The organism is Nocardia sp. SSK8 (genome assembly GCF_037034205.1).
Taxonomy (GTDB): Bacteria; Actinomycetota; Actinomycetes; order Mycobacteriales; family Mycobacteriaceae; genus Nocardia.
Window position 1 is genome coordinate 1 of sequence record NZ_JBAGKD010000003.1, and the last position, 453157, is coordinate 453157.

General features: G+C 70.4%; 426 protein-coding genes, 9 tRNA genes and 5 pseudogenes. 251 read left to right on the forward strand and 189 right to left on the reverse strand.

Features of this window, described 5'->3' with window-relative positions; all coding sequences use genetic code 11:
- The first annotated feature begins 211 nt into the window (after positions 1–211).
- The 3 genes from WA675_RS06725 (at position 212) to WA675_RS06735 (ending at position 3018) form a co-directional block, all read left to right on the forward strand.
- On the forward strand, positions 212–796 hold the full coding sequence (locus tag WA675_RS06725) for a YdcF family protein (RefSeq protein ID WP_336082860.1): 585 nt from the start codon (positions 212–214) through the stop codon (positions 794–796).
- A 93-nt stretch (positions 797–889) separates the two neighbouring features.
- Positions 890–1699, forward strand: a complete 810-nt coding sequence (locus tag WA675_RS06730; RefSeq protein ID WP_336082862.1) for an SAM-dependent methyltransferase — start codon at positions 890–892, stop codon at positions 1697–1699.
- Between the two features lie 38 nt (positions 1700–1737).
- Complete coding sequence (locus WA675_RS06735; RefSeq protein ID WP_336082864.1) at positions 1738–3018, forward strand: sensor domain-containing diguanylate cyclase; 1281 nt, start codon at positions 1738–1740, stop codon at positions 3016–3018.
- A gap of 4 nt (positions 3019–3022) precedes the next feature.
- Here the strand turns inward: WA675_RS06735 and WA675_RS06740 are convergent, their stop codons facing one another.
- Entirely contained in the window at positions 3023–4015 is a 993-nt protein-coding gene (locus WA675_RS06740) for an acyl-ACP desaturase (protein WP_336082866.1), read from the reverse strand.
- Between the two features lie 202 nt (positions 4016–4217).
- On the opposite strand from WA675_RS06740, the gene WA675_RS06745 reads away from it, so the two are divergent.
- Together WA675_RS06745 and fadD32 are read left to right on the forward strand one after the other, a co-directional pair.
- The gene (locus tag WA675_RS06745) at positions 4218–5465 is read left to right on the forward strand and encodes a KasA/KasB family beta-ketoacyl-ACP synthase (protein WP_442945577.1); all 1248 of its coding nucleotides are present in this window, start codon (positions 4218–4220) and stop codon (positions 5463–5465) included.
- A 2-nt stretch (positions 5466–5467) separates the two neighbouring features.
- Positions 5468–7348 carry a long-chain-fatty-acid--AMP ligase FadD32 gene (gene fadD32 / locus WA675_RS06750; protein WP_442945578.1) on the forward strand — a complete coding sequence of 627 codons (1881 nt, stop codon included), beginning with the start codon at positions 5468–5470 and terminating at the stop codon, positions 7346–7348.
- 37 nt (positions 7349–7385) lie between these two features.
- Here the strand turns inward: fadD32 and WA675_RS06755 are convergent, their stop codons facing one another.
- The 4 genes from WA675_RS06755 to WA675_RS06770 form a co-directional block, all read right to left on the reverse strand.
- Positions 7386–8660 carry an LCP family protein gene (locus WA675_RS06755; protein WP_336082872.1) on the reverse strand — a complete coding sequence of 425 codons (1275 nt, stop codon included), beginning with the start codon at positions 8658–8660 and terminating at the stop codon, positions 7386–7388.
- Complete coding sequence (locus tag WA675_RS06760; RefSeq protein WP_442945579.1) at positions 8657–9841, reverse strand: L,D-transpeptidase; 1185 nt, start codon at positions 9839–9841, stop codon at positions 8657–8659. Before WA675_RS06760 ends, WA675_RS06755 begins: the two co-directional genes overlap by 4 nt.
- A gap of 82 nt (positions 9842–9923) precedes the next feature.
- Positions 9924–10118: a hypothetical protein gene (locus WA675_RS06765; RefSeq protein WP_336082875.1), complete on the reverse strand. Its 195-nt coding sequence runs from the start codon at positions 10116–10118 to the stop codon at positions 9924–9926.
- Positions 10119–10137: 19 nt separating this feature from the next.
- Entirely contained in the window at positions 10138–11361 is a 1224-nt protein-coding gene (locus tag WA675_RS06770) for an MFS transporter (RefSeq protein WP_336082877.1), read from the reverse strand.
- Between the two features lie 104 nt (positions 11362–11465).
- On the opposite strand from WA675_RS06770, the gene WA675_RS06775 reads away from it, so the two are divergent.
- Both WA675_RS06775 and WA675_RS06780 read left to right on the forward strand, forming a co-directional pair.
- A complete protein-coding gene (locus WA675_RS06775; RefSeq protein ID WP_336082879.1) occupies positions 11466–12308 on the forward strand; it encodes a DUF72 domain-containing protein in 843 nt (280 codons plus the stop codon).
- Positions 12309–12500: 192 nt separating this feature from the next.
- The gene (locus tag WA675_RS06780; protein ID WP_336082881.1) at positions 12501–13061 is read left to right on the forward strand and encodes an Rv3235 family protein; all 561 of its coding nucleotides are present in this window, start codon (positions 12501–12503) and stop codon (positions 13059–13061) included.
- A 197-nt stretch (positions 13062–13258) separates the two neighbouring features.
- On the opposite strand, the gene WA675_RS06785 is transcribed toward WA675_RS06780, so the two are convergent.
- The 3 genes from WA675_RS06785 to WA675_RS06795 all read right to left on the reverse strand — a co-directional run bounded on the left by WA675_RS06785 (position 13259) and on the right by WA675_RS06795 (position 15752).
- Positions 13259–13783 (reverse strand): DUF4254 domain-containing protein, encoded by a 525-nt coding sequence (locus WA675_RS06785; RefSeq protein ID WP_336082883.1) that lies wholly within the window; start codon positions 13781–13783, stop codon positions 13259–13261.
- Between the two features lie 155 nt (positions 13784–13938).
- Positions 13939–15084, reverse strand: coding sequence for an acyl-CoA dehydrogenase family protein (locus WA675_RS06790; RefSeq protein WP_336082884.1), 1146 nt, complete (start codon positions 15082–15084; stop codon positions 13939–13941).
- A 110-nt stretch (positions 15085–15194) separates the two neighbouring features.
- Positions 15195–15752 carry a hypothetical protein gene (locus WA675_RS06795; RefSeq protein WP_336082886.1) on the reverse strand — a complete coding sequence of 186 codons (558 nt, stop codon included), beginning with the start codon at positions 15750–15752 and terminating at the stop codon, positions 15195–15197.
- Positions 15753–16130: 378 nt separating this feature from the next.
- On the opposite strand from WA675_RS06795, the gene WA675_RS06800 reads away from it, so the two are divergent.
- On the forward strand, positions 16131–17417 hold the full coding sequence (locus tag WA675_RS06800) for a hypothetical protein (RefSeq protein WP_336082888.1): 1287 nt from the start codon (positions 16131–16133) through the stop codon (positions 17415–17417).
- 56 nt (positions 17418–17473) lie between these two features.
- Here the strand turns inward: WA675_RS06800 and WA675_RS06805 are convergent, their stop codons facing one another.
- The 10 genes from WA675_RS06805 to WA675_RS06850 form a co-directional block, all read right to left on the reverse strand.
- Complete coding sequence (locus WA675_RS06805; RefSeq protein ID WP_336082890.1) at positions 17474–19009, reverse strand: AIM24 family protein; 1536 nt, start codon at positions 19007–19009, stop codon at positions 17474–17476.
- Between the two features lie 89 nt (positions 19010–19098).
- Positions 19099–19647 carry a GNAT family N-acetyltransferase gene (locus WA675_RS06810; RefSeq protein WP_336082891.1) on the reverse strand — a complete coding sequence of 183 codons (549 nt, stop codon included), beginning with the start codon at positions 19645–19647 and terminating at the stop codon, positions 19099–19101.
- Complete coding sequence (locus WA675_RS06815) at positions 19644–20621, reverse strand: ABC transporter substrate-binding protein (protein ID WP_336082893.1); 978 nt, start codon at positions 20619–20621, stop codon at positions 19644–19646. Before WA675_RS06815 ends, WA675_RS06810 begins: the two co-directional genes overlap by 4 nt.
- Before the next feature lie 26 nt (positions 20622–20647).
- The gene (locus WA675_RS06820) at positions 20648–21727 is read right to left on the reverse strand and encodes a FecCD family ABC transporter permease (protein ID WP_336082895.1); all 1080 of its coding nucleotides are present in this window, start codon (positions 21725–21727) and stop codon (positions 20648–20650) included.
- Positions 21724–22518, reverse strand: a complete 795-nt coding sequence (locus tag WA675_RS06825) for an ABC transporter ATP-binding protein (protein WP_336082896.1) — start codon at positions 22516–22518, stop codon at positions 21724–21726. The genes WA675_RS06820 and WA675_RS06825 overlap by 4 nt, the downstream gene beginning before the upstream one ends.
- Complete coding sequence (locus WA675_RS06830) at positions 22515–23468, reverse strand: GHMP family kinase ATP-binding protein (protein ID WP_336082898.1); 954 nt, start codon at positions 23466–23468, stop codon at positions 22515–22517. Before WA675_RS06830 ends, WA675_RS06825 begins: the two co-directional genes overlap by 4 nt.
- Before the next feature lie 190 nt (positions 23469–23658).
- A complete protein-coding gene (locus WA675_RS06835) occupies positions 23659–24957 on the reverse strand; it encodes an MFS transporter (protein ID WP_336082900.1) in 1299 nt (432 codons plus the stop codon).
- Entirely contained in the window at positions 24954–25988 is a 1035-nt protein-coding gene (locus tag WA675_RS06840; protein WP_336082901.1) for a PLP-dependent cysteine synthase family protein, read from the reverse strand. Before WA675_RS06840 ends, WA675_RS06835 begins: the two co-directional genes overlap by 4 nt.
- Positions 25985–26812, reverse strand: a complete 828-nt coding sequence (locus WA675_RS06845; protein ID WP_336082902.1) for a hypothetical protein — start codon at positions 26810–26812, stop codon at positions 25985–25987. Before WA675_RS06845 ends, WA675_RS06840 begins: the two co-directional genes overlap by 4 nt.
- Complete coding sequence (locus tag WA675_RS06850) at positions 26809–28068, reverse strand: ATP-grasp domain-containing protein (protein ID WP_336082903.1); 1260 nt, start codon at positions 28066–28068, stop codon at positions 26809–26811. The genes WA675_RS06845 and WA675_RS06850 overlap by 4 nt, the downstream gene beginning before the upstream one ends.
- A 101-nt stretch (positions 28069–28169) precedes the next feature.
- Between WA675_RS06850 and WA675_RS06855 the strand changes: the two genes are divergently transcribed.
- Together WA675_RS06855 and WA675_RS06860 are read left to right on the forward strand one after the other, a co-directional pair.
- Complete coding sequence (locus tag WA675_RS06855) at positions 28170–28871, forward strand: hypothetical protein (protein ID WP_336082904.1); 702 nt, start codon at positions 28170–28172, stop codon at positions 28869–28871.
- 110 nt (positions 28872–28981) lie between these two features.
- Positions 28982–30406 (forward strand): amidase, encoded by a 1425-nt coding sequence (locus tag WA675_RS06860; RefSeq protein ID WP_336082905.1) that lies wholly within the window; start codon positions 28982–28984, stop codon positions 30404–30406.
- Here the strand turns inward: WA675_RS06860 and WA675_RS06865 are convergent, their stop codons facing one another.
- Positions 30407–30637 (reverse strand): hypothetical protein, encoded by a 231-nt coding sequence (locus WA675_RS06865; RefSeq protein WP_336082906.1) that lies wholly within the window; start codon positions 30635–30637, stop codon positions 30407–30409.
- Positions 30638–30842: 205 nt separating this feature from the next.
- Entirely contained in the window at positions 30843–31304 is a 462-nt protein-coding gene (locus WA675_RS06870) for a MarR family winged helix-turn-helix transcriptional regulator (RefSeq protein WP_336082907.1), read from the reverse strand.
- Positions 31305–31374: 70 nt separating this feature from the next.
- Between WA675_RS06870 and WA675_RS06875 the strand changes: the two genes are divergently transcribed.
- From WA675_RS06875 to WA675_RS06895, 5 genes are all read left to right on the forward strand, one after another.
- Positions 31375–31749 (forward strand): cupin domain-containing protein, encoded by a 375-nt coding sequence (locus WA675_RS06875; RefSeq protein WP_336082908.1) that lies wholly within the window; start codon positions 31375–31377, stop codon positions 31747–31749.
- Between the two features lie 67 nt (positions 31750–31816).
- The gene (locus WA675_RS06880) at positions 31817–32752 is read left to right on the forward strand and encodes a metal ABC transporter substrate-binding protein (protein WP_336082910.1); all 936 of its coding nucleotides are present in this window, start codon (positions 31817–31819) and stop codon (positions 32750–32752) included.
- Positions 32749–33477 carry a metal ABC transporter ATP-binding protein gene (locus WA675_RS06885; protein WP_336082912.1) on the forward strand — a complete coding sequence of 243 codons (729 nt, stop codon included), beginning with the start codon at positions 32749–32751 and terminating at the stop codon, positions 33475–33477. The genes WA675_RS06880 and WA675_RS06885 overlap by 4 nt, the downstream gene beginning before the upstream one ends.
- Positions 33478–33487: 10 nt before the next feature.
- Entirely contained in the window at positions 33488–34363 is an 876-nt protein-coding gene (locus WA675_RS06890; RefSeq protein ID WP_336082914.1) for a metal ABC transporter permease, read from the forward strand.
- A 35-nt stretch (positions 34364–34398) separates the two neighbouring features.
- The gene (locus WA675_RS06895) at positions 34399–34743 is read left to right on the forward strand and encodes an MmcQ/YjbR family DNA-binding protein (RefSeq protein ID WP_336082916.1); all 345 of its coding nucleotides are present in this window, start codon (positions 34399–34401) and stop codon (positions 34741–34743) included.
- On the opposite strand, the gene WA675_RS06900 is transcribed toward WA675_RS06895, so the two are convergent.
- On the reverse strand, positions 34740–35168 hold the full coding sequence (locus WA675_RS06900; RefSeq protein WP_336082918.1) for a hypothetical protein: 429 nt from the start codon (positions 35166–35168) through the stop codon (positions 34740–34742). The two genes, WA675_RS06895 and WA675_RS06900, sit on opposite strands and share 4 nt — an antisense overlap.
- A gap of 62 nt (positions 35169–35230) precedes the next feature.
- On the opposite strand from WA675_RS06900, the gene WA675_RS06905 reads away from it, so the two are divergent.
- Positions 35231–35773 (forward strand): YaeQ family protein, encoded by a 543-nt coding sequence (locus tag WA675_RS06905; RefSeq protein WP_336082920.1) that lies wholly within the window; start codon positions 35231–35233, stop codon positions 35771–35773.
- A gap of 18 nt (positions 35774–35791) precedes the next feature.
- Entirely contained in the window at positions 35792–36700 is a 909-nt protein-coding gene (locus tag WA675_RS06910; RefSeq protein ID WP_336082921.1) for an alpha/beta hydrolase fold domain-containing protein, read from the forward strand.
- 1 nt (position 36701) lies between these two features.
- Here WA675_RS06910 and WA675_RS06915 read toward each other — a convergent pair whose 3' ends face one another.
- Positions 36702–37283: a TetR/AcrR family transcriptional regulator gene (locus WA675_RS06915; protein WP_336082923.1), complete on the reverse strand. Its 582-nt coding sequence runs from the start codon at positions 37281–37283 to the stop codon at positions 36702–36704.
- A gap of 88 nt (positions 37284–37371) precedes the next feature.
- On the opposite strand from WA675_RS06915, the gene WA675_RS06920 reads away from it, so the two are divergent.
- On the forward strand, positions 37372–38400 hold the full coding sequence (locus WA675_RS06920) for a beta-ketoacyl-ACP synthase III (protein ID WP_336082924.1): 1029 nt from the start codon (positions 37372–37374) through the stop codon (positions 38398–38400).
- 6 nt (positions 38401–38406) lie between these two features.
- Here the strand turns inward: WA675_RS06920 and WA675_RS06925 are convergent, their stop codons facing one another.
- From WA675_RS06925 to WA675_RS06950, 6 genes are read right to left on the reverse strand one after another with little or no spacing between them, the layout of a single operon-like run.
- Positions 38407–40017 carry an acyl-CoA synthetase gene (locus WA675_RS06925; protein ID WP_336082925.1) on the reverse strand — a complete coding sequence of 537 codons (1611 nt, stop codon included), beginning with the start codon at positions 40015–40017 and terminating at the stop codon, positions 38407–38409.
- 26 nt (positions 40018–40043) lie between these two features.
- On the reverse strand, positions 40044–41282 hold the full coding sequence (locus WA675_RS06930) for a hypothetical protein (protein WP_336082926.1): 1239 nt from the start codon (positions 41280–41282) through the stop codon (positions 40044–40046).
- 5 nt (positions 41283–41287) lie between these two features.
- Complete coding sequence (locus WA675_RS06935) at positions 41288–41839, reverse strand: nuclear transport factor 2 family protein (protein ID WP_336082928.1); 552 nt, start codon at positions 41837–41839, stop codon at positions 41288–41290.
- A complete protein-coding gene (locus WA675_RS06940; protein WP_336082929.1) occupies positions 41836–42057 on the reverse strand; it encodes a ferredoxin in 222 nt (73 codons plus the stop codon). The genes WA675_RS06935 and WA675_RS06940 overlap by 4 nt, the downstream gene beginning before the upstream one ends.
- Entirely contained in the window at positions 42054–42845 is a 792-nt protein-coding gene (locus WA675_RS06945; RefSeq protein ID WP_336082931.1) for an SDR family oxidoreductase, read from the reverse strand. Before WA675_RS06945 ends, WA675_RS06940 begins: the two co-directional genes overlap by 4 nt.
- On the reverse strand, positions 42845–44050 hold the full coding sequence (locus tag WA675_RS06950) for a cytochrome P450 (protein ID WP_336082932.1): 1206 nt from the start codon (positions 44048–44050) through the stop codon (positions 42845–42847). Before WA675_RS06950 ends, WA675_RS06945 begins: the two co-directional genes overlap by 1 nt.
- Before the next feature lie 232 nt (positions 44051–44282).
- On the opposite strand from WA675_RS06950, the gene WA675_RS06955 reads away from it, so the two are divergent.
- From WA675_RS06955 to WA675_RS07000, 10 genes are read left to right on the forward strand one after another with little or no spacing between them, the layout of a single operon-like run.
- Complete coding sequence (locus WA675_RS06955) at positions 44283–45173, forward strand: MlaE family ABC transporter permease (RefSeq protein WP_336082934.1); 891 nt, start codon at positions 44283–44285, stop codon at positions 45171–45173.
- Positions 45173–46000 carry an ABC transporter permease gene (locus tag WA675_RS06960; RefSeq protein WP_336082935.1) on the forward strand — a complete coding sequence of 276 codons (828 nt, stop codon included), beginning with the start codon at positions 45173–45175 and terminating at the stop codon, positions 45998–46000. The genes WA675_RS06955 and WA675_RS06960 overlap by 1 nt, the downstream gene beginning before the upstream one ends.
- A gap of 4 nt (positions 46001–46004) precedes the next feature.
- Entirely contained in the window at positions 46005–47045 is a 1041-nt protein-coding gene (locus WA675_RS06965; protein WP_336082936.1) for an MlaD family protein, read from the forward strand.
- Positions 47045–48043 carry an MlaD family protein gene (locus WA675_RS06970; RefSeq protein ID WP_336082937.1) on the forward strand — a complete coding sequence of 333 codons (999 nt, stop codon included), beginning with the start codon at positions 47045–47047 and terminating at the stop codon, positions 48041–48043. The genes WA675_RS06965 and WA675_RS06970 overlap by 1 nt, the downstream gene beginning before the upstream one ends.
- Complete coding sequence (locus tag WA675_RS06975; RefSeq protein WP_336082938.1) at positions 48031–49032, forward strand: MlaD family protein; 1002 nt, start codon at positions 48031–48033, stop codon at positions 49030–49032. Before WA675_RS06970 ends, WA675_RS06975 begins: the two co-directional genes overlap by 13 nt.
- Positions 49032–50132, forward strand: coding sequence for an MlaD family protein (locus WA675_RS06980; RefSeq protein ID WP_336082940.1), 1101 nt, complete (start codon positions 49032–49034; stop codon positions 50130–50132). Before WA675_RS06975 ends, WA675_RS06980 begins: the two co-directional genes overlap by 1 nt.
- 48 nt (positions 50133–50180) lie before the next feature.
- Positions 50181–50630 (forward strand): hypothetical protein, encoded by a 450-nt coding sequence (locus WA675_RS06985; RefSeq protein ID WP_336082942.1) that lies wholly within the window; start codon positions 50181–50183, stop codon positions 50628–50630.
- Between the two features lie 50 nt (positions 50631–50680).
- The gene (locus WA675_RS06990; protein WP_336082943.1) at positions 50681–51655 is read left to right on the forward strand and encodes an MlaD family protein; all 975 of its coding nucleotides are present in this window, start codon (positions 50681–50683) and stop codon (positions 51653–51655) included.
- Entirely contained in the window at positions 51652–52608 is a 957-nt protein-coding gene (locus tag WA675_RS06995) for an MlaD family protein (protein WP_336082944.1), read from the forward strand. Before WA675_RS06990 ends, WA675_RS06995 begins: the two co-directional genes overlap by 4 nt.
- 18 nt (positions 52609–52626) lie before the next feature.
- Complete coding sequence (locus WA675_RS07000) at positions 52627–53169, forward strand: hypothetical protein (protein WP_336082945.1); 543 nt, start codon at positions 52627–52629, stop codon at positions 53167–53169.
- A gap of 1 nt (position 53170) precedes the next feature.
- Here WA675_RS07000 and WA675_RS07005 read toward each other — a convergent pair whose 3' ends face one another.
- A complete protein-coding gene (locus tag WA675_RS07005; RefSeq protein WP_278263066.1) occupies positions 53171–53317 on the reverse strand; it encodes a DUF1059 domain-containing protein in 147 nt (48 codons plus the stop codon).
- 65 nt (positions 53318–53382) lie between these two features.
- Between WA675_RS07005 and WA675_RS07010 the strand changes: the two genes are divergently transcribed.
- On the forward strand, positions 53383–54036 hold the full coding sequence (locus tag WA675_RS07010; protein WP_336082946.1) for a class I SAM-dependent methyltransferase: 654 nt from the start codon (positions 53383–53385) through the stop codon (positions 54034–54036).
- A 37-nt stretch (positions 54037–54073) separates the two neighbouring features.
- Here the strand turns inward: WA675_RS07010 and WA675_RS07015 are convergent, their stop codons facing one another.
- The 6 genes from WA675_RS07015 to WA675_RS07040 all read right to left on the reverse strand — a co-directional run bounded on the left by WA675_RS07015 (position 54074) and on the right by WA675_RS07040 (position 60430).
- Entirely contained in the window at positions 54074–55090 is a 1017-nt protein-coding gene (locus WA675_RS07015; RefSeq protein WP_336082947.1) for a prenyltransferase, read from the reverse strand.
- 71 nt (positions 55091–55161) lie between these two features.
- Positions 55162–55893 carry a class I SAM-dependent methyltransferase gene (locus WA675_RS07020; protein WP_336082949.1) on the reverse strand — a complete coding sequence of 244 codons (732 nt, stop codon included), beginning with the start codon at positions 55891–55893 and terminating at the stop codon, positions 55162–55164.
- On the reverse strand, positions 55887–57125 hold the full coding sequence (locus WA675_RS07025) for a glycosyltransferase family 4 protein (RefSeq protein WP_336082951.1): 1239 nt from the start codon (positions 57123–57125) through the stop codon (positions 55887–55889). The genes WA675_RS07020 and WA675_RS07025 overlap by 7 nt, the downstream gene beginning before the upstream one ends.
- A complete protein-coding gene (locus WA675_RS07030) occupies positions 57125–58372 on the reverse strand; it encodes a cytochrome P450 (protein WP_336082953.1) in 1248 nt (415 codons plus the stop codon). Before WA675_RS07030 ends, WA675_RS07025 begins: the two co-directional genes overlap by 1 nt.
- Positions 58373–58391: 19 nt before the next feature.
- On the reverse strand, positions 58392–59744 hold the full coding sequence (locus WA675_RS07035) for a cytochrome P450 (protein ID WP_336082955.1): 1353 nt from the start codon (positions 59742–59744) through the stop codon (positions 58392–58394).
- 92 nt (positions 59745–59836) lie between these two features.
- A complete protein-coding gene (locus WA675_RS07040) occupies positions 59837–60430 on the reverse strand; it encodes a TetR/AcrR family transcriptional regulator (RefSeq protein WP_336082956.1) in 594 nt (197 codons plus the stop codon).
- Positions 60431–60526: 96 nt separating this feature from the next.
- Here WA675_RS07040 and WA675_RS07045 point away from each other — a divergent pair, with 96 nt between their 5' ends.
- From WA675_RS07045 to WA675_RS07065, 5 genes are read left to right on the forward strand one after another with little or no spacing between them, the layout of a single operon-like run.
- Positions 60527–61996 carry an aldehyde dehydrogenase gene (locus WA675_RS07045; protein WP_336082958.1) on the forward strand — a complete coding sequence of 490 codons (1470 nt, stop codon included), beginning with the start codon at positions 60527–60529 and terminating at the stop codon, positions 61994–61996.
- Between the two features lie 34 nt (positions 61997–62030).
- Positions 62031–62780: an SDR family oxidoreductase gene (locus tag WA675_RS07050; RefSeq protein WP_336082959.1), complete on the forward strand. Its 750-nt coding sequence runs from the start codon at positions 62031–62033 to the stop codon at positions 62778–62780.
- Positions 62777–63661 carry an NAD(P)-dependent oxidoreductase gene (locus WA675_RS07055; RefSeq protein WP_336082961.1) on the forward strand — a complete coding sequence of 295 codons (885 nt, stop codon included), beginning with the start codon at positions 62777–62779 and terminating at the stop codon, positions 63659–63661. Before WA675_RS07050 ends, WA675_RS07055 begins: the two co-directional genes overlap by 4 nt.
- Positions 63661–64041: a carboxymuconolactone decarboxylase family protein gene (locus WA675_RS07060; RefSeq protein WP_442945566.1), complete on the forward strand. Its 381-nt coding sequence runs from the start codon at positions 63661–63663 to the stop codon at positions 64039–64041. Before WA675_RS07055 ends, WA675_RS07060 begins: the two co-directional genes overlap by 1 nt.
- 56 nt (positions 64042–64097) lie before the next feature.
- The gene (locus WA675_RS07065; protein WP_336082963.1) at positions 64098–64682 is read left to right on the forward strand and encodes a TetR/AcrR family transcriptional regulator; all 585 of its coding nucleotides are present in this window, start codon (positions 64098–64100) and stop codon (positions 64680–64682) included.
- 7 nt (positions 64683–64689) lie between these two features.
- Here the strand turns inward: WA675_RS07065 and WA675_RS07070 are convergent, their stop codons facing one another.
- Entirely contained in the window at positions 64690–65025 is a 336-nt protein-coding gene (locus WA675_RS07070; protein ID WP_336082965.1) for a hypothetical protein, read from the reverse strand.
- A 247-nt stretch (positions 65026–65272) separates the two neighbouring features.
- Between WA675_RS07070 and WA675_RS07075 the strand changes: the two genes are divergently transcribed.
- Together WA675_RS07075 and WA675_RS07080 are read left to right on the forward strand one after the other, a co-directional pair.
- Positions 65273–65935: an MspA family porin gene (locus tag WA675_RS07075; protein WP_336082967.1), complete on the forward strand. Its 663-nt coding sequence runs from the start codon at positions 65273–65275 to the stop codon at positions 65933–65935.
- 34 nt (positions 65936–65969) lie between these two features.
- Complete coding sequence (locus WA675_RS07080; protein ID WP_336082968.1) at positions 65970–66638, forward strand: MspA family porin; 669 nt, start codon at positions 65970–65972, stop codon at positions 66636–66638.
- 102 nt (positions 66639–66740) lie between these two features.
- Here WA675_RS07080 and WA675_RS07085 read toward each other — a convergent pair whose 3' ends face one another.
- From WA675_RS07085 to WA675_RS07115, 7 genes are all read right to left on the reverse strand, one after another.
- Positions 66741–68144 carry a sensor histidine kinase gene (locus WA675_RS07085; protein WP_336082969.1) on the reverse strand — a complete coding sequence of 468 codons (1404 nt, stop codon included), beginning with the start codon at positions 68142–68144 and terminating at the stop codon, positions 66741–66743.
- Entirely contained in the window at positions 68131–68835 is a 705-nt protein-coding gene (locus tag WA675_RS07090) for a response regulator transcription factor (RefSeq protein ID WP_336082970.1), read from the reverse strand. The genes WA675_RS07085 and WA675_RS07090 overlap by 14 nt, the downstream gene beginning before the upstream one ends.
- A 51-nt stretch (positions 68836–68886) precedes the next feature.
- Positions 68887–69468, reverse strand: a complete 582-nt coding sequence (locus tag WA675_RS07095; RefSeq protein WP_336082972.1) for a TerD family protein — start codon at positions 69466–69468, stop codon at positions 68887–68889.
- A gap of 48 nt (positions 69469–69516) precedes the next feature.
- A complete protein-coding gene (locus tag WA675_RS07100; RefSeq protein ID WP_336082974.1) occupies positions 69517–71586 on the reverse strand; it encodes an acyltransferase family protein in 2070 nt (689 codons plus the stop codon).
- 106 nt (positions 71587–71692) lie between these two features.
- Complete coding sequence (locus WA675_RS07105; protein ID WP_336082975.1) at positions 71693–76711, reverse strand: DNA repair ATPase; 5019 nt, start codon at positions 76709–76711, stop codon at positions 71693–71695.
- Complete coding sequence (locus tag WA675_RS07110) at positions 76708–78585, reverse strand: SPFH domain-containing protein (RefSeq protein ID WP_336082976.1); 1878 nt, start codon at positions 78583–78585, stop codon at positions 76708–76710. Before WA675_RS07110 ends, WA675_RS07105 begins: the two co-directional genes overlap by 4 nt.
- The gene (locus WA675_RS07115; protein WP_336082977.1) at positions 78570–79163 is read right to left on the reverse strand and encodes a hypothetical protein; all 594 of its coding nucleotides are present in this window, start codon (positions 79161–79163) and stop codon (positions 78570–78572) included. The genes WA675_RS07110 and WA675_RS07115 overlap by 16 nt, the downstream gene beginning before the upstream one ends.
- A 253-nt stretch (positions 79164–79416) precedes the next feature.
- Here WA675_RS07115 and WA675_RS07120 point away from each other — a divergent pair, with 253 nt between their 5' ends.
- Positions 79417–80031, forward strand: coding sequence for a TetR/AcrR family transcriptional regulator (locus tag WA675_RS07120; RefSeq protein WP_336082979.1), 615 nt, complete (start codon positions 79417–79419; stop codon positions 80029–80031).
- Between the two features lie 33 nt (positions 80032–80064).
- On the opposite strand, the gene WA675_RS07125 is transcribed toward WA675_RS07120, so the two are convergent.
- Positions 80065–81483: a lipase family protein gene (locus WA675_RS07125; protein WP_336082981.1), complete on the reverse strand. Its 1419-nt coding sequence runs from the start codon at positions 81481–81483 to the stop codon at positions 80065–80067.
- 128 nt (positions 81484–81611) lie between these two features.
- On the opposite strand from WA675_RS07125, the gene WA675_RS07130 reads away from it, so the two are divergent.
- Positions 81612–82607, forward strand: a complete 996-nt coding sequence (locus WA675_RS07130) for a phosphotransferase family protein (RefSeq protein ID WP_336082982.1) — start codon at positions 81612–81614, stop codon at positions 82605–82607.
- Here WA675_RS07130 and WA675_RS07135 read toward each other — a convergent pair.
- Positions 82604–84031, reverse strand: a complete 1428-nt coding sequence (locus WA675_RS07135) for a short-chain fatty acyl-CoA regulator family protein (protein ID WP_336082983.1) — start codon at positions 84029–84031, stop codon at positions 82604–82606. The genes WA675_RS07130 and WA675_RS07135 overlap by 4 nt on opposite strands.
- A gap of 154 nt (positions 84032–84185) precedes the next feature.
- Here WA675_RS07135 and prpD point away from each other — a divergent pair, with 154 nt between their 5' ends.
- From prpD to WA675_RS07160, 5 genes are all read left to right on the forward strand, one after another.
- Positions 84186–85688 (forward strand): 2-methylcitrate dehydratase PrpD, encoded by a 1503-nt coding sequence (gene prpD, locus WA675_RS07140; RefSeq protein ID WP_336083578.1) that lies wholly within the window; start codon positions 84186–84188, stop codon positions 85686–85688.
- Positions 85688–86590 (forward strand): methylisocitrate lyase, encoded by a 903-nt coding sequence (prpB, locus tag WA675_RS07145; protein WP_336082985.1) that lies wholly within the window; start codon positions 85688–85690, stop codon positions 86588–86590. Before prpD ends, prpB begins: the two co-directional genes overlap by 1 nt.
- An 11-nt stretch (positions 86591–86601) precedes the next feature.
- On the forward strand, positions 86602–87726 hold the full coding sequence (locus WA675_RS07150) for a bifunctional 2-methylcitrate synthase/citrate synthase (RefSeq protein ID WP_336082987.1): 1125 nt from the start codon (positions 86602–86604) through the stop codon (positions 87724–87726).
- Between the two features lie 110 nt (positions 87727–87836).
- Positions 87837–88805 carry a methylenetetrahydrofolate reductase gene (locus WA675_RS07155; RefSeq protein ID WP_336082988.1) on the forward strand — a complete coding sequence of 323 codons (969 nt, stop codon included), beginning with the start codon at positions 87837–87839 and terminating at the stop codon, positions 88803–88805.
- A 217-nt stretch (positions 88806–89022) separates the two neighbouring features.
- Entirely contained in the window at positions 89023–90669 is a 1647-nt protein-coding gene (locus tag WA675_RS07160; RefSeq protein ID WP_336082989.1) for an ABC-F family ATP-binding cassette domain-containing protein, read from the forward strand.
- Between the two features lie 77 nt (positions 90670–90746).
- Here WA675_RS07160 and WA675_RS07165 read toward each other — a convergent pair whose 3' ends face one another.
- Positions 90747–91142 carry a RidA family protein gene (locus WA675_RS07165; RefSeq protein WP_336082991.1) on the reverse strand — a complete coding sequence of 132 codons (396 nt, stop codon included), beginning with the start codon at positions 91140–91142 and terminating at the stop codon, positions 90747–90749.
- A 122-nt stretch (positions 91143–91264) separates the two neighbouring features.
- Between WA675_RS07165 and WA675_RS07170 the strand changes: the two genes are divergently transcribed.
- Complete coding sequence (locus WA675_RS07170; protein ID WP_336082992.1) at positions 91265–91396, forward strand: hypothetical protein; 132 nt, start codon at positions 91265–91267, stop codon at positions 91394–91396.
- Positions 91397–91401: 5 nt separating this feature from the next.
- Here the strand turns inward: WA675_RS07170 and WA675_RS07175 are convergent, their stop codons facing one another.
- Positions 91402–91998, reverse strand: a complete 597-nt coding sequence (locus tag WA675_RS07175) for a TetR/AcrR family transcriptional regulator (protein WP_336082994.1) — start codon at positions 91996–91998, stop codon at positions 91402–91404.
- Positions 91999–92053: 55 nt separating this feature from the next.
- Between WA675_RS07175 and WA675_RS07180 the strand changes: the two genes are divergently transcribed.
- Together WA675_RS07180 and WA675_RS07185 are read left to right on the forward strand one after the other, a co-directional pair.
- Positions 92054–92839, forward strand: coding sequence for a crotonase/enoyl-CoA hydratase family protein (locus tag WA675_RS07180; protein ID WP_336082996.1), 786 nt, complete (start codon positions 92054–92056; stop codon positions 92837–92839).
- The gene (locus WA675_RS07185) at positions 92839–93666 is read left to right on the forward strand and encodes an SDR family NAD(P)-dependent oxidoreductase (RefSeq protein ID WP_336082997.1); all 828 of its coding nucleotides are present in this window, start codon (positions 92839–92841) and stop codon (positions 93664–93666) included. Before WA675_RS07180 ends, WA675_RS07185 begins: the two co-directional genes overlap by 1 nt.
- Positions 93667–93669: 3 nt before the next feature.
- On the opposite strand, the gene WA675_RS07190 is transcribed toward WA675_RS07185, so the two are convergent.
- Together WA675_RS07190 and WA675_RS07195 are read right to left on the reverse strand one after the other, a co-directional pair.
- Positions 93670–93990 (reverse strand): SHOCT domain-containing protein, encoded by a 321-nt coding sequence (locus tag WA675_RS07190; RefSeq protein ID WP_336082999.1) that lies wholly within the window; start codon positions 93988–93990, stop codon positions 93670–93672.
- Positions 93991–94002: 12 nt separating this feature from the next.
- Positions 94003–94431 carry a DUF6325 family protein gene (locus WA675_RS07195; protein WP_336083000.1) on the reverse strand — a complete coding sequence of 143 codons (429 nt, stop codon included), beginning with the start codon at positions 94429–94431 and terminating at the stop codon, positions 94003–94005.
- 178 nt (positions 94432–94609) lie between these two features.
- On the opposite strand from WA675_RS07195, the gene WA675_RS07200 reads away from it, so the two are divergent.
- The 10 genes and pseudogenes from WA675_RS07200 (at position 94610) to WA675_RS07245 (ending at position 109578) form a co-directional block, all read left to right on the forward strand.
- Positions 94610–96505 (forward strand): alkyl/aryl-sulfatase, encoded by a 1896-nt coding sequence (locus WA675_RS07200; RefSeq protein WP_336083001.1) that lies wholly within the window; start codon positions 94610–94612, stop codon positions 96503–96505.
- Between the two features lie 58 nt (positions 96506–96563).
- Positions 96564–98222, forward strand: a complete 1659-nt coding sequence (locus tag WA675_RS07205; RefSeq protein ID WP_336083002.1) for a SulP family inorganic anion transporter — start codon at positions 96564–96566, stop codon at positions 98220–98222.
- A 1-nt stretch (position 98223) separates the two neighbouring features.
- On the forward strand, positions 98224–98883 hold the full coding sequence (locus WA675_RS07210) for a GAP family protein (protein ID WP_336083003.1): 660 nt from the start codon (positions 98224–98226) through the stop codon (positions 98881–98883).
- A 56-nt stretch (positions 98884–98939) separates the two neighbouring features.
- The gene (locus tag WA675_RS07215; protein ID WP_336083004.1) at positions 98940–99914 is read left to right on the forward strand and encodes a DUF389 domain-containing protein; all 975 of its coding nucleotides are present in this window, start codon (positions 98940–98942) and stop codon (positions 99912–99914) included.
- A 911-nt stretch (positions 99915–100825) separates the two neighbouring features.
- Entirely contained in the window at positions 100826–101224 is a 399-nt protein-coding gene (locus tag WA675_RS07220) for a TOBE domain-containing protein (protein ID WP_336083579.1), read from the forward strand.
- 11 nt (positions 101225–101235) lie between these two features.
- Positions 101236–102012, forward strand: coding sequence for a molybdate ABC transporter substrate-binding protein (gene modA / locus WA675_RS07225; RefSeq protein ID WP_336083005.1), 777 nt, complete (start codon positions 101236–101238; stop codon positions 102010–102012).
- Positions 102009–102821 (forward strand): molybdate ABC transporter permease subunit, encoded by an 813-nt coding sequence (gene modB / locus WA675_RS07230; RefSeq protein WP_336083006.1) that lies wholly within the window; start codon positions 102009–102011, stop codon positions 102819–102821. The genes modA and modB overlap by 4 nt, the downstream gene beginning before the upstream one ends.
- Positions 102818–103867: an ABC transporter ATP-binding protein gene (locus tag WA675_RS07235; protein ID WP_336083008.1), complete on the forward strand. Its 1050-nt coding sequence runs from the start codon at positions 102818–102820 to the stop codon at positions 103865–103867. The genes modB and WA675_RS07235 overlap by 4 nt, the downstream gene beginning before the upstream one ends.
- Positions 103868–104327: 460 nt before the next feature.
- Positions 104328–105299 (forward strand): annotated as a pseudogene (locus WA675_RS07240) (molybdopterin-binding protein); the annotation flags it as partial.
- Positions 105296–109578: pseudogene (locus tag WA675_RS07245) on the forward strand (molybdopterin-dependent oxidoreductase). The pseudogenes WA675_RS07240 and WA675_RS07245, both read left to right, overlap by 4 nt.
- 26 nt (positions 109579–109604) lie before the next feature.
- Here WA675_RS07245 and WA675_RS07250 read toward each other — a convergent pair.
- Both WA675_RS07250 and WA675_RS07255 read right to left on the reverse strand, forming a co-directional pair.
- On the reverse strand, positions 109605–110387 hold the full coding sequence (locus tag WA675_RS07250; RefSeq protein ID WP_336083009.1) for an isoprenyl transferase: 783 nt from the start codon (positions 110385–110387) through the stop codon (positions 109605–109607).
- Between the two features lie 101 nt (positions 110388–110488).
- Positions 110489–111241, reverse strand: coding sequence for a hypothetical protein (locus WA675_RS07255; RefSeq protein WP_336083011.1), 753 nt, complete (start codon positions 111239–111241; stop codon positions 110489–110491).
- A 167-nt stretch (positions 111242–111408) separates the two neighbouring features.
- Here WA675_RS07255 and WA675_RS07260 point away from each other — a divergent pair, with 167 nt between their 5' ends.
- The 8 genes from WA675_RS07260 (at position 111409) to WA675_RS07295 (ending at position 118425) form a co-directional block, all read left to right on the forward strand.
- Entirely contained in the window at positions 111409–111798 is a 390-nt protein-coding gene (locus WA675_RS07260) for a nuclear transport factor 2 family protein (protein ID WP_336083012.1), read from the forward strand.
- A gap of 84 nt (positions 111799–111882) precedes the next feature.
- On the forward strand, positions 111883–112656 hold the full coding sequence (locus WA675_RS07265) for a hypothetical protein (RefSeq protein ID WP_336083013.1): 774 nt from the start codon (positions 111883–111885) through the stop codon (positions 112654–112656).
- A gap of 18 nt (positions 112657–112674) precedes the next feature.
- Positions 112675–113286, forward strand: coding sequence for a TetR/AcrR family transcriptional regulator (locus tag WA675_RS07270; RefSeq protein ID WP_336083014.1), 612 nt, complete (start codon positions 112675–112677; stop codon positions 113284–113286).
- Positions 113287–113401: 115 nt separating this feature from the next.
- The gene (locus tag WA675_RS07275) at positions 113402–113731 is read left to right on the forward strand and encodes a hypothetical protein (protein WP_336083016.1); all 330 of its coding nucleotides are present in this window, start codon (positions 113402–113404) and stop codon (positions 113729–113731) included.
- Between the two features lie 165 nt (positions 113732–113896).
- Positions 113897–114247: a DUF1772 domain-containing protein gene (locus WA675_RS07280; RefSeq protein ID WP_336083017.1), complete on the forward strand. Its 351-nt coding sequence runs from the start codon at positions 113897–113899 to the stop codon at positions 114245–114247.
- Positions 114248–114282: 35 nt separating this feature from the next.
- Positions 114283–114681, forward strand: coding sequence for a PPOX class F420-dependent oxidoreductase (locus WA675_RS07285; RefSeq protein WP_336083019.1), 399 nt, complete (start codon positions 114283–114285; stop codon positions 114679–114681).
- A 148-nt stretch (positions 114682–114829) separates the two neighbouring features.
- Entirely contained in the window at positions 114830–116146 is a 1317-nt protein-coding gene (locus WA675_RS07290) for a DUF1254 domain-containing protein (RefSeq protein WP_336083021.1), read from the forward strand.
- Positions 116147–116268: 122 nt separating this feature from the next.
- Positions 116269–118425: an elongation factor G-like protein EF-G2 gene (locus WA675_RS07295; protein WP_336083022.1), complete on the forward strand. Its 2157-nt coding sequence runs from the start codon at positions 116269–116271 to the stop codon at positions 118423–118425.
- A 449-nt stretch (positions 118426–118874) separates the two neighbouring features.
- Here WA675_RS07295 and WA675_RS07300 read toward each other — a convergent pair whose 3' ends face one another.
- A complete protein-coding gene (locus WA675_RS07300) occupies positions 118875–119600 on the reverse strand; it encodes a histidine phosphatase family protein (RefSeq protein ID WP_442945567.1) in 726 nt (241 codons plus the stop codon).
- Between the two features lie 152 nt (positions 119601–119752).
- Here WA675_RS07300 and WA675_RS07305 point away from each other — a divergent pair, with 152 nt between their 5' ends.
- Complete coding sequence (locus WA675_RS07305) at positions 119753–120037, forward strand: hypothetical protein (protein ID WP_336083025.1); 285 nt, start codon at positions 119753–119755, stop codon at positions 120035–120037.
- Between the two features lie 131 nt (positions 120038–120168).
- Here the strand turns inward: WA675_RS07305 and WA675_RS07310 are convergent, their stop codons facing one another.
- Both WA675_RS07310 and WA675_RS07315 read right to left on the reverse strand, forming a co-directional pair.
- Positions 120169–120558, reverse strand: a complete 390-nt coding sequence (locus WA675_RS07310; protein ID WP_336083027.1) for a hypothetical protein — start codon at positions 120556–120558, stop codon at positions 120169–120171.
- Between the two features lie 516 nt (positions 120559–121074).
- Positions 121075–121156 (reverse strand) — tRNA-Leu (locus WA675_RS07315).
- A 421-nt stretch (positions 121157–121577) separates the two neighbouring features.
- Here WA675_RS07315 and WA675_RS07320 point away from each other — a divergent pair.
- Positions 121578–130808, forward strand: a complete 9231-nt coding sequence (locus WA675_RS07320) for a fatty acid synthase subunit beta domain-containing protein (RefSeq protein ID WP_442945580.1) — start codon at positions 121578–121580, stop codon at positions 130806–130808.
- A gap of 11 nt (positions 130809–130819) precedes the next feature.
- Positions 130820–131257: a holo-ACP synthase AcpS gene (gene acpS / locus WA675_RS07325; protein WP_189032848.1), complete on the forward strand. Its 438-nt coding sequence runs from the start codon at positions 130820–130822 to the stop codon at positions 131255–131257.
- 19 nt (positions 131258–131276) lie between these two features.
- Here acpS and WA675_RS07330 read toward each other — a convergent pair whose 3' ends face one another.
- Positions 131277–131894 carry a TetR/AcrR family transcriptional regulator gene (locus WA675_RS07330; RefSeq protein ID WP_336083583.1) on the reverse strand — a complete coding sequence of 206 codons (618 nt, stop codon included), beginning with the start codon at positions 131892–131894 and terminating at the stop codon, positions 131277–131279.
- Between the two features lie 285 nt (positions 131895–132179).
- On the opposite strand from WA675_RS07330, the gene WA675_RS07335 reads away from it, so the two are divergent.
- Positions 132180–133382, forward strand: a complete 1203-nt coding sequence (locus tag WA675_RS07335; protein ID WP_336083030.1) for a hypothetical protein — start codon at positions 132180–132182, stop codon at positions 133380–133382.
- Positions 133383–133422: 40 nt separating this feature from the next.
- Here the strand turns inward: WA675_RS07335 and WA675_RS07340 are convergent, their stop codons facing one another.
- Complete coding sequence (locus WA675_RS07340; protein ID WP_336083032.1) at positions 133423–134181, reverse strand: ABC transporter permease; 759 nt, start codon at positions 134179–134181, stop codon at positions 133423–133425.
- Between the two features lie 23 nt (positions 134182–134204).
- A complete protein-coding gene (locus WA675_RS07345) occupies positions 134205–135158 on the reverse strand; it encodes an ATP-binding cassette domain-containing protein (protein WP_336083033.1) in 954 nt (317 codons plus the stop codon).
- Positions 135159–135273: 115 nt separating this feature from the next.
- On the opposite strand from WA675_RS07345, the gene WA675_RS07350 reads away from it, so the two are divergent.
- Positions 135274–136002: a TetR/AcrR family transcriptional regulator gene (locus WA675_RS07350; RefSeq protein WP_336083035.1), complete on the forward strand. Its 729-nt coding sequence runs from the start codon at positions 135274–135276 to the stop codon at positions 136000–136002.
- A gap of 1 nt (position 136003) precedes the next feature.
- Here WA675_RS07350 and bcp read toward each other — a convergent pair whose 3' ends face one another.
- Complete coding sequence (gene bcp / locus WA675_RS07355) at positions 136004–136477, reverse strand: thioredoxin-dependent thiol peroxidase (protein WP_336083037.1); 474 nt, start codon at positions 136475–136477, stop codon at positions 136004–136006.
- A 75-nt stretch (positions 136478–136552) separates the two neighbouring features.
- Here bcp and WA675_RS07360 point away from each other — a divergent pair, with 75 nt between their 5' ends.
- Positions 136553–136786, forward strand: a complete 234-nt coding sequence (locus WA675_RS07360) for a DUF3618 domain-containing protein (protein ID WP_442945568.1) — start codon at positions 136553–136555, stop codon at positions 136784–136786.
- 184 nt (positions 136787–136970) lie between these two features.
- Here WA675_RS07360 and WA675_RS07365 read toward each other — a convergent pair whose 3' ends face one another.
- Both WA675_RS07365 and WA675_RS07370 read right to left on the reverse strand, forming a co-directional pair.
- Entirely contained in the window at positions 136971–137267 is a 297-nt protein-coding gene (locus WA675_RS07365) for an excalibur calcium-binding domain-containing protein (RefSeq protein WP_336083041.1), read from the reverse strand.
- Positions 137268–137402: 135 nt separating this feature from the next.
- The gene (locus WA675_RS07370) at positions 137403–138380 is read right to left on the reverse strand and encodes a pirin family protein (RefSeq protein ID WP_336083043.1); all 978 of its coding nucleotides are present in this window, start codon (positions 138378–138380) and stop codon (positions 137403–137405) included.
- A 74-nt stretch (positions 138381–138454) separates the two neighbouring features.
- Between WA675_RS07370 and WA675_RS07375 the strand changes: the two genes are divergently transcribed.
- Positions 138455–138916 (forward strand): MarR family winged helix-turn-helix transcriptional regulator, encoded by a 462-nt coding sequence (locus tag WA675_RS07375; protein WP_336083044.1) that lies wholly within the window; start codon positions 138455–138457, stop codon positions 138914–138916.
- 65 nt (positions 138917–138981) lie between these two features.
- The gene (locus WA675_RS07380) at positions 138982–139869 is read left to right on the forward strand and encodes a hypothetical protein (RefSeq protein WP_336083046.1); all 888 of its coding nucleotides are present in this window, start codon (positions 138982–138984) and stop codon (positions 139867–139869) included.
- A gap of 323 nt (positions 139870–140192) precedes the next feature.
- On the opposite strand, the gene WA675_RS07385 is transcribed toward WA675_RS07380, so the two are convergent.
- The 3 genes from WA675_RS07385 to WA675_RS07395 all read right to left on the reverse strand — a co-directional run bounded on the left by WA675_RS07385 (position 140193) and on the right by WA675_RS07395 (position 144051).
- The gene (locus tag WA675_RS07385) at positions 140193–141830 is read right to left on the reverse strand and encodes a SulP family inorganic anion transporter (RefSeq protein ID WP_336083047.1); all 1638 of its coding nucleotides are present in this window, start codon (positions 141828–141830) and stop codon (positions 140193–140195) included.
- A 2-nt stretch (positions 141831–141832) separates the two neighbouring features.
- Positions 141833–143656 (reverse strand): phosphoenolpyruvate carboxykinase (GTP), encoded by a 1824-nt coding sequence (locus WA675_RS07390; RefSeq protein ID WP_336083048.1) that lies wholly within the window; start codon positions 143654–143656, stop codon positions 141833–141835.
- A 92-nt stretch (positions 143657–143748) separates the two neighbouring features.
- Positions 143749–144051: an ArsR/SmtB family transcription factor gene (locus tag WA675_RS07395; RefSeq protein WP_336083585.1), complete on the reverse strand. Its 303-nt coding sequence runs from the start codon at positions 144049–144051 to the stop codon at positions 143749–143751.
- 100 nt (positions 144052–144151) lie between these two features.
- On the opposite strand from WA675_RS07395, the gene WA675_RS07400 reads away from it, so the two are divergent.
- Both WA675_RS07400 and WA675_RS07405 read left to right on the forward strand, forming a co-directional pair.
- Positions 144152–144949 carry an alpha/beta fold hydrolase gene (locus WA675_RS07400; protein ID WP_336083049.1) on the forward strand — a complete coding sequence of 266 codons (798 nt, stop codon included), beginning with the start codon at positions 144152–144154 and terminating at the stop codon, positions 144947–144949.
- A 16-nt stretch (positions 144950–144965) separates the two neighbouring features.
- Positions 144966–145310, forward strand: coding sequence for a zinc ribbon domain-containing protein YjdM (locus WA675_RS07405; RefSeq protein ID WP_336083050.1), 345 nt, complete (start codon positions 144966–144968; stop codon positions 145308–145310).
- Positions 145311–145312: 2 nt separating this feature from the next.
- Here the strand turns inward: WA675_RS07405 and WA675_RS07410 are convergent, their stop codons facing one another.
- Complete coding sequence (locus tag WA675_RS07410) at positions 145313–145657, reverse strand: hypothetical protein (RefSeq protein ID WP_336083052.1); 345 nt, start codon at positions 145655–145657, stop codon at positions 145313–145315.
- A gap of 77 nt (positions 145658–145734) precedes the next feature.
- Positions 145735–146343, reverse strand: coding sequence for a transglycosylase SLT domain-containing protein (locus WA675_RS07415; RefSeq protein WP_336083053.1), 609 nt, complete (start codon positions 146341–146343; stop codon positions 145735–145737).
- Positions 146344–147105: 762 nt separating this feature from the next.
- Here WA675_RS07415 and WA675_RS07420 point away from each other — a divergent pair.
- Together WA675_RS07420 and WA675_RS07425 are read left to right on the forward strand one after the other, a co-directional pair.
- Positions 147106–148308, forward strand: a complete 1203-nt coding sequence (locus WA675_RS07420) for a TetR/AcrR family transcriptional regulator (RefSeq protein WP_336083055.1) — start codon at positions 147106–147108, stop codon at positions 148306–148308.
- Positions 148309–148497: 189 nt separating this feature from the next.
- Positions 148498–150324: an acyl-CoA dehydrogenase gene (locus tag WA675_RS07425; RefSeq protein WP_336083056.1), complete on the forward strand. Its 1827-nt coding sequence runs from the start codon at positions 148498–148500 to the stop codon at positions 150322–150324.
- Positions 150325–150499: 175 nt separating this feature from the next.
- On the opposite strand, the gene WA675_RS07430 is transcribed toward WA675_RS07425, so the two are convergent.
- A tRNA-Lys gene (locus WA675_RS07430) sits at positions 150500–150572 on the reverse strand.
- 337 nt (positions 150573–150909) lie between these two features.
- On the opposite strand from WA675_RS07430, the gene WA675_RS07435 reads away from it, so the two are divergent.
- The gene (locus tag WA675_RS07435) at positions 150910–152118 is read left to right on the forward strand and encodes a L,D-transpeptidase (RefSeq protein WP_336083058.1); all 1209 of its coding nucleotides are present in this window, start codon (positions 150910–150912) and stop codon (positions 152116–152118) included.
- Positions 152119–152187: 69 nt separating this feature from the next.
- On the opposite strand, the gene WA675_RS07440 is transcribed toward WA675_RS07435, so the two are convergent.
- A complete protein-coding gene (locus WA675_RS07440) occupies positions 152188–152538 on the reverse strand; it encodes a hypothetical protein (protein ID WP_336083059.1) in 351 nt (116 codons plus the stop codon).
- Positions 152539–152639: 101 nt separating this feature from the next.
- Positions 152640–152795 (reverse strand): hypothetical protein, encoded by a 156-nt coding sequence (locus WA675_RS07445; protein ID WP_336083061.1) that lies wholly within the window; start codon positions 152793–152795, stop codon positions 152640–152642.
- 25 nt (positions 152796–152820) lie between these two features.
- Here WA675_RS07445 and WA675_RS07450 point away from each other — a divergent pair, with 25 nt between their 5' ends.
- Entirely contained in the window at positions 152821–153348 is a 528-nt protein-coding gene (locus WA675_RS07450; protein ID WP_336083062.1) for a CGNR zinc finger domain-containing protein, read from the forward strand.
- Positions 153349–153391: 43 nt separating this feature from the next.
- Here the strand turns inward: WA675_RS07450 and WA675_RS07455 are convergent.
- Positions 153392–153464: transfer RNA gene (locus WA675_RS07455), tRNA-His, on the reverse strand.
- Positions 153465–153519: 55 nt separating this feature from the next.
- Positions 153520–154158: an oligoribonuclease gene (gene orn / locus WA675_RS07460; protein WP_336083064.1), complete on the reverse strand. Its 639-nt coding sequence runs from the start codon at positions 154156–154158 to the stop codon at positions 153520–153522.
- Between the two features lie 170 nt (positions 154159–154328).
- On the opposite strand from orn, the gene WA675_RS07465 reads away from it, so the two are divergent.
- Positions 154329–155990, forward strand: a complete 1662-nt coding sequence (locus tag WA675_RS07465) for a helicase HerA-like domain-containing protein (protein ID WP_336083065.1) — start codon at positions 154329–154331, stop codon at positions 155988–155990.
- Here the strand turns inward: WA675_RS07465 and cmrA are convergent, their stop codons facing one another.
- From cmrA to WA675_RS07480, 3 genes are all read right to left on the reverse strand, one after another.
- A complete protein-coding gene (gene cmrA / locus WA675_RS07470) occupies positions 155991–156794 on the reverse strand; it encodes a mycolate reductase (RefSeq protein ID WP_336083067.1) in 804 nt (267 codons plus the stop codon). It abuts the gene before it with no gap.
- Between the two features lie 131 nt (positions 156795–156925).
- Positions 156926–158953 (reverse strand): NADPH-dependent 2,4-dienoyl-CoA reductase, encoded by a 2028-nt coding sequence (locus WA675_RS07475; protein WP_336083069.1) that lies wholly within the window; start codon positions 158951–158953, stop codon positions 156926–156928.
- Positions 158950–159504 (reverse strand): PadR family transcriptional regulator, encoded by a 555-nt coding sequence (locus tag WA675_RS07480; RefSeq protein ID WP_336083070.1) that lies wholly within the window; start codon positions 159502–159504, stop codon positions 158950–158952. The genes WA675_RS07475 and WA675_RS07480 overlap by 4 nt, the downstream gene beginning before the upstream one ends.
- A 115-nt stretch (positions 159505–159619) precedes the next feature.
- Between WA675_RS07480 and WA675_RS07485 the strand changes: the two genes are divergently transcribed.
- A complete protein-coding gene (locus tag WA675_RS07485; RefSeq protein ID WP_336083072.1) occupies positions 159620–160945 on the forward strand; it encodes an MFS transporter in 1326 nt (441 codons plus the stop codon).
- A gap of 45 nt (positions 160946–160990) precedes the next feature.
- Here the strand turns inward: WA675_RS07485 and WA675_RS07490 are convergent, their stop codons facing one another.
- Complete coding sequence (locus WA675_RS07490; protein WP_442945569.1) at positions 160991–161638, reverse strand: TetR family transcriptional regulator; 648 nt, start codon at positions 161636–161638, stop codon at positions 160991–160993.
- A 144-nt stretch (positions 161639–161782) separates the two neighbouring features.
- Between WA675_RS07490 and WA675_RS07495 the strand changes: the two genes are divergently transcribed.
- From WA675_RS07495 to WA675_RS07505, 3 genes are read left to right on the forward strand one after another with little or no spacing between them, the layout of a single operon-like run.
- On the forward strand, positions 161783–162874 hold the full coding sequence (locus tag WA675_RS07495; RefSeq protein WP_336083075.1) for a ferredoxin reductase: 1092 nt from the start codon (positions 161783–161785) through the stop codon (positions 162872–162874).
- Positions 162875–162919: 45 nt separating this feature from the next.
- Positions 162920–164068: a fatty acid desaturase family protein gene (locus WA675_RS07500; protein ID WP_336083076.1), complete on the forward strand. Its 1149-nt coding sequence runs from the start codon at positions 162920–162922 to the stop codon at positions 164066–164068.
- Entirely contained in the window at positions 164069–164398 is a 330-nt protein-coding gene (locus WA675_RS07505; protein ID WP_336083078.1) for a hypothetical protein, read from the forward strand.
- On the opposite strand, the gene WA675_RS07510 is transcribed toward WA675_RS07505, so the two are convergent.
- Positions 164399–164893, reverse strand: coding sequence for a DUF4254 domain-containing protein (locus tag WA675_RS07510; protein ID WP_336083080.1), 495 nt, complete (start codon positions 164891–164893; stop codon positions 164399–164401).
- Between the two features lie 356 nt (positions 164894–165249).
- On the opposite strand from WA675_RS07510, the gene WA675_RS07515 reads away from it, so the two are divergent.
- Entirely contained in the window at positions 165250–165570 is a 321-nt protein-coding gene (locus WA675_RS07515; protein ID WP_336083082.1) for a hypothetical protein, read from the forward strand.
- 6 nt (positions 165571–165576) lie between these two features.
- Here the strand turns inward: WA675_RS07515 and WA675_RS07520 are convergent, their stop codons facing one another.
- The 4 genes from WA675_RS07520 to WA675_RS07535 all read right to left on the reverse strand — a co-directional run bounded on the left by WA675_RS07520 (position 165577) and on the right by WA675_RS07535 (position 169707).
- A complete protein-coding gene (locus WA675_RS07520; RefSeq protein WP_336083084.1) occupies positions 165577–166569 on the reverse strand; it encodes an ABC transporter ATP-binding protein in 993 nt (330 codons plus the stop codon).
- A 2-nt stretch (positions 166570–166571) separates the two neighbouring features.
- A complete protein-coding gene (locus WA675_RS07525; RefSeq protein WP_336083086.1) occupies positions 166572–167405 on the reverse strand; it encodes an ABC transporter permease in 834 nt (277 codons plus the stop codon).
- Positions 167398–168273 carry an ABC transporter permease gene (locus WA675_RS07530; protein ID WP_336083088.1) on the reverse strand — a complete coding sequence of 292 codons (876 nt, stop codon included), beginning with the start codon at positions 168271–168273 and terminating at the stop codon, positions 167398–167400. The genes WA675_RS07525 and WA675_RS07530 overlap by 8 nt, the downstream gene beginning before the upstream one ends.
- A 63-nt stretch (positions 168274–168336) precedes the next feature.
- A complete protein-coding gene (locus tag WA675_RS07535; protein WP_336083090.1) occupies positions 168337–169707 on the reverse strand; it encodes an ATP-binding protein in 1371 nt (456 codons plus the stop codon).
- A gap of 1163 nt (positions 169708–170870) precedes the next feature.
- Between WA675_RS07535 and WA675_RS07540 the strand changes: the two genes are divergently transcribed.
- Positions 170871–172040, forward strand: a complete 1170-nt coding sequence (locus tag WA675_RS07540; RefSeq protein ID WP_336083092.1) for a zinc-binding dehydrogenase — start codon at positions 170871–170873, stop codon at positions 172038–172040.
- A 474-nt stretch (positions 172041–172514) separates the two neighbouring features.
- Here the strand turns inward: WA675_RS07540 and WA675_RS07550 are convergent.
- Positions 172515–172588: transfer RNA gene (locus tag WA675_RS07550), tRNA-Arg, on the reverse strand.
- A gap of 139 nt (positions 172589–172727) precedes the next feature.
- Here WA675_RS07550 and WA675_RS07555 point away from each other — a divergent pair.
- The 7 genes from WA675_RS07555 to WA675_RS07585 all read left to right on the forward strand — a co-directional run bounded on the left by WA675_RS07555 (position 172728) and on the right by WA675_RS07585 (position 184500).
- Positions 172728–174797 carry a cytochrome c oxidase assembly protein gene (locus WA675_RS07555; RefSeq protein ID WP_336083094.1) on the forward strand — a complete coding sequence of 690 codons (2070 nt, stop codon included), beginning with the start codon at positions 172728–172730 and terminating at the stop codon, positions 174795–174797.
- The gene (locus WA675_RS07560) at positions 174794–175771 is read left to right on the forward strand and encodes a serine/threonine dehydratase (protein WP_336083095.1); all 978 of its coding nucleotides are present in this window, start codon (positions 174794–174796) and stop codon (positions 175769–175771) included. Before WA675_RS07555 ends, WA675_RS07560 begins: the two co-directional genes overlap by 4 nt.
- A 123-nt stretch (positions 175772–175894) precedes the next feature.
- On the forward strand, positions 175895–176455 hold the full coding sequence (locus WA675_RS07565) for a single-stranded DNA-binding protein (protein WP_336083097.1): 561 nt from the start codon (positions 175895–175897) through the stop codon (positions 176453–176455).
- Between the two features lie 68 nt (positions 176456–176523).
- Positions 176524–178200 carry an energy-dependent translational throttle protein EttA gene (gene ettA, locus WA675_RS07570; protein ID WP_336083098.1) on the forward strand — a complete coding sequence of 559 codons (1677 nt, stop codon included), beginning with the start codon at positions 176524–176526 and terminating at the stop codon, positions 178198–178200.
- A gap of 279 nt (positions 178201–178479) precedes the next feature.
- On the forward strand, positions 178480–183357 hold the full coding sequence (locus WA675_RS07575; protein ID WP_336083099.1) for an NAD-glutamate dehydrogenase: 4878 nt from the start codon (positions 178480–178482) through the stop codon (positions 183355–183357).
- 41 nt (positions 183358–183398) lie between these two features.
- Positions 183399–183824 (forward strand): acyl-CoA thioesterase, encoded by a 426-nt coding sequence (locus WA675_RS07580; RefSeq protein ID WP_336083587.1) that lies wholly within the window; start codon positions 183399–183401, stop codon positions 183822–183824.
- A 4-nt stretch (positions 183825–183828) separates the two neighbouring features.
- Complete coding sequence (locus WA675_RS07585; RefSeq protein ID WP_336083101.1) at positions 183829–184500, forward strand: hypothetical protein; 672 nt, start codon at positions 183829–183831, stop codon at positions 184498–184500.
- Between the two features lie 281 nt (positions 184501–184781).
- Here the strand turns inward: WA675_RS07585 and WA675_RS07590 are convergent, their stop codons facing one another.
- Both WA675_RS07590 and WA675_RS07595 read right to left on the reverse strand, forming a co-directional pair.
- On the reverse strand, positions 184782–185102 hold the full coding sequence (locus WA675_RS07590) for an AzlD domain-containing protein (protein ID WP_336083103.1): 321 nt from the start codon (positions 185100–185102) through the stop codon (positions 184782–184784).
- Positions 185099–185296, reverse strand: a complete 198-nt coding sequence (locus tag WA675_RS07595) for a hypothetical protein (protein ID WP_336083105.1) — start codon at positions 185294–185296, stop codon at positions 185099–185101. Before WA675_RS07595 ends, WA675_RS07590 begins: the two co-directional genes overlap by 4 nt.
- Before the next feature lie 30 nt (positions 185297–185326).
- Here WA675_RS07595 and WA675_RS07600 point away from each other — a divergent pair, with 30 nt between their 5' ends.
- Complete coding sequence (locus WA675_RS07600; protein WP_336083106.1) at positions 185327–185560, forward strand: hypothetical protein; 234 nt, start codon at positions 185327–185329, stop codon at positions 185558–185560.
- On the opposite strand, the gene WA675_RS07605 is transcribed toward WA675_RS07600, so the two are convergent.
- A complete protein-coding gene (locus WA675_RS07605) occupies positions 185532–186233 on the reverse strand; it encodes an AzlC family ABC transporter permease (protein WP_336083108.1) in 702 nt (233 codons plus the stop codon). The two genes, WA675_RS07600 and WA675_RS07605, sit on opposite strands and share 29 nt — an antisense overlap.
- A gap of 67 nt (positions 186234–186300) precedes the next feature.
- On the opposite strand from WA675_RS07605, the gene WA675_RS07610 reads away from it, so the two are divergent.
- Positions 186301–186870 (forward strand): helix-turn-helix domain-containing protein, encoded by a 570-nt coding sequence (locus WA675_RS07610; RefSeq protein WP_336083109.1) that lies wholly within the window; start codon positions 186301–186303, stop codon positions 186868–186870.
- A 1-nt stretch (position 186871) separates the two neighbouring features.
- Here the strand turns inward: WA675_RS07610 and WA675_RS07615 are convergent, their stop codons facing one another.
- Positions 186872–187585 (reverse strand): HNH endonuclease, encoded by a 714-nt coding sequence (locus tag WA675_RS07615; protein ID WP_336083111.1) that lies wholly within the window; start codon positions 187583–187585, stop codon positions 186872–186874.
- 185 nt (positions 187586–187770) lie between these two features.
- Between WA675_RS07615 and WA675_RS07620 the strand changes: the two genes are divergently transcribed.
- From WA675_RS07620 to WA675_RS07645, 6 genes are all read left to right on the forward strand, one after another.
- Positions 187771–188184, forward strand: a complete 414-nt coding sequence (locus tag WA675_RS07620; protein WP_336083112.1) for a globin — start codon at positions 187771–187773, stop codon at positions 188182–188184.
- 178 nt (positions 188185–188362) lie between these two features.
- Positions 188363–189967 (forward strand): glycoside hydrolase family 13 protein, encoded by a 1605-nt coding sequence (locus WA675_RS07625; protein WP_442945570.1) that lies wholly within the window; start codon positions 188363–188365, stop codon positions 189965–189967.
- Between the two features lie 73 nt (positions 189968–190040).
- The gene (gene ctaJ / locus WA675_RS07630) at positions 190041–190319 is read left to right on the forward strand and encodes an aa3-type cytochrome oxidase subunit CtaJ (RefSeq protein ID WP_336083114.1); all 279 of its coding nucleotides are present in this window, start codon (positions 190041–190043) and stop codon (positions 190317–190319) included.
- Positions 190306–190770 carry a DUF5130 domain-containing protein gene (locus tag WA675_RS07635; RefSeq protein WP_336083116.1) on the forward strand — a complete coding sequence of 155 codons (465 nt, stop codon included), beginning with the start codon at positions 190306–190308 and terminating at the stop codon, positions 190768–190770. Before ctaJ ends, WA675_RS07635 begins: the two co-directional genes overlap by 14 nt.
- 139 nt (positions 190771–190909) lie before the next feature.
- Positions 190910–192112: an alpha/beta hydrolase family protein gene (locus tag WA675_RS07640; RefSeq protein WP_336083117.1), complete on the forward strand. Its 1203-nt coding sequence runs from the start codon at positions 190910–190912 to the stop codon at positions 192110–192112.
- Positions 192113–192174: 62 nt separating this feature from the next.
- Positions 192175–192570, forward strand: a complete 396-nt coding sequence (locus WA675_RS07645; protein ID WP_336083118.1) for a helix-turn-helix domain-containing protein — start codon at positions 192175–192177, stop codon at positions 192568–192570.
- A gap of 209 nt (positions 192571–192779) precedes the next feature.
- Here WA675_RS07645 and WA675_RS07650 read toward each other — a convergent pair whose 3' ends face one another.
- Positions 192780–193379 carry a TetR/AcrR family transcriptional regulator gene (locus WA675_RS07650; RefSeq protein ID WP_336083119.1) on the reverse strand — a complete coding sequence of 200 codons (600 nt, stop codon included), beginning with the start codon at positions 193377–193379 and terminating at the stop codon, positions 192780–192782.
- Positions 193380–193439: 60 nt separating this feature from the next.
- Between WA675_RS07650 and WA675_RS07655 the strand changes: the two genes are divergently transcribed.
- From WA675_RS07655 to WA675_RS07665, 3 genes are read left to right on the forward strand one after another with little or no spacing between them, the layout of a single operon-like run.
- Positions 193440–194390 (forward strand): patatin-like phospholipase family protein, encoded by a 951-nt coding sequence (locus WA675_RS07655; protein WP_336083120.1) that lies wholly within the window; start codon positions 193440–193442, stop codon positions 194388–194390.
- Positions 194387–195865, forward strand: a complete 1479-nt coding sequence (locus WA675_RS07660; RefSeq protein WP_336083121.1) for a flavin-containing monooxygenase — start codon at positions 194387–194389, stop codon at positions 195863–195865. The genes WA675_RS07655 and WA675_RS07660 overlap by 4 nt, the downstream gene beginning before the upstream one ends.
- A gap of 22 nt (positions 195866–195887) precedes the next feature.
- The gene (locus WA675_RS07665; protein ID WP_336083122.1) at positions 195888–196724 is read left to right on the forward strand and encodes an SDR family oxidoreductase; all 837 of its coding nucleotides are present in this window, start codon (positions 195888–195890) and stop codon (positions 196722–196724) included.
- A 72-nt stretch (positions 196725–196796) separates the two neighbouring features.
- On the opposite strand, the gene WA675_RS07670 is transcribed toward WA675_RS07665, so the two are convergent.
- From WA675_RS07670 to WA675_RS07685, 4 genes are all read right to left on the reverse strand, one after another.
- Positions 196797–197387, reverse strand: coding sequence for a ClpP family protease (locus WA675_RS07670; protein WP_336083123.1), 591 nt, complete (start codon positions 197385–197387; stop codon positions 196797–196799).
- 20 nt (positions 197388–197407) lie between these two features.
- The gene (locus WA675_RS07675; protein WP_336083125.1) at positions 197408–198013 is read right to left on the reverse strand and encodes a ClpP family protease; all 606 of its coding nucleotides are present in this window, start codon (positions 198011–198013) and stop codon (positions 197408–197410) included.
- Between the two features lie 207 nt (positions 198014–198220).
- The gene (gene pepN, locus WA675_RS07680) at positions 198221–200812 is read right to left on the reverse strand and encodes an aminopeptidase N (RefSeq protein ID WP_336083127.1); all 2592 of its coding nucleotides are present in this window, start codon (positions 200810–200812) and stop codon (positions 198221–198223) included.
- Positions 200813–201060: 248 nt separating this feature from the next.
- On the reverse strand, positions 201061–202008 hold the full coding sequence (locus WA675_RS07685) for an NADP-dependent oxidoreductase (RefSeq protein WP_336083129.1): 948 nt from the start codon (positions 202006–202008) through the stop codon (positions 201061–201063).
- Positions 202009–202078: 70 nt separating this feature from the next.
- Here WA675_RS07685 and WA675_RS07690 point away from each other — a divergent pair, with 70 nt between their 5' ends.
- A complete protein-coding gene (locus WA675_RS07690; protein WP_336083131.1) occupies positions 202079–203035 on the forward strand; it encodes a GlxA family transcriptional regulator in 957 nt (318 codons plus the stop codon).
- Positions 203036–203203: 168 nt separating this feature from the next.
- Positions 203204–204040: a phosphoribosylaminoimidazolesuccinocarboxamide synthase gene (locus WA675_RS07695; RefSeq protein ID WP_336083132.1), complete on the forward strand. Its 837-nt coding sequence runs from the start codon at positions 203204–203206 to the stop codon at positions 204038–204040.
- A 17-nt stretch (positions 204041–204057) separates the two neighbouring features.
- Here WA675_RS07695 and WA675_RS07700 read toward each other — a convergent pair whose 3' ends face one another.
- Positions 204058–204414, reverse strand: coding sequence for a winged helix-turn-helix transcriptional regulator (locus WA675_RS07700; protein WP_336083133.1), 357 nt, complete (start codon positions 204412–204414; stop codon positions 204058–204060).
- A gap of 21 nt (positions 204415–204435) precedes the next feature.
- Between WA675_RS07700 and WA675_RS07705 the strand changes: the two genes are divergently transcribed.
- Positions 204436–205359, forward strand: a complete 924-nt coding sequence (locus WA675_RS07705) for an NAD(P)-binding domain-containing protein (RefSeq protein WP_336083134.1) — start codon at positions 204436–204438, stop codon at positions 205357–205359.
- Between the two features lie 305 nt (positions 205360–205664).
- Here the strand turns inward: WA675_RS07705 and WA675_RS07710 are convergent, their stop codons facing one another.
- Positions 205665–206357, reverse strand: coding sequence for an NAD(P)H oxidoreductase (locus tag WA675_RS07710; protein WP_336083135.1), 693 nt, complete (start codon positions 206355–206357; stop codon positions 205665–205667).
- Between the two features lie 122 nt (positions 206358–206479).
- On the opposite strand from WA675_RS07710, the gene WA675_RS07715 reads away from it, so the two are divergent.
- Entirely contained in the window at positions 206480–207424 is a 945-nt protein-coding gene (locus tag WA675_RS07715; protein ID WP_336083136.1) for an AraC family transcriptional regulator, read from the forward strand.
- 106 nt (positions 207425–207530) lie between these two features.
- Here the strand turns inward: WA675_RS07715 and WA675_RS07720 are convergent, their stop codons facing one another.
- Positions 207531–208013, reverse strand: coding sequence for an NUDIX domain-containing protein (locus WA675_RS07720; RefSeq protein ID WP_336083137.1), 483 nt, complete (start codon positions 208011–208013; stop codon positions 207531–207533).
- Between the two features lie 5 nt (positions 208014–208018).
- Positions 208019–208447, reverse strand: coding sequence for a MarR family winged helix-turn-helix transcriptional regulator (locus WA675_RS07725; protein WP_336083139.1), 429 nt, complete (start codon positions 208445–208447; stop codon positions 208019–208021).
- A gap of 71 nt (positions 208448–208518) precedes the next feature.
- Between WA675_RS07725 and WA675_RS07730 the strand changes: the two genes are divergently transcribed.
- Positions 208519–208938, forward strand: coding sequence for a winged helix DNA-binding protein (locus tag WA675_RS07730; protein ID WP_336083141.1), 420 nt, complete (start codon positions 208519–208521; stop codon positions 208936–208938).
- A gap of 178 nt (positions 208939–209116) precedes the next feature.
- On the opposite strand, the gene WA675_RS07735 is transcribed toward WA675_RS07730, so the two are convergent.
- The 3 genes from WA675_RS07735 to WA675_RS07745 all read right to left on the reverse strand — a co-directional run bounded on the left by WA675_RS07735 (position 209117) and on the right by WA675_RS07745 (position 212076).
- On the reverse strand, positions 209117–210373 hold the full coding sequence (locus WA675_RS07735) for an RNA polymerase sigma factor (protein ID WP_336083143.1): 1257 nt from the start codon (positions 210371–210373) through the stop codon (positions 209117–209119).
- Entirely contained in the window at positions 210370–210765 is a 396-nt protein-coding gene (locus WA675_RS07740; protein ID WP_336083145.1) for a YciI family protein, read from the reverse strand. Before WA675_RS07740 ends, WA675_RS07735 begins: the two co-directional genes overlap by 4 nt.
- Positions 210766–210855: 90 nt before the next feature.
- On the reverse strand, positions 210856–212076 hold the full coding sequence (locus WA675_RS07745; protein ID WP_336083147.1) for an NAD(P)/FAD-dependent oxidoreductase: 1221 nt from the start codon (positions 212074–212076) through the stop codon (positions 210856–210858).
- Positions 212077–212224: 148 nt separating this feature from the next.
- Here WA675_RS07745 and WA675_RS07750 point away from each other — a divergent pair, with 148 nt between their 5' ends.
- Positions 212225–212866: a mycothiol-dependent nitroreductase Rv2466c family protein gene (locus WA675_RS07750; RefSeq protein WP_336083149.1), complete on the forward strand. Its 642-nt coding sequence runs from the start codon at positions 212225–212227 to the stop codon at positions 212864–212866.
- Positions 212867–213034: 168 nt separating this feature from the next.
- On the opposite strand, the gene WA675_RS07755 is transcribed toward WA675_RS07750, so the two are convergent.
- Complete coding sequence (locus WA675_RS07755; RefSeq protein ID WP_336083151.1) at positions 213035–214216, reverse strand: M48 family metallopeptidase; 1182 nt, start codon at positions 214214–214216, stop codon at positions 213035–213037.
- A gap of 36 nt (positions 214217–214252) precedes the next feature.
- Here WA675_RS07755 and WA675_RS07760 point away from each other — a divergent pair, with 36 nt between their 5' ends.
- The 3 genes from WA675_RS07760 (at position 214253) to WA675_RS07770 (ending at position 216173) form a co-directional block, all read left to right on the forward strand.
- A complete protein-coding gene (locus tag WA675_RS07760; RefSeq protein ID WP_336083153.1) occupies positions 214253–214726 on the forward strand; it encodes a ribose-5-phosphate isomerase in 474 nt (157 codons plus the stop codon).
- Between the two features lie 7 nt (positions 214727–214733).
- Positions 214734–215534: an Fpg/Nei family DNA glycosylase gene (locus WA675_RS07765; RefSeq protein ID WP_336083155.1), complete on the forward strand. Its 801-nt coding sequence runs from the start codon at positions 214734–214736 to the stop codon at positions 215532–215534.
- Positions 215535–215777: 243 nt separating this feature from the next.
- On the forward strand, positions 215778–216173 hold the full coding sequence (locus tag WA675_RS07770; protein WP_336083157.1) for a hypothetical protein: 396 nt from the start codon (positions 215778–215780) through the stop codon (positions 216171–216173).
- A 54-nt stretch (positions 216174–216227) separates the two neighbouring features.
- Here WA675_RS07770 and WA675_RS07775 read toward each other — a convergent pair whose 3' ends face one another.
- Positions 216228–217184: a GGDEF domain-containing protein gene (locus WA675_RS07775; RefSeq protein ID WP_336083159.1), complete on the reverse strand. Its 957-nt coding sequence runs from the start codon at positions 217182–217184 to the stop codon at positions 216228–216230.
- A gap of 642 nt (positions 217185–217826) precedes the next feature.
- Here WA675_RS07775 and WA675_RS07780 point away from each other — a divergent pair.
- The 4 genes from WA675_RS07780 (at position 217827) to WA675_RS07795 (ending at position 220185) form a co-directional block, all read left to right on the forward strand.
- Positions 217827–217897, forward strand: a tRNA-Gly gene (locus WA675_RS07780).
- Between the two features lie 40 nt (positions 217898–217937).
- Positions 217938–218014: transfer RNA gene (locus WA675_RS07785), tRNA-Pro, on the forward strand.
- Between the two features lie 36 nt (positions 218015–218050).
- Positions 218051–218803 (forward strand): 3-oxoacyl-ACP reductase FabG, encoded by a 753-nt coding sequence (gene fabG / locus WA675_RS07790; RefSeq protein WP_336083161.1) that lies wholly within the window; start codon positions 218051–218053, stop codon positions 218801–218803.
- Between the two features lie 89 nt (positions 218804–218892).
- A complete protein-coding gene (locus WA675_RS07795) occupies positions 218893–220185 on the forward strand; it encodes a GDSL-type esterase/lipase family protein (RefSeq protein WP_336083163.1) in 1293 nt (430 codons plus the stop codon).
- Between the two features lie 4 nt (positions 220186–220189).
- Here WA675_RS07795 and WA675_RS07800 read toward each other — a convergent pair whose 3' ends face one another.
- The 3 genes and pseudogenes from WA675_RS07800 to WA675_RS07810 form a co-directional block, all read right to left on the reverse strand.
- Entirely contained in the window at positions 220190–220549 is a 360-nt protein-coding gene (locus tag WA675_RS07800; protein WP_336083165.1) for a hypothetical protein, read from the reverse strand.
- Between the two features lie 174 nt (positions 220550–220723).
- Positions 220724–221461, reverse strand: a pseudogene (locus tag WA675_RS07805) (metallophosphoesterase); the annotation flags it as partial.
- Between the two features lie 81 nt (positions 221462–221542).
- On the reverse strand, positions 221543–224011 hold the full coding sequence (locus tag WA675_RS07810; protein WP_336083169.1) for a phosphoketolase family protein: 2469 nt from the start codon (positions 224009–224011) through the stop codon (positions 221543–221545).
- A 166-nt stretch (positions 224012–224177) separates the two neighbouring features.
- Between WA675_RS07810 and WA675_RS07815 the strand changes: the two genes are divergently transcribed.
- The 5 genes from WA675_RS07815 (at position 224178) to clpX (ending at position 229272) form a co-directional block, all read left to right on the forward strand.
- On the forward strand, positions 224178–224729 hold the full coding sequence (locus WA675_RS07815; protein ID WP_336083171.1) for an FKBP-type peptidyl-prolyl cis-trans isomerase: 552 nt from the start codon (positions 224178–224180) through the stop codon (positions 224727–224729).
- 138 nt (positions 224730–224867) lie between these two features.
- A complete protein-coding gene (tig, locus tag WA675_RS07820; RefSeq protein WP_336083172.1) occupies positions 224868–226226 on the forward strand; it encodes a trigger factor in 1359 nt (452 codons plus the stop codon).
- Between the two features lie 240 nt (positions 226227–226466).
- Positions 226467–227042, forward strand: coding sequence for an ATP-dependent Clp protease proteolytic subunit (locus WA675_RS07825; RefSeq protein ID WP_336083174.1), 576 nt, complete (start codon positions 226467–226469; stop codon positions 227040–227042).
- 43 nt (positions 227043–227085) lie between these two features.
- Positions 227086–227748, forward strand: coding sequence for an ATP-dependent Clp protease proteolytic subunit (locus WA675_RS07830; protein WP_336083175.1), 663 nt, complete (start codon positions 227086–227088; stop codon positions 227746–227748).
- 243 nt (positions 227749–227991) lie between these two features.
- Positions 227992–229272, forward strand: a complete 1281-nt coding sequence (clpX, locus tag WA675_RS07835) for an ATP-dependent Clp protease ATP-binding subunit ClpX (RefSeq protein ID WP_336083176.1) — start codon at positions 227992–227994, stop codon at positions 229270–229272.
- A 74-nt stretch (positions 229273–229346) separates the two neighbouring features.
- Here clpX and WA675_RS07840 read toward each other — a convergent pair whose 3' ends face one another.
- On the reverse strand, positions 229347–230156 hold the full coding sequence (locus WA675_RS07840) for a hypothetical protein (RefSeq protein ID WP_336083177.1): 810 nt from the start codon (positions 230154–230156) through the stop codon (positions 229347–229349).
- 466 nt (positions 230157–230622) lie between these two features.
- Here WA675_RS07840 and mihF point away from each other — a divergent pair, with 466 nt between their 5' ends.
- A complete protein-coding gene (mihF, locus tag WA675_RS07845; RefSeq protein WP_019045768.1) occupies positions 230623–230937 on the forward strand; it encodes an integration host factor, actinobacterial type in 315 nt (104 codons plus the stop codon).
- A 54-nt stretch (positions 230938–230991) separates the two neighbouring features.
- Here the strand turns inward: mihF and WA675_RS07850 are convergent, their stop codons facing one another.
- Complete coding sequence (locus WA675_RS07850) at positions 230992–232302, reverse strand: hypothetical protein (protein ID WP_336083181.1); 1311 nt, start codon at positions 232300–232302, stop codon at positions 230992–230994.
- Between the two features lie 126 nt (positions 232303–232428).
- Here WA675_RS07850 and WA675_RS07855 point away from each other — a divergent pair, with 126 nt between their 5' ends.
- Together WA675_RS07855 and WA675_RS07860 are read left to right on the forward strand one after the other, a co-directional pair.
- Positions 232429–233088: a TetR/AcrR family transcriptional regulator C-terminal domain-containing protein gene (locus WA675_RS07855; RefSeq protein WP_336083183.1), complete on the forward strand. Its 660-nt coding sequence runs from the start codon at positions 232429–232431 to the stop codon at positions 233086–233088.
- 38 nt (positions 233089–233126) lie between these two features.
- Entirely contained in the window at positions 233127–233657 is a 531-nt protein-coding gene (locus tag WA675_RS07860; protein WP_336083185.1) for a GNAT family N-acetyltransferase, read from the forward strand.
- A 322-nt stretch (positions 233658–233979) separates the two neighbouring features.
- Here WA675_RS07860 and WA675_RS07865 read toward each other — a convergent pair whose 3' ends face one another.
- Both WA675_RS07865 and WA675_RS07870 read right to left on the reverse strand, forming a co-directional pair.
- On the reverse strand, positions 233980–235530 hold the full coding sequence (locus WA675_RS07865; RefSeq protein ID WP_336083186.1) for a glycerol-3-phosphate dehydrogenase/oxidase: 1551 nt from the start codon (positions 235528–235530) through the stop codon (positions 233980–233982).
- The gene (locus tag WA675_RS07870) at positions 235520–236140 is read right to left on the reverse strand and encodes a TetR/AcrR family transcriptional regulator (RefSeq protein ID WP_336083188.1); all 621 of its coding nucleotides are present in this window, start codon (positions 236138–236140) and stop codon (positions 235520–235522) included. The genes WA675_RS07865 and WA675_RS07870 overlap by 11 nt, the downstream gene beginning before the upstream one ends.
- Before the next feature lie 195 nt (positions 236141–236335).
- Between WA675_RS07870 and WA675_RS07875 the strand changes: the two genes are divergently transcribed.
- Positions 236336–237964: an FAD-binding oxidoreductase gene (locus WA675_RS07875; RefSeq protein ID WP_336083189.1), complete on the forward strand. Its 1629-nt coding sequence runs from the start codon at positions 236336–236338 to the stop codon at positions 237962–237964.
- Positions 237961–238911 (forward strand): diacylglycerol kinase family protein, encoded by a 951-nt coding sequence (locus tag WA675_RS07880; RefSeq protein WP_336083190.1) that lies wholly within the window; start codon positions 237961–237963, stop codon positions 238909–238911. Before WA675_RS07875 ends, WA675_RS07880 begins: the two co-directional genes overlap by 4 nt.
- Here WA675_RS07880 and WA675_RS07885 read toward each other — a convergent pair whose 3' ends face one another.
- Positions 238912–239598, reverse strand: a complete 687-nt coding sequence (locus tag WA675_RS07885) for an AAA family ATPase (RefSeq protein WP_336083192.1) — start codon at positions 239596–239598, stop codon at positions 238912–238914.
- A gap of 311 nt (positions 239599–239909) precedes the next feature.
- Between WA675_RS07885 and WA675_RS07890 the strand changes: the two genes are divergently transcribed.
- The 9 genes from WA675_RS07890 to proB all read left to right on the forward strand — a co-directional run bounded on the left by WA675_RS07890 (position 239910) and on the right by proB (position 252226).
- The gene (locus WA675_RS07890; RefSeq protein ID WP_336083194.1) at positions 239910–242588 is read left to right on the forward strand and encodes a valine--tRNA ligase; all 2679 of its coding nucleotides are present in this window, start codon (positions 239910–239912) and stop codon (positions 242586–242588) included.
- Positions 242585–244048: a bifunctional tetrahydrofolate synthase/dihydrofolate synthase gene (gene folC / locus WA675_RS07895; RefSeq protein ID WP_336083195.1), complete on the forward strand. Its 1464-nt coding sequence runs from the start codon at positions 242585–242587 to the stop codon at positions 244046–244048. The genes WA675_RS07890 and folC overlap by 4 nt, the downstream gene beginning before the upstream one ends.
- Positions 244045–244437, forward strand: coding sequence for a DUF4233 domain-containing protein (locus tag WA675_RS07900; protein WP_336083197.1), 393 nt, complete (start codon positions 244045–244047; stop codon positions 244435–244437). Before folC ends, WA675_RS07900 begins: the two co-directional genes overlap by 4 nt.
- Positions 244438–244498: 61 nt before the next feature.
- Positions 244499–244915, forward strand: a complete 417-nt coding sequence (gene ndk, locus WA675_RS07905; protein ID WP_336083199.1) for a nucleoside-diphosphate kinase — start codon at positions 244499–244501, stop codon at positions 244913–244915.
- A gap of 464 nt (positions 244916–245379) precedes the next feature.
- Positions 245380–248574, forward strand: a complete 3195-nt coding sequence (locus WA675_RS07910; RefSeq protein WP_336083201.1) for a translation initiation factor IF-2 N-terminal domain-containing protein — start codon at positions 245380–245382, stop codon at positions 248572–248574.
- Positions 248575–248805: 231 nt separating this feature from the next.
- Positions 248806–249117, forward strand: coding sequence for a 50S ribosomal protein L21 (rplU, locus tag WA675_RS07915; protein WP_043649061.1), 312 nt, complete (start codon positions 248806–248808; stop codon positions 249115–249117).
- Positions 249118–249139: 22 nt separating this feature from the next.
- On the forward strand, positions 249140–249406 hold the full coding sequence (gene rpmA / locus WA675_RS07920; RefSeq protein ID WP_067486232.1) for a 50S ribosomal protein L27: 267 nt from the start codon (positions 249140–249142) through the stop codon (positions 249404–249406).
- 121 nt (positions 249407–249527) lie between these two features.
- Positions 249528–250982: a GTPase ObgE gene (gene obgE, locus WA675_RS07925; protein WP_336083204.1), complete on the forward strand. Its 1455-nt coding sequence runs from the start codon at positions 249528–249530 to the stop codon at positions 250980–250982.
- 146 nt (positions 250983–251128) lie between these two features.
- Complete coding sequence (proB, locus tag WA675_RS07930) at positions 251129–252226, forward strand: glutamate 5-kinase (RefSeq protein ID WP_336083590.1); 1098 nt, start codon at positions 251129–251131, stop codon at positions 252224–252226.
- A 446-nt stretch (positions 252227–252672) separates the two neighbouring features.
- Here the strand turns inward: proB and WA675_RS07935 are convergent, their stop codons facing one another.
- From WA675_RS07935 to WA675_RS07980, 10 genes are all read right to left on the reverse strand, one after another.
- Positions 252673–254127 (reverse strand): hypothetical protein, encoded by a 1455-nt coding sequence (locus WA675_RS07935; RefSeq protein ID WP_336083205.1) that lies wholly within the window; start codon positions 254125–254127, stop codon positions 252673–252675.
- Positions 254127–254498 carry a hypothetical protein gene (locus tag WA675_RS07940; protein WP_336083207.1) on the reverse strand — a complete coding sequence of 124 codons (372 nt, stop codon included), beginning with the start codon at positions 254496–254498 and terminating at the stop codon, positions 254127–254129. Before WA675_RS07940 ends, WA675_RS07935 begins: the two co-directional genes overlap by 1 nt.
- Positions 254499–254535: 37 nt before the next feature.
- Positions 254536–255270: an ESX secretion-associated protein EspG gene (locus WA675_RS07945; protein WP_336083208.1), complete on the reverse strand. Its 735-nt coding sequence runs from the start codon at positions 255268–255270 to the stop codon at positions 254536–254538.
- Positions 255271–255387: 117 nt separating this feature from the next.
- Positions 255388–256350, reverse strand: a complete 963-nt coding sequence (locus WA675_RS07950) for a D-isomer specific 2-hydroxyacid dehydrogenase family protein (protein WP_336083210.1) — start codon at positions 256348–256350, stop codon at positions 255388–255390.
- A 103-nt stretch (positions 256351–256453) separates the two neighbouring features.
- A complete protein-coding gene (ligD, locus tag WA675_RS07955; RefSeq protein ID WP_336083211.1) occupies positions 256454–257410 on the reverse strand; it encodes a non-homologous end-joining DNA ligase in 957 nt (318 codons plus the stop codon).
- Positions 257411–257475: 65 nt separating this feature from the next.
- The gene (locus tag WA675_RS07960) at positions 257476–257865 is read right to left on the reverse strand and encodes a hypothetical protein (RefSeq protein WP_336083212.1); all 390 of its coding nucleotides are present in this window, start codon (positions 257863–257865) and stop codon (positions 257476–257478) included.
- A gap of 63 nt (positions 257866–257928) precedes the next feature.
- Positions 257929–259026 carry a methyltransferase gene (locus tag WA675_RS07965; RefSeq protein WP_336083213.1) on the reverse strand — a complete coding sequence of 366 codons (1098 nt, stop codon included), beginning with the start codon at positions 259024–259026 and terminating at the stop codon, positions 257929–257931.
- An 89-nt stretch (positions 259027–259115) separates the two neighbouring features.
- Positions 259116–261239 carry a RecQ family ATP-dependent DNA helicase gene (locus WA675_RS07970; protein WP_336083215.1) on the reverse strand — a complete coding sequence of 708 codons (2124 nt, stop codon included), beginning with the start codon at positions 261237–261239 and terminating at the stop codon, positions 259116–259118.
- Positions 261240–261268: 29 nt separating this feature from the next.
- Complete coding sequence (locus WA675_RS07975; protein WP_336083216.1) at positions 261269–262492, reverse strand: RtcB family protein; 1224 nt, start codon at positions 262490–262492, stop codon at positions 261269–261271.
- A 69-nt stretch (positions 262493–262561) separates the two neighbouring features.
- Positions 262562–264382, reverse strand: coding sequence for an ABC transporter ATP-binding protein (locus WA675_RS07980; protein ID WP_336083218.1), 1821 nt, complete (start codon positions 264380–264382; stop codon positions 262562–262564).
- A 78-nt stretch (positions 264383–264460) separates the two neighbouring features.
- On the opposite strand from WA675_RS07980, the gene WA675_RS07985 reads away from it, so the two are divergent.
- A complete protein-coding gene (locus WA675_RS07985) occupies positions 264461–264865 on the forward strand; it encodes a MarR family winged helix-turn-helix transcriptional regulator (RefSeq protein WP_336083219.1) in 405 nt (134 codons plus the stop codon).
- Positions 264866–265005: 140 nt separating this feature from the next.
- On the opposite strand, the gene WA675_RS07990 is transcribed toward WA675_RS07985, so the two are convergent.
- Entirely contained in the window at positions 265006–265881 is an 876-nt protein-coding gene (locus tag WA675_RS07990; RefSeq protein ID WP_336083221.1) for a ribokinase, read from the reverse strand.
- Between the two features lie 164 nt (positions 265882–266045).
- On the opposite strand from WA675_RS07990, the gene WA675_RS07995 reads away from it, so the two are divergent.
- The 11 genes from WA675_RS07995 (at position 266046) to lexA (ending at position 276258) form a co-directional block, all read left to right on the forward strand.
- Positions 266046–267311, forward strand: a complete 1266-nt coding sequence (locus WA675_RS07995; protein WP_336083223.1) for a glutamate-5-semialdehyde dehydrogenase — start codon at positions 266046–266048, stop codon at positions 267309–267311.
- Complete coding sequence (locus WA675_RS08000; protein ID WP_336083224.1) at positions 267308–268186, forward strand: AAA family ATPase; 879 nt, start codon at positions 267308–267310, stop codon at positions 268184–268186. The genes WA675_RS07995 and WA675_RS08000 overlap by 4 nt, the downstream gene beginning before the upstream one ends.
- 2 nt (positions 268187–268188) lie before the next feature.
- Positions 268189–269580, forward strand: a complete 1392-nt coding sequence (locus tag WA675_RS08005) for a vWA domain-containing protein (protein WP_336083226.1) — start codon at positions 268189–268191, stop codon at positions 269578–269580.
- A gap of 10 nt (positions 269581–269590) precedes the next feature.
- Entirely contained in the window at positions 269591–269926 is a 336-nt protein-coding gene (locus WA675_RS08010) for an MmcQ/YjbR family DNA-binding protein (RefSeq protein ID WP_336083227.1), read from the forward strand.
- Positions 269927–270337: 411 nt separating this feature from the next.
- Positions 270338–271180, forward strand: coding sequence for a hypothetical protein (locus tag WA675_RS08015; protein ID WP_336083228.1), 843 nt, complete (start codon positions 270338–270340; stop codon positions 271178–271180).
- 28 nt (positions 271181–271208) lie between these two features.
- Positions 271209–271850 carry a nicotinate-nucleotide adenylyltransferase gene (gene nadD / locus WA675_RS08020; protein WP_336083229.1) on the forward strand — a complete coding sequence of 214 codons (642 nt, stop codon included), beginning with the start codon at positions 271209–271211 and terminating at the stop codon, positions 271848–271850.
- 46 nt (positions 271851–271896) lie between these two features.
- Entirely contained in the window at positions 271897–272313 is a 417-nt protein-coding gene (gene rsfS / locus WA675_RS08025; protein WP_336083231.1) for a ribosome silencing factor, read from the forward strand.
- Positions 272310–272969, forward strand: coding sequence for a histidine phosphatase family protein (locus WA675_RS08030; protein ID WP_336083233.1), 660 nt, complete (start codon positions 272310–272312; stop codon positions 272967–272969). Before rsfS ends, WA675_RS08030 begins: the two co-directional genes overlap by 4 nt.
- 955 nt (positions 272970–273924) lie before the next feature.
- A complete protein-coding gene (octT, locus tag WA675_RS08035; RefSeq protein WP_336083592.1) occupies positions 273925–274674 on the forward strand; it encodes a diglucosylglycerate octanoyltransferase in 750 nt (249 codons plus the stop codon).
- 3 nt (positions 274675–274677) lie between these two features.
- Positions 274678–275520, forward strand: coding sequence for a DegV family protein (locus tag WA675_RS08040; protein ID WP_336083235.1), 843 nt, complete (start codon positions 274678–274680; stop codon positions 275518–275520).
- 87 nt (positions 275521–275607) lie between these two features.
- Positions 275608–276258 carry a transcriptional repressor LexA gene (gene lexA / locus WA675_RS08045; protein ID WP_336083236.1) on the forward strand — a complete coding sequence of 217 codons (651 nt, stop codon included), beginning with the start codon at positions 275608–275610 and terminating at the stop codon, positions 276256–276258.
- 5 nt (positions 276259–276263) lie between these two features.
- Here the strand turns inward: lexA and WA675_RS27380 are convergent, their stop codons facing one another.
- Positions 276264–276665 (reverse strand): DUF2332 family protein, encoded by a 402-nt coding sequence (locus WA675_RS27380; protein WP_442945581.1) that lies wholly within the window; start codon positions 276663–276665, stop codon positions 276264–276266.
- Positions 276560–276853 (reverse strand): DUF2332 family protein, encoded by a 294-nt coding sequence (locus WA675_RS27385; protein WP_442945582.1) that lies wholly within the window; start codon positions 276851–276853, stop codon positions 276560–276562. The genes WA675_RS27380 and WA675_RS27385 overlap by 106 nt, the downstream gene beginning before the upstream one ends.
- Before the next feature lie 179 nt (positions 276854–277032).
- On the opposite strand from WA675_RS27385, the gene WA675_RS08055 reads away from it, so the two are divergent.
- From WA675_RS08055 to WA675_RS08075, 5 genes are all read left to right on the forward strand, one after another.
- Complete coding sequence (locus tag WA675_RS08055) at positions 277033–277992, forward strand: helix-hairpin-helix domain-containing protein (RefSeq protein ID WP_442945571.1); 960 nt, start codon at positions 277033–277035, stop codon at positions 277990–277992.
- Positions 277993–278592: 600 nt separating this feature from the next.
- Entirely contained in the window at positions 278593–281268 is a 2676-nt protein-coding gene (locus WA675_RS08060) for a ComEC/Rec2 family competence protein (RefSeq protein WP_336083242.1), read from the forward strand.
- Positions 281265–282236, forward strand: a complete 972-nt coding sequence (gene holA, locus WA675_RS08065; protein WP_336083244.1) for a DNA polymerase III subunit delta — start codon at positions 281265–281267, stop codon at positions 282234–282236. The genes WA675_RS08060 and holA overlap by 4 nt, the downstream gene beginning before the upstream one ends.
- A 97-nt stretch (positions 282237–282333) precedes the next feature.
- Positions 282334–282780, forward strand: coding sequence for an SgcJ/EcaC family oxidoreductase (locus WA675_RS08070; RefSeq protein ID WP_336083245.1), 447 nt, complete (start codon positions 282334–282336; stop codon positions 282778–282780).
- A gap of 228 nt (positions 282781–283008) precedes the next feature.
- Positions 283009–284166, forward strand: coding sequence for an LCP family protein (locus WA675_RS08075; RefSeq protein ID WP_442945572.1), 1158 nt, complete (start codon positions 283009–283011; stop codon positions 284164–284166).
- A 9-nt stretch (positions 284167–284175) separates the two neighbouring features.
- On the opposite strand, the gene WA675_RS08080 is transcribed toward WA675_RS08075, so the two are convergent.
- A complete protein-coding gene (locus WA675_RS08080) occupies positions 284176–284433 on the reverse strand; it encodes a hypothetical protein (RefSeq protein WP_336083249.1) in 258 nt (85 codons plus the stop codon).
- Positions 284434–284532: 99 nt separating this feature from the next.
- Positions 284533–284793 carry a 30S ribosomal protein S20 gene (rpsT, locus tag WA675_RS08085; protein ID WP_019045815.1) on the reverse strand — a complete coding sequence of 87 codons (261 nt, stop codon included), beginning with the start codon at positions 284791–284793 and terminating at the stop codon, positions 284533–284535.
- 384 nt (positions 284794–285177) lie between these two features.
- On the opposite strand from rpsT, the gene WA675_RS08090 reads away from it, so the two are divergent.
- The 4 genes from WA675_RS08090 to WA675_RS08105 all read left to right on the forward strand — a co-directional run bounded on the left by WA675_RS08090 (position 285178) and on the right by WA675_RS08105 (position 289349).
- A complete protein-coding gene (locus tag WA675_RS08090; RefSeq protein ID WP_336083593.1) occupies positions 285178–286713 on the forward strand; it encodes a circularly permuted type 2 ATP-grasp protein in 1536 nt (511 codons plus the stop codon).
- Between the two features lie 5 nt (positions 286714–286718).
- Positions 286719–287696 (forward strand): alpha-E domain-containing protein, encoded by a 978-nt coding sequence (locus WA675_RS08095; RefSeq protein ID WP_336083252.1) that lies wholly within the window; start codon positions 286719–286721, stop codon positions 287694–287696.
- Positions 287693–288535 (forward strand): transglutaminase family protein, encoded by an 843-nt coding sequence (locus WA675_RS08100; RefSeq protein WP_336083254.1) that lies wholly within the window; start codon positions 287693–287695, stop codon positions 288533–288535. The genes WA675_RS08095 and WA675_RS08100 overlap by 4 nt, the downstream gene beginning before the upstream one ends.
- Positions 288536–288599: 64 nt before the next feature.
- Positions 288600–289349, forward strand: coding sequence for an aquaporin (locus tag WA675_RS08105; protein WP_336083256.1), 750 nt, complete (start codon positions 288600–288602; stop codon positions 289347–289349).
- 47 nt (positions 289350–289396) lie between these two features.
- Here the strand turns inward: WA675_RS08105 and WA675_RS08110 are convergent, their stop codons facing one another.
- Positions 289397–289948, reverse strand: coding sequence for a type II toxin-antitoxin system PemK/MazF family toxin (locus WA675_RS08110; protein WP_336083258.1), 552 nt, complete (start codon positions 289946–289948; stop codon positions 289397–289399).
- 70 nt (positions 289949–290018) lie between these two features.
- On the opposite strand from WA675_RS08110, the gene lepA reads away from it, so the two are divergent.
- Positions 290019–291902 (forward strand): translation elongation factor 4, encoded by a 1884-nt coding sequence (lepA, locus tag WA675_RS08115; protein ID WP_336083259.1) that lies wholly within the window; start codon positions 290019–290021, stop codon positions 291900–291902.
- Positions 291903–291905: 3 nt separating this feature from the next.
- On the opposite strand, the gene WA675_RS08120 is transcribed toward lepA, so the two are convergent.
- The 3 genes from WA675_RS08120 to WA675_RS08130 are packed head-to-tail and all read right to left on the reverse strand — an operon-like array spanning position 291906 to position 294210.
- On the reverse strand, positions 291906–293141 hold the full coding sequence (locus tag WA675_RS08120) for a HAMP domain-containing sensor histidine kinase (protein WP_336083261.1): 1236 nt from the start codon (positions 293139–293141) through the stop codon (positions 291906–291908).
- Complete coding sequence (locus WA675_RS08125) at positions 293138–293824, reverse strand: response regulator transcription factor (RefSeq protein ID WP_336083263.1); 687 nt, start codon at positions 293822–293824, stop codon at positions 293138–293140. The genes WA675_RS08120 and WA675_RS08125 overlap by 4 nt, the downstream gene beginning before the upstream one ends.
- Before the next feature lie 35 nt (positions 293825–293859).
- The gene (locus WA675_RS08130) at positions 293860–294210 is read right to left on the reverse strand and encodes a hypothetical protein (RefSeq protein ID WP_336083265.1); all 351 of its coding nucleotides are present in this window, start codon (positions 294208–294210) and stop codon (positions 293860–293862) included.
- Positions 294211–294486: 276 nt separating this feature from the next.
- Between WA675_RS08130 and WA675_RS08135 the strand changes: the two genes are divergently transcribed.
- Positions 294487–296526, forward strand: coding sequence for a hypothetical protein (locus tag WA675_RS08135; protein ID WP_336083266.1), 2040 nt, complete (start codon positions 294487–294489; stop codon positions 296524–296526).
- A 59-nt stretch (positions 296527–296585) separates the two neighbouring features.
- A complete protein-coding gene (locus tag WA675_RS08140; RefSeq protein ID WP_336083268.1) occupies positions 296586–298388 on the forward strand; it encodes a hypothetical protein in 1803 nt (600 codons plus the stop codon).
- On the opposite strand, the gene WA675_RS08145 is transcribed toward WA675_RS08140, so the two are convergent.
- A complete protein-coding gene (locus WA675_RS08145) occupies positions 298385–300364 on the reverse strand; it encodes a glycoside hydrolase family 15 protein (RefSeq protein ID WP_336083269.1) in 1980 nt (659 codons plus the stop codon). The two genes, WA675_RS08140 and WA675_RS08145, sit on opposite strands and share 4 nt — an antisense overlap.
- Positions 300365–300476: 112 nt before the next feature.
- On the opposite strand from WA675_RS08145, the gene WA675_RS08150 reads away from it, so the two are divergent.
- Positions 300477–300719 carry a hypothetical protein gene (locus WA675_RS08150; protein ID WP_336083270.1) on the forward strand — a complete coding sequence of 81 codons (243 nt, stop codon included), beginning with the start codon at positions 300477–300479 and terminating at the stop codon, positions 300717–300719.
- Between the two features lie 73 nt (positions 300720–300792).
- On the opposite strand, the gene WA675_RS08155 is transcribed toward WA675_RS08150, so the two are convergent.
- Positions 300793–301842 carry a M48 family metallopeptidase gene (locus WA675_RS08155; RefSeq protein WP_336083271.1) on the reverse strand — a complete coding sequence of 350 codons (1050 nt, stop codon included), beginning with the start codon at positions 301840–301842 and terminating at the stop codon, positions 300793–300795.
- A 74-nt stretch (positions 301843–301916) separates the two neighbouring features.
- Between WA675_RS08155 and WA675_RS08160 the strand changes: the two genes are divergently transcribed.
- The 7 genes from WA675_RS08160 to WA675_RS08190 all read left to right on the forward strand — a co-directional run bounded on the left by WA675_RS08160 (position 301917) and on the right by WA675_RS08190 (position 308978).
- On the forward strand, positions 301917–302006 hold the full coding sequence (locus WA675_RS08160) for an Ms4533A family Cys-rich leader peptide (protein WP_336083272.1): 90 nt from the start codon (positions 301917–301919) through the stop codon (positions 302004–302006).
- Positions 302007–302216: 210 nt separating this feature from the next.
- Positions 302217–303266 (forward strand): sulfate ABC transporter substrate-binding protein, encoded by a 1050-nt coding sequence (locus WA675_RS08165; RefSeq protein WP_336083274.1) that lies wholly within the window; start codon positions 302217–302219, stop codon positions 303264–303266.
- 62 nt (positions 303267–303328) lie between these two features.
- A complete protein-coding gene (gene cysT / locus WA675_RS08170; protein ID WP_442945583.1) occupies positions 303329–304213 on the forward strand; it encodes a sulfate ABC transporter permease subunit CysT in 885 nt (294 codons plus the stop codon).
- A complete protein-coding gene (cysW, locus tag WA675_RS08175) occupies positions 304210–305016 on the forward strand; it encodes a sulfate ABC transporter permease subunit CysW (protein WP_336083276.1) in 807 nt (268 codons plus the stop codon). The genes cysT and cysW overlap by 4 nt, the downstream gene beginning before the upstream one ends.
- On the forward strand, positions 305013–306008 hold the full coding sequence (locus WA675_RS08180) for a sulfate/molybdate ABC transporter ATP-binding protein (protein WP_336083277.1): 996 nt from the start codon (positions 305013–305015) through the stop codon (positions 306006–306008). The genes cysW and WA675_RS08180 overlap by 4 nt, the downstream gene beginning before the upstream one ends.
- A gap of 362 nt (positions 306009–306370) precedes the next feature.
- Complete coding sequence (locus WA675_RS08185; RefSeq protein ID WP_336083597.1) at positions 306371–307378, forward strand: AurF N-oxygenase family protein; 1008 nt, start codon at positions 306371–306373, stop codon at positions 307376–307378.
- A gap of 13 nt (positions 307379–307391) precedes the next feature.
- Complete coding sequence (locus WA675_RS08190; protein WP_336083279.1) at positions 307392–308978, forward strand: FAD-dependent oxidoreductase; 1587 nt, start codon at positions 307392–307394, stop codon at positions 308976–308978.
- Positions 308979–309037: 59 nt separating this feature from the next.
- On the opposite strand, the gene WA675_RS08195 is transcribed toward WA675_RS08190, so the two are convergent.
- Positions 309038–309799 carry an SDR family NAD(P)-dependent oxidoreductase gene (locus WA675_RS08195; RefSeq protein ID WP_336083281.1) on the reverse strand — a complete coding sequence of 254 codons (762 nt, stop codon included), beginning with the start codon at positions 309797–309799 and terminating at the stop codon, positions 309038–309040.
- Positions 309800–310324: 525 nt separating this feature from the next.
- Here WA675_RS08195 and WA675_RS08200 point away from each other — a divergent pair.
- Positions 310325–312712 carry an Hsp70 family protein gene (locus tag WA675_RS08200; protein WP_336083283.1) on the forward strand — a complete coding sequence of 796 codons (2388 nt, stop codon included), beginning with the start codon at positions 310325–310327 and terminating at the stop codon, positions 312710–312712.
- 528 nt (positions 312713–313240) lie between these two features.
- A complete protein-coding gene (locus WA675_RS08205; RefSeq protein WP_336083285.1) occupies positions 313241–314038 on the forward strand; it encodes an HAD family hydrolase in 798 nt (265 codons plus the stop codon).
- Here WA675_RS08205 and WA675_RS08210 read toward each other — a convergent pair.
- Positions 314035–314454 carry a VOC family protein gene (locus tag WA675_RS08210; RefSeq protein ID WP_336083286.1) on the reverse strand — a complete coding sequence of 140 codons (420 nt, stop codon included), beginning with the start codon at positions 314452–314454 and terminating at the stop codon, positions 314035–314037. The genes WA675_RS08205 and WA675_RS08210 overlap by 4 nt on opposite strands.
- Positions 314455–314545: 91 nt before the next feature.
- Here WA675_RS08210 and WA675_RS08215 point away from each other — a divergent pair, with 91 nt between their 5' ends.
- Positions 314546–315484 carry a helix-turn-helix transcriptional regulator gene (locus tag WA675_RS08215; RefSeq protein ID WP_336083287.1) on the forward strand — a complete coding sequence of 313 codons (939 nt, stop codon included), beginning with the start codon at positions 314546–314548 and terminating at the stop codon, positions 315482–315484.
- Positions 315485–315573: 89 nt separating this feature from the next.
- Here the strand turns inward: WA675_RS08215 and WA675_RS08220 are convergent, their stop codons facing one another.
- Both WA675_RS08220 and WA675_RS08225 read right to left on the reverse strand, forming a co-directional pair.
- Positions 315574–316266 carry an SGNH/GDSL hydrolase family protein gene (locus WA675_RS08220; RefSeq protein ID WP_336083288.1) on the reverse strand — a complete coding sequence of 231 codons (693 nt, stop codon included), beginning with the start codon at positions 316264–316266 and terminating at the stop codon, positions 315574–315576.
- Positions 316267–316270: 4 nt separating this feature from the next.
- The gene (locus WA675_RS08225) at positions 316271–317683 is read right to left on the reverse strand and encodes an MFS transporter (RefSeq protein WP_336083289.1); all 1413 of its coding nucleotides are present in this window, start codon (positions 317681–317683) and stop codon (positions 316271–316273) included.
- Positions 317684–317777: 94 nt separating this feature from the next.
- On the opposite strand from WA675_RS08225, the gene WA675_RS08230 reads away from it, so the two are divergent.
- Positions 317778–318386, forward strand: coding sequence for a TetR/AcrR family transcriptional regulator (locus tag WA675_RS08230; protein ID WP_336083291.1), 609 nt, complete (start codon positions 317778–317780; stop codon positions 318384–318386).
- Positions 318387–318451: 65 nt separating this feature from the next.
- Here the strand turns inward: WA675_RS08230 and WA675_RS08235 are convergent, their stop codons facing one another.
- From WA675_RS08235 to WA675_RS08265, 7 genes are all read right to left on the reverse strand, one after another.
- A complete protein-coding gene (locus WA675_RS08235) occupies positions 318452–319306 on the reverse strand; it encodes a hypothetical protein (RefSeq protein ID WP_336083293.1) in 855 nt (284 codons plus the stop codon).
- Positions 319307–319415: 109 nt separating this feature from the next.
- Positions 319416–320318 (reverse strand): alpha/beta hydrolase, encoded by a 903-nt coding sequence (locus tag WA675_RS08240; protein WP_336083295.1) that lies wholly within the window; start codon positions 320316–320318, stop codon positions 319416–319418.
- A 284-nt stretch (positions 320319–320602) separates the two neighbouring features.
- Entirely contained in the window at positions 320603–321577 is a 975-nt protein-coding gene (locus tag WA675_RS08245; protein WP_336083297.1) for a sirohydrochlorin chelatase, read from the reverse strand.
- Positions 321577–322872 (reverse strand): sulfate adenylyltransferase subunit 1, encoded by a 1296-nt coding sequence (locus tag WA675_RS08250; RefSeq protein WP_336083299.1) that lies wholly within the window; start codon positions 322870–322872, stop codon positions 321577–321579. Before WA675_RS08250 ends, WA675_RS08245 begins: the two co-directional genes overlap by 1 nt.
- Positions 322872–323831, reverse strand: coding sequence for a sulfate adenylyltransferase subunit CysD (gene cysD, locus WA675_RS08255; RefSeq protein ID WP_442945573.1), 960 nt, complete (start codon positions 323829–323831; stop codon positions 322872–322874). Before cysD ends, WA675_RS08250 begins: the two co-directional genes overlap by 1 nt.
- Entirely contained in the window at positions 323828–324547 is a 720-nt protein-coding gene (locus WA675_RS08260; RefSeq protein WP_336083303.1) for a phosphoadenylyl-sulfate reductase, read from the reverse strand. Before WA675_RS08260 ends, cysD begins: the two co-directional genes overlap by 4 nt.
- Before the next feature lie 20 nt (positions 324548–324567).
- Positions 324568–326349: a nitrite/sulfite reductase gene (locus WA675_RS08265; protein WP_336083304.1), complete on the reverse strand. Its 1782-nt coding sequence runs from the start codon at positions 326347–326349 to the stop codon at positions 324568–324570.
- Positions 326350–326940: 591 nt separating this feature from the next.
- On the opposite strand from WA675_RS08265, the gene hemW reads away from it, so the two are divergent.
- The 3 genes from hemW (at position 326941) to WA675_RS08280 (ending at position 329138) form a co-directional block, all read left to right on the forward strand.
- On the forward strand, positions 326941–328128 hold the full coding sequence (hemW, locus tag WA675_RS08270) for a radical SAM family heme chaperone HemW (protein WP_336083599.1): 1188 nt from the start codon (positions 326941–326943) through the stop codon (positions 328126–328128).
- A gap of 42 nt (positions 328129–328170) precedes the next feature.
- Positions 328171–328713 (forward strand): DinB family protein, encoded by a 543-nt coding sequence (locus WA675_RS08275; protein WP_336083601.1) that lies wholly within the window; start codon positions 328171–328173, stop codon positions 328711–328713.
- Positions 328714–328913: 200 nt separating this feature from the next.
- Complete coding sequence (locus WA675_RS08280) at positions 328914–329138, forward strand: hypothetical protein (RefSeq protein WP_336083306.1); 225 nt, start codon at positions 328914–328916, stop codon at positions 329136–329138.
- Positions 329139–329186: 48 nt separating this feature from the next.
- On the opposite strand, the gene WA675_RS08285 is transcribed toward WA675_RS08280, so the two are convergent.
- Entirely contained in the window at positions 329187–330707 is a 1521-nt protein-coding gene (locus tag WA675_RS08285; protein ID WP_336083308.1) for a hypothetical protein, read from the reverse strand.
- Positions 330704–331123, reverse strand: coding sequence for a hypothetical protein (locus WA675_RS08290; RefSeq protein WP_336083309.1), 420 nt, complete (start codon positions 331121–331123; stop codon positions 330704–330706). Before WA675_RS08290 ends, WA675_RS08285 begins: the two co-directional genes overlap by 4 nt.
- Positions 331124–331445: 322 nt before the next feature.
- Between WA675_RS08290 and hrcA the strand changes: the two genes are divergently transcribed.
- The 9 genes from hrcA (at position 331446) to WA675_RS08335 (ending at position 341897) form a co-directional block, all read left to right on the forward strand.
- Entirely contained in the window at positions 331446–332480 is a 1035-nt protein-coding gene (gene hrcA, locus WA675_RS08295) for a heat-inducible transcriptional repressor HrcA (RefSeq protein ID WP_336083310.1), read from the forward strand.
- Between the two features lie 129 nt (positions 332481–332609).
- Entirely contained in the window at positions 332610–333764 is a 1155-nt protein-coding gene (gene dnaJ / locus WA675_RS08300) for a molecular chaperone DnaJ (protein WP_336083312.1), read from the forward strand.
- 4 nt (positions 333765–333768) lie between these two features.
- A complete protein-coding gene (locus WA675_RS08305) occupies positions 333769–334509 on the forward strand; it encodes a 16S rRNA (uracil(1498)-N(3))-methyltransferase (protein ID WP_336083314.1) in 741 nt (246 codons plus the stop codon).
- 196 nt (positions 334510–334705) lie between these two features.
- On the forward strand, positions 334706–335767 hold the full coding sequence (locus WA675_RS08310) for a PhoH family protein (protein ID WP_336083603.1): 1062 nt from the start codon (positions 334706–334708) through the stop codon (positions 335765–335767).
- Positions 335768–335831: 64 nt separating this feature from the next.
- A complete protein-coding gene (gene ybeY, locus WA675_RS08315; RefSeq protein WP_336083316.1) occupies positions 335832–336386 on the forward strand; it encodes an rRNA maturation RNase YbeY in 555 nt (184 codons plus the stop codon).
- Positions 336383–337747, forward strand: a complete 1365-nt coding sequence (locus tag WA675_RS08320) for a hemolysin family protein (RefSeq protein WP_336083317.1) — start codon at positions 336383–336385, stop codon at positions 337745–337747. Before ybeY ends, WA675_RS08320 begins: the two co-directional genes overlap by 4 nt.
- Complete coding sequence (locus WA675_RS08325) at positions 337740–338075, forward strand: cytidine deaminase (protein ID WP_336083319.1); 336 nt, start codon at positions 337740–337742, stop codon at positions 338073–338075. The genes WA675_RS08320 and WA675_RS08325 overlap by 8 nt, the downstream gene beginning before the upstream one ends.
- Positions 338068–338973 (forward strand): GTPase Era, encoded by a 906-nt coding sequence (gene era, locus WA675_RS08330; RefSeq protein ID WP_336083320.1) that lies wholly within the window; start codon positions 338068–338070, stop codon positions 338971–338973. The genes WA675_RS08325 and era overlap by 8 nt, the downstream gene beginning before the upstream one ends.
- An 89-nt stretch (positions 338974–339062) precedes the next feature.
- Positions 339063–341897 (forward strand): ABC transporter substrate-binding protein, encoded by a 2835-nt coding sequence (locus WA675_RS08335; protein ID WP_336083322.1) that lies wholly within the window; start codon positions 339063–339065, stop codon positions 341895–341897.
- Between the two features lie 70 nt (positions 341898–341967).
- On the opposite strand, the gene WA675_RS08340 is transcribed toward WA675_RS08335, so the two are convergent.
- Positions 341968–343389: an amidase gene (locus WA675_RS08340; RefSeq protein ID WP_336083324.1), complete on the reverse strand. Its 1422-nt coding sequence runs from the start codon at positions 343387–343389 to the stop codon at positions 341968–341970.
- A 151-nt stretch (positions 343390–343540) separates the two neighbouring features.
- On the opposite strand from WA675_RS08340, the gene WA675_RS08345 reads away from it, so the two are divergent.
- From WA675_RS08345 to WA675_RS08365, 5 genes are all read left to right on the forward strand, one after another.
- Positions 343541–344407, forward strand: coding sequence for an alpha/beta fold hydrolase (locus tag WA675_RS08345; RefSeq protein WP_336083326.1), 867 nt, complete (start codon positions 343541–343543; stop codon positions 344405–344407).
- Positions 344394–344996 carry a TetR/AcrR family transcriptional regulator gene (locus WA675_RS08350; protein ID WP_336083327.1) on the forward strand — a complete coding sequence of 201 codons (603 nt, stop codon included), beginning with the start codon at positions 344394–344396 and terminating at the stop codon, positions 344994–344996. The genes WA675_RS08345 and WA675_RS08350 overlap by 14 nt, the downstream gene beginning before the upstream one ends.
- 53 nt (positions 344997–345049) lie before the next feature.
- On the forward strand, positions 345050–345832 hold the full coding sequence (recO, locus tag WA675_RS08355; protein ID WP_336083329.1) for a DNA repair protein RecO: 783 nt from the start codon (positions 345050–345052) through the stop codon (positions 345830–345832).
- A 137-nt stretch (positions 345833–345969) separates the two neighbouring features.
- The gene (locus tag WA675_RS08360) at positions 345970–346782 is read left to right on the forward strand and encodes an isoprenyl transferase (protein WP_336083330.1); all 813 of its coding nucleotides are present in this window, start codon (positions 345970–345972) and stop codon (positions 346780–346782) included.
- Between the two features lie 74 nt (positions 346783–346856).
- The gene (locus tag WA675_RS08365; RefSeq protein ID WP_336083605.1) at positions 346857–347210 is read left to right on the forward strand and encodes a YbjN domain-containing protein; all 354 of its coding nucleotides are present in this window, start codon (positions 346857–346859) and stop codon (positions 347208–347210) included.
- A 3-nt stretch (positions 347211–347213) separates the two neighbouring features.
- Here WA675_RS08365 and WA675_RS08370 read toward each other — a convergent pair whose 3' ends face one another.
- The gene (locus WA675_RS08370; RefSeq protein WP_336083332.1) at positions 347214–347957 is read right to left on the reverse strand and encodes an LGFP repeat-containing protein; all 744 of its coding nucleotides are present in this window, start codon (positions 347955–347957) and stop codon (positions 347214–347216) included.
- A 147-nt stretch (positions 347958–348104) separates the two neighbouring features.
- Positions 348105–348704 (reverse strand): TetR/AcrR family transcriptional regulator, encoded by a 600-nt coding sequence (locus tag WA675_RS08375; RefSeq protein WP_336083333.1) that lies wholly within the window; start codon positions 348702–348704, stop codon positions 348105–348107.
- Positions 348705–348806: 102 nt separating this feature from the next.
- Here WA675_RS08375 and WA675_RS08380 point away from each other — a divergent pair, with 102 nt between their 5' ends.
- Positions 348807–349778 carry a hypothetical protein gene (locus WA675_RS08380; RefSeq protein ID WP_336083335.1) on the forward strand — a complete coding sequence of 324 codons (972 nt, stop codon included), beginning with the start codon at positions 348807–348809 and terminating at the stop codon, positions 349776–349778.
- Positions 349779–349857: 79 nt separating this feature from the next.
- Here the strand turns inward: WA675_RS08380 and WA675_RS08385 are convergent, their stop codons facing one another.
- From WA675_RS08385 to WA675_RS08405, 5 genes are all read right to left on the reverse strand, one after another.
- On the reverse strand, positions 349858–350349 hold the full coding sequence (locus WA675_RS08385; RefSeq protein ID WP_336083337.1) for a hypothetical protein: 492 nt from the start codon (positions 350347–350349) through the stop codon (positions 349858–349860).
- Positions 350346–352187, reverse strand: a complete 1842-nt coding sequence (locus WA675_RS08390; protein ID WP_336083338.1) for an alpha/beta hydrolase — start codon at positions 352185–352187, stop codon at positions 350346–350348. Before WA675_RS08390 ends, WA675_RS08385 begins: the two co-directional genes overlap by 4 nt.
- Positions 352187–352480 (reverse strand): type VII secretion target, encoded by a 294-nt coding sequence (locus WA675_RS08395; RefSeq protein ID WP_336083340.1) that lies wholly within the window; start codon positions 352478–352480, stop codon positions 352187–352189. Before WA675_RS08395 ends, WA675_RS08390 begins: the two co-directional genes overlap by 1 nt.
- A 119-nt stretch (positions 352481–352599) precedes the next feature.
- On the reverse strand, positions 352600–353040 hold the full coding sequence (locus WA675_RS08400) for a Fur family transcriptional regulator (protein WP_336083341.1): 441 nt from the start codon (positions 353038–353040) through the stop codon (positions 352600–352602).
- A gap of 3 nt (positions 353041–353043) precedes the next feature.
- Complete coding sequence (locus WA675_RS08405) at positions 353044–353394, reverse strand: ArsR/SmtB family transcription factor (RefSeq protein ID WP_336083343.1); 351 nt, start codon at positions 353392–353394, stop codon at positions 353044–353046.
- Between the two features lie 137 nt (positions 353395–353531).
- Here WA675_RS08405 and WA675_RS08410 point away from each other — a divergent pair, with 137 nt between their 5' ends.
- Both WA675_RS08410 and WA675_RS08415 read left to right on the forward strand, forming a co-directional pair.
- Positions 353532–354932 carry a glycine--tRNA ligase gene (locus tag WA675_RS08410; RefSeq protein ID WP_436973936.1) on the forward strand — a complete coding sequence of 467 codons (1401 nt, stop codon included), beginning with the start codon at positions 353532–353534 and terminating at the stop codon, positions 354930–354932.
- Between the two features lie 278 nt (positions 354933–355210).
- Positions 355211–356476 carry a phthiocerol/phthiodiolone dimycocerosyl transferase family protein gene (locus WA675_RS08415; RefSeq protein ID WP_336083345.1) on the forward strand — a complete coding sequence of 422 codons (1266 nt, stop codon included), beginning with the start codon at positions 355211–355213 and terminating at the stop codon, positions 356474–356476.
- 88 nt (positions 356477–356564) lie between these two features.
- On the opposite strand, the gene WA675_RS08420 is transcribed toward WA675_RS08415, so the two are convergent.
- Positions 356565–358571: a TPM domain-containing protein gene (locus tag WA675_RS08420; RefSeq protein WP_336083346.1), complete on the reverse strand. Its 2007-nt coding sequence runs from the start codon at positions 358569–358571 to the stop codon at positions 356565–356567.
- Positions 358572–358643: 72 nt separating this feature from the next.
- On the opposite strand from WA675_RS08420, the gene WA675_RS08425 reads away from it, so the two are divergent.
- The 4 genes from WA675_RS08425 to dnaG all read left to right on the forward strand — a co-directional run bounded on the left by WA675_RS08425 (position 358644) and on the right by dnaG (position 363395).
- On the forward strand, positions 358644–359321 hold the full coding sequence (locus WA675_RS08425; RefSeq protein ID WP_336083347.1) for an MBL fold metallo-hydrolase: 678 nt from the start codon (positions 358644–358646) through the stop codon (positions 359319–359321).
- Between the two features lie 237 nt (positions 359322–359558).
- Positions 359559–360191 carry a YdcF family protein gene (locus WA675_RS08430; RefSeq protein ID WP_442945584.1) on the forward strand — a complete coding sequence of 211 codons (633 nt, stop codon included), beginning with the start codon at positions 359559–359561 and terminating at the stop codon, positions 360189–360191.
- A 1-nt stretch (position 360192) separates the two neighbouring features.
- A complete protein-coding gene (locus WA675_RS08435; protein WP_336083348.1) occupies positions 360193–361446 on the forward strand; it encodes a deoxyguanosinetriphosphate triphosphohydrolase in 1254 nt (417 codons plus the stop codon).
- 23 nt (positions 361447–361469) lie between these two features.
- On the forward strand, positions 361470–363395 hold the full coding sequence (gene dnaG, locus WA675_RS08440) for a DNA primase (RefSeq protein ID WP_336083350.1): 1926 nt from the start codon (positions 361470–361472) through the stop codon (positions 363393–363395).
- 1 nt (position 363396) lies between these two features.
- On the opposite strand, the gene WA675_RS08445 is transcribed toward dnaG, so the two are convergent.
- A complete protein-coding gene (locus WA675_RS08445) occupies positions 363397–363642 on the reverse strand; it encodes a hypothetical protein (protein ID WP_278262736.1) in 246 nt (81 codons plus the stop codon).
- Positions 363643–363853: 211 nt separating this feature from the next.
- Here WA675_RS08445 and WA675_RS08450 point away from each other — a divergent pair.
- Positions 363854–363926, forward strand: a tRNA-Asn gene (locus WA675_RS08450).
- Between the two features lie 81 nt (positions 363927–364007).
- Here WA675_RS08450 and WA675_RS08455 read toward each other — a convergent pair.
- Together WA675_RS08455 and WA675_RS08460 are read right to left on the reverse strand one after the other, a co-directional pair.
- The gene (locus WA675_RS08455; RefSeq protein WP_336083352.1) at positions 364008–364391 is read right to left on the reverse strand and encodes a DoxX family protein; all 384 of its coding nucleotides are present in this window, start codon (positions 364389–364391) and stop codon (positions 364008–364010) included.
- A 74-nt stretch (positions 364392–364465) separates the two neighbouring features.
- Complete coding sequence (locus WA675_RS08460; protein WP_336083353.1) at positions 364466–365398, reverse strand: LysR family transcriptional regulator; 933 nt, start codon at positions 365396–365398, stop codon at positions 364466–364468.
- Positions 365399–365571: 173 nt separating this feature from the next.
- Between WA675_RS08460 and WA675_RS08465 the strand changes: the two genes are divergently transcribed.
- Positions 365572–366744 carry an MFS transporter gene (locus WA675_RS08465; protein WP_336083355.1) on the forward strand — a complete coding sequence of 391 codons (1173 nt, stop codon included), beginning with the start codon at positions 365572–365574 and terminating at the stop codon, positions 366742–366744.
- Between the two features lie 50 nt (positions 366745–366794).
- Here the strand turns inward: WA675_RS08465 and WA675_RS08470 are convergent, their stop codons facing one another.
- On the reverse strand, positions 366795–367040 hold the full coding sequence (locus tag WA675_RS08470) for a hypothetical protein (RefSeq protein WP_336083357.1): 246 nt from the start codon (positions 367038–367040) through the stop codon (positions 366795–366797).
- A gap of 228 nt (positions 367041–367268) precedes the next feature.
- Between WA675_RS08470 and WA675_RS08475 the strand changes: the two genes are divergently transcribed.
- Positions 367269–368495, forward strand: coding sequence for a serine hydrolase domain-containing protein (locus tag WA675_RS08475; protein ID WP_336083358.1), 1227 nt, complete (start codon positions 367269–367271; stop codon positions 368493–368495).
- Positions 368496–368591: 96 nt separating this feature from the next.
- Here the strand turns inward: WA675_RS08475 and WA675_RS08480 are convergent, their stop codons facing one another.
- The 3 genes from WA675_RS08480 to WA675_RS08490 all read right to left on the reverse strand — a co-directional run bounded on the left by WA675_RS08480 (position 368592) and on the right by WA675_RS08490 (position 371111).
- Positions 368592–369527, reverse strand: a complete 936-nt coding sequence (locus tag WA675_RS08480) for a hypothetical protein (RefSeq protein ID WP_336083360.1) — start codon at positions 369525–369527, stop codon at positions 368592–368594.
- Between the two features lie 2 nt (positions 369528–369529).
- Entirely contained in the window at positions 369530–369748 is a 219-nt protein-coding gene (locus WA675_RS08485) for a hypothetical protein (protein WP_336083362.1), read from the reverse strand.
- 121 nt (positions 369749–369869) lie between these two features.
- Positions 369870–371111: a PucR family transcriptional regulator gene (locus WA675_RS08490; protein ID WP_336083364.1), complete on the reverse strand. Its 1242-nt coding sequence runs from the start codon at positions 371109–371111 to the stop codon at positions 369870–369872.
- A gap of 298 nt (positions 371112–371409) precedes the next feature.
- Here WA675_RS08490 and WA675_RS08495 point away from each other — a divergent pair, with 298 nt between their 5' ends.
- From WA675_RS08495 to WA675_RS08545, 11 genes are all read left to right on the forward strand, one after another.
- Entirely contained in the window at positions 371410–372234 is an 825-nt protein-coding gene (locus WA675_RS08495) for an MlaE family ABC transporter permease (protein WP_336083609.1), read from the forward strand.
- Positions 372231–373091 carry an ABC transporter permease gene (locus WA675_RS08500; RefSeq protein ID WP_336083365.1) on the forward strand — a complete coding sequence of 287 codons (861 nt, stop codon included), beginning with the start codon at positions 372231–372233 and terminating at the stop codon, positions 373089–373091. Before WA675_RS08495 ends, WA675_RS08500 begins: the two co-directional genes overlap by 4 nt.
- Positions 373092–373118: 27 nt before the next feature.
- Positions 373119–374132: an MlaD family protein gene (locus WA675_RS08505; RefSeq protein ID WP_336083367.1), complete on the forward strand. Its 1014-nt coding sequence runs from the start codon at positions 373119–373121 to the stop codon at positions 374130–374132.
- Positions 374129–375136 (forward strand): MCE family protein, encoded by a 1008-nt coding sequence (locus WA675_RS08510; protein ID WP_336083369.1) that lies wholly within the window; start codon positions 374129–374131, stop codon positions 375134–375136. The genes WA675_RS08505 and WA675_RS08510 overlap by 4 nt, the downstream gene beginning before the upstream one ends.
- Positions 375124–376155: an MlaD family protein gene (locus WA675_RS08515; RefSeq protein ID WP_336083370.1), complete on the forward strand. Its 1032-nt coding sequence runs from the start codon at positions 375124–375126 to the stop codon at positions 376153–376155. The genes WA675_RS08510 and WA675_RS08515 overlap by 13 nt, the downstream gene beginning before the upstream one ends.
- Entirely contained in the window at positions 376155–377225 is a 1071-nt protein-coding gene (locus WA675_RS08520; RefSeq protein WP_336083372.1) for an MlaD family protein, read from the forward strand. The genes WA675_RS08515 and WA675_RS08520 overlap by 1 nt, the downstream gene beginning before the upstream one ends.
- On the forward strand, positions 377222–378289 hold the full coding sequence (locus WA675_RS08525) for an MlaD family protein (protein ID WP_336083374.1): 1068 nt from the start codon (positions 377222–377224) through the stop codon (positions 378287–378289). Before WA675_RS08520 ends, WA675_RS08525 begins: the two co-directional genes overlap by 4 nt.
- Entirely contained in the window at positions 378286–379245 is a 960-nt protein-coding gene (locus WA675_RS08530) for an MlaD family protein (RefSeq protein WP_336083376.1), read from the forward strand. The genes WA675_RS08525 and WA675_RS08530 overlap by 4 nt, the downstream gene beginning before the upstream one ends.
- 21 nt (positions 379246–379266) lie before the next feature.
- On the forward strand, positions 379267–379860 hold the full coding sequence (locus WA675_RS08535) for a hypothetical protein (protein ID WP_336083377.1): 594 nt from the start codon (positions 379267–379269) through the stop codon (positions 379858–379860).
- 2 nt (positions 379861–379862) lie between these two features.
- Entirely contained in the window at positions 379863–380657 is a 795-nt protein-coding gene (locus tag WA675_RS08540; protein ID WP_336083379.1) for an MBL fold metallo-hydrolase, read from the forward strand.
- A gap of 162 nt (positions 380658–380819) precedes the next feature.
- Positions 380820–382136: a lipase family protein gene (locus tag WA675_RS08545; RefSeq protein ID WP_336083381.1), complete on the forward strand. Its 1317-nt coding sequence runs from the start codon at positions 380820–380822 to the stop codon at positions 382134–382136.
- 44 nt (positions 382137–382180) lie between these two features.
- Here WA675_RS08545 and WA675_RS08550 read toward each other — a convergent pair whose 3' ends face one another.
- On the reverse strand, positions 382181–382906 hold the full coding sequence (locus WA675_RS08550; RefSeq protein ID WP_336083383.1) for a sterol desaturase family protein: 726 nt from the start codon (positions 382904–382906) through the stop codon (positions 382181–382183).
- A gap of 42 nt (positions 382907–382948) precedes the next feature.
- Between WA675_RS08550 and WA675_RS08555 the strand changes: the two genes are divergently transcribed.
- Positions 382949–383287: a hypothetical protein gene (locus WA675_RS08555; protein ID WP_336083385.1), complete on the forward strand. Its 339-nt coding sequence runs from the start codon at positions 382949–382951 to the stop codon at positions 383285–383287.
- Positions 383288–383374: 87 nt separating this feature from the next.
- A complete protein-coding gene (locus WA675_RS08560; RefSeq protein ID WP_336083387.1) occupies positions 383375–384010 on the forward strand; it encodes a class I SAM-dependent methyltransferase in 636 nt (211 codons plus the stop codon).
- A gap of 219 nt (positions 384011–384229) precedes the next feature.
- Here the strand turns inward: WA675_RS08560 and WA675_RS08565 are convergent, their stop codons facing one another.
- The 3 genes from WA675_RS08565 to WA675_RS08575 form a co-directional block, all read right to left on the reverse strand.
- Entirely contained in the window at positions 384230–384856 is a 627-nt protein-coding gene (locus WA675_RS08565) for an MBL fold metallo-hydrolase (RefSeq protein ID WP_442945574.1), read from the reverse strand.
- Entirely contained in the window at positions 384853–385938 is a 1086-nt protein-coding gene (locus WA675_RS08570) for an S-(hydroxymethyl)mycothiol dehydrogenase (RefSeq protein WP_336083389.1), read from the reverse strand. Before WA675_RS08570 ends, WA675_RS08565 begins: the two co-directional genes overlap by 4 nt.
- 293 nt (positions 385939–386231) lie before the next feature.
- Positions 386232–386882 carry a TetR/AcrR family transcriptional regulator gene (locus WA675_RS08575; RefSeq protein ID WP_336083391.1) on the reverse strand — a complete coding sequence of 217 codons (651 nt, stop codon included), beginning with the start codon at positions 386880–386882 and terminating at the stop codon, positions 386232–386234.
- 156 nt (positions 386883–387038) lie between these two features.
- Between WA675_RS08575 and WA675_RS08580 the strand changes: the two genes are divergently transcribed.
- The 5 genes from WA675_RS08580 (at position 387039) to WA675_RS08600 (ending at position 393793) form a co-directional block, all read left to right on the forward strand.
- A complete protein-coding gene (locus tag WA675_RS08580) occupies positions 387039–389072 on the forward strand; it encodes a CocE/NonD family hydrolase (protein ID WP_336083393.1) in 2034 nt (677 codons plus the stop codon).
- Between the two features lie 114 nt (positions 389073–389186).
- Complete coding sequence (locus WA675_RS08585) at positions 389187–389873, forward strand: rhomboid-like protein (RefSeq protein ID WP_336083394.1); 687 nt, start codon at positions 389187–389189, stop codon at positions 389871–389873.
- A gap of 109 nt (positions 389874–389982) precedes the next feature.
- The gene (locus WA675_RS08590; protein WP_336083396.1) at positions 389983–390885 is read left to right on the forward strand and encodes a metal-dependent hydrolase; all 903 of its coding nucleotides are present in this window, start codon (positions 389983–389985) and stop codon (positions 390883–390885) included.
- Positions 390882–391988, forward strand: coding sequence for a PDR/VanB family oxidoreductase (locus WA675_RS08595; protein ID WP_442945575.1), 1107 nt, complete (start codon positions 390882–390884; stop codon positions 391986–391988). The genes WA675_RS08590 and WA675_RS08595 overlap by 4 nt, the downstream gene beginning before the upstream one ends.
- Positions 391989–392020: 32 nt before the next feature.
- The gene (locus WA675_RS08600) at positions 392021–393793 is read left to right on the forward strand and encodes an SDR family oxidoreductase (RefSeq protein WP_336083398.1); all 1773 of its coding nucleotides are present in this window, start codon (positions 392021–392023) and stop codon (positions 393791–393793) included.
- 4 nt (positions 393794–393797) lie between these two features.
- Here the strand turns inward: WA675_RS08600 and WA675_RS08605 are convergent, their stop codons facing one another.
- Entirely contained in the window at positions 393798–394301 is a 504-nt protein-coding gene (locus tag WA675_RS08605; RefSeq protein WP_336083400.1) for a hypothetical protein, read from the reverse strand.
- 36 nt (positions 394302–394337) lie between these two features.
- On the opposite strand from WA675_RS08605, the gene WA675_RS08610 reads away from it, so the two are divergent.
- The 3 genes from WA675_RS08610 (at position 394338) to WA675_RS08620 (ending at position 396182) form a co-directional block, all read left to right on the forward strand.
- Positions 394338–394667, forward strand: a complete 330-nt coding sequence (locus tag WA675_RS08610; RefSeq protein WP_336083401.1) for a hypothetical protein — start codon at positions 394338–394340, stop codon at positions 394665–394667.
- Positions 394668–394756: 89 nt separating this feature from the next.
- Positions 394757–395761: a zinc-binding dehydrogenase gene (locus WA675_RS08615; protein ID WP_336083403.1), complete on the forward strand. Its 1005-nt coding sequence runs from the start codon at positions 394757–394759 to the stop codon at positions 395759–395761.
- A gap of 347 nt (positions 395762–396108) precedes the next feature.
- Positions 396109–396182 (forward strand) — tRNA-Ile (locus WA675_RS08620).
- A gap of 143 nt (positions 396183–396325) precedes the next feature.
- Here the strand turns inward: WA675_RS08620 and WA675_RS08625 are convergent.
- From WA675_RS08625 to WA675_RS08635, 3 genes and pseudogenes are all read right to left on the reverse strand, one after another.
- Positions 396326–396616 (reverse strand): hypothetical protein, encoded by a 291-nt coding sequence (locus tag WA675_RS08625; RefSeq protein ID WP_336083405.1) that lies wholly within the window; start codon positions 396614–396616, stop codon positions 396326–396328.
- A gap of 348 nt (positions 396617–396964) precedes the next feature.
- Positions 396965–397105: pseudogene (locus WA675_RS08630) on the reverse strand (nitroreductase/quinone reductase family protein); the annotation flags it as partial.
- A gap of 24 nt (positions 397106–397129) precedes the next feature.
- Positions 397130–397894, reverse strand: a complete 765-nt coding sequence (locus WA675_RS08635) for an ATP-grasp domain-containing protein (protein WP_336083407.1) — start codon at positions 397892–397894, stop codon at positions 397130–397132.
- Between the two features lie 122 nt (positions 397895–398016).
- On the opposite strand from WA675_RS08635, the gene WA675_RS08640 reads away from it, so the two are divergent.
- The gene (locus tag WA675_RS08640; protein WP_336083409.1) at positions 398017–399258 is read left to right on the forward strand and encodes a vWA domain-containing protein; all 1242 of its coding nucleotides are present in this window, start codon (positions 398017–398019) and stop codon (positions 399256–399258) included.
- On the opposite strand, the gene WA675_RS08645 is transcribed toward WA675_RS08640, so the two are convergent.
- Entirely contained in the window at positions 399248–399622 is a 375-nt protein-coding gene (locus WA675_RS08645; protein ID WP_336083410.1) for a MerR family transcriptional regulator, read from the reverse strand. The genes WA675_RS08640 and WA675_RS08645 overlap by 11 nt on opposite strands.
- Positions 399623–399687: 65 nt before the next feature.
- Between WA675_RS08645 and WA675_RS08650 the strand changes: the two genes are divergently transcribed.
- Entirely contained in the window at positions 399688–400788 is a 1101-nt protein-coding gene (locus tag WA675_RS08650; RefSeq protein WP_336083411.1) for an alkene reductase, read from the forward strand.
- Positions 400789–400902: 114 nt separating this feature from the next.
- On the forward strand, positions 400903–401391 hold the full coding sequence (locus WA675_RS08655) for an FBP domain-containing protein (protein WP_336083412.1): 489 nt from the start codon (positions 400903–400905) through the stop codon (positions 401389–401391).
- A 3-nt stretch (positions 401392–401394) separates the two neighbouring features.
- Here WA675_RS08655 and WA675_RS08660 read toward each other — a convergent pair whose 3' ends face one another.
- Positions 401395–401667, reverse strand: a complete 273-nt coding sequence (locus WA675_RS08660) for a hypothetical protein (protein WP_336083413.1) — start codon at positions 401665–401667, stop codon at positions 401395–401397.
- 158 nt (positions 401668–401825) lie between these two features.
- On the opposite strand from WA675_RS08660, the gene WA675_RS08665 reads away from it, so the two are divergent.
- Positions 401826–402116: a hypothetical protein gene (locus WA675_RS08665; protein WP_336083414.1), complete on the forward strand. Its 291-nt coding sequence runs from the start codon at positions 401826–401828 to the stop codon at positions 402114–402116.
- Positions 402117–402118: 2 nt separating this feature from the next.
- On the opposite strand, the gene WA675_RS08670 is transcribed toward WA675_RS08665, so the two are convergent.
- Entirely contained in the window at positions 402119–404302 is a 2184-nt protein-coding gene (locus tag WA675_RS08670; RefSeq protein ID WP_336083415.1) for an MMPL family transporter, read from the reverse strand.
- 89 nt (positions 404303–404391) lie between these two features.
- On the opposite strand from WA675_RS08670, the gene WA675_RS08675 reads away from it, so the two are divergent.
- The gene (locus WA675_RS08675) at positions 404392–404997 is read left to right on the forward strand and encodes a TetR/AcrR family transcriptional regulator (protein WP_336083417.1); all 606 of its coding nucleotides are present in this window, start codon (positions 404392–404394) and stop codon (positions 404995–404997) included.
- Here the strand turns inward: WA675_RS08675 and WA675_RS08680 are convergent.
- The gene (locus WA675_RS08680) at positions 404994–406772 is read right to left on the reverse strand and encodes a TerD family protein (RefSeq protein ID WP_336083419.1); all 1779 of its coding nucleotides are present in this window, start codon (positions 406770–406772) and stop codon (positions 404994–404996) included. The two genes, WA675_RS08675 and WA675_RS08680, sit on opposite strands and share 4 nt — an antisense overlap.
- Positions 406773–407113: 341 nt before the next feature.
- On the opposite strand from WA675_RS08680, the gene WA675_RS08685 reads away from it, so the two are divergent.
- Entirely contained in the window at positions 407114–407602 is a 489-nt protein-coding gene (locus WA675_RS08685) for a hypothetical protein (protein ID WP_336083421.1), read from the forward strand.
- Between the two features lie 58 nt (positions 407603–407660).
- Here WA675_RS08685 and pabB read toward each other — a convergent pair whose 3' ends face one another.
- Positions 407661–409727 carry an aminodeoxychorismate synthase component I gene (gene pabB, locus WA675_RS08690; protein ID WP_336083423.1) on the reverse strand — a complete coding sequence of 689 codons (2067 nt, stop codon included), beginning with the start codon at positions 409725–409727 and terminating at the stop codon, positions 407661–407663.
- Between the two features lie 49 nt (positions 409728–409776).
- Between pabB and WA675_RS08695 the strand changes: the two genes are divergently transcribed.
- The 3 genes from WA675_RS08695 to WA675_RS08705 all read left to right on the forward strand — a co-directional run bounded on the left by WA675_RS08695 (position 409777) and on the right by WA675_RS08705 (position 412675).
- Positions 409777–410841: a phosphotransferase family protein gene (locus tag WA675_RS08695; RefSeq protein WP_442945585.1), complete on the forward strand. Its 1065-nt coding sequence runs from the start codon at positions 409777–409779 to the stop codon at positions 410839–410841.
- A 70-nt stretch (positions 410842–410911) separates the two neighbouring features.
- On the forward strand, positions 410912–411436 hold the full coding sequence (locus tag WA675_RS08700; protein ID WP_336083424.1) for a DinB family protein: 525 nt from the start codon (positions 410912–410914) through the stop codon (positions 411434–411436).
- Positions 411437–411544: 108 nt separating this feature from the next.
- Positions 411545–412675 (forward strand): NDMA-dependent alcohol dehydrogenase, encoded by a 1131-nt coding sequence (locus WA675_RS08705; protein WP_336083426.1) that lies wholly within the window; start codon positions 411545–411547, stop codon positions 412673–412675.
- On the opposite strand, the gene WA675_RS08710 is transcribed toward WA675_RS08705, so the two are convergent.
- Together WA675_RS08710 and aztA are read right to left on the reverse strand one after the other, a co-directional pair.
- Positions 412676–413032, reverse strand: a complete 357-nt coding sequence (locus tag WA675_RS08710; RefSeq protein WP_336083428.1) for an iron chaperone — start codon at positions 413030–413032, stop codon at positions 412676–412678. It abuts the gene before it with no gap.
- Positions 413033–413075: 43 nt separating this feature from the next.
- Entirely contained in the window at positions 413076–413741 is a 666-nt protein-coding gene (aztA, locus tag WA675_RS08715) for a zinc ABC transporter ATP-binding protein AztA (RefSeq protein ID WP_336083430.1), read from the reverse strand.
- Positions 413742–413789: 48 nt separating this feature from the next.
- Between aztA and aztB the strand changes: the two genes are divergently transcribed.
- From aztB to aztD, 3 genes are read left to right on the forward strand one after another with little or no spacing between them, the layout of a single operon-like run.
- On the forward strand, positions 413790–415892 hold the full coding sequence (aztB, locus tag WA675_RS08720; RefSeq protein ID WP_336083431.1) for a zinc ABC transporter permease AztB: 2103 nt from the start codon (positions 413790–413792) through the stop codon (positions 415890–415892).
- Positions 415889–416815, forward strand: coding sequence for a zinc ABC transporter substrate-binding protein AztC (gene aztC / locus WA675_RS08725; RefSeq protein WP_336083433.1), 927 nt, complete (start codon positions 415889–415891; stop codon positions 416813–416815). Before aztB ends, aztC begins: the two co-directional genes overlap by 4 nt.
- Positions 416816–416842: 27 nt before the next feature.
- Complete coding sequence (gene aztD, locus WA675_RS08730) at positions 416843–418009, forward strand: zinc metallochaperone AztD (protein ID WP_336083435.1); 1167 nt, start codon at positions 416843–416845, stop codon at positions 418007–418009.
- A gap of 160 nt (positions 418010–418169) precedes the next feature.
- Here the strand turns inward: aztD and WA675_RS08735 are convergent, their stop codons facing one another.
- Complete coding sequence (locus tag WA675_RS08735) at positions 418170–419369, reverse strand: serine hydrolase domain-containing protein (protein WP_336083437.1); 1200 nt, start codon at positions 419367–419369, stop codon at positions 418170–418172.
- A gap of 39 nt (positions 419370–419408) precedes the next feature.
- Between WA675_RS08735 and WA675_RS08740 the strand changes: the two genes are divergently transcribed.
- Both WA675_RS08740 and WA675_RS08745 read left to right on the forward strand, forming a co-directional pair.
- A complete protein-coding gene (locus WA675_RS08740) occupies positions 419409–420224 on the forward strand; it encodes a serine hydrolase domain-containing protein (protein WP_336083438.1) in 816 nt (271 codons plus the stop codon).
- A gap of 102 nt (positions 420225–420326) precedes the next feature.
- The gene (locus WA675_RS08745) at positions 420327–420863 is read left to right on the forward strand and encodes a DUF3145 domain-containing protein (protein WP_336083439.1); all 537 of its coding nucleotides are present in this window, start codon (positions 420327–420329) and stop codon (positions 420861–420863) included.
- Here the strand turns inward: WA675_RS08745 and WA675_RS08750 are convergent.
- The 3 genes from WA675_RS08750 to WA675_RS08760 form a co-directional block, all read right to left on the reverse strand.
- On the reverse strand, positions 420835–421305 hold the full coding sequence (locus WA675_RS08750) for a hypothetical protein (protein WP_336083440.1): 471 nt from the start codon (positions 421303–421305) through the stop codon (positions 420835–420837). The genes WA675_RS08745 and WA675_RS08750 overlap by 29 nt on opposite strands.
- Positions 421302–422003 (reverse strand): ABC transporter ATP-binding protein, encoded by a 702-nt coding sequence (locus tag WA675_RS08755; RefSeq protein WP_336083441.1) that lies wholly within the window; start codon positions 422001–422003, stop codon positions 421302–421304. The genes WA675_RS08750 and WA675_RS08755 overlap by 4 nt, the downstream gene beginning before the upstream one ends.
- Positions 422004–422103: 100 nt before the next feature.
- Positions 422104–422766, reverse strand: a complete 663-nt coding sequence (locus WA675_RS08760; protein ID WP_336083443.1) for a transcriptional regulator — start codon at positions 422764–422766, stop codon at positions 422104–422106.
- A gap of 86 nt (positions 422767–422852) precedes the next feature.
- Between WA675_RS08760 and WA675_RS08765 the strand changes: the two genes are divergently transcribed.
- Positions 422853–423254 (forward strand): cupin domain-containing protein, encoded by a 402-nt coding sequence (locus WA675_RS08765; RefSeq protein ID WP_336083445.1) that lies wholly within the window; start codon positions 422853–422855, stop codon positions 423252–423254.
- Positions 423255–423261: 7 nt separating this feature from the next.
- On the opposite strand, the gene WA675_RS08770 is transcribed toward WA675_RS08765, so the two are convergent.
- Positions 423262–424077 carry an NAD(P)H-binding protein gene (locus tag WA675_RS08770; protein WP_336083446.1) on the reverse strand — a complete coding sequence of 272 codons (816 nt, stop codon included), beginning with the start codon at positions 424075–424077 and terminating at the stop codon, positions 423262–423264.
- A gap of 219 nt (positions 424078–424296) precedes the next feature.
- Between WA675_RS08770 and WA675_RS08775 the strand changes: the two genes are divergently transcribed.
- The 4 genes from WA675_RS08775 to WA675_RS08790 all read left to right on the forward strand — a co-directional run bounded on the left by WA675_RS08775 (position 424297) and on the right by WA675_RS08790 (position 428547).
- The gene (locus tag WA675_RS08775; RefSeq protein ID WP_336083448.1) at positions 424297–424872 is read left to right on the forward strand and encodes a hypothetical protein; all 576 of its coding nucleotides are present in this window, start codon (positions 424297–424299) and stop codon (positions 424870–424872) included.
- A 114-nt stretch (positions 424873–424986) separates the two neighbouring features.
- Positions 424987–426099, forward strand: a complete 1113-nt coding sequence (locus WA675_RS08780) for a flavin-containing monooxygenase (RefSeq protein ID WP_336083449.1) — start codon at positions 424987–424989, stop codon at positions 426097–426099.
- A 49-nt stretch (positions 426100–426148) separates the two neighbouring features.
- Positions 426149–427774 (forward strand): LuxR C-terminal-related transcriptional regulator, encoded by a 1626-nt coding sequence (locus tag WA675_RS08785; RefSeq protein ID WP_336083451.1) that lies wholly within the window; start codon positions 426149–426151, stop codon positions 427772–427774.
- 8 nt (positions 427775–427782) lie between these two features.
- The gene (locus tag WA675_RS08790) at positions 427783–428547 is read left to right on the forward strand and encodes a class I SAM-dependent methyltransferase (RefSeq protein ID WP_336083453.1); all 765 of its coding nucleotides are present in this window, start codon (positions 427783–427785) and stop codon (positions 428545–428547) included.
- 323 nt (positions 428548–428870) lie between these two features.
- Here the strand turns inward: WA675_RS08790 and WA675_RS08795 are convergent, their stop codons facing one another.
- Entirely contained in the window at positions 428871–429704 is an 834-nt protein-coding gene (locus WA675_RS08795) for an acyl-CoA thioesterase domain-containing protein (RefSeq protein ID WP_336083455.1), read from the reverse strand.
- Positions 429705–429863: 159 nt separating this feature from the next.
- Here WA675_RS08795 and WA675_RS08800 point away from each other — a divergent pair, with 159 nt between their 5' ends.
- Genes WA675_RS08800 through WA675_RS08810 form a run of 3 tightly spaced genes read left to right on the forward strand, consistent with a single transcriptional unit; the run spans position 429864 to position 431238 of the window.
- The gene (locus tag WA675_RS08800) at positions 429864–430199 is read left to right on the forward strand and encodes a hypothetical protein (protein WP_336083457.1); all 336 of its coding nucleotides are present in this window, start codon (positions 429864–429866) and stop codon (positions 430197–430199) included.
- A gap of 59 nt (positions 430200–430258) precedes the next feature.
- On the forward strand, positions 430259–431104 hold the full coding sequence (locus WA675_RS08805) for an aldo/keto reductase (protein ID WP_336083459.1): 846 nt from the start codon (positions 430259–430261) through the stop codon (positions 431102–431104).
- Positions 431105–431112: 8 nt separating this feature from the next.
- A complete protein-coding gene (locus WA675_RS08810; RefSeq protein ID WP_336083625.1) occupies positions 431113–431238 on the forward strand; it encodes a hypothetical protein in 126 nt (41 codons plus the stop codon).
- 80 nt (positions 431239–431318) lie between these two features.
- Here WA675_RS08810 and WA675_RS08815 read toward each other — a convergent pair.
- The 5 genes and pseudogenes from WA675_RS08815 to WA675_RS08835 form a co-directional block, all read right to left on the reverse strand.
- Positions 431319–431711 (reverse strand): annotated as a pseudogene (locus tag WA675_RS08815) (hypothetical protein); the annotation flags it as partial.
- A tRNA-Val gene (locus WA675_RS08820) sits at positions 431703–431774 on the reverse strand. The gene WA675_RS08820 and the pseudogene WA675_RS08815, both read right to left, overlap by 9 nt.
- Positions 431775–431804: 30 nt before the next feature.
- A complete protein-coding gene (locus WA675_RS08825) occupies positions 431805–432269 on the reverse strand; it encodes a peroxiredoxin (RefSeq protein WP_218718893.1) in 465 nt (154 codons plus the stop codon).
- Positions 432270–432342: 73 nt separating this feature from the next.
- Positions 432343–432765 carry a DUF3052 domain-containing protein gene (locus WA675_RS08830; protein WP_336083461.1) on the reverse strand — a complete coding sequence of 141 codons (423 nt, stop codon included), beginning with the start codon at positions 432763–432765 and terminating at the stop codon, positions 432343–432345.
- 118 nt (positions 432766–432883) lie between these two features.
- Positions 432884–433441: a hypothetical protein gene (locus WA675_RS08835; protein ID WP_336083462.1), complete on the reverse strand. Its 558-nt coding sequence runs from the start codon at positions 433439–433441 to the stop codon at positions 432884–432886.
- 344 nt (positions 433442–433785) lie between these two features.
- Here WA675_RS08835 and aceE point away from each other — a divergent pair, with 344 nt between their 5' ends.
- The 7 genes from aceE (at position 433786) to WA675_RS08870 (ending at position 442733) form a co-directional block, all read left to right on the forward strand.
- Positions 433786–436575 carry a pyruvate dehydrogenase (acetyl-transferring), homodimeric type gene (gene aceE / locus WA675_RS08840; RefSeq protein WP_442945586.1) on the forward strand — a complete coding sequence of 930 codons (2790 nt, stop codon included), beginning with the start codon at positions 433786–433788 and terminating at the stop codon, positions 436573–436575.
- A 44-nt stretch (positions 436576–436619) separates the two neighbouring features.
- The gene (locus WA675_RS08845) at positions 436620–437921 is read left to right on the forward strand and encodes a PucR family transcriptional regulator (protein WP_336083618.1); all 1302 of its coding nucleotides are present in this window, start codon (positions 436620–436622) and stop codon (positions 437919–437921) included.
- Between the two features lie 127 nt (positions 437922–438048).
- Positions 438049–438963, forward strand: coding sequence for an ACP S-malonyltransferase (locus tag WA675_RS08850; RefSeq protein WP_336083464.1), 915 nt, complete (start codon positions 438049–438051; stop codon positions 438961–438963).
- Positions 438964–439044: 81 nt separating this feature from the next.
- On the forward strand, positions 439045–439344 hold the full coding sequence (gene acpM / locus WA675_RS08855; RefSeq protein ID WP_043649469.1) for a meromycolate extension acyl carrier protein AcpM: 300 nt from the start codon (positions 439045–439047) through the stop codon (positions 439342–439344).
- Positions 439345–439354: 10 nt separating this feature from the next.
- The gene (locus tag WA675_RS08860) at positions 439355–440605 is read left to right on the forward strand and encodes a KasA/KasB family beta-ketoacyl-ACP synthase (protein WP_336083467.1); all 1251 of its coding nucleotides are present in this window, start codon (positions 439355–439357) and stop codon (positions 440603–440605) included.
- A gap of 129 nt (positions 440606–440734) precedes the next feature.
- Entirely contained in the window at positions 440735–442165 is a 1431-nt protein-coding gene (locus WA675_RS08865; protein ID WP_336083468.1) for an acyl-CoA carboxylase subunit beta, read from the forward strand.
- Positions 442166–442268: 103 nt separating this feature from the next.
- Positions 442269–442733, forward strand: coding sequence for a winged helix-turn-helix transcriptional regulator (locus WA675_RS08870; protein WP_336083469.1), 465 nt, complete (start codon positions 442269–442271; stop codon positions 442731–442733).
- 70 nt (positions 442734–442803) lie between these two features.
- On the opposite strand, the gene WA675_RS08875 is transcribed toward WA675_RS08870, so the two are convergent.
- Both WA675_RS08875 and WA675_RS08880 read right to left on the reverse strand, forming a co-directional pair.
- Entirely contained in the window at positions 442804–443484 is a 681-nt protein-coding gene (locus WA675_RS08875; protein WP_336083471.1) for a nitroreductase, read from the reverse strand.
- 124 nt (positions 443485–443608) lie between these two features.
- Positions 443609–445444: a vWA domain-containing protein gene (locus tag WA675_RS08880; RefSeq protein ID WP_336083473.1), complete on the reverse strand. Its 1836-nt coding sequence runs from the start codon at positions 445442–445444 to the stop codon at positions 443609–443611.
- Between the two features lie 165 nt (positions 445445–445609).
- Here WA675_RS08880 and WA675_RS08885 point away from each other — a divergent pair, with 165 nt between their 5' ends.
- Positions 445610–447583, forward strand: coding sequence for an Eco57I restriction-modification methylase domain-containing protein (locus WA675_RS08885; protein ID WP_336083474.1), 1974 nt, complete (start codon positions 445610–445612; stop codon positions 447581–447583).
- On the opposite strand, the gene WA675_RS08890 is transcribed toward WA675_RS08885, so the two are convergent.
- The 4 genes from WA675_RS08890 to WA675_RS08905 form a co-directional block, all read right to left on the reverse strand.
- A complete protein-coding gene (locus tag WA675_RS08890; protein ID WP_336083476.1) occupies positions 447577–448197 on the reverse strand; it encodes a TetR/AcrR family transcriptional regulator in 621 nt (206 codons plus the stop codon). The two genes, WA675_RS08885 and WA675_RS08890, sit on opposite strands and share 7 nt — an antisense overlap.
- A gap of 7 nt (positions 448198–448204) precedes the next feature.
- Positions 448205–448384 carry a hypothetical protein gene (locus WA675_RS08895; RefSeq protein WP_336083619.1) on the reverse strand — a complete coding sequence of 60 codons (180 nt, stop codon included), beginning with the start codon at positions 448382–448384 and terminating at the stop codon, positions 448205–448207.
- 124 nt (positions 448385–448508) lie between these two features.
- Positions 448509–449024: a gamma carbonic anhydrase family protein gene (locus tag WA675_RS08900; RefSeq protein ID WP_336083477.1), complete on the reverse strand. Its 516-nt coding sequence runs from the start codon at positions 449022–449024 to the stop codon at positions 448509–448511.
- Entirely contained in the window at positions 449021–449986 is a 966-nt protein-coding gene (locus WA675_RS08905; protein WP_336083479.1) for a GlxA family transcriptional regulator, read from the reverse strand. The genes WA675_RS08900 and WA675_RS08905 overlap by 4 nt, the downstream gene beginning before the upstream one ends.
- 71 nt (positions 449987–450057) lie before the next feature.
- Between WA675_RS08905 and WA675_RS08910 the strand changes: the two genes are divergently transcribed.
- Complete coding sequence (locus tag WA675_RS08910; protein WP_336083481.1) at positions 450058–450828, forward strand: MBL fold metallo-hydrolase; 771 nt, start codon at positions 450058–450060, stop codon at positions 450826–450828.
- Positions 450829–450962: 134 nt separating this feature from the next.
- A complete protein-coding gene (gene ald / locus WA675_RS08915; RefSeq protein WP_336083482.1) occupies positions 450963–452075 on the forward strand; it encodes an alanine dehydrogenase in 1113 nt (370 codons plus the stop codon).
- Positions 452076–452122: 47 nt separating this feature from the next.
- Here ald and sigJ read toward each other — a convergent pair whose 3' ends face one another.
- Positions 452123–453061 carry an RNA polymerase sigma factor SigJ gene (gene sigJ / locus WA675_RS08920; protein WP_336083483.1) on the reverse strand — a complete coding sequence of 313 codons (939 nt, stop codon included), beginning with the start codon at positions 453059–453061 and terminating at the stop codon, positions 452123–452125.
- Between the last annotated feature and the right edge of the window lie 96 nt (positions 453062–453157).

Genomic DNA, 453157 nt, shown 5'->3' on the forward strand with positions numbered 1-453157 from the left:
TCCAACTTCGGTTGGAGGGCCTTTTGCGTTGATCCTCCGGTCACGCACAGTCCGAACCGTCAATATTTCAGAAACCTCCACGCGACGGCCCGGCGTCGGTCACCATGATGCGACGTAGCTTCGGGAGGTCACCGTGGATTGGCTGTTCGCTCACCAGTTTCTTCGTCGCGGCGCTGCCGCTCTCGTTCTGCCCGCCGCCCTGATCGGGGCCGTGGCCACCGCAGCGCCCGCGCACGCCGAGCCTGCGCCGGATCCGCTGGCCGGGATCGCCGAGGAGGTCTCCCAGGGGCTCACCTACGGGGTGATCGGTGCCGCGAATTCCGTTGCGGGAGTGGCCGGTATCGACCTACCCGACACCTACGGCCCGAAGACCGCCATCGTCGTCCTGGGCTACGGTCTGCAGCCGGACGGGTCCATGCGCGCCGAGCTCGGCAACCGGCTGCACGCGGCGCTGATCCAGGCGTACATGTCGCCGGCCTCGCCGGTGATCGTCACCGGTGGCAATCCGCGCAACGGGGTCACCGAGGCGCAGGTGATGGCGGATTGGCTGAACGTGCGCGGGGTGACCCGCGACCGGATCCATGCCGAGACCGAGGCGGGATCAACGGTGCAGAACGCGGAGTTCTCGGCGCGGATCATGGCGGCGCTCGGCCTGGACAAGGCCGTGCTGATCACCTCCGCCGATCACATGCGCCGGGCGCTGGACAACTTCCTCGCCGCGGGCGTTCCGGTGGTCGCCACGATGACGCCGGATGTCGCGCCGCTGTGGGCGCGGCCGTACGGTTCCGGTAGCTGAGCCGAGGGGGCGCCGATGTCGGTGGCGCCGTCTACGATGCCTCTGGCGTCGCCGTGGGTGCGGTGAGGCCGGGCGAGAGACAGGGGAACAGGGATGGACAGGCCGTCGTGGGCGCCGGAGGGCGTCGACATGCAGCAGCCGAGCCCCGCTCGGATGTACGACGCGCTGCTCGGAGGCTCGCACAACTTCGCCGTCGACCGGATGGCGGCCGAGATGGGCACCCAGCTCGTCCCCGACCTGCCGCGCCTGGCCCTGAGCAATCGGGCCTTCCTGCGCCGGGCGGTGCGGTTCATGCTCGACGCGGGCATCCGCCAGTTCCTCGACATCGGCTCCGGCATCCCCACCGCGGGCAATGTGCACGAGATCGTGCACGAGCTCGATCCGCGGGCGCGGGTGCTCTATGTCGACATCGACCCGGTCGCGGTGGTGCACTCGCGGACCATCCTGCACGGCCGCGCGAACGCGGGTGCGCTGGAAGCCGATCTGCGCAAGTCCGACGAGCTCATCGCCGCGGTCCGCGCGACCGGGCTGATCGACTTCGACGAACCGCTTGGCCTGCTGCTGATCGCGGTGCTGCACCTGGTGCAGGACAGCGACGATCCGGCGGGCAAGGTGGCCGCGTTGCGGGCGGCTGTCGCGCCGGGTAGTTTCATAGCCATTTCACATCTCACCTCCGAGCTGCGGCCCGAGGACGCCGGTAAGCTGGGGGAGCACTCGGCGAACGAGACCAAGGTCGGGATCCAGTTCCGGCCCAAGGCCGCGATCGTCGAGATGTTTCAGGGTTGGGACCTGGTGTCGCCCGGCGTGGTCGAACTGCCGCTGTGGCGGCCGGAGTCGGAGCGGGACCAGCACGAGAAGCCGGGCCGGTCCTTGGGCCTCGGTGGGGTCGCGCGCAAGGGATGAACCGCCGCGCAGGCGGAGGATGACAGGGTGGATGAGCAGTGGGGTCGTGGGAGCTGGCGCAGCGATGGGCTGACGCCCTCGACGGCGTCGTCGCTCCCACGCTGAACCGCTCGCAGATCGAGGACATGCTCGCCACCCTGTGTACCGGCCTGATCGAGGCGGCCAGGGGCGGCGAGGATCCCGATATCGCCCGCCGCTCGGCGCGCATGCTGGTCGCGGCCAACTATCGCGACTCCGCGGCGGTGAGCCGCACCGTGCGGGTGCTGTGCCAGGACCTGGTCGACGCGGCCGCCGACGGACCGACCGACCCGGCGCTGCCGCTGATCCGCGACCGCGCGATCGAGCTGGCCGCCGATTTCGCGGCCGGTTTCACCGCGGCGCTGCGCTCGGCGTCGCTCGGCGAGCAGGAGGCCACGCTGGCCGCGGTCCTCGCTGCCGCGCGCGAGGCTGAGCATCGCAGGGCGCTGTCGGAGGCGCGGTTCGAGGCGGTGTTCGACGGCGCGCTGGTCGGCATCGGCACCGTCGACATGACCGGGCACGTGGTCAACTGCAACGCCACTCTGGCGACGATGCTCGGGCAGACCCCGGAGACGATGCCGGGGCGCACGGTCGCCGACATTCTCGGACCGCAGAATCTCAATCAGGCGTTCCAGGAATTGCAGCGGATGGTGGCGGGGGAGTCCGAGAGTTTCCGCACCGAGACCGAGCACCGGCATCCGGACGGGCGGATCACCTATATCGACCTGTCGATGTCGGCGGTGCGCGACGCGGACAACGGCATCGAGTTCCTGATCGGGGTGGCCGTCGACGTCACCCAGCGCAAGCTGCTCGCCGACCGGCTCTGGCGCGAGGCCAACCACGACGCGCTCACCGGCCTGCCCAACCGCGCGCACCTGTTCACCCGGCTGGCCGATGCGGCGTCGCCGATCGGTGTCTGCTACCTGGACCTGGACGGCTTCAAGGAGATCAACGACCTGTGGGGCCACCGGATCGGGGACCGGGTGCTGCGGGTGGTCGCCGACCGGATGCGCGAGACGGTGGCCACGCACGACGCGATGCCCGCCCGGATCGGCGGTGACGAGTTCCTCGTTCTTGTCGAAAACTGCGCGGGCGAAGCACAAGTGGCGATGCTGGCCGACGAACTGCTCGCCGAGCTCACCCGTCCGCTGGAGGTGGACGGGCACGTACTCGCGGTCGGGGTGAGCATCGGTGTCGCCTACTTCGACGAACTGCCCTATGCCGTCGACGATCTCGTGCACACCGCCGATTCGGCGATGTACCGCAACAAGAACGACGCGCGGCGCGATCCGGCCCGCTGACCGGTCAGATCGGCTGACGTTCCCGCCGCGCGGCCCGCGCCAGCGAGCGATCCCGCTGCTCCTCGAAGCGCAGCACATCGGCACCGAGGCGGTCGAGGAAGGCGGCGAGGTCTTCGCGGCACTGTTCGCCGCGCGGCCCGAAATCGGTGCGCTCGAAGATGTTCCACTTGCGCAGCACCGGCCACAGCACTTCCTCGAGGTGCTGGCGCAGATCGTAGATGCCGTGCTTGGCCATCAGTACGCCATTGCGGCGCCAGCCCGGCATGCCAGCGCCCGGCATCTGGAAGCCCTGCACGATGGTGTTGATCGCCTCGATGGTCTGGTCGGGTGCCAGGTCAAGCGCGGCGCCGCAGAGGTTGCGGTAGAAGATCATGTGCAGGTTCTCGTCGGCGGCGATGCGGGCGAGCATGCGGTCGGCGATCGGGTCGTCGCAGACGCGGCCGGTATTGCGGTGGCTGACCCTGGTGGCCAGCTCCTGGAAGGTCACGTAGGCCACCGAGAACAGGAAACCCGCGCCGGAGGAGACCTGGATGTCGAAGCCGGGGCGCTTGGCGTCGACCACGGCCATGGCCGAATAGCCGTTGGTCATGTGGATCATCCTGGCCTGTTCGAGCGCGACCGGATCGACGCCGCGGGTGACGACCAGATAGTCACGGATGACGATCCCGTGCCGGTTCTCCTCGGCGGTCCACCGGCCCACCCAGGTTCCCCAGGCCCCGTCCTGCGAGAAGTTCTCGGCGATCTCGCGGTGATAGGAGGGCAGGTTGTCCTCGGTGAGCAAATTGGTGATCATCGCGGCTTTCGCGACTTCGCTGAGCCGGGATTGTCCTGGTTCCCAATCGGTTCCGCCCATGGCCGCGAAATTACGGCCCTCGTCCCACGGCACGTAATCGTGTGGGTGCCAGTCCTTGGCCATCGACAGATGACGGTCGACATTGTCGGCCGCAACGCCTTCCAGCTCGATCAGCAGTTCCAGTTGGGTGAGGTTCCTGGCCACGCTCGCGCCTTTCCGTGCAGTGAAAAGTATGAGTTGCGTTGGTCCGGTAAAGTTGTCCGTCGTCGCCGAGCGTAGACCCGGCGCCGCGTGCCTCCGAACGACACGGTGCGGAGGGCATTGTTTCTGAATTTGGGCGCGTCGCGCCGAGTGCATATACGCTCCACCAGTTCAGCTCCATCAGCGGTTCCCGATCAGTCGTGGCATAGCTAGAGAGAGTGAGCGAAAAATTATGACGGACATCGTGGTCACGAGCCTGGCGGCGACCACGTCGATCGCGGGCGACGTCGACTCGACCTGGAAAGGTCTGCTCAACGGCGAAAGCGGCATCGACGTCCTCGAGGATTCCTTCATCGACGATTTCGACCTGCCGGTACGGATCGGTGGTCACCTCAAGGTTTCTCCGGCCGCCTCGCTGACCCGCGAGGAGACCCGCAGGCTGTCCTATGTCGAGCAGATGGCGGTGGTCCTCGGTCGCGAGGTCTGGCGCAACGCGGGCAGTCCCGAGGTGGACCGCGACCGGCTCGGCGTCTCGGTGGGCACCGGGCTCGGCGGCGCCGAGTCGCTGATCTACGCGCGCGACAAGCTCGGCAACGGCGGATACCGCAAGGTCTCCCCGCACACCGTGCAGGCGATCATGCCCAACGGTCCGGCGGCGTGCGTCGGGCTCGAATTGGGCGCGCGGGCGGGGGTTTCCACGCCGGTGTCGGCCTGTTCCTCGGGGTCGGAGGCGATCGCCAACGCGTGGCGGATGATCGTGATGGGGGACGCCGACATGGTGGTCACCGGCGGTGTCGAGGGGTCCATCCAGGCGGTGCCGATCGCGGCGTTCACCCAGATGCGCGCCATGAGTACCCGCAACGACGACCCCAAGGCCGCCTCGCGGCCCTTCGATCGCGACCGGGACGGGTTCGTCTTCGGCGAGGCGGGCGCGATGATGGTGATCGAGACCGAGGAGCACGCGAAGGCGCGCGGCGCGACCATCCACGCGCGGCTGCTCGGCGCGGGGGTCACCTCCGACGGATTCCACCTCGTCGCACCGGATCCCGATGGCACCGGCGCGGCCAGGGCGATGACGCGGGCGATCCAGACCGGCGGGCTGTCCAAGCAGGACATCACCCACATCAACGCCCACGCCACCGCCACGCCCATCGGCGACACCGCCGAGGCCAACGCCATCGGCAAGGCGATCGGTGCGCACGCCTCGGTGTACGCGCCCAAATCCGCGCTGGGACATTCGATCGGCGCGGTCGGTGCGCTGGAAGCGGTGATCACCGTGCTCAGCGTGCGCGACAGCATCGTTCCGCCCACGCTGAACCTGGAGAACCAGGACCCCGAGATCGACCTCGACGTGGTGCGCGGCCAGGCCAGGGCGGGCCGGGTCGACTACGCGGTGAACAACTCCTTCGGATTCGGCGGGCACAATGTGGCGATCGCCTTCGGGCGGTACTGATGATCGGCGAGACATTCGACGACTATGTGGACGCGCAGGGCAATATCCGGATTCCCGGTGACCAGACCCTGATCGACTTCGTCGACAAGCACAGTGAGGCCAACGGCGATGATCTGGCCTACCGCTTCATCGACTATTCGCGCGAACGCGAGGGGGAATACCAGGAACTGACCTGGCGGGAATTCGGCGTCCGGCTGCGGGCGGTCGCGGCGCGGCTGCAGCAGGTGACCGAGCCCGGTGACCGGGTGGCGGTGCTGGCGCCGCAGGGCCTGGACTATGTGGTGGCGCTGTTCGCGGCGGTGTACGCGGGCAATGTGGCGGTGCCGCTGTTCGATCCGGAGGAGCAGGGCCACAGCGACCGGCTGCACGCGGTGCTGGGCGACTGCGCGCCCGCCGCGGTGCTCACCGTCGGCAGCGCGGCCGCCGGGGTGCGCAAGTTCTTCCGGGAACTGCCCGCCGCGCGACGGCCGAGGATCATCGCGGTGGAGGCGATTCCCGACACTGTCGGGCAGAGCTGGCGCAGGCCCGACATCAATATCGACAGCGTCGCGTATCTGCAGTACACCTCGGGATCGACGCGGGTCCCGGCCGGGGTGGAGATCACCCACCGGTCGGTGGGCACCAATCTGCTGCAGATGATCGATGCCATCGGCATCACCGAGAACGCGCGCGGGGTCACCTGGCTGCCGCTGTTCCACGACATGGGGCTGCTCACGGTGATCCTGCCGACCATCGGCGGCAAGTTCATCACCATCATGTCGCCGAGCGCGTTCGTGCGGCGGCCCGCGCGGTGGATCAAGGAGCTGGCCGCGCAGTCCGATGGTGCCGAGATCTATTCGGCGGCACCGAACTTCGCGTTCGAGCACGCGGCGGTGCGCGGGCTGCCCAAGGACGCGGAGACGTTGGATCTGTCCAATGTGATCGGCTTGATCAACGGCAGCGAGCCGGTGTCGGTGGCCTCGATGCGCAAGTTCAACGAGGTGTTCGCGCCGTACGGGCTGTCCAAGACCGCGATCAAGCCCTGCTACGGCATGGCCGAGGCGACGCTGTTCGTCTCGGCGACCCGGCGCGACGACGAGGCGCGGGTGGTCTACGTGGATCGCGGGCAGCTCAACGAGGGCCGGATGATCGAAGTCGACGAGCACGCGCCGCAGGCGGTGGCGCAGGTGTCGTGCGGGTATGTGGCGCGCTCGCAGTGGGCGGTCATCGTGGATCCGGAGACCGGGATCGAGCGCCGCGACGGCGAGGTCGGCGAGATCTGGCTGCACGGCGACAATATGGGCATCGGGTACTGGGGGCGCGCGGCCGAGACCGCCGAGACCTTCCACAACCGGGTGGCCCGGCGCAATCCGGTCGGCAGCCGGGCCGAGGGCGCCCCCGACGACGCGCGGTGGATGCGCACCGGCGATTTCGGCGCCTACCACGACGGCGAGCTGTTCATCACCGGCCGGGTGAAGGACCTGGTGATCGTCGACGGGCGCAATCACTACCCGCAGGATCTCGAGTACTCCGCCCAGGAGGCCGGTACCGCGCTGCGGCCCGGCTTCATCGCGGCCTTCTCGGTGCGGAACCGGGAGCTGCCCGCGCCGGTGCGGGCCGAGGGGCCGGACGCCGACGAGATGGCCGAGGCGCTGGTGGTGGTGGCCGAACGCGGCACGGGCGCGGCGAAACTCGAGCCGGGGCCGATCGTGGACGCGGTCCGGGCGGCCATCGCGCGCAGGCACGGCGTGATGGTGCGGGATCTGTTGCTGGTGCCCGCGGGGTCGATTCCGCGCACGTCCAGCGGGAAGATCGCCCGGCGGGCCTGCAAGGCGGCGTATGTGGACGGCACGCTGCGCGGTGGGTACCGCCAGGACGCCTACCCGGACGCGCCGGAGGACTGAGAACGGTTCGGCCACCGGGGATTCCGGTGGCCGGACCTCAGTCGACGCAGGGGACGCTGTCGCCGGGGACGGTGGTGATCGGCTCGCCCGCGTCGGGAAGCCGCAAGGTCGGGGACGGTTCGGGCGGTGCGGTGGTCGCCGCGTCGGCGGTGGGGGTTTCCAGACCGAAGGCGGTGCGGACCTCGTGCCGGATCGCGGCGGGGTCGATGATGTTCACGTCCTGGCCGTCGATGGTTTCGTAGCGCAGCACCGGCAGGGTGCGGAACTCGACCGGCAGGGTTCCGGCGGCGCCGAGCTCGCGGACGAAGTCGAACAGATTCCAGCCGTCCGAGAGCACCAGGTCGCGGTGCGCCGCGGTGATCAGGGCGGCCAGCTTGCTCAGGTCGGTGAGGGTGCCCGACTCGCGCAGCGAGGCCGCCACGGCGGTGAGGAACGCCTGCTGCCGGTGGGTGCGGTCCAGGTCGCCGTGGAACAGGCCGTGGCGCTGGCGCACGAAGGCCAGGGCCTGGGCGCCGTCGAGATGCTGTGGCCCGGCGGGGAAGACGGCGCCGGAGTACTCGCTGTCGTCGACGGGATTGTTCAGGCACACGTCCACGCCGCCGATCGCGGTGGCCAGATCGTAGAAGCCTGCCAGCGAGATCTCGGCGAAACGGTCGATCGGCACCCCGACCAGATCGCGCACGGTCGCGACGACGGAGGCCCGGCCCGCCTCCCGGCCGCGGCGCTCGAGCACCACCGGATCGGTTTCGCCCTGCGCCAGCAGATTCGCGTGCACGGCGGCCTTTTTCAGGCCGTAGGCCTCTTTGATCTTGATCTGCTGGTAGCCGGGGATGTCGGTGACGCGCACGTAGTTGTCGCGGGGGATGGAGAAGGCGACCACCCGGTCACGGTCGGCCGGAATATGCAGCAGGATCAGCGAATTGGCGTTGTAGCCGCCCTGGGTTCCGTCACCGGCGTGCAGGGCCTCGAGGATCTCCGGGGGCAGGTCGTCGCCGTCGAGGTCCTTGCGGGTGTCCAGCCCGATCAGCAGGATGTTCACCGCGCCGCCACGGGAGCGGGGCGCGTCCTGGCCCAGCGCGGTGGAGTGAGTGAAGCCGGATTCGACCTCGTTCTTGGCCGACCAGGCCATGCCGGTGCCGGTCAGCACGGCCAGGGCCAGGACCGCCGCGCACAGCCGCAGCACGATCAGGCAGGCCAGCCCCAGCCGCCGGACCCAGCGCGGGCGGGGCGCGGTGACCACCGGCCTGCCGACGCGCCGTGGTCCGCTCCGGGACGGGTCCCGGCTCGGCGGCGCGCCCTGGTCGCGGGTCACCGCAGCGCACTACCCGCTTGCCACTGCTCCCACGGCACACTCCAGTCGCCGTTCTGCCACACCTCGAGCGGTGCGCCGCCGGTATTGCGGATCTCCACCACGTCACCGGGCCGGGAGAAGTCGTAGAACCATCGCGCGTTCTCGCCGCTGAGATTCAGGCAGCCGTGCGAGACATTGGTATTGCCCTGCGCCCAGACGGTGTCGTCGAGCTGGTGCAGGTAGATGCCGTCGGTGCTGATCCGGGTGGCCCAGCCGATGCTCTCCTTGTAGCCGAGCCGGGAGTTGACCGGCAGGCCGTAGGTGGAGGAGTCCATGATCACCGGGTTGGCCTTGTCCATCACGGTGTAGACGCCGGGCTGGGTCCAGAAGGTGATGGTCTTGCCCGCGATCTCCTCGCTGCCGCCCCGGCCCATCGAGGTGGGCATGGTCCTGATCAGCGTGCCGTTCTCGTAGACGCGGACCTGCTTGTCGTTGTCGTCGGCGATCGAGACGTGCGAGGGGCCGATGGTGAAGCTGGTCTCGGTGTCCTCCTGGCCGTAGAGGCCGCCGCCGAGATCCTTGCCGTAGATGTCGGCGGCCAGGGTGACCTTCGTGCCCGGGGCGTAGTAGTTCCGCGGCCGCCAGTGGGCGTTGCGGTCGTCGAGCCAGTACCAGGCGCCGGTGACCTGGGGTTCGGTGCGGACCGAGAGGGTCTGTTCGGCGATGGCGCGGTCGGGGACGTCCTCGTCGAAGTGCGCGACGACCACCGTGCCGACCCCGAACTCCCCGGTGGGGGCCAGGGCGGTGCCGCCGGTGGTGCGGAAGTAGACCTTCGTCTGGTTGTTCGGGGCGAGGGTGGCGAAGGTCGAGGTGATCGGCCCGACCCGGCCGGTGACGGTGAGCGCCGAGGCCTCGATGGTGTAGGTGTGGCCGTAACCGAGCGGCTCGGCGGGTTTCCAGGCGGTCCGGTCGGGGGTGAAGATGCCCTCGACGGCGCGGCCCACCTCGTTGGTCATGGTGACCTCGGTGAGGGTGCCCGCGTTGGTGCTCACCCGGACCGGGCCCAGCGGGTCGACGGCGGTGGCGTCGGCGGCGGGGACGATGGTGATGGCGGGCTCGGGCTCGGTGGTGGTCACGGTGTCGTCGGTGCCCGTCGCGTCGCAGGCGGTGGCGGCCACGGCGAGCGCGGCGACCAGGCCCATCCCGAATTGCCGTCGGTCCACTCCGTGTCACCTCCTGCCCGTCGCACGACCCCGACCAGCGTAGCGCGGTGGACGGCGCGGATCAGTCTTCGCTGCTGGTGCGTTCGCCGAGAAATCGCAGCAGGGCGGGGTCGTCGGAGGTGAAGCGGTCGGCCTCCTGACCGCCGGTGCATTCGAACAGGCCGATGGTCACCGTGTCGCCGCGGCGGCTCAGCACCCGCCAGATCGCGCCGGAATCCGTCCAGCGCCGCAGGGTCTCGACCCGATCGATCTCCATGCCCTGCATGGTCGCACGGTCACCGCTCGCGGTAGTTGGCCGCGACCAGGGCGAGGCAGCTCGCCGCGATGAGCGCGGTGACCAGGTACATGACCGGGTAGCCGAAGCCGAAGCCGCCGTGCAGGGCCGAGAGCACGGCGGGCACGCCGAAGCCCAGGTAGCTCACCGAGTAGAAGACGGCGTTGAGCCCGGCCAGGTCGCCGGGACCGGCGATGCGCTCGATCTGCTGCAGGCCCGCCACCAGGCCGATGCCGTAGCCGCTGCCGAGCACCACCGCGGTGAGCAGGGTGATCCCGATGCTCAGGGTCGCGGCCGTCCACGCGGCCAGGCCCATGCCGAGGGTGAGCAGGACCAGCGCGACCACCGCCGCGCGGGCGGTGCCGGGCCGGTCGATCCGGCGGGCGACGGACTGGATGGTGAAACCGCAGCCCAGGGTGACCATGGTGACCAGGGCGGAGAAGGCGATCGGTGCCTGCTGCACACGCGGCAGCATGAGCGTCGGGAGCACCGCGTAGGCGGTGGCATTGGCGGTGAACAGCCACAGCGCCACCGGCACCGCGACCCGCAGGAACCGGCGGTGACCGGCGGCGGGGATCTTCAGGTCGTCGAGCAGCCGGGCCGGGGCGGCCGGGCGGGTCACCGTTTCCGGGGAGCGGGCCAGCCAGACCGTGGCCGCCACGCACAGGGCCGCGTTCACCAGGTAGGCGGTCGAATCCGGCAGCGGGCCCCACTGGGCGAGGGTGCCTGCCACGCCAGCGCCGAGCGCGAAGCCCGCGGTCAGGCTCATGGCCGAGCGGCGGGCACCGACACCGGCGGCCGCGTCGGCGTAGGGCGGCTGGGACAGCTCCTTGAGCCAGCTCCCGCCGACGGCCATGGCCAGGCCCAGCGCGACACCGCACAGCATCCGTCCGGCCGCCAGCATCGGTACCGAGTCCGCGCCCGCCGCGAGCAGCAGCGAACCGGCGGCGGCGACGAGCGGGGCGGGCAGCATGAGCGGGCGGCGGCCGAAGCGGTCCGAGAGCGGGCCGCCGATGAGCAGGGCGGGCACGATGCCGAGGACGTAATAGAACAGCAGCAGGTCGACCGCGGTGAGCGGCAGGCCGTGCGCCTTGTACATCACCAGCAGCGGGGTGAACTCGTTGCCGCCCCACGCGATCGCCACCATCGCGGCGGAAACGGCCAGCCAGGAGCGGGTGCGCGTGCTGGGGGCAGCGGTCGACCGCTCACCGGTGAGAATCGCCATCACAGCCCTTTCCGTCGTGCGCGCACCGGGGAACGCGTACGGGGCGAAATGGTGGCAACCGGTCTCATTTTAGGCGGGGAGGTTCGCTGTACTACCGTCGGCCTGTGCGTGAGCTGCGGATGGGATGTGCCATGTGGACCCATCCGCAATGGCAGGAGCGGCTGCCCGCGCCGGGGGAGCGGTTGCGCGCCTACGCCGGGTATTGCGGCGCGGTGGAAGGCAACACCACCTTCTACGCGACGCCCTCGGCCTCGACCGTGGAGTCCTGGGCCCGCCAGACCGCGCCGGATTTCCGTTTCGTGCTCAAGCCGCCGCGCGCGGTCACCCATGAGCGCAGGCTGGTCGAGGCGGGCGGCGAGCTGGCCGCGTTCCTCGACGTGATGGCGCCGCTCGGCTCACGCGTGCACGCCCTGTGGATTCAGCTGCCCGCCTCGTTCGGTCCGACCGATCTGGGTGCGCTGGCGCGGTTCCAGCGGGAGCTGCCCGCCGGGCTGCGATGTGCGGTGGAGGTGCGTCATCCGGCCTTCTTCACCGAGGAACGGGCCGCGGTGCAGCTCGAGCGGGTGCTCGGCCGGATCGGGGCCGAATGGGTGCCCTTCGACACCACCGTGCTGTTCGACGGCCCGCCCGGTGACCCGTCGGAGTACGAGGCGCGGGCCAAGAAGCCGCGGGTGCCGCGCCGGACGCGTGCCCTCACCGAGTACCCGATCGTCCGCTATCACGGCCGCGCCGACACCGAGCGGACCGTGGCGGGCTGGCGGCCGTGGGTCGAGACGGTGGTGGCGTGGTTGCGCGAGGGCCGCTCGCCGACGGTCTTCGTGCACACCCCCGACAACGCCTCCGCCCGCGACCTGGCCCGCCGCTTCCACGACGAGGTCCGCGCCGAACTCCCGGAGCTCCCCGCCCAGCCCGTGCCCGCGCCGACCGAACCCATGACCCTGTTCTGAGCCGGACACCGGGAGGTGACCTGCGCTGATTCCGCGGACACCTGTCGTACCCCCGTGGCATGCTGTGCGCCACTACTGGGGAGTGGGTGGGCCGAGTCGAGGGGACGAGCCATGTCTACGGATCCACTGTCGTTGTCGTACGCGCCGCACTGTGAACCGCGGCTCCTGCATTCGGGCGGCGATCGTCCGGGGGTGAACAGTTCTGCGGCACAGATGATTACCCGCGCTTCGCATGCCCGGCGTGCGAGTGCGCCGCTCGGCGTCCGGATCGCGGTGCAGCGGGCATGCCGCCAGGGCGAGAGGCCCGTCATCGGTGGTGTCGCGGGTGATTCCGGCGTCGATCGTACTGCGGGCGAGCGTGGCGGTACCGAGTTGCCCGGCGCCAGGTGTGAAGTGGGCGAGCACGGCGACGAGCGGCTCACTGCTGGATTCGCTGCGGGCGCTGAGCATTTCGCTGGGCAGGTGCTGCGGTTGTTGCTCGAGGTGGTCGATCGGCGGCGGACGCCCGCGCAGTTGCGGGCGGTGGCTCATCCACGGGTGCAGTCCGCGGTCGAGACGATTCTGCGGCGCGGGCTCGCGCCGGGGCGGTCGCTCGGGACCGCGACATTGACCAAGGTGCGGTTGACGTCGATGGAGGCGGCGGGTGCGGAGGTGTTCGCCTCGTATCAGCGGGGGGAGCGCACGCTCGCGCTGGCGGGGCGGATCGAGTCGACGCCCGGTGGCTGGCGGCTGGTGGCGGTGCGGCTGTACTGAGGGCGGCGGCCCCGTCGCGCCGGAAGACGCGGGGCGGGGCCGGGTTTCGCGGATGACCCCCCGGACGATCCCCGCCGCCCGAACAGCGGGGACCGGGCGCCGCGCCGGACCTGGGGGAGGGTGGGGTGTCGCACCCCAGCGCGGCGGTGGAGAGTGGTGCGCGTTTCCGTGGCCGGTCTCGGGCCGCGCACCACCTGTTATTCGGTGCGTGGCCGGTTCCGGCTTGGTTGCGCGCCATCGCTTTCCGGCGGTTCGGCCTCGGGACCGTCGGGGAGCCTGCGGGTGCCGGTGGCCACCTCGGCGATGAGATCGTCGTAGCCGCAGGCGAGTTCGTGCAGGCGCTGCTGGGCGGCGCGCAGTTCGGATTCGGCGCCGCAGGCCAGGGCGCGGTAGGTGAGGGCGGCGAAGTGTGCCATGCGGTCGATCACGGCGCCGATGCTCTCGGTGTGCATGGGGGCGGTGAGCGCGGGGCGGGGAGAGCGGATGACCACCCAGCGGTCGATCTCGCACACCAGACGCGCACGCTCGCCGTCGATCTCGCGGGTGTCGCCGGGGGCGAGCTGTTCGCGGCGTTCGTGCAGGGCGGCCAGTTCGTGGGCCGCGCACAGCACCGGGTCACCGTCACCGGCGACCCCGCAGACCGCCCGCATCATCCGGGCCCGGGCGGGGAGCGCCGGATCCCGTTCCGGCCCCTCGGCTGTGCCGCCGCTGTCGGTCTCCACCTGCTCGCACCCGTCCTCGTCCGCTCCGCACGCTGTCGAGAGACATTCGTCCCGGCACGGAATCCGGATAGGTCACGAAAGAACCGCTCAGCAGCGAAAACCGGCCGCGCACAGGTGCTGTGCGCGGCCGGTCGAGGTCATCGGGGGCGGCGAACCTACAGGCTGCGCGCGATGATCTCCTTCATGATCTCGTTGGTGCCCGCGTAGATCAGCTGGACGCGGTTGTCGACCCACATGCGCGCGATCGGGTACTCGTTCATGTAGCCGTAGCCACCGAAGAGCTGCAGGCAGGTGTCGGCGATCTGCATGGCGCGGTCGGTGGTCCACCACTTGGCCATGGCTACGGTGGGGATGTCGAGTTCACCGCGGATGTGCTTCTCGACGCAGTCGTCGATGAACACCCGGGCGATGCGGGCCTCGGTGGCGACCTCGGCCAGCTTGAACTTGGTGTTCTGGAAGCCGAAGACCGGACGGCCGAAGGCCTCGCGCTCCTTGGTGTAGCGCAGGGTGTGGTCCAGCGCGACCTCCATGCCCGCGACCGCGCCCATGGACACGATCAGGCGCTCCTGCGGCAGCTGCTGCATGAGCTGGATGAAGCCCTGACCCTCCTGGGTGCCGAGTAGGTTGGTCACCGGGACGCGCACGTCCTCGAAGAACAGCTCGGAGGTGTCCTGGCCCTTCTGGCCGATCTTGTCCAGCACGCGGCCGCGGCGGAACCCGGCGCGGTCGGCCTCGACCAGCACCAGCGAGACACCGGCGGCGCCCTGGGTGGGGTCGGTCTTGGCGACCAGGATGATCAGGTCGGCCTGCGCGCCGTTGGTGATGAAGGTCTTGGAGCCGTTGATGACGTACTCGTCACCGTCGCGGATGGCCTTGGCCTTGACGGCCTGCAGGTCCGAGCCGGTGCCGGGCTCGGTCATGGCGATGGCGCCGACGACCTCACCGCTGGCCATCTTGGGCAGCCACTGCTTCTTCTGCTCCTCGGTGCCGTAGGCGAGCAGGTAGTGCGCGACGATGCCGTTGTGCAGGCTGACGCCCCACGAGGTGTCCACCGCGCGGGCCTGCTCCTCCATGAGCACGGCCTCGTGGGCGAAGGTGCCGCCACCGCCGCCGTACTCCTCCGGGATCGACAGACACAGCAGGCCCACTTCGCCGGCCTTGTTCCACAGGTCGCGGTCCACGTGGTGCTGCTCGCGGTACTTGTCGATGTTCGGCACGAGTTCCTTGGCCATGAAAGCGCGGGCGAGGTCGCGCAGGGCGTCCAGGTCCTCGTTCATCCAGCTGGAACGATTGGCGGCCATCGAGTCTCCTTACGGCTCGGCACAGCACCGGTCCAGATGTGACCGGTGGTTACGGCTACCAGTGTGCACCAGTATTGGCGGTGTGACAATAATATCGGAGAAATAGCCTTTCACCAGCGGATCATCGGTAGCGGCGAGAGCGGATGGATGAGCGCGCGGCGCAGGGTGAGCTCCGCGAGTTTGAGATGGAAGCCGCTGTCCGGGTACCGGCGCAGCACGCCCGCGTAGGCCGCGAACGGCAGGCCGAAGCGCCGCGCGCCGCAGGAGACGTCGATCAGGTCGGCGCGCCGGAACAACTCCACCGGGTCGGCTGCGCGGCCCGCCGGGCGGATCCGGTGGTGGTCGCGGATCATCCGGCAGACGAGTTCGGAGAGGTCCTCGCGGCCGTGCGTGATCAGCCAGTCCCCGGCCAGCGCGCAGGACGGTTCGAGGTAGTCGAAGGTGCCCGCGGCCCAGATGCCCAGGTCGTGGAAGGTGGCCGCGGTGACGAACTCCTCGCGGCTGCTCGGCGGCGGTCCGGCCGCGCCGGTGCGGGCGAAGAGTAGATCGGCGAAGCGCAGCACGCGCGAGACGTGGTGCTGGTAGGCCTTGCGGTCGGCGCCCAGGCGCGCGATCCATGGCTCGAGCCGGTCGGCGACGGCGCGGTCCGGCTCGGTGTACTCGGTCAATTCTCCACCCTCGGAATCGATCTCGCGGATGGCCCCGAACCCCTTCGGCGGCCTCCCGTTTCGGCCCACCCTATTGCGCGCGCGGCCGCGTCGCGCGGCGAACCGACACGCCCGGCCGTCGCGGGACACGAACGGCGTTCGGCAACAGTCGGGCACCGAACCGCCGGAAACTCCTGTCCGGGGCAGGGGCGGCGATTATCTTCGCAGCCCGGGAAATCCGCAGGTTCCTTTGCGCGTGTCGCGCGCGGCGCGCCGTGTCTGGGGAGCGGTGTCCGAGCATCGGTTTCGCGCTCGAGGGTGGATGGACTAAGAATGGCGTGTGCCGTTCACACGTGTGGTCACCTGCCTGCCTTCGCGACGCCGGGGCGGTGGTGTGGCATGACCATCGAGACTCCGCTCGAGGACGACGTCACCCAGCTCGCCCAGCGCGTGGAACGCGCGCGCGGACGCCTCGCCTATCAATTCGATCCGGCGCTGACCGACGCGCTCTCCGAGGACGAGCTGCGCGCCGAGCGTGAACTCGCCGAACGCATCCGCGAACAGGATCGCGAACAGCGCTGGAAGCACACCCAGGCGATGGCACAGGCTTCCGACCGGGCCCGACAGACCACCGAAGCAATCGAGAAGGCCGACATGCGAGATCTGCTGCTCGCCAGAAAGGCGATGGCCTCCCAGCGGCGCGAATCGAGCCCGCACGCGAAGCTGGCTTCGCTGTACCGGCATCGGTCGTGGTCGCTCAAGGCGCTGGCGGGTGTCGTCGGCGCTGGCATGTTGTGGTCGGCGGTGAACGTCCAGCAGAACATCGCGCCCGGTGGGCCCAGCGATCCGCTGTTCTGGTTCAGCTACCTGCTCGAGGCGATGATCAGCGTGTGTCTGATCATCATCATGGTCGGCACCAACAAGGTCGCCGAGTGGGGCGTGATCGACAATCGCCGTCAGGTGGCGCTCGCCGAGCTCGCGCTGCTGGGCCTCACGGTCACCCTCAACACCTATCCCTATGTGCGCGACGGGCGCTGGTACGACGCCGCGGTGCACGCGGTGGCGCCGGTGATGATCGGTGTCGCGCTGCTCATCCACGACGCGGCCAGCGCGCGCTACGGCCTGGCCATCACCCGTGCGACCAGCCAGATCCGGGACATGCCCGATCCGGCCGAGAGCCTGCTCAACCGTCAGCCCGTCGACAATGTGCGCCTGACCTATCAGCCGCCGGTCCCCGGCTCCGCGCTCGCCGAGGCCCCGTCGGTCACCGCGCCCACGGTGCCCGTCACCCGGGAACCCGCGTGGACCCCGAGCGAGCCGGTGAGCAACGGCCGCCCCGCCGAGAAGCGCAAGCGCTTCGGCATCGGCAAGCCGTCGGCCTCGGACAAGGCCACCAAGAAGTCCACGGTGCCCGCCGCCGCGCCCGAGCCCGCGCCGAAGCCCGCCGAGCCCACCGAGGCGACCAAGCCCGCCGACGCGGCCCCCGCCGCCCGCAAGAGCACCATCTCCGATATCGAGGCCCGCGTCGAAAAGGCCTTCGCCGAAGCCAACTTCGGCTACGAGGCCATCGAGCCGGTCAATGTCTACGACACCGGCCAGTTCCGCATCGCCGAGAGCCTCGAACAGGAGCTCAACGCCATGCGTGAGGCCCGTCGCCAGGCCCGCAAGGAACGCGCGGGCTCCTAGATCCCGATCGACATGGTCCGGCGGCGCACCCGAGGGTGTGCCGCCGGACTTGTTCGTCAGCCGAACAGGCCGCCGCTGTGGCCTGCCTGCTGGCCGCCGCCGGTGCCGCCGATGAAGCCGCCCGGGGGGAGCTCGGAGGGCTGCACGATGACGAACCCGCGGCCGCTGAAGGACAGAGTGCTGGCCTCGCCGGTGCTGCGGCCCATCAGGCGGCCCAGGCCGAAGGAATCGTTGCGTTTGATGCCGGTCTGCAGGCTTGACGACCAGGCGACGGCGGCATTGGGGTCGGCGTAGGTGGCCTGGTCGACGGTGAGGACCACCGGGGAGCCGTGGGTGGTGATGGCGATGCGGCCGCGGCCGGTGAATACGCAATTGAACAGGCCCGCGTTGGAGGCGTAGCTCGCCGCGCCCTGCACGCGGCCGATGTTGTACTGCAGGGTCGGGTCGAAGGCGAGGACGTTGGCGCCGTTGATGGTGAGGCCGTCGGTGCCGTCGAGATCGATGAGGTGCACGTCGGCGGCGCTGTTGGCCAGGAACAGATCGCCGCGCCCGCTGACCTTCATCAACGGCACCCCCTCGCCGGTCAGGTGCTGGCGGATGGCCCGCCCGATCCCGCCGGAGCCCAGGGCCTGGAACTGCAGCTCACCCTGGTAGGCGACCATCGACCCGGCCCGGGCCATCACCTCCCCGTTGAGCCCGACCTTGACCATCTTGCCGCCCTGCTTCTGGATACCGAAGCCGTTGACCTCGGCATGCGAGGGATCGAACAGGTCGCTGTGCACGGGCTGGGCTCCTTGCTGAGAGGCGTACGAAGGGTGGGGCTGACCGGCACCGGGTGCGGGCGCGCTGGACGGGCCACCTGGATAGGGCGGCGGGTACTGGCCGGGCGGCGGGGCGAGATGGCCAGGCCCGGAACCGCCGCCGGGATGAGCAGGCGGTGCGAACTGCCCGGGAGGCGTGGACGCGCCGCCCGGTGGCGTGGGCGCGAACGGCCCGGGCGCGCCTGCCGGGGGAGCGGGGTATCCGGGAGGGGGACTGCCCGCGGGTGGATAGGCGACGGTCGGCGCGGCACCGGCAGGAGGCGCCGGAGCGGGGTCGTCGTCGAGGTTGACGCCGAAGGCGGAGGCGATGCCCGCGAGGCCGTCGTCGTAGCCCTGGCCGATGGCGCGGACCTTCCAGCCGCCACCGCGCCGGTAGATCTCCACGCACACCACACCGCTCTCGGAGGTGAGTCCGGCGATCGGGAATGTCAGTGTGTCCGAGGGGGATCCGATGGTGGCGGTCAGCTGGCCGACCCCAGCGAAGGTGGTGGGGCCGCGGCCGTCGAGGCTGGCGGTGACCACCACACGGTCGATCTCGGCGGGCAGCGCCGAGGTCTGGACCTGCACCACGTCGGGACCGCCGTTGCCGTGCCGGTAGAGCACGCCCGGCCCGGCGGGCTGGTTGAAGAACACGAAGTCCGCGTCCGAGCGCACCTTCCCGGCCTCGGTGAGCAGCAGGGCCGAGACATCGACCGAGGCCGAACTGGCCACGGTGACGGTCAGCTGATCACCGGGCGCGGGCCGGTTCTCCCCACGTGCCAGCGCGGTCACGACACCACACCCCGCGAACGGGTGGTTTGTCCGATTCGGAAGTCTTCCACGACCTCGATAGTGCCGTGTGTGCCGCGACCGCGCCAGCGTCAGCCGCCCGGCCGGTCCAGCGGAATCTCCAGATGCACCGTCTGGAAGCCGCTGTGCGGGCCGCGGGCGTCGTGCACGATGTGGCCGAAGGTGAGCCAGAACTCCAGCGCACCGGGGGTGCGCGCGTCGGTGTGCAGGTAGAGCCGGTCGAACGCGGGGGTCTCGCGCACGTGCGCCACCGCGGCCTCGACCAGCCGGGTGGCCAGGCCGTGGCGCTGATGTTCGGGCCGGATGTAGACCCGGAACAGCTGGGCGGTGGTGTCGTCGGGGTAGCGCGCGGAGAGCTCGGCCGGGTGCGGCGGATGCGCGGGCCCCTGCGCGCGGATCGCGGTGGTGCCCACGACGGCGCCGTCGTATTCGGCCACCCACAGCCGATTACGCGGATGCCGCAGGTAGGCGCTGTCCGGATCGATCACGTCCTGGTGGTATTCGGGCAGGTAGCCGATGCCGAAGACCTGATAGAAGGTGTCGAGCATGACGCTGCGCGCACCCGCCAGATCCGCCGCCCGCGCGGGCCGGACCCGGTACCCGGTGGCGACGGCCGTCATCGCAGCGCGCCCAGTTCGCGATCGAGCACTTCCAGCCCCTCCACCGCGACCGGTCCCGGACCCGTGTACCCGAAGGGCGCCACGATGATCCGGTCCGTGCGCAGGGCGCTCACCCCGGCCAGCTCCGCGCGCTGGCGCAGGGCCGCGCGCACCGACTCGGGCGTCTGATCGCCCTGGGTGAGCAGGATGATCACCTCCGGATCGCGGTCGAGCAGGGTCTCGGTGCCGATCTCGAAATTGCGCTTGGTGACATCGCCGTAGACGTTGTCCAGCCCGAGAATGCGCATCTGCTCGTCGACAGTGCTCTGGGTGCCGTAGGCCTTGAGCTGGGCGCCGTCGCGGGAGATGATCAGCGCCGCGGCCTTGGTGCGGGTCTGGTCGTTCCGGTGCCGTTCGGTGACGGCGTTCACCCGCTGGCGCAGCGCGGCGACCTCGGCGTCGGCGGCGGCCGAGGTGCCGAACAGCTTTCCGTAGAGAGTGATGTCGGCGAGGATGTCGTCCAGGGAGCCCTTGGCGTCGCGGCAGTAGCCGCGGGTGACGATCAGCGGGATGTTCACCGCGGCCAGGTCCTCGGGCGTCACCGACAGACCCTCGACACTCACCACCAGATCGGGTGACCGGTTGATGATCTCCTCGCGCGCGAGTTCGGCGGTGGGCGCGGTGATCTCGATGCCATCGAGGTCCGTGCCGTACTGGCCGGGGAACGAGGCGGCCTCGAAGGTCCGGGTGACGATGTGGTCGGCGGCGCCCGCGGCGGCGATGAGCGGCGCGGCGATCGAACCGACCGTGACGACCCGCTGCGGCGGACTGGTGAAGGTGACATCGCGGCCGCAGCTCGAGATCGTCAGGGGGAAGCCGGGCGCGGTGGCGGTGGTGGCCGGTGCTGGCGTGCCGCATCCGGCGATCACCGCGCTGGTGAGCAGGGCGAGCACGGGAATCGCCGTGCGGCGCAGCGGGGTCGAGCGGGTGTTCATGGTGTTCCTTTCGGGGAGTGGAAAATTCAGGAGGCGCGCAGCCTGCGGATGAGGACCAGCAGCAGGGGCGCGCCGACGGCGGCCGTGACGATGCCAAGCGGCAGCTCGCGCGGGGCGAACACGGTGCGCGCGGCCACATCGGCGATCACCAGGAACAGCGCCCCGATCAGCGCGCTGACCACCAGCAGATGCCGGTGTGTGCCGCCGACGCACAGCCGCGCGACGTGCGGCACGATCAGCCCGACAAAACCGATGGCACCCGCGACGGCCACCACGGCGCCCACCGCCAGCGCCACGATCAGCAGGGCCCACAGCCGCACCCGCTGCGGGGCGACGCCGAGGGTGCGCGCGGTGTCCTCACCGGCGGCCAGCGCGTCCAGCCGGGGCGCCATGAGCAGCACCGCGAGGGTGGCCGCCGCGACCACGGCCGCCGTGGTCGCCACCGACGGCCACCCGGCCGAGGCGAGCGAGCCGAGCAGCCAGAACAGCACCGTGCGGGCGGCTTCGGGCCGGTCCGAGGCGAACACCAGGAAGCTGGTGGCCGCGGCGAAGATATAGCCGATGGTCACCCCACCCAGCAGCAGCCGCAGGGCGGTGAGCTGCCCGTTCAGCCGGGCGATCAGGAACAGCAGCACGGTCGCGAGCAGGGCCCCGGCGAAGGCGCTGGCCGCCAGGGCCGCGGTGGTGGTGGCCGCGGTGACACCGAACAGCAGATACACCGCGGCCCCGGTGGAGGCCCCCGAGGTGACGCCGAGAATGTGCGGGTCGGCCAGCACATTGCGCACCACGGTCTGCAGCACCGTGCCGCTCACCGCGAGCGCGGCCCCGACCAGCGCGCCGAGCAGCACGCGGGGGACGCGCACCAGCCAGACGATGGAGTCCTGGGCGGTGGTCCAGTCGGCGGTGTCCGGGGTGCCGAAGGTGTGCAGGCCGATGATCCGCAGCACCGTCATCGGCGGGACGGTCACCGGTCCGAGCCCGGCCGCGACGACGATGGCGAGCGCGAGGGCGGCGGTGAGCCCGCCGATCCACCAGCGGGTGCGGCCGCGGCGGCGGTCGTGATCGAGGTCGTCGACGCCGGGGTCGTCGAGCAGCGTCGTGGTCATCGGGCGGGGGCCTTTCGCTGGGCTTCGTCGTCGGCGGCGGGGCCGAACAGGAGCTGGACGGCGCCGAACGCGCTGGTCCGGCGCACGGTGATGCCGTAGACGGGTTCGAGGATCTCCGGGGTGAGGACCTCATCGACCGGTCCCGCCGCGGCGATGCGCCCGCCGTCGAGCAGCACCAGCCGGTCGCAGTAGCGCGCGGCGAGATTGAGCTCGTGCAGCACGACGATGGTCGTGGTGGTGGCCAATTCGCGGACCAGGCCGAGCAATTCGTGCTGGTAGCGGATATCGAGGTGGTTGGTGGGTTCGTCGAGCAGCAGGTGGTCGGCCTGCTGGGCCAGTGCACGGGCGATGAGGACGCGCTGACGTTCGCCGCCGGAGAGAGTGGCGTAGGCGCGATCGGCGAGGCCACGCGCGCCGACGCGTTCGAGGGCGGCCGCGGCGGCGATCCGGTCCGCACGCGAATATCCCTGGAACGCGCCGACCCACGGCGAGCGGCCGAGCAGCACGGTCTCGGCCACGGTCACCGGGGTGTCGGGCGGGGATTCCTGGGCGACCACGGCCAGCCGGGCGGCCAGGTCGCGGCCGCGCAGCGTGTCCACCGGCGTGTCATCGATGACCACCGACCCGCCCGCGGGCCGCAGCGCGCGGTACATCAGGCGCAGCAGCGTCGATTTGCCCGAGCCGTTGGGCCCGATCAGCCCGACGGTCTCGCCGCGCTCGGTGTGAAAGGTGATGTCGTCGAGGGTGATCCGGCCGTCGTAGGAGAAACGGAGCTGGTCGACGGTGATCATGGCGGAGTACTCCCGGGGAGGACGGCGGGGTGCGCCGGTTGGGTGGTGTGGTCGACGGGATGCGGGCGCGAGGTGGGGCGCGACAGCGGTCGCCACGAGTGCTGGATGCCGGTCGCGCAGGCGAACTCGGCGCAGATCTCCTGGGCTCCGGCGAGTTTCGCGCGGTAGTGCGGGTCGTCCTCGGCGAGCAGGATGCCGGTCGTGGTCCCGCTGTGGGCCACCACCACGCCGAGACCACCCAGCGCGCGCGTCGCCGCGATCGTGGCCTCGAGGTGCGGCCGCGTCCGTGTGCACAACGTCGCGCTGCGGGTCGATACGGCACCGACGGTGGCGAGGTCACCGCAGGCGACGGCGGTACTCAACTCGGCCAGCAGCGCACTGTATTCGTGCTTGGTCCCGGGGCTGAAACACGGTTCGCTGCGGTTGAATTCGACCGTGTCGACCAGCCCGCCTTCGTCGCCGGTGACGATGGTGAGCGCGGGCAGAGTCCCCAGCCGGGCGAGTAGCCGCACCTCGCGGTGGCAGTACGCGACCGTGCCCGGATACATCACGCCGTCGGACGGCTCGATCACGCGCAGATCGGCTTCGATCTCGGCTACCGGCAGCGGCCTGCGTTCGGCGTCGGCCACCGCGCGGGCCGTGGCGACCAGATCGGCGGTGGAACTGGCCAGCCCCTTGCCCTCGGGCAGATCGCTGCGCAGGGTCAGCCGTCCACCGCGCAGGACACGAGAACGAGCGACCATCGCGTTCGCCAGCAGGAGGGCCTTGGACTTGTGCGGCGGGGCGACGCTGACCGGCTCTGGCCCCGGCTCGAACACGGCGATCGACCCGCCCCGGATGGGCAGTGTCACGAGAAAGTGCCGGTCGTGCTCGGTAATGCCCTGTAGCAGCTCACCGCAACTACCGACCGCCCGTCCGGTCCCGGTGCGCGGTGGGTGAATCACTGTCATCGCGCGACCGGCCCCTCGGCGGCGGTACACCGGATCGCCACCGCGGCACCCCGCCGGTCGGCGGCATCGTCACTGCCGAAACGGCCACCGCGAATTCGCCGCGGTGCCCTGGATCGCTCGCCTGGGTAGGCGGTAGGGGAGGCGCCGAGGAGTGGGGAATCCGGCCCGGGTGTCGTGAGGTGCGGAGCCGTCATCGGGGTGCTGACCTTTCGGAGGGAGCCGTGGAGTGCGAAGTGTCCGGGGAGGGGGCCGATTCGGCCGCGGGCAACATGTTTCGGCGATGCAGGGCGAGGACGGCGGCGGCGGAGGTCAGTCCGGCACCCGCGCACAGCAGGGCTGGTGGCCAGCTCAGCGCGCCGCCGGTGCGGTCGAGGACCGCGCCGGTGAGGGCGGTGCCCGCGACCGTGCACAGGCCCGAGGCCAGATAGAAGGCGCCGAAGTACGTGCCGGTGAGGCGGTCGGCGGCGAAGCGGCCGATGGCCTCGTTGACGAAGGGCTGGGCGGCGGTCACCCCGAGTGCCAGCACGATGGCGGCCAGCACCACCGGGGCGACGCGAATCATGGTGTCGGCGAGCCCGTTTCCTCCGGTGCTGGTCAGTCCGGTGCAGGCGGGTGGGATCAGGAAGGCGATGCCGATGACGGCCATGCCCAGTGCCATCGCCGGACCACGCCGTGGTGAGCGGGCCAGCCTCGCGGTGACGCGCACCTGTAAGGCCACCACCGCGATCGTCTCCACCACGAACAGCGCGGCCACCGCCGCGGGTCCGTGTCCGGGTGCGGCGCTGTCCTGGGCCTGGAGGGTGAACAGGAAATAGATCTGGCTCTGTAGCGCGAACATCGGCATGAGCGCCAGCGCGAACGCCCAGAATCGGCGATCGGTGAACACTGTCGCGAAGTCCGCGCCGAGCCCGGCCGTTGGCGTGGGCACCGGGCGTACCGGCAGCAGGGCCCATTGCAGCACCGCGAGTACCGCGAAGATCGCCGCGGCCACCACCGCACTCATTCGGAAACCGGCCGCGATCAGCACAGTTCCCACCACCGGCCCGATCGCGGCACCGGCATTGCCGAACACGGCGAACAGCGCGAACGCCTGGGCCGAGCGGGTGCCACTGTCGCGGGCGATCAGCGCGCGCACCGCCGGATTGAACAGGGCCCCGGCGAAACCGGTCAGCACCGCGGCGGCCAGCACCACCGGCAGCGAACCGCCGATCGCGAACAGCGCGAAGCCGATCGCGCGGATCGCCAGCCCCGCGGTGATCACCCCGCGCGCACCGAGCCGGTCGGCCGCCGAACCACCGACCAGGAACAGGCCCTGCTGACTGAGATTGCGCACCCCGAGCACCACGCCGACCACCGCGGCGGACAGGGCCAGATCGTCGAGCAGATAGTCGGCCAGGAACGGCACCAGCAGGTAGAAGCCGATATGACCGACCAGGTGGTTCATCAGCAGCAGGCGCACGGCCCACGGCAGCGTGGCGAATTCCCTCACGCGCGCACCCCGGCCGGATCGCGGACGAGGGTGCAGCGGCCCCAGCCCCGCACCTCGTGCTCGGGTGTGGGAACGGTCGCCGGTGCGGTGGCGGTCGGGGTGAGCAGGCCGTTGGCCCGGCACCAGGTGTCGTCGTAGATGGTGCGCAGGTAGCGGTGCGGGCCGTCGGGGAACACGGTGAGCACGCGGCTGCCCGGATCGCGCTCGGCGGCCCAGCCCGCCACCAGCGCGGCCGCACCGGTACTCCAGCCACCGGCGAGCCCCGTCGCGGCGGCCAGCCGTCGGCACGCGGCCACTGCCTCGGCCGCGCCCACCCAGTGCACCTCGTCGAAATCGCGATAGGCCACATTGCGCGGCAGGATGCTGCTGCCCAGCCCGCGCATGAGTCTGCGCCGGTCGGGCTGACCGAAGATCCGCGAGCCCACCGCGTCCACGCCGATCACCCGCAGGTCCGGCCAGCGGGTGCGCAGCACCCGGGTGAGTCCGGCGCAGTGCCCGCCGGACCCGATCGAGGCGACCAGCACATCGACCCGGTCGACCTGGGCCAGGATCTCCTCGGCCATGGCGCGATAGCCGCCCGCGTTATCGGGATTGTCGTACTGGTCGGGCCAGTAGGCGCCGGGTAGGGCGGCCCGCAGCTCGGCCAGCCGATCCAGCCGGGCCTGCTGCCAGCCGCCGACCGGATGCGCCTCGGTGACCACCTCCAGCCGCACTCCGTAGGCCGAGAACAGTGCGCGCAGATCGGGTTCCAGCTCGTCGTCGACCACCAGGACCACCGGATGACCGAGCGCCTTACCTGCCAGCACGAGACCCATACCCAAAGTGCCACTGGTGGATTCGATGATCGGCGCGCCGGGGGCGAGGTCGCCACGCGCGGCGGCCGCCCGCAGCATCGACACGGCGGCGCGCGCCTTCATCCCCGCGATACTCGCGGACTCCAATTTGGCGGTGTACCAGCTCGTTCCGGCCGCCACCCGGACCACGGGCGTGTGGCCGATCAGCTCGAGCAGGGCCGGTTGGGGTGCGGTCATGGCAGCTCCCGGTAGGTGGTGAGGGTGCTGGGTCCACCGTCGAGGGAGAAGAACGGATACGGCTCCGCCGACACCGCGTGCACGCCGCCGCCGAGGAACCACGGCAGCACCGCACTGCCGGTCTGCGCGAAGAGCACCAGGGGCAGACCGCGTTCCAGCGCGACGGCCCGCAGTTCGTCGAAACTGCGGTTACCCAAGGTCATTCCGGTGACCAGCAGCGCGTCGTAGTCGCTGGGCGCCGCCGTGACCGACTCGAACACCGGCTCACCCCACTCGGTGACCCCGCCAGCCAGATCACAGGGCACATACCCGATGGACCGGGCCCGCAGCTCGGCCAGGATCGACCCGACCACGCCGACCACCAGCACCCGGCACACCCCGGCGGGCAGCAGGTCGGCCACGACCTCGGCCCGGCGGCGCGACTTGGTCAGCGAGGTCGGCCCGTCGATCACCACCGGCGTGCCCTCGGCCCCGGCGGCGTGCGGGTGGGGACGGCTGTGCATGAGATAGGCGTCGAGCGCGGCGACGCGGACCTGCGGTGACGGGTGGTCGAGCAGCTCGGCCACGGTCGCCGCCACGCAGTCGTCGACGAGTCCGTCGGTGGCCGCGCCGGGTTCGCACCCACAGGAGCCGACGGCGGCACCGACCCGGATGCTGAGCACCTCGTTGCGGTAGCTGCCGGTGCGGCCGGGATGACGGGTGCCGTAGCTGGTGCGGAAGGCGGTCGCGGCGCGCAGGGTGGCCGGGTCGGGCCCGAGCAGGCCCGCGCGGGCGGCGGCCAGCAGTTCGGCGACCGAGGCCGGGCGCAGGGACGAGGCGATCACGCGGCATCACCGTCGAGCCGGAACCGGGCGTCCTGGATCAGGGACTGCGCGAGATCACCTGCGGTGCCGGGCTTCTCGTCGACGACCAGCACGTGACCGAGATAGCTGTTGTTGTCGGACGCGGGCCGGACCGCAGTGCCGGGCTCGGCCAGCTTCTGTTCCACGACCCGGGCGTCGTCGGCCCAGCCGTCGGTGCCCTCGACGCCGGTCAGCACACCGGTGCGGTCGGGGACCGCGAAAGCGACCGCCGCGCTGCCGATTCCGGTCGCACGCGGGGTGAGGTCGGGGATAGCGCCGGTGACCACCTGGGCCTGCACGGCGGTGAGATCGATCCCGGTCACCCGGCGCACCAGCTCGGTGATCCGGTTGCCGCCCGGCCGGGGATTGACCTCGATCAGCCGCGGTCCCTGAGCGCCGAGCCGGATCTCGGTGTGCGCCACCGTCGCATCCAGACCCAGTGCTTCGACGGCCGCCACCGCCAGCTCGGTGATCGCGCTCGCGTCGGCGGGGGAGAGCGCGGCCGGGAACATGTGGCCGCATTCGATGAAGGCCGGGGCGCCGGTGAGCCGCTTGTCGGTGATACCGATCACCGTCGTGCGGCCGCCCGCGGTCACCGTCTCCACGCTGAATTCCGGTCCGTCCACGCATTCCTCGAGCAGGATGCGCGGGTCCCGGCGCTGGCCGCGCGCGTTCACGCCGAAGGCGGCGATCCGGTCGGCGGCGGCGCGCAACTGGTCCTCGTCGGTGACCAGGCTCACGAACATCCCGCCGCACAGGTCGACCGGCTTGACCACCAGCGGATAGCCGATCTCCTTCGCCGCGACGGCGATCTCGTCCCACCCCTGCGCGACGGCGAACGCCGGACCGGCCACGCCCGCGGCCTGCGTGATCGTCCTGGTCCGGTCCTTGGCGCAGGCGGCGGCGACCGCTGCGCGGCCGGGACCGGGCAGGCCGAGGTCGGCGGCGATGGCGGCGACCGTCGGCAGGTAGTAGTCGCACGAGGTGAGCACGCCGTCGAATCCGAAGACGTCGTGCAGCTTTCGCGCGAACGGCAACAGCGTCGCCTCGTTGTTGGTCTCGGCGGTGAACACGTTCGCCGCGCTCAGCAGGGGATGGGGAGGTGTGCTCGCGGTGCGCAGGTAGTGCCCGAGATCCCTGGTCAGAAAGCTGAACCGATGTCCGCTGTCGGCGATGCCCGCCGGGAGCAGGCTGCTCATCGAGCCGACCCAGCTCTCCACCATCAGTAGATGTCCCACGTGTCCTCCATGCCCTCTCATCAAGGTGTAAATGATAACCATTATCGTTAACATGTCGATAGCCGAGCACCCGTTCGGCGCGAAATTGATGAGGGAAACGCATGTTGTTGAGGAAAATCGTTGTGCCCGTCGCGCTTTCGCTGGCGGCGCTGAGCGTCACCGCCGCGACCGGTCAGGCACAGGCACCCGAGCAGCCGGTCTCGTTCACCGCGCACGCCACCGACACCGCCTCGATCATCGAGATCGAGCACGGTGACCTGGTGGTGGCCGACGGTGCCCTGCAGGTCCGTGACCGCGCGGGCACTGTGGTCGCGGCGACCCCGCTGACCTTCACCGTCGACGACTTCGAGTTCCCGATCGCCGCCGAGATCAGCGGCGGTAAGGCCACGCTCACCCCCGAGCTGGACATGGCCAAGGCGGTCTACAAGCCGGTCGCGCTGCCGTTCGAGGACAAGGCGCCGTGGAAGTCGGAGTACGACCGTGAGCAGGCCGCCTGGTCGCGGATGACCAGCACGATCAGCCTCGGCGCGGCCGTGGCCACCCTGGTCGGTGGCATCGGTGGGGCCGCGGTCGGCTGTGTCCTCGGCGGTATCGCGGGCGCCACCATCGCCTCGGCGACCATCGTCGGTCTGTTCGGCCCGTTCATCCCGGCGGCCGCCGTCGGCTGCATCGGTGGCGTGCTGGCCATGGGCTCGCTCGGCGCGGTCGCGGGACAGATCCTGATCACCGCCCCGGTGGCCATCGGCGCGGCGATCCAGTACTTCACCACGATCAACCAGCCCTTCACGCCCCCGGCGAAGTAGGGCGGCGCGGCCGTGCGGGGCATCCGGACGGGTGCGCCGCACGGCTGAGGGGATGCTGTGGAATCTCGTTACCGCAGCGAAAGGCCGCCGGTGCGGATTACGCTGCGGCTATGAGCTCTGCTGTCCATGGATTCACCGATGACGCACTGGGCACGCTCGACGCCGTCGGGGTGGCCAGGGCCTTGCGCGCGGGCGAGGTGACCCGTGCCGAGGTGATCGCGGCCGCGGTGGCCCGCACCGAGCGGGTCGATCCGAGCCTGGACGCGGTCCAGCTGCGCTGTTTCGAACGCGCCGCGGCGGCCCCGGAGACCTCCGGGGTGTTCGCCGGGGTGCCCGCGTTCGTCAAGGACAACACCGATATCGCCGGGTTGCCCAGCTGCCACGGCTCGGCCGCGTTCACCCCGCACCCGGCCACCGCCACCGGCGGTCCGGGCGCGCAGTTCCTGCACTCGGGCGTGGTCGTGCTGGGCAAGTCGACGCTGCCGGAGTTCGGTCTCACCGCCAGCACCGAGTTCATCGACCGCGCGCCGACCCGCAACCCGTGGAATCCGGAGTACTCGGCGGGCGCGTCCTCGGGCGGGTCGGCGGCGCTGGTGGCGGCCGGTGTGGTGCCGATCGCGCACGCCAACGACGGTGGCGGGTCGATCCGCATCCCGGCCGCGGCCAACGGCCTGGTCGGCCTGAAGACCACCCGCAACCGGCTGCTGGATCAGCCCGGAGCGCGCAGCCTGCCGGTGCAGCTGGTCACCGAGGGCGTGCTCACCCGCTCGGTTCGCGATACCGCGCACTACCTGGCCGCGGTCGAGCAGTTCCGGCCGAATCCGAAGCTGCCGCCGGTGGGACTGGTGGAGGGGCCGACCGCGCGCCGCCTGCGCATCGGCCTGATCACCGCCGACGTGCTGGGCCGCCCGGTGCACCCCGACAACGCGACGATCCTGGCCTCGGCGGCGGAGGTGCTCACCGGGCTCGGCCACGAGATCGTCGAGATGCGCCTGGATGTGGACCCGCGCTTCGTCGAGGACTTCAAGCAGTACTGGGCGGTGATGGCCGCCGCCATGACGCTGTCGTTCCGGATCGGCCACCGCGGCTACTTCGACGCGGGCAAGCTCGATCCGTTCACCAAGGGCCTGATCGGCCTGGTCAAGCGCAATCCGTTCGCCACCGCGGCGGCCACCTGGCGGCTGCGCTCGGGGACGGCCACCTACGACCGGCATTTCGCCGACGTCGACGTGCTGCTGACCCCGGTGCTCTCCCATCCCGCGCCGCGCATCGGCGAGCTGGCCCCCGGCCAGCCCTTCGAGGAACTGTTCACCAAGCTCGTCGACTACGTCGGCTTCACTCCGCTCAACAATGTCGGCGGTGGGCCGGGCATCTCGGTGCCGCATGGGCTGCTGCCCGCGGGTCTGCCGGGCTCGGTCCAGCTCGCCGCCCGGCGCGGCGACGAGCGGACCCTGCTCGACCTGGCCTATCAGCTGGAGGCGACGAGCCCCTTCCCCAGGATCGTCGACCGTCCGGCGGCGGCGGGTGCCGCCTGATCAGTGCGCGCGCACGGCCACATTGATCGGGCGCAGCCGTCCCGGGCTGGCGGTGCCCGCTTCGAAGGCCCAGTGCTCCCCGGTCCAGCCGGGGTGATCGAGGCGCCAGCGCGCGACCAGCCGCGCGTCCTCGAGTGAGGTGACGACACCGGCCGAGCCGGTGTACTGCAAGCGCTCGTACTTGTGACGGGTGATGGTGTCGACCGAGTCGACGGTGGCGAGCGAGGACATGGACCCTCCGGGATCACGAGAACGGTGAGAGGTGTGACGAGAGCGCTCCCCGGACAGCTGGTCCGGGTGGCCGCGGTGGCGCGTCACCGCTCGAACCCGAGTATGCCGCGCACCGTCCCGCCACGGTGGTCTTTTTGAAAATCCTGTTCTTCCGATTAACAGGTATTCGCCTGGGCATCGCGAAGATCGGCGAAAGGGTTACGCCTCACCAATTCGGGCGAACCCGGCCCGGCGTGACGACTCTGGCCAGAGCCTGTCTGACCTGCGCGAGCGTGCTCGTCCCGAGCGTTTCGCCCCAGTTCCGGGTGAATTCGGCGAGCGCGGCGTCGGCGGCGCGGGTGCAGGCCCAGCCGCGCTCGGTGAGGGTGATGAGCCGGGCGCGCGCGTCGTCGGGATGGGGATTGCGGTCGGCGTAACCCTTGCCGACCAGATCCTCGACCAGCTGACTCGCCGCCTGCTTGGTGACCCCGAGGTGCTCGGCGATCTCGCCCACGGTCGCGCCGTCGGGCGCCATCCGGACGAAGGCGAAGCCGTGCGCGGGCCGGATATCGGCGAACCCCGCCGCCGCGACCCCGTCCTGGACCGCCTGACTCACCTCGGCCGCCGCCGCGAGCAGCAGCAGCGGGAGGTCGCCGGTCGGCGGCGGATTCGTCGGCACGACAGTCATTGTGGCACTTGACAGGATAGTCAATCAGCTTGACTATATAGACAAGTTGCTTGACTGATCGGAGAGATTCATGCCTGTCGTCCGCGCCGCCGACGCCGTCGTCCACGAGATCCACAACGCCCGCTTCACCTCGCTGCTGCGCCCCGGCCTCGGCAGTGCCGAACTCTGCGTCTGGCGGACCGAGGTGGCCCCCGCCTCGGCAGGCGTGCCGCACCGCATCCTCGGCGAGGAGGGGTTCGTGCTGCTCGCGGGGGAGGTGGAGCTGACCGTCGACGGCGAGTCCGCGACGCTGGTGCCCGGCGACGCCGCAGTCGCCCCGGCGGGCGCGACCATCGTCCTCGCCAATCCGGGCGCGGTGCCCGCGACCCTGCTCGTCACCGTGCGGGCGGGCTTCGCCGCCGAGCTGCCCGACGGGTCGACCTTCACCCCGCCCTGGGCATCCTGAGCCGTCGACGCCCCTGTTTCGGGCCTTGAACTTGAAAGTTCGGTGACCCGAACAATACAATTCTGGAATGAGGGTTGGGTTTCACCGTGCGCCGGGCCGCCGGGCGCTGTCGGCGGCTGTTCTGAGTGTCCTGGCGATCGTGCTCACCGCCTGCGGTGGTGTCAGCGCCGAGGACGACGGCAAGAAGGTCGTGCTCACGACCTTCACCGTGCTGGCCGATATGGCCCGCAATGTCGCGGGCGAGCACCTGCGGGTGGAGTCGATCACCAAGGTGGGCGCCGAGATCCACGGCTACGAACCCACCCCGGGTGATATCAAGAAGGCCGCCAAGGCCGACCTGATCCTGGACAACGGCCTGAACCTGGAGGCCTGGTTCGCCCAGTTCGTCGCCGATCTGGACGTGCCGCACGCGGTGGTCAGCAAGGGTGTCACCCCGATGGACATCAGCGAGGACGCCTACCGCGGCAAGCCCAATCCGCACGCGTGGATGTCACCGGTGAACGCGCAGATCTACGTCGACAACATGGTCCGTGCCTTCACCGACCTCGACCCCGGCAACGCCGCCGCCTACCGCGCCAACGGCGACGCCTACAAGGCCGAGCTCGGCGCGGTCCGCGACGACCTGGTCGCCGCCGTGAGCACCCTGCCCGCCGAGCACCGCGCCCTGGTGACCTGCGAGGGCGCCTTCTCCTACCTCGCCCGCGACGCCGGGCTCACCGAGAAGTACATCTGGCCGGTCAACGCCGAACAGCAGGCCACCCCGCAGCAGATCGGCTCGGCCATCGACTTCGTGCGTCAGCGGGGCGTGCCCGCGGTGTTCTGCGAGTCGACGGTGTCCGACGCGCCGATGCAGCGTGTCGTCGAGGCCTCCGGCGCGCGCTTCGGTGGCACCCTGTACGTCGACTCGCTCTCGGAGGCCGACGGCCCCGTCCCCACCTACCTGCAGCTCATCCGCCACGACGCGACCACCATCGCGACCGCCCTGTCCGGAGTGCCGAAGTGACCGCACCGGTTGTCGAGATCCAGGACGTGACAGTCCATTACGGGGAGGTGCTCGCCCTGGACAATGTCGAGCTGACCCTGAAGTCCGGCCGGGTCTGCGGGCTGATCGGCATGAACGGTTCCGGCAAGTCGACGCTGTTCAAGACCGTCATGGGCCTGGTCACCCCCGACCGCGGCCGGGTGCTGATCAACGGCCGTGCCCCCGCCGCCGCGCGCAAGGCGGGCGCCCTCGGTTACGTCCCGCAATCCGAGGACGTGGACTGGAGCTTCCCGCTCTCGGTGCGTGACGTGGTGATGACCGGCCGCTACGGGAAGATGGGCTTCACCCGCCGCGCGAGCAAGGCCGACCGCGCCGCCGTCGCCGACGCGCTGGCCCGCGTCGACCTCACCGAACTGGCCGACCGCCAGATCGGCCAGCTGTCCGGTGGCCAGAAGAAGCGGGCGTTCGTGGCCCGCGGTATCGCCCAGGAGGCCACCATCCTGCTGCTCGACGAGCCCTTCGCCGGGGTCGACAAGCGCTCCGAGGCCACCATCACCGCGCTGCTGCGCGAACTGGCCGCCGACGGCGCGACCATCCTGGTCTCCACCCACGACCTGCACGCCCTGCCCGCCCTGGCCGACGAGGCCGTGCTGCTCAACCGGCGGGTGCTCGAACACGGCGACCCGGATGTGGTGCTGCGCCCGGAGAACCTGGCCAAGGCCTTCGGGCTCGATGTGGACGCGTGAGGAACCCCTGATGAGCTTCGAGGAATTCTTCATCGACCCGCTGCGCTACGAATTCATGGTGCGCGCGCTGGCGACCACCGTCACCGCCGCGCTGGTGTGCGCGGTGCTGTCGTGCTGGCTGGTGCTGATCGGCTGGTCGCTGATGGGCGACGCGGTCTCGCACGCGGTGCTGCCCGGGGTGGTGCTGGCCTACATCGTGGGCTGGCCGTTCGCGGTGGGCGCGGTCATCTTCGGCTTCCTGGCCGTCGCGCTGATCGGCGTCGTGCGCGACACCAGCCGGGTGAAAGAAGACGCCGCCATCGGCATCGTGTTCACCACGCTGTTCGCCTTCGGCCTGGTCCTGGTCTCGGTGACCCCGAGCCAAACCGACCTCAACCACATCGTTTTCGGCAATCTGCTCGGCGTGAGCCGCGGCGAGATGGTCCAGATCATGATCCTGGCCGCCATCGTCCTCACCGCCCTGCTGCTCAAACGCCGCGACTTCACCCTCTACGCCTTCGACGCCACCCACGCCCACGCCATCGGCCTGAACCCCCGGGTCCTCGGCACCGCGCTGCTGGGCCTGCTGGCCCTCACCTCGGTGGTGGCGTTGCAGGCCGTCGGCGTCGTCCTGGTGGTCGCCATGCTGATCATCCCCGGCGCCACCGCCTACCTGCTCACCGACCGCTTCTCCCGCATGCTCCTCATCGCCCCGACCATCTCGGTCCTGTGCGCGGTGACCGGCCTCTACCTCAGCTACCACCTCGACACCGCCGCCGGCGGCATGGTCGTGGTCACCCAGGGCGTCGCCTTCACCCTCGTCTACCTCTTCGCCCCCCGCCACGGCATCATCGGCCGCCGCCTCACCGCCGCCCGCGCCCGCGCGACGACGGCCGCGAAGGTCTAGGCCACCTGTCGGTCGGTCCTGCGATGATCCAGCGCATGAACGCCACCGGGGACGACGTCCGCGCCCAAGCCCTCGCTCTGCCCGAGGTGACCGAGCACTTCGCCTGGGGTATGCCGATATTCAAGGTCGCGGGCAGGTTGTTCCTCACCCTGCCCGAGGACGAGACCTCGATGGCGGTGCGCTGCCCGATTCTCGACCGCGACGAGCTGGTCGCGGCCGAACCGGACAAGTTCTGGATCGCCGAGCACGAGGCCAGCAATGCCTGGGTGCGGGTGCGGCTGGCCGCCCTCGACGATGGCGACGAGCTCGCCGCCATCGTCACCGACTCCTGGCGGCAAGCCGCGCCCCGATCCCTGATCGCCGACCAGGAGGGCGGTTAGACCGGGGTGATGGTGGCTTCGATGGTCTGGATCGAGTCGGCGGGGATGACGAAGGTCTCCACGATCTCGACGGTGGTCAGCCGGACCCCGGCGACGCCGGTGTCGAGCAGGTAGCGGGTGGTGACGGTGTCCCCGGATTCGGACATGGTCAGGTCGCGAATGCCCTGGATGACGCGGTACTGCAGGCCGTGCTCGAGATCGTGGGCCAGCTGCGGGCCGGAGTAGCCGGTCTGGAAACCGGCTTCGACGCGGGTGGCGTCGGGGGCGAAGGGGACCGCGCTCGCGTCGTGGGAGACGAGTGCGTCGAGGTAGCTGCGGGCGATGGCCTGGCGCGGGGTGTCGGCCGGATCCGCCTGCGCCGCAGCACTTGCCGTGCCCAGGGTGACCAGCACGGCAGCCAGGGCTGAAACATGGGTGATTCGCATGCAGAGATGCTGGCGGTCCGGACCGGTCCGCGCAACCGGGGCCCGGTAGGCTCGGAGCTCCTATGGCACTCAGCGCAACCCTGCACCACTTCGCCGTCCAGCTCGCCGACGTCGACCGCGGCGTCTACACCGACCTCGAGCTGCGGGTCGCCCGCCACCCCTCGGAGACCCTCGAGTACATGGTCACCCGCCTGCTCGCCTACTGCCTGCAGTACGAGGAGGGCATCGTGTTCAGCGAGGGCGGGATCTCGGCCACCGACGAACCGGCCGTGCAGATCCGCGACCTGACCGGCCGGGTCACCGCCTGGATCGAGGTCGGCGCCCCCGATGCCGAGCGGGTGCATCGTGGCAGCAAACTGGCCGGGCGCGCGGCGGTCTACACCCACCGCGATCCGGCCAAGGTGCTGGCCCAGTACGCGGGCAAGAAGATCCACCGCGCCGAGGAGATCCCGCTCTACGCCGTCGAACGCGCGTTCGTCGACGCGGCCGTAGCACTGATCGAGCGCCGCAATACCGTCACCCTCTCGGTCACCGAGGGTGTGCTCTACCTGGATCTCAACGGAACGAGCCTGCGCGGCGAGATCGAGGAACACCGGTTGGCCTGAGGCCGTATCGTCGCCAGGGTGTCCGATCTCAGTGTGATGAGCCGGTTCGTGCTGCCCGCGTTCCTGCGGATCACCCGCCGCAACCGCAAGTACCTCACCGCAGCGGCGGCCGACGCCTACATCGCGCGTTGCATCGCCGCGCCCGCCTCCTATCAGCCGCCTACGCGGCTGCGCGGGGTCACCGTCACCTCGACCGTCGATCAGGGCAGGCCGGTGTTCACCCTCACGCCGTCGTCGGGACGGTCACGCGGCGGGCTGATCTACGCGCACGGCGGCGGCTGGGTCGGCGAGATCGCCTCCCAGCACTGGCATCTGGCCGCGCGGCTGGCCGCCGAGCTGGACCTCACCGTGACCGTCCCTATCTACCCGCTGATCCCCACCGGCACCGCCGCCCAGGTGATTCCGTGGTTCGCCGAGCTGTACCTCACCAGCACACGGCGTTACGGGCCCACCTTCCTGGCCGGTGATTCCGCGGGCGGCCAGATCGTCCTGTCCACCGCACTGCACCTGCGCGACACCGCCCAGGCGAAAGTGCCACGCACCGTGGTGATCTCGCCCGCGGTCGACCTCACCCTGGAGAACCCGGCCATCGACGACGTTCTCCCCGACGACCCCTGGCTCGGCCGCGAGGGCGCGCTGGTCTTCGGCGGCCACTGGCGCGGCGAACTGCCGATGAAGGACCCGATGGTGAGCCCCCTGTTCGGCGACTTCACCGGCCTCGGCCCCCTCACCGTCTTCAGCGGCACCCACGACATCCTCAACCCCGACACCCGCCTGCTCGTCGACAAGGCCCGCGCCGCCGGAGTCGACGTCGACTACCACGAGCGCCCGGGCCTCGTCCACGTCTACCCCCTGACCCCCACCCCGGAGGGCGCCGCCGCCCGCAACACCCTCGTCGAGACCCTGCGCGCGGACCTGACCGGCTGACTCAGCGCTGGGACAGGTGCAGGTTCAGCAGGATGGTGAGCTGGGTGACGGCCTGGTCGAAGGGGTGCGGTGACTTGAGGGCTCGGCTGTGCACGATGGTGCCCTCGATGGTGGTGAGCAGAAATCCTGCCAGCGAGACCGCGGTGGCGCGCTCGATTCCGGTGGCGACGATGCCGTCGGCCAGCCGGGCGGTCCACTCGGCGAAGGCCTGACCGGCCACCGACTGGACCGCCGGGTCCAGTTCGTCCAGCGCGGCGGCCATCATGAACGAGCCCGCGCTGAAATCGGACTGCTCGAGTGGGGTGCGCCAGAACGCCAGCAGATCGGTGAGCCACTGCTGCACCGACGGCGTGGTCTGCAGGGCGTCGGCCATGGTGCTGATGTGCGAGTACACCAGCCGCGAGACGATGCGCGCCGCGGTCTGCACCAATTCGCCCTTGCCGGAAGGAAAGTGCTGATACAGCGAATTGCGCGAGGTGTTGCTGCGCTTGAGCAGCTCGCTCAGCGCGGCCGCGTGCACGCCGTGCTGCTGCACGGTGCTGATGGTGTGTTCGATCAGTCGGGCGCGTGGTCCGGCGGCCATCCGATCTCCTCCCAACCCTTGATTGAACCGATCGGTTCATGTTAGACCTATTCCAGGTGAACCGATCGGTTCATATGGAGAGGATGCCATGCCCACCCCCATCGCCACCGCCGTTCCGATCACCCATACGGGAATTCTCGGCCTCGGCGTGTACCGCCCGCGCCGGGTCGTGCCCAATGCCGAGATCGTCGAGGCCATCGATTCCTCCGACGAGTGGATCAAGACCCGCTCCGGCATCGCGGCGCGGCACTGGGCCGACGACACCGAGACCATCGTCGGCATGAGCGCGGCCGCCGCCCGCGACGCGCTCACCGCGGCCGGGATCGCGGCCGAGCAGATCGACGCGGTGATCCTCGCGACCTCCTCGCAGATGGTCCTCGGCCCGTCGGCGGGCGCGGTGGTCGCCACTGAGCTGGGCATGCACGACACCGCCGCCTACGACATCTCCGCGGGCTGCGCGGGCTTCTGCTACGCCCTGGCCGACGCCGCGAATCTGGTGCGGGCGGGCCAGGCCCGGCACGTGCTGGTGATCGGCGTGGAACGGCTCTCGGACCTGCTCGACACCGACGACCGCACCTGCGCGTTCATCTTCGCCGACGGCGCGGGCGCGGTGGTGGTTGGCCCGGCCGAGCAGGAGGGCATCGGCCCGGTCGCCTGGGGTTCCGACGGCAGCCGCACCTCGGCGATCAAGCAGGACAAGGATTTCGCCGTGTACTTCGCCGAGGTGGCCGAGAAGGGCGCAGACGCGGTGCGGCCGTATATCCGGATGAACGGCACCGAGGTGTTCCGCTGGGCGGTCACCTTCCTGGAGAAGGCGTGCCGGGCGGCGCTGGCCAACGCGGGCGTGTCCGCCGACGCGCTGGACGCCTTCGTCCCGCACCAGGCCAACAGTCGCATCACCGATGCCCTGGTCCGCACCCTGGACCTGCCCGACTCGGTCGCGATCGCCCGCGATATCGCCGAGACCGGCAATACCAGCGCGGCCTCCATCCCGATGGCCATGGAACAGCTACTGCGCACCGGCGCCGCCCAGCCGGGCGACACAGCGCTGCTGCTCGGCTTCGGCGCGGGCCTGGCCTACGCGGGCCAGGTCGTCCACCTGCCGCCGATCGCGTGAGACCGCTCAGTCGGCCGCGTGATCGGGCGTGCGGCCCGCGGCGTAGTCCTTGGCCCAGCGGTAGTCGGGTTTGCCGCTGGGGGAGCGGGAGATGGTGTCGGACAGCCAGATCCGGTGCGGGATCTTGTAGCCCGCCAGGTGGGGGCGAACGTGGGCGCGTAGGGCGGCCAGGTCGAGGGACTGGCCGGGGCCGAGGGCGATGACGGCGCCCACCTGGTGGCCCCAGCGTTCGTGCGGGACCCCGATGACGACCGCGTCGTAGACGGCGGGGTGGGATTTCACGACCGCCTCGACCTCCTCGGGGAACACCTTCTCGCCGCCGGTGTTGATCACCATGTTGCCGCGGCCGATCAGCGTGATCGAGCCGTCGGTCTCGGCGCGAGCCCGGTCGTCGGTGACCACGATGCGGGCGCCGTCGACGGTCTTGAACAGGCGCTCGGTGCGTTCGGGGTCCTTGTAGTAGCCCAGCGGGACCGCGCCGGTCTTGGCCAGCCAGCCCTCCTCGCCGGGCGCGACGAGCTGGCCGTCGTCGTCGACGATCACCGCGCCGCGCCCGGTCTGCACGCGCGGCCCGCGTCCGGGATCGTCGTCCTTTCGCGCGAAACCGATACCGCCGAAACCGGTTTCGGAGGAACCGATCGAGTCCGACACCATCGAGGTCGGGAACTGTTCGAGCAGCGCGTTCTTGACCGGTTGCGACAGCAGTGCCGCGCCGGAGGCGATCACCAGCAGCGAGGACGCGTCCACCGGCCGGGCCCGGAACTCGTCGAGCAGGGGGCGGGCCATGGCGTCGCCGGTGATCACCAGGACGTGCGGGCGGTGCGCGGCCACCGCCGCCCAGATCCGCGCCGGGTCGAAGCGCGGCTCGAACAGCACTGTATTTCCCGACCACAGGGCGTTGAACGTGGGCATCATGGCCGCGGCGTGGATCAGCGGCGGCAGCACGAACCAGGTGCTCGGCACGCCCTGTGCGCCGGTGGCCGACTGCTGGTATTCGTCGCGCACGGGTTCGCCGCTGTAGAAATCGATGCCGCCGCCGAGTACCCGCCACATGTCCTCCTGGCGCCACATCACGCCCTTGGGCATGCCGGTGGTGCCGCCGGTGTACATCATGAACAGGTCGTCGGCGGTGCGGGTCACGCTGGGGCGGAAGGGTTTTCCGGGGGCGATGAGGGCGTCGTAGCGCAGGTCGCCGCCGCCGGGCGCGGTGGTGGACTCATCGTCGTCGACGCGGATCACCGTGCGCAGCGCCGGGGTTCGCGCCAGCGCCTCGTGTACCGCTTCGCCGTAACAGGCGTGGTAGAGCAGCACTTCGAGGTCGGCATTGCCGTAGACGTAGGCCAGTTCGGTCGGGCCGTAGCGGTAGTTGATGTTGATCGGGACGGCGGCCAGCTTGAAGCAGGCGATCAGCGTCTCCATGGTCTCGATGCTGTTGTGCAGCTGGAAACCGACATGGGTGCCGTGGCCAACGCCGAGCCCGGCGAGCTGATCGGCGAGCCGGTTCGCCCGGATATCGAGGTCGCGGAAGGTCAGGCTGCGCTCCTGCTGGATCAGCGCCACCCGGTCGGGCATGGCGTCGACGGCGTGTTCGAACAGGTCGGCGAAGTTGTTGGCCATGGTCTATCCATCTCTGCGGCGATCGCTCACACGACGGTGAGCGGGAGGGGTTTTCCGCGATCGGTGAAGGCGAAGGCCGCGCCGGTGCTGAAGCGGGTGACCGCGACCTCGGACGCCTCGCGGAAGGGGTGTTCGGCCTGTGTGACGGTGACGGTCCAGCCATCGGAACCGGTCTCGGTGACGGTGGTGGTGAAGCGTGGATTCACGCCGCGCACCAGGGCGTCGAGCGGGCGCGGATCGTCGGGGGTCAGCAGGGTGGGCCAGGCGCCATCGGTGTGGGCGCCGCTGAAAGCCGGAAAGCGCACGTGCACACGGTCGTCCACAACATCGACGTCGATGCCGGTGTAGCCCAGCGGGTTCAGGGCCGGGTGTACGCGCAGCACGGCGGCCAGGGCGTGTGCGTCGTCGCCGAGGCCGAGGCAGCGGCGCAGGCGTTCGGAGGTCAGGCCCGCGATGCCGGTGAGCTGTTTGCGGCCGATGGCGCGGGCGGTCTCCTCGTCGGAGCGGTCGCGGATGGCGATCAGGAAGCCGAGGGTGAGCAGGTGCTGTTGCAGGCAGATCTCCTCGGCCAGCCTGCGCAGGGCGCTGTGCGAGAAGTCGGCGAAGCGCAGGTCGCTGAGCAGCGGGCCGGTGTAGTCGGCCACGCCGTCCTCGGTGGGGTCGATCGCGGTCAGTGCCAGTCGCGCCGCCGCCGAATCCGCCACCAAGGCGGCGTGTTTCGGGACCGGCGGTGGGATGTGCGCGGGATCGATGACGACCGTCCACGCGCACACCGGCGTGCGGTCGGCGGGGACCCGCGGCGGCCGGTGCACCGGGCGGACCTGGGCGTGCGGATTGGTGGCCAGGGCGGTCGCGTCGAAGGTGGGGTCCTCGATGTCGTGGCACATGGCCACCACGAACGGCTCGCCCATCGGTTCCACATCGGCCAATGCGCCGCAGTGGTCGAGCCAGAACTCGCCGTGATCGTGGTCGTCCACCCGGAAGCGGAAGTCCATGAACTGCGGTGGAGCGCCGATATCGAGTTGCAGGCCCTTGAAGATGGTTTCCACGCTGTCGCCGGAGAAGCGCAGCGCGCGCTGCATGCGGCGGGTGTAGACCGGGCTGGCCAGCTGCCATTCCTCGATGGCCACCGCGGTCATCCCCGCCCGGCCGAACGCGGCGATGGTGTGCGCCATGCCCGACCGGTCGATGAGATGACCGCACAGCAGCAGCTCGGGCACCAGCGCCGCGAGCTGCGCGCGCGAGAGCGCGGCGAATCCGCTCATGGGCGTCACCAGAGCGAGGCCGGGGACTCGCCGATGCGATACCAGCCCGGCAGCGGTTCCGCCGCCACCGAACGCTCGATCCGCTTGTGCATGCCGGGGGACAGCGCGTTGTCGGTGATCATGTCCAGGAACAGCGCCGAGACATTGCCGAAGTCGAAGAAGTCGCGCTGCCAGGACCACTGGAAGTCGCCGCCGTAACGGAACCAGCTGCCGCCGATGCCCTCGGGGGAGTAGGGGCGGCCGTCGGCGCGGGACTTCTCGTTGACCTGCTTCCAGAAACCGATCACGGTGCCGCCGCGCTCGTCGATCACGAACTCCTGGTACGGGTAGGTCCAGCCCTCCAGCCCCAGCATCTCCTGGCCCAGGGCCAGCTCGCGGATCTCCTCGCGGCCCACCGACATGAACTCCTGCTTGGGCCCGTAGTTCCAGCCGTAGGTGGCGTCGACGGTGTACATCTCGGCCAGCGGCCGCCAGTCCCCGGCGCGTTCGCAGTCCTGGTTGGCCACAACCCAGCGCCGGACCATCTCGTCGAGTTCGGCGCGGTCGAAATCTGTCATGGGTGCGTCCCTTTCGCGGAATCGGGCTCGTCGGCGATCGACAGCGCCCGGGTGGGGCAGTAGTGCACCGCGGCCCGCACGGCCGCGTGTTCGGTGGCGGCCGGGCTGGGGTCGACGATCTCGACCGTGCCGCGCTTGGGCACCGCGAACACCGCGGGCGCCTCGTCCTGGCAGACCCCGTGTCCCTGACACAGGTCCGCGTCGACCTCGATCCTCATGCCGCGCCCCCGTCGGTCCGCAGCGGTGCCTCCGGCTGCACCTCGACCAGCACCATGTGCACGCCGCGCGGCAGGGAGACCACCGTGGTGACGGCGTCGGCGAGGTGTTCGGGCTTGAGCATGTACGGATGCCGGGCGAAACCCCAGTCCTTCCAGTCCTGTAGCAGCGGGCCGACCACCTCGGGCGTGGCGTCCATGCCCATGCCGGTCAGCGTCGGGCCGGGCCGCACCAGTGAGGCGCGGATTCCGGTGCCCTCCAGTTCCATGCGCAGCTGGGTGACCAGCGCTTCCAGGCCGGTCTTGGCCGCGCTGTAGGCGCCGGTGCGCGGGCGGACCTGGTCGGCGCAGTCGGAGCTGATCACCACCAGATCGCCGCGCTGCCGGGCCCGCATTCCGGGCAGCACCCGGTGGATCAGCCGTTGCGCGCCGACCAGATGCACCTGCACCTGGAGCAGGAACCGTTCCGGGTCCATCTCACCGGCCAGGGCGAATTCGATGTCCCCGGCGCCGGAGACCAGGATCTCGGCCGGGCCGATGGCGTGCTCGGCGGCCGTGACGAACTCGTCGACCGAGGATGCGTCGGTGACATCGAGCCGGAGCGCGACGGCCGCACCGCCCCCGGCGCGGATCTTGGCGGCCAGCTCCTCGCACCGGTCGACCCGGCGCGCGCCGAGCGCCACCGGGTGACCGAGTTCGGCCAGCGCCACGGCGGTGGCCGCGCCGATGCCGGAGGACGCGCCCGCGATCAGCGCTGGCCTGCGGTCGGGATGGGGAGTGAAGCGGGGCATCAGCGGACCTCCACGGTGATCGGAAGATGGGCGAACCCACGGACATTCGTCGAGTGCACCCGCGCGATGCCGGTGCCGACCACGGTGAAAGCCGGTACCCGCGCGACGAATTCGCCCAGCACGACGCGGGCCTCCAGCCGGGCCAGGTGCGCGCCGAGGCAGAAGTGCACGCCCGCACCGAAACTCGCGAGCGTGCCGCCGTCCTGGCGGTCGATCACGTAGCTGTCGCCGTCGTCGAAGGCCGCCGGATCGCGATTGGCCGAGCCGATCAGCAGCAGCACCTTGGCACCGGCCGGGATGGTCGCGCCGTGGTAGTCGAGGTCGACGGCCGCGGTGCGGGCCACGATCTGGCTGGAGGTGTCGTAGCGCAAGGTCTCCTCGACCCAGTCGGCCACCAGCTCCGGCTCGGCGACGACCTTGGCGTACTCGCCCGGATTCGCCGCCGCCCAGTACAGGGCATTGCCCAGCAGCTTGGTGGTGGTCTCGTTGCCCGCCACCACCATCAGGAACAGGAACCCGATGATCTCCTCGTCGGTGAGGGTGTCGCCGTCGATCTCGGCGTCCAGCAGCGCGGAGGTGAGGTCGTCACCGGGCGCGGTGCGGCGCTGGGCGACCATGTCGGTGTAGTAGCCGAACAGCCGGATCGAGGCGTCGATGGCCTCCACCGGCACATCCAGCACGCCCTCCTCGCGATGCACCACCAGATCGGCCAGCCGCCGGATCTCGGCGCGGTCGGGCTCCGGCACGCCCATCAGCTCGGAGATGACATCCATCGGCAGCTTGCCCGCCACCTCGTCGATCCAGTCGAAATCGCCCCGCGCCACAGCGGGTTCGAGATGTTCGAGGGTGATCTCGCGGATCCGGTCGGTCATCTCGGCGACACGCTTGGGGGTGAAGCCCTTGAAGACCAGCTTGCGCATGCGCATGTGCCGGGGATCGTCCATGGCCAGGAACGACATCACCCGGTGCGCGTGCGGGCCCCAGGCCGCCGGGTCCAGCGACACCCCGTTCGCGCTGGAGAGGCGCTCGCTGTCGCGGAAGGCGGCGAGCACATCGGCATGGCGCGACAGCGCCCAGAAGCCGAGGTCCGGGTTGTGGTACAGCGGCGCCTCGGTGCGCAGGCGGTGATAGGTCGGGTACGGATCCTCGTGGAATCGGTAGTCGTACGGGTCGAAGGTCACGGGTTCCACAGCGGCGCTCGTCATCGCGAATACTCCGGTTCCGAGAGGTCGTCGCCGTCGCCGGGCGGGGTGTTCGACCGCGAGGGAGACACATAGCTGGACATGTGTCTGGACGGTACCACCGACACTAGTTCGGCACAACGGTTTCGGCCCGGAAAGGGAGCTTGACCGGCGCCTGAGCTGGCCGGCGAGGCGTGGTCACAAATCTGGACCAGTGTCTGGAATGTGGTCCAAATCATATGGTACGGTCCCTCGCATGGCAGGGGTAGACGGCGAAGTCGCACCGGCTGGCGACACCACCGCGGGGACACTTCCCGCGTGTTCGCCGGATGCCGGACCGGGGCAGGTGATCCGGCGGAATTTCTCCGAGACCGTGGTGTCGAGTGTCGCGACCTTGGGCCGCGCGTTGCGGATGGGCGCCACGGCCGTGTCCTTCGGCACCGGCGACGCGCTGCGGCTGCGGTTCCCGCTCGGCGAGACGCTGACCCAGGCCTGGTTCCTGCTGCGCGTCACCGCGGTGCCGAGCGTGCTGATGGCCATCCCGTTCGGGGTGATCGTGTCCGCGCAGGTCGGCAATATCGTGGCCGAGCTCGGGGCCGATTCGATGATCGGCGCCGCCGGTGGGCTCGGGGTGATCAAGCAGGGCGCGCCGATGGCGACCGCCATGCTGCTCGGCGGGGCGGGCGCGGCCGCGATCGCCGCCGACCTGGGTGCCCGGACCATCCGCGAGGAGGTCGACGCGCTGCGGGTGATGGGGGTGGATCCGGTGCGGCGGCTGGTGGTGCCGCGGATGGCGGCGATGATGCTGGTCGCCCCGGTGCTCAATGTGCTGATCATCGTGATCGGCATCGGGTCCGGTTTCCTGGTGGCGGTGTCGGCGCTGGATGTCACGCCCGGCAGCTACTGGCAATCCTTCGGGGCGTTCACCACGCCGATCGATGTGTGGGTCTCGCTGGTGAAGGCGGTGATCTTCGGGTTCCTGGTGGTGGTGATCGCCTGTCAGCGCGGGCTGGAGGCCACCGGCGGTCCGCGCGGGGTCGCCGACGGGGTCAATGCCGCGGTGGTCATGTCGATCGCCGCCGCGGTGGTGCTCAATACCGTGATCACCCAGGTGGTCACGATGTTCTTCCCGGTGCGGATGGCCTGATGACGGCCGCGGACGGGGTGTGGCGGCGCGGGCTGGGACCGGTCGAGTCGATCGGGTTCGTGGCCGGGTTCACCTGGCAGGTGCTGTCCTCGGTGCCGTACACGCTGGCGCACTATCGCAGGCAGACGCTCACCACGGTGACCGATATGACCTGGGGGCGCGGTTCGGTGATCATCGGCGGCGGGGTGGTGCCGCTGATGCTGCTGCTCGGCGCGGCCATGGGCGCCTCCATCGGGATCGAGGCGTTCAGCGCGCTGAACCTGCTCTCGCTGGGTCAGCTCAGCGGGCTGATCTCGGCGTTCGGGGTCACCAGGGAGCTGGCGCCGATCGCGGCCGGGATCGGGTTCGCCGCGCAGGCGGGCTGCCGGATGACCGCCGAGATCGGGTCCATGCGTATCTCCGAGGAGATCGACGCGCTCGAATCCCTCGGCATCCGGTCGGTGCCGTTCGTGGTGACCACCCGTGTGATCGCCGGAATGATCGCGGTGGCACCGGCTTTCGTGGTGGCGCTGATCCTGGCCTACTTCTCCTGCGCGTTCGTGGTGACCACCGTGCACGGCACCCCGACGGGCACCTACAACCACTACTTCGACCAGTTCGTGGTCGGCTGGGACGTGTTCGCCGCCGTGGTCAAGGTGACGGTGTTCGCGGTCGCGGTCGTGCTGATCCATTGCTATCAGGGCTATTTCGCCACCGGCGGGCCGGAAGGGGTCGGCATCGGGTCGGGGCGGGCGATTCGCGCCAGCCTGGTCGCGATCATCGCCCTGGACATGCTCGCCACCATCGCACTGTGGGGATTCCGGTCTCCCGTCACGTTCACCGGGTGATGCCATGCCTGCCTATACCCTGCCGGGGACCGAGGTCGGTCCCGCGCGTGCCCGCCTGCTCGGCGCGCTCGTCCTGGCGCTCATCCTGCTGGGGGTGCTGGCCTGGCGGGTGGTTCCCGCGAGCGGTCCCGACGACGAGGTCCGGGTCGCACTGCTGGTCGGCGCGGTGGGCGCGGGGATCGCACCGGGCACCGAGGTGCGCCTCGACGGGGTGCGGGTCGGGTCGGTGGCGGAGATCGGCTTCGCCGGGATCGGGCGGCAGCGGATCGCGCTGGCGCTCGACGGTTCCCAGCTGTTCGGTCTCACCGACGCGGTCTCGCTGGATTACGCGCCCGGCAATCTGTTCGGCGTCAGCGCCGTCGAACTGCACGCCGGTGCGGGTGGCACCGCGCTGGCCGACGGGGCGACGGTCGACCTGACCGAATCCGTCGGCCGGGTGCACGACGCCACCCTCTCGGCCCTGCTCACCGCCACCGGCCGACTCACCGACGAGGTCCTCACCCCGAAGCTCGCCGAGCTGCTGAGTACCGTGGCCCGGGATCTGACCGCCTTCGCCCCGCTGTTCGAGGCGATCGGCACCACCGCCCGCTCCTACACCGAGACCCGGCAGCTGGCCCCGTCGTTCCTGTTCGCGCAGTTCGGTTCGGCGCTGAGCGGGCTGCCACCGATGCTTACCGGCAGCCTGACCCTGCTCAATGCCGAATACTCCAACGAGTACCTGAGTGTGCCCGATCAGCTCACCCGGTTCGGGGCGATGTTCGACGGAATCCAGTACCAGTTGCTGCCCACGGTGACCCAATTGATGAGCACGTCGCAGCGGTATTTCGGCGGGATCCTGCCCATGCTCGGGCTGGTGCTCGACCGGGTCGCCGCATCGGTGACCGACCCCGAACGGTCGGCGGGCGAACTGACCGAACTGCTCGGCCGTCTCGACGCCGCCTTCGTGGACAGTCCGCGGGGGCCGGTGCTGCGCGCGGGCGTCACCCTCGACGGGGTGCCCGCGCTGTCCGGGCCGCTGGGCGCGCTGCTCGGGGGAGGACGCTGATGCGGACGGGCGGACTGCTGCTGCGGGTGACACTGGCCCTGGTTCTCACCGGGGTGGCGCTGGCCGGGGTACTGCGGGTGATCGAGCGGCCGGTCGACGGTGACACCGACACCTACACCGCGCTGTTCACCGATGCCAATGGCCTGCGCGCCGGTGACGATGTGCGGTTGTACGGGGTGCAGGTCGGCAAGGTACGGGCGGTGGAACTCGACGGTGCGCTGGCCCGGGTGCGGTTCACCGTCGCCCGGGACCGCACGCTGTTCGCCAACAGCCGGATCGCGCTGCGCTACCAGAACCTCACCGGCTTCCGGTATCTGGAGGTCCAGCAACCCGAACAGCCCGCGGGCCGCCGCGATCCGAGCGCGGTCTTCGGGACGGCCGAGACGGTGCCGGATTTCGATATCACCCGCCTGTTCAAGGGATTACAGCCGGTGCTGGCCGAACTCTCGCCCGAGGATCTGAATCGCTTCGCCACCAGCCTGCTCGCGGTGGTCCAGGGCGACGGGTCCGGCGTGGGCCAGGCGCTCAGTGCCATCGACACCCTCAGCCGCTACGCCTCCGATCGGCAGGCCGTGCTCTCGACGCTGGCGGCCAATCTCGCGCAGGTCACCGAGCATCTGGGTGGCAAGTCGGGCAATGCCATGCGGCTGCTGACCAATCTGACCAACCTGTTCATCACCATCACCGAAAAGCTGCCCGGGCTGGTCGATTTCGCGAATTACATCCCGGATGTGCTGAAACCGCTGCGCAGCATGCTGACCGTGTTCGGCGTGACCGGTACGCCCGGCCGGGATCTCGATGCCGCTCTGCGCCAGGCCTTTCCGAATCCCACCGAGGCCGTGGCCACCTTCGACCGGCTGCCCGGGCTCATCCAGGCCATGGCGCGCGCGGTCCCGGCGACCGGGCCCGACCTCACCTGCGCGCACGGCACCGCCGCCGCGCCCGCGCCGCTCCAGGTGCTCATCGCCGGACAGGGGATCGTGCTGTGTCACCGTTGATTTCGCGGCGGAGCGATCCGCGTGCCGCCGAGGTGCGATGGGGGATCGCGGGCCTGTGCGCTGCTGTGCTGCTGCTCGTCGCGATCGGGGGCGTGTACGTCACCGGGACTTCCGCGCAGCGCACCTACGTCGCCGAGCTGAGTCAGGCCGGGTCGGTGCGGGCCGGGGACGATGTGCGGCTGGCGGGGATTCCGGTGGGGAAGGTGCGCTCGCTGACCTTGCTGGAGGATCGGGTGCGGATGGAGTTCACCGTGTCGGCCGAGGCGTTTCTGGGGGATCAGACCACCCTCGACATCCGGATGCTCACGTTTGTCGGCGGGTATTACGTCGCGGTGCTCCCCGCTGGCACGGAACCACTGGGCGACAAGGTGATTCCCCGGGAGCGGGTCATCGTGCCCTACAACCTGACCCAGGCTTTCCAGGATGCGATCGACCCTGTCCGGCGTCTGGACGGGACGGTGTTCCGGCGGGATCTGGCGGCCCTGTCGGCCTCGCTGGACCGCAGCCCGGAGGCGGTGCGCTCGGCCGTGACCGCCGCCGGTGATCTGGTCGCCATCCTGGACCGGCAGAGCGCCGATATCTCGCGCACACTCGCCATCGCCGACGAATACCTCGGCGCGCTCGACGCCAATGCCGAGGTGCTGGCGGATCTGATCATCACGCTGGGCACGCTCGAGCAGATCATCCAGACCAACAAGGTGCAGGTCGCCGACTCACTGCGGGATCTGGCGGTGGTGTTGCGGGATCTCACGCCGCTGGGTGTGGCCTGGGACGAGACGCTGAAACAGCGGGCGCGACCGCTGGCCGACGCCCTGCCCGCGCTGGAGGACCTCGGCGGGCGGCTGGGCACGTTGCTGGAGGCCGTGCGCGCCCTCGGACAACGGTTACTGCCCCTGCTGCCCGCCGAAGGTGGGGTCCGCGTGGATCATTCGGGCGCGACGATCGAGGTGCCCGCCCTGTGCGTGCCGCTGCCGGGAGGTGGGTGCTGATGATCAAGGCCGTGCTGGGGTCGCGGGGGTTCATGTCGGTGGCGGTGATCGTCACGCTGGTGCTGGTCGGCGCGGTGGGGTTGCGGCTGAGCAGGCCCAACCCGTCGATGCGGGCCTACTGCGCCGAGATGCCCGATGCCATCGGGCTGTACGAGGGCAGTGCGGTGACGGTGCTGGGTGTGCAGGTCGGGCGGGTCACCGGAATCCGGGTCGCCGGGGCGTCGGCACGGGTCGAGTTCACGGTGCGTGCCGATCGCCGACTGGCACCCGATGTCGGCGCGGTGACGGTGAGCGACACCCTGGTCGCCGACCGCCGCCTGGCTCTCATCGGCGCCGAACCCGACGGCCCCGGCTGGGATCCCGGCACCTGCATCACCACAACCCTCACCCCCAAGAGCCTCACCCAGACCTTCGACGCCCTCGCCCGCCTCGCCGACCAGCTCAACGGCGCCGACGACGCCACCCGGCGCGGCGAATTCGGTGCCGGGATCGACGCCATCGACCGCGCCACAGCGGGCACCGGCGACCAGGTCAACGACATCATCCAGGCCCTGAGCCGCGCCCTCGCCGCCCCCGACGCGGCGATCGGCCACCTCGGCGAACTCCTCGACGCCCTCGCCGCCCTGGCCCAGCGCGCCCGGAGCGGCTGGGGACAAGTGGAGACCACCGTCAGCGGCCTGCCCCAGACCTTCGAGGACATCGTCACCATCGCCTTCCCCCCGATCATCGAGATCGTCGACACCCTCTCCGACCTGCTACCCCAGCTCAACGACGTGATCCTGATGTTCGGCGCACCCGCCCTCCGCGCGGTGAACACCATCCCCGACCTCCCGCGCCTGATCGCGGCGGGCGTCGGCTCCCTCACGGAAGTGATCGCGATGACCCCCACCATCGCCACCGGCCTCGCAGGCGCTATCGACCCGGTCACCGGCGCCTTCACCATCGACTACACACCACCGAAACTCGCTCTGTCGCAGCAAGACAGCGCCCAGGTCTGCGCCGCACTGGCCGCAATCACCAGCCAGCACTGCGACCTCTCCGGTGCTGTGCCGACCATCCCGGCCCTGCCCGCACTTCTGGCGGGGGTGGGCACCCGATGAGCTCGGTCGAGATCCTGGCCGCACTACTCGCTCGGTGGTGCGTCGACAATGCCCGTGCTGCCCGCGATGCCCGCACTGCTGGCGTTGCCCGCGCTGGCGCTGCTCGCACTGCCCGCACTGTTGGCGTTGCGGGCGCTGCCCGCGCTGGCGGCGCTGCTGGCGGCGTTGCTGGCGCTGCTTGCGTTGCTGGCGCTGGCGGCGTTGCTGGCGCTGCCCGCACTGATGGCGCTGCCCGCACTGATGGCGCTGCCGGTGCTGCCCGCGCGACCCGAGTTGCTGGCGTTGCCCGCATTGCTGGCGCTGGTCGTTCTGCTGGTGCCTCTCGCGACGCTGGCGTGGCCCGCGTTGATGGCACTGCTCGCACTGCTGGTGCTGCGGGCGAGAGTAGGTATCCGATGTGTTGGGGCGAGACGGCGGTTCGGGTGCTCGCTCGGGGGCGGGCCGAGTGTTTCGGTTCTGGCCGGGCTCAGTGCTGGGGTAGGCGGGCTGTGTTGGTGATGTTGGTCGCCTTGCTCGCCGGGTGTGGATTCGGGCCGGAAGATCTGTCTGTGCCCGGGGCCGGGGTCTCCGGGCCGACCTATCCGCTGCGGATCGAGTTCGCCAATGTTCTGAATCTGCCGCAGGGGGCGAAGGTGATCGCCTCGGGGGTGCGGGTCGGGAGTCTTACCGGGGTCACCCTGGTGGATCCGGTGGTCGCGACCGCCGAGCGTCCTGCCCGGCCGGGGTATGCGGTGGCGGAGGTGGCTATCGATGAGTCGGTCAGGGTGCGCCGGGGGACCACCGCTACTTTGCGTCAGGAGACGCCGCTCGGTGATGTGCACATAGCGCTGACCGAACCTGGCACGGCGACACCGGAACTCGCTCCCGGAGCGACGATCCCGCTGGCCGACACCACCCAGTCGCCGCCGATCGAGGACATCCTCGCCGGGCTGTCCACCTTCGTCGGGAGCGGGGCGGTGGGGGACTTCCAGCACATCGTGCGCACCATGAACGGCGTCTTCCCCGAGGACCCGCGCGACACCGCCCGCATCGCCGAGGCCCTGCGCGGGGATGTGATCGATCTCGGTACCCACCTCGATTCGGTCGACACCCTGCTCGATGGGATGACCGCCACCGTCGAAGACGGGTTGCGGCACAATGTGCCGATCCTCGACGAGCTGCTCACCCCGTACGGCGTCGAGCACACCACCGACGCGGTGAACGCGCAGATCGGGGTGATCTTCGTGCTCACCGCGCTCGGGCCGGTCGCTCCCAGCGCGCAGTGGCTCGGCCCGCTGTTGTCCTCCCTGGACGACACCACGCGGGCGCTCGTCCCGATGCTGCTGGGTCGCAGCCCACTCGACACCACCGCGCCGTCGAACCTGAAGGCATTGCGGGAGTTCATCGACACCGATCTCGTCCCGTTCGCCACCCACGGGCCGAAGGTCGATCTGGTCGAGGTCACCGTGGCGCCCGCGCTCGGCCCGGACGCGCGCGGCGCGCGCATCGTCGACACCCTGCGGATGATCGGGCTGGTGCGATGACCGCGCGGGCGGGGATCTCCCTGGCCGCCATCGCGGCGGTGCTGGTCTTCGGCGTGGCCTATATGTCGCTGGGGGTGCTGCGGCTGGACCCGCGCATCGGCTACCGCACCGCCGAACTCGCGCTGGACGAGGCGGGCGGGCTCGCGCCGAACGCGCCGGTCCTGCTGGCCGGGGTGCAGGTCGGGCGGATCGACTCGGTGCGCAGACAGGCCGACGGCGTCCGGGTGCGGCTGCGGGTGGACGACCGCTACCGGATTCCGCTGTCCGGCACGGTCCGGATCGAACAGCTCTCCGCGCTCGGCGAACCCTATGTCGTCTTCGCGCCGGAATCGGGCGAGGGCCCGTATCTCGAAGACGGACAGGTCGTTCCGGCCGACCGGGTGCAGCTGCCGATGACGGTGACGGCGCTGTCGGCGCGCCTGGTGACCCTGCTCGAACAGCTACGGCCCGAGGCCATCGCGCGCCTGGTCGACACCGTCGACCGGGCCCTGGCGGGCACCGACACCGTCATGCCCACGCTGCGACGCTCGGCGACCCTGCTCGCGGCGACCCTGCTCAGCCGCACCGCGACCATCCGGCAGTTGCTCGCCGATGTGCAGGCCCTGGGTGGCGATATGGCCTGGCTGGGGCCGTCGCTGGGCTCGGCGGGCCCGAACTTCGGCGAATTCGGCGTCACGCTCAGCGCCATCGTCGAATCCGGGTCGGCGCTCGTGGAGAGCAGGCCACTGGACGACTACTTCACCGGCGACGGCCTGGTGCCCTTCCTCGACCGACTCACCGCGCTGATCACCGAGATCGGCCCGAGCCTGGCACCCCTGGAACAGGTCCTGGGCCCGGTGGTCGCCGACGCGATGCACCGGGCACCGGTCCTAGATATCAGCGCGCTCATCAGCCAAGCCCTGCAGAACGTCGACGCGGCGGGCACCGTGCACTTCCGCCTAGGCGTCAAATAGCCCGATCGAGGAACTCCCATGCCCACAGTCACCACCGCCCGCACCATCCACGCGCGGCTCTCGACCGTCCTGGCCGCCGTCGCGTTCGCCGCGCTCACCCTCGCGACCGGCACCTTCGCCTGGCTGTACTTCGCGGCCAGCGGAACCCTCGCCGAACGCGATGCCCGCGCCGCCGACGACCGGCACGCCGCGCAGGTCGCCACCGACTACGCGGTGGGCGCCTCCACCATCGACTACCGCGAGGTCCCCGCCTGGCTGGGCCGGCTCAAGACCGGCACCACCGGGCAGCTCGCGGCCGAATTCGACGCCACCGCGCCGCAATTGGAGCAGATCCTGCTCCCCTTGCAGTGGACCTCCACCGCCACCCCGCTCTCGGCGGCAGTGGTCGCCGAAGCCGACGGGGTGTACACGGTGAACGCCTATCTCGACGTCGTCTCCACCAGCGCGCAGACGCCCGAGGGCACCCGCGCGACGGTCACCTACTCGCTGACCATCGACCGCGCCGCGGGCTGGCAGATCACCGAGGTCGGCGGGCTGCGGAACACGCTGCCCGCCAAATAGCTCAGTAGGCGATGAAAAGGATCTCGTCGGGGGTGTAGTCGTGGCCGGGGTGGTTGGCGGCCAGATGCTCCTGGGTCAGCGCGATGAGATTCTCCTCGTCGGTGCCACGGATCTGCTCGCCGCAGGGGCAGTTCAGGCGGGTCTTCATGCTGTTCTCCTCATTTCTGGACAGTAGTCCGGATTGTATTCCAGGTCGTGTGTTAGCGTGACCGCATGGGTGCTGTGGACGAGATCGCCGGGACCGACGAGCTGCTCGCGTTCGCCGAGCGGGTCACCGGATTCATGCCCGCCGAGGAGGGGCGCGCCCTCTACGCGGCGGCCCGCGACCACGCCGGGGACGGGGTGATCGTGGAGATCGGCACGTACTGCGGGAAGTCGACGGTCTACCTCGGTGCCGCCGCGCGCGAGACCGGCGCGGCCGTGGTCACCGTCGACCATCACCGGGGTTCGGAGGAACACCAGCCGGGCTGGGAGTACCACGACGCCACCCTGGTCGACCCCGAGACCGGCGTCTTCGACACCACGACGGCCTTCCGGCGCACCATGGTCCGCGCGGGCCTGACCGACACCGTCACCGCGATCATCGGCTCGTCCTCGGCCGCGGCGCGATTCTGGCGCACGCCGATCCGCATGCTGTTCATCGACGGCGGCCACAGTGAGCAGGCCGCCCAGCGCGACTACGACAACTGGGTGCACTGGATCGCCGGTGGTGGGCTGCTCGCCATTCACGATGTCTTCCCCGATCCCGCCGACGGCGGTCGTCCGCCCTTCCATATCTATCGTCGCGCACTCGACAGCGGCAAGTTCGCGGAAGTCTCGGTGACCGGGTCACTGCGGATTCTGCGCCGGATCGCCGCCTGCGGCTGACCGCTCAGCGGGGGCGTCGGCGCGAGCCAGGCACTCGTCACCGGCCCGCGTCGCGGAAGATTCCGTTGCCCGGCGTCGTCCGCGACAGGGCGTCGGCCGCGAGCACGACGGCGGCCGCAGTCCAGGTGGTGCGTTCGACCGGCCAGCGTTCGCCGTCGGTGAAAACCAGTCCGGTCCAATAGGATCCGTCATCCTCGCGCAGGTGCTGCATGGCGGTGAACAGGTGGCGGGCGTTGGCCGTGGCGCCGACGGCGTCCAGGGCTAGTACCAGTTCGCAGGTCTCCGCGCCGGTCACCCAGGGCGCGTCCGAGACACACCGGATGCCCAGGTCGCCGACCACGAACTCGTCCCAGCGGCTCGCCAGCCGGTCGTGGGCGGCCGCGCCACGGACCGCGCCGCCGAGGACGGGATAGTACCAGTCCATCGAATACCGGCTCTTGTCGAGGAATGCCTCGGGATGGTTCCGCAGGGCCTGTCCGAGGCGGGCCCGGGCGGCTGCCCAGTCGGGGCGGGGATCACCGATGATGTCGGCGAGGACCACCGCGCAGCCGAGACTGTGGAAGATGCTGGAGCTGCCGGTCAGGAGGGCCTCGCCGGAGGAGCCGGATTCGGTTGCCGACCAGTGGATCTCACCGCGCTCGGTCTGCCACTCCAGCACGAAGTCGATGCCCGCGCGCACCGTGGGCCACAGTTCGTTCGCGAAGGCGCGGTCACCGGTGACGGTGAGCGCGTGCAGGACGCCGGTGGCGAGGTAGGCGCAGAAGTTCGTGTCGGCGTCGTGGTTCTCGATCACGCCCGCCCGCACCTGCATCGGCCACGAGCCGTCGTCGCGCTGCGTCTTGGCCGACCAGATGTAGGCATCCCGGGCCGCGTCCCAGTGGTCGGCGACGGTCAGCGCCATGGCTGATTCGATGTGGTCCCACGGATCGGTGTGACCACCGGTGAACCAGGGCAGCGCGCCATCGGGTTCCTGTACCGCCGCGATGGATTCGCCCGTGCGCCGGATCGCGCGCGCGGGCAGGACGCCGGGCACGGTGGGGAGCTCAACGGACATGGCGATGTTCCACGGGCAGACCCGAGCCGACCCCGGCCGGTACGCGGAGGGCGCCGGACGTCACGTGTGGATCAGCGCGCATCGGTGGGCTCCGTAGGCTTGGTGAAGTACAGGGCGACGGACTTGCCGATCAGCGGGTTCAGCAGGCGCTCGGTGACGCGGGTCAGGGCGGGCGCGGACATCATGTCCCACACCAGCATTCGCTGGTAGGCGCGGACCAGGGGATGGTCGTCGTCGCGCACCCCGACCGCGCATTTGAGCCACCAGTACGGCGAGTGGAGCGCGTGGGCGAAGCCCTGGTCGCGGTAGCGCAGGCCACGGGCGGTGATCTCGGCGCGGAGTTCGTCGGCACGGTAGATGCGGACGTGTCCGCCTTCGTTGGCGTGGTACTCGTCCGACAGCGCCCAGCAGATCCGCTCGGGGAGCCAGCGAGGGACCGTGACCGCCAGGGCGCCACCGGGTTTGAGTACCCGGGACAGCTCGGCGATGGCCCGATCGTCCTCGGGGACGTGCTCGAGTATCTCCGAGGCGATGACCACATCGAATTCGCCGTCGCCATAGGGCAGGTCGAGTGCGTCGCCCCGGACGGTCTCGGCCTTGGCGTAGTCGGGGGCCTGGTTCTCGGCGGCCATGGCCTCGAACATCACCGCCACCTCGGCGAGGTCGTCGGCGTTCTGGTCGAAGGCGACGATATCGGCGCCGCGCCGGTACGCCTCGAACGAATGTCTGCCCGCGCCGCAGCCGACATCGATCACCCGGGAACCGGGGCCGACGCCCAGATGGTCGAAATCGACGGTCAGCACGGGGCCTCCTGAGAATGATGGGCGGCGATCGCCCGGTCGTAGACAGCGACGGTCTGGGCGGCGACGGCGGGCCAGCTGAACAGGGCGAGTGCGCGTGCCCGGCCCGCAGTGCCCAGCCGATCGCGCTGGTCGGCGTCGTGCAGCAACTCGTCGAGGGCTTCGGTCAGCGCGGGTACGTCACCGGGGTCGACCAGCCGGGCACAGTCGCCGACCACCTCGGGCAGGGCACCCGCCCGGCTCGCCACCAGGGGTGTCCCGCTCGCCATGGCCTCCACGGCGGGCAGCGAGAACCCTTCGTACATCGAAGGGATACAGGCGATCTCGGCCGAGGCCAGCAGCTCGGCGAGCTGCTCGTCGCTCATCCCGCTCACCGGCGTGACGATATCGGCCAGACCCAGTTCGGCGATCAGCTTCTCGGTGGGCCCGTTGGGTTCCAGCTTGGCGACCAGCCGCAGCTCGACCTCGTGTGAAGAGCGCAGCCGGGCAACGGCATTCAGCAGGTGCGCGATGCCCTTGAGTGGTTTGTCCGCACTGGCGACCGCCACGATCCGTCCCGGCACGCGGGGGGTCTCGCGGGGGCGGAACAGTGTGGTGTCGACGCCGAGCGGAACCGTGTGCAGCCGTGCGGGATCCACCCCGAAGTCGGCGGCGATATCGGCGGCCGAGGACCCCGACACCGTGATCAGCTCGGGCAGTCGCCGGGCCACCCGCTGCTGCATTCCCAGGAATCCGTACCAGCGCCGTACGAACAGCTTGCGCCGCCAGGGGGCCGCGGCCAGGTCCACGGCGCGATCACGGGTGATCGGGTGATGCACCGTCGCTACCAGCGGGAGTCGCTGGGCGATGTCGAGCAGGCCGGAGCCGAGGCACTGATTGTCGTGCACCACATCGAAATCCGCGACGCGCCCGGCCAGTACCCGGGCGGCGCGCAGGCTGAAGGTGCGCGGCTCGGGGAACCCGGCGGTCCACATGGTGGCCAGTTCCAGCAGGTCGATCCGGTCGCGGAGTTCGCGCGGATGCGGGGTGCGGAAGGGGTCCTCGTCGCGGTACAGGTCCAGGCTGGGCACCTCGGTCAGCCGCACCCGGGGATCCAGATCCTCGGGATAGGGCTGCCCGGAGAACACCTCCACCTCGTGCCCGAGCTCGGCCAGACCCTGACTCAGATACCGGACATACACGCCCTGCCCGCCGCAGTGCGCCTTGCTCCGATAGGACAGCAGCGCAATCCGCATCAGGACTCCGTTCCGCTCGCGTAGTCGACCTGCCAGTGCTTGATCCCGTTGATCCAGCCCGACCGCAGCCGCTGCGGCTCGGCGAGCTGGGACAGCTCCGGCATCACCTCGGCCACGGCCTGGAAGATCAGGTCGATCTCGAGCCTGGCCAGATTCGCCCCGACACAGAAGTGCGCGCCGGTCCCGCCGAACCCCAGGTGCGGATTGGGATCGCGCAGGATGTCGAAACGGAACGGATCGTCGAAGGCATTCTCGTCGAAATTGGCCGAACTGTAGAACAGGCCGAGCCGTTGACCCGCGCGGATGGTCTGGCCGCCGAGTTTGGTGTCGGCGGTCGCGGTGCGCTGGAACACCGTCACCGGGGTGGCCCAGCGCACGATCTCGTCGGGGGCGGTGCGCGGGCGTTCGCGCCGGTAGAGCTCCCACTGGTCCGGATGGTCGACGAAGGCCTTCATGCCGTGGGTGATCGCGTTGCGGGTGGTCTCGTTGCCCGCCACCGCCAGCAGGATGACGAAGAAGCCGAACTCGTCCGAACCCAGAGCCTCCCCGTCCAGGTCGGCGTGCACGAGCTTGCTGACGATGTCGCCGGTCGGCTCGGCGCGCCGCTGCTCGGCCAGCTGCCAGGCATAGCCGAGGATCTCGGCCGAGGCCTGGGTGGAGGCGTCGGTGGTGGTGGCGTCGCCGTATTCCGGGTCGTCGTAGTTGAGCATCTGATTGGACCAGTCGAACAGTTTGCGCCGGTCCTCCTGCGGCACCCCGAGCAGTTCGGCGATCGCCTGGAGCGGCAGCTCGCAGGCCACCTGCTCGACGAAGTCGCCGCCGCCGGTCTCCGCCGCCGCGCGCACGATCGCCGCCGCCCGCTCGGCCAGTGCCGCGCGCAACCCCTCGACCGCGCGCGGCGTGAAGCCCTGGGAGATGATCCGCCGGATCTTGGTGTGCTTGGGCGGGTCCATGTTCAGCAGCAGTGCGCCGGTGAGCTCGATCTGCTCGGGCGTCACCTCGCCGGGCAGACGGATGACCGAGCCCTTGCGCTGGGAGGAGAACAACTCGGCATTGCGCGAGACCGTCTTGATGTCGTCATGGGTGGAGACCACCCAGTAGCCGCCGTCGCGGAAACCGCCGGACTGCGCGTCGGTCTGGGCGTTCCACCACACCGGCGCGGTGCGGCGCAGCTCGGCGAACTCGCGCACGGGATTGCGGGTGGCCCACAGGGCCGGGTCGGTGAAGTCGAATCCGGGTGGGATCACGGTGCTCTCCTCGCCGCGCTCAGCGCTGCCTGCGGCGGTAGCGCACCCGGCAGGGCTGCTCGAGCTGCACCACCATCTTGGAATGATCGTTGCGGTAGGTGTCCGGGGGCTGGGACAGCTCGAACTCCCAGTCCCGCAACAGGATCGAGAAGATCGCCTTGAGCTGCATGAGCGCGAACGGCGCGCCGACACAGCGATGCCTGCCCGCGCCGAAGGGGATCCAGGTCCAGCGGTTGAGGATGTCGTCCTGACGCGGATCCAGATAGCGGCCCGGATCGAAGGCGTCCGGGTCGGGGAAGTCCTCGGGGATGCGGTTCGACACCGCGGGCGTGGCGGCGACCATGTCGCCCGGGGCGATCCGGTGCCCGCATACTTCGAATTCCCCGCGCGCCACCCGCATCAGGACGATCAGCGGCGGATGCAGGCGCAGGGTCTCCTTGAGCGCGGCCTCCAGATTCGGGATCTGGCGCAGCGCGTGATGACTCACACCGGCGCCGTCGGCGTAGAGCTCGTCGAGTTCCTGCACCACCCCGGCCAGGGTCTCCGGATGACGCAGCAATTCGATGATCGTCCACGCGGCGGTGCCGGAGGTGGTGTGGTGCCCGGCGAACATCATCGAGATGAAGATGCCGGTGATCTCGCTGGCCGAGAAGCGCAGTGCCCCTTGCTCATCGGTGATCGAGACGAGTACGTCGAGCATGTCCCGATCGTCCTTGCCCGCGGGGGGATGGGCGATGCGCTGGTCCATGATCGCCTGCACCAGCTCCACCAGGGCGGCCCGCGCGGCATCGCGGCGGACGAAACTCTCGATGGGCGCGTAGGGGTCGACATAGGCCAGGGCGTCGGTGCCCTGCTCGAGCTCGTGATACAGGTGCGCGAAGCGGCCGTCGAGCTCCTCGCGGAACTTGCGGCCGATCAGGCAGGCCGAGGAGGTGTAGATGGTCAGCTCGGCGAAGAACTCGAGCAGGTCGATCTCGCCGGATTCGGCCCAGCCCGCGACCATCCGGTCCACCTCGGCGGCGATGGTGCCCGCGTGCCCGCGCATGTGATCGGCGCGCAGGGCCTGGTTGTGCAGCATCTCCTTGCGGCGCTCCGGGGGCGCGTCGAAGACCACGCCCTCACCGAAGATCGGCTTCATGAATGGGTAGGCGGCGCCCTGGTCGAGATCGTCGTCACCGGCCCGGAAGAAGAACTCGTTGGCTTCGGCGCCGGAGAGCAGCACCACGTCCCGGCCCGCGAGTTCGAAGGTGCCGACATCGCCGCACTCGGCGCGCACCCGGCGCATCAGCGCGATCGGGTCGGTGCGGAATTCGTCGAGGTGCCCGTGTTCGTCCGCGCCACCGGACACGCGCCGAGGTTCGACCAGCGTCATGGGGAGATCCTTCCCGGAATGCTGTCCAGACACTTGATGGACATGTGTCTGGACGGTACTACGGTTACCGGTGCGCGACAAGGCTCGACCGGCTAATCCGCCGGGGCCGGATCGGCCAGCAACCGGCGCGCGCAGGTGGCGAGCAGGTCGGCGACCTGGGCATACGAGAGCAGGCCCATGCCGCCTTGGAGCAGCGCGCCCGCGTAGAGCAATTCCAGCGCGGCCAGGCGTTCGGGGTCGCGGGCGCCGAGCGCGTCGCCGAGGCGGCGGCGAATCTCCTTGCCGATGCGCAGGCGCAGGTGCTGGACATCGGGGTCGTCACCGAGCAGGGCGCTGCTGACCGCACCGGCCAGCGCGGGCTCGTCGGCCACCAGCATCGAGACCTCGCGCAGCACCGCGACCACCCGGGTGGCGGGATCGTCGTCATTGGCGGGCGGGGCGGGCAGGGCGACCAGGCGGCGCCAGTACACCTCCGAGATGAGGTGCTCCTTGGAGGAGAAATAGGTGTAGGCGGTGGCGGTGCCGACCCCGGCCGCGGTGGCGACCAGGCGGATGGTGGTGCCCGAGTAGCCCTCCCGCGCGAGCACTTCCACCGCCGCGACGGTGAGCCGGTCGACGGTGTCGGCCTGCTTCTCGGTGAGCCGTCGTCGGGTTGCCTCGATGCCGGTAGGCGCGTTTTCGGACATGTGTCCGGATGGTACTACAGTCAGATGTACGGACAAAGGTGGCGACTATGGTCTATATTCCATACACCTGTCCAGACACCGTATCGGAGTCTTGCTATGAACGGCCTCGTCCCCGCCGGCGGCACGCCCCTGCTGATCGGCGGTTCGCTGATCCCCGGTGGTTCCGGCGTCTTCCCCACCATCGATCCCGCCACCGAGGAGGTGCTCGGCTACGCCGCCGACGCCTCGCCCGCCGACATGGACGCCGCCATCGGCGCCGCCCGCACCGCCTTCGACGAGACGGACTGGTCGCGCGATCCGGCCCTGCGGGCCCGCTGCCTGCGGCAGCTGGGCGCGGCGATGACCGCGCACCTGGAACCGCTGCGCGAGCTCACCGTCGCCGAGGTCGGCACCCCGGTCATGCTCACCAGCGGACCGCAGCTCGAGGGGCCGATCGCGGACCTGGCCTTCGCCGCCGAGCTGGCCGAAAGCTACGAGTGGGAGACCGATCTCGGTGTCCGGGAACTGATGGGGGTGGCCAGCAGGCGGGTGATCCGGCGCGAGGCGGTCGGGGTGGTCGGCGCGATCACGCCGTGGAACTTCCCGCACCAGATCAATCTGGCCAAGATCGGCCCGGCGCTGGCGGCCGGGAACACCGTCGTGCTCAAGCCCGCGCCGGATACGCCGTGGTGCGCGGCGGTGCTCGGCCCGCTCATCGCCGAGCACACCGACTTCCCGCCCGGCGTGCTCAATATCGTCACCTCGTCCGATCACGCGCTCGGCGCGCAGCTGGTCACCGATCCGCGCGTCGACATGATCACCTTCACCGGCTCCACCCGCACCGGGCGCGCGGTGATGGCGGGCGCGGCGGCCACGCTCAAGCGCACCTTCCTCGAACTCGGCGGCAAGTCCGCGGCCATCGTGCTCGACGACGCCGATATCGCCGCCGCCGCGAGCTACACCGCGTTCACCGTCGCCGTGCACGCCGGGCAGGGCTGCGCGCTGACCACCCGGCTGCTGGTGCCGCGCGAGTCCTACGACCTCGCGGTGTCGGCGGCGGCCGGGGCCATGGCCGGGCTGGCCGCCGGAGACCCGAGCAAGCCCGGAACCGTGTGCGGGCCGGTGGTTTCCGCGCAGCAGCGAGCGCGGGTGGAGCGGTATCTCGAGCTCGCGAAGGCCGAGGGCGGGCGCGTCGAGACCGGTGGCGGCAGGCCCGCCGACCAGGATCGCGGGTTCTTCGTCGAGCCGACGGTGATCAGCGGCCTGGACAACTCCGCGACCGTCGCGCAGGAGGAGATCTTCGGGCCGGTGCTGGTGGTGATCGCCCACGACGGCGACGCCGACGCGATCCGGCTGGCCAACGACTCCCCCTACGGGCTCTCGGGTTCGGTGTGGGGCACCGATCCGGACCGGGTGGAGGCCGTGGTCAGCGGCGTGCGTACCGGGACCTTGAGCGTCAACGGTGGGCTCTGGTACCACGCCGACGCGCCCTTCGGCGGCTACAAGCAATCCGGCATCGGCCGGGAGATGGGCGTCGCCGGTTTCGAGGAATACCTCGAGACCAAGGTGATCGCCACCCCCGCCTGACCCCCTTCGACCCACCACGCAGGAGCTGAACACCATGGCACGTTTCACCGGGCGCACCGCGATCGTCACCGGCGCCGCACAGGGCATCGGCGCCGTCTACGCCGGGGCGCTGGCCGCCGAAGGCGCGAATGTCGTTGTCGCCGATCTCAATACCGAACGCGGGGCCGAGGTGGTCAAGCAGATCGTGGCCGATGGCGGCAGCGCGGTCTTCCGGCGCGTCGATGTGGCCGATCCGGACTCGGCGGCCGCGCTGGCCGAGTTCACCGTCGCCGAGTTCGGCGCGATCCACCACCTGGTCAACAATGCCGCCATCTACGGCGACATGAAGCTGGACCTGCTGCTCACCGTGCCCTGGGACTACTACAAGAAGTTCATGAGCGTGAACTTCGACGGGGCGCTGAATGTGACCCGGGCGGTGTGGCAGCCGATGATCGCGGCGGGGGGCGGCTCGATCGTCAACCAATCCTCCACGGCGGCCTGGCTGTACTCGGGCTTCTACGGGCTGGCCAAGATCGGCGTCAACGGGCTCACCCAGCAGCTGGCCACTGAACTGGGCGGCTCGCGGATCCGGATCAACGCCATCGCGCCCGGTCCGATCGACACCGAGGCCACCCATACCGTCACCCCGGGAAACCTGGTGAAAGACATGGTCTCCCGTATCCCGATCAAGCGGATGGGCACGCCGCAGGATCTGGTGGGCGCCTGCCTGTATCTGCTCTCCGACGAGGCGAGCTGGGTCACCGGGCAGATCCTCAATGTCGACGGCGGGCAGATCATCCGATGAGCGGCGAATCCGACAGCGCCCCAGCCGGATTCATCGGCCTTGGCAATATGGGCGCGCCGATCGCGCAGCGGCTGCTGGAATGGCCCGGCGGGCTCACGGTGTGCGATGTGCGCGCCGAGGCCACCGAGTCGTTCGCCGCGGCGGGGGCGCGGGTGGCCGCCGACCCCGCCGAGCTGGCCACCCACGCGCGGGTGATCTGCGTGACGGTGATCGACGACGCGCAGGTGCGCGAGGTCGTCACCGGAGCGGCCGGGATTCTGCGAACGGCGGTGCCGGGCACCGTGATCGCGGTGCACTCGACCATCAGCGACCGCACCGCACGGGAACTCGCCGCGCGATGCGCCGAGCAGGGGGTGGAGTTCGTCGACGCGCCGGTCAGCGGGGGTGGGCCGGGCGCGACCAGCGGCAGGCTGGCGGTGATGGTCGGCGGCAGTGCCGAGGCGCTGGCGCGGGTGCGTGGCCCGTTCGGCTGCTTCGCCGATCTGATCGTGCACGCCGGGGAGGTGGGCGCGGGCACGCGGATGAAGCTGGCGCGCAATCTGCTGCACTTCGTCGCGTTCACCGCCGCCACCGAGGCGCAGCGGCTGGCCGAGGCGGCCGGGCTCAGCCTCACCGCGCTGGGCAAGGTGGTGCGCCACTCCGACGCGGTCACCGGTGGGCCCGGCGCGATCATGCTGCGCGAGACCACCGCACCGGTCGACCCGGACGATTTCTGGTTCCCCATTCTCGGCCACGTCCGCGACCTCGGCGAGAAGGACCTCGCGCTGGCCCTGGACCTCGGCGAGCGGCTCGGCGTCGAGCTGCCCCTCACCCGGCTGGCGGGCACCGGCCTGGCCGCCGGACTCGGCGTTGCCGAACCCGCCCTCGACAAGGAGACATGATGAGCACCAACGGTTCCACGCCCGACGCGGCCCGGCAGCGCGGGCTGGACAAGATGAGCGAGGTCTACGGCTGGGAGTTCGCCGACGGGCCCGGCGACTACTTCGCCGTCACCGCCGATCACCTCTTCGGCGAGATCTGGTCGCGCCCGGCGCTGACGGTGCGTGAACGGCGGCTGCTGCTGCTCGGCGCGCTCACCGCGCAGGGGCACCTCGATGTGGCCGAGATCCAGATCGGCGCGGCGCTGCGCAACGGGGAGCTGTCGGAGGAGCAGTTGCGCGAGGTGGCGCTGTTCCTGTGCCACTACGTCGGCTGGCCCGCGGGCACCAAGTTCGACGGGGCGGTCGGCAAGGTCGTCGCGCAGGAGCGCGAGAAGAAGTAGCCGCGCGCCGGTGTGGGTCACCGCGGCGGCGGGGCGGCAGAGTACCATCCGGACGCATGTCCGAAAGCGATTCCATCAATGTCGAAGCGACCCGGCGCCGGCTCAGCGGGAAACAGGCCGATACCGTCGACCGGCTCACCCGGGCCGCGTTGCAGGTGCTGGCGCGGGACGGGTTCGCGGGCATGACGATCCGGCTGGTCGCGGCCGAGGCGGGCGTGGCCACGGCCACCGCCTACACCTACTTCTCCTCCAAGGAGCACCTGGTCGCCGAGATCTTCTGGCGCCGCCTGGTGGCCTCGCCCTCGCCGGTCAGCGAGGATCCCGACGCGACCGTCCGCGTGCTCGCCGAGCTTCGCAATATCGCACTGCTGGTGGCCGACGAACAGGAACTGTCCGGTGCGGTCACCAGCGCGCTGCTCGGGCACGACCCCGATGTCGAGCATCTGCGCACCCGCATCGGCATCGAGATCCGCGCGCGGCTGGTGCGCGCGCTCGGCCCGGACACCGACGACGAGATCGTCGAGCTGCTCGAGATCATCTACGCCGGGGCGCTCGTGCGCGCCGGAATGGGCTACGAGTCCTACTCCGAGATCGCCGACCGCATCGAGCGGGCGGCCCTGCGCATTCTGCGCCCGGCGTAGCGGGGGATCAGGCGGAGGTGCCCGCGCGGGCGCGCTGGGCGCGTTCGGTGACGGGCACGGCGTAGGCGGTGCCGTCGCGGATGCCGAATTCGAACCGGCAGGGGAACAGGGAGGGCAGGCCGGTCGCGCGCAGGTCGTAGTTCGCGGCCAGGGTCTGCATGGCCCAGTTCCGCAGCGAGTCCGGCAGGCGCAGGGTGGTGCCGTCGACGGTGGACACATACGCCTGCGTCCGTTCCCCGTCCACGGGTAGGGGATTGCGCAGACCGACCGCGCCGATTTCCAGAATGCGCCCGGCGCTGCGCGAAGAAGCGACGCTCGGCAAATCCAACTCGATGTCGTCCATGCCGGAAACGGTAACGCAGCAATTATTCAGGGAACATCGAAATCGCGCCCCCTTGACCGAAGTTCGCACACGGTGCGAAGGGCCGCACGGCTGTGAACGCCGTCACGTTATCGCAAAGAACCGGCAAGGTTCTCGTTCCTGGACCTTCATCGGCGGGCCGTCGCGTCGTTCTCGGCACGCCATCAGTCGCGACGATGCTCGCTGCGAGCCTTCGAGGCGATCTTGCTCGAACCTGATGAGGGGAAGTATGAGAATCAACCGCTCCAACGGCGCGCGTGCGCTGGGCGCCGCCGCGGCCGTCGCCGTCGCACTCGGTGGTTTCGCCGCCGGTACCGCGGGCGCCGACGCGCACGTTCCGCTGCCGGACGGCCAGCGCAACGGCCCCGGCGTCTCGATCACGCGCACCGGCGAGCACGCCGTGATCTCGCCGTCACTGGCGGCGAACGGCGCGGGCCGGGTGGCCTGGGTGTCGGGCACCGTGTCCGCCGATGTCACCGTGACCCCCGAGGGTGAAGTCGGCCCGTACAACGGTCCTGCGGGCAAGGAGGGTTCCAACAACTCCTCCACCCACGGCGCCTCGCAGCTGAACACCGGCTACATCATCGGTTGCCAGGTGGCCATCGGTGACGACGCGATCTCCGCGGGCATCTCCGGCGGCATCGACCTGTCCGGCGGCAGCCTCGGCGGCTCGGTCGGCCTCGACATCGGTCCGGGCGAGGTCAAGTTCGTCCAGATCGAGAAGAAGGACATCCTGAAGCCGGGCGTCTACTCGGTCGAGTACCAGGACGTGGAGATCGAGGTCCAGGGCTGCGGCGGTTACGCGCAGGCCCGCTCCTACTCCGTCGTGGAGATCATCGGCGACCACTACTCCAAGACCACGCTCTACGGTGCCCCGTTCAGCATCGGCTGAGCCCACCGACACATCGATCCGAGGAATGACATACATGATCGACCGTAAGAAGACCGCGCGGCTGGCCGGCGTGGTCGGCGCGGCCGCGGTGACCTTCGGGCTGCTGTCCACCGGTGCCGCCAACGCCGACACCTTCGTGCCGCTGCCCGGCGGCGAGATCGTCAAGACCCTGTCCGACGGCACCGTCGTCACCGTGCGCCTGGTGGGCGAGTCGGCCAACATCAACCCGTCGATGGGCTCGACCCCGGTGCACCGCAATGTCTGGGTCTCCGGCAGCGCGCAGGTCGAGGTCGCCGGGGAGAACGCCAAGGGCGGCAAGATCTACCCCGGTTACGTGGTGGGCTGCCAGGTGAACATCGACGGCGGCGGCGTCGAGGGCGGCGTCGAGGGCGAATCCAGCTGGGACGGCGAGGATGTCAGCGTCGGTGCCAGCAGCGGCGCCGAGCTGAGCCTTGGCCCCGGCCAGGCCAAGTCGTTCTACCTGCTCGACCTCGAGAAGGCCGACGACTACGGCAACGAGGACCACGGCACCAACAACAAGTTCAAGGGTGAGTCCGGCTCGGTGACCTGGGCCGACTCCACCATCGGCCTCTCGGGCTGCGCGGGGTACGCCCAGGCGCGCGCGTTCGTGAAGGTGAAGGTCGAGACCGCCAATGTGAACTCGGTGGTCACGCTCTGGGGCCAGCCGTTCAGCATCGGCTGATCCGGCAGGGGACACGAAGGCCCGGCGCCACGTGCGCCGGGCCTTCGCCGTGCTCGGCGACACCCTCATCGTGGCGCGGCACCGGTCGAGGATGACCGGCGTTCATTGCGCCGGGCCGGGCGGCGAGTTTGCGAACTCATGACGACCCGGGACCAGGGCCGGGATGGTGACGACGAAACGCGCGCCGCCGCCGGGACGTTCGGTGCACGACAGGCTGCCGTGGTGCCCGGCCACGGTCTCGGCCACCAGCGCCAGACCGATGCCGGTGCCCGCGGTGGTGCGCGAGGCGGTGACGAACCGGTGGAAGATCCGCTCTCGGTCGGCGACCGGCACGCCGGGGCCCGCGTCGTCGATGACAATCCGCAGATCGGGCCCGTCGCGGTCGACGGCGACGCCCATCAGCCCGCCGCCGTGGCGCTCGGCATTGTCGAGCAGATTGGTCAGCGCGCGTTCGAGTTCCATCCGCCGCCCGCGGATCCGGTCCTCGCTGTGGATGGTGAGCAGCTCGGGCGCGGTGCCGCGCCCGGTCAGCAGGTGGGCGAGCAGCTCGGCGGGCGAGAGCGGCGCGGGGTCGGAGCGGTGGATACCCGCCTCGGCGCGGGCCAGCGCGAGCATGTCGTCGAGCAGTCTGCGCAGGTAGGTCGTCTCCTCGAGCAGCAGGTCCAGCGCGGCGTTGGGGCGTTCGGACAGTTCGGCGCGGTGCCCGGCCAGCACGGTGGCGGTGGTGGTGAGCGTGGTGAGCGGCGTGCGCAATTCGTGGCTGAGGTCGGAGACCAGGCGCCGCTCGTGTTCGATGCGGCGCTGCAGGGAATCGACCATGGCGTTGAACGAGTCGACCGTGGTGGACAGGTCGTCGTCGGTGGTGCGCGGCAGTCGCAGGTCGTGTTCGCCCGAGGCGATGCGTGAGGCGGTGCCCGCCACCTGCCGCAGTGGGCGCAGCACGCGCTGGGCCGCCCAGGCACCCAGCGCCGCGGCCACCGCCACGGTGACCACCGCGCAGGCCAGCACGATGGTGCGCAGCATCCGCATGGTCGAGACGAGTTCCTGGAGCGGCGCGTATTCGTAGAGCACCGAGCGCTGGTCGACGCGCGCGCCCGCCCGCAGATACGGCTGCCCATCGATGCGCACCTCGGTCGCCTCGACCGGATGGCTGCCGATCACCTCGGCCAGCGGCGGTGGCGCGACATCGCTGCCGACGATGGTCCACTCGTCGTCGAAGTGCAGCAGGGCCATGGTGCCGGTGGGCAGGTGCAGGGTCTGGAGCGCCTGCTCCCCGGTGACGTTCAGTTTGTCCAGCCGCAGCCGCAGCAGCTCGGCGTGCACGCCCGCCGCCCGCTCCACGGTGCGTACCCGCTGCGATTCCATGTAGCTGGTGCTGATCCCGTAGACCGACCCGGCCAGCACCACCGCGACCAGCCCGGCCCCGGCCACGAACGCGGCCATGACCCGGCCGCGCAGCCCACGGAACCGCGACGGTAATCGGCCGCGGGCGTCAGGGCCGGACATCGAGGCGGTAGCCGAGCCCGCGCACGGTGACGATCAGGCGCGGGTCGGCGGGATCGCGTTCGATCTTGGTGCGCAGCCTGCGCACGTGCACGTCGACGATGCGTTCGTCGCCGAAGAAGCCGCGGTCCCAGATCTTGTCGAGCAGCACCTGCCTGCTCAGCACCAGGCTGTCGTTGGCGGCCAGCTCGCACAGCAGCCGGAACTCGGTGAGCGTGAGATGCACGTCGCGGCCGTCGAGCTGCACCGAGCCGCGTTCCTGGCTGAGTACCAGCCGCCGCTCGCCGTCGAGGACCAGCTCGGTGCTCTCGCGCTCGATCGCGGCGCGGGTGCGCCTGCGCAGCGCCCTGATCCGGGCGGTGAGCTCCTTGACCTCGAACGGCTTGGTGACGAAGTCGTCGGCGCCCGCCTCCAGCGCCGCGACGACATCATGGGTGTCGTCGCGGGCGCTGACCACGATGATCGGCACGTCGTGATCGCGGCGGACCTCCCGGATACAGGTGTAGCCGTCCATCCCGCCGCCGAGCATGAGGTCCACGATCATCACGTCCGGCACCCCGTGCGCGCGGACCTGGTCCAGCGCGGCCTCGGCGATCTCCGCCTCGGCGACGACATACCCTTCGTCTTCCATCGCCAGCCGTAGCGACGTCCGAACCCGGGTGTCGTCCTCCACGATCATCAACTGTGCGCTCAATACATTGCCTCCGGTCCTGCTTCCCTACGGTAGCGGGCCGGGACGACGCGGTTACGCGAGGGCGAAACGCAGCAGCGCCTGCCGGTCGCCCTGCTTGATCTTGCCCTTGCGGTCGAGTACCTCGAGCTGCCAGACCGGGCCGTTGCGGAAGGCGCGCGCGATGGCGTTGGCGTTCTCCGAGCCGAGCAGGGAGGGCCAGATGTCGGCCACCGGCTGACTGTCGCTGCCGGTGGCGTCGTAGATCTTGAACGACACGTTGTTGGCCTTCTCGAAGGAGGAGCCCTTCTTGAACGCCGCGGCGATGAAGACGATCGAGTCGATCGGCGGCGGGACATCGGCGAAGGTGACGTGCACGGTCTCGTCGTCGCCCGCGGCGGCGCCGGTCTGCTCGTCACCGGTGTGCAGGACCGCGCTGTTGCCGATCGGGTCCAGCGAGTCCAGCCCGGCGAAGCGCACCGGCTCGCCACCTTGCAGCAGCACCGCGATCAGGTCCAGGTCCACGCCGCGCTTGCGGCGCGCCATGCCGAGCAGGCCGCCGCTGGAACCGGCCGACGGATCCCAGCTCACCCCCACGCTCATCTTGGTGATGCCTGCGAGATCGGCTGCGCCGTCTTCCTTTTTGAGAGTGATCACGCTTCGAGGTTACCGACTTTCCGTGACGGTGGTGCGGGGCAACGGGATTCACCACCAGCCCAGGATGGGGCGCAGGGCCCGGCCCAATGCCCCTGCCAGCGAACGCGAATAGGTGGCGGTGAGGTGGTGTTCGTCGTGGTAGATCAGGGTGTTGCCCTCGGCGACGGCGCACAGCGTCGGGCGGCAGACCGCGTCGCTGAGGTCGATCGGGAAGACGCTCGGGTACCGCGAAGCCGGTTCCAGTTGCGGGCTGATCGGGTCGAGCGCGTCGACGCGGCGCATGCCGCAGCTGGCGCGGTCGCCACCCGCGGCCAGGCAGTCGGCCGCGCGGTAGCGCACGGTGCCGCGGCGCAGCCAGGGGGTGTCGCGCACGGTGATCACATTGAGGCCCTGGGCCGACAGCGCCGACCAGACGTCGAGGTATTCGGCGGGGGTCTCGTCGCCGCCCGCGTCGCGGGGCCGGGTGCCGACGGTGAACACCCAGTCCGGCCGGTCGGTGCCGAGCCGCTCGATCACCTCGCGTGACCAGTCCCGGCAGTCCGGGATGGGTTCGCCCACGGCGCTGGCGTCCTCGGCGACGGTGAGCGGGCAGCCCATCTTCAGATACACCGTGATGCGGAAGGAGTGTTCGGCGGCGAGCACCTGCAGCGCGGGCAGCCAGTGCTCGGCGTGCGAGCTGCCCGCCACCGCCAGGGTGCGCTCGGCGAGCGGATCGCCGTAGACGCAGGTGACCACCTCGCGGGTGTCCCAGTCGGCGATGCAGCCGTCCACGGTCGGCGGCGGCAGGTCGTTGGGCGCCTCCAGCACGCTCGGGCGCATGGGCTCGACGGGGACCGGCGCACCGGCGGCCAGCGCCTCGGCGCCCGGATACGCCTCGATCGCGAGTTCGGCGGCGGCCACGGTGGGTTCGGTGCGGACCACGCCGTACTGCCAGACCGTGGTGACCGAGAGCATGGCGACCAGCAGCACCGCCACCAGCGCGCCCGCCAGCTGCCGGGGCAGCGCGGCGCCCACACCCGGCCTGCGCAGCGGTTCCTCGATCCAGCGGTGGGTCAGCCAGGCCAGGCCCAGCGACACCGCGATCACCCCGGTGCCGCCGAGCAGATCGATCTCGGCCTCGCCGCGGTCGGCCAGGAAGAAGATCAGGATCGGCCAGTGCCACAGGTACAGCGGGTAGGCGACATCGCCCAGCCACCGCATCAGCGGGTGGGCCAGCAGCCGGTTCGGGCCGGTCCAGGCTGCGGTGGGCACCTGGTTGACCGACAGGATCACCGCCACCGCCGCACCGACCGGCAGCAGCGCGTACGGACCGGGAAAACGATTGGCGCCGTCGGCGATCAGCCAGCCGCACAGCACGACACCGGCCACACCGAGCATCGCGGACGCCCCGCGTAGCCAGCGCGGCAGCCGCACCCACGGCGCCAGCACGGCCAGGGCGGCACCGGCCGCGAGTTCCCAGCCGCGCGCGGCGGTGTCGTAGTAGTTCCAGCCCTGATGCGTGGCCGCGCCCTGCATGGCGTACTCGAACGACAACACCGCCGCGGCCACCACGATCAGCCCCACCACCGGCCGCACCGCGCCGGGCCGCGACAGGCCCGCGCACAGCCGCGCCACCAGGGCGACGACCACCAGCGCCACGAGATAGAACTGCCCCTGCACCGACATCGACCACAGATGCTGCAGCGGGCTCACCGACGGATCGGCGGCCAGATAGTCCGACCAGCTCAGTGCCAGTTCCCAGTTCTGGTGGTAGAACAGCGAAGCCAGCGTCTGTCCCGCGATGGCCGACCACTGCGTGTACGGCAGCAGCAGCGCCGTCGCCACCACCACCGCGGCCAGCACCAGCGCCATGGCGGGCACCAGCCGCCGCACGGTGCGCCGCAGCACCGACCACTCCCACGCCGGTTCGCCGCGTTCGGCCCGGCGCAGCAGCAGCCCGGTGAAGAAGAAGCCCGACAGCACCAGGAACACGTCGACGCCGCCGGAGACCCGGCCCATCCACACGTGGAAGACCACCACCAGGGTGATGGCCAGCCCGCGCAACCCGTCGAGATCGGAGCGGTAGGAGTGCGTGGTGACCGGCGCCGTCGTGGCGGGCCCGGTCCCGGTGACGGTCACCGGCGCGAACACGATGCCGCGTCCCCGCCGACGGCAAGTGAACCGGGATTCCGAACGGCGAGCGACAAAAGCATGTCGAATCTCCTACCACGCGCCGAACGCGGTGTCACATCGTCGGCGGCCCGGGGTGCTGGGCCACATGCTTTCCGGCGGACGGTCCGGCGTCGAGCGCGCGGATGGCGGTCTCCACCGCGCCGAGCCGGTCGGCGAGCAGTCCGAGCCCGCCCACCGCGCGCACGAGCGGGTCGTCCGCGCCGCCGCCGAGGGCCTGGTCACGCACGCACGCGGCCTTCAATTCCGCCCAGCGCGTGGCCTGTTCGGGGGTGAGCCTGCCGCGCAGTTCCGCCAGTTTGAGCAGGTTGGCCTCCGCGTCGGCGGCCAGGGTCTGCGCCTCGCCGCGATAGTGGTCGTCGATGAGCGCCTCGACCTCGGCCGCGTTCATCACCGGCACGATCCGGCTGGTGAGCCCGTTCATGTCCCGGTAGGAACCCTGTAGCCGGAACGGCGGCTCGGTGCGCGCGGTGTCGGTGGTGGCGGCCGAGGCCAGGTAGGCCCGGTTCACCGCCGACACCACCGCGCGCACCCGCAGCACCGTGCGCAGCACGGCGGTGATGTCGGCGAGCTCGGCGGGGGCGTACGGGTGGGCGAGCTGGTCGGTGCGCACGGTGTCGTCGCCCTCGGCCAGCCGCAGCAGCAGGTCCAGATCGTCGCGTTCGCGCGAAGCCAGCGGCGCGAGCACGGGATTGGTGGCCAGCGCGTTCTCCACGTAGCTCAGCGCGAACAGATCGTCGCGCCCGGACAGCACATCGCCGAGGTTCCACACATCGGCGCGGTTGGCGAGCATGTCCGGGATCCGGAACCGCTTGCCCTGCTCGGTGTACGGGTTGCCCGCCATACACACCGCGAAGCGTTTGCCGCGCAGATCGTAGGTGCGGGTCCGCCCGTCCCATACGCCGTCGATGCGGCGCTGCCCGTCGCACAGCGACAGGAACTTCTGCAGCAGTTCCGGCGAGGTGTGCTGGATGTCGTCGAGGTAGAGCAGCACATTGTTGCCCAGCTCGAGCGCGAAGTTGATCTTCTCCACCTCGCGGCGCGCGGTCGCGTCGGGCGCGGCCGCCGGGTCCAGCGAGTGCACCTGGTGGCCGAGCGCCGGTCCGTCGACCTTGACGAAGATCAGCCCGAGCCGCGCGGCCACGTACTCCATCAGCGTCGTCTTGCCGTAGCCCGGCGGCGAGATCAGCAGCAGCAGACCGGATCGCACCGCCGCGGCGGCCGCGTCGGCGGTGCCGAGCTGGCGGGCCAGATTGTCACCGATGAGCGGCAGATAGACCTCGTCGAGCAGCCGGTTGCGCACGAACCCGCCGAGCACCGCGGGCTTGTAGTCGTCCAGGCGCAGCCGCGCGCGCTCGGCGGCGAGCAGTTCGCCACGGCGGCGCAGATGCGCGCGGAAGACCGGCATCTCCCTGGTGCGGAACCGGTGTGCGCGGGCGGTCAGCTCGGCCAGCCGGATCGGCAACCGGCCGCCGAGAACGCGCGGATGCTCCCCGAGCAGCCCCTCGACCTCGGTGACCAGCGGTGCGGCACAGTCGAATCGGGTGAGCATCGCGCCACACAGTTCGATCGCGACGGCTTCCGGCAGGTGTTCGATCCGTGCCGGATCGCCGGTGCTCTCGGCGTAGGCGCTGAGCCAGGTGGTGACCAGGTGATACCGCTCGGCCGGATCGTCGTCGAGACTGCCCATCGCGGCGGTGAATTCGGCGAAGGCGGTGGGGTGGGCGGCGTCGAGCCTGCGCCGGAAGCCGGTCAGCAACTCCCTGGCCGCCGTCGCGGTGATGAAACCGGCGGGCTCGGTGGCGATCTCGTGGAACAGGTAGGCGCCCGCGGCGTCCGCGTCCAGGTCGGCGAGGCCGAGCAGGGTGCCGAATTCCGCGATGGCACCGGTGAGTTCGCCGATCACCCGGGCCCGGGCGGTGGGTTCGGCGAAGATCGCCGCCGCCCGCGCCGACGAGACGATGCGCGTGGTGAGCTGCGCGCGGGTCGCCTCGGTGAGCTCGGTGCCGAAGCACCACCACAGCTGAGCGGCGGCGCGATCGGTGGGCCGGTAGCGCAACAGCCCCGCGCCCGTGTGCAATTCGAGCAGCGCGGCGAGGATCAGGGTGGCGTCCTGATCGTGCACGCCGAGCTGATACCCCTCGTCGTAGCGCTGCCGCGCCACCTCCCGCACGATGCCGTCGAGCTTGCCCGCCGCCGCGGCCTCGTGCAGATCCTCGAGCCCGGCCGCTCCCTCCTGCTCGGCCAGGATCGAGGTCGCCAGATGCTCGGCCCGGTACATCGCCGCGGTCTCCGAGACCAGCAGCTGCGACCACATCGCCGCGGCGTCGGCGCCGAACTCGGTCTCGGGGACCGGCGCCAGATAGTCGGTGCCGCTGATGCTGTAGACCAGCGAGTCCTCGTGCGGGACCAGGGCCAGATCCCCCTGCGCGGTGGTCACCGCGAACCGGTGCCTGCCCAGCCGGATGGTCTCGCCGCCGTCGGCGTAGAGGTCGTGGCGGTCGCGCAGGACCCGGCCCGCCTCCTGGCGCGTCACCGTGACGCGGCCGTCGAGCTCCTCGGCGGCCACCACCTCGCCCGCGCTACGCAGGTCGGTGATCGCGGCGCGCAGCCGCAGCACCATCGGGTCGGCGGCGAAGTAGGCGTTCACTTCGTCCACCGAACTCAGTGCGGCACTGCGGCGTTCGATGCTGGACAGCATCCGCTGCGCGGCCTCGACCAGGCGCCGCGCGCGCTGGGACCGTTCGTCGAGCAGGGTCTGGCGCCGGGTGGCGAAGGCCTCGTAGAGGTCGTCGCGGGTGCCCGCGATCCGCTCGGCGAAGTCGTCGATCCCGCCGAAGCGGGTCTCCAGGTCTTCGACCGTGCCCAGCAGGGTCGCGACCAGGTCGTCGCAGGCGGCCGGGGTGTCGGCGCGGGCGAGCGCGCTGGTGACGGCCTGACCGAGCAGCGCGTACTCGGCGGCGAACTCGGCACGGCCCTCGATGGCGGCCAGCTCGCCGCGCCGCGCTTCCAGGGTGGCTCCGGCCCGGTTGGCCGCGGCCAGCACGGCCGAGACCCGTTCCAGGATGCCGGTGCGCAGTGTCGCGTCGCCGACATCGAGCCCGGTGACCACCTCGACCACCGTCTGTAGATCCGCGGTCCGCTCGGCCAGCCACTCGCGCAGCGGCGCGGCCTCGGCGACCGTGGCGACCGCCGCCGCGCGGGTGCGGGTCTCCTCGATCGAGGCCAGGTAGTCGTCGAAAGAATCCGGGCCGCTGAGGAATTCGACGCACGCGCGCCCGGTATCGTCCAGTGCGGTCGCCACCGCCGTGGCCAGCTCGTCGAGCCGGGCGGTGTCGACATAGTGCAGTTCGCGCAGCGACTCGATCCGGCCCGCGGCGCGGTGCAGCGCGGTGAGCTCCTCGACCCAGCCTCCGGCGGTGGTGTGCCCGCCGCCGGTGCGCAGCAGGGTCGCGATCCGCTCGCCCGCCTCGGCCACCGCGGTGGCGGCCTGCTCGGTGCGGGCGGTGACCTTCGCGAACTCCTCGACCACCTGTTCGGCGGTACCGCGCAGCGCGCTCAGCGAGGCGGCCAGATCACCGAACTCGGCGTCGGCCAGCCAGTGATGGTGATCGGCGGTGCGCCCGCAGGCGGCGATGATCGCCTCGAACACCTCGGTGGTCGGGGACAGGTCCTCGACCATGCGGCTCACCGACAGGCAGTCCGAGAGCCCGCGCACCAGCTCGGCATTGCCGATGCGGGCCAGCGGACCGGTCCCTGGCGGCGTGCGCGCGGCGTGGGTGTCGGAGACGAACGGCGTCTGCCACACCTGCATGGTGTGCACCCGCGTCGGTTCCTCCGACACCGCGCGGAAGACCACCAGGGTGCCGTCCTCGAACAGCGAGTACCCGTGGCAGCTGATCGGCGTGGCGACCTGCTTGCGGATCATGTTGTAGGGCAGCAGCAGGGTGCGGCCCTGGGCCCTGGCGTGGAAGACGTAGAGCACGTCCTCGCCGTTGGGTGAGCGCACCGTGCGCTCGTACTCCAGGTCGTCGACCTCGGTGTCGAAGGTCTTGTGGACACCGGTCTCCAGGTAGTACCCGCCCGGGAAGACGATGCCCTGGTCCTCGGGCAGCAACCGGCACGACAGGCCGATCCCGTCGAGCCGGGCCACCGCGCGGGTCCTGGTGTCGAACACCAGGTGCCGCCAGGCGGTCTCCTTGTACGGGCGGATCCGCAGCAGGATCAGCGCGCCCACCTCGGCGTAGTGCACCTCGGCGTCGGCCAGGCTCTGCAGCGGCTCGTCGACCGGCTCGGCGTAGACGCCGGTGCCGGTCTCGGTGTTGTTCTCCACCTTGACCGTCAGCGTGCCGCCGAGGGTCTCCACGAACACCTTGCCCAGGATGGACAGGTGCGGATGCCGTCCCGGCACCTGGTCGTCGCGGGTGGTCTCGGTCCAGGCGAACTCGTGCGGATCGGGGAACACGTGATCGCGTTCGCCACGGCTGTCGAGATATCCGACCGCGCCCGCCGAATCCACGCCCCAGCGCAGCACCTTGATGTCGTCGGTGCGCTGCCCGGTCTGGAACACCGCGAGCACCCGGCCCTCGACCCGGCGCAGCTGGAGCAGCCGGGTCTGGGTGTAGTACCGGTACAGCTCGGCGAAATCGCGGCCGAAGCGCGGGTCGTCGAGCAGGCCTGCCGGATCGGCGGCGGCGAAGCCGAAACCTCGTTCGTCACGGTGGAACCGGTGCACCGCGAACACGTCGGCCACTTCTGTGGCTGGCTTCAGCCCGAGGAAGACGTTGTAGCCGAACAGCATCCGGCCGTCGTCGAGGGCGACGATGTCGCGCGGCACGCAGTGGTGTTCGGTGCGGATCTGTTCGGTGCCCAGCAGCGCCAGCTCCACGCCGCCGAAATCGGCGATCCGGCGTTCGTTGAGTTCGGCGCAGCGCGTGGACAATTCGCGGGCCTGCTCGCGCAGGCGGGTGCGCAGCACCTCGTAGGTGCCGCCGTCGAGGGCGGCACCCGCGGCCGGGGCGGTGGTGTCCGCCCCGGCCGTGGCGTCCCGGTGCCGCGTCTGCGGCGCGCTCACTTGTCCAGCAGGATGTCGTGTCCGGCGCCGGTGTCCGGCGTGGAACCGTTACGGGTGAGCAGCGAACCGACCATGGCGGTGGCGGCGGTGCCGGTGTCGGAGTGCAGGATCCGGTCCAGCCCCTTGCCGAGCCCGATCGAGCCGACCAGCCGGTCCAGGAACATCGACTCGCCGCCGACGATGTCGATCTTGGCATTGCCCAGCCCGGTGGCCAGCACATCGGCCTGGGCCTGGGCGACCTCGCGCTGGGCCTGCACGGTCGCCAGTTCGACCTCCTTCTGCAGCTCCAGGCGCAGCCGGAATTCCTCGTGCTCGCGGGTCGCGTCGTCGAGCACCGCCATGGCGGCGGCCTTCTCGTGCAGACCCTCGGCCTCGCCCTTGAGCTTGTCGCGCAAGCCCTCGGCCTCGACCTGGTTCTTCTCCCGCAGCACCGCGGCCTCGGCCAGCCCGACCTTCTCGATCGCGGCGGCCTCGCGCTCACGCACCTGCGCGGCACCCAGCCCGGGCGCGGCCGCTTCGGCCTGGGTGGCCTCGGCGAGCCGGATCTTGGCCTTGGCCTTGAGTTCCGCCGCCTCGACCTCGGCCTCGGCCAGCGTGATCGACTCCTTGGCCAGGAACTTCGCCGCTGCCTCGGCCGCCTCGGCGGCCTTGATGTCCTTGACCAGGTGCTCCTGCGCCTCGGCCTCGGCGCGGATGATGATGGCCTGACGCTCGCGCTCGGCCGCCTCGGTCGCCCGCAGCCGGTTGATCTGCTCCTCCTGCTCGGCCACGGTCTTGTCCACGGCGACGCGCTCGCGCACCACCTCGGCCACGGTGCGCCGCTCGGTCTCTACCTCGCGCTCGTTGGCCATGTGCGCCAGCGACACGGCGCGGTCGCGGTCGGCCACCTCGAGCAGCCGGTCCTTCTCGATCCGCTCGGACTCGATCGCGATCACCCGCTCGCGGTTCTTCTCCGCGACGGCCACTTCCCGGTCCTTGTACTGCGACTGCACGGCGAGGGCTTCCTCGGTGCGCAGGAACGCGGTCTGCGCCTTGAGCCGCTCCTCGGCCTGCACCCGCAGGATCTCGGCCTCCTCGCGGGCCCGCAGCGTCTCCACCTCGCGGCGCTGGCGGTTCTCGGCGTCGGACTGCTGGCGTTCCAGCTCCAGCACCGCCTCGCGCGCCTCCACGTTCTGGCGGGTGATCTCCTTCTCCTCCTGGCGGCGGAACTCGTTGGTGCGCACGTGCTCGATGGCGGTGAGCTCGGTGATCTTGCGGATGCCCTGCGCGTCGAGGATGTTCTGGCTGTCGAGCTGGATCAGCGGGGTCTGCTCGAGGTAGTCGATGGCGGCGTCCTCGAGGCTGTAGCCGTTGAGGTCGGTGCCGATCACCGCCATGATCCGGTCCCGGAATTCGTTGCGGTGGGTGTAGAGGTCGACGAAGTCGAGGTGCTTGCCCACGGTCTTGAGCGCCTCGGAGAACTTGGCGCTGAACAGTTCCTGCAGGGTGGCCTGGTCGCTGGCGCGCTGGGTGCCGATGGCCTGGGCCACCTTGATCACGTCCTCGACGGTCTTGTTGACCCGCACGAAGAAGGTGATCCGGATATCGGCGCGGATATTGTCCCGGCAGATCAGCCCGTCGCGGCCGAGCCGGGCCACCTCGATGGTCTTGACCGAGATGTCCATGTACTCGGCCTTGTGCAGCACCGGCAGCACCACCGCGCCGGTGAAGGTCACATCGACCTTGCGCATCTTGGAGATGATCAGCGCACGTCCCTGGCTGACCTTCTTGAACAGCCGGCTCACCAGGAACAACACGGCGAGCCCGGCGAGCAGGACCAGGGCGATGAGCACCCCGAATCCGATGGCGATGGTGGACATCAGTTTCCCTCCCATGCGGCCACCCAGAATGTTCCGGCGGCCGCGTCGTAGTCGTAGACGACGGCGGAATCCCCCTGTGCCAGGGGAGCGGTCGCGGCGTGCAGTGTGCTCTGCCGGACCTGGATGACCGCCGACGATCCGTCGGCGGCGGTGAGCTCGGCCTGGCCGAACTCCTCGTCGACGCGGCCGGTGCGCACCCTGCACATCCGGCCGATGAAATCCTGGTGCGAGGGCGCTGGACCGTCGCGGAATACCCGGCGCAGCGGAATCACCACCAGCCTGGTGCCCGCCACCGCCGTGATCACGGCGCCGGCCAGCACCCCGCAGCGCGCCAGGAACCCCGCGAGCCCGGACAGCCCGGCGACCGCGACGGTCCCGGCCAGCGCGGCGAACCACGACAGCCCGACCAGTCCCGTCACGGCGACCGTCACCGGTACTCCGCCGAGCCCGAGCGCGTCGAGACCCTGTGTCGCGGAATCGGTCTCGACCGCGTCGGGCTCGGTACCCCCGACGAGCACCAGCAGCCAGTACCCGATGACGACGAGCAGCGCGAAAGTGAACAGCGCGGCCGGAAACGACAGCGCGACTGCCATGAACGATCCCCACGATGCCATCGGAATTCCCCTCGCCGAACGAACCCCCGGCCCGATCGGACCCGGGGATTGCCGACCAGTCTTCCCGGCGCACCTAAGGTAAAGATATCGTAAAGTGCGAGCTCGCGCAAACGAATTGCCTGATTGCCGTGCCGTTTCCGGGCCTGGGAGGGCTCCCGGGGGCGATGTTATTCCCGCTGGTATCGTTGATTTCGACCAGGTAGTCGATAATTTTTGACCCGAAGGAGGGCGCGTGCCCGGGGCTCGGCGGACACAGGCGCAGCGGCGTGCCGAGACGAGTCAGGCGCTCATCGACGCGACCATCGAGACCATTGTCGAGAAGGGCTACGCGCACGTCACCGTCAAGGAGGTCTGCCGCCGGGCCGGGGTCTCGCACGGCGGGCTGTTCGGGCGTTTCCCGACCCTGTTCGATCTCATCGCGGCCGCCGCCGAGGAGGTGGGCCGCCGCCAGCGCGAGTCCTTCGTCGCGAAGATGACCGAGTTGCCGGACCGCTCCGATGTGATCGCCGTGCTGGCACTGTGGCGCGACACCGCGCGCGATCCGGTCAATACCGTGTGGCTCGAGCTCACCGTGGCCGCGCGCACCGATGCCGCGCTCAAGCAACGGCTCGAAGTGGTGCGGCTGGAATACGCGGCGGCGCTGGTCAGCGGTGGTGTGAAAATGCCAGCGGCGCGGGGCTTGTCGGCCGAGCAGGTGCTCGCGCTCGGCTCGATCGTGCTGTTCTGCTTCGACGGTGACGCCCTCAATACCCGCGCGTTCCCGCAGCCGGAACTCGACACGGTGCGACTCGAGGTGCTCAGCACGATGGTCGGCCAGTACCTCGAGACGCACCGCGGCGAGGAGTGAGCGGGGCGCCCCCAGCCCGCCCCGCCCGGATGCTCAGCGTCCCGCGCCGAGCGCCTGCCCCAGCAGTGTTCCCAGGATCGCGGACGCGAATTCCGGGAGCCCCTGGGCGAATTCGGGTTCCAGTGCGGTCGAGGTGACCGTCCGCACCGTGCAGCCCGGGCCCTGCACCGGCCCGTCGCCGGTGAGCGCGCGGTCCAGCCAGGCCAGCAGGCCGCCCGCGCCGGTCAGGGCGACCACCCCGTGCGCGCCCATCGGGGAGTCCGGCACCGCGTCGCGGATCTGAGTGATCGAGGCACCGGCCGCGCACCACCGGTCGACCAGGGCGTCCACGGCCGGGCTATTGCTCACCTCGTCGTGCAGGCCGTTGAGCACGTACAGCGGGGCGGTGGGGGTCTCGCTGCCGCGCTTGCGGATCTCGACCTCGCGGCGGATCACCGGGTCGGCCATGAGCTGGTCGACCGGCACCTCGAGCCAGTCGCTCACCCGGCGGAACCGGACGCTGCCCACGGTGGTCGCGGTGCAGCTCACCCGCGCGAGTTCGACGGCATCGCGGCCCGCCGGGGTCAGGTGCGGGGCCAGCCGCTGGGCGAACTCGGGGGAGTCCTTGCTGATCGAGGCCAATCCGAGCGGCACCAGCCCGACCGTCGAGCGGCCGTCGGCCGTGTGGATGGCGGCCTCGAGATCCTGCACCGGCGCGCCGATGGCGAAGCCCACCGCGTTCAGTTCCGGGGCGTAGCGCGGCTGCACCTCGGCGGCCCAGCTCGTCGCGACCCCGCCGCCGGAGTAGCCCCAGCCCGCGACCCGGGTGGCCGCGCCGGGCAGGCCCAGCGGCGCGAAGTTCTCCGCCGCGCGGATGCCGTCGAGCACGGTGTAGCCCATCAGGCGTGGCGTGAGGAACCGGTCCTCGACGCCGCCGGGATCGGGCACGCTCACCGCCCAGCCCTTCGACAGCGCGGTGGCCACCAGCGCGGCCTCCGAGGGCACCGTCGAGCGACCGGACTGTTTCGCGGTGTCGAGCAGATCGGTGAGGCTGCCGTGGGTCAGCGAGTACGACGGCATGCACTCGCGTCGCAGCGCGTCGTAGGCCATCTGGAACGACAGCAGCGGCCGCGGCCGCGCGGGCCCCCGCGGCATCAACACGGTGGTGACGGCCGCGTACGGCCCGCCCTCGCCGTCGGTGGTGCGGTACAGCAGCTGCCAGGCCTGGGCGTCGATCGGGAACTGCTGCAACAGTTTCGCCACCACCGGCCTGCTGTCGAGGACGGTCCCCGGCGCCGTCGCCGCGTACCCCGCCGGTGGCGTGTAGAAGTCATCGGCGACCTCCGCGCCTGCCTGTCCGGCGGCCAGCGTCGTCAGCCCGACCAGCGCGCTCACGACCAGCGCACCCCAGCGTCCACGACGCTCTCTCCGCGATTCGCGGCCCGACCGGCCCGCCCGCGCTTGGCTTTCCATGTGTCCAACTCTCGATCCGACAACGGTGTCCGACGGGGTGCGCACCCGTGAGCAGGGACGGTACGGGAGCCGATGGTGGAAATCAAGATTTCGACCGTTCGCAATATTAATTCGGGTTAGGGTAGCGCGTGGCCGACGAGAACCCTGCCCCCGAGCGGATCGCCGATTGTCTGGCGGTGGTCGAGGCGGGCCTCGGCCGCGACCGTGTTCTCGATATCCGGGTGCAGGGCGGCGGCCTGTTCAACTACCTGCTGCGCGTCGAAACCCGTTCCGGGACCTACTTCTTCAAGCAGTACCTCGACGGCATCGAGAACCCGCTGTATTCGCCGCCCCGGATTCCGGCGATCGAACGCGCCGAGCTGGCCGAACGCGTACAGCGGCTGGCGGCCACGGCGGGCCCGGCCGGGGCGGTCCCCGAGATCGTGGCCTTCGACCGGCAGCGCCGCGCCTTCCTGATGACGGCCGCGCCCGGCGAGCGCCCGCTCAACGACGCCCTCGCGCGGGGTGAGCTGCCCGCCGCCTTCCTGACCGGCCTACCCCGGGTGCTGGCCGGACTGCATCAGACCACCTACGGGCGTTTCGCGCCCGACTCGCTTCTCGCCAATACCGAATTCCGGGACTTCAAGCTGGGCTTGCAGTACGACGACATCGCCGCCCGGCTCACGCCCGCCGAGGCCGAGCGGGTGCTGCGCTGCCGTCGCGAGTACCAGCGCCGCACCGACTGCGTCACCCACGGAGACATCAACTCGCGCAATATCATCGCCTCGGACACCGCACTCGGCGTGATCGATTTCGAGCAGTCACACCTGGGCACGCCCGCCTACGATCTGGCCTACATCCTGTGCGAGGTGCTGATCAGCCAGGAGGCCGCCGGAGCGGATTCGGTGGCCGCCATCGGGGAGTTCCTCGACCGGTACTTCGCGGATTTCACTGCGGCGCACCGGGATTCGGTGGAGATCGAGGTGACCCAGCACCTGGCCGTGCAGACGCTGTACCGCTTCTGGGGGCCCAGCCGCGCGGCGTGGACCGGGTATGTCGACGAACCCAGCGGTGCGCGCGTCATCGCCCGGGCCAGGGAGCTGCTGCTGGCCGACGGCCCGGTCACCGCACTGCTCGGCCGCTAACGCCCGGGGTCGGCCGGGGTGTAGGGGATATTGGCCGCGCGGTTCCGGTCGACCCGGATCGCCCGTCCCAGCTGCGGAAACGCGCGCTGCGCGCAGGCCGGACGCTCACAGATCTTGCAGCCAGCGCCGATCGGGACGGCGGTGGTGTCGTCGTGGATCGGCAACCCGTGCGAGTAGACCAGCTTCTCCGCGTAGGCCAGGTCGCAGCCCAGGCCGATCGCGAAATCCCGCTTGGGGGAGAGGAATCCGGGCGTGCTCTCGTCGGTGGTGCGGGCCAGCCACAGGTATTTGCGGCCGTCGGGCATCTCGGCGATCTGGGTGCGGATGCGGCCGGGGGTGGTGAAGGCCTCGTGTACCACCCACAGCGGGCAGCTGCCGCCCACCCGGGAGAAGTGGAAGGCGGTGGCGGACTGACGTTTCGAGATATTGCCCGCCCGGTCGGTGCGCACGAAGAAGAACGGCACCCCGCGCTGATTCGGCCGCTGCAAAGTGGACAGCCGGTGACACACCGTCTCGAACCCCACCTCGAACATCGACGACAGCAGGTCGATGTCGTAGTGCAATTCCTCGGCGGCATTGCGGAACCGGGTGTACGGCAGGATCAGCGCGCCCGCGAAATAGTTGGCCAGGCCGATCCGCAGCAGATCGCGCGAGCCCTCGGGCATGGTCTCCACCGAGGCGGCCAGGGTGTCGATGGTGTCGGCGTGGGTGAGGAAGGCCAGCTGGGTGGCGAGCTGGAAGGCGCGCTGGCCGGGAGAGAGCCTGCGCGCCAGTACGATCCGGCGCGTCTCGGGGTCGTAGATCCGTTTGGGTCCGGGATCGGTGGGGTCGTCGGTGCGGATGGTGACGCCGATGCCGTGCCGCTGGTGCAGCAGACGGGTCAGTTGCAGGTCAAGGCCGCCGAGGGTGAGCCGGTTGTCGGTGAACAGGCGTTCGGCGGCCTGGTCGAGTTCGGGGATGTGGTTGCGGCGGTCGTAGAAGAAGTCGCGCACGTCCTCGTAGGGGGTGGCGGTGCCGGGCTCGACGGTGACGCCCTCGACCTCGGCGGAGAACTGTTCGAGCTGCTGGGTGGCGCCGCGCAGGCGGCGGTGCAGGCTCACCAGCAGGCGGGCGGCGGCGGGCGTGCGGGTCATCAGATCGTCGAGTTCGGCGGTGGAGACCGTGGCCGCGTCGGGCTCCTCGGCGAAGACGTCCTGGAGGTCGGCCAGCAGGCGGGCGTCGGTGTCGGCGGCGAAGAAGCCCATGTCCAGATCGAAGGTGGCGTTGAGCCGCAGCAGCACCTGCACGGTGAGCGGGCGCTGGTCGTTCTCGAGCTGGTTGACGTAACTCACCGATAGCCCGAGCAGCTTGGCCATACCCGATTGGGACAGCCCGCGTTGATCGCGCAGTGTCCGCAGCCGCGCGCCCGCGTACATCTTCTGCATGCCGCCACTGTAGCAATCCGACCTTTCACAACTTCCACAAATTTGCTGGTCGGCGTCCACAAATTTTGACATTTGCGGTGTATTTCGCGGTATTCGCCGCGTGTGTAACGTGCGAAAGACACCAGTGAATTTCCCGCTTCTGGAGGCCGCCACCGTGAAGAACCATCTCGTCCGCACCCACCGCTCCGCCGAGGACTTCCCCCGGGAAGACCACCTCGCCTGGCGGATCGCCGAGGTTGCTACCGATGCGGTCGAGGTGCCCGCGGAGACCGAGGAGATGATCGTCAACCGGATCATCGACAACGCCTCGGTCGCGGCGGCCTCGCTCACCCGCCGCCCGGTCGCCAATGCCCGCGCCCAGGCCCTCGCGCACCCGTACGGCACCGGTGCCGCCGTGTTCGGCGTGCCCGGCCGGTTCTCCCCGGAGTGGGCCGCCTGGGCCAATGGCGTGGCCGTGCGCGAGCTCGATTTCCACGACACCTTCCTGGCCGCCGAGTACTCCCACCCCGGCGACAACATCCCCTCGATCCTGGCCGTCGCCCAGCACACCGGCCGCGGCGGTCGCGACCTGATCCGTGGTCTGGCCACCGGCTACGAGATCCAGGTGGACCTGGTCCGCGCGATCTGCCTGCACGAACACAAGATCGACCACGTCGCCCACCTCGGCCCCTCGGCCGCCGCGGGCATCGGCACCCTGCTGGGCCTCGACACCGAGACCATCTACCAGGCCATCGGCCAGGCCCTGCACACCACCACCGCCACCCGCCAGTCCCGCAAGGGCGAGATCTCCAGCTGGAAGGCCTACGCGCCCGCCTTCGCCGGGAAGATGGCCGTGGAGGCCGTCGATCGCGCGCTGCGCGGTGAGGGCGCGCCGTCGCCGATCTGGGAGGGCGAGGACGGCGTGATCGCCTGGCTGCTCGGCGGCCCGCGGGCGGAGTACTCGGTGCCGCTGCCCGGCCCCGGCGAGGCCAAGCGCGGCATCCTCGACACCTACACCAAGGAGCACTCGGCCGAGTACCAGAGCCAGGCCCCGATCGACCTGGCCTTCCGCCTGCGCGAGCGGATCGGCGACCTGGACCAGATCGCCACCGTCGTGCTGCACACCAGCCACCACACGCACTACGTGATCGGCACCGGCTCGAACGACCCGCAGAAGTTCGACCCCAAGGCTTCGCGCGAGACCCTCGACCACTCGATCATGTACATCTTCGCGGTCGCCCTGCAGGACGGCACCTGGCACCACGAGCGCTCCTACGCGCCCGAGCGGGCCCAGCGCCCGGACACCATCGAGCTGTGGAACAGGATCTCCACCGCCGAGGACCCGGAGTGGACCCGCCGCTACCACTCGACCGACCCGAACGAGAAGGCCTTCGGTGCCCGCGCCGAGGTGACGCTCAAGAGCGGCGAGGTGATCGTCGACGAGCTGGCCGTGGCCGACGCGCACCCGCTGGGCGCGCGCCCGTTCGCCCGCGAGCAGTACATCGCCAAGTTCCGCACGCTGGCTGAGGGCGTCATCGACCCGGCCGAGCAGGACCGTTTCCTCGAGGTCGCCCAGCGCACCCCCGAACTCACCGCCGCGGAACTGGGTCAGCTGAACTTCACCGTCTCCGACGACGTGCTGGCCCGCGCGCCGAAGCTGCCGAAGGGCCTGTTCTGATGACCGGCCTGCTGGCGGCGGCGACCTCGGCCGCCGACAAGCGGATCGCGTTCCGGGCCGGGCTGGCCTCGGACCGTATCCAGCGGATCCCGGGCGCGTTCAATCCGCTGGTGGCCAGGCTCATCCAGGAGATCGGGTTCGAGGGTGTCTATGTCTCCGGCGCGGTGGTCTCGGCGGATCTGGCACTGCCCGATATCGGGCTCACCACGCTGACGGAGGTCACCGAGCGCGGCAGGCAGATCGCGCGGGTCACCGATCTGCCGGTGCTCATCGACGCCGACACCGGTTTCGGCGAGCCGATGAGCGCGGCGCGCACGGTCACCTTCCTCGAGGACGCGGGCATCGCCGGTGCGCACTTCGAGGACCAGGTGAACCCGAAGCGCTGCGGGCACCTCGACGGCAAAGCTGTTGTGCCGGTGGCGGAGATGGTGCGCAGGCTGCGCGCGGCGGTCGCGGCACGGCGTGATCCGAACTTCGTGATCTGCGCACGCACCGACGCCGCCGGGATCGAGGGCATCGATGCGGCGATCGAGCGGGCGCAGGCGTACACCGAGGCGGGCGCGGATCTGATCTTCACCGAAGCACTGCACACCCCAGCGGATTTCGAGAGGTTCCGGGCCGCGGTGGACACGCCGCTGCTGGCGAACATGACCGAGTTCGGCAAATCCGAACTGGTACCGGCCGCCACGCTGGAGAAGATCGGCTACAACGCGGTGATCTACCCGGTGTCGACGCTGCGGCTGGCCATGTTCGCCGCCGAGGCGGGTCTGCGCGAGATCTTCGCCGAGGGCACCCAGGCCGGTCTGCTGGATCGGATGCAGCACCGGTCTCGTCTCTACGAACTGCTGCAGTACGAGCGTTACAACGAATTCGATTCCGACATCTTCAATTTCGCCTTGTGAAAGGACCAGTGATGACCGACATCGCTGTACCCACCATCTACAAGGGCCTCGCCGGGGTCGTGGTCGACACCACCGCGATCTCGAAGGTGGTGCCGGAGACGAACTCGCTCACCTATCGCGGCTATGCCGTGCAGGACCTGGCCGCGCAGTGCAGCTTCGAACAGGTCGCCTATCTGCTCTGGAACGGTGAGCTGCCGGATCACCGGGAGCTGGAGCGGTTCTGCCAGCAGGAACGGGCCTCGCGCCGGGCCGACCGTTCGCTGCTGTCGCTGGTGGCCAAGATGCCGGACAACTGCCATCCGATGGATGTGGTCCGTACCGCCATCAGCTACCTCGGCGCCGAGGACCCGGCCGAGGACGACAACTCGCCCAAGGCGAACCGGGCCAAGTCCCTGCGCATGCTGGCGGTGCTGCCGACCATCGTGGCCGCCGATCACCGCCGCCGCCAGGGGCTGGACCCGATCGCGCCGCACTCGCACCTCGGGTACGCCGAGAACTTCCTGAACATGTGCTTCGGCTCCATTCCCGCGCGGGAGCTGGTCAAGGCGTTCGAGGTGTCGCTGATCCTCTACGCCGAGCACAGTTTCAACGCCTCCACCTTCGCCGCCCGGGTCGTCACCTCGACCCTGTCCGATATCTACAGCGCGGTCACCGCCGCGATCGGCGCGTTGAAGGGTCCGCTGCACGGCGGTGCCAATGAGGCGGTCATGCACGACATGCTCGAGATCGGCGACCCCGCGCTGGCCGAACAGTGGTTGCGGAACAAGCTGGCGCACAAGGAAAAGGTGATGGGGTTCGGCCACCGGGTCTACAAGAACGGTGACTCCCGGGTGCCCACCATGAAGAAGGCGTTCCTCGATATCGCCGCCGCCACCGACGGGGGCGAGTGGGTGCGGATGTACGAGACCCTCGAACGCACCATGAACGAGGCCACCGGGATCAAACCCAATCTCGATTTCCCGACCGGCCCCGCGTACTACCTGCTCGGCTTCGATATCGAGGTGTTCACCCCGATCTTCGTGATGAGCCGGATCACCGGGTGGACCGCGCACATCATCGAACAGGGTGAGTCCAATGCGCTGATCCGTCCCCTGAGTGAATATGTGGGTGTTCCGCAGCGAACAGTGGTGGCGTAGAAGAGAAGTCGCCATCGTGGCGCCGTGGCGCCGGTATCGTCGAACGTGCCGTCACGGCGCAGGTGTAGCGGGTCGGCGGCGGCGACCTACTAGACGAATGGGGGATGTCGATGACCGGTGAGCGTTCCGAGGCGGCGCGGCTACCGTCTCGCACCCTGTCGGTGGCGCAGCGCCTGCGCGAATATCGCGGACACCGGGTGCCGTTCTCGGTGGAGTTCAACCCGCCCCGCGATGCCGCCGGAGAGTCCCGCCTGTGGCGCGCGGTGCGCGAATTCGAGCGGCTGCACCCGGCTTTCGTCTCGATGACCTACGGCGCCGGGGGTTCCACCAAGGACCGCACGGTCCGTATCACCGGTGAGCTCGCCGCCGAGACCACCCTGCTCCCGGTCGCCCACCTCACCGCCGTCGGCCACAGCATCGCCGAATTGCGGTCGCTCATCGGTTCTTACGCCGACTCGGGGATCCACAACCTGCTCGTCCTGCGCGGTGATCCGCCCGGCGACCCGCTGGGCGAGTGGCGCAAGCACCCCGACGGGGTCGAATACGCCGAGGAACTCGTCCGCATCGTTCGCGATCTCGGGGATTTCCACGTGGGCGTCGCCTCGTTCCCGCAGGGGCACCACCGCTCGCCCGATCTGGACCACGACACCCGGCATCTCGCGGCGAAACTGCGTGCGGGCGCGGAGTATTCGATCACCCAGATGTTCTTCGACGTGGAGCACTATCTGCGCTTGCGGGACCGGATTGTCGGCATGGACCCGGCCGAGGGTGCCAAGCCGATCATTCCCGAGCTCATGCCGATCACCTCGCTGCGCACGGTGCAGCGGGCCGAGGAACTGTGCGGCCGGGCCCTGCCCGCCGCGGTGCTGGCGCGGCTGCGACGAGCCGCGGGGACCGGTCCGCGGGAGGACACCGCCGCCGTCCGGGCCGAGGGCATCCAGATCGCCACCGAGATCGCGCAGCGCCTCATCGACGAAGGCGCCCCCTGCCTGCACTTCATCACCCTCAACTTCGCCAAGGCCACCAGCGAAGTCCTCACCAACCTCGGCTACGCCAGCCGCACCCCCGCCGTCGCGTAGCAGCCACCCGTCGGCGATCAATTCGCTCGACGGGTGGAGAGGTGGTTGTTAGCGTGGATGCCATGCACTTGTTCTTCCTCTGAGATTCCGGGCCGCGTCCGCATCGGCGGACAGCTGACGGCCCCGCATCGATGTTTCGTCGCGCGCTCGGCGCGCGCCCATCGACCAGGGCATTCCACCTTCTCCCGTGCTGGGTGAGGTGTGCCCGGAGGACACCATGAACAAGCGAATTCGGCCTGCCCACGCCCGGGCACAATTGACCTGCACCGGTATCGGTGTGCGACGCGGTGACCGCGTGGTGCTCGACGGTGTCGACCTGACGGTGTCGCCCGGCTCGCGCTGGGCGATCGTCGGCGAGAACGGGCGGGGCAAATCCACCCTGCTGCACGTGCTCGCCGGGGAACTCGCCCCCGACGAGGGCACCGTCCAGCGGGTCGGCACCCTGGCGCTGGCCACCCAGGAGATGCCCGACCACGACGCACGCACCATCGGCGCCGTCGTCGACGAGCATCTCGCCGCTGCCCGCGCCGCGATGCGCGCGCTCGACGAGGCCACCGAAGCCATGGCCGACGGACGGCCCGGCGCCGACGAGGACTACAGCGCGGCACTGGACCGGGCCCAGCTGCTCGATGCCTGGGACGCCGACCGCCGCGTCGACATCGCCCTGGCCGGGCTCGGTGCCGTCACCGAGCGTGAGCGGCCGCTGTCCACTTTGTCGGTGGGGCAGCGCTACCGGGTGCGGCTGGCGGTGCTGCTGGCCGCCGGTGACGATTTCCTGCTGCTCGACGAACCGACCAACCACCTCGACCGGGCCGCGCTCGACTTCCTCACCGACCAGCTGCGCGGGTTCGCGGGCGGAGTGGTCGTGGTGAGTCACGACCGGGCCCTGCTCACCGACGTGGCCGAGACGTTCCTCGATCTCGACCCGACCCGCGACGGCAGGCCGCGCGTCTACGGCGGCGGCTACGCGGGCTACCGGGACGGCAGGCTCGCCGAACGGTCCCGCTGGATCGAGGAGTACGAACAGCAGCAGAGCGAACGGGCCCGGCTGGCCGACGACCTGTCGGCGGCACAGAACCGCCTGGTCAGCGGCTGGCGGCCGGACAAGGGCACCGGCAAACACGCCCGCGCTACCCGGGCTGGCTCGGTGGCCAGGGCGGTGCACCGGCGCCAGGACGCCCTCGAGCAGCATCGCGTCACCGCGCCCACCCCGCCGCAGCGTTTCGGGATGCCCGAGCTGCCCACCCGGGCCGGGGTCAGGCTGGTGCGCGCGGCGGAGGTCACCGTCGCCGGGCGATTGACGGCGCCGGTCGAACTCGCGCTGGACTCGGGGGACCGGCTGGTGATCAGCGGGGCCAACGGCGCGGGCAAGTCCACCCTGCTCGGTGTGCTGAGCGGGACGATCTCGCCGTCGACCGGCGAGTTCCACCGCGCCCGCAAGGCCCGGATCCACCTGCTCCAGCAGGAATCCCGCAGGCCGCTGCGCCGCCGGGCCCGCGAGGTGTACGAGACCCACCTCGCCGAGCTCGTCACCGCCGGACTACTCGCCGACGGTGACCGGGTCGCGCTCAGCGCCCTCGGGCTGCTGACCACCCACGAGGCGAACAAGCCGATCGGCGAGCTGTCCATGGGCCAGCAACGCCGCCTCGACCTCGCCTGCGCCCTCGCCGCCCGCCCCCACGCCCTCCTCCTCGACGAGCCGACCAACCACCTCTCTATCAGCCTGGTCGACGAACTCACCGAGGCGTTGCGGGCCACCGCCGCCGCCGTCGTCGTGGCCACCCACGACCGCCAGCTCCGCCGTGACCTGCGGGATTGGCCTCGCCTGGACCTGGGAGCGTCGGAGGCCGTCGTGCGGAGCTGACGAAGCGTGTGATCCCGGGGTTCGCTCCTGATCGGGCGACTCCGGGATCAGTGGTGGCGGATCGCGGGTCGCGGGATTCAGTCGCGGGCGGCGAGGGCGTCCACCTCGAAGAGCATGCCGGGGAGGGCGAGGGAGGCGACGCCGAGGAGGGTTTGGGTGGGTGGCTTGTCGCCCCAGATCTCGGCGATCTGCTTGCCGAGAACGGTCAGCTTGTCGAGGTCGTGGTCGACGATGAAGGTGCGCAGCTGGGCGACATCGGCGTAGTCGAGACCGGCCGAGCGCAGGGCGGTGCCGAGGTTGGCGAACGCGCGGGCGACCTGGCCCGCGAAATCCTCGGTGGTGGTGTGGCCGTCGGCGTCGGAGTCGTACTGACCGGCGATCAGGACCAGCTCGCCGGTCACCCGGGCGACGTGGCTGTAGCCGAAGCCGGTCGGATCGTGCAGGTCGGCCGGGTTGCTGAGGTGCACAGACATGGAACTCTCTCCTGGGATCGATCGAATGTGTTCGCACAGGGGAGACGAAAGACGCGGCGGGAGTGTGACATCGCGCGGAGGAGGGTCGGCGGAGGCGTTCACGCGGTAGGAGAGGAACTCACATGAGCGGGATCCGAGCTGGGACGGCGTCGCCGCGAACCTGCGCGCCGACGGCTACCGCGTCCTTCCACGAGGTGTTCGCCGCCGACGTCAGCGATGCCACCGCCGTCATCGAAGCCGCCGCCGCGGGCTGATCCGGTCAGCGCGGGGCGGTGGTCAGCAGCGCCGACATGGCCGTGCGCCAGTCGGCGAGTAGCTGGTCGCGGTGGTTGGTGCTGAGGATGGTGGTCAGGGCCAGGCCGCGGAAGTAGGTGAGGGTCATCTCGAAGACGGTGTCGAACTGCACGGGGAGCGGTTCGCCGACACCGCGCACGATCGAGGTGCGGATGGTGGTGTGCAGGTCGCGCTGGTGGCGGAGCAGGGCCGCGCGCAGGTCGGCGTCGGTGCGCGCGGCCACCCACAGTTCCAGCAGCGCGCCGAACAGCGGGGTGGCGAAGCTGCGCCACAGTGCCGCCATCCAGTCCGGGTCGCCGCCGGGCTGTTCGGCGGTGCGGACCTCGATGACCTGCTGGTCGGACAGATGGCGCACCGCGTCCACGAGCAGATGCGCCTTGTTCGGGTACTGGTGCAGCAGCGCGCCGCGCGAGACACCCGCCCTGGCCTGGATGGCGCCGATGCTGGTGGCGGCGTAACCGTCCTCGACGAGGCTGTCGACCGCGGCGGCGAGAATGCGCTCACGCGTGTTCTGGCTGCGTGCGGCGTCGCTGCGCCGTCGGCCTTCGGTGGGGGGAGCCATGCGGAGTATCTTCGCAGGTCTTGACAACAGTCCGATCGGACTGTTTCATTCCGGTATGGCCACCCCCACAGTCCTGGTCGAGCGCGACGGTCCGCTCGTGTTCATCGGCATCAACCGTCCCGCCGCGCGCAATGCCGTCGACGGCCCGACCGCCGCCGCGCTGGCGGCCGCCTTCCGTGACTTCGACGTCGACCCCGGCGCGGCCGTGGCGATCCTGCACGGCGTGGGCGAAACCTTTTGCGCGGGAGCCGATCTCAAGGCGATCGGCACCGAGCGCGGCAATGTCGCCGGGCCGGAGGGTGACGGCCCGATGGGGCCGACCCGGATGCGGTTGAGCAAGCCGGTGATCGCCGCGATCTCCGGGTACGCGGTGGCCGGTGGCCTGGAATTGGCCGTGTGGGCCGACCTGCGGGTCGCCGACGAGGACGCGGTGCTCGGTGTGTTCTGCCGTCGCTGGGGCGTGCCGCTGATCGACGGCGGCACGGTGCGCCTGCCCCGGCTGATCGGGGAGAGCCACGCCATGGACCTCATCCTCACCGGCCGCCCGGTCGACGCCGCCGAGGCGCACCGGATCGGCCTGGTCAACCGGATCGCGCCGCGCGGTCAGGCCCTGGCCGCCGCGCGCGAACTGGCCATCGACCTCACCCGCTTCCCGCAGACCTGTCTGCGCGAGGACCGCCTGTCCATGCTCGAACAGGCGGACCTGACCGAAACCGACGCCCTGACCAACGAATTCGCCCGCGGCATGACCTCGCTGCGGGCGGACACCCTCGACGGCGCCGCCCGCTTCACCGCGGGCGCGGGCCGCCACGGCGACTTCACCACGGAAGGACAGTCCTGATGACCTCGGCACTGGCAGGAAAGACCGCGATCGTGAGCGGCAGCGGACGCGGGATCGGCGCGGCCATCGCGCACAAGCTCGCCGCCAACGGCGCGGCGGTGGTGGTCAACGATCTCGACGCCGACGCGGCCCAGCAGGTCGCCGACGAGATCACCGCCGCGGGCGGACGGGCCGCGGTCTGCGCGGGCAGCGTCACCGAGGAGGGCTTCGCGGACCGCTTCGTCGCGACCGCCGTGGACACTTTCGGCGGGCTCGACATCATCGTCAACAACGCGGGCTACACCTGGGACACCGTGGTGCAGAATATGGGCGACGAGCAGTGGGACGCCATCCTCGACGTGCACCTCAAGGCGCCGTTCCAGATCCTGCGCGCGGCCCAGCCGGTGATCAGCGCCGCCGCGAAACGTGAACGCGACCAGGGTGATCCGGTCACCCGCAAGGTCGTCAACATCTCCTCGCTGGCCGGGCTGTTCGGCAATGCCGGGCAGGCCAATTACTCGGCGGGCAAGGCGGGCATCCTCGGGCTCACCAAGGCGATCGCCAAGGAGTGGGGCCGCTACCGGGTCACCGTGAACGCGGTCGCCTTCGGCCTGATCCAGACCCGGCTCACCAGTTCGGCCACCGACGACTCCACCATCGATATCGCCGGGCAGGAGATCAAGGTCGGCGTGAATCCGATGATCCTGCAGGCTGCCCAGCACCTCGCGCCGCTGGGCAGGCTCGGCACCGTCGAGGAGGCCGCGGGCGCGGTGTATCTGCTGTGCCTGCCGGAATCGGACTACATCACCGGCGAGGTGCTCACCTGTAGCGGCGGGCTGGTCGGCTGAGACTCAGCCGAGCAGTTTGGTCTTGGCCGCGGCGAATTCCGCGTCCGAGAGCGCGCCCGCCTCGTGCAGCTGGCTCAGCTTGGTCAGCTCGGCGACCACGTCGGTGCCGCCACCCGAGGGCGCGGGCGGCGGAGGCGGGGGCGCGTAGGCCGGTTGCGGTGGGGGCGCCTGCTGTTCGGCATACGCCTGCTGTTCGGCGTTCCGCCTGCGCGCCCGGTTGTTGACCGCGTTGGAGGTGGCCTGCGCGGTCCCCGCGACGACGGCGGTGCGGGCCACGGTGCCCAGCAGTCCCGGCCGCCCGACGCGGCCCATCCGAAGTGGCATCTCGATTCCTCTCTAGACCGTGGCCGCGGCGACGGCGGCCTCGACCGCGTCGCGCGGCACCTGGACGTGCAGGGCCACTTCACCGTCGGCGCCGCGCACGGCGGCGGCCAGGCGGCTGGCCCAGGTCTCCTCGAACACCACCACCACGGCGGTGCTGTTCGGTGCCATCGACGCGCGGACCACGTCGAGGTCAGCGTCGCTGACCAGATCGATGTCGGCGGCGGTCAGGCCGGTCAGCCCCACGGGTTCGAGATCGTCGTCGATCTCGAGCTCGGTGATGGCGCCCGCGTCGTCCATCGACAACACGATCAGGTCGAGCACCGTCACGGTGCCGTTGCCCACCACCTCGGCGAGCGCGTCGACCACCGCCGCGTCGACGGTGGTGCCGGGAAAGGTCAGCACGACGAACTCGACCGGGCCGAGTACTGGAGTTGCTCCCATATCCGCATCGTGCGCCGATCGCGCGCGCGGCGCCTCACCCGAATCGGGTGAACGGCCGCGATTCACCCGCTGTGGGTGAGGCGGACCGGGCTACCGGCGACGAATACTGCGGAAGGGTCGCCGCGGCCGTCGGGCCGGGCGGCGGTGTCAGGAGTCTTCGTCGCGAGGAAGGGAACCGATGAGCGGCCAGAACAGTGCGACCGACAGCATCCGATCCGGCAATGACGGTGTGTTGCGCCGACTGCCGTTCGGCGACGAGCAGGACTTCGCCGACGCCGAACGCGGATTCGTCGCGGCGCTGACACCTGGGATCGTGAAAAACGACGCGGGCGAGGTGGTCTGGGACAGCGACGGCTACGCCTTCCTCGACGAGGACTGCCCGCCCACGGTGAACCCGAGCCTGTGGCGCCAGTCCAAGCTGTGCGCGATGCAGGGGCTCTACGAGGTCACCGACGGCATCTATCAGATCCGTGGCTTGGACCTGTCGAATATGACGCTGGTCGAAGGACAGACCGGCGTGATCATCATCGATCCGCTCATCTCGGTGGAGACCGCCGCGGCCGGGCTGGCGCTCTACCGCGAACATCGCGGCGACCGCCCGGTGACCGGCGTGATCTATTCGCACTCCCACATCGACCATTTCGGCGGCGTGAAGGGGGTGACAACCCAGGAGGCGGTGGACGCGGGCAGCTGCCCGATCATCGCGCCCGTCGGCTTCACCGAGCACGCGGTGGAGGAGAACGTGTACGCCGGTACCGCGATGGCCCGGCGCGCGGCCTACATGTACGGCGCCGCGCTGCCGCGTGGTCCGCTGGGCGCGGTCGGCGCGGGGCTCGGCCCGACCACCTCGACCGGCATGCCGACCCTGATCTCGCCGACGGTGTACATCGACCACACCGGGCAGACCGTCACCGTCGACGGCGTTCAGATCGAATTCCAGATGACACCCGGCACCGAGGCCCCCTCGGAGATGAACTTCTACTTCCCTGCCCGGCGGGCCCTGTGTATGGCCGAGAACGCCACCCACACCCTGCACAACCTGCTCACCCTGCGCGGCGCGCTCGTGCGCGATCCCCACGTGTGGTCGAAGTATCTGACCGAGGCGATCAACCGCTACGCCGCCCGCGCCGACGTGGTGTTCGCCTCGCATCACTGGCCGACCTGGGGCACCGAGCGGCTCACCGAATTCCTGTCGATCCAGCGCGATCTCTACGGCTACCTGCACGACCAGACCCTGCGCGCGCTGAACAAGGGCGCCACCGGCATCGAGATCGCCGAGGACATCCAGCTGCCCCCGGCGATCGAGAACGCGTGGTCGACGCACGGCTACTACGGGTCGGTCAGCCACAATGTCAAAGCCATCTACCAGCGCTACATGGGCTGGTTCGACGGCAACCCGGCGACCCTGTGGCAGCATCCGCCGACCGAGGGCGCGCGGCGGCACCTCGAGTACATGGGCGGTGCCGACGAGGTGCTGGCCAAGGCGCGAAAGTCCTACGCCGAGGGCGATTTCCGCTGGGTCGCCCAGGTATTGAACTACGTGATCTTCGCCGAACCTGACAATGCCGAGGCCAAGGCACTCCAGGCCGATACCCTCGAACAGCTCGGCTACGGGTCCGAGAACGGCACCTGGCGCAACTTCTTCCTCATGGGCGCCTACGAACTGCGCCACGGCGCGGTCGGGACGCCGCTGTCCAGTGCCGCGTCCGACATCACCGACGCGTTGTCGGTCGAGCAGATCTTCGACGCGGTCGCGCTGCGCATCGATGGTCCACGGGCCTGGGCCGCGCAGATCGTGCTCGATTGGCGGATCACCGACACCGGCACCGTGCACCGCACCCAGCTGCGCAACGGTCTGCTCGTGCACTTCGACGTCGACACCGACTTGCCCGACCCCGACGCCACCTTCGCCCTCACCGAGGCGGACCTGCGCGCCACCCTGCTCGGCGGCCAGGACCTGCGGCAGATGATCGCCGACGGCCGGGTGAAGGTCACCGGCGATTCCGGCAAACTGGTCGAACTGGTCGGCTACCTCGACGCCCCCGACCCGGACTTCGCCATCGTGACGCCCTGAGTTCGCCCCGCCGGTCGGCTGACCCGCGCCGACCGGCGGCTGTCCGGAGGAGCAGGCGATGCGAAACCCGTTCGCGGGCCAGCGCATGACCAAGGCCGACATCGGCGCCGGTGTCCCCGGCGCCATCGCCGGTGTGCCCGACGGGATGGCGGCGGGGCTGCTCGCCGGGGTGAATCCGGTGCACGGCCTCTACGCCAGCATGGCGGGGCGGTTCTTCGGCGGATTCGGGACCAGCACCAAGCTGATGGTGGTCACCACCACCAGCGCCTCGGCCCTGGCCGCGGGCTCCACGCTGACCGAGATCGCGCCCGAGGACCGCTCGGCCGCGCTGGTGCTGCTCACCCTGGTCGCCGGGATCGCGATGATCGCCGCCGCGGTGCTGCGGCTGGGCCGCTACACGCGGTTCGTCTCGCACTCGGTGATGACCGGGTTCCTGCTCGGGATCGCGGCCAATATCGTCTTCGGGCAGCTCCCGGTGCTGCTCGGGGCGCCGTCGGAGGGTGCGGTGGCGGCGTTGAAGGCGCTGCACGTGCTGCTGCATCCCGGGGGGATCGACTGGCGTTCGGCGGTCGTCGGGCTCACCGCGATCGTGCTGCTGGTGGCGCTGGGCCGGGGCCGGTTGCGCAGTGTCGCCTCGCTGGCCGCGCTGGTGGTACCCACGGCGATCGTCCTGATCTTCGGCTGGGACGAGGTCGCCACCGTGGCCGAGGCGGGGGAGATCCCGACCGGCGTTCCGCTGCCGCATCTTCCGCAGCTCAGCGTGTTCTCGCCGACGCTGCTGGCCGGGGCGCTGGCGGTGACCGTCATCGTGCTGGTGCAGGGCGCGGGAGTCGCCGAATCGGCGCCGAATCCGGACGGGCGCCGCTCCGGCGTCGACCGCGACTTCTGCGCGCAGGGCATCGGCAATATCGCCGCGGGACTGTTCCGTGGCATGCCGGTGGGCGGGTCGCTGGGGCAGACGGCCATCAATGTCACCTCCGGCGCGCGCACCCGCTGGGCCGCGGTGTGGTCGGGGCTGTGGATTCTGGTGATCCTGGTGGCGCTGACCGGGCTGGTCGGCAAGGTGCCCATGCCGACGCTGGCCGCCATTCTCGTCGTGGCCGCCGCCGGGGCCTTCGACATCGATCGGCTGGTGGCCATCTGGGGCAGCGGCACCATCTCGCGCACCGCGCTCGCGGTCACCTTCGTCGCCACCTTGCTGCTGCCGGTCACCGCCGCCGTCGGGGTGGGGGTGGGGCTGTCGCTGCTACTCCAGCTCAATCAGGAAGCGATGGATCTGAAGGTGGTGCGGCTGCGGGTCGAGGACGGGCGCCTGGTGGAGGACACCCTGCCCCGGCACCTGTCCGACGACGAGATCGTGATCATGGATGTCTACGGCAGCCTCTTCTACGCCGGGGCGCGCACCCTGCAGACCCGGCTGCCCGATCCGGGCGGGGCGCGCGAGCCGATCGTCATCCTGCGGTTGCGCGGGCGCACGAGCGTGAGCGCGACCTTCCTGCACGTGCTCGCCGACTACGCGCACCGGCTCGACGCGGTGGGCGGGCGGCTCTATCTCAGCGGTGTCGACCCGCGCGTCCGCGCGGTGTGGACCGACGAACTGCTCGCGGGCCAGGGCATCGCCATCGAGTTCTTCCCGGCGACCCACACCCTCGGCGAGTCGACCCTGGCGGCCTACGCCGAGGCCGAGATCCGGTCGCACGGACACGGAAGGGACTGACATGGGCGGGTTGCTGTGGATGCTGGCGCCGGAGATCATCGGGCTGATGATCACGCCGGGCGCGGTGATCGGCTGTGTGCTGCTGCTGCGTTCGCGCACACCGGTCCACAACGCCGCCGCCTTCGGTGGGGGGTTCCTCGCGGTGTATCTGCTGGTCGCGCTGTCGGCGGTACTCGGCGGTGCCTCCGATCCGGTGGCCACCCCGGCGCGGGTCTCGCATGTCGCGGGGCTGGTCGTAGGCCTGCTGTTTCTGGCCTGTGGCGGCTGGATCCTGGTCCGCAAGCCGGTGGGATCGCGCGGCAGGCCGAAGCTGCTCACCGAACTCGAGACCGCCGGTCCGCGTAAGGCGTTCGCCATCGGGCTGGTCCTCGGCGTGCTGAACCCGAACCTGTTCATCATGCTCTCCGGCATGACCGTCATCTCCAGCGCGGCGGTGGCCATCGGCGCCTCCCTGGTGGCCACCCTCATTCTGTTGCTGGCCGCGTCGGCCGACTTCCTCCTCCCGATCGGCGCGTACCTGATCGCGGGTGACCGCGCCGACCACACCCTCGCGGTGGTGGAGGACTGGATGCTGGCCCACAGCCGCACCCTGACCCTGTCGGTCCTCTTCGGCTTCGGCACCCTGTTCGCCCTCCGCGGCCTCGTCGGCCTGCTGGGCTGAACGATTCACCCACAACGGGTGATTCGCGGCGCCCGGCCGCGACCTACCGTCGGCCCATGACCGCGTATCTGGTGCCGACCGGGCAGCGCCGATCCCTCGACGAGCTCACCGACAAGCTGGATCTGTCGGTCGGTGAGGGCACCGCGAAGCGATCGGCGTTCTGGATCATGCTCGTGCTGTCGGCGGTGATCGCGATCTCCGGTGTCATCGGGGATTCCACGGCGACGGTGATCGGCGCGATGATCGTCGCCCCGCTGTCGGTGCCGATCCTCGGTGTCGCGCTCGGCGTGGTGAGCGGGCGGGGCGGGCTGGTGGGCCGCAGCCTGCTGCTGGTGGGCGCCGGGGTCGTGCTGGTGATCGCGCTGGGGTTCCTGTTCGCCGCGCTGCTGCCGAATCCGGTCAATGTGCTGACCAACGCGCAAGTGGTGGGGCGGACCTCGCCGAAACTCATGGATCTCACCGCCGCCCTGGCCACCGGGCTGGTCGCGGCGGTCGCGATCACCCGCCGCGATGTCGGTGACGTGCTGCCCGGCGTCGCGATCGCGATCTCGCTGGTGCCGCCGCTCGGGGTGGTCGGGGTGTGTCTCGGCGCGCACGCGCCCGCGCTCGCGCTGGGCGCGTTCGTGCTGTTCGCCTCCAATATGGTGGCGATGATCATCACCACGACCATCGTGCTGCTGCTGGCCGGTTACGCGACCGACGCGGAGTCCACGGCCGCGCGCCGGGGCCGCGCCTACCTGGCGCTGGGCGCGGCGCTGGTGCTGGTCGCGGTGCCGATGGTGATCAATTCGCTCTCGACGCTGTGGGCCGGGCAGATCGCCGAGGCCGCGCGCGACTGGCTGCGCGAGGACACCGGCGCCCAGGTGATCGATGTGGAGCTGCACGGTGATACCGCGACCGTCTCGGTACTCGGTCCCGAACAGCTACCGCCGGTGGCGCGGCTGCAGCAGCGGGTGGACGATCTGGTGCCCTGGCACCCGGATGTCGTCCTCGTCCACACAGTCGGCGCCCGGGTGCAGTCGCAGCGCTGAGGAAAGGGTGCACACAGAACAGTCCCCGGTAGTCTCCATCGAATCCATGAACCGTAGTCGTCGCTACGAATTCCGGTACTCGACTGGCTTGCCGGGGGCCTGGGCCAGATCCTGAAAAACAATCACTCGATGGGCAAACGTCTTTGTCTACCGTGTGGTTCTCTTCCGGTGTTCCGGTGTCTATCCAGTGTGCTCCGAATTTGCCGAGTGTTCAATACCCCGACCGCACAATTCTTCGAAAAACCACCAGGCCCACCACGCTGCACCCGACGGCGCCCGCCACCACCGCGTGCCAGCCCGGGTGGGACCACAGCGCGGTGCCGACCGCCGACCCGGCGGCGATGCCCGCGAACCGGCTGCCGAAGTACAGAGCAGGAGACCCGCGCCGACGAACGCGTGTACCTGGCCCAGCCATTGCTGCCGCAGATCGGCGCCGATCTCCGCAGGTGATCGCGAGCAGGACCATCAGCCGTCGCGACAGCGCGGGGCCGGTCGCGACGGAGTGGGTCGCGGTATCGGGCACGGGACATCCCCCTTCGAATCAGGTGCGCATCCGCTCGCGTCGTAACCGCCGGGTGGGGATATCCGGGGTTACGGTCGGCGGATGCGCCTCAGCACACGAAATCAGTTGGTGATCAAGTCGACGGAGGTGACGCTCGGCGTCGAGTGAGGGCCGCGCCCGCGTCCGGACCTCACGGGTGGGGGACGGGCGCGGGAGAGGCGGTTGTTACCCGTGGCGCGGGTCGATGTGATTCCCGCGCAACAGGGTCTCCCTACGGTTCCGGATTGCCGTAAGTGCGGCGACGGATGACCGGTGCGACGCGCGCGGGTCGGGGCAGAGGAGGTCCGCTTTCATGGCCGTCCCGGGCCTTTCCGCGCGTTCCGCAGCTGAGCCCCATAAACTGCTCGATGTGTCGAATCTGCGGATCAGTGAAGTAGCCACGCTCATGGGTGTCAGCGATGACACCGTCCGGCGGTACATCGACCTGGGCAAACTGGCGGCCATCCAGCTCGACAACGGGCGCAAAGGCGTCGAGGGCCGCGAGCTCGCCGAGTTCCTGCAGCGCGAGAGGGAGGCCGTGCCGCCCGGCGCCGCCGTCGCCACCTCGGCGCGCAACCGGATGCAGGGCATTGTCACCCGGGTCGTGAAGGACACCGTGATGGCGCAGGTCGAGATGCAGGCCGGGCCGTTCCGCCTGGTGTCGCTGATGAGCCGCGAATCCGTCGACGAACTCGGCCTCGAGGTCGGCAGCGTGGCCGTCGCTTCGGTGAAGTCCACCCATGTTGTTGTAGAAATCCCCGAAAGTTGATGAGGTAGAACATGATTCGCACACTTCGCGCGGTGGCCCTGGCCGGTGTGGTTGCCGTGGCCGCCGTCGGTTGCGGCAACGACACCGACGCGGCCCCGGCGGGCGACGAGATCGGCGGCACCGTCACGGTGTTCGCCGCGGCTTCGCTCACCGAGACCTTCACCGAGCTGGGCAAGCAGTTCGAGGCCGAGCACCCGGGCACCAAGGTGGTGTTCAACTTCGGCGCCAGCTCGGCACTGGCCGAGCAGATCAAGCAGGGCGCCCCGGCCGACGTGTTCGCCTCGGCCGCGCCCAAGAACATGCAGCAGGTCGTCGACGCGGGCGACATCACCGCCGCCCCGATCGTCTTCGTGCGCAACCGGCTCGAGATCGCCGTGCCCAAGGGCAACCCCAGCCGGATCACCGGCCTGACCGATTTCGCCAACCCGGACGAGAAGATCGCGCTGTGCGCCGAGCAGGTGCCCTGCGGCGCCGCCGCCAAGACCGTGTTCGAGACGGCCGGGATCACCCCGCAGCCCGACACCCGCGAATCCGATGTGAAGGCGGTGCTCACCAAGGTCACCCTCGGTGAGGTCGACGCGGCGCTGGTCTACCGCACCGATGTGCAGGCCGCGGGCGACAAGGTCGAGGGGATCGACTTCCCGGAGTCGACCAAGGCCGTCAACGACTACCCGATCGCGCCGCTGGCCGAGGCCCCCAACGGCACGGCCGCCGCGGCCTTCGTCGAGTTCATCGGCTCGGACAAGGCGCGCGCGGAGTTCGCCGAGGCCGGTTTCGACACCCCGTGACGAGTCTCGCGCGGCGGCGGGCGGTCCGGGGTCGGCGGCCGCTGATCCTGATGCTGCCCGCCGTCTGCGCGCTGGCCTTCCTGGTCCTGCCGATGATCGGCCTGCTGGTGCGGGCGCCCTGGCGCACCCTGCCGGAACGGCTGGTCAGCGCCGAGGTGGGGCAGGCGCTGCGGCTGTCGCTGGTCTGCGCCACCTCGGCCACGGCGGTGTGCCTGGTGCTCGGGATCCCGCTGGCCTGGCTGCTGGCCCGGGGCGAGATCCCGGGACTCGGCCTCGTGCGCGCCCTGGTGACGGTGCCGCTGGTGCTGCCGCCGGTGGTCGGCGGCGTGGCGCTGCTGCTGGTGCTGGGCAGGCGCGGGCTGGTCGGCAGCTATCTCTACGACTGGTTCGGCTTCTCGCTGCCGTTCACCACCGCCGGGGTGATCGTGGCCGAGGCGTTCGTGGCCATGCCGTTCCTGGTCATCTCGGTCGAGGGCGCGCTGCGGGCGAGTGATCCGCGCTACGAGGAGGCCGCCGCGACCCTGGGCGCCTCGCGCTGGCTGACCTTCCGGCGGGTCACCTTGCCCGCGGTGATGCCGGGCGTGGTCGCCGGTGCCGTGCTGTGCTGGGCTCGCGCGCTGGGCGAGTTCGGCGCCACCATCACTTTCGCCGGGAGTTTCCCCGGCACCACCACGACCATGCCGCTGGCGGTCTACCTCGCCCTGGAGACCGACCCGGCCGACGCGATCGTGCTGAGCCTGGTGCTGCTCGCCGTCTCGGTCGCCGTACTGGCCGCCCTGCGCGACCGCTGGACCCGAGGACCGCTGTGAGCCTGGACGCCGAATTGCGCATCGCCCAGGGCGATTTCACCCTCGACATCGCCTTCACCGTGGCGCCGGGGGAGGTGGTCGCCCTGCTCGGCCCCAATGGCGCGGGCAAGACCACCGCCCTGCGCGCGCTGGCCGGGCTCACCCCGCTCACCGAGGGCCGCATCCGGCTCGACGAGCGGATCTGGGACGCGCCACCGGCCCGTTTCGTGCCCGCCGAGCACCGCGCGGTGGGGGTGGTCTTCCAGGACTATCTGCTGTTCGCGACCATGACCGCGCTGGACAATGTGGCCTTCGGGTTGCAGGCGCGCGGCACCCACCGCAAGCTCGCCCGGCAGCACGCCGCGGGCTGGCTGGAGCGGGTCGGCCTGGGGCAGCACGCCGCCGCCAAACCGCGTTCGCTGTCGGGAGGCCAGGCGCAGCGGGTCGCGCTGGCCCGCGCGCTGGCCACCGACCCGGCGCTGCTGCTGCTCGACGAGCCGCTGGCCGCCCTCGATGCCAGCACCCGCCTGCAGGTGCGCGCCGAACTCGGCCATCACCTCGCCGATTTCCCCGGTCACACCGTGCTGGTGACCCACGACCCACTCGACGCCATGGTTCTGGCCGACCGGCTCGTCATCATCGAGAACGGGCGGGTCGTCCAGGAGGGCCCGCCCGCCGAGGTGGCCCAGCGGCCCCGCACCGACTATGTGGCGAATCTGGTCGGCCTCAATCTGTATCGCGGTGTCGCCGACGGTACTTCGGTGAAGCTCGCCGACGGGGGAGTCCTGACGATCCCCGAATCCACCACCGGTCCGGTCTATCTCGCGTTCCCGCCGAGCGCGGTCGCCCTGTATCCCGAACCGCCCGTGGGCAGTCCGCGTAATACCTGGGAGACCACGGTCGCCGGGGTCGAGCAGCACGCGCATCTGACGCGGATCCGCCTGGCGGGCAGCCCGGCGGTGCTCGCCGAGGTCACCCCCGCCACCGTCGCGGACCTGCGGGTGCAGAGCGGCATGCGGCTGTGGGCCTCGGTCAAGGCGACCGAGATCCGCACCTACCCGGCCTGATCCACCCCGCCGGGCGCCGCGGCCGCCAGCACGTACATCCACGCCTTGTCGCCGGACCGCGGTGGCAGCAGCATTCCGCGCGCCGTGCTTCCTGGCTCTGACCTGCGGATCGCGCGCGACTCCGGGCGACCGCACAACTCTCCGCAACTGCGGGTGAGATCTCGGTGATCAATAGGCAACTGCGGAGACACGGCGGGGCAATAACCGAGAATGAGGATATTTCCATGGTTGGAGGTGGTGGGTTGACCGAGATCGTGCCCGGTGCTGCGGAGGTCGCGCCGGTGGTGCCGTCGGCCGTCTATGTCTAAGTCGTGAGCCTGCCGCGCATCCTGCGCCGCGGCCTCGCGCCGCTGACCCCGGTGACGCGGATGCTGGCCGACGCGGTCGGCGCCACGCTGGCCGGTCCGCTGGAGGCGACCGCGGCCGAGCCGCCGATGGACGCCGCCGCGCGCTCGACGGATACGCCGTCAGCGGTCCCGGCCCGTGGTGGACGGTGCGGCCCGAGCGGGTGCATGCGCGCATGGCCGCCCTCAACCCCGGCGAGTCGGCGCGCATCGCGCACGGCACGCCCACACCGATGGGCGCGACCGCCGTCATGCGCGCCGAGGACGTGATGTTCTCCCGGGTCTCCGGCCGGGTCGTGCTGATGCGCGCCCCGCACGCGCCGCTGCGCGACGACACCCGCGTGCGCGGCGAACAGTGGCACGCGGGCACGGTCCTCGCCGCGGCGGGCACCCGGGTGGGTCCCGCCGTGATCTCGGTGGGCTCGAGCGCGGGCCTGACGACCGCCACCGTGCGCGGACCGGTCTCGGCCGACGTGCTGGTCGCGGGCAGCCGCTTCGCCACCGATCCGCGCGGGGGCGAGGACGCGGTGACCCCGGTGGTCGCCAATTTCCTCGCCGCCGGGGACATCCGCTGCCGCAAGGTGTGGCAGATCCCCGACGGGGAACTGCTGCGCGCCTGGTTCGCCATGCCCGCCGACGCCGAACTGGTCATCGTGGTCGGCGCGCTCGACGAGATGCGCTGCCTGCTCACCGAGATCGGCGCGGAGATCGTGGTCGACGGCGTGATGATCCGGCCCGGCGGCGAGCAGCTGATCGCGCGGCTGCCCGACGGCCGCACGCTGATGGTGGTGCCCGCCAACCCGTTCGAGGCGATCACCGCGCTCATGGTCACCGGCCGCTGCGTGGTCGACGCGCTCACCGACCGGGCGCCCGGCAAGATCCGCGGCAGGCTCGTCGACCGGTCCTCCCCGCCGGGACAGACCACCGATATCGTCCCGGTGACCCAGGTCGAGGGCGGGGTGTGGCGGGCCACCGGCGCGGTCGGCATCCCGCACCTGGCCCATCTGGTCACCGCCCAGGCGCTGGCGCTGCTACCACCGGGAAGCGCGCGCGGCACACTGGCCGAGCTGATCCTGCTCCCGCGATGAGCGGCCCCGAGACCGTGCGCACGGTCTGCTCCTATTGCGGCGTCGGCTGCGGCATCGCCCTCGAGGTCGACACCGCCGCCGACGGCACCAAGACCGTGCGCAAGGCGCCCGGCGACAAGGCGCACCCCGCCAACGGCGGACGGCTGTGCACCAAGGGCGGCAGCCACGCCGACCTGCTGAAGGTCAGCGACGGCAGGCTCGGCACCGCCCTGGTCCGGGCCGAACGCGGCACCGAACCCCTCGCCACGGCGGTGGACAAGGCCATCGCCGACACCGCCGCCCGCCTGCGCGCGATCATCGACGAGCACGGCCCCGACGCGGTCTCCTTCTACGTCTCCGGCCAGATGACCCTCGAAGCCCAGTACCTGGCGAACAAGCTGGCCAAGGGCTTCGTCGGCACCAACCAGATCGAATCCAACTCGCGGCTGTGCATGGCCAGCGCGGGCAGCGGCTACAAGCTCTCGCTCGGCGCCGACGGCCCGCCCGGCTCCTACGAGGACTTCGACCACGCCGATGTCTTCTTCGTCATCGGCGCGAATATGGCCGACTGCCACCCGATCCTGTTCCTGCGCATGATGGATCGGGTCAAGGCGGGCGCGAAACTGATCGTGGTGGACCCGCGCCGCACCGCCACCGCCGAGAAGGCCGACCTCTATCTCCAGATCACCCCCGGCACCGATCTCGCGCTGCTCAACGGCCTGCTGCACCTGCTGGTGGAGGCGGGACACGTCGACAGCGAGTTCGTCGCGGAATTCACCGAGGGCTACGACGGCCTGCCGGAATTCCTCGCCGACTACGACCCCGCCACCGTCTCGACGCTCACCGGCCTGTCCGTGGAGGATCTGAAGGCCGCCGCCGAGATGATCGGCACGGCGAAGGAGTGGATGAGCTGCTGGACGATGGGGCTCAACCAGTCCACGCACGGCACCTGGAACACCAACGCCCTGGTCAACCTGCACCTGGCCACCGGCGCGATCTGCCGTCCCGGTAGCGGCCCGTTCTCGCTCACCGGCCAGCCCAATGCCATGGGCGGGCGCGAGATGGGCTACATGGGCCCCGGTCTGCCGGGTCAGCGCACCGTGCTCTACGACGCCGACCGGGCCTTCGTCGAGAACCAGTGGAACCTTCCCCCCGGCACACTGCGCACCGAGGTCGGCACCGGCACCATTGACATGTTCTCGCGCATGGCCGAAGGCCAGATCAAGGCCTGCTGGATCATCTGCACCAATCCCGTCGCCACGGTGGCCAATCGCAAGACCGTGCTGGCCGGGCTCGAGGCCGCGGAGCTGGTGATCACCCAGGACGTGTTCGCCGATACCGAGACCAATGCCTACGCTGACGTGATCCTGCCCGGCACGCTGTGGATCGAGCACGAGGGGGTGATGATCAACTCCGAACGCAATCTCACGCTGGTGCAGAAGGTCATCGACCCACCCGGTGACGCGCTACCGGACTGGCAGATCATCGCCCGGATCGCCTGCGCCATGGGCTATGCCGACGCGTTCACCTACGACAGCGCCGAGCAGATCTTCGAGGAGATCAAGGGTTTCTGGAACCCGCGCACCGGCTACGACCTGCGCGGCGCCACCTACGAACGGCTGCGCGAAGGCCCGCTGCAATGGCCGGTCGCCCCGGACGGGCCCGCCCGCAACCCGATTCGCTACGTCAACGACGGCGTCAGCCAGGAACTGCGCACTCGCGAGGACGGCACCACCCCGCGCCTGTGGTTCCCGACCGCCTCCGGGCGTGCGGTGTTCTTCGCGCGTCCGAACCTGGAACCGGCCGAACTGCCCGACGACGACTATCCCTTCCTGCTCAATACCGGTCGCGTGCAACATCAATGGCACACCCTCACCAAGACCGGCCGGATCGCCAAGCTCAACAAACTCAACCCCGGCCCGTTCGCCGAGATCCACCCCGAGGACGCGGCCCGGCTCTCGGTGGCCGAGGGCGACTGGCTCGAGGTGGCCTCGCGGCGCGGCCGCGCGGTGCTGCCCGCGGTGGTCACCGACCGGGTGCGGGTGGGCGATGTGTTCGCGCCGTTCCACTGGAACGACCTGTTCGGCGAGTACAAAGCCGTCAATGCCGTCACCAACGACGCGATCGACCCGTTCTCGCAGCAGCCGGAGTTCAAGGTGTGCGCGGTGCGGCTCACCAAGGTGCCCGCGCCGATCGTCATCGAGCCGCAGGAGCCCCGCGCCGCCGACCCGCAGCCGGTCGCCGACGCGCTGCCCCCGGTCGACATCGGCGGGTCGGCGCCCGCCCTGCGACCGGCGGTGCCCGGCCTGGTCTACACCGCCGCCGACCTGCTCGGCATCGGCAACCTGGCCACCCCGGAACTCTCGGCCACCGAACAGGGCTATCTGGCCGGGTTCCTGGCCGGTGTCTCCCGGCACGAGACGGCGGTGGTCCCGGTACTGCCGCCTGGCAATCCACTGCATCCGGCCAACGCGGCCTGGGTCGAGGGCATGCTCGCGGGTGTCTTCGGTGCCCATCAACCGATCCCGGAGCGCGCCGCGCCCGCGGTCGCGGCAGCTCCGGCTCCGGCGGCCACCGAGCCGCCGGTGACCGCCGCCGCCGCGCCCGCGGTCCGGCCCCTGTTCGTGCTGTGGGCCTCGCAGACCGGTAATGCCGAAGACTTCGTCACCGGTACGGCCGTCGCCGCGATCAGCGCGGGCGGCCGCGAACCGGTCGTCCGCACCATGGACGACATCACCGTCGCCGACATCCCCGCCGATGCCGACCTGGTGGTCGTGTCGAGCACCTTCGGCGACGGCGACGCCCCCGACAACGGCGCGGCCTTCTGGAACTCGCTGACCGGTGCGGGTGAATCCGCCCTCGCCGGACGACGTTTCGCGGTCCTGGCCTTCGGTGACTCCAACTACGACGCCTTCTGCGGCCACGGCCGCCGCCTGGACGAACGCCTGGCCGAACTCGGCGCGCAGCGGCTGCTGGCCCGCGTCGACTGCGAACCCGACTACGAGGACGCGGCCGCGGCATGGCTCACCGAGCTGCTGCCCGCCCTGACCGCCCCGGCGACCGGTCCGGCCGAGCAGCAGCACGCCGCACCGGGCGGGATGGCTGCACGACCCGCGCCCGCCGCCACGGCGTTCGCCCCGGTCGCCGGAACCGCCGCCCCCGCACCGGGATCGGCGACCACCGCGGTCCGCGGCGACGCCCCGACGGGTCGCCTCGTCGGCAACCGGCTGCTGAGCCTGCCCGGCGCGCAGAAGGAAGTCCGCCAGTTCACCTATGACCTGTCCGGCTCCGATCTCACCTACGACGTCGGCGACGCGCTCGGCGTCCGCCCGGCCAACGATCTCGGCCTGGTGTGGGAGTTTCTCGCGGTCACCGGCATGGACCCGGCGACCACCGTGGAGGTACCCAAGGCGGGCGCCATGCCGCTGTCGATCGCGCTCGAGGGCTACCTCGATCTGACCAGGACCACCACCGAGCTGCTGCGCTTGGTCGCCGACCGGACCGGTGACCGCACCGTGAAAACCCTGCTGCGCCCGGACAACAAGGGCGAGCTGGCCAAATGGCTGTGGGGGCGTCAGCCCGCCGATATCGCCGCCGAGTTCGCGCTCACCGCCGACCCGCAGGAGTGGGTCGGGCTGTTCAAGCGGCTCCAGCCCCGGCTGTACTCGATCTCGTCGAGCCCGCTGGTCGACGCGACCCGGGTGTGCACCACCGTCTCGGTGATCCGCTACGAGAGCGTGACCGGGCGGGCGCGCGGCGGGCTGTGCTCGTCGTATCTGGCCGACGCGGAACTCGAACAGCCGCTGGTGCTGCATGTGCAGTCCGCGCCGCACTTCCGCCCGCCCGACGATCCGGCCGTCCCGGCGATCATGATCGGGCCCGGCACCGGTGTCGCGCCGTTCGTCGGCTTCCTCGAACACCGCCGCGCCCGCGGCGACCAGGCCGCCAACTGGCTGTTCTTCGGCGAACAGCACGAGGCCACCGATTTCTATTACCGCGACGAACTCGAACAGCTCCAGCGTGACGGCGTGCTCTCGCGGCTGGATGTGGCGTTCTCCCGCGATCAGCGCGCGAAGGTCTACGTCCAGGACCGGATGCGCGAACACGGTGCGCAACTGTGGAAGTGGATCGAGGACGGCGCGCACTTCTACGTCTGCGGAGACGCCTCGCGCATGGCCAAGGATGTCGACGCGGCCCTGCGCGAGATCGTCGCTCATCACGGCGATATGGCCTCCGACGACGCCGACGCCTACGTCAAGAAGCTCTCCACCACAAGCGCTACGTGCGCGACGTCTACTGAGAACGCCGAAAGCCCGTGCCCCCGGCCTACTTGCCGAAGCGGCGCTGACGTCCGGCGTAGGAGCGCAGGGCGCGCAGGAAATCGATGCGGCGGAAAGCGGGCCAGTAGCAGTCCAGCCACTGCATCTCGGCGTAGGCCGACTGCCACAGCAGGAAACCGGATAGGCGCTGTTCACCGGAGGTGCGGATGATGAAGTCGGTGTTCTCGCCGGTGGGGGAGTAGAGGTGGCGGGAGATGTCGTCGACGTCGAACTTGTCGATCAGGTCGAGCGGGTCGCCGCCCGCGCCGATGTGCTGGCGGAAGGCGCGCTTGACCGCGTCCACGATCTCGCGCCTGCCGCCGTAACCGACCGCCACGTCGACCTTGGTGCCGCCGCGCCCGGTCGTCTCGGCGGCGGCCTCCTTGAGCACGCGCGCGGAATCGCCGGGCAGCAGGTCCAGCGAGCCGATCACCTGGACCTCCCATGGGCGGCCCGCCGCGGAGATGTCACGCACGGTCGCCTCGATGATCTCGATCAGCGGGCCGAGCTGCTCGGATGGGCGGCCGAGATTGTCGTCGGAGAGCATGAACAGCGTCACGTGCGCGATATCGGCGGCGGTGCACCACTCCAGGAACTCCACCACCTTGGCGCCGCCCGCCCGGTAACCCTCCCGGACATCGTCGTGCCCGGCCTCGCGCGCCCAGCGGCGATTGCCGTCGAGCATGATCCCGATGTGCTGCGGCCGCGGGAGCCCGACCAGGGTCGTGGCCAGGCGACGCTCGTAGACCGTCTCCATCGGCTGACGCAAGAACAAGGGCAGAAGCTTCATTCAACTCTTCTTAATGTCGCGGTTTTCCTGACAGCACCTCGAATCGGGGCAGTATAGCGAGGTGCCGGTCAGGCGAAGAGTCGGGCGTCCGCCGCGCGAGGTCAGGGCAGGACGTTGGGGATGAGATGCGGCGCCTGCTGCGCCAGCGCGGTCCCGAGCATGGCACCCGCGTAGTACCCGGCATACGTCCCGGCGACGCCGCCGACGATGCCACCGGCCACCGCGCCCACCGGCACGGCCAGGCCGCCGGTCGGCAGGGCCAACGGAGTCGCCAGGGCGGTGCCGCCGAGCACGCCGACGGTGGCACCGGCGAGTCCGCCGATGACCTGGCCCGCGGTGGAGCCGAGGTAGGTGGCGTTCTCGATCGGGCTGGCGATCGGGGTGGCGGTGGGGTGCGGGGCCGCCACGGGCTGGGCGGCGGCGGGCTGCGCGTGCGGGGCGGCGGGCAGCTGGGCCTGCGGTGCGGCGATCGGCTGGGCGTGTGGTGCGGTGACCGGCCGGGTGTGCTCGGCGGCGACGGGTCCGGTCGCGAGCTGTGCGTCGGTGGAGTAGTCCTCGGTGGCGGAGATCAGTTGTGCCACACGGTGTTCGGTGGCGGCGTCCACGGGGACCGGCTGGGTGGACGGGTGGGCCGCGGTCGGGTGCTGCCCGGCAACCGCGAAGTGCGGTGCGTCCGCGCGGGAGTCCTGCGCGGTCGCGAAGTCCGGCAGGTCGTCGGTGACCGTCTGCACCTGCGCGGCCTGCGCCATCCCGGGGCCGACGCCGAAGGCGATCGCCGCGGGCAGGGCCACCGCCGCGGGCAGTCCGCGCAAGGCCTTGCGCTGCTTGCTCACCGCACGATGTCGTCCAGCCATGTCCAGTCCTTCCACAGTCCGGTCTTCTCGCCTGGCTCATCGCCGCGCACCCGCCCGGCGCTACCCGGGTGTGACTTGTCTCGCCCCGCACCGCGATCGGCTATCACACTCCGCCGCTGTTCCATTCGTCCAAGACCCCGCGTCACCCCCACTCCTAGCGTTGACCCATGACGACCACACCCACCTCCACCGACACCGTCCTGCTGGCAGTCCTCGACGACTGGCAGTCCGCCATCGTCGCCAACGACGCCGACGCCATCGGCTCCTTCATGACCGACGACTGGATCATCGTCTCCGAGACCGGCATCGCCACCGCCGAACGCTTCCTGGACCTGGTCCGCTCCGGCGCCCTCACCCACTCCGCCATGCGACGCGTAGGCGCCCCCCGCATCCGCTACCACGGCAACACGGCCCTGCTCACCACCCGAGTCACCAACACCGCCCACTACCAGGGCACGCGCTTCGACGCCGACGAATGGACCAGCGACGTCTTCATCCACGTCAACGGCCACTGGCGCTGCGCCCTCACCCACCTCACCACCCGCAAACCGGACTGACCGCGATCGGACGCTTGCGCTCCGAGATGTTCGGAGGCATTCTTAACGCAAGTAATGCTTGCGTTAAAAATCGGAGGTAGGCGGATGGTCGCGGTCGACATCGAAACAACCATCGGGCGGCGCGAGATCCCGCGTGAGCAGGTGCTGGCGTGGGAATCCCGCCGTGCCGACGCCGTGCTCGGCAAGCTCGCGGCGCGGCTGGGAGCGCGAGGGTTCGGTGAACTGCTGACCGGCTCCTCGCCCGGCGATCTGCGCGGTGCCCCGCTCGCGGAACGTCGAACGGCCTTGCTGGCGGCCAAGACCCAGCTCGGCCACGCCGGGATCTACGCCGCGTTCCGGCGCGAACTCGCGCTGTCGGAGCGCCTGGCCCGGGTCGGTGTCGCGGTGAGCCGGGGGAGGGCCGAGTACTCGGTCACCTGGCTGCGCGCGCCCGGATTGTCGGCGGAACAGTTCGCCGCGTGGTTCGGCAACCTGGTCGTCGCCGACGACGAGATCGCCATGACCGACGCCTGCCCGGATCACTACCTGCTGCGCGGACTGCCCGACGGCCGCCAGGAGGTCGTCGAGACCACCGGCGGCGCACCCGCCGCCACCCGCTTCCTCGTCGACTACACCCGCACCGACGCGGTCTCGATCCCGGTCGATCCCGCCTATCCCATCCAGATCGCCGGGACCGCGTTTCTCGACGACGGCCTGGCCATCGGCGGTGTCCGCCACCAATTCCGCGACCGCGACGGCGCCCTGGAAGCCCTGCTGACCGTGCAGTTCCCCGCCTCGGTGCCCGCACGACTCCGCCACCAGCACGAATGGCATCTGGCCTGCGAATTCGGCAACTGGCTGATCGCGTCGGTGCGCTAGATCGAGTACAACTGGCCCATGGACCGGGACGGAAACGACCAGGCGGCCCCCGCACCGCGCAAGCGCACCGGCGGCCGCTCGGCCCGGGTCCGCGCGGCCATCCTCGCCGCCACCCTCGACCAGGCCGCCGAACACGGCATCGAGGGCCTGGCCATCGGCGATGTCGCCGCCCGCGCGGGCGTCGCCGAAACCACCATCTACCGCCGCTGGGGCACCCGCACCGCTCTGATCGCCGAAGCGATCACGGAATTCGCCGCCACCGGCAACCCCGCCCCCGACACCGGCGCGCTCCGCACCGACCTCCGACAACTGGCCGAACAGATCGCCGAACTCCTGACCCGCCCCGGCATCACCCGCCTCCTCGGCAGCACCCTAGCCCTCTCCACCGACCCCGACATCGACGCCGCCCGCCACCACTTCTGGACCACCCGCTTCACCCACACCACCCCCCTGGTCACCCGCGCCATCACCCGAGGCGAACTTCCCCCGACCATCGACCCCCGAGCCCTCCTCGAAACCCTCGCCGCCCCCCTGTATTTCCGCATCCTGACCGGCGACCAGCCAGTCGACGCCCCCTTCCTTGCCCGCTGCGTCGACAACACCCTCACCCTCCATGGTGCCGCTGGCTGACCGCACGCACATCTCGCGGCCGGTCGATGGGTTGCCGCGATGCCTTCTGTGCCCCTCGCCGGGCTCCGGAGGTGCCTGGAATGCGCTGTGGCCCGCCGAACCGACGCGCTGGCTGGTGCGTAACCAGTGCTACCTGGGCCTGTCGTTCGGTATGTCGCACGGCATCCACCTGGCCGCGATCCTCGCTCTCGCCACCACCGACTCGACCACCTTCTGGACGCTGGCCTCCGCCGTATCGATCATCGTCGGCGGGCTCGGCTATGTGGCCATCGCGCTGCTCGTCGCGACCTCGTTCGACCGGGTCACGCGCTGGTTCGGCACGGACCGGTGGCGCGCGGTGGTCGGCGCAGGGACCTGGTTCGTCCCGCTCGGGTGGTCGCCGCAGTGCGATCGAAAATCTAGCAATGCTAGACAGGTCGGCAGCGTGGTGTTACCGTTTCTCTAGTTCCTAGCGATGCTAGAAACTAGAGAAGGGAAACCGAAATGCTGATCGTTGCCGGGCAGGTTGTCGCGACTGCCGCTGTTCTCGCCAATGCCGTCGTCTACGGCACCGATGTGTGTGGGGCCGTGATCATGCGGTCGGTGTATCGGAAGCATCGATGATGCGACGGTGACCGTCAGTGCCGGGTGGGGGCACTACTACGGGGACAAGCGGATGCCGGTGGTCGGGGCGGGTGGGGTGGTGGCGGCCGTGCTCACGGTGGTGCTCGCGCTCGGGGCCGGGCAGGTGGGGGCGGCGGTGGCGGCGGGGATCTCCGTGGCGGCGTTGCTGACCTGGCTCGGCTTCTATGTGCGGGTCGCCAAGCCGATCAACGCGCGGCAGACGGCTGCCGCGCAGAGCGGGGTCATTCCGCCGGATGCCCGTGCGCTGCAAGACAAGTGGGACAGCATCCTGAAGTACCGGGTGGGCTTGCAGTTCATCGCCATCGCCGGACTGTGCGTCGCGCTGATCCTGTTCTGAACCCGACAAGCACCGATTCACGAGGAGTACCAGTCATGACCTACACCGCCAATGAACAGCAGTTCCTCGCCGAGGCCGGGATCGGCCGACTGGCCACCGTGTCGCCCGACGGCATCGTGCAGAACAACCCCACCGGCTACCGGGTGAACGCCGACGGCACCATCGACATCGGCGGCATGCGGATGCGGGCCACCCGGAAGTACCGCAATATCGAGTCGGGCAGCCGGGTCTCCTTCGTCATCGACCAGCAGGTCTCCCTGGACCCCTACGTGATTCGCGGCATCGAAGTACGCGGCACCGCCGAGGCCATCGACGACGTGGAACCGCCCTTCCCACACCAGGAACGCGCGATCATCCGCATCCATCCCGCCCGCATCATCACCTGGGGCATCGACGGCGACTCCTTCGATTTCACCAGCCGCGCCACGGAGTAGCCCACTTCGTGGCCGCCGGGTTTACGCAGTCATACCGAGCGCCCGCCGCACGGTGTAGTTCACCCCCTGTGGGTGAGGTTTCGCGCGGCACCGACACCGACGATGGACGCGGCCGACCCCTCGGAATCGTGAGTGTCATGGAGGCGTGATGAGTGTGCTGTCCAGCGATCTGCGAACCCTGAGCTACGAAGCGTATGTCTACCTGTACTCGTTGGTGACGATGGATGTCACCCGCAGGCAGCAGACGAACTCGCCGGCCGGGTCGACCCCGGGTTTCGGACCGCCGAATCAGTTTCACCACATGCTCGCCCTGCCTGACGTCGATTTCCGTGCGGTGGTACGCCCGAACTTCGACACGCTGTACTCGTCGGCATGGCTGAACCTCACCGACGGCCCGGTCCAGCTCCATATTCCCGACAGTCGTGGCCGGTACTACATGATGCCGATGCTGGACGCATGGACCGATGCGTTCGCCTCGCCGGGTAAACGAACAACCGGCACCGAGGAGCAGGACTACGTTGTCGTCGGGCCGGGGTATCACGGCCGGTTGCCCGCTGGTGTCCCGGTGGTCAAGGCGCCGACGCCGATGGTCTGGGTGATCGGGCGAACTCAGACGAACGGCCCGGATGACTACGCGTCGGTCAACGAGTTCCAGGCCGGACTGCGCATCACCGAACTCGGCGACCGGCCGGCATTCACCCCCGATCCAGCCCAGATCAGCGAGATCGAACCACTCCGCCAGGTCAATGAGATGCCCGCGGTGAAGTTCTTCGGTCACGCCGCGACGGTCCTGAAAACGACCCCCTGTCACCCGACCGATTTCTCCGTCCTGGCCCGCATCTCGTTGCTCGGCATCGTCCCCGGCCAGGACTTCGACGCGAAGCGGTTCTCCTCCGCCGAACTCGCCGAGATCGATGCGGGAGTCGGTGCCGCGCGTGCCGATCTGCTCGCCGCGCGCACCACGATGATCCCGCCCACCAACGGCTGGATGAGCGTGCTGTCCACCATCGGCGTCTACGGTAACGACTACTTCCGCAGGTCGGCGATCACCCTGGTCGGCCTGGGTGCCAATCCCGCCGAGGACGCGATCTACCCGCTGCTGGTTCATGACGCGGCAGGCGACCCGCTCGTCGGCGGCAACGACTACGTGCTCCATTTCGACGCCGGGAAGCTACCGCCGGTCGCGGCATTCTGGTCGGTCACGATGTACGACCTCGAGGGGTTCCAGATCACGAACGAACTGGATCGCTACGCACTCGGCGACCGCGATCCGCTGAACTACAACGCCGACGGATCGCTCGACCTCTACATCTCGCACAGGAACCCGGGCCCCGACCGCGAACCGAACTGGCTGCCCGCGCCGACCGGACCGATGGGCATCACTCTGCGCCTCTACGCGCCCGCGGCCGAAGCCCTCGACGGAACCTGGACGCCGCCGCCGGTCCACCGAACGGAGGTTCGGTAGCCGGGCGGCTGTGCAGCCGGTTCCGCTCGCGCGGCGGTCGTTGCGAGAACAACCGTGGACGTGGCGCTCTTCGAGGTGGGAAGCTCGAAGCAGTGGATCCCCGACCCGAGGGAGCGTGCGACATGGTGGAGCGGACGAACGGGGCGTGGCGACCGGAGAGCATCCGGAATGTCGCGCTGGTCGGCAGCAGTGGTGCGGGGAAGACGACGCTGGTGGAGGCGCTGGCGTTGGCGACCGGGACGGTGAACCGGGCCGGGCGGGTGGAGGACGGGACCTCGCTGTCCGATGACGACGAGGTCGAACGGCGGCAGCACCGGTCCGTGCAGGTGTCGGTGGTGCCGGTGCAGTGGGGTGGGGTGAAGATCAATCTGATCGATACGCCGGGATGCCCGGATTTCGTCGGCGAACTGCGCGCCGGGTTGCGGGCGGCGGACGCGGCGCTGTTCCTGGTGTCGGCGGCCGACGGCGTCGAGGGCGTGGCGGGGGCGACGCGGGAACTGTGGGCCGAGTGCGCGCGGGTGGGAATGCCGCGGGCGATCGTGATGACACATCTGGACACGGCCCGGGCGGAGTACGCGGACCTGGTCCAGACCTGTCAGGCGCTGCTGACCGATGCGGCGAGCGATGCCGTGCTACCCCTGCACCTGCCGGTCTACGGGCCGAAGAGCCCGGACGGGCACCGACCCGCGATCGGACTGCTGGAACTGCTCGAACGCCGGGTCGCCGACTATCGCGGCGGCACCCGGGAGCGCACCGAACCATCCGCCGAACAGCTCACCGAGCTCGACCCGGCCCGCGACCGGTTGATCGAGGCGATCATCGCCGAGAGCGAAGACGAGACACTGATGGACCGGTACCTCGACGGTCAACCCGTAGAACTCGACACCCTGGTCGACGACCTGGAACGTGCCGTGGCACGGGGCAGCTTCCATCCGGTGCTGTTCGCGGCGCCCGCGGCCGAGGACGCGGAGCAGGGTCTCGGCACGCTCGAACTGCTCGAACTGATCACCGGTGGGTTCCCGACCCCGATCGAACACCCGGTCTCGGCCGTCTCGGGCGGCAACGGCGCCCCGCCCAGCGCACTGTGCTGCGATCCGGACGGTGAGCTCGCCGCGGAGGTCATCCGGACCTCGTCCGACCAGTACGTGGGACGGATCTCGCTGGTGCGGGTCTTCTCCGGCACGCTGCACAGCGAGGACACCGTCCACGTCCGCGGACCCGGGCACGAGGCCGACGACCGGGTCGGCGGGATCAGCGCGCCGTCGGGGAAACAGCAGCGGAGCATGGGCGAGGCCGTCGCCGGCGATATCGCGTTCGTGAGCAAGCTCGGCCACGCGGAAACCGGCGACACGCTGTCGGGCGCCGGACAGCCCCTGCTGATCGAACCGTGGCCGCTGCCGGAACCGCTCCTGCCCGTGGCGATCCGGGCGCAGGGCAAGGCCGACGAGGACAAGCTCTCGCAGAGCCTGACCCGGCTCGTCGCCGAGGACCCGACGCTGCGGCTGGAGAACAACGAACACACCCACCAGCTGGTGCTGTGGTGTCTGGGGGAGGCGCACCGGGAGGTCGCGCTGGAGCGGTTGCGCGGGCGGTTCGGGGTGCGGGTGGACGTGGAACCGTTCCGGGTGGCCTTGCGGGAGACCCTGTCCGGGGCTGCGGAGGGCAACGGCAGGCTGGTGAAGCAGTCCGGCGGGCACGGGCAGTACGCGGTGTGCCGGATCCAGGTGGAACCGCTGCCGCAGGGGACGGGATTCGAATTCGTCGACCGGGTGGTCGGTGGCGTGGTGCCGCGCCAGTTCATCGGCTCGGTGGAGAAGGGGGCACGGGCGCAGGCCGCGCGCGGGGTCACCCCCGGCTATCCGCTGGTGGATGTGCGGGTAACCCTGGTCGAGGGCAAAGCGCACTCGGTGGACTCCTCCGACGCCGCCTTCCAGACCGCGGGCGCCCTGGCCCTGCGCGACGCGGCCGAGGCGGCGGGCACCCGCTTGCTCGAACCGGTCGCCGCGGTCCGGGTCACCGTCCCCGACGACCACCTGGGCGCCGTCCTCGGTGACCTGTCCACCCGCCGCGGCCGCATCCTCGGCACCGAACCGGCCGAGACCGGCCGCACCCACATCCGCGCCGAGGTCCCCGAACTCGAACTGAGCGGCTACGTCATCGACCTGCGGTCACTCACCCACGGAGCGGGCTCGTTCACCCGCGGCTACCTGCGGCACGAGCCGATGCCGACCGCCGCCGCGGAACGGGCGCGCAAGGAAGGCGCCCAGGCGCCCGCCTGAAGTGTCGGCGTCTCTGGGGTTCTTCGAGCTCCGACATGGCGAAGTCGCCGTCATGGCTGCGCAGGTACGCCGTTCCGCTGGCGGACACCCGGAATGGTTTGGCTGACCGGTCACACTCGTGGACCCGCAAGACGACGATCAGACTTTCGTCGACGGCCGCGTCCTCGATAGTGATCCGGACGGGTGGCGTGAAGGACCGGGCTTTGGTGGCCACCCTTGCTTCAGACGCTGGATGTCGAACACCAGCTCATCCAAAGTCGGCCATGCGCGAATGTAACCGCAGGACAGTTACGTTTGCGGACGAACTGGTTGCATTTACGGTGTTCGACCCACCGGGATCCGATCGCTCCGGGCGACCCACCACTGCGTGTGAGGGACATGGGCTGCGGTACGACCGCGCCCCGGCGTCATCGATCGTGGCGGTGGCATCCGGGGCGCGGAAGGGTGAATCAGCCCAGGTCCGGGTGGCCGACCCACTCGACGATCGTCCAGCCCTTCTGCGGGTTGCCCTCGAGGACGACGCGGCCACCGTTGCGCATCGGATCGGTGCCGAGCTTGTTCTTGTCGGCGTTGGCGGCGTTCATCATCGACCAGAACATGATGGTGCCGCCGTGCGAGAAGATCACCGGGTTGGCGCAGCCGCGACGCTGCACATCGAGTAGCGCCTGGTCGACGCGGCCGTCGAACTCCTTGCCGTCGATCGAGCCCGGAATCCGGGCGTCCAGGTCGCCGGAGAGCCACTTGATCGGCGCCTGCAGGTACCCGGACAGCGCCTCGGCCTCCGGCGTGCCCTCGTACTCGCCCGCCTCGATCTCCCGGAAACCCGGCTGAATGCCGAGACTCAGGCCCTGCTCGGCGACGGTCGGTGCCGCGGTCTGCTCGGTACGCACCATGGTGGACGCGAAGGCGCAGTCGTAGTCCTTGTCGCCCAGTTGAACGGCCAGATTGTCCGCCTGTGTCCGGCCACGTGCGGTCAGGTCGGGCCCGGGCACCTTGGTGTCGATCAAGCCGGAGGTGTTACCGAGGGACTCGGCATGACGGACCAGGGTGATGACCATGTCACCGCTGCCACCGGAACTGCCGAAGTCGATATCGGCGGACGCGACGCCGGTGGCGGCGGTAGTGGCCGCAACAGCCAGCACCGCAAGGGACAATCGAAGAGAGAGGATTCGCATGGGTGGGAGTGCCTTTCCCGGGATTGGGTGTGTCGCGTCACACAGAAGCAGCCACTTGCCCGAATCGAATACGGGGCTTCCCGATCATCGGGAGCTTTCGCGCACTGGACCGAGCGCGGTCGGCAACACGGACAAGTTCCGGGTGATCTTCGATGACGAAGCTGTGGTGCGGTGCGAGCAGGGCGTTGGCCTGGGTAACCAACAGCGTCTCAACTGTTCATGGGTTTGCTTGGTACCGCGAAGGAGGGTTGGTGCGCCAGATCATCTATGCCGAGGGCGAGGTCGTTGATGAGCACGGGCCAGCGATTCCTGAAGAGGAGGATGCTCCCGAGCCGCTCGATGAGGACTACGTCTTCGAGATGATGGAGCGGCTGACGGGAATCATCTGGGGCGCGGTCGCTGATGCCCGCTACAGCGTCTGGTCATGCACGGAATAGTTGAGTGTGGGGATGTACCGCGGGCCACCAGCCTCGGTATCCGATTCGGCGGACGCGGACGTTCTGCGCCGGGCTCGGAGGTTGCGCTCGAGCAAGCGGTGCTCGTGGAACTGTGACCAAGTCTCAGGCGGTCACCCAGTTCGGCGATGGCTGTAGAGCGCCTCGGGCACGGCGCGAGCCAGCTTGCGCTGCAAGCCGCGAAGAATGTGGATGGTCTCCTCGTCCCCTAGACCCGTGGTAATCGACCACTCCACTCCGGACCCGAAGACATCGCTGGCGAAGACGAACTCGGTCGCCACCAACGCCCGCCGCCAGTCGCGACCGCTCAGCGGTTCGTTGGCGACCAACGCCGAACGTATTCGCTTCTCCTGCTCACGTAGGTCGTCCACGCTCAGGAAGCCCATCGCGACCGCCAGCGCCTCGGTGCAGCGGGCCGGGCCGAACCATTCACCCAACCCGCGCCGCAGGACTTCACGCTCGGCCGCAGACAGTTCAATCGCCACTAGGGGATCTGGATCCATTGACCAAGGATGGACTAGTTGGTTCCGGATAGCCGAGCGGAGCGATAACTCCATCGCCACAGTTGGCTGCGTTGGCTACCTTCAGCTGCATGATCTATCCGGGCGGGGATTCGGCGTCGCGAGTGGCGCAGATGGTACGGGAAGCGCGTCGCCGGATCGGCCATAGCGCTCGATGAGACGGCGCGAACATCACACTCTGCGCGGTGCGCGGCACGCGAGGACGCTCAATCGGGAGTGAGTGCCTGACATGGCGCGGGTCCGTCGGTCGGCTGCGCACAGGTGGAGTGAGGTGGTGCGGCCACGGCGTAGCTGACCGTGCGTTCGACCCACGTCGACTCGAGCATCGCTGATCACCTCGCCCCGACATCGTGAACTTGCCCGGCTGATCAAAAGTGGCACAGCTGCCACCGGCGAAGCATGTTTACGCAGGTCACGGTCATGCACGGGTTGCTCTCCTGAGTGTGAGTGCACTCGAACACGCAGGAGCCTTTATCCGGCTCGAAGGCCAGGAATGTGTGCGCGAGAGGGGACTTGAACCCCTACGTCCGTGGACACCAGAACCTAAATCTGGCGCGTCTGCCAATTTCGCCACTCGCGCTTGGATGTGTACGACCGTCCAAACTCTACCGGGCAAAACCGGCTACGCGAAGCGTCGCGGCGGCGTGGCGTACCGGTGGGTAACACTACCTGGGGTTATAACGATTCGGTAAACCTCAATGTGAGGGGCGCTCATGTTTCCGGATGGGGGCTAGGGGTCTCACCTGCGGGTTCAAACATGAGGCGGGGTCATGTTTCAGATTGGAATGGTACGGGCGTACCGAAATACTCGGCGGTAGCTGCCGTGGCGGGGGGAAACGTGAGGCTTTCCTCATGATTTTGTGCGATCGTGGCTCCCAATAGGCCCGAAGGGCTGCCGGATACGTGTGCGTGCCGTCGGTGGGCGGAATGCCAGGAGAAGGAAGTCGAGCGTCTTGACGATCAACGAGAGCGCCGAGCTCGGAACAGGATCCGGGCAGGTCTTGGGTGCCCGGGTGTCGCTGCTGGAGCAGCTGCGCAACGGAGTGGGATACGCGCTGGCGTTCGGAGGACAGGGCGCGCAGTGGCTGCGCGAGCTCGAGGAGATCGGTCGCGACAGCGCGCTCGAGCCCGAGCTGACCGCGCTCGTGCGCGAGGCCGCCGCACTGATCGAGCCGGTCGCTGCGCAGTTGCTGGTGGTCCGTCCGGGTGGCTTCGACCCCATGGGCTGGGTGCTGGAGAGCGAGCTGGACGAGCCGGAGGAACCCTCCTCGGCGCCCGCGGACGCGGTGCTGCGCTCGGCGGCGGTCTCCATGCCCGGCGTGCTGCTCACCCAGCTCGCCGCCACCCGGGCGCTGCGGCTGCAGGGCCTCGATCCGGCCGAGAACGCGCCGGTCGCGGTGATCGGGCATTCGCAGGGCCTGTTCGCAGCCGCGGCGGTCGAGGCCGCCGGGGCGCGGGATGCCGAGCTGCTGGCGATCGCCCAGCTCGTCGGCGCGGCGGCCGGGCTGGTCGCGCGCAGGCGCGGGCTGATGCCGGTCGGTGAACGCTCGCCCATGGTCGCGGTGTCGAATGTCGATCCCGAGGAACTGCGCGCGATCGTCGCCGAGGCCGCCGACGGCGTTGACCCGGCGATCGCGGCGGTGGTCTCGATCCGCAACGGCCGTCGTCGCGTGGTGCTCTCGGGCGCACCCGCGCAGATCGACCGGGTGCGGACGCGGTGCGCGCAGCGTGCCGAGGAGCAGACCCGCGAGCGGGAGGCCAAGGTGCGCGGTGGCGCGGTGTTCGCGCCGGTGTTCGAGGACATCCCGGTCGACGTCGCCTTCCATCACCCCGCGCTGGCCGAGACCGTCGACCTGGTCGCCGGTTGGGCCCGGCAGTGCGAGCTCGACGCCGAGTTCGCCGCCGCCCTCACCCAGCAGGTGCTGGTCGACCCGATCGACTGGGTCGCCACCGTGGACGCGGTCGTCGCGGCGGGCGCGCAGTGGATTCTGGAACTGGGCCCCGGTGACCTGCTCTCCCGGGTGACCGGCGGTTCGCTCAAGGGCACCGGCGTCGGCGTGATCGCCGCCGCCACCCGCCCGGGGCAGCGCAGCCTGCTCACCCCGGGTGCCGCGCCCGAGCCCTCGACCCCGTGGTCGGCCTTCGCGCCCAAGCCGGTGCGGCTGCCCAACGGCCGGGTGGTCGTGGAGACGGCCTTCACCAGGCTCACCGGCCGCTCGCCGATCCTGCTGGCGGGCATGACCCCCACCACCGTCGACGCCAAGATCGTCGCCGCGGCGGCCAACGCGGGCCACTGGGCCGAGCTGGCCGGTGGCGGGCAGGTCACCGAGCAGATCTTCGCCGACCGGATGACCGAGCTGCGCACGCTGCTGCAGCCGGGCCGCGCGGTGCAGTTCAACTCGCTGTTCCTCGACCCGTACCTGTGGAAGCTGCAGCTGGGCGGCAAGCGCCTGGTGCAGAAGGCGCGCGCGGCGGGCGCCCCGCTCGACGGCGTGATCGTCACCGCGGGCATCCCCGAACTCGACGAGGCCGTGGCGCTGATCGGTGAGCTGACCGAGGCGGGCATCAGCCACGTCGCGTTCAAGCCGGGCACCGTCGCGCAGATCCGCGCGGTGCTGCGCATCGCCGACGCGGTGCCGGACTACCCGGTGATCCTGCACATCGAAGGCGGCAAGGCCGGCGGTCACCACTCCTGGGAAGACCTCGACGACCTGCTGCTGGCCACCTACGCCGAGCTGCGCGGCCACGCCAACGCGGTGGTCTGCGTCGGCGGCGGCATCGGCACGCCCGAGCGCGCCACCGACTACCTCACCGGCGCCTGGGCCACCCGGCACGGCTACCCGGCCATGCCGCTGGACGGTGTGCTCGTCGGCACCGCCGCCATGGCCACGCTCGAGGCGACCACCGCGCCCGAGGTCAAGCAGTTGCTCGTCGACACCCCCGGCACGCCGGAGTGGGTCGGCGCCGGTACCGCGCAGGGCGGGATGGCCTCGGGCCGCAGCCAGCTCGGCGCCGACATCCACGAGATCGACAATGCCGCCTCGCGCACCGGCCGCCTGCTCGACGAGGTCGCCGGGGACGCCGAGGCCGTGGCGCGCCGCCGCGACGAGATCATCGCCGCGCTCGACGCCACTGCCAAGCCGTACTTCGGTGACGTGGCCACCATGACCTACCAGCAGTGGCTGGAACGCTATGTCTCGCTGGCGGTGTCGAGCGAGGTGCCGATCTCCTTCGACTGCGGCAGCGATATCGGCGAGGCCATCCTCGACGCCACCCGTTCGGACTGGCTCGACATCAGCTGGCGCGATCGTTTCGCGGAGATGATGCGCCGCACCGAATCCCGGCTGCACCCGGCCGACAGCGGCGAGATCTACAGTCATTTCCTCGACGACGAGGCGTTCGAGCACCCGGTAGCAGCGTTGTGCACGCTCAAGAAGTACTACCCGGCCGTCGCCGATACCGTGCTGCATCCGGCCGACGTGCCGTTCTTCGTCTCGCTGTGCAAGACGCCGGGCAAACCGGTGAACTTCGTGCCCGTGATCGATGCCGACGTGCGCCGCTGGTGGCGCTCGGATTCGCTGTGGCAGGCCCATGACCCGCGCTACTCGGCCGATCAGGTGTGCGTCATCCCGGGCACCGTCGCGGTCGCGGGTATCACTCGCGTCGACGAGCCGGTGGGCGAGCTGCTCGACCGCTTCGAGCGCGATACCGCCCAGGCACTGGTCGCCGAGGGTCTGACCCCGGCGCCGGTGGATGCGCGGCGCGTGGCCGGTGTGGTCGCGGGCCCGATCGACACCGTGCTGGCCGCGCCCGATGTGCAGTGGGCCGGGCGCACCACCGTCAACCCGGTGCACCGCCTCGGTGACCTGGCCGAGTGGGTCGTGGAGCAGGGCAGCGCGGTGCATCCGCGCACCGGCGCCACGCTGACCGAAACCAGCGGGCCGGAAGCCGAATTCAGCTACGTCGAACTGTCGGTGCCATTGTTGGGCCGTGACGCGGTGACCATCCGGATCACCGTGCCGGTGAGCGTGTACTCCGGTGGCGCGCCGGTGATCACCGAGGCCGATGCCGAGGCCGCCATGTCGGCGCTGCTCGGCGTGGCCGCCGGACAGGCGCTGCCCGAGGTGAAAGCCGGTGCGGCGCACCTGAACCTGGCCTGGACGCCGGATCTGGTGGCCGACCACGCGGGCGTCACCGGTTCCGGTCTGCCCGCCACGCTGAGCACCCTCGGCCGCACCGCGCCCGATGTGCTCGTGGGTGCCTGCTGGCCCGCGGTGTTCGCGGTGCTCGGCGCGGCCCGCACCCCGGCGGGCGACTCGGTGATCGAGGGCATGCTCGACCTGGTGCACCTCGATCATCAGATCGAGCTGCTGAACGAACTGCCCGCCGAGACCAGCATTCTCGTGGTCCGGGCCGAGGGCGGCGAGGTCGTCGACACCGATATGGGTCGCGTGGTCGAGGTGGCCGTGTCGGTCGGGCTGATCCTGGATCAGGGCCTCGAGCCCACGCCGCTGGCCCGGCTGGTCGAGCGCTTCGCCATTCGCGGCCGCAACGGCGCGGGCGAGCTGACCGATCCGCCGCGCGCGGCCGGTGTGGTCTCCGACCAGGCCACCGATACGCCGCGGCGCCGTCGTCGTGACGTCACCATGGCCGCCCCGCGCGCCATGCACGCCTTCGCCGCCGTCTCCGGTGACCACAACCCGATCCACACCTCCGAGGCCGCCGCCAAGCTGGCCGGACTCGGCAGCCCGATCGTGCACGGCATGTGGCTCTCGGCCGCTGCCCAGCACGCGGTCGTCGCGGTGGATCCCGAAAGCTCCGTTCCCGCACGCACACTCACTGCCTGGACCACCCGGTTCCTCGGCATGGTCCGCCCCGGCGCGACCGTCGACGTGCGGGTGGAGCGGATCGCGGTGGACGCGGGCAGCGAGATCGTGGAGGTCTCCTGCCGCGTCGAGGGTGACCTGGTCATGACCGCGACCGGGCGCACCGCCGCCCCGAAGACCGTCTACGCCTTCCCGGGCCAGGGCATCCAGCGCAAGGGGATGGGGCTGGACGCGCTGACCCGCTCGAAGGCGGCCAAGAAGGTCTGGGAGCGCGCCGACGCGCACACCCGCGCGGCCCTCGGTTTCTCGATCCTGGCGGTGGTGCGCGACAACCCGACCTACCTCAAGGCCCGCGGGGTCGAGCACCGGCACCCGGATGGCGTGCTGCACCTGACCCAGTTCACTCAGGTCGCCATGGCGACCCTCGGCGTCGCCCAGGTCGCCGAGCTGCGCGAGGCTGGTGCCTTCGTCGAGGGCGCCATGCTGGCCGGGCACTCGGTCGGTGAGTACAACGCGCTGGCCGCCGTGGCCGGAGTGCTGCCGCTCGAGGCCGTGCTCGAGGTGGTGTTCCAGCGTGGTTCGGCCATGCACGAGCTGGTCCCGCGTGACGCGCAGGGCCGCAGCGACTACCGGATGGCCGCCATCCGGCCCTCGCAGATCGGGCTGCCCGACGCCGAGGTGATCGACTTCGTCACCGGGGTCGGCCGGGCCGCCGGGGAATTCCTCGAGGTGGTGAACCTGAACCTGCGCGGCTCGCAGTACGCCATCGCGGGCACGGTCGCCGGGCTCGAGGCCCTGGAGACCGAGATCGACCGGCGGCGCGAGGAATTCGGCGGCAAGCGCGCCTTCATCCTGGTGCCCGGCATCGACGTGCCGTTCCACTCCTCGGTGCTGCGCGACGGCGTCCCGGAGTTCCGGCACAAGCTCGAGCAGCTGCTGCCGACCGAGATCGACCCCGCCGTGCTGGTCGGGCGCTACATCCCGAACCTGGTCCCGCGCCCGTTCTCGCTGACTCGCGAATTCCTCACCGAGATCGCCGAACTCGTGCCCTCGGAGCCGCTGGCCGCCGTGCTGGCCGACTTCGACAGCTGGGCCCAGCGCTCGGCCGAACTGTGCCGGGTGGTGCTGATCGAGCTGCTGGCCTGGCAGTTCGCCAGCCCGGTGCGCTGGATCGAGACCCAGGACCTGCTCTTCGGCGACCCCGCGCACGGCGGGCTCGGCGTGGAGCGCTTCGTCGAGATCGGCCTTGGCGCCACCCCCACCGTGGCGAACCTGGCCTCGCAGACCCTCAAGCTGCCCGCCTTCGGGGCGGCGACGGTCGAGGTGGTCAATGTCGAGCGCGATGCCGCGGTCGTCTACGCCACCGACACCGATCCCGCGCCGGTCGAGGACATCGAGGAGGCGCCTGCCACCGAAGCGGCCCCCGCCGCGGCGCCGGTCGCCGCGGCCGCGCCGGTCGCCACCGGGGGCCCGCGGCCCGACGACATCGCCTTCACCGCCGCCGACGCCACCCGCGTGCTCATCGCGCTGTGGACCAAGCTGCGGCTGGACCAGATCGGCCCTGTCGACACCATCGAGGGCCTGTGCGACGGCGTGTCCTCGCGCCGCAACCAGCTGCTCGTCGACCTCGGCGCGGAGCTGTCGCTGGGTGCCATCGACGGTGCCGCCGACGCCGACATGGGTGCGCTCGCGGGCACCGTCGAACGCCTGGCCCGCACCTACAAGCCCTTCGGCACCGTGCTCACCGACGCGATCGGCGATCACCTGCGCAAGGTCTTCGGCCCCTCCGGCAAGCGGCCCGCCGCCATCGCCGACCGGGTCAAGAAGACCTGGGAACTGGGTGACGGCTGGGCCAGCCACGTCACCGCCGAGGTCTCGCTCGGCACCCGCGAGGGCGCCAGCGTGCGCGGTGGTGACCTCGGCGGACTGGCCGGTGGCGCGCTCGGTGACGCCGCTTCGGTCGACGCGGCCATCGACGCGGCCGTGCAGGCGGTGGCCGCCCGGCGCGGGGTCGCGGTCTCGCTGCCCGCCGCCGGTGGTGGTGCCGGTGGCACCGTCGACGCGGCCGCGCTCGGCGAGTTCACCGAGCAGATCACCGGACGCGACGGCGTGCTCGCCACCGCGGCCCGGGTCGTGCTCGAACAGCTCGGCCTCAGCGAGCAGGTGAGCGCGCCGGAGACCACCCCGGACACCCTGGTCGACCTGGTCTCCGCCGAACTCGGCACCGACTGGCCGCGCCTGGTCGCCCCGGCGTTCGACGCCCGCAAGGCCGTGCTCATCGACGACCGCTGGGCCACCGCCCGCGAGGATCTGGCGAACCTGTGGCTCGGTGACGACGCCACCACCGCCGAACTGCCGATCACCGGTTACGTCGGCGCGGGCGAAGCAGTGGCCGCGCAGGCGGGCTGGTGGCGGCAGCGGGCCATGCACGAGGCCCGCTCGGTGCTGGCCGGGGTGTACGGCCAGATCGCCGAAGCCGCGCTGGACACCTCAGAGCCCGGCCTGTGGTCCGGCGACGTCGCCGTGATCACCGGCGCCAGCAAGGGTTCCATCGCCGCCGCGGTCACCGGCAAGCTGCTCGCGGGCGGTGCCACCGTGGTGGTCACCACCTCGCGCCTGGACGACGAGCGCCTGCGCTTCTACCGCTCGCTCTACCGCGGCAACGCCCGCCACGGCGCGGCGCTGTGGGTGGTCCCGGCCAATATGGCCTCCTACGCCGATCTCGACGCGCTGATCGAGTGGATCGGCACCGAGCAGGTCGACAATGCCGGTGGCGCCAAGATCAAGACCAAGGACGCCATGACCCCCACCCTGCTGCTGCCGTTCGCGGCGCCGCGGGTGGCCGGTGATCTCAGCGACGCGGGCGCGCGCGCCGAGATGGAGATGCGGGTACTGCTCTGGTCGGTGGAGCGGCTGATCGGCGGCCTCTCGGCCCTCGGCGCCGACCACGACGTGGACGCGAAACTGCATGTGGTGCTGCCGGGTTCGCCCAACCGCGGCCTGTTCGGCGGCGACGGCGCCTACGGCGAGTCCAAGGCCGCCCTGGACGCGGTCGTCACCAAATGGCGGGCCGAGAAGTCCTGGGCCGACCGGGTGACCATGGTGCACGCGCTGATCGGCTGGGTGCGCGGCACCGGGCTGATGGGCCACAACGACCCGATGGTCGAGGCCGTGGAGAAGGCCGGGGTGCACACCTGGTCGACCACCGAGATGGCCGCCGAGCTGCTCAAGTGGTGCACCTCGCGGGCCCGTCAGGTGACCGCGGCCGGGCCGCAGCAGATCGACCTCACCGGCGGGCTGGCCCGGGTGAAGCTCGACCTGCCCGCGCTGGCCAAGCAGGCCCAGGAGGCCGCGGCCGCGAGCGAGGAGGAGGCGGCCACCGCCGCCACCATCGCCGCGCTGCCCGCGCCGCCCACCCTGAGTTCGGCACTGCCGGTACCGGAATGGGGTGACGTGACCGCCGATCTCAGTGAGATGGTCGTCATCGTCGGCGCGGCCGAACTCGGCCCGTACGGCTCCTCGCGGACCCGCTTCGAGATGGAGGTCGAGGATCAGCTCTCGGCCGCCGGTGTGCTCGAACTGGCCTGGACCACCGGGCTGATCCGCTGGGAGAACGACCCCAAGCCGGGCTGGTATGACACCGAATCCGGGGACCTCGTCCCCGAGGCCGAGCTGGCCGAGCGCTACCACGACACCGTCGTCGAACGCTGCGGTGTGCGCCGCTACGAGGACGACGGCGCCATGCTCGACAACGCGGCCCCGCTGCTCACCTCGGTGTTCCTCGACCAGGACCTGAGCTTCACCGTCGCCAACGAAGCCGAGGCCCGCGCCTTCCACAGCGCCGACCCCGAGCACACCGTGATCACCCCCGTCCCCGAGTCCGGCGACTGGACCGTGACGCGCAAGGCGGGCACCGAGATCCGCGTGCCGCGCAAGGCGAAGCTCTCGCGGGTGGTCGGCGGTCAGATCCCGACCGGCTGGGACCCCACCATCTGGGGTGTCTCGGCCGATATGGCCGCCTCGGTGGATCGGGTCGCGCTGTGGAACATCGTCTGCACCGTGGACGCGTTCGTCGGCGCCGGTTTCAGCCCCGAGGAGCTGATGAGCTGGGTGCACCCGAGCCTGGTGGCCAACACCCAGGGCACCGGCATGGGCGGCATGTCCTCGATGCGCTCGCTCTACGTCGACAACCTGCTCGGCGAGCCGCGCCCGAACGACATCCTGCAGGAGGCGCTGCCCAACGTCGCGCTGGCGCACGTGGTGCAGTCCTACGTCGGCAGCTACGGCGCCATGGTGCACCCGGTCGCGGCGTGCGCCACGGCGGCGGTGTCGGTGGAGGAAGCCGTCGACAAGATCCGGCTCGGCAAGGCCGAGGTCGTGGTCGCCGGTGGCTACGACGATCTCGGTATCGAGGGCATCGTCGGCTTCGGTGACATGTCGGCCACCGCCGACTCGGCGGCCATGCGCGCCAAGGGCATCAGCGACCGGTACTTCTCCCGCGCCAACGACCGCCGTCGCGGCGGATTCGTGGAATCGCAGGGTGGCGGCACCGTGCTGCTGGCTCGCGGTGACGTGGCCGTGGAGATGGGCCTGCCGGTGCTCGGCGTGCTCGCCTTCGCGCAGTCCTTCGCCGACGGCGTGCACACCTCCATCCCGGCCCCGGGTCTTGGTGCGCTGGGCGCGGGTCGCGGCGGCGGGGAATCGCGGCTGGCGGCCGAACTGCGCAAGCTCGGGGTGAGCCCCGACGACATCGCGGTGATCTCCAAGCACGACACCTCCACCGCCGCCAACGATCCCAACGAGTCCGAGCTGCACGAGCGGCTCGCGGGCGCGCTGGGCCGCACCGAGGGCGCGCCGCTGTTCGTGGTCTCGCAGAAGAGCCTCACCGGCCACGCCAAGGGCGGCGCGGCGGCCTTCCAGCTCATCGGCCTGTGCCAGGTGCTGGAAAACGGTGTGGTGCCGCCGAACCGGAGCCTGGACTGCGTCGACGAGAAGATGCAGGCGTACCCGCACCTGGTGTGGGCCCGCGAACCGCTGCGCTTCGGCGAGAAGTTCGCGCTCAAGGCCGGTCTGGTGACCTCGCTGGGCTTCGGGCACGTGTCCGGGCTGCTCGCGGTGGTGCATCCGCAGGCGTTCCTGGCCGCCATCGCCCCGGCGGCGCGGGCGGAGTACCAGGAGCGGGCGCAGGCGCGTCAGCTCGCCGGACGGCAGCGCTTCGCCGAGGCGATGTGCGGTGGCGCGGCGCTCTACGAGAAGCCCGCGGATCGCCGCCTGGGTGCGGACGGGACGCCCGCCGAGCAGGTCCGGCAGCGCGAGGCCGACATGCTGCTCGCGCCAACGGCCCGGCTCGACGAGGAAGGCGTGTACCGGGTCGGTTCGGCTCCGCGGTCGGGTGAAGCGCCGTAGGCTGCCGCTTCGTGACGATTCTCGGAATCGGTTTGGACTTGGTGACCATCTCCGAGTTCGCCGAACAGCTGCAACGGTCGGGGACGACGATGCTCAGGGAGAGCTTCACCGCCGGTGAACGCCGCTACTGCCAGAGCAAGCAGACGGACCCGGCCCGCAGCTTCGCCGCACGCTGGGCCGCGAAGGAGGCGGTGCTCAAGGCCTGGGCATCGTCTCGCTTCGCGCGCAGCCCGCAGATCGGGGACAACCCGTATCCGCTGATCGAAGTCGTCAACGACGCCTGGGGCAGGCCGAGCATCAAACTGCACGGCCTGGCCGCGGAATTCCTCCCGCGCGCCCGGGTCCACCTGTCGCTGACCCACGACGGCGACACCGCCGCGGCGATGGTGGTGCTGGAGGACCCGGGTGAACTGGCCGACCTGATCGAAGGCCGGGAAACCACCCGCTAGCTCGACCGATCGCGGACCGTCACTCCTGGGCGGTCCGCGATTCCTTTTCCGCCACCAGCAGATACGCGACCATGAGCCGCTTCAGCTCGGCGACGGCGTCGGCATTGGACTGTTCGTCCTGGACCGAGAAATTCAGCATCGAGTACACGACGTGCACCAGCACCTCGGCCATCATCGTGCGCCGGGCGCGCGGAGTGCGCGGGGTCAGCGGCCGCAGCATCTGCGAGACCACCTCGGCGAATTCCTTCTCGTGCAGGGCGCCGGTGGCCCGGGTCGACGGGGTCGACTGCATGGCCAGCCACACCTCGCGGCGCGAGGGATCGGTGGTCCACAGGTTGGCCAGGTGGTCGACGAACTGGTTCATGTGCCGCAGCCAGTCCAGCGAGGGCACCTCGCCGTGGAAGTCGGCCAGCTCGCGCGAGACCGCGACCAGGTCCTGCCGGTTGAGCTCGCAGACGATCACGTACTTGTTGGCGAAGAACTGGTAGAGCGTGCCGATCGGCACCTCGGCGCGCTGCGCGACCTCTTCACAGGTGAACGACTCGAAACCCACCTCGACCAGCAGTTCCCGCGAGGACTGCAACAGCGCGTCGAACTTGCGCTTGCTGCGCTCCTGGGTCGGCCGCTTGCGCGGCATCAGCTCCTGGGGGTCGTCCTGCAATTCCAGCGCAGGGTCCGGACGGCTCTGCTTGGACCGGGCCCGCGCGTGTACTTCCACTCATCCAGGCTAGCGGTATCCCGACGTTCCCGACACGCGCATACCGACAGCGTGTCAACAACGTGTCGGTGATGGCGTGATATTCGACCCATCCGGCCCGTGACCGGTGACGAATCATCAGATGAGCGTGCGTGCATCCGCGCGGGCCCTGTGCGGCCCCGGTCCGCACCGATTCACACAGTTTCGCAGGGGAAGGCAAGACTTGTGGCAGCAGGATCTGTGGTAACCCTCGGCGTCAGCACCGAGCGAGGAGCCGTGCACGCGGTCGCGTTCACGGAATCGGGCGGCACCCTCACCGATCGGATGGTGTTGCGCCGCACCATGCGTGCCGGGGGCGACAGCAAGGCGGAGGTGGCCGCGGCGGTGCACACCGCGCTCGACGCGCTCGCCGCCGAGCTGGACGAGGACTGCGAGATCGCCGGAGCGGCAGTGAGTTACCGCGACGCGGCCGAGCGGCGCGCCATCGTCACCCGGCTGGCGACCAGCGACTGGAGCACCGCTTCGCTGGTCTCGGCGAAATCCGCGCACCTGTTCGTGGCGGGCGCGATGACCTGGCTCGACGAGTTCGACAATCTGCTCGTCTACGAGGCGGTGCCCGGCTACCAGGCCATGACCCTGGTCGACCCGGGCCGCCACCGCGTGCTCGCCGCCTACGCGCAGACCGGCGCGCCGACCCCCGATGCCCTGCGCGTGGGTGTGTCCGCGGCCTGGGATCAGTTCGACGCCGCCGCGGTGAAGCCGGGCGCGGTGGTGCTGGTGGGTTCCTCGGCCGACGCGCCCGCGGTGCGCGAGGCCGTCGCCGGGTTCGGGGTGCCGGTGCTGCCGTGTCGGCTGGCGCCGTTCGCGCCCGCCGCCGGTGCCGCGCTGGTCGCCCTCGGCGACGCCACCGAGGTGCCGGTCGCCATCGCGCCGCGCTCCAAGCGGGGGACGGCGCTGGTCGCCGCGGCCGCCAGCGTGCTGGCGGGCGGGCTCGTCGCGGGTGGGTCCTACGCGGTGATGAACAGCGGGCCGCCCGCGGTGGACAACACCGCGGTGTCCTCGGAGCCCGGTGCCGCCCCGGCCGGTCCGGCCGTGCCGAAGGCCGCCGATATCCAGCAGCCCGTCGACGCGGGCTCGGCGCAGACCGGCGCGGTGCCGGAGGCCCCGGAGCTGTCCGACACCTCGCAGTACGAGACGGTGTCGCCGAACCCGCAGCTGGTTGACCCGGCCGAGTTCCCGCTCGACTATCCCACCCAGCTCTACGGCGATGCGCCGCAGGAGGATCCGCTGCCGCTCGAGCCAGCGGCGCCGGTCGTCCCGCAGATCCCGGCCGCCGCGCCGACCGTGCCCGGCACCGGGATCCCGATGGGTATGCAGCCCGCGCAGCAGCAGGCCCCGGCGGGGCCGCAGTCCCAATCCGCCGACTGAACCGGCCGAGGGCCCGCGATCATCGCGGGCCCTCGGTGTGTCAGGCGCGGGTGCGGCGGCGGAACAGCGCCCCGGCGCCGAGGTAGCCGCCCAGCGCGATCCCGGCGCACCAGAGCAGGGCGAGCAGGCCGTTGTTACCGATCGGCGTGCCCATGAGCAGTCCGCGCATCGTCTCGATGACCGGCGTCACCGGCTGGTGCTGGGCGAACCCGTGCAGCCAGCTCGGCATCGATTCGGTGGGCACGAACGCGCTGCTCACATAGGGCAGGAACATGAACACGAAGGTGAAGCCGTTGGCCGCCTCCGGGTTACGCGCGAGCAGACCGAGCGCGGCCGCGAGCCAGGACAGCGCGAAGATGAAGACCGCGAGCAGCCCGATGGCGCCGAGCCACCCCAGCGGATCGGCGGCCGGGCGGAAGCCGATCAGCATCGCCACGCCGATCACGATCCCCGAGGTGATCAGATTGCGCAGCACGCTCTCGGTGACGTGTCCGGTGAGCACCGCCGAACGGGCGATGGCCATGGTGCGGAACCGGTCGATGATGCCTTCGGCCAGATCGGTCGACAGTGCCACGGCCGTGGTGGACGCGCCGAAACCCGCGCACAGCAGGATGATTCCGGGCACCACGTAGTCGACATAGGCGCCGCGACCCATGCTCATCGCGCCGCCGAAGACATAGATGAACATCAGCAGGATCATCACCGGCAGCGCGACCGTCATGATCATCATGTCGGGACTGCGCAGGGTGTGGCGGATATTGCGGTCGAGCATGGTGGCGGAGTCGGACAGGGCGTTCATGGGGTTCTCGTTTCGTTCGGTGCTCAGGCCGCGTGCGCGGCCGCTCGGGGCTGGCCGGTCAGCGCGAAGAAGACGTCGTCGAGGTCGGGGGTGTGCACGGTCAGCTGCTCGACGGCGATGCCGAGGTCGGCGAAGCGGTCGAGCAGGTGCTTCATCTGGGCGGCGCTGCCGTCGGCGGGCACCTGCAGGGTCAGCTGCTCCGGGTCGGCGTGGCCGCCCGCCGCGACCGAGGCCGCGGCGGTCAGCAGCCGGTGGTCGGCGAAACGCAGGCGCAGGTGGCCGCCGGGGACCAGGCGCTTGAGTTCGTCGGCGGTGCCGTCGGCGACGAGCCGGCCGCCGTCGAGCACCGCGATCCGATCCGCGAGCTGGTCGGCCTCCTCCAGGTACTGGGTGGTGAGGAAGATCGTCGTGCCGCTCGCGGCGAGTTCGCGGATCGAGGTCCACAGGTCGCGGCGGCTGCGCGGGTCGAGTCCGGTGGTCGGTTCGTCGAGGAAGACCATGCGCGGCCTGCCCATCAGGCTCATCGCGAGATCCAGGCGGCGGCGCATGCCACCGGAGTAGGTGCCGACGGGCCTGCCCGCGGCCTCGGCGAGGTCGAAGCGGTCGAGGAGTTCGGCGGTGCGGCTGCGGGTTTCGGTGCCGCCGAGCCGCAGCAGCCTGCCGACCAGGCGCAGGTTCTCGGTGCCGGTCAGGACCCCGTCGACGGCGGCGTACTGCCCGGTGACGCCGATCAGCCGCCGCACGGCGTCGGCGTCGCGGACCACGTCGTGGCCGAAGACCTCGGCTCGGCCCGCCGCCGGTTGGATCAGGGTGGCCAGGATGCGGACCAGGGTCGTCTTGCCCGCGCCGTTCGGGCCGAGCAGGGAGAAGACGGTGCCCGCGGCGACGGTCAGGTCGAGGTCGTCGAGGACGAGATGGTTGCCGAAGGACTTGCGCAGGCCGCTGATGGTGAGGGCGGAGACGGGTTCGGTGGACATGAGTTCTCCGATCGAGAAACTGTTTATGTGATAAACATAGTTTATAGAGTAAGCAGTTAAGGAGCGCAAGGGCGGGCACCGCTAGAGTCGAGGCGAGCGGAGGAGGTAGGAGTCGATGACGACGTCCGGCGACACGGCGTTACCCAAGTCGGTCGAGCTGATGTGGGGGCTGGCGCAGCCCGCCGCGCGCGGTCCCCGGCGCGGTCTCACCCTCGATCAGATCCTGGACGCGGCTGTGGAAGTGGCCGACGCGGAGGGGTTCGCGGCGCTGTCGATGGGCCGGGTGGCCAAGCAGCTGGGCTTCACCGCCATGTCGCTGTATCGCTATGTCGACAGCAAGAACACGCTGATCGACCTGCTGATGGACCGGATGGTCGGGCAGCCCCCGGTCATCGCGCCGGGGACGCCGTGGCGGGCGGGGCTGGAACAGTGGGCGCTGGCCGAGTTCGACCGGATCGGCCGTCATCCGTGGTGGATGGACATCCCGATGTACCGGCCGCCGATGGGCCCGAACAATATGGCCTGGCTGGAGACCGCGCTGGGCGCGCTGGCCGAGGCGGCGGTGCCGATGCCGGTGAAATTACAGCTGGTGATGAATGTGTCGATGTTCGTGGTCAGCAAGCGGCGGTTCCTGCGCGACCTGGAGGTGGACGAGGGCGACGACTACGCGACGGTGATGACCAGGGTGCTCGACCCCGGCCGCTTCCCGTCCGTCTCGGCCGCCCTCGCCGCCGCCGCTTTCGATGACGATGACGACATCGACTGGGAGAAAGCAGATTTCGAATTCGGCCTGGCCCGGCTGCTCGATGGTTACGAGGTGTACATCGCCGGATACGGCGAGTGAACTACACCGACAGGTCGCGGCGCAGCTTGGCGACGTGGCCGGTGGCGCGCACGTTGTACTGGGCCACCTCGACGACGCCCTGCTCGTCGATGAGGAAGGTCGAGCGGATGACGCCGGTGACGGTCTTGCCGTACATCATCTTCTCGCCGAACGCGCCCCAGGCCTTCAGCACCTCGCGCTCGGGATCGGACAGCAGCGGGAAGGTCAGGCCCTCGTTGTCGCGGAACTTGGCCAGCTTGGCGGGCTTGTCCGGGGAGATGCCGACGACGTCGATGCCCGCGCCGCTCAGCTCGGCCAGGTTGTCGCGGAAATCGCAGGCCTGCTTGGTGCAGCCCGGGGTGCTGGCCGCCGGGTAGAAATAGACGATCACCTTGCGGCCTCGATAATCCGACAGCGACACCTCCTTGCCGTCGGCGTCGGGCAGCGTGAAATCGGGGGCGGGGTCTCCGGGGGAGAGGCGATGGTTGTCGGTCACCACCGCACGGTAACCGACCGGCCCGCTCGGGGGCATGGATAGACTCGTCGGCGAGCAGCAGACATTTACCTGGAGGTGACGGTGGCCAAGGACGACACCGACCGGATCGAGCGTGAGATCGAGATCGCGCGCGCCCGGTTGGCGACCACACTCGACGAACTGGCGGTGCGCGCCGATCCGCAGCGGATCGCGGACGACACCAAGGCGATGGTGGTCGCCAAGTTCAACGAGCCCAAGGTCAAATACACAGTGATCGGCGCGGGCGCCCTGGTGGCGGGCCTGCTCCTGGTCAAGATCTTCCGCCGCTGACACGGGCGGTGAAAAAAGAACACCCGATGCGGCACCAGCCACATCGGGTGTTCTGTGTACGCAACCACCACAGGTTTTCGGCCGCCTCGCCCCCGAGGAGCGAGACGTAACGCCGAAGGCGGAGTATCGCTCCTCGGGGGCGAGGCCCAAGGGGCCGAAAACCTCGAGGCGCCAGCCTCAAATGTTACTGCGTGGGGCAGGCCAGGCCGTCGCCGTCGGGGTCCAGGTGCGGGGAGTACCCGGCCTCGCCGCGGAACAGGGGCGCGCGGCCCGCGGCCATGGCGTCGTCACAGCTGGCGAAGGCGCCACCGGCCGAGCCGGACTGGACCAGGCTGGCCGAGCCGGTGGCACCGAGCAGGGAGTCGAAGCTGGAAGAGCCGGTGCCCGCGGAGCCCGACACCACGTCGGCATTCGCGACGGGGGTGACGAGCAGGCCGAGGCCTACGGCGGCGAGGCTGACAGTGAGCCGGCGAACGTTCATGAATTCCTCTATGTCTGCTGCGGTTCGGAAGTGGGCCCGGACACGTGGAATGGCGGGCGGCCCCGTCCACCTTTGTGACGGGGCCGCCCGTTGTCAACCGCGCCGGGGCACCGAATCGCCGCGAACCGCGGTCGGTTATTCGCCCAGGCGCCGACCGGTGAGATGTTCGGCCGGAATGGTGCCCATGCGACCGGCCTGGAAATCCTCCATGGCCTGGATGATCTCCTCCTTGGTGTTCATCACGAATGGCCCGTACTGCACCACCGGTTCGCGCAGCGGTGTTCCGCCCAGCAGCAGCACCTCCAGATCGCCGGTGGTGGTGTGCTGTTCGGTGTCGGCGGTGAGGCTGATCGCGTCGCCCGCGCCGAAGACCACCAGCTGCCCGGCGCTGATCGGCCTGCGCTCGGTGCCGACCGTGCCGCTGCCCGCGAGCACGTAGGCCATGGCCGTGAAGTGTTGCGGCCACGGGGTTTCCAGCTGCGCGCCGGGGCTGATCGAGGCGTGCGCGTAGGCGATCGGGGTCTGGGTGGAACCGGGACCGGTGAATCCGGCGATCTCGCCCGCGATGACGCGCACGAGGGCGCCGCCGTCGTGCGAGCTCACGAGCGTCAGCTCGCTGCCGCGCAGGTCCTGGTAGCGCGGGGTGGCGAACTTCTTGGCGCGCGGCAGGTTCACCCACAGCTGGATGCCGTGGAAGGTGCCGCCGGAGATGACGAGCTTCTCCTCGGGGAGCTCGTCGTGCAGCATGCCCGAGCCCGCGGTCATCCACTGGGTGTCACCCTCGCCGATGACACCACCGCCGCCGTGCGAGTCGTGGTGGACCATGGTGCCGTCGAGCATGTAGGTGACGGTCTCGAAGCCGCGGTGCGGATGCCAGGGCGCGCCCTTGGCCTCGTAGGGCTCGTAGGCGACCGGGCCCATCTGGTCGAGCAGGATGAAGGGATCGGCCGAGCGCAGATCCACGCTCGGGAACGGCCGGGTCACCTCGAAGCCCGCGCCTTCCTGCTGGCGGTGCGCGCTGGTGATCTGGCGGACCGGCCGCTGGGTTTCGGTGACGTCCGGGCGGGGCAGCCGGGGCAACACCATGATGTCGTTGACGGTGATCGCTGGCATGGGGAACGCCTCCTGGAGGGGATCTGCGGTATCTTGGTTTCCATGTCAACCATACGCGTTCTAGGATAATTCCCGTGACGAGATGGCTCTCCGAGGCGGAGCAACAGACCTGGCAGGCCTTCATCAAGATGCGCCAGCGTCTCGACGGCGCGCTCAGCGCGGGACTGAGCGAACACGGCCTGTCGATGGCCGATTACGAACTGATGGTGCCGCTGTCGGCCGCGCCCAACGGCTGCCTGCGCGCCAAGGAACTGGTGGCCGAGGTGCGCTGGGACAAGTCCCGGCTGTCCAAGCAGCTGGCCAGGATGGCCGCGCGCGGGCTGGTCGACCGGGCACCCGCCGCCGACGACGCGCGCGGGGTGGTGGTGTCGCTGACCGAACGCGGCCGGGAGGTGCTGCGCCAGGCCGCGCCCGAGCACGTGGAGCTGGTGCGGGATCTGTTCGTGGACAAGCTGACCGAGCAGGAGAGTGTCGCGTTGCGCTCGCTGTCGGCCAAGGTGATCGCGGCGGCCGATCGGACCTGTTCGCCCGGTTAACGAGTTCCGGCGCGGCGACGATGCACAGACGTCGGGGTTCGAGTGTTTCGGACGAAGGGGCGGCCATGCGGATCGGCGGAACTCAGGTCTTGATCGGCGCGGTGTGTGCCCTGGTGCTGAGCGGGTGCGCGGAATCGAAACCCCTGGACTATCCGGGGTCGACCTTCCTGCCCAGCACCGCCGCGGGCCCGGCTACCCCGGCTCCGGAGGTGACCGGTGGCGGTACGCCCGCGCCGGACAGCAAGGCGCCGACCGGTGGCGGTACCCCGGCCCCCGGGCCGACCGGTGGCGGAACGCCCGCGCCGGGGCCGACGGGTGGCGGAACGCCCGCGCCGGGGCCGACCGGTGGTGGCACCTCCGGGCCGATCACCGCGCCCGCCCCCGGCCCGGCCACCGTGGTGGTGACGGTGGTCGCCGTCGACGCCGCAGGTCAGCCCCGTGACGGCTTCGCGCTGTCCGGGCCCGATCCCGTCGGCTCCCTGAGCTGTGTGGACGCCGTCCCCAGCCGCTCGGCGACCACCGCGGGCATCTACCACTGCGGCCCGTCCGCCGCGTCGGCCGATGTCTGCTGGCCTACGCCCGATAAGGCCGCCCTGCTCTGCGCCTCGGACCCCTGGGAACGCACCCTGCGCGAGTACACGGTCGACCCACCCCTGAGCCCGATCGGCCGCACCGAGTCCCCGGAACCGTGGGCCCTCGAACTCGCCGACGGCCGCCACTGCCGCATTCGCGTCGGCGGCGCCTGGGGTGGCCGCGCCGACGGCCTGGTCGGCGCCTACTCCTGTACCGGTGGCCACGACGTCGTCCTGCAACCGTCCGACGCGGGCACCGCCATCGACACCTCCACCGACACCTGGCAGGTAGCCGTAGGCCCCCTCGGCTCGGGCAACCCCGAATTCCCACCCCCGGCGAAAGTCGAGGTCCGCACCGCGTACTTCGCCGCCGCGGGCTGAGCGGGCGACCATCCACATCGGGGATGCGGTGCTGATTTCCCCGGCATGAGTCGAGGTCCGCACAGCGCACGTCGCCGCCGGGCTGAGCAGCGCGCTGCGCGGAGCGCGCGGCGCCAACGGTGGTGAGCATGTGGCGCCAACGGTGGTGGGCGTGCGGCCCGCGGCACTATTCCTGGAGCACGGCGACCATCCACCTGGCACGCCGCTCGACGAAAGACGCGGGATTCGCGCGAGTCGCGGGCTCCGGAGTGCGCCGCGATGGCGACATGGCGCGATGGCGACATGGAAACGCTCCGCCACCGTCGGCACCACGGTGAGATGGCTCAGTGGTGTTTGCGGCCTGCCGGAATCAGCTGACGCGCGTAGCCGATCGCGGCACCGGTGTCGGGGAAGACGGCGTCCGCGCCACCCGCGGGCAGCGCGCCCATCGTGGTCAGGCGGCGGTAATGGTCGGGCCGCAGGCCGGAGAACAGGACCGTGATGTGGCGGTGTTCGAGTTTGCGGACGGCGTCGGTGAGGACCAGGGCACCGGTGGTGTCGAGGGCGGTGATGCGGGACATGCGCAGGATCACCACCTGGACGTCGGTGACCTCGGCCAGTTCCAACAGGAAGCGGTGGGCGGCGGCGAAGAACAGCGGGCCGTCGATGCGGTAGGCGACGATGTGGTCGCGCAGCAGCGCGTGTTCCTCGCCGAGATGATCGGACTCGTCCAGCGGCACCTGTTGCATCCCGGCCTCCCGCGCCACCGCGCGCACCGCCAGGACCAGCGCGAACACGATCCCGATCACCACCGCGGTGACCAGATCGAAGCCCACGGTGACGACGAAGGTGATCGCCATGACCACCGCGTCCCCGCGCGAGGCCCGGGCGATGGCGGCCAGCGAGGCGGTCTCGACCATGCGCACCGTGGTCGCCAGCAGCACTCCGGCCAGCGCCGCGATCGGGATATCGGCGACCAGGCCCGCCGCCCCGTAGACGATGCCCGCCAGGATCGCCGCGTGGGTGAGCGCGGCCAGCGGCGTGCGTGCCCCGGAGCGCACATTCACCGCGGTGCGGGCGATGGCGCCGGTCGCGGGCACCCCGCCGAACAGCGGCGCGGCGATATTGGCCAGCCCCTGCCCGAACAGTTCGCGGTCGGGATCGTGCCGGGTGCCCACCGCCATGGCGTCGGCGGCGGTGGCCGAGAGCAGCGACTCCAGCGCGGCCAGCGCGGCGACGGCCAGCGCGGGCAGCAGCAGCGTGGTCAGCTCGCCGAGCCGCAGGAACTCCAGCGAGGGCGCGGGCAACCCGGCCGGAATGGCGCCGATACGCGCCAGATCCAGGTGGAACAGGCCAGCGAAGACGGTCGCCAGCACCACGGTGACCAGCGCGAACGGCAGTTTGGGCAGGTATCGGCCGCCGATCAGGATCACCGCGGCCACCACGAGCGCGGTCACCGGGGCGGTGGCGTCCGGGTCGGCGACGAAGCGGCGCACCGCGTCGACGGCCGACTGCCAGACCTTCTCGCCCTCGGCCCCGGACACCCCCAGCGCGCCCGGGAACTGCTGTAGCGCGATCACCACCGCGATCCCCGCGGTGAACCCCTCGATCACCGGGGCCGGCATGAATCGCACCGCCCGGCCGACCCCGGCGAAGGCCAGCCCGACCAGCAGCACCCCGGCCATCAATCCCACGGTCAGCACGCCCGCGGCGCCGTGCTCGGCCACGATCGGCACCAGCACCACGGTCATCGCGCCGGTCGGGCCGGACACCTGGAATCGCGAGCCGCCGAACACCGCGGCCACCGCCCCGGCCACGATGGCCGTCGCCAGCCCGGCGGCGGCACCGAGCCCGGAACTGATGCCGAATCCCAGCGCCAGCGGCAGAGCCACCAGCGCCACGATCAGCCCCGCCATCAGATCCGTGCCCGGCGCCCGGAAGGCGGGCTTCCACGCCGACCAGGTCGGCAGCAGTGCCCGCATGGTCAGCGGTTGCCGAGCAGACGCAACTTCAGCGCGGCGAGCTGCTCACGCAGCTGGTCGGGTAGCCGGTTGCCACCGATGCGGGCGAACCATTCGTCGATGGACCGGGTCTCGGCGACCCACTCGTCGGTGTCGACGGCCAGGGCCCGCTCGACCAGACCGCGATCGGCCTCGCTCAGCCCGGACAGATCCAGCGCGTCCGCGGTGGGGACGTAGCCGATCGGCGTCCACTCGGCCGGGGCGCTGCCGTCGAGGCGCTCGAGCGCCCACTTCAGCACCCGGACGTTGTCGCCGAAGCCGGGCCACAGGAAGGTGCCCTCGGCATCGCGGCGGAACCAGTTGACCTGGAAGATCTTCGGCAGCTTCGCCGGATCGGCGGCCGCGCCCAGCTTCAGCCAATGCGCGAAGTAGTCGCCCACGTGGTAGCCGAGGAACGGCAGCATGGCCATCGGGTCGCGGCGCACCACACCGACCGCGCCCGCGGCCGCGGCGGTGGTCTCCGAGGACAGCACCGACGCGGTGAACACCCCGTGCGCCCAGTCGAAGGTCTCGGCCACCAGCGGCACCGTGCTCGCGCGGCGTCCACCGAAGAAGATCGCCGAGATCGGCACGCCGGTCGGGTCGTTCCACTCCGGCGCCACCGAGGGGCACTGCTCGATCGGGGTGCAGTAGCGCGAATTCGGGTGCGCGGCCGGGGTTCCCGAGGACGGGGTCCAGTCGTCGCCGCGCCAATCGGTCAGGTGCGCGGGCGGCTGCTTCGTCAGTCCCTCCCACCACACGTCGCCCTGGTCGGTGAGCGCGGTGTTGGTGAAGATCGAGTTGCCGCGGTCGATGGTGGCGATGGCATTGGGGTTGGTGTGCTCGCCGGTGCCGGGCGCGACGCCGAAGAACCCGGCCTCGGGGTTGACCGCGTAGAGCCTGCCGTCGGCGCCGAACCGCATCCAGGCGATGTCGTCGCCGATGGTCTCGGCGCGCCAGCCGGGCAGCGCCGGTTCCAGCATGGCCAGGTTGGTCTTGCCGCACGAGGACGGGAACGCGGCCGCTACGTAGTGCGTCTTGCCTTGCGGCGAGGTGAGTTTCAGGATGAGCATGTGCTCGGCCAGCCAGCCCTCGTCGCGGCCGAGTACCGAGGCGATGCGCAGCGCGAAGCACTTCTTGCCCAGCAGCGCGTTGCCGCCGTAGCCGGAGCCGTAGCTCCAGATGGTGCGCGATTCGGGGAAGTGCGCGATGTACTTGGTGTGGTCGCACGGCCACGGCACATCGGCCTGGCCCGCGGCCAGCGGGGAACCGACCGAGTGCAGGCACTGTACGAAATCGGTGTCGCCGGTGAGCTTTTCCCACACCGGGGTGCCCGAGCGGGTCATGATCTGCATCGACACGGCCACATACGCCGAATCGGTGATCTGCACCCCGAACTTCGGCTCGGCCGCGTCGAGCGGGCCCATGCAGAAGGCGATCACGTACATGGTGCGGCCGGACATGGCGCCGCGGTAGTGCTCGGTCAGCACGGTGCGCATGTCGACGGGGTCGACCCAGTTGTTGGTGGGGCCCGCGTCGGCGGGGTCCTCGGAGCAGATGAAGGTGCGGTCCTCGACGCGGGCGACGTCCTCGGGGTCGGAGACGCACCAGAAGGAGTTGGGCTTGCCGTCGAGGCGGACGAAGGTGCCCTTGTCGACGAGGTCGGTGGTCAGCCGGTCCCATTCGGCGGGGGAGCCGTCGCACCAGACGACGCGGTCGGGAGTGGTCAGCTCGGCGATCTCGTCGACCCAGCGCAGGACGCCCGGATGGTCGGTGGGAACCGTCGCAGGCACGGAGCTCGCGGTCACGGATGTTCTCCTTCTCATCTTGCTAGGTTTCTAGTTTAGAAAATATGCAATCAATGGTGCCGGGTCGATCCGGCCCGTGGGAGGATGCCGGTTCAGGCGACGGGATTGTCCAGGAGTTCGGCCTGACCCGCGACGACGCCGGTCAGGATGGCGCGAGCCACGATCAGTAGCTCCTTGACCCGGGGTGAGGTGAGTTCGTAGGTCACCGACAGGCCCTCACGCCGGGCGGTCACCAGCCCCGCGCGGCGCAGGATCGCCAGCTGCTGAGACAGGTTCGCCGCCTCGACGCCGACTTCTGGGAGCATCTCCGAGACGGCGTGTTCGCGCTCGCTGAGTAGCTCCAGCACCCGGATCCGCACGGGATGGCCGAGGGTTTTGAAGAAGTCGGCCTTCATCTGGTACAGCGGCCTGCTCAATCCTGGCACCGTGGCGAATCCCGTCCTGCTGTGGAGGTAAGGTGTTTTCTAACTTTAGCAAACAGCTAACAGGAGAGATATGCCCCTCGCCTCGCTCAACGGCATCCAGCTCAACTACGACGTCACCGGCTCCGGACCCCTGGTCCTGCTGGTGATGGGCAGCGGCAGCCCCGGTCGCGTCTGGCGAACCTATCAGGTACCCGCCCTGGTCAAGGCCGGATTCCGGGTAGCGACCGTGGACAATCGCGGAATCGCGCCGTCGACCGAATCGGCGGCGGGCATCACCATGGCCGACCTCGTCGGCGACACCGCCGCGCTGATCGAGCACCTGGGCGCGCCCGCGCATGTGGTGGGCACCTCGATGGGCGCGCGGGTGGTGGCCGAGCTCGCGCTGGCCCGCCCCGAGCTGCTGGGCAAGGCCGTGTTGTTCGCTGCCACCGCCCGCCCGCATCCGGTGACGAGCACCCTGAGCAAGGGCGAGCAGGCCCTCTTCGACAAGGGCATCCAACTGCCGCCGGAGTACGCGGCCGCGGTCAAGGCGATGCTGAACCTGTCCCCGCACACCCTGGCCGACCCGGCCAAGGCGCAGGAATGGCTCGACATCTTCGAGTTCACCTCCGGCAAGGCCACCCCGGGCACCCGCGCGCAGGCCGGGATGGACCGGTCCCAGGACCGGCGCGCGGCCTACCGCGCGATCACCGTGCCCAGCCTGGTGGTCGGGTTCGCCGACGACCAGATGGTGCCGCCGCGCTTCGGCCGCGAGGTCGCCGAGGCCATCCCCACCGCCACCTACACCGAGATCGAGCGGTGCGGGCACTACGGCTATCTCGAGCGCCCGGACGAGGTCAACCGCGTCCTGCTCGACTTCCTCTCCTGACCACGAAGGATCTCCCGTGAGCGACACCCTGCCACCCTGTCCGGCCTGTGCCTGCGAATACACCTACGAGCTCGGCGCCCTGCTGGTGTGCCCCGAGTGCGCCCATGAATGGGCCCCGGCGACCGCCGAGGACACCGGCGACGACGTGATCCGCGACGCGGTGGGCAATGTGCTCGCCGACGGCGACACCGTCACCGTCGTGAAGACCCTCAAGGTCAAGGGCAGCCCCACCGGCATCAAGGCGGGCACCAAGGTGCGCAATATCCGGCTGGTGCAGGGCGTGGGCGATCACGACATCGACTGCAAGGTCGACGGCATCGGCCCGATGCAGCTCAAGTCCAGCGTGGTCAAGAAAGTCTGAACTCAGTCCCCGGCCGACCAGGGCCGCACCGGCGGCTTGACCCACAGCAGCTTCTCGTCGGCGTGCGCGCGCACCGCCGCCGGGTGGCCGGGATGGCGCAGGGCCCAGGCGTCCTTCTGCTCGAGCAGGTCGGCGACCACCCGCCAGGTCTCGCCGGTGCTGGGCGGGTTGGTCTGCGCGGCGCGGGCGAGTTTGCGCAGGGTGGCCACGGGCAGGGCGGCCAGTTCGGCGCTGCCGATATCGCGCGACCACAGATAGGCGGCCAGCCGCCGGGCCTTGGCGACGCGGCTGGCGGTCGCCGCGTCGGAATGCGCGTGATCGGGTGCCTGATCGGCGCTGTCTGGCACGAGGGCGATTCTACGACGAACGCCCGCGCCTCGGTCATCGTTGACCGGGGCGCGGGCGTTCAGTGCGTCAGCAGCTGTCAGTACGCGCTGTTGACGTTGTCCATCGAGCCGTAGCGGGCCGCCGCGTAGTTGCAGGCCGCGACGATGTTGGAGACCGGGTTCCACACATCGAAGGGGGTGCCCTCGACGTGGTAGGCGGCGAAGGTGGGGTCGATCACCTGGAGCAGGCCCTTGGAGGGGATGCCGTTGATCGCGTTGATGTCCCAGAGGTTGATCGCCTGGGGGTTACCGGTCGACTCGCGCATGATGTTGCGGTGGATGCCCTCGTAGCTGCCGGGGATGCCCTTGGCGGCCATGATGTCGAGGGCTTCACGGATCCAGCCGTCGAGGTTGTTCTCGTAGGTCTTGGGGGCCGGCTCCGGCATCGGGGCCGGGGCGGCCTCGACGGCGGGCGCGGGGGCGGCCTCGGCGATCGGGGCGGCCTGCAGGGCCGGGGCCGCGGCGGCGGGGACGTTCTCCGCCTGCTCGACGACCATCGCAGCACGCTCGGGAACGCTGTCGTCGGCGAAGGAGACGGCGGAGGACGCGGCTACGGCGACCAGGCCGACCGCGGCGACCGCCACGGTGAACGCCTCACGACGCGAACGACGGCCGATAACGGTGCTGAGCTTGTCTTTGTTGAGCATTGCTGTTCTGTTCCTTCATCTCTGTCTGGCGAGCACCGGCCCGAAGTGGAGTACGGTGGATCGCGGCAGCGCACGCAGCGGCGCACGCCGGTCAGGCGATGTGTTGTTTCTGTCTGTATGGGAAGGTGCGACGCTGTCAGGGAGGGGACGCGCTCTGAGGCTGTCCATCGCGTCGCACGGTGCTCCACAGCTGGCTGCGGGGAGACCACGCGCTGTTTGGATCTTCCGGAAGTTGGGTACTCCCGCTCTAACCAAACCGCAGGTCCGTTTGTGACCTGATTGCAGAATGGTCACGGAAAGTGAACGCAGGGTGAACGAAACCTGAACGGCAAACGATGCCGATCTTGGTCACTTCCCCGGGTGGTTGCGGAATCGTTATCTACGCAGGGGGTTTGCGTTCGTTACGGCGGTGGCGCGCGTCACAGAAAAAGTTTGCCCAAATCTGGTTTCGGACGTGTTTCCCCAGCTCGATGCTGTCCGAATTGGTGCGCGCGTGACACGAGTGCCGAAATCCGTGACTCTTCGATAACGAGCCTGTGACCGTTACCCGGCGAAGTGGGCGGGTCCAGACGGGCCGCGGCTCGCCAGCTGGGTTAGCTGTCGGGATGCCAACCGATGTAGATGACTGTAGATCATGCGTCGGTATACGTTCTGATCCGGGGTGTTCCTGGTCAGGGCTGGGTTTGCTGGACGGTTCCGCCGTGTGGTGACGACGCGTGGCCGTGGGCCAGGGCCGAGCTCCGTAGGCCACACTGAGAGGCGATGAGCACCAGCACGCCGACCGAGCGCCCCGTCCGCCGCCGCCCCCGTGATCGCCGGGCGGCCATCGTGGCCACGGCCGTGGACGCGTTCGCTCGATCCGGCTATCACGGCACCTCGATGGCGGCGATCGCCGAGAGCGTCGGCATCTCCTCGGCCGCGCTGTACCGGCACTTCCGCAACAAGCAGGATCTGCTCGGTCACTGCCTGCTGACCGGCCTGGACACCACCGTGGACCGGCTCGCCGCCGCCGGACCGGACCGGGTGCTGAGCGAGCTCGTCGTGGTCGCGCTGGAGCTGCGCGGGCTGCCCCGGCTGTGGCAGCTCGAGTTCCGCAATCTCACCGACGCGCACCGCCGGGCCGTGCTCGTGCGCGCGGCCCGTCTGACCGGCTTCCTGCGCCGGGCCATCCGGGCCCGCAGGCCGCACTCACCCCGCGCCGATATCGAGCTGCTGAGCTGGTGCGCGCTGTCGGTCGCGGTCAGCCCGTCCTATCACCATGTCGACCTGCCCGCGCGGACCTTCGCCGCGGTCCTCGACGCCGCCCTCACCCGGATGCTCGACGCCGAAATCCCGCCGGGTCGGGCGCTGCCGAGGCCGCCGCGCACCCCACCGCCCCCGCCGTCTCCGGAGTTCGACCAGCTGGTCCGGGCCGAACGGATGATCACCGAGGCGGCCCGCTTGTTCAACACGCGTGGCTACGCGGCGGTCGGCATCGAGGACATCGGCGCGGCGGTCGGGGTCAGCGGACCGGCGCTGTATCACCATTTCGCGGGCAAGGCCGACCTGCTCAACGAGATCATCGAGCGCAGTGATCAGTGGATCCGCCTCTACACCTACCGCGCGCTGTCGGAGGGGCGCGACGGGCGCGAGTCGGTGCACCTGCTGATGAGCTCCTTCGTCGGTTTCGCGCTGCGTCAGCCCGATCTGCTCGGGACGACCGTGAGCGAAGCCGATCATCTGCCTCCGGCGCAGGCGGCTCGGTATCGCCAGGCGCACCGCAATGGCGTGCTGGGCTGGGCCCAGCTGCTCCAGGCCACGCATCCCGCCTACAGCCCCAGCGTCGCCCGGGTGCTGATCCAGGCGATCGCGACGGTCGTCATCGACGCGGTGCGTAATCCGCGCGTGCTGCGGCGTGCTGATCCGGCGGGCGTCCTGGTCGCCATCGGCGACGCCATCGCCCTGCCATCTGTTAGCGGCCAATAACTTATGAGGAAATATCTAGCTTTCTACTGGTAGTCGGACATGATCGATGTGGAAACTGGTTAGCGGTAGATAACTTACCGTTGCGTACCCCGCGTAGCTTGCCCCAGAATGGCCCGCGGGCGCAGCGCGCTGCGCCGATCGCTCATCGCGTCACCGGCCCCGCGGCCGGATTATCGAAAGGGGCCAGCCATGGGTCATTACAAGAGCAATGTCCGCGATCTGGAGTTCAACCTGTTCGAGGTGTTCGGGCTCGGCGAGATCCTGCGGACCGGGGCTTACGGCGACCTCGACGAGGACACCGTGCGGACCATGCTCGCCGAGGCCGCGCGGCTGGCGGAGGGCCCGGTCGCCGACGCGTTCGCCGAGGCCGACCGCCATCCCCCCACCTTCGACGCCGCCACCCACACCGTCCGGCTCTCCGCGACGCTCGAGCGTTCCGTGGACGCCTGGTACGACGCCGAATGGTGGCGCCTGGCCAAGTCCGAGTCGGTCGGCGGAGTCCCGGCGCCGCGCATGCTGAACTGGGCGGTGAGCGAGTTCGTGCTGGGCGCGCAGCCCGCCGCCTATATGTACTGCACGGGCCCGGTCATGGCCGATATCGTCGACCGCGTCGGCACCGACGAGCAGCGGCACTGGGGCAGGCTCGCCGTCGAGCACAAATGGGGCGCCACCATGGTGCTGACCGAACCCGACGCCGGGTCCGACGTGGGCGCGGGCCGCACCAAGGCGACCTTGCAGGAGGACGGCTCCTGGCATCTCGAGGGGGTGAAGCGCTTCATCACCGGCGCCGACACCGACGGCCTGTTCGGCAACATCATCCACCAGGTCCTGGCCCGTCCCGAGGGCGCCGGGCCCGGCACCAAGGGGCTGAGCCTGTTCCTCGTCCCGAAATTCCACTTCGACTCCGCGACGGGCGAACTCGGCGACCGCAACGGTGTGTTCGTCACCAATCTCGAGCACAAGATGGGCCTGAAGGCCTCGGCCACCTGCGAACTGACCTTCGGCGGTCATGGCGTGCCCGCCAAGGGCTGGCTGGTCGGCGAGGTGCACAACGGCATCGCGCAGATGTTCGAGGTCATCGAGGAAGCGCGGATGATGGTGGGCACCAAGGCCATCGCGACGCTGTCGACCGGATACCTGAACGCGCTGGAGTACGCGAAGACCCGCGTCCAGGGCTCCGATCTGGCCCACCTCGCCGACAAGTCGGCACCGAAGGTCACCATCACCCGTCATCCCGACGTCCGGCGTGCGCTCCTGCTGCAGAAGGCCTACGCCGAGGGCCTGCGCGCGGTCTATCTCTACACCGCCGCGCACCAGGACGCCGTTGTCGCCGAACGGGTCTCGGGCGCCGACGCCGACCTCGCGGCCCGGGTGAACGACCTGCTGCTGCCGATCGTCAAGGGTGTCGGTTCCGAGCGCGCCTACCAGTACCTGACCGAGTCGTTGCAGACCTTCGGTGGCTCCGGCTTCCTGCAGGACTACCCGATCGAGCAGTACATCCGCGACGCGAAGATCGACTCGCTGTACGAGGGCACCACCGCCATCCAGGCGCAGGACTTCTTCTTCCGCAAGATCGCCCGCGACCGCGGTGTGGCCCTGGCCCACGTGGCGGGCCAGATCCAGAAATTCCTGGACGACTCGTCCGAGGACGTGCTGAAGGACGAGCGAGCGCTGCTGGCCACCGCCCTGGCCGACGTCCAGGCGATGACCGCCCAGCTCACCCAGCACCTCCTGGCCGCCGCGGACAGCCCCCACGAGCTGTACAAGATCGGCCTGGAATCCGTCCGCTTCCTGCTGGCCGTCGGCGACCTGCTCGTCGGCTGGCGCCTCCTCGTCGCCGCGCAGGTCAGCTCGGCCACCCTGGCCACCCACGACGACGACCGCCCCTTCTACGAGGGCAAGATCGCCGCCGCCTCCTTCTTCGCTCGAACCGTCCTGCCACGCCTGACCTCGGACCGCGCGGTGATCGCACAGATCGACACCAGCGTCATGGACCTCGACGAAGCGATCTTCTGACCGGAGTCTCCCGCACGGGATGTGATGTCGGGCACATCGTGGGAGGTTTGCCGCGCTGAACGCTGGAACGGCGTTCAGCGCGGGCTCGGCTCTCGGGGGACCGGTGTAGGTTGGGTCACGAGCCGTAAACAAAACAGGTCAGGACCGAATTGATGGTCCTGACCTGCTGTTACTGTGCGCCATCAGGGACTCGAACCCCGAACCCGCTGATTAAGAGTCAGCTGCTCTGCCAATTGAGCTAATGGCGCTTGGTTTGCTGTGGATCGCGGCTCCGGGAGTGTCTCCCTGGCCCCGCTCTCCGGTGCGGAACAAACATTAACAGGCTCAAGGGCAAAACGTGAAATCGGGCTCTGACCAGCGACAACGCAATGCCGTTCGCGGTGTTAACAGTGGGGGGCTCCGGACGTATCTAACGATTGTGAACTGGTCGTGTCGCGGGGGCTATCCCGTTGGTGCCGACCGGCTCGGCTGGCAGAATGGCGGGACGACGATCTCGAACGCCCCGCCGGCGCGGTTGGCATGAACGATTCAGTCGGTGGGATCTGCGGCGCACTGTTATTGCGTCGGTACGGAAACGGGGTTGACATGGGTAAGAAGCGGGGGCGACCTCGGTCGCTACGGACATTCGTTCCGGTCGTGCTGGTCGCGGTGCTCGCACTGGGCGTCTCGGCGTGCTCGGCCGCGGAAGGCAGCGGGGTGGAGGCGGCGATCGATCGCAATCCCATCACCGAGCTGATCAAGCCGAAGCTGGTCTCCACGATCAAGGACGGCCAGGTCGGTGTCTCGCCCGCGATGCCGCTGGGCTTCCAGGTCGAGGACGGCACCTTCACCGAGGTGTCGCTGACCAACCCGCAGGGCACGGCCGTGGCGGGCAAGCTGGCCGCCGACGGGCGCTCCTGGGAGACCAGCGAGGTGCTCGGCTACGGCAAGACCTACACCCTGACCGCCTCGGCGATCGGGCTGGGCGGGGCCAACTCGACCAGGCTGTCGTTCACCACCAGCTCCCCGGACAACCAGACCAAGCCCTACCTGCTGCCCGGCGAGGGCGAGGTGGTCGGCATCGGTCAGCCGGTGGCGATCCAGTTCGACGAGAACATCCCGGATCGCCGTGCCGCGCAGGACGCCATCAAGATCACCACCGAGCCCGCGGTCGAGGGCGCCTTCTACTGGGTCAACAACCGCGAGGTGCGCTGGCGGCCGGAGAACTTCTGGGCGCCGGGCACCAAGGTGACCGTCGATGTGAACGTCTACGGCAAGGACCTGGGCAAGGGCCTGTTCGGCCAGGACAACATCCACTCGTTCTTCACCATCGGCGACGCGCAGATCTTCACCGCCGACGACAACACCAAGCAGGTGGTGGTCGAGCGCAACGGCCAGGTCGTGATGACCATGCCGACCTCGATGGGCAAGGACAGCACGCCCACCGACAACGGCATCTACATCGTCGGCGACAAGTTCGAGCACATCATCATGGACTCCTCGACCTACGGTGTCGCGGTGGACTCGGCGGCCGGGTACCGCACCCCGGTCGACTTCGCCACCCGGATCTCCTACAGCGGCATCTTCTTCCATTCGGCACCCTGGTCGGTGGGGCAGCAGGGCTACTCCAACGCCAGCCACGGCTGCCTGAACCTGAGCCCGGCCAACGCGCGCTGGGTATACGAGAACGCCCAGCGCGGGGACATCACGATCGTGAAGAACACCGTCGGCGGCACCCTGTCCGGGGTCGACGGCCTGGGTGACTGGAACATCCCGTGGCCGGAGTGGAAGGCGGGCAACGCCGACGTCGCCTGAGCCACGGCGCACGAACGACGAAGGGCCACCGGAGATCTCCGGTGGCCCTTCGTCGTGCTGGGGGAGCGGTCAGCTCGGGGTCGGCAGGTCGGCGCAGTCCATCATGGCCTCGCCTGCCACCGCGAGCGCGCTGCCGAGCGCGCCGCACAGGATGCGGCCGCCGAACAGCAGGCGGTCCAGATTGGGCAGGCCGGCCGAGCCGGTGCCGGAGGACCCGGTGGTCTCCACGCCGGTTGTCGACCCGCTCTGCGCCGAGCCGGACTCGGGCAGCTCGCTGGGCAGTCCGGCGCCCGCGGTGGCGCCGGGCACGTCGGCGGTGAACTCGGTGAGGGGCAGGCCGGGGGACGCCGCCGCGGTGCCCGCGACGGGACCGAGCACGGTGGCGGCCGCGAGGGCCACGACGACGGTGGAACGCTTCATCAAGTGGTCTTTCCGGTCGAACGCTGACGAGATCTGCCACACACCTGGGCGGCGGTCCAGAGTGTAGCGGGCAAACGTGAGGTTCGTCATGAATCGGCGGGTCAGGCGGTGGCCCGGGGGACCTCGGCCGCGATCCCGCGTGGCTCGGCGACGGCGATCCGGCGCACCCCGCACCGGCATCGCTGATAGGCGACGAGTCCGTCGCTGGTGCGGTGGCAGGACTCGGTCCGCCAGATGTGCGTGTGGTGGCTGGTCATCCTTCGAGTCTGTTGTAATGGCATTGTGCATTACAACCATTACGGACGGGAGCCGGTGCTGCTCGGCATCGATCTGCTCAACGAACCGTGTGCGAGCGCGGCGGAGCTGGGGGAGCGCTGTGCCGCCGCGGGGCTGGTGCTGTCCTGTCCGCCCACCGAGGACGATCGCGCCGCGGTGACGGCGTTCCTGGCCCGCTGGCGGCCCGTCGTGGTGGCTCGGGACCGGGCGCAGCGGGCCGCGCTGCTCAATGTGCTGCTGGCCGAGTACGCCGCGGCGCCCCGGCTGACCGATCACGCCGGGGACGGGTGGCATCTGCACTTCCGTGATCCCGGGGTGGCCACGGATCGGCAGATCGCGGCGCTCATCACCGTCGGGACCGCCCTGCATCTGACCGGGCTCGGGATGGATCGGCTGGGTGGCTGCGCGGCCGACGGCTGCGACCGGGTCTTCGCCGACATCTCCCGCAACGGGACGCAACGCTTCTGCAGCCCGGCCTGTGCGAATCGCTCGGCGGTGCGCAGGCATCGCGCGCGTCGCGAGACCGGGCGCTGAGACGAAGAAAGCCCGGTCCGTGGGGACCGGGCTTTCTCGCTCGGGTGACTGACGGGACTCGAACCCGCGACAGCCAGGATCACAACCTGGTGCTCTACCAACTGAACTACAGTCACCATCACCGGTTATTCACCGGCGCGGTAAATAGTAGCGTGTCGGGGGCCGGAAGCCCTAATCCGCTGGTCGGGGGGCCGATCCGGTGACATCGACGGCCTCGGTGACGGCCGCCGCGGCGGCGGCGATATCGGTGGTCGAGGGACCGGGCAGCGGGACGAACGCGGTGCGGCGGTAGTACTCGAGTTCGCGGATGGATTCCTTGATGTCGGCCAGCGCGCGGTGGGCCAGGCCCTTCTCCGGCTGGCCGAAGTAGATGCGCGGGTACCAGCGGCGGCACAGCTCCTTGATCGAGCTCACATCGACCATCCGGTAGTGCAGGTGCGCGTCCAGTTCCGGCATGTCGCGGGCGATGAAGCCGCGGTCGGTGGCGATGGAGTTGCCGCACAGCGGCACGGTGCGGGCCGTGGGCGCGTACTGGCGGATGTAGTCGAGCACCTGGGCCTGGGCCTGTTCGAGGGTCACGGTGGAGGCGCGGACCTCCTCGGTGAGGCCGGATTTGGCGTGCATCTCGGCGACGACCGGGGGCATGCAGGCCAGCGCGGCGTCGTCGGCGTGGATGACGATGTCGACACCGTCACCGAGGATGTTCAGGTCGCTGTCGGTCACGAGCGCGGCGATCTCGATCAGCTTGTCGCTGTCGAGACGGAGCCCCGTCATCTCGCAATCCATCCAGACCAAGAGTTTGTCGGACACCTGAGTCACCCTAACGGTGTGGGCCGCGCCCGGATCGGTAGGTGCGTCGCGCGGGCGAGGCGGCCCGGTTGCCCGCGACATCCCCGGATGACCGGCATCGAGGTGACCGGCGGGGATACAGTTTGCCCTGGACTTGCGTACGGCTCGGTGACCAGACGGAGGACGCGCGAATGACCACCCCGCAGGAGAAGGCAGCGGCGGCCCGCAAGGCGGCCGAGGAGGCGGCGCGAGTCGCCGCGGAGGCAGCCGAAGCGGCCGAGGCCGCCGAGCGTGCGGCCGCCGCGAATACCGAATCGTCCACCGCGCCCACGGAATCGGCGGCCGCCGCGGCGATCGGGGCGGGCTACGCGTTCGACGGCGCCGCCCTGGAACTCGGGTCGGTGATGGTCGACGGGGTCGCCGATCCCACTGCGCGCGTGCGGATTCCGCTGCGGATGATGAACCGGCACGGGCTGGTCGCTGGCGCGACGGGCACCGGCAAGACCAAGACGTTGCAGGGCATCGCCGAACAGCTCTCGCGGGCCGGAGTGCCGGTGGTGATGGCCGATATCAAGGGCGACCTGTCGGGCCTGAGCGAGCCCGGCGCCGACAACGACAAGATCCGTGCCCGCGCCACCGAAACGGCCGCCACCGACTGGGCGCCCAGCGCGTTCCCCACCGAGTTCGTCTCGCTGGGCACCGGCGGGATCGGGGTGCCGATCCGGGCGACGATCAGCTCCTTCGGCCCGATCCTGCTCAGCAAGGTGCTCGGCCTCAACGACACCCAGGAATCGACGCTGGGCCTGATCTTCCACTGGGCCGACCAGCGCGGGCTGGCGCTGCTGGACCTCAAGGACCTGCGCGCGGTGATCACCCACCTGACCAGCCCGGAGGGCAAACAGGACCTCAAAGGCATCGGCGGGGTGTCCGCGCAGACGGCGGGGGTGATCCTGCGCGCGCTGGTGAATCTGGAGGCCGAGGGCGGCGACACCTTCTTCGGCGAACCGGAACTCGATCCGGCCGATCTGCTGCGCACCGCGGGCGGGCAGGGCGTGATCACGCTGTTCGAGCTGGGGCAGCAGGCCGCGCGGCCGGTGCTGTTCTCCACCTTCCTGATGTGGGTGCTGGCCGATCTGTTCCAGGTGCTGCCCGAGGAGGGTGATCTGGACAAGCCCAAGCTGGTGTTCATCTTCGACGAGGCGCATCTGCTCTTCGCCGAGGCGTCCAAGGCGTTCCTGCAGCAGGTCGAGCAGACGGTGAAGCTGATCCGTTCCAAGGGCGTCGGCGTGTTCTTCTGCACCCAGCTGCCCACCGACATCCCCAATCCGGTGCTGTCGCAGCTCGGCGCGCGGGTCCAGCACGCGCTGCGCGCCTTCACCCCCGACGATCAGAAGGCGCTGTCCAAGACGGTGCGCACCTATCCGAAATCCACGGTCTACGACCTGGAATCGGCGCTGACCTCGCTGGGGACCGGCGAGGCGATCGTCACGGTGCTCTCGGAGCAGGGCGCGCCGACCCCGGTGGCCTGGACCAAGGTCGCGCCGCCGCGCTCGCTGATGGACACCATCGGCGCGGACACGATCAAGTCCAAGGCGTTGGGCAGCGCGCTGCAGGGCAAGTACGGGCAGACCATCGACCGGGAATCGGCCTACGAGATGCTGCTGGCCAGCGTGGCCGCCGCCGACCCGGCCCCGGAGGCCGCGCCAGCGCCCGGCCGGGCCGAACCCGCCGACGACTCGGCCGCCGACCGGATCATGAGCAATCCGGCGGTGAAGAGCTTCCTGCGGTCGGCGGCCAGCGCGGCCGGGCGCGAGATCAGCCGCAGCCTGTTCGGGACGCGGCGACGGCGCTGATCAGCCGCCGAGCTTCTTGTAGAAGGCGCCCGCGATCGGCGCGGTGACCGAGCGCGGGCCGTAGTTGCCCGCCACGCTCATGCCCTTGCTGATCAGGCCGGGCACGATGCGCATCTTGTTGCGGGCCAGCGCGTCGATGGAGACCTTGGCGGTGTACTCGGAGGAGACCCAGAGGAAATCGGGGACCATCTTGTCCACGATCGACTCGTCCTCGGGGGCGGGGGTCTCGGTGCGCACCGGGCCGGGCGCGAGCAGGGTGACATGGACCCCGCTGCCCTTGAGCTCGCCGCGCAGCGACTCGGAGAAGGTGTTGGCGAAGGCCTTCGAGGCGGCGTAGGTGGCGTTGTTCGGGATGGGCATATTGCCCGCGGCCGAACCGCTGATCAGGATGCCGCCCGCCTTGCGCTCGATCATGCCGGGCAGGACGGCCAGGGTGAGGTCGTGCACGGCGGTGGCGTTGAGCTCCATCTGGGCGCGCTCGTAGGCGAAGTCCAGCTCGGCGACCGGGCCGAAGGTCGCGATGCCCGCGTTGTTGCACAGGATCGCGATATCGCGCACCGCGAGCTCGTCGACCAGGCTCGCGCGCTGGGTGCGGTCGGCCAGGTCCACCGCGCGCACCTCGGCGGTGATGCCGTGCGCCAGGGTCAGCCGCTGGGCCAGCTCGGTCAGCACCTCGCCGCGCCGCGCGACCAGGATCAGCGAATAGCCGCGACCGGCCAGCTCGGCGGCCAGCGCGGTGCCGATGCCGGAGGAGGCGCCGGTGACGACGGCGCGATTGTCTGCAGTGGGGGAGGGCAAGCTCACACCGGGAGCTTAGGGGATGGGTCCCGGTGGTGCCGCACACAGCACACCGCCCCACGTACCGGATGCGAGTACGGTGCATGGGGCGGTGCGGGGCGGCCGTCCGTCGCGTCGGACGGCCGGGTTCGGGGGAACTACAGGCTCGCCGCCAGGCGGGTGCCCTGGGCGATGGCGCGCTTGGCGTCGAGCTCGGCGGCCACGTCGGCACCGCCGATCAGGTGTAGGTCGACGCCCGCGGCGCGCAGCGGTTCCTCGAGTTCGCGCACCGATTCCTGTCCGGCGCAGACGATCACATTGTCGACCTCGATGACGCGCGGGTTCTCGTGCTTGTCGCCGAAGGAGATGTGCAGGCCCGCGTCGTCGATGCGCTCGTAGTTCACGCCGCCGACCTGTTCGACGCCCTTGGCCTTGAGCGCGGCGCGGTGCACCCAGCCGGAGGTCTTGCCCAGATCCTTGCCGAACGGGGTCGACTTGCGTTGCAGCAGGACGACATCGCGGGCCGCTGGCGCGGGGCGGGGTGCCTTGAGCTGGCCGGGGACCTGCTCGTCGTCGGCGTCGACGCCCCACTCCTCTTTCCACTCGTCGAGCTTGAGCGTGGGATGGCCTTCGACGGTGAGGTATTCGCTCACGTCGTAGCCGATGCCGCCCGCGCCGATCACCGCGACCTTCTTGCCGACCGGCTTCTCCTGCTTCACCAGCTCGGCGTAGGAGAGCACCATCGGATGGTCGATGCCGGGGATGTTCGGGATGCGCGGCCGCACGCCGGTGGCCAGCACCACCGAGTCGTAGCCGCCCGCGATCAGGTCCCCGGCGGAGACCCGCGTGTCCAGGTGCAGGGTGACGCCGGTGAGCTCGATCTTGCGGGTGAAGTAGCGGATCGACTCGTCGAACTCCTCCTTGCCGGGGATGCGGCGGGCGATATCGAACTGGCCGCCGATCTTGTCGTCGGCCTCGAACAGGTCCACCCGGTGCCCGCGCTCGGCCAGGCTGACCGCCGCCGAGAGCCCGGCCGGACCGGCGCCGACCACCGCGAAGCGCTTGGCGCGGCGTGTGGGCAGCAGGTTCAGCGTGGTCTCGCTGCCCGCGCGCGGGTTGACCAGGCACGACACCTTCTTGTTGCCGAAGGCGTGGTCGAGGCAGGCCTGGTTGCAGGCGATGCAGGTGTTGATCTCGTCGGCGCGGTCGCCCTTGGCCTTGTTGGCCCATTCCGGGTCGGCCAGCAGCGGGCGCGCCAGCGAGATCAGGGCCGCGTCGCCGCGGGTGAGGATCTCCTCGGCGATCTCGGGCATATTGATCCGGTTCGAGGCGCAGACCGGGATGTTCACCTGGCGGGCGATCTTGGCGGTGAACTCCACGAACGCCGCGCGCGGCACCGAGGTGACGATGGTGGGCACCCTGGCCTCGTGCCAGCCGATATCGGTATTGAGGATGTCGACGCCCACGGCCTCGAGCTCCTTGGCCAGCGCGACGATCTCCTCGAAGGTCTGGCCCTTCTCCACCAGTTCGGCCATCGAGAGCCGGAACACGATGATGAAATCGGGCCCGACCGCCGCGCGGATGCGCCGGGCGATCTCCACCGGCAGCCTGCGCCGGTTCTCCGGGGTGCCGCCCCACTTGTCGGTGCGCTTGTTCACCCGCGGGGCGAGGAACTGGTTGATGAAATAGCCTTCACCACCCATGATCTCGCAGCCGTCGTAGCCTGCCAGCTTGGCCAGCGAGGCGCAGCGGGCGTAGTCGTCGATGGTGGACTCCACGCCCTTGCTCGACAGCGCGCGCGGCTTGAACGGGTTGATCGCGGACTTGATCGCCGAGGCCGACACGCTGGTCGGCATATAGGAGTAGCGCCCGGCGTGCAGGATCTGGATGGCGATCTTGCCGCCCTCGGCGTGCACCGCCTTGGTGATGGCGCGGTGCCGGTAGGCCTCGGTCTTGGTGGTGAGCTTGCCGCCGAAGGGCAGCAGCCAGCCGGTGCGGTTGGGCGCGTAACCGCCGGTGATGATCAAGCCGACGCCGCCGCGGGCGCGTTCGGCGAAGTAGGCGGCCAGTTTGTTGGTGTCCCAGGCGCGGTCCTCCAGACCGGTGTGCATGGAACCCATGACCACCCGGTTGCGCAGGGTGGTGTGGCCGAGGTCGAGGGGTTCGAACAGGTGCGGGAAACTCATGGGCTGGGTTCACCTTTTCGCGGTCGCAGGGCGTGCAGTACTTCGTCGCACCATTCGACGTAGCCGGTCTCCGCGCGGATGCCCGCGCGCAGCACCAGGTACTGGTGCAGGGCGGTGCCGGAGAGCTGGTCCGGCACCGGGAAGAATTTCTTCTCGCTGCGGTGGTATTCGTCGAGCCGGGCGGCGTGCTCGCCGCGATGCCGCTCGACCTCCGCGCACACCGCCGCGATATCGCCGTAGGCGGCGCCGCGGATCTTCACGCCGAGCTCGTCGCGCGCGGGGGTGGACGGGGTGGGTTCGGCGATCCAGCGGGTCAGCTCGGCGCGCCCGGCGGGAGCGACCGAGTACACCTTCTTGTCCGGCTTGCCCTGCTGAATCACCGATTCCACGGTCACCCAGCCGGACTCTTCCATACGCTTGAGGACACGGTAGATCTGCTGGTGGGAGGCACTCCAGAAGTAGCCGATCGACTTGTCGAATCGATGGGCGAGCTCGTATCCCGAGCCGGCTCGTTCGCTGAGCGAGACCAGCAGCGCGTGCTCCAGTGCCATGCGCCCCAGAGTATCCGTAACTGTCGGTACTATGCAACCGGATTCATATAGTTGGCGCCGTGCCGATATCCCTGGGTGCCCTGCCGGGCGCCGCGATCGCTATTACGCTTCGCCCATGACCGAGGTGAGCGCGGCCGAGACCGTCGGTGAGGCGGCCGGACGCGGGCAGGTGCTGGCATGGGGGCTGTGGGACTGGGGGTCGTCGGCATTCCAGGCCGTCACGCTGACCTTCGTCTTCTCGGTCTACCTCACCGACAAGGTCGGCGACGACCTGCCCGGCGGGGTCTCGGCCAGCGCGTGGCTGGGCTGGGCGCTGGCCGCGGCGGGACTGCTGGTCGCGGTGACCGCCCCGGTCTGCGGGCAGTACTTCGACGCCGTCGGCTCGCGTAAACGCGCCCTGGCGACGCTCACCACACTCACCGTCGGCGCCATGTCGCTGATGTTCTTCGTCCGCGACGACTACCACGACCTGTGGCTGGGTCTGGCGCTGCTGGCCTTCGCCTCGGCCACCTTCGAGCTGGCCGGGGTGCCCTACAACGCCATGTTGCGGCAGGTGTCGACACCGGCCACGGTCGGGCGGGTCTCCGGATTCGGCTGGGCGATGGGCTATTTCGGCGGCATCGTGCTGCTGCTCATCTGCTACGTTGGCTTCCTTGCCGGTGACGGCGACAGCCGCGGCGTGCTCGGGATGCCCACCGATCAGGGCCTCAATGTCCGGCTGGCGATCGTGCTGGCGGCGGTGTGGTTCACCGTGTTCGCGCTGCCGGTGCTGTTCGCGGTGCCCGAGCTGCCGCGCACCGGCGCCGATCCGGGTGCGGCGCGGGCCGGGGTCCTTGGGTCCTACCGGGTGCTGTGGCGCGATGTGCGGGAACTGTGGGGTCAGGATCGGCACACGGTGTGGTTCCTGCTGGCCAGTGCGGTCTTCCGGGACGGGCTGGCCGGGGTGTTCACCTTCGGCGCGGTGCTGGCGGTGCAGGTGTACGGCTTCGCCGACGCCGATGTGCTGCTGTTCGGCATCGCGGCCAATGTCGTGGCCGGGGCGGCCGCCATCGCGGCGGGCCGCTTCGACGACCGGCTGGGCCCCAAACGGGTGATCGTGGCCTCGCTGGTGGGGATGATCGCGTGTGGGCTGGTGCTGCTGGTGGTCTCGGGCACGCTGATGTTCTGGATCTTCGGCCTGGCGCTGACGGTGTTCGTCGGGCCCGCGCAGGCCTCGGCCCGCTCGTTTCTGGCCCGGCTGGCTCCGCCGGGACGCGAGGGCCAGCTCTTCGGGCTCTACACCACCACCGGGCGCGCGGTGTCGTTCCTCGCGCCCGCGCTGTTCGGCCTGTTCGTCTGGGTGTTCGGCAGTGACCGGGCCGGGATCGCCGGGCTGCTCGTGGTGCTGGTGGCGGGTCTGCTGGTGCTGCTGCCGGTCCGCGCTCCCGCACGGGCGAACTGACCGAATCCCGGGGATCTCACAGTGAACGAATGTTCACAGTGTGATTCACCCAGCGCTTTTCGGTTGCCAGCCCGCGATGCCAAGGGCGATCAGGCGCATCTGCATGACGGTGCGCTCGACGATGGCCGCCTCCTCGCGCGGGGTCGAGGCCACGAAGGCGGCGATCCCGTCGGTGACGGTGGTGACCAGCAGGTCCGCGGCGATCTCCAGCTCGGTGGTGCTCCAGGAGTCCAGCGCGCGCAGCCGGGACAGGTCGGCGACGATCTCGCGCACGATCAGCTGCATCTCCATCGCGATCGCCTGACGCAGCGGGGCTGGCCCGCCGTGGCGCTCGCGGATGAGGAAACCGAACAGAGCGCGCTTGGTGCGCACCTGGTCGAACACGAAGCGCACGGTATCGGCCAGATGCGCGTCGGGCTTGCGCCTGACCTCGCGCAACGCCAGCCGTAGTGCGGTGACGCCCTCGTCGACCAGGGTCGCGCCGAGGTCGTCGAGCGAGGCGAAGTGCCGGTAGAACGCGGTGGGCACGATCCCGGCCGAACGCGCGATCTCGCGCAGGCTCAGTGCCGCGAAGCCGCGGTCGGCGGCCAGCGCGAGCGTGCCGTCGAGAAGGGCGGCCCGGGTGTGCGCCTTGCGCTCGTTACGGGTTCCTGCCTGCTCAGTCACATCGGTGAGCATACATCCGTTCACCATAGTCGATTCCCTAGAGATGTTGCCCGCCTCACATTATTGCCGGTTGACAGCGGGATGGGTCCATCCGGCACACTGGTGAGTGTACAGGCGTGCACTGAAATCTGGACCGCATGCCGAGGAACTTCCGCAGAGGGGCTACACGCAATGGTGGGACTGATCGACCTGGTGCAGACGTTGACGACGCCGCACCCGCTGGACCGGTACCTGGAGCTCGTCCGCCCGGGCGTCACCGCGCGGGAGCTGCGCGCCGAGATCACCCATGTCTCGCACACCACCCCCGGCTCGGTGACCCTCACGCTGCGGGCTACCCGGCAGTGGCGCGGGCACACCGCGGGCCAGTACGTGCAGATCGGCGTCTCGATCAACGGCGTGCGCCACACCCGCTGCTACTCGCCGATCGACCCGGAGAGCCGTGGGGACCGCTTCCTGCAGCTCACGGTCAAGGCGCACCCGGGCGGGCTGGTCTCGAACTACCTGCACGACCACGCGAAGCCGGGCATGATCGTCGACCTGGCGCCCGCCTCGGGTATCTTCGCGCTGCCCGAGCAGCGGCCCGGCAAGGTGCTGCTGGTCAGCGGCGGCTCCGGGATCACCCCGGTGCTGTCGATGCTGCGCACCCTCGACGCCGAGGGCTTCACCGGTCCGGTGACCTTCCTGCACTACGCGCGTCAGCCGGAGATGGTGCCGCACCAGGCCGAACTGACCGCGATCGCCAACCGGCGCCCCAACTTCCGCGTCGAGTACCGCTACCCGGTCGAGCCGGGCACCGTGGTGAACGGCGAGACCTCCACCGGTAGCGGCTTCTTCGACTACGACGAGCTCGAGCGGGTGGCGCCCTGGTTCGCCGACTCGCAGACCTTCGTGTGCGGGCCGCCGCCGCTGATGAACGCGGTGCGGACCCTCTTCGAGGCCGAGGGCCTGGGCGATCGGGTGCACAGCGAGGAGTTCACCCTCACCACCGTGCCCACCGACCCGGCCGAGGCCACCGGCACCGTCACCTTCTCCGGCAGTGCCGTCGCCACCGAGAACGACGGCACGCCGCTGCTCGACCAGGCCGAGGCCGCCGGGCTCACCCCGGAATACGGCTGCCGCATGGGGATCTGCTTCTCCTGCACCGCCACCAAGGTCTCCGGCTGCACCCGCAACCTGCGCACCGGCGAGCTCGACGCCGATCCCGACAAGCAGATCCAGATCTGCGTGAACACCGCGGTCGGCGACGTCGACATCGCGCTCTGAGACGACAACCACAGCCCGATTCACCAATCAAGGGGAGATACCGCCATGACGATCCTGACCGAAGGCAAAGACGGACCGGTCATCCTGACCCCCGACCAGGTCGAGGAGCTCGGTAAGGCACTCGACGCGCTGCGCGCCCGCATCGAGGCCGACCTGGGCGAGAGCGACCGCGACTACATCTACAAGATCATCAAGGCGCAGCGCGGTTTCGAGATCGCCGGGCGCGGCCTGATGTACCTGGGCTTCCTGCCCCCGTTCTGGCTGGCCGGTGTGGCCTCGCTCGGTGTGTCGAAGATCCTCGACAACATGGAGATCGGCCACAACGTCATGCACGGTCAGTACGACTGGATGCGTGAGCGTGGCATCAACTCCCGCGAATTCGACTGGGACACCGTGTGCCCGGCCGATCAGTGGAAGCACTCGCACAACTTCATGCACCACACCTACACCAACGTCCACGACATGGACCGCGACATCGGGTACGGCATCCTGCGCATCGACGAGGGCCAGAAGTGGAACCCCTACTACCTGGGCAACCCGGTCTACGCCTTCCTGCTGATGGTGCTGTTCGAGTGGGGCGTGATGGTGCACGACCTCGAGGCCGACAACATCATCAAGGGCAAGCGCAAGTGGAGCGACCTCAAGCCGCTGCTCAAGGGCCAGGCGCGCAAGGCGGGCAAGCAGGTCCTCAAGGACTACGTGGCCTTCCCGCTGCTCACCGGTCCGCTGTTCTTCCACACCCTGGCCGGTAACGCCGCGGCCAACCTGGTGCGCAACCTGTGGACCTTCTCGATCATCTTCTGCGGCCACTTCCCGGCTGGTGTACAGACGTTCACCAAGGAGGAGACCGAGGTCGAGACCCGCGGCGAGTGGTACGTGCGCCAGATGCTGGGCTCGGCGAACATCAAGGGCTCCAAGCTGTTCCACATCATGTCGGGCAACCTGTCGCACCAGATCGAGCACCACCTGTTCCCGGACATCCCGGCCAACCGGTACCCGGAGATGGCGCCCGAGGTGAAGGCGCTGGCCGAGAAGTACGGCCTGCCCTACAACACCGGTCGTTTTTCCAAGCAGATCGGCTCGGTGTGGGCCAAGATCTTCCTGCTCTCGGTGCCCGATCGCTTCGTGAAGAGGGCCCCCAAGCCCGGTGTTATCGTTATGCGTAATCGGAAGGCAACCGAAGTGGGCGTGTAGATGATCGGGAAATTCGAGACCAACAAAGACCTCGTCCAGGAATTGACGTCCTCCGGTGCGCGCCGGGTCGGCAATATCGCCGCCCTCATCACCGGAACCGTCGCCGAGGTCGCCCGGGAAATCGGTGAATTCGTCACCGATGCCATCGAGATGAACGAGGCCGCCGCGGCCGCGCGCCGCGACGCCGCGGTCGAGCGGGCCGAACAGCGTCGCGAAGCCGCCGAGGATCTCGGGACTTCGGACGAGACCGAGTACGAGGCGACCGCCTGGCTCACCGAGCCGGAGCCGGAAAAGACCCAGCCCGCCCCCGGCGAGCCCGGCAAGGCCTGATCACCACACCGGTAGCCGCCTGCGGCGTTCGGTGACATCGGTGATCAGATCCCGGTAACCATCGGTCAACTCGGCCAGCCTGCACCAGTGCAGGTGTGTTCGTGCCACCGGATCGCCGCCCAGCGCCTGCTGGGCGGCGATCCATTTCTCCGCCATCCGGTCGATCACCGCGCCGAGGGTCTCGGTGTGCAGTGAGGCGCCGGAGCGGTGGGCCACATTCCCGGTGACCCAGTCGTCGATGCGGGCGATCAGGCTCGCGCGGGTGTCGTCGATATCGTCGAGCAGGTGGCCGCAGGCGGCGAAGACCGCGCCTGCCGCCTCGGCGTCCCTGGCGGCCGCGAGTGTGGTGCGCCTGCGGGCGTGGCAGTGCGCCAGCCCCGCGGCGGCGTCGAGTACCGGGTGGTCCTGGTCGGTGGAGTGGCGAAAGGCCCGCAACAACGCCGTCGGCGAGGGAAGTTGCGCGGCATTCACACGATGGCCGGGATCGTTCGGCATGGTGCACGCCCCTGATTGCGCTGAATTCGAGAGTGGATACGCCAGGGCCGAGGAGGACGCGGGGGAGGTGCACTCCCCGGCACCGGCGTAGCCCCGCCCGGGCGTCGACGAATTGTCCGCGACGCTGCGGCGAGGAAGACGACCCGGGGAAAAATCGGGACCTCTCCAGGAAAGCGCGATCCGGCCCCGCCACGCAATAGTACGGAGTACAAATCGGGCGCCCGGCGACAATCGTTATCGACGATTACGGCCGGGTCACCGCGGTGCTTCCCCGGTGTAACCGCCCGGCGCATTTCCGGCAATCATTCTCCCGGAGCGCCCCGATCCGCCCGCCATATGCACTAGCCTCGGACAATGTGCCTGCCTATGTGTCCTCGCCCGAACTGACCTTCGGGTTCCTGTTCGCGCTGGAAGACCCGCAGCGAATCGCCGACGTCGTGCGCGATCTGATGGAGCGCCACGCGGTCTCGGTGTTCCGGATCGCCCGTTTGTCCGACGACGACGGCCCACCCGAGCGCTATGTGGTGAACTGGGCGGCCATCCCGCAGATCTCCATCACCACCACCGCGCCGGAGGAAGCCGAACTGCGCGCCCAGCGGATCATGCTGGTCAACGCCTTCCTCGGTGAAGGTGGCGAAGTGAGTCTGTATTCCGGGAATCCGCACGCGCCGAGCTGAATCCGCTCAGCGCGCCGATTCGTAGATCCGCCGCACCACGTCCTCTATCCCCGGCTCCTCGATCGAGAGATCGCGCACCTGCGCCCGGTCCGACACCGCGGCCAGTAAAGCCGCCGCGGTGGTGTGCTCGGCGTCGAAGGCCAGCCGCTGGCGCATCCCACCCGCCTCGCTGGAGAGCAGCTGCGCCCCGCACGGCAGATCGTCGAGATCCGGTGTGGGAGCGGCCAGATCGACCACCAGCACCCGGCGCGCGCCCACGGTGGCGCCCAACCCGGTCAGTGAACCGTCGTACACCAGCTTGCCGTGATCGACCACCAGCACCCGGTCGCAGAGCCGCTCGATATCGCCCATGTCGTGGGTGGTGAGCAGCAGGGTGGTGCCGCGTTCGATGCGCTCGGCGCGCAGGAACTCGCGTAATCGCTGTTTGGAGAGCACATCCAGGCCGATGGTCGGCTCGTCCAGGATCACCAGCTGCGGCGAGTGCAGCAGCGCGGCGGCCACCTCGGCGCGCATGCGCTGACCGAGCGAGAGCTGACGCACCGGAGTGTCCAGGGTCTCGGCCATCTCGAGCTGTTCGACCAGCTCGTGGGTGCGTTTGTCGGCGATATCGGGATCGAGGCGGTGGATCGCGGCCAGGATCGAGAACGATTCGTGCAGCGGCAGATCCCACCACAGCTGCGAACGCTGCCCGAAGACCACCCCGATGCGCGAGGCCAGCTCGCGGCGCTGGCGCACCGGTTCCAGCCCGCAGGTGCGCACGCTGCCCGAGGTGGGTACCAGGATGCCGGTCAGCATCTTGATGGTGGTGGATTTGCCCGCGCCGTTGGCGCCGATATAGCCCACCGCCGAGCCGCGCTCGACCCGGAAGCTCATCCGGTCCACGGCGGTGATGGTGTCGCGATGGCGACGCCACCGGCTGCCGTTCTTGCGGTAGACGGTGAATTGCCGGGTGAGGTCATCGATGTCGATGATCGGTTCGGTGTCGCTCCGCTCGTCCATCGTCAGCCGCCTCCGCCCTGGTAGTGCCTCGTCCCGACCCGCCATGCCGACAGCGCCAGCAACCACACCCAGAGCGCGGCCACCGGGGTCAGCCAGGCCGACCACGCGGGCAGCAGCGGTGGGCCGGGCAGGCCGAGCAGGGCGATGGTCGGCACGTACGCCGTGAACGCGACGGGAATCGCGAACCCGAACAGCAGTTTCAGCGGTGTGGGGAACACCGAGGCTGGCTGCATCGCGGCGAACGAGCCACCGTAGGTGAAGCTGTTGGTGAGCTCGGCACCGTCTATCAGGAAGAACTGTAGTCCCGCCGCGCATACGAAAAGGCCACAGAACAGCGCAATTCCACTGAGCAGGGTGATCACGATCAAGGTAACCGGGGCGATGCCCCAGTCGATGTCGTTGCGCCACAGCCCGATCGTCAGCACGATCACCGCCACCGCCGCCCGCGCGAGCCTGCGCAGGGAGATATCGCTGGTGACCAGCTGCAGCAGCAGCGGTTGCGGGCGGAGGTGATAGGCGTCGAGGGTGCCCATCCTGATCATCGTCGGCAGCGAATCCAGGTGCCCGACAAGCACTTGCGCCAGCGAGAAGGAGGTGTTGGACAGCCCGAACAGCAACAGCGCCGCGTTCACGTCCAGCCCGCCGAGCGTGCCGACATTGTGGAAGATCACCCACACCTCGGCGAACTCGACCAGCCCGATCAGGAACGCGCTGAAGATCTCGGTGGCGAAGGAGAGGCGGTACACCTGCTGTGCTTTCACACGCGAACGCAATACTGCGAGATAGGGGGTGAACCAGGTCCCGGCCACAATGCGCGCGGTCTCCGGTTCACCCACCCTGTACCTCCAGTCTGCGTTGTCCCGCCCGCAGCAACACCCTGCCGAGCAAGCCGATCGCCAACACCCAAAATCCTTGTGCCGCAACGGTCAACACGGCGTCAATGCCCTCGGCCCGCCCGGACAGCGTATCGATCGGGGCCTGCAGGATGGAGGGGAACGGGGTGGCCCTCGCGATGACGCGCAGCCAGTCGGGGAACATGTGGACAGGGACGAAAAGCCCAGCGAGGAATGTACCGACGATCTGGTACAGCACGCGGATCCCGCGTATCTCCACCACCCAGAACCCGATCAGCGCCACCGCGAACAGGCACAGGAACGACAGCGCCACCGCCAGCAGCACACTGATCACCCCGAGCACATAGGCCACCGGCGTCGTCGGCATCGACAGGCCGAAGGTGGCCGCGCCGATCACGATGCTCGGGACACCGCGCGGCAGGAACGTACACGCGGCGCGGCCCAGGTCACCGGCCAGATAGCTCAGCTGCACGTCCACCGGGCGCAGGAAATCGATGGCGACGTCGCCGGACTTGATCCGCTCGACCAGATCGATCGGCGGGCCCATGAACTGGGTGGCGCCGAGCAGCCCCTGCGAGAGCCACACATACGCGGCGATGGTGCCCTCGTCGTAACCGCCGAAACCGTCGGCGGCGCGTACCGCGGCCACCAGCACGGCGGCGCGCACGAAACCGAAGACACAGTTGGTGAACAGCCCCGCGAACATCGCCAGCTTGTACTGGGCCTGCCGTTTGAACCCCGCCCGCGCGAAGGTCCAATACACGGTGAACAGGCTGGGCCTGCGGCGGCGGACCGGGCACCGGCGCGTCGCGATGGCGAGTTGCCCGTCCCCCTCCGCATTGCCCCGCACAATCAGTCAACTCTAGGCGGATCCGGGCAGATCAGCACGAAAACGGCACGGATCGACCGGTGTTCAGCGCAGCGGCACCTCGACGTCGCGGCCGCCCTCCCTGGTGATCCGCGCGTTCATCGCCACCAGCGCGGGCGCGGGGGTGAAGCCACCGGCGAACAGCGCCTCGCCCTGCCGGAACCACGGCGAACGCTCCAGCAGCGCGGCGGGCGCGTAGCCGAAGTAGGTGCCGAGTTCGGCCAGGTCGACCGGCGAGGACATCTTCATCAGCGCGAGGTTGTCGCACTGGGACAGGATGCCAGGGTGCACCTTCGACGGGCGCTGGGTCGACAGCAGCAGCCACAGGCCGAATTTGCGGCCCTCGGCGGCGATCTGGATCAGCCGTTCCCGGACCGCCCGCGCGATCGGGGAGTCCAGCCGAGGCGAGGCCAGGGTGTGCGCCTCGTCGATGACCAGCAGCACCGGGCGGCGTTCCTCGCGCCGGGCCCACAGCTCCTCGAGCAGGGCCAGCGCGACGACGAGTTGCTGTTCGGGGGTGGAGAATCCGCCCAGATCCAGCACCGTCGCGTCGGGCCGTTCGGCGACCACCTCGGTCACCGCGCGCTGTTTGCGCGCCCACACCTCCCACTCCAGCAGACCCAGGTTCTCGATCCGCATGCCGAGGCGCTGCTGGGCGAGGGATTCCGAGCTGCGCAGGTGCGGCAGGATGTCGTCGAGCTCGGCGGCCGCGAGCACCGTGGACAGGTGGATGAGCTCGTTGAACTCCTCGCGATCGGCGATCGGGTCGATGCGCAGGATCGCGGCCTTGGACGGCAGCGGGATCTCGGTGAAACGGGCCCGCAGCAGCGCGCCCTTGTGCGGGCGCAGCACCCGGATGTCGCGGTGGCGCAGGGCCTCGGCGGTGGCGCCGCCGGTCCGCGGGTCCACCTCGCCCAGGTGCACGAAATCGGAGTTGGGGTCGAAGATCACCACCGGTAGCGCGGTGTGCGCGATCAGCTGTTCGAGCACCACACCCAGGGCGTAGGTCTTGCCGGAGCCACTCTGCCCGCACCAGAACGTGTGCCGGTTGAACCGGGTGGGCAGCAGCCGGGCCGGGCCGCCGGGTGGGGTGAGATTGACGCCGATCTCGAGCCGGGCGCCGGTGGTGTCGTGCAGACTCTGCACCGTCGCCGCGTCGACCGGCTGCACCGCGCCCTCGGTGAACGGGTGCCCGGCGCGCACGTCGATGCCGTCGGCGCTCACCTCGCCCATCATCCGGCCGCGCAGCGACACCGGGGAGGTGGGCGAGCGCTCCTCGACGAGGGCGAGCTGGCGGTGCTGTGCGCTGACGATCACCGCCAGCGAGCCCGCGACCAGCGCGCACCCGGTGGCATCGGTGACCACGAACGAACGACCGTCCTCGGACCGGGCGATGGTCTGGCTATTGTTCGGCACCCGCCGATCATCGCACCTAATCGGTGCCGAACAGCCCGATAGCTATCGAGTCGCTACCTGATCGACGCTCAGTGCTCCGGGAAGCCGGTCGCGAACAGGATGGCGATAGCCACGGAGCTGACCACGGAGATGGCGAGAATGATCCACATGAGGGGGAAGGGTACCGGTCCGTCGGTCCATTGCCCGCATCGCCTCCGGCGCCGCTGAGTCGGTGCCGATGTCCCGGCTGTCGGCGTGGTCTCGATCGGGGGTCGCCGGAACCACCGCCGCGGCGGGCCTGGCCGCGGCGTACCTGGGGAGCGGGGCGGCGTTCGCGTCACCGGTGCCCGCTGGTCCGCGGACCTTCTTCGACGGAACGGCGGTGGATCAGGCCGCGATCGCCGAGTGGGGCTTCCTGGACTGGTTCGATCGCGCCCGGCGCACCGACGACCGCCCGGTGTGGACCGACGCGTGCCCCGACCGCTACCTCATCGCCACCCTGCCCGACGGCCGCCAGGAGGTCATCGAGGTGACCGGCGGCGCGCTGCTGGCCAGCCAGTTCTTCGTCGACTACACCGATCTCGCCGGGGTGATGGTGCCCGCCGACCCGGCCTATCCGCTGACCGTCGCCGGAGTGGCGTCGCTGGCCGCCGGTTTCGTCATCGGCGGGGTCCGTCACCAGTTCCGTGACGAACCGGGCGGCGGCTTCCGCGGTCGGCTCGGATCCGATCGACGACGCCTTCGTCGCGCGCTGCGTCGACGATGCGGTGACCCTGCACGGCGCACGGTCGGGCTGAGCGGCCGGTCGTCAGTCCCGGCCGATCGCGGCGGAGCACGACGCCGAGCGCGAAATCGGCCCAGCGGATGTTCTCCGTTTCGAAGGCGATGCGCGAACAGGGGCCGCATCGACGAGTTCACGGTGCTGGTGCGCCCGCTCTCGGCCGCCCAGGCGCTGGCCGCCCGGATGGCCGAGCAGTTTCCGCGCATCCAGCGGGCGGCGATCGAGGGCACGGCCACGGCCTGGACGCCGGGGATTCTGCGATACGACCAATTCCGGAGTACGGATTCGTGTGCTCGTGCAGTGACGTCGACGGTGCGGCGCGTCAGAATGCACAGGCGCCCGATCGGTGACCATGCCCAGCGAGGGCGGGACCGCGATCCGGCGGGGAAGGGTCGAGAGAACAATGAGAGCGGTCACGTGTACGAACGGCGTGCTCGAACCGGCGGAGCTCCCGGCCCCGCGGCCGGAGGGTGGGCAGATCCGGCTCGACGTGTTGCGTGCGGGTATCTGCGGGTCGGACCTGCATGCGCGCCACCACGCGGACGAGCTCGCGGAGGTCGGTGCCGCGTCGGGGTACCGGGATCTGATGCGCTCGGCGGAGACCGTCGTCCTCGGCCACGAGTTCAGTGGCGCGGTGGCCGAGTACGGGCCGGGCACCCGCCGCCGCTGGCGTCCGGGCACGCCGGTCGTGGCGATGCCGATCCGCACGCGGGCCGGAAAGCCGCACCTGACCGGGTTGTCCGCGCAGGCGCCGGGCGCCTTCGCCGAGCAGGTGGTGGTCGAGGAATCGCTGACCTTCCCGGTCCCGAACGGTCTGACACCGGATATCGCCGCCCTCACCGAGCCGATGGCCGTCGCCACGCACGCGGTGAACCGGGCCTCGGTCTCGCGCCGTGACACCGCCGTCGTCATCGGCTGTGGCCCGATCGGATTGGCGGTCGTCGCCATGCTGGCCGCGCAGCGCGTCGAACGCATTGTCGCGGTCGACTTCTCGCCTGCCCGGCGGGCGCTGGCCGCGCGCATGGGCGCGCACCGGGTGGTCGACCCCGCCGTCGACTCGCCGTACGCCGAACTCGCCGGCCGCGGGTTCGTGGCCGACAGCCCGCAGCTGTGGCGGCTGGCGGTCGAGGGCATGAGGTCGCTGCGCCGGACGCCGATTCCCTGGGAGCCGCTGTGGCGGGCGGCGGACCTGTTCGGGCTCGTCACGCCCAAGGCGCCCGTCTTCTTCGAGTGCGTCGGCGTGCCCGGGATCATCGACGATGTCATCGCGCACGCGCCGCTGTCGGCGCGGGTCGTGGTCGTCGGGGTGTGCATGGAAGCCGATCGGTTCCGTCCCGCGGTGGCGATCAACAAGGAAGTGGACCTGCGTTTCTCGATGGGGTACACCCCGATCGAGTTCCGCGACACCCTGCACCTGCTCGCGGACGGAGAGCTGGACCCGTCGCCGCTGATCACCGGCACGGTCGGGCTGGATCGGGTGGAGGAGGCGTTCGCCATGCTCGGCGATGCCGAGACGCACGCCAAGATCCTCATCGATCCGGTGCGGCCCGGGCTTCGCGCGGTACCGGACTGAGCCCGGTCGATAGCCTGGGCCGCATGTGTGCCGCGCGGAACAGATACCAGCGGACCCAGCCGGAGCGGCGCGAGGCGACGATCGCGGGTTTGCTGGACGCCACGATCGACGCGATCGCCGAGGTCGGTTATCCCCAGACGACGGTCGAGCAGATCGTCCGGCGGCGTACCCCACAGCCCGATCGGCGCGTCGGGTCCCGGGCTGGTGGGCTGGAAGGACCGCACCGCGCGACGGTGTACCCCTCGGCCAGACCCGCGGCGAGCAGCACCTCGGCTAGGCGTCCATCGGTAAGGACTCGCCGGAGTTCGAGGCCACGCTGAACCGCTACATCCTGGGCGTGCCCCTCGGGGCGGGCCGAGCCGGACGGACGCGAATCCCCACGTGATACCTGCGATGTTTCTTGGTGTCGAAGTATCACGTTCCATGGCACTGATGCCTCTGGCCTGCTATTGATGCAGGTCAGAGGCGTAGTTGTGCCCCCGGCAGGAATCGAACCTGCGACCTAGAGATTAGAAGGCTCTTGCTCTATCCAACTGAGCTACGGAGGCAGTCGAATACACCTTGGCGGATCAGGGCCACGGTGTCCAGCTCGAAAAGTATAGCGACCGACCAGATCGTCCGGTCGTGACGGCGGGAGCGAGAGCCCCATCGGGGCGGCGTCGGGCAGGCCGAACTACCCTCGTTGTCATGTCGTTATCGCAGGACCCCTCCGCTGGACCCGCCGTCGACGGTGGACCACCGGCGGCGGAGTCGGGGCGGTCCGCGCCGGGGGGCAACGCCGCGTCCTTCGGGGTGCTGAGCGCGGTCGCGGGGGCGGTGGCCGCGGTGGTGGCGGCGATGGTGGTCGGGTTGTCGGCGGCGCAGGCGTTGAGTCTGCTGGGTATACCCGATCCGGGGCCGTTGACAACATATGGATTGCCCGCCCTGCGGGCGGTGGCCGATCTGGCCGCCGCGGTCACCGTCGGCTCGCTGCTGTTCGCGGCGTTCCTGCTGCCACCGCGCGACAGCGGATTACTCGAGGCCGGGGGCTACCGGGCGGTGCGGCGGGCCTCGGTGGCGGCGCTGGTCTGGGCGGGCGCCGCGGCGCTGCTGGTGCCGTTGACGGTCTCGGATACCACCGGTCAGCCGGTGACGAGCATCTGGCGGCCGGAGAAGCTGTGGCCGGTGATCGACCAGGTCGAGGTCGCTGGCGCCTGGCGCACGACGGTGCTGTTCGCGCTCGTGGTGGCGATCGGCTGCCGTCTGGCGCTGCGCTGGGGCTGGACGCCGGTGCTGCTGGGTGGCGCGCTGGTGACGATGATGCCGCTCGCGTTGACCGGGCACTCGTCCTCGGGCGGCTCGCACGATGTGGCGACCAACTCGTTGCTGCTGCACATGGTGTCGGCGGCGGTGTGGGTCGGCGGGCTGATCGCGGTGCTCGCGCACGCCCTGCGCGGCGGCGCGGGCACCGATGTCGCGTCCCGGCGGTTCTCGCTGGCGGCCACCGTCGCGATCGCGGTGATCGCGGTCAGCGGCGTGATCAACGCCTGGGTGCGGGTGCCCGCGGCCGACCTGTTCACCACCACCTACGGCAGGCTCGTACTGGCCAAGACCGCCGCGCTGCTGGTGCTGGCCGCCGTCGGCTTCCTGCAGCGTCGCGCGGCACTGCCCGCGCTGGCCGCCGACCCGCGCGACCGCACCGCGCTGATCCGGTTCGCCGGGGTCGAGATGCTGATCTTCGCGGCCACCATCGGGCTGGCCGTCGGCCTGGGCCGGACGCCGCCGCCCCCGCCCACCACGATCCCCACGCCGATGGAGGTGGAGCTCGGTTACGTCATCGACGGGCCGCCCACGGTGGCACGGCTGCTGTTCGACTGGCGCTTCGACCTGATCTTCGGCACCCTGGCCATCGTGCTCGCCGCGCTCTACCTGCTCGGGGTGTACCGGCTGCGCAAGCGCGGGGACGCCTGGCCGCTGGGCCGGACCATCGCCTGGTGCAGCGGCTGTCTGGTGCTGCTGCTGGCCACGTCCTCAGGCGTCGGCCGGTACTCGCCTGCCATGTTCAGCGTGCACATGGGCGCGCACATGGCGCTGTCGATGCTGGCGCCGATCCTGCTCGCGCTGGGCGGTGCGGTGACGCTGGCGCTGCGCGCGCTGCCGCCCGCCGGACGCGAGGGCGTGCCGGGGCCGCGCGAGTGGATCCTGGCGGCCGTGCACAATCCGGTCTCGCGGTTCCTGACCCAGCCGGTGGTCGCCTCGGTGATCTTCGTGGCCGGGTTCTACGCGCTCTACCTGGGCGGCATCTTCGACGCCACCGTCGACTCGCACGCCGCCCACCTGATGATGAACGCGCACTTCCTGATCAGCGGCTACCTGTTCTACTGGGTGGTGATCGGCATCGATCCCAAGCCGCGCGAGGTGGCGCCGCTGACCAAGCTGGCCATGGTCTTCGGCACGCTGCCGTTCCACGCGTTCTTCGGCATCGCGCTGATGAGCATGACCACGGTGCTCGGCGGCTGGTTCTACCGCACCCTCGGCCTCGGCTGGCACATCGACCTGCTGGCCGATCAGCGCAACGGTGGCAGCTTCGCCTGGGCCAGTGGTGAGGTGCCGCTGGTGGTGGTGATGCTGGCGCTGCTGATCCAGTGGTCGCGTAGCGATCAGCGGCTGGCCAAGCGCACCGACCGGGCCGCCGACCGGGACAACGACGCCGAGCTGACGGCCTACAACGCGATGTACGCCGAGCTGGCGCGCCGCGACGGCGAGGTGCGCCGGTGAGCGCACGCGACGTGCCGGTGCGCGACGCGGGCGCGCGCGCCGAGCCACCGCGGGTGCTGCGCACCGATGTGCGCTCGGCGCGGCGCAGGCTGATCGGGCGGGTCCGCAAGACCCCGGTCTTCCACACCAGCGTGGACGGGCCGGACGGGCCGGTGCCGGTGTCGCTGAAGCTGGAATTCCTCCAGCACGGCGGCACCTTCAAGGTGCGCGGGGCGCTCAACGCGTTGCTGAGTACCCGGGAGCAGACCGGTCAGGTGGTGGTCGCCTCCGGCGGCAATGCCGGGATCGCGGTCGCCCTGGCCGCCGCGCAGCTGGGTCGCGAGTGCACGGTCGTGGTGCCCGAATCGGCGCCGCACACCAAGGTCGCGGCGATGTGGGCGCACGGTGCCGAGGTGCTCTGGCACGGCACCAGCTACGCCGAGGCCCAGCAGCGCGCGAAGTCGCTGGCCGCCGAACGCGGCGCCGAGCACCTGCACGCCTACGACATGCCCGCCGTGGTGGCCGGGGCCGGGGTGATCGGGCTGGAGCTGGAGGAACAGGTGCGTGGGCGTCCGCCGGTGCTGGCCGCGATCGGCGGGGGCGGGCTCATCGCGGGCCTTGGCGCCGCGCTGGGCAGGCGCAGGCAGATCGTCGGCGTGGAATCCGAGCACACGCCCGCGCTCTCGGCGGCCCTGGCGGCGGGCGAACCGGTCGACATCACCAGCCGGTCGGCGAGCACCGAGCTGCTGTGCGCGACCAGGGTGGGTGAGATCGCCTTCGATATCGCGCAGCGGCACCGGATGCCCGCGCTCTCGGTCGCCGACGACGCGATCACCGCGGCCCGCGAGTACCTGTGGCGCGAATTCCGCGTGGTGGTGGAACTCGAGGGCGCGGCGGCGCTGGCCGCGGTCCAGAGCGGGGTCTACACCCCGGAACCCGGGGTCCGGCCGATCGTGGTGCTGTGCGGGGCGAACACCGAGCTCCCTGTCGTCTGACCCGGCCGATATCCACAACCGGCGGAGTTGTCCCCAATTCGCGCCGGGGGCTCCCGATCGGCCCGGCGCGCGATCATCCTGGAGTCGTCACAACAACGACGACTACGAGCGGGGGCGGATTCGATGTACGAGGCGAACACGACGGTGGTCGGCACCGTGGTCACCCATCCGGTGCGGCGCGATCTCAGCAACGGCGAGCAGGTGGTCACCTTCCGGATGGCCAGCAATGCCCGGCGGTTCGACCCCGGCTCGGGGGACTGGGTGGACAACGGCTCGCTCTATCTCACGGTCTCGTGCTGGCGCAGGCTGGTGACGGGGGTGGACCGGTCGCTGCACCGGGGTGATCCGGTGATCGCCTACGGACAGCTGCGCACGCACGAATACCGCGGTAAGGACGGCACCGAGCGGCGGGATCTGGAGATGCGCGCGGCGGCGGTGGGGCCGGATCTGGGCCGGTGCAGTGCCTCGGTGGTGCGGCGGTCGGACGCGGCGCGCGCCGCGGCGCACCCGGTGCGGAATATCTCCGGGCCGCCGGGCGCTGCACTGCCGGGCGCCGAGAGCGTGGCCGAGTATGCGCCGACCGCCCCCACTGCCGTAGCCTCTACGACCGCGGCGGATTCCCTCCCGGCGCGATCGCCGGTCGCGGTGCCCCCGGTGGGTGCCCCCGAGCAGGTCGACGCCTGAGGCGCTGTCCGCGGCACCGGCCCGCTCCGCATCTCATCCCCGTTACCCGCACCGATAGGCTTCCATGTATGGCTGAGTTCATTTATCAGATGATCAAGGTTCGCAAGGCGCACGGCGACAAGGTCATTCTCGACGACGTGACGCTGAACTTCCTGCCCGGCGCCAAGATCGGCGTCGTCGGTCCCAACGGCGCGGGTAAATCCAGCGTGCTGAAGATCATGGCGGGGCTGGACCGGCCGAACAACGGCGAGGCGTTCCTCGCGCCCGGCGCGACGGTGGGCATCCTGCAGCAGGAGCCGCCGCTCAACGAGGAGAAGACCGTCCGCGGCAACGTGGAGGAGGGCCTCGGCGAGGTCAAGGTGAAGCTGGACCGCTTCAACGAGATCGCCGAGCTGATGGCCACCGAGTACTCCGACGAGCTCATGGACGAGATGGGCAAGCTGCAGGAGTTCCTCGACCACGCCGACGCCTGGGATGTCGATTCCCAGCTCGAGCAGGCGATGGACGCGCTGCGCTGCCCGCCGCCGGACGAGCCGGTCACCAACCTCTCCGGTGGTGAGCGTCGCCGGGTGGCGCTGTGCAAGCTGCTGCTGAGCAAGCCCGACCTGCTGCTGCTCGACGAGCCCACCAACCACCTCGACGCCGAGTCGGTGCTGTGGCTCGAGCAGCACCTGGCCTCCTACCCGGGCGCCGTGCTGGCCGTCACCCACGACCGGTACTTCCTCGACAACGTGGCCGAGTGGATTCTCGAGCTCGACCGCGGCCGCGCCTACCCGTACGAGGGCAACTACTCCACCTACCTGGAGAAGAAGGCCCAGCGGCTCGAGGTGCAGGGCAAGAAGGACCAGAAGCTGCAGAAGCGCCTCAAGGAGGAGCTGGCCTGGGTGCGCTCGGGTGCCAAGGCCCGCCAGGCCAAGAACAAGGCCCGCCTCGGCCGCTACGAGGAGATGGCCGCCGAGGCCGAGAAGCACCGCAAGCTGGACTTCGAGGAGATCCAGATCCCCGCGGGTCCGCGCCTGGGCGACATCGTGGTCAACGTGTCGCACCTGGACAAGGGCTTCGGCGACCGGCAGCTGATCAAGGACCTGTCGTTCACCCTGCCGCGCAATGGCATCGTCGGCGTGATCGGCCCCAACGGTGTCGGTAAGACCACGCTGTTCAAGACCATCGTCGGGCTCGAGGAGCCCGACAGCGGCGAGGTCAAGGTCGGCGAGACGGTCAAGCTCAGCTACGTCGACCAGAACCGCGCGGGCATCGACCCGAACAAGAACGTCTGGCAGGTCGTCTCCGACGGGCTGGACTTCATCGAGGTCGGCAACCAGGAGATGCCCTCGCGCGCCTATGTCAGCGCGTTCGGCTTCAAGGGCCCGGACCAGCAGAAGCCCGCCGGGGTGCTCTCCGGTGGTGAGCGCAACCGCCTGAACCTGGCGCTGACGCTCAAGCAGGGCGGCAACCTGATCCTGCTCGACGAGCCGACCAACGACCTCGACGTCGAGACCCTGAGCTCGCTGGAGAACGCGCTCGAGCAGTTCCCGGGCTGCGCCGTCGTGATCTCGCACGACCGCTGGTTCCTGGACCGCACCTGCACGCACATCCTCGCGTGGGAGGGTGACAGCGACAACGACGCCAAGTGGTTCTGGTTCGAGGGCAACTTCGAGGCCTACGAGGCGAACAAGATCGAGCGCCTGGGTGCCGAGGCGGCCCGGCCGCACCGGGTCACCCACCGGAAGCTGACCCGCGACTGAGCGGAGGCCACCGAGCCGGTCCACGGGCAGGGTAGCGCGCGTCGCCACCCTGCCTGTGGTGTCTCCGGAGGTGGTTCGGACCGGTCCGGTGGGTGTTCGCTGCGGGCGGAATCCGTTGCGGCACGGGGAGTTCGGTGTCGATGTCGCGTCATCGGGCAAGTTACCCGTGGGGCAATCGGTTTGTCTCTCGGCGCGGCCCCTGACCTCGGGCTAGTCTCGATTCGGCGTCACCTGTATGCGGAACCGAAGCGGAACCGAATCCTTGGGAGTGGACGGAAAATGACGGTCTCGTCGGAATTGTCCAGCGCAGCGTGGGCGGCGGGTCTGCCCCAGCCTCTGCGTGGGGAGCTCGCCACCCTCGAGGAGGCGTACTTCCGACACGTCGACGCCGGGGACGTCGACTGCACGATCACCGGCATCACCCAGATCTTCCGCCGTCACCTGGAGCTGGCCACCGAGCGGCCCCGGGGCAAGGCGCTGATGCGGGTGCATCATCCCGACGACGGCGCGGGCGTGGGCGTCGCGGTGCAGCTGGTCACCGATGACATGCCGCTGCTGGTCGAGTCGATCACCGCGGCGCTCAATCGCGCGCAGGTGGGCGTCACCGAGGTCATCCATCCGATCTTCGAGGTCATCCGCGACGCCGACGGCAAGCTGGTCTCCGCCGCACCGCACGAGGTGGACGGCAACGGCGCGGTCGGGCTGGCCGAATCCTGGATGCACCTGCAGCTGCACCCCTCGACCAGCCGGGCCGCCCTCGACGAGCTCACCGCGACGCTGCCCAAGGTGATCGCCGACGTGCGCCAGGTCATCGACGACACCGAGGCCATGGTCGCGACCCAGTCCGGGCTGGCCGACCGGCTCGACCGCGCCGCGGGCCACGTCTCGGCGCCCTTCCCGGCGATCGATCTGCGGGAATGCGCCGAACTGCTGCGCTGGCTGGCCGACGGCAACTTCACCCTGCTCGGCTACGCGCGCTACCGGCGCGACACCGTGAGCGGGCACACCGTCTCCAGTGCGGTCGAGGACAGCCCGCTGGGCGTGCTGCGGCCCGGCATCGGCACCGACTTCCAGGTGCCGATCAACGGCGGTGACCGGCCGCTGCTGCTGCTCACCCAGGGCCTGGTCCGGGCCACCGTGCACCGCTCGGTGTATCCGTACTTCATCGGAGTCGCCGATGTCGACGACGCGGGCACCGTAGTGGGGGTGCACCTGTTCATCGGGGTGTTCACCGTCAGCGCCGTGCACGAGAACGTGCTCGACATCCCGGTGATCAACCGCCGGGTGCGCACCGCGATCGAGGCCGCGGGCTTCGATCTGGAGTCGTTCTCGGGGCAGGCCATGCTCGAGGTGATCGAGTCCTTCCCCCGCACCGAGCTGTTCTCCGCCGATACCGAGACACTGCGCCGGACCGCGGTCGCGGTGCTCGGCGTCGGCCTGCGCAGGCAGGTGCGGCTGTTCCTGCGCTCGGACTCCTACGGCCGGTTCGTGGCGTGCATGGTGTACCTGCCGCGCGATCGCTACACCACTGCGGTGCGGCTGGAGATGCAGGACATCCTGGTCCGCGAGCTGGGCGGCACCGATATCGACTACTCGGCGCGGGTCAGCGAAAGCGAGCTCGCCAGCGTCTATTTCACGGTCATGCTGTCCACCGACGCGCACGCGCCGACGCCGGACACTTCCGAGGAGAACCGGCTGCGCATCCAGGCACTGCTGGACGCGGCCAGCCACAGCTGGGACGACCGCGTCGAGAGCGAGGCCGCCGCCTCCGCCGAACACGACCCGGCCGCCCTCGCGCGGGCCGCCGAGACCTTCCCGGAGAGCTACAAGGAGGACTTCGCCCCCGCCCGCGGGCTCGACGACCTGGGCCGCCTGGCCCGGCTCGACGAGGGAGGTATCGGCCAGTTCCTCTACCGCACCGAAGATTCCGCGCCGGGCGCCTGGCGGTTCAGTCTCTACATCGCGGGCAGCGCGGTGTCCTTGAGTCAGGTGCTGCCGGTGTTGCAGAGCCTGGGTGTCGAGGTGGTCGACGAGCGGCCCTACCGGCTCGAGCTCGACGCCGAACGCTGGATCTACGACTTCGGCCTGCAAGCCCGGCCGGACCTGCTGCGCAACCCGCTGGTCGCCGAACTCGACGCGGGCCTGCTCACGCCCAGCACCGAGGCCGACGCCCTGCGCACCCGGATCACCGACGCCGTCGAGGCGGTCTGGTTCGACCGGGCCGAGGCCGACGGCCTCAACGAGCTGGTGTTGCGCGCCGGGCTCGGCTGGCGTGAGGTGACCATTCTGCGCGCCTACGCGAAATACCTGCAGCAGGCCGGATTCCCGTACAGCCAGGCCAATATCGCGCGCGTGCTGCTGGCCCATCCGGAGGTGGCGCGCCAGTTCGTGGCGCTGTTCGCCGCGCGTTTCGACCCCGACACCGTCTCGGCCGAGACCGCCACGGAGCTGGAGACCCGGGTGCGCGCGGGCATCGACGAGGTGGTCAGCATGGACGCCGACCGCATCCTGCGGGCCATGCTCGGGCTGGTCAAGGCGACGCTGCGCACCAACTACTACGTGCTCGACGCCGACGGCCGCCCGCGCGACTACCTGGCGCTGAAGGTGGAGCCGCGCGAGATCGCCGAATTGCCCAAGCCGCGACCACAATTCGAGATCTTCGTCTACTCGCCGCGGGTGGAGGGCGTGCACCTGCGCTTCGGTTCGGTGGCGCGCGGTGGCCTGCGCTGGTCGGATCGGCTCGAGGACTTCCGCACCGAGGTTCTCGGCCTGGTGAAGGCGCAGGCGGTGAAGAACGCGGTGATCGTGCCGGTCGGCGCCAAGGGCGGCTTCGTGGTGAAGCGCCCGCCCGCGGCCACCGGCGACGCCACGGTGGACCGGCAGGCGAGCGTCGCCGAGGGCATCGCCTGCTATCGCACCTTCATCTCCGGGCTGCTCGACGTCACCGACAATGTCGACCTGGCCACCGGCGCCGTGCTGCCGCCCGAGCGGGTGGTCCGCCGTGACGGGGACGACACCTACCTGGTGGTCGCCGCCGACAAGGGCACCGCCAGCTTCTCCGACATCGCCAACGACGTGGCCACCGGCTACGGCTTCTGGCTCGGTGACGCCTTCGCCTCCGGCGGTTCGGCCGGTTACGACCACAAGGCCATGGGCATCACCGCCAAGGGTGCGTGGGAATCGGTCAAGCGCCACTTCCGGGAGATGGGCATCGACACCCAGAGCCAGGACTTCACCGTGGTCGGCGTGGGCGACATGAGCGGTGACGTGTTCGGCAACGGCATGCTGCTCTCCCGTCACATCCGGCTGGTCGCCGCGTTCGACCACCGGCACATCTTCCTCGACCCGAACCCCGACGCCGCCACCTCCTTCGCCGAGCGTGAGCGCCTGTTCGCGCTGCCACGCTCGTCCTGGGCCGACTACGACCGCGGCCTGATCAGCGACGGCGGCGGGGTATTCGAGCGGACGGTGAAATCGGTGCCGATCTCGCCGCAGGCCAGGGCCGCGCTCGGGCTGCCCGACGGCGTGCAGGCGCTCTCGCCGCCGGAGCTGGTGCGCGCGATCCTGCTGGCGCCGGTGCAGTTGCTGTGGAACGGCGGCATCGGCACCTATGTGAAGGCCAGCACCGAGACCAACGCCGAGGTCGGGGACAAGTCCAACGACGCGGTGCGGGTGGACGGAAACCAGTTGCGGGTCAAGGTGGTCGGCGAGGGCGGTAACCTGGGCGCCACCGCGCTGGGGCGCATCGAGTTCTGCCGCGCGGGCGGCAAGATGAACACCGACGCGCTGGACAACTCCGCGGGCGTGGACTGCTCCGACCACGAGGTCAATATCAAGGTGCTCCTCGACGGGGTGGTGAGCGCGGGCGCGCTGGCCCCGGCCGACCGCAACCCGCTGCTGGCCTCGATGACCGACGAGGTCGCGCGGATGGTGTTGCAGGACAACGTGGATCAGAACGTGCTGATCGGCATCGCGCGCACCGACGCGCCGCAGATGGCGAGTGTGCACGGCCGCGTCATCGACGATCTGGAACAGCGGCGCGGACTCGACCGCGAACTCGAGGCGCTGCCGACGGCGGCGCAGCTGAAGCGGCGCACCGAGGAGGGGAGTGGCCTGGCCTCGCCGGAGCTGGCCAACCTGCTCGCGCACGTCAAACTCGGGCTCAAGGCCGATCTGCTCGACACCGACCTGCCCGACAGCGCCTACTTCGCGCGCAGGCTGCCGCTGTACTTTCCGACGCCGCTGCGCGAACGCTTCGGCACCGAGATCAAGAAGCACCGGCTGCGCCGCGAGATCGTCACCACGATGATCGTCAACGAGGTCGTCGACTACGGCGGCATCACCTACGCGCACCGGCTCAGTGAGGAGGTCGGAGCCAGCACCTCCGATGTGGTGCGTGCCTTCGCCGCGGCCAGCGAGATCTTCGAACTGCACGATGTGTGGGCGCGCATCCGCGGCGCCGACGCGCCCACCGGCGTGTGCGACCTGATGGAGCTCGAGTCCAAGCGCACGCTGGACCGGGCCTCGCGCTGGCTGCTCAGCAACCGGCCACAGCCCATCGCGGTGGGCGCCGAGATCAACCGCTACCACAGCCGGGTGCAGGAACTCGCGCCGCAGGTGCCGGGCTGGTTGCGTGGGCACCACGTCACCTCGCTCACCCAGGGCGCGGCTGAGCTGATCGCCCGGGGCGCGCCGACCGACCTGGCCACCGAGGTGTTCGGGCTGCTGAGCATGTTCCCGCTGCTGGACGTGGTCGATATCGCTGATATCGCCGATCGCGACGGCGCCGAGGTGGGCGCGCTGTACTACGCGCTCAACGAGCACCTCAAGATCGATTGGCTGCTCGAGGCGGTCAGCCACCTCGAACGCGGTGACCGCTGGCACGCGCTGGCCCGGCTCGCGCTGCGCGACGACATGTACGGTTCGCTGCGCTCGCTCACCCTCGATGTGCTCTCCGCGGGTGACCCGGAGGAAACCGCCGACGAGAAAATTGCATACTGGGAGTCGAAGAACCAGTCCCGGCTGGGTCGTGCGCGCGCGGCCCTGGCGGAACTGTTCGAGTCCGGGACCCACGACCTCGCCACACTGTCGGTCGCCGCGCGACAGGTGCGGAGCATGGTGAGCGGGGTGGGCGCCCAATCGGAGGTACCACGGTGACGAGCTCGCCCAACGGCGACACCGCCGCACCCACGGCAGATCTGGTGTTGCCGCAGCGTTTTCACGCGAAGGTCGAGATCCGCTGGTCGGATATGGATGTGTTCCAGCATGTCAACCACGCGCGGATGGTGACGTTGCTGGAGGAGGCTCGCATTCCCTGGCTGTTCGACGAGGACAAGCCGACCGCCTCGATGGGCCGCCAGGGATGTGTTCTGGTCGACCTGCACGTGAAATACCGGGGCCAGCTCCGGCACGAGGACACCCCGCTCGATATCGCGATGTGGGTCAAGCAGCTGCGCGCGGTCGATTTCACCATCGGTTACGAGGTGCGGGCCAACGGCGCGGCGCCCGATTCGCCGCCCGCGGTCACCGCGACCACGCAGCTGGCCGCGTTCGACATCGAGACCCAGCGGCTGCGCAGGCTCAGTGACACCGAACGCGACTACCTGGCACTGTGGCGGGCCTGATTTCGTGAGTTCCGATCAGCGGGTGCTGCACACGCCCGACCCGGCCGAACGCGAGAACCTGGCCACCTTCCTCAGCCGGGCGTTGCGCCTGGACCCCGCCGCCGTCGTCCGGTTGCGCCGCCGCGGGTCGAGCCTGGTCTCGGCCTGGGTGGCGACCGGGTTCGAGACGCTCGCTGTGCGCACCGTCACCGCCGAACTCGGCGTCGACGACGCCACCGCCGCGGCCGATACGGTGCTGGCCGGGCTGCGCACCGGGCACCCGGTCGACCTCGGCTATTCGATGGATTCGGCCTGGCGCGGCGCGCTGCCCCCGGTCGACGGCTTCACCCACGTCGATGACGTGCCCGCCCGCGCCCTGGTGGAGCTGGCCGAGCGCGGTGCCGACGTGGCCCGCGAACACGGCGGCGCGCACGGCCCGCCCGCCTCGCTGCTGGACCAGTCGGTGCTCACCGTCACCGGCCCGGACGACCTCGCCGTCGAGGTCCCGATGCGCGTGGTCTTCGCCCTCACCGCCATGGACTTCATCCCGCACGCGGGGGAGAAGGCCGAATCCCGCCGCATCCAGCCCACCGAACTGGTCCGCGTCCGCGCGACCCGCACCTGGCTACGCCTGGACGCCCGCTACGGATCGGTTGCCCGTCGGTTGGGCGGCGGGATTCCGCTGTCGCCCAGCTGACGCGTGGGAATCAGACGGCGTGATTCCGCTGTCGCCCAGCTTGATTCATGAGTCCGGCGTCGGCGCTCGTCGACGCACCGCCGGGTGGCGAGTCGGTGGAGCGGTGGCGATTCCCCGCGACGACGCCGTGCCTCGACGCGCTGCGGTGATCGGGCGATGGCGGCTGGGCGCGATTGGTGCGCAGGGCGGCCGGTCTCGTCGTCCATCAACGCCTCGCATGTCGCCGAGTGGTCCTGTGTCGTCCCGGCGCGCCACGGTGAACAGGAAACACGGGTTCGCGTTCAGTGCACGCCCATCAGGCGCAGCAATGCCGTCGTGCCTGCCGCGGCGAGCACGGTGACCAGCAGTGGAGCGCGCCGCCAGGCGAGGACACCGCCGACCGCGACCCCGGCGGGCAGCGCGAGACCCAGGTCGCCGGAGCCGGTCGGCAGCGTCGCGGTCGCCACGAGAGCCGCGAGCAGGATGAGCGCGCCGGTGTCGAGCAGGTGGATCGCTCTGGGGGACAGGCGCAGTCGATGACGCAGCGCGGGTCCGGTCCAGCGGAGCGCGTAGGTGCCCGCGGCGAGGATCAGCATCGCGGGGAGCAGGGCCTGAGTGCTCATGACCGGCGCCCCTGGTGCGTTGGTCGCGCCATATCGGTCGCCGGGGGTCGTCGCCACCACGTCCTGGCGAGCGAAATGGCAAGGATGGCGATCGAGGTGGTCGGCTGATGACGCAGCGCGGGTCCGGTCCAGCGGAGCGCGTAGGTGCCCGCGGCGAGGATCAGCATCGCGGGGAGCAGGGCCTGAGTGCTCATGACCGGCGCCCCTCGTGCGTTGGGTGCGCCATGTCGGTCGCCGGGGATCGTCGCCACCACGTCTCGGCGAGCGAGCTGGCCATCCTGGCTAGCGAGCTGGCCAGGATGGCGAGGGAGGTGGTCGGCACGGCGAGCAAGATGGCCGAGACAGCGAGGGAGGTGGTCGCTGTGGCAAGCGAGGTGGCCGGGACAGCGAGGGAGGTGGCCGACGTGGCGTGCTCGTACCCGGGGATCGTCAGCATGACCGCGCCGCCGGTTCAGTAGGTGCCTTCTCCGGGGGCCGCAGGGCGAACACCAGGCCGGCCAGGGCGATCAGGACCGGGAGGCCCGCGGGGACGAACGGGGCGACGATCACGGCCAGCGCGGCGCCGACCAGGACCGGCCGCAGGGTGGACCGGTCGCGGAGGGCGGGCAGGATCAGGGCGAGCAGGATGACCGGGAAGACCGCGTCGAGGCCCAGCGCGGAGGTATCCGGGACGATCGCGCCGAGTGCGGCGCCCAGGGTCGCGCCGAGCGGCCAGCACAGGGCGACGCCGATGCCGCACGCCCAGTACGCGGCGCGTTTGCGCGCGTGGTCGCCGGGGGCGGTGGCGAAGGCAACCGACTCGTCGTTGAGGACGTGGATGCCGAGCACGCGCCGCCAGCCGCGGCCGAACACCTCCGGCGCCGACAGGCCGTAGGGCAGGTGCCGGGCATTGAGCAGCAGCCCGGCCACGACCGCCGCGATCGGGCTGCCCCCGGCCGCCACGATGCCGAAGAACAGCAGCTCCGAACCGCCCGCCAGCACCGTCACCGCCATCACGACCGGCATCCAGACCGGGAACCCGGCCGCGATCGTGGAGGCGCCGTAGGACACCCCGAACAGGCCGACGGCCAGGCAGGCCGCGGCCACAGCGGTACCGGTCCGCCGATCGAGTGTTCGCCATATCGAACGCATGTTTCTCATAGTGAACGGCGAGGGTGGGTAAAGTCAACGCGAACTCGCCAGCTCCCAGGAGGCGTTGATGGACCGGCAGGACCCGGTCGCCGGACCACCCCAAGCGGTGATCGCGGCGTCGCTGCGGCGCGAACGCGCCCGCGCAGGTTTGTCGCTGACCGAGGTCGCCAGCCGGGCCGGTGTCGCGAAATCGACTCTGTCGCAACTGGAGTCGGGCACCGGCAATCCCAGCCTGGAGACCCTGTGGGCGCTGTGTGTGGCACTGGAGATGCCGTTCTCCCGGCTGCTGGACCCGCCCCGGCCCAACGTCCAGGTGATCCGCGCCGACGAGGGCGCGCCGGTGCCCTCGGCCGACGCCGACTACCGGGTGACCTTGCTCGCAGCGGGCCAGTCACACACCCGCTGCGACGTGTACCGGATCGCGGCCGAGCCCGGGCACACCCGCCGCTCCGACCCGCACACCCCCGGTGTCGTCGAGCACGTGGTGCTGGCCGCCGGGCGCGCGCTGGTCGGCCCGGCGGACGAGCCGATCGAGATCGGCCCCGGCGACTACGTGCGCTACCTGGGTGATCTCCCGCATGTCTTCGAGGCGCTGGAGCCGGGCACCTGGGCCTCGATGGTGATCGAGAGCCCCTGACTCAGGCGGCGCCTTCGCCGAGGTACTGCAACCAGAGCGGATCCAGCTCGGCGGTGGTGGACAGCAGCCGCCAGTGCGGGCCTTTGGGCGAGACCAGCGGATGCCGCAGCGTCCAGCCCAGCTCGGCCAGCATCTTGTCGGCCTTGCGGTGGTTGCACGGGGCGCAACTGGCCACGCAGTTCTCCCACGAATGCTCGCCGCCGCGGCTGCGCGGGATGACATGGTCGATGGTCTCGGCCTTGCCGCCGCAGTAGCCGCACCGGTAGCGGTCGCGGTGCATGAGGGCGGCGCGGGTCATCGGGACCCGGGCGCGATAGGGCACCCGCACATAGGTGCGCAGGCGGATGACGGAGGGAATCGCCACGGCGGCCCCCGCGGAATGCAGGACCGGGGCGTCGGGATCGTCGTGCACGGCGTCGGCCTTGGCGCAGATCAGCAGGACCACGGCACGGCGCGCGGACAGGGCGGTGAGGGGCTCGTAGGTGGCGTTGAGGAGGAGGACCCGGCGTTTGCGCCATGCGGCGGCGTCGTGGTCTCCGGCGAGATGCAATGGCGCGGGGTGATGCGGCAGGTCGTGACGACCGGATGCGCCCGGATGGTGATCGGACAGGATGTGCAGCGGGATGGCCCCCGAGCCACGGTTGTGGACGTCGGCGGGCTGGAGTTGTCGGTGCGCGCGCGCCTCGTGTGACCGGGCGCCTGGTCGCTGCTTCATCGTGACCTCGATTTCATGATTGGCAGGATCATGTGGTATCTGGGGTCGATACTGTCACCCAGTTGACCACGCTCGCGCCGGTATTGCACGGCTATTTTTCAAACTTCCGGGTGAACTGTGGTTGAAGGGCCATGCGTTCGTGATGCACGCTGCCGCCGGGCGGGGCCGCCGGTGACCGGGGCACAATGGGGGACGTGACTTCAGGTGAGCAGACAACGACCTCGTTCTACGACGCGGTGGGCGGCGCGGAGACCTTCCGCCGGATCGTGTCGGTGTTCTATCGCGAGGTCGCTGCCGACGAGATCCTGCGCCCGATGTACCCGGAGGCCGACCTCGGCCCGGCCGAGCGGCGGCTGCGGATGTTCCTCGAGCAGTACTGGGGCGGCCCGCGCACCTACTCCGACGAGCGCGGGCACCCGCGGCTGCGGATGCGCCACCATCCCTTCGTCATCGGGCCGCTGGAGCGCGATGCCTGGATGCGGTGCATGACCATCGCGGTGGGCGAGATCGAGCCGTCGATCCTCGACGACGAACACCGCAAGGCCCTGATGGACTACTTCCGGATGGCCGCCGCGTCCTTGCAGAACGCCCCGGGCTGACCCGCGCCGGGTGCCCCGCGTTCGCTGATCACCGGCAGGTGGCGGCGCTATTTCGGGCCGATATCCGGGTTTACCGCGAGGTTTCGGCCCGGCGTGGCCGACGCTGGCGATTTGCCGGATCGCGAGAAAGTGGCCCGCGACAGGAATATTGCGGGCGAACTTTGGCAATATTGCGGTTGTGACACAGACACCTGCCTCGCCGGTGCCGGGGGAAAAAAGCACCGCTCCGTGGTGGACAACCGCCGTGTTCTATCAGGTCTATCCGCGTTCGTTCGCCGACTCCGATGGTGATGGAATCGGCGATCTGGGCGGTGTGCGCGAGAAGATGGGGTACCTCGAGCTACTCGGTGTGGACGCGCTGTGGATCTGTCCGGTGATGCGCTCGCCGCAGGCCGACGGCGGGTACGACGTGTCCGATCCGCGCGATATCGATCCGCTGTTCGGCGGGCTGGCCGCCATGGACGAGCTGATCGCCGAGGCCCACGATCGCGAGATCAAGGTCACGATGGATCTGGTACCCAATCACACCAGCGCCGAACATCCCTGGTTCACCGCGGCACTGGCCGCGGCTCCGGGCAGTCCCGAACGGGCCCGCTACCTCTTCCGCGACGGCCGCGGTCCCGACGGCGCCGAGCCGCCCAACAACTGGCCCAGCGTCTTCGGCGGCCCGGCCTGGACCCGCGTCACCGAGGCCGACGGCACGCCCGGCCAGTGGTACCTGCACATCTTCGCCGCCGAACAGCCCGACCTGAACTGGGACAACCCCGAGGTCGCCGACGACTTCGAGAAGACGCTGCGGTTCTGGCTCGACCGCGGCGTCGACGGCTTCCGCATCGATGTGGCCCACGGCATGGCCAAGCCCGCGGGCCTGCCCGACATGGACAAGGTCAGCACCCGCCTGCTCGTCAACGACGACGACGATCCGCGCTTCAACGACCCCGGCGTGCACGCCATCCACCGCCGTATCCGGGCCGTGCTCGACGACTACCCGCACGCGGTCTCGATCGGCGAGGTGTGGGTCGAGGACAACCTGCGCTTCGGCGAATACGTGCGCCCCGATGAACTGCACCTGGCCTTCAACTTCCGCCTGGCCGAGACCCCGTTCACCGCCGAGGGCGTGCGCACCGCGATCACCCACTCCCTCGAGGCGGTGCAGGCGGTCGGCGCGCCCCCGACCTGGACGTTGTCCAATCACGATGTCGAGCGCGAGGTCACCCGCTACGGCGGCGGCAAGACGGGCGTCGCGCGCGCCAGGGCGATGATGATGGTCGAGCTCGCGCTGCCGGGCGCGGTGTTCGTCTACAACGGCGCCGAACTCGGCCTGCCCAATGTCGACGATCTGCCAGAGGCGGTCCTCCAGGACCCGGTCTGGGAGCGCTCCGGCCACACCGAACGCGGCCGCGACGGCTGCCGGGTGCCGCTGCCGTGGGAGGGACGGACCCCGCCGTTCGGCTTCACCGACGGCCCGGACTCCTGGCTGCCGATGCCCGCCGACTGGGCCGACCGCACCGTGGAAGCCCAACTGGAGACGCTGCATTCGACGTTGTCGCTGTACCGCCTCGCCATCGACCTGCGCGGCACCCGGCCGGAATTCGCCGGTGACCGGATCGAGTGGTACGGCAGCCCCGACGACGCGCTGGCCTTCCGCAGGCCGGGCGGGCTTATCTGTGTGCTCAATGCCTCCGGCGCGCCGATCCAGCTGCCGCCGGGCGAGGTGCTGCTGGCCAGCGCCCCCGTCGTCGACGACCGGCTGCCCGCCGACGCGGCGGCCTGGCTGGTGTGACCCGGACAGGACACGCGCGCCTAACCGATGACCGGAGGATGAACTACTACACAGCATCGTCTACCGTTGGACCGTGAGCATTCTCGAGACAGTGCTGATCTTCGTCGGCATCCCGGCCGCGATCTACTTCGCGATCGCGGGTTTGTCCTATCTCGGTAAGCCATTTCCCGGTGACAAGCCGGCCCACTTCGCACTCGGGCAGAAGTGGACCCACTCGCCGGTGCTGTGGAGCGCTACCGACGAGGTGACCGCTGCTGCGGGTCACCACACCGCCGAGTCGCATGGCAGCCATGCGGCTCTCGAAGCCGCCGACGCGGCGCTGATCGGAGGCCGGGCAAGTGGCAAGTTCTAAGTGGCCCGCGGTGGTCGAGGCCGACCTGCCGCACGGTTCCGCGCTCACCAGCAGCGGCCGCGTCTCGGGCGTGCACGAGTCGGGCACCGTCTTCGACGAGGTGCCCTTCACCGACCGTGAGCGCATCATGCTCGACAACGCGCTCACCGAGGCGACCCGCGCCACCAAGGTGCGCTTCAACATCTACCTGGGCGATCTGGGCGGCGACCCGGCGACCGGCGCCGACGCGCTGCTGCCGAACACTCCCGAGGCGGCCGACTCGGTGCTCATCGCCGTCTCGCCCAACCAGGGCGCGATCGAGGTGCGCTCGGGTGCGAATGTGGCCGAGCGGGCCAACGACCGCATCTGCCAGCTGGGCGTCACCGCCGCGCTGGCCTCGTTCCGGCAGGGCAACCTGATCGACGGTCTGATCTCGGCGGTGCGCGTGATGGCCGCCGCCATCGGCCGCTAGTTCGTCGTTCCGCCGTCCGGCGCGTTCACCCGCGAAGGTGAACGCGCCGTTCGTGTCTCGGGCGCCGGAGCGGTATCGAGTAGTCTGATCGGCGGTTTCCCGGCCGCGCGTGGCGGCCGGCGGTGGCGCTGGGGGGAAGATGCAGGCAGGAATCGGTCGCGGGATCACGGCGGTGGCGCTGGCCTGTGTGCTGGCCGGGTGTGGGCAGGACGCGCCCGAGGTGGACGGGCCGGTCGCGGGGGCACCGCAGGCCCAGTTCTATACGCCCGCACCGGAATCGGTGCCCGGGGCGCGCGCGTCGGTGATCCGGGTCGAGCCGTTGAGCGGGCCGCAGGCGGTGCCGGGGGCCCGCAATTACTTGGCGCTGTACCGCTCGGTGGACGCCCGGGGCGCGACGGTCGCGGTGTCGGGCACGCTGGCCGTGCCGGAGGGGACGCCGCCTCCGGGTGGCTGGCCGCTGATCTCCTGGGCGCCCGGCACCAGCGGTATCGCCGATGTGTGCGCGCCCTCGCGCTCCGAGGGATCCTCGCCGAGCCGCGACGACCAGGCCCGCTGGATCGCTGCGGGCTACGCCGTGGCCCGGACCGACTACCAGGGCCTCGGCACGCCCGGCGAGCACGGCTATCTGATCGGGGAGACCGAGCAGCGCGCGGTGGCCGATCTCGCCGTCGCCGCCCGCGCCATCGACGCGTCGGTGGGGTCGCGCTGGGTGGCCATGGGGCATTCGCAGGGCGGGCACGCGGCACTGTTCGCGGCGAGCGCGTCGGGTGGCTGGGCGCCGGATACGCCGCTGCTCGGCGCGGTCGCGCTGGCGCCGGTCTCCCACCTGGGGCAGCAGGTGCGGATGGCCAAGTGGACGGTGTCCAACCCGCTCGGCAAGGTCGGCGCGGGGGATCTGGCGGTGTACGTGCCGCTGCTGGTGCGCGGCGCGCAGACGGTCACGGCGGTGGACCCCGGCCGGTTCCTCACCGAGCGGGCGGTCTCCCTGCTGCCCATCGCCGATTCCGAATGCAGTGCCGGGCTGCGCGATCGCGGCAAGTGGGGTGGGCTGTCCACCAAGGACGTGTTCTCCCGCGACGGCGACCTCTCGGCCCTGCTCGGGGTGCTCGACGACAACGATCCCAGCGGGCTGTCGTTCACCACCCCCGTGCTGGTGCTGCAGGGTCGCGACGACCTCACCGTGCTCCCGGCCTCGACCGACGCCATGGTCTCCGACCAGCAGAAGAACGGCCAGGACGTGGACTACCGCAAGTTCGACGAGACCGACCACAGCGAGATCGTGGCCGCCTCCTTCGCCGACGCCCTGGCCTGGGTGGACGCCCGGTTCGGCATCCGCCGCTGAGCCGGTTACGCCGAGAGCAGAAGAGCGCGGTGTTCCCGCACCGGGGTCCCTACCCTCGGAGTATGGGCGAGCACAAGGGACTGCGCGTGATTCCCGGCGGCCGCGAACGGCGGCCGGAACCGCTGTGGCGCGAGGCGCTGGGCGAGCACCTGCGCGCACTGCGGCAGGGGCAGCGCTCCACCCTGGTGGATACCGCCGGGCGGGCGGGTATCTCGCCGCAGTACCTGTCCGAGGTCGAGCGTGGGCGCAAGGAGCCGTCGAGCGAGATGATCGCCGCCCTCGCGGGTGCGCTGGGCACCTCGGTGGGTGATCTCGTCGGCCAGGTCGCCGAGGCGATGCGCAGGCGCGCGGCTGTCCCGGCCGCCGTGGTGGTCGGTGGGGATCGCCGGATCGTGGCACCCGCCTCGATGACACAGCCGCATGCGGTCGCGCCGAATGCCGTACTCCTCGCTGCCTGAACCTGCGGTCGCCGCCGGAACGCGAGGCCGCTGCCACGACCGTGAGGCGGCCAGAACGTACGGCGCTGCGCGAGTGCCAGGCCGATCGCGTCTGTGGTGATCGCTGGGCCGCCGATTGACGCGCCCGGGGAACCGTCGCACCGATACCCGGCCTCGCCGCCCCACCTGGCCGGTCGCTGATGGCGTGGCAGTGCGCGGTCTCGCCGAGGTCAGTGCGCCCCGACGGATTCGACCAGGTCGCGTAGTAGGTCGACCAGGGCGCCGACCGGCATCTCCGGGTCGATCGCGCGCTGCACACCGAGGCCGATACCGAGTGAGAGCAGTTGCAGCGCCGCGTCTTCCGCCGAGACGCGCAGGGTGACGCCCATCGTTTCGGTGTGGATCTGGATCAGTGAAGCCAGCATCGTCGTGAGGGTGCGGCGGCGTTCGGCCAGCTCGGAACGGACCTCGGGCAGGTGCCGGGTGCTGGTGGCGAATTCCACCTCGAGGGCCGTCCAGCCGACATCACCGATGTTCTCGTCGGCCCAGCGGCCGAAGCCCTCGATGCGCTCGCCCAGGGTTTCCGCTGCCAGCACCGCGTCCGACAGCGATTCGGCGCGTTCCACGTGCACCACGTCCAGCACGGCCAGCCCCAGCTCGTGCTTGGTGGCGAAGTTCGAGTAGACGGCGCCCTTGGAGAACCCCGCCTCGGCGGCGACCTTCTCCAGCGAGGTGACGTTGTACCCGTCGGCGAGGAACAGGCGCTTGGCGGTCTCGACGAGCCGCTCACGGGTGAGTGCGTGCGACTGTTTGCGCGACATCCTGGCCATGCGCAGGAGTTTAGCAAGAAGGGCTACCGCTGGAATTCGAATACCGTTAGTATCCGAATCATGACTACACGACGTGGCCTGGCCATCGGATGCGGTGGCATCCTCGGCTTCGCCTGGACCGCGGTCGCCCTCGAGGCCGTCGAACAGGCCCTCGATTGGGATGTCCGCACCGCCGATGTCCTGGTCGGCACCTCGGCGGGCGCCGAGATCGTCGCCGCCCTCGGTTCCGGCCGGACACCCGCCGACCTGATCGCCGCCCTCGACGCCGCCCCCACCGCCGACCCGGTCCTCGCCCGGCACGTGGCCGTGGACCCCGGCAAACTGCCCCCGCTCCCGAAACTCGGCCTGCCCGGCCTCGGCCTCCTCGGCACCGGCCTGCGCCGCCGCTCGGCGTACACCGCGCTGGCCGGGCTGCTGCCGCGCGGCGGCGGTGACGCCACCTGGCTGCGCGACTTCGGTCGATCGCTGGCAGGCCCGGACGGCTGGGTGCAGCACCCCGCCACCTGGCTGATCGCCGCCGACGCGGCCACCGGAGAGCGGACCGCCTTCGGCGCCGACACCGCCGAACCCCGGGTCGACCTCGGTGACGCCATCGCCGCCTCCTGGGCGATCCCCGGCTGGTTCCCACCGGTGCGGCTGGGCGAGCGCAATTACGTCGACGGTGGCGCGGTCTCGTCGGTCTCGGCGGATCTGCTGATCCCGCTCGAACTCGACGAGGTGGTCGTGGTGGCCCCGATGACCTCGGCCGGTGGTGAGCCCGCGACCGGTGTCGACCGCGTCGAACGGCTGCTGCGCGGCCAGATGACCCGCGGGCTGGACCGCGAGATCGCTCAGCTGCGCGCGGCGGGTACCCGGGTGATCCGGGTTGAGCCCGGCGCCGTCGACCTGGCCGTGATGGGCCCCAATTTCATGGATATCGCGCGGCGCGCGGCGACCCTCGAGATCGCCCGCCGTACCGCACCCACCCGCGTCGCGGCCGCAGTCCGCGCGGCCGAAGGAGTCAGCCTGTGAGCAACCACCACGACGTGATCGTGATCGGCGCCGGGATCTCCGGCATCTGCGCTGCGATCAAACTGGCCGAGGCCGGTATCGATGACGTGCTGATCGTCGAGAAGGCCGAGACCTTCGGCGGCACCTGGCGCGCCAACACCTACCCGGGGTGCGCCTGCGACGTGCCCTCGGGGCTGTACTCGTTCTCCTTCGCGCCCAACAGCGAGTGGTCGCGCCTGTTCGCGACCCAGCCCGAGATCCTCGGCTACGTCGACCGGGTGGCCCGCGAGCACGGGCTGGCCGCGCGCACTCGCTTCGGCATCGAGGTCACCGCCGCGCACTGGGACGTCCAGGCCCGGCGCTGGCGGCTGTCGACCGGCGAGGGCGAGCTGACCGCGCGCTTCGTCGTCTCGGCGGCGGGTCCGTGGAACGAGCCGCGCTTCCCTGAGATCCCCGGCCTGGCCGAATTCCCGGGCGAGGTCTTCCATTCCGCGCGCTGGAACCACGACTACGACCTGCGCGGCAAGCGCGTCGCGGTGGTGGGTTCGGGTGCCTCGGCGGTGCAGTTCGTGCCCGCCATCCAGCCCGAGGTCGCCGAGCTGCACCTGTTCCAGCGCACCGCGCAGTGGGTGCTGCCCAAGCTCGATCACGCGGTGCCCGCCGTGGAGAAGCGGATGATGCGCCGGATCCCGTTCGCGCACAAGGCCCTGCGCGGGATCGAGTACTCGATCATGGAGGGGCTCGGCGTCGCCTTCCGCCGTCCGCGCCCGCTCATGCAGGCGGTGCAGGCGGTCGGTTCGGCGTATCTGCGCGCGGTGGTGCGGGATCCGGCGCTGCGCGCCAAGCTCACCCCGGACTATCTGCTCGGCTGCAAGCGGATCCTGTTCTCCAACAGCTATCTCCAGTCGCTGACCCGCGCCAATGTCGAGGTGCACGCCACCGGTGTGACCGAGTTCCGCGGCAATGTCGCGGTCGGGGCCGATGGCAGCACCGCCGAGGTCGACGCCGTCATCCTCGGGACCGGCTTCCACATTCTCGACACCCCGCTGGCCGATATCGTCCACGGCGTCGATGGCCGGAGCATGGCCGAGCACTGGAAGGGCTCGCCGGAGGCGTATCTGGGCACGGTGACCACCGGTTTCCCCAACGCGTTCACCGTGCTCGGCCCCAGCCTCGGCACCGGGCACTCCTCGGCCTTCGCGATCCTGGAGGCCCAGGTCGACTTCCTGGTGACGGCCATCGCGAGCGCCCGGCGCGAAGGGTGGGCAGCGCTGGACGTGCGCCCGCAGGTGCAGGCCGCCTATGTCGACCAGGTGCAGGCCGCGCTCGCGACCACGGTCTACAACGCGGGCGGCTGCCAGAGCTACTACCTGGATGCCAACGGGCGCAACAGTTTCAGCTGGCCGTGGTCCACCGGCGAGCTGACCCGCCGGGTCAGTGCCTTCGATTCCGCCGACTTCACCCTCACCCACGACGACGTGGCCGTCCCGGCCTGATCGCGCACCGAAAGGACACAGCATGAGCTACCCCCGGATCGACCTGGACGGCGCGCTGATCGCGATCACCGGCGCCGCGCGCGGCATCGGCCTGGCCACCGCGCGGGCCTTCGTCGCGGCGGGCGCGCACGTCGCTCTCGGTGACCTGGACGAGGCGCTGGCCGTGCAGGCTGCCGCCGAACTCGGCGACCGCGCGATGGGCCACGCCCTCGACGTCACCGACAAGGCCTCCTACGCGGCGTTTCTCGACGCGGCCGCCCGGTGGCGCGGCCGTCCGCTCGACGTGCTGGTCAACAACGCGGGTGTGATGCCCAACGGCGCCTTCCTCGACCAGTCCGACCGGATCGACCAGCTCACCATGGACGTCAATGTCTACGGTGTCATCCACGGGATGCGCCTGGCCCTGCCCGGCATGGTCGAGCGCGGCCACGGCCATGTGGTGAACGTGGCCTCGCTGGCGGGCAAGTTCCCGATCAAGGGCCTGGCCGTCTACAACGCGAGCAAGTTCGCCGTGGTCGGCCTGACCGCGGCGACCCGCCTGGAGATGGACGGCACCGGCGTCAGCGTGAGCGCGGTGCTGCCCTCGGCGGTCCGCACCGAGCTCAGTTCCGGGATCGACTACGGCATCCTGCCCGCCGTCGACCCCGAGGACATCGCCGCCGCGGTGGTGCGCACGGTCACGACGCGGGCCGCCGAGACGGCGGTCCCCGGGTATGTCGGCCTGGCCGCCGATGCTGCCGGGCTGGTGCCCGAGCCGGTGATGAAGCTGCTGCGCAAGGCCGCCCACGACGACGCCGCCATCACCCGCGTCGACGACGAGGTCCGCCGCGTCTACCTGGACCGCATCGAAAAGCAGTGACCCCGAGGCGTCGGCGGTGCGGCGTTCCCGCGTCGCCGACGCACGGCCGAGGTCTGGGCGTCCGCCGAAGGCTCAGGTGCGTTCGTGCAGCACCTGGTCGACCAGTCCGTAGTCGAGCGCGGTCTCGGCGGTGAACACCCGATCGCGGTCGGTGTCGCGCCGGAGGGTCTCCGGCGTCTGACCGGTGTGCGCGGACAGGATTGCCTCGACCGCGGCGCGCATCCGGACGAGCTCGTCGGCTTGCAGGATCAGGTCCGGGATGGTGCCCTGACCGCGGGTCGCGGGCTGGTGCAACACGATCCGGGTGTGCGGCAGCATGGCGCGGTGCCCGGCCGCGCCCCCGGCCAGCAGCACCGCGCCGACCGCGATGGCCTGGCCGACGCAGGTGGTGTGCACCGGGGCCTTGATGAAGCGCATGGTGTCGTACACGGCGAGCATGGCCGACAGATCGCCGCCCTCGCAGTTGATGTAGAGGCTGATCGGCTGGCCGGGGCTGTCGGACTCGAGGTGCAGTAGTTGCGCGATGAGTGCGTTGGCGACACCGGAGTCGATGGGAGTGCCCAGGTAGACGATGCGTTCGCTGAGCAGGTGTGAGTAGATGTCGGTGATCCGCTCGCCACCGCGATGCTGGGAGACGACATTGGGAATCGTGTAGCTGGTCATGGTGAAGGCGCCTCTCGGGGCTAGGCGGTGATGCCGATGCGGTGGCGGTTGGGGACGACCTGGTCGAAGGACTCCACGATGTGATCGATGAACCCGTACTCCAGGGCCTGGGTGGCGGTGAACCAGCGATCGTGCAGCGAGTCCTCGTAGACGCGGTCGAAGGGCTGGCCGGTGTCGGCGGCGATCAGGCCGAGCACGGTATCGACCGTGTAGCGCAGATCGTCGGCCTGCACCTCGACCTCCACCGCGCTACCGCCGATCCCCGCCGAACCCTGATGCATGAGGATGCGGGCGTGCGGCAGCGCGAACCGGCGGCCGGGTGATCCCGAGGACAGCAGGAATTGCCCGGCGCTGCACGCCAATCCGAGCGCGAGGGTCGATACCTCACAGGGCACCAGGCGCATCACGTCGCGGATGGCGAGCATCGAGGGCACCGAGCCGCCGGGGGAGTGGATCCACAGCGAGATCGGTGCTTCGGGGGATTGCGCCGCCAGGGTCAGCAACTGGGTGATGAGCAGCGTGCCGTTGTCGTCGTCGAGGGCGCCGTCGAGTACCAGGATCCGGCGGGCGAAGAGTTGCTCGCGGGCCCGCCAGCTGAACATCGGGGTCTTGTCGTCGTGTGCCATGAATCCACGGTGCCCCGCGCACACGGTGCTCGGCCCCCATTGCTGCTGTGAGCGGATCTGCTGAGAGCAGTGTTTGTTGGAGCGCTGGCGCGCTCGAACCGCCGACTTCGTCGGCGATCCCTCCTCGAGGTCGGGATGTGCGGTGGTGGGAGTGCGGAATGCGCGAGGACCCGGTGTGGGGTGCACCGGGTCCTCTGGGGGTGTGGGTTACTTGGCGTCGAATTCCCGTGCGCGCAGGGAGCGTTCGATGCCAGCGCGGCCCTCGGAGACCAGGCGGTAGAGGGCGGGCGGGTGGTCACCGGCGAGGAACTCGTCGGCCTTGGCGACGGCGTCCTCGCTGATCGCCCAGTGCGGGTAGAGGCCGACCACCACGGTCTGGGCGACCTCGCTGGAGCGGCGCTCCCACACGGCGGGGATCTGGGCGAAGTACTTGTCCACGTACGGGGCCAGCAGCTCGCCCTGACCGGCGGGGGCGAACCCGCCGACGATGGCGCGGGCGGTGATGTTGGGGACCGAGTCGTCGCCCATCACGGTGTCCCAGGCCTGCGTCTTCACCTCGGCGATCGGGCGCGCGGTGGCCGCCGCGGCCGCCTGCCGCTTGCCCGCCGCGGTCGGGTCGCCCGCCAGCTCGGCGTCGATGGCCGGGGTCGCGGTGCCGTCGGCGTCGATCAGGCCCGCGGCCGCCAGCGCGGTGACCAGGCGCCAGCGCAGATCGGTGTCGACGGTGAGCCCGGCCAGCCCGGCTGCCGCCGGATCGGCGTCGAGCAGCGCGGCCAGCACCTCGGTGTGGCGGCGCGCCAGCTTCGCGCCGGTCAGCGCGTTGACGAAGGCGAGTTGATGATCCGAACCGGGCTCGGCCGCGCGGGCCAGCTCGAGCAGCCGGTCGGCGAAGCCGGGCCAGCCCTCCTGCTCGGCCCAGGCCGGATCGGCGTAGCTGCCGATGGCGGTATTGGCCTGCATGAGCAGCCGCTGCACCACGCCGATCTCGGACTCCGCGCCGATCCCGCGCTGCACCAGCGCCACGAAATCGCGGGCCTTCATCTCGGCCTGGCGGGTCATCTCCCAGGCCGCCGACCAGGCCAGCGTGCGCGGCAGCGAACCGGCGATGTCGCCGATGCGCTGCACCGCGACATCGAGGGAATCCGGGTCGAGGCGCAGCGAGCAGTAGGTGAGGTCGTCGTCGTTGACCAGCACCAGCTTGCCGCGCGCCGCGCCGACGAGCTCCGGCACCTCGGTGCGCGCGGCGGCGTCGAGGTCGAGCTCCACGCGCTGGGTGCGGACCAGCTTGCCGTCGACATCGTCGTAGATACCGATCGCGATCCGGTGCACGCGGTGTTCGCCCGCGCCCGGCGCGGCACCGTCCTGGGCCACGGCGAAACTCGCGAAGGTGCCGTCGGCGGCCACGGTGAACTCCGGGCGCAGGATGTTCAGGCCGGTGGTCTTGAGCCACTGCGCGCCCCAGTCCGACAGGTCGCGGCCCGAGGCCTTCTCCAGCGCGCGCAGCAGGTCGTCGAAGGTGGCGTTGCCGTAGGCGTGTTCGGCGAAGTAGTCACGCAGACCCGCCAGGAACGGCTGCAGGCCGACGTAGGCGACCAGCTGCTTGAGCACCGAGGCGCCCTTGGCGTAGGTGATGCCGTCGAAGTTCACCTCCACCGCGTGCAGGTCGGGGATGTCGGCGGCGATCGGGTGGGTGGAGGGCAGCTGGTCCTGACGGTAGGCCCAGGACTTCTCCACATTCGCGAAGGTGGTCCAGGCACTGGTGTATTCGGTGGCCTCGGCCTGGCACAGCACCGAGGCGAAGGTCGCGAACGACTCGTTGAGCCACAGGTCGTCCCACCACTTCATGGTGACCAGGTCGCCGAACCACATGTGCGCCATCTCGTGCAGCACCGTCTCGGCGCGGCGCTCGTAGGAGGCGCGGGTCACCTTGGACCGGAAGACGTAATCCTCGAGGAAGGTGACCGCGCCCGCGTTCTCCATCGCGCCCGCGTTGAACTCCGGCACGAACAGCTGGTCGTACTTGCCGAAGGCGTACGGCACGCCGAAGTTCTCGTGATAGAAGCCGAAACCCTGCTTGGTCTCGGTGAACAGGCGCTCGGCGTCCATGTGTTCGGCCAGCGAGGCCCGGCAGTACAGGCCGAGCGGGATCTCGCCGTGGGTGTCGGTGTAGCTGTCGGTCCACCGGGTGTACGGACCGGCGATCATGGCGACCAGGTAGGTGCTCATCTGCGGTGTGGTGGCGAAGGTGTGCCGCACCACCGCGCCGACCTCGTGCCGCTCGGCGGTGGCGCCGTTGGACACCACCTGCCAGTCGGCGGGGGCGGTGGCCACGATGTCGAAGGTGGCCTTGAGGTCGGGCTGGTCGAAGCAGGCGAACATGCGCTTGGCGTCGGCGGTCTCGAACTGCGAGTACAGGTAGACCTTGTCGTCGGCGGGGTCGACGAAGCGGTGCAGGCCCTCACCGGTGTGCGAGTACTCGCAGTCGGCCTCGATCACCAGCTCGTTGTCGGCGGCCAGCGACGGCAGCGCGATGCCGGTCGACTCGTCGTAGCCGCTGATGTCGAGCGGGTCGCCGTTGAGCACGGCCGAACGCACCTGCGCGGCCACCAGGTCGACGAAAGTGCTCGCGCCCGGGGTGGCCGAGAAGGTGACGGTGGTCTTGGAACCGAAGGTGTCCGACACTTCCGAACCCGCGCCTCGCGGCTGGTCGGTGAGGTCGAGTTCGATCCGGTAGTTCCGCACGGCCACCGTGGCGGCGCGTTCGACCGCCTGGTCGCGGGTGAGATTCGGGGCGGACATAGATCTCCTTCGTCGTCGACGAACACGGCACGGTTCGCGCGTGCCGGTGTTCCCCGGCGCGCGCATCAGCGTCCACAATGCCACCTGCCGCCGACCGCCGCTCCCGGGTTCACCCCGGACCCCGCACCGAGGGGGCCGACCGCTCCCACCTCGCGGCTCGACCGGCTTCGCTGCGCGTGCCGGTCGTCAGCGACGCGGTGTCCGCCCGGGGCGGCGCGCCGAGGGGGCACGCCACCCCGGGTATCCGGTCAGCGCAGGGTGACCACCAGTTTTCCGAAGGTCCGGTCGGTGTCTCCGAGGGCATGCGCGCGCGCCGAATCCGCCATCGGGAACACCCCGGCGATGGTGGGCGTGAGGGTGCCCGCGGCGAGGAGATCGGCGATGGCGTTCATCCCGGCGTGGTCGGCTTCCACGAGCAGGGCGGCCACTCGCACCCCCTGCCGGTCGGCCGCCGCGCGCACTTCCTCCACTCCGACCGGTTTGATGGTGATCAGCAGGCCGTCGGGGCGCAGGACCGGCAGCGAGCGCAGGCTGGTCTCGGCGCCCAGGGTGTCGAGCACGACGTCCACATCGCGTACCGCCGCCGCGAAGTCGACGGTGCGGTAGTCGATGAGCTCGTCGGCGCCGAGGGCCCGCAGCTGTTCGTGCTTGGCGGCACTGGCCGTCCCGATGACGTACGCGCCGCGCGCCTTCGCGATCTGCACCGCCAGGTGGCCCACGCCGCCCGCGGCCGCGTGGATCAGCACCCGCTGTCCCGCTTCGATTCTCGCGGTGTCGACCAGTGCCTGCCAGGCGGTCAGCGCGGCCAGCGGAGTCGCCCCGGCCACGATGTGGTCGACGGATGCGGGCTTGCGAGCGAAGGCCCTGGCCGGGCCGGTGACGTATTCCGCCATCGACCCGTGCCCGTACGGATAGGGCAGCATGCCGAACACCTCGTCGCCGGGCGCGAACAGCGTGACGCCGAAGCCGACGGCCTCGACGACACCGGAGACGTCCCAGCCCAGCACGAACGGCGGCGGAGGCAGGAACAGTCCGTCGAGCGCGCGGTGCTTCCAGTCGGTGGGGTTGAGCCCGGCCGCGTGCACGCGGACGAGCACTTCGCTCGGACCCGGGGTGGGGCGGGGCAATTCGATCTCGTGGAGGACCTCGGGTCCACCGAGGGTGTCCTGGCTGATGGCGCGCATGGTTTCGGTCATGCCGTAGACGGTGCCGGATCGCGTCCGCCCGGAAAATGGCAGAAAGGTCAGTATTCGATAGAATCGTGCCATGCATCGCGTGGTGGTTCTGGCACTCGACGGCGTCTACCCATTCGAACTCGGGACGCCACAGCGGATCTTCGGCACCCTCACCGACCGGTACGAGGTGCTGACCTGCTCGGTCGACGGGCAGCCCGTGCGTACCATCGCCGACTTCCGGATCGTCGTCGAACACGGAACCGAACTGCTGGCCACCGCCGACACCGTGATCGTCCCCTCCTGCGACACCGCCGACGCGATCGCCGGGCTGAGCGAGCCCACCCGCGCCGCGCTCGCCCACATCCGGCCGGGCACCCGGATCGTCTCGATCTGCACCGGCGCGTTCGTGCTGGCCGCCGCAGGTCTGCTCGACGGCCGCCCCGCCTCCACCCACTGGCGCCTGGCCGACGCGTTCCGGCAGCACTTCCCGCGCGTCCGGCTCGACGCCGACGTCCTGTTCGTCGACGACGGCGACATCCTGACCTCCGCGGGCGCGGCCTCGGGCGTCGACCTGTGCCTGCACCTCGTGCGCGCCGACCACGGCAGCGCGGTGGCCAATCAGGTGGCACGCCTGTGTGTCGTGCCGCCCTGGCGTGAGGGCGGCCAGGCCCAGTTCATCGACCAGCCGGTCCCCGATCCCGCCCAGGCGAGCACCGCCGCGACCCGGCACTGGGCCATGCAGCACCTCGAACTCCCGCTCACCATCACCGAGCTGGCCGCCCACGCGCGCATGAGCCCGCGCACCTTTGCCCGGCGTTTCGGCGACGAGGTGGGTCTGAGCCCCGGCCGCTGGCTCACTCAGCAGCGGGTCGCCCGGGCCCGGCACCTGCTCGAAGCCAGTGAGTTGTCGGTCGAGCAGATCGCGGGCCGGGTCGGCTTCGCCACCGGAACCTCCCTGCGCCAGCACTTCCAGGCGAGCGTCGGCGTGGCACCCCTGGCCTATCGCCGCACCTTCCGGCTCACCGACGATGATCGCGCGACGGCCTGAAACCCTAGCGGCGGTCGCCGGGTGAGCCCGCGCGACCCTCGGCGACCGCTCCGTCGGGAAATGTGACCGGCCTCGCGTCGCGGTGACCAGGCCCGATCCGGTGGCGGGGTGGGCCGGTAGAGTTCGCACAGACATCAGTCCGTATGCCCAGGATTCGGAGGCTCGACGTTGAAGCATGTGCACGCCGGGAAAGTTCGTGACCTCTATGAGGACGGCGACACCCTGCTGCTCGTTGCCTCCGACCGCGTGTCGGTCTACGACGTCGTGCTGCCCACCCCGATCCCGGAGAAGGGCGCACTGCTGACCCAGCTGTCGAACTGGTGGTTCGAGTACTTCACCGGCATCCCCAATCACGTGGTCTCGGCCACCGATGTGCCCGCCGAGTTCGCCGGGCGCGGTATCCGGGTCAAGCCGCTGAAGATGGTGCAGGTCGAATGCATCGCGCGCGGCTACCTGACCGGCTCGGGGCTCAAGGAGTACCAGCAGTCCGGGACCGTGTCGGGCATCGCGCTGCCGCCGGGTCTGCGGGACGGCGACAAGCTGCCCGAGCCGATCTTCACTCCGTCCACCAAGGCCGCCGAGGGCCACGACGAGGCGATCAGCTTCGCCGACGTGGTGAACCAGGAGGGCCGCGAGGTCGCCGAGCAGCTGCGCGAGCTGACCCTCGAGATCTACTCGCGCGGTGCCGAGCACGCGGCGAAGGCGGGCGTGATCGTCGCCGACACCAAGGTCGAATTCGGCTGGGACGGTGCGGTACTCACCCTCGGTGACGAGGTGCTCACCTCGGATTCCTCGCGCTTCTGGCCCGCCGACGAGTGGGAGCCGGGCCGCCCCCAGCGCTCCTTCGACAAGCAGTTCGTGCGCGACTGGTCGACCTCCACCGGCTGGAACAAGGAGTACCCGGGCCCGGAGATCCCCGCCGACATCGTCGAGGTGACCCGCCGCAAGTACGAAGACGCCTACGAGCGCATCACCGGTAAGACCTGGACCGGCATCCAGCACTGACCGGCGCGCGGCGCCGGTCAGTGCACCGGCGCCGCCACCCCCTTCACCGCGCAGATGTGCGCCATATTGTCGTTGCCCCACGACCCGAGCGTCACCAGCGCCGCGTTGAGTGAGACCCCGAGCTCGGTGAGCGAGTACTCCACCTTCGGCGGCACCTGCGGGTAGATCTCGCGGCGCACGATGCCGTCGTGCTCGAGCTCGCGCAACTGCTGGATCAGCATCTTCTCGGTGACCCCCGGCACGAGCCGTTTCAGCTCACCGAAGCGCTGGGTGCCGGTGGACAGTGCCCACAGGATCAGCGCCTTCCACTTGCCGCCGACCACATCGAGCGCGGCATCGATCCCGCAGGAATACGGACGCTCTCGCTGCTTCATACGCGCCTTACTTACTTTTTGGTGAGTATTGGACTTGATAGTCGGTACTTGTCGATTGTAGCGCGCGAGGCGAAGCTGGATGGGCATCGCCGAGCGGCGGCGCGAGCTACAGGACAAGGGGAAGATATGACCGATTCGGTGACGGCACAGCGGGTTTCGGTGCTCGGTCTCGGTGCCATGGGCACCGCGCTGGCGCAGGCGCTGCTGGCCGCTGGACACGAGGTGACGGTGTGGAACCGCACCGCCGCGCGGGCCGAGGCGTTGGCGGCCGAGGGTGCGACAGTGGCGGCCACGGCCGCGCAGGCGCTCACGGCGGCCGAGCTGGTGATCCTGTGCGTGCTCGACGACGCGGCGGTGCGCGAGCACGTCGAGCCCGCCGTCGAGAGCCTGCGCGGCCGGGTGGTGGTGAACCTGACCACGACCTCGCCCGAACAGGCGCGGGCGCTGGGCCGGTGGGCCGAGGCCGAGCGGATCGCCTGGATCGACGGCGGCATCATGGCCGTGCCGTCGATGATCGGCGGGCCGGACGCCTTCGTGCTCTACAGCGGAGCGGCGGCGGCCTTCGCGAAGTACCGGACGGTGCTGGAGGTGTTCGGCCGGGCCGAGTTCGTCGGCGCCGATCCCGGCGCGGCCGCCATGTACGACGTGTCGATCCTCGGCGGCATGTACGCCATGTTCGCCGCCTTCGCGCAGGGCGGCGCGATGGTGCGCACCACCGGCGGTTCGGCGGCACAGCTGGCGGCCCTGATGGCGCCGTTCCTCCAGGCCATGACGGCGATGCTCGCCCAGTACGCACCCGGGATCGACACTCCGGACCAGTACGTTCCCGAACAGAGCGACGAATTCACCGCCGCTGCCATCGGCCTGATCGACAAGGCGGCCACCGAATCCGGCACGCCCACCGAACTGTTCGGTGTCCTGCGCCGGACACTCACCGGACCGTGAGGGCGCCACCGCCCCACGTCAGCACGGCCTCGTCGATCTGTCCCACCGCTGCGCGGATGTCCCGTCGCCGATGGCCGCTGCCCACTGACCGGCAGCACGGCCCTGGCGGTCTGTCCCACCGTTTCGCGGCCGCCGCCCTCGCCGCGTCAACGCCGCTGTCCGGTCGCCGAGGGCTGCCGCCCGCTCACCGGCAGCGGCCCGGCGCCGCCGCGGTGGTCGGCACCACGGCGGCGCGGCTGTCCCGTGCTGGACCGCCATGGGTGCGGCGCGGTGGCCGGGGTGGTCACCGCGCCGTGGTCGCCGGGTCAGGCGTTGACGAGTTCCGTGGCGACGAACTCGTCGACGAAGCCCGCCGCCGTCGCGTCGAAGGCGGCGTAGTGAGCGGCCCTCGCATCGCCCTCGATCGCGGCGCCGATCACCAGATTGCCCTCGCTGTCGAGGCTCTGCGGCTGGTCCTCGGCATCGGGGAGCAGGCCGACGCGCGAGTGCGCGAAACCGCTGTAGTAGGCCAGGCCCTCGCTGAGCTGGGCCTCCAGCAGCTGATGCATGCCGGAGATGATCTCGTCCGCGGCGGTGGCACCGGCCAGGCCGAGCCACAGGATGCGTTTGCCCGCCAGCCGGGGCTTGCTGCGGCCGTAGGCGAAACCGTAGTTCCAGACTCGGTCGATCCAGCCCTTGAGGATGGCGGGGGTGCTCTGCCAGTAGACCGGGAACACCACGACCACCACTTGCGCGGCCAGGATGCGCCGCATGTGGGCCTCGGCCTCGTCGGAGTACCGCTTGTCGCGGTCGCCCCAGTCGGGCTGGTCGGCCACGGTCATCCGGGGGTCGAAGTTCTCGGCGTGCAGGTCGAGCAGGTCGACGGTGTAGCCCGCGGCGGCGAGCCTGCCGACCGCCAGCTGCGCGACATGCGCCGACAGCGAATCGGCGCGATGATGGGCGAGCACGACGAGTGCGGTGCGCGAAGCGGATTCGGTGGTGGAGAGCGACTGCGACACGGTGGGACTCCCTGCTGATCTTGGGGGCGCGCTGCCCCGGTACCTAGAGTCAACCGGGAATCGTGTGGACGATCTATGGGTGATCATCTCGGCTCGATAGGAATTCGTCTACGGTGGTGAGCATGGATCCGTTGAGTTCTTTGCTGAGTGGCATCCGTGCGGATGGATCGGTGGTGGCGCACGCCGTTCTGCGCGCCCCGTGGACCATCCGTTTCGCCGACGAAGCGCCACTGATCATGGTGACGGTACTGCGCGGCAGCGGCGGCACGCTGGTGCTCGCCGACGGTTCGCGCACCCGGCTGGTGCTCGGCGATACGGCCCTCGTGCAGGCCGGAGCCTCGTTCGAACTGCTCGACGGTGAGGCCGAACCCGCGCGCCCGCGCCTGGAGTACGAGCTGTCCTGCTTCGTGCCACGCGGTTTCGGTGCCGCCGAACTCGCCTGCGCCACACCGGAACTGGTCGAGGTGACCGGGGCGGAGGCGGAGACCTCGCTGATCGTCGGCGCCTACCGCGCGTCCGGGCGCAGGCACGAACGGCTGCTGCGGGCCCTGCCGCCGGTCATGGTGGTCGGCGGCGACACCGAGGTGTGCACCTGGCTGGAGGAGGCCGCCGCCGACGCCTTCCGCAATACCGCGGGCGCGCAGGCACTGATGGACCGGCTGCTGGACTGGGCGCTGGTCTGCACCCTGCGCAGCTGGCTCACCCAGCAGGGTGAGTTCGCGCCCGCCTGGTACCGCGGCATGGCCGACCCGGTGGTCGGTCCGGCCCTGGAAGCCATCCACGCCAAGCCTTTCCAGCGCTGGACGGTCGCGAGCCTGGCCACCGAGGCGCTGGTCTCGCGCGCCCTGTTCGCCAAACGCTTCACCGAGGTCATGGGTGAACCCCCGCTCACCTACCTCACCGAATGGCGCATGGCCGAGGCCGAGGAGCTGCTCGCCGACCCGGCCCGCAGCGTCGCCCAGGTGGCCACCACCGTCGGCTACTCCGACCCCTTCGGCTTCAGCGCCGCTTTCAAACGCTCACGCGGCCAGAGCCCCACCGAATTCCGCACCGCGGTGCGCGCGTGAGCTCAACGTCCTCGCGCAGGCCGGATGTCATGCTGTGGGTGAGCCGGAGGGGCTGACACTCGATCGATGCGCGTGCGGGGACTCCGCGGGTGCCGGGGGCGTCGTGTCAGGCGTTGCCGTCGAGATGGGTGGTGAGGCGGTCCAGGAACGGACGCTGGCCGGTGACGAGTTTGTCGCGGGCGGCGTCGGGGGTGAACCACGCGGCGCGGTCGATCTCCGGGAAGACGCCGGTGCGGCCGGAGCGCGGTGGCCATTCCATCTCGAAGGTGCCGGGGACGATCGCGGTGGTGTCGAGATCGCCTTCGACGGCCCACGCGGTGACGGTCTTGCGGCGGCCGCCGCTGCCGTACCGCACCTGACCGAGGTCGGTCCAGTCGCCGTCGGGGACGGGAAGACCCAGTTCCTCGGTGAATTCGCGGGCGGCGGCCGCGCGGGGCTGCTCGTCCGGCTCGTACTCGCCTTTGGGGATCGACCACGCCGAGGCGTCCTTCTTCGCCCACAGCGGCCCGCCCATGTGCCCGAGCAGCACCTCGATGCCGTCGCCGCAGTGCCGGTAGAGCAGGACGCCCGCGCTGAATCTCTCCGCCATGGACCTCAGTCTGCCCCAGGCGGTCCGTCCAGGCCGTCGACGAAACGGCCGAGCAGGCGGGCGAATTCGTCGCGTTCGCGCGCCGACCAGCCGGTCATCGCTCGGTCGAAGGCGCCGCGGCGGCGCAGGTGGGCCTGCTCGACCAGCGCTTTCCCGGCCTCGGTGAGTTCCAGTAGCGAGCGCCGCCCGTCGGCCTGATCGGCGACCCGCCGCAGCAGCCCCCCGGCCACCGCGGTCGCGACCAGCTTGCTCGCGCGCGGCTGATCCACCGCCAGCGCGGAGGCGACCGTCGACACCGTCGGCTCGGCCGCGTCCTCGACCACATCGAGGACGTCGAAGGCCTGCCCACTCGGCTCACCTGCCCCCAGCGTGCGCCGCGTCTGCCGCCGCCGGATGGCGATCATCGCCCGTTCGATCCGCTCGACCTCGTCCACGCCGTCATGCTACCGTCGAACATGTACATGTAAAAGAACATGTAATTGTCCGAGACTATCTAGGTGCCGCCATGACCGAACGCCGTCTGATCGGCTACCAGGTGAAACGCCTGGACCAGCTGATCGAAGCCACCTTCGACCAGGCCGCCGCCGACGCGGGCATGACCCGCCGCGAATGGCAGGTCCTCAATACCCTCGTCCGCGCCCCGGCCGCCGCCGCGACCCTCCAGGACGCTCTGCGCCCCTTCTGGGAAACCACCACCGAGTCGGTCGCCGCCCTCACCGCAGCACTCACCACCCGCGGCTGGCTCACCCGCGACACCGACGCCCGCTTCGCCCTCACCGAAGCAGGCGTCACCGCGCACACCCGGGCCGCCCGCGCCGTCGCCGCCATCCGCGAACGCATGACGACCGGCATCTCCCGCGCCGAATTCGACGCCCTGACAACCACTCTCGCCCGCATGATCGGCAACCTGGAATCCGCCTGGTGACGGTGTCCGGCACGGCGCGACCAGCCTTGCCGCCGAGGTCGCGGCGCGGGACGTTGCCGCCGCCGTCGCGGAGGACGCGGAGGATCGGTTCGCCGCGGTGGGTGCGTCATGCCCGGCGGCGACAAGACGATGGCCCGCGACCCGCCGACTTCGGTGCGACGGGTCAACAGCGAGCCCGCTAACCGCCAGTGGTGATTCGGCCCCTCGCGGCAGGGTCGCCGGATTGGGTGCGCTCACCGGTGCGCAGGTGGGCGGCGCGGAGCAGGAGGTAGTCGCGCTCCGGCGTACTGGCGGTCTGCTGGGCGGCGCGCTGGTAGTCGGCCACGGCGGCGGCCGGGTCGCCCGCCATCTCGTGCAGGTGGCCGCGCACGGCGGCGAGGCGGTGGGAGCGGGCGAGGGCCTCGGCCACGGTGTCGGTGAGGGCCAGGCCCGCGGCGGGGCCGTGGACCATGGCGGTGGCCACGGCGCGGTTGAGGGTGATCATCGGGTTGGGGGTGCGGCGCTCCAGCAGGGTGTAGAGGGCGAGGACGCTCGGCCAGTCGGTGTCGTCGACATGGGATGCCTGGCCGTGCAGGCCCGCGATGGCGGCCTGGATCTGGTACGGGCCGGTGAGGCCCGCGGGCATGGTGGCGGTGAGCAGGCGCAGACCCTCGGTGATCTGGGCGCGGTCCCAGCGGGAACGGTCCTGTTCGGCCAGCGGGATCAGCTCGCCGTGCGGACCCGAGCGGGCGGCGCGGCGCGCGTCGGTGAGCAGCAGCAGCGCGAGCAGGCCGGTGACCTCGGAATCGGTGGGGAGCAGGGCGTGCAGGGCGCGGGTCAGCCGGATCGCCTCGGCCGACAGATCGGCGCGGCGCAGGCCCTCACCCGCGGTACTGGTGTGCCCCTCGGTGAAGATCAGGTACAGCACCTGCAGCACCGCGTGCAGCCGGGCCCGGTCGGTCGCGCCGTCGGCGAACGGCCGGGGCAGGCTCGCGAGCTTCTGCTTCGCCCGCGAAATACGCTGCGCCATGGTCGGTTCCGGGACCAGGAAGGCGGCCGCGATCTCGCCGGTGCGCAGGCCGCCGACCGCGCGCAGGGTCAGCGCCACCGCGCCCGCGGGCGGCAGCTCCGGATGACAGCACAGGAAATACAGGTCGAGGGTGTCGTCGCGACCGGACGCTTCGCCGGGCACCTCCCGCGCGAACACCGTGCTCTCCCGGCGCCGCCGCGCCACCTCCGCGCGCACCGCGTCGGCCATCCGGCGCTGCGCCACCTGGATCAGCCACCCGCGCGGATTCGCCGGTCTGCCCTCGGTGTCCCACTGGGTGGCCGCCGCCAGCAGCGCGTCCTGCACGGCGTCCTCGGCCAGCTCGAAATCGCCGAACCGGCGCACCAGCACACCGAGGACCTGCGGTGCGAGCTCACGCAGGAGGTCCTCGGTGAGTGGTTCGCTCACGCCTCGGGGGCGCTCATGACCTGGCGCACCTCGATGTACTCACCGATCGGCGCGCCGCCGGGACCGGGCGCGGCCGAGGCTTGCGCGGCGATCTCGACCGCCCGCTCGGGGGAGTCCACGTCGACGATCCAGTACCCGGCGAGGAACTCCTTGGTCTCCGGGAACGGCCCGTCGGTGACCACCGGCGCCGACCGCCCGTCGGAGTGCACGATCAGCGCCTGCTCGGGCCCGGCCAGGCCCTGCGCGTCGACGAGCTCCCCCGAGGCGGCGAGCTGCGCGCCCAGCGCCCGCTGGAAATCGATGTGGGCGGCGATGTCCTCGGGCGCCCACTCGGGCAGCGGGAGATCGCAGTGCGCTGTCTCGCCATAGGTCTTGACCAGCATGTACTTCATGACGTCAACTCCTGTTCCGTGGCGCCAGGGCGGCGCCTTCGACACATGGTCGGAGCTGGCGCGCCGGATTCGACAGACCCGCCCGCCCGATCACAGGGGAATATCCGGATTCGCCAGCAGCTCCGGATCCACCGGCTCGGCCGACAGGATGAGCTGCTTGATCCGGTCCGTCACATCCCAGACATTGACGTTCATCCCCGCCTTGACCCGGTTCCGCGAGTCCAGCCAGAACGCGACGAACTCGCGCTCGGACGGCTCGCCGCGCACCACCACGCGTACGTCGTCGCCCCGGCCGACATAGCCGGTGTACTCCATGCCCACGTCGTACTGGTCGCTGAAGAAGTACGGAAGCCGGTCGTAGACGGCGGATTTGCCGAGCATGGTCCGCGCGGCCACGGCGGGCTGGTTCAGCGCGGTGGCCCAGTGCTCCACCCGCACCCGCCGGTTCAGCACCGGATGCTGCTGTTCGGCGATATCGCCGACCGCCACCACATCCGGGTCGCTGGTGCGCAGCGCCTCGTCGACCAGCACGCCGCCGTCGTAGTCGAGCCCGGCCGCGATGGCCGACTCGATATTGGGCGCGGCGCCCACCGCCACCAGCACCGCCTGCGCCGGGACCACCGTGCCGTCGCCGAGCTGCACGCCGGTGGCGTTGCCGTCGTCGGTGAGGATGGCGTCGACGCCGATCTCGGTGCGCAGGTCGACGCCGTGTTCGCGATGCACCTCGGCGTAGAACGCGCCCATCTCCGGGCCCAGCGCGCCCAGCAGCGGCAGCGGCGCCGACTCGACCACGGTGACGTCCACGCCCCTGGCCCTGGCCTGCGCGGCCACCTCGAGCCCGATCCAGCCCGCGCCGATGATCACCAGCCGCTGCTCGGTCCGCAGCACCTGCGCGATCACATCCGAATCGCCGATGGTGCGCAGGGTGTACACATTCGGCGCGTCGGCGCCGGGAATCGAGAGCGTGCGTGGCCGCGAGCCGGTGGCCAGCGCCAGCTTGTCGTAGGACAGGGTGGACTCGTCGGGCAGGGTGACGGTTCTGGCGCGCGCGTCGAAGGCCGTGGCGGTGGTGCCCAGCCGCAGGTCGATGTGGTGATCGCGGTACCAGGCGGCCTGGTCGACGGTGAAATCGGGCAGCTGCTGGGTGCCTGCCAGATGCTGTTTGGACAGCGGTGGCCGCTCGTAGGGCAGCTCCTCCTCACCCGCCAGCACGGTCACCTGACCGTCGAAATCATTGGCGCGCAAGGCCTCGGCGAGCTTGGCGGCGGCGAGCCCGCCACCGATGACGACGAAATGCTGATTCGAGCTCATGAACGGACTCCTTCTCGCGGGCGACCGGACTCCTCGCGCACGAGCCTAATCCGCTCCGGCGCCCGGGGGAACGATTCCGGGGCCCGCGCGGTTGCACCTGACGGCGGGGCCCGTCTGCCCGCCGCCCGCTGACCCGAGAGGAAGACTCGTGAGCGATCAGGCCACGAAGGATGTCGTCGATTTCTGGTTCGATCCGCTGTGCCCGTGGTGCTGGATCACCTCCCGGTGGATTCTGGAAGTCGAGAAGGTGCGCGATATCGAGGCGCGCTTCCACGTGATGAGCCTGTCGGTGCTCAATGAGGGCAAGGACCTGCCCGAACAGTATGTGGACCTGATGGCCGCGGGCTGGGGCCCGGTGCGCGTCGCCATCGCCGCCGCCCAGAAGCACGGCGACGAGATCCTCGCGCCGCTCTACACCGCGCTGGGCACCCGCATCCACGACCGCCGCGCCGACTACGAGCGCGAGAGCACCAGCGAGACCCTGACCGCCGTGGTCGCCGACGCGCTGGCCGAACTCGACCTGCCCGCCGAGCTGGCCCGGGTCGCCGACAGCACCGACTACGACGAGGCCCTGCGCGCGTCCCACCACGCGGGCATGGACAAGGTCGGTCCCGATGTGGGCACGCCGACCATCCATGTCAACGGGGTCGCCTTCTTCGGCCCGGTCCTCTCCCGCATCCCGCGCGGCGACGACGCGGGCCGGGTGTGGGACGGGGTGGTCGCCCTGGCCTCGTACCCCCACTTCTTCGAGCTGAAGCGCACCCGCACGGAAGACCCGGTGTTCATCTGAGCGCTGGCGCGCTCGAGTTCGCGCCCCCTGGGGTCCCGTCGATCAGGCACCGTGGCTTGCTCCTTCGTCGCCTACGCCACGGCGCCTGATCGACGGGACGGGCGCGAACCGCCGACTGCGTCGGCGATCCCTCCTCGAGGTCGGGATGTGCGGGGCTGGGAGGGTGCCTCAGACCGGTTCGGGTGGGAGTGCGCGGGTCTTGGTCGTGAGTGGGTATCCGCCCGGGGGTGGGATCATGCCCGGTTGGGGTGGTTTCGGGCGCCAGAACATCGGGCCCGCCTTGCTGCGGTCGCGCAGGGCCCACATGCGCCACGTCAGGACCGGGTGGCTGGACATCGCGTTGACCAGCCAGACGAAGCCACCCTTCTCCAGGGCGGCGCGGTCGGCCATCTCGTCGAAGCCGACCTCGGCGTTGAGGTACTTGCCCGCGGCGAGGGTGGCCATCGCGCCGGGCGCGCCCTGCGGGCGGTTGCAGAAGCCGTGATTGTCGGCGGTGTACTCCTGGGCGCGGATCAGCGATGACCCCAGCACCGGCAGCCATGGCGCGACGAACATGCCCAGCTGCCGCCAATACGACACGTGCCCGGCGGCGATATGGCCCACCTCGTGGCCGATGATGAAGGCCAGCGCGTCGGGATCGCGCGCCGTGCCGCCGATCTCGAACAGGTCGCTGTAGACCACCACGAAGCGGCGGAACCCGTGCCCAGAGGCGAAGGCGTTGATCTGGCCGTTGCCCAGGATCACGTACGCGTCGGGCACCTTGCGCATCCCGAACCGGGCGGCCGCCTCCTGCACCATCCGGAACCCCTCGGGGAACTGGGTGGGCGACATCCTCACCCCGTTGATCCGCTGGGTCGCGTAGTTCATGCCACGCCCGGCCCACAGCAGGATCGGCGCGAACAACAGCAGCAGCACATACGGACTGGTCAGCACGGAGCCGACCTCCTGGCCCTGGTCGTCGACCAGCGGCCCGGCCACCGCCTCGATCAGCAGCATGAGCAGCACCAGCAGATAGGCGACCCCGGTGAGCATGATCACCACCACCAGCAGCGGGATCTCCCAGGGATGCCGCGCCGGGCGCCCGTAGGGGGACAGTCCGCGCGGCTGCCGCTGCGGCGGGATCGGCGGTCCGGGCGGGTGGTAGCCGGGGAAGGGTGCGTAGCCGCCGGTCGGCTGGGCCGGGAAAGCGCCGGTCGGCGCGGCGGGCTGGGCCCAAGGAGACGCGCTGTGCCGGGGCACCGGCCCGGTGCCGGTGTCCTCGCGCAGCGAGGGTTCCGCGTCGGCCTGTCCGCCGTGCGGCGGCGGTGGAGGACCTGCCGAAGGCGGGGAATGCGGTTCGTGCGGGTGCATGAAAACGACTCTAAGCGGCCTGACACAATCGCAGCCATGCGCGTTTACCTGGGTGCCGACCATGCCGGTTTCGAACTGAAGAATCACGTCAAGGCCCATCTGCAGGAGGCCGGACACGAGGTCGTCGATTGCGGCGCTCTCGAATACGACGCTCTCGACGACTACCCCGCCTTCTGCATCGAGGCCGCGCGCCGCACGGTGGCCGACCCGGGCAGCCTCGGGCTGGTCTTCGGCGGCAGCGGCAACGGCGAGCAGATCGCCGCCAACAAGGTCCCCGGCGCCCGCTGCGCGCTGGCCTGGAGCGTGGAGACCGCCAAGCTGGCCCGCGAGCACAACAACGCCCAGCTCATCGGCATCGGCGGCCGCATGCACACCACCGAGGAAGCCCTCGCCATCGTCGACGCCTTCCTGGCTCAGGCGTGGTCGGAGGAGCCCCGCCACCAGCGCCGCATCGACATCCTCGCCGACTACGAGAAGTCCGGCGAGGCCCCCGCGGTCCCCGCCTACTGACCGCGACTTGCCGGAAGGACACACCCTCCACCGGATCGCCGGACTCCATCAGGAGCGGTTCGCCGGTGGGGTGGTGCGGGTTTCGAGTCCGCAGGGCCGCTTCGCCGACGGCGCGGCCCTGGTGGACGGGCGGGTGCTGGAGCGGGCCGAAGCGGTCGGCAAGCACCTGCTGCACCACTACGCGGCCGGGCTGACCGTGCACGTGCACCTCGGGCTGTACGGCACGTTCAGCGAGTCCGCGCTGCCGATGGGCGCGCCCGTCGGGCAGGTGCGGATGCGGATGATCGGCACCATGGAATTCGGCACCGACCTGCGCGGACCCACCGCGTGCGAGGTTATGGACCCGGCCGAGGTCGACGCGCTCATCGCCCGCCTCGGCGCCGACCCGCTGCGCCCCGACGCCGATCACGAGCGGGCCGGTACGCGAATCCGCCGCTCCCGCCGGGCGATCGGCGCGCTGCTCATGGATCAGTCGCTGATCGCGGGGGTCGGCAATGTGTATCGCGCGGAAGTGCTGTTCCGGCACGGGATCTCGCCGTATCGGCCCGGCACCTCGATCGGCGCCGAGGAGTGGGACGCGCTGTGGGCGGACCTGGTCGCGCTCATGCCGATCGGTGTCGCCACCGGCCGCATGCACGTCGTCCGGCCCGAACACGACACCGGCGCACCGTCTTACGCGCAGGACAGGCCGCGCACCTACGTCTACCGGCGGCAGGGCGAACCGTGCCGGGTGTGCGGGACGCCGGTCGCGCACGCGGTCATGGAGGGACGAAATCTGTTCTGGTGCCCCACCTGTCAGCCGCGCTGAGTGCTGGACTCCGCGCGGGTTGGGTGCGGCGCCGCGATCCTCGGTCACCCGCGCGCACCAGGGACTCCGCGCGGGTTGGGTGCGGCGGATGCCGTCGACCGTAGGCCGTGCGATCATATCGGCATGAACGAGCGGGGGAGAGCGGCCGGTGCACGACCGGCGTACGCACCGAATCAGCATGGGGCCACGGGGGATTCCCGGTATCCGTCACCACGGACGACGCGCAACGGGATCGCGAATGCCGTGGATATCGTCGTATCCTACGGCCTGCTCGCTGCCGTCATCCTGGTAGTGCTGGTCACCCAGCCTGGCCTGCTGAGTATCGACAACTATCTGCCGGTCGTGCTCGGCGGCGCGGCGCTGCTGTTCACGATCACCGTGGTCAATGTGGTGCTGCTGCCCAGCCTCTGCGGCTCGAGCGTCGGTCAGCTGGTGACGGGCCTGGTCTGGATTCGCGGTGCCGACGGCACCCGGCCCGGCGTCACCGATATGCGGCGCGCGTTCTTCAAGCATCGCGGGGCCTTCCGGGTGGGCGGCGTCCAGCAGTTCGCCCCCGAGCTGGTCGTGGTGCGCCGCCGCGATCTCGCCGCGCCCGCACCCACCACCGTCACCGGATCCACCGGCTTCACCGAACACTGACCGATACCGGAATAGGTTGAGCCGGACCGCGAAGTGCAGGCTTCGCGATCCGACTCAGCCCGCGACCGCCGTTCCCAGTTCGGGGTCGCCCGATTCGGCGAGCGCGAAACGCCGCCCGCCCGCGGATTTCGCCGAATACATCGCGCGGTCGGCGCGACGCAGCAGGTCGGTGAAATCGCACGTCTTTCCCGGCGCGCAGAACGCCGTGCCCACACTCGCCGACACCGGGACCGGGCCCGCGCTCGACCACACCGGGTCGCGCAGCGCCGCGACCACGCGGTGTGCCAGCTCGCCGAGGGTGTCGCGCCGCGGATTGGCCGCGACGACGAACTCGTCGCCGCCGTAGCGGCAGATCACCGTCTCCGGCGGGCACACCTCGCGCAGCCGGTTGGCCAGCTCGACGAGGACCTCGTCGCCGATGGCGTGCCCGTAGCCGTCGTTGATCTGCTTGAACCGGTCCAGGTCGACCACCAGCACGCCGACGCCACGGGTGGGGTCGGCCGCGAAGGCGCGGACCCGTTCCTGCAGCAGGGTGCGGTTGGCCAGATCGGTGAGGGCGTCGTGGGTCGCCTCGTGGCGCAAGCGGTGCTGCAGCGCGGCGATCTCCTGGACGCGCAGTGACACTTTCGCCGAGATGTTCTGTTCCTGTTGTGCCAGCGCCCGTTCCTGCAGCGCCTGCGCGTAGCTGTCGATGGCCTGACTGGCGACCAGCGGCCAGCGGGTGGCCACCAGCGAGCCGGGCACGCCGGAGGGGAAGCCGAGCAGCCAACGGGTGGCGTGCGCCAGCATCCTGGTTCGTTCGAAGGGCGCCTCGGCCAGCCGGGCACCCAGCATCCGTGCCTGCGGCACCGGGAACGGTTCGGTCCTGGCCAGGTGCAGCAGGCGCTCGACGATCTCGACGAGAACCGGCTCCAGCTGGTGCGGCGCCGTGGACGATCCGGGCTCGGCACACACCGCGCGGGCCCAGGCGCGGGCCATCGCGGCGACCGGTGGCTCGATGTGGACAGTCATCGACATCACCGGCGGTCGGTGGCGACGGACATGCCACCTCGCTCGTTCGCACTGCTACGCGGTTGAGTCCACCGAGTTCGGTACACGCTCACCGCCCCCTTTCCAGATACCCCCGTCCGGCAAAAAGGATCCTAGCAAGCCACCCGAGACCGAAAAGTCGCGTTCTAGCACGCGTTACAGTCTCTCGCGAATGGCGATCGGGTATGACATCGCTGCAGCCGCTCTGGCGTTACACACTTTCCGGAGAAATTTTCAGAGCACCCGAATGTGCAGCGTATAGCCCTGTTCTGGGCGGTGGACGTTGGGTCGCCATGGGTCCCTCCTCGCCGGGGTCGCGCGCAATCTCATGGTGGCCTACTCGCCGCCCACACGCGAGGTTTTCAAGGAAAATTCTCCTATTTAATCCCCCGGTGGAGCAGGCGCCGGTTCCCCGATGGCGCGCACCAACCATCGTGTCCGCGTGGGGGTTTCGCCGATAGGGTCATTAGGCCCTAATCGGGCATAGGGTCCCGGCCTGCGGGTACTCGGGGCCGGGGCGCGCCGCGGGCGGGAGGAGGGGGCCTGATTGGCGTTTACCGCGCGGGGTTCGGTACAGTCGTGGCGCACACGACATCGTGGCGATCCCATCGATGTCGTATGCCTGCGGGTGTAGTTCAATGGTAGAACCTCAGCCTTCCAAGCTGATGGTGCGGGTTCGATTCCCGTCACCCGCTCAAACATGACTTCCTCGTCGGCGATCCCGCCCCGAGGCCTCGGGGTGTAGCGCAGCTTGGTAGCGCATCCGCTTTGGGAGCGGAGGGTCGCAGGTTCAAATCCTGTCACCCCGACCATCACCATCCGCCCAGCTCAGGGTCGTAGGAGATCGCATGACTGCCAAGGTCGCCGTTGTCACAGGAGCCGCGCGGGGCATCGGTGCCGCCGTGGCCGTCCAGCTCGCCGCCGACGGATACGCCGTCGCCGTGCTCGATCTGGACGCGGCCGCCTGCGCCGACACCGTCGCCGCCATCGAGGCCGCGGGTGGGTCCGCCCTCGCGGTCGGCGCCGACGTCAGCGACGAAGCCGCCGTCACCGCCGCGGTCGAGCGGATCGCCACCGAGCTCGGCGCGCCGGTCGTGCTGGTCAACAACGCGGGCGTGCTGCGCGACAACCTGCTGTTCAAGATGTCGGTCGACGACTGGGACACGGTCATGAACGTGCACCTGCGCGGCGCCTTCCTGATGACGCGAGCGGTGCAGAAGTACATGGTCGAGGCCGGTTTCGGCCGCGTCGTCAACCTGTCGAGCACCTCGGCGCTCGGCAACCGCGGCCAGGCCAACTACTCCGCCGCCAAGGCGGGCATGCAGGGCTTCACCAAGACCCTCGCCTTCGAGCTGGGCAAGTTCGGTGTCACCGCCAACGCGATCGCGCCCGGCTTCATCGAAACCGAGATGACCGCGGCCACCGCCGCCCGCGTCGGCGCCGACTTCGAGGCCTTCAAGGCCGCGGCCGCCACGCAGATCCCGGTCAACCGGGTCGGCAAGCCCGAGGACATCGCCAAGGCCGCCTCGTTCTTCGCGAGCGAGGGTGCGGGCTTCGTCTCCGGTCAGGTGCTGTACGTGGCGGGCGGCCCGAAGGACTGAGGTCCGGGTTTCCGGATTTCCCGGACACACCGTCCACGGCACTCTTACTGTGACCACCGGTAACGGTTCACGGTGGTAGGAGTCGTGTGGTGGGAAAGTGGTCTGTCGTCGTCGGTGCGGGAATCCTGCTGACGGCGGTGCTCGCTCCAGGTGGGGCCGCGGCCGCGCCCGCGTCGTGTGGTGACCGGGAGTGGATCGGCAGCTGGATGGCCGCGCCCTCGGATTCGTTCGGCGCGGTGGACCCGGCGCTGGTGCCGCAGCTGGCGGTCTCGGATCAGACCTATCGGGTGGTGATCACCCCGCACTACGGCGGTTCGCGGCTGCGCGTGCACCTGACCAACCGCACCCGGCCGGTGCCGATGACGGTGGGCCGGGTGACCGTCGCGGTCTCGGCGGGCGGTGCGGCCGTACGGCCCGAGACGCTGCGCGAGGTGACCTTCGGGGGCAGCTCCGGGGTGACCCTCGCCCCGGGTGCCGTTCTGGTGAGCGATCCGGTGGAGCTGGCGGTCGACGGGTTCACGCCGCTGGCGGTGAGCGTCCACCTGCCCGGGTTCGCTGTGCTGCCGACCGAGCATTTCAACGGCAACGCCACCAGTTATTACAGCCTCCCGTTCGCCGGTGACAGCACCGCCGAACCCGCGGGCGACCGGCTGGCGCTGCGGACCACGGCCGTGCCGCTGGTGTCCGGGCTGGATGTGGCGGATTCCGGGGCGGCGGGCGCGATCGTGGCGTTCGGCGACTCGATCACCGACGGCTACGTCGCCGCCAATTTCCTGGGGACACCGCAGGATCCGGGCGTCGTGGACCGGAATGCGCGCTATCCCGATTTCCTGCAGCGTCGCCTGGACGCGGCGGGCAAGCCGTTCGCCGTGCTCAATGCGGGGATCTCGGGCAATCGGGTGACCCGCGACGGGTTCATCCCGCAGTTCGGGCCCGCCGCGGTGAGCCGGGTCGACCAGGACGTGATCGGCAAGGCCGGGGTCACCGACGTGATCGTGCTCGAGGGCATCAACGACCTGGGCATCCCGATCGGGGCGAGCTACGAGCAGATCGTGGCCGGGTACACGACGCTGATCGAGCGGCTGCGTGCCGCCGGGCTGGCGGTGCACCTGGGAACGATCCTGCCCGCGAGCAATGCCCTCGCCGACGGCATGCTCACGCTGCCCTACTCGAATCCGGTGCGGCAGCGGATCAATGCCTGGATCCGGACCCAGACCCTGTCCGACAGCGTGGTGGATTTCGATGCGGCGCTGCGTGATCCGGCGAACCCGGACGTGCTCGATCCGCGCTTCGCCGGACCGGACAATCTGCATCCGAACGCGGCGGGCTACCAGGCGATGGCCGCGGCGATCGACCTCGACGCCTTCGTGGGCTGTCGGTAGCGGCTCAGGCGCAGCCGAAGCGGAAGTCGGCGCGCACCTCGGTGCCCGCGGCCACGTCGAGCCGGGCCGGTTCCCGGTCGTTGAGGCCGCAGCCGCCGGGCACGGTCGTCACTCGCGCCTCGTAGCAGCCGATCGGCAGGGCCACCGTGGCGCTGCCGTCCTTGCCGCTGACCAGGGTGGCGACCACCTGGTCGGTGCCGCACGCGGTGACGGTGATCTCCGCGCGGTTCACCGGAATCGGCTCCAGGCCGGTGATCGCGCGGACGGTCAGGGTGCCCGAGCCGGGCGGCGCCGGATCGGCGGCCGCGGCAGCGGCCACCGCCAGCGGACCGAGCGCGATCAGTGCGAGCAACGTACGGCGCATGAACCTCTCCTCACCGGCGAGTCGGGTTGTCCGGTGGTGATGGTAGGCGTCCGCCGCCCGGTCGTGGCCGGTCCCACGCGGATGTCGTGCCGACGATTCGATGACGATGACGATGACGATGACGGGCGCGGTGTGCGGCGAGCGCTACCCGGTGACGGGGGAGATGCCCGCGCGTTCGCTCCAGACCTGTTCGGCAGGGACCGACAGGGTGGTCCGCTCCGGGTAGCTCAGGGCCGACAGCGCGCCGCCGAAGACGGCACCGGTATCCAGGCACAGGGTGTTGTTGACCCAGCGCAGGGTGGGGGCGGGGGTGTGGCCGTAGGCGACGGTGGCGGCGCCGCGGTAGTCCCTGGCCCAGTCGTAGCGCACCGGCAGGCCGTGCGCGTCGACCTCGCCGGTCGGGGCGCCGTAGAGGGCGAAGGCGCGGGCGCGGCTGGAGGTGCTGCCGTGCAGGCTTTCCGGGAGACCGGCGTGGGCGATCACCAGGCGGCCGCCGTCGAGCAGATAGTGGCCCGGCAGCTCGCGCAGGAAAACGTGGGCGGCGGCACGGAATTCGGGGGTCTCCTCGGCCAGCTGGGCCAGCGAGCGTTCCAGGCCGTGCGCCACCCGGACCGCGCGGCCGTCGAGCGCGCGGATCAGTTTGAACTCGTGGTTGCCCATCACACACAGGGCGCGGCGGGCGGCGGCCATGCCCATGACCAGGCGCAGGACGCCGGGGGTGTCGGGACCGCGGTCGACCAGGTCGCCGACGAACACGGCGGTGCGGCCGTCGGGGTGGATCGCGTCGACCGGGCGGCCCGCCGCGTCGCGCGCGATCTCGTAGCCGAGCGTGCCGAGCAGGGACTCGAGTTCGCTCCGGCAGCCGTGCACGTCGCCGATCACGTCGAACGGCCCGGTCAGGTCACGGCGATCACGGGGGAGGGGTTCGGGGCGGCGGGGCTCGGTCATCGTCGGTCCATCGTGGCCCGGCGCCGGTCGCCGCCGCAAGCGGGTTCACCGGGCCCGGGGTACCGCGGCCTCCGGCCAGACCCAGTTCGCGACCACGGGGATGTCCTCGCCGTGCTCCCTGGTCCAGGTGCGGGCGAGCAACCGGGCGTCGACCATCTCCGCGCGCAGCCCCGCCGCGCGCTCGCGCAGGCCGGGTACCCGGTCGACCACATCGATGACCAGGTGGAACCGGTCCAGGTCGTTGAGCATCACCATGTCGAACGGGGTGGTGGTCGTGCCCTTCTCCTGGTAGCCGCGCACGTGCAGTTCGGCGTGGTTGGTGCGGCGGTAGGTGAGCCGGTGCACCAGCCACGGGTAGCCGTGGAAGGCGAAGATCACCGGGCGGTCCCGGGTGAACAGCGTGTCGAAGGTCGCATCGGGCAGCCCGTGCGGATGCTCGTCGGCGGGCAGCAGGCGCATCAGGTCGACGACATTGACCACGCGGATCCGCAAGTCGGGCAGGCGATCCCGCAGGATGGCGGCGGCGGCCAGGATCTCCAGGGTGGGGATGTCACCCGCGCAGGCCAGCACCACATCCGGCACCGTGCCCGGGTCGTCGTGGTGGCAGGCCCACGGCCAGATCCCCACCCCGCGCGCGCAGTGCAGCGCGGCCTCGCTCACCGAAAGCCAGTCCGGCCCCGGCTGTTTGCCCGCGACCACCACGTTCGCGTAGTGCAGCGAACGCAGGCAGTGGTCGTAGGTGGACAGCAGCGTATTGGCGTCCGGGGGCAGATACACCCGCACGATCTCGGGGCTCTTGTTGGCCACCACGTCCAGGAAACCGGGGTCCTGGTGGGTGAAACCGTTGTGGTCCTGGCGCCACACGTGCGAGGTGAGCAGGTAGTTCAGGCTGGGGATCTTGCGCCGCCACGGCACCGCGAGACTCGCGTCGAGCCATTTGGCGTGCTGGTTGAACATCGCGTCGACGATGTGGATGAACGCCTCGTAGCAGGTGAAAACGCCGTGGCGGCCGGTCAGCAGATAGCCCTCCAGCAGGCCCTGGCACAGGTGCTCGGAGAGCACCTCGAGCGCGCGGCCGGTGGGGCTCAGCGACACGTCCCAGTGGCCCACCTCGGCCTGCCAGTCGCGGCCGGTCACCTCGAGGATGTCCTGGAGGCGGTTGCTGGCCAGCTCGTCGGGAGCCATGGTCAGGAAATTGTGCGGATTGTGGGCGGTGACATCGCGCAGCCAGCCGCCGAGCACGCGGGTCGCCTCGTGCTCGCCCGCGCCGGGCGACTCGACCGGCACGCCGTACTCGCGCCAGTCCGGCAGGTCCAGCGCGCGCACCAGCAGGCCGCCGTTGGCGACCGGGTTCAGGCTCATCGGCGCGTCGGGGACCTGGTCGAGCAGGATCTCGCGCGGCCGTCCGCCCTCGTCGAAGAGCTCCTCGGGGCGGTAGGAGCGCAGCCACTGCTCGAGCACCTCGCGGTGCCGGGGATCGGTGCGGGCGGCGGGCAGCGGCACCTGGTGGGCGCGGAAGGTGCCCTCGACGCGTTCGCCGTCGACCACCGGCGGGCAGGTCCAGCCCTTCGGGGTGTGCAGCACGATCATCGGCCAGCGCGGCCGGGTGGTGTCGCCGTGTTCGCGGGCGGCGCGCTGGAACTCGGCCACGCGATCGAGGCAGGTGTCCAGCGCGGTCGCCATGGCCTGGTGCACCGGCGCCGGGTCCTCGCCGGAGACGATCAGCGGCTCGTAGCCGTAGCCGCGCAGCAGCTCGATCAGCTCGCTCTCGGGGATGCGGGCCAGGATGGTGGGATTGGCGATCTTGTACTCGTTGAGCGCCAGGATCGGGACCACGGCGCCGTCGCGCGCGGCATTGAGGAACTTGTTGGCGTGCCAGCTGGCGGCCAGCGGGCCGGTCTCCGCCTCGCCGTCACCGATCACGCAGAACACCGTGAGCGCGGGATTGTCCAGGGCGGCGCCGTAGGCGTGCAGCAGGCTGTAGCCCAGTTCGCCGCCCTCGTGGAACGAGCCGGGCGTCTCCGGCGCGCAGTGACTGGGCACGCCGCCGGGGAAGGAGAACTGGTGGAACAGCCTGCCCATGCCCGCGGCGTCGCGCGGGATGTCCGGATACAGCACGGTGTAGGCGTCCTCGAGCCAGGCGCAGGCATTGGGACCGGGGCCGCCGTGGCCGGGGCCCGCCACGAACACCGCGTCGAGGCCGCGCCGCCGGATCTGCCGATTCGCGTGCGCCCACACCAGATTCAGGCCCGGCACCGTGCCGAAGTGGCCGAGCAGGCGCGGCTTGATGTCGGTGGGTTCCAACGGCGCGCGCAGCAGGGGATTGCGCATCAGATAGATCTGGCCGACGGCCAGATAGTTGGCCGCGCGCCACCACGCGTCCACCGCGACCAGCTCGTCCCGGTCGAGGGGGCCGGGCGCCTCGCCGAGGACGTAGGGCCGCGGGGCGATGGTCTCGCCCTCGCCACCGCCCACATTGTCGGCCGCGGTATCGATATCGCTGGTCTGGCTCATCGCGGGGCTCTCCTCGCTCGGCTGTGCCGCAGCGCCGTCCGCGCCGCCGGGGGACCTGCCGGATGACGCCCGACCCCGCGCGGCACCCGGGTGGAGAAACGCAGCACCGAGCCTACCGCCGTGCCGGGTCGACGCGCCGCCCGCGCGGTCGATTACTGTGCGGGCCATGCATTCTCTCGGCAGGATCATCGGCATCGGACTCGTCGCGGCGGCCGCGGTCACCAGCGCGGCCTGTGGCTCGGACTCGGAGTCGACCGGCTCGGCGACGACCAGCGTCACCGCGGGCGGCAGCACGGAGAGCAAGGGCCGCGAGTGCACGGCCGAGGACGTGCAGGTCGAGGGCGGCTACGGCGACGCCCCGCAGATCACCATCCCCGACGACTGCGACCCGCCCACGACGCTGATCGTCAAGGACCTGGTGCCCGGCAACGGCGCGGGCGCGGCGGCCGGACAGCCGCTGACCATGAACTACGCGCTGGTCACCTGGTCGGACAAGCAGACCCTGGACAGCTCGTTCCAGCGCGGCAAGCCGTTCCAGCTGACGCTGGGCGCGGGCCAGGTCATCGAGGGCTGGGACCAGGGCCTGCTCGGCGTGCAGCAGGGCGCGCGGCGGCTGCTGATCGTGCCGCCGGACCTCGGCTACGGCGCGGGCGGCAACGGCGTCCCGCCGAACGAGACGCTGGTCTTCGTCACCGACGCGGTGCAGGTCGGGCGCTAGCGCGCCGGTCGGGCAACCGCCGATTGCACGACCGCGAGGGCGGTCAACTACCCTGGTCGGGATGCGTACGCCGCACCCGGTCCGGGAGCGACGTCCCATGCGGGGACACCACTGAACTACGAACCAAGGAGCATGTCCGTGAAGAGCACCGTCGAGCAGCTGAGCCCGACCCGGGTCCGGATCAACGTCGAGGTGCCCTTCGAGGAGCTGAAGCCCGACTTCGACAAGGCGTACAAGGCGCTGGCCCAGCAGGTCAAGATCCCCGGCTTCCGTCCCGGCAAGGCCCCGGCCAAGCTGATCGAGACCCGCGTCGGCCGTGGCGCCGTGCTGGAGCAGGTCGTCAACGACGCGCTGCCGGGCCGCTACGCCGAGGCCGTGCAGACCGCCGAGGTGAAGGTCATCGGCCAGCCCGAGATCGAGATCACCAAGATCGAGGACGGCGAAGAGCTGGCGTTCACCGCCGAGGTCGACGTGCGCCCCGAGATCACCCTGCCCGACTACTCGGGCATCGAGGTGACCGTCGATTCCTTCACCATCGAGGACGCCGACATCGAGCAGCAGCTCACCTCGCTGCGCCAGCGCTTCGGCACCCTGACCGGTGTCGAGCGCGCCGTGCAGGACGGCGACTTCGTCTCGATCGACCTCTCGGCCACCGTCGACGGCGAGGACGTCCCCGAGGCGGCCACCACCGGCCTGTCGCACGAGGTCGGTTCGGGTCAGCTGATCGAGGGCCTGGACGAGGCCGTCACCGGTCTGAAGGCCGGCGAGTCCGCCGAGTTCACCTCCACCCTGGTGGCCGGTGAGCACGCGGGTAAGGAAGCCGTCATCACCGTGACCGTGCAGTCGGTCAAGGAGCGCGAGCTGCCCGAGGCCGACGACGAGTTCGCCCAGCTGGCCAGCGAATTCGACACCATCGACGAGCTCAAGGAAGACCTGAAGGGCCGCGTCGAGCGGACCAAGAAGGTCGAGCAGGCCGGGCAGATCCGCGACAAGGTGCTCGACACCCTGCTCGAGACCGTCGAGGTCCCGCTGCCCGAGGCCGTCGTCAAGGCCGAGGTCGACGCGGTGCTGCACGACGCCGTGCACGGCTTCGACCACGACGAGGCCAAGCTGGCCGAGGCGCTCGAGGCACAGGGCTCCTCCCGCGAGGAGTTCGACAAGGACACCAAGGAAGCCGCCGAGAAGTCGGTGAAGACCCAGCTGCTGCTCGACGCCATCGCCGAGGCCGAGAACACCCAGGTCGGCCAGCAGGAGCTGACCGAGCGGATCCTGTTCCAGGCCCAGCGCTACGGCATGTCGCCGGAGCAGTTCATCCAGCAGGTGCAGCAGGCGGGCCAGCTCGGCGCGGTCTTCGCCGACGTGCGCCGCGGCAAGGCGCTGGCCGGGGTGGTGACCCAGGTGAAGGTCACCGACTCCGAGGGCAACGCCGTCGACACCGCCGAGATGTTCGGCGAGGCCGAGGATTCCGCCGAGGCCGTCGAGGCAGCTGCCGAATAAGTTTGTGGGGCGTGATTTGATTGCGCACGTGAGGGAGCGCAGCGAGCGAACCAAGGTCGCAGTGCGCCTCGCGCAGAGCGGAATCGAGCGCAGCGAGATTGCGCTCTGAGCGAAGAAGGGCGGTACCGGGAGTTCGGTGCCGCCCTGCTTCGTTAGTGTTTGTGACGACGAACCGTTGGGCCGTTAGCAATCGGTGAGAAGAGAAGGCAGGTATCCGTGACAATCAACCAGGCAGGGGTCATGACAGCCGCTACTGCTGGTCTCAACCTCAGTGATTCGGTGTACGAACGGCTGCTGCGCGAGCGCATCATCTTCCTGGGCACCCAGGTCGACGACGACATCGCCAACAAGCTGTGCGCGCAGATCCTGCTGCTCTCGGCCGAGGATCCGACCAAGGACATCTCCCTCTACATCAACTCGCCCGGTGGCTCGGTCACCGCGGGCATGGCGATCTACGACACCATGCAGTTCGCCGAATGCGACATCAAGACCGTCGCGATGGGTCTGGCCGCCTCGATGGGGCAGTTCCTGCTCACCGCGGGCACCCCGGGCAAGCGCTTCGCGCTGCCGCACACCCGGATCATGATGCACCAGCCGTCGGCGGGTATCGGTGGTTCGGCCGCGGACATCGCGATCATGGCCGAGCAGTTCGCCCACACCAAGCGTGAGCTCAACGAACTGCAGGCGCAGCACACCGGCAAGACCGTCGAGCAGGTGACCGAGGACGCGGACCGCGACCGCTGGTTCACGGCGAAGGACGCCCTGGAGTACGGCTTCATCGACCACGTGGTCACCCACGCCAACCAGGCCAAGTAGCGCCGCCGCGCCCCACCCACTCGAGACAAGCTTGGAGACCAAGATGGCCAATCTGATCGACCCGCGCGGCCTCGGCGGCGCCGCCGCCGCGAACCCGCAGTCGCGCTACATCCTGCCGCAGTTCACCGAGCAGACGTCGTTCGGCATCAAGACCTCGGACCCGTACAACAAGCTGTTCGAGGAGCGCATCATCTTCCTGGGCAACCAGGTCGACGATGTCTCGGCCAACGACATCATGGCGCAGCTGCTGGTGCTGGAGTCCCAGGACCCCGACCGCGACATCACCATGTACATCAACTCGCCCGGTGGCTCGTTCACCGCGCTGATGGCGATCTACGACACCATGCAGTACGTGCGCCCCGACGTGGTGACCGTCTGCCTGGGTCAGGCCGCCTCCGCCGCAGCGGTGCTGCTGGCCGCCGGTGCGCCGGGTAAGCGCGCCGCGCTGCCCAACGCCCGCGTGCTGATCCACCAGCCGTCCTCGGGCGGGGTGCAGGGCCAGGTGTCCGACCTCGAGATCGCCGCGGCCGAGATCGAGCGGATGCGCCGCCTGATGGAGGTCACCCTCGCGCGCCACACCGGCAAGACCGAGGAGCAGATCCGCAAGGACACCGACCGCGACAAGATCCTCACCGCCGAAGAGGCCAAGGACTACGGCATCGTGGACCAGGTCTTCGACTACCGGAAGCTCAGCGGTCAGAAGTGACACGCCCGGGCCCGTCGCCGTGTTTGGGCGGCGGGCCCACCTTTTTCCCGCGGGTCGGCTCACAATGGTGAGAACCCGCACAACAGCGAACAGAAACATGCGCGAGTTGTCGACCTCATTCGCGCACAGCAGGTACGGTCGACTCAGGGACCACTGCTCTGATTGACGGCACCGAAAACGAGTTTTTCCGGCCCAATCGGGGGACGACGGTCGCACTCGGACAAGGAAGTAGGGACCTACGAGATGGCGCGCATCGGAGACGGCGGCGATCTGCTCAAGTGCTCGTTCTGCGGAAAGAGCCAGAAGCAGGTCAAGAAGCTCATTGCGGGCCCCGGGGTCTATATCTGCGACGAGTGCATCGATCTCTGCAACGAGATCATCGAGGAGGAGCTCGCCGAGTCGAGCGAGGTCAAGCTCGACGAGCTGCCCAAGCCCTCGGAGATCCGGGACTTCCTGGAGAACTACGTCATCGGCCAGGACACGGCCAAGCGCACCCTCGCGGTGGCGGTCTACAACCACTACAAGCGCATCCAGGCGGGCGACAAGGGTCGTGACAGCCGTGGTGAGACCGTCGAGCTGGCCAAGTCGAACATCCTGATGCTGGGCCCGACCGGCTGCGGCAAGACCTACCTCGCCCAGACGCTGGCCAAGATGCTGAACGTGCCGTTCGCCATCGCCGACGCCACCGCGCTGACCGAGGCGGGCTATGTCGGTGAGGATGTCGAGAACATCCTGCTCAAGCTCATCCAGGCCGCCGACTACGACGTCAAGCGCGCCGAGACCGGCATCATCTACATCGACGAGGTCGACAAGATCGCCCGCAAGAGCGAGAACCCCTCGATCACCCGCGATGTCTCCGGCGAGGGCGTACAGCAGGCGTTGCTGAAGATTCTGGAAGGTACTCAGGCGAGTGTGCCGCCGCAGGGCGGTCGCAAGCACCCGCACCAGGAGTTCATCCAGATCGACACCACCAATGTGCTGTTCATCGTGGCGGGCGCGTTCGCGGGCCTGGAGAAGATCATCTCCGACCGCACCGGGCACCGCGGCATCGGCTTCGGCGCCGAGGTCCGCTCCAAGGCCGAGGTCGACACCGACGACCACTTCGCCGACGTGATGCCCGAGGACCTGATCAAGTTCGGCCTGATCCCCGAGTTCATCGGCCGCCTGCCGGTGGTCGCCTCGGTGACCAACCTGGACAAGGACTCGCTGGTCAAGATCCTCTCCGAGCCGAAGAACGCGCTGGTCAAGCAGTACGTGCGGCTGTTCGAGATGGATGGTGTCGACCTCGAGTTCACCACCGACGCGCTCGAGGCCGTCGCCGACCAGGCGATCCTGCGCGGCACCGGCGCCCGCGGTCTGCGCGCCATCATGGAGGAAGTCCTGCTCCCGGTGATGTACGACATCCCCGGTCGCGACGACGTCGCCAAGGTGGTCGTCAACGCCGACACCGTCACCGAGAACGTGCTGCCGACCATCGTGCCCCGCAAGGCCCAGCGCGCCGAGCGCCGCGAGAAGTCCGCGTAGCGGACGTCCCAGACAGCACTCAGGGCTCGTGCTTCCCGGTCATCCGGGAGCACGAGCCCTGGGTTTTGTGACGGTCAGTTCTCGCGGAACGATGGCGCCGCGGCGAGCAGATCCTGCGCGTCGTCGGCCGGGATCTCGGCGGACGCGCGGGCGATGGCGGTGCTGTAGCGGGCGCTGGCGGCGTTGTGGATCATCAGGGCGACGCCGATCATCACCGGGGCGATGCCGTGCACGGCGGCGTCGTAGAGATTGCCCTCGCTGAAGTGCGGGTAGGTGTTGAGGGCGATGGTGAGGGTGAGCAGGAACAGCTCGGCGATCAGCACCTGGTTGCGGTTGCCGACCACGCCCCACTCCGAGACCCGGGTGGTGCCGATCATGATGATGATCAGGCAGACGCTGATCATCGCCTCCAGGCCGAAGCTGGCCCAGTAGAGCGGGTCGCCGGGGCCGCCGGGGGCGATGTTGTGCTGGACGTTGACCGCCGACCACAGCATGCCCGTGATCACCACGCCCGACAGCGCCCGCAGCGACCAGGTGCGGTGCTGGTAGAGCGAGGCCAGCCGGGCCCGCGGATCGGATTCGCGGCGCTGCGCGGCGATGGCCTTGCGGGCCAGCATCAGGTCCGCCATCTCGGCGCGCTCGAGCTCGGCATTGGTGTCGCGCAGCCGGTCGGCGTGGCTGGAGGCGGCCTTGATCTGCTTCCAGCGCTGATCGCGCTCGTAGGTGCGGATCTTCTCGGCCAGTTCGCGCTCGGCGCGCAGCTCGTCCTCGGACAGCGCGTCGGTCAGCGCGGGGTCGGATTGGTATTCGATGCGGCGCCGGGCCCGTTCCACCCGTGCGGGTAGCGAGACGACCTCGTCGTCGGGCAGGGTTTCCTCGCGCATCGCAACAACTCCAGTGGACAAAGGGTGTGCCGGGTCGCGTCATTCTTAGCGCATCGCGCGGCGGAGCACACATCCGCGGGCCGTGTCGCGCGACCCGCGGGAGGTGGCAAAACCTCTGGCGCACAACTGTGTAGCTGTCGCGAGCACTCGGCGGGGATACGGTGACGACCGGTGGGGCCGGTCGCGCCCGGGGTCGAGGAGCGTCGTTGATCCTCCTGGTTCGCCGTTGAACCTTGATCCCGTGAAGTGCTTCTGCTGGTGTGTCGTCCCAGGTGGGCGAGGTGTTACGCCGGTCACTTTTCGTCCGTTTGGTCCGTCTTGCAGGGCGTTCACCCATTACGACGGGCCGACCGCGCAAAACTCATCGGCGTATCCTCGCGGTGTGTCGGACTGGTGCTGCCGATCTCGTGCTGTTTACTCGGTCCGTCAATCAGATGTTCGAGTGACGAGTGGAAGCGGAGGAGACATGGCACTGCCTACGATGACCGCCGAACAGCGCACCGAGGCGTTGGCCAAAGCGGCTGCCGTGCGCAAGGCGCGCTCGGAACTGATCGGCAAGGTGAAGGAGGGCAAGGTCACCGTCGCCGATCTGCTCAAGAAAGCCGACAGCGACGACCTGGTCAAGAAGACCAAGGTCGCTGCCGTGATCAAGGCGCTGCCGGGTGTCGGCCCGGTGAAGGCGGCCAAGCTGATGGACCAGGCCGAGATTCCCGAGGATCGCCGCATCGGCGGCCTCGGTGCGCGGCAGCGCGCGGCGCTGCTCGACGCGCTCGAGGCCTGAGCCCGGCGTGCTCCGGCGCCCGTGGACTTCCACGGGCGTCGGGACGGTCACTGCTCAGACACAGTAGGTCAGCAGGAAATCATTGATGCGCAGGCGCCAGCCCGGCTGCAGCTCGATCGGGAGGGTGCCCACCCGGGACCATCGTTCGCTGTCGGGGGCGGCGAAGAAGGTGCCCGAGGTCGCGGGGGCTTCGCGGACGAACACCTTGCCACGGTCGGGGGCGACGAAGGCATGGACCCGCGAGACGAGCCGGTCGCGCTCGATCAGGATCGGGGTCGCGGCGGCGGTCCGCACCGAATCGTCACCCGAGGGATTGCGGCCCAGGACGTAGGGCCGATCCAGGGGATAACTCAGGCCGTCCTCGGTGACCAGCGCGCCGCGCGGGCTGGTCGTCTTGCTCAACGCCACCGGTTCGGCCGTGTGCAGGGCCTGGGACCAGGCCAGCGGTGCCGCGATCGCCGGGGTATTGCGCTGGCCGGTGCTCACCGTGACACCCTCGTCGGCACCGGGCCGCGCGTTCACCGTCGCGCTGTCGGGGCTGCCCGCCTCGGCGCGGCCCGGCGGCGCAGGGAAACCCGAGGTCGCGGGCAGCGAGTCGGCGGTGGTGGAGCCCCCGATCTGGGACTCGCCGGTGGTGGGTCTGCCGCCCGGGATGGGCTGGGATTCGCCGGGTGGTCTGCCGTCGGGGGCTCGCTGAGATTCTGCGGTGGTGGGTCTGCTGCCGGGGGCGGGCTGGGATTCGCCGGTGGCCTGCCGGTTCCCGTGCCCGCGGGGCGCTTCGCCGGTCGACGGCCGGGCGGCTGGGCGCAGGGCCTGGAAGCCGGTGGCCTCGGTCGGCGCGGGTTCGTCGATGGCGTCGACCCGGCGCGGGGCGGGATTGCGTTTGCGGCCGAGGGTGAGCACGAAGCCGTTGCCGTTGACGATGCCCGCGCGCAGGTCCGTGCGCGGATTGGCGCTGGTGGGGTCGGCCATCTCGGCGCCGATGGCTATGCGGCGCACGGGTTCGCGGATGATCTCGTCGACCCAGGTGAAGGCGCGGTCACCGGCCAGGCGCCGGTTGCCCTCGGCGCCGGAGATCTCCGCGATCACCGCGCCGCGCAACAGGATCAGGGTGCCGTCGCCGGTGGGGGCGAGCACGCCGAACGGTGGTGGCGCCGAGGCCCCGCCGAAGACCACCCCGGCCAGTCGCTGGGCCAGAGCGGCACCGGGCGCCGAGGCGGTGGTGCTGTGGGCGACGGTCTCGACCGCGCCGAGCAGACGATCGGTGGACGGGGTCTCCCCGGCCAGATAGAGGACGACATCCCCGAAACGGGCGACGATCCCGGTCCCCGGCACGATGGCCACGGTGGACGAATGCGCATGCATCAACGCCTCCTTGTCGGACTGGCTCCAGTAAGCATAGGTGGATCGACCGGCCCGCGCGGCGGGGTGAACGATCCGCGAACGTCGTTCGTGTCAAACGGCGTTCGGTCGCGTCGTATGATCGGCCGCATGAATGCCGCACCCGTCAGTCGCCGGGCTCGTCCGGCGAAAGCACCGCTGAGCCGCGAGGTCGTGATCGAGGCCGGATTGCGCATCCTCGACACCGCTGGTCTGGCGGCGCTCACCATGCGCCGCGTCGCCCAGGAACTCGATACCGGCGCCGCGTCGCTCTACGTCTACGTCGCCAATCGCGACGATCTGATGACCGGCATGCTCGACCAGGTGCTGTCCACCGTGCCCGTGCCCACCGAGGGGGACTGGCGCGAACGGCTCACCACCCTGGTCGAGGCCACCATCGAGGCGCTCGGCAGGCACGAGGGGCTGGCCCTGGTCGCCTTCGGGCGTGTGCCCACCACCGGGAACGCTCTCGGTGTGATCGAGCAGATGCTGGCCCTGCTGCGCGAAGGCGGACTCGACCCGGCGACCGCGGCCTGGGCGGTTGACCTGATCCACCTGCACATCACCGCCGAGGCGGTCGATCAGGCGGAGGACGACGGGGCCGCGGCCGGTGAGATCACCCGGCGCCTGGCCGAGCTACCCGCCGACCGGTTCCCGACCATCGTCGCGCTGCGCGAACACCTGCTCGACGACGACGCCGGAACCCGCGCCCGCTGGGCCCTGCGCGCCCTGCTCAACGGCGTGCTCGCGACCCCGGTGCCCGCGCGATGACCGGCCCCGCCGCGCAGACGGCCGCACGCCGTGAGCCCGTGGGCGGTCCCCTCCGCCCGGCCACCCTCGCCGAGATCGCCGACCTGCAGGAGATCGAGCGGCGGGCGGGCGCGCCCTTCGCCGAGATCGGCATGACCGCCGTCGCCGAGGACGAGCCGCCCGCCGCCGAGACGCTGGCCGAGTTCGTCACCGCCGAACGGGCCTGGGTCTGGCCCGACGCCGCCGACCGCCCGATCGGCTACCTGGTCCTGAGCCTGGTCGACGGCCAACCGCACATCGACCAGGTCTCCGTCGACCCGGCCCACGCGGGCCTGCGCATCGGCAAACGCCTGATCGACCACGCGGTGCGCTGGGCGAGGTCTCGCGGCCTGCGCGAACTCACCCTGACCACCTTCACCCAGGTCCCGTGGAACGGCCCGTATTACGAGCGCCTCGGCTTCCGCTACATCCCGGCCGCCGAGGAGACCCCGGAACTGCGCGCCATCCGCGCCGCCGAAACCGCGCACGGTCTGGACGAATGGCCCCGTGCGTCGATGCGCGCGGATCTGCGCACCTGGTCGCCAGGCTGACCGGATCTCTGGCGGCGTCTGCCCGTGCGGATCGGCGCACCTCGTCAAGGGTCGACTCGAGCCCGTCGATCCCGATGCCCGGACGGGCTGCCCGCCATTGACCGACCGCGCCGAGGTGGGGCGGTGGACGCCTGCCACGTGGGAGGCGGACGCGCCTCGGTGCACAGCCGCCGGTCGCGGGCTTCGGTGTGCCGAAGGCTGGGTTCGACGGTGGGAAGTCCGCGACGGGGCGGACCGGACGGACCGCTGGGTGCGCGGCATCCTGATGGTCGGCCGTGTGGTGTCGGCCGTCGGATTCGGTTCGATAGCCGACGACGACGGCTCAGTCGCGGGCTTCGGCGTGCCGGGCCAGCGCCGCCTCGGCGGCGGGGAGGGCGGCGGCGTGGTCGGTGGGGACCAGGCCGATCCGGGTGCGGCGGTCGAGGAGGTCGTCGACCGTGAGGGCGGCCTCGTGGGTGACGGCGAAGTCGAATTCGGCGGCGGTGACGTCCAGGCCGGGGGCGACCGGTTCGCGCAGGGCGGGGTCGGCGAGCCAGGCCGAGACGATCAGGCTCGCTTCGCTGCCGTAGCGCTCGATCAGCACCGGGGGCGCGTCGATGCGGTCGCGGGCCGCGCCGCTGACCGCGCCGACCAGGGGCAGCCGGGTGGTGCGGCACTGCGCGGCGGGTAGGCGCGCGGCGGACACCGCCGCGTCGACGGCATCCTCGGCCATCTGCCGGTAGGTGGTGAGCTTGCCGCCGACCACGGTGATCAGGCCGTCGGGGGAGGTCAGGACCGCGTGCTCGCGGGAGATGTCGGCGGTGCTGTCCTCGGCGGTTTTCAGCAGCGGGCGCAGTCCGGCGAAACGGCCGCGGATGTCGGCGCGGGTGAGTGGTTCGCGCAGGGCGGTGTTGATGGTGTCGAGCAGGAAGTCGATCTCGGCCTCGGTGGGCTGGGGCTCGTCGGGGATCGGGCCGGGGGCGTCCTCGTCGGTCAGGCCCAGGTAGACGCGGCCGTGCGCGGCGGGCAGCGCGAAGACGAAACGGCTGATGCTGCCCGGCACCGGCACGGTCAGGGCCGCGCTCAGCCCGCCGAAGGCGGCGGCGTCGAACACCAGGTGGGTACCGCGGCTGGGTCGCAGCTCGATGCTGTGGTCGACCTCGCCCGCCCACACACCGGTCGCGTTGATCACCGCCCGCGCGCGCACCGACAGCGTCTCGCCGCCGATCGTGTCGCGCAGCTCGACGGTGTCGCCGGTCGCGCGCACCGCTTCGACCCTGGTCAGCACGGTCGCGCCCTGGGCGGCGGCGGTGCGGGCCAGCGCGACGACCAGTCGCGCGTCGTCGACGAGCTGCCCGTCCCAGGCCTGCAACCCACCGCGCAGACCCTCGCGCCGCACGGTCGGGGCCAGCCGCAGCGCCTCGGCGGCGGCGACCCGGCGCGAGCGGGGCAGGGTAGCGGCGGAGGTGCGCGCGGCGATCCGCAGCGCGTCACCGGCGGCGAAACCGGCCCGGATCAGCGAACTCCGCGCCGCCTTGATGCCCGGCAGCAGGGGCACGAGCTGGGGGAGCGGCCGCACCAGATGCGGGGCCGTCGTGCGCAACAGGATGCCGCGCTCGACCGCGCTCTCGTGCGCGATGCCCACCCGCCCGCTCGCCAGATAGCGCAGGCCACCGTGCACCAGCTTCGAACTCCAGCGGCTGGTGCCGAAGGCGAAATCGTGGCGCTCGACCAGCAGGGTGCGCAGGCCGCGCGCGGCGGCGTCGAGGGCGACACCGGCCCCGGTGACACCGGCGCCGATCACCACCACGTCCACCTCGGGGTGATCGCCGAGGGCGCTCAGTTCGGTGCTGCGGCGGGTGGCGTCGAGGGCGGGGTGGGCATCAGGAGTCATCACAGTCCTTGTCGCGTGGCGGGATCAGGTAACCCTCGATCGCCCTCGACAGCTCGGCGTCGAACTCCGCACCGGCCAGCAGCGGCGACACCGTGCCCGCCGACTGCACCGCCGACTGGGCCATGAGCAGCAGCATGGCCGCCATCTGCTCGGGATCGCCCGCGCGGATCGACCCGTCGTCGTGACCCAGCCGGATCGCGGTCGCGAACAGCTCGATCAGCGTGCGCTGATTGCGGCCCAGCCTGCCGAACACGTAGGTCAGCATGAGGTCGGTGTCGGTGCGGAAGATCTTGGCGAACACCGCGTTCGCCCGGATCGCGCCCGCCCCGTCGACGATGCCGCGCACCAGCCGGTCCCGGCCGAGGCCGGTCGCGGGCATGGTCTCGGCCACGATCGTGCGCAGTTCGCGCACGAGCAGCTCGGCGATCAGCGACCCGGTGTCGGGCCAGCGGCGGTAGACCGTCGGCCTGCTGACCCCGGCCCGGCGCGCCACCTCGGTGAGCGTGGTGCGGCGCACGCCGAAGTCGACGACGCAGGCCCGGGTGGCATCCAGAATCGCCGTGTCGGTGGGCGAGAGCTGCTCGTCAGCGTGGGTCGCGAGGTCGATCATCGTGCTTCACCGCCGGTGGGTTCGCCGGCGCCGGGGTGTGGCGCCGTGGTCGAGCTGGAACGCCCAAGGGTATCGAGCGGACCAGCGGGGTCACCGCCGTGAAACGGCGGCAGTGACATCCGACAGTGTTCGGACGCCGACTCGAGGACATCTCGTTGTGGTTACTGCTTGACATCTTATGTCATTATGTAACGCATGGTCGAGACGTACGAGGAAAAGTCCTCTCCCGCCACCGCGGCACCGAGCATGGTGTGGGATGCCTGGGGTGTCCCCGCAGGACACCAGCCCCTGTCCGAGCAGATTCGCGGGTTGCTCGCGCAGGTGTTCGGGATCTCCGGCGATCCGGTCCCGCGTCGCGCCGAGACCGAGGTACCGCTGCGCGCGAGCGCGCTCACCGCGGCCGACCGGGCGGGCCTGAGCGCCCTCGTCGGTGACGAACATCTCACCACCGACGACGTGGTGCGGCTGCGACACGCGGGCGGCAAGAGCACCCCGGATCTGCTGCGCCGCCGCGCATCCGGACCGCAGGACGCCCCCGACGCCGTGCTCTACCCGGCCGACCACGCCGAGGTGCTCGCGCTGCTGCGCTATTGCGCCGAACACGCCGTCGCGGTCGTCCCGTTCGGTGGCGGCACCAGCGTCGTCGGCGGGCTCGACCCGGTGCGCGGCCGGTTCGGCGCGGTCGTCGCGCTCGACCTGCGCAGGCTCGACACCCTCACCGAGGTGGACCCCGTCGCCGGGACCGCGACCCTGGGCGCCGGGATCACCGGCCCGCAGGCCGAGGAACTGCTGGCCGGGCACGGCCTCTCGCTCGGCCACTTCCCGCAGAGCTTCGAGTTCGCCAGTATCGGCGGGTTCGCCGCCACCCGGTCCTCCGGGCAGGCCTCGGCGGGCTACGGCCGCTTCGACGACATGGTCCAGCGCCTGGTGGTCGCGACTCCGGAAGGCGGCCTGGACCTGGGCCGCGCCCCGGCCTCGGCCGCCGGGCCCGACCTGCGCGAGCTGTTCGTCGGCTCCGAGGGCACCCTCGGCATCATCACCTCGGTCACCGTTCGGGTGCATCCCGTACCGGCCACCACCGCCTATCAGGCCTGGTCGTTCCCCGATTTCGGGACCGGCGCCGCCGCCCTGCGCGCGGTCGTGCAGGCCGGTGCGGCCCCGACCGTGCTGCGGCTGTCCGACGAGGCCGAGACCGGCCTGAACCTGGCCCGCTCCAGCGATGTCGGCGGCACCCCGGTGGCGGGCTGCCTGGCCATCACCACCTACGAGGGCACCGAGGCCCATGTCGCGGCCCGCTCGCGCGAGGCCACCGAGCTGCTGAGCGCCGCGGGCGGCACCCCGCTCGGCGAGGCGGCGGCCCAGCAGTGGCAGCACGGGCGCTTCGCCGCCCCGTACCTGCGCGACGCCCTGCTCGACCTGGGCGTGCTGTGCGAGACCCTGGAGACCGCGACCACCTGGTCGAACCTGGACAACCTCAAGGCCAAGGTCACCGGCGCGCTCACGGAGGCGCTCGGCGCGCAGGGCACCCCGGCCCTGGTCATGTGCCACATCTCGCACACCTACCCGACCGGCGCCTCGCTGTACTTCACCGTCGTGGCCAAGCAGCTCGACGACCCGCTGGCACAGTGGGCCCAGGCCAAGCGCGCCGCGGGCGACGCCATCGTCGCCGCGGGCGGCACCATCACCCACCACCACGCCGTCGGCGCCGATCACCGGCCGTGGATGCGTGCCGAGGTCGGTGAGCTGGGCGTGCGCGTGCTGCGTGCGGTGAAACGCGAACTCGACCCCGCCGGAGTGCTCAATCCTGGAAAGCTGGTGCCGTGAACGAACATTCGGTACGGCGCGTCCTGGTCGTCACCAACCCGCACTCCGGCGTCGGCCGGGGCGAGGGCGTCGCCGGTGCGGTGCTCGACGTGCTACTCGGTGACGGTGTGGCGGTGACCGAGGTCCGCGAGGACAGCGCCGCGGAATCGGTCGAACGGGTCCGCGCGGCCGTCGGCTCGGTCGGCGAGCGCCCCGACGCCGTGCTGTGCGTCGGCGGCGACGGCCTGATGAACGCGTTGCTGCCCGCGCTCGCGCACAGCACTGTGCCGCTGGCGCTGGTGCCCGCGGGCACCGGCAACGACCTGGCCAGGGAACTCGGCATCCCCGTCGACGACCCGCGCGCGGCCACCGAGATCGTGCTGCGCGGTCGCTCGCGCACCATCGACCTCGGCCGCATCGAATCCCTGCACGAGACGCCCACCTGGTTCGCCACGGTCGTCGGCACCGGCTTCGACGCGCGGGTCACCCTGCGGGCCAACGAGATGCGCTATCCGCGCGGGCGGCTGCGCTACACCTTCGCCGCGGCCGCCGAGCTGCTGCGCGGCTACACCCTGCCGTTCCGGATCGAGCTGTCCGGCCTGGCGCCGGACGCGCTGGACAATCCGCCGGGCACGCACACCGTGGTGGAGCTGGCCGCGGTGATGGCCCCGATCGGCAACACCCGCACCTACGGCGGCGGCATGCTGGTGTGCCCGGAGGCCCGCGACGACGACGGGTATCTCGACGTCACCGTGGTCGGCGCCGTCTCCCGGCTGGAGATGGCCCGGCTGCTGCCCGCGCTGTCGGCGGGCAAGCGGATCGACCATCCCTCGACCAAGCGCTACCGGGCGCGCCGGATCACCGTCACCGCGCCCGACGGCTACGCCACCGCCGACGGCGAGCCCGCCGGGATGCTGCCGGTGACCGTGCAGGCGATGCCGGGCGCGCTCACCGTGATGGTGCCCTGATCAGGCGGCGTCGAAGACGATCCGTGACACCGCGCTGAGCGTCGGGCGGTCGATGATCACCACCGAGCCCGAGGCCAGCGGCGCGCCGGTGGGTGCCGGGGTGCCGGGCCGGGCGCCCAGCTCGCGCATCATCCGTTCCCAGCGGCGGCAGTGCGCGGTGAAGGCCAGCCCGTTCACCCGGCGGCCCCGGGTGACCTGACCGTGCCTGGCCTGCGGCGCGGGCACATCGATGAGCACCAGGTGCAGCTCGCGCCGCCCGGCCGCGGCCCAGCGGGTGATGAGCCTGCGGCTCCAGCCGAAGGTGGCGCAGTCGTGCACGGCGACCGGGCCCTCGGTGCCGCGCAGCGCGTCACGGATCGCGCGGTAGTGCGCCAGATGCACCAGCGGGCGCCACAGCGCGTACGGCACCGCGCCCAGCCGGTGCCGGAGCCGGTTGCGGGTGTGGTGCGAGTCGAGCACCAGCGCGCCCGAGGCCGAGCGCACCGGCTGTTCTGCTTCGGGGCCCGCGGCGAAGAAGCGGTGCAGGGCGGTGGATTTGCCCGCGCCGGGCACACCGGCGAAGACCAGCACGCTGGCGGCGGGGTAGTGGAGCTCCGCGACCTCGCTCGCGCGCAGGTCGACCAGGTCGACCGGGGCGACGGTGCGCGGGGGAGCGGGGGAGGCGGCGGAATCGAGCGGCGGCGTCACCCTCTCCAATCTCCGTGAAAACGGACAATTCGGCAATCCGGGATCACCCCCAATTTTCCCCGGGAGGGTTGTCCGACAACACTTTCCGCGTGTCGCGCGGTGCGTCGGTGTGCGGAATCCCAAGGCCACCGGGCGAAACTGAGAATTACATATGGATTCTGCGTACGGCGTCGAAACGTCGGTAGGGTCGACAGCAGTAGACGGAATCTTCGGTGTCCCTCATCCATCGAAGGTTCCGTCTCTGTTTTCCGGGCATCGACGCGAACGTCCCCCGAGACGGGGCGGGTTGGCGGGGCCCTTAGGATTGGTGAGTGACCAGCGCAGCCCCAGACAACTCGCGTAATCGTGCCGATGCCCTGCCCAAGAGCTGGAACCCCGGCGAGGTAGAGGCCGACCTGTACGAGGGCTGGGTAGCGGCCGGATACTTCGGCGCGGACGCGAGCAGCGGCAAGCCCGCGTACTCGATCGTGCTGCCGCCGCCGAATGTCACCGGCACCCTGCACATGGGCCACGCCCTCGACCACACGCTCATGGACACCCTCACCCGCCGCAAGCGGATGCAGGGCTACGAGGTGCTGTGGCTGCCGGGCATGGACCACGCGGGCATCGCCACCCAGAGTGTGGTGGAGAAGCAGCTCGCCGCCGACGGCAAGACCAAAGAGGAATTCGGCCGCGAGCTGTTCATCGACAAGGTCTGGGACTGGAAGCGCGAGTCCGGCGGTGCCATCCAGTGGCAGATGCGCGCGCTCGGTGACGGCGTGGACTGGAGCCGCGACCGCTTCACCATGGACGACACGCTGTCCCGCGCGGTCCGCACCATCTTCAAGCGCATGTTCGACGCGGGCCTGATCTACCGGGCCGAGCGCCTGGTGAACTGGTCGCCGGTGCTGAAGACCGGTATCTCCGACCTCGAGGTGGACTACAAGGACGTCGAGGGCGAGCTCGTCTCGCTGCGCTACGGCTCGCTCGACGACAACGAACCGCACGTCGTGGTGGCGACCACCCGCGTGGAGACGATGCTCGGCGACACCGCCGTGGCCGTGCACCCGGATGACCCGCGCTACGCGGCGATGATCGGCACCACCGTCTACCACCCGATCACCGGCAGCCAGATCCCGATCATCGCCGACGACTACGTCGACCCGGAGTTCGGCACCGGCGCGGTGAAGATCACCCCCGCGCACGACCCCAACGACTTCGAGATGGGTCTGCGGCACAACCTGCCGATGCCCACGATCATGGACGAGGGCGGCCGGATCACCGGCACCGGAACCGAATTCGACGGCATGGACCGCTTCGAGGCCCGGGTGAAGGTGCGCGAGCGCCTGGCCGCCGAGGGCCGCGTGGTCGCCGAGAAGCGGCCCTACGCGCACAGCGTCGGCCACTCCGAGCGCTCCGGCGAGCCGATCGAGCCGCGCCTGTCCATGCAGTGGTGGGTCAAGGTCGAGTCGCTGGCCAAGGCCGCCGGTGACGCGGTGCGCGACGGCGACGTGAAGATCCACCCGGCCAGCCAGGAACCGCGCTGGTTCGACTGGGTCGACAACATGCACGACTGGTGCATCTCGCGGCAGCTGTGGTGGGGCCACCGCATCCCGATCTGGTACGGCCCCGAGGGCGAGATCGTCTGCCTCGGCCCGGACGAGGAAGCCCCCGAGGGCTGGGTGCAGGACCCGGACGTGCTCGATACCTGGTTCTCCTCGGGCCTGTGGCCGTTCTCCACCATGGGCTGGCCCGAGGCCACCCCGGAGCTGGCGAAGTTCTATCCCACCAGCGTGCTCGTCACCGGTTACGACATCCTGTTCTTCTGGGTGGCCCGGATGATGATGTTCGGCATGTTCGTCAGCGACGACCCTGCGCTCACCGTCGGCAAGGGCGGCCAGAAGCAGGTGCCGTTCGAGGACGTCTTCCTGCACGGCCTCATCCGCGACCAGCACGGCAAGAAGATGTCGAAGTCGCGGGGCAACGGCATCGACCCGCTGGACTGGATCAACTCCTACGGCGCCGACGCGCTGCGCTTCACCCTGGCCCGCGGCGCCCAGCCCGGCGGCGACCTCTCGGTCGGCGAACCGCACGCGCTGGCCTCGCGCAGCTTCGTCACCAAGCTGTTCAACGCCACCAAGTTCGCGCTGATGAACGGCGCGCGCTCGGGCGAGCTGCCCCCGCGCGAGACGCTCACCGACACCGACCGCTGGATCGTCGACCGGCTCGACGAGGTGCGCGCCGAGGTCGACGCGGCCTTCGACGCCTACGAGTTCGGCAAGGCCTGCGAGGCGCTCTACCACTTCGCCTGGGACGAGCTGTGTGACTGGTACCTGGAGCTGTCCAAGGTGCAGTTCGCCGAGTCCGACGCGCGCGCCGAGAGCACCGCGGTGGTGCTGGGCACCGTGCTCGACGCGGTGCTGCGCCTGCTGCACCCGGTGATCCCGTTCGTCACCGAGACCCTGTGGAAGGCGCTGACCGGCGGCGAGTCCGTTGTGGTCGCGCCGTGGCCCGCCGCCAGCGGCGTCGCCACCGATACCGTCGCCGCCCAGCGGGTCGCCGACGCGCAGCGCCTGATCACCGAGATCCGCCGCTTCCGCAGCGACCAGGGCCTGGCCGACAAGCAGAAGGTGAAGGCCACCCTGGTCGGCCTGGACGAGGCGGGCCTGACCGGCTTCGCCGCCCCGGTGGCCAACCTCGCCCGGCTCACCGAACCGGGTGACGACTTCGCCACCACCGCCGAGGTGCAGGTGCGCCTGTCGAACGCCACGGTCACCGTGCAGCTCGACACCTCCGGCGCCATCGACCTCGTCGCCGAGCGCCGCAGGCTGGAGAAGGACCTCGCGGCCGCGCAGAAGGACCTCGATCAGACCACCGCCAAGCTCGGCAACGCGGAGTTCCTGGCCAAGGCGCCCCAGCAGGTGGTCGACAAGATCACCGGCCGCCGTGACGTGGCCGCCGCCGAGGTCGCCCGCATCGGCGCCCGCCTCGCGGAGCTGAGCGCCAAATGAGCGATACCGAGCCGGACCCGCGGTTCGGGGGCGAGGACTACGAGGCGGCCCGGCTCGGTGGCGGTCCCTCCCCGGTCGAGCTGGCCGAGCTGGCCCTGGTCGAGGCCGAGCTGGACAAGCGCTGGCCCGAAACCAAGATCGAGCCCTCGCTCACCCGGATCAGCACCCTGATGGACCTGCTGGGCAACCCGCAGCGCAACTACCCGGCCATCCACATCGCGGGCACCAATGGCAAAACGTCGGTGACCAGGATGATCGACGCGCTGCTCACCGCCCTGCACCGGCGCACCGGCCGGATCACCAGCCCGCACCTGCAGCTGGCGACCGAGCGGATCAGCATCGACAACACCCCGATCAGCCCGGCCCGCTACGTGGAGACCTACCGCGAGTTCGAGCCCTACATCGCGATGATCGACCAGCAGTCCGCCGCGGCGGGCGGCCCGGCGATGAGCAAGTTCGAGGTGCTCACCGGCATGGCCTACGCGGCCTTCGCGGAGGCGCCGGTGGACGTGGCCGTGGTCGAGACCGGCATGGGCGGCACCTGGGACGCCACCAATGTGATCGACGGGCAGGTCGCGGTGATCACCCCGATCGGCCTGGACCACACCGACTACCTCGGCCCCGACCTCGAGTCGATCGCCAAGGAGAAGGCCGGGATCATCAAGCGCGCCCCCGAGCAGCTGATCCCGGTCGACACCGTCGCGGTGATCGCCCAGCAGGAGCCCGAGGTGATGGACGTGCTGTTGCGCCGCGCCGTCGAGGCCGACGCGGCGGTGGCGCGCGAGGGCGCGGAGTTCCGGCCGCTGGAACGCGCCGTCGCCGTCGGCGGGCAGCTGCTGACCCTGCAGGGACTCGGTGGCGTCTACGACGAGATCTTCCTGCCGCTGCACGGCGAGCACCAGGCGCGCAATGCCGCGCTGGCGCTGGCCGCGGTGGAGGCGTTCTTCGGCGCGGGCGCCGAGCGTCAGCTCGACATCGACGCGGTGCGCGCGGGCTTCGCGAGCGTGGCCAGCCCGGGCCGGATGGAGCGCCTGCGCAACGCGCCGACCATCTTCGTCGACGCCGCGCACAACCCGGCAGGCGCGCACGCGCTGGCGAACACCCTGACCACCGAGTTCGACTTCCGCAAGCTGGTCGGCGTGGTCGCGGTGCTGTCCGACAAGGACGCGGCGGGCATCCTCGACGCGCTCGAGCCGGTGTTCGACGAGATCGTCGTCACCAGCAACGGCTCACCGCGGGCGATGGACGTCGACGCCCTGGCCGACCTGGCCGTGCAGCGCTTCGGCGACGAACGGGTGATCACCGCCGACACCCTGCCCGACGCGCTGGAATCGGCGATCGCGCTGGCCGAGCAGGCCGGTGACGACGGCGATGTGATCTCGGGCGCGGGCGTGATTGTCACCGGGTCGGTGGTGACCGCGGGCGCCGCGCGCGCCCTGTTCGGAAAGGCTCCGTCATGAGTGAGGTTCCACCCCCGGCCACCGATCCGTGGAAGGGGCTGCGCGGTGTCATGGCGGGCACCCTGGTCCTCGAGGCCATCGTGGTGCTGCTGGCGCTGCCGGTGGTCGCCGATGTCGGCGGCGGGGTGACCTGGTTCTCCGGCACCTACCTGGTGACGCTGTCGGTGCTGATGATCCTGGGCGCCGGTGTGCAGCGCAAGCCGTGGGCGATCCCGTTCAACCTCGGCCTGCAGGTGCTGTTGCTGCTGGGCACCTTCATCCATCTCTCGATCGGCATCATCGGGCTGGTGTTCGCCGCGGTGTGGGCCTTCATCCTGGTGCTGCGCGCGGATGTTCAGCGCCGGATGGACGCGGGGCTGTTGCCGAGCCAGCGGATGCGCCGGGGCTGATCGCCCGCCCCGGCCCGGGCCCCGATCGGCGCGGGAGCGGGCGCGCCGCTAGGGTTAGCGCGTGACTGAGCAGACGTTGGTACTCATCAAGCCGGACGGTGTCTCCCGTGGACTCGTCGGCGAGGTGCTCGCGCGCATCGAGCGCAAGGGCCTCACCCTGAAGGCCCTGGAGCTGAAGAACGTGTCCGTGGCGCTCGCCGAAGAGCACTACGCCGAGCACGCCGAGCGGCCGTTCTTCGGCTCGCTCATCGAGTTCATCACCTCGGGCCCGGTCGTGGCGGCCGTGTTGGAGGGCCCGCGCGCGATCGCCGCGTTCCGTCAGCTCGCCGGTGGCACCGACCCGGTCGAGAAGGCCACCCCCGGCACCATCCGTGGTGACTTCGGTCTGGAGACCCAGTTCAACCTCGTCCACGGTTCCGACTCGCCCGAGTCCGCCAAGCGCGAGATCGCGCTCTGGTTCCCCGAATTTCCTGCTTGATCTGCTGTCCTCGCTCGTCGCGCCCCTGCTGGGCGCGGCGAGCTCGAGTGAGGCGAGTTCGCGCGAGTTGCGCCGATGGCGATCCCCGCGCGAACCATATGGGATACTGACTACGGACGTGTTCGATGCCGAACCCTGTCGCGCAGGTACGTGACAGCGGCGCCGGACATGACCGGATGACACCGCGGTTGGATGCCGATCATCGCTGCCACGGACGACCCTGTTGCTGGGGACGCCCGCACCGGCACGCTGGATGAGCGCTCGAAACGCGGCGTCGCCGTACAGCCAGGCGCCGTGTGACCGGTTGGCCCGCCAGATGATCGATTTCCAGGCGCGACCGGGGACACGGGGCGAGACCAGATGACCCTCGCACCATCGGGTGCGAGGTGCACGGACGATGCCCCCGCGTCGGCCGCGTACACCCGTACCGGGGATGGACGCGCCCGGGGGCCCGAGGAGACTTCGTGGCCGATCAAGAGCCGCTGGACACAACACAACAGGATGCCGATCAATTGCCGGAGCGAATTCGAGTTCATGCACTGGCCAAGCGACTGGGAGTAACCAGCAAGCGCATCCTGGCCAAACTGGCCGAACTGGGAACCGAGGCGCGCAGCGTCCAATCCAATGTCGACCGGGCGGTCGCCGAGACCGTGCGCGACGCGATCGCCGCCGACACCGCGACCGGCGAATCCCCAGCATCCCCGGCGCCGACCGCCGCCACCCCCGCCGCCGAGCAACCGGCCGACACCACCTCCGCGCCCGCCGCGGCACTGTTCTCCGCCCCCGAGGTGGCGCGCACCGACGAGGTCTTCCCCTCTACGGCCGATGACGCGCACACCGGGCTGTTCACCCACCGGGAGACCGAGACCCCCGCCCCCGCCGAGCCGGTCGCCTTCGAGGCGCCCGCCGTGGCCGCGCCGCTGTTCCTGCCGCCGGACGCCACCGCCGCCGAGGAGGCCCGCAAGCGCCGCCGCAGCACGCGCGCCAAGCGCACCGACGAGCCCGCCGCCGAGGAGCGCGAGGCCGAGCCCACGGTGGCCGAGGCCGAGCCTGCCGAGGCCCCCGTCGCCGAGACCACCGAGACCGACACCGACACCGACCAGTCCGGTGACCACGACGCCGACGGCCAGCCGCGCCGTCGCCGCCGCGGCCGCCGGGGCCGGGGCCGCGGTCGCGGCGAGCAGTCCGCCGACGGCGACGACACCGAGACCGACGAGTCCGACACCGACGACGAGCCCGCTGCCACCACGAGCGAGCCGAGCACCGAGACCGCCGAGCAGACCGACGACTCCGACGAGGACGACGAGGACGCCCTGCCCGAGGGCGCGAGCCGTCGCCGCCGTCGCCGTCGGCGTCGCAAGGTCGGTGGCGAGTCCGGTGAGGACGCCACCGCCGACGACGATCCGCCCAACACCGTCGTGCACGAGCGCGAGCCGCGCAACAAGAGCCGCGGCCGCTCCGGGTCCGACGAGGTGCAGGGCATCTCCGGGTCCACCCGGCTCGAGGCCAAGCGCCAGCGCCGCCGCGACGGCCGCGAGGCCGGGCGCCGCCGTCCGCCGATCCTGACCGAGTCGGAGTTCCTGGCCCGCCGCGAGGCGGTGGACCGGGTGATGGTCGTGCGCGAGAAGTCCTTCGACGCCGCCGAGCACGCGCCGGGTCACCAGATCACCACCCAGGTCGCGGTGCTCGAGGACAACATCCTCGTCGAGCACTTCGTCACCAGTTCCGGCCAGGCGTCGATGGTGGGCAATGTCTACCTCGGCAAGGTGCAGAACGTGCTGCCCAGCATGGAGGCGGCGTTCATCGACATCGGCCGCGGCCGCAACGGCGTGCTCTACGCCGGTGAGGTGAACTGGGAGGCCGCCGGTCTGGGCGGTAAGGAACGCAAGATCGAGCAGGCGCTCAAGCCGGGCGATCAGGTGCTGGTGCAGGTCTCCAAGGACCCGGTCGGGCACAAGGGCGCCCGCCTGACCACCCAGATCTCGCTCGCGGGCCGCTTCCTGGTGTACGTGCCGGGTGGCACCTCCACCGGGATCAGCCGCAAGCTGCCCGACACCGAGCGCAAGCGGCTCAAGGAGATCCTGCGCGACATCGTGCCCGCCGACGCGGGCGTGATCATCCGGACCGCGTCCGAGGGTGTCAGCGAGGCCGAACTGGCCCGTGACGTCGAGCGGCTGCAGGCCACCTGGCGCACCATCGAGGAGGCCTCGAAGGGTGCGGGCAAGGAGGCACCCAAGGCGCTCTACGAAGAGCCGGACATGCTGGTCAAGGTCATCCGCGATCTGTTCAACGAGGACTTCGCCAAGCTGGTCATCGAGGGTGACCGCGCCTGGACCACGGTCGAGAACTACGTGCGCACCGTCGCGCCGGACCTGCTGCCGCGGGTGAACCGGCACGAGAACAACGGCGTCGACGTGTTCGACACCTTCCGGATCGACGAGCAGCTGGCCAAGGCGCTCGACCGCAAGGTGTGGCTGCCCTCCGGCGGCACCCTGGTGATCGACCGCACCGAGGCGATGACCGTCGTCGACGTCAACACCGGCAAGTTCACCGGTTCGGGCTCGTCGAACCTCGAGGAGACCGTCACCAAGAACAATCTGGAGGCGGCCGAGGAGATCGTGCGCCAGATGCGGCTGCGCGATATCGGCGGCATGATCGTCGTCGACTTCATCGACATGGTGCTCGAGTCCAACCGCGATCTGGTGCTGCGCCGCCTCACCGAGGCGCTCGGCCGCGACCGCACCCGGCACCAGGTCTCCGAGGTCACCTCGCTGGGCCTGGTCCAGATGACCCGCAAGAAGCTCGGCACCGGCCTGGTCGAGGCGTTCTCCACCACCTGTGAGACCTGCCACGGCCGGGGCATCCTGGTGCACTCCTACCCGGTCGACGCCGGGTCCTCGGCCGAGGAGCCGCGGGCCAAGGAGGGCGGAACGCGGCGCCGCCGCGGCAAGGACAAGGACCGCGACAAGCAGCCCGCGGCCGCCACCCCGGCGTCCAACGGCACCGCGCCGCACCCCGAGCACGGGGAGGAGGACATCGCGGTCAAGCGGGCCCACCCGGTCGCGCTCGCGATGGCCGCCCACCACGGCGAGGAGGGCGAGTCCGCCGACGAGGCGACCGCCGAGACCGTGACCGCCGAGGCGGAGACCACGCAGGCGCCCGCCGAACCGGCCAGGCGGTCGCGTTCGCGGTCGCGGCGGGCGAGCCGGAACGCGGGTGCGCAGGCGGAGACGGCCACGGAGAGCCCGGCGCTGACCGGGGTCATCCCGGCCGAGCCGGAAGCGGCTGCTGACGCCGAGGCCGCTGTCGAAGCCGACGCGGTCACCGAGGCCACGATCGCCGAGCCAGCGGCCGAAGCCGCCGAGGCCGAAGCCGCTGCCGTCGAGCCCGAGGTGGCGGTCGCCGAGCCCGCAGCCGAGCCCGAGCCCGCCCCCGTCGCCGAGGAGCCCGCACCCCGGACCCGCAGGCGCCGGGTGGCCCGTTCGACCGCGGCTCCCGCGCCGGACAGCGCGGGCGCGGTGTTCGTCCTCTCGGCGAGCGAGCAGCCGCCCACGGCCGTGGTGGACTTCGCCGCGGAACCGGTGGTGGTCCCGGAACGCAAGCCGCGCAGGCGCGCGGTGGGCCGTCCCGCGGGCGCCCCGGCGGACGGCACGAATTGATCCGGCGCTCCCTCGATTCGGCCTTGACCGGCCGAATTGGGGGAGCGGTAACCGTTCTGGTAGCCTAGGTCGGTCGCTGCCCCGCGATTGAGCATCCGGCCGCACGGCCGGATGATTCCGCAGGCAGCCGAAGTTCTTCCCCCGCCGATGCGGGGATGAGCCCAGAAATACCGCGTCGCAGTTTGTGGCGCGAACATGTGCAGGACCAACGTGAGTGGAGGAAGCCGACCGATGGCAGCGTACGCAATCGTCAAGACCGGCGGAAAGCAGTACAAGGTCGCGGTCGGTGACCTGGTGAAGGTCGAGAAGATCGAGGGCGCGCCCGGCACCGCCGTGGCCCTGACCCCGGTTCTCGTCGTCGACGGCGCCGAGCTGACCACCGACGCCGACAAGCTGGCCAAGATCTCCGTGGCCGCCGAGGTCGTCGACCAGACCAAGGGCCCGAAGATCCGGATCCACAAGTTCAAGAACAAGACCGGCTACCACAAGCGCCAGGGTCACCGTCAGCCGCTGACGGTCATCAAGGTCACCGGCATCAAGTAAGAATTCCCGAGGAGACGAAGCAATGGCACATAAGAAGGGTGCATCCAGCTCCCGGAACGGTCGTGATTCCAACGCCCAGCGCCTCGGCGTGAAGCGCTTCGGTGGCCAGAAGGTCAGCGCGGGCGAGATCCTGGTCCGTCAGCGCGGAACCCACTTCCACCCCGGCGTGAACGTCGGTCGTGGTGGCGACGACACCCTGTTCGCCCTCGCGGCGGGCGCGGTCGAGTTCGGCACCAAGCGTGGCCGCAAGACCGTCAACATCGTCGTCCCGGAGCCGGTCCAGGCCTGACCGCCTGGAGCGTCGGCTCCCCACGGACACCGGAGCGGGTCAGGGTTGTTTCCCTGACCCGCTCTGTCGTGTCCGTCACCCCCTACCGCCAACGACCAGTCAGAAGGAGGAGGATCAACCCATGTCCAAATTCATCGACCGCGTCGTGCTGCATGTTCGTGCCGGTAGAGGTGGACACGGTTGCGCCTCGGTGCATCGTGAGAAGTTCAAGCCGCTCGGCGGGCCCGACGGCGGCAACGGCGGCAACGGCGGGGACGTGATCCTCGAAGTCGACGCCAATGTCCACACCCTGCTCGACTTCCACTTCCACCCGCACGCCAAGGCGGGCAACGGCAAGCCGGGCGAGGGTGGCAACCGCGACGGCAAGCAGGGCACCGACCTGGTGCTCAAGGTGCCCGACGGCACCGTGGTGGTCGACGGCGACGGCAAGGTCGTCGTCGACCTGGTCGGCGTGGGCAACCAGTTCGTCGTCGCCAAGGGCGGCCGCGGTGGCCTGGGCAATGCCTCGCTGGCGTCCAAGGCGCGCAAGGCGCCCGGTTTCGCGCTGCTCGGCGAAGAGGGCGAAGAGCTCGACCTGGTCCTGGAGCTGAAGTCGGTCGCCGACGTCGGCCTGGTCGGGTTCCCGTCGGCGGGCAAGTCCTCGCTGGTGTCGGTGCTCTCCGCCGCCAAGCCCAAGATCGCCGACTACCCGTTCACCACCCTGGTCCCGAACCTGGGCGTGGTGGCCTCCGGCGATACCACCTTCACCGTCGCCGACGTGCCCGGCCTGATCCCCGGCGCCAGCGACGGCCGCGGCCTCGGCCTGGACTTCCTGCGCCATCTGGAACGCTGCGCGGTGCTCGCGCACGTGGTCGACTGCGCCACCCTGGAACCCGGCCGCGACCCGGTCTCCGATGTCGACGCGCTCGAGGCCGAACTGGCCGCCTACAAGCCCGCGCTGTCCGGGGACGCGAGCCTGGGCGAGCTGGCCGACCGGCCGCGCGTGGTGATCCTCAACAAGACCGATGTCCCCGACGCGGCCGAGCTGGCCGAGATGGTGACCGCCGAGTTCACCGAACGCGGCTGGCCGGTGTTCGAGATCTCCGCGGTGAGCCGGGCGGGCCTGCGCCCGTTGACCTTCGCGCTGGCCGACATGGTCCGCCAGTACCGCGAGGATCACCCCAAGGCCGCCGCGAAGCGCCCGGTGATCCGCCCGATCGCGGCCGACGAGTCCGGTTTCAGCGTGATCGCCGATCCGCAGGAGCCCGGCGGTTTCATCGTGCGCGGTACCCGCCCGGAGCGGTGGGTGCGCCAGACCCAGTTCGACAACGACGAGGCCGTGGGCTACCTCGCCGATCGTCTCGCGCGGCTGGGTGTGGAGGCCGAGCTGGTCAAGCAGGGCGCCGAGCCGGGCTGCTCGGTGACCATCGGCGACGTGTCGTTCGAATGGGAGCCGCAGGTCGCCGCGGGCGTCGACATCGTGCCGACCGGCCGAGGGACCGACGTGCGACTGGAGAACAACGACCGGGTCGGCGCGGCCGAGCGCAAGCACGCCTCGCGGGCGCGCCGCGGCCTGCTCGACGAGAACGGGAAGTAGGGTCCGGCCGCGGCGGCCCGGCCGGAAAACCGGTGTCGTGCGCGGTCGTTCGATCGGCATACTGCGGTGGGTCACCGGCGTGAGCCGGGACCGTCGACGACGGTGATCGCGGTGCAGGGAGTAGAGCAATGCGGGTGAGTTCGGAACTGAGCGCGGCGCGCCAGGCCATCGTGTCGGCGCGCGCGGTCGTGGTGAAGATCGGATCGTCGGCGCTGACCAGCCTCGAGGGCGGTCTCGACACCGACCGGCTGGACCGGCTCGCCGACGCCGTGGAAGCGCGGATGCGCGCGGGGTCGGATGTGGTGGTCGTGTCCTCGGGCGCGATCGGCGCGGGCATCGCGCCGCTCGGCCTGTCGCGCAGGCCCAAGGACCTCGCCACCAAACAGGCCGCCGCCAGTGTCGGCCAGCTCGCCCTCGCGCACGCCTGGGGCACCTCCTTCGCCCGGTACGACCGCACCGTCGGCCAGATCCTGCTCTCCGCCGACGATTTCGCCCGCCGCGAGCACCACCGCAACGCCCAGCGCACCCTGGACCGGCTGCGCTCGCTCGGCGCGGTCGCGGTGGTCAACGAGAACGACACCGTCGCCACCGAGGAACTGCGCTTCGGCGACAACGACCGCCTCGCCGCCCTGGTGGCGCACCTGGTCGGCGCCGACGCGCTGATCCTGCTCTCCGATGTCGCCGGGCTCTACGACGGCGACCCGCGCAAGGGCGCCGCCAGCTTCATTCCCGAGGTCCGCGGCAGCGCCGATCTCGACGGTGTCATCGCGGGCAGCGGCGGCGCGCTCGGCACCGGCGGCATGGCCTCCAAGCTCTCCGCCGCCCGCCTCGCCGCCGACGCGGGCATCCCGGTCCTGCTGGCCTCAGCCGCCGAGGCCGCGACCGCCCTCACCGACGGCACCGTCGGCACCGCCTTCGCCGCCCGCCCGGTCCGCCTGTCCGGCCGCAAGTTCTGGGTCCGCCACGCCGCCGACACCCGCGGCGCCGTTCTGCTCGACGCGGGCGCCGTCACCGCCGTCACCGAACGCCGCTCCCTGCTCGCCGCGGGCATCACCGGCATCCGCGGCCGCTTCTTCGGCGGCGACGTGGTCGACCTGGTCAGCCCCGACAACCAGGTCATCGCCCGCGGCGTCGTCGAATACGACAGCACCGAACTCACCACCATGCTCGGCCGCTCCACCACCGACCTCCCCGACACCATGCAACGCCCGGTCATCCACGCCGACGACCTGGTCAAGGTCTGAGTCCACACGCCGGGCCCCGTCGCCCTGCTCCGCACTGCCGGATCGGGCGGATGCGCCACGGGGCACTCCGGCCCCCGCCCGGGCCGCTGGCATTTCACAGGCGGTGAGCGGGTTGCCCGTTTCTCGTCTTGCCCGCGAGGATTTCGCCGACGGAGAGCGGGTTGCCCGTTTCTCGTCCCGCCCGCGAGCAATTCGCCGGTGGACAGCAGTCGCCCTGCTCATCTCGCCGGGTCGTCATCCACGCCGACGACCTGGTCGAGGTCCGAGCGGCGTCCCCGGCGCCCAGATCGCGATGCCTTGCTTCGCGCTGCCGGATCGGGCGGGTTGCACCGCCGGGGAACCTTCGGCCCACCGGGCACCCAGGCGATCAGTCGCGAGCACTTCCCGGCTGAGAGGTCGCCCCTTTCTCACCCCGCCTGGTCACCCAGGCGGCCGCGAGACTTCGATCAGGGGCGGGGCGGGATGACTCCTGGCTGGTCCAGGTCCGCCGGAGACAGCGGGGGTGGGGCCGGTGCGGGCTGGGGGCTCTGCGCGCCGGGGATCGGCCCGGTGACACCCGGTTGACCACCCGGGTCGGACATGTCGGGTCCGCCGGGGACCGGTCCGGGTAGCGGAGCCGGAACCTGCTGGGGCGCAGGCTGTTCCACCGGAGGGGGAGCCTCGTTCGACGGCGGTGCCGGAGCATCCGGTGGGGGTGCGGGCTGGTCCGGAGTCGGCGGCTCCTGCGCCGTGGGCGGGCTCGGCTGCGGTGGCTCCGGGTTCGGGAGCGGCGGCTGGTCCTGGGTAGGTGCCGGGGCTTCGGTGGTGGTCGGGGTCGATTCCTGTTGTGTCGGTGCGGGAGGCGCGGGTGCCTCGCTGGAGGGTGCGGGCGCTTCCGGGGGTTGCGGATCGGCCTGGGGCGCAGGGGCAGGGGCAGACGGTGGTGCCGTCGTTTCGGACGTATTCGGCGCCGGAGGTTCTGTGGGTTCGGGCGTACTCGGGGTCGACGGAGGAACGGTCGCCTCGGGGGCGCCCGGCGCCGGAGTCGTTGGTGCCGGGGTGTTTTCGGCAGGCGCCGGGGTGCTGTCGGTCGGTGGAGGAGTTGTGGGTGCCGGGCTTTCGGGTGCGCTGTCGGTCGGTGCCGGAGTACTTTCGGCAGGCGTTGGGGCGCTGTCTGTCGATGGGGGAGCCGTTGGCGCCGGGCTTTTCGGTGCGCTGTCGGTCGGTGCCGGGGCATCCACAGCGGGCGGTGTCGAGGTGCCGGGGTTCTGGGGTGAATTGTCTTCCGGCGCAGTGCCTTGCGGCGTGTCCACCTGCGGCTGGCCCGGTGAAGTCTGCGGTCTGGACGGTGAACCGTTCTGTGGGGCGGGTGATTCCGGGCCCCGGGTGCCGGGTGGTGCGGGGAGGGCGGGGACGCCGGTGCCCGCGAGGGAGTACGCGGGCTTGTAGATCATGTTCATGGCCAGCACGGCTTCCTGGCGTAGGGCCTCGGCCGCCATCTGGGCGTCGATCACCTGGGCCGATTCCAGCAGCCGCGCGATGGTGCCGATGGGGCCCGAATCGCCGGGCGCGACCACGGCCAGTTTCACCGCCTCGGCGGCGGCCGCCACCCCGCCGAGCCGGGCGCCGACCTCCGCGGCGACCCCGGCCAGGTCGTCGAGGGCGGCGGCGAAGCTGCGGGTGCTGGCGAAGGCGGCCTCGGCGGCGGCGCCCTCCCAGCCCGCCTCGTTGATCACCCGGTCGGCATCGGCCTTGGTGATCGGCATGGTGGTGCTCAGCGCCGCCGCGGCCTCCAGCCAGGCCATCGACGCGCCGAGCACGGCCCCGGCGTCGATCTGCTGGGTGCGGGCGTAGATCTGTTCGTGCGGCATGGATTCGAAATGCTCCATGGCGCTGATGTAGGTGGGGTCGGTTCCGCTCATCAGCGCATCCGGGTTTCGACGGCGCGCAGGGCGGCGGCGGCCGCGGCATCGGCCTCGTCGTAGAGGCCCCCGCTGAGCAGGAACGCCTCTTTCATCCGGTAGGCCGCCTCGATGTAGTGATCGATGAGCGAGGCCGCGTCGCGGGCCTTGTGCGCGAAACCGGCCTGCAGCTGCTGCGCGGAGACGAAACCTCCGAAACCGCCTGCCTCGGACGCGGATTCGAGGCGCTGACGTAACTGCCCGAGCTGGTCGGCCTGCTGTTCGTAGAGCTGTGCGCAGCGGCGCGCGGCCTCGGGTTCGAACTTCAGCGTCCCCGTCGCGGCGGCGGTGCGGAACCGGGAGATCTCGGCCCGGCTGCTCTCGATCGTCATCGCGTCTCCCCTCCAGATGATGCGTCTGCGGTCCAGGCTAGCCGGACCGTCTGCTGTGCGAACTGTGCGCCGGTGCCAACCTGCGCTGGAGCTGGGCGGCGAGCTGACCGGTCGTCGCGGGCACCACGTGCACCGTTTCCCCTGCTCGGAGCAGGTAGCGGCCGTCTCCGGCGACGTCGATCCAGCTGTAGTGCACCGGCGGGGCTGGCGTGTCGCGGTCCAGCCCCGTCTCGATGCGGATATGGCCCTCGGCGGTGTGCCTGCGCCGCAATAATCGCTGGATACGGGGCACCGCCGGGTGGGTGGCGATCACCGTCTCCTCGTCGCGCACGGCCTCGGTGGCGGCCTCGCGTGCGGGTTCGCGACCCGGCGGCGTGTCGGGCAGACACGCGGTGATCCGGGCGCCCATTCCGGCGGTGTGCCCGATCGAAACCCGGACGCTGCCACCGTAATCGGGCCGGTTGCCGGGTTCCTGGCGCACCAGCACGGCCCGGTCGTAGACGGCGCAGGCGAGCAGGCGGACCTCGCTGCCCGGTGTGTGCCCGCCGCCGACCAGCACGATCCGGGCGTGGGGTGCGGCGATGATCCGCAGACAGGCGGTCAGGTCGGGATCACCGCCGCCGGGTAGTCGCTGATCGAGTCCGGCGCGCAGCCGGGTGGCCTCGTGTTCGGTGTGCGGTGATTCCAGCACCCGGATCGGAAACGGCAGGCGATCCTGACCCGATTCCCGCCAGACGTGCGCGAATTCGTCAGCGGTGAAGGTCCATCCCATTGCCGATCCCATCCTTACCGAGCCAGGACCAGGACAGCCTATCCGTACTGTCCGATTCCGGCCTACCGTTCACCTGTCATACATCCGAACGGAAATGTTGCGCGGGAACCGGATCGTTCAGTAGCCGCGGGCCGGATCGATGAGCGCCGCGAGCGGCTCGTCCGCGACGAACCGGGCCACATTCGCGCCCACGTGATCGGCGAAGGCGGCCAGCCGCAGCTGCGGTGGGTTGGAGTCGTGCGGGGTGATGATGGCGTTCGGCAGGTCCCACAGGGGATGGCCGTCGGGCAGCGGCTCCGGCTCGGTGACATCGAGTCCCGCGCCGCCGATCACGCCCCGCGCGAGCGCGTCGACCAGCGCCGCCGTGTCGACCAGGCTGCCTCGGGCCACATTGATCACCCACGAGGACGGCTTGAGCCGGGCCAGCTCGTCGGCGCCGACGAGGTGGCGGGTCTGCGCGGTCGCGGGCGCGGCGATCACCACGTGGTCGGTGTGCGACCACACCCGGCCCAGCTGCTCGGTGGGCACGGTCTCCACATCGCCGGGAATGCCGGGCCCGGTCACCGGGCGCCCCGAGCGGTTCACCGCGATGACGTGCGCGCCCAGCGGCGCCAGCAGCGGGATCAGCGCCCGGCCGATCCCGCCCGCCCCGACGATGGTCACCGTCTTGCCGCGCAACGACCCGACGTGCGGGAAGAACTCGCGCTGACGCCAGGAGCTCGCGCGCAGATGCTCGGGCAGATACCGCACCCCGGCCAGCAGCAGCGTGAGCGCGTGCTCGGCGACGCTGTGGGCGAACGCGCCCGCCGCGGAGGTGAATGTCACGCTGGGGTGGGCCTCGAACACCCCGGCCGCGAAGAAGTCCTCGATGCCCGCGGCGGGCAGCTGGACCCAGCGCACGGAGCCGGGCAGCGTCCGCGGGAAGTCGCCCGGCGTGCCGATCCAGATCAGCGCGTCGGCCTCGGCCAGCGCGCCGATCCGCGCGCCCGCGCCGAGCACGGCCTTCTCCAGCAGCCGCGAGGCAGGCTGATCGGGTCCGATCGCGATCGTGGGTTCCTGCACTGAGACCTCCTGGGTCATCGGCGTGACCGGGGCGCGCGGCGGCTCCGGGTGCGAGTGTCGATTCTTCCCGCTCGGGCGCGCCAGCGCAGCCCGGCGATCAGCCCGCGCGGAAGGGTTCCGCTCACTCGTCGAGGTCGACCGGTTCGTCGACGCCGTGCCGGTCGGCCAGTTCCAGCAGCGGGGTGAGGTCGAAGACGGCGTCGTCCATCCCGGCCTGGATGTCGCCGAGTTCGGCGTAGCGGGCGGGCACGGTGGACAGGGTGAAATCGCGGGGGTGGATCGCGTCGATCTCGCTCCAGCGCACCGGTGTCGAGACCGTCGCGGCAGGCACCCCGCGCACCGAGTAGGCGGCGGCGATGGTGTGGTCGCGGGCGTTCTGGTTGTAGTCGACGAACAGCTGCGCCGGATCGCGGTCCTTGCGCCACCAGGCCGTGGTCACGTCGGCGGGCGCGCGCCGCCGCACTTCGTGCGCGAATGCCAGTGCCGCCCGGCGGACCTGCTGGAAGCCGAACTCCGGCGCGATCCGCACGTACACGTGCAGGCCCGACCCGCCGGAGGTCTTGGGCCAGCCGACCGCCCCGAGCTCGTCGAGCACCTCGTGCACCACCCCGGCCACCCGCCGCACCCGTGTCCAGGGGCAGTCCGGCATGGGATCGAGGTCGATGCGCCATTCGTCGGGGGATTCGGTGTCGGTGGCCCGGGAGTTCCAGGGGTGGAATTCGACCGTGGACATCTGCACCGCCCAGATGACGTCGGCGAGTCGCTGGACGCACAATTCGTCGGCGTGTCTGCCGTAGCGCGGAAAGTACACGCGCACCGTCGAGATCCAGTCCGGCGCACCGCCGGGCAGCCGCTTCTGGTGTACTTTCCCGCCCGGGAGGCCCTTCGGGAAACGGTGCAGCATGCACGGCCGGTCGCGCAGCGCGTTGACGATGCCGTCACCCACGCTCAGGTAGTACCGCACCAGGTCGAGCTTGGTCGCGCCCAGCTCGGGGAAGTACACCCGGTCCGGGTTGCTCACCCGCACCGTGTGCTCGCCGACCGGCAGTTCGACAGCCGGAGTCGCTGACTTGGCCACAGCGGCAACCCTAGCCGAGCGAGCCCACCGCGCCGCGGAGCACAGCGCGGTGGGGCAGCGGGCGGCTACAGCTCGTACACCCCGAACGCCCGGTTCTGGATGCACATCGGCATCACGTGGACGCGGTCGGTCCATTCGAACTTGGCCGCCGCCTCGACGGTTCCGCGCTCGTCCATGCACACGCTCGCGGTGCCGGGCATGGTCAGCGGGTTCAGCACGGCCAGCGGGATACCGGCGTGGATGCCGCTGTAGAGGCCGCCGCTGAAGCACAGCGGGGTGATCGGGATGCCGCGCGCGGCGCTCTCGCGGTCGGCGGCGGCCTGGGCGCCCGGTACCCCGGCGCAGTCGAGCGGGTTCTCGTTCGTCGCCTGCGCGGGCGCGGTGAAGAGGGTGAATCCGGCCGCACAGCCCGCGGCGACGGCCATCAGGTTTCGAGCAAATGTGGTCCTGGTCATAGCCGCATTGAAGCACTGGTGCCCGGGCGCGCACCTAATCGGCGGCGGCGTGTCGAGCGGGAGTCAGTGGGCCACTGCTTCGAGCACACAGTCCGGCGCGGCGGTGGGCACCGTGCGGGTGAGAGTGAAGCCGCTGCGCGCGAGCAGGTCGCGGAACTGGGTTTCGGTGCGTTCGTGGCCGCCGTCGGTGTTCACCAGCATCTCCAGATCGATGAACTTGCCCGGGTGCGGCCGGTCGTGCTCGGGCAGCACCAGCTCGATCAGCAGCAGCGTCGCCGAGGGGGCCATCGCGCGGCGCACGGTGCGCAGGATCTGCTCGGCCCGCTCGTCGGACCAGTCGTGCACGATGTGCTTGAGCAGGTAGGCGTCGGCGCCCGCGGGCACCTCCTCGAAGAACGACCCGCTCTCGACCGTGCAGCGGGCGGCCAGCCCGGCCTCGGCGAGCTCGGCGGTCAGGTCGTCGACCACGCCGGGCAGGTCGAACACGGTGCCGTGCGCGGCCGGATGCCGCCGCAGGATCTCCGCGAGCAGGTTGCCCTGCCCGCCGCCGACATCGACCAGCGCGTCGAACCGGCCGAAATCGTAGGCGGCGAGCAGCGGTTCGATCGAGAGCGTGCCGACACTGGACATCGCCCGGTCGAACAGGTCCCCGATCTCGCGGTGGGTGGCCGCGTACTCGAAGAAGCTCGCCCCGTCGATGGCCGGGCCGACCGCCTCGCCGGTGCGGACCGCGTCGCTGAGATGTGACCAGTGGCTGCGATGGAACGGCGAGCCGAAGAAGCGGGCCACATCCCGCAGCGTCACCTCGGCGTCGCTGCGCAGGGCCGTGCCCATCCGGGTGAGGGTGTAGGCGCCGTCGCGGCGCTGCCCGAAGACCTGATAGCTCACCAGCAGGCGCATCAGCCTGCGCAGGCCCTCCTCGTCGACGTCGAGTGCCCGCGCCAGCTGGCTCGCCGTGCGCGGGCCCGCGTCCAGCTCGTCGGCGATCCCGAGGTCGGCGGCCGCGCTGATGGCCTGGGAGAGGAAACCGGCGATCTGCAATTCGAGCAGGGCGATGTGCCCGGGGACCAGCCGCCGGTACAGGCCGCCGAGCAGATCGCGCACTCGATCCAGGGCGCGGAGCACGGGCAGCGGGGGAAGCTTCGGTGCGGTGGATGTCACGACGACTCCGTCTCGGCCGGTTGACCTGCGCGTAGAGCTCGAGGGTACGGGACCGCGGCGGGGGCGGGCAGCCCCCACGCGCGGACTGATCAGGTCGGGGTGGCCAGCGCGAAGGGCAGCACGGCGTCGGCGCCGCTGGTGCGCAGGGCGTGCGCGGCCACCGTCATCGTCCAGCCGGTGTCGGTGAGGGTGTCCACGAGCAGGATCGGCCCGGCGACGCCGGACAGATCGGGCACCTCCCACGAGTCGAACAACCCGGCCACCCGGTGCGCCGAGTTCGCGGCCGAGACCGGCGGGCGGTCCGGTCGGTCGCGCAGTGTGCCGAGATCGTCGAGCCTGCCGACCTGCGCGAGCCGGGCCGCCAGGCTGGTGGTCAGCTGGGGGTGGCGCGCGGATTCCAGGGCCAGCACCGCGACCGGGCGGGTGTCCCAGGTCCAGTCGCGCAGGACCGCGATACAGGCGTCGAACACCGCGTCGGGCACGGGTGCGTCCGGCTCGTCGAGCAGCGCGCGCAGGCGGCGGCCCCACCCGAGGTCGGTGAGCCTGCCGAGGACCCGGCCGGTCTCGGCACCCGCGGTGATCTTGCCCGAGAGCGGCACACCCAGTTTCGCCATCCCGCTGGGCCACTGCTTGCGCGGGGCCAGGTCGAGGCCGGGGCGGTCCAGGCGGGCGCGGGTCGCGGCGACGGCGGTCTCGTCGACGGTGGTGTCGGGGCGGGTGCCGGTGCAGTTGTCGCAGCGCCCGCAGCCGGGAGTGGTGGCGTCGAAGGCGGCCAGGCCGGGGTCGTCGAGCTGGCGGCGCAGGAAGGTCATCCGGCAGGTGGGGGTGGATTGGTAGTCGATCATGGCCTGCTGTTCGCTGTCGCGGGCGGCGGCCAGGCGTTCGTAGCGTTCGGTGTCGTAGGTCCAGTCCTGGCCGGTGGACAGCCAGCCGCCGCGCACCCGGCGCACCGCCCCGTCCACGTCGAGCACCTTGAGCACCATCTCCAGCCGCGACCGGTTCAGCTCCACCAGCGGTTCCAGCGCCACCGTGGACAGCGGGCGGTCCGGGTCCAGCGCGGCCAGTACCGCGCGCACGATGTGCTCACGCGGGAAGGCCACGGAGGCGAAGTAACTCCAGATCCGGGCGTCCTCGGGGCCGGGCAGCAGGACCACCTCGGCCCGGTCGGTGCCGCGCCCGGCGCGACCCACCTGCTGGTAGTAGGCGATGGGGGAGGACGGCGCGCCCACGTGCACGACGAAGCCGAGATCGGGCTTGTCGAAGCCCATACCCAGCGCCGAGGTGGCGATCAGCGCCTTGACCTCGTTGTTCAGCAGCGCGGCCTCGAGCACCTCGCGTTCGGCCGGGTCGGTCTGACCGGTGTAGGCGGCCACGGTGTGGCCGTGCGAGTTCAGCAGGTCGGCCAGGTCGTGCGCGGCGGCGACGGTGAGGCAGTAGATGATGCCCGAGCCGGGCAGCCGGTGCAGCTGTTCGCCGAGCCAGGCCGTGCGCTGCACCGCGTCGTCGAATCGCACCACCGACAGGTGCAGCGACTCGCGGTCCAGGGTGCCGCGCAGCACCAGGGTGTCGGTGCCGATCTGTCCGGCCACATCGGTGACGACCCGGTCGTTGGCGGTGGCGGTGGTCGCCAGCACCGGGACGTCGGACCCCAGATCCGCGATGAGGGTGCGGATGCGGCGGTAGTCGGGCCGGAAATCGTGGCCCCAGTCCGAGACGCAGTGCGCCTCGTCGATCACCACGAGCCCGGCGTCGGCGGCCAGCCGCGGCAGCACCTGATCGCGGAAATCCGGATTGTTGAGCCGCTCCGGGCTCACCAGCAGCACGTCGACGCTGCCCTCGGCCACCCGCTGATGGATCTCGTCCCACTCGGTGACATTGCCGGAGTTGATGGTGGCCGCCACCACCCCCGCCCGTTCGGCGGCGGCCACCTGGTTGCGCATGAGCGCGAGCAACGGCGACACGATCACTGTCGGCCCGCGCCCGGCTCCGCGCAGCAGCTTGGCGGCGATGAAGTACACCGCCGACTTGCCCCACCCGGTGCGCTGCACGACCAGGGCCCGGCGGCGTTGCACCACCAGGGCCTCGATCGCCGTCCACTGGTCCTCGCGCAGCCGGGCGTCCGGCCCGGCCAGCTCACGCACCAACTCCTCGGCCCGTTCCCGCAGGTCGGGAGCCGTCAGATCGAGCACATCACCGCCAGCCGCTGAGGTCATGCCCCCATCCTGCCCGAGGCCACCGACAGCTAACCCTTGACGCAGAGCACCTGGCGCAGCGTGGCCACCACGTCGACCAGGTCGGACTGCGCGGCGATCACCTCGTCGATGTCCTTGTACGCGGCCGGGATCTCGTCGACCACGCCCGCGTCCTTGCGCGATTCCACGCCCTCGGTCTGGGCCACCAGATCCGCGACGGAGAACTGCTTCTTGGCCGCGGTCCGGCTCATCCGCCGGCCCGCGCCGTGCGAGGCCGACTGGAACGAGGCCGGATTCCCCTTACCCCGCACCACGTACGAGCGCGTGCCCATCGAGCCCGGGATCAGCGCCAGCTCACCCGCGCCCGCGCGCACCGCGCCCTTGCGCGTCACCAGCATCGGCACCCCGTCGATGAGCTCCTCGGCCACGTAGTTGTGGTGGCAGCTGATCGGCTCGTCGAAGCGGACCTCGCGCGCACCGAACTCCGCGCGCACCGCCTGGCAGACCAGCGCCAGCATCACCGCGCGATTGCGCGCCGCGTACTCCTGGGCCCAGGTGAGATCGCGTCGGTAGGCCGCCATCTCCGGCGTTCCGGCCAGGAACACGGCCAGGTCGCGATCGGGCAGCGACTGGTTGTGCGGCAGCGCCCGCGCCACCGACATGTGCCGCTCGGCCAGTTCCTTGCCGATATTGCGCGACCCGGAGTGCAGCAGGATCCAGACCGCGTCGTCCTGGTCCAGGCACACCTCGATGAAGTGGTTGCCGCCGCCGAGCGACCCGATCTGCTTGTGCGCCTTGGACTCCAGCGCCGAGACCCCCGGATGCAGTTCACCGAAGGAACGCCAGAATCGCTCCCAGCCGTTGGCCCGCGTGGCCGCCTGCCCATGCGAAACCGCCATCTCGGCACCGAGCTCGGTGACGTTCACCGCGTTCTTGTGCGCCTGGAAGCCGACCGGGACGGCCCGCTCGATCCGGCTGCGCAGCGAACGCAGGTCATCGGGCAGATCGGCGGCGGTGAGATCGGTCTTGACGCTTTCCATCCCGCACCCGATGTCGACCCCGACCGCGGCGGGCGCCACGGCGTCCCGCATCGCGATCACCGAACCCACCGTCGCGCCTTTGCCCAGGTGCACATCGGGCATTACGCGCAGGCCGTGTACCCATTCCAGCGCGGCGATATTGCGCAGCTGGCGCAGGGCGGCCTGCTCGATCTCGTGCTCGTTGGCCCACATGAGCGTCTGCGCCTTGGTACCGCGCAGCTCGACGGGAAACATGGTGGTTCCTTTCCTGGTTCTCGCCTCCACGGTAGGAAGATCGGCGGGCGGGCGCATCCGAATATTCGCTCAGGCGGCCAGTGTCGCGGCGGTGCCGTCGAGCCGGGCGTAGCGTCCGCCCCGGCGCAGCAGGCTGGCGTGGTCACCGAGTTCGGCGACCCGGCCGCGGTGCAGGACCGCGATCTGGTCGGCTTCGCGAATGGTGCTGAGCCGGTGCGCGATCGTGATGACCGTGCGCCCCCGCGCGACCACGTCGATGGCGGCCTGCACCGCGCGCTCGGTCTCGTTGTCCAGCGCGCTGGTGGCCTCGTCGAGCACCAGCACGCGCGGGTCGCGCAGCAGGGTGCGGGCCAGCGCGATGCGCTGTTTCTCGCCGCCGGAGAACCGGTGTCCGCGCGAGCCGACCACGGTGTCGTAGCCCTGTGGCAGCGCGGCGATGAGCTCGTGGATCTGGGCGGCGCGGGCCGCGCGCTCGATCTCGGCGTCGGTGGCCTCGGGCTTGGCGTAGCGCAGGTTCTCGCGGATGGTCGTGTGCAGCAGGTACGACTCCTGCGACACCACCCCGACGATGCGGGCGAGGGTGCCCAGTTCCAGGTCGCGGACGTCGATGCCGTCGATGCTCACCCGGCCCGCGGTCGGGTCGTGCAGCCGGGCCACCAGCGCGGCGAGCGTCGTCTTGCCGGAGCCGGTCTCGCCGACCAGCGCCAGCGTCGAGCCGGGCGCGACGACCAGCGAGACGTCGTCGAGCACATCGGGCCCCTCGGCGTCGTAGCGGAATCCCACCTTCTCGAACCGGACCTCACCCACCACCTCGCGCGGGTCGAGCGCGACCGGCGCGGCGGGCTCGTCGATCTCGACCGGCAGATCGAGATAGCCGAAGATCCGGCTGAACAGCGCCATCGAACTGGTCACCTCCACGCCCACATTGAGCAGCGACATCAGCGGCCGGAAGAGCCCGGCCTGCAGTCCGGTGAAGGCCACCAGGGTGCCGATCGTCATCCCGCCGCTGGTCGCGGGGAAGCCCGCGGCCAGGTAGATCACGGCCGGGATCGCCGCGAACAGGATGTTCATCGTCGCCATCCGCCAGCGCCCGGCCAGCTGCGAGCGCACCTCCAGGCCCACCAGATCGTGCGAGGACCTCTCGAAATGGGCCGAGGCGAGCGGCCCGGTGCCGAGGGTCTTGCCCAGCAGCACCCCGCTCACCGAGAGCCCCTCCTCGACCTGCCCGTGCAGATCGGCCAGATGACGTTGCCGCTGGGTGGTGATGTCGCGGCGCAGCAGCGCCACCCGCCGGGTCAGCCAGATCGCCGGCGGCAGCACCACCACCGACAGCAGCGACAGCCGCCACGACAGCACCGCCATCGCGACGGCCGTGCCAACCACGGTGGTGACATTGCTGGCGACCGCGGTCGCGGTACTGGTGACCACCGACTGCATGCCGCCGACATCGTTGATCAGCCGCGACTGCACTTCGCCGCCGCGTGTCCGGGTGAAGAACGCCAGCGACTGCCGCTGCAGGTGGCGGAACACGTCGGTGCGCAGCGTGTGCATGACCCGCTGGCCGACGGTGGTGGACAGCAGCGTCTGGATCACGCCGAGCACCGCGGTGACCACGGTGACGGCCAGAATCCCACCCACCGCCCAGAGCAGCAGCGTGATGTCCTGATGCGGCAGCGCCTCGTCGATCACCAGGCGCAGCAGGAACGGCGAGGCGAGGCCGATCGTCGAGGCCGCCACGATCAGGACGGTCAGCGCGACGAGCGGGAGCCGGTAGGGCGCGAAGAGCGCGGCGACGCGGCGCAGCGACACGGGGGATTCGCGCAGCTGGGCGCGGTCGGCCGGGTCGGGACGGCGGGCGCGGCCGCCGCCGGGAGAATCATGGTCGGCCATGCGACCTCCTCGGGGTCGAGCGATTATGCTGAGGTTACCTCACTATCTGGTAGGGGAAACAAGTGGAGAGGCGGGTTTATGCCCGACAACGAGAGCGAGCTGCTGATGCAGGTCGCCCGGACGCTGCGCCGCCGCTGGTCGGCGGCGTACGCCCCGCTGGGGCTCACCCCGCACCAGGCCCGCGCGCTGCGCGTCACCGGCGAACACGACGGGCTGCGCCTGTCGGCCATCGCCGAGGCCCTGCGGATCAGCCCGCGCTCGGCCACCGAGGTGATCGACGCCCTGGAACAGGCGGACCTGGTCACCCGCCGCCCCGACCCGACCGACCGCCGCGCCGTCCTGGTCACGGTGACCACGCGGGGAAGGCGGACACTCGCCACCTTGGCCGCGGCCAGAACGAAAGAAGCCGACGAGTTCTTCGCCCGGCTCACTGATCAGGAGCGGACCGCCCTGCGCGACATCCTCGGCAAGCTCGCCCCCTGAGAGTCGTCCGCCGATCCGGGTCGGCGCGAACTCGTCGCTCGGTGGTGGGCGGCCGGTTCGGACGGTCGCCGCGGTGAGCTCACTCGCTGAGCGTCGGGGCCGGTCGAGACCGGCGCGGGCGGCACGCGCGCCGCCCAGGGTCAGCCGTCTTCTGGGATCGCGGCGGCGATCTGGGCGCGATCGGGGATCGACGAGCTCGCCCCGAGCCGGGTCGTCGCCAGGGCGGCAGCGGTATTCGCCCAGGTCATCGCGGCGGCGGGTCCGCCGTGCCAGGTGGCGACCAGCGCTCCGGCGAACGTGTCACCGGCGCCGGTCGTGTCGACGACATCAACCGGGTGCCCCGCCACCGCGATCTCGTGCCCGTCGGCCGCGCGATACACCGCCCCCTCACCACCGCGCGTGCGCACGCTGTGCGCGACCCCCGCCAGCTCGGCCGCGTAGTACTCGGCCTCCAGCGCGTTCACGACGGCGACATCGACGCGGGCCCACAGCTCGGCGGGCAGCGGCCGGACCGGCGAGGGATTCAGCACCACGACGGTGCCCGCCGCGCGGGCGTGCCGGGCGGCCGCCACCACCGTCGCCACCGGGATCTCCAACTGGCACAGCAGCACATCCGCCGCCGCGATGGCGGCGAGATCGGCGGGCGACAGCTCGGTCAGCCGACCGTTCGCCCCGGCGACCACGATGATGCTGTTCTCACCGGCACCGTCGACGACGATCGTGGCGACCCCGCTCGGCCCGCCCACGGTCCGCAGCAGCGCGGTGTCCACGCCCGCTTCGCCGAGACCGCCGCGCAGCGTCGCGCCGAAGGCGTCCTCCCCGACCGCGCCGATGAACCGCGCCCGCGCCCCGGATCTGGCCGCCGCGATCGCCTGATTCGCCCCCTTGCCCCCTGGCACTGTCGCGAAGCCGGTTCCGAGCACCGTCTCGCCGGGAGCGGGCCTGCGGTCGGTGGTGGTCACCAGGTCCATATTGACGCTGCCCAGCACGACGACGGTCGGTGCGACTCGGTCCATGGTGGCGAATCTAGTGCTGCCGCGGTGTGATCGAGCACGAATCGCCCGGCGCCGCCAGGTCGCGGCGAGACCTGTGGATAACTTCGTCCGAGCGCCGGTCGCGGCCGTATTCCGGAGTCCGGGTCGCGGCGAACCGGACAGGCGGACTGCGTAGGCTGATAGCCATGACGGTAGAAGTGACCCCCGAGCTCGACATCCGCGCAGCGGTGCACGACGCCGCCCGCCGGGCTCGTGTCGCGTCCCGTGTGCTGGCTCAGCTGACCACGGCGCAGAAGAACGAAGCCCTGCACGCGGCGGCCGACGCCCTGCTCGCCGCCGCCGACCGCGTGCTGGCGGCCAATGCCGCCGATATCGCCACGGCCCAGGCCGCGGGCACCGAGGAGAACCTGCTCGACCGGCTGCGCCTGACCGCGGCCCGCGTCGACGGCATCGCCTCCGGCCTGCGTCAGGTGGCCGGACTGCCCGACCCGGTCGGCGTCGTGGTGCGCGGCTCCACGCTGCCCAACGGCCTCGAGATCCGGCAGACCCGGGTGCCGCTCGGGGTGGTCGGCATGGTCTACGAGGCCCGCCCCAATGTCACCGTCGACGCGTTCGGCCTGGCCCTCAAGTCGGGCAACGCGGCGCTGCTGCGCGGCTCGTCCTCGGCCGCCCAGTCCAACGCCACCCTGGTCGAGGTGCTGCGCGAAGCGCTGACCGCCCAGGGCATTCCGGCCGACGCGGTGCAGCTGCTGCCCAGCCACGACCGCTCCAGCGTCACCCACCTCATCCAGGCCCGGGGCCTGGTCGACGTGGTGATCCCGCGCGGCGGAGCGGGCCTGATCAACGCCGTCGTGCGCGACGCGCAGGTGCCCACCATCGAGACCGGCACCGGCAACTGCCACGTCTACGTGCACTCCGCCGCCGATCTGGACATGGCCGAGGCGATCCTGCTCAATGCCAAGACCCGCCGCCCGAGCGTCTGCAACGCCGCCGAGACGGTACTCATCGATGCCGCCGTCGCCGAGACCGCCGTCCCGCGCCTGAGCGGGGCCCTCGAGGCCGCGGGCGTCACCATCCACGGCGACCTGCCCGGCCAGGTGCCCGCCACCGACGCCGACTGGGGCGAGGAGTACCTCACCCTCGATATCGCACTGAAGGTCGTCGACGGCATCGACGCCGCCGTGGACCACATCAACACCTGGGGCACCGGCCACACCGAAGCCATCGTCACCGCCGACCTGGCCGCCGCGCGCGAGTTCACCAGCCGCGTCGACGCCGCCGCGGTGATGGTCAACGCGTCCACCGCGTTCACCGACGGTGAGCAGTTCGGCTTCGGCGCCGAGATCGGCATCTCCACCCAGAAGCTGCACGCCCGCGGCCCGATGGCACTGCCCGAACTCACTTCCACCAAGTGGATCGTGTGGGGCGACGGCCAGACTCGGCCGGTGTGACCGTGGCACTGGTAGAGGAACCGATCTTCACCTCGGTCGACGAGGTCGTCGAGCGTCTCGCCGCGACCGGCTATCTGGCCGACAAGGCCACCGCCACCTCGGTCTTCCTGGCCGACCGGCTGGGTAAACCGCTGCTCATCGAGGGCCCCGCCGGGGTCGGCAAGACCGAGCTGTCGCGCGCGGTGGCCCAGGTCGCCGGGGCCGAGCTGGTCCGGCTGCAGTGCTACGAGGGCGTCGACGAGGCCCGCGCGCTCTACGAGTGGAACCACGCCAAGCAGATCCTGCGGATCCAGGCCTCCAGTGAGAACGACTGGGCCGAGACCAAGGCCGATGTCTTCACCGAGGAGTTCCTGCTCTCGCGCCCGCTGCTCACCGCGATCCGGCGCACCGACCCGACCGTGCTGCTGATCGACGAGACCGACAAGGCCGATGTCGAGATCGAGGGCCTGCTGCTGGAGGTGCTCAGCGATTTCGCGGTGACCGTGCCGGAACTGGGCACCATCACCGCCACCCGCAAGCCCTTCGTGGTCCTCACCTCCAACGCCACCCGGGAGCTGTCCGAGGCGCTCAAGCGGCGCTGCCTGTACCTGCACCTGGACTTCCCCGACGAGGAACTGGAACGGCGCATCCTGGCCAGCCGGGTACCCGAACTGTCCAGCACGGTGGCCGAACAGCTGGTGCGGATCGTGCACGTGCTGCGCGGCATGCAGCTCAAGAAGCTGCCCTCGGTCGCGGAGTCCATCGACTGGGGCAACACCCTGCTCGCCCTGGGCGCCGAGGACCTCGACGACGCCACCGTGCGCGCCACTCTCGGCGTGGTGCTCAAGCACCGCAGCGACCACCAGCGCGCGCTGGCCGAGCTGAAGCTGGCCTGAGCATGACAGCGCCCGCGCCGCACGGACTCGGTGGACACGTCGCCGGTTTCGTCGCGGCGCTGCGGGCCCGCGGCGTGCCGGTTGGCCCGTCGGAGACCATCGACGCTGGCCGGGTGCTCACGGTGCTCGACCTGCTCGACCGCGAGGCCGTGCGCGAGGGCCTGGCCTGCGCGGTGCTGCGCCGTCCCACCCATCGCGCCACCTTCGACGACCTGTTCGATCTGTGGTTCCCGGGCGCGGTGGGCGCGCGCAGTGGTGAGGTCGCCGACCTGCCGCGCACGCCGGAGGGCGCCGTCGACCTGCCCGCTCTGCGCGAGCGCCTGGCCGAACTGCTCGCCGACGAGAACAGCGGTCCCCAGCTCGAACAGCTGACCGGCCAGGTGGTCGAGCAGCTCGGGCAGTACCAGTCCGCGCGCGGTCCGTCGTTCTCGGCGTATCAGGCCATGAAGGATCTCGCGCCGCAGACACTGCTGGCGCGAGTGCTCGCCGGGCTGGCACTGCCTCCGGACGCCGGGGCTCGCGACACCGAGGTCGCCCGGCGGCTGGCGCGCGAACGCATCGACCGGTTCCGGGCTGGGGTGCAGGCCGAGACCAACCGGCGCGTGGCCGAGCAGATCGGCCGGGACCGGGTCGCGACCTACGGTGTCACCCGCCAGGCCGAGGACACCGACTTCCTGCGCGCCTCCGAACGCGAACTCGCCGAACTCAAACGCGGCACCCAGCGGCTGGCGCGCATCCTGGCCTCGCGACTGGCGGTGCGGCGCAAGCACTCCCGTCGCGGCGAGATCGACCTGCGCAAGACCCTGCGCGCCTCGATGTCCACCGGCGGCGTCCCGATCGACCTGGTCAACCGCAAGCCCCGCCCCGGCCGTCCCGAGCTGGTGCTGCTGTGCGACATCTCGGGCTCGGTCGCCGGATTCAGCAATTTCACCCTGCTGCTGGTGAGCGCCTTGCGCGAGCAGTTCTCCCGGGTCCGGATCTTCGCTTTCGTCGACCGCACCGACGAGGTCACCGCCTACTTCGATCCGCACGCGGGCCTCGACGACGTGCTCACCCGGATCTTCACCGAATCGCGCATCATCGACGCCGACGGGCACTCCGACTACGGCCAGGCCCTGACCAGTTTCGCCGACAATTTCGCCGACGCCGTCACCAGCCGCAGCTCGCTGCTGGTCCTGGGCGACGGCCGCACCAACTACCGCAACCCGCGATTGAACACCCTGCGTGAACTCGCCGCGACCGCCCGGCACGCGCACTGGCTCAACCCGGAGCCGAAAAACCTGTGGGGCACCGGTGATTCGGCCGCCCAGGAGTACGGCTCGGTGATCGAGATGCACGAATGCCGCTCCGCCCGGCAGCTGACCGAGGTGGTTTCCCGACTTCTCCCCGTGTGAAGGAGCTGCGTTGGATCCGCTGACCTACTGCCTGGCCAAACCCGGTGCCTGGGAAGACGAACCGTGGGAAGGCGATGTCGTCGCGAAGGTCGGCGACAAGATCTTCGCCTTCCTCGGCACGGGCACCGCGATCGGCCTCAAATGCGGTCGTGACCGGGCCGAAGCCGACGAGCTGGTGTCCGTCTACCCCGATGATGTCAGCGCCTCGGCCTATATCGGCCGCTACGGCTGGAACAGCATCCGCCTCGGCGGCGCGGTCCCCGAGGACGAACTGCGCGAGCTGATCGACGCCTCCTACGACGCGGTCGTCGCCAAACTCCCGAAGTCCAAGCGCCCGGGGACATAACGGTTTTCAGCGGACGTTAAGCCACTTACAGGGTGCCGGTACCAGGATCGCGCACATGCTGGCAGGGGCGTCGCGCGACGACGAGCGAGCCGATCGACGCGGATCGGACAACGACGATGACCTAGCGGTATCGCGGGTGCGGTCCCCCCGGTGACCGATCCGCACGTCGAGAACAGCGCCGCCGAACCGGCCCGCGACACGCAACCCGAACACCCGCTGGCCCTGATCGGCCCCGGCGCCCTCGCCCTGGCCGACCAGTCAGGGCTCGATTCCGGGATTGCGCCCGCGCCCGGGCCAGGGTTCACGCCGATGCCCTCGCCGGGCCAGGGACCTGTGCCCGTGTTGGGCCCGGGGCTTGTGCGGGTGCTTGTGTCCAGGTCAACGCCGGGGACCGGTTTTGGGGAGGCGCCGATGTCGGGTCTCGGCCCTGGCGCGGGTGCGCGGGCCGCGCGGCGGCTGGCCGTGGTCGCGGCAGCCCGGCTCGTCGACGCCCCGGCGTCCGCCGAGGAACAATTGCGCCGTGCGCTCGTGGTCGGGGCGGGCGAGTTGGTGGGCCGGGAGCTGGCCCAGTTGCGCACTCAGCTGGTCACCGCGGTGTCCGCGCAACCCGGCCGCGATCGTGATGTCGCCCGGGCCGCGGCCGCCGCGGCGGCCTGCTGGCAGCCGATCTCGCGGGCCGACGCGGCCCACCTGTGGCTGGTGGCCGGGCGGGCCTGGCATCGGGCGGGCAGGCACGGCGAGGCGGTGACCGCGTTCGATCGCGCCCTGCTCGGCGACGCGCTGCGCTATCCGCCCGGCGAGCTGTCGCTGGCACGCGCCGAGTTCGCCGAGTCCCTGATCCGGCTGCGCCGCTACCGCCAGGCCGCCTGGCAGTTCACCGAGGCCGCGCGCCTGCTCTCCGGTGCCCCCGCCGACCGGCACCGCCACGCCGACCTGGTGTGGTCGGCGGCGGTGGCCCGCGAATGTTGCGGCCAGGAGTCGCTGGCGCTGGGCCTCTACCTGCGCGCGGCCGGTCTGTGGGGCGAACAGGGCCGGATCGTCCCGCGTGCCCGGTGCCTGCGCGCGGCGGCCTGGCTGCAGCTGCGCGGCCCGCACGGATCGGCGCGCGGGCCGTGGTGGGTCACCATCGACGTGCTGCTGGCCGAACTCGGCCGCCTGGTCGCCGAGAACCCGGCCGTGCACGTCGCCGAGGAGCTCGACCGCACCCGCGCCCAGTTCGCCCAGATGTGCGCCCAGGCGTCGGGCCTGGGCTGACCGGCACGCTCCGTTAAGCTCGGACCTCATGCACGAAACAGCTCGGCCGCGCCGCAAGCTCGGCGTGATGGGCGGCACCTTCGACCCGATCCACCACGGCCACCTGGTCGCGGCGAGCGAGGTCGCGAACCGGTTCGAGCTCGACGAGGTGATCTTCGTCCCGACCGGACAGCCATGGCAGAAGGCGAACAAGCAGGTCAGCCCCGCCGAGGACCGCTATCTCATGACCGTGATCGCCACCGCGTCCAACCCGCGGTTCTCGGTCAGCCGGGCCGACATCGAACGCAACAAGGTCACCTACACGGTGGACACCCTGCGGGAGATGCAGAGCGCCCATCCCGACGACGAGCTGTACTTCATCACCGGTGCGGACGCGCTGGCCAACATCCTGACATGGCAGGATTGGACCGAACTGTTCGAACTGGCGAAGTTCGTCGGGGTGAGCCGTCCGGGGTACGAGCTGAACACCGACCATCTCGAGGAGCATCTGCGGGACCTTCCCGCCGACGCCGTCACGATGATCGAGATCCCCGCGCTGGCCATCTCGTCGAGCGAATGCCGCCGCCGCGCCGCGGAGGGTCGGCCGGTCTGGTACCTCGTCCCCGACGGCGTGGTGCAGTACATATCGAAGCGGCACCTGTATGGGCCCGCAGGAACGGAAGGTAGCTGACGTTGAGCGAGACGAGCGTGGTTCTGGTGTGTCAGGGGGAGCCCGCATGAGTGCCTCCGCCGAATCGATCGAGATGGCCAAGGTCGCCGCGCTGGCGGCCGACGACAAGCTCGCCACCGATGTCGTCGTGCTCGATGTCTCCGAGCAGCTGGTGATCACCGACTGCTTCGTGATCGCCTCGGCGCCGAACGAGCGCCAGGTCAACGCGATCGTCGACAATGTCGAGGAGAAGCTGCGCGAGGCCGGGCACAAGCCGGTCCGTCGCGAGGGCACCCGGGAGGGCCGCTGGGCGCTGCTCGACTACGTCGACATCGTGGTGCACATCCAGCACAACGACGAGCGCAACTTCTACGCCCTCGAGCGGCTCTGGCGTGACTGCCCGGCGGTGCCGGTGGACGGCATCGAAACCCCCGCCACCCCGGCGGCCGACGACGACGCACAGGTAGAGGGAACCACCGAGTGAGTAAGTACGCCCATGTGCGCACGTTGATCCTGCTGCGGCACGGGCAGACCGAATGGAACGCCGCGGACCGGATGCAGGGCCAGATCGACACCGATCTCACCGAACTCGGCAGGCAGCAGGCCAAAGAGGCCGCCCGCGAACTGGTTTCCCGCAATGCCATCGCGATCCATGCCTCCGATCTGCGCCGGGCCAAGGACACCGCCCAGGCGCTGGGCGACATCAGTGACATCCCGGTGGTCACCGACCGGCGCCTGCGCGAGACCAACCTGGGGGACTGGGAAGGGCTGACCCATCTCGAGGTCGACGCCGACTACCCGGGCGCGCGCGTGCAGTGGCGTCTCGACGCCACCTACACACCGCCCGGTGGGGAGAGCAAACTCGAGGTCGGCGCGCGAGCGCTGCCGCTGGTGCGCGAACTGTACAACGAGCGGCAGGATTGGCCCGGCCGGACTATCATCCTGGTTGCGCACGGCGGGCTGATCGCTGCCCTCACGGCCGCGCTGCTGGAACTGCCGCCCGGCAGCTGGCCCGCCCTGGGCGGGCTGGCCAATACGAGCTGGGTGCAGCTGTCCAGCCACGGCCCTGACATCGACCGACCCGGCTGGCGACTCGATGTTTGGAACGCAGCGGCGAAGGTAGCTCCCGATGTCCTCTGAAGAGCCCGTCCGATCGGTACCGGACGAACTGTTCCAGCAGGTGACGGCCAAGCCCGGACGGCAATTGCCGGACGCGCTGTTCGGCCCCCCACCCGCTCGCCCCACACGCCCCGAGCGTGAGGAGCCGATCCGTTCGGTACCGGACGAACTCTTCAAGCAGGTCACCGCGCGCACGGCACGTTCGCTGCCGGACGCGCTGTTCGGCCCGCTGCCCGCCCCGGTAGCGGCCGACCCGGACTCCGCCTCCGGGACAGGGGATTCCGAGACATCGCCGGTCGGTTCCGCCGAGGGCGACGCGGTCTCGGATGCCGCTGTTCGGGAACCGGATGCCGCGCCGGATGAGGTCGCGGTCGAGACGGTGAGTTCCGGTGTGGCGGTGGATGGCGATGTCGCGTCTGCCGCCGCCGATTCCGTTGCCTCGGACATCGATACCGATTCCCCCGCAGTGGGTTCCGAGGGCGGCTCGATCGCCTCCGGCGAGTTGGCGTCGGCGGAATCCGTGCCCTCGCCGGATGCTGTTGCGTCGGATTCGGATTCGATCTCGGCCGTGGCTGATTCCGGGCGAGCCGAAGTGGCGGATGCCGAACCTGCTGTCGACGTTTCCGACGCTGTTGTCGTCGCCGAGGCCACCGAGGTGCTGGACAGCGCCGAGGACGCCGTCGCTACTGCTGTCGAGGTTCTGTCCGACAACAGCGAGAGCGCGGTCGACAGCACCGATGTTGTCGGAGCCGTGACGACTCCGGAAATCGGCGATGCCGGGGAAGCGTCCGACGCGGCTGCCGTGGTCGAAAATGTCGTCGAGACAGCCGAATCCGCTACGAGCCCGGAATCCACGGTGGCGGACTCCGCCACTGTCGAGAATCTCGTTGCCGCCCCGGCTGGCTCGGCCGATGTCCTGGCGAAATCCGCGGCAACACAGAGTGAGCCGATCGCGACCACCGGTGCGGAGGGGGTTCTGACCGAATCCGATCCCGCCGAACTCCCCGTCGCGGAGGCAGCGCCGCGGCCGGTGCTGCTGGTCATCGCCGATTCGCTGTCCTACTTCGGGCCCAAGGGCGGTCTGCCCGCCGACGATCCGCGCATCTGGCCGAATCTGGTTGCCGCCGAACTGGACTGGGATGTCGAGCTGGTCGCCCGGATCGGCTGGACCTGTCGCGATGCCTATTGGGCACTGATCGGCGACCCGCGGGTCTGGGCGGCGGTCCCGCGCGCCGGTGCGGTCGTGTTCGCCGTCGGCGGCATGGACACCCTGCCCTCGCCGCTGCCGACCGCGCTGCGTGAACTGATCCGCTACATCCGCCCGCCGCGCCTGCGCCGCGGGGTGCGCTCCACCTACAACTGGCTCCAGCCCAAGCTGTCGAAGCTCGGTCGGCCGGTGGCGCTGCCCCCGAAGGTGAGCGTGGACTACCTGGAGCAGTCGCGTGCGGCGCTGGCGCAGCTGCGCCCGGAACTGCCCGTGGTCGCGGTGCTGCCGTCCGTGCACCGGTGCGAGGCCTACGGTCGGGTGCACCGGGGCCGGGCCAAGGCCGTCAAGGCGCTGCGGGCCTGGTCGGGGCGCACCTCGGTGCCGCTGGTCGATCTCGGCGAGGCCGTGCGCGAGAACATCGACTCCGGCGCGGCGAACCCGGACGGCATCCACTGGGGCTGGGACGGGCACACCGCCGTGGCGACGGCCATGACCAAGACGCTGCAGGAGGTCCGGTAGTCCGTGACCGTTGTGGTGGTCACCGATTCGGCGGCGGGCCTGTCCGCCGACCTCGTCGCCGAACTCGGTATCGAAGTGGTGCCGTTGCATGTGCTCGTCGGCGATCGTGAGATCCGCGAGGGCGTAGATCCGGTGGAGTTCGACTACAGCGCCGACTCGGTCAGTACCTCGGCCGCGTCGCCCGGCGAGCTGCGCGCCGCCTACGAGCGCGCACTGAACCACAGCGACGGCGACGGCGTGGTAGCCGTGCATCTGTCGCGCACCCTGTCCGCGACCTGGGAATCCGGGCGCCAGGCGGTGCGCGACATGGGCGCCGAAGACCGGGTGCGCCTGGTCGATTCGCTCGGCGCGGGCCTGGCCACCGGGCTGCCGGTGCTGGCCGCCGCCCGGCGGGCACGCGCGGGCGAGGCGCTGGACACGGTCTACGAACGCGCGGTGGCCGCGGCGGCCCGGGCACGCACGTTCATCCTGGTCAACCGCACCGAGCAGCTCCGCAAGGGCGGCAGGCTGAGCAGCGCGGCCGCCTTCTTCGGCAGCGAGCTGGTCACCAAGCCGCTGCTGCAGCTGGTCGAAGGCAAGCTGGAGCTGCGGGAGAAGGTCAGGACCCGGTCGCGCGCCTACGCCAAACTGGTCGCCGCGGTGCTCGACGCGGCCGGTGGCGACGGTGCCGCGCTCGGCATCCAGCACCTCGGCGCCCCCGATGCCGCCGAGAACATCGCCGCGCAATTGCGTGAACAGGCGCCGGAGCTGCAGGAACTCCACGTCGCCGAATTCGGGCCCACCCTCGGTGTGCACCTCGGCGTCGGCGCGCTCGGCGTGGTGGTGCTGCCCGGCGGCTGCCACTGAACCAGGCCGTCGCCGCGATGCGGCGCGCCGCCCCGGACCGGCGACGCGGTGCCGCGCGGTGCGCACGCGGGGCTCTACGATGCCCCGGTGACCGCATTCGACGACTTCGACTACCTCGACACCGCGAACCTGCCGCCGCGCAGGCAACACATTCTCGCCGTGATCCGGGATTCGGTGCTCGCGCACGGCTATTCGCCCAGCGCCAGGGAGATCGCCGACGCGGTCGGCCTGCGGTCCACCTCCACGGTCGCCAAACACCTGAAAGCCTTGGAGGAGGACGGTTTCCTGCGCCGCGGCGCGAGCCTGACCCGTCCCATCGACGTCCGCCTGTTCCTGCGCACCGCGCCCGGCGCGAACTCCGCTGCCGGGGTGACCGTCCCCGTCGTCGGCGATATCGCCGCCGGTACCCCCATCCTGGCCGAACAACACACCGACGACGTCCTCACGCTCCCGCGCGAACTGGTCGGCCGCGGTGAGGTTTTCGCCCTGCGCGTGCGCGGCGACTCGATGATCGACGCCGCCATCTGCGACGGCGACCTCGTGGTGGTCCGCAGGCAGCAGGAGGCGACCTCCGGTGACATCGTCGCCGCCATGATCGGCGAGGAAGCCACCGTCAAGGTCTTCCGCCGCCGCAACGGCCACATCCACCTCGAACCCCGCAACCCCGCCTACTCCGTGATCGACGGCGATGAAGCGGTCATCCTCGGCCGCGTCGTCTCGGTGATGCGCAGCATCTGACACCCTCACCCCACGCCGAACCAGTCCAGCGACTGCCCGTGCGGGCCCGCGTAGGCCAGCGCCACCTCGTCGAGCGCTACGACCATTCGCGCCGCGTCCGAATCCCGCTCGGGCAGCTGCTCGGTGAGCCAGGGCAGTACCCCGGTGCCTTCCTGGGAGATCCAGTGACACGGCAGTGCCCGGACCGTCGTCCGGAACTCCGCCCGCTCGGCCGGAGACAGATAGGTGAGCACGGCACTGTGGAAGACGACCACCGTGCTGTCCCGGGGCGCCGCTTCCACCAGGTCGGCGACCTTCTCGATCAGGTCGCCCGCGAGGATGATCGGTGGGTCCGCCGCCGCGATCGCGCAAGCTGCCCGCAGCCGCGACACCCGGTCGTCCTGACCGGGCCAAACGAGGGCTGCCAGCCAGTCGCGATCCCGGCTGTCGGCGGCGTCAGGATCAGGTTCGGTTGCTGCTTGTCCGGGGGTAAGGCGGCGATGAGCGCCAGGGTTTCCGGGTCGGTGGCGATATCGAGCGCCCGCCGGTGATAGAGCGGGGAATTGCCGCGTGCTTCGCGGAGTGCGAACTCGCGGAATCGCTGTGCTGGATGCATGTATCCATCCGTACTGCGGAGTCGTCATGCGCGCACCGTATCCGTTCGGGTCGCGTCGAAAGTGTGGTCTTTGTGCGCGGAATGCGTAGTTGTCCACAGGTTTCGAGTTATCCACAGGCTGATCGAAAGGCCTGGTCGCGGGGCGGGTAGTGCGGTCGTGTCGGCATACCGTCGGCGGCATGTCACGACACGAAGAGCACGAGCGGGTGCGTCAGCGGTTGGGTGGGATGGCGGTGCGGGACCCCGGGTGGGCCGGTGGACCGCCCGGGCACGAGCACGGCCGGAGCAGCGGGGGTGGCCGCGGTGGAGGGCACTGGGACGACGAGGTCGCACCGGCGCGGTCCGACGAGGTGAGGTTGCCGAGCTGGCTCGACGAGGGAGCGTCACGACGCCGGAACCGGCTCGTACCGGAGCGGTTTCGGGGGGCCCGGATGGACCCGGGACGGCGGGGTGCGATAGCGCTGGGCGTGGTCGGGGTCGTCGCGGTGGTGGTCACCGGCGTGGTGGTGATGCGAGATCAGCCGTTGTCGCAGGCGGTGCCGCCGGTTCCGGTGGTGCGGGCCGAGGCCGCGCCCGCACGCCCGGAAACGGTGGCCGCGGTCGCCGCGATGACGGACACCGGTACTGGTGTGGGTGCCGACGTGGTGGTCAGCGTCGTGGGTCTGGTCGAACGTGCCGGTCTGCACCGGTTGCCCGGTGGGTCTCGCGTCGCCGACGCCATCGAGATGGCCGGGGGCGTTCGCGACGGTGCCGACCTGACCGGCTTGAATCTGGCCCAGCGCCTGTCCGACGGCGACCAGCTCGTCGTCGGCGCCACCGGTCCGCAATCGGAACCGCCCCGGCTCGGCAGCGCAATGATCAGCGCGTCCGGGGGAACACCCGCGGCCGGTCCCACCTCATCCGGGGTCACCGGTCCCAAGCCGACCGGCGCGGGCGCAGGCAAGGCTGCTGGCGTCGACCTCAATACCGCCACCGAAGCTGAACTCGATGCGCTTCCCGGCGTCGGCCCGGTCACCGCCAAGGCCATTCTCGCCTGGCGCGCAGCCAACGGCCGCTTCACCGATATCGCCCAGCTGGGCGAGGTCGACGGCATCGGTCCCGCACGTCTGGCCCGGTTGCGCGAGCTGGTGACCATATGACGACGCCTCGTCGGCCGAACCTGACGACCGAAACCCTTTGCGCGGCATGGCGACTGTCAGGCGGGGCAACGAGATCCGTGGACGATTCGGGCGTCGGCGGTTGTCCACGTGCGGTCACCGCTCCCTGGGCCGAACACGAAGTGACTGCGGCTCAGGGGAATTCCGCCACGATGGCTTCCAACGATCTCGACTGCACCTGGGGCGGCTGTGGCGCTGCTGCCGATACCGGTTCGGAGAACAGGCTCCTGTCGGGCTGCCCGGATGGCTCCGCTGACCGGCGTCGTTCAGTGTCGGCTCTCGGTGCGATCGGGGAGGCGGATTGCCGGGAAGGGAAGCTCACGGGCTCGTTGAACTCGGTGTGGCCGCGGCGAATCGGCTCGTTCGCTCTGCCCACGGGGACGGAGCGACAGGACGGGGCCGGGTGGTCGTGGCCTACCGGTGCGGTACCGGGATGACCGGTCGATCTCGCTCCGGAGTCGGGCGGGCGGTGTGTGCTCGGGAGCGGACGTCAGCCCCTGGTGATCGCCTGTGCGGAGCACGCGGACGCCCGCGATCGGATCAGGAGTGTGGTGCCGCCCGGTCTGCTTGCGCGGTGTGCGGATGAAGGTGCTGGGGGAGGAAATCGCTGACGTCGAGGACGAGCGGGAGCGGCAGGTTCTCGATATGCGGCTGGTGCCCGCCGCGGTGGGATGCTGGATGGCGACGATCGTGGCGATCGGAGCCGGGTGGGTCGCGGGAGCAGTGCTGTCGGTGGCCGCCGTGGTCGTCGCCATCGGGTTGTGGGTGGTGCTGCTGTGGGCGATCGCGCATCGGCGGGAGCGATGGCGGGTGGTGGCGGTGGCCGGATTGGCGGCCGTGCTGTTGTCCGCGGGATTCGGGGCGGCCGGGGCGTGGCGGGAGTACCGGGTGCAGGCGCATCCGCTGCGGGACATGGTCGGGCGGTCGGTGAGTGTGGTGGCGGTGGTCACCGATGACGCCAAGCCGATGCGTGGCGGCGGGTTCGGTGGGCAGCGCCGGTGGATCGTGCACGCCGAGCTGCGGGAATTCGGTGGCGGCAGCGGGTGGACACGCGCAGGTGGGGCCGTCGTGGTGCTGGCGGGCGGTGGTGAGTGGGCCACGCTGTCACCGGGACAGCGGGTGCGGTTCCGGGCGGAGGTGAGCCGGCCGAATCGCGCCGATCTCACCATCGCGGCGCTGAACGCGTCGGCGCCGCCGGAACGGCTAGGTGAGCCACCGTGGTGGCAGCGGGTGGCGGCCGGGGTGCGGGCGGATCTGGTGGCGGCGGCCGGGCGGGCGCTGCCACCGGACGCCGCGGGCTTGCTGCCCGCCCTGGTCGTCGGTGACACGGTTGCGCTGCCCGATCATGTCCGGGACGCGTTCGAAATCGCCGGGCTTCAGCACCTGTGCGTGGTCAGCGGGGCGAACTTCACGATTCTGCTGACGGCGTTGCTCGCGCTCACCCGGTTGCTCACCGCCGGGCCCCGGATCAGCGCGGTTGCCGCCGCGGGCGTGGTCGGAGTGTTCGTTGTCATCGCGCGTCCCGACCCGAGCGTCCTGCGCGCAGCGGCAATGGGGTCGGTGACGGTGCTCGCGCTCCTGACCGGACGGCGGAAGCAAGCGTTACCCGCGCTGTGTGGCGCGGTGATCGGATTACTCGCGGTCGCACCGCAATTGGCGATGAGCGCGGGGTTCGCTCTGTCGGTACTGGCCACGGCCGGGTTGATCCTGCTCGCGCCGAGCTGGGCGGACTGGCTGCGGGCACGGGGATGGTGGCGCGCGCCCGCGGAGGTGATGGCGGTGGCCGCGGCGGCTTTCGTGGTGACTCTGCCACTGATGGTGGCGCTGTCGGGCCGGGTGAGTCTGGTCGCGATCTTCGCGAATGCGCTGGTGGCTCCGGTGGTGGGGCTGATCACGGTGATCGGGGCGGTGGGCACCGCGGTGGCGTGCGTGTGGGGTGATGCCGCCGTGTGGGTGCTGTGGTGTGCGCGGCCGCCGATGTGGTGGTTGCTCGGAGTGGCCGATCGGGCAGCTGCGGTGCCCGGGGCGACCATGACGGTGCGCTCGGGCACCGTCGGGGGAGTGGTGGCGGCGCTGATCGTCGTCGCGGTGATTGCCGCGCTGCGGTGGCCGCGGACCCGGCGGTTGCTCGCGGTCGTCGCGTTCGGGATCTCGATAGTGCTTGTGCCACTTCGCCTGTGGACTCCCGGCTGGCCGCCGTCGGGCTGGACTCTGGCGATGTGCGATGTCGGTCAGGGGGACGGACTGGCCCTGTCCGTCGGGCCCGGTGCCGCCGTGGTCATCGACACCGGCCCCGACCCCCGCCTCATCCGCCGATGCCTCGACGCGCTGCACATCACCCGGATTCCCCTGCTCATCCTCACCCATCCCCACGCCGACCACATCGACGGACTATCCGGTGCCCTCCGCGGCCGCACCGTCGACGCCATCGCTACCGCGCCAGGCGAACTCCCCACCACTTCGCCCGACGGCGCCCGATCTCACAGCACCACGCCGCCGTGCGACGCGGCCGCTACCGCCGCGAGTACCGGTACAGCCCTCACCGATCGGGAATCGTCGGTGGCGGATGGGTGGGCTGATCGTGACCACAGGAAGGACCATGTGGGCGACCACGGGGAGGAAGGAGGAATTCGGCGGGTCGCCGAGAGCGCCTGTGCGGCAGGTGTTCCCATGATGGAGTTGTTCGCGGGCGAGATATTCGCCTTCGGGGAGGTGGATCTGGCGGTGCTGGCGTCGGGAGCGGGGGCATCTACGAGCACGGCGGCGGATGAGGCCAATGATCGGTCGCTGGTGGTCATGGCGCGGACGGCGGTCGGGTCGGTGTTGTTCACCGGGGATATCGAGGGCGCGGCGCAAGCCAGGGTGATGCGGGAGCACGATGTGCGGGCCGACGTTCTCAAGGTGCCGCATCACGGGTCACGGACGACGACGGCGGAGTTCTTCCGGGCGGTGCGGCCGCGGCTGGCGTTGATCAGTTCCGGGAGGGACAACACCTTCGGGCACCCGCATCCGACAGTCACCGCCACGCTCGCCGCGCTGGGCAGCACCATCGCCCGGACCGATCGCGACGGTGACGTGATCGTGCTCGGCAGCAGTCCGGCGGACCTGCGCATCATCACCTCCCGGCGCCGATCCGCTCGCTCACGCGCGGGACCGGGAGCGGTACGCCCACCTCCCGAGGGGAGGCCGACCGGGCGCGGGATGCTCCGGCATGGGGCGCGCCGGTTGTCGGGGGTGGTCCGTAGGATCGGCTCGTGAGCGAACGACCTGCCGCGGTGCATCTGGTTCTCGGGGACGAGGAGCTGTTGGTCGAACGCGCGGTGGCGCAGGTCACCGCGGCGGTGCGGGCCGGGGCGCCGGATCCGGAATCGGTGCCGGTCGACCGGCTGCGGGCCGGTGACGCGAGCACCGCCGAACTGGCCGAGCTGCTGAGCCCGTCGCTGTTCGCCGAGGACCGGGTGATCGTGCTGGAGTCCGCGGCCGAGGCGGGAAAGGACGCGGTGGCGGTGATCACCGCGGCCGCGAGCGACCCGCCCGAGGGCGTGGTGCTCATGGTGCTGCACTCGGGGGGTGGCCGGGCCAAGGCGCTGGCGCCCGCCCTGCAGAAGCAGGGCGCCGTCGTGCACGAGTGCGCCAAACTCACCAAGGCCGGTGAGCGGATGGAATTCGTGCGCGGGGAGTTCCGGGCTGCGGGGGTGAAGGTCCCCGCCGACGCGGCCCAGGTGCTGATCGAATCGGTCGGCTCGGAACTGCGCGAATTGGCCGCGGCCTGTTCGCAATTGGTCGCCGATACCGGCGGCAAGGTCGACGTGCACGCGGTGCGGCGCTACTACTCCGGCCGGGCCGAGGTCACCGGCTTCGATGTCGCCGAGCTGGCCGTGGCCGGGGATCGTCCCGCCGCGATGGAGGCCCTGCGCTGGGCCACCGATCGGGGCGTGCCGCACGTGCTGCTGGCCGACGCGCTCGCCGACTCGGTGCACACCATCGCCAAGGTCGGTTCGGCGGGCCGCGGCGACCCGTTCAAGCTGGCCCAGCAACTCGGCATGCCGCCGTGGAAGGTGAAGAAGGCCCAGGCGCAAGCGCGCGGCTGGAATCCCGCCACCATCGGCACCGCCCTGCAGGTGGTCGCCACCCTGAACGCCGATGTCAAGGGCGGCGCCGCCGACGCCACCTACGCCGTCGAACACGCCCTCTCCCGCATCCTGGACCTGCGCGCCGCCGGTTGACCACGGCCGCCCTTCGCGCCCGAGGGCATCCAGGGTGGGGGCGCCGCGAACCCGCACGCTTGACCTGAACAAAGGTTCAGGAAGCAGGATGCTGGGCATGGACACGAATACCACCCAGCCCCCGGTGATCGACGACCACACCGTCGATCACACCGCCGACATCGCCGCGATCCGCGCGATCATCGCCGACACCCAGACCGCGATGAACACCAACGACCCCGAACTCCTGACCGCGCCGTTCGCCGCGAACGCCACCGTCGGCAATGCCGCGGGCATGCTGATCAGCGGCCGCGAGGACCTGCTCGCGGCGAACCGGTTCGGGCTGGCCGGGTTCCTGAAGGACGAGTACGTCCGCTACGACGTCACCGACATCCGCTTCCTGCGCCCCGATATCGCCCTCGCGTACAAGCAGGCCCGCGCCACCACCCCCGAGGGCGACCTGATCGACACCGAGGCGGCGATGATCGCGCTGTATGTCCTGGTCAAGGAGAACGGCCGCTGGTGGACGGCGGCCCGGCAGAACACGCTGGTCCCGAAGGCCTGAGCACGGCCCGGCAGACAGAGGACACCCGGCGGTCGCCACCAATTCGCGATCCGATCGCGATCTCCGATCACTCCTGGCGCTGGCAGAGTCGATCGGGACATGGACGAGCCGACCGCTAGCCGAACCGATGAGCGCGGGAAAGGTCGCCGCGCTCGTCGGTCGGCGAGGGGCTGGGCCAGGGGGATCGGGAAGGGGATCGCCGCGGGACTGTCGGCCGCGATCGTCGCGGTGACCGCGTACGGCTGGTCGACGGCGGGCAATTTCGACGCGGGATTCCTGCGGTCCTACGCCCTGGGCGAGGACGCGCCGCACTCGCTCGGCGGCGACCTCAATATCCTGCTGATCGGCCTGGACACCCGGCGCGACCAGAACGGCGACGAGCTGCCTCCCGAGGTGCTCGAGCAACTGCACGCCGGGGACGGCGACGAGGGCGGCTACAACGCCAACACCCTGATCCTGGTGCACATCCCGGCCGCGATGGACAAGATCGTCGCGGTCTCCATCCCGCGCGACGACTACGTGCCGGTCACCGGCATCCCCGGCTACACCCACGCCAAGATCAAGGAGGCGTACGGGCTGAAGAAGGCGGCCGTGCAGGACCAGCTGATCGCGCGCGGGATGACCGACCGGCGCAAACTCGAACAGGCGGGCCGGGAGGCGGGCCGCGCCTCGATCGTGGGGGCGGTCCGCGACCTGACCGGGGCGCCGATCGATCGCTTCGCCGAGATCACCCTGGCCGGTTTCTACGATTTGGCCGACGCGCTCGGCGGTGTGGAGGTGTGCCTCAACAATCCGGTGAGCGACACCGAGTTCTCCGGGGCCGATTTCCCGGCGGGCCGCCAGCACCTGGATCCCGCGCAGGCCCTGGCCTTCGTGCGGCAGCGGCACGGTCTGGAGAACGGCGATCTCGACCGCACCCACCGTCAGCAGGCCTTCCTCACCTCGGTGGCCCGGCAGCTGCACAGCGCGGGCACCCTCACCGATCCCGGCAAACTCTCGGCGCTGATGGATGTGGCGCACCGCAATATCGTGCTCTCCGACGGCTGGAGCATGACTGATTTCGTGCGCACCCTCGGCAGCGCCGACGACCCGCAGGTCGAGTTCCGCACCCTGCCGGTGCTGCGCTACGACGTGATCAACGGCCAGGACGTGAACATCGTCGACCGCGCGGCCATCCGCCGGGAGATCTCGACCGCCTTCGGCACCCCGTTCGCCGACCCGGCGCCCACCACCACGACCCGGCGGCACACCCCGCCCGCGGCGCTCCCGGCGGAAGCGACCAGCGGCAGGCAGATCGGTACGACCAGCTCGGTGACGGAAACTCCCGACGCGGGCAGACCGGTCCGCAGCGACATCACCTCGGGGGAGATCCCCTGTGTGAACTGAACCGGACGATCACTCACCGACCAGGGCGAGCTGCTCCTCGTCGTCCCCGAGGTCGTCCTCGAGATCCTCGTAGCGGCCCTCCCACTCCTCGTAGAGCGGGACCTCCTCCTCGCGGGTCACGATCCAGGCGGGGGAGTAGCCGCCCTCCTCGTCGGGCACCATCACATTCTCGATCTTGAGGCCGAGCCCCAGGATCTCCGCGGCGCGGATCACCTCGGCCAGGTCGTCGCCTCGTACCACCGTCTGATTCGCGTAGACCGTCAACATGCGCGGAATGGTAGCCGACGACAAAAGCCGCCGTGGTCATCGAGGCCACGGCGGCTGCGTCTTGCGAAGTATTGCTGAGCGGGAACGAGCCCGCTCCGATCAGATCTTGTTCAGAGCCAGCGCGAGCGCGGACTTCTTGTTGGCCGCCTGGTTGGCGTGGATGACGCCCTTGGAAGCGGCCTTGTCGAGCTTGCGGCTCGCGAACTGCAGCTGCTCGGCAGCCTTTTCCTTGTCACCGCTGGCAGCGGCCTCGCGGAAGTTGCGGATCGCGGTGCGCAGCGCGGACTTGACCGACTGGTTGCGCTTGCGCGCCGCCTCGTTGGTACGGATCCGCTTCATCTGGGACTTGATGTTGGCCACGCCTGTATCCTCTGGTTTCCTGTCGCTGGGTGGTAGGTCTTGAAAGCTCGTCGGGCGCGCGCCCACGATGCAGCAGGTGGTGCTGAACTACGGGTAACACCGCGCCGAATGTCGAGGTTACCAGCTCGGCACCGGCGGGCGAAATCGGCCCTGCGCCGGATGACCGCCCGGCCGCTGGATTTCACCCGTTTCAGGTGATGCAAGAAATTTACCTGTGTCTCACAGAACCCGGCTGCCGGGTGATGCACAGTTTTTCCCATGACCTCCACCACAGCGCCGAGTACGGGTCGATCCGCAGCACCGGCGTCGGTGGGGTCGTCCGGGCGGCAGTCCGGCTTGTTCGAGGGGTACGGGCCGGGCCGTTTCGCCGACGCTTTCGACGAGATGTTCGACGCCGCGGGCCGGGTACGCGCCCCCTACCGGGGGATCCACGCCGCGATGGCGGCCATCGACGTCGACGATCTGGCCAAGCGCTCCGACGCGCTGGATCGCGCCTTCATCGATCAGGGCATCACCTTCTCGCTGTCCGGGCAGGAGCGCCCGTTCCCGCTGGACCTGGTGCCGCGGGTGATCGCCGCCGCGGAGTGGGCCAAGCTGGAACGCGGCATCAAGCAGCGGGTGACCGCGCTCGAGCTGTTCCTGGCCGATATCTACGGCGAGCAGAACATCCTGCGCGACCAGGTGATGCCCAAGCGGCTGGTGACCTCGTGTGCGCACTTCCACCGGGAGGCGGCCGGGCTGGTGCCGCCCAACGGGGTGCGCATCCACGTCTCCGGCATCGATCTGGTGCGCGACGAACGCGGTGACTTCCGGGTGCTCGAGGACAATCTGCGCTCGCCGTCGGGGGTCTCCTATGTGATGGAGAACCGGCGCACCATGGCCCGGGTCTTCCCCGATCTGTTCTCCTCGCACCGCGTGCGCGCGGTCGGCGACTACCCGGGGCATCTGCTGCGCGCGCTGCGGGCCTCGGCCGCGCCCAACGAGGCCGACCCGACCGTGGTGGTGCTCACCCCCGGCGTGCACAACTCCGCCTACTTCGAGCATTCGCTGCTGGCCCGGCAGATGGGGGTGGAGCTGGTCGAGGGGCGCGATCTGTTCTGCCGCGACAATGTCGTCTACATGCGTACCACCGCGGGCGAGCGGCAGGTCGACGTGATCTACCGGCGCATCGACGACACCTTCCTGGACCCGATGCACTTCCGGCCCGATTCGGTGCTCGGGGTGGCCGGGATCCTCAATGCCGCGCGGGCGGGCAATGTGGTGATCTCGAGCGCGGTGGGCAACGGGGTCGGCGACGACAAGCTGATCTACACCTATGTGCCCACGATCATCGAGTACTACCTCGGTGAGAAGCCGGTGCTCCCCAATGTCGACACCTTCCGCTGCTGGCTCGACGACGAACGCGCCGAGGTGCTCGACCGGGTCGGCGAGCTGGTGGTCAAGCCGGTCGAGGGGTCCGGCGGGTACGGCATCGTCATCGGGCCCGACGCGGGCCCGCGCGAGCTCGACGCGGTGCGGCGCAAGATCAAGGCCGACCCGCGCGGCTGGATCGCCCAGCCGGTGGTGCAGCTCTCGACCGTGCCGACCAAGATCGGCGACGACCTGGTGCCCCGGCACGTGGACCTGCGCCCGTTCGCGGTCAACGACGGCGACGACATCTGGGTGCTGCCCGGTGGGCTGACCCGGGTGGCGCTGCCCGCGGGCTCGCTGGTGGTGAACTCCAGCCAGGGCGGCGGCAGCAAGGACACCTGGGTGCTGGCGGGCCGCTCGGGTCCGGTCGAGCGGGAACTGGCAGGCTCGGAGCTGGTGAGCGACCCGCCCCAGGCCGATTCCTTCGAGCTCGGCCGTGAGCTCAGCGCGCCGCAGGCCAATCAGCAACAGCAGCAACAACAACAGACGCAGCGGCTGATCGGGGACTGACACACATGCTTGCTCGCAATGCCGAATCCCTCTACTGGATCGGCCGATACGTCGAGCGCGCCGACGACACCGCGCGCATCCTCGACGTCGCCGTGCACCAGCTGCTCGAGGACGCCACCGTCGACGCCGACCGCACCTCGCGGGTGCTGCTCAAGGTGCTCGGCATCGAAGCGCCCGAGGGCTTGCGCCTGGATGTCTGGTCGGTGACCGACCTGGTCGCGTTCAGCCACGCGCACGGGGTCTCGATCAGCGATTCCATCGCCAAGGCCCGCGAAAATGCCCGGGGCGCCAGGGAAGTCACCTCCAGCGAGATGTGGGAGTGCCTCAACGCCACCTACAATGGCCTGCCCGCGGCGGAGAAGGCCGCGCGCGGCCTGGGCCCGCACGAGTTCTTCTCCTTCGTCAAGGACCGCGCGGCCATGTTCACCGGGCTCACCGACTCCACCCTGAGCCGCGACGACGGCTACCGCTTCCTGCTGCTGGGCCGCTGCCTGGAACGGGTGGACATGATGGTGCGCCTGCTGCTCTCGCGCGCGGGCGACCGCACCTCCTCGCCCGCCTGGGTGACGGTGCTGCGCTCGGCCGGTGCCCACGACACCTATCTGCGCACCCACCGCGGCGCCCTCGACGCCGCCCGGGTCGCCGAATTCATCCTGATCGACCGGCTTTTCCCGCGCTCGGTGTTCCACACTCTGCGGGTGGCCGAGGACTGCCTGACCGAGCTCGACCAGCGGCCGGGCAGCCGGGTCGGGGCGCGGCACGAGGCGCAGCGGGTGCTCGGGCGGGCCCGCAGCGAACTGGAGTTCCTGCCGCCGGGCGTGCTGCTGGAAGACCTGCAGAGCAGGCTGCTCGCCCTGCAGAAATGCTGCCGCGAGGTGAGCGAGGCGGTCTCGCGCCAGTACTTCCACGCCACCCCCTGGGTGGCCTGGACCGATGTGCGGAGCAACCAGGACCCGCGCGTGGCGGTAGAGGGGGAGCTGTGAGCTGGCGCATCAGGGTGGTGCACACCACCGGATATGTCTACGACGCGCCGGTGACGCGCTCGTTCAACGAGGCCCGGCTCACGCCGCGGGCCGACAGCAGGCAGAACGTGATCCTCAATCGCGTCGAGACCGTCCCGGCCACCAGGGCCTACCGCTACACCGACTACTGGGGCACCGCGGTCACCGCCTTCGACCTGCACGCCCCGCACACCGAACTCGAGGTGACCGGCTCCTCGGTGGTGGAGACCGAGCCGTTCGCCGAACCGGCCGGGGAACTCACCTTCGAGGACCTGCGCGGCGCGCGCGTCGTCGACCGCTTCGACGAAATGCTCAGTCCCACCGCCTATGTGCCGCGCGACCGCAAGCTGGCCACCGTCGCCCGGCAGCTCTCGCGCGGCGAACCGCCCGCCAAGGCGGTGGTGCGCGCGGCGGAGTGGGTGCACAAAGAGATGGACTACATCGCGGGGACCACCTCGGTGCACACCTCCGCGCTGCAGGCCTTCGCCGAGCGGCGCGGCGTGTGCCAGGACTACGCGCATCTGACGCTGGTGTTGTTGCGCAGCATGGGGATTCCGAGCCGCTATGTGTCGGGCTATCTGCATCCCAAGCCCGGCGCGGCGCTCGGGGAGACGGTGGCGGGGCAGTCGCACGCCTGGATCGAGGCGTGGACCGGGCAGTGGTGGGGCTACGACCCGACCAACAATCTGGCGGTCAACGAACAGCACGTCTCGGTGGGGGTGGGGCGTGACTACGCCGATGTGCCGCCGCTGAAAGGCGTGTTCTCCGGGGGCGGCTCGACCGATCTGGAGGTCGTTGTGGAGGTCACCCGGCTCGCGTAATCTCCGAGTGGATCGTGCGGAACCCCGCTCGTCGCGGGGTCAGTCCTGGCGAAGGCGGTGGGTGATGACCGAGGTGGTGCCGGATTCCAAGAAGTGGGCGGCCGAGGGGCTTGGCACGTTCGTTCTGGTGATCGGTGGTGTCGGCACGGCGGTGCTGGCGGGGGAGCGGGTGGGCGCGCTCGGCGTGGCGCTGGCCTTCGGTCTCACCCTGATGTTCCTGGTCTACGCGCTCGGGCCGATCTCGGGATGTCATGTGAACCCGGCGGTCACGCTGGGGCAGCTGCTGCTGGGCCGGATCAGCCCGCGCAACGCGGGATTCTACGTGCTCGCCCAGATCGTCGGCGCGCTGCTGGCCGGGCTGGTGCTGTTCGCCATCGCGAACAATCTGCCCGCCTACGACCGGCCGGTCGACGGGCTCGGCGCCAACGGCTGGGGCGCGCACAGTCCCTCGGCGGTGACCGGGCCGCTGAGCGAGGTGGTCTTGCAGAACGGCTACGGGCTCGCGGCGACCATCATCATGGAGGTGATGCTCACCGGCGTGCTGGTGTTCGTGGTGCTGGCCTCCACCGACCAGATCTCCGACGCGCCGCTGGCGGGCATGTCGATCGGCGCGGCGTTCGCCATCGTGAACCTGGTGGCGATCCCGGTGGACAACGGCTCGGGCAACCCGGCCCGCAGCATCGGGGTGGCGCCGTTCCAGGACGGCGCGATGGGGCAGCTGTGGGCGTTCGTGCTGTTCCCGCTGATCGGCGGGGCGCTGGGCGCGCTGGTGTACGGGATGATCTTCGGGCGGTCCAAGGAGATCGCGCCCTGATCGTCGGGGCGAACCCCCGCCTCCGGTGAGCCGGGGGTTCGCAGCGGTCAGCTCCAGTGATATTCGGCGACGAGCCGGTGCGCGACCAGGTCGAAGGTCTTGCGTTCGACGATCGCGCCCTCGCGCCGGATGCCGTCCTCCGGCACGTCGAGCACCCGGTCCAGGCGGACCCAGCTGGGCCTGCCCTCGTTGTCCCAGGGCCCCGACCCGATGCCGACCCAGTTGCGGTCGTGCGCGCGTTCGGCTTTGGACGACAGCATCAGCCCGAGCAGGGTCTTGCGGTCGCGGCCGACCACCAGGACCGGGCGGTCCTTGCCGTTGGTTGGGTCCTCTTCGAAGGGCACCCAGGTCCAGACGATCTCACCGGGATCGGCGCGACCGTCCAGCTGCGGGCAGTAGACGATCTGCCGGGCACGGTGCGCGGTGGGCACCGGAGTCGATGCGGTCGGGCGGACGGCGACGGAGGGGCCGGGCTTGCTGCCCAGCGCCTCCACCAGCTTCTCCAGCAACCGCGGCCCCTGCTTGCGCACGATCTTCGGCCCCTGCTCCTTGGCGATCACGCCGAGCTGCTTGCCGAGTGTGTTCCAACTGCTGGCCATCCCTGAAATATAACGGTGACTCGGCGCTTCGGTGCACCGGTGACAGGGCCACCGATCCGGCCATGGGACGATGGACCCAGTTCGCCGATACCCCTCGAGGAGTGGAGTGGCTTCCAGCTTTGCCGACACGACGTTCACCGATCCGTCCCGGATCAGGAACTTCTGCATCATCGCGCACATCGACCACGGCAAGTCGACGCTGGCCGACCGGATGCTGCAGCTGACCGGTGTGGTCGAGGAGCGCGCGATGCGTGCCCAGTACCTGGACCGGATGGACATCGAGCGTGAACGCGGCATCACCATCAAAGCGCAGAACGTGCGCCTGCCCTGGAATGTCGACGGCGAGGACTACGTCCTGCACATGATCGACACCCCCGGCCACGTCGACTTCACCTACGAGGTCTCGCGGGCGCTCGAGGCGTGTGAGGGCGCGATCCTGCTGGTCGACGCCGCCCAGGGCATCGAGGCGCAGACGCTGGCGAACCTGTACCTGGCGATGGAACGCGACCTCGTGATCATCCCGGTGCTGAACAAGATCGACCTGCCCGCCGCCGACCCGGACCGCTACGCCGCCGAGATCGCGCACATCGTGGGCTGCGAGGCCGACGACGTGCTGCGGGTCTCCGGCAAGACCGGTGTCGGTGTCGACGCGCTGCTGAACAAGGTGATCGCCGAGGTCCCGCCGCCGGTCGGCGACGCCGAGGCCCCGGCCCGCGCGCTGATCTTCGACTCGGTCTACGACACCTACCGCGGCGTGGTCACCTACGTGCGTGTGGTCGACGGCAAGCTCACCCCGCGCCAGAAGATCAAGATGATGTCCACCGGCGCGCAGCACGAGCTGCTCGAGATCGGCATCGTCTCGCCCGAACCCAAGCCCACCCAGGGCCTGGGCGTCGGCGAGGTGGGGTACCTGATCACCGGTGTGAAGGACGTGCGCCAGTCCAAGGTCGGTGACACCGTCACCTCGGCGCGCGACGGCGCCGCCAGCGCCCTGGCGGGCTATCAGGAACCGCGCCCGATGGTCTACTCGGGCCTGTACCCGGTCGACGGCTCGGACTACCCCGACCTGCGCGACGCGCTGGACAAGCTCCAGCTCAACGATGCCGCGCTGACCTACATGCCGGAGACCTCGGTAGCGCTGGGCTTCGGCTTCCGCTGCGGCTTCCTCGGCCTGCTGCACATGGAGATCACCCGCGAGCGGCTGCAGCGCGAGTTCGGCCTGGACCTGATCTCCACCGCGCCCAACGTGATCTACCGGGTGGTCATGGAGGACGGCACCGAGCACATCGTCACCAACCCCTCCTACTGGCCCGAGGGCAAGGTCCGCCAGACCTTCGAGCCGGTGACCAAGTGCACCGTGATCGCGCCGAGCGAGTTCGTCGGCACCATCATGGAGCTGTGCCAGAGCCGCCGCGGCGAGCTGCTCGGCATGGACTACCTGTCGGAGACGCGCGTGGAGATGCGCTACACGCTGCCGATGGCCGAGATCATCTTCGACTTCTTCGACTCGCTCAAGTCGCGCACCCGCGGGTACGCCTCGCTCGATTACGAGGAGGCGGGCGAGCAGTCCTCCGCGCTGGTCAAGGTCGACATCCTGCTCCAAGGCGAGGCGGTCGACGCGTTCAGTGCCATCGTGCACAAGGACGCCGCGCAGGCCTACGGCAACAAGATGACCACCAAGCTGCGCGAGCTCATCCCGCGCCAGCAGTTCGAGGTGCCGATCCAGGCCGCGATCGGGTCCAAGATCATCGCCCGCGAGAACATCCGGGCGATCCGCAAGGACGTGCTGGCCAAGTGCTACGGCGGTGACATCAGCCGTAAGCGCAAGCTGCTCGAGAAGCAGAAGGAAGGCAAGAAGCGCATGAAGACCATCGGCCGGGTCGACGTGCCGCAGGAGGCCTTCGTTGCCGCGCTGTCCTCGGACGCGGCCGCCGACAAGCCCAAGGGCAAGTAGCGCTCAGCCCGGCCCGGCGGGGAGGCGTACCAGCAGGCGCGCCCCGCCGAGTGGGCCGGAGGTGAGTTCGGCGCTGCCGCCGTGCAATTCGGCCTGCTGACGGACCAGGGCAAGGCCGAGACCGGAACCGGGGGAGCCCGGGCGTTTGACGAACCGCTCGAACGCGGTGTCGGCCAGGTGATCCGGGACGCCGGAGCCGTCGTCGTCGACGGTGATCTCGATGTCGGTGCCCGCGCGCCGGGCCGCGACGGCGATCGTCGCCGCGTGGCCGTGGTGTACCGCGTTGGTGATGCCGTTGGTGACGATCAGCAGGATGCCGCCGGGCAGACCGGTCAGCGGGACCGGTTCGCAGGCGGTCAGCGCGATGTCGACGCCGGGTCGCGCGCGGCGCGCGTTCTGCACGGCCCGGTCGAGGGTGTCGCACAGGTCGAACGGTTCGAAGGCGGCCGGGTCGGTGAGTTCGCCGACGGCCAGGCGTTCGAGATCGGTGAGGGTGTGCTCGATCTGGCGTTCGGCGGCCAGCACATCGGTGAGTACCGCGCCGCGCTGCTCGGCCGGGAGCTCGGTGCCTGCGAGCACTTGCAGGTCGGTGCGCATGGCGGTGAGCGGGGTGCGCAATTCGTGGGCGCACACCGCCGCGAAGTCCCTGGCGCTCGCCAGTGCCTGCCGGGTCTCGGCGTGCGCGGTCTCCAGCCGGGCCAGCATCCGGGTCATCGCGTCGGAGAGTTCCTCGGCCTCGCGCACCCCGCGCCCGGACAGTGGCGGCAGTTCGTCGAGGGTGTCGATCTCGTGGGTGGCGGTGGCCAGCCTGCGCAGCGGGCGCGCGGCGAAACCGGCCAGCACCCAGCCCAATCCGGCCGCGACGAGCACGCCGCCGATCCCGATGCCGAAGCCGATCAGCTGGCTGCGGGTGATCGCGGCGTCGACCAGGTCGCGGTCGGGGTCCAGCCGCACGACCAGGCCGGGCGCGCCGTGCACGGTGGCCAGCGCGGAGTCGGGCACGGTGACGGTGTCGGCGCGACCGGGCGGCGCCGGGGTGCCCGGAATGGGCAGGGCGGGCGTGAAATCGCCGTCGTCCGCCACCCGCACGTGCATGGTCGAGATGGTCTGGTCGAGCTGGCGGGTGCCCGCCACCTGCAACAGCGCCGCGTAGGTGAGCCCGAGGGTGATCGCCACCAGCGCGGCCACCAGCGCCGACACCAGCGCGACCCGGGTGCGCAGCGACCACGAGCTCCTCATGACGCGTCCCGCAGCACGAACCCGACCCCGCGCACGGTGTGGATCACCCGGGCCACCCCGTCGGCCTCCAGCTTGCGCCGCAGGTAGGAGACGAACACGTCCACCACATTGGTGTCGGTGCTGAAGTCGTAGCCCCAGACCGCGGACAGGATCTGCTCGCGCCCGAGCACCATCCCGGCATGCCGGGCCAGCATGGCCAGCAGCTCGAACTCGCGTTTGGTGAGCTCGACCGGCGCGCCGCCCGCGTAGACCCGGTAGCCCGCCAGGTCGATCACCACCGCGCCCACCTGCACCGTCGCCCCGCCGCCGGTCACCGGTCTGCGCCGCAGCAGCGCGCGCAGCCGGGCCACCAGTTCGCCGAGGTCGAAGGGTTTGGTCAGGTAGTCGTCGGCGCCGCGTTCGAGGGCGGCGATCCGGTCGCTGACCGCACTGCGGGCGCTGAGCACGCAGATCGGGATGTCGTTGCCCATCGCGCGCAACGCGGTCACCACGCCGACGCCGTCGAGCTCGGGCATGTTCACATCGAGCACCATGGCGTCGGGGGCGGCCGAGCGCACCAGGGTGAGCGCCGCCGCGCCGTCGGCCGCGGTGAGGACGTCGAAGCCCGAGAGCTCCAGGCCGCGCCGCAGCGAGGCCAGCACGCGGACCTCGTCGTCGACGACCAAGATCTGCTGTCCGGTCATCCGCTCACCCTAGTGCGATCACGCATCCGGCCTGGTCAGCGCCGGGACGGCAGGGCGGGGGCGGTCAGCGCCGGGGCGTGCTCGCCCGCCTCGATCCGCATACACTGCCCGTCCGCCAGCGGCGGCAGCGCGCCCGGGGCCATCGGCCGGGCGGGGGCGACCTCCACGTCGCCGCGCTCGATGGTGATGGTGTGCGAGAAGTGCCCACCGTCACCGTGCTCGAGCGGCGGTTCGCCCGGCGCGGTGCAGACCACGATCGTGTGGTCGGTCTCGGCGGGGGTGCCCGGGCTCGCGGCGGCCAGCCCGGCGGCGGTGACGGTGAACACGGCGGCGCCACCGAGCAGGGCGGCCGCGCGGACTCGGCGACGGGACGGGGTTGCGATCATGTTCAGCTCTCCTGACGTGGGGTTTCGCCGACCTGTGCGGCCGGTGGAACCGACGCTAAGCAGCCGATCTTCACGCGGTGTTGATCAATCGTTAGAGTTCTCTGGGGATCCGGTCCCCCTGGTTTCCACGGCTCGCCGAAAGCTGTTGCTCGCCATAGGGTGGTACCGGCCGTTCTGTCCGAAACGACAGTGCGGCGTTCCGGAAATAGTGTTGGATGTTTCTCACTTCGCCTCGATCGGGTGGGGACAACAGCGATGCGAGTGTTGGAGCTTGGGATGACGCGTGATCTGCCTGACGATGACGGTGCCGCGCGCGCGGAGGGTGCGGACACCGCCTACCGGGTCGCCAACGGTGTGGCCAGGGTCGCCAGGGCGGGTGCCTATGTGACCGGTGGCGCGCTCGTCGCGGCCAACGGGACCACACCCGAGCACGGCGCCAGCACCGCCGACAGCCGCTACGCGGGCTGGTCCTCGCACGTCTCGCCGGACCCCGATCCGGATGTGCCGAGCCCGATCGTCACCTTCCCGGACCTGGCCTACGAGCCCGAGCCGCCGGCCACGCCCACCCCCTTCGGCGGGCAGCCGCCGATGGACCACGACCTGACCATGGTCGCGCGCGCGAGCGAATCCGAGTGGGAGCCGCGCATTCCCGGCTCCGACGGCGAGCGCGAGATGCGCATCCCCGGCTCCGGGGAGACCTCCACCGGCATCGGCATCCCCTCGTCCGCGCACCCGCCGTCGCTACCCAGCTTCCGCGGCGGTGACGACACCGACACCGACATCGACAACGGCATCGGTCTGCCCGGCTCGCACCCGGGCCTGGGCCTGCCGGGTCACGGCATCGGCATCCCCGGCTTCGACGGCCTGCCCGGCCACGGCGTGGGCATCCCCGGTTTCGACGGCGTGGGCCTGCCCGGTCTGCCCGGTCCGGGCAACCCCGGCGGGGCGGCGGGCACCGGCGATGGCCTCTTCGACGGCATCGGCGACCTGGGCGGCATGTTCGACGGCTTCGGCGCCATGGTCACCTCCGAATGGCAGGTCGACATGCACGCCGGGCTCGACGGCGTGTGGTTCACCTCGCAGATGAAGGTCGACCTGCAGGTCGGCAAGGTCGGCGACCAGCTCGACGATTACGGCCAGTACCTGGGCAGCGGGCTGAAGGTCCCGGGCGCCGACGGCACGGGTGCGCAGAACGGGGCCGGTCTGCCCGGCACCTCGTCGGGAGCGCCCGGTCTGCCCGGCTCGTCCTCCTCGGGGATCGGTCTGCCCGGTTCCTCGACCACGGCACCCGCCCCCGTCGCGCCCGCGGCGGCGCCCGCGCCGGTCGCGCCCGCGCCGGTCGCCGCGGCCCCCGCGCCCGCTCCGGCCCCGGCGACCCCGTTCGCCCCCGCGCCCGCCCCGGCACCGGCGCCCATCGCGCCCGCCCCGGTCGTCGCCCCGGCCGCCGCGGCCCCGGTCGCGGTGAGTCCCGTGGTGAACACCCCGCTGCAGACCACCGTCCAGCCCGATGCCGCGACCACCCCGATCGCCAATGTGCTCGGCGGCCCCGGCGTGACCGCGCCCGCGGTGCCGGTGCCCGGGCTGTTCGCCCCGGTCACCACGCCGACGAAGCCGGTCGTCGAGCCGGACCTGTCCGGTGGCACGCAGACCACCACCCCGTCGACCGCGCCGGGCACCACGTCGCCCTCGACCGTCCCGACGATCGACCTGCCGACCACCACGGTGAAGGTGCCGCTGCCCACGGTGACCACCCCGTCCACGCCGGACGTCACCACCGGCCCGGGCAGCACCCTGCCCACCACGCCCGGCCAGGTCACCCCGACCACCCCCGACGACACCGTGACCAGTCCGCCGGGAACCTCCGGCAGCGTCACCCCGCCCGCCACCTCCGACACGGTGACCACCCCGCCCGGCACCTCCGACGGCGGCACCACGCCCTCGACCGCGCCCACCACCCCCACGGTCGACGTGCCCACCGCCACCCAGCCCACCCAGACGCAGCCCACCCAGACTCAGCCCACCCACACCCAGCCGACGCACACCCAGCCCACCGCGCAGGTGCCCACCCAGCAGCCGACCGTGGACATCGACACTCCGTCGGTGGTCACCCCGCCGCCCGTGGTCACCCCGCCGACCACCGTCGCGCCGGTGAAACCCCCGGTCATCGAGACCAAGCCGATCGCCGCCGATTTCGACCACCACGGCGCCAGCTACCATGGCGTATCGGCCGGACTGTTCGATTCCGGCATCTCCGGGGTCGATCCCGTGGTCACGGTGTTTCCCGTCGATCACCATGGGTATGACTTCGTCATCTGAAATGACGGCGTCTCGCCTTTGCGATACGGCCGGGCACGTGCAACGAGAGTGAGGGACAGTTGTCTGCCGCAGCCGGACTGCAGGCCGCGACGGTGAAGCATCCGGATGTGATGGCTCCGGTCGTGTCGCTCGTCGACGAACTGCGGGAACTGGTCCGCTCAGGCGGCCGCGACGACCTCGACGCCCGCCTCGGCATGGTGCGGGCCCGCCTCAGCGACACCCGGGTGCGCCTGGTGGTCGTGGGCGAACCGCAGGCCGGGATGAGCACCCTGGTCAACAGCCTGGTCGGCAGCCCGGTCAGCGCGACCGACGGCAAGCCGAGCGTTCCGGTGATCGTCGAATACGGGCCAGCGCCCAGCGCCACCCTGGTGAAGTCCGCGCCGCGCGGCCGGGTCGAACGGGTGCCCGTCGACCCACAGAACCCGGGCCCGGCCCTGACCACCCTGGGCGTGCTGCGCGCGGAGTTCGCCGAGCCGAGCAGGCTGCTCGCCGACGGCCTGGTGGTGATGGACGCCCCCGGCCCGCTGGCCCGCGAGGGCGCCGCCTGGTCGATGATCGCCGCCGCCGACGTGGTGCTCTACGCCACCGACTCCGCCGCCGAACTCACCGACGCCCAGCTCGAGTACCTGCGCCGGGTGGAACAGATGTGTCCCTCGGTGGTCTGCGTGCTCACCAAGATCGACCGCAACCCGCACTGGTCGCTGACCCAGCGCCGCAATCGCGCGCTGCTCGACGGCGCCGGACTGAACTTCGCGGTCGCGCCGGTCTCGGCGCTGCTGCACCAGCGCGCGGGCGAGATCGGCGACCAGCAGCTCGACGCCGAATCCGGGGTGCCCCAGCTCGTCGACCACCTGCAGGACTACGTGGTGGCCCAGGCGGACGCGGTGGCCATCGCGGCCGCGGTCCGCGATATCGCGCTGGTCACCGACCAGCTCAGCGTCACCCTGCGGGCCGAGGCCGACGCGCTGCGGGATCCGCGCCGCCGCGCCGAGATCACCCAGCGCCTGGCCGCGGCGCGGGCCGAGGCCGACCAGCTGCGCCAGCGCACCGCCACCTGGCAGGTCACCCTGGTCGACGGCAGCTCCGAACTCGCCGTCGACATCGAACACGACCTGCGCCACCGGCTGCGCACGCTGGTCCGCGAGGCCGAGACCGAGATCACCCGTACCGATCCCGCCCGCAAGTGGTCGGAGTTCGGCACCGAGCTCGACGCCCGGATCTGCGAGGCGGTCGAGGAGAACTTCGTGATGGCGCACTATCGCGCCGTCGAACTCGGCGAGCAGGTCGCCGCCAAGTTCCCGCCGGACAACCGCACACCCCCGCTGCCCGAACTGCGGCTGACCAACCCCGGTGACGTGCTCGATCCGGTGCAGTCCCTGGAAGCGCTGGAGAGCGCGAAATCCAGTGTGGGACAGCAGGCGATCACCGCGCTGCGCGGCTCCTACGGCGGCATCCTGATGGTCGGTCTGGCCACCAGCCTGCTCGATATGGGCCTGGTCAACTGGTACTCCGCGGGCGCGGGCCTGCTGCTGGGCGTGCACGCGCTGTGGGACGATCGCGGAAATCGCAAGCAGCGCAGGCAGGCCGAGGCCAAGGTCGCCGTCGCGCGGCTCGCCGACGACGTGATCTTCCAGGTGGGCAAGGAATCCCGCAATCGCCTGCGCGGGCTGCAGCGGGTGCTGCGCGATCACTACACCGAGATCGCCACCGAGGTGGCGCGCACCGCCGACGAGGCCCTGCGCGCGGCCGAGGAGGCCGGGCAGCGCTACGGCAACCAGCGCGAACTGCGCATCACCGAGATCGACGCGGGCCTGCGCACGCTCGCTGGGCTGCGCGAGCGCGCCGAACGGCTCACCTACTAGGACCGCAGCGGCGGGGTGTGCGCGGGCTGGAACTGGCCCGCGTTGCGCGAGTCCTCGGCCCGGATCACGTGCGTGACCGCGTTGATCAGGGCCAGGTGGGTGAACGCCTGCGGGAAGTTGCCCAGGTGCCTGCCGGTGCGCGAATCGATCTCCTCGGCGTAGAGGCGCAGCGGGCTCGACAACCCGAGCAGCCGCTCGCACAGGTGCGTGGCGCGTTCCAGCTCGCCGATCTCCACCAGCGCCGAGACCAGCCAGAACGAGCAGATGGTGAAGGTGCCCTCCTCCCCGGCCAGCCCGTCGTCGGTGGTGTCGGTGCGGTAGCGCAGCACCAGCCCGTTGACGGTGAGCCGGGTCGCGATGGCCAGCACGGTGGCGCGGATGCGGTGGTCCTCGGGCGGCAGGAACCGGGTCAGCACCGCCAGCAACAGTGAGGCGTCGAGGGTGTCGCCGCCGTAGGTCTGGGTGAACACGCCCTCGTCGTTCACGCCGTGGGCGAGCACGTCCGCGCGGATCTGCTCGGCGATGTCGAACCATTCCGCGGCGCGCGCGTGCTGCCCGTGCATCTGGGCCAGCCGGGCGCCGCGGTCCAGCGCCACCCAGCACATGATCTTCGATGAGGTGAAGTGCTGCGGTTCGCCGCGCACCTCCCAGATCCCGCGATCGGGCTCGCGCCAGTTGGCGATCGCGGCGTGCACGGTCCGTTCCAGCAGCGGCCACAGATTCTCCGGCACCTGCCCGCGCGATCTCACGTGCAGGTACACCGCGTCGAGCATGGTGCCCCAGATGTCGTGCTGGTCCTGGTCGTAGGCGGCATTGCCGACCCGGACCGGGACCGCGCCGTCGTAGCCGGACAGCGTGGGCAGCTCGTACTCGGTGATGTGGCGTTCGCCGCCGATGCCGTAGAGCACCTGCAGCGGCAGCGCGTCGCCGTTCTCGCCGGTGGTGACGTCGTCGAGGAAGGCGAAGAAATCGTTGGCCTCGCGATCCAGGCCCAGGGTGTACAGGCCCCACAGCGCGAAACTCGCGTCCCGCACCCAGGTGTAGCGGTAGTCCCAATTGCGTTCGCCGCCCGGGGTTTCCGGCAGCGAGGTGGTGGCCGCGGCCAGTAGCGCGCCGGTGGGGGCGTAGGTCAGGCCCTTGAGGGTGAGCGCGCTGCGCTGCAGGTAGCTGCGCCAGGGATGATCGGGGAAATCACCGAGGGTGATCCAGCGGCGCCAGGATTCGGTGGTCGCCCACATCTTCTCGGCGGCTTCGTCGAAGGTGGCCGGGGCGGGCAGTTCCGACCAGGTCAGCGCGACGAACACCTGGTCGCCCTCCGACATCCGGGTGCGGGCGCGCGCCTCGCGGCCCTCCAGACCCAGCCGCAGATCGGTGGTGAGCACCAGCGACGGGCTCGCCTCCGGCGTCCCGGTGGCCCGCGCGGTGGCCTGCTCGTAGACCTTGCCGGTGTACTCCCACTGGGTGCCGCCCTGGTGGTAGTCGAAGGAGGGCTGGCAGCTCATCTCCAGCTCGACGGTCCCGCTCACGCACTTCACCATCCGCAGCAGGGTGTGCTCGGCGTCCCAGTCCACCGGCGTGCGGCGATGGGTGCGCGAGCGCTGCTCGTTGTTGTGCCAGGGGCCGAGCACCAGCGCGTCGCGCACGATCAGCCAGCCGGTCGCGGTCTGCCAGGTGGTCTCCAGGATCATCCCGCCCGGCAGGTACCGGCGCGCGGCGGGCACGTTCTTGCCGTACGGGCCGATCCGGAAGTGCCCGGCGCTGCGGTCCAGGATCGCGCCGAACACGCTGGGGGAGTCCGGGCGCGGCACGCACATCCACTCCACCGAGCCGCTGCTGGCGATCAGGCAGCTGGTCTCGCAATCGGACAGGAAGGCGTAGTCGTCGATCGGCGGGAACGCGCCCCGGCGTCCGCTACTGGACACCGGGCTCAGGATGGGCAGGGAATCGGCCGCGGACGCATCGTCGGTGGACGCCATCACCCCATCATCACGGCAGGCGGGCGACTCGTCCACCGCGAGCACCGGCCGGTTGTCGTTCCGTGACCAGCGCGATCAGGGTCCGCGCGGGCACGGCGGCTAGGCTGGCGCTGTGCAACGCATCGCAGGTTGGTGGGACGGCTTCGAGCTCTGGGTAGCCGGACTGCCGTTCATTCCGCAGTTCCTGGTCGTCCTGGTGGGCATGGTCCCGATCAGCTTCGCCATCGCCTTCCTGCTCGACCGGACCCTGCGCGCGATCTTCCGCGCGCTGGGCCGCGACGACAGCGACGAGCCGCGGGCCCCGCGGCCGGTGCCCGCCCCCGCCCGCCCGACCGTCGGAAGCGGGGCCCGCTGATGCCCCGCTCCCGCGTTCAGCTCGCCCTGGTCGGTCTGCTGATCCTCGTCATCATCGCCTGGTTCTTCACCCGCTAGTTCTTGCGCCAGTCGTCGAAGCGTTTGCCCAGATCGGCTACGGTGCGGCCGACTTCCTGGCCGACGGTGTTGACCGCGGAGCCCACATCGCGGCCCAGGTCGCGCACGGTGCGGACCAGCAGGTCCTCGGACTGGTCGAAGCTCTCGCGGTAGCTGCGGGCGGCGTTCTTGACCTCGTCGCTGATGCGGGCGTTCTTGTCGTGTTCGCGGCGCGGGTAGGCGCCGCCGAGGACCCGGTCGTACTCGCCGGACTGGATCCAGCGGCGCAGCTCGGCCGCGCGCAGCACCGAGAACGGATGCGACTGCAGCTCCAGGTTGAGCAGCTTGAGCACGCCGTCGCGCAGGTCGCCCGAGCGCAGGTAGTCGTCGGCCTGGTCCAGGAAGGCGCCGTGGTTCATCTCGTGCAGCCAGGCGCCACCGGCGGTCTTCATGTGCACCCGCACCGAGGCCTCCACGTCCTGGCAGCACAGCAGGCCCGCGCGGTCGCCGGACAGCTCCGACTTGCGGCTCCACTCCATCAGCGCCGCCACGATCGCGCGCAGCGCCCAGCCGCCGACCGGCATCCAGCCGACCGTCGCCGACAGCCGCATCAGGTGCATGAGCATGGTGCGGTACACCGCGTGCCCGGACAGCGCGTGCCCGAGCTCGTGGCCGATCACGAAGCGCAGTTCCTCGGTGTCCATCAGTTCGAGCAGGCCGGTGGTGACGACGATGAACGGCCGGTCCATCCCGATGGTGAAGGCGTTCACCGACGGGTCCTGCAGCACGAACATCTCCGGCGTGCTCGCCGCGTCCAGCACGTCGACACAGTCGGCGCGCAGCTCGTGCAGGGTGCGGAACTGGCGTTCGTCGACGCGCACCGCCGTCGCCAGGTACAGCAGCCGGTGCTGACGTTCGCGCAGCAGGCCCGACAGCGCCCGCAGCACGGTGTCGAAGCCGCTCAGCGAGCGCAGCGCCACCAGCGCGGTGCGGTCGGCCGGGTGTTCCCAAGCCCGCGTGCTGATTTCCGGCAAACGCACGCGAATCCGGTCCGGAGCCATGGTCATGGTTCGAAATCCCCCCTCGGTGTGGAACTCTCGTCGATTCGAATCATCATGTCGCAATCTGCTACAGTCTGCCTGTGTCGTCGAGTGTCGCCCCGCAGATCCGCCATGAACTGGCGTTGATCGCTGTCGGCGACCTCGCGGTCGCGGACATTCTCTGTCGATGATCGGCCACCGGACACGTCTGCGCGTTCCTGCCCAGTAGACTGGCGCGCGCTTTCCTTTCGCAGTCGTAGTCCGAACTCCGGGGGCCAGCGGGCCCGAGTCGCGCCAACTGCCGCGGATCCACCACGCGGCAGGTCTACCGATCGACATGTGCAAGTCCTGCCGCAACGAACGACGTTGCCGGACAGGTCCTTTCCGAAAGGTTCACCCCGATGTCTCGCAACACCTGGATCGGCTCGCGCCGTCGCGCGGCCGCTGTCGCTCTCACTGCCGTCGCCGCGGTCGCGCTGACCGCCTGCGGCGGTGGCGCCAGCGATTCGGTCGACGGCGAGTCGACCGCCGACGGCAGCGGCGGAACCATCAACCTCTACGCCTACGCCGTGCCCAAGCCCGGCTTCGACAAGGTCGTGCCGGAGTTCAACAAGACCGAGGCGGGCAAGGGCGTGCAGGTGCAGGCCTCCTACGGCGCCTCGGGCGACCAGTCGCGCAAGGTCAAGGACGGCGCCGAGGCCGATGTGGTGAACTTCTCGGTCGAGCCGGACGTGACCCGCCTGGTCGACGCCGGTCTGGTCGAGTCCACCTGGAACGCCGACGCGAGCAAGGGCATCCCGTTCGGCTCGGTCGTCACCCTGGTTGTGCGCAAGGGCAACCCCAAGAACATCAAGGACTGGGACGACCTGCTCGCGCCCGGTGTCGAGGTCGTCACCCCGAATCCGTTCAGCTCGGGCTCGGCCAAGTGGAACCTGCTCGCGCCGTACGCGGCCAAGAGCGAGGGTGGCAAGAACCCGCAGGCCGGTCTGGACTACCTGTCTCAGCTGATCTCGCCCGAGCACGTCAAGGTGCAGCCGAAGTCGGGCCGCGAGGCCACCGAGACCTTCCTGCAGGGCACCGGTGACGTGCTGCTGAGCTACGAGAACGAGGCCATCTTCGCCGAGCGCAACGGCGACCCGATCGAGCACATCAACCCGCCGATCACCTTCAAGATCGAGAACCCGGTCGCGGTGCTCAAGAACGCCAAGAACCCGGCCAAGGCCACCGCCTTCCGCGACTTCCTGTTCACCCCCGAGGGCCAGCGGGCCTGGGCGCAGGCGGGCTTCCGCCCGGTCGACCCGAAGGTCGCCGCCGAGTTCGCCGCCGACTTCCCGCAGCCGGAGAAGCTGTGGACCATCGACGACCTCGGTGGCTGGAAGTCCGTCGACAAGGAACTGTTCGCCCAGGGCACCGGCAAGGTCGCGGTGATCTACGACCAGGCCACCAAGTAGGTCGTGACCCAGCGCACACGCGATACTGGACAACTGTGACTGACAGCAGTGGGCACGCCGGGATCGAGGACACTCTCGATCCCGGCGGTGCCGTAGAACCCGAAAAACCGACGGCCACCCCGCCGTCGGCCCGTCGCCGGTCGTGGCTGCGGGTCACCGGCTCGGTGGGCCCGGTCGGCATCGGCGTGGCCGTGCTGTGGCTCAGCGTGATCGTGCTGCTCCCGCTGGCGGCGCTGACCGTCAGCTCCTTCGATGACGGCTGGTCCGGCTTCTGGGACGCGGTCACCGCGCCCTCGGCGCTGGACTCGCTGCGGATCACCATCACCGTCTCGGTGGTGGTCGCGATCATCAACGTGCTGATGGGCACGCTCATCGCCTGGGTGCTGGTGCGCGACGACTTCTGGGGCAAGGGCGTCGTCAACGCGCTGATCGACCTGCCGTTCGCGCTGCCGACCATCGTCGCCTCGATCGTGCTGCTCTCGCTCTACGGCCCGAACAGCCCGTTCGACATCCATCTCAACGCCTCCCAGCCCGGCCTGATCGTGGCGCTGGCCTTCGTCACGCTGCCCTTCGTGGTGCGCTCGGTGCAGCCGGTGCTGATCGAGGTGGACCGGGAGGTCGAGCAGGCGGCGCTGTCGCTGGGCGCGAGCAACTGGATCACCTTCCGCCGCATCGTGCTGCCCACGCTGACCCCGGCGATCATCTCCGGCGGCGGCCTGGCCTTCGCCCGGGCGATCGGTGAGTACGGCTCGGTGGTCCTCATCGGCGGCAATATCCCGCGCGAGACCCAGATGACCTCGCAGTACATCCAGCAGCAGATCGAGGTCGACCGGCCGGTCAACGCCGCCGCGGTCTCGGTGGCGCTGCTGGTGATCTCCTTCGTGAGCCTGCTCGTGCTGCGCCTGCTGGCCGAGCGGACCGCGCGCAAGGAAGAGGCCGCCCGATGAAGCTGTCGCTGTTCACCCGGCTGTCCCTGCGCACGATCGCGCTGGGGTACCTGGGCATCCTGCTGGTGCTGCCGCTGGTGATCATCCTGCTGCGCACCTTCGAGAACGGGATCGGGGCGTTCATCGACCAGATCACCACGCCCGCGGCGATCTCGGCGTTCCAGCTGTCGATGATCATCGTGGCCATCGTGGTGCCGTTGAACGTCGTGTTCGGCGTGATCACCGCGCTGGCGCTGGTCCGCAGCAAGTTCCCCGGGCGCAGCCTGCTGCAGGGCATCGTCGATCTGCCGTTCGCGGTCTCGCCGGTCGTGGTCGGCGTCTCGCTGATCCTGCTGTGGGGCGCGGGCGGCTGGTTCGGTGGGCTGGAGAACCTCGGGTTCAAGGTGATCTTCAGCCTGCCCGGCATGGTGATCGCGACCATCTTCGTCACCCTGCCGTTCGTGGTGCGCGAGGTCGAGCCGGTGCTGCACGAGATCGGCGACGACCAGGAACAGGCCGCGGCCACCCTGGGCGCCTCGGGCTGGCAGACCTTCTGGCGGATCACCCTGCCCGCCATCCGCTGGGGCCTGACCTACGGCGTGGTGCTCACCGTGGCCCGCGCGCTCGGCGAGTTCGGCGCGGTGATCATGGTCTCCACCGCCATGCCGGGCAAGTCGCAGACCCTGACGCTGCTCGTGCACGGGCGCTACATCGACGACCACAACACCTTCGGCGCCTACAGCGCGGCCACCCTGCTGATGGGCATGGCCCTGGTCGTACTCCTTCTGATGACTCTCCTCGAACGCAAGCGGGGCACCGAATGATCACCGTGACCAACGCGCGCAAGAACTACGGTTCCTTCGCCGCTCTCGACGATGTCAGCATCGACATCACCTCCGGCGAGCTGACCGCGCTGCTCGGCCCGTCCGGTTCCGGCAAGTCCACGCTGCTGCGCTCGATCGCGGGCCTGGAATCGCTGGACTCGGGCATCGTGCGGATCGCGGGCAACGACGTCACCCACGTGGCGCCGCAGAAGCGCGATATCGGCTTCGTGTTCCAGCACTACGCGGCGTTCAAGCACATGACCGTGCGCGACAACGTCGCCTTCGGCCTGACCATCCGCAAGCGGCCCAAGAAGGAGATCGACAAGCGCGTCGACGAGCTGCTCGGCATCGTCGGCCTCGATGGTTTCCAGCACCGCTACCCGGCGCAGCTCTCGGGTGGTCAGCGGCAGCGCATGGCGCTGGCCCGCGCGCTGGCGGTCGACCCGCAGGTGCTGCTGCTCGACGAGCCCTTCGGCGCGCTCGACGCCAAGGTGCGCACCGATCTGCGCACCTGGCTGCGTCGGCTGCACGAGGAGGTCCACGTGACCACCGTGCTGGTCACCCACGACCAGGAGGAGGCCCTCGACGTCGCCGATCGGATCGCGGTGATGAACAAGGGCCGTATCGAGCAGGTCGGTACCCCCGAGGACGTCTACGACCGGCCCGCCAACGAGTTCGTCATGTCGTTCCTCGGCGCGGTGGCCCGGCTCAACGGCCACCTGGTGCGCCCGCACGACATCCGCATCGGGCGTGACCCGAGCATGGCGCTGGCCGAGCACGAGGGCACCGCGGAGTCGGCCGGGGTCACCCGGGCCACTGTGGAACGCATCGTGCGGCTGGGCTTCGAGGTGCGCCTCGAGCTGCGCAACGCGGCCACCGGCGACCAGTTCGCCGCCCAGGTGACCCGCGGCGATGCTGCGGCGTTGCGGCTGAACGAGGGCGAGACCGTCTACGCCCGCGCCACCCGCATCCCGGATCTGCCGTCGGCCTGAGCCACCGGTACCCGCACGAGGGCCCCGCGACAGCACGTCGCGGGGCCCTCGTCGTGTGCGCGGGGCCCGCGCGGTCCGGTCCGTGGCGGGAGTTCGCGCAGGTTAACCGGTACCGACGGTCCGATTTCGGCCCGCGACGCGCTCGGCGGGAAGGAATTTTCGCCGACTCGCCCCGTGCCGCTGGCATCTGTGCATGACGCAGTGTCACAGGTAGAGCCATTTTTACTGGTGAGTAGCTTTTCCGGCCGCGATCTCGACGCGCCGAACGGGTGAATCCGCGCCCTCGCCAGAGTTGACGTGACTCCTCGTAGGTGTAACTATTGGAAACAGTAAACGTCCCTTGAGGAGAGGCAGTGACGACGATGTCTGCGCCCACCACCCCTGACGTCGATCCCGTAGTCGCGGAGGCTCAGGCGTACGCCGAGAAGTTGCTGATGCTGTCGGAGGCGTCGGTCAACCGCCACTTCGACCCGTTCGAGGACATCGACTGGGACAACCCGGAGTTCGACCCCGACCACAAGCCCGAGCGCTGGGTCCTGGTCACCTCCGCCGACCCGATCGGCCGCCACCCCTGGTATCAGGCCCTGCCGCTGGACAAGAAGATCGAGATCGGCAAGGTCCGCCAGGCCAATGTCGCCAAGGTCGGCCTGCAGTTCGAGGCCATCCTGATCATCGGCATGATGCAGCACATCTTCAATCTGAAGAACAACGATCCGGAATTCCGGTACTGCTCGCACGAGATGATCGAAGAGCACAACCACACCCTGATGTTCCAGGAGATGGTCAACCGGGTCGCCGACGTGCCGGGCATGAACCCGCTCGTGCGTCAGCTGCGCCACCTGGCCGCCCCGGTCGGCGCGCTGATGCCGAACCTGTTCTTCATGGCCGTGCTGGCCGGTGAGGAGCCGATCGACCACATCCAGAAGGACATCCTGCGCTCGGGTGACGACATCCACCCGATCATGCGCGGCGTGATGGCGATCCACGTGGCCGAGGAAGCCCGCCACATCTCCTTCGCCCACGAGTTCCTGAAGAAGAACGTGCCCGCCCAGCGCCCGTTCAACAAGTTCGTGCTGTCGATCGCGATGCCCACGATCATGTTCATCCTCGGCCGCGCCATCGCGACGCCGCCGAAGAGCTTCTTCAAGCAGTTCGACATGCCCGCCGACGTGCGCAAGGAGCTGTTCTACGGCTCCAAGGAGGCCAAGCAGGTCTTCGCCGACTACTTCATCGACGTGCGCGCGCTCGCCGACGAGGTCGGTCTGATGAACCCGGTCGCCAAGCGGGTCTGGAAGCTGCTCGGCATCGACGGTCCGTCGAGCCGCTACCGCTCGGAGCCCAAGCGCTCCGTCAAGCACGCAGTGGCCTGAGGCACGGTCACCCATGCCCTATGTCGTCACGCAGTCGTGCTGTAGCGACGCCTCGTGCGTCTACGCCTGCCCGGTCAACTGCATCCATCCGACTCCGGACGAGCCGGACTTCCTGACCGCGGAGATGCTCTACGTCGATCCGGCGGCGTGTGTGGACTGTGGCGCCTGCGCCACGGCCTGCCCTGTCGACGCGATCACCTCGTCGAAGAAGCTGACCGACGAGCAGAAGCCGTTCATCGAGATCAACGCGGACTTCTACCGGATCCAGCGGGATCGGCCGACGTTGGCCCGCCCGGTGATGCCGCCCGCGATCGATACCCGGCGCGCGGCGCTGCGGGTCGCGGTGGTCGGTTCCGGTCCCTCGGCGATGTACGCCGCCGACGAGCTGCTGACCCAGCCGGGTGTCTCGGTGACGATGTTCGACCGGTTGCCGCAGCCCTACGGTCTGGCCCGGCTCGGCGTCGCGCCCGATCACAAGCGGACCCGCAAGGTCGCCGACCTGTTCGACATCATGTCGAAGCAGGACGACTTCTCGACCTACCTGGATGTGGAGATCGGCAAGCACATCACCCACGCCGAGCTGCTCGAGCACTTCCACGGCGTGATCTACGCGGTGGGCGCGTCCTCGGACCGCAAGCTGGGTATCCCCGGCGAGGGCCTGCCGGGCAGTGTTTCCGCGACCGACTTCGTGGCCTGGTACAACGGTCATCCTGATCACGCCGAGGACCAGTTCGATCTGGATCAGAAGCGGGTGGTGATCGTCGGCAACGGCAACGTCGCCCTGGACGTCGCCCGTATCCTGACCGTCGATCCGGCTACCCTGGCCGACACCGATATCGCGCCGTACGCGTTGCAGGCATTGCGCGAGAGCAAGGTCGAAGAGGTCGTGATCCTGGGTCGTCGTGGTCCGGCGGAGTCGGCGTTCACGGTGCCCGAGTTCGTCGGCCTGCTGGCCGCCGATATCGATATCGCGATCGAAGGGGAGCTGCCCGAGGTCACCGCCGACCTGCCGTACAAGGTGGAGCAGAAGTTGCGCCTGCTGCACAGCGTGGCGAAGCGGCCCTTCGGGGAGCGCAGGCGCATCGTGCTCCGCTACTTGTCTTCGCCGGTGGAGATCCTCGGCGCCGACGCCGTGACTGGCGTGCGGGTCGAGCGCAACGAGCTGGTCACCGACGAATCGGGCCGCGCCAGCGCGGTGCCGACCGGCGAGACCGAGCTGCTCGAGGCGGGCGTGGTACTCACCTCGGTCGGTTACCGCGGTGTCCCGACCAAGGACCTGCCGTTCGATGACGCGCGCGGGGTCATCCCGAACGCGCAGGGCCGGGTGTTGACCGCTCCCGAGGGTGAGGTCGTGACCGGTACGTATGTGACGGGTTGGATCAAGCGTGGTCCGACCGGTTTCATCGGGACGAACAAGTCCTGTGCGCAGGAGACCGTCCAGCAGCTCGCCGCCGATTTCAACGCGGGCACGCTGGCCGAACCCGTGCGTGACGCACAGGAATTCGACCGTCTGGTGCGCGCCCGCCGACCCCAGGCGCGCGCCGGAGGAGCCGCGGCTCCGCGAACAGGCTCGCTCAAGCGCCTGCTCGCGCGCGGCTGACGTTTCACCGCGAAGGCCCGCCACGTCTACTGGGATGACGTGGCGGGCCTTCGTCGTGCTCACTGCGCGGTGAACCCGCCGTCCACCGCGACCGCCGACCCGGTGACGAACGAGGCCTCCCGGCTGAGCAGGAACGCGCACAGCGCCGCGATCTCCTCGGGCCGGGCGATCCGCCCGATCGGATGCAGCGCCGCGACCATCGCCTCGCCCTCGGGCGTGGCACCCATCGAGGACCGGTAGGCGGGCGTGTCGACCGCGCCGGAGACCAGCGCGTTGACCCGCACGCCCGCCGCCGCCGTCTCCAGCGCCACCGACCGGGTCAGCCCGATCACGCCGTGCTTGGCCGCCACATACGGTGCCACCGAGGCCATCCCGACCACGCCCAGATTGGAGGCGTTGTTCAGGATCGCGCCGCCACCGGAGGCGATGATCGCGGGCACCTGATGGCGGAGCCCGTAGAAGACACCGGTCAGGTTCAGGTCCAGCTCGGCGCGCCAGCCCGCGTCGTCGATCTCGGCGATCGGCCCGGAGGTGGAGATGGCGCCCGCGTTGTTGAAAGCGGCGTCGAGCCTGCCGTACTCGGTGAGCGCGGCCTGGGTGAGCGCGGCGGCATCGGCCTCCACGGTCACGTCGGTCGGCACGAACAGCGCCCGTCCGCCCGCCTGCCGGATCTGCTCGGCGACCCGCTCGCCCTGGTCCTTGCCGCGTGAACCCAGCACCACCGCGGCGCCCTCGGACGCGACACGCAGGGCCACCGCCCGGCCGATGCCGGAACCGGCACCGGTGATCAGCACGACCTGGTCCGTGAAACGCGTGGACATACGTATTCCCTTCTCTCCCTTGATATTCGGGGATCCGCTCGGCAGCGTCCCCGTACTTCGAGTCAACCGCCGGGAGTGCGGCCACGCTGGCGGGAATCCGTCGTGGCATTGACGCGTCATGAGAAGCGGCGTGTACTTCTCACCGCCGCCTAGAATTTCCGGATCGGTGAAATCTTGTCGGCATCAAATGAATTGATTACCAGTCGGTAAGTGCATTCGAATCCGGCCATAACAAACCGTAAGAATGTGTTTTGCCGACGCGTCAGGTGATTACTCGTCGGTAGCTGAATCTCGGAGTCTGTCAGTCGATTTCGTGACGTCGAGGGGACTGGACGGTTGTCCGCATGGTCGTTCACCTGCGTCGATCCCCTAACAAGGGTCCAAAGTCCCGTCTTTCGTATCAATCGCGCAGCAATTCGGCCATGGCCCGGTTAATCTGTGCGGGCTGTTTGGAAGACGACCGCGGCCACATGGTGCGCTCGCGTGCTGGACGTGGTCACGGTGCGTTGACGGGATAGCAAATACATGACCAGAGGTCTGGGTTTAAGCATCGGTGCGGTCAATGCGATCTCGGCGGTGGTCGCCGAGGATCCGGCCAAGCCCGCGGTGCGCACACGGCGCACCGCACTCACCTTCGACACCGCGGGCAGGCCGCGGATCGGCGCGATCAACGACTTCGCCTCGGCGATCACCGATTTCGCGGATCTGAGCCGCGATCCGGAGCCGATGGTGATCGGCGGGCGGTTCTACTCGGCGACCAATCTGATCGCCGCGGTCGTCACCGGGCTGATCGAGCTGACCGAACCGGCGGCGGGCATTGTCATGACCTACCCCGCGATCTACACCGACAAGCAGGTCGCGCTGCTGGGCCAGGCGCTGCACCTGGCCGGGGCGGGTCAGGTGCTGCTCGCGCCCGAACCGGTGGCGGCCGCCGAATGGCTCGAGGTCCAGAACGGGCCACTGGAACCGGGTTTCGTGCTCGTCTACGACCTCGGCGCGACGAGTCTGGATCTCACGGTGCTGCGGGTGGGCCCGGACTGGCCGCAGCATCCGATGGTGGGCCCGCCGGTGCGCTCCACCGATTTCGGCGGAAAGCCGCTGGGGGAGATGGTCGCTCGCTACGCGGGCTCACCGCGCGGCGGCCGGGCGACGCAGACGCTCACCGCCATGGTGAACATCGACGCGTTGCGCAGCGAGCACATTCGCGACACCTTCCCGCTGGTCAGCAAGACGGTCGCGAGCGCAGGGCTGCGGCTGGCGGACCTGTCGCGAATCCTGGTCGTCGGCGGGGCCACCCGCGCACCCGAAGTGGCGGGCACGCTCGCCGAACTCGGTGTCCCGCTGGTCACCGTGGCCGATCCGGCCCAGGTCACCGCCGCCGGTGCCGCCGCGCTCGCCGCGCGCACCTTCGCCCCCGAACAGCCGAGCACCGGCGCCGGACCACACGTGGCCGTGTTCTCCAGCGCCGCGGTGGTCTCCGCGCTCGCCATGTCGGCCATGACGGTGTTCGGCAGCCCCTTCGACCCCGGGCTGACCCCCGTCCTCGATCGCTTCCCCGCCCTCGGCGCCCCCACCGACGCGCTGCTCTACGACATGAGCGCCGACCTCGTCGCGGCCCGGGCCTCCGGCCTGCTCGGCGCCGTCGACCCGGCCACCGGCCGCGTGGGCGCGGGCATCGTCGGCGCGACCGCGGCCGCCCGCACCGCCTACGAGATGTTCCTCGGCACCGGCGACACCCCCGGCAAGGCGACCAGCGGCGGCGAACGCGGCACCTCGGGCCAGCCCAACGCGAACAACGACTGCCGCTCACCGCTCCTCGCCCGCACGACCTACGGCGACCCCGCCCGCTTCATCAACCCCCTGCCCTTCTCCGACCGCACCACCCAGCCCGGCAAAACCCCCACCAAACCCGGCACCCCCGACCAGCCCGGCCCGATCTCGGGCCCCGGCCCGACCCCCGGCACCCCCTCGATTCCCGGCACCCCGACCGGCCCCGGCACCGACCCCGGCTCCTCGATCCCCGGCTCGCCGTCCACCGGAACGCCCTCGGACGGAACCCCCAACCCCGGCACCGGCCTGCCCGGCGACATCGGCTCCTCGATCCCCGGAACCGCGCCCGGCACAACACCTTCCGACCCCACCGGCACCGGCCAGACTTCTCCCGGTGGAACCGGGGATGGTTCCACCGGGGGAGGCTCGACCGGCGGTACGTCACCGGGCAGCCCGGGTTCGTCCCCTGGCGGTGTGACAGGTGGTGGATCAGGCGACGGCGCGTCCGGTGGCGGCGCGACGGGCGGGTCCGATGGTGGTGCGTCGGGCGGTGGCGCGACCGGCGGCGGGTCCGACAGTGGCGCGTCAGCCGGTGGATCCGGTGGCGGTGCGACCGGCGGAGGTGGCGGTGGAACATCGGGCGGCGATGGTTCCAGCGGTGGCGCTTCGGGCGGTGGCGGCGCGTCCGGCGGTGGTGGTGCGTCAGGGGGCGGAGGCGGTGCATCCGGTGGCGGCGGAGCCTCCGGTGGTGGCGCTTCGGGCGGTGGCTCCGGGGGCGGCGATTCCTCGGGCGGCGGTACTGGCGGCGGTGGTGCTTCGGGTGGCAGTGCCTCTGGTGGTGGCGGCGGTGCTTCGGCTGGTGGTGGTACGTCCGGTGGTGGCGGTGGTGCCTCCGACGGCGGCCGCGCAGGCGGCGGTGGTATGGGTGGCGGCGTATCCGGTGGGGCCTCGGGTGGCGGCGCGTCCACCGGCGGCTCCGCCAAGGGCGGTTCGTCCTCCACCGGCGGCTCCTCCTCGGGCGGCTCGAAAGGTGGCTCGTCGACAGGCGGTTCGTCCTCCGGCGGCTCCTCGAAGGGCGGCGGCGCCAGCGGTGGGGGTGGCGGCGGTGGAGGTGGCGGCGGTGGGGGCGGCTCGCGCCGCTGACCGATTCAGCGGTCGCGGTCTCCCACCGGCAGCCTGACCACGCTGCGGAAGCCTGGCTCGCGAGGCACCCGCCATTGCCCGGCGCCACCGAGAGCCAGCGGGGTGAACGCGTCTCGCCGCGAGGCCCTCGGCTACAGCCTGGGCGGCTGTCCGACGGCAGCGTCGCCGACCTGGTCGCTGAAACATGGCAAGAAACAGGTGGCGGTGGCGCGCTGCCACGGGGTGCGCGGGTGCGGCTGGTGCGGTGGTTCCGCGGGCGCGGGTGGCGTGGGGTGGGCGCGGCCTGGATCAGGTGATGTCCGTGGGCTTTTCGAGTCGGTGTGTCGGAGGTGGCAGGGGCGGCGGGGACTTCGAGGCGCCTCGGCGTTTCTGGCGCCACCGTCCGGCTCCGTGCCGCACGGTGAGCCCGGTGGCGCGGTGGGGCTCGGGATGACGGGTTCCGGATGTGGGGTGGGGGAAGGTATTCGGCTCGCAGGTCAGGGTGGGAAAGTGGGGGTGGGTGTCGGTGGGGGCGGGCACAATGGGCTGGTGGCTGTACTCGGGGGAGCGCCGAAGCTGATCGCGCTCGATGTGGATGGGACCCTGCTGGCGACGGGGTTCGCGGTGCGCGCGCGGGTGATCGCGGCGGTGCGGGCGGCGGTGGCGGCGGGGGCGCATGTGGTGGTGACCACGGGGCGCACGGTGCTCACCACGCGGCCGGTGCTGCACGAGCTCGGGCTCACCGAGGGGCATGCGCTGTGTTCCAACGGCGCCGTGCACGTCGATGTGGCCAAGGGCGAGCCGGTGGCGGTGCAGGCGTTCGATCCGGGGCCCGCGGTGCTCGCGCTGCTGGCCCTGTTCCCGGAGATGGTCTTCGCCGCGGAACGGGTGGGTATCGGCACCTGGGCGACCGGGCAGGGGCCGGGGGAGTTCTCGATCGGCGAGTTCCAGCTCGTCGACCATCAGGTCCTCAGCAGCGAGCCGACACCCCGCCTGAACGGCTGGTGGCCCGGCGGTTCGGTGGAGGAGATGCTGCGCCAGATGGCCTCGCTCGAGGTACCCGACGCGTCCTGGGTGCACGGCGAGTACGGGCCGTGGCTCACCGTGTCGCGGCGCGGCGTGTCGAAAGGCTGGGCGCTGGAACGGCTCCGGCGCTCCCTCGGCGTCGCGCCCGAGGCGACCCTCGCCATCGGTGACGGTTTCAACGATCGCGAGATGCTGCGCTGGGCGGCGCACTCGGTGGCCATGGCGGGCTCGCCCGACGCGGTGCTCGCGCTGGCCGACGAGGTGACCGGCGATGTCGCCGAGGACGGTGTCGCCACCGTCCTCGAGCGCTGGTTCGGCTAACCCCGCGCCGCCGCGACCGCCGCCGTCATCGCGACGAAATGCGGATTGGTCATGATCCCGAGCACATTGCCGAACGGGTCCAGCACCGCGGCGGTCGCGAAGCCCGCGCCGTCGCCCCGCTCGGTGATCGGCTCGTACTCGGTGGCGCCGAGCGCGAGCAGGCGGGCGACGGTGGCCGCCAGGTCGTCGACGTGCCAGAACACCACGCCGCCGCCACCGGGGGCATGGTGCGCGCCCGCCGGGGCGTAGGCGCGATTGATGATGCCCAGCTCGGCCTGCATCGGGCCGACCCGGAACTCGTAGTACCCGCCCGGCACCTCGAAATACGGTTCGATGCCGAGGAACTCGGTGTACCAGTCCTTGGCGGCGGTGAGATCGTCGGCGTAGTAGGTGGTGGTGGCCATTCCGCGCAGCATGGGGGCTCCTGGTGTCGTTGTGGTGTCGGGAACGACTATGCCAGCCAAAGTGCTCACCGAATGAGCACTTTATTCGGCAGAATCTTCGAATATGCGAGCGGACAGATTGGTGGCCACCCTGCTGGTGATGCAGGCGCGTGGACGGGTGACGGCGGCCGAGATCGCCGCCGAACTGGAGGTCTCGGTCGCGACGGCCCGCCGCGATCTCGAGGCCCTGTCGGCGGCGGGGATCCCCGTGTATCCGCAGCCGGGCCGGGGCGGCGGCTGGTCACTGATCGGTGGCGCCCGCACCGACCTGTCCGGCCTGACGGCGGGCGAGACCCGCGCGCTGTTTCTGCTGGCGGGCCCCGCCGCCGAGGCCGCCCCGGAACTGAAATCGGCTCTGCGCAAGCTGGTGCGCGCCCTGCCGCAGACGTTCCGCGCCGAGGCCGCCGCGGCCGCCGACGCGGTCGTCGTCGATCCGGCGCGCTGGGGCCGCCCGGACACCGACCAGCCGCCCACCCTCCCCGATCTCCAGCGCGCGGTGGTGGACCGCCACCGGGTGCGCATCGACTACGCGCGGGCGGGCACCCGCACCACGCGCACCGTCGATCCGTGGGGCCTGGTCGAGAAGGACGCGCGCTGGTACCTCATCGCCGGTACCGACCGCGGCCGCCGCACCTTCCGCCTCGACCGCATCGCCACCGTCGAGGTCCTCGACGAATCCTTCGACCGCCCCGCCGATTTCGACCTGCGCGAAGAGTGGTCCCGCATCGTCACCAGCATGGAAGACCGCCGGTCCGCCGCCGCGGCCACCGTCCTGGTCTCCACCGCACTGGCCCCGATCCTCGCCGACCAGCAGGGCCGCCACTGCACCCTGCTCGGCCCCGCCGACGACGGCCGGATCCGCGCCCGGATCACCGCCGACACCCCGAAGATGGTCGCCCGTCAGCTCGCCGGTTGGGGTGCCGACGTCGAGGTGGTCGGGCCGCCGGAGATCCGGGCCGAACTCGTCGCCCTCGGTAGGGAACTGGTCGAGGGGAACAGCTGACAGGGCACGTGGCGACTGTTCTGGTCCAGCTGCCGACGCCGCGAGTCCACGCGCTCCGCGGACATCACAGTCGGCTCCGGCGGCCCGGATCAGTCGCGGGACAGTCGTGCGGCCAGCGCCCGGACGACCTCACCCGCGACCACCGCGTGCCCACTCGTCGTGAAGTGGATGAGGTCGGCGCTCATCAGCCCCGGCCGCAGCCGCAGCGGGTGGTCCCAGAATTCGGTCAGCACCGCGTCGAACTCGGTGGCCACCTCCCGGATCACCGCGTTCAGCTCGGCCATGCGAGGACGCATCGCGCGCATCGGCGCCATCCGCTCGGTGGTCCACACATCGGCCACGGTGAAGATCGACAGCTGTGCTCCTGTCCCGGACAGTGCGTCGAGGATCGCGGAGAGGTTGTCCCGCAACCGGTTCAGGTCGCCGTCGGCTTCGAACAGGTCGTTGCCACCGCAGCTGACGTGCACGAGATCCGGTGCGAAGGCCAGGATCTCGGGCAGCTGATGACGACGAACCTGGCCACTCGTCGCGCCGATGCGTCCGGTATTGCGATAGACCAGGCCGGGATTCACCGTCGACAGGGTGGCGGCGACACGGTCGGCCCAGCCGCCGGGCGCGTAACCGGGGCTGGGATCGCCGGTGCCCGCCGCGATCGAGTCGCCCAGCACGGCGAACCGGCGCCAGGGTGCCGCGCGCACCAGCGCGCTCGCCTGGTCCGGGGGCAGTACCAGCGGGTCGTCGGCTTCGGTGAACGGTCCGGTCAGTGGTGTGGGAGAAGGCATCTCGTTACTCCTGGGTTCGATCGGCGGTCAGTGACGGCACGGCGAGCAGCAGCGCGACCGCGCCACCGAGCGCCGCGCACACGGCGAACAGGGTGTGGAAGGCGCGCAGGGTGTCATCGGGAATCGCGGTGAAGACCGCGGCCAGCACTGCGACACCGAGTGCGCCGCCGACCTGGCGGGAGGTCACGTTCATGCCGATCCCGACCGCGAACTGCTGCGGGGGCAGTGCCCGCGCGGCCGCGGTGCCGAGCACGGTCACCACGATGCCGATCCCGGCCCCGCCGAGCAGCCCGGCGGGCACCCACGCCGACCACAGCGCGGGATCGGGCCCGAACGCGTCGGTGCTCATCCACACCAGTGCGCTCGTGTACAGCAGCGCGCCGGTGACCCCGGCCCAGCGCTGTCCCCGCGCATCGGTGATCCGCCCGACGAGCACCGAGCTCACCATCGACGCCGCCGCACCCACCGTGAGCGCCGCCGCCGATTCCAGCACCGAATAGCCCCACAGCGCGTCCAGGAACATCGGCCCGGCGAGCAGCCAGGCGAACATCGTCGCGGTGAACAGGAACGACCCCGCGTTGGCGAGCGCGAATTGCCTGCTCCGCCACAGCCCGACGGCGACCGCGGGCTCGGGATGACGCCGCGACCGCACCAGCGCGAACCCCACGAGCGCGGCACCGCCGAGCAGCGCGGCGAGGGTCCCGGGCGCGGTCCAGCCCCAGGTCTGGCCCTCGGTGACCGCGGCGACCACCGCGCCGAGCCCGACCGCGACGGCGAGCGTGCCCACCGGATCGGGCAGGGTATTCGCGCGGCGCTCGTCGGCCCCGGGCAGCCGCAGTCCGGGCACGATCAGCGCCAGCGCCACCGGCACATTGACCAGGAATACCGCCCGCCAGCCCAGGCTCTCGACCAGCGCGCCACCGACGGCCGGACCGACCACCGCGGCGAAACCGCCCGCCGCCGTCCACACGGCGATGGCACCGCCGATCTTCTCCCGGGGCGTGGCCGCCAGCACGAGTGCCAGCGCCGCCGGAACCATGAATGCCGCCGCCATGCCCTGCGATACGCGTCCGGCGATGAGCCAGTCCGCGCCCGGCGCGAGTCCGCACAGCAGCGAGGTGAGGGCGAAGGCTGCCAGCGCCAGCGCGAACAGCCTGCGCCTGCCGAGGACGTCGGCGAGCCTGCCCGCCGGGGTGAGCAGGGCGGCGAAGGCGATCGCGTAACCGCTGACGATCCAGGTCAGCGTGCTGGTCGCGGTGCCGGGGTAGGAGGCGGCGATGGTCGGGAACGCGATATTGACCACCGAGAGGTCGAGGAAGGCGATGAACGCGGCACCCGCGGCGACGGCCAGGGTGCGGCCCGCGGCACCGGTGGGACCTGACGGCGGGGATTCGGGCCGGGCGGAGACATCGGTCATGGGAGAGGTCCTTCACAGGGAGAAATAAGAACGTACGATCGTTCGTAGATAAAAGTACGACCGATCGTTCAGGTAGGCAAGAGGTGGTGGAACAATGGGGTCCATGACCCAGCTGACCGACCAGCGCCTGGCCAAGGGCGCCCGCGCCAGGGCGAGCATCGCGCGCCGCGCGGCCGAACTCGCCTCGGTGGCGGGGCTCGACGGCATCAGCATCGGCATGCTCGCCACCGACCTCGGGATCAGCAAGAGCGGGATCGCCACGCTGTTCGGCACCAAGGAGGCCCTGCAACTCGCGGCCGTGCAGACCGCGCGCGAGGTGTTCATCGAGCGGGTGATCGCGCCGAGCCTGCGCGAGCCCGCGGGCATCGGCCGGATCCGCACGCTCATCGAGCGCTGGTTCGCCCACATCGACGAACCACCCTTCCCCGGCGGCTGTTTCCGCGTCGCCACGCTGGCCGAGTTCAGCAGCAAGCAGGGCCCGGTGCGCGATGCCGTGGTGGCCGACCGGGACGAGTGGCTGGCCCTGCTGACCACCGAGATCCGCAAGGCACAGCAGCTCGGCGACTTCGCCGGGGCCGATCCGGAGCAGCTGATGTTCGAGCTCGACGCGGTGGTCAGCGCCGCCAATATCGCCCGGCAGGTGGGTGATCCGGCGCGGGTGGACGCCGCCCGGGCGATCGCGGACCGGCTGCTCGCGGGGTGAACGGGTCCGGAAACGCCGACGGCGCCGCTACCCGGTAGGGGTAACGGCGCCGTGTGCCGACGTGGTCAGTGATGGTGGTGGTGTCCCGCGTGCGGGTCGTGCCGCGGGGTCGCGGTTTCCGTGGTGAGGGTGAAGGCCGCCGTGCGGACCACGTCACCGTGCCGGAAATCGAGGAACAGGCGGTAGGTGCCCGGGCCGGGAACCGCGGTGTGGAAGGCGATTCCGGGACCGGCCGGGGTGACGCCGTCGCCCGGCTCGCCATTGGGGTGCACGTGGACGTAGGCGAGATCACCGGCGCGCAGGATCACCAGGTGTCCGAAGGCGGCCAGGTAGGGCTGTAGATCCGTGACCGGCTCGCCGTCCTTGTGGACGGTCAGGGTGAGCAGCTCGCCCGCCTCGCGCAGCTCGCCGTCGACGGTCACCTCGTAGCCATCGACCGTCGTGGTCCTGCTTACGGCCGGAACCGGCTGCGGCGCATAGTGACCCGCGAGGGCGAGGTCGGCGCCGAGGGTGATGGTGCGGCCGAGGGCGCGCGGCGCGATATCGGTGAACACGCGGTAGGCGCCCGCCTCGGGCAGGTCGAGCCGGATCACCCAGGTGCCGTCGTGTTCGCGGCGGGGATGCGCATGCCAGAACCCGGTGAGTTCCCGGCGCGCCACGATCAGGTGCAGCTCGCGATCGTGGATCGGATCGAACTCGGTCACCGGTCGGCCGTCCGGGCCGAGGATCCGGAACCGGAAGTCGATCTCGCCGGGCGCGGCGATCGTGGTGTCGAGATCGAGGGTGTAGCCGTCCTGGGTGATGCGCAGGCCACCCGGGACTCCGGCGTCGTGACCGGCGTGGGCGTCGTGACCGGCGTGGGGTGCGGCGGTGGCGGGTGCGGCGTGGTTGTGGTGGTCGGTGTGGAGGTTGGTGGTCATCGTCTTTGCCCTCTCGGTGTCGCTTGCGTTGAAATCAACGTATACCCCTGGGGGGTATATAGTAAAGCGGCGTGAGGGTGAGCTGGGTCACTGGGGGCGACGGGTGGGATCAGGTGAGGCGGTCGAGGATCTCCGCCAGTTCGCGCGATCGGAGGACGACGCCCACGTGACCGGCGTCGAGGGTGTGGACGTCGAAGGGGTTGTCCGGGGTGAGGCGGTCGGCGTCGCCGATCATCTTGCTGACGAGAGCGCTCGTGAGGACATTGTCCCTGGTCAGGCGGATGTAGCTGCGGGGGACGCGGCCCCAGGTGGCGGCGTCGACGCGGGCCTCGGCGAACTGGGTGTGGGCGCTGTCCTCGGGCTGCATGGCGTAGTTGAGCACGGTGAGCGTCTGTTCCAGGGTGGCCTCGGGCATATTGACGCGCCGGAAGTCCTCGATCGCCGCGCGATCGCCCGAGCGCAGGTTGAAGCGGATGATGCCGGGCGGCACGGCGTCGAGGCCGAGGAACAGGGAGTTGTCGGGGTCGGGGCCCCCGACATCGGGTACGGCTTCCGGAGCCGCGGCCAGGGCCATGGCGCTGGGTGCCGCCTCGGTGGCGGGGCAGAACGCGGAGACGTAGACGAGCCGGTGGATGTCCTCGGGGATTGCTCCGGCGACCGCGCCGAGGGTGATTCCGCCGAGGCTGTGGCCGACCAGGACGACGGGACCGTGCCCGCGCACCCGCCGCACGGTATCGACCACGTGCGCCACATTGTCCGCGAAAGTGACCGTGGCCAGCGGTGATCCACCGGTCGTGAAGGCGGCGAGATCCTGCGGTGCCTGGTACGAGAGCGGGATCGGTGCGTCCAGTCCGTGGCCGGGAAGATCGACCGCCAGGCCGCGATGCCCGAGCAGCGCCAGCTCGCGGACCACGGGTCCCCAGAAGAAGCTGTTGCTCACCAGCCCGTGGACGAACACGAAAGTCTTGGTGGCGGTGGATGTTTCCGGCTCGTGGTGCGTGATCTCGGTCAAGGTACCCCCCGGTGACGGCTGAATCCCTGTCTCAGTACCCCGATCGCATCGGCCCTATTCCCGAAACCCTCGGCACCGTAGCCGACTTCGGATGTTCGGTGCCGGACCCGGCACGACGATGACCCGTGATCACCGAGACCCTGCCGCACGCGCGCCGGGCCCTCGCCGAGCGCCGCGCGAGATCGCCGAGGTACCTCGTTGCCGCGCGCTACCTGTCGCCGGAGTCGGCACGGTCAGCACCGAGTCAGCCAATGGCGTGCCGGAACCGTCTACTCTGCGGTCGATTACGCCGACAGCTCGAGTTCGGCGGCGATCACGCTGTCGTATCGGGCCCAGACCACCTCGGTCAGGGCGGGGTGCGAGCCGATGACCTCGGCGTGGACGAGATCAGGAGCGGCGGCCAGCAACCGATCGGTGAGCAGCCCCGGCGCGAGAAACCACGGCGCGACCACGATGCGCTCGGCACCGCGGGCCCGCAGCCGTACGGCGGCGAGTTCGACACCGGGTTCGGCTGTGGCGAAGCAGATCTCCGTCGGCAGCCCGGTCATCGCCGCCAGCCGTTCCGCCACCGCGGCGGTGCGCGCGTTGGCCGCCTGGTCACGCGACCCCACGGCCGCCACGGCTATGCCCAACCCGGTCGGGAATCGCGTCCCCGATGACAGCGGAGCAGGAGGGGACGCCTGCGGCGCACCGGCGGGTGACGGCGGCGCCGAGGTCGGAGCCGGGTGCGCCGAGGCCGGGGCCAGTTGTGCGGGCTGGGCAGTGGCCGGTGCGGAGAATCCGCGCGATGCGGGAGCGGCGGGCGACTGGGCGCGATCAACGGATGCGGTTACCGGGTGTCGCGATACGGCGGTGACGCGATCGCTCAGTGCCGCGATCAGCAGCGGATCGGGGCCGAGGACATCGGCCTGGGTGAACCGCAGCCGGGGGTGACGCCGCGCGGCCTCGGCCAGCAGGGCGGGCAGGTCGACGCGGGCGTGGAACGCGTTGCCCAGGAGGAGAGGGACCACGATCACGTCGCGGTGGCCCTGGGTGGCGAGGTTGTCGACGACCTGGTCCACCGACGGGGTGCTGAGGTCGAGAAACGCCAGACGGACCGTGCGGTCCGGGCGCGCGGCGGCGATTTCGGCGACCACGGCCGCCATGGTCGCCGCCGAGCGGGGATCGCGGCTGCCGTGGGCGACCGCGAGCAACGCAGGCCCGCCACCGCCGCGCGGCACCACGGTGGGGCCGCGCAGCGGTGCGAGCGTGGGCGTCATCAGACGGCGGAACCGACCTCGACGGAGGTCAGCACGTCGCCGACCAGACCGGCGGCCAGGGTGTTGCCACCCGCGGGGTCGATCAGCAGGAACGACCCGGTGTGCCGGTTGGTGCGGTAGTCGTCGGCCGGGATCGGCTCGGCCAGGCGCAGCGAGACGCGGCCGATGTCGTTGAGCTCCAGCGACTCCGGGCTCTCCTGCGCGGTCAGGGTCTGCTCGTCGAACCGCTCCACGAGCGCGCCGACGATCGCCTGGGTGGTCTTGGCACCGTGCTTGAGCAGCAGCCGCGCACCGGGGCGCAGCGCCTTGTCACCGAGCCAGCAGACGGTCGCGTCGAAGGTGTCGATCGGCTCGGGCGCGTCGGCGGGGGAGGCGATGATGTCACCGCGCGAGATGTCGACCTCGTCGGCCAGCAGCAGCGTCACGCTGCGGCCCACCTGCGCGACCGCCAGCTCGCCGTCGGGGGTGTCGATGCGCTCGACGGTGGTGCGCTTGCCCGAGGGCAGCACCACGATCTCGTCACCGGGCGACACCGAGCCCGCCGCGATCTGACCGGCGTACCCGCGGTAGTCGGGGTACTCGGCGGTGCGCGGACGGATCACGTACTGCACCGGGAAGCGCAGGCCCAGGGCGTGCGAACCGGTCGAATCCGCGTCCACCGGCACCGATTCCAGGTGCTCGATCAGCGAGGGGCCGTCGTAGTACGGGGTGTTCTCCGACCGGCTGGCGATATTGTCGCCGTGCAGCGCCGAGACCGGGATCTCGAGCACGTCGGAATCGGCCCAGCCCAGCTTCGCGGTGAGGGTGTTGAACTCCGCCGAGATCTCGGCGAACACCTCGGCCGGGTTCTCGACCAGGTCGATCTTGTTCACGGCCAGCACCAGGCGCGGCACACCCAGCAGCGCCAGCACGGCGGCGTGGCGGCGGGTCTGCTCGATGACGCCCTTGCGCGCGTCGACGAGCAGGATCACCAGCTGCGCGGTGGACGCGCCGGAGACCGTGTTGCGGGTGTACTGCACGTGGCCGGGGGTGTCGGCGAGCACGAAAGACCGCTGGGGCGTGGCGAAGTAGCGGTAGGCCACATCGATGGTGATGCCCTGCTCACGCTCGGCGCGCAGGCCGTCGACGAGCAGCGACAGGTCCGGGGTGGACAGACCCTTGTCGACCGAGGCACGGGTGACCGCGTCGATCTGATCGGCCAGCACGGACTTCGTGTCGTAGAGCAGCCGTCCGACCAGGGTTGACTTGCCGTCGTCGACAGAACCGGCGGTGGCCAGCCTCAATAGGTCGGACATCAGAAATAACCCTCTCGCTTGCGGTCTTCCATGGCGGCCTCGGACACGCGGTCGTCGCCACGGGTCGCACCACGTTCGGTCAGTCGGGACGCGGCGACCTCGGCCAGGATGGCCTCGTTGTCGGCGGCGTCGGAGATGATGGCGCCGGTAGTGGAACCGTCGCCGACGGTGCGGTAGCGCACCGAACGGGTCTCGAGCACTTCGTTCTCGTTCGGGCCGCCCCACACACCGGGGGTCATCCACATGCCGTCGCGCTGGTACACCGGGCGCTCGTGGGCGTAGTAGATGCTGGCCAGGTCGATGTCCTCGCGCGCGATGTAGCGCCAGATGTCGAGCTCGGTCCAGTTGCTCAGCGGGAACACCCGCACGTGCTCACCCGGGGCGTGCTTGCCGTTGTAGAGGTTCCACAGCTCGGGCCGCTGACGCTTGGGATCCCACTGGCCGAAGGCATTGCGCAGCGAGAAGATCCGCTCCTTGGCGCGCGACCGCTCCTCGTCGCGGCGGCCGCCGCCGAAGACCGCGTCGAAGCGGTGCTCGGTGATGGCGTCGAGCAGCGGGACGGTCTGCAGCGGGTTGCGGATGCCGTCGGGACGCTCGGTGAGCCGCCCGTCGGCCAGGTACTCCTCCACCGAGGCCACGTGCAGGCGCAGGCCGTACTTCTCGACCACCTTGTCGCGGAACTCGAGCACCTCGTCGAGGTTGTGCCCGGTGTCCACGTGCAGCAGCGCGAACGGCAGCGGCGCGGGCCAGAAGGCCTTGAGCGCCAGGTGCAGCAGGACCGTGGAGTCCTTGCCGCCGGAGAACAGGATCACCGGCCGTTCGAACTCGCCGGCGACCTCACGGAAGATGTGGATCGCCTCGGACTCCAGCGCCGCGAGGGTGTCGAACTCGGTCAGGCCGAGCTCGCGTTCGGTGGTGTGGGTACTCACAGGCTCACTCCCAGAGGTGGTGATGGTCATGATTGGTGCAATCCGCACTCGGTCTTGGCGAGGCCGGCCCAGCGGCCACTGCGCGGATCGGACCCCGGCTCGGGCTTGCGCGTGCACGGCGCGCAGCCGATGGACGGGTAACCCTCCTCCACCAGGGGATTGACGAGAATGCCGTTGGCCTCGATGTAGGCCTGCATCTCGTCGTCGGACCACGGTGCGATCGGGTTGATCTTCACCAGTCCGAAAGCTTCGTCGAAGGAGATCAGCGGCGCGTTGGCGCGGGTGGGCGCCTCCACCCGGCGGATGCCGGTGACCCAGGCGTTGTAGCCCGCCAGCGACTTCGTCAGCGGTACCACCTTGCGCAGGCGGCAGCATTCGCCCGCGTCGCGGGCGAACAGATCCTTGCCGAGCAACTCGTCCTGCTCGGCGACGCTGTGTTCGGGCTGCGCGTTGACTACGTGCACGCCGTACACCGCCTCGACCGCGTCGCGGGTGCCGATGGTCTCGGCGAAGTGGTAACCGGTGTCGAGGAACAGCACATCCACGCCGGGGCGGGTCTGCGCGGCCAGATGGACCAGCACGCCGTCCTGCATGTTCGAGGCCACGATGTAGCCGGTGCCGAAGGTCCGGTCGGTCCAGGCGATCAGGTCGGCGGCCGAGGCGTCGGGGCCGAGTTCGGCCGCGCCCTGCTCGGCGAGCGCGCGCAGTTCGTCTTCGGACAGTTTCGCCGCGAGATTCGTTGTCACTGGGGGGATCTCCTCATCGACTATCGGAGGTCGGCCTCGTCGGCGCGCACGGCCCACACCGCGAAGCGTTCCCCGGCTTCCCGGTTCTTCACGAAGTTGCGCACGACGCGTTCGATGTAGTCGCCGAGCTCCACGCTGGTGACCTTGTGCTGACGCAGCTTGCGGCCGAATCCGGAGTCCAGGCCCAGGCTGCCACCCAGATGAACCTGGAAGCCCTCGACCTGATTCCCGGAGCCGTCGTCGACGAGCTGGCCCTTGAAGCCGATATCGGCGATCTGGGACCGGCCGCACGAGTTCGGGCAGCCATTGATGTTGATCGTGATCGGCACGTCGAGCTGGGCGTTGATGTCGGCCAGGCGCTGCTCGAGCTCCGGGGCCAGCACCTGCGAGCGCTTGCGGGTCTCGACGAAAGACAGCTTGCAGAACTCGATGCCGGAGCAGGCGAGCAGGTTGCGCCGCCAGATCGACGGACGGGCCTGCAGACCCAGCGGTTCCAGCTCGTCGATCAGCGCGTCGACCTGGTCGTCGGCGATGTCGAGGATGATCAGCTTCTGGTACGGGGTGAAGCGGATGCGGTCCGAGCCGTACTTCTCCGCGGCGTCGGCGACCTTGCTCAGGATGGTGCCCGAGACGCGGCCTGCGATGGGGGAGAAGCCCACGGCGTTGAGACCGTTGCGCAGCTTCTGCACGCCGACGTGGTCGATCGGCTTCTCCGGCTGCTCGGGCGCGGGCCCGTCGATCAGCTTGCGCTTCAGGTACTCGTCCTCGAGCACCTGGCGGAACTTCTCGATGCCCCAGTCCTTGATCAGGAACTTCAGGCGGGCCTTGGTGCGCAGGCGGCGGTAGCCGTAGTCACGGAACACCGAGACCACGCCCTCCCACACATCGGGCACCTCGTCGAGCGGAATCCACGCGCCGACCCGCTGGGCCAGCATCGGGTTGGTGGACAGGCCGCCGCCGACCCAGAGGTCCAGGCCGGGCCCGTGCTCGGGGTGGTTCACGCCGATGAAGGCGACGTCGTTGATCTCGTGCACCACGTCCTGCTGGCCCGAGATGGCGGTCTTGAACTTGCGGGGAAGGTTGGAGTACTCCTTCTTCCCGATGTAGCGCTTGACGATCTCGTCCACGGCCGGGGTGGGGTCGATGATCTCGTCGAGCGACTCGCCCGCCAGCGGCGAACCGAGGATGACGCGCGGGCAGTCGCCGCAGGCCTCGGTGGTGTGCAGGCCGACCGACTCGAGCCGCCGCCAGATCTCCGGGACGTTCTCGACCTCGATCCAGTGGTACTGGACGTTCTCGCGGTCGGACAGGTCGGCGGTGTCGCGGCCGAACTCGGTGGAGATGCCACCGACCGTGCGCAGCTGCGCGACATTGAGCGCGCCGCCGTCGCAGCGCACCCGCATCATGAAGTACTTGGCCTCGAGCAGGTCGATGTTGTCGTCATCGGTCCAGGTGCCGTCGTAGCCCTCTTCGCGCTGGGTGTAGAGGCCCCACCAGCGGAAGCGGCCGCGCAGATCGGCCTTGTCGATGGAGTCGAAGCCGCCCTTGGCGTAGATGTTCTCGATGCGCGCGCGCACGTTGAGCGGGTTGTCGTCCTTCTTGGACTGCTCGTTCGGGTTGAGCGGCTCGCGGTAGCCGAGGGCCCACTGGCCTTCGGAGCGGCGGCGCACGGGCTTGCCGGTGCGGGCGCGCGGCGCCACCGGGGCATCACTGGCGGGCCGGTCGGGCCGGACGCGGCGCTCGCGCTCGGGACGGGCCTGCGGCGGCTGCTCGGTCGCAGCGGCGTCGGTGCTCGACGTCATGTGGGGTCGCTCCTGCGGGGGTGGGTGGTACATCCGTGCTGAAGGCGCGAGGGGCTGGCTCGCGTCAGGTGGTCAGCGGGCCGATGAAAGTCGATGGCACCGGGGGAGACCCGGGCGTGGACGCCGCTGCGCTACCGGGGGAAACCGGGCCGACAACAGGCGCTGCAGACACGCTGGAAGTCGACGTGGCGACGGGCCACGAGTCGTACTCCAGTTGCGTGCATGTGCCTATTGTGCCATGTCAGCCGGGTCGTTCCGACCGCAAGGAGATATTTCCCGCATTTTCGAGGGAAATTCCCTGGACGGCCGTCCTGTTCTGTGACGGGGGTCATAGAACCGCACTCGGAAGCGACCCCTGATGCGGCCGAGTCCCCTCCTGTGCCGTACCGCACAGCACGTTGACCTGGAGTGTTGTTGAGGTTGCCCAGGGATCGCACGGGTGCGCCGAGGGGCCCGACGGTGCGCCTGCTCGCCGCCATCGGTCCGGCCGGGTGACGGTGCTCGCAGCGGGCCAGGGCCCCTGCCGGACGGACCAGCGGCGGCGGGCAGACTGGTGCGGTGACTTCCAGCGCTGCCACCGGGGATTCCGGCGTGACTCCGGCCGATGCCGATCGGCCGGTGCTGCGCGATTTCGGGAGCGGCGCGTTCGGGGTGTACGTGCATGTGCCGTTCTGCGCGACACGCTGCGGCTACTGCGACTTCAACACCTACACGGCGGGCGAGCTGGGGACCTCGGCCTCGCCACAGTCGTGGCTCGAGGCGCTGCGCGGCGAGCTCGCGACCGCCGCGGCCGAGTTCGGCGCACTGCCCTCCGCCACACCGGAGGTGTCGACGATCTTCGTCGGCGGGGGCACACCGTCGCTGCTCGGCGGTGACGGGCTGGCCGCGGTCCTCGACGCGGTGCGGGCGAACTTCACCCTCGCCGCCGGAGTCGAGGTGACCACCGAGTCCAATCCGGAATCCACCTCGCCGGAGTTCTTCGAGCGCCTGCGCACCGCCGGGTACACCCGGATCTCGCTGGGCATGCAGTCGGCGGCACAGCACGTGCTGAAGATCCTGGACCGCACGCACACACCCGGCCGCGCGGTCGCCGCGGCGCGCGAGGCCAGGGCGGCGGGCTTCGACCACGTGAACCTCGACCTCATCTACGGCACCCCCGGCGAGACCGACGCCGATCTCGACGCGAGCCTCGACGCCGTGCTGGCCGCCGGTGTCGACCACGTCTCGGCCTACTCGCTGATCGTCGAGGACGGCACCGCCCTGGCGCGCAAGGTCCGCCGTGGAGAACTGCCCGCGCCCGACGAGGACGTGCTGGCCGCCCGCTACGAGCGCATCGACGCCCGCCTCGCCGCCGCGGGGCTGTCCTGGTACGAGGTCTCCAACTGGGCGGCCGGCGACGACGCCCGCTGCCGCCACAACCTGGGCTACTGGGACGGCGGCGACTGGCTCGGCGCGGGCCCCGGCGCGCACAGTCACGTCGGCGGGGTGCGCTGGTGGAACGTCAAGCATCCCGCGCGCTACGCCGACCGGGTGGCACTCGGCGGGCTGCCCGCCGCGGGCTGGGAGGCCCTCACCGCCGACGAGCGCTACACCGAACACCTCATGCTCACCGTCCGCCTGCGGACCGGCCTGCCGCTGGACACCCTCGCGCCCACCGCGCGGCCCGCGGTGGCCCGCGTCGTCGCCGACGGACTCGCCGAGATCGCCGGTGAACACCTGGTCCTCACCGACCGCGGCAGGCTCCTGGCCGACGGTGTGGTCCGCGACCTGCTCGGCTGAACCGCGGAAAACCCGTTTCCGTGCCGCGGGCCCCATGGCACGATCCACCGGGTGTCGACATCGCGAATCGAGCTGGTGCGCTGGCAATTCGACCTCACCTGGTCGCTGTTCGAGTTCCATCTCGAGCGGTTGTCGGAGGCGGACTTCCTGTGGGAACCGGCCGCCCTGTGCTGGACCCTGCGCCCGGACGGGGCTGGCGGCTGGGTTCCGGACTGGGCCGAGACCGAACCCGACCCCATCCCCGTACCGACGATCGGCTGGCTGAGCTGGCATATCGGCTGGTGGTGGAGCGCCGCCCTGGACCATGTGCGCGGGAACCCGCCGCGCACACCGGGCGATATCGCCTGGCCGGGGCCGGGACTGCCGACCGTGACCTGGTTGCGGCGGTCGCGGGCGGAATGGATCGAGCTGCTGGACGCACTCGACGACGACGCGCTGGCGGGCGCGGCGGCCTATCCGTGGCCTGCCGAGGCCGGAATGACGATCGCGCATCTGGTCTCCTGGGTCGATGCGGAACTGATGAAGAACGTGGCGGAGATCGGGCAGCTGCGGCTGCTGCGGGCCGCCCGAACTCAGGGCGCTTGACACCGATTCGTGACCGGATTTCCGGGTCTGCGAGTGCTGGCGGCGGTGGCGATGATCGCCCGGTCAGCGCGATGAGCCGACGTGATGCACACCTCACCCGGGGCGCCGGGCACCGGGGTCGCGAAGTGCGGGTTCGGTTGGGTTCGCGGCCGAAGATAACGATTGGGGGCGTAGGCTTCGACTCGATCCGAGGGAGCTATATGTCCACCGAACGGCACATCAGTCTCGTCCATGAGCAGAGCGAATTCGCCGAAGCGCGCTCTGCCGAGAAGGCGGAGAACGCGCGTCAGTGCGCGGTCGCCGCCCGGACGGTCGCGTCACACTCCAACGATGCGGACGATTGCGTTTCGCTATTGGCGATGCTCGGCCTGGATGCCCTCGCGGGCAAGCAGGTGGGCGCCGCCGCATCGGCAGCCCGGAGCTGACCCCGCCGCGGCCGCCCACGCCGGGCGGCCGCTGTCCGGCCCGGCGGCTCACTGCCGATCCCGGGCCGTCGGTCCCTGCTGCCCGTCGCGCACCGCGTCCCCGCCGATCACCCCACCGGCGATCGCGGGCCGGGGCGTTCCGAGCAGCACGTCCGTATTGGCCTGGGTGACCAGATACTCCGGTATCCGATGCTCGTCATCGGTACCCGGGGCCACTGTCGTGCCCGGACCCACCGGGCAGTGGAAATGCCGATCCCCCGCCCTTCCGGGCGCGGTCCCCGGCGAACCATCCCCGCCGATCACCCCACCGATGGCGGACCCCGTCACGCTCGCCCCACCACCGGGCCGAACCGGGCCGAGCGCGCCCGGCACATCCACCCGCGCCCCCGGCCCGGGCCGAGCCTCCAGCCCCGACGCGATACCCACCGAATCGGCACCGCCTGGAACCACGCGTGCCCCATAGCCCGGATACGCGGGCCGTCCCTCGGCGGCCGGTACCGGCACCGAAGTGACAGGGCTGCCCCCGCCGCCCCCGAACGAAGCGGGCCCGGCTCCCGGAGACCACGAGCCCGCCGAACCGGCCCCGGCCGACCACCCACCCGCCCCGGACCGCACGGCTCCGCTGTTGCCGGACCCAGCCGCCACAGCACCCGGCTCACCGCGCACTGCCGCCGAGCCGCTCGCTGACCTGTCTGAAACGGTCGAAACAGCGCCCGCGGAACCGGACGCGGCAGCCGCACTGGACGCAGTGCCCGTGGAATCGGGCGCGGTGGACAGCCGGTCAGCGGAACCGGAGCCCGGCGACGATGTGCCGGACGTCGCAAGTGGGTCGCCGGGTACATCGGGTTCGGCGAGCTGACTCCGTACCCGGTTCGAGTCCGCACCGGCGTCGGTGGTGCCGCCCGGTGTGAGTGCCGTACCGACCTGCTCAGCCACTGTCCCGGTGCTTGATTCGTTGAGCCCGGTCGACGAGCTCCCCTGCGAACCGACCGCGCGGGCGACGAGACGCTCATCGGATCCGGCGCCATCCGGTTCCGGCAATCCTGAGCTCGAAGAAGGCATGGGTAGGACGGGGATTCGGCCGAACAACTCGCCGAAGGGGACGACGTAGCGGTGGTGCATGGCCGCGCGGGCCTCGTCCTGGACGGACGCGGCGGCGCGGTGGGTTTCGGGGCGGCCGACGGACCAGGGCTGTTCTTCCGTGGTCGAGACGACCGCCGGGATCGCGTATTTGGTCGACACGATCGCCTCCGCGGCGGCGCGGACCACCGCGGGGAGTTCGTGCAGGGCTGTCACCAGTTCGTACGCCTGCCGGGCATAGGTCGTGATCGCCTGGGCTGCGGCACGGGCGCCGACGCCGGACCAGGCCGACTCCGAGGCGGTCCGAACGCTGTGCTCGAAGGCCAGCAGTCCGTCTTCGAAATACCTTGCGATCAGCTCGAACTTGTCCGCCTGAGCGACCGCGGCTGTCACATCGAGCCCCTCGAACGCGGCCGCGATCTCGTGATGACGCCAATGCCCGGCGTTCTCCCCACCACCCGGAATGCCCGGCGGCGCCAGCCCGTTCATCGCCCGGCCCCGGACGCCGCCGAATCATGCTGCCCAACAGTGGATCCTGCCGCGCGTAGCCGCTCACCCCAGTCGCCGTCGGCCAGCGCCAGCCGGTCCCGGGCGATCCGATGGGACTGCCGGATGTCCTCGACGACCCGCGTGTGTGCCGCCAGCACGGCACACACGCTGCTGCCGGACCCATCGGCTGTCACACGTACCGAGCCCACGAAGGCCGGAGCGGAGAGGAGCCGGGCCCGGCTCTCGCCCAGCCCCCACCATTCCTGCGCGCCGATCTCGGCGGCCAGCCCGCCGACCTGCGCGAGCACCCGCAGGAATTCGGTACACGCACGGTCGATTCCGGCGAACTCGGCCGGTCGCACCAGCACCGACCCCGGCCCGCTCGCCCGGGCCGAACGCTCTTCGTCGTCGAACACCACGCACCCCCTCTGTATGAAAACCCCTGGTAAACCCCCTGATCGAGATCGAACGTACGTGTGCGACGGCAGGGCGGACAAGACCCCGACCCGCGCCTGTGGACAACTCGGCCCTGTGGATAACTTCCGGCGGCGAACGAACAGGCCGATCACCGGTGACGGCGGGGACCGCCGCCCCACACCCGCGTGGGGACTCGATCCGCGAGGAGACAATTAGACTGGACAACGAGACGCTCCGAGCGTCGGCGTGCGAGTCTGTGCGGCGAACACAGCACGCATGTGGACGCGTGACGTACCCGGCACGAGCGAGGAGGTGGGGTCGATGGCGTCGAGCACCGAGGATCGGCGGTTCGAGGTCCTGCGAGCGATCGTGGCGGACTACGTCGCCACCAAGGAACCGATCGGCTCCAAGTCGCTGGTGGAACGCCACCACCTGGGCGTATCCAGCGCCACCATCCGCAACGACATGGCGGTCCTGGAGGCCGAGGGCTACATCACCCAGCCGCACACCAGCTCCGGCCGCATCCCCACCGACAAGGGCTACCGCGAGTTCGTCGACCGGATCGCCGAGGTCAAGCCGCTGTCCGGCGCCGAGCGCCGGGCGATCATGGAATTCCTCGAATCCGGCGTCGACCTCGACGACGTGCTGCGCCGCGGCGTGCGCCTGCTGGCCCAGCTGACCAGGCAGGTCGCCGTCGTCCAGTACCCCACGGTCTCGGCCTCGACGGTGCGCCACATCGAGGTCGTCGCGCTGAATCCGGCCCGGCTGCTGCTGGTGGTGATCACCGACACCGGCCGCGTCGACCAGCGCATCGTCGACCTCGGCGCTGTCACCTCCGACGACGACCTGGCCGCCGTGCGCGGCCTGCTCGGCGGCGCCATGGACGGCAAGCTGCTCTCGGTGGCCAGCGCCTCGGTGGCCGGGCTGCCCGAACGCGCACCCGCCAAGATCCGCGACGTGCTGGTCCGCGTCTCGACCGTGCTGGTGGAGACCCTGGTCGAGCATCCGGAGGAACGCCTGGTGCTCGGCGGCACCGCCAACCTCACCCGCAATGTGGCCGACTTCGGCTTCCCCGGCTCGCTGCGTAATGTCCTCGAGGCGCTCGAGGAGCAGGTCATCGTGCTGAAACTGCTCGCCGCCGCGCAGCAGCCCGGCCAGGTCATGGTGCAGATCGGCGAGGAGACCAAGGTCGAGGAGATGCGCGGCACTTCGGTGGTCTCCACCGGCTACGGCGCCGCGGGCGCTGTCCTCGGCGGCATGGGCGTGCTGGGCCCGACCAGGATGGACTATCCGGGCACCATGGCCTCGGTGGCGACGGTGGCCCGCTACATCGGCGAGGTGCTCGCCGAAAGGTGACCGCGCGACGAGAACCACGTCACCCGCACTGTTAAGGTCGATACTTCGGCCGGTAAAGTTGAGTGGATTCGACTAAAGGAGCGCGCCGCGCTCGGCTGGACCACAGCGACCAAGGACTAGAGAACTCAAGTGGCACGGGATTACTACGGACTGCTCGGCGTCGGCAAGAACGCCACCGACCAGGAGCTCAAGCGCGCCTACCGCAAGCTGGCCCGCGAACTGCACCCCGACGTGAACCCGGACGAGGCCGCCCAGGCCAAGTTCAAGGAAGTCTCCACCGCGTACGAGGTGCTCACCGACCCGGAGAAGCGCCGGATCGTCGATCTCGGCGGTGACCCGCTCGAAAACGGCGGCGGCGGTGCCGGATTCAGCGGCGCGGGCTTCGGCGGCCTCGGTGACGTCTTCGAGGCGTTCTTCGGCGGCATGAGCGGCCAGGGCGGCGGTGCGCGCAAGCCGCGCGGCCGCGTGCAGCCCGGCGCCGACTCGCTCATCCGCACCCGGCTGAGCCTGGCCGAATGCGCCGTCGGCGTGACCAAGCACCTCACCGTCGACACCGCCATCCTCTGCGATATCTGCCAGGGCGCGGGCACCAACGGCAACTCCAAGCCGGTGCGCTGCGAGACCTGTGACGGCGCCGGTGAGGTGCAGTCGGTGCAGCGCTCGTTCCTGGGCCAGGTGCTCACCTCGCGGCCCTGCCCCACCTGCCGCGGCGCCGGGGAGACCATCCCCGATCCCTGCCACAAGTGCGGTGGCGACGGCCGCGTGCGCGCGCGCCGCGAGATCGCCGCGCCGATCCCGGCCGGTGTCGCCAACGGCATGCGGGTGCGGCTGGCCGCGCAGGGCGAGGTCGGCCCCGGTGGCGGCCACGCCGGTGACCTCTACGTGGAGGTCGTCGAGCAGCCGCACGACACCTTCGTGCGCGACGGCGACGACCTGCACTGCACCGTCCGGGTGCCGATGGTCGACGCCATCCTGGGCACCACGGTCGTCGTCGACACCATCCTCGACGGCCCCACCGAGCTCACCATCGCCGCGGGCACCCAGCCCGGCGAGGTCATCCAGCTGCGCGCGCACGGCATGCCGCGACTGCGTTCGGGTGCGCGCGGTGACCTGCTCGCGCATCTCGACATCGTGGTGCCGAGCAAGCTGGACGGCAAGCAGACCGAACTGCTGCGCAAGTTCAAGGGCCTGCGCGAGAAGGACCGCGCCGAGGTGATGTCCTCGCAGTCCGAGCACAACAGCGGCCTGTTCGCCCGGCTGCGCGCCTCCTTCAGCGGACGCTGAGCCGGTGGCCGCGACGGTCTTCTACCTCGACGAGGTCCCCGAACCCGGCGCCGTCGCGGTCCTGGACGGACCGGAGGGACGGCACGCGGCCACCGTGCGCCGCATCGGCGTCGGCGAACCGATCACCCTGTCCGACGGGCGCGGTGTGCTCGCCGAATCGGAGGTCGTCGCGGCCCAGAAGGGCAGGCTGGAGCTGGCGGTGCGCACCCGCCGGACCGCCGAGCCGGTGACCCCGGCGGTGACCGTGGTGCAGGCGCTGCCCAAATCCGATCGTTCCGAGCTGGCCGTCGAGCTGATGACCGAGGCGGGCGCCGACCTGATCGTGCCGTGGCAGGCCGCGCGCTGCGTCGCGAACTGGGAAGCCAAGGCGGCCAAGGGCATCGAGAAGTGGCGGGCGGCGGCCAAGTCGGCCGCGCGGCAGTCGCGGCGCGCCTACATTCCCGATGTCGCCGAACTGCACCGCACCCGCGACCTGGTGGAGCTGGTGCGAAAGGTCAAGGCGGACGGCGCGATCGTGGCCGCCCTGCACGAATCCGGCACCGGCAAGTTCACCGAGCTGCCGCTGGCCCAGACACGGGATGTGGTGCTGATCGTCGGCCCCGAGGGCGGCCTCGACGACACCGAACTGACCGCGCTGGCCGAGGCGGGCGCCGACATCGTGCTGCTCGGTCCCACCGTGCTGCGCACCTCGACGGCCGCCGCTGTCGCCCTCGGCGCCCTCGGCGCGCTCACTTCGCGCTGGTAATCCGCCGCGTCCCCGCTGTGACCTGCGATCACCGATCGATCGCGGTTGGGCCGGTGGCACCGTTATATCGCTGGGCGGTGTCGGTGGTGCGCGTTAAACTGAGGTCATCGAACACACAGTCGAGACCGGAAGCAGGCTATAGCCACTTTTGAAGAACACAGGCGAGATCGGCGACCCCACCAACCCCGTATCAGGCATCGGCGCAGGCGGAAACAACGCGGGTCCCGCGGCGCGAACAGTGCGTTCCAGCATCGAACTCGCCCCGGAGTCTGTCTTCCCCTTCCTCGGCTCGGCCGACCAGAATCTCCGTCAGCTGGAGAAGCTCCTTCCGGCCGACATCCACGTCCGCGGCAACACCGTCACCATCACCGGCAAGGCCGGTGACGTGGCGCTGGCCGAACGCGTCATCGAGCAGCTCGTAGCGCTGACCGGCCGCAATCGGGTGATCACCCCCGAGGCGGTCCGGCACACCGTGTCCATGCTCACCGAAGGCGTGTCCGAATCGCCCGCCGAGGTGCTGAGCCTGGACATCCTGTCGCGCCGCGGCAAGACCATCCGGCCCAAGACGCTCAACCAGAAGCGCTATGTCGACGCGATCGACGCCAACACCATCGTGTTCGGCATCGGTCCCGCCGGTACCGGCAAGACCTACCTCGCCATGGCCAAGGCGGTGCAGGCCCTGCAGTCCAAGCAGGTCACCCGCATCATCCTGACCAGGCCCGCGGTCGAGGCCGGTGAGCGGCTGGGCTTCCTGCCGGGCACCCTCAACGACAAGATCGACCCGTATCTGCGGCCGCTCTACGACGCCCTGCACGACATGATGGACCCGGAAGCCATCCCCAAGCTGCTGGCCTCCGGTGTCATCGAGGTCGCCCCGCTGGCGTACATGCGTGGGCGCAGCCTCAACGACTCGTTCATCATTCTCGACGAGGCGCAGAACACCACCGCCGAGCAGATGAAGATGTTCCTGACCCGCCTGGGCTTCGGCTCCAAGATGGTCGTCACCGGTGACATCTCGCAGGTCGACCTGCCCAACGGGCAGCGCTCGGGTCTGCGCGCGGCGGCGGAGATCCTCACCGATATCGACGACATCCACTTCTCGGAGCTCACCAGCGCCGACGTGGTGCGCCACCGGCTGGTCTCCGACATCGTCGACGCCTACGACCGCTACGAATCCGACACCCGCGCGGTGCCGGGCCCGCATTACCCGGGCAACCGGGCGCAACGGCGCGCCGCCGGGCGCGCCAACCGGGGCTGACCCGCGGCACGCTGGAGACGATGCCGCTCCCGGCGGCATCGGGCCCAGACCGTACCCTGAACAGGTGAGCATCGAGATCGCCAACGAGTCGGGCATGGAAATCCCCGAAGAAGACCTGGTCAGCGTCGCCCGGTTCGTGATCGGCCGGATGGACGTGCATCCCGCCGCGGAACTGTCGATGGTGCTTGTCGATCTCGACACCATGGCCGACCTGCACGTGCGCTGGATGGACCTGCCCGGTCCCACCGACGTGATGTCGTTCCCGATGGACGAGCTGGAGCCGGGCGGTCGCCCCGACAGCCCCGAGCCCGGCCCGTCCATGCTCGGCGACATCGTGCTGTGCCCGGAGTTCGCCATGGGCCAGGCCCAGAAGGCCGGGCATTCGCTCGATCACGAGCTCGCGCTGCTCACCGTGCACGGCGTGCTCCACCTGCTCGGCTACGACCACGCCGAGCCGGAGGAGGAGAAGGAGATGTTCGCCCTGCAGGCCCAGCTGCTCGAGGAGTGGTATGTGAGCCTGCGTGCGGAACAGCGTCGCGCCGAACTGGCCGAGCGCGACGCCCGGTTGCTCGGCAAGGCGGGCTTCACCGCGCCGGGCGACGCCCTGGGCCCCGCGTGACATCGGTCTGGCTGATCGTCCTGGCGATCCTGCTCATCGGGATCGGAGGCGTCTTCGCCGGGGTCGACTCGGCGCTGAACACGGTGTCGCGGGCCCGGCTCGACGACATGGTGCGCGAGGACCGGCCCGGCGCGGCCCGGCTGCGCAAGATCGTCGACGACCGCCCGCGGTACGTGAATCTCATGGTGCTGCTGCGCATCCTGTGCGAGATCACCGCCACCGTGCTGCTGGTCGCCGCCACCCTGGACATCTGGTCGGAGAGCCTCGCGCTGCTGATCACCGCCGCGGTGATGGTGGTGGTGTCGTATGTGGTGATCGGTGTCGGGCCGCGCACACTGGGCCGTCAGCACGCGTATTCGATCGCGCTGGCCGCCTCGGTGCCGGTGCAGCTCATCGGCGCGGTGCTCGGGCCGGTCAGCAGGCTGCTGATCCTGCTCGGCAATGCCATCACCCCCGGTAAGGGCTTCCGCAACGGGCCGTTCGCCTCCGAGATCGAGCTGCGCGAGGTGGTCGACATGGCCCGTGAGCGCGGCGTGGTGGCCGACGACGAACGCCGGATGATCCAGTCGGTCTTCGAGCTCGGTGACACCGCCGCGCGCGCGGTGATGGTGCCGCGCACCGAGATGGTGTGGATCGAGGACGACAAGACCGCCGCCCAGGCGATGTCGCTGGCGGTGCGCTCCGGGCATTCGCGCATCCCGGTGATCGGCGAGAACGTCGACGACGTGCTGGGCGTGGTCTACCTCAAGGACCTCGTGCCCTACGCCGATCGCAGCCGCAAGGTGACGGTGCGCGAGGTGATGCGGCCCGCGGTGTTCGTGCCCGACTCCAAGCCGCTCGACGACCTGCTCGACGAGATGCAGCGCCGCCGCAACCACATGGCCGTACTGGTAGACGAGTACGGTGGCATCGCCGGGCTGGTGACCATCGAGGACGTGCTCGAGGAGATCGTCGGGGAGATCGCCGACGAGTACGACACCGACGAGACCCCGCCGGTCGAGGACCTGGGGGAGGGGCGCTACCGCGTCTCGGCCCGGTTGTCGGTGGAGGACCTCGGCGAGCTCTACGGGCTCGAGATCGAGGACGAGGACGTCGACACCGTCGGCGGCCTGCTCGCGCACGAACTGGGCCGCGTGCCGCTGCCGGGCTCCAAGGTGGCCGTGCACGGGCTGGTGCTGCGCGGCGAGGGCGGTGCCGACGCGCGCGGCCGGATGCGGGTGAACACGGTGCTGGTGCGCCGCGCCCCCGATCCGGCGAAGAAGAACGACAAGTCCCGCAAGGGCACCACCGACGAGGCGAGCGCCGACACCGACCAGGTGAGCGTGGCCGCGCCCGACGACAACGGAGAAACCCATGAGTGAACTGGATGCCGAGGACAACAAGCTGCTGGTGCTGGCGCGCGGCGCGCTGGGCCGCACCGGCGGCGCGAGCGGTGCCGCGGTGCGCGACACCGACGGCCGCACCTACGCGGCGGGCGAGGTCGCGCTGAGCGCGCTGCGGCTGACCGCTTTGCAGGCCGCCGTGGCCGCCGCGATCTCCAGCGGCGCCGAGGGATTCGAGGCGGCGGTCGTCGTCGGCGGGGCCGCCGACGACGCGGGCATCGACGCCGTGCGCGAGGTCTCACCCGCCGCCTCGGTGATCCGGACCGATCGCACCGGCGCGGTGCTCAGCGAGGTGCACGGTGGCTGACCAGGAATTCCGTTCCGGCTTCGTCTGTTTCGTCGGCCGCCCGAACACCGGCAAGTCGACGCTGACCAATGCCCTGGTCGGCACCAAGATCGCGATCACCTCCTCGCGCCCGCAGACCACCCGACACACCATCCGCGGCATCGTGCACCGCGAGCACGCCCAGCTGATCCTGGTCGACACCCCCGGCCTGCACCGCCCGCGCACGCTGCTCGGCCAGCGCCTCAACGATCTGGTGCGCGACACCTACTCCGAGGTCGACGTGATCGCGGTGTGCATCCCGGCCGACGAGAAGATCGGTCCCGGTGACCGCTGGATCGTCGAGCAGATCAAGATGATGGCGCCCAAGACCACCGTGCTCGGCGTGGTCACCAAGATCGACAAGGTGAGCCGCGACCAGGTGGCCCACCAGCTGATGGCGGTCTCCCAGCTGCTCGGTCCCGAGGCCGAGGTGGTGCCGGTGTCGGCGGTCAAGGGTGAGCAGGTCGAGGTGCTCGTCGACGTGATCGCGGCGCAGATGCCCGAGGGCCCGGCCTTCTATCCCGACGGCGAGATCACCGACGAGCCCGAGGAAACCCTCATGGCCGAGCTGATCCGCGAGGCCGCGCTCGAGGGTGTGCGTGACGAGCTGCCGCACTCGCTGGCCGTGGTCATCGAGGAGATCCAGCCGTACGAGGCCAACGAGGACATGCTCGAGGTGCACGCGCTGCTGTATGTCGAACGGCCCAGCCAGAAGGCGATCATCATCGGCAAGAACGGTGCGCGGCTGAAAGAGGTCGGCACCAACGCCCGCAAGCAGATCGAGCACATCCTCGGTACCCGGATCTACCTGAACCTGCACGTGAAGGTGGCCAAGGACTGGCAGCGCGACCCGAAACAGCTGGGGAAGCTGGGCTTTTGACCGTTTGACGGCCGGTCGTTCGGGGTATCGTTCGGCGAACACGCCGGTTCGCTGGGCGTGCTCGCTGATCGTCCGGGGAGGCCGTCGAAGTGCCCGATGCCAATGATGTCGGCAAGCTGCTGGAGCTGCTGCGGGCGCTGGAGATTCCCGACACCCGGCCGCGGGTGCTGCGCACGCTGGTGCGCGGGCGGCGCACGCTGCCGCGCCCGATCGTCGAACTGGTCGGCGTGCAGGGCCATTCCGCGCTGGTCGCCGAGCTGTACGGCTGGCTCAGCGATTCCGGTGGCCGCCGGGCCACCCCGCGCGCCAGGGTCGACCTGCGCGCCCCCGACCTACCGCCGACCGCGCTCACCCCGGATCCGCAGGCCACCGGCCCGCAGGCCACCGAGCAGGAGATCGCCGGGCACTGCCTGCCGATCATCCAGCAGCTGGTGGCCGGTTTCGCCGCCGACGACACCGCGATGGGCGCGATCAAGTTCCCGCGCTACCGCACCGCCGACTGGCTGACCCGCCAGCGCGTCACCAGCGACGAGGCCGAGACCCCCGACGAACTGCGCCGCAGGCTGCCCACACTGCTGCGCAGCGGTTCGCCGACCAGCCGCTCCGACACCGCCGAAGGCGTTGCCGGGGACACGATCTCGCGGGTGGTCTTCGGTGTGCTCGCGCTGTGGCCGGTGCTGCGGTTGTGGCTGTGGGTCTCCGGGCGGATTCCCGGGATGTCGAAGGTGACGCGCTGGTTCCTGCATCAGCGCTATCTGGCTCCCGAATTATCCGGCAGCTTCCTGGGTTTCGCCTCCCGGCTCACCGTCTCGCACCGGGTGGACGAGAACGAGGAGCAGGTCGCCAAGCTGCTCATCCACGCCTTTCTCGAGGATCTGCGCGATGCCTACCGGCGCCGGATCTGGCGGCCGTCGAGCTGGCGGCGCACCGCGTATCCGGTGGCGCTGCTGGGTGGGCTGGCCGAGGGCAGCGACGGCGCGCGCATCCTCACCTGGATCAACGAGATCCGCAACGAGACCGGCATCTTCGATCCGCTGGTGGTGCTCGCGCTGCGGGAGGAGGGGCCGCACCGCGAGGTCGCCGAGCTGTCCTACATCTCCGATCTGCGCCCGCTGCGCACTCTGGAGAGCCTGGCCGACCAGCCCACGCCGCAGCCGCCGGACCCGCTGCAGGCCTGGGTGCGCGAGATCGACAACCGCCGCACCCACCGTCAGGCCGATGCCTGGTTCCTGCCGCTGCGCGCGCTGCTCCCTGCCGATACCCCACCGCGGGTGAGCGATCCGCGGTTCCGCGGCCTGGCCCTGCCGCCCGCGCCGCCGCTGGCCGCGCGCAGCTGGTTCGTCGGGCTGTGTGTGCTCATCCCGATCGTGCTCGCCGTCGCCGCCGCACTCACCTACTTCCCGCCGCTGCGCGGTGCCCCGTGCTCGCACTGGCCGTGGACCGGCGGGGTCTCGGTGAGCCTGCGCGACGGCGAATGCGTCGGCTACAGCGACAATGCCGCCCAGACCTTCGCCGACGATCCCGAGCTCTCGGCCATGCAGCGGGAAGTGTTCCGGCTCAACGCCGCCGCCGAGGACGCGCGCCGCGGCAACCCGAACCGGCCGCTGATCTCGCTGGTGTACTTCGCCGGGCTCAGCTATGTCGACACCAATGTGAAGTATCCGCACGCGCAGGTCGAGGAGCTGGCTGGGCTGGCGGTGCAGCAGCGGCGCGCGCTGCTGGCCGCCGACGAGTCGGAACCGTTGGTGCGCATCGTCATCGCCAACGGCGGCTCCGATATGCGGCACGCGCGCTGGGTGGTCGACCATCCGTTGCGCGACCTGATCGCCGAGGACCCGAGCGTGCTCGGTGTGGTCGGGATCGATCGCAGCACCGACGAGACCCGCACCGCCATCACCCGGCTCGGCGATCTCGGCGTACCCGCGGTGGCGACGACCCTGTCGGCCGATGGCCTCGACCAGGCCTCGCCGCTGTATTTCCAGGCGGCCCCGAGCAATACGGTGCAGGCGAAACTGGTCGCCGACTACGCGCAGGGTGCCCGCGACGCCACCGGCAGGCCCGCCTACGACAAGGTGACGATCTATCACCCCGAGGGCGACGACGACCTGTACGTGACGACGCTCGTCGAGGATCTGCGCGGCGAGCTGACCGAACGCGGCGTGGCGCAGGAGAGCCTGAGCTGGCGTGAGCAGCAGCAGCTCTACCGGTTCCCGGCGCCGTGCGAGTCGACCGGATTCGACCGGCGCACCCTGCTGTTCTTCGCCGGGCGCAACGACGATTTCGCCACCTTCGCCAAATCGGTCAGCCGGGGCTGCCTGAGTGGAGAAGGTCCGGCGATCCTCGGCAACGACGCGGTGACCCGGCTGATCACCGACCAGCGGGCCACCGCCGCACTGCCCTCGAATCTGACGGTGCGGTATGTCGCCAAGGCATCCCCGGTGATGCTCGGCGGCGCCGATTGTGTGCGCGGGGTCGGCAAACTCGGCAATCAACCGGTGCCGTTCGAGCACGAACAGCTCTGCGCCGAACTGGCCGGGCTGATCGAGGATCTGCGCGTCTATCCGGGCCTCGCCGACTACCAGCCCACTTGGGCGGGAGACCGGACCGGCCTGGCCTTCGACGTGAGCGGCTTGTTCGTCCAGGCCGTGCGCAGCAGCCGCGGTGTTCTCGGCGACCAGCCGCCGAACCGCACCGCCATCGCGGTCCAGTTGCGCGAGAGCGACTATCGCGGTGTCACCGGCACCCTGGCCTTCGCGACCAAGCGGGTGGCGGACACGTCCTCGATCGCGGTCCTGGTCACCACCGCTGTCGGCGCGGGCGGGCCGCAGCGCTGCCTGCTGATGATGCCCCGGCAGCCCGGCCAGGACGGTTGCCCGGCGGGAACCAAGAGCGATCTCGAGGGCTGGGCGGAACCGGGGCGCTAGCGCACCGTCAGCGGCGGACTCACCGGCACCGAACTCTACGAGCGCTGGCGGGCGACCGCGCCGCTGTGCGTCACCACCACGGCGCGGGGCGCGCGCGGTCCCAGCGCAGCTCCGATTCGAGCTGGGCCGCCAGCGCGATCAGTGTCGGCTCGGCGTTCGCGGTGCCCATCAGCTGCGCGCCGATCGGCAGGCCCGCGTCGGTGAATCCGGCGGGCACGTTCACACTCGGCCAGCCCAGCACGTTCCACGGCCAGGTGTAGGGGCAGGCGGCCGTGATCAGGTTGTTGGTCGCGCCGACGCCGATCCCGTCGATCTCTTCGGCGACCGGGGGCGGGGTGGCGGTGGTGGGCGCCAGCACCACGTCGTAGTCGTCGAAGAATCCGCCGATCCGCTTGCGCAGCGGGGGTTCCGCGAGGCGGGCCGCGGCCAGGACCGGACCGCCGAGCACCCGGCCGAGCCGGGCGTTGGCCGTGGTGCGCGGGTCGACGACCGCCTCCGGCATGGCCCGGCGCACCGCGCTGATCCCCGCCATCGATCGGGGCAGGAACGACGCGCCGATCAGCAGGCCGTAGTGCAGATCGGCCACGGTGACCGTGTGGCCGAGCCCGCGCAGTGTCGTCGCCAGCGCGTGCACGGCGGCGGCGATCTGCGGATCGAGCGCGGTCTTGGTGGCGGTGAACGGGATGCGCAGGGACAGGGCGATTCTGAGTTTGCCGGGATCGCGGCCGACGGCGGCGCTCGCGTCGATCGGCGCGGGGGTGTGCCGGTCGCCGTCGTGCGGTCCCGCGGCCACGTCGAGCAGCAGGGCCGCGTCGCGGACGGTCCGGGCCAGTGGGCCGTTGACGGTGAGCCCGTAGAACGCCTCGGCGAGCGGCCAGGTGGAGATGCGCCCGCGCTGCGGCTTGATGCCGACCAGGTTGTTCCACGCGGCGGGAATGCGCACCGACCCCGCGCCGTCGGAACCCAGTGCGGCGGGCACCAATCCGGCCGCGACCGCCGCCGCCGAACCGCCGGAGGAGCCACCCGGCGTGCGGGTGCGGTCCCACGGATTGCGGGAGTGACCGAAGGCGGCGCCGCTGGTGAACGGCAGCTGACCGAGCTCGCAGGTATTGGCCTTGCCGACGATCACCGCGCCCGCGGCGCGCAGCCTGCGCACCGATTCGGCGTCGGCGGTCTTCGGGCGGAACTCGCCGCCACAGCCGAAGGCGGTGACCTCACCGGCCATATCGGTGTCGTCCTTGACCGCGATCGGCACCCCGAGCAGCGGCAACCGGTCTCCGGCGGCCAGCCGCGCGTCGGCCTCGGCGGCTTCGCGCAGCGCGGCCTCGCGGCGGACCACACGGAAGGCGTTGAGCGTCGGCTGGGACGCCTCGATGCGGTCGAGGGCGTCGGTGACGGCCGCGACCGAGGAGAGATGGCCGTCGGCCAGGGCGGCGGACAGTTCGGTGAGGCCGAGGTCGGCCTGGGGTGCGGTGCGGTCGGGCACGGACATGTGAGCTCCGTCTCGTCTGGGGCGTGGCTCGACCGTAGCGCGGGAACTGGTCGCCCGTCCACATCCCCTGGGGTGGGTATTCGGCACTAGACATACATACGGGATGTATGTAACAGTGAACGGGTCCAGACTTCGATCAGGGGAGGACCCCATGGGAATCAGTCCAGCACTCGGCCCGGCACGCGAGATCGCCCTGTCGGCGGGCCGGATCCGCTATCACGACACCGGCACCGGATCGCCGGTGGTGTTCGTGCACGGCCTGCTCGTCAACGCCGATCTCTGGCGGAAGGTGGTGCCCGGCCTGGCCGCCGCGGGCCACCGCTGCCTCGCCCCCGACTGGCCGCTGGGCTCGCACTCGATCCCGATGCCCGCGGCCGACCTCACGCCCACCGGCCTCGCCGATCTGATCGCCGAGTTCCTCGACGCGCTCGACCTCACCGATGTCACCGTCGTCGCCAACGACACCGGCGGCGCGCTCACCCAGCTCCTGATGACCCGCCGTCCGGAACGGATCGGGCGCGTCGTGCTGGCGGCCGTCGACTGCTACGAGACCTTCCCGCCGTTCCCCTTCGGCACCCTGATGAAGGTCGCGAAGCTGCCCGGCACGATCACGCCGCTGCTGGCGCCGATGCGCTGGAAGTTCGTCCAGCGCCTGCCGCTGGGCTTCGGCTGGGTCACCAAACACGATCTGCCCGCCGAGATCGCGCAGTCCTATCTCGCGCCCGCGCGCCGCAGCGCCGCCATCCGCGCCGACCTGCGCCGCTTCGCCGCCGGGGTGAGCAACCGCCACACCCTCGCCGCCGCCGAACGCTTCGCCGAGGTGGATCTGCCGGTCCAGGTCATCTGGTCCACCGAGGACAAACTGTTCCCGATGACCCTGGCCCGGCGCCTGGCCGCCGACCTGCCGCACGCGAGCCTGCACACCGTCGACGACTCCTACACGTTCCTGCCCGAGGACCAGCCGGAGTTGCTCACCGAACTGATCGTGGAGTTCACTCGGCTGCATGCAGCGCCGTAGTCAGGAGGACCGCTCCCGCACCACCCGGGCCGCGCTTGAGCGGGCAGGTCGTGACCTGTTCGCCGAGCGCGGTTTCGCGGGCACCTCCGCCGAACAGCTGGTGGCCGCCGCCGGGGTCACCCGCGGCGCCCTGCATCACCATTACGGCGACAAGCGCGGCCTGTTCCTGGCCGTGCTCGAAGAACTCGAAGGCGAGATCACCGCCGAGATCCAGCGCGCGGTCGACACCGCCGACCCCGCCGACATCCTGGCCGGGATGACCGCGGGACTGGCCTGTTTCCTGGAGATCTGCACCCGCCCCGAGGTCCTGCGGATCGCCCTGACCGACGCCCCGACCGTGCTGGGCTGGCAGGCCTGGCGCGAGCTGGAGGCCCGCCACGGGCTGGGGCTCATCACCGAGCAGCTCGACCGCGCCACCAGCGCCGGGCTGGTCGCCACCGCGCCGGTCCCGGTGCTGGCGCAACTGCTGCTCAGCGCGATCGCCGAGGCCTCGCTCATCGTCGCGCACGCCGAGGACCCCGATCGGGCGCGCGGGGAGACCCAGCAGTCGCTGCTGGTGCTGATCACCGGACTGCTGCGCCGGGACTGACCGCCGGGGTGTGGCGTGTGCGCGGTGTCGGGCACCCGTGGAAGACTGGGCCCGTGCGGTTGTATCGGGACGAGGCGGTGGTGCTGCGCCAGCACAAGCTGGGCGAGGCCGATCGCATCGTCACGCTGCTGACGAGGCAGCACGGGCTGGTGCGCGCGGTGGCCAAGGGCGTGCGGCGCACCAAGTCGAAGTTCGGGGCGCGGCTCGAGCCGTTCGCCTACATCGATGTGCAACTGCACCCCGGCCGCACCCTCGACGTCGTCACCCAGGTGAGCACACTCGAGGCGTTCGCCTCCGACATCATCGACGACTACGGCCGCTACACCACCGCCTGCGCCGTCCTCGAGACCGCCGAACGGCTGGCCGGTGAGGAACGCGCGCCCGCGCCCAAGCTGCACTCGCTCACCGCGAGCGCCCTGCGCGCCATCGCCGCCCAGCAGCGGCCGCACGAACTGATCCTCGACGCGTACCTGTTGCGCGCCATGGGTTTCGCGGGCTGGGCACCCGCCCTGGACGAATGCGCCCGCTGCGCCACCCCGGGCCCGCACCGCGCCTTCCACGTCGCCGCGGGTGGCGCGGTCTGCGTGCACTGCAGGCCGCCGGGGGCCAGTACGCCGGTCACCGGGGTTCTGGATCTGCTCGTCGCCCTGTTGAAGGGGGAGTGGGACTACATCGCCGATGTCCCCGGAAGTATCCGGCGCCAGGCCAGCGGACTGGTCGCCGCTCATCTGCAATGGCATCTGGAACGTCAGCTGCGCACCCTGCCACTGATCGAGCGCACCGGCGAGAGCGGCACCGCCCGCCCCGGCACCACCATCGTCGGCCAGGCGGGCTGACCACGACCGCAACCCACGCGATCGCGCGGGCCGAAGGCGAGTCTCGAGTGTCGACCGGTGACCCCTCGGGGCCGCGAGTCGAGCGCGCCCGCGCTCCGATAACACCGCGTGTGGACCACCTCCAGGGATCAGGCAGGATGGATGCCGTGATCCTGCGTCGTGACACCGCCACCGCGAGCAAGCCGGGCCGCACCGTGCGCCCGCCGTCCCCGCATCCCTCCGGCGCGCGTCCGCCCGCGATCCCGGCCGAGCTGGTGCCCAACCATGTCGCGCTGGTGATGGACGGCAACGGCCGCTGGGCCCAGGATCGCGGGCTGCCGCGCACGGCCGGGCACGAGCGGGGCGAGGCCGTGCTGATGGACTCGGTCGAGGGCTGTATCGAGATCGGCGTCAAGTGGCTCTCGGCCTATGCCTTCTCCACCGAGAACTGGCGGCGCAGCCCCGACGAGGTGCGCTTCCTGATGGGCTTCAATCGCGATGTCATCCGCCGCCGCCGCGACGAGATGCACGAGATGGGTGTGCGGGTGCGCTGGGCGGGCCGCCGTCCGCGGCTGTGGCGCAGCGTGATCAAGGAGCTCGAGATCGCCGAGGAGCTCACCAAGGACAACGACGTGATGACGCTGACCATGTGCGTCAACTACGGCGGCCGCGCCGAGATCGCCGACGCCGCCCGCGAGATCGCGCGCCGGGTCGCGGCGGGCGAGATCGATCCGGAGAAGGTCGACGAGGCCACCGTCGCGCGCTACCTCGACGAACCCGATATGCCCGATGTCGACCTGTTCCTGCGGCCCTCGGGCGAGTTCCGAAGCTCGAACTTCCTCATCTGGCAGGCCGCCTACGCCGAATTCGTCTACCAGGACACCCTTTTCCCCGACTTCGACCGGCGTAACCTGTGGGACGCGTGCCTGGAATACGCCAAGCGCGATCGTCGCTTCGGCGGCACCAAATGAGCGACGGAGCCGACATGGACGCGGTGGTCACCCCCGAACTGGACCTCCAGGCCCGCACCGGCGCCTGCCTGCAGATGCAGGACATCGATATCCGCGTCGACGCCGACGGCTCGCTCGGTTTCGAATACGACGGCGCGCTGTGCTCGATCCGCGCGGTCACCCTCGCGCCCGGGCTCACCGTGCTCTCGCTGACCAGCGTGCTGGCCTGGGACCGTCCGCTCAAGCCGCAGTTGCACAAGCGGGTCGCCGAGCGCAACAACGAGATCCAGTTCGGCTCGGTCACGCTGATCGCGCGCGGCAAGCTGGGCGATGTGATCCTGCGCTACACCTTCCCCGCCGAGGGCCTCGACGACCAGGCGCTGACCACCATGCTGCTGCTGGCGCTCACCGGCGCGAGCAGGGCCCGCGAGGGACTGCTCGCGCCGTAGCCGTCAGCTCTCGGGCTTCCAGGTGAGCTTGCCGCCCTGGAAATCCTGGGCCTTGCCGCCCTGGTAGTCGTACTCGTCGCTGGTGGGGTAGCCGTAGCGGCCGGTCTCGGCGCCCGCGCGGATCCAGTCGGCCTGGATGCTGCCCCACACCGCGTGCGCGCCGGTGGCGGCGGTCCAGTAGATGGCGCCGGTCGGGAACATCGAGAACTGGCCGCCCTTGCCCGCCGCGGACACATCGCTGAGCGGGAAGCCCAGCGGGCTCGACTCCCAGCCCAGCGCCGCCCACTTGTCCCGGATCGGGCCGCTGATCTGATGCGCGCCGGTGCCGACGGACCAGTAGATCGAGCCCTGCTGGAAGTGGTTGTAGCGCCCGGCGCCGCCGGGCGTGGACTCCTCCCGGGTGACCGGGTAGCCCAGCTTGCCGGACTCGTTGCCCAGCTCGGCGTACTTGTCGCGGATCTGGCCCGCGACCGTGCGGGCGTCGGTGTCGGGGTGCCAGTAGATGGCGGCGTTGTTCGTGAAGGTCTGGTACTTGCCCCCGGCGGCCGCGTCGGCCTCGGGGGAGGTCGGGTCGCCGAGTCCACCCACCAGGTCGTATTCGGCCTCGATCGCCCCGCCGACCTCGAATTCGCCGATCTTCCTTGCCTGCGCGGTCCCGGCGACGGCCGCGGGGATCAGGACCGCCACGGTGGCGGCGGCGAGGGCGGCCAGGCCGCGCGAGCGAAGGGTTCGTCGGTGTAGTGCCACAGGAAACTCCCTGGTCGGATCGATGTGTCGATGGCCTGGTGGCCCACGACCCCACCGATGCCGCACCCGAACCTACCCGTTGTTCGCCCGCCGTAACAGTGAGCTGTCTTACGTCCCGCCCTGGCGGGACGCGGGTTGTGCGGGGTGTCAGGTCCGGGGCAGCGGCAGCATCAGGTCGAGCCCGCGGGCCATATCGTCGGGGGTGATGTCCTCGAGCAGCAGGTGCTGCAGAATGAAACCGGGCAGCACGCCGATGATCGTCTTGGCGAAGGCGTCCAGATCGGTGTCGGCGGGCAGTAGGCCCCGCTCGCGCAGCCGCAGCCCGTATTCCGCCCACAGCTCACGCATCGCCGCGATCGCCTCGCGGACCGGCACGCCCGAATCGGGCTGCACCATCGCCAGCGCCCACGCCTGTGGGGCCAGCCGCAGGGGGCCGTCGGGGCCGCTGCGTTTCACGATCTCGGTGGTCAGCAGGCGGACGACCTCGCCGGGCATCGGCAGTTCCTCGCCCCGGATGATCTCGGCCAGGCGGGCGCGCAGCGGGCCCATGGTGTTGGTGACCAGCGCGCGGATGATCTCGTTCTTGCTGGTGAAGTACCGGTAGACCGCCCCGGCCGAGAGCCCCGACTCGGTGAACACGTCCTGCATCGAGGTCTCGTGGAAGCCCTTGCGGGTGAAGCACACCTGGGCGGCGTCGAGGATCTGCTGCCTGCGGCGTTCGAGGTGTTCTTCGCTGACTCGGGGCATGTGCCAAAAATAAAACGAATATCCGTTCTTGACAAGCGAACGGGAGCGGTGTCACCGTGGAACCATCAAAAAGAACGAACATTCGCTTTAAGGGAGAATGTCATGACGATCACCCGCCGAGCAGTGGCTCTCGGTCTGGCGGCGACGATGCTGCAGGCCCTGCTCCTGATCGCCTTCGCCTGGCCCGCGGTCAACCTCGCCCCGCGCGACCTGCCCATCGCCGTCACCGGCCCACAGTCCGCACAGGTCGCCCAGCGGCTGCAACAGCAGAGCCCGGACGCCTTCGCCATCACGACGCTGGCCGACGCGGGCGCCGCGCGGAACGCGCTGGCCGACAACGAGATCTACGGCGCGATCGTCACCGGCGAGGGTGCGCCCCAGCTTCTGGTCGCCTCGGCCGCCTCACCCGCGGTCGCCCAGCAGCTCACCGCCCTCGCCCAGCAACTCGGTGGCGCCGCCCCCACACCGGTCCAGGACGTGGTCGCCACCGATCCCGACGACCCGCGCGGCGCGGGCTTCGGCTCGATGGTGCTGCCGCTGGTCATGTCCGGCATCGCCGCCGGTGTGCTGCTGACCCTGCTGGTACCCGCCCTCGGTGCCCGCCTCGCCGGGCTGGCCACCTTCGGTGTGGCCGGTGGCCTGCTCAGCACGCTGATCTTCCACGGCTGGCTCTCGATCGTCCCGGGCTCCTACCTCACGCTGTCGGCACTCGCCGGGCTGGCCATGTTCGCCGTCGCCGCGACCGTGGTCGGACTCGCCGCCGCCCTCGGCCGACCCGGTATCGGCCTGGGCGCGCTCACCATGCTGCTCATCGGCAACCCGTTCTCCGCCGCCACGTCGGCGCCGGAACTGCTGCCGCAGCCGTGGGGCACCCTCGGCCAGCTCTTCCCGCCGGGCGCCGCCGCCTCGCTGATCCGCTCGGTCGCCTACTTCGACGGTGCGGGCGCGGCCGGTCCGCTCGCGGTACTGCTGGGCTGGTCGGCGGCGGGTCTGGGGCTGCTCGGCCTCGGCGCACTGCGGTCCCGCACCGCACCCGAGCCGGTCACCGCCGACGCGGTTCCCGTCGCCGCCTAGTCCGTCGCCGGTGGATCCACGCCGCAGTGGACCCACCGGAGGATCGATGCGCCGCACATCGTGTGCGGCGCATCGTCGTTCATCCGGCGGCGCAGGGGGACGAGGACCGCAGCACGAAGCGGGTCGGCGTGGACCCGTAGCGCAACGCCGCGACGGAGAACCCCCGGGAGTTCCGGTAGACCCGGTTGACCGGATCGTCGCCGGGCACCGGATTCTCCGCGAGGACGAACCCCCGCGACGTCATCGCCGCCAGCCTCGCCAACGCCTGTTCCACGAATTCGGCCGGGGGATCGGCGATCTCGCGCTCATACGACGGCGCCCACGGCGGCCCGGCACTCTGCAACGTATCCGGATCGGTCCGGCAGCCCTTGCCCAGCCGCACCGCGTTGTCCTCGATCGAGACCGGCTCGGGCCAGATGTGCTCGAAATTGTCGGCGACCAGCGGAACCGCCTCCGTGACAGTGAGTCCGGACGACTCGGCGATGTCCTGATTCGACGGTCCCTCCGGGACGAACCCGCAGGCGGCCAGCGTCCCGCACAGCAGCACGAGCACCGCCGCGCCGCACCTCATGCGACGTCGAGTTTCGGTCCGGGTCCTGGATTGTCGGTGATCCGCGGATTCGCGTACGGATCCACGCCGAAGAGCTGCCCGGCGGTCGCCGCCTTGCCCGCGTCGAAGCCTTCCTTGACGCCGTCGCCGTTGTCGCCCAGCCCGATATCGATCCAGTCGGTCTCGATCCCGCGCTCGACATACCCGGTGACCTCGCCGCCGCGGATCACCCCGACGATGTTCTGGAACGCCGTCGAAGACGGGTCGTCCCAGTACTTTCCGTGCCCGTCCGGCCCGAAGACGACCTCGCCGCGCTCATGTCCGTCGAAATCCCGGCCGTAGAAGCCGGTGTCGAGCCGGGTGACACCGGGCACCTCGTCGGGATCACCGCCGACATCGGCGGCGTGCGGATTGCCCGGCAGCCCACCGATTCCCGGCAGGCGCAGGCCCTCGTCCGGATAGGACTGCACGACCCCGATCAGGTCGCCGGGTGCCGTCATCGAATACCGCCGCACCTCCGGGTTCGGATTGTTCCAGCCACCCTCGAACACCCCGGTGCCCGCCGAGGACGCGTGCAGCACGCGGTCGGCGCGCAGGCCGAGCTGCTCGGCCGAGCCGACGATCGAGCCGCCGTAGGAATGCCCCACATACGACACCGGCGTCCCCGGTGTCTGCGCGCTCACCTCGCGATCGATCTCGCGCCCGAAATCGACCAGCCGGGGCGCCATCTCGGCGGCGAACCGCGGACTCGGCGCCCCGTCGGACAGGCTGGTCAGGCTCTGCGGGAAATCGCCCTCCATGTACAGGAACACCGGCCCGCCGGTCTGATCGGCGAGATTCCACGCGGCCACGTGATTGGACCCGGACCCGTTCAGGTTCGTGCTGGTCCCGGGCACGTACACGCCGACCCCGGGCGCGCCGGACCGCATCGCGCCGACCATCTCGATCATCCGGCCGTTGCCCTCGGTGCTGAACATGACGAACTGCCGGTCGACCAGGTCCAGCCGCGGCGTCGCGCCCGCACCCGTCGCCGCGGGCGTGGTGCCGAGGACGCCCGCGCCCTCGGGATTCGGGATCGGCGACAGCATCGCCTCGAGCTGCCGGATCCGCGCCTCGTCGCGTTCGGGTTTGCGCTTCTCCGCGGTGAGCGCGTTGCGGATGTTGATCTCGTTGGCCTCGATCCGCAGCGCGAAGGGCACCCCGTTGAGATTGCCCAGCTGCTCCGGCGCGGCGATCACCAGCTGCCGCCGCGCCTCGGGGCTCAGGCCCGCGAGGAAGGTCGCCCGCTCGTCGGCCGACAGGGCCGCCAGCCGCAGCGCCACCGCGTCGGGATCGGCCAGGGTGCCGTCGGCCAGGGCGATATCGGGCTGCCCGTCGCGCAGCGCGCCGAGATCGGCCAGCGATTCGCGCAGCCGGGTGCCGAACTGGCCGTCGATACGCTCGATCTCGTCGAGCCCCCCGAACAGGTTCAGCTGGAAGACCCCGGCGTCCCCCTCCTTGGCCGGATCCGGATGACTCACCCGCCCGTCCGGCTCCACCAGGAACCCCCTCGCGAGCGCGACCCCGCGCTGATCCAGCACATAGGTCCGGGCGTGCTGGAGCCCCTGCCAGGCATCGGCCGCGTCGTCGGCGATCCGCAGCAGCACCGTGCGGACCTCGTAGCCGTGGTCGACCTCCTCGTCGATCCGGCGGGTGGCCGCGTCCTTGGTGGCGCCGTGCCAGTCGCCCGCCGCCGACGCGGCCCGCGAGCAGTCGTCGACCGAGGTGGACAGGATGTCGGCATTGGCACGCGCGGCGGTGGCGGCGCGCTGCAATCCGTCGAGGTTCCAGCCGTCGAGCTGGGGCAGCGTCGGGCGCATCAGCGGGCAGTGAGGGTGTCGATGGCCGCCGCGATCTCGGCGTCCTTGGCCTGGATGTCGGCGGCGAAGGTGTCCACCAGATCCGCCAGGGCCGCATAGCGATCCGCGATGGAGGTCATGGCCCGCGCGGCCGGGTCGACCAGGGCGCGCACGGTGGCCAGCACCTCGCTGCCCTCGCCCGCGGCCTCGCTCATCGCCGACCAGGCGAGCCCGCCGACCTCACCGCCCTCGCCGCGCCAGGTCGTGGCCATGGTCCTCAGCTGATCGGGCTCCACGCCCAGGGTGCCGCTCACGAGTTCCCCTCCTTCGGCGCCGACCGGACCTGTGGCCGTCGGTACCCACCGTGCGGATCGGTCTGTTCGTGAAGGTTGGACGGGGCGCGCGAATCGAGGGTTCCATCATGTGACGTGAGTCACACGGATGCGGCCTGCTCCCTCGGCCTGGCGCGCACGCAGTCGCGGCAGGTGCCGAAGATCTCCAGGGTGTGGCTCACCTCGGTGAAGCCGTGCTCGCCCGCGATCGCCTCGGCCCACGCCTCGACGGTCGGGCCCTCGACCTCTACGGTGCGCCCGCAGTGGCGGCACACCAGATGGTGGTGGTGCCCGCTCGAGCACTGCCGGTAGACCGACTCGCCGGAGTCGGTGCGCAACACGTCGACCATGCCCGCGTCGGCCAGCGACTGCAGGGTGCGGTAGACGGTGGTCAGGCCGATGCCCTCACCGCGTTTGCGCAGCTCGTCGTGCAGTTCCTGGGCGGAACGGAACTCGTCGATATCGCCGAGCAGGGCCGAGATCGCGCTGCGCTGGCGCGTACTGCGCACCCCGACCTGCTTTCCGGGAACACTGTCGGTCACGAGCTATCCTTCCTCGGCATGGGCGACGGCATCGACGACGATATGCGCCAGATGGTCGTCGACGAGTTCGTAGAGCACCTCGCGGCCTGAGCGTTCCCCGTGCACCACGCCCGCCGACTTGAGAATGCGCAGATGCTGGCTGACCAGCGGCTGGGTCACGCCGAGCGCGTCCACCAGCTCGTGCACGCAGCGCGGCGACTCGCGCAACTGCAGCACGATGGCGATGCGCACCGGCGCGGCCAGTGCCCGCAGCAGTTCGCCCGCGTCCTCCAGGATCGCCCGAGCGGGCACCGCCGCGGGGGCGGCGGAGTGATACGGGGTGTGCGAGTGCGCGGCGGCGGCATCGGTGGTCATCAACCAACTCCTTAATGGAAACCGATGCCATTTTGACATGCAGACGTGCGCATGTCGAATGGGGCACGCCGGTCGGTGCGAAACCGCTTGGCAGGTGCCGATACGCTGGACGGCAATACTTGTCCGATTCCCTAGGGATGGAGAAATCTCGCGTGGCACCCAAGTCGAAGGTGGACACCGTTGCCAACCTCGCCAAGCGCCGGGGTCTGGTCTACCCGTGCGGTGAGATCTACGGAGGCACCAAGTCGGCGTGGGACTACGGTCCGCTGGGCGTCGAACTGAAGGAGAACATCAAGCGGCAGTGGTGGCGCACCATGGTGACCAGCCGCGACGACGTCGTGGGCCTGGACTCCTCGGTGATCCTGCCGCGCCAGGTCTGGGAGGCCTCCGGCCACGTCGAGACCTTCTCCGACCCGCTGGTCGAGTCGCTGCACACGCACAAGCGCTACCGCGCCGACCATCTCCTGGAAGCCTACGAGGAGAAGCACGGCCACCCGCCCGCCAACGGCCTGGCCGACATCAACGACCCCGAGACCGGCCAGCCCGGCAAGTGGACCGAGCCCAAGAACTTCTCCGGTCTGCTCAAGACCTTCCTCGGCCCGGTCGACGACGAAGAGGGCCTGCACTACCTGCGTCCGGAGACCGCGCAGGGCATCTTCGTCAACTACAAGAACGTCGAGACCACCGCGCGCAAGAAGCCGCCGTTCGGCATCGCCCAGATCGGCAAGAGCTTCCGCAACGAGATCACGCCGGGCAACTTCATCTTCCGCACCCGCGAGTTCGAGCAGATGGAGATGGAGTTCTTCGTCAAGCCCGGCGAAGACGCCGAGTGGCACAAGTACTGGATCGACACCCGCCTGGCCTGGTACACCGACCTGGGCATCGATCCGGAGAACCTGCGCCTCTACGACCACCCCAAGGAAAAGCTGTCGCACTACTCGGCGGGCACCACCGACATCGAGTACCGCTTCCGCTTCCAGGGCAGCGAGTGGGGCGAGCTCGAGGGCATCGCCAACCGCACCGACTACGACCTCAAGACGCACTCGGAGCACTCCGGCACCGACCTGAGCTTCTTCGATCAGGCCTCCGGTGAGCGCTACATCCCGTACGTCATCGAGCCCGCCGCCGGTCTGACCCGTTCGCTGATGGCCTTCCTGGTCGACGCCTACGCCGAGGACGAGGCCCCCAACGCCAAGGGCGGCGTCGACGTGCGCACGGTGCTGCGTCTGGACCGCCGCCTCTCGCCGGTCAAGGCCGCGGTGCTGCCGCTCTCGCGCAACGCCGACCTGACCCCGAAGGCCAAGGACCTCGCCGCCCAGCTGCGCCGCAACTGGAACGTCGACTTCGACGACGCGGGTGCTATCGGCCGCCGCTACCGCCGCCAGGACGAGATCGGCACCCCGTTCTGCATCACGGTCGACTTCGACACCCTCGACGACCAGGCGGTCACCATCCGCGAGCGTGACTCGATGGCCCAGGAGCGCATCGCCCTGGACAAGGTCGAGTCCTACCTCGCGACCCACCTCATCGGCGCCTGAGTTTTTGGAGCGCTGGCGCGCTCGAGTTCGCGCCCCCTTGGGTCCCGTCGATCAGGCACCGTGGCTTGCTCCTTCGTCGCCTACGCCACGGCGCCTGATCGACGGGACGGGCGCGAACCGCCGACTTCGTCGGCGATCCCTCCTCGAGGTCGGGATGTGCTGGTCGAGAGTGCGGGGGAGGCGCGGGATCTCGGGGTGTGCCTCGGCGGGTTAGGTGCTTGGTCACACGGCGGTGAACCGGTTTGCGTTCGCGGAGGTGTTGCCGCACGCTTTCCGTTGTGCTGTGGGAACCGGAAGATGTGGTGCGGGTGCTCGACCCGTCGGAGCAGCGATTCGTGCGGCACGCGACGTTCACCGGACGGTCGGTGACGGTGCGCGGCGAACTCGACGCGGTGGCGCTCGGCGCGGCCTTCGCGGCGCTGCAGCGCGCGTTCCCGATCCTGGTGTGCCGCATCGTCGAGGACGCCGAGGAGAGCGGAATCCTGTTGCGCCCCGGGCATATCGAGCCCGTCGGCGCGTGGGTGAGTTTCGGTGATCCGGACGAGGTGCGGATCCCGGCCGAATCGCTGAGCCCGCGTGCGCAGCTGGGCTACCTGGATGTGGTGCTGGCCGAAGAGGATCGGGCCAGAGTCACCCTGTTCGTGCACCACAGCGTCGCCGACGCCGCGCACTGCGTCGAGCTGTTCGCGCGACTGTGGGGCTACTACACCGATCACGTGGCGACCGGGTCGATCGCGGCCGGGTCGCGCGAGTACCCCGACTCGGTGGAATCGCTGCTGGCCCGGCGGGGGATCGCCCGGGGGCCGCGCTCGGGGCTGGAAGGGGTCACCCGGCCGCTCGTCGTCGCGGACGCGGTCGGCGTGGTGCAGTCCTCCCAGCCCGCCTCGCCCGCACTGGCCCGGCCCGCCCGCGTCCGGCTCGATCCGGCCGAGACCGCGCGGGTGCTCGAGTTGGCGCGTACCCGGGCGGTGAGCGTCAACGGGCTGATCACCGCGGCGGTGCTGCGCGCGTTCGCGGCGGTGTACGGGGTGACCCAGGTCGGCTGCGTCTATCCGGTCGACCTGCGCAGGCGGCTCGACCCGCCGGTCGCGGCGGCCGAGGGCACGAACGTCTCCGGGCTCACCGCCTTCACCACCACCGAGTTCGACGACCTCGTCACCTTGGCCCGCCGCATCGGCACCACCCTGCACGACGACCTGGCCACCGGCGTCATCGAACAATCGGTCCTGCACTTCCCGGACTTCTTCGGCCCCACCCGCGTCCACTCCATCGCGGGCCACCTCGCCCTCACCAACACCGGCACGGTCCCTACCTTCCGCGCCCCCGACGGCCTGCTGCTCGACGACTACGAGATCGTCTACCTCTCCGCGACTCCCCGCCCCTCCACCGGCCCCTCCGCCGCCGTCACCTTCCTCGCCTACACCTACCTCGGCCGCCTCACCCTGGCCCGCCTCGGCGGCGGCCCCCGCGCCACCGAACTGTCGGCCGCCGTCCTCGCCGAATTGACCTGGGAGACAGCAGGTCAGGAGGCCGCTACCGCTTGAACCGGCTGACCATCCCCATCGGCGTCCCGGCCGTCCTGACCGCGCGGGCATGCCACCTGCGGTCCCGGGTGCGCGGGTCGAAGCGCAGTCAGAACCGTCCGCCGCGGCTCACCCGGCGCGAGCCCGACGATCCGCCATACGAGCCCGGCCGGTAGCCGCCGCCACCGCCGTAGCTCCGCCCACGTGAGCCGCTGTTCATCGCCCCGCGCAAGAACCCGTCGAGCAGGATCCCGCCCAGCACCGCGCCGGTCTGGGCGCCGCCCGACATCGGCTGACAGGTCTCCCAGGCCCGCACGCTGGCCTGCGCCTGCTGCAGGGCCCGGCCACCGAGGTCGGCGGCGGTCTGCGCGCTCAGCAGGGCGCGGTCGGGCGCGCTCGCCGCCAGCCCACGCGCCGCGTCGAGATGACGCTGCGCCTCCGAGAGCCGGGTGCGGGCCTCGGCGTCCACCCCGCCGCGGCGGGTGGTGATGAAGGAGGCGGCGGCCTCGATGCGGGCCGCCGCGTCGGTGAGCGCCCGGTCGAGCCTGCGCCGCAGATCCTCCACGGCGAGTTTGCGATCCGAGGCCGCGGCGATGGCCCGGTCCAGTTCGGCGTCGGCCTGGATCGCGCTGTGGAAGGCACCCAGCGGATCGCTCGCCGCGGCCGCCGAGGCGGTGCCGACGGTGGTGGTGGCCGTAGTCACCGCCGCGGTCAGTTCCGGTCCGCCGAACTCAGTGAGGCCCGCCGCCACGGCGAGGTCGCGGCGCAGCTCGTCGAGGGCCGCGGGCAGCCCGTCGCGGGCCTGCTGGATATTCGCCGCCGCCTGGTCGACCGCGTCGAGCAGCGTGCGGGCCTGGCCGATCGCGCCCTCGGCCGCGCGGATGGCCGTCACCACGCCGCCCTGCTTGCCGACCGGCTGGTTCAGGGTGCTGCGGGCGCCGTCGATGTTCTGCTCGGCGAAGGCGATCCGTTCCGTCGCCATCCGCACATTGTCGCGGATCGGCGCCAGCACCGAGGCCGGGTAGGCGGCGGTGAGCCGGGCGAGTTCGGCCTCGGCGGCGGGGGTGCGCGCGGTCAGGTCGACGAGGTCGCGGGTCAGCCCGTCCAGCCGTCCCGGCGCGTCGATGAGCAGATCGCGCATGGCGTCGAAATCGGCCACCTGGGCGTCGAGTTCGCGATCGGCGGTGCCCGCCGTGGTGATCAGCTCGACCAGCATGCCGCGTTGCTGATCCGGTGTCTCGGGAATCGCGTCGTCGAGCTGCTGGCGGATGGTGAACGCCTTGGCGGTCGCCGCGCGGGCCGCGTCGAGCGCGGCGCGGAACGGCGTCACCGCGGTCTCGCCGAATTCGCCGGTGGCCAGCGCCAATTCCTCGGTACTGGTCCGCACCGCGTCGTCGATCTCCACCAGCCGCTCCCGCGACAAGGCGTGCAGGGTCGGCAACGACAGCTTCGCCACCGCGGCCGAATCGGCCGGGTCCACCTTGCGCGCGAGCTCGAGTTCGGCGCGGTCGCGCGCGCGGCGCCGCCTGCGGGAGAACAGGATCAGGCCACCGGCCAGCACCACGACGACGAGCACCAGCACCAGCAGCGTCTTCCACGGCACCCCGCCACCACTCATCGCCGCGCCGATCCCGTCGGCGGTGTTCACCGCGGCCTGCGCCCAGTTCCCGTCGCGCAGCGCGGGTTCCACCTTCCCGGCCAGCAGCGAGTCGAGTTCGGCGTCGGTGACGCTGTCGGGCAGCGTCCCGTCGAGCCAGTACCCGCGATCCTGCACGGCCACCGCCAGCAGCAGATCGCGCTCGGCGAACCCGGAGAGTTCGACGGTGCGAGCGGCCCAGTCACGCGGTGCCATCCCGGCGAAATCACGCACGTAGATCACCCAGAGCTTGACCTGGTGGTCGCGGTAGAGCTCGTCGACGGCAGCCAGCACCCGGCTCTCGTCCGCCCCGCTGAGCACCTCGGCGCTGTCGACCACCTGCGGACCCATCCGCGACGGCGGCTCCGCGCCCGCCCCCGGCGCGCACAGCAGGACCATCGCCGCGAGCAGCGCGCAGAGCAGACCGGCCGCGCGCGGCCGAACCGAGGGTGGAGCCGGGGACTTCCAGGACGGACGCATGTGTCGAATCTAACGGGCGCGCGCCACGCAGGTGGGCACGACGGCCCGCCGCGTGCCTTCTACGATCGGCGCATGGCCACAGTCGATCGCCGCTACACCGGACACGTCACCGCGGGCGGTCCCGCCCAGCAGCGCGAGGTGCCCGGCGCCCGGATCGTCAAGATCTCCGTCGGCCCGATGGACAACAACACCTACCTCGTGCAGAGCACCACCACCGGCGCCGCGATCCTCATCGACGCCGCCAACGAGGCGCCCCGCATCATCGACCTCACCACCCAGGAAACTCCCGGCCAGGTCGAACTGATCGTCACCACCCATCAGCACCCCGACCACTGGCAGGCCCTCACCGAGGTCGCCACCGCGGTCGGCGCCCCGACCGCCGCGCACCCGCTCGACGCCGCCACCCTGCCCGTCCCACCGGACCGGCTGCTCGCCGACGGCGACACCATCCCGCTCGGCGACCTGTCTCTCGAGGTCATCCACCTGCGCGGCCACACCCCGGGCTCGATCGCCCTGGCCCTCGTCGACGCCGCCCACCGCACCCACCTGTTCACCGGCGACTCCCTGTTCCCCGGCGGCGTCGGCAAAACCCACAACCCCACCGACTTCGACACCCTCCTCACCGACGTCACCACCAAACTCTTCGACCGCTACCCCGATGACACCGTCGTCTACCCCGGCCACGGCGACGACACCACCCTCGGCACCGACCGCCCCCACCTCGCCGAATGGCGCGAGCGGGGTTGGTGAACCCGCTCAGCGTGCGGCGCGGATCCAGCTCGGGTCCTGAGCGTCCATCGCCGTACGCCGCCAGACCGACGTAACTCCGCCGTGCGACCGCGCCCGAGCCGAGCGGAGTTCACCGGACCGGAATCCGGTGGTGACCGCTGAGGTCACGAGCCGTCGGTGTCACCTGGCAGACTGACGAAGGTGAAATCGGGTTTCTCGCGAACGGCCACCGCCCCGGACGCCAGGCGTCCGCGTGGGCTGGTGCCGACGGTGTCGCTGTGGATCGGCCGGTTGATCGCGGGGGCCGTGGTGATCGGGATCGTGCTGGTCGGGGGGACGGCGGTGCGGGTGTGGCAGGTCGCCCGGATCGACGACTACACCCCGGCCGACGCCATCGTGGTGCTCGGCGCCGCGCAGTACTCGGGCACCCCGTCGTCGGTGTTCGAGGCCCGGCTCTACCAGGCCGGGCGCCTCTACGCGGCCGGGGTAGCGCCGCTGGTGATCACCGTCGGCGGCAAACAGGAGGGTGACCTCTACACCGAGGCCGCCTCGGGCAAGGCCTACCTCGAGGACAACGGCGTCCCCGGCGACCACATCCTGGCCGTGGAGACCGGCTCCGACACCCTGCGCAGCATCGAAGCCGTCGCCGCCGCCATGCGCGAGCGCGGGTTGTCATCGGCCGTACTCGTCAGCGATCCGTGGCATTCACTCCGCACCAGAACCATGGCCAGGGACGCCGGGCTCAGCGCGTGGACCGCACCCACCCGCACCGGTCCGGCGGTCTACACCAGGGAGTCGCAGTTCCACGGCATCGCCCGCGAGACGGGGGCGCTGCTCTGGTATCAGCTCACCCATTTCTCGGCAGACTTCCCCTACGAGGCGGGACAGTGAGATGACCGACGGCTACACCGCGCACGACCGGGAACGCATGGTCCCCGAGCCCGGCAAGATCGCCTGGCCCGACGCCCCCGGCAACGGTCACCGCAGCGAGTTCGCGCGGGACCGGGCGCGCGTGCTGCACTCGGCCGCGCTGCGCCGCCTCGCCGACAAGACCCAGGTCATGGGCCCGCGCGAGGGCGACACCCCGCGCACCCGGCTCACCCATTCGCTCGAGGTCGCCCAGATCGGCCGCAGCATCGCCGACGGCCTCGGCGCCGACCCCGACCTGGTCGACCTGGCGGGCCTGGCCCACGACATCGGCCATCCGCCCTACGGCCACAACGGCGAACGCGCGCTCGACGAATTCGCCGACGAGTACGGCGGTTTCGAGGGCAACGCGCAGAACCTGCGCATCCTCACCCGCCTGGAACCGAAGGTGCTCGACGCGGCGGGGGAGAGCGCCGGGCTCAACCTCACCCGCGCCGCCCTGGACGCCACCATCAAATACCCGTGGGGTCGCACCGGTCCGGCCACCAAGTTCGGCGCCTACGACGACGATCTCGAGCGCCTGGCCTGGATCCGCAAGGACGCCCCCGAGCGCGTCCAGAGCCTGGAATGCCAGATCATGGACTGGTCCGACGACGTCGCCTACTCGGTGCACGACGTCGAGGACGGCGTGATCGTCGGCCGCATCGACCTGCGCGCCCTGGCCGACCCGGCCGAGCAGGCCGCCCTCGCCGAGCAGGGCCACGGCCAGCACCCGGATCAGTCCGTCGACGCGCTCGCCGCCGCCGCGCAGCGCCTGTCCGAACTCGACGTGGTGGCCGAGGCGGTGAACTACGACGGCACTTTCGCCGCCTCGGTCGCGCTCAAACGGCTCACCAGCGAGCTGGTCGGCCGCTTCGCCAATGCCGCCATCGCCGCCACCCGGCAGCGCTACGGCCCCGGCCCGCTCATCCGCTACCAGGCCGAACTGATCGTGCCGCCGATCGTCGCCGCCGAGGTGGCCGTGCTCAAGACCGTCGCGCTGCGCTACGTGCGCTCCGACCGCGGCCACCTGGCCCGTCAGCTCACCCAGCGCGAGCGGGTGCAGGCCGTGGCCGACCGGCTGCTCACCACCGCTCCCGCCCACCTCGACGACCAGATGCTGCCCTGGTGGAACGCCGCCACCGACGACACCGCCCGCGTGCGCGTGGTGATCGACCAGATCGCCTCCTGCACCGAGAGCCGCTTCGAGCGCGTCGCCGCCTCGCTGGACTGCCGCTGAGCCGCACCCACTAGACTTCCCTCGTGGCCGGACGAATCCCAGATCGCGATATCGCGGCGATCCGCGACCGGGTCCGGATCGAGGATGTGGTCGGCGAGTACGTCGCGCTCAAGCGCGCGGGCGCCGACTCGATCAAGGGCCTGTGCCCCTTCCACGACGAGAAGTCCCCGTCGTTCCACGTGCGGCCCAACCACGGCCTGTTCCACTGCTTCGGCTGCGGCGAGGGCGGCGACGTCTACAAGTTCCTGCAGCAGATCGAGCACATCGGCTTCGTCGAGGCCGTCGAGCAGATGGCCGACCGGATCGGCTACCAGATCAACTACGAGGGCGGCGGCACCTCGGTGCAGCGCGACCGCGGCACCCGCTCCCGGCTGGTCGCCGCCAATGCCGCCGCGCACGAGTTCTACATGGCTCAGCTGCGCGAGCCCGAGGCCGAGACCGCGCGTAAATACCTGACCGACCGCAATTTCGACGGTGCCGCCGCCCAGCAGTTCGGCTGCGGCTACGCCCCGGCGGGCTGGGACACGCTCACCAAACACCTGCAGCGCAAGGGTTTCGAGTTCAAGGAGCTGGAAGCCGCCGGGTTGTCCAAGCAGGGCAAGCGCGGCCCGATCGACCGGTTCCACCGCCGCCTGCTCTGGCCCATCCGCAACCTCGGCGGCGAGGTGATCGGCTTCGGCGCGCGCAAGCTCTTCGACGACGACACCATGCCCGGCAAGTACGTGAACACGCCGGAAACCCTGCTGTACAAGAAGTCCCAGGTGCTCTTCGGTCTCGACCACGCCAAGCGTGAGATCTCCAAGGGCCACCAGGCCGTCGTCGTCGAGGGCTACACCGACGTGATGGCCATGCACCTGGCCGGGGTGAAGACCGCCGTGGCCTCCTGCGGCACCGCCTTCGGCGAGGAGCACCTGCAGGTGCTGCGCAGGCTGCTCATGGACGACAATTTCTGGCGCGGCGAGATCATCTACACCTTCGACGGTGACGCCGCGGGCCAGGCCGCCGCGCTCAAGGCCTTCAGCGGCGACCAGCGCCTGGCAGGCCAGACCTACATCGCCGTCGCCCCCGACGGCCAGGACCCGTGCGAGCTGCGCCAGTACTCCGGCGACGCCGCCGTGCGCGACCTGGTCGCGCGCCGGACCCCCCTCTACGAGTTCGTGATTCGCGGTCTGCTGGCCGAACACAACCTCGACGATGTCGAGGGCAGGGTCGAGGCGCTGCGCCGCACCGTGCCCGTGGTGGCCCAGATCAAGGACCACGCCACCCGCAAGGGCTACGCCACCAAACTGGCGGGCTGGGTCGGCTGGGACGACATCCAGCTCGTCGTGCGCCGCGTCGGCGAGGAAGCCAAGAAGAACCGGATGGGCGGCGCCGCCGGGGCCAATGGAAAGCCCGGCGCCGCACCGGCACCCGCGCCCCGCGCCGAGGAGGGCTCCTCGGTGCGCCCGGCGCCCAACGACCCGGTCCTGCTGGCCCAGCGCCAAACCCTCGGCGCCGCACTGCAATACCCCGGCATCGCGGGCGTGGTGTTCGACTCCATCGACGCCGCCGCCTTCACCCACCCCGCCTACATCGCGGTGCGGATCATGATCGCCAAGGCCGGTGGCACCGCCGCGGGTCTCAGCGGCGCCGAATGGGTCGCCGCCGTCGCCGATCACACCGACGACCTGATGATCCGCGCGCTGGTCTCCGAACTCGCCGGTGAACAGCTGCCGGTGCGCTCCCAGAACGACACCCCGCGCTTCATCAGCGGCATCCTGGCCCGCACGCAGGAGGCGTGGGTGGGCCGCCAGATCGCCGAACTGAAGTCCAAGCTGCAGCGTCTGTCGGCCAGCGAGGAACCCGACACCTACATGACGCTGTTCGGCGACCTGGTCGCACTCGAGCAGTACCGCAAGAGCCTCGCCGCCCAGGCGATGGGCAGCGAGGGCTTCGCGGCGGGCGCCTGAGTCAGCGGCGCAGCTGGTTGTGCGGGATCAGCACCGTGGTGCGCTCGTCGATGGGCTCCATCGGCTCCAGCTTGGGCTGCGTGCTCAACTTGTCCGACAGCTTCTGCCGGCTCACCGACACCAGCTTCTTGGTCACCGGCGAACCGGTCACCGCTCGCGTCGCCGCACTGATCTGCTCGTAGCGCGCGCGCCCGGCCTTGGTGCCCAGCACATACCCGGCCGCTACGCCGATGATCAACCGCAGCATCTTCTTGGAGCTCCTCCCACGTTCGTTGGCGGCTCCATCCTGCCCCAGCAGCCCCACCGCTGTCGATCCGCCCACCCTTTGTCGGCACATCGTTATACGCCGCATGTCCGCAGGTAGAGCCCCGATTTGGGAACCAACGACCCCATGCGCTAAAGTTTCATCTCGGTCAGCCCGCCAAGGCAGACCGCCCGAGTCTAACCGCTCGGGGCAATCCCCTATAGCTCAATTGGCAGAGCAGCCGACTGTTAATCGGCAGGTTTCTGGTTCGAGTCCAGATGGGGGAGCAGGAATCGCAGCTCGCCGGGTATTCGCCCGGCGAGCTGTTTTCGTTATAGCAGGTTTCGCGGGGTGGACGTTTCTCTGTGTCAGCCTGCGAAGGGTTCGGCGACGAAGCGTCCCCAGGCGATGAAGGCCGCCAGGAGGAGATAGGCGAAGTTCAGTGCCATGAAGGGGTATTCGCCGAAGCGGCGGTGAGTGATCATCGCGCCTAGCATGAGCACGATCCAGCACGTCGCGGTGACCGGCACCATGATCGGGGCGATATCGAGCGCCGCGGGCAGGATCAGGCCGATCGCGGCCAGTAGCTCCAGGATTCCGAGCGTTCTCACGGCCCCGGTACCGGCCTGCTCGGTCCATTGCCCGCCGGGCTGGGCGGCCAATTTCTCGGTGGGGACGAATGTCTTGCTGGCGCCGCCGGCCAGGGCGACCGTGGCCAGTATTCCGGCCGCGATCCACAGGGCGAGATTCATGGGCTTCTCCTTCGCTCGAGGGTTCGAGCACAAGACGCCGCGCGACCGGGAATCGTGACAACTTGTGCGGCACATCACCGCTTGGAGCGGGGTCGCCGGTAGGCCGCGGCGACGTCGCGCAGCGTCGCGAGCTTCGCCGGGGCCGGGTTGCCGGGGTGCCAGGTGATGCCGAAGGTGCAGTCGGCGAGATCGTCGACCGGGAGGTAGCGGAGGTCGGGGCGGGGGTAGAGGGCCGCGGTGGAGGCGGGGACGAAGGCGACGGTCGTGCCCAGTGCGACGGTGGCGAGGAGGGACTCGACGGTGGAGCCCGCGCGGGGAGCCGGGCCGGCCGGGCGCGGACCCGCGGTCCAGAAGTCGTGTCCGGTACGGAAAGTGGGGGCGACCAGGGTGACGACCGGGTGGTCGGCGAGGTCGGCGAGGTGCAGGGCGGGTCGTGATGTCAGGGGGTCGGCGCTCGCCAGGCAGGCCAGGCGGGGTTCGTGGGTGAGCGGTTCGCCGTGCAGGTCGTCGGGAATCGGGAAATGAGTGAAGGCCGCGTCGATCTCGCCCGAACGCAGTGCGGTGAGCTGGTCGGCGAATCGGTCGAGGACTCGCAGGTCGGGTGCCTGGTCGGGGTGCAGCCGGGTCAGCGCGGTGATGATGTCGCGGGTGGCCGTCAGGGCCGCGACGCTCTCGCACACCCCGAGCCGGAGACGGCTGGATCCGGCGGCCATCCGTCCGGCGACGGCGCGTAGCTCGTCGGCGGCCGCGACCACCTTGCGTGCCACGGGCAGGACCGCGCGTCCCGCGTCGGTCAGCTCGACGCGGCGGCTGGAGCGGTCGAACAGGGGGATGCCGAGGCGGTCCTCCAGCGACCGGATCTGCTGGCTGAGCGCGGGCTGGGTCAGATACAGCCGACGGGCGGCGCGGCCGAAATGGAGTTCCTCGGCCAGGGTCAGCAGCAGCCGCAATTGATGCGCCGTCGGATCGTCGATACCGGCCGGGTGGAGCTTTTCGATAAGCGACACATTATCGAAATTACCCGCATTCCGATCGCCGTGCCATTGCTGTCGCGCGGGCTCGGCTGGCACGCTGGTGAGACGGCCGGATCACCGTCCGAATCCTGAAAACTGCTGCAGGACTGGGGAATTGACCACCCGGGTCCCGGTCTTCGTCGTGCCCTGGTGTGGAAAGAGTGATGATGCGACCGAGTCTTGCCGCCCTGGTTCTGTGCGTATTCGGGATAACGACAGGCGAATTCGTCATCGCCGGAATCCTGCCGGATGTCGCCACCGATCTGGGCGTGTCCATTCCGGCTGCCGGGTTGCTGGTCACGGCGTACGCCCTCGGCATGATCGTGGGTGGGCCGACGCTGACCGCGCTCACCACCCGCTATCCCCGCAAGCCGCTGATGGTGACGCTGCTGGTGATCGCCGTGCTGGGCAATGTGGCCTCGGTCCTGGCGCCGACCTACGCGATGCTGTTCACGGCCCGGGTCGTCACCGCGCTGGTGACCTCGACGTTCTTCGCGAATGCGATCGTCACCGCGGTGTCGACGGCGCCTCCCGGTAAGCAGGCGTCCACGGTGTCGAAGCTGGTCTTCGGGATGAACCTGGCGATGATCCTGGGCGCGCCGCTGGGCACGTTCATCGGCAGCCAGTACGGCTGGCGGGCCACCTTCGCGGCCGTCGCCGCGGTCTGCGCGCTCGGGCTGGCGTTGGTGATCCGGCTGGTGCCCGCGGTGCCGAACGCGGGCGGGTCTGCGGTGGCCGAACTGCGCGTATTCCGCAGTCGCGATGTGCGATTGGCGATCGCGATCACCGCGATCGCCAATGCCGGGGTGCTGATGGTGTTCACCTACTTCTCGCCGCTGCTGACCGAGGTCAGTGGATTCACCGGCGGTTCGGTCGCGGGCTGGCTGCTGGTCTACGGCGTCGGCGCGACGGTCGGCAACCTCATCGGCGGCCGCCTGTCGGATCGCGCGCTGATGCCCGCGCAGATCGGCTCGCTGACCCTGCTGACCGGCACACTGGTTCTGATGTGGCTGGTCAGCGCCACCCCCGCGCTCATCGCGGTACTGGTCTTCGTCCTGGGCGCACTGGGCTTCTCGGTGATCCCCGGCATGCAGGCCAGGGTGCTGAGCACCGCGGCGGCCGCGCCGACCCTGGCCATGGCGGTCAATGCCTCGGCCTACCAGCTCGCGGCCGCCTTCGCGGGCTGGCTGGGCGGACGGGTCATCGACGGCAGCGGCCTGCGCGCGGTGTACCTGGTGGCCGCGGCCGTCACCGTCGCCGGTATCGCCCTGAGCTGTGCGGCGTGGTGCCGCGATCGCCGCGCCGCTGAGGCGGGCCGGGCGGCAGTGGCGGTGGCATGAGCGCAGGCGAAGCCGCGAGATCCGGTGAGATTCGGGGTGTTGGGGTTGGCTCAGGAACGCCGGAGGCGGTCCACGCACTGGCAGTGCAGGCGGGTGATCGTGCGGTGCCCGAGGCCGCGCGCGCCGGCGGTTTCCAGCAGCGCGAGCAGGCGGGCGTGGAATTCCTTGGCCGGTAGCCCGAACCGGACGAACGCCTCGGCGTCGTTGCCGCCGTAGGGCGCCCAGGTCACCGCGAACTCGAGCAGTTCGCGTTCGTAGGGGGTCAAGGGCGTGTCTCCGTCGTAGTTACTTGCCATCGTACAAGCAAGTAAGCTACGGCATGGGGGCGGCCGGGGTGCGCGGATTCGTGTCAGGAGATGAAAGAATCCGGGGAAATTCTTCGTTCGGGAGGAATTCGGTGCGGGGTCCGTCGGCGGGCCCGCGGACTATCGAAATGCCTGTTGTTGTTCGGTAACGTGAACATTCCGGCTTGCTTCGGAGTGATCCGGCGTGGGTCTGTCAATGGTGACAAGTGAGGTGTGTTCATGTGTGCAGCGTCGTCGCGCTCGGAAGTGCCGGGGATCGCGATTCGCGGTAGTTCGGCTCCGCGGTTCCAGGAAGCGATCGATCGGTTCGGCCGGTTGTTCGGGGGCGGGCGCGGGGGTGGCGCGCTGACCGTCTACCACCGGGGACAACGAGTGGTCGATGTCTGGACCGGATGGGCCGACGCGGCGCAGACGGTGCCGTGGCAGGAGAACACGGCGGCACTGTCGTATTCGACCTCCAAGGGTGTGACCTCGACGGTGCTGCATCTGCTGGCCGAGCGCGGGCTGGTGGACTACGCGGCGCCGGTGGCGGAGTACTGGCCGGAGTTCGGGGTCAAGGGCAAGGCGAACATCACCGTCGCCGAGGCGATGAGTCATCGAGCCGGGCTCTCGCGCATCGGGGTCTTCGCCCGCAGTGTCGAGGAGCTCGCCGATCACGAACTGATCGAGGACCGGCTCGCGGCCGCGGCGCCGGACCGGTTCCGGGGGATCCCGGCCTATCACGCGATCAGCTACGGCACCCTCATCGCCGGGATCGCGCGCGCGGTCACGGGCAAGAGCATGGGCGAGCTGTACCGGACCGAGCTGGCCGAACCGCTCGGCGAAATCGGACTGCGCCTGGGCGATCCGGGTCCGGACGCGCCGATCACCGTGGCGCGGACCCACGGTTCGGAGCTCCCGTTCGGTATTCCCCAGGCGGGCACGGTGATCAAGTACGCCGCGCGTACCCCGGTGCCTGGTGCGGGCTTCCTGCGCTCGATCTACACCGAGGGCCTCGACCGGCTGTCCGTGGGCCCGGAGCCCGCCATCCTGCGCGGTGAGCTGCCCGGCGCGAACGGGGTTTTCACCGCCCGCTCGCTGGCCGCGGTCTACAACGCGATCGCCACCGAGTCGGCGTTGTTCCCGCGCGCCCGGGTGCGCGCGATGGCGCGGTTGCAGTCGGTGCTGCCCGATCGCAATCTGCTGCTGCCGATGGGCTGGCGGCTGGGGTACCACTCGTTCCCCGTGGTCGGCGCGCCCCAGGCATTCGGGCATGTCGGCTTCGTCGGTTCGGGCGGCTGGGCCGATCCCGCGTCGGGGCTGGCTGTCGGTTTCGTGCACAACTGGGCGCCGGAAGCGCGCCTGCTGCCACGCGATCAGTTCGTGCTGATCGGACTGCTGTCGGCGATCGTGCGGGGTGCCGGGAAGGACGCGGGCGAGCCGGTCGCCCTGCCGAAGGCTGGCTGAGCCACGAACGGCGATGCCGTCGGCGAAGGATCTTCGCCGACGGCATCTTTCGTCTCCGGGCCGGTTCGCCGCGCGCGGAGCGGCCCGCAAACGGTCTCAGGATCGCAAGGCGCGCAACTCGTCCAGGCTGCCCCGGAGATCGGCGGCCGCGGCCGCGTCGGTGAGGGCGGTGGCCAGCTCCGGTGCGGACTCGAGCAGCTCGGCGACGCGGTCGCGGCGCTCGGGGCCGGTGGCCGCGAGCACGGTGAACAACTCCGCGAGGGCGCCGTGGTCCACGGCCGCGGAGACGAAACCGCGCAGCTGATCGGCATCGAGGCTGTCGATCAGCGTGGTGGCCAGGTGCGCGCGCAGGTCGTCGCCGAGCCGGGCCAGCACCGAGAGGGTGGCGGGCAGTGTCTCGTCGGTCGCGGGGGCGGCGGCGCGGATGATGGTCTCGCACCGGGCGATCGGCAGCCGTCGCACCACCGCGTCGAGGCGCCCGGCATCGGGGATGATCGCCACCGTGCGCAGCAGGCCGATGTCGTCGGCGATGCCCTGCTCCAGGTCGTCGACCAGAGCGTCGGTGGCGAACTCGACGAAGCGGCCCGCGGTCGGGTAGTTCTGGCGGCGCAGCAGCTCGACGGCGGTGGGGATCAGCATCGCGCCGGTGAGCCGGGGCGCGAGCGCGGCGACCGTACGCGGATCCATGTGAGGTGCGGAATCGGCGAGGTAGGGCGCGGGCAGCGCGGTCAGTACGTCGGCGATCCGGTCCGGATGGGCCAAGCCGAGCGAACCGCCCGCGCGACCGGCCACCTCGGGCGGCACCACGGCGACGGCGATCTTGACCAGCAGCGCGTTGGGAACCAGCGGAGCCAGCTTGGACAGGCGGGCGAAGACGGGTTCGTCGGCGTCGAAGAGCAAGCTCGACAACCGTTCCCGCAGCGCGCGCAGGTCGTCGGCACCGAGCCGGGTGAGGTCGGCGAGCTGGGCGGGTTCGGCGCGCAGGGTCTGCGTGAGCAGGTGGAGCTGGCCGTGGGTGAGCAGATCGGTCATGGCTACTTTCCGAACATGATCTTGCGGGCGGGAATACGCACGAGCCTCGGCAGGAAGCCGAGAATGTCGTCGATCGCGGTGTCGAGTTCGGTGCGCCGTCGCTGCCGGGTGCTCAGGAAGAGCGTGAGTACCGTGACCGCTTCCTCCTGGGTGAGCCGCGAGATGACGTCGGCCGGTTCGCCGCCGAGCTCGGCGAGCAGGACCGTATTGGCGTCGGACAAGGGGAAACTCTCCTTCGGATCGTCGAAGGACCAGTATCGAATCGGGAAATCGCGCTTGTCACTGCACGCGACGGAGAAAGGGGCCGTCCGTGTTTGTCGCCGAGAACGAAACTCCGGGCCGCTATTCGTGGTCGGAAACGCCCGTCGGCGGAAAGAGTTCGTACACGGTCAACGCGGCGGCCAGCATGCGCGAATCGTAGGGATCGGACGGATCGAATCCGGTCAGATCCGCGACCCGGCGCAAGCGGTAGCTGAAGCTGTTCGGATGCAGATGCACCGCCTCGGCCGCGCGTTTGCGGTCCCAGCCGTAGCGGATATGGGCCTGCAGGGCCTCCAGTAGATGGGGGTGTTCGAGCAGCGGGAGCACCCGGGTTGCCAGCCGGTCGCGAGCCGGGCCGGGGCGGGTGAGCTGGTATTCGAGCATCAGGTCGTCGAGGGTGTAGGTGCCCGAGGGCTTGCCCAGGCTCAGGGCCAGCTCGGCGAGTTCGGTGATCTCCTTGACCGCTTCGGGGAGCCGGGCCCGCGCCACGGAGTGGACTTCGATCACCACGACGGCGGTATCGAGCTGGCGGGCCAGGTCGGTGGCCAGCGCGTGGTAGCGCACGGCGTCGGAGCCGTCGGCGGGCGGGGGCAGCAGCACGTAGCCGGTCGTGCCGTCGAAGGTGTGCAGCGGGCTCAATCCGGACAGATCGTCGAGGATCTCCCTGGCCAGCCGGACGCGCCTGCGGGTAATGGCGTTCTCGGCCAGCGCGACCCGGCGGTCGCCCGCGGGCACTCGCACCGCGAGCAGGTCGTATTCGTCGGCGAGCGCGATATCGGCGCGCACGGCCAACTCCTCGGCCGAACCGCCGTGCAGCAGCGCCGAGGACAGCTCGCGCAGGGCCTCGCGCTCGGTACCGAAGATCGACTGGACGACCTCGGCGTGGGTCTCGGCGATGATGATGTTGAGGTGCTCGAGTAGATCGAGCAGCAGCCTCGTCACGGTCACCAGATCGGCCAGATCCTCGGGCCGCGCCTGGGCGCCGATCTCCTGCCAGAGCCGGTGCACACCGCCGAAGAACGCCTTCAGTGCGATTCGCAGCGGAATGCGTTCCTCGGCCTGCCGTTCGACGATCGGGGCCACCAGCGCGGTGATCTCGTCGACGTCGAGTTCGCGTTGCTCGTCGATCGCCCGCAGGATCTCGCCCACCACCGCGACGATCGCCGGAACGACATCGTCGGCGAAATGGCCGGGTGGCAACTGCTCGGTCCCGGGGATCTGCGCGAGACCCGCGTCCATCAACTCGCTGGCGAACCCGGCCAGTTGCGGAATGGTGCGAGTGATGAGTGGGGTGTCGAGGCTCAGTGGCCGGGCGGACTGCATCCGCCGATTGTGACCGCTGACGAGGCTGCCGCACAATCTTCGTCAGCTGGTCAGTTGACCATTGAAATTGCTGGTGGCAGTACACAGCCGGTGAACGGACCGATTAGTGCCGTGAGACAAAGACGGCACCGGCATGTTCTCGACATCGTGCAGTGACAAGGGCTCGAGCACTTCCATAGATTCGAACATCGTTCACGGTTATGGCCCGGGTCACAATTCGGGTGGTTTTCGAGGGGAAGGCACCGAAGCATTGGAGGACGACCTCCGCAGCGGAATATCGACAACCCCGCCGCCCCGGATCGAACCACCCGGACTGCCCAAGCTGCTCGGCGGCAATCTCGCCGACACCCTCGGCTCGTCGGTCCGCACGCTCGGCCGCGCGGTGGTGCTCGCGGTCACCTCGGTGCTCGGGGCCTGCACCGATGTCGCCGCCCGCAAGCTGCAGTGGCGCGAGATCCTCACCCAGGCCTGGCGACTGGTGACGGTCACCGCGATTCCCGCGATCCTGATGGCGGTGCCGTTCGGGGTGATCGTCTCGGTGCAGGTGGGCAATCTCATCCACACCCTCGGCGCGGATTCGCTGCTCGGCGCCACCGGCGGCCTCGGCGTGATCAAGCAGGGCGCGCCCATGGCCACCGGCTTCCTGCTCGGTGGCGCGGGCGCCTCGGCCATCGCCGCCGACCTCGGCGCGCGCACCATCCGCGAGGAGATCGACGCGCTGCACACCATGGGCATCAGCCCGGTGCACCGGCTGGTGATCCCGCGGATGATCGCCATGGTCCTGGTCGCGCCGCTGCTGAACATCCTGATCATCTTCGTCGGCGTGCTGGCCGGATACCTGGTGGCGATCGGCGGGCAGAACGTGACGCCGGGCAGCTACTGGGCCACCTTCGGCTCCTTCACCACCGTCGCCGATGTGTGGGTCTCGCTGGTCAAGGCGGTGATCTTCGGGTTCCTGGTGGTAATGATCGCCTGTCAGCGCGGCCTGGAGGCCAAGGGCGGTCCGCGCGGGGTGGCCGACGCGGTGAACGCCTCGGTGGTGCTCTCGGTGGTCTGCATCGTCGTGGTCAATCTCGCGATCACCCAGGTGACCGCCATGTTCCTGCCGACGAGGCTGGCATGAGTTCTTCCTACGCGCCCTTCGGCCTGGGCCGCATCGACCGCTGGCGCCGCGACGGCGGGCCGACCCGCCCGCTGGAAAACCTCGGCTTCGCCCTGGTTTTCGTCTGGCAGGCGCTCTCGGCCATCCCGCTGACCCTGCGCCGCTACCGCGCCGAGACCATGCGCTCCATCTCCGGCATGACCTGGGGCAGTGGCTCGGTGATCGTCGGTGGCGGCACGGTGCCGATGATGATCGTGCTCGGCCTGGCCATGGGCGGTTCGGTGGCGGTGGAATCCTTCGCCACCCTGAACATGCTCGGCATGGGCCCGGTCACCGGGCTGATCTCGGCCTACGCCACCACCCGTGAGCTCGCGCCCATCGCGGCGGCCATCGGCTTCGCCGCGCAGGCGGGCTGCCGGATGACCGCCGAGATCGGCTCCATGCGGATCTCCGAGGAGATCGACGCCATCGAGGCGCTGGGCCTGCGCTCGATCCCGTTCGTGGTCACCACCCGCGTCATCGCCGGGGCGATCGCGATCATCCCGACCTTCCTGATCGGGCTGATCCTGTCGTATCTGTCCTGCCGGGCGGTGATCACCATGGTCCACGGCCAGTCGGCGGGTGTCTACGACCATTATTTCTTCCAGTTCGTCACCGGGTTCGACATCGTCGCCGCGGTGGTGAAGGTCGCGATCTTCGCGACCGTGGTGATCCTGATCCAGTGCTACTACGGCTTTTTCGCCGCCGGGGGACCGCAGGGCGTCGGCATCGCCTCCGGCCGGGCGGTGCGCGCCAGTTTCGTCGCGATCATCGCCATCGACATGTTGTTGTCCATCGCGCTGTGGGGTTTCAACTCCGCCATCGATTTCACGGGGTAGGGGATGCCGAATTACGGATTGCCAGGGGTGTCCATCGGGCGGCGCGCGGCGATCGTGGTGGGCGCGGTGACCGTCGTCGCCGTCGCGGCCGGGCTGCTGGGCTGGCAGGTCGCCACGCGCGATGACGAGATCGCGGGCACCGAGATCGTGCTGCGCACCGAGCGGCTCGGCGACGGCATCGTCGTCGGCACGCGGGTGCGCGCGGACGGGGTGCTGGTCGGGGAGGTCACCGAGATCGCCCCGCTCGCGCCGGGGAAACAGACCATCACCCTGGACGTGGACGGCGACCAGCTCGCCGGCATCGATGACAGCATGACCGTCGACTACGCCACCTCGAACCTGTTCGGCATCAGCGAGATCCAGCTGCGGCCCGGCCGTGGCGGGGCGCCGTTGCGCGCGGGTTCGGTGGTCGACCTGACCGGCCCGCGCGCCGGGGACGCCGTCGACGCGACGATGGGCTCGCTGCTGCGTGGCCTGTCCACGGTCGGTGACCAGGCGCTGGCCGCCCGCGTCGCGGTGGTGCTCGATCAGCTCGCCACCGACACCCGCGCCTTCACACCGCTGCTGCAGGCCATGGTGGTCACCGCGCGCACCATCGCCGACCACCAGACCATGTCGCCGTCGTTCCAGCTCGAACAGCTCGGCGGGGCACTGGGCGGGGTCGCGCCGTTCGCCGGTGCCACCGTCGACGTGATCGATCGCGTCTACCGGATCGACGCCCTGCGCGAGAACCGGCCGCGGTTCGACGCCACCGTGAACATGGTGGTGGAACAGCTGTTCCCGGCCCTGCAGACGATGATGAACCACGCGGGCGACCAGTTCCCGGCCTACGCCGCGATGGCGGTGCCGCTGCTGTCGGCGGTGGCGAACGCCGTGCCCGACCCCCAGCGCAGCAGCGCGGAAGTGACCGCGCTGCTGGCGAACCTGCGCTCGGCGTTCACCGATTCCGACGCCGGCCCGGTGCTGAACGTCGACGTGGATCTGCGCATCGCCCCGGTGCCGATGATCCCGCTGCTGGCCGGTCAGGGGGTTCCGCGGTGACCTCGGTTCGTGGATCCGCCTGGCGCCTGGTGATCTTCGCCGCGGCGATGATCGCGGTGCTGGGGCTGGTGATCACCGCCATCCAGCGCCCGGTCGCCGGGGACACGGTGGCCTACCGGGCCGTGTTCACCGACGTGAACGGCCTGAAGACCGGCGACGACATCCGCCTCTACGGCGTGCAGGTCGGCAAGGTGAACGACATCTCGCTGCGCGGCACCGAGGCCGTGGTCGGCTTCACGGTGCGCACCGGCACCGCGGTGCACGGCAATTCGCGCCTGGCGATCCGGTACCAGAATCTGACCGGCCAGCGCTATGTCGACCTGCAGCAGCCCGAGGCACCGTCCGGGACCACCCCGGCGGGCGGCACCATCGGCACCGATCGCACGATTCCGTCCTTCGATGTGACGGCGCTGTTCAACGGTTTGAAGCCGGTGCTGGCGACCCTCTCGCCGGAGGCGCTGAACCAGTTCACCACCAGCCTGCTCGCGGTGATCGAGGGCGACGGCGACGGCATCGGCCCGGCGCTGGCGGCCATCGGCACGCTCAGCGGGTACGTCACCGACCGGCAGGCCGTGATCACCACACTGATCAGCAATCTCGCGAACATCTCCGACGCGCTCGGCGGCCGATCCCAGCACTTGGTGACCCTGCTGTCGAAGCTGGCCGACGTGTTCACCTCGCTGCAGATCAAGATCGACGGCCTGGTCGACTTCGCGCTCACGGCACCACCGGTACTCGGCCCGGTCGACTCGCTGATGGCGACCCTCGGCCTGACCGAGAACGAGAACCCCGACCTGGCCGCGGCGCTGGCCCAGGCTGTGCCCGACCCGGCCGCGGTCGCCGAAGTCCTCGGCAAGCTGCCCTCGCTGCTCGCGGGCCTGCGCGCGGCGCTGCCCGCCACCGGCACGGCCGTCGAGAAGACCTGTGCCAAGGGCGAAGCCGACGTGCCCGCCCCCGCCGCCATCCTCTTCGCTGGACAGCAGGTGTCGATATGTCGAGGCTGACCGGGATGATCGCCCGGGCGCGCGCGCTGGCGACGAGCCGGGACGCGTCCGCCATCCGGCGCACCGAACTGTGGGTCGGCGTGGCAGGCATCGTGGCGCTGGTCGTCGGCCTGCTCGCGGTCGCTGTGCTGTATGCGGTGCCCTTCGGCAAGCGGACCTATACCGCGTTGCTGCCCGAGGCGCAGTCGGTGCAGGTCGGCGACGATGTGCGGCTGGCCGGTGTGCCGGTCGGGTCGGTGACCGGGCTCGAGCTCACCGACGACGACGTGGAGATGCGCTTCACCGTGGACAGCGATGTCTTCGTCGGCGCCGAGACCGGACTCGACATCCGGATGCTCACCATCGTCGGCGGGCACTATGTCGCGCTGGTTCCGGCGGGCACGCGCCCGCTGGGTGATACGCCGATCCCCGCTGACCGGGTACGCCTGCCCTACAACCTGGCCCAGGCGTTCCAGGACGCCGTGGCGCCGGTCGCGGCGATCGACGGTGACCGGTTGCGCGCGAATCTCGAGGCGCTGAGCACCTCGATCACCGCGAGCCCGGACGGGATCCGCGACACCGTCGCCGGGATCGGGCAGTTCGTGGCCGCGCTGGATCGCCAGCGCGCCGACGTCGCCGCGGCGATCTCGATCGCCGACGAACAGCTCGGCGCGGTCGATCTGGCCCGCGGTGAGCTGGGCAGGCTCGTCGAGAAGATCTCGCTGCTGGAGACCGTGCTGGCCGACAAGCGCAACGAGGTGCGGCTGGCGGTCGAACAACTCGATCGGGTGGTGAGCCGCCTGGCCGGTCTCCAGCCCAGCTGGGAATCGACCGGGGCGCCGCTGGCGCGCAAGCTCGCCGACGCCGTGCCCGAGCTCATCGCGCTCGGTGACCGCTTGCAGCCGGTCATCGACGGGGTGCACGCGCTGGCCCAGCAGCTCGGCGCGCTGGTGCCGATGCCGGGAACGGTGGTCGTGGACCAGTCGGCGGCCACGGTGGACGGCCCGGTGTGTGTGCCGGTGCCGGGAAGGGTGTGCTGATGCTGCGCAGGCTGGTTTCCTCGCGCGGGTTCGTCTCCGTCGTCGCCACTGGCACGGTGGCGATCCTGGCCGCCGCGCTCTACCTGCTGGTCCTGCGGCCGCCGGTGACGACCAAGGCCTACTGCGCGATGCTGCCCGACACCATCGGGCTCTACGTGGGCAATCACGTCACGCTGCGCGGGATGTCCGTCGGGGAGGTCACCGCGATCGACCCGCAGGGCGAGGCGGTGCGGGTCGACTTCGCTGTCGACGAGCGCCATCCCGTGCCCGCCGACGCCGCGGCCGTGACCGTGTCCGACACGATCGTCGCCGACCGGGAACTGGCGGTGCTGCCCGGCGGCGATCCCGCCGGACAGCGCGACGCCAACGGGTGCATCACCCGGACGCTCACGCCCAAGAGCATCACCCAGACCCTCGACGCGGTCGCCGGGCTGGCCCGCCAGACCCTCGGCACCGACTCCGGCACCGGCGACGCGCTGCGCCGCGGGCTGGCCGCGCTCGACACCGCGACGGCCGGGACCGGGCCCGACATCAATACCGGGATCGCCGATCTGGCCGCGCTGCTGGACAGTCCCGACGCCGCCATCGCGCACCTGGGCGGCATCCTCGACTCGCTCGCCGCGATCTCGGGCAGCGTGGCCGACCGGTGGGGTGACATCCGGCTCATGCTGACCCGGCTGGCCACCGTGCTCGACCAGGTCAACAACGAATTGTTCAGCCGCACCGTGGAGATCATCGACGGTTTCCAGCGGGTGCTGCCGATGCTCAACGAGATCACCACGCTGTTCGGTGACCCGATCTTCCGGGTGCTCGACGCCACGGTGCCGTTGGTGCGGCTGATCCGGGTCAATGTGGACACCCTGCGCGATATCGCCGTGCGGGTGCCTGTGCTGGCCGCGGCGGCCACGACGGCCACCGACCCGGCGCGCGGTGTGGACTACCTCGGCCCGCGGGTCGCGCTGCCGCCGGAGCTCGCGGCCGAACTGTGCGCGCTCGACGGTGATCCGCAGTGCGATCCCGCGCGGATCCCGCTGTCGCGGGTGGTATTCGGATTGGCAGGAGGCCGATGAAGTACTCGATCGGGGCACGCCGGCGGCGGGCGGTGGCGGTGCTGGGCTGCACCGCCGTGCTCGCGCTGACCGGCTGCGGCTTCGACCCCGCCGCGATTCCGGTCCCGGGCTCCGGCCCCGCCGGGGAGACCTATCCGGTGCGGATCGAATTCGCGAACGCGCTCAATCTGCCCGCCAGGGCGAAGGTGATGGCCGACGGCGTGCGGGTCGGGACGGTGTCGCGGGTCGAGGTGGTCGACGAGCCGCCCGGCGGCTATGTCGTCGTGACCACCGACATCACCGATTCGGTGGTGCTGCGCACCGACACTGTCGCCCAGCTGCGCCAGAACACGGTGCTCGGCGACATCCACATCGAACTCACCGCCACCACGGACACCTCCGCGCCGGTGCTCGGCCCCGGCGGCGTGATCCCGCGCGAGCGCACCCGCCCGGCCGCCCAGATCGAGGACACCCTCGCCGGACTGTCCACCCTGGTCCAGGGCGGGGCGATCACCCGCTTCCAGGACATCGTCGACCAGCTCAACGCCGTGGCCCCGGACGATCCGGCCGAGACCCGGCGGATCGCCCAGGTGATCGGCACCGACCTGCAGGACCTCGCGGGGAACCTGCACGCCGTCGACGCGCTGCTCGGCGGGATGAGCCGCACGGTCGGCACCGTCGAGTCGCGCAAGGAGCAGCTCGCCGAGCTGCTCACCGAACCCGGTGTCGCGCAGGCCTCGGCCGCGGTCGCCTCGATCGTCAATGTGGTCGGGGTGCTCGGCGCGCTGGGCGCCGTGGCGCACTCGCTGGCGTGGCTGGCCCCGCTGGCCGCCTCCGGTGACGCCGCGGCCAGGGCGTTCGTGCCGCTGGCGCTGACCGGCAGGCCGCTGGATCTGTCGGCGCCGTCGAATCTCAACGCGCTGGTGGCGCTGATCCGCGACCGGATCATCCCGTTCGTCGAACGCGGGCCGAAGGTGAACATCACCGGCGCGCGCGTCGGCACGAGCCCGGACGGACCGGCGGGCACCGAGGACCAGGTCGCCTCGATCACCCAGGCGCTGCGGATGATCGGCGCGGTGCGATGAAGCGCGGCCCGCTGATCTCGATGCTCGGCATCCTGGTGATCTCGCTGGTCGGGGTCGGCTACCTGACCTTCGGCGTGGTGCGCTACGACCCACTGCGCGAACAGCTCTCGGCCACCATGGAACTGCCGGATTCGGCCGGGCTGCTCCCGGGTTCGCCGATCCTGCTGCGCGGGGTCGAGGTCGGCTCGGTGACGGGGGTGCGCCGCGCGCGCGACCACGTCGAGGTGCGGTTCAGCGTCGATCGGCGCTACGAGATCCCCGTCGACAGCACGGTGTTCATCGAAGCGATGTCCGGCCTGGGCGAGCCCTATGTGGTGTTCGCGCCGAGCTCCCGTGGCGGGCCCTACCTGAGCGACGGGCAGAGGCTGGCGGGGGAGCGGATCCGCGCACCCATGCCGATCGCGGAGGTGGCCCGGATGATCACCGCGGCGCTGGACCAGCTCGATCCGCAGATCCTCGACCGGCTGGTCGGCACGGCCGAGGCCGCCCTGCGCGACACCGGGCAGCTGGTGCCGCGGCTGGCGCGGGCCGGTGACCTGGTGGCGGCCATGTTGATGAGCCGCGCGGCCACCTACGGCGAGCTGCTCACCGATTTCGAGCGGATCACCCCCGACATGGCCTGGGCCGGACCCTCGTTCGAGGCCGCGGCGCCGAAGTTCGTCGAGTTCGGTGAGCGGGTCGACGAGATCGCCGAGGCGGTCGATCGGCTGGTGCGGACCGGGAACACGCCGGAGATGTACGTCGAGGGCCACGGACTGGTCCCGTTCCTGGACCAGCTCACCGACTGGATCGACCGCGCGGGACCCGAACTCGCGCCGCTGGCCCCGGCGCTGCAACCGCTCGCCGACGCCGCCACCGCAGCGGCGAGCGGACTGGACCTGGGCGCGCTGATCGGCTCGGCGGCCGCCGCCAGCGCCCCCGCCGGGGCGCTGCACCTCCGGATCAACGTCAAATAGCAAGGCAATCGAGGTAATCGGATGAGTACACAGACCCTGGACACCCCCGCCCCGGCAGCCGAGGACGAGCCGCGCCCCGGCCCGGCCGGGGGACGGCAGGTGACCGTGCCCGTGTCGACCCTGCTGACCACCGCGCTGACCGCGCTGTGCGTGCTCGCGGCCGTGTGCTTCGCGGCGCTGTGGTGGAACACCCGCGCCGACCTGAACACCGAGCGGCAGGGCGCGGCCGACGCGGCACACGCCGAGCGGGTGGCCACCGACTACGCCGTCGGCGCCTCGCGGGTCGACTACCGCGACGTGAATTCCTGGGTCGGCAGGCTCAAGGCGGGCACCTCGACGGAGCTGGCGGCCAAGTTCGACGCCACCGCACCGAAACTGACCGAGATCCTGGTGCCGATGCAGTGGGCCTCGGAGGGCACCGCGTCCAGCGCGAAGGTCGCCTCGGAATCGTCGGGGGTGTATCAGGTCGACGTGTTCGTCGACGTGGACTCCACCAGCGCGCAGACCCCGGACAAGACCCGCACCACCGTGCACTACGCGGTCACCGTCGACGCGGGCAAGGGCTGGCAGGTCATCGATGTGGGCGGCGCCGGTGGCGCGCTGCCGCTGAAGTAGCCGTGCGCGTCCATCATCTCGACTGCGGCCCGATGGTCGGTGGCCTGGTCGATCACTGCCTGCTGATCGCGACCGACCGCCGGTTGATCCTGGTCGACACCGGATTCGGCACCCAGGACGTCACCGACCCCGCGCGCAGGCTCGGCCCGGTCCGGCGCGTGCTCGGCCTGCGGATCGACCACGACACCACCGCGCGCGCCCAGGTCGAACGGCTCGGCTACCGCGCCGCCGACGTCAGCGATATCGTGCTGACCCATCTCGACCTCGACCACGCGGGCGGCCTCGCCGATTTCCCGGACGCGCGTGTCCACGTGCACGGGCCGGAGCTGCGGGCCGCGCAAACGCCGCGCTGGACCGAGCGGCCGCGCTATCGGCCCGCGCAGTGGGCGCACGGCCCGCGCTGGGTCGTCAACGAAGCGAACGGTTCCGACACCTGGCTGGGTCTGAACGCGATCCGTGAGCTGCCCGGGCTCGGCGACGACATCCTCGTCGTGCCGCTCTACGGGCACACCAGGGGGCACGTGGGCGTCGCCGTGAACACCCCGGCGGGCTGGCTGCTGCACGCCGGCGACGCCTTCCTCACCCGGCGCGATCTCGACGTCCCGCTGCGCCGGCTCGCGATGACCGCCTACGGCGATCCGGGACCGCGCGCGGCGCTGGCCCGCTGGCACAACACCCGCGCGCTGGCCGACCTCACCGGGCGCGATCCCCGGCTGACGGTGTTCAGCTCGCACGATCGGGCGATGTTCGCCGCGCTGCGGGCCCGCGCCACCGGGGCCGGAAATCGGGATATGTGAGCAATCCAGGGGTCCGGATTCTCCCATTCGTACAGTGACAGCAACCACTCGGTTCCCGAACAATCTTGGTGAGGCCGTGTGTGTTTCGGTGCCGGAACGGCGCTGCGCGGCTCGCTACCGACACCGGGACCAAGGGCGGTTCCCGGCCAGGAAGGACCCGAGATGACCGTCAATGTCGACGTCTACGACGACCGCGCGCCGGTGGAGCCGCGGATTTTCCCGCACCCCGTGGTGACACTGCGACCCGAGGACGATCCGTTCCATACCCCGCCGCGCGGCTGGGAAGCGGCGGCGCCCGGCACGATCCTGCACACCCGGCCGGTCACCATCGGTGCCTTCGGGCTGATCCGGCAGTCCTCGTTCACGGCCTGGCAGTTGCTCTATCGGACCACCGATCTCGACGGCCGTCCCGATTCCACGGTGGTGACCGTACTGGTGCCGCCGCGGGCCACGGACGGCCCCGACCGGGTGGTGAGCTTCCAGTGCGCGATCGACGCGGTGTCCTCGCAGTGCTTCCCGTCCTACGCGCTGCGCAAGGGCGCCCGCGCGCTCGGCGCGGTGCCGCAGTTCGAGCTGTTCCTGATCGGCGGCGCGCTCGAACGGGGCTGGATCGTCGCCGTGCCCGACCACGAGGGCATGCTCGGCGTGTTCGGCGCGCCCCGTGAACCGGGCTACCGCTCGCTCGACGGCATCAGGGCCACCTTGAATTTCGGCGAACTGGACCTCGATCCGGCGACGCGGGTCGGCCTGTTCGGCTACTCCGGTGGGGGCATGGCCACCTCCTGGACCGCCGAGATGGCCGACACCTACGCCCCCGAGCTGAACATCGTGGGTGCCGCGGCGGGCTCGCCGGTGGGCGATCCGGCCTCGACCTTCCTGCGGCTGAACGGATCAGTGTTCTCGGGCCTGCCCGGGATGGTGGTGGCCGGGATGCGCCGGGTCTTCCCGGCGCTCGACGACGCCCTGACCGAAACCACCACCACTGCCGCGCAGCGCCGGCTGAACGCGCTGGCCGACCGGACCACGGTGGGCGCCGTGCTCAGCGCGCCCAAGATGGACTGGGACTCGATGCTGACGACCCCGCTCGCCGATGTGCTGGCCCGGCCGCAGATCGTCGAACTGCTGCGGAGCCTGCAGCTCGGGCTGCACACCCCGACCATGCCGATGCTGGTCGTGCAGAGCATCGGCGACCCGGTCATCTCGGTGGACGATGTCGACGGCCAGGTGCAGCGCTACCGCGCGGCGGGCGCGCACGTCACCTATCTGCGTGACCGGCTCAGCGAACACCTCACCCTCGCGATCTTCGCCGCCCCGATGATGTTCGACTGGCTCGCCGACCGCTTCGCCGGGCGCCCGCTCCCGGAGCCCACCACCAGCACCGTCACCACGGTGCTCACCCGGCGCGGCACCCTGCCGGGCCTGTGGCGGTTCCTGCGGCTGTGCGTGCGCATGCTCACCGGACGCGGTATTCGCGGCTGATCCGGTGGTCCCGCCGTGGCATTCGGCACGGCGGGACCAGCCGCTCACGCCGCTTGCTGTTCCGGCGTGCGCGGCGCGGTGCCTGCCTTGCCCGCGGGCTGCCAGCCGGGCGGGGCGAACACATATCCCAGCCGGTCCCGCCAGCGGGTGGCGCCCCGCACGTCGCGAATGATGTTGCCGTACTCGTGGTACTGCAGGCGCAGCAGATTGTAGGTGCCGACCGGGGTGGTGAGCCCGTAGGTGGGGGTGTGCAGTTCCCGCTGGAAGGTGCCGAACATCCGGTCCCAGATGCTCAGGATGCCGCCGTAGTCGCGGTCCAGGTACTCCGGATCGCTGCCGTGGTGCACCCGGTGGTGCGACGGGGTGTTGAGCACGAATTCGACCGGGCGCCAGAGCTTTCCGATGGTCTCGGTGTGGGTGAAGAACTGGTAGATCAGGTTCAGCGCGAAGGCCACGTAGATCGTCCACGGCGCGAAGCCCAACAGTGGCCAGCGGCGCCCCGAAGATTGACTGGTGCGGGTGTCGATCGGTGAGTACGCGCGCGGGGACTCCTCGGCGTGCGCGTGCCGCAGACTCACCGCCTCGATCGCGATGAACACCGCGAAGAAGGGCAGCGCGAACAGCTGATCCTCGACGCCGCCGTGGCCGAGATAGGCCGGGCCGGGTACGCGGGACTGTCGCTGGTGGCGGCGCTGAGCGCGGCGGCCGTCCGGGTGACCTAGCCCGACGGAGGCGGCGCTGTAACGAGCCGCGGGGTGGCGGGCATACATCCCATGACAAGAAAGTAAGCGGGAACAACGATCGGAGACGGTATGCGAACCTCGGCTCGAGCACTGGCGATGTGTCTGGCGGTCCCCGCGGTCGCGGTGGCACTCACGGGTCTGGCCTCCGGCACCGCCGCCGCCGACCCCGGCTGCCAGGGGTCGATGAACGGTCCCTGGGCGTTCAACGGGCAGTGCCAGGGTGAACCGGGTACCTACCGCATCGAGATCGACTGCCTCGGTTACGACTTCAGCACGCTGCCGCCCGCCCTCGGCCAGTACACCGTGCGCCGGGACCTGCCGGTCGGCCAGTCGGCCACCGTCGGCTGCATCGGGCCCGGCTGGGTCAGCGCGGGCTGGGGTGTGAGCGGGCGGCTCTTCCGGCTCTGAGGCGACGCGCCGAATCAGGGTGTTCCCCGATGTCGCGGGCGCGGCGTCGGGGCACACTGGGGTCCAGGCCCGCGAGAGAGGCGCACCATGAGGCAGCCCGGCACCGACGAGATCGCCGCCATCTTCGACCGCTACGCCCCGAACTACGACCGGCAGATCGGCTGGTTCGAGCGCGTGGTGCTCGGTGACGCCCGCACCTGGGTGATCGGGCACGCGCGCGGCCGGGTGGTCGAGATCGCCGTGGGCACCGGCCTCAACCTGCCGCACTACGGCCCCGACGTCGACCGGATCACCGGCATCGACCTGTCCCCGGGCATGCTCGAGGTCGCCCGCCGCCGCGCCGCCGCCCTCGGTCTCACCCGTGCCGAGCTGCGTCGGGGCGACGTCCAGGAGCTGGACCTCCCCGACGACAGCGCCGACACCGTCGTCTCCACCTATACCTTCTGCACCATCCCCGACCCCGGGCGCGCCGCCGCCGAGGCCTTCCGCGTCCTGACCCCCGGTGGCCGCTTCGTCCTCGCCGAACACGGCCCCGCCACCTCGGTCCTGGCCCGCGCCGCCCAGCGTCTCGCGCAACCACTGTCGGTCCGGTTCGGCGCCGACCACCTCCTGCGCGACCCGGTCCGCTACCTCACCGCGGCAGGCTTCGTCATCGACGAGACCCACCGCACCGGCCGCGCGGGCATGACCTTCCGCGTCCTGGCCCACAAGCCGATCCCGTAAGCGCTCGCGACAGCCCTGGATCTGGTCGGGCCGGTGCTGGCGGTCGATCCGGCGTGCTGCCCGGACGCCGGGACGCGAGACGGCCGCTGATGACCGAAACCGGTGTGCTGGGCCCGGGCCCACGAACGCGGGAGCGGATCGCACCGCGGATCATCGCGTGGTCGTTCTTCGCGCTGGCCGTCTATGTCACCGTCGACGCGATCCGGGGTGTCCGGCCGGTCAGTGCCCTCGGGCGATCCAGTCGGCCAGCGCGGGCTTCTCGGCACCGATCGTGGTGGTGTCACCGTGGCCGGTGTGCACGACCGTCTCTTCCGGCAGGGTGAGCAGCCGGTCGCGGATCGAGTCGATGATCGTGCCGAAGTCCGAGAACGAGCGGCCGGTGGCGCCGGGGCCGCCGGCGAACAGGGTGTCGCCGGTGAACAGCGCCGCCAGCTCGGGCAGGTGCAGTGAGACCGAGCCGGGGGAGTGGCCGGGGGTGTGCAGCAGGTCGATATCGGTGCCCGCCACCGTGATCCGGTCGGTGTCCGCGAGCGAGCGGTAGGTCTCGTCGGGGTGGGTCATCCGCCACAGCGGGTCGTCGCCGGGGTGCAGCAGGATCGGGGCGTCGAGGCGCTTCGACAGTTCCGGGGCGACGGTCACGTGATCGTTGTGGCCGTGCGTGCACAGGATCGCGGTGACGTGCCGGGTGCCGACCGCCGCGGCGATGGCGTCGGCGTCGTGGGCGGCGTCGACGACGAGCACCTCGGTGTCGTCGCCGATCAGCCACACATTGTTGTCGACCGCCCAGGTGCCGCCGTCGAGCGCGAAGGTGCCCGAGGTGACCACCCGATCGATGCGGGCACTCACCAGACCACCACCGACCGCAGCACCTTGCCCGCGCCCATGGCGGCGAAGGCCTGCTCGACCTCGTCGATCCCGATCCGCTCGGTGACGAACCGGTCCAGCGGCAGGCGGCCCTGGCGGTGCAGGTCGATCAGCATGGGGAAGTCGCGCTCGGGCAGGCAGTCGCCGTACCAGGACGACTTGAGCGAGCCGCCGTGCGAGAACAGATCGATCAGCGGCATGTCCAGGGTCATCTCCGGCGTCGGGACGCCGACGAGCACGACGGTGCCCGCGAGATCGCGGCCGTAGAAGGCCTGCTTCCAGGTCTCCGGCCTGCCGACCGCGTCGATCACCACGTCCGCGCCGAAGCCGTCGGTGAGTTCCTTGATCTGCTCGACCACATCGCCCGTCGTGGCGTCGATGGTGTGGGTGGCGCCGAAATCCTTGGCCCACTCCAGTTTTCGGGTGTCCCGGTCGATCGCGATGATGGTGCCCGCGCCCGCGAGACGCGCGCCCGCGATGGCCGCGTCGCCCACGCCGCCGCAGCCGATCACCGCGACGCTGTCGCCGCGCGAGACCGCGCCGGTGTTCATGGCCGCGCCGATTCCGGCCATCACGCCGCAGCCGAGCAGGCCCGCCACGGCCGGGTCGGTCTCGGGATCGACCTTGGTGCACTGCCTTTCGTGCACGAGGGTCTTGTCGGCGAAGGCGCCGACACCCAGGGCGGGGGTGAGCGGGGTGCCGTCGGTGAGCGTCATCGGGACGCTGGCGTTGTGGGTGTCGAAGCAGTACCACGGCCGCCCGCGCTTGCAGGCCCGGCATTCGCCGCAGACCGCGCGCCAGTTGAGCACCACGTAATCGCCCTCGGCGACATGGGTGACCGCGGCACCGACCGACTCCACCACACCGGCGGCCTCGTGCCCGAGCAGGAACGGGAACTCGTCGTTGATCCCGCCCTCGCGGTAGTGCAGGTCGGTGTGGCAGACGCCGCACGCCCGCACGCGCACCACCACATCGTGCGGACCGGGATCGGGAATCACGATATCGACCGTTTCGACCGGCGCGTCCTTGGCGCGGGCGATGACTCCGCGGACGGTGTCGGGCATGCGGACCTCCTCAGTTCGACTTCGACGTCGGCGTCAACGCTAGCCGGTCGCCCGCTGCCGGATCGCCGGGATCGGCGTTCGGAGCGGCGAACCATGGACACCGTCGATCACCCCTCGGCACTGCGTCCTGGACGCCCCGCCGGGCCGTGGGCACCGTGGCGGAGAACCAGCTGTACGCGGCCGCCGATCCGCTGATCCGCGCCGCCGAGGGCCGCACCGCCGGGCAGAACGCCGAACGGCTCGGCCAGGACGTCATCGCCGCCCTGCTGCGCTGAACCCCCACCGCCGCAACGCTATCCGGCGGTCGGGCCGATCCGGCCCAGCACCGCGCCGACCACCAGGCACGAGCTGTCGACCACATCGCCGAGCGGCGCCCGGTACTCGTCGAGCACCCACTTCTGCGCGATGATCAGCACCGCGCCGACCAATCCGTACAGGACCGTGCGCACACTCGCTTCGGGGTGCGCGGCCGAGTCGACGTGCGGGGTGACCAGCGCCAGGCAGATGTCGACCAGCGCGTCGAGCACCTCGTGATAGGCGCGGTCGACCGCGGGACTCACCCCGAGGATCTCGAAGAAGGCGATCCGGGGCACCCGCGGGTCGTCGTGGATGAGCTGGAAGTACGCGGTGAGCGCGATCCGCACCTGGGTGTCGAGGTCGGTCCCGGTCTCGCCGAGGCCGCGATGCAGCGCCTCCAGCATTCGCGCGGTGACCTCGCGATACACCTCGAGCAGCAGATCCTCACTGTCGGTGAAGGATTCGTAGAAGTACCGCTTGCCGACCCCGGCGCTGCCGCAGATCGTGGTCACCGTGGTGTTGCGGTAGCCCTCGGTGCCGAAGGCCTCGGTGGCCGCCTCCACCAGCCGGGCCCGGCGATCCTGCTGACGTTGCCCGGGGGCCGCGCCCCGGTACCGGCGACCATCGGTCTCGCGATCCACTGTCACAGCGCCGATTGTGGCGGGTGCGGATCACGGGGTGTCGGCTGGCGCCGAGAAGAAGTGGCCGAGAACATGTTCTTGCGATCGTCCGTGACGCAGGCTACGTTACTTCCCGGTATGGGAACGTCGTGGTTCCCGATGGTGGAGGGCTGAGACCGAAGCATGATCAAACATCGTGGGCGAGTGGCTGCGCTGGTCGCATCCGTCGTCGTGTTCCTGGGGGCAGTCGCATCCGCGCCGGTCGGACTGGCCACACCGGCCGCCGAGGGGCTGGACGCGCAGTTCGTCGCCACCCATAACGGACCGCAGCAGTACCCGAACGTCTTCATCGAATGGGATGTCCCCATCACGATGAGCGACGGAACGGTATTGAAAGCCAACGTCTATCACCCCGCCGGTGCGGACGGGCAGCCGATCAGTGAGCCGACACCCACGATCGTCAATATGACGCCCTACACCAAGCTGGTGTCGAACATCGCCGACTCGGCGCTGGCCGTGCCGGGTCTGTCCGAGGTGCTGCTGCCGATCCTGCAGAACCTGGACTTCTCGGCCTTCGGCTTCAGCAGCCTCAGCGACATGATGAACGCGCTGCCCGGCGGCGCCGCCCGCACCTTCGGCGTGGACCGCAATCTCATCCGCGGCGGCTACACCCAGGTCGTGGTCGACGTGCGCGGCACCGGGTTCTCGCAGGGCACCTGGCAGGTCTTCGGTGAGCGCGAACAGCTCGACGGCGTCGAGGTGGTCGACTGGGCCGCCGCGCAGGGCTGGTCCGACGGCAAGATCGGCATGAGCGGCATCTCCTACTCGGGGATCAACCAGCTCCACACCGCCCAGCGCCATCCCGCGGCGCTCAAGGCGATCTTCCCGATCGTGCCCGGTAGCGACCTGATCCGCGATGTCGCCGCCCCCGGTGGCGCACTCGGCATCGGCTTCATCCCGGCCTGGCTGCTCGCGGTCGACGGCACCAAGCTGCTGCCGGATCTGGTGTCGATCTTCTCCGGCAAGTTCGACTGGACCTGGCTCGGTGACCGCCTGCGCGACCCGTTCACCTTCTTCAATGTCCTCATCGCCGCGCTGACCACGCCGAGCATCGACCAGATCCCACCGGAGATGGCGACCATCCTCGACGACCAGAGCCCGCTGCGCACCGCCTGGGTGGGTCAGCCCGACCAGGTGCAGGTGCCCACCTTCCTCTACGGCGGCTGGCACGACATCTTCACCTACTCCACCCCGCGCATCTACAACGCGGTGAACGTGCCCGCCGAGCAGAAGAAGCTCATCATGGGCGACGTCTACCACGTCACCGTGAGCTCGGGGCTGGGTCAGCCGGGCGCGCCCGCGCCGCTGGAATCGCTGCAACGGGCCTGGTTCGACAAGTGGCTCAAGGGGATCGACAACGGCATCGACCGCTACGACCCGGTCACCCTGTGGCAGCAGGGCAGCGATCAGTGGACCCGCGACGTGGCCTTCCCGCGCCCCGGCATGGACTACCGCCGCATGTACCTCGACCCGGCGCCCTCGGGGACCGCGCCCGGTGCCCGGTTCGACGGCAGCCTGGTCACCGCACCCGGTGGCGCCCAGCGTGTCTCGGTCGACCCGAGCCTGACCACCATCTGCTCGCGTGACGCCGCTCAAGGCACGGCCGGGCTGATCCCGCTGCCGGACATCTGCGCCAAGGACGCCCGGATCAGCGAGGGCGCCGCGCTGACCTTCACCACCGCGCCGGTCACCCAGCCGACCCGGATCTCCGGCGAGATCGCCGCGCACCTGAACACCGTGCTCGACGCCACCGACGGCTACTGGACGGTGACGGTCAACGATGTCGCCCCCGACGGCACCTCCACGGTGTGGTCGCAGGGCCAGCTGATGGCCTCGCTGCGCGCGGTCGACGAGGGCAAGTCGCGCCGCTCGGCCAACGGTGACTACACCGATCCGTACCCGTACCTCACCCTGGACACCCGTCAGCCGATCGTGCCCGGCGAGCCGACCACCCTCGATATCGGCATCCGCGCCACCGACGGCGTGCTGCAACCGGGTCACCGGCTGCGCGTCGACGTCTTCGCGGGCAACTTCCCCAGCGGAATCCCGCTGCGGCCCTTGCTGAACGAGAGCGGCCTGCGCACCCAGCACCTCGAGCTGGACCCGGCCCGCCCGAGCTGGATCAATATCCCCCTGGATACCGATCCCGGCTGGTGACCTCCGTCCGCCGCACCCCGCCTCGCCGGTTCGAGGCGGGGTGCGGTGTTTCCGGGATGGCTCGCCCGGTCCCGGTGCCGCTCGCGCGGGCCGCACCCCTGGCACACTGACCTGGTGGCGACATCGGGCCGGATACCGGCGCGGATCGGCTCGGCGGTCGCGGCGGCCGGGCGGTGGGTGCGCAGCGCGCCGGGGACCTATCTCTGGCTGGCCGCGCTCGCGGTGACCACACTGATCATCGCCCGGCTGCCACCGGAGGAGGCCAGGGCCTGGCTGGGGCACCGCTCGACCAACCTGCACCACCTCGGCGAGGACCCGGTCCGCGTCCTGATCGGTAGCGCGTTCTGGACCGACGGCGGCGGCTGGTTCGGCTACGCGGTGCTGTTCACCCTGTTCCACGCCAATGCCGAACGCTGGCTGGGTACCGTGCGCTGGCTGGTGGTCGCGGCAGTCGCGCACGTCGGAGCCACCTATCTGAGTCAGGGCGTGCTGCTGTGGGCCATCCGGCGCGGGCACGCCCCGGAACAGGCGATGTTCACCCTTGACGTGGGCGTGAGCTACGCGCTGGCCGGAGTCGCCGCGGTCCTGGCCTACCGGCTGGTGTGGCCGTGGCGGCTGCTGTATCTGGTCGGCCTCGCGGCGGTGGTGCTCCCGCCGATCTTCCTGCACCGCACCTTCACCGATATCGGGCACGCGTCCGCGGCTGCCCTCGGCTTGGCCTGCTACCCGCTGACCCGGGGTCGCGGCGGGCGCTGGGACCCCGCCACCCTCCTGTCGAAGGGGAAAATCGCAGGAAAATAGGTGTTACCTCGAATACTACATACATGTATCATTGGGGCTACCGCAGGACCGGCGCACCGATGCGCCCGGCGCCCGGCCGGGAGCCGTGCGGGGAGGACGAGGAGTACCGATGAAGCTACTTCGCCGGGCAGCATCACGCCCGGAGACGGATCCGGGCCAGGTCGCGCTGCACGCACGCAACGTGCGCTTCGACTGGTCGGACGTAGCGCTGCAGTGGATGCCCGAGGAGCCGATCGCGGGCCATCTGATCTGCGCTCTCAACATGCTGCTGCCCGAGGGCGAGCGCATGTTCATCGCGACCTATCGCGAGGCCCTGCCCTACGTCAAGGACGAGAAGCTGCGCGAGGACATGCTCGGCTTCATCGGGCAGGAGTCCATGCACGCGGAGACCCATGAGAAGGTCCTGCACGACGTCTTCACGGCCAACGACATCGACAGCGGCCCGTACGTGCGCCAGATGGAATACCTGTTCCGTAAGACGCTGGGCCCGCGCGGCGGTGACGACCGCGCCGCCCGTCAGATGCTGGTGGAACGGCTGGCCTTCATCGCCTGTCTCGAGCACTTCTTCGCCTGGCTGGGCGACTGGGTGATCAACGCCGACCTGGAGAAGTTCGGCGCCGACCCCAATATGGCCGACCTGTTCCGCTGGCACGGCGCCGAAGAGGTCGAGCACCGCAATGTCGCCCACGATGTCGCCGAGTACTTCGGTGTCGGCTACGCGCGGCGCTGCGCGTCGATGACGCTGGTGTTCCCGATCTTCATCGCCCTGCTGGTGCGCGGTGCCCGCTTCCTGGTGCACCAGGACCCCAAGCTGCCCGACTACGGCTACCTGCGGCTGATCGCCGGGGTGTTCGCCGCGATGTGGCGCGGTGCCCTGCCGGGTATCCCGTCGCTGCTGCGCAGCGCGCTGTCGACCTTCCAGCCCGGCTACAGCCCGGAGAGCGTCGGCTCGACCGCGCAGGCCGTGGCCTACCTGGCCGCCTCGCCCGCGGCCCGCGCGGCGGCCTCGTGACGACCCGCGACATCCCCCAGGTGCTGCCCGCCGACCTCTACGGCAAGCACCGCCACGACCCGGGCACCCGGTTCCTCGACGCGATCGCCACGGCCCGCCTGCGCTGGAGCGCCCTGGCCAACCGCCGCGACCTGCGTCCGCGGGTGGACGACCGCCGCTTCCCGGTGGTCGTCACCGAACGCCGGATCGAGGCCCACGACCAGGACGTGGTGAGCCTGCGGCTGTCAGCACCGGACGGCCGGGTGCTGCCGCGCTGGCGGCCCGGCGCCCACCTGGATCTGGAACTGCCCTCGGGCCGGTTGCGCCAGTACTCGCTGTGCGGCGACCCGGCCGACGAGCGCGCCTATCGGATCGCGGTGCGCCGCATCCCGAACGGGGGCGGCGGCTCGACCGAAGTGCACGACGAGCTCCCGGTCGGCAGCCGGTTCGTGGTGCGCGGCCCGCGCAACGCCTTCCCGTTCGCGGTCCCCGGGCACGGCTCGCCCGCCCAGCGGCTGCACTTCGTGGCCGGTGGCATCGGCATCACGCCGATCCTGCCGATGGCCCGCCTCGCGCACCGCCTCGGCCTGCCCTGGACGCTGGTCTACAGCGGCCGCAGCCGCGACACCATCCCGTTCCTGGACGAGCTGGAGAGCTTCGGCCCGCACGTCACCGTGCGCACCGACGACGAACACGGCCTGCCCACCGCCGCCGATCTGCTGCCCGGTGTCGGCGCGGGCACCGCGGTCTACGCCTGTGGACCCACCCCGATGACCTCGGCCATCGTCGCCGCGGTCCGCGAGCTGCCGCGGGTGGAGCTGCATTTCGAGCGCTTCTCGCCGCCGCCGGTGGTGGACGGCACCGCCTTCGAGATCGAATTCGCCTCCACCGGACAGGTGATCACCGTCCCGGCGGACAAGACCGTGCTCGACGCCGTGCTGGCCGAACGCCCGGATCAGCCCTACTCGTGCAGGCAGGGCTTCTGCCGCACCTGCGTGGTGCGGGTGTGCGCGGGCGAACCCGACCATCGCGAGTCCGTACTCTCCGACGACGAGCACGCAGCAGGCGCCCTGCTGGCGTGCGTATCCCGTTCCCACGGTGAGCGTTTGGTGCTCGACCTGTGAGTTCGCTTCCTGGACAAGGAGTCCGACAGACCATGACCACCGACAGCCCCCGGCCTGCCAACCAGCGCACCGTCCGCAGCGGTGAATTCGACCTCGCCGTGTTCGAATACGGCGACCCCGCCGCCGACACCGTGGTGCTCGTGCACGGCTGGCCCGACACCCACCACCTGTGGGACCGGGTGATCCCGCTGCTCGCCGAGCGCTTCCACGTGGTCGCCTACGACACCCGCGGCCACGGCGAGTCCACCCGCACCCAGCGCACCGAGGACTTCCGCCTCGACGAACTGGCCCGCGACTTCTATGCCGTGCTCGACGCGGTCAGCCCCGACCGTCCCGCCCATGTGCTCGCCCACGACTGGGGTTCGGTGCAGGTGTGGGAGGCGGTGTGCGAGCCGCAGGCCGCGCAGCGGGTCGCCTCGTTCACCTCGGTCTCCGGCCCCAACCTCGATCACCTGGCCAGCTGGGTGCGCGCCCGCCTCTCCCGGCCCACCCCGCGCAATATCTGGCAGCCGATGACCCAGCTCGCGTCCTCGGCCTACACCTTCTTCTTCATGACCCCGGGCCTGCCGCGCGCCACCTTCAACACCATCGGCACCGAGAAGCTCTGGCAGCGCGCGGTGTCGCTGATGAACGACACCCCCACCGCGAATGTGAAGCTGGGCCCCACCTTCCGCCGCGACATGGTCGACGGCCTGCTCATCTACCGCGCCAATATCGTCCAGCGCATGCTCGCCCCGCGCGAGCGCCGCACCCAGGTGCCGGTGCAGCTGATCGTCGCCGGCCGCGACGTGGCCGTGCGCCCCGCCGGGTACGACGATTCGGCCAAGTGGACCGACCGGCTGTGGCGCCGCGACGTGCCCGCCGGGCACTGGATGCCGTTCTCGCATCCGGAACTGCTGGCCACCGCCACCACCGAGCTGATCGACGCGCTCGACGGCGCGCCGGTCGCGCGCGGGCTGGCCAGGGCCGAAGTCGGCCGCAGCCGACGGGAATTCGAGCACAAGCTGGTGGTCGTCACCGGTGCGGGCAGCGGCATCGGCCGCGAGACCGCGCTGGCCTTCGCGCGCCTGGGCGCCGAACTGGTGGTCTCCGATGTCAACGAGCTCGCCGCCAAGCAAACCGCCGAGCTGGTCGCGGCCGAAGGCGGCGTCGCGCATTCCTACGCGCTGGATGTCTCCAGCGAGCAGGCCGTGCGCGCCCACGCCGACACCGTGATCGCCGCGCACGGCGTGCCCGATGTGCTGATCAACAACGCGGGCGTCGGCCAGGCGGGTGGCTTCCTCGACACCCCGTCCGAGGAGTTCGACCGCGTGCTGCGGATCAACCTGGGCGGTGTGGTCAACGGCTGCCGTGCCTTCGGTGCCGCCATGGCCGACCGCGGCCTGGGCGGGCACATCGTGAACCTGTCCAGCATGGCCGCCTACAGCCCGCAGCGCGACATGAGCGCCTACGCCACCAGCAAGTCGGCGGTGTTCATGTTCTCCGACTGCCTGCGCGCCGAACTGGCCGACCGCGGCATCTCCGTCTCCACGGTGTGCCCCGGCATCGTGCACACCAATATCGTGGCCACCACCCGCATCTCGGGCGTCTCGGCGCAGGAGGAGGCGGCCGCGCAGCAGAAGTTCGACAAGCTCTACGAGCGGCGCGGCTACACCCCCGACCGGGTCGCCGCGCAGATCGTCAAGGCGGTGCGCGGCGGTCGCGACATCGTGCCGGTGACGCCGGAATCGTGGGTGCAGTACCGGATCAACCGGCTCGCCCCCGGCGCCGTCCGCTTCGCGGCCCGCCGGATGAAGCTGGTCTAGGCGTTCACGCCCGGCGCAGTCGCTGCTCGACGGCGGCGACGTGCCGGGCGTCCACCCCCCACGGCTCGGCCACGCCCACCCGGCGGTCCAGATCCCACAGCACGCACTCCTCACCGGCCTCGGCCACCATCGACCAGGCGACCACCGTGCGGCCGAGCTGCTCGTGCATCGAACCGTGCGCCGGGTTCGCCTCGCCGACTCCGTCGGGGAAGTGGTGCAGGAACCGGCCGTAGGCCTGCTCGCAGAAGCGCGCGTAGAGCTGTGTGCACAGGATCAGCCCGTGCCAGGCCTCGTCGACCGCGTGCGAGGGCATGCCGATCACCTGGTCGTCGCGCAGGGCCGCGCCGCAGCACCGCAACCATTGGCGCAGACCGGTTTCCACCAGCTCCCTCGGCTGCCACGGGCAGGTCTTGAAGATCGCGTCGGGCAGCCGCAGGTCGGCCACGACGCGGTCGACCGTGGCCGGATCGACCGGCCGACGGCCGAGCCGGGGGATCGAGAGCGCCATAAGCCCACTGTAAGCGGGACGGGTTAGCCTGCGGGCATGGTGCTCCTGATCGTGCTGTTGTTCTTCGCGTTGATGATCTCCGGCGTGGTGGCCGTCATCGTGGTGGTGGTCAAGCAGGCGACCCGGCCGCCGACGCCGCCGTTCGACCGGCGCTGGGCCGCCGGGTCGTCGGCCGGGTTCTTCGATCCGGGTTCGGGGCAGCCATGGACGCACGGCAGCGGGTCCGACTACCCGGGTGCCGGGTGCGCGGGTGGTAACGACCACGGCGGGAGCAGCTGCGGTGGCGGGGGCAGCAGTAGTAGTTGCGGTGGGGGCAGCAGCTGCGGCGGGGGAAGCAGCAGCAGCAGTTGTGGTGGCGGTTCCTGACGGTGTGAGCCATGTCATACCGGGGTTGACCTGAACTTCCCTTCAGGTTTCATGCTGGACGCGTTGGAGAACACCACGAAGGAGTCGCGATGCGTGCCGTACAGGTCAAGGAATTCGGTGGTCCCGAAGTGCTCGAGGTGCGGGAAGTGCCGGTGCCGCAACCGGGTCCGGGGGAGGTGCTCGTCGACGTCGAGGTCGCCGATGTGATGTTCCTCGACACCCGGCTGCGCAACGGCTGGGGGCTGGACTTCTTCGCCCTGAGCCTGCCGTATGTGCCGGGCGGGGCGATCGGTGGCGTGGTGCGCGCGGTCGGCGCCGAGGTCGATCCGGGCTGGATCGGCAGGCGCGTGGTCAGCCAGACCGCGGCCAGCGGCATCGGCGGCGGCGTCCCCACCGGCGGGTATGCCGAGCACGCCCTGGCCAAGGCGGACACGCTGGTCGAGATCGCCGAGGGGGTCAGTGTCGAGCAGGCGGTCGCGCTGTCGCACGACGGGCGCACCGCCCTGGCGGTGTTCGATCGCGCGGCGGTGCGACCCGGCGCCTGGGTGCTCGTCACCGCGGCCGCCGGTGGACTCGGCACCCTGCTCACCCAGCTGTCCGTCGCCGCGGGCGCCAAGGTGATCGCGGCCGCCCGCGGCGCGGACAAGCTCGCGCTGGCTCATCGCCTGGGCGCCACGGCGGTGGTCGACTACTCGGCCGACGGCTGGGCCGACGAGGTGCGCGAGATCACCGGCGGCGGAGCCGATATCGTGTTCGACGGGGCGGGCGCGTCGCTCGGCGCCGCAGCCCTCACCGCCACTGCGGACACCGGCGTGTTCCTCGGCTACGGTTCCGCGGCGGGCGATTTCGTCGCGGACGGCACCGAGGCCGCCGCGGCCAGGGGGGTGACCGTGCTGGGTCTCTTCGATGTGGTCGGCGCGCCGATCGATTGGTCCGCGCTGGCCCGTCGCGCGCAATCCGAAGTGGCGGCCGGGCGCCTCGAAGTGATTGTCGGCCAGACCTTCCCGCTCGACCGTGTTCGGGATGCGCATAGTTCCATCGAGAACCGTTCCGCACTCGGCCGCACACTCTTGACGATCGACGCGCGATTGTAACTTGTTCAGCGCCGCAAGGGAATACGCGTTAAGTTCATAGTGTGCAGGGAATAATTGTCATCGCAGTGATTGCTGCTGTTCTGTTGCTGGTTGTCGGAGTGATCAAAGTAGCCAGCAACCCGGGGGGTTCGACCGAACGACGCGACCGTGCCGCACGCGCACGATCTCCGCGTCAGACAGCCGACAGGGCTTGACCCGCACCCCCCGCATCACCCACCACCCCCAGCGACCGGGCCGTCGCATCGTCCCACGACAGCCCGGCCCGGTCGCCCCGACCACCCCGCACAACTGGTCAACCCCACACCCCACCGGGTACCATCCGACACGCCCGCGGACACCCGCGGCCAGGGGCGGTAGCTCAGTCGGTTAGAGCCGCGGACTCATAATCCGCTGGTCGTGGGTTCGAGCCCCACCCGCCCCACTTTCCCCCTCTGACCAGCGGAAACGCTGTCAAGCTACAGCCGATTTAATCCGGCGCAGTGCATGTGCACCAGCAGACTATCGACCTCCATGGAGCCCATGGGAGGATTGTGGTGGACCGTCAGGGTCGTCCGTATCCGAACGTCAATCGATGGCTCGATACTCATCGGACGGCTCAGCCAGTTCCGAATGGGTCAGCCAGTAGCTGCCGTACAAACGCAGCATCGCCCAATGCCATGCCTCGTCGTGGAAGATCAGGCCCCGGCACGCTTCACCGGGCTCCTCGTAGCGGTAGAAATCGACTGCCTGTGCCTCGGCTTCTGCTGGCGCCACCCCTCCGAACCGCTCCAACACCCATGCGTAGCGCCGCCGCTCGCCCGTCAACGACTCGATGTATTCGTCTTCGTCCCAGTACCAGTCGTTTTCGCCTGCCATCTGCGCTCCCCGCTCTCAGGATCCAGCCTCTCGCATCAGCTGAACGAGTCGAGGACCAGGGCGTCACGAGTGGTGACAGATATGTGTTCAAATACTCCGCTGCCAGCAGTACATTCGTAGGTCAGTGCGGCGCTGAAAGTGTTCGATCTCATAGTCCGCTGGCCGCAGGTTCGAGTGACACCTAACGGTCTCAGAATTTCTTCTCGCGATGCTCTGTTCCAGGTGAATCCGTTGTCCCGGAAGGCGCGCTTATCCGTATGAAGTAGCCCACATTCCCGATCGGGGTAGGGCCCACCGGGCTGATCGGTCGATGGTGACAGTGTGCGGATAGGCGCCGTCGGCGCGATATCAACGACGGGGAGTCAGCAGGACTATCGGGATGGTTCGGGTGGTGGTGCGTTGGTAGGTGGCGTAGCTGGGGAAGATGTCGATCAGGTGGGGCCAGAGGTGGGTGCGTTCTTCGGGGGTGGCGGTGCGGGCGTGCACGCGGCCATGGTCCTCCCTCGACTCGGTTCAGGCCGGATTCCAGCGGCGGTCGAGGAGTTCGCGCCAGCGCCGCATGAGGAGTTCGGTGTAGAGGTCGGGGGTGATGTCGTAGGCGCCGAGGGCGAAGCCGTCGTTGGCTTCGATCAGGGCGGTGCTGCCGTCGGCGAGGATGCCGAAGTCCAGGGCGTAGGCGCTGGGGGCGGTGCCCGCGCGGTGGTGGGCGGTGACGGCCGATTCGACGGTGCCGCGATCGAGGCGGCGGGTGCGGTCGCCCGCGTAGTGGTCGACGGCGAGGATCCGGCCGCGCGAGACGTAGACGCGGTACTCCGAGACCCAGCTGACCACCTCCGAGCAGTGCACCGGCTGCCGTCGGCTGACATGGCCGAACGCCGCGAAATCGCGATCCGAATAGCACACGGTGCCCGGAAAACTCTTGCGCCGGTACGCCGGTTTCACGAACAGCGGGGGCAGTGAGCCGCTGTCCATTCCGCGCTCCACCTCGCCCAGCGTCGAGGTCCAGACCCGGCGCCGGAGATAGGGGCGCAGCACCTCGGGATAGTCGTCGGGGGCGGGGATCGGGATCCGCAACTGGCGCATGGCGCCGTGCATGGCATCCACATCACCGGCGATGAACGTTCCTGGGCCCAGCGGCAATTGCCCGCGCCGGACCCGGTTGAGGCTGTAGTGACGCACGGGGATGTCGAGCCGTCCCAGTACCTCGACCAGCATCGACTCTTCGTGCCGCATCGGTCCCGACCCGGCGTACTGCACAAACGCGGTGGTGAATTGCATCACCTCAATCATGCACCCGCGCAGCCGGTTCGGCGCGGTTTCCGGCATCCGGTCCGCCCCGCGCACCCGCGGATGCCTCTAGGGTGTGGTGCGTTACGGCCGAACGCGATGAGGAGACAACAGTGGCTGCGGTGCTGGTGAAGGGACAGAACGCCGCGCTGGCGGCCACCGAGGTGGTGCTGGCGGTGCGCGGTGGGGTGGCGGCGGATCTGTCGGCGCTGCTGGTGACCGAGGCGGGCACGGTGCGCTCGGACGCCGATTTCGTGTTCTTCAATCAGCCGCAGGCGCCGGGCGTGCGGTGGAACGGCGCGGCGCTGGAGGTGTCGACCGGCGCGGTGCCCGCCGGGATCGCGCAGATCAGGGCGGTGATCACCGCCTCGACGGAGGGCGAGACCTTCGGCGGTGCGGCCGCGCCGGTGGCCTCGGTGGCCGACGCGGCGGGAAATGTGCTGTACGAGTACGCGATCGAGGGCCTCGACCGGGAGTCGGTGGTGATCGCGGTCGAGTTGTACCGGCGCGGTGCGCAGTGGAAGGTGCGTGCCGTCGGGCAGGGGTACGCCGGTGGGTTCGCCGATCTGGTGACCGACCACGGCGTCACCGTCGACGACGAACCGGCACCGGTGGCCGCGCCCGAGGTGCGGACCGTGCCGGGCGAGGCGGCGCTGAGCTTCGAGAAGAAGCAGGTGCTGGATCTGCGCAAGCGCGAGGTCGCCAAGGTGCTCATCGACAAGAGCGCCTTCGGGACCAGGGCGCGGGTGGTGCTGGTGATCGACAAGACCGGCAGCATGCAGAAGCTCTATCGCGGCGGCACGGTGCACCGGGTGGTCGAGCGGATGATCCCGGTCGCCACCCAGCTCGACGACGACGGCACCCTCGAGGCCTACCTCTACGCGCTGCGCTACGCCCAGCTACCCGATATCACGGTGGCGGGCGGCGAGCAGTGGGCCCGCACCTATCTGCACCTGACCGGCACCCACGAGGGCATCGACTACGACAGTCTCGGCGGCCGCAACGACGAACTGCCGATCATGCGCGCGATCATCGACACCCTGGCGGCCAGCCCCGCCCCGACGCTGGTGCTGTTCTTCACCGACGGCGGCTTCGCCAAGAAGCGCGAGATCGCCGCGCTCATGCGCGAGGCCGCCCACCTGCCCGCCTTCTGGCAGTTCATCGGCCTGGGCACGGCCAGCTTCGGCGTGCTGCGCACCCTGGACGACCTCGACGGCCGCGTCGTGGACAACGCGGGCTTCTTCGCCCTCGACGACATCGACCGCGTCGACGACCCCGAGCTCTACCGCCGCCTGCTCGGCGAATTCCCCGACTGGCTGCGCGCCGCCCGCGCCGCGGGCATCGTCAGGCCGTAGCGGGCAGGCTCTCGGCGGCCCGGCTGATCACCTCGTCGAGCACCTCGCGCGAGCGCAGAAGGTCGGCGATGGTGCGGTCGATCCGCTCGCGCTCGACGCGCAGTTCGTCGACCAGTTCGGGGGTGGCGCGCTCGTTGGCGCGGCCGTCGGCGTCCCGCATGCACGGCAGGATCTGCCCGATCTTCTTGCTGGACAACCCCGCCGCGTACAGCTCCTGGATATGGATGACCCGATCCACCGCCCGCTCGGAGAAATCGCGATGCCCGCCGGGCGTGCGCTCGGAGGCCAGCAGACCCTGCTCCTCGTAGTAGCGCAGCGACCGTTCGCTCACCCCGGTCCGTGCCGCCAGTTCCCCGATGCGCATGTGCCACCAGGCCTTTCCCGTTCGGACTTGAACTTCACACCGATGTCACGTTTTACCGTACTCGCATGACGAACACCGCACACCCCAGCCTCTTCGACCCCACCACACTCGGCGCGCTCGACCTTCCCAATCGCCTGGTGATGGCGCCCATGTCGCGTAATCGCGCCGCCGCCGACGGTAGCCCGACCGAGCTGATGGCCACCTACTACGCGCAGCGCGCGAGCGCGGGTCTGATCATCGCCGAGGCGGCCACGCCGAACCGGGTCGGCACCACCTTCGCCGGTATCCCCGGGATCTACACCGACGCGCAGGTCGAGGGCTGGCGCGGAGTCACCGAGGCGGTGCACGCCGCGGGCGGACGGACCTTCCTGCAACTGCAGCACGGCGGTCGTGTCGGTCATCCCGACAACGGTGGACAGGTGCCGCTCGCCCCGTCGCCGATCCCGCTGCCCGACCCGATCCGCACCGCGACGGGACCCAAGGACCCGGTCGTACCCCGGGAGATGACCCTCGACGACATCGAGACCACCGTCGCCGACTTCGCCGCCGCCGCCCGCCGGGCCGTCGACGCGGGCTTCGACGGGGTCGAGGTGCACAGCGCCAACGGCATGCTGCTGCACCAGTTCCTCGCGGGCAACACCAACCGGCGCGCCGACGCCTACGGTGGATCGATCGCCCACCGCGTCCGCTTCACCGTCGAGGTCGTGGCGGCGGTGGCGGCCGCGATCGGCCCGGAGCGGGTGGGCGTGCGGATCGCGCCCGGGGTCGGCGCCAACGCGATCGCCGAGACCGATACCGACGAGCTGTACGCGGCGCTGGTGGCGGAACTGGACGGGCGGGGGCTCGCCTACCTGCACGTGGTGTTCGCCGATCCCGAGTCGACGGTCTTCCAGCGCATCCGCCGGGACTGGACCGGCCCGCTGATCGCCAACCCCGTCCTCGGCTGGGGTACGCCGCTGCCCGCCGACGGCGGTCGTGCCGCCGCCGACCGGCTCCTCGCGGCGGGGGCCGACCTGATCTCGCTGGGCAGGCCCTTCCTGGCCAACCCCGACCTGGTCGCCCGCCTGCGCACGGGCGCGCCCGTCACCGCGTTCCGCGACGAGTACTTCTACGGCGGCGACGCCACCGGCTACACCGACTACCCGGTGCTGGAACCCGCCCGGTGAGCCGGTTCGCGCATTCACCCGGGACGCGCCGCGGCGGGTAAAACCAGTTGTCGGCGCCCCGGGGGATCGTTAGCGTGTCTACCGTTTGCGCCCCGGCACGCTGAAAGGACCGCCATGGAACCCGTCACCGAACGTGAGATCCGGTCGTCGTTCGTCAACTGTTCGAAAGGCGACGCCAAACGCCTCACCGTCCCGCGTGACCTGGCCGATCGCCCCTGGGAAGACCTCGACTTCCTCGGCTGGACCGACCCGTCCTACGCGGGCCGCTGCTACATCTCGGTCCCGCGCGAGGGCGAGCTGGTGAGCATCGCCCTGCGCCACGAGACCGGCGGCACCGGCAAGACCCAGATGTGCACGATCTGCCTGACCACCCACACCGGCGGCGGCGTCTCGCTGATGACCGCGGCCAAGGCCGGGGAATCGGGTAGGCGCGGCAATACCGTCGGCACCCTCATCTGCACCGATCTGGCCTGTTCGCTGTACGCGCGCAACAAGAAGCGGCCCGCGCTGGGCAGCCGCTACCGCGAGGATCTGACACCCGAGGAGAAGGCGCGGCGCGTGCGGGAGAACCTGTTCGCGTTCGTCGACCGGCTGCTGCGCTGACCGCTACAGCATCGCGTTCATGATGGTGCCCGCGCTGGTGGCCACCGCGCCGCCGATCATCGCGCCCGCGATCATCTTCGGCGACTCGAGCCCGCCGCCGGTCCACTTCTCCCAGGCGAACTTTCCGCCCGCGTAGGTGATCGCGATCACGCCTGAAAGCAGGATGAACCAGGTGAAGTAGCGCACCAGCTGCAGGATTTTTTCCGACATCGGGGGTGCCTCGGGTGTCGGATTGCCGATCTGCGCCAAGGTATCGGTGACGACGGCAAGAATCATGTCTGCTCACTTGGTGACTCGGGGGAACGGCGGCCAACTGCTGAGGTGATGGTATCGGTTTTGTTGGTATGCCGGGGGTCCGGGCCCGTATCCTGGAATCGTTCGAATACGACAGTGCTGGAACGTAGTTCGCATCACGCGACCAAGGGGAGCAGGCTATGAGCATCATTCTGACGTCGATGGCCGACACCGTCACGACGTTCGCGCAGGTCGGCAATCCCACGCCGGAGGCGCCGCCGCTCTCGGACAAGATCATGCAGATGGTCCAGTACCTGACCTGGTTCATGATCCTGTCGGGCGTGCTCGCCATCACCGTCGCCGGTGGAAAGTTCGCCTGGGAGAAGTGGAGCGGCAGTTCCATGGAGTCGCCGAAGATGATCGCGGGCGCCATGATCGGTGGTGTCGTGGCCACCAGCGGCGGCACGATCATGAACGCGATCCTGGGCTGAGTTCACACCGGTAGTCCCACGCGGGTGGGTGCCGCACCGGGTGGCGGCGTCTCCCGGAAGCCGATCCGGTCGTGCAGCGCGCGCAACGGTCGCGGCGCCCACCAGTTCGCCCGGCCCGCCAGTCGCATCAACGCGGGGACGAGCACTCCGCGCACGAGGGTGGCGTCGACCGCGACGGTGATCGCCATCCCGATTCCCAGCTGCTGCAGGAACACCACGTCACCGGTGCTGTACACCGCGAACGAGACGGCCAGGATCAGTGCCGCGGCCGTGACCAGCGGTGCCGAGCGTCCGACACCGCGCGCGATGGAGCCGATGGGATCGCCGGTGCGGTCGTAGTCCTGCTGGATCCGGGCCAGCAGGAACACCTCGTAGTCCATCGACAGCCCGTAGGCGACGCAGAACATCAGGATCGGGATGCTGGGTTCGATGCTGCCGGTGGGGGAGAAGCCGAGAATCCCGGCCAGGGCGCCGTTCTGGAAACCCCACACCAGCACGCCGAACATGACCGTCATCGAGAGCATATTGAGCATCGCCGCCTTCAAGGGGGCGAGCACGCTGCCGGTCATCAGGAACAGCACGGCATAGGTGACCAGCATGATCAGCACCGCGACCAAGGGCAGCCGGGCGCTGATGCCGTCGCGGTAGTCGGCGAGTTCGGCCGGGTAACCGCCCACCATCACGTCGAACGGTGCGGGTGCCGAGCGGATCTCGGCGACCAGGCCGGTCGGGTCGGCAGCGAGGCGATCGCCGGTCGGTACGACGCGCAGCCAGGTCGCGCCGTCGGCGGACATATTCACCGGCGACGGGCCCGGCGTCGCACGACCGCCGGTGAACGATCCGGCCGCCGAATCCACGCGTGACACCCCAGCCACCGTCGACAGGCTCGCCGCGTACCCCGCGACCTCGTCTGGATCGGACCGCCGGATCAGTACCTGCAGCGCGTCGGCTTCCTCGGTGTCGAAATCGGCGCGGATCGTGTCGTACATCGAACGCACGGGATGCTCGCCGCCGAGCACGCGGTCGTCGGGCGCGCCGAAGTTCACGCCCAGCGCCGGGGCGCCCAGCGCGAGCAGGACGAGCAGGGCTGTCCCGCCGGTCGCGATCGGTCTGCGCAGCACGGTGTTCGCGGTGCGGGACCAGAACCCGCGTTCGGGATCGGCGGCCGGTCGCGGGGGCAGGGCCCGATGTCCGAGCAGGCGCAGGGCGACCGGCAACAGTACGGTCGCGCCCAGTACCGCGACCATGGCGACGGCGATGCCCGCGTAGGCGAACGAGGACAGGAACGGGAACCCGAAGGCCAGCAGCACCGCCAGGCTCGCCCCGACGGTGACAGCGCTGAACGCGATGGTGCGCCCGGCACCGGCGAGCGCGCGGCGCACCGCGGTGTCGACCGAGGTGCCCCCGGTGAGCTCTTCGCGGAACCGGTAGATCATGAACAGCCCGTAGTCGACACCGAGGCCGATGCCCATGACCAGTGCGATATTCGCGGCGAAGGTGGAGATCTCGGTGAACGCGGTGGCCACGCGCAGCAGCGCCAGGGTGCCGACCACGCAGAAGATGCCGATGCCCAGCGTCACCAGGGCCAGGGACCAGCGGCGCAGGACCGCCCACAACAGGAGCAGAACCAGTGGAAGCACGATCAGTTCGGCGCGCAGGAAGTCGGCCGAAGCCTGCTCGGCGACATCGCGGAATACCTCGTCACCGCCGCCGAGGGTGAGGGTCACCGCTGGATCGGTCTCGGCGAGCAGTCCGGACTCGATGGCGGGCAGTACCGCGCGCCGGACGTGGTCGGCGTCGCCGGGCACCACCGCGAGCACGAGCGCGTGTCGCAGGTCGGCGCTCGCCAGGGTGGCGGGCGCGTCGGGCTGCCAGAACGAGCGGACCTCGAGTACGCCGGGGAAGCCCGCGAGTTCGCTGGTGAGCTCGGTGCCGATCTGGGCGGCGCGACCGGCGCGGACATCGCCGTCGGTGGCGGTCAGCAGGATCGCCACATTCGGGCTACCGGTGGCGAAGTTCTCGATGAGTTCTTTTCGTACCAGCGCGGATTCGGAGTCCTCGCGTTCGAAGCGGTTGAGCGCGAAACTGTTCAGCGCTCCCGCGGCGAGCGCGAGGAACAGGGTGAACACGGCCAGGGACAGGGCTAGGACGGCGCGGGGGCGACGGGTGAGGAATGATCCGAGCACGGCGGCTCCTCTGTTAGTCTGCGAAAAATGCGAGTGAGCGCTCGCATTGGAGAATACGAGTAGCTGCTCGCATTTTCAAGAGGAGGAACATGTCCGAGGTGCGCCGTCAGGAACGAGGCCGCCGCCGCATGGAGGAGATCCTGCGCGCGGCCGCAGCGGTTTTCGCCGAACGCGGCTACGAGGGGACCACCACCAATGCCGTCGCGGCCGAGGCGGGCATCTCACCCGGCTCGCTGTATCAGTACTTCCGCAACAAGGACGAGATCGCCGCGGCGCTGGCCGAGTTCTACCGCGAGCAGCTCGGCGTGCTCGGCGGCGACGTGCCGCACGAGTCCGACGGGCTCGACTTCGACGCCCTGCTCACCCGCGTGCTCGGCACCCTCGTCGAGTTCAATCTCGCCCATCCGGGTTTCAAGGCGCTGTTCGCGCGCACCGACATGCCCGCGACCCTGCGCGCGGCGGTCGCCCCCGCCTACGGTGCTCTGCACGCGCGCTTCGAGGCGCTGCTCGGCGCCGCGTTCCCCGAGCTCGGTCCCGAGGACCGGCAGTGCGCGACCACGGTGGCCATCCAGCTCGTGCGCGGCATGATGCCGTTGATCGTCGAGGCCGACGCGGAGCGGCGGCCCGCGCTCGTCGCGGAACTGCGGCTGGTGCTGCGCTCGTATCTGCTCTCGCGCGCGGGACGCCCGGCCTAGATCCGGGCGCCCTTGACCCGATTGCAGTTGCGGCACAGGATCTGCAGGTTCGTCGCGCTGGTCGCGCCGCCGCGGCTGAGCGGGATGATGTGGTCGAACTCCAGGTAGTGCCCGTCGCCGCACTCCACGCACACGCCGCCATCACGCTGCCAGACCTGGGCTTTCACGTCCTGGGGGATGCTGCGGCTGTCGCGCTGGCCCGGGGTGAGGACCAGACGCTTGGCCACCCGCAGCGCGCCCTCCAGCGCGGCGGCGACATAGTCGGGATCGGCGACACCGAAGGTGGCACCGCCGCGGGCGGAGGTCGCCGCGAGCACCACGGTGCCGTGCTCGGGATGCACCGAGACCACGCGGTTCCAGGGCAGTTCGATGCCGGTGCCGTCGCCGACGAAGCGCAGCTTCTTGGTGCTGGCGATGAGCCTGCCCTCGGTATTGCGTGGGCCGCGCGCGAGCATGCGGACGTGCACGGCGGGCAGGTCCAGGTGCACCCGCTCCTCCGGATCCAGATGCAGGCCGGGGGTCTCGACGGTGGGCAGCTCGCCCGAGCGCAGCCGGGACAGGGTGCGGCCGCGATGCATCCGGCGGCGCAGATCGTCGACGACGGCGCCGTTGAGCGCCAGCTCACTCACGACATGCTCGAACGCGTCGAGCTCCTCGGCCAGCACCTCGCCGTCGGCGAAGGCGAAGGCCACCATCCGCTCCACCTGCGTCAGCCCCGCCTCGCGCAGCACCACCCGGCCGCGTTCCTCGTCGATACGCTGGAACCGCAGCGCCGCCCACACCTCGATCCAGTCCTCCGACTGGGTGCCCGGGCCGGTGAGCACCCGGCGCGCGCGGGTGCGCCAGTGGGTGAGGAACTCCTCGACCTCCTCGGCGCACCGCTTACAGGGGCCGTGCCCACCGAACAGCTTGCGCCGCAGGACATGACCGCAGCGCGGGCAGCGGGCACGGTGATCGGCGACATGTGGGTGGGTGCTGTCGGTCCACTCGGTGCCGTCCCACCAGCGCAGTTGCCCGGGGGATTCGGGGTCGGGGTGCCAGTCGGCGTGGTCGGGGTCCAGTGGGGGTGGTGGGGGAACATCGATGACGCGGCGGGTCAGGGCGGGGGCACGGCCGGACGACGGCGTGCGGTGCGCGTCCTCGTGGTCCGTCGTGGACTCGCCGGACCGCGAGGACGCACCGGCGTACCGTTCGGCGGGACGCGCTGCCTCGACCCGCTCCGGACGCCTCGGGAGCTCCGACTCGTCGTCCACCGGGCGCGGGCGCGCGGCCGGTTCCGCCACCGTCACCCCGAACTCGGTCGCCAGCCCCGGCAATCCGCCGACCCACCCCTGGCCGATCGCGCGGAACCGCCACTGCCCGTCCCGGCGATAGAACTCGCCGAACATCATCGCCTGCACCCGCTCGATGCCGTCGAGGACATACCGGACCACCGGGCCGTCGGCGGCGTGCACGGTCAGCGTCAGCTCGGTGAGCTGGTCGAAAGTGCCCTCGTCCAGCGACGCGCTCACCACGATCCGCGCCACCTCGGCCTCGGTGCGCGGCAACGACACACTCAGCCGGGCGGTACCGGGCGCGGGCTGCTGGTTCAGCGTCACGGCCTGCGAGATGTGCCGCGGGGCGTTGAAGAAGACGAAATCCCGGTCGCCGCGGACCAGGCCCGACTCGTCGAGCAGCAGCGCATGCGCGTCGACAGCATGCGCCGAACGCCATGAAAGGACCACGGCGAGAAGCGATGTCGGCACCGGCGCGTGGGCGCCCTTACGGATTTCCATGGTCCCCGCATGATGCCACGCTGATCCGACAGGATTGTTGGAGCGCTGGCGCGCTCGAGGTCGCGGCCCCTGGGGGGGCCGCCGGTCAGGCGCCGTTTCTTGCTCCTTCGTCGCCTACGAAACGGCGCCTGACCGGCGACCCGGCCGCGACCGGCGCTGCGCGCCGCCGCTCCTCGGGGTCGCGGGTGCGGGGCTGGGAGTGCGGGAGGTGGCGGACTTCGGGTTGTGCCGGGTGGCTGGGAGTGCGGGAGGTGGCGGACTTCGGGTTGTTGTGATCGGAGATTGCGGGGGACACGCGTGAGGTCCCTGCGGGGTCGGGGTCCGTGCGGCACAGTGGGGGCATGACGAACCCGAAGAAGCGGGGGCGCGGGAATGCGCCTGTGCCGGAGCCGCAGGGGCGGAAGGTGCCGGGCGCCGAGTTGCTGTCGGCGGCGCAGGCGGCGGTGGGGGCGGCGCAGACGGCGGCGGGGCAGGCTATCGACGCCGCACAGCAGACGGCGGGGTACGCCTTCGACGCGGCGGTTCGGCTGCCACCCGCCTCGGCCCAGCTGGCGGCGCAGTTGCCGGATCTGGTGGAGAACCTGTCGATCGCGGTCGACCGTCTCAACAGCACGATCGATCGGCTGGATCGCACCCTCGCCCTCGCCGACCCGGTCTTCGCCACCTATGACCGGCTGCTGCCCCGCCTGGAAGCGATGATCTCCCTGGGTGAAGACCTGTTCGGTGCGCTGGCGAAGCTGCCGGGGGTGGGGCTGCTCGGGCGGATCGCGGGCCGTGGTGGCGAGGAGCCCGTGTCGGAGCCACCACCGAAGAAGCGTCCCCGGCGCTGATCCGAGCAGGCGAGCCATCGCCTCCAGTCGGCGCGCGCGGTGCGTGGATCGACCGGGATCAGGTGCCCGGCGCCAAGGCGCGGAAGGTGGCGGCCGCTTTGAGGACCATTTCGGCGAACTCGTCTTCGGCGTCGGAGTCGAGGACGATGGCGCCGCCCGCGCCGATGCGCCATTCGTCGTCGTAGCGGACGGCGGTGCGGATGACGATATTGAGGTCGGCGGTGCCGCCGAGGCCGAGGAAGCCGATGGTGCCGGAGTAGATGCCGCGGGCCTGGGTTTCGAGTTCGTCGAGGATTTCCATGGTGCGCAGTTTGGGGGCGCCGGTCATCGAGCCGCCGGGGAAGCAGGCGCGCAGGCAGTCGATGGCGGTGGCGCCGGGGCGCAGGGTGCCGCGCACGGTGGAGACCAATTGATGCAGCGTGGAATAGGTTTCGGTGGCCATGAGCTCGGGCACGTGCACCGAGCCGACCTCGCAGACGCGGCCCAGGTCGTTGCGCAGCAGGTCCACGATCATCAGGTTCTCGGCGCGGGTCTTGGGGTCGTCGGCCAGGGACAGGCGCAGGTGCTCGTCCTCGGCGACGGTGCGCCCGCGCGGCGCGGTGCCCTTGATCGGCTTGGACTCCACCACCCGGTCCCGGTCGATCCTCAGGAAGCGTTCGGGGGAGGAGCAGGCCACGTCGAGGCCGTCGAAGCGCAGGTAGGCGGCGTAGGGGGCGGGGTTGCAGCGGCGCAGGCGCCGATACAGGGCGAGGCCGTCCGCGGGTGCGGCGGCGACAGCGACGGTGTCGGTCAGGCAGATCTCGTAGGACTCGCCCGCGTGCAACCGCTCCTGGCACACCGCGATATCGGCCAGATACCGGTCGCGGCCACGGATCAGATCGGCCTGCACCGCATCAGGATCGGCGGGCACGTGCAGGTCGGCGGGATTGGTCCAGGTCGGCAGGTCGGCCAGCGCGGTGCCGGTCGCGCGCAACCAGTCGTCGGCGGCATCCGCGCTCGCCTCGGTGGCCAGCGCGAGCAGATGGGTGTGCCCGGCCTCGTGGTCGACGACGATCAGCCGGTCGGCGAAGATCCACTGGGCATCCGGTGTCAGCGAGCGGTGCGCGGCACTCGCCCCGCAATCGGCCTTCACCTCGTACCCGAGATACCCGACATACCCGCCGGTGAAGTCGAACGGCAGCGGCGGCACCTCGCAATGCCTGCGCCGCAGCTCCCGATCCAGATAGTCCAGCACGGTGCCGGGCACGGTGTGGATGCCCTCGGCGTCCGTCACGGTGACGGCACCGTCGCCGACCCGATAGCCGACGATCTCCGCGTGCGGCCCACCCGCGTCGCCCAGGAAGGAGAAGCGATCCAGCCCCGGCTCGACGTGCTCGCTGTCCAGCCAGAACGCCGTCGGCGAGTCCGCGTACCGGCGCAGGAAGATCGCCTCGGTATCGATGGCCCGCTCGATGACCCTGTGCCGCACCCGGAATCGCCGATCGGGCGCCGGATCCTCGGCTGCTACCGGCTGCCCGCGCACGACGACCGGCGCGCTCACCGGCGTGCGCGCCTTGGTCAGGTCGGCGAAATTGCGCACCAGCGCGGCCCCGAACTCACTCGACACCGACTCCGGATGGAACTGCACCCCCCACTGCGGCCGTTCCCGGTGCCGCACACCCATGATCACGCCGTCACCGGTGGACGCGGTCACCTCCAGCACCTCGGGCACCCGCTCGGCGGCCAGCGAGTGATAACGCACCACGGTGAAATCCTGCGGCAGCCCGGCGAACAGGTCGCGGTCGTCGTGCGCGACCCGGTCGAGGTAGCCGTGCCGGGCCCGCGGCGCCCGCCCGACAGTCCCGCCCGCGCCGACCACGATGCCCTGATGCCCCAGGCACACGCCCAGCAGCGGCAGCTCGGTCTCGGCGATCAGCCGGGTGGAGATGCCCATGTCGCGCGCCCGGTCGGGGCGGCCGGGTCCGGGGGAGATCACCACATTGTCGAACCGGGACAACTCGAGCGCGACCAGATCGGGGACGTCGTCGTTGCGCACGACGGTCGGCTCGCTCCCGTTGACCTCGCTGATCAGCTGATAGAGGTTGTAGGTGAACGAGTCGTAGTTGTCGATCAAGAGCGTGCGCATCGTATCGGAAACCCTACGCCGGGCCCACGGACCGGCCCGCTCGGGCACAATGATCGCCATGTCTGTTTCGCAACCGGTCGATGTCGACCCGGGCATCGCCGACTTCGCGGCCATCGGCCGCTGGATGGACGAGCGTGGCCTGCCCGGCGGCGCGCTCGGCGAGGTCACCGCGATCGGCGGCGGCACCCAGAACATCATGCTGCGCTTCACCCGCGGCGAGCGCGAATACGTCCTGCGGCGCGGCCCCAAACATCTGCGGGCCAAGAGTAACGAGGTGATCGGCCGCGAATCCCGTCTGCTCGGCGCGATCGACGGCACCGAGGTCCGCGCGCCCCGGGTGATCGCGGCCTGCGACGACGACTCGGTGATCGGCGCGGTCTTCTACCTGATGGAACCCATCCGCGGTTTCAACCCGCAGACCGAACTGCCCGAGCTGCACGCCGGTGACCCCGAGATCCGCAGGCAGATGGGCCTGTCCGCGGTCGAGGCCATCGCTCGCCTCGGCGCGCTGGACTACCAGGCCCTCGGCCTGGCCGACTACGGCCACCCGGACGGTTTCCTCGAACGCCAGGTCCCGCGCTGGCTGCGCGAACTCGACTCCTACGGCGCCAACGAGGGTTATCCCGGCCCGGACATCCCCGATGTGGACCGCATCGGCGACTGGCTCGACCGGCACCGCCCCACCGACTGGACTCCGGGCATCATGCACGGCGACTGTCACCTGGCGAACATGATGTTCGACTACGACAGCCCGGCCGTGGCCGCCATGGTCGACTGGGAGATGTCGACCATCGGCGACCCGCTGCTCGACCTCGGCTGGCAGCTGGCCACCCGCCCCGAACCCGGCACCGTCGGCGCCGGGCTGATGGGCACCCTCGGCACGGTCGGCGGCCTGCCCACCCCCGAGGAGATGGTCGAGCACTACGGCAAGTTCTCCGAGCGCGACCTGAGCGCGGTGCCCTGGTACACGGTGCTGGCCTGCTTCAAGCTGGGCATCGTCCTGGAGGGCACGCACGCGCGGGCCTTCGCGGGCAAGGCGCCCAAGCCGGTCGGCGACTTCCTGCACGCGGTCACCCTCGAGCTGTTCGGCAAGGCCCGCCAGCTCATCGAGTGATGCCCGGATCTCGGCGCAACATGGCGCAATCTTGATGGATCATAAGATGCGGTCATCCTAGGCTGGGTTCATGATCGTTCCCGACACCAAGGACTGGACCTGGGTCCTCGAACAGCCCTGCCCGGACTGTGGATTCGACGCGGAGACCATCGCCTACGCGGCGGTCCCCGAACGTGCCCTGCGCAGCGCCGCGCGCCTCGGCGCCGCCCTGGAACGCGACGACGCGCGCGTGCGCCCGGACGACAGCACCTGGTCGGTGCTCGAATACGGCGCGCACGTGCGCGACGTGTGCCTGCTCTTCGACACCCGGCTGGGTGTGATGCTCGCCGGGGACGGCACCGAGATCCCGCGATTCGAAGGCTGGGATCAGGACGCGGCTGCCGTCGCAGGTCGCTACGGTGAGCAGGACCCCGCGCAGGTCTCTCGGGAACTGTCGCAGGCCGCCGAACGGATCGCCGCGACGCTGGCCGCGGTGCCCGCCGATCAGCTCGGCCGACGTGCCACCCGCAGCGACGGTTCGCTGTTCACGGTCGCCTCGCTGTCGCGCTACTTCCTCCACGACCTCGTGCATCACGTCCACGACGTGCGGGGATAGAGATTTTCCGATTTATTTCTAGAACGTGTTACAGAATCGGCCGAAATTTCGTTAGGGTGAGTGCAGTCACTACGAGGCACCAAGCTTGGCGAGAGGTCGAGGCGGAACATGAAGACCAAGGGCGCGATCCTGTGGGGCACCGACCAGCAGTGGTCGGTGGAGGAGATCGAGGTCGGCGATCCCGTCGCCGGTGAAGTGCAGATCCGGATGGAAACGGCGGGCATGTGCCACTCCGACCATCACATCGTCACCGGCGCCACGCCGATGCCGTCGTTCCCGGTGATGGGTGGCCACGAGGGTGCCGGTGTCATCACCAAGCTGGGCCCGAACTGTCCGAGCGATCTGGCCGTAGGCGACCACGTCATCCTCTCGTTCATCCCCGCCTGCGGCCGCTGCCCCGCGTGCGTGGCCGGGCACATGGCGCTGTGCGATCTGGGCGCGGGCCTGCTCATGGGCCAGGCCATCTCCGACGGCACCTACCGCATCCAGGCGCGCGGCGAGAACGTCATCCCGATGTGCCTGCTGGGCACCTTCGCGCCGTACATGACCGTGCACCACACCTCGGTGGTGAAGATCGACCCGACCATCCCGTTCGAGGTCGCCTGCCTGGTCGGCTGCGGTGTGCCCACCGGCTTCGGCTCCTCCACCCATGTCGCGCAGGTCGCCCCGGGCGAGACCGCGGTGATCGTGGGCATCGGCGGTGTCGGCATGAGCGCGCTGCAGGGCGCGGTGCTCTCCGGTGCCTCCAAGGTCGTGGCCATCGACCCGAATCCGTGGAAGCTCGAGCAGGCGCAGAAGTTCGGCGCCACGCACACCTACGAGAGCATGGCCGCCGCCATCATGCCGCTGATGGAGGCCACCGAGGGCCGGATGGCCGAGAAGGTCATCCTCACCATGGGCGAGATGCACGGCGACTACGTCGAGGAGGGCCTGATCCTCACCGGCAAGGCGGGCACCCTGGTGGTCACCTCGATGGGCCGGATGGACGCGGGCGACGTCAAGATGAACAGCTTCCTGCTGTCCATGCTGCAGAAGACGGTGAAGGGCTGCATCTTCGGTGGCGGCAACGCGCGCCAGGACGCGCCGCGGCTGCTCTCGCTCTACAAGTCGGGCCAGCTCAACCTCGACGACATGGTGACCCGCAGCTACTCCCTCGAGGAGATCAACCAGGGCTACCAGGACATGCTGGACGGCAAGAACATCCGCGGCATCATCCGCTACACCGAGGCCGACTGGTAGTCAGCGCTCGCGTGCCCGCCCGGCGAGCCGGAGCACGATCTGCGCGATCAGGTCGTACGGAATCGGTTCGCCGAGCGGGAATTTCACCGTGCCCCGCCCCGATACGTACGGGGCAACGGCCCGGTCCAGCTCTGGGTCCCCGTCGGGGATCGGATACAGGCTCACATGGGCCTTCCAGCCCGCGAACGACACGAACGCCCGGCCGTCGAGGGTGGCCGCGGGCATGGCGTAGCTGATCTTCTCGCCCGAGTCCGGGACCACCCGCCGGATCGTGGCGCGGATCTGCTCGAGCACCGCGCGCGCCGCCTCCGGCTGCCCGGCGAGGTAGTCCTCGACCGATGCGGGCGTGTCTGCCATGGTGCTCCTCCTCGCTGCCGGACCGCGCTGACCGTCGCCGATTCTAGGTGCTGACCAGTACTTCTTCCGGACGACCCGCGGCGATGAGTTGCCCCTCGCGCAGCAACAGGCAGTGGTCGGCGCGGGCCGCCTCGTCGCGATCGTGGGTGGCCTGCATGACGGTCACGCCCGTCGCCGCCACCTCCGCGAGCACCCGCGAGATCGCCGCCTGCGAGGCCGTGTCCAGGCCGGTCGCCGGTTCGTCGAGCAGCAGTAGCTCCGCCTGCTGGGCCAGGGCCTGGGCGAGCAGGGTGCGCTGGCGCTGGCCGCCGGAGAGGGTGTCCAGGCGTCGTGTCGCCAGTGCGGTGAGGTCCATCCGTTCCAGGCAGGTGCCGATGAGGGCGCGGTCGTCGCGGGTGAGTCGCCGCCACGGGCCGCGATGTGCCCACCGTCCCATGGCCACCGCCTCGCGCACCGTGATCGGCAGCGTCGGCGGAATCGCGGTGTGCTGCACCACGAATGCCGGGCGGCCGAGCGTGTGCGCGACCGTGCCGGAGTCGATCGTCACGGTGCCCGCGAGCACGCCGAGCAGTGTCGATTTCCCCGAGCCGTTGGGGCCGACGAGGGCGGTGATCTGCCCGCCGGGAAGGGTCGCCGAGAGCTCGCGCAGCACCGTCGTGCGCGCGTACCCCGCCGTCAGGTGGTCGATTCGGACCGCTGTGTGTTGCATCTCACCCCAATTGAAACGATAACCATTTTCAGTATAGCCTTCCGCGCTATGGATTGGCTGATCGCCCCGTTCGAGGTGGCATTCGTGCAGCGTGCGCTGTGGGGCGGGCTGCTCGTGTCGTGCGTGTGCGCCCTCGCCGGGACCTGGGTCGTGGTGCGCGGCATGGCGTTTCTGGGTGACGCCATGGCGCACGGCATGCTGCCCGGTGTCGCGGTGGCGGCCCTGCTCGGCGGCAACCTCGTGCTCGGTGCCGCGATCAGCTGCGCGGCCATGGCTTTCGGTGTGTCCGCGCTCGGGCGCAGTCCCCGGTTCGGGGCCGATACCGCGATCGGTCTGCTGTTCGTGGGCATGCTCGCGGCCGGGGTGATCATCGTGTCGCGGTCGCAGTCGTTCGCGGTGGATCTGACCGGGTTCCTCTTCGGTGACGTGCTCGCGGTGCGCTCGCAAGACCTCGGATTCCTGGCGGCGGCCGTGGCGGTCGCGTTGATCGTCGCTGTGCTGGGTCACCGCTCGTTCGTCGCGCTCACCTTCGACCCGCGCAAGGCGCACACGCTGGGCCTGCGCCCGAAGCTCGCCAATGCGGTGCTGATCGGCCTGGTGACGCTGGCGATCGTCGCCTCGTTCCACGTCGTCGGGACGCTGCTGGTCTTCGGCCTGCTCATCGCGCCGCCCGCTGCCGCGCTGTACTGGTCGGACCGCATCCCGGTGGTCATGCTGCTGGCCGCGGGCATCGGTGGCCTGTCCACCGTGGTGGGCCTGCTCATCTCCTGGCACGCCGAGACGGCCGCCGGGGCGACCATCGCCGCGGTGGCGGTCGCGACCTTCTTCCTCTCGGCCGTCGCGTCCTCGCTACGCGCCCGCTTCGGCCGGGCGGGCGCGGCTTCCGTCGCGGCACTGGCGGCCCTGCCGCTGGTCGGGTGTGGCACACCGGAACCGCCGGTGGTGGAGGAGACCCCGCACGGTTTCGTCGCCGGTGCCGAGGAGATGAGTGAGGTGCAGACCCGGCTGATCCTGACGGACGCCTCCGGTGCCGTGCGTGTCCTCGACCTGCTGACCGAGCAGGTCACCGAGGTGGAAAGCGGTACCACGCAGCCTCTTCCGGGTGCCACCTCGATGGCGACCGACGGCCGGTTCGCCTACCTCGGCGCGGACCATCGGACGCACATCGTCGACGGCGGCGCCTGGACGGTGGACCACGGTGACCACCGGCACTACTACAGCGCGCCGGTCCGCGCGGTCGGCACCGTGGAGCAGACAGTTCCCGGTTCACCGTCCGCGCCGAGCGGATCGCCCGCGTCGACCGTGCCCGCGCTGCCCGCATCGTCCGCGCCGACTGTGCCCGGCTCGCAGGGGGAGCCGGGGGCGCGAGTCGGTGGTGACTCGGTGGTCGGCGCGTATGCGGACGCGGTGGTCGTGACGGTGGTGTCGGCCAATGGGCAGTCGACAGCGCTCGACCGGGCCGCGCTCGACGCGGGGACGATCCCCGAGGTACGGCCGGTGGCGGGTATCGCGGTGCCATACGGCGAGCGGATCGTCGTGGCGAGCGGGGACGGACGTGTCGAGGTGCGTGGACGGGAGGAGAACACCGGACCGGCGCAGGCCGAGCGGTGCGCGCAGCCGCGGGGGCAGGCGGTGACGCGACGCGGGGTCGTATTCGGGTGTGCGGACGGGGCGCTCGTGGTGGCCCAGCGTGACGGTGAGTTCGTCGCGGAGAAGATCCCGTACCCGACGCCGACCGCCGACCGGGCCACGGCGTTCACCCATCGGCCCGGCAGCACCACCCTGACCGCGCTCGCCGGACGCGACGGCGTGTGGACCCTCGACATCCGTAAGAAGACCTGGACCCGCACCCCGATCGCCGACGCCGTCGCGGTGAACACCGCGGGCGAGGGGGCGCCGCTGCTGGTCCTCACCCGTGACGGTGTCCTGCACGGTATCGATCCCGAAACCGGCACGCGGACAACGCAGGTCCCGCTGCTCGACGGCCCGGTGACGGGCACGCCGGTCATCCGGGTCGACCCGGAACGCGCCTATATCAACGATATTCGCGGCCGTGAGGTGCACGAGATCGCCTACAACGACAACCTGCGCGTCGCCCGCACCTTCCCGCTCGATATCGAGCCCACGCTGATGGTGGAGACCGGCCTGTGAGAACCACCGCACGCCTGCGCGCCGTCGCGGCCCTCGTCGCCCTGGCCCTGGTCGCGCTGCTGGGTGCCTGTGGCACCGAGACCGACCGCACCGGGATCGTGGTGACCACCAATATCCTCGGTGACCTCACCCGCGCGATCGTCGGCGACACCGTCCCGGTCACCGTCCTCATGCAGGCCGGTGCCGACCCGCACTCGTTCGCCATCTCGGCCAGGCAGGCCGCCGATATCGAGCGTTCCGCGCTGGTCGTGCACAACGGTCTCGGCCTCGAAGAGGGCATTGCCAAGCACGTGGACGCCGCCGCGGCCGCGGGCGTGCCGACGCTGGCCGTGGCCGAACACGTCGACCCGATCGACTACACCGCTGACGACTCCGCGGGCACCCCCGACCCGCACTTCTGGACCGACCCCCAGCGGGTCCGCAGCGCGGTCGAGACCATCAGCGCCGAAGTGCTCGCCCGCGTCACGGATATCGACGCCACGGCCGTGCGCGCCAATACCGAGCGCTACCTCACCGAACTCGACCAGCTCGACCGCTGGATGACCGAACGCTTCGCCACCCTCGCCCCCGAACGCAGGCAGCTGGTCACCGACCATCACGTCTTCGGCTACCTGGCCCAGCGTTTCGGCTTCCGGGTGATCGGCGCGGTGATCCCCAGCGGCACCACCCTGGCCTCGCCCAGCGCCGCCGACCTCGACGGCCTCGCCACCGCGATCCGCGCCGCGGGCGTGTCCGCGGTCTTCGCCGATTCCGCCCAGCCCGACCGCCTCGCGCGCGTGCTCGCCGAACACACCGGCCTGCACGTGCAGGTGATCGCCCTGCACACCGAATCGCTGTCCGCCCCCGGCGGCGGCGCGGCCACCTATCTGGAGATGGCGCGCACCAATACCGAGGCGATCGTGCGCGGGCTGAGCACACCGTAGTTTCACGCAGGAGAAATGGAGCAGGACATGCACACTCGGACCCGGACCACCACGACGGTGGCCATGGCGGGGGTCCTCGCCTCGGTCGTCGCGCTCGCCGGTTGCGGCAGCGACGACACCGCGCACGACCACGAGCACACCCCGGGCGCCGAACCCATCGCGCTCACCTACGACGGCGGCATCTACGTCCTCGACGGCGCCACCCTCGACCAGCGCGGCCAGGTGGACCTGCCCGGCTTCAACCGGCTCAACCCGGCAGGCGACGAGCACCACCTGATGGTCTCGACCAAGGACGGCTTCCGCGTCTTCGACGCCTACGACGCCGCCTTCACCGGCACCGAGTTCCCCGCCGACAAGCCCGGCCACGTGGTGCGGCACGCGGGCAAGACCGTGCTGTTCGCCGACGGTTCCGGCGAGGTCACCGTCCTCGACTCCGGCGCGCTCGGCGAGGACAAGCCCGCGACCGAGGTGTACAAGGCGGCCGCACCGCACCATGGTGTCGCGATCGAGCTGAGCAACGGCGATCTCGTGCTCACCCTCGGCACCGAGGACAAGCGGGTCGGCCTGGTCGCCCTCGACGGCGATCGCAAGGAACTCGCCCGCAACGAGGACTGCCCCGGCGTGCACGGCGAGGCCACCGCACAGGGTGAGGCCGTGGTGGTCGGCTGCCAGACCGGCGCGGTCGTCTACCGCGACGGCAAGATCACCAAGGTCGCCAGCCCGACACCGTACGGCCGGATCGGCAATATGGCGGGCAGCGAGGTCTCGCCGATCGTGCTGGGTGACTACAAGCAGGACAAGGACGCCGAACTCGAACGTCCGCAGCAGGTCTCGCTGGTGAACACCGCCGACGGCACCCTGCGCCTGGTCGACATCGGCACCAGCTACACCTTCCGCTCGCTGGGCCGTGGCCCGCAGGGTGAGGCGCTGGTGCTCGGCACCGACGGCAAGATCCACGTCATCGACCCGGTCGCCGGTACCGTCACCCGGACCATCCCGGTGCTCGGCACCTGGACCGAGCCGCTGGACTGGCAGTCCGCGCGGCCCGCACTGTTCGTGCGCGACGGCATCGCCTACGTGAGCGATCCGGCGGGCAAGCAGGTGCACCGCGTCGACCTGGCCGAGGGCAAGGTCACCGCGACCGCCACGCTCCCGGCGGCGCCGAACGAGATCAGCGGCGTCAGCGGACACTGACCCCGTCGCCGGTGACGCGTCCGCTCACCGGCCTCGGCTCGAGGCGAAGTCGCTCGGGGCCACTCGGCTCGCCCCGAGGCGTGTCGCCGCCGCCCACACGGCGCAACCGGCCAGTGGCCCGTGTACCCCGATCGTGGTGGGTGCGCGGGCCGCTGCCGGACTAGCGTGTGGCGCACCGCATGACGGCCTCGCGCAGGTGACGGCTGCGCACATCGTCGAGGATGGCCATGCCGAGCCGGTTCATGCTGTATCCGAAACCCACTCCGGTGGCGGGATCGGCGAAGCCGAACGACCCGCCCAGGCCCGTGGTGCCGTAGGCGCGCTTGTCCGAGCCGAACCGGAAGCTGCCGCGCGACTTGCGGAAACCGAGGTGGTAGCGGCTCTTGGTGTGCAGCACCAGGTCGTCGGCGGGCACGTCGGCGGCGGTGTCGGCGGCGGCGAGCAGGTCGAGGACCTTGTCGGTGATCGGCAGCGCGCCGGTGCGCCCGGCCGCCGCGCCGTACACCCGGGCCAGCGCCCTGGCATTGCCCACGCCGTTCATCCCGGGCCACTCGATCTCCAGGAATTCCCGTCGTGCGGCCCGGGCGGGCGCCCCGGGACGCGGATTGGTCAGCGCCGCATAGGAATACCCGCGCTTCGCGTACACCTCGGCGCCGATCCGCAGCGGCACGTCGGCGAGCTCGTAGCGCAGGATGTCGAGGCCCTTGGTGGCCGAGAGCACCGCGACGCGCTCCATCGGCTCGGACGCGGGCAGCCCGATGAACAGATCGGCCTCGACCGGGCGGGCGATCTCCTCGGCGAAGAACCGGCCCAGGCTGCGGCCCGCCGGATCGACCCGGCGCAACAGCTCGCTCTGGTAGAGCCCGAGGGTGAGGGCGTGATAACCGTGCCGGGTGCCCGGCGTCCACGCGGGTTTCTGCGCGGCCAGGATCTCCGCGAGGGCGTCGCGGTCGGCCAGCTCGCCGAGCTTGACGACGCGGTCCAGCCCGGACAGCCCGGCCTGATGATCGATCAGCTGGCGCACGGTGACGCGTTCCTTGCCGTGCGCGCCGAACTCCGGCCAGTACTGCGCCACCGGGGCCTCGTAGTCGAGCAGGCCGCGCGAGACCGCCACCGCCAGGGTGAACGCCGACATGCCCTTCGACGAGGAGAACACCGGCACGATGGTGTCGCGCTCCCAGGGCACCGCGCGGTCGCGGTCGCGGTGCCCGGCCCACAGGTCGACCAGCGGCTGGTCACCGGCGTAGACGGCGACGGCGGCGCCGATCTCGCCGTGGGCGGTGAAATTGCGGCGGAAGGCGTCGGCGACGGGGCCGAAACCGGCCGCCACGTCGCCGTGGATCGAGGGTGCGGGACTCATGGTGAACCCGATCGTAGCCGCGTCTCGTACGCTGCCGATATGCGAAGTTTCGAGCAGCTGGCGCACTGGCCGGTCCGGCACGCGGCCGCGGCGGTGCGCACCGCGGACGGAATCTCCAGCACCGGCGACATCGATCGGGTCTTCCGGCTCGCCTCGGTGACCAAGCCCCTGGTCGCCTACGCGGCGCTGGTCGCGGTCGAGGAGGGCGCCGTCGAACTCGATCAGCCCGCGGGCCCGCCCGGGGCGACGGTGCGTCATCTGCTCGCGCACACCTCCGGCGTCGCCTTCGCCACCCCGGAGGTGATCGCCGCCCCCGGTGCCCGGCGCATCTATTCCAGCGCGGGTTTCGAACTGCTCGCCGATTTCCTCACCGCCGAGACCTGCATCGAATTCCCGCGGTATCTGCACGACGCGGTCTTCGCGCCGCTCGGGATGACCGGCGCGGTGCTCGACGGGTCGGCCGGGCACGCCTGCCGGGCCTCGGTCCGTGACCTGACGGTGTTCGCCGGTGAGTTGCTGAACCCCGAATTGATATCTCGGCAAACTCTCGACGAGGCGACCTCGGTGCAATTCCCCGGACGCGACGGCGTGCTTCCCGGATTCGGCACCCAGCGCCCCAACGACTGGGGATTGGGTTTCGAGATCCGCGACGGAAAAGCCCCGCATTGGACCGGATCCCGCAATTCCGGGCGCACCTACGGGCACTTCGGGCAGTCCGGGACCTTCCTGTGGGTGGACCCTGAAATTGGGGTGGCGACGATCGCGCTGAGCGACGAGAATTTCGGGGACTGGGCACGCGCGGCGTGGCCGAAATTCAGCGATTCCGTTATCGCAGAGACATCCAACACGCTGTGAAGTAACACCCGCAACACCGAACACTTCAGTACACTCGGGCCACGCCAGTCTGCGACGGGTCGTTGGGGAAGACGCTCCTTGTCGAGGCTGGAGGTGTTGGTAGTGCGCGCATCGAGTCAGTTCGCTGACGCGACGGCAGGTGTGGTCTACATCCACTCGTCGCCCGCCGCGTTGTGCCCGCACGTGGAATGGGCACTGTCGACGGCGCTCTCGTCGCCGGCGAAATTGCGCTGGAACGCGCAACCCGCCGACGGACACCTGCGTGCCACCAGCGACTGGATCGGCCCGGTGGGCACCGCGGCCCGGATTGCCCAATCATTGCGCGCCTGGCCGGTCCTGCGCTTCGAGGTCACCGAGGACCCCAGCGACGGTGTCGACGGCGAGCGCTACAGTTTCGTCCCCGCGTTGGGCCTGTGGCACGGCTCCACCGGCGCCAACGGCGATGTGATGCTGGGCGAGATGCGATTACGCGCCTTACTCCAGGCCGCGAGCGAACTCGGCGGCCACGGCACCTACGACCTGTCCGCCGAGATCGACCGCGCCCTTGGCACCGCCTGGGACGACGATCTCGAGGCCTTCCGCCAGGGCACCGACGGCGCGGGCGCCGAAGTCACCTGGCTGCGCCGCGACGTGGGCTGACACCGCGTCGCCACTGGGCCGCCGTGGTCGCCACGGTGAACACGGCACCGGTGACCGCGACGAAATAGAACAGGGAGCCGTTGCGGCCGAAGCGGGCCACGTACACCCAGAACAGCAGGGCCGCGATCGCCGCGGGCGGGGTCCGGATCACCGACCCGACCGCGATCCCGAGGCCGCAGGCGGTGAACGCGTAGATCGGTACCGTCCACAGATAGCGCAGCCCGGCGGGATCGGTCAGCGAGACCTCGCCGTACACCAGGGGCACCTGGAGCTGGCCGGGGATGGCCGCGAATCGTTCGGCGACGGCGGCGATCCCGAAGGTGATCAGCAGCGGCAGGCACACCGTGAGCGGCACGGCGACCAGCCACAGGAAACCGCGGCCGCCGGTGCGGATCGCCTCGGCGGCCAGGCCGCGGCCGAGGTCGGTGACGGGTTCGCTCATGCCGCCGCCCCCGTGATGCGCAGGTAGGCGTCCTCGAGCCGGTCACCGGAGTCCACGAGCTCGCGCAGCGGGGCATCGGCCAGCACGCGGCCGGTGCCGAGCACGATCACCCGATCGGCATTGCGTTCGGCCTCGTCGAGCAGGTGCGAGGTGACCAGCACGCAGGTGCCCGCGTCGGCGAGTTCGCGCAGCAGCGCGCGCATCCAGTGGATGCCCGCGATGTCGAGACCGTTGAGTGGTTCGTCGAGCAGGATCGTGCGCGGCCGGGCCAGCAGCGCGGCGGCGATGCCCACGCGCTGGAGCATGCCCAGCGAGAACTGCGCCAGGCGGCGATCGGCGACCTCGTCGAGACCGGTCTCGCCCAGTACGTCGCCGACGCGCGCGGCGGGCAGTCCACGGGAGCGCGCGAGCCAGCGCAGGTGCCGCCGGGCGGTGTGCCGTGGGTCGAAAGCCCGGTAGTCCAGGTGCATCCCGAGTCCGGATGGGGTCGCGCGACCGGCTCGCACCCAGGTGCCGTCGACCTCGACGGTGCCGGTGGCCGGGGCGATGATCCCGCACACGCAGCGCAGCAGCGTGGACTTGCCGGTGCCGTTGAGGCCGAGCAGGTAGGTCACCGCGGCGTCGGGCACGGTCAGCGCGGGGATGTCGAGCACCGTGGTGGTCGCGTAGCGCACGGTGAGGTCGCGGAGTTCGATCAAGGGTCAGAAATCGCAGGGAATCGGCAGGCCGACGGTCTTCACTCCGGCGCACAGCGATTCGTTGGCCAGCCTCCAGCTGCCGTCGGTGGTGGAGCCGCGCTCAGCCCGCGATCGGTGCGCTGCGCGCCGACCGGGTGGTCAGACGCAGGGTCACACCGCAGTCGCCGCCGGTGTCGGGCCGCACGTCGACATCGAATTGCGTTGCGAGCGTGGGCGAATGACGCTCCAGGACTCGCTCGATCATGCCCTGCTGGATGCCGGTCACGATCTCCGGCGCGTTGCGCGCGATGCGCCGCAGCGGGCAGTTGCACAGCTGGATCTCGTGCATCCCGAAACTCGACACCGCCGCGGACACCTGGAACCCGAGCCGGGTCAGTGTGGTGGTGACCACGGTCACCGGGTCGGGCAAGTCGGCCTGCGGTTCACCGAGGTCGGTCAGGCTGTCGGCCCACATCCGCCCGGCCGCCGCGGCTTTGGCGCGGCGTGCGGCGGGGGTGTCACCGAGCTGGGCCAGCAGGGCGTCGAGCACGGGCGCGGCGGGATCGGCCCCGGCGGCCACATAGCCCTTGCGCGGGCGGCCGACCGTTTCCGAGGGCAGCCAGGTGCCCTCCACCAGACCCGCGTCGATGAGCGCGTTGAGATGGAAGCGCGCGGTGGTGATGTGGATGCCCAAGGTCTGCGCGACCACCGGCGCGTCCAGGGGTTCCAGGAAATCGCGCACCAGTGCGAAGACCCTGTCCCGCTGCCGGGGTGTGCTGACCATCGGCGCTCATCTCACGCCGTGACCGGCGACTTCCCCCTCGATTGTAGGACCGCCGCATCCCGCGGCCGAACCGACAGGAACCCAGTATGAGCACACCGTTGCCCTTCGACCATCGCGATTCCGCGCACATTCATCGCCAGGAAGCCGAACGCATGAGCACTCTCGTCACCGACACGACCGCCTGGGAGCCCAAGGACGGCGACCTGCCGAATATCCAACGGCTGCTCGCCGGACCCGGAATCACTCTGGTACGCCTGAGTTTCCGGCAGGGGCAGGTGCTCGACGAGCATCGCGCGCCCGGGCCGATCCTGATCAGCTGCGTCTCCGGAGCCATCGACCTCGACGTCACCGCGGGCGGCGCGATGGCGGCGCACCGGCTCGAACCGGGCAGCACGATCTATCTCGCCGCGGGCGATCCGCATCGGCTGGAGGCCAGGGCCGACTCGGTCGTCCACCTCACCCTCCAGTGGAATGTGCACCCCGCCTGAGCGGTCGTCACGGGGTGGTGAAGGCGGCGGTATGGGCGGCGGCCCAGTCGGCGAAGAGGGTCGGCGGGCGGCCGGTGATGTCGGTGACGCTGGTCAGCGGCAGGGTGGCCGGGTCGGGGCTGTAGCCGGTCAGGACATTGTCGACATACCAGCTCGCCTGCTCGCCCATGCTCGCCGCGAGGGCCGCGATGGTGTCCTCGCGCGAGGCCTTCACGAAGGTGAGCCCACGGCCGAGGGCGGTGGCCAGGTAGCCGAGAAGTTCTGTGCGGGTGAGCAGTTCGGGACCCGACAGTGGATAGGCGCGATTGCCGGTGTCCTCGGCCAGCAGGGCGCTGGCGGCGACCGCGGCGATATCGTCCATGGCGATCGGCGCGGTGGCGGCGTCGGGGTACGGTTCGCGGACCGTGCCGGTCGCGCGGATCTGGTGCGCCCACATGACGGTGTTCTCCATGAAGTCGGCGGGCCACAGGTGTGTCCAGGACAGGCCGCTGTCCTCCACGGCCGTGCACACCGTGCCCCACCAGCTCTCCGGCTCGCCCGACAGGTCGACCACGTGCCGGACCCCGGCCGCGCGGGCCAGCGCGAGCACCTCGGCGGCGGTGTCGGGGGAGGGTGCCAGATACATCCGGTCGACGCCCTCGAACGCCGCGCCCAGGCTCTCCGGACGCCGGATATAGCCCTCGATCACCTCCACCTCGGGCGGCAGCGCGGCCCGGTCGGGGTCGGTGGTGAGTGCGCGTACGTCGGTACAGCCAGCGGCCAGCACATGGTCGACGACCTTGCGGCCGATGTTCGCGGTGGCTCCGGTGACCAGGATGGTCATGGGTTTCCTTCCGGTCGGGCTCGATGAACCACCGATTGTGCCGACGAATCCGGTCCCCGGCACATGGCCGCAGCAGCCATCCGGCAATCGGTGATGTTTTTCCGATATCACCGCAGGTGGTTCCGCTCGGGCACGACCGATGCGAAGATGTTCGCGGACCGAGATCCGGTCCAGCAGAGGATGTTCCGCCGTTTCCGGCGGGCAGACTGGAGGGGCACGATGACTTTCTCGTCTCGAACTAGTTCCAGTACACGGCGCATCGCGGCGGTCGCGGTCCTCGCGACCGGAGCACTCGGTCTGGCGGCCACCACCGCCCACGCCGGACCCGCCACCGCCGTTCCGATCGTCCAGGGTTCCGAAGGGGGAGTGGCGTTCACGGCGAGCCCGCTCGCCGATGGTTCCGGGGTCACCGCCACCGCCGCCGACGGCACGTTCCGCCTGGCCGGGGGCGTGGTCACCCTCGCCGACCACAGCGGCCGGGTGGTCGCCTCGGTGCCGACCAGAATCGTCACCGGCGCGGGCGATTTCGATCTCGCCGCGGGCATCGCCGCCGACGGGCAGTCGGTGACCCTGCGCCCGGTCGCCGCCCCGGCGGTGGTCAGCGACAATCTGGCCGCCTTCGTCGACGAAGCGAGCGACACGTTGGCCCGCAAGCAGCACAACGCGGGCATCGGCGCCCTGGTCGGCGCCGGGATCGGCGCGGTGCTCGGCTTCTTCCTCGGCGGGGTCGGCGCGCTGATCACCATCCCGATCGGGGCGGGTATCGGCGCGCTCATCGGCTACTCCACGCCGTAGTGGTCCGGTGGGGTGGCCGGTGGCGGCCGGTCACCCCGACCACCCATGCCCCGGAATCCGGGATGGGTAAATCGCCCGATGCGGCCGTGTGGCGCCCCGGCCTAGCGTCGGAACATGACCACACAAGAGATCGAAACACTCATCATCGGCGCAGGTCAGGCCGGTTTGTCGACGGGTAGCGCGCTGCGGCGCGCCGGACGGCCGTTCCTGATCGTCGACCGCGGCGACCGCCTCGGCGACAACTGGCGCCGCCACTACGATTCGCTGCGGCTCTACACCCCGGCCAAGTACGACGGCCTGCCCGGCCTGCCGTTCCCCGCGGCCGACCCCTGGAGTTATCCGGGTAAGGACGAGGTGGCCGCCTATCTGGAGCAGTACGCCCTGCACTGGGATCTGCCGGTGCGGATGAAGACCGGCGTCGACCGGGTGACCGCGCGCCCGGGCGGGGGCTATCTCGCCCATCTCGGCGGTGAGGTCATCCGGTGCGCCAATGTCGTCGTCGCGACCGGGACCTTCGGCCGCGCGCCGAAGGTCCCGGACTTCGCCGCCGAGCTGGATTCCTCGATCACCCAGCTGCATTCGAGCCGCTATCATCGCCCCGAACAGCTGGCCGACGGCCCGGTCCTGGTGGTCGGCGCTTCGCATTCGGGCACCGATATCGCCTACGAACTCGCCCGCACCCGTCCGACGACCCTGTGCGGCCGCGACTGCGGGCAGCTCCCGCTGCGCTGGGATTCCCGCGCGATCAGGCTCGCGCTGCCCGTGCTGGTGTTCGCCTGGCGGCACATCCTCACCCGGCGCACCCCGATGGGCCGCAAGGAGATGCGGGAGACCCGTGTCCACGGTGGGCCGATGCTGCGGGTCAAGCGCGCCGATCTCGCCGAACGCGGGGTCGAGCGGATCACCCAGCGGGTGCGCGGGGTACGCGACGGGCGGCCCGAACTCGACGACGGCACCGTCCTGGATGTGCGGAATGTCGTGTGGGCCACCGGGTTCCGGCAGATCTTCGACTGGATCGAGCTGCCGGTGTTCGACGAGGACGGGTGGCCCCGCGAATATCGGGGCGTCGTCGCGGACGCGCCGGGCCTGTTCTTCTGCGGGCTGAGCTTCCAGTACGCGTTCTCGTCGATGGTGTTCCCGGGGGTCGGGCGCGATGCCGCCTACATCGCGCGCCGGATCGTCGCGCGGGCGCCGGGCGAGATGCCTGCGCGCGGGCTCGCCGCCTGAGCCGTCACCACGGTGACCAGCGCGTATCCTTTACCCAGGGTGATGCGCGATGAACGTGGTCGACTGTCTGGTGCGGGCTCGGGAAGCCTACGAGCGGCGGGAATGGGTCGCGGCCTTCGACGCGCTCTCGGCGACCGACGCGGGCCTGCTGCGCGGCGAGGATTTCGCCCGCCTGGCGACGGCGGCCTATCTGACCGGGCGCACCAACGACGCCATCCAGGCCATGCAGCGTGCCTACCAGCTGCACCTGGACGCGGGCGACCTCCCGGCCGCGGTGCGCTGCGCGTTCTGGTTGGCGATGACCCTGCTGACCACCGGGGAACCCGCGGTCGGCAGCGGCTGGGTGGCGCGGGCCGAGCGGGTGCTCGCGCGCATCCCGGACGATATCGCCGAGCGGGGCTATGTGTGCGTGGCGCTGATGTTCCGGCACCTATCGGCGGGGGAGTTCGCCGAGGCGAGCGACTGCGCGGACCGCATCACCGAGTACGGGCACCGTTTCGCGCGGGCCGAGCTGGTCGCGATGGGGTTGTGCGCGCAGGGCAGGCTGGCGATCTACGGCGGGTCGGTGCGGGCCGGTCTGGCGCTGCTGGACGAGGCGATGGCCCATGTCACCGCCGATGGGGTGTCGACGATGTTCGCGGGGCATATCTACTGCGCGCTGGTGGAGGCGTGTCAGGAGATCTCCGATTTCGCCAGGATGGAACAGTGGACCCTGGCGCTGACCAGCTGGTGCGCCGATCAGCAGGGGCTGGTGCTGTTCACCGGCCAGTGCGCCGTGCACCGGGGCCAGCTCATGCGCGTGCACGGCGCCTACGAGGCCGCGCTCGAGGAATTCGGCCTGGCCGCGCGCCGGTACCTGGCCGCCGAGACGGCCGCCCCCGCCGGGCTCGCGCTGGCCGAACGCGGCGATGTGCTGCGCATCCGGGGCGCCTTCGCCGAGGCCGACGCCGCCTACACCGAAGCCGTGGGATACGGCCACGATCCGCAGCCCGGCCTGGCCCTGTTGTGGGCGGCCCGGGGTCGGGGTGCCGCCGCCGTGGCGACGGTGCGGCGGCTGGTCGCCGCGGCACCCGATCCGGTGCATCGCTCCCAGGTGCTGCCCGATGCCATCGATATCCTGCTCGGCGCGCGGGAGACCACCGAAGCCGGGCGGCTCAGCGCCGAACTCACCACGCTCGCCACGGGTTTCGGCTGTGCCGCGCTGCGGGCCTCGGCGGCGCGGGCGGCAGGCTGTGTCGCGGCGGCCGACGGTGATCCGGCCGCGGCCGTGACTCTGCTACGGCAGGCGACCGAGCTGTGGTCGTCGCTGGATGTGCCCTACGAGGCGGCGCGCTCCCGGGCCGCTCTCGGTCGCGCGCTGCGGGCGCTCGGCGACGAGGATTCGGCGTGTCTCGAATTCGATGCCGCCCGAGTGGTTTTCGCGAGGCTGGGGGCGGTGCCCGCCGAAGCCGAGGTGGCGCGGTTGCTCGCGCCGGTCACGCCGGGTGGCCTGACCGCGCGCGAGCTCGAGGTATTGCGGCTGGTCGCGGCGGGACGCAGCAATCCGCAGATCGCCGGGGATCTCGTGTTGAGTGAGAAGACGGTCGCCCGGCACCTGTCGAACATCTTCACCAAGCTCGCGGTGAACTCGCGGACCGCGGCGGCCGCGTTCGCCTACGAGCACGATCTCACCTGAGGAGACCGATGGAACTGTTCGACTACGACGGGGAACTGCGGCGGCACAACCCCGTGTTCCGGGCCGCGGCCGGTGTGCGACCCGGTGAGCGAGTGCTCGATATCGGTTGCGGCACCGGGCAAACCAGTCGCGAGGCCGCCCGCGCCGCCGTCGGTGGTGAGGTACTCGGGGTCGACATCACCCCGGCCATGCTCGACCAGGCCGAACGCGCGGAAGTACTGCCCCACCTCACTTTCCAGCTCGCCGACGCGCAGACCCACCCTTTCCCGCCCGGCCGGTTCGACCTGGCCATCAGCCGCTTCGGCACCATGTTCTTCGCCGACCCGGTGGCCGCGTTCACCAATATCGCCCGCGCGCTGCGCCAGTCGGCACGGCTGGTGCTGCTCGTCTGGCAGGGGTACGACCGCAATGCGTGGGCCACCGAGATCCTGCCCGTCCTCGGTGCCGGGCCGTTCCTCGGCAGTCCGGGGCCGTTCTCCCTCGCCGAACCCGAGGTCACCGAAAAGATCCTCACCGCAGCCGGTTTCGCCGATATCCGGTTCGACGAGGTCGACGAGCCGGTCTACTACGGTCCCGACAGTGCCGCCGCGCTCGACAATCTGCTGCGCCTGAGCTACTTCCGGATCAATCTGGCCGCACTCGCCGACGCTGCCGCCGAGCGGGCCCGCGCGCGATTGCTCGCCGTGCTCGCCGCCCACGAGACCGGGGACGGGGTGTGGTTCGGCTCGCGTGCCTGGATCGTCACCGCGCGCCGGTCGGGTCAGCCGGTCTGACGCGACTGTTTCCGGCTCGACGCCCGCCCACGCCGGTCACGCTCACACACCCGCACCGTTGTCGGGGAGTTCGACGACCAGTGGCGCGAGGCCAGGCCCGAAGACATGGTGATCCACCGCGACCTGGGCCACCGACCGCCCCAGGACCTCGCCGAGGACTGGATCGCCGCCGCCTCCACCACTCCTTCACCGCCGCCCGCGCCCGCATCACCACCTTGACCGCCGAACGCGAGATCGTCGTAGCCCTCTGCTCCTTGGACCCGGTTCCTCGAGGTGGCTGGGGGACCTGCCCGGCAGGTCGGTGATGTTGTGCGGCGCGGCGGCTACTCGGCGACCTGGCGCCACGGTCGACGAGGTTCCTCCGCGCCGACTGCGGTCGCGCCGGTGAAGTCGATCTGGCGACGGGCATTCGACAACGTGGTCACCACGCAGGTTCCGACCGCGCCGGAACGGTCGTAGAGGGTGGCGCTGCCGATCGAGATGCCCTCGGAGGCAATGGTGTTGTCCGCACGAAGGCCGAGTTCGTAGCCGATCGGCAATCGCGAAAGGTTCACGGTGACATCGGCATTGATATAGCCGGCCCCCTCGGATCCCCAGTGACACACGTGGTTGGTGGCGTCACCGAGGATCGCGGCGCGCTGGAACGGGGTGATCTGCTCGTCGGCGACCAGCGGCGGGAGACTGTGCCACGATGCCTTGCGCTCGGCATTCTGATTCGCCGCGAAGTCGGCGGTCCAGTTGATGCCATCGCTGCTGAACAGGGTCGGTGACCCGTCGGGCGACACGCAGCCCGCCGGTGGCATCGGCAAGACCTCGTCGGAGCTCCACACGTGCCCGGGCGGCGCGGTGCCGAGCGTCAGGAACACCGCCGTGGCCCGGACACGATCGCGGCCGTCCTGCCGCAGGACCGCATCGGCGACGGCGATCCGCGAACCGCGCCGCACCACCGTACTGCGCATGTCGAAGGCGGCATGGGCCACGGGCTGGTACAGATCCACCGTCAATCGCGCGGGAACGAATCCATCCGGGCAATGGGCTTCCAGCTCACGGGCAAGCAGGCCGCAGACGCCTGTGCCGCTCAGGACAGTCGCCGACCACGGACTGACGGCGATCTGCTCGGCGACCAGGCGATCTCCCTGCCTGACAAAGAAACTCACCACGGGTGGACTCCTTCCGATTCGGCCGGTCCGCCGCAGAAGTAGAACATGTTACATGTGGGGCGTGCTCGCTGTGTACGAGGTGAGGATCGCCGCGCCTGCTCGGGCCGGGCGCGATGCGCGTCGTACCGTGGTGATCGGACGGAGGTGTGGGAGACGATGGATGCCGGTGATCCGCATATTCATGTCGAGCGGAAAGTTGTGGAGGCGGGGGCGGATGTTCGTAATCTGATCGCGTCGACGTTCGGGCAGGCCGCTGACGCGCCGAGTGTTGTCACCACCGGGTGTGGGATCGACGTGGCTTTCGCCATGACCGCGCGGCGGCCGGAGGCCGTCACCTGCTTGGCTTGCCGGGAGCATGCTCGGCGGGAGTACGGGCGGTTCGCCGATCAGGTCGAGCGGCTGGGGGCGATGCCGGGGCTGACGGTGACGGGTGCGCAGATCGCGGCGGCGGTGGCGCGGTTGCGGGATCTGGCGGAGCGGTACGCGGGCTGATCTCGGAGGTGCGGAACGGTCGCGGGGCTAGGGTGGCCGTCGAACCCAGGAGGCGCTATATGAAGGATTCGGCTGTCGAGCTCGCGGGATATCGGTTGCCGCGCATAGGTTTCGGGGCGATGCGGTTGCCGACCGAACCGGGGGAGGAGCGGGCGGCATCGATCGGGCTGTTGCGGGTGGCCGTCGATCTCGGGGTGCGGTTGGTCGATACCGCGCATCTGTACGGCTGGGGTGCCAATGAGGAGCTGGTGGCGGAGGCGTTGTCGCCGTACGCGGACGGGCTGCTCGTGGCGACCAAGCTCGGTATCGAGCAGCGGGCCGATCACCCCGATGGCATGGTCTACAACGGGAGTGCGAAGTTCCTGCGGGCACAGGTCGAGGACGCGTTGCGGCGGCTGCGGGTCGAGCGGATCGATCTGATGCAGCTGCATCGGATCGACCCGGAGATCCCGGTCGCCGAACAGGTCGGCACGCTGCGCGATCTGCGCGACGAAGGCAAGCTCGGCCACATCGGGCTCTCCGAAGTGGACACCGCGCAGCTCGCCGAGGCCCGTGAGGTCGTCGAGATCGCGAGTGTGCAGAACCGCTACAACATCCTCGACCGTGAACACGAAGCTGTCGTAGACGCCTGCACGGCAGCCGGAATCGCTTTCCTCCCTTGGCGACCCGTCGCCGCGGGCACCGGGGGCGAGACCGCCGTCATCGCCGAGATCGCGACCGAACTCGACGCCACCCCCACCCAGATCACCCTCGCCTGGCTCCTGCACCGCTCACCCGTCATCGCCCCGATTCCGGGCACCGCCTCTCCGGCCCACCTCGCCGACAACTTCGCGGCGGCCGCGCTGGACCTCACCGCCGAGCAGTACGAGCGCCTGGACGGCTTGGCTACGGCCGGGCGGAAATGACTTCGGACATGGCTACCAAGCACGAGATCGAAGCCACTTTCGCCGAGGTCCAAGTCGTCGACGACATCGCTGTCATCGACGGGTACCGCTTGCAGGTGAGCTGGCGGCGGAACTCGCCCCAGGCGGCGTGCTGAATCTTCGCGCTCAACCGCCGATTGCGGACGAGCCCAGCGACATGGAGATCCTCGATCACGAGGGACTCGGCCGAACCGACCAACCTCGTGGTCAGCTTGTGCAGCGCATCGGCTCGAGAATTCACCAATCGCGCATGGACACGGGCGATCTCGGCGTGAGTCCTGATCCATCGCCGCGATGGTTCGCCGCTGTGACGTTTGTCCGGACCGCGCCTGCGCGCTGCGCGCCGCTGGAGACACGCGTAGATTCGGCCGTCTTGACGACACCGATCCGCGGGAGCTTGATGTGCCGGTAGTCGGCGTCGACCAGGCCGAACGCGCCGGTGGTGAACCGGCACGATGGGCGCGCCCGCTTGGATTTGAATCGAGGAAAGCCACGACTTCGTGCCGATCGGCCGTCGCGGTCTTTCGCCCTTCGCTGGTGTTTGAGGAGTCGACTGATCGTCGGGATGGATCGGTATGGGTGGGCGCACGCGGGATCGAACCGCGGACCGCTGGTGTGTAAAACCAGTGCTCTACCGCTGAGCTATACGCCCGGGCACCGCCGGGGAACCGGCGGTGACGGTTTATGAATCTAGCGCGGCGAGCGCTTTCTCCCAAGCCGCCTGGTCACGGGCCTCGCCGGGGCCGTTCATCTCGGCGAAAGTGATGTAGCCGGACTTGTCGACGACGAAGGTGCCGCGGTTGGGGTAGCCGGACTTCTCGTTGAAGACGTCGTAGGCCTGGGTGACCGCACCGTGCGGCCAGAAGTCGGACAGCAGGGGGAACAGGTAGCCCTGTTCGGCCGCCCAGATCTTGTGGGTGGGCGGGGGGCCGACGGAGATCGCGAGGATCTCGGCGTCGTCGTTCTGGAATTTGGGCAGCTCGTCGCGGACCTTGCACAGCTCGCCCTGACAGATGCCGGTGAAGGCGAGCGGATAGAACACCAGCAGGACGTTCTTCTTGCCGCGATAGTCCGACAGACTGACAGGCTGGTTGTTCTGGTCCTTGAGCGTGAAGTCCGGCGCGAGCGTGCCAACCTCTAGCGGCATACGGGGATCCTGTCGTCGTGTCGGGTCTCAGCCGAGCGTTCTCGTCCGGCTGAGACCTTAGCGAACGCCGGGATCAGCGCTGCTTGGACGGTGCCTTCGGCTGGACCAGGCGACTGCCCGTCCAGCTGCCGAGGCTGATAGTGGATGTCTGGGTCAGGCCGGCCGTGGGCGCGGCTTCGGCGATCTCGCTCGGATCGACATGGCCCGGGTGTCCGGTCTTGGGGGTGAGGACCCAGATGAAGCCTTCGTCGGACAACGGGCTGATGGCGTCCATCAGCTCGTCGGCCAGATCGCCGTCTCCCTCTCGCCACCAGAGCAGGACGGCGTCGACGACCTCATCGGAGTCGACGTCGACCATCTCCGCGCCGCTGACCTCCTCGATCTCGGCGCGCAAAGCGTCGTCGGTGTCTTCGTCCCAGCCCAATTCCTGAACAACCAAGCCGTGAGAAATGCCAAGCTTCTGAGCGTAGTTCTGCGCGTCCGCCGCGGCGACCACGGTGGTGTCCTCCCTAAACTGCCGACAATAAGATAGGTGCAAGCGAACATGGTTATCGGCCGCAGCGCAAGCCGATCGGGTGAATCGGTACCGTGTGCCGCGTGTCGGCGGGGTGAATTCAGCGGCCCCGGCAGGCGTCGTGCACGGCGGTCCGTGCCTGGTTGATCGCCCTGCTGGCGTCGTTGAGCTTGCCCACCTGAGAGCTGTAGGTCATTTTTCTGGTTTCGGCGGCCAGGGTGCGCGCGGCGATCACATAATCGGTGAACTTGCCCGCCAGCTCGCCGGGCAGCGCGCCCCCGGCGGTGCTGACCCCGGACTCCACCTCGGTGGCCGCGTTGTCGAGGGTGGTGGCCGCGGCCTCGCGCTTGGCGGCGTAGTCCTCGGCGTTGTTGTCGTGCGCGGTGACGAACTCGTTGAACGCGGTGACCCCGGCCCCGGTGGTGGTGGGGAAGCGGGTGCAGTTGTCCTCGATCGCGCGCTCCTGGGCGGCGGCGGCCTTCGACGACGCGGCCGCCGACGAGGACGCCGCGGCACTGGTCTTGTAGGCGGCCACCTCGGCGGCATCGGTGGTGGGGGTACCCGGGATCTGCTCGGCGCACCCGGCCACCACCGTGCCCACGATCACCGCGACGGCGGCGCCTGCCAGTCCCAGCCGGCGCGCGTCCAGCAGCCTCATCGTCGTGCCGATCCCTCTCACTCGCTCGATTGTCCCCGAGTTCTCCCCCGCAGAACTTAGTGGATCACCGACACGCGAGGGTCGGCGGAATACCCGGCAGTACCCCTCCGGAGAGGATGACCTGCGCCACCTTTTCGGTAAGGATGGTGGTGCGCCCGAAACTTTCGTGACGGGTGGCCCGCACACCAAGCGGGCAGGCCCGGGGATAGCGACGCCAACAAGCAGTTCAGCCCCCTGTACGAGGAGCAGATTTGACCGACCTGATCCACCCTGTATCAGCGAATTCAGCCAAGGAACCGTCCCCGGCGGAGACCGAAGCGACCACCAGACCCACCGGCGAGCGCGTGCGGGTGATCCGCGAGGGAGTGGCGTCGTATCTTCCCGACATCGATCCCGAGGAGACCAGCGAATGGCTGGAATCCTTCGACGACATGCTCGATCGGGAGGGTCCCGGCCGCGCCCGGTATCTGATGCTGCGGCTGCTCGAGCGGGCGGGCGAACGACGTGTCTCCATTCCGGCGCTGACCTCCACCGATTACGTCAACACCATCCCCACCGAGAACGAACCCTGGTTCCCCGGTGACGAGGAGGTCGAGCGCCGCTACCGCGCCTGGATCCGGTGGAACGCCGCGATCATGGTGCACCGCGCGCAGCGCCCCGGCATCGGCGTGGGTGGGCACATCTCCACCTACGCGTCCTCGGCGGCGCTCTACGAGGTGGGCTTCAACCATTTCTTCCGCGGCAAGGACCATCCCGGCGGCGGCGACAGCGTCTACATCCAGGGCCACGCCTCGCCGGGCATCTACGCCCGCGCGTTCCTGGAGGGCAGGCTCAGTGCCGACCGCCTCGACGGCTTCCGTCAGGAGTACAGCCACGGCGGACTGGGCAAGGGCCTGCCGTCGTACCCGCATCCGCGCCTGATGACCGACTTCTGGGAATTCCCGACGGTCTCGATGGGCTTGGGCCCGATGAACGCCATCTACCAGGCCCGGTTCAACCACTACCTGCACGATCGCGGCATCAAGGACACCTCCGACCAGCACGTGTGGGCCTTCCTCGGCGACGGCGAGATGGACGAGCCGGAATCGCGCGGGCTGATCCAGGTGGCCGCCAACGAGGCTCTCGACAACCTGACTTTCGTCATCAACTGCAACCTGCAGCGCCTGGACGGTCCGGTGCGCGGTAACGGCAAGATCATCCAGGAACTGGAGTCGTTCTTCCGCGGCGCGGGCTGGAACGTCATCAAGGTGGTCTGGGGCCGCGAGTGGGACGCGCTGCTGGGCGCCGACCGCGACGGCGCGCTGGTGAACCTGATGAACACCACCCCCGACGGCGACTACCAGACCTACAAGGCCAACGACGGCGCCTATGTGCGCGATCACTTCTTCGGCCGTGACCCGCGCACCAAGGCGCTGGTGCAGCACATGTCCGACAGCGAGATCTGGAACCTCAAGCGCGGCGGGCACGACTACCGCAAGGTCTACGCGGCCTACGCGGCGGCCATGGCGCACAAGGGTCAGCCGACGGTGATCCTGGCCAAGACCATCAAGGGCTACACCCTCGGCAAGCACTTCGAGGGCCGCAACGCCACCCACCAGATGAAGAAGCTGGCGCTGCAGGACCTCAAGGACTTCCGCGATCTGCAGCGCATCCCGATCAGCGACGCCGAGCTGGAGAAGGACCCGTACCTGCCGCCGTACTACCACCCCGGCATGGACAATCCGGCCATCCAGTACATGCTGGCCCGCCGCCAGGCGCTGGGCGGTTTCGTGCCGGAACGACGGTCGCCCGCCAAGCCGCTGACGCTGCCCGGCGACGAGTCCTACCGCTCGGTGCGCAAGGGCTCGGGCAAGCAGAAGGTCGCCACCACCATGGCGTTCGTGCGGCTGATGAAGGAGCTGCTGCGCGACAAGGAGATCGGCAAGCGGATCGTGCCGATCATCCCGGACGAGGCCCGCACCTTCGGCATGGACTCGTGGTTCCCGACGCTGAAGATCTACAACCGCAACGGCCAGCTCTACACCTCGGTCGACGCGGAACTGATGCTCGCCTACAAGGAGAGCACCGTCGGCCAGATCATGCACGAGGGCATCAACGAGGCCGGGTCCACCGCGTCGTTCACCGCGGCGGCCACCTCCTACGCCACCCACGGCGAGCCGATGATCCCGCTCTACATCTTCTATTCGATGTTCGGCTTCCAGCGCACCGGCGACAGCTTCTGGGCGGCGGCCGATCAGCTGGCGCGCGGGTTCGTCCTCGGGGCCACGGCGGGACGTACCACGCTCACCGGTGAGGGTCTGCAGCACAACGACGGGCAGTCGCTGCTGCTGGCCTCGACCAACCCGGCGGTGGTCACCTACGATCCGGCGTTCTCCTTCGAGATCGCGCATATCGTGCGTGACGGCCTGCGCCGGATGTACGGGGGCGGCGCGGCGGCGCCGAGCAAGCTGCCGGGCGCGCATCCGCAGCCCACCGGCACCTTCGGTGGCGAGGACATCTTCTACTACATCACCCTCTACAACGAGCCCTACCAGCAGCCCGCCGAGCCGGAGGATCTGGACGTGGCCGGGCTGCTGCAGGGTCTGTACCTGTACCGGCCGGGTGGCGCGGGGGAGGTGCGCGCGCAGATCCTGGTCTCCGGTGTCACCGTGCCCGACGGGCTGCGGGCCCAGGAGATCCTGGCCGAGCAGTGGGGCGTGGCCGCGGACGTGTGGTCGGTGACCTCCTTTGGCGAGCTGCGCCGCGAGGCGCTGGACAAGGAGATCGCCGCGCTCGAGCAGCCGGAGCAGGAGGCGCGGGTTCCCTACGTCACCCGGGCGCTGGCCTCGGCGCGCGGACCGGTGGTGGCCGCCACGGACTGGATGCGCGCGGTCGCCGACCAGATCCGCCAGTGGGTGCCCGGCGACTACACCACCCTGGGCACCGACGGGTTCGGCTTCTCCGACACCCGGCCCGCCGCGCGGCGCGTATTCAAGGTCGACGCCGAGTCGATCGTGGTCGCGGTGCTGGAGGGCCTGGTGAAGGACGGCACGTTCGACAAGGCCAAGGCGGTGGCGGCGGCGCAGAAATACCGCATCCACGACGTGGCCGCCGCGCCGAAGCCGAGTGCGGACGCGGGCGAGGAACTCGCGTAGCGGACTATTGGACTGTGGAGCGTAAACCGCCGCGGCCCCGCCGGATCACCGAGGGAACCAGCGAGCACGAGGTCTATCTGCCGACCGGGGCACTGTCCCCGAACCGGCAGACTCGTGATCCGCTGCCCGACACGCTGCTCAAGCGGGTCAAACAGTTCTCGGGACGGCTGTCCACCGAGGCGGTGGGGTCGATGCAGGACCGGCTGCCCTTCTTCGCCGATCTGGACGCCGCGCAGCGTGCGGGCGTGCAGATGCTGGTGCAGACCGCGGTGGTGAACTTCCTGGAGTGGTTGCAGGATCCCGACTCCGATATCCGCTTCAGCCTGGACGCGTTCCAGGTGATCCCGCAGGATCTGGCGCGGCGGCTGACGCTGCGCCAGACCGTGGACATGGTGCGGGTGGCCATGGACTTCTTCGAGCAGTGGCTGCCCGCCCTGGCCCGCAACGACCGGCAACTGGTGGCGCTCACCGAGGCGGTGCTGCGCTACGGGCGCGAGCTGGGCTTCGCGGCCGCCTCGGTGTACGCCAGCGCCGCGGAATCGCGGGGCGCGTGGGACACCCGCCTGGAGGCCCTGGTGGTCGACGCGGTGGTCCGCGGGGACACCGGCCCGGACATGCTCTCCCGGGCCGCCACGTTGAACTGGGACGCCACCGCGCCCGCCACCGTGCTGGTCGGCACACCCCCGCCGGATCAGGGCGTGTCCACGGTGGGCGCGGTGCACACCATCGCGAGCAGGCACGGCCGGGCCGCGCTGGCGGTGGTGCAGGGGGCGCGGCTGGTGATGGTGGTCAGCGGGCACCTCGGGGACGCGGGCATCGCCTCGGCGTTCCTCACCGACCTGCTCACCGACGTGTTCTCCGACGGCCCGGTGGTGATCGGGCCGACCATGCGCACGCTGGGCGCCGCGCACGCCAGCGCGATCGAGGCGCTGGCGGGGATGGAGGCCGTGGTGGGCTGGCGGGGCGCGCCGCGGCCCGTGCACGCCTCGGAATTGCTGCCCGAACGCGCCCTGCTGGGCGATAGAGCTGCGATCGAGGCGCTGAACGAGTATCTTGTCCTCCCGTTGGCCTCGGCCGGATCTTCGTTGTCGGACACACTCGACGCCTACCTCGATTGTGGTGGAGCAGTAGAAACGTGCGCGCGTCAGCTGTACGTCCATCCAAATACCGTTCGGTACCGACTCAAACGAATCGGTGAGATCACCGGACGTGATCCGATGAATCCGCGTGACGCTTATGTGCTCCGAATCGCGGCCACAGTGGGCCGTTTGACACGAACCCATAACGAATCGTCACCCCCCGTCACAGAAACCCCGCCCGCCCCATTGGGTCAGGAGCCCCTGTAACGCGATCGGGGAATCGGTCGATCAGGACAGCCCACCTCGGATTTTGTGGAACCCCTACAAAACCCGTCGGAAAGCTTCATTCGCGCCGACATCTCGTGCGGCGGGGGTCACAGTGTTTTCTTAGGGAGTGATCGCGTTGTTCACCCCTGGACAGGGGTCCCAGACTCCCGGCATGCTCGCGCCTTGGCTCGCCCTCCCCGGTGCGACCGACCGTCTCGAGCTGTGGTCGAAGGCCGCCGGCCTCGACCTGGTTCGTCTCGGCACCACCGCGACCGCGGAGGAGATCGTCGACACGGCGGTCACCCAGCCGCTCGTCGTCGCGGCCGCGCTGCTCGCGTTCGCCGAAATCGCCCCCGAAACGCTGTCGGCGGATACCATCGTCGCCGGACACTCGGTCGGCGAATTCGCCGCAGCCGCTGTCGCCGGCGTCATCACCGCCGACGAGGCGGTCACCCTGGCCGCCATCCGCGGCCGGGAGATGGCCAAGGCGTGTGCGCTGGAACCGACCGGCATGTCCGCGGTGCTCGGTGGCGACGAAGCCGCCGTGCTCGCCCGGCTCGCCGAGCTCGATCTCGTCCCGGCCAACCGCAACGCGGTCGGCCAGATCGTCGCAGCGGGCCGGATGGACGCTCTGGCGGAGCTCGCCGCGAACCCGCCGGAGAAGGCACGGGTCCGCGCATTGCCCGTCGCCGGTGCGTTCCACACCGCCTTCATGGCCCCGGCGCGGGAAGCTGTCGCCGAGGCCATCGCCCGGATCACGCCGCACGACCCGGTCCGGACGCTGCTGTCGAACTTCGACGGCAAGCCCGTGAGCTCGGGCGCCGACGCGATCGACAAGCTCGCGGCGCAGGTCACCCGCCCCGTGCGCTGGGATCTGTGCACCGAGACCGTCCGCGCCGCCGGCGTCTCGGCCGTGGCCGAACTGCCACCGGCGGGCACCCTCGTCGGCATTGCCAAGCGGGAGCTGAAGGGCACGCCCAACCTCGCCCTGAAGACTCCGGAAGACCTCCCCGCGTTGGTCGAACTGACCACCTCCGGCTAGCTTTCCCCCCGACGGTCACGCACGACGAGGTGCCGGCCGTTCAAGACCCCTATCAATGAGAACAAGAAGGGAGCCACCAAAGTGGCCGCTCTGACCCAGGAACAGATCGTCGAAGAACTCGGCAAGATCATCGAAGAGGTGACGGGTATCGAACCCTCCGAGGTGACCATCGAGAAGTCCTTCGTCGACGACCTGGACATCGACTCGCTGTCCATGGTCGAGATCGCTGTGCAGACCGAGGACAAGTACGGCGTCAAGATCCCCGACGAGGATCTGGCCAGCCTGAAGACCGTGGGCGACGCCGTTGCCTACATCCAGAAGCTCGAGGCGGAGAACTCCGACGCCGCCGCGGAGCTCAAGGCCAAGTTCGACGCCGAGTAGGGCCGACACTGTGACCACTCCTTCCACCTTGAACGGGAATTTCCCCAACGTCGTCGTCACCAGCATGGCGGCGACCACGTCGATCGCGGGTGATGTCGATGCGACGTGGAAGGGACTCCTCAACGGTGAGAGCGGAATCGACGTTCTCGAGGATTCCTTCATCGAGGAATACGACCTGCCGGTGCGCATCGGCGGTCACCTGAAAGTCAGCCCCGACACCCTGCTGAGCCGGGTCGAGATCCGCCGCATGGCGTATGTCGAGCGCCTGGCGACCGTCCTCGGTCGCGAGGTGTGGAAGAACGCGGGCAGCCCGGAGGTCGACCCCGACCGCCTGGGCGTCGCGATCGGCACCGGCCTCGGTGGCGGCGACGCGCTGATCGACTCGGTCGACAAGCTGAAGAACGGTGGCTACCGCAAGATCTCGCCACTGGCTGTTCAGATGGTCATGCCGAACGGTCCGTCGGCCGTCGTCGGTCTCGAGCTGAAGGCCAGGGCGGGAGTGGTCACTCCGGTCTCGGCGTGCTCGTCGGGTTCGGAGGCCATCGCCAACGCGTGGCGGATGATCGTGATGGGTGACGCCGACATGGTCGTCACCGGTGGCGTCGAGGGCTTCATCGACTCCGTGCCGATCGCGGCGTTCTCCATGATGCGGGCGATGAGCACGCGCAACGACGACCCCAAGGGTGCTTCGCGTCCGTTCGACAAGGACCGCGACGGCTTCGTCTTCGGCGAGGCGGGCGCGCTCATGACGATCGAGACCGAGGAGCACGCGAAGGCTCGCGGTGCCACCATCCACGCGCGTCTGCTGGGTGCTGGCATCACCTCCGACGGCTTCCACCTGGTCGCTCCCGATCCCGAGGGCACCGGTGCGGCCAGGGCGATGACCCGCGCGATGCAGACCGCCGGTCTGTCCAAGCAGGACATCACCCACATCAACGCCCACGCGACCGCGACGCCCATCGGCGACACCGCCGAGTGCAACGCGATCCACAAGGCCGTGGGTACCCACGCTTCGGTCTACGCGCCGAAGTCGGCACTGGGCCACTCGATCGGCGCCGTCGGCGCGCTCGAGTCGGTGCTCACCGTGCTCGCGATCCGGGACGGCATCGTTCCGCCGACGCTGAACCTGGACAACCAGGATCCGGAGATCGACCTCGATGTGGTGCACGGGCAGGCCCGGCACCAGGAGATCGAGTACGCGATCAACAATTCCTTCGGCTTCGGTGGGCACAACGTCGCGCTCGCCTTCGGTCGGGCCTAGCCGCACCGATCGACTGCATCACGATCCCCGGTGGGGGTCGCGCCAACTGAATGGTTCGACCCCCACCGGCGGTTCGCCATACGCAGCCGCCGTAGCGGCACACTCTCTTCGAAGGTAGGAGTAAACGCGATGACCATCATTGCTCCCGCGTTTCAAGACACGACGACCGATCCGCGTGACCCGCTCGGTCGGCTCCAGCGATTCTTCGACCCCGGCACCGTCCTACCGCTGCACCCGCGGGACAAGTCCGGTGTCCTGGCCGCGATCGGCGAGGTCGACGGTGTGCGCACCGTCGCCTACTGCTCCGACGCCACCGTCATGGGTGGCGCGATGGGCGTCGACGGCTGCAAGCACATCGTCGACGCGATCGACACCGCCATCGATTCCGGCATCCCGGTCGTCGGCCTGTGGCACTCCGGTGGCGCGCGCCTGGCCGAGGGCGTCGAGGCCCTGCACGCGGTCGGCCTGGTCTTCGAGGCCATGGTCCGCGCGTCCGGTCTCGTCCCGCAGATCTCGGTGGTGCTCGGCTTCGCCGCCGGTGGCGCCGCCTACGGTCCGGCGCTGACCGACGTCGTCATCATGGCGCCCGAGGGCCGCGTCTTCGTCACCGGTCCGGACGTGGTGCGTTCGGTGACCGGCGAGAACGTCGACATGGCGACCCTGGGCGGGCCCACCACGCATTTCAAGAAGTCCGGCGTGTGCCACATCGCCGCCGACGACGAGGCCGATGCCATGCACCGCGCCCGCCGGTTGGTGTCGATGTTCGCCGAGCAGGGCGAGTTCGACCTGGTCGCGGCCGAGCACGGCGACGTCGACCTCAAGGCGATGCTGCCGGAGTCGGCCAAGCGCGCCTACGACGTGAAGCCGATCATCCACGAGCTGCTCGACAACGTCGACGGTGAGTCCTCGTTCGAGGAGCTGCAGGGTGGCTACGCGCGCAGCATGGTCGTCGGTCTGGGCCGTCTCGGTGGCCGCACCGTCGGCGTGCTGGCCAACAACCCGCTGCGCCTGGGCGGCTGCCTCAACTCCGAGAGCGCCGAGAAGGCCTCGCGCTTCGTGCGCCTGTGCGACGCGTTCGGCATCCCGCTGATCGTCGTCACCGATGTGCCCGGGTACCTGCCGGGTGTCGGTCAGGAGCTCGAGGGCGTGGTCCGCCGCGGTGCCAAGCTGCTGCACGCCTTCGCCGAGGCTCGCGTTCCGCGCGTCACCCTGGTGACCCGCAAGATCTACGGCGGTGCCTACATCGCGATGAACGCCCGCTCGCTGGGCGCGACCGCGGTGTACGCCTGGCCCGGTTCCGAGGTGGCCGTCATGGGCGCCAAGGCCGCGGTCGGCATCCTGCACAAGAAGGCACTGGCCGCCGCGCCCGAGGACGAGCGTGAGGCCCTGCACGAGCGCCTGACCGCCGAGCACGAGAAGATCGCGGGCGGTGTCGAGCGTGCCGTCGCGATCGGTGTGGTCGATCAGGTGATCGACCCGGCCAAGACCCGCAGCATCATCGCCGCGGCCCTGGCCTCCGCCCCGGCCCGCAAGAGCCACCACAAGAACATCCCGCTGTGATCTGACAGCACCGCAGTACCCTTCGGGCCCCGGACGACCTCCGGGGCCCGAACTCGCTTCCCGTGGCCGGACGACGCAGGGAGCGGGAGCGCATAATCGGGGGGTGCGCTACGAGGAATTGGGGGAGCTGCCGTGCTCGATCACCCGGCCGCTGGTCGTCTTCGGTGATCGGTGGACGCTGCTGATCCTGAAGTATTGCTTCGCCGGAGTGCGGCGGTTCAACGCGTTCCAGGCGGCGCTGGGAATCTCGCGCAGCCGCCTGGGTGACCGGCTCGAGCGGTTGATCGAGCACGGGATCCTGGTGAAGCGGCCCGCCGACGACGGCGCGTACGAGGAGTATCGGCTGACCGAGAAGGGCCACGCCCTCTACCCGATCCTGCTGGCGATCCGCGATTGGGGCGACACCTACATGGCCCCCGACGGCCCGCCGGTCGAGTACCGCCACCGCGACTGCACCGGCGAGGCCCACGTCCACCTCACCTGCGACGCGTGCGGCACCGAACTCACCGCCCGGGACATCACCCCCGAGCCCGGCCCGGGCCTCACCAGGACCTCTCACACCGCGTAATCCCGATGATCACCACGTTGTGGTGGCGGCATCGCACGCAAACCGCCGCCACCAGAGCGTGGTGATTGATCTAGGCCGTGTGCCAGGTGATCTGCTCGTCGAGGGCGGCCCGGGCGGTGCGGAAGCCGTTGACGGGGTGGTCGGTGTCGGGGTAGCCGAAGGAGACGCCGAAGACGACCTTGCGGTGCTCGGGGAGGCCGAAGTAGTCGTGCAGGAAGGGCGCGTAGGAGGCCAGGGCGGCCTGGGGTGCGGCGCCGAGGCCGAGGGCTTGGGCGCCGAGCAGGAAGTTCTCCAGCCAGAGGCCGCAATCGATCGCGCCGTAGACGCCGAGGTCGGCCTCGGAGGTGACGATCGCGACGTGCGGGGCGTCGAAGAACTCGAAATTGCGCATCATCTGGCGCAGCGTCTTCTCGTGGTCGCCCTTGACGATGCCGAGCGAATCGTAGAGCTGGAAGCCGCAGGTGCGCCTGCGCTCCTTGTACACGCCGGTGTACTCGGCGGGGAACTCGAAATCCGGTGCCGTGGGATTCGTCTGGATGTGGGCGAGCAGTTCCTTGCGGAAGCGTTCGGTGCCCTCGCCCTCGGTGACCACGACCTGCCACGGCTGGGTGTTGCACCACGACGGGGTGCGCTGGGCGAGGGTGAGCAGCTGCTCGAGGGTGGCGCGGTCGACCTGCTCGGGCCGGAACTGGCGACAGGTCCAGCGGGTGTCGGCCAGTCGCTGCAGGGTGGCGAAATCGGTGTCGGTCATGGCGCGGGCCCCTCGATGCGGTGCGGGAGAGCTGGTCTCGATTCGAGACCAACCTAGCAGTCCGAGGGGTCGCGCGGAACCCGCTGGCACCGTGAGTTCCGGTGCCAGCGGGCCTGATCGGGACCTATGCGCGGCGGCGCACGACCCAGATCGCGAGGCCGATCCCGGCCAGCAGGGCCACGCCCGCCGCGCCGAGGACATAGGCCGTCCACGGCCGGGCGACGGTCGGCGTTCCGGTCACCGAGGTGTCCGACGGTGCCTGCTCACCGAGGACATCAGCGGTGGCGGTGATGTAGGTCGGGCCCTTCTCGGGTGTTCCGGTGACGACGAGATCGAGCGCGATCGGGGTCGGCGGCAGCGCGGTGGCGCCGGTCGGCAGGCCGGACTTGACCGCGATGTAGTACCACCCGGCCACCGAGGCGCGCTGCACCTCGGCGTCGTTGGCGTCCCGGTTGGCGTAGCGCACCGGTGCCGACTCGAGGGCGAGTTCGGCGGTGCTGCGGCCGCTGTAGGAGGTGGTGTCGGTGTCGAGCCGTTGACCCAGCGGGGTGTACAGAGTGGTCTTGACATTGGCGGCCGAGGTGTAACCGGCACCGCCGGTCTCGGCGAACCGCACCCGGTAGGCCACGGCCTGACCCCAGTTCAGCCGCACCTTGTAGAAGACGTACTCGCCGGACTGCACGGTGTCGGTGTAGCGGCCGCTGCCGTCCAGGGTCGCCGCGACGGTGAACGAGCCACCGCCGCTGACCGGCCGGGTGTCCCCGCCCGGATCGGTGAAGGTGACCGGCTTGCTCTCGGTGGTCTCACCCGGATCGGTGACGGCGGGTTCGACACCGACCAGCAGCTCCACCGGCAGCCGCTCCGGCGCGTCGGCCGGGGTGACATCCCAGTGCAGCTCGTAGTAGTAGCGGCCGCCGCCCTTGCACTTGTCGGTAGGCGCGCCGGTCGGGGACTTCGCCGCACCCTCGAAGGTGCTGGCGACGGTGAGGGCCACACCGTCGTCGGTGCTGGTCTCTAGCTCGCGTTCCCTGGCATTGCAGTCGGTGCCGTCGCGCCCGTAGACGCGCAGTTCCAGCACCGCCAGCGCGTCGCCGGTGAGCGGGCCGGGGACCCGGGGGAAGGAGACGATGCCGGTGAAGTACGCGGTCGCGCCCTCGGGCACATCCACCGCGTACCAGCGCTTCTCGTGTTTGCCGATGGTGTCGAGATACTGGCCGGGCTTGGCGACCGGCGCGGTGCGGAAGTCATCGGTGCCGGTGATCGGGGTGCCGGTGACCTGATAGTTGCGCAGCGCGGCCGAACTCACCCGGGGCAGCACGCGTTCGAGGGCGGCGCCGTCGGCGGCGTCGGTGTAGGTGCCGCCGGTGGCCTGAGCCATGCAGGTGAGCTGAGCGCGGGCCTTCTCGTCGACGGCGAAACCGATCGAGTGCACCACCAGGTCGACACCCTGCTGCTTCAGTTCCGCGGCGACCTCGCACGGATCCGGTGGCGCGCAGGTGTCGTCGCCGTCGGAGACGAGCACGATCGAGCGCGGGCCCGAGTCGGGCAGCGCGTCGGCCGCCTGGCGCAGCGCGGTGCCCATCGGGGTCCAGCCGCGCGCCTGGATGCCGTCGACAGCGGCGGTGAGACCGGCCTTGTCCAGGGTGCTCGGCGGGTGCAGCACCTGCACGTCGCGGCAGCCCGCGGCCTTGTCCGCCTCGGTGTTGCCGGTGCCGGTGCCGTAGGTGGTGAGGCCGACCGAGGACTCGGCCGGGGCGGACTCGACGAAGCCGCGCACGGCCTTCTTGGCCGAATCCATCATGGTGCCGCCCTGATCCGGGCGTTCCATCGAGCCGGAGGCGTCGAGGATGAGCATGGTCGGTGCGTACTGTCCGGGGTCGGCGTTCGCCGGGACAGCGGTGGGCAGTACCGCCAGCGCGGCGGCGGTGAGCGCGACGGTCAGCGGGCGGAATCTCGACATTGTCCTCGACTTCGTCAAACGAGAATGAAACCGGACAGACGTTACCGAGCCGCGGCGTTTTGCTCCACCCCAGAAAATAGTGGCACCCCCGTCAGGGCAGCTCAGCGCCATTTCGCTGCTCGAGCCTGCGGCCCGGAATCGCGCGGGCGGGGCACAATCGAGCGTATGGCTTCGCAGGCCCGTGCCGCGCGGGAGCGCAAACGGCACGGCAGGCACTACACCCCGCCGGTGCTCGCGCGGTTCCTGGCGCGCCGGGCCCTGCTGCACGCGCCGTCCACGCCGGAACTGCGCGTGCTGGATCCGGCCTGTGGGGACGGCGAGCTGCTGCTGGCGGTGCATCGCGAATTGGCCGCGTGTGCGCCGGAGGTTCGGGTGCGGCTGACCGGCTACGACCTGGACCGGCGCGCGGTGGGGGCCGCGGTGGCGCGGGCCGCGGCCGAGGATGTCGAGATCGTCGGCCGGGCGAGGGATTTCCTCGCCGCGTCGGCCCGGCTCGTCGACGGCTCGTTCGACCTGGTGATCAGCAATCCGCCGTACGTGCGAACCCAGCAGCTGGGCGGGGCGACCGCGCAGCTGCTGAGCAAACAGTTCGGGCTGCGTGGCCGCATCGACCTCACCCACCCCTTCGTGGCCATCGCGCCCCGCCTGCTCAGCCCCGACGGCGTGCTCGGCCTGCTGTGCGCCAACCGCTTCCTCACCACCCGCGCGGGAGCCAACCTCCGCCGGATCCTCACCAGCGACCTGCACCCCGCCGAGCTCTACGACCTCGGCGACACCAAGCTCTTCGCGGCCGCCGTGCTGCCCGCGATCACGGTCGCGACCCGGGCGCCGAGGACGTCCCCGTGCCGGTACGTCTCGGCCTACGAGCAGGTCGGCGCCGAACCCGATTGCGCCACCGAGCTGTTCGACGCGCTGGCCGGGGATTCCGGGTGTCTGGTGGGTGCGGGTGGACGGGTGTTCGCGGTGGAGGTCGGGGTGCTGGACACCGGATCCAGTGCGGACGCGGCAGGCGGGCAGCCTGGCGAGACGGAAGGGCCGGAGTCGACATGCAGGTCGGCGGAACGGCGATCTGTCTCCGGAGCCGGAGCCGGAGCCGGAGCCGGAGCCGGAGCCGGAGCCGGAGCCGGAGCCGGAGCCGGTGCCGGTGCCGGAGTCGGGGCTGGGGCTGGGGCTAGGGCCGGGGCTGGGGCCGGAGCCGGGGCTGGGCCTGGAGCCGGGGCTGGTGCTGGAGCCGGGGCTGGTGCTGGAGCCGGAGCTGGGGCTGGAGCCGGAGCTGGGGCTGGAGCCGGAGCTGGGGTTGGGGCGAGTATGGGCCGGGGCGAGCCGGTGTGGCGGATGTCGCGGCCCGCGCTCGATCGGTGGCTCGCCGCGATCGGGGAGCGGACCTGGCGCACCTTCGGGGACACCGCCCGGATTCGCGTGGGGATCAAGACCACCGCCGATCGGGTGTTCATCTCGGATCGGTGGGCGGAGATGGATCCCACGCCGGAGCCGGAACTGTTGCGGCAGTTGATCACCCACCACGATCTGCAACCGTGGCGGATCGGCGACGATCGCGGGACCCGGGTGCTCTATCCCTACGATCTCGGCCAGCCCCGGCGCACGCCGATCGATCTCGACGAGTTCCCCGGGGCCGCGCGATATTTGCGCACGCACGAGCAGGTGCTGGCCGGTCGGCGGTATGTGCTCGACGGGGGCCGCCAGTGGTTCGAGATCTGGGTGCCGCAGCGTCCGCATCTGTGGCGCGCGCCGAAACTGGTGTTCCCGGATATCAGCGAGCGGCCGCGTTTCGCGTTCGACCGGTCGGGCGCGGTGGTCAACGGCGACTGCTACTGGATCTCGCAGACCGATCTCGGCGACGGCGAGCGCGCCACCGAGCTGGCGTATCTGCTGATGGGCGTGGCGAATTCGGCGCTCGGGCTGCGCTTCTACGACGCGGTCTGCGGCAACCGCCTGTACTCGGGCAGACGCCGCTGGATCACCCAGTACGTGGCCCGGCTGCCGCTGCCCGACCCGGCCGCGCCCGCGGCTGCGCGGATCGTGCGCCGGGTGCGCGCGGTGCTCGACGAGGACCTGCCGGTCGCGCAGGCGGGGATCGACGAGGCGGTGGCCACCGCGTTCGGCGTGCCGGTTCAGTGAGGACGGATGCCGACCATGGGCAACAGGGTGCGGCGGGCGAACTCCCGGCCCGCCTCCGCGTCGCCGAGGGGGATGAGCCCGTCGGGGGTCAGCGCCAGCGACAGGGCCAGCCGGGCCAGCACCTCGGCGACCAGGTCGGGATCGAAGGTGAGCTCGGGCATGTCGTCCTGCAGTTCGCGCAGTTTCTCGGCGAGATAGCCGCGCCCGACCGCCAGGATCGGCCCCGCCTCGGTGGTGAGCCGGGGCAGGATGATCTCCGGTTCGGTGCCCAGCAGCCGCCGTAGCAGTTCGTTGCCCGCGATGGTGCCGACGAAGGCGACGAAGATCTCGACGAGCTGATCGTCCGGTTCGGTGACCGCCCGCACCCGCTCATCGATCTCGGCCACATACCGCTGCGCCTCGCGCACCCCCACCGCCTCGACCAGCTCGTTCTTCGATTCGAAGCGCCGGTACAGGGTGGCCGGGCTGATCCCGGCACGCCGCGCGATCTCGCCCATGCTCGTCCGTTTGATCCCGAAATCCAGGAACGCCGACAACGCACTGTCGAGCAGCTTCTCACCCTCGGATCCGGGCTTCTCCAGTATCCGCGCGAGAATGGACGAAACGGTAGGCATCGCCCCATTATCCCCGGGGCGACAGATCCAGCGCGGCCATCTCCTGTTCGATCGCGTTGGCGGCGAAGTGGACACCGCGGGAACGGAGTTCGTGGACGCGGTGCTGGAGTGCCTCGATTCCGCCTGGTTGGGCCGCGATATCGGCCACGCTGAGCGGTCCCCCCGCTCGGTGCACACCGGACTGCATGTATGCCACCGTGATACCTCCTGCCTCGCGTATCCGACGCCGGTCGCCGTGCTCGTGGCCGGTGGTGATACGCAGGGAAAATGCTAGCAGGTATCCCAACTGGTCGCTTGATCAGTGTGGCGTGTCACAACACCTCGGCGTCGCGGTGGGTGGTGAGGTTGTGCAGATAGACCGCCGCGTTGAGCTTGATGCCGTCCTGCTGGGCCTGGTTCAGCTCGCGGCGTACCTTGCCCGGTACACCGGCCACCAGGGAGCCGGGCGGGATCTGGGCGCCCTCGGGGATCAGCGCGTTGGCCGCGATCAGGCTGCCAGCGCCGATCACCGCGCCGTTGAGCACGGTGGCGCCCATGCCGACCAGCACGTCGTCGCCGATGGTGCAGCCGTGCAGAATCGCGTTGTGCCCCACCGAGACTCCGGTGCCGACGGTGAGCGGGAAGCCGGGGTCGGCGTGCAGCACGCAGCCGTCCTGGATATTGGTGCGCGCGCCGATACTGATCTGCTCGATGTCGCCACGCAGCACCGCCGAGTACCAGATGCCGACCTCGGCGGCCAGGCTCACCCGCCCGATCACGGTCGCGTTCGGCGCGACCCAGGCAGTGTCGTCGATATCCGGCGTGAATCCGCTCACCTTGATGATCATGCAGACAGTATGACGCCCCGGAATTGGGCCCGATGGGCGGCCGGGCCGGTGCCGAGCATGCGGTGGAAGTGGTGACGCAGGCTGACCGCGCTGCCGAAGCCCGTCTCGGCCGCGATCCGGTCGACGGTGTCGTCGGTGGTCTCCAGTAGTAGCCGGGCGCGATCGATGCGCTGCTGTAGCAGCCACTGCTGCGGGCTGGTGCCGGTGCGTGCGCGGAAGCGGCGGGTGAAGGTGCGCCGGGACATGTGCGCCCGACGCGACCAGCTGTCGAGGTCGACGGCGGTGTCGAGATGTCCACGCGCCCAGACCATCGCGAACTCGATCGGGTCGTCGGTGGCCACCTCCGGCACCGCGATCGGGATGAACTGGGCCTGCGAACCGCTGCGGTGCGGGGCGGTGACCAGGGTGCGGGCCAGGTCGGTGGCGGCGCGGGCGCCGAGATCGCCGCGCACGATGTGCAGGCAGCAGTCCAGGGCGGCGGCCACGCCCGCGGAGGTGATCACGTCACCGAGGTCGGTCCAGAGGGTGTCGGCGCGCACGCGGACGGCGGGGAAGGCCGCGGCCAGGGCCTCGGCGGTGGCCCAGTGGGTGCTGAGTTCGCGGCCGTCGGCCAGGCCGGTCGCGGCGATCGCCCACGCGCCCAGGCACAGTCCGACCAGCCGGGCGCCGTCGGCGTGCGCGGTGCGCACGGCCTCGATCAGCGCCGGGGACGGGTCGAGGCCGACCCGCCAGCCGGGGAAGACCACCGTGTCGGCGTCGGCGACGGTGTCCAGGCCGTTGCGCACGGTGATATCGAATCCGGCCGCGGTGGTGAGGGTTCCGGGGCGGTCGGCGCAGACGCGCACCCGGTAGGGCCAGTCCGGATCGTCGACGCCGGTACCACTGCGGCCCAGCACCAGGGTGGGGACCGCGAGGTGGAACGGGCTGATGCCGTCGAAGGCGACGACCGCGACCTTGTGCATGGCCCGATCTTAGCGATAGATGGCCTGCAGGCCACTGTCCAGTGGGCTTGCCATCGGCGAAAGTTGATCGCATGACCGAGTTGCTCACCCGCCCCGCCCTCGCGGCCGCCCTGCACATCGGCGGGCCGACCCTGCGTTTCCGTTACGCGGGCCTGACCTGGCTCACCGATCCCACCTTCGACGAGCCCGGCGAGTACCCGGGACCGGTCACCCTGCGCAAGCTCAGCGGTCCCGCGGTGCCGCTCGAGGATCTCGGCACCGTCGACGTGGTGCTGCTGTCGCACGACCAGCACGCCGACAATCTCGACACCGCGGGCCGGGAACTGCTGCCGCGGATCGAGACGGTGCTCTCCACGCCGGACGCGGCCGAGCGGATCGAGGGCGTGCGCGGCATGGCGCCCTGGGAGACGGTGACACTCGGGGCCGCGGCGGTCACCGCGGTGCCCGCGCTGCACGGGCCGCCGGGATGCGAACCGGTCAGCGGGGCGGTCACCGGGTTCGTGTTGCGGGCGGCGGGGGAGCCGACGGTCTATGTCTCCGGGGACAACGCGTCGGTGGCGGTGGTGGCGCGCATCGTCGAACGGGTCGGGCCGATCGACGCGGCCGTACTCAATATCGGGGCGGCCAATGTCGGCCGGTTCGGCGACAGCGATGTCACGCTCAACGCGCGCACCGCCGTCGCGGCCGCCGCCCTGCTCGGCGACGCCATGATCGTGGCGGTGCACGCCGAGGGCTGGGCACATTTCAGCGAGTCGCTGGACTATCTGGAGCGCGCCTTCGCCTACGCCGACCGCGCCCACCAGCTCTACATCCCCGTCCGCGGCGAACTGTTCTCGGTCTGAGGCCGGGCACCGCGCATCCTCGCCGAGCCGACCCGCTCCAGACCTGCTCGCCGGGTGCGGCCAGGTCCCGCACCGGATTCGACACGCGCGGGTGACCGGACGGTTCGGCGCGGATGCCGTCCTAGGCTGGGCCGATGACGCGAACTGGCGGGATCGTGGGGGTGCCGAGGGAGGTCAAGCCGCAGGAGTTCCGGGTGGCGCTGACGCCCGCTGGGGCGGCGGAGCTGTGCGTGCACGGGCACGAGGTGCTCGTGCAGGCCGGTGCGGGAGCGGGCTCCGGGTTCGCCGACGACGACTACGCGGCCGCCGGTGCGCGCGTCGTGGCCGAGGCCGCGCGGGTCTGGGGCGAGGCCGACCTGGTACTGAAGGTGAAAGAGCCCATCGCGCAGGAGTATTCGCTGCTGCGGCGCGGACAGGTGCTGTTCACCTTTCTGCATCTGGCGGCGTCGAAGGAGTGTACCGACGCGATCCTCGCCTCGGGCGTCACCGCTATCGCCTACGAGACCGTGCGCGCGCCGGACGGTTCGCTGCCGCTACTCGCGCCGATGAGCGAGGTGGCGGGCAAGCTCGCCGCCCAGGTGGGCGCCTACCACCTGATGGCGCCGCTGGGTGGGGAGGGCGTGCTGCTCGGTGGCGTGCCCGGTGTGCGCCCGGCCGATGTGGTGGTGCTCGGCGGTGGCGTGGCGGGCACCAACGCGGCCGGTGTCGCGGTGGGGATGGGCGCGAAAGTGAGCGTGCTCGACACGAATCTGGCCCGGCTGCGTGAGCTCGATGCCCGCTTCGCCGGTCGCGTCGGCACTCTCGCCTCGCACGCGCTCGAGATCGACAAGGCCGTGGCGGGTGCCGATCTGGTGATCGGGTCGGTGCTGGTGCCCGGGGCGAAGGCACCGAAACTGGTCTCCGACGAGCTCGTCGCGCGGATGCGGCCCGGGGCGGTGCTGGTCGACATCGCCGTCGACCAGGGCGGCTGCTTCGCCTCCACCCACCCCACCACGCACGCCGAGCCCACCTTCCCGGTGGCCGACGCGCTGTTCTACTGCGTGGCGAACATGCCCGGCGCGGTCCCGCACACCTCCACCGTCGCCCTCACCAACGCCACGCTGCCGTACGCCCGGCGCATCGCCGACCAGGGCTGGCGCGGGGCCTGCACCGCCGACCCCGGCCTGGCCGCCGGGCTCACCGCCGACGCGGGCAAGCTCCTCTCCGCCGAAGTGGCCGCCGCGCACGGGTATTCGCTCGAGGCGTGAGATCGGCGGCGCGGGCTGTCACCCGCGCGCGGTGACCTCCTTCGCCCTCACTGCCCGCCGCCCAGGTACCAGTCGGGGGCACCTTCGACCGGCAGGTCATGGAGCTTGTCCGGGTTGCGGACGACATTGATGGCGACGATATGACCCCGGTCGACGACGAAGGAGAACACGCCGATATTGGCGCCGTCGAAGACGACCAGGCCCGGCTGGCCGTTGACCAGCACCGCCCGGCCCCAGCCGCCGGCGGCCGAGGGCGCGTGGTACCAGCCCAGCAGCAGCTTGGCGATGAGTTCGGCGCCGCGCACGGGTTGCCGGATCGCGGGCACCTTGCCGCCGCCGTCGGCGGTGAGCACGACCTTCTCGTCGAGCACCCCGAGCAGTGCGCTCAGGTCGCCCGAGCGCCAGGCCAGCGCGAAGGCCGAGACCACCTGCTCCTGCTCGGCGGGGGAGGCGGGGAAGCGCGGGGTGCCGCTCTCGACATGCTTGCGCGCTCGCGAGGCGAGCTGACGGACCGCGGCGGGCGTGCGGCCGACGACCTCGGCGACCTCGGGACCGGTCATGCCGAAGACGTCCTGGAGGACGAAGGCGGTGCGTTCGGCGGGGGACAGCGATTCCAGGACCACCAGCAGCGCGGTGGTGACGCGCTCGTCCTGGGAGAGCCGGTCGGCCGGGTCGTCCCAAGTGGTGACCTCGGGTTCGGGCAGCCATTCGCCGACGTACTGCTCGCGGCGGGCCCGCGCCGACCCGAGCTGGTCGAGCGCGAGGCGGCCGGTGACGGTGCTGAGCCAGGCGCGCAGATTGTCGATCTCACCGGCCCGGCCCGCCTCGTGGTGGCGTTGCAGCCGCAGCCAGGCGTCCTGCACCACGTCCTCGGCGTCGCTGAGACTGCCCAGGGTGCTGTAGGCCAAGCGGCGCAGGTAGGGGCGGTGTTCCTCGAAGCGGCGGGCCAGTTCGGCCTGGTCGAGGGGGTGCGCTGGGTCGGTCATCGTGGTCGCCGTTCGGTCGTCCGGCCCGGGGTGGGCGAGGGGAGTGGTGCCGTCACTACGAAGACGAACCAGCCCGGGTGGGTGTGACATTCCCGC

What these genes read in the sequence shown, in the direction of transcription:
- WA675_RS07195 (WP_336083000.1), bottom strand. Translation starts at nt 94,431, where the DNA reads ATGGGAGCAACTCCAGTACTCGGCCCGGTCGAGTTCGTCGTGCTGACC.
- WA675_RS07330 (WP_336083583.1), bottom strand. Translation starts at nt 131,894, where the DNA reads ATGCCGCGCAAGCGGCCGACCCAGGAGCGCAGCAAGCGCAAGTTCGAC.
- WA675_RS08420 (WP_336083346.1), bottom strand. Translation starts at nt 358,571, where the DNA reads ATGCGTCCGTCCTGGAAGTCCCCGGCTCCACCCTCGGTTCGGCCGCGC.
- rpmA (WP_067486232.1), top strand. Translation starts at nt 249,140, where the DNA reads ATGGCACATAAGAAGGGTGCATCCAGCTCCCGGAACGGTCGTGATTCC.
- WA675_RS07420 (WP_336083055.1), top strand. Translation starts at nt 147,106, where the DNA reads ATGAGCACCAGCACGCCGACCGAGCGCCCCGTCCGCCGCCGCCCCCGT.
- WA675_RS08470 (WP_336083357.1), bottom strand. Translation starts at nt 367,040, where the DNA reads ATGGCAAGTAACTACGACGGAGACACGCCCTTGACCCCCTACGAACGC.
- WA675_RS08610 (WP_336083401.1), top strand. Translation starts at nt 394,338, where the DNA reads ATGGTGCTCCTGATCGTGCTGTTGTTCTTCGCGTTGATGATCTCCGGC.
- WA675_RS07490 (WP_442945569.1), bottom strand. Translation starts at nt 161,638, where the DNA reads ATGGTGAACGGATGTATGCTCACCGATGTGACTGAGCAGGCAGGAACC.
- modA (WP_336083005.1), top strand. Translation starts at nt 101,236, where the DNA reads ATGATTCGCACACTTCGCGCGGTGGCCCTGGCCGGTGTGGTTGCCGTG.
- WA675_RS08005 (WP_336083226.1), top strand. Translation starts at nt 268,189, where the DNA reads ATGACAGCGCCCGCGCCGCACGGACTCGGTGGACACGTCGCCGGTTTC.
- WA675_RS07900 (WP_336083197.1), top strand. Translation starts at nt 244,045, where the DNA reads ATGAGTGAGGTTCCACCCCCGGCCACCGATCCGTGGAAGGGGCTGCGC.
- WA675_RS07395 (WP_336083585.1), bottom strand. Translation starts at nt 144,051, where the DNA reads ATGAAGGCCGACTTCTTCAAAACCCTCGGCCATCCCGTGCGGATCCGG.
- WA675_RS07825 (WP_336083174.1), top strand. Translation starts at nt 226,467, where the DNA reads ATGACAGCCGCTACTGCTGGTCTCAACCTCAGTGATTCGGTGTACGAA.
- WA675_RS08090 (WP_336083593.1), top strand. Translation starts at nt 285,178, where the DNA reads ATGTTCGACGCCGCGGGCCGGGTACGCGCCCCCTACCGGGGGATCCAC.
- WA675_RS07940 (WP_336083207.1), bottom strand. Translation starts at nt 254,498, where the DNA reads ATGACGATCGAGAGCAGCCGGGCCGAGATCTCCCGGTTCCGCACCGCC.
- rsfS (WP_336083231.1), top strand. Translation starts at nt 271,897, where the DNA reads ATGAGTGCCTCCGCCGAATCGATCGAGATGGCCAAGGTCGCCGCGCTG.
- WA675_RS07840 (WP_336083177.1), bottom strand. Translation starts at nt 230,156, where the DNA reads ATGCGCGAGGAAACCCTGCCCGACGACGAGGTCGTCTCGCTACCCGCA.
- WA675_RS08665 (WP_336083414.1), top strand. Translation starts at nt 401,826, where the DNA reads ATGAGCATCATTCTGACGTCGATGGCCGACACCGTCACGACGTTCGCG.
- WA675_RS06815 (WP_336082893.1), bottom strand. Translation starts at nt 20,621, where the DNA reads ATGAACACCCGCTCGACCCCGCTGCGCCGCACGGCGATTCCCGTGCTC.
- WA675_RS08195 (WP_336083281.1), bottom strand. Translation starts at nt 309,799, where the DNA reads ATGTCCACGCGTTTCACGGACCAGGTCGTGCTGATCACCGGTGCCGGT.
- WA675_RS08875 (WP_336083471.1), bottom strand. Translation starts at nt 443,484, where the DNA reads ATGACCGACACCGATTTCGCCACCCTGCAGCGACTGGCCGACACCCGC.
- WA675_RS08245 (WP_336083297.1), bottom strand. Translation starts at nt 321,577, where the DNA reads ATGACGCCCACGCTCGCACCGCTGCGCGGCCCCACCGTGGTGCCGCGC.
- WA675_RS08375 (WP_336083333.1), bottom strand. Translation starts at nt 348,704, where the DNA reads ATGCCCCGAGTCAGCGAAGAACACCTCGAACGCCGCAGGCAGCAGATC.
- WA675_RS06760 (WP_442945579.1), bottom strand. Translation starts at nt 9,841, where the DNA reads ATGGGCCTGGTCGCCGCGCTCGCCGTGGCCGCCACCGCCTGCGACGCG.
- WA675_RS08340 (WP_336083324.1), bottom strand. Translation starts at nt 343,389, where the DNA reads ATGTCCGTGCCCGACCGCACCGCACCCCAGGCCGACCTCGGCCTCACC.
- WA675_RS08710 (WP_336083428.1), bottom strand. Translation starts at nt 413,032, where the DNA reads ATGGCAGACACGCCCGCATCGGTCGAGGACTACCTCGCCGGGCAGCCG.
- WA675_RS07595 (WP_336083105.1), bottom strand. Translation starts at nt 185,296, where the DNA reads ATGAGCACTCAGGCCCTGCTCCCCGCGATGCTGATCCTCGCCGCGGGC.
- WA675_RS07005 (WP_278263066.1), bottom strand. Translation starts at nt 53,317, where the DNA reads ATGAAGACCCGCCTGAACTGCCCCTGCGGCGAGCAGATCCGTGGCACC.
- WA675_RS07645 (WP_336083118.1), top strand. Translation starts at nt 192,175, where the DNA reads ATGGGCGAGCACAAGGGACTGCGCGTGATTCCCGGCGGCCGCGAACGG.
- WA675_RS06860 (WP_336082905.1), top strand. Translation starts at nt 28,982, where the DNA reads ATGAGCTCTGCTGTCCATGGATTCACCGATGACGCACTGGGCACGCTC.
- WA675_RS07875 (WP_336083189.1), top strand. Translation starts at nt 236,336, where the DNA reads ATGGTCGAGACGTACGAGGAAAAGTCCTCTCCCGCCACCGCGGCACCG.
- WA675_RS08325 (WP_336083319.1), top strand. Translation starts at nt 337,740, where the DNA reads ATGAGTGAACTGGATGCCGAGGACAACAAGCTGCTGGTGCTGGCGCGC.
- WA675_RS07345 (WP_336083033.1), bottom strand. Translation starts at nt 135,158, where the DNA reads ATGTCCACCGAACCCGTCTCCGCCCTCACCATCAGCGGCCTGCGCAAG.
- WA675_RS06920 (WP_336082924.1), top strand. Translation starts at nt 37,372, where the DNA reads ATGCCCACCCCCATCGCCACCGCCGTTCCGATCACCCATACGGGAATT.
- WA675_RS07855 (WP_336083183.1), top strand. Translation starts at nt 232,429, where the DNA reads ATGAATGCCGCACCCGTCAGTCGCCGGGCTCGTCCGGCGAAAGCACCG.
- WA675_RS08070 (WP_336083245.1), top strand. Translation starts at nt 282,334, where the DNA reads ATGGACACGAATACCACCCAGCCCCCGGTGATCGACGACCACACCGTC.
- WA675_RS07665 (WP_336083122.1), top strand. Translation starts at nt 195,888, where the DNA reads ATGAGCTACCCCCGGATCGACCTGGACGGCGCGCTGATCGCGATCACC.
- WA675_RS08895 (WP_336083619.1), bottom strand. Translation starts at nt 448,384, where the DNA reads ATGCAGTCCGGTGTGCACCGAGCGGGGGGACCGCTCAGCGTGGCCGAT.
- WA675_RS07435 (WP_336083058.1), top strand. Translation starts at nt 150,910, where the DNA reads ATGGGTAAGAAGCGGGGGCGACCTCGGTCGCTACGGACATTCGTTCCG.
- WA675_RS07810 (WP_336083169.1), bottom strand. Translation starts at nt 224,011, where the DNA reads ATGAGCCAGACCAGCGATATCGATACCGCGGCCGACAATGTGGGCGGT.
- WA675_RS07045 (WP_336082958.1), top strand. Translation starts at nt 60,527, where the DNA reads ATGAACGGCCTCGTCCCCGCCGGCGGCACGCCCCTGCTGATCGGCGGT.
- WA675_RS08865 (WP_336083468.1), top strand. Translation starts at nt 440,735, where the DNA reads ATGACCATCATTGCTCCCGCGTTTCAAGACACGACGACCGATCCGCGT.
- WA675_RS08165 (WP_336083274.1), top strand. Translation starts at nt 302,217, where the DNA reads ATGTCTCGCAACACCTGGATCGGCTCGCGCCGTCGCGCGGCCGCTGTC.
- WA675_RS08835 (WP_336083462.1), bottom strand. Translation starts at nt 433,441, where the DNA reads ATGAGGCTGCTGGACGCGCGCCGGCTGGGACTGGCAGGCGCCGCCGTC.
- ettA (WP_336083098.1), top strand. Translation starts at nt 176,524, where the DNA reads ATGGCTGAGTTCATTTATCAGATGATCAAGGTTCGCAAGGCGCACGGC.
- WA675_RS08900 (WP_336083477.1), bottom strand. Translation starts at nt 449,024, where the DNA reads ATGATCATCAAGGTGAGCGGATTCACGCCGGATATCGACGACACTGCC.
- WA675_RS06945 (WP_336082931.1), bottom strand. Translation starts at nt 42,845, where the DNA reads ATGCCCCGCTTCACTCCCCATCCCGACCGCAGGCCAGCGCTGATCGCG.
- WA675_RS07685 (WP_336083129.1), bottom strand. Translation starts at nt 202,008, where the DNA reads ATGACCGAAACCATGCGCGCCATCAGCCAGGACACCCTCGGTGGACCC.
- cysD (WP_442945573.1), bottom strand. Translation starts at nt 323,831, where the DNA reads ATGACCATCACCACCTCTGGGAGTGAGCCTGTGAGTACCCACACCACC.
- WA675_RS07590 (WP_336083103.1), bottom strand. Translation starts at nt 185,102, where the DNA reads ATGAGCACTCAGGCCCTGCTCCCCGCGATGCTGATCCTCGCCGCGGGC.
- WA675_RS08410 (WP_436973936.1), top strand. Translation starts at nt 353,532, where the DNA reads ATGGAGAAATCTCGCGTGGCACCCAAGTCGAAGGTGGACACCGTTGCC.
- mihF (WP_019045768.1), top strand. Translation starts at nt 230,623, where the DNA reads ATGGCACTGCCTACGATGACCGCCGAACAGCGCACCGAGGCGTTGGCC.
- WA675_RS07295 (WP_336083022.1), top strand. Translation starts at nt 116,269, where the DNA reads ATGGTGGAGCGGACGAACGGGGCGTGGCGACCGGAGAGCATCCGGAAT.
- WA675_RS06810 (WP_336082891.1), bottom strand. Translation starts at nt 19,647, where the DNA reads ATGACGGCCGTCGCCACCGGGTACCGGGTCCGGCCCGCGCGGGCGGCG.
- WA675_RS08650 (WP_336083411.1), top strand. Translation starts at nt 399,688, where the DNA reads ATGACGAACACCGCACACCCCAGCCTCTTCGACCCCACCACACTCGGC.
- WA675_RS08760 (WP_336083443.1), bottom strand. Translation starts at nt 422,766, where the DNA reads ATGGTCAGCACACCCCGGCAGCGGGACAGGGTCTTCGCACTGGTGCGC.
- WA675_RS08560 (WP_336083387.1), top strand. Translation starts at nt 383,375, where the DNA reads ATGAGGCAGCCCGGCACCGACGAGATCGCCGCCATCTTCGACCGCTAC.
- WA675_RS07135 (WP_336082983.1), bottom strand. Translation starts at nt 84,031, where the DNA reads ATGCAGAAGATGTACGCGGGCGCGCGGCTGCGGACACTGCGCGATCAA.
- WA675_RS06980 (WP_336082940.1), top strand. Translation starts at nt 49,032, where the DNA reads ATGATCAAGGCCGTGCTGGGGTCGCGGGGGTTCATGTCGGTGGCGGTG.
- WA675_RS08615 (WP_336083403.1), top strand. Translation starts at nt 394,757, where the DNA reads ATGCGTGCCGTACAGGTCAAGGAATTCGGTGGTCCCGAAGTGCTCGAG.
- prpB (WP_336082985.1), top strand. Translation starts at nt 85,688, where the DNA reads ATGACCGGCCTGCTGGCGGCGGCGACCTCGGCCGCCGACAAGCGGATC.
- WA675_RS08380 (WP_336083335.1), top strand. Translation starts at nt 348,807, where the DNA reads ATGACGATCACCCGCCGAGCAGTGGCTCTCGGTCTGGCGGCGACGATG.
- WA675_RS07990 (WP_336083221.1), bottom strand. Translation starts at nt 265,881, where the DNA reads ATGGACCGAGTCGCACCGACCGTCGTCGTGCTGGGCAGCGTCAATATG.
- WA675_RS07305 (WP_336083025.1), top strand. Translation starts at nt 119,753, where the DNA reads ATGACGAAGCTGTGGTGCGGTGCGAGCAGGGCGTTGGCCTGGGTAACC.
- WA675_RS07000 (WP_336082945.1), top strand. Translation starts at nt 52,627, where the DNA reads ATGCCCACAGTCACCACCGCCCGCACCATCCACGCGCGGCTCTCGACC.
- WA675_RS07425 (WP_336083056.1), top strand. Translation starts at nt 148,498, where the DNA reads ATGGGTCATTACAAGAGCAATGTCCGCGATCTGGAGTTCAACCTGTTC.
- WA675_RS08735 (WP_336083437.1), bottom strand. Translation starts at nt 419,369, where the DNA reads ATGAGTCCCGCACCCTCGATCCACGGCGACGTGGCGGCCGGTTTCGGC.
- WA675_RS08235 (WP_336083293.1), bottom strand. Translation starts at nt 319,306, where the DNA reads ATGACCACCAACCTCCACACCGACCACCACAACCACGCCGCACCCGCC.
- WA675_RS07170 (WP_336082992.1), top strand. Translation starts at nt 91,265, where the DNA reads ATGAGCGGGATCCGAGCTGGGACGGCGTCGCCGCGAACCTGCGCGCCG.
- WA675_RS08545 (WP_336083381.1), top strand. Translation starts at nt 380,820, where the DNA reads ATGACCGTCAATGTCGACGTCTACGACGACCGCGCGCCGGTGGAGCCG.
- aztB (WP_336083431.1), top strand. Translation starts at nt 413,790, where the DNA reads ATGGATTGGCTGATCGCCCCGTTCGAGGTGGCATTCGTGCAGCGTGCG.
- WA675_RS08805 (WP_336083459.1), top strand. Translation starts at nt 430,259, where the DNA reads ATGAAGGATTCGGCTGTCGAGCTCGCGGGATATCGGTTGCCGCGCATA.
- rplU (WP_043649061.1), top strand. Translation starts at nt 248,806, where the DNA reads ATGGCAGCGTACGCAATCGTCAAGACCGGCGGAAAGCAGTACAAGGTC.
- WA675_RS08685 (WP_336083421.1), top strand. Translation starts at nt 407,114, where the DNA reads ATGACGAACCCGAAGAAGCGGGGGCGCGGGAATGCGCCTGTGCCGGAG.
- WA675_RS08790 (WP_336083453.1), top strand. Translation starts at nt 427,783, where the DNA reads ATGGAACTGTTCGACTACGACGGGGAACTGCGGCGGCACAACCCCGTG.
- WA675_RS07250 (WP_336083009.1), bottom strand. Translation starts at nt 110,387, where the DNA reads ATGAAGCTTCTGCCCTTGTTCTTGCGTCAGCCGATGGAGACGGTCTAC.
- WA675_RS08880 (WP_336083473.1), bottom strand. Translation starts at nt 445,444, where the DNA reads ATGTCGAGATTCCGCCCGCTGACCGTCGCGCTCACCGCCGCCGCGCTG.
- WA675_RS07075 (WP_336082967.1), top strand. Translation starts at nt 65,273, where the DNA reads ATGAGAATCAACCGCTCCAACGGCGCGCGTGCGCTGGGCGCCGCCGCG.
- WA675_RS07985 (WP_336083219.1), top strand. Translation starts at nt 264,461, where the DNA reads ATGCCCGACAACGAGAGCGAGCTGCTGATGCAGGTCGCCCGGACGCTG.
- WA675_RS07080 (WP_336082968.1), top strand. Translation starts at nt 65,970, where the DNA reads ATGATCGACCGTAAGAAGACCGCGCGGCTGGCCGGCGTGGTCGGCGCG.
- WA675_RS07465 (WP_336083065.1), top strand. Translation starts at nt 154,329, where the DNA reads ATGACCACCCCGCAGGAGAAGGCAGCGGCGGCCCGCAAGGCGGCCGAG.
- WA675_RS07205 (WP_336083002.1), top strand. Translation starts at nt 96,564, where the DNA reads ATGCGAAACCCGTTCGCGGGCCAGCGCATGACCAAGGCCGACATCGGC.
- WA675_RS06930 (WP_336082926.1), bottom strand. Translation starts at nt 41,282, where the DNA reads ATGAGCGGATTCGCCGCGCTCTCGCGCGCGCAGCTCGCGGCGCTGGTG.
- WA675_RS08130 (WP_336083265.1), bottom strand. Translation starts at nt 294,210, where the DNA reads ATGATCGCAACCCCGTCCCGTCGCCGAGTCCGCGCGGCCGCCCTGCTC.
- pepN (WP_336083127.1), bottom strand. Translation starts at nt 200,812, where the DNA reads ATGTCCGCCCCGAATCTCACCCGCGACCAGGCGGTCGAACGCGCCGCC.
- WA675_RS07050 (WP_336082959.1), top strand. Translation starts at nt 62,031, where the DNA reads ATGGCACGTTTCACCGGGCGCACCGCGATCGTCACCGGCGCCGCACAG.
- WA675_RS07440 (WP_336083059.1), bottom strand. Translation starts at nt 152,538, where the DNA reads ATGAAGCGTTCCACCGTCGTCGTGGCCCTCGCGGCCGCCACCGTGCTC.
- WA675_RS07210 (WP_336083003.1), top strand. Translation starts at nt 98,224, where the DNA reads ATGGGCGGGTTGCTGTGGATGCTGGCGCCGGAGATCATCGGGCTGATG.
- WA675_RS07615 (WP_336083111.1), bottom strand. Translation starts at nt 187,585, where the DNA reads ATGAAGCAGCGACCAGGCGCCCGGTCACACGAGGCGCGCGCGCACCGA.
- WA675_RS08490 (WP_336083364.1), bottom strand. Translation starts at nt 371,111, where the DNA reads ATGCAGTCCGCCCGGCCACTGAGCCTCGACACCCCACTCATCACTCGC.
- WA675_RS07980 (WP_336083218.1), bottom strand. Translation starts at nt 264,382, where the DNA reads ATGGCCGACCATGATTCTCCCGGCGGCGGCCGCGCCCGCCGTCCCGAC.
- WA675_RS07610 (WP_336083109.1), top strand. Translation starts at nt 186,301, where the DNA reads ATGGACCGGCAGGACCCGGTCGCCGGACCACCCCAAGCGGTGATCGCG.
- WA675_RS08265 (WP_336083304.1), bottom strand. Translation starts at nt 326,349, where the DNA reads ATGACGTCGAGCACCGACGCCGCTGCGACCGAGCAGCCGCCGCAGGCC.
- cysW (WP_336083276.1), top strand. Translation starts at nt 304,210, where the DNA reads ATGAAGCTGTCGCTGTTCACCCGGCTGTCCCTGCGCACGATCGCGCTG.
- WA675_RS06965 (WP_336082936.1), top strand. Translation starts at nt 46,005, where the DNA reads ATGCCTGCCTATACCCTGCCGGGGACCGAGGTCGGTCCCGCGCGTGCC.
- WA675_RS08185 (WP_336083597.1), top strand. Translation starts at nt 306,371, where the DNA reads ATGTCTGCGCCCACCACCCCTGACGTCGATCCCGTAGTCGCGGAGGCT.
- WA675_RS07365 (WP_336083041.1), bottom strand. Translation starts at nt 137,267, where the DNA reads ATGAACGTTCGCCGGCTCACTGTCAGCCTCGCCGCCGTAGGCCTCGGC.
- WA675_RS07350 (WP_336083035.1), top strand. Translation starts at nt 135,274, where the DNA reads ATGACGACGTCCGGCGACACGGCGTTACCCAAGTCGGTCGAGCTGATG.
- WA675_RS08145 (WP_336083269.1), bottom strand. Translation starts at nt 300,364, where the DNA reads ATGGCGTCCACCGACGATGCGTCCGCGGCCGATTCCCTGCCCATCCTG.
- WA675_RS06880 (WP_336082910.1), top strand. Translation starts at nt 31,817, where the DNA reads ATGAGGGTTGGGTTTCACCGTGCGCCGGGCCGCCGGGCGCTGTCGGCG.
- WA675_RS07620 (WP_336083112.1), top strand. Translation starts at nt 187,771, where the DNA reads ATGGGGGACGTGACTTCAGGTGAGCAGACAACGACCTCGTTCTACGAC.
- WA675_RS06770 (WP_336082877.1), bottom strand. Translation starts at nt 11,361, where the DNA reads ATGGCGATTCTCACCGGTGAGCGGTCGACCGCTGCCCCCAGCACGCGC.
- WA675_RS06830 (WP_336082898.1), bottom strand. Translation starts at nt 23,468, where the DNA reads ATGACAGTGATTCACCCACCGCGCACCGGGACCGGACGGGCGGTCGGT.
- WA675_RS07165 (WP_336082991.1), bottom strand. Translation starts at nt 91,142, where the DNA reads ATGTCTGTGCACCTCAGCAACCCGGCCGACCTGCACGATCCGACCGGC.
- WA675_RS07025 (WP_336082951.1), bottom strand. Translation starts at nt 57,125, where the DNA reads ATGCGGATTGCGCTGCTGTCCTATCGGAGCAAGGCGCACTGCGGCGGG.
- WA675_RS07950 (WP_336083210.1), bottom strand. Translation starts at nt 256,350, where the DNA reads ATGACCCAGGAGGTCTCAGTGCAGGAACCCACGATCGCGATCGGACCC.
- fabG (WP_336083161.1), top strand. Translation starts at nt 218,051, where the DNA reads ATGACTGCCAAGGTCGCCGTTGTCACAGGAGCCGCGCGGGGCATCGGT.
- aztD (WP_336083435.1), top strand. Translation starts at nt 416,843, where the DNA reads ATGCACACTCGGACCCGGACCACCACGACGGTGGCCATGGCGGGGGTC.
- WA675_RS08905 (WP_336083479.1), bottom strand. Translation starts at nt 449,986, where the DNA reads ATGCACAAGGTCGCGGTCGTCGCCTTCGACGGCATCAGCCCGTTCCAC.
- WA675_RS08885 (WP_336083474.1), top strand. Translation starts at nt 445,610, where the DNA reads ATGGCTTCGCAGGCCCGTGCCGCGCGGGAGCGCAAACGGCACGGCAGG.
- WA675_RS07650 (WP_336083119.1), bottom strand. Translation starts at nt 193,379, where the DNA reads ATGGCCAGGATGTCGCGCAAACAGTCGCACGCACTCACCCGTGAGCGG.
- WA675_RS06925 (WP_336082925.1), bottom strand. Translation starts at nt 40,017, where the DNA reads ATGGCCAACAACTTCGCCGACCTGTTCGAACACGCCGTCGACGCCATG.
- WA675_RS08365 (WP_336083605.1), top strand. Translation starts at nt 346,857, where the DNA reads ATGCAGGACATCGATATCCGCGTCGACGCCGACGGCTCGCTCGGTTTC.
- obgE (WP_336083204.1), top strand. Translation starts at nt 249,528, where the DNA reads ATGTCCAAATTCATCGACCGCGTCGTGCTGCATGTTCGTGCCGGTAGA.
- WA675_RS08110 (WP_336083258.1), bottom strand. Translation starts at nt 289,948, where the DNA reads ATGGCCAGCAGTTGGAACACACTCGGCAAGCAGCTCGGCGTGATCGCC.
- WA675_RS06900 (WP_336082918.1), bottom strand. Translation starts at nt 35,168, where the DNA reads ATGCGAATCACCCATGTTTCAGCCCTGGCTGCCGTGCTGGTCACCCTG.
- WA675_RS07035 (WP_336082955.1), bottom strand. Translation starts at nt 59,744, where the DNA reads ATGACGCTGGTCGAACCTCGGCGCGTGTCCGGTGGCGCGGACGAACAC.
- WA675_RS07600 (WP_336083106.1), top strand. Translation starts at nt 185,327, where the DNA reads ATGTCGGTCGCCGGGGATCGTCGCCACCACGTCTCGGCGAGCGAGCTG.
- WA675_RS06895 (WP_336082916.1), top strand. Translation starts at nt 34,399, where the DNA reads ATGAACGCCACCGGGGACGACGTCCGCGCCCAAGCCCTCGCTCTGCCC.
- WA675_RS07715 (WP_336083136.1), top strand. Translation starts at nt 206,480, where the DNA reads ATGGATCCGTTGAGTTCTTTGCTGAGTGGCATCCGTGCGGATGGATCG.
- WA675_RS06905 (WP_336082920.1), top strand. Translation starts at nt 35,231, where the DNA reads ATGGCACTCAGCGCAACCCTGCACCACTTCGCCGTCCAGCTCGCCGAC.
- WA675_RS08740 (WP_336083438.1), top strand. Translation starts at nt 419,409, where the DNA reads ATGCGAAGTTTCGAGCAGCTGGCGCACTGGCCGGTCCGGCACGCGGCC.
- WA675_RS07975 (WP_336083216.1), bottom strand. Translation starts at nt 262,492, where the DNA reads ATGTTTCCCGTCGAGCTGCGCGGTACCAAGGCGCAGACGCTCATGTGG.
- WA675_RS07040 (WP_336082956.1), bottom strand. Translation starts at nt 60,430, where the DNA reads ATGTCCGAAAACGCGCCTACCGGCATCGAGGCAACCCGACGACGGCTC.
- WA675_RS07055 (WP_336082961.1), top strand. Translation starts at nt 62,777, where the DNA reads ATGAGCGGCGAATCCGACAGCGCCCCAGCCGGATTCATCGGCCTTGGC.
- WA675_RS06730 (WP_336082862.1), top strand. Translation starts at nt 890, where the DNA reads ATGGACAGGCCGTCGTGGGCGCCGGAGGGCGTCGACATGCAGCAGCCG.
- WA675_RS07270 (WP_336083014.1), top strand. Translation starts at nt 112,675, where the DNA reads ATGGACCGGGACGGAAACGACCAGGCGGCCCCCGCACCGCGCAAGCGC.
- WA675_RS06765 (WP_336082875.1), bottom strand. Translation starts at nt 10,118, where the DNA reads ATGGAGATCGATCGGGTCGAGACCCTGCGGCGCTGGACGGATTCCGGC.
- WA675_RS07115 (WP_336082977.1), bottom strand. Translation starts at nt 79,163, where the DNA reads ATGGCAGTCGCGCTGTCGTTTCCGGCCGCGCTGTTCACTTTCGCGCTG.
- WA675_RS08750 (WP_336083440.1), bottom strand. Translation starts at nt 421,305, where the DNA reads ATGAGCGAACCCGTCACCGACCTCGGCCGCGGCCTGGCCGCCGAGGCG.
- WA675_RS08155 (WP_336083271.1), bottom strand. Translation starts at nt 301,842, where the DNA reads ATGACCATGGCTCCGGACCGGATTCGCGTGCGTTTGCCGGAAATCAGC.
- WA675_RS07565 (WP_336083097.1), top strand. Translation starts at nt 175,895, where the DNA reads ATGTACGAGGCGAACACGACGGTGGTCGGCACCGTGGTCACCCATCCG.
- WA675_RS07970 (WP_336083215.1), bottom strand. Translation starts at nt 261,239, where the DNA reads ATGACCTCAGCGGCTGGCGGTGATGTGCTCGATCTGACGGCTCCCGAC.
- WA675_RS06960 (WP_336082935.1), top strand. Translation starts at nt 45,173, where the DNA reads ATGACGGCCGCGGACGGGGTGTGGCGGCGCGGGCTGGGACCGGTCGAG.
- WA675_RS07995 (WP_336083223.1), top strand. Translation starts at nt 266,046, where the DNA reads ATGACGGTAGAAGTGACCCCCGAGCTCGACATCCGCGCAGCGGTGCAC.
- WA675_RS08215 (WP_336083287.1), top strand. Translation starts at nt 314,546, where the DNA reads ATGCGAGCGGACAGATTGGTGGCCACCCTGCTGGTGATGCAGGCGCGT.
- WA675_RS07655 (WP_336083120.1), top strand. Translation starts at nt 193,440, where the DNA reads ATGACTACACGACGTGGCCTGGCCATCGGATGCGGTGGCATCCTCGGC.
- WA675_RS08775 (WP_336083448.1), top strand. Translation starts at nt 424,297, where the DNA reads ATGACTTTCTCGTCTCGAACTAGTTCCAGTACACGGCGCATCGCGGCG.
- WA675_RS07185 (WP_336082997.1), top strand. Translation starts at nt 92,839, where the DNA reads ATGACCTCGGCACTGGCAGGAAAGACCGCGATCGTGAGCGGCAGCGGA.
- WA675_RS08280 (WP_336083306.1), top strand. Translation starts at nt 328,914, where the DNA reads ATGTCCACCGAACGGCACATCAGTCTCGTCCATGAGCAGAGCGAATTC.
- WA675_RS06825 (WP_336082896.1), bottom strand. Translation starts at nt 22,518, where the DNA reads ATGATCACCGTCGACCAGCTCCGTTTCTCCTACGACGGCCGGATCACC.
- clpX (WP_336083176.1), top strand. Translation starts at nt 227,992, where the DNA reads ATGGCGCGCATCGGAGACGGCGGCGATCTGCTCAAGTGCTCGTTCTGC.
- WA675_RS07960 (WP_336083212.1), bottom strand. Translation starts at nt 257,865, where the DNA reads ATGACCAGGACCACATTTGCTCGAAACCTGATGGCCGTCGCCGCGGGC.
- WA675_RS07730 (WP_336083141.1), top strand. Translation starts at nt 208,519, where the DNA reads ATGACCGAACGCCGTCTGATCGGCTACCAGGTGAAACGCCTGGACCAG.
- WA675_RS07675 (WP_336083125.1), bottom strand. Translation starts at nt 198,013, where the DNA reads ATGGCACACGACGACAAGACCCCGATGTTCAGCTGGCGGGCCCGCGAG.
- WA675_RS07300 (WP_442945567.1), bottom strand. Translation starts at nt 119,600, where the DNA reads ATGCGAATCCTCTCTCTTCGATTGTCCCTTGCGGTGCTGGCTGTTGCG.
- WA675_RS07640 (WP_336083117.1), top strand. Translation starts at nt 190,910, where the DNA reads ATGCAGGCAGGAATCGGTCGCGGGATCACGGCGGTGGCGCTGGCCTGT.
- WA675_RS07700 (WP_336083133.1), bottom strand. Translation starts at nt 204,414, where the DNA reads ATGAAGCAGCGAGAGCGTCCGTATTCCTGCGGGATCGATGCCGCGCTC.
- WA675_RS08700 (WP_336083424.1), top strand. Translation starts at nt 410,912, where the DNA reads ATGATCGTTCCCGACACCAAGGACTGGACCTGGGTCCTCGAACAGCCC.
- WA675_RS06865 (WP_336082906.1), bottom strand. Translation starts at nt 30,637, where the DNA reads ATGTCCTCGCTCGCCACCGTCGACTCGGTCGACACCATCACCCGTCAC.
- WA675_RS08350 (WP_336083327.1), top strand. Translation starts at nt 344,394, where the DNA reads ATGCAGCGCCGTAGTCAGGAGGACCGCTCCCGCACCACCCGGGCCGCG.
- WA675_RS07520 (WP_336083084.1), bottom strand. Translation starts at nt 166,569, where the DNA reads ATGGACGAGCGGAGCGACACCGAACCGATCATCGACATCGATGACCTC.
- WA675_RS08135 (WP_336083266.1), top strand. Translation starts at nt 294,487, where the DNA reads ATGACGCGTGATCTGCCTGACGATGACGGTGCCGCGCGCGCGGAGGGT.
- WA675_RS06935 (WP_336082928.1), bottom strand. Translation starts at nt 41,839, where the DNA reads ATGACAGATTTCGACCGCGCCGAACTCGACGAGATGGTCCGGCGCTGG.
- aztA (WP_336083430.1), bottom strand. Translation starts at nt 413,741, where the DNA reads ATGCAACACACAGCGGTCCGAATCGACCACCTGACGGCGGGGTACGCG.
- WA675_RS08555 (WP_336083385.1), top strand. Translation starts at nt 382,949, where the DNA reads ATGCGAACCTCGGCTCGAGCACTGGCGATGTGTCTGGCGGTCCCCGCG.
- hrcA (WP_336083310.1), top strand. Translation starts at nt 331,446, where the DNA reads ATGGCGTCGAGCACCGAGGATCGGCGGTTCGAGGTCCTGCGAGCGATC.
- WA675_RS07155 (WP_336082988.1), top strand. Translation starts at nt 87,837, where the DNA reads ATGACCGGTGAGCGTTCCGAGGCGGCGCGGCTACCGTCTCGCACCCTG.
- WA675_RS07760 (WP_336083153.1), top strand. Translation starts at nt 214,253, where the DNA reads ATGCGCGTTTACCTGGGTGCCGACCATGCCGGTTTCGAACTGAAGAAT.
- WA675_RS07340 (WP_336083032.1), bottom strand. Translation starts at nt 134,181, where the DNA reads ATGAACGCCCTGTCCGACTCCGCCACCATGCTCGACCGCAATATCCGC.
- WA675_RS07260 (WP_336083012.1), top strand. Translation starts at nt 111,409, where the DNA reads ATGACGACCACACCCACCTCCACCGACACCGTCCTGCTGGCAGTCCTC.
- WA675_RS08105 (WP_336083256.1), top strand. Translation starts at nt 288,600, where the DNA reads ATGACCGAGGTGGTGCCGGATTCCAAGAAGTGGGCGGCCGAGGGGCTT.
- WA675_RS06970 (WP_336082937.1), top strand. Translation starts at nt 47,045, where the DNA reads ATGCGGACGGGCGGACTGCTGCTGCGGGTGACACTGGCCCTGGTTCTC.
- WA675_RS07415 (WP_336083053.1), bottom strand. Translation starts at nt 146,343, where the DNA reads ATGCTCAACAAAGACAAGCTCAGCACCGTTATCGGCCGTCGTTCGCGT.
- WA675_RS07690 (WP_336083131.1), top strand. Translation starts at nt 202,079, where the DNA reads ATGCATCGCGTGGTGGTTCTGGCACTCGACGGCGTCTACCCATTCGAA.
- WA675_RS08285 (WP_336083308.1), bottom strand. Translation starts at nt 330,707, where the DNA reads ATGAACGGGCTGGCGCCGCCGGGCATTCCGGGTGGTGGGGAGAACGCC.
- WA675_RS08890 (WP_336083476.1), bottom strand. Translation starts at nt 448,197, where the DNA reads ATGCCTACCGTTTCGTCCATTCTCGCGCGGATACTGGAGAAGCCCGGA.
- WA675_RS07555 (WP_336083094.1), top strand. Translation starts at nt 172,728, where the DNA reads ATGTCGTTATCGCAGGACCCCTCCGCTGGACCCGCCGTCGACGGTGGA.
- WA675_RS06950 (WP_336082932.1), bottom strand. Translation starts at nt 44,050, where the DNA reads ATGACGAGCGCCGCTGTGGAACCCGTGACCTTCGACCCGTACGACTAC.
- WA675_RS07215 (WP_336083004.1), top strand. Translation starts at nt 98,940, where the DNA reads ATGACCGCGTATCTGGTGCCGACCGGGCAGCGCCGATCCCTCGACGAG.
- WA675_RS08570 (WP_336083389.1), bottom strand. Translation starts at nt 385,938, where the DNA reads ATGCCCGACACCGTCCGCGGAGTCATCGCCCGCGCCAAGGACGCGCCG.
- WA675_RS06985 (WP_336082942.1), top strand. Translation starts at nt 50,181, where the DNA reads ATGCCCGTGCTGCCCGCGATGCCCGCACTGCTGGCGTTGCCCGCGCTG.
- WA675_RS06875 (WP_336082908.1), top strand. Translation starts at nt 31,375, where the DNA reads ATGCCTGTCGTCCGCGCCGCCGACGCCGTCGTCCACGAGATCCACAAC.
- WA675_RS07740 (WP_336083145.1), bottom strand. Translation starts at nt 210,765, where the DNA reads ATGAAGTACATGCTGGTCAAGACCTATGGCGAGACAGCGCACTGCGAT.
- WA675_RS08425 (WP_336083347.1), top strand. Translation starts at nt 358,644, where the DNA reads ATGGCCACAGTCGATCGCCGCTACACCGGACACGTCACCGCGGGCGGT.
- WA675_RS08060 (WP_336083242.1), top strand. Translation starts at nt 278,593, where the DNA reads ATGAAGGTGCTGGGGGAGGAAATCGCTGACGTCGAGGACGAGCGGGAG.
- WA675_RS07775 (WP_336083159.1), bottom strand. Translation starts at nt 217,184, where the DNA reads ATGACTGTCCACATCGAGCCACCGGTCGCCGCGATGGCCCGCGCCTGG.
- WA675_RS08180 (WP_336083277.1), top strand. Translation starts at nt 305,013, where the DNA reads ATGATCACCGTGACCAACGCGCGCAAGAACTACGGTTCCTTCGCCGCT.
- WA675_RS06800 (WP_336082888.1), top strand. Translation starts at nt 16,131, where the DNA reads ATGACCATCGAGACTCCGCTCGAGGACGACGTCACCCAGCTCGCCCAG.
- lepA (WP_336083259.1), top strand. Translation starts at nt 290,019, where the DNA reads ATGGACCCAGTTCGCCGATACCCCTCGAGGAGTGGAGTGGCTTCCAGC.
- WA675_RS06955 (WP_336082934.1), top strand. Translation starts at nt 44,283, where the DNA reads ATGGCAGGGGTAGACGGCGAAGTCGCACCGGCTGGCGACACCACCGCG.
- WA675_RS07070 (WP_336082965.1), bottom strand. Translation starts at nt 65,025, where the DNA reads ATGGACGACATCGAGTTGGATTTGCCGAGCGTCGCTTCTTCGCGCAGC.
- WA675_RS08910 (WP_336083481.1), top strand. Translation starts at nt 450,058, where the DNA reads ATGACCGAGTTGCTCACCCGCCCCGCCCTCGCGGCCGCCCTGCACATC.
- WA675_RS08580 (WP_336083393.1), top strand. Translation starts at nt 387,039, where the DNA reads ATGATCAAACATCGTGGGCGAGTGGCTGCGCTGGTCGCATCCGTCGTC.
- WA675_RS07605 (WP_336083108.1), bottom strand. Translation starts at nt 186,233, where the DNA reads ATGCGTTCGATATGGCGAACACTCGATCGGCGGACCGGTACCGCTGTG.
- WA675_RS07935 (WP_336083205.1), bottom strand. Translation starts at nt 254,127, where the DNA reads ATGAGCGGAACCGACCCCACCTACATCAGCGCCATGGAGCATTTCGAA.
- WA675_RS07385 (WP_336083047.1), bottom strand. Translation starts at nt 141,830, where the DNA reads ATGCGGGCACTGCTGCCGACCTGGTCGGCGTGGAAGCCCGCCTTCCGG.
- WA675_RS07850 (WP_336083181.1), bottom strand. Translation starts at nt 232,302, where the DNA reads ATGCATGCGCATTCGTCCACCGTGGCCATCGTGCCGGGGACCGGGATC.
- WA675_RS08390 (WP_336083338.1), bottom strand. Translation starts at nt 352,187, where the DNA reads ATGCGCCCGACGCTGCCCCAGCTCGACGGCTGGAACCTCGACGGATTG.
- WA675_RS08590 (WP_336083396.1), top strand. Translation starts at nt 389,983, where the DNA reads ATGAAGCTACTTCGCCGGGCAGCATCACGCCCGGAGACGGATCCGGGC.
- WA675_RS08520 (WP_336083372.1), top strand. Translation starts at nt 376,155, where the DNA reads ATGCTGCGCAGGCTGGTTTCCTCGCGCGGGTTCGTCTCCGTCGTCGCC.
- WA675_RS07060 (WP_442945566.1), top strand. Translation starts at nt 63,661, where the DNA reads ATGAGCACCAACGGTTCCACGCCCGACGCGGCCCGGCAGCGCGGGCTG.
- WA675_RS08660 (WP_336083413.1), bottom strand. Translation starts at nt 401,667, where the DNA reads ATGATTCTTGCCGTCGTCACCGATACCTTGGCGCAGATCGGCAATCCG.
- WA675_RS08435 (WP_336083348.1), top strand. Translation starts at nt 360,193, where the DNA reads ATGACCGACGGCTACACCGCGCACGACCGGGAACGCATGGTCCCCGAG.
- WA675_RS07190 (WP_336082999.1), bottom strand. Translation starts at nt 93,990, where the DNA reads ATGCCACTTCGGATGGGCCGCGTCGGGCGGCCGGGACTGCTGGGCACC.
- folC (WP_336083195.1), top strand. Translation starts at nt 242,585, where the DNA reads ATGAGCGATACCGAGCCGGACCCGCGGTTCGGGGGCGAGGACTACGAG.
- WA675_RS06995 (WP_336082944.1), top strand. Translation starts at nt 51,652, where the DNA reads ATGACCGCGCGGGCGGGGATCTCCCTGGCCGCCATCGCGGCGGTGCTG.
- ald (WP_336083482.1), top strand. Translation starts at nt 450,963, where the DNA reads ATGACGCGAACTGGCGGGATCGTGGGGGTGCCGAGGGAGGTCAAGCCG.
- WA675_RS08800 (WP_336083457.1), top strand. Translation starts at nt 429,864, where the DNA reads ATGGATGCCGGTGATCCGCATATTCATGTCGAGCGGAAAGTTGTGGAG.
- WA675_RS08210 (WP_336083286.1), bottom strand. Translation starts at nt 314,454, where the DNA reads ATGCTGCGCGGAATGGCCACCACCACCTACTACGCCGACGATCTCACC.
- WA675_RS07800 (WP_336083165.1), bottom strand. Translation starts at nt 220,549, where the DNA reads ATGCGCCGTACGTTGCTCGCACTGATCGCGCTCGGTCCGCTGGCGGTG.
- WA675_RS07510 (WP_336083080.1), bottom strand. Translation starts at nt 164,893, where the DNA reads ATGCCGAACGATCCCGGCCATCGTGTGAATGCCGCGCAACTTCCCTCG.
- WA675_RS07445 (WP_336083061.1), bottom strand. Translation starts at nt 152,795, where the DNA reads ATGACCAGCCACCACACGCACATCTGGCGGACCGAGTCCTGCCACCGC.
- WA675_RS07475 (WP_336083069.1), bottom strand. Translation starts at nt 158,953, where the DNA reads ATGAGTTTCCCGCACCTGTTCGAACCCCTCGACCTCGGCCACACCACC.
- WA675_RS07500 (WP_336083076.1), top strand. Translation starts at nt 162,920, where the DNA reads ATGACGATCCTGACCGAAGGCAAAGACGGACCGGTCATCCTGACCCCC.
- WA675_RS08385 (WP_336083337.1), bottom strand. Translation starts at nt 350,349, where the DNA reads ATGAGGTGCGGCGCGGCGGTGCTCGTGCTGCTGTGCGGGACGCTGGCC.
- WA675_RS06820 (WP_336082895.1), bottom strand. Translation starts at nt 21,727, where the DNA reads ATGACCACGACGCTGCTCGACGACCCCGGCGTCGACGACCTCGATCAC.
- WA675_RS07865 (WP_336083186.1), bottom strand. Translation starts at nt 235,530, where the DNA reads ATGACTCCTGATGCCCACCCCGCCCTCGACGCCACCCGCCGCAGCACC.
- WA675_RS08475 (WP_336083358.1), top strand. Translation starts at nt 367,269, where the DNA reads ATGTGTGCAGCGTCGTCGCGCTCGGAAGTGCCGGGGATCGCGATTCGC.
- WA675_RS07945 (WP_336083208.1), bottom strand. Translation starts at nt 255,270, where the DNA reads ATGGGATGGACCTTCACCGCTGACGAATTCGCGCACGTCTGGCGGGAA.
- WA675_RS06890 (WP_336082914.1), top strand. Translation starts at nt 33,488, where the DNA reads ATGAGCTTCGAGGAATTCTTCATCGACCCGCTGCGCTACGAATTCATG.
- WA675_RS08705 (WP_336083426.1), top strand. Translation starts at nt 411,545, where the DNA reads ATGAAGACCAAGGGCGCGATCCTGTGGGGCACCGACCAGCAGTGGTCG.
- WA675_RS08625 (WP_336083405.1), bottom strand. Translation starts at nt 396,616, where the DNA reads ATGGCAGGCGAAAACGACTGGTACTGGGACGAAGACGAATACATCGAG.
- WA675_RS08095 (WP_336083252.1), top strand. Translation starts at nt 286,719, where the DNA reads ATGCTTGCTCGCAATGCCGAATCCCTCTACTGGATCGGCCGATACGTC.
- WA675_RS08220 (WP_336083288.1), bottom strand. Translation starts at nt 316,266, where the DNA reads ATGCCTTCTCCCACACCACTGACCGGACCGTTCACCGAAGCCGACGAC.
- WA675_RS08675 (WP_336083417.1), top strand. Translation starts at nt 404,392, where the DNA reads ATGTCCGAGGTGCGCCGTCAGGAACGAGGCCGCCGCCGCATGGAGGAG.
- WA675_RS07160 (WP_336082989.1), top strand. Translation starts at nt 89,023, where the DNA reads ATGAACAAGCGAATTCGGCCTGCCCACGCCCGGGCACAATTGACCTGC.
- WA675_RS07290 (WP_336083021.1), top strand. Translation starts at nt 114,830, where the DNA reads ATGAGTGTGCTGTCCAGCGATCTGCGAACCCTGAGCTACGAAGCGTAT.
- WA675_RS08810 (WP_336083625.1), top strand. Translation starts at nt 431,113, where the DNA reads ATGGCTACCAAGCACGAGATCGAAGCCACTTTCGCCGAGGTCCAAGTC.
- WA675_RS07285 (WP_336083019.1), top strand. Translation starts at nt 114,283, where the DNA reads ATGACCTACACCGCCAATGAACAGCAGTTCCTCGCCGAGGCCGGGATC.
- WA675_RS08055 (WP_442945571.1), top strand. Translation starts at nt 277,033, where the DNA reads ATGTCACGACACGAAGAGCACGAGCGGGTGCGTCAGCGGTTGGGTGGG.
- WA675_RS08645 (WP_336083410.1), bottom strand. Translation starts at nt 399,622, where the DNA reads ATGCGCATCGGGGAACTGGCGGCACGGACCGGGGTGAGCGAACGGTCG.
- WA675_RS07480 (WP_336083070.1), bottom strand. Translation starts at nt 159,504, where the DNA reads ATGGCACTGGAGCACGCGCTGCTGGTCTCGCTCAGCGAACGAGCCGGC.
- WA675_RS07400 (WP_336083049.1), top strand. Translation starts at nt 144,152, where the DNA reads ATGCCCCTCGCCTCGCTCAACGGCATCCAGCTCAACTACGACGTCACC.
- WA675_RS06870 (WP_336082907.1), bottom strand. Translation starts at nt 31,304, where the DNA reads ATGACTGTCGTGCCGACGAATCCGCCGCCGACCGGCGACCTCCCGCTG.
- WA675_RS08785 (WP_336083451.1), top strand. Translation starts at nt 426,149, where the DNA reads ATGAACGTGGTCGACTGTCTGGTGCGGGCTCGGGAAGCCTACGAGCGG.
- WA675_RS08525 (WP_336083374.1), top strand. Translation starts at nt 377,222, where the DNA reads ATGAAGTACTCGATCGGGGCACGCCGGCGGCGGGCGGTGGCGGTGCTG.
- WA675_RS08250 (WP_336083299.1), bottom strand. Translation starts at nt 322,872, where the DNA reads ATGTCCGACCTATTGAGGCTGGCCACCGCCGGTTCTGTCGACGACGGC.
- WA675_RS07265 (WP_336083013.1), top strand. Translation starts at nt 111,883, where the DNA reads ATGGTCGCGGTCGACATCGAAACAACCATCGGGCGGCGCGAGATCCCG.
- WA675_RS08550 (WP_336083383.1), bottom strand. Translation starts at nt 382,906, where the DNA reads ATGTATGCCCGCCACCCCGCGGCTCGTTACAGCGCCGCCTCCGTCGGG.
- WA675_RS06840 (WP_336082901.1), bottom strand. Translation starts at nt 25,988, where the DNA reads ATGACCGCACCCCAACCGGCCCTGCTCGAGCTGATCGGCCACACGCCC.
- sigJ (WP_336083483.1), bottom strand. Translation starts at nt 453,061, where the DNA reads ATGACCGACCCAGCGCACCCCCTCGACCAGGCCGAACTGGCCCGCCGC.
- WA675_RS08200 (WP_336083283.1), top strand. Translation starts at nt 310,325, where the DNA reads ATGACCAGAGGTCTGGGTTTAAGCATCGGTGCGGTCAATGCGATCTCG.
- WA675_RS07380 (WP_336083046.1), top strand. Translation starts at nt 138,982, where the DNA reads ATGCGGATCGGCGGAACTCAGGTCTTGATCGGCGCGGTGTGTGCCCTG.
- WA675_RS08765 (WP_336083445.1), top strand. Translation starts at nt 422,853, where the DNA reads ATGAGCACACCGTTGCCCTTCGACCATCGCGATTCCGCGCACATTCAT.
- WA675_RS08225 (WP_336083289.1), bottom strand. Translation starts at nt 317,683, where the DNA reads ATGACCGATGTCTCCGCCCGGCCCGAATCCCCGCCGTCAGGTCCCACC.
- WA675_RS07200 (WP_336083001.1), top strand. Translation starts at nt 94,610, where the DNA reads ATGAGCGGCCAGAACAGTGCGACCGACAGCATCCGATCCGGCAATGAC.
- WA675_RS08635 (WP_336083407.1), bottom strand. Translation starts at nt 397,894, where the DNA reads ATGCAATTCACCACCGCGTTTGTGCAGTACGCCGGGTCGGGACCGATG.
- WA675_RS07815 (WP_336083171.1), top strand. Translation starts at nt 224,178, where the DNA reads ATGCATTCTCTCGGCAGGATCATCGGCATCGGACTCGTCGCGGCGGCC.
- WA675_RS07485 (WP_336083072.1), top strand. Translation starts at nt 159,620, where the DNA reads ATGACCGAGGTGAGCGCGGCCGAGACCGTCGGTGAGGCGGCCGGACGC.
- WA675_RS06915 (WP_336082923.1), bottom strand. Translation starts at nt 37,283, where the DNA reads ATGGCCGCCGGACCACGCGCCCGACTGATCGAACACACCATCAGCACC.
- WA675_RS08770 (WP_336083446.1), bottom strand. Translation starts at nt 424,077, where the DNA reads ATGACCATCCTGGTCACCGGAGCCACCGCGAACATCGGCCGCAAGGTC.
- WA675_RS07110 (WP_336082976.1), bottom strand. Translation starts at nt 78,585, where the DNA reads ATGGGAGGGAAACTGATGTCCACCATCGCCATCGGATTCGGGGTGCTC.
- WA675_RS08015 (WP_336083228.1), top strand. Translation starts at nt 270,338, where the DNA reads ATGTCGGGTCTCGGCCCTGGCGCGGGTGCGCGGGCCGCGCGGCGGCTG.
- WA675_RS07310 (WP_336083027.1), bottom strand. Translation starts at nt 120,558, where the DNA reads ATGGATCCAGATCCCCTAGTGGCGATTGAACTGTCTGCGGCCGAGCGT.
- pabB (WP_336083423.1), bottom strand. Translation starts at nt 409,727, where the DNA reads ATGCGCACGCTCTTGATCGACAACTACGACTCGTTCACCTACAACCTC.
- WA675_RS07085 (WP_336082969.1), bottom strand. Translation starts at nt 68,144, where the DNA reads ATGTCCGGCCCTGACGCCCGCGGCCGATTACCGTCGCGGTTCCGTGGG.
- WA675_RS08480 (WP_336083360.1), bottom strand. Translation starts at nt 369,527, where the DNA reads ATGACCGATCTGCTCACCCACGGCCAGCTCCACCTGCTCACGCAGACC.
- WA675_RS06790 (WP_336082884.1), bottom strand. Translation starts at nt 15,084, where the DNA reads ATGGCCGCCAATCGTTCCAGCTGGATGAACGAGGACCTGGACGCCCTG.
- WA675_RS08125 (WP_336083263.1), bottom strand. Translation starts at nt 293,824, where the DNA reads ATGACCGGACAGCAGATCTTGGTCGTCGACGACGAGGTCCGCGTGCTG.
- WA675_RS07010 (WP_336082946.1), top strand. Translation starts at nt 53,383, where the DNA reads ATGGGTGCTGTGGACGAGATCGCCGGGACCGACGAGCTGCTCGCGTTC.
- WA675_RS07720 (WP_336083137.1), bottom strand. Translation starts at nt 208,013, where the DNA reads ATGGCGGAGAGATTCAGCGCGGGCGTCCTGCTCTACCGGCACTGCGGC.
- WA675_RS07495 (WP_336083075.1), top strand. Translation starts at nt 161,783, where the DNA reads ATGGTGGGACTGATCGACCTGGTGCAGACGTTGACGACGCCGCACCCG.
- WA675_RS07575 (WP_336083099.1), top strand. Translation starts at nt 178,480, where the DNA reads ATGACGGTCTCGTCGGAATTGTCCAGCGCAGCGTGGGCGGCGGGTCTG.
- WA675_RS08500 (WP_336083365.1), top strand. Translation starts at nt 372,231, where the DNA reads ATGAGTTCTTCCTACGCGCCCTTCGGCCTGGGCCGCATCGACCGCTGG.
- WA675_RS08825 (WP_218718893.1), bottom strand. Translation starts at nt 432,269, where the DNA reads ATGCCGCTAGAGGTTGGCACGCTCGCGCCGGACTTCACGCTCAAGGAC.
- WA675_RS07255 (WP_336083011.1), bottom strand. Translation starts at nt 111,241, where the DNA reads ATGGCTGGACGACATCGTGCGGTGAGCAAGCAGCGCAAGGCCTTGCGC.
- WA675_RS08360 (WP_336083330.1), top strand. Translation starts at nt 345,970, where the DNA reads ATGGATGCCGTGATCCTGCGTCGTGACACCGCCACCGCGAGCAAGCCG.
- WA675_RS07015 (WP_336082947.1), bottom strand. Translation starts at nt 55,090, where the DNA reads ATGTCCGTTGAGCTCCCCACCGTGCCCGGCGTCCTGCCCGCGCGCGCG.
- WA675_RS08405 (WP_336083343.1), bottom strand. Translation starts at nt 353,394, where the DNA reads ATGACCACCGATGCCGCCGCCGCGCACTCGCACACCCCGTATCACTCC.
- WA675_RS08680 (WP_336083419.1), bottom strand. Translation starts at nt 406,772, where the DNA reads ATGGAAATCCGTAAGGGCGCCCACGCGCCGGTGCCGACATCGCTTCTC.
- WA675_RS08445 (WP_278262736.1), bottom strand. Translation starts at nt 363,642, where the DNA reads ATGCTGCGGTTGATCATCGGCGTAGCGGCCGGGTATGTGCTGGGCACC.
- WA675_RS06940 (WP_336082929.1), bottom strand. Translation starts at nt 42,057, where the DNA reads ATGAGGATCGAGGTCGACGCGGACCTGTGTCAGGGACACGGGGTCTGC.
- WA675_RS08455 (WP_336083352.1), bottom strand. Translation starts at nt 364,391, where the DNA reads ATGAATCTCGCCCTGTGGATCGCGGCCGGAATACTGGCCACGGTCGCC.
- WA675_RS27385 (WP_442945582.1), bottom strand. Translation starts at nt 276,853, where the DNA reads ATGCATCCAGCACAGCGATTCCGCGAGTTCGCACTCCGCGAAGCACGC.
- WA675_RS08600 (WP_336083398.1), top strand. Translation starts at nt 392,021, where the DNA reads ATGACCACCGACAGCCCCCGGCCTGCCAACCAGCGCACCGTCCGCAGC.
- WA675_RS08695 (WP_442945585.1), top strand. Translation starts at nt 409,777, where the DNA reads ATGATCGCCATGTCTGTTTCGCAACCGGTCGATGTCGACCCGGGCATC.
- WA675_RS07125 (WP_336082981.1), bottom strand. Translation starts at nt 81,483, where the DNA reads ATGGAAAGCCAAGCGCGGGCGGGCCGGTCGGGCCGCGAATCGCGGAGA.
- WA675_RS07175 (WP_336082994.1), bottom strand. Translation starts at nt 91,998, where the DNA reads ATGGCTCCCCCCACCGAAGGCCGACGGCGCAGCGACGCCGCACGCAGC.
- WA675_RS08345 (WP_336083326.1), top strand. Translation starts at nt 343,541, where the DNA reads ATGGGAATCAGTCCAGCACTCGGCCCGGCACGCGAGATCGCCCTGTCG.
- WA675_RS08190 (WP_336083279.1), top strand. Translation starts at nt 307,392, where the DNA reads ATGCCCTATGTCGTCACGCAGTCGTGCTGTAGCGACGCCTCGTGCGTC.
- WA675_RS08780 (WP_336083449.1), top strand. Translation starts at nt 424,987, where the DNA reads ATGACCACACAAGAGATCGAAACACTCATCATCGGCGCAGGTCAGGCC.
- WA675_RS08515 (WP_336083370.1), top strand. Translation starts at nt 375,124, where the DNA reads ATGTCGAGGCTGACCGGGATGATCGCCCGGGCGCGCGCGCTGGCGACG.
- WA675_RS07370 (WP_336083043.1), bottom strand. Translation starts at nt 138,380, where the DNA reads ATGCCAGCGATCACCGTCAACGACATCATGGTGTTGCCCCGGCTGCCC.
- WA675_RS07755 (WP_336083151.1), bottom strand. Translation starts at nt 214,216, where the DNA reads ATGCACCCGCACGAACCGCATTCCCCGCCTTCGGCAGGTCCTCCACCG.
- WA675_RS08465 (WP_336083355.1), top strand. Translation starts at nt 365,572, where the DNA reads ATGCGACCGAGTCTTGCCGCCCTGGTTCTGTGCGTATTCGGGATAACG.
- WA675_RS07180 (WP_336082996.1), top strand. Translation starts at nt 92,054, where the DNA reads ATGGCCACCCCCACAGTCCTGGTCGAGCGCGACGGTCCGCTCGTGTTC.
- WA675_RS08655 (WP_336083412.1), top strand. Translation starts at nt 400,903, where the DNA reads ATGGAACCCGTCACCGAACGTGAGATCCGGTCGTCGTTCGTCAACTGT.
- WA675_RS07745 (WP_336083147.1), bottom strand. Translation starts at nt 212,076, where the DNA reads ATGAGCTCGAATCAGCATTTCGTCGTCATCGGTGGCGGGCTCGCCGCC.
- WA675_RS07065 (WP_336082963.1), top strand. Translation starts at nt 64,098, where the DNA reads ATGTCCGAAAGCGATTCCATCAATGTCGAAGCGACCCGGCGCCGGCTC.
- WA675_RS07870 (WP_336083188.1), bottom strand. Translation starts at nt 236,140, where the DNA reads ATGATCGACCTCGCGACCCACGCTGACGAGCAGCTCTCGCCCACCGAC.
- WA675_RS07830 (WP_336083175.1), top strand. Translation starts at nt 227,086, where the DNA reads ATGGCCAATCTGATCGACCCGCGCGGCCTCGGCGGCGCCGCCGCCGCG.
- WA675_RS08530 (WP_336083376.1), top strand. Translation starts at nt 378,286, where the DNA reads ATGAAGCGCGGCCCGCTGATCTCGATGCTCGGCATCCTGGTGATCTCG.
- WA675_RS07150 (WP_336082987.1), top strand. Translation starts at nt 86,602, where the DNA reads ATGACCGACATCGCTGTACCCACCATCTACAAGGGCCTCGCCGGGGTC.
- WA675_RS08535 (WP_336083377.1), top strand. Translation starts at nt 379,267, where the DNA reads ATGAGTACACAGACCCTGGACACCCCCGCCCCGGCAGCCGAGGACGAG.
- WA675_RS08080 (WP_336083249.1), bottom strand. Translation starts at nt 284,433, where the DNA reads ATGTTGACGGTCTACGCGAATCAGACGGTGGTACGAGGCGACGACCTG.
- nadD (WP_336083229.1), top strand. Translation starts at nt 271,209, where the DNA reads ATGCACGAAACAGCTCGGCCGCGCCGCAAGCTCGGCGTGATGGGCGGC.
- WA675_RS08120 (WP_336083261.1), bottom strand. Translation starts at nt 293,141, where the DNA reads ATGAGGAGCTCGTGGTCGCTGCGCACCCGGGTCGCGCTGGTGTCGGCG.
- WA675_RS08605 (WP_336083400.1), bottom strand. Translation starts at nt 394,301, where the DNA reads ATGGCGCTCTCGATCCCCCGGCTCGGCCGTCGGCCGGTCGATCCGGCC.
- WA675_RS07670 (WP_336083123.1), bottom strand. Translation starts at nt 197,387, where the DNA reads ATGACCAGCTACACGATTCCCAATGTCGTCTCCCAGCATCGCGGTGGC.
- WA675_RS08230 (WP_336083291.1), top strand. Translation starts at nt 317,778, where the DNA reads ATGGGGTCCATGACCCAGCTGACCGACCAGCGCCTGGCCAAGGGCGCC.
- WA675_RS06855 (WP_336082904.1), top strand. Translation starts at nt 28,170, where the DNA reads ATGTTGTTGAGGAAAATCGTTGTGCCCGTCGCGCTTTCGCTGGCGGCG.
- WA675_RS07505 (WP_336083078.1), top strand. Translation starts at nt 164,069, where the DNA reads ATGATCGGGAAATTCGAGACCAACAAAGACCTCGTCCAGGAATTGACG.
- WA675_RS07540 (WP_336083092.1), top strand. Translation starts at nt 170,871, where the DNA reads ATGAGAGCGGTCACGTGTACGAACGGCGTGCTCGAACCGGCGGAGCTC.